Origin of the sequence: Kitasatospora acidiphila (assembly GCF_006636205.1) — a bacterium.
In the GTDB taxonomy this organism is placed as follows: domain Bacteria; phylum Actinomycetota; class Actinomycetes; order Streptomycetales; family Streptomycetaceae; genus Kitasatospora; species Kitasatospora acidiphila.
In genome coordinates, this window is record NZ_VIGB01000003.1 from 3,383,187 (window position 1) to 3,840,862 (window position 457,676).

At 72.0% G+C, this 457,676-nt stretch carries 379 protein-coding genes, 7 tRNA genes, 3 rRNA genes, 28 pseudogenes and 2 riboswitches (2 of these 419 cut by a window edge); of the genes and pseudogenes, 177 read left to right on the top strand and 240 right to left on the bottom strand.

Annotation, left to right across the window (positions count from 1 at the left end):
• The 7 genes and pseudogenes from rho to E6W39_RS15910 all read right to left on the bottom strand — a co-directional run.
• Positions 1–952, bottom strand: the start of a protein-coding gene (gene rho, locus E6W39_RS15880; protein ID WP_141634081.1) for a transcription termination factor Rho. Its footprint begins 1,073 nt before the window's first position; only the first 952 of its 2,025 coding nucleotides appear in the window; the start codon lies at positions 950–952; its stop codon lies beyond the left edge, outside the window.
• 607 nt (positions 953–1,559) lie between these two features.
• On the bottom strand, positions 1,560–2,477 hold the full coding sequence (thrB, locus tag E6W39_RS15885) for a homoserine kinase (protein ID WP_141634082.1): 918 nt from the start codon (positions 2,475–2,477) through the stop codon (positions 1,560–1,562).
• Between the two features lie 373 nt (positions 2,478–2,850).
• Positions 2,851–4,015, bottom strand: a pseudogene (thrC, locus tag E6W39_RS15890) (threonine synthase).
• Positions 4,016–4,017: 2 nt separating this feature from the next.
• Positions 4,018–5,310: a homoserine dehydrogenase gene (locus E6W39_RS15895; protein WP_141634083.1), complete on the bottom strand. Its 1,293-nt coding sequence runs from the start codon at positions 5,308–5,310 to the stop codon at positions 4,018–4,020.
• Positions 5,311–5,439: 129 nt separating this feature from the next.
• A pseudogene (lysA, locus tag E6W39_RS15900) lies at positions 5,440–6,832 on the bottom strand (diaminopimelate decarboxylase).
• 99 nt (positions 6,833–6,931) lie between these two features.
• Positions 6,932–8,593 (bottom strand): arginine--tRNA ligase, encoded by a 1,662-nt coding sequence (argS, locus tag E6W39_RS15905; protein WP_141634084.1) that lies wholly within the window; start codon positions 8,591–8,593, stop codon positions 6,932–6,934.
• 10 nt (positions 8,594–8,603) lie between these two features.
• The gene (locus E6W39_RS15910; RefSeq protein ID WP_141637765.1) at positions 8,604–9,086 is read right to left on the bottom strand and encodes a response regulator; all 483 of its coding nucleotides are present in this window, start codon (positions 9,084–9,086) and stop codon (positions 8,604–8,606) included.
• Between the two features lie 189 nt (positions 9,087–9,275).
• Between E6W39_RS15910 and E6W39_RS15915 the strand changes: the two genes are divergently transcribed.
• Positions 9,276–9,347 (top strand) — tRNA-Arg (locus tag E6W39_RS15915).
• 104 nt (positions 9,348–9,451) lie between these two features.
• Here E6W39_RS15915 and E6W39_RS15920 read toward each other — a convergent pair.
• Together E6W39_RS15920 and E6W39_RS15925 are read right to left on the bottom strand one after the other, a co-directional pair.
• Complete coding sequence (locus E6W39_RS15920; RefSeq protein WP_141634085.1) at positions 9,452–9,652, bottom strand: hypothetical protein; 201 nt, start codon at positions 9,650–9,652, stop codon at positions 9,452–9,454.
• 257 nt (positions 9,653–9,909) lie between these two features.
• Positions 9,910–10,596: a trypsin-like serine peptidase gene (locus E6W39_RS15925; RefSeq protein ID WP_181799287.1), complete on the bottom strand. Its 687-nt coding sequence runs from the start codon at positions 10,594–10,596 to the stop codon at positions 9,910–9,912.
• A 216-nt stretch (positions 10,597–10,812) separates the two neighbouring features.
• On the opposite strand from E6W39_RS15925, the gene E6W39_RS15930 reads away from it, so the two are divergent.
• On the top strand, positions 10,813–11,166 hold the full coding sequence (locus tag E6W39_RS15930; protein WP_141634087.1) for a hypothetical protein: 354 nt from the start codon (positions 10,813–10,815) through the stop codon (positions 11,164–11,166).
• Between the two features lie 307 nt (positions 11,167–11,473).
• On the opposite strand, the gene E6W39_RS15935 is transcribed toward E6W39_RS15930, so the two are convergent.
• Together E6W39_RS15935 and E6W39_RS15940 are read right to left on the bottom strand one after the other, a co-directional pair.
• Positions 11,474–12,994 carry an MFS transporter gene (locus E6W39_RS15935; RefSeq protein WP_141637766.1) on the bottom strand — a complete coding sequence of 507 codons (1,521 nt, stop codon included), beginning with the start codon at positions 12,992–12,994 and terminating at the stop codon, positions 11,474–11,476.
• Between the two features lie 245 nt (positions 12,995–13,239).
• Positions 13,240–14,976, bottom strand: coding sequence for a DUF885 domain-containing protein (locus E6W39_RS15940; protein WP_141634088.1), 1,737 nt, complete (start codon positions 14,974–14,976; stop codon positions 13,240–13,242).
• Positions 14,977–15,115: 139 nt separating this feature from the next.
• Between E6W39_RS15940 and E6W39_RS15945 the strand changes: the two genes are divergently transcribed.
• The gene (locus E6W39_RS15945) at positions 15,116–15,859 is read left to right on the top strand and encodes a TetR/AcrR family transcriptional regulator (protein ID WP_141634089.1); all 744 of its coding nucleotides are present in this window, start codon (positions 15,116–15,118) and stop codon (positions 15,857–15,859) included.
• 7 nt (positions 15,860–15,866) lie between these two features.
• On the opposite strand, the pseudogene E6W39_RS15950 reads toward E6W39_RS15945, so the two are convergent.
• Positions 15,867–16,717 (bottom strand): annotated as a pseudogene (locus tag E6W39_RS15950) (fumarylacetoacetate hydrolase family protein).
• Positions 16,718–16,833: 116 nt separating this feature from the next.
• Positions 16,834–18,027, bottom strand: a complete 1,194-nt coding sequence (locus tag E6W39_RS15955) for a serine/threonine-protein kinase (RefSeq protein WP_141634090.1) — start codon at positions 18,025–18,027, stop codon at positions 16,834–16,836.
• Between the two features lie 240 nt (positions 18,028–18,267).
• On the opposite strand from E6W39_RS15955, the gene E6W39_RS15960 reads away from it, so the two are divergent.
• Positions 18,268–20,562: an FdhF/YdeP family oxidoreductase gene (locus E6W39_RS15960; protein ID WP_141634091.1), complete on the top strand. Its 2,295-nt coding sequence runs from the start codon at positions 18,268–18,270 to the stop codon at positions 20,560–20,562.
• A gap of 64 nt (positions 20,563–20,626) precedes the next feature.
• Here E6W39_RS15960 and E6W39_RS15965 read toward each other — a convergent pair whose 3' ends face one another.
• Positions 20,627–22,153 (bottom strand): NlpC/P60 family protein, encoded by a 1,527-nt coding sequence (locus E6W39_RS15965; protein WP_181799288.1) that lies wholly within the window; start codon positions 22,151–22,153, stop codon positions 20,627–20,629.
• Between the two features lie 345 nt (positions 22,154–22,498).
• On the opposite strand from E6W39_RS15965, the gene E6W39_RS15975 reads away from it, so the two are divergent.
• Positions 22,499–23,674, top strand: coding sequence for an inorganic phosphate transporter (locus tag E6W39_RS15975; protein WP_141634094.1), 1,176 nt, complete (start codon positions 22,499–22,501; stop codon positions 23,672–23,674).
• A gap of 11 nt (positions 23,675–23,685) precedes the next feature.
• Entirely contained in the window at positions 23,686–23,931 is a 246-nt protein-coding gene (locus E6W39_RS15980; RefSeq protein ID WP_141634095.1) for a hypothetical protein, read from the top strand.
• Between the two features lie 79 nt (positions 23,932–24,010).
• Here E6W39_RS15980 and E6W39_RS15985 read toward each other — a convergent pair whose 3' ends face one another.
• A complete protein-coding gene (locus tag E6W39_RS15985) occupies positions 24,011–25,621 on the bottom strand; it encodes an MDR family MFS transporter (RefSeq protein ID WP_141634096.1) in 1,611 nt (536 codons plus the stop codon).
• Between the two features lie 108 nt (positions 25,622–25,729).
• Positions 25,730–26,080: a MarR family winged helix-turn-helix transcriptional regulator gene (locus E6W39_RS15990; protein ID WP_323809037.1), complete on the bottom strand. Its 351-nt coding sequence runs from the start codon at positions 26,078–26,080 to the stop codon at positions 25,730–25,732.
• Positions 26,081–26,381: 301 nt separating this feature from the next.
• Here E6W39_RS15990 and E6W39_RS15995 point away from each other — a divergent pair, with 301 nt between their 5' ends.
• The gene (locus tag E6W39_RS15995) at positions 26,382–27,407 is read left to right on the top strand and encodes a DUF3533 domain-containing protein (protein WP_141634097.1); all 1,026 of its coding nucleotides are present in this window, start codon (positions 26,382–26,384) and stop codon (positions 27,405–27,407) included.
• 36 nt (positions 27,408–27,443) lie between these two features.
• Here the strand turns inward: E6W39_RS15995 and E6W39_RS16000 are convergent, their stop codons facing one another.
• From E6W39_RS16000 to E6W39_RS16010, 3 genes and pseudogenes are all read right to left on the bottom strand, one after another.
• Positions 27,444–27,971, bottom strand: coding sequence for a GtrA family protein (locus tag E6W39_RS16000; RefSeq protein WP_141634098.1), 528 nt, complete (start codon positions 27,969–27,971; stop codon positions 27,444–27,446).
• 126 nt (positions 27,972–28,097) lie between these two features.
• A pseudogene (gene lon / locus E6W39_RS16005) lies at positions 28,098–30,502 on the bottom strand (endopeptidase La).
• A 105-nt stretch (positions 30,503–30,607) separates the two neighbouring features.
• Entirely contained in the window at positions 30,608–31,390 is a 783-nt protein-coding gene (locus tag E6W39_RS16010; protein ID WP_141634099.1) for a rhomboid-like protein, read from the bottom strand.
• A gap of 530 nt (positions 31,391–31,920) precedes the next feature.
• Between E6W39_RS16010 and E6W39_RS16015 the strand changes: the two genes are divergently transcribed.
• The 7 genes from E6W39_RS16015 to E6W39_RS16045 all read left to right on the top strand — a co-directional run bounded on the left by E6W39_RS16015 (position 31,921) and on the right by E6W39_RS16045 (position 42,259).
• Positions 31,921–32,652 carry a response regulator transcription factor gene (locus E6W39_RS16015; protein WP_180356578.1) on the top strand — a complete coding sequence of 244 codons (732 nt, stop codon included), beginning with the start codon at positions 31,921–31,923 and terminating at the stop codon, positions 32,650–32,652.
• A 94-nt stretch (positions 32,653–32,746) separates the two neighbouring features.
• Positions 32,747–33,895 carry a HAMP domain-containing sensor histidine kinase gene (locus E6W39_RS16020; RefSeq protein ID WP_141634100.1) on the top strand — a complete coding sequence of 383 codons (1,149 nt, stop codon included), beginning with the start codon at positions 32,747–32,749 and terminating at the stop codon, positions 33,893–33,895.
• 361 nt (positions 33,896–34,256) lie between these two features.
• Complete coding sequence (locus E6W39_RS16025) at positions 34,257–38,021, top strand: multifunctional oxoglutarate decarboxylase/oxoglutarate dehydrogenase thiamine pyrophosphate-binding subunit/dihydrolipoyllysine-residue succinyltransferase subunit (RefSeq protein ID WP_141634101.1); 3,765 nt, start codon at positions 34,257–34,259, stop codon at positions 38,019–38,021.
• A 159-nt stretch (positions 38,022–38,180) separates the two neighbouring features.
• Positions 38,181–39,959, top strand: coding sequence for a serine/threonine-protein kinase (locus E6W39_RS41605; RefSeq protein WP_228718177.1), 1,779 nt, complete (start codon positions 38,181–38,183; stop codon positions 39,957–39,959).
• Between the two features lie 52 nt (positions 39,960–40,011).
• Entirely contained in the window at positions 40,012–40,191 is a 180-nt protein-coding gene (locus tag E6W39_RS16035; RefSeq protein ID WP_101382185.1) for a DUF6104 family protein, read from the top strand.
• Between the two features lie 191 nt (positions 40,192–40,382).
• Entirely contained in the window at positions 40,383–41,300 is a 918-nt protein-coding gene (locus tag E6W39_RS16040) for a DUF4097 family beta strand repeat-containing protein (RefSeq protein WP_141634103.1), read from the top strand.
• Positions 41,297–42,259, top strand: coding sequence for a PadR family transcriptional regulator (locus E6W39_RS16045; protein WP_141634104.1), 963 nt, complete (start codon positions 41,297–41,299; stop codon positions 42,257–42,259). Before E6W39_RS16040 ends, E6W39_RS16045 begins: the two co-directional genes overlap by 4 nt.
• Before the next feature lie 45 nt (positions 42,260–42,304).
• Here E6W39_RS16045 and E6W39_RS16050 read toward each other — a convergent pair whose 3' ends face one another.
• Together E6W39_RS16050 and E6W39_RS16055 are read right to left on the bottom strand one after the other, a co-directional pair.
• Positions 42,305–43,267: a zinc-binding dehydrogenase gene (locus E6W39_RS16050; protein ID WP_141634105.1), complete on the bottom strand. Its 963-nt coding sequence runs from the start codon at positions 43,265–43,267 to the stop codon at positions 42,305–42,307.
• A gap of 107 nt (positions 43,268–43,374) precedes the next feature.
• Positions 43,375–44,571, bottom strand: a complete 1,197-nt coding sequence (locus E6W39_RS16055) for an NAD(P)-dependent malic enzyme (RefSeq protein ID WP_280709591.1) — start codon at positions 44,569–44,571, stop codon at positions 43,375–43,377.
• Positions 44,572–45,142: 571 nt separating this feature from the next.
• On the opposite strand from E6W39_RS16055, the gene E6W39_RS16060 reads away from it, so the two are divergent.
• The 4 genes from E6W39_RS16060 to E6W39_RS16075 all read left to right on the top strand — a co-directional run bounded on the left by E6W39_RS16060 (position 45,143) and on the right by E6W39_RS16075 (position 48,584).
• Entirely contained in the window at positions 45,143–46,081 is a 939-nt protein-coding gene (locus E6W39_RS16060; RefSeq protein ID WP_141634106.1) for an ABC transporter substrate-binding protein, read from the top strand.
• A 35-nt stretch (positions 46,082–46,116) separates the two neighbouring features.
• Positions 46,117–47,082, top strand: coding sequence for an amino acid ABC transporter permease (locus E6W39_RS16065; protein WP_220140219.1), 966 nt, complete (start codon positions 46,117–46,119; stop codon positions 47,080–47,082).
• 48 nt (positions 47,083–47,130) lie between these two features.
• A complete protein-coding gene (locus E6W39_RS16070; protein WP_141634107.1) occupies positions 47,131–47,865 on the top strand; it encodes an amino acid ABC transporter ATP-binding protein in 735 nt (244 codons plus the stop codon).
• A 71-nt stretch (positions 47,866–47,936) separates the two neighbouring features.
• The gene (locus E6W39_RS16075) at positions 47,937–48,584 is read left to right on the top strand and encodes a CGNR zinc finger domain-containing protein (RefSeq protein WP_141634108.1); all 648 of its coding nucleotides are present in this window, start codon (positions 47,937–47,939) and stop codon (positions 48,582–48,584) included.
• Here the strand turns inward: E6W39_RS16075 and sodX are convergent.
• Complete coding sequence (gene sodX, locus E6W39_RS16080; RefSeq protein ID WP_267286696.1) at positions 48,568–48,942, bottom strand: nickel-type superoxide dismutase maturation protease; 375 nt, start codon at positions 48,940–48,942, stop codon at positions 48,568–48,570. The genes E6W39_RS16075 and sodX overlap by 17 nt on opposite strands.
• Positions 48,943–49,267: 325 nt before the next feature.
• On the opposite strand from sodX, the gene sodN reads away from it, so the two are divergent.
• The 4 genes from sodN to E6W39_RS16100 all read left to right on the top strand — a co-directional run bounded on the left by sodN (position 49,268) and on the right by E6W39_RS16100 (position 52,217).
• Positions 49,268–49,663, top strand: coding sequence for a superoxide dismutase, Ni (sodN, locus tag E6W39_RS16085; protein ID WP_141634109.1), 396 nt, complete (start codon positions 49,268–49,270; stop codon positions 49,661–49,663).
• Positions 49,664–49,763: 100 nt separating this feature from the next.
• On the top strand, positions 49,764–50,240 hold the full coding sequence (locus E6W39_RS16090; protein WP_141634110.1) for a GNAT family N-acetyltransferase: 477 nt from the start codon (positions 49,764–49,766) through the stop codon (positions 50,238–50,240).
• A 231-nt stretch (positions 50,241–50,471) separates the two neighbouring features.
• Positions 50,472–50,888 carry an ATP-binding protein gene (locus E6W39_RS16095; protein WP_101382177.1) on the top strand — a complete coding sequence of 139 codons (417 nt, stop codon included), beginning with the start codon at positions 50,472–50,474 and terminating at the stop codon, positions 50,886–50,888.
• Positions 50,889–51,311: 423 nt separating this feature from the next.
• On the top strand, positions 51,312–52,217 hold the full coding sequence (locus E6W39_RS16100) for an RNA polymerase sigma factor SigF (RefSeq protein WP_228718178.1): 906 nt from the start codon (positions 51,312–51,314) through the stop codon (positions 52,215–52,217).
• Positions 52,218–52,289: 72 nt separating this feature from the next.
• Here E6W39_RS16100 and E6W39_RS16105 read toward each other — a convergent pair whose 3' ends face one another.
• Positions 52,290–52,718 (bottom strand): hypothetical protein, encoded by a 429-nt coding sequence (locus E6W39_RS16105; RefSeq protein ID WP_141634111.1) that lies wholly within the window; start codon positions 52,716–52,718, stop codon positions 52,290–52,292.
• 51 nt (positions 52,719–52,769) lie between these two features.
• On the opposite strand from E6W39_RS16105, the gene E6W39_RS16110 reads away from it, so the two are divergent.
• Positions 52,770–53,741: a diacylglycerol/lipid kinase family protein gene (locus E6W39_RS16110; RefSeq protein ID WP_141634112.1), complete on the top strand. Its 972-nt coding sequence runs from the start codon at positions 52,770–52,772 to the stop codon at positions 53,739–53,741.
• A gap of 379 nt (positions 53,742–54,120) precedes the next feature.
• Complete coding sequence (locus tag E6W39_RS16115; protein WP_014138019.1) at positions 54,121–54,372, top strand: WhiB family transcriptional regulator; 252 nt, start codon at positions 54,121–54,123, stop codon at positions 54,370–54,372.
• A gap of 358 nt (positions 54,373–54,730) precedes the next feature.
• Here E6W39_RS16115 and E6W39_RS44150 read toward each other — a convergent pair whose 3' ends face one another.
• The 8 genes and pseudogenes from E6W39_RS44150 to E6W39_RS16145 all read right to left on the bottom strand — a co-directional run bounded on the left by E6W39_RS44150 (position 54,731) and on the right by E6W39_RS16145 (position 62,996).
• Complete coding sequence (locus tag E6W39_RS44150; protein WP_407658617.1) at positions 54,731–55,162, bottom strand: ATP-binding protein; 432 nt, start codon at positions 55,160–55,162, stop codon at positions 54,731–54,733.
• A gap of 48 nt (positions 55,163–55,210) precedes the next feature.
• A pseudogene (locus E6W39_RS44155) lies at positions 55,211–55,717 on the bottom strand (histidine kinase dimerization/phosphoacceptor domain -containing protein); the annotation flags it as partial.
• Positions 55,714–56,245, bottom strand: a pseudogene (locus E6W39_RS44160) (histidine kinase N-terminal domain-containing protein). The pseudogenes E6W39_RS44160 and E6W39_RS44155, both read right to left, overlap by 4 nt.
• Before the next feature lie 322 nt (positions 56,246–56,567).
• The gene (locus tag E6W39_RS16125) at positions 56,568–57,875 is read right to left on the bottom strand and encodes an extracellular solute-binding protein (RefSeq protein WP_141634113.1); all 1,308 of its coding nucleotides are present in this window, start codon (positions 57,873–57,875) and stop codon (positions 56,568–56,570) included.
• Positions 57,876–58,230: 355 nt separating this feature from the next.
• Entirely contained in the window at positions 58,231–59,799 is a 1,569-nt protein-coding gene (locus tag E6W39_RS16130; RefSeq protein WP_141634114.1) for a glycoside hydrolase family 3 protein, read from the bottom strand.
• Positions 59,800–59,802: 3 nt separating this feature from the next.
• Positions 59,803–60,642, bottom strand: a complete 840-nt coding sequence (locus E6W39_RS16135; protein ID WP_141634115.1) for a carbohydrate ABC transporter permease — start codon at positions 60,640–60,642, stop codon at positions 59,803–59,805.
• On the bottom strand, positions 60,639–61,622 hold the full coding sequence (locus E6W39_RS16140) for a carbohydrate ABC transporter permease (protein ID WP_141634116.1): 984 nt from the start codon (positions 61,620–61,622) through the stop codon (positions 60,639–60,641). The genes E6W39_RS16135 and E6W39_RS16140 overlap by 4 nt, the downstream gene beginning before the upstream one ends.
• A 108-nt stretch (positions 61,623–61,730) precedes the next feature.
• The gene (locus E6W39_RS16145; protein ID WP_141634117.1) at positions 61,731–62,996 is read right to left on the bottom strand and encodes an extracellular solute-binding protein; all 1,266 of its coding nucleotides are present in this window, start codon (positions 62,994–62,996) and stop codon (positions 61,731–61,733) included.
• Between the two features lie 330 nt (positions 62,997–63,326).
• Between E6W39_RS16145 and E6W39_RS16150 the strand changes: the two genes are divergently transcribed.
• The 6 genes and pseudogenes from E6W39_RS16150 (at position 63,327) to E6W39_RS16170 (ending at position 69,846) form a co-directional block, all read left to right on the top strand.
• Positions 63,327–64,121, top strand: a complete 795-nt coding sequence (locus E6W39_RS16150) for a GntR family transcriptional regulator (RefSeq protein WP_181799289.1) — start codon at positions 63,327–63,329, stop codon at positions 64,119–64,121.
• A 295-nt stretch (positions 64,122–64,416) separates the two neighbouring features.
• A complete protein-coding gene (locus E6W39_RS16155; protein WP_141634118.1) occupies positions 64,417–65,466 on the top strand; it encodes a phytanoyl-CoA dioxygenase family protein in 1,050 nt (349 codons plus the stop codon).
• Positions 65,467–65,552: 86 nt separating this feature from the next.
• Positions 65,553–66,911, top strand: coding sequence for a DUF6271 family protein (locus E6W39_RS16160; RefSeq protein ID WP_141637770.1), 1,359 nt, complete (start codon positions 65,553–65,555; stop codon positions 66,909–66,911).
• Positions 66,901–68,135: pseudogene (locus tag E6W39_RS16165) on the top strand (alanine racemase). The gene E6W39_RS16160 and the pseudogene E6W39_RS16165 overlap by 11 nt, the downstream one beginning before the upstream one ends.
• Positions 68,129–68,629, top strand: a complete 501-nt coding sequence (locus E6W39_RS39375; protein ID WP_228718179.1) for a GNAT family N-acetyltransferase — start codon at positions 68,129–68,131, stop codon at positions 68,627–68,629. The pseudogene E6W39_RS16165 and the gene E6W39_RS39375 overlap by 7 nt, the downstream one beginning before the upstream one ends.
• Positions 68,629–69,846 (top strand): MFS transporter, encoded by a 1,218-nt coding sequence (locus tag E6W39_RS16170; RefSeq protein ID WP_141634119.1) that lies wholly within the window; start codon positions 68,629–68,631, stop codon positions 69,844–69,846. The genes E6W39_RS39375 and E6W39_RS16170 overlap by 1 nt, the downstream gene beginning before the upstream one ends.
• A gap of 80 nt (positions 69,847–69,926) precedes the next feature.
• On the opposite strand, the gene E6W39_RS16175 is transcribed toward E6W39_RS16170, so the two are convergent.
• Positions 69,927–70,391, bottom strand: coding sequence for a MarR family winged helix-turn-helix transcriptional regulator (locus E6W39_RS16175; RefSeq protein WP_141634120.1), 465 nt, complete (start codon positions 70,389–70,391; stop codon positions 69,927–69,929).
• Between the two features lie 96 nt (positions 70,392–70,487).
• Here E6W39_RS16175 and E6W39_RS16180 point away from each other — a divergent pair, with 96 nt between their 5' ends.
• A complete protein-coding gene (locus E6W39_RS16180; protein ID WP_141634121.1) occupies positions 70,488–70,880 on the top strand; it encodes a nuclear transport factor 2 family protein in 393 nt (130 codons plus the stop codon).
• A gap of 9 nt (positions 70,881–70,889) precedes the next feature.
• On the opposite strand, the gene E6W39_RS16185 is transcribed toward E6W39_RS16180, so the two are convergent.
• Positions 70,890–71,411: a DUF2231 domain-containing protein gene (locus E6W39_RS16185; protein ID WP_141634122.1), complete on the bottom strand. Its 522-nt coding sequence runs from the start codon at positions 71,409–71,411 to the stop codon at positions 70,890–70,892.
• Between the two features lie 133 nt (positions 71,412–71,544).
• Positions 71,545–72,240: a nucleotide exchange factor GrpE gene (locus tag E6W39_RS16190; protein ID WP_141634123.1), complete on the bottom strand. Its 696-nt coding sequence runs from the start codon at positions 72,238–72,240 to the stop codon at positions 71,545–71,547.
• Positions 72,241–72,579: 339 nt separating this feature from the next.
• Between E6W39_RS16190 and E6W39_RS16195 the strand changes: the two genes are divergently transcribed.
• From E6W39_RS16195 to E6W39_RS16205, 4 genes are all read left to right on the top strand, one after another.
• Positions 72,580–73,290 carry a Uma2 family endonuclease gene (locus E6W39_RS16195; protein WP_181799291.1) on the top strand — a complete coding sequence of 237 codons (711 nt, stop codon included), beginning with the start codon at positions 72,580–72,582 and terminating at the stop codon, positions 73,288–73,290.
• Positions 73,291–73,326: 36 nt separating this feature from the next.
• Positions 73,327–73,632 (top strand): Scr1 family TA system antitoxin-like transcriptional regulator, encoded by a 306-nt coding sequence (locus E6W39_RS44165; RefSeq protein WP_220140220.1) that lies wholly within the window; start codon positions 73,327–73,329, stop codon positions 73,630–73,632.
• Between the two features lie 261 nt (positions 73,633–73,893).
• A complete protein-coding gene (locus E6W39_RS16200; protein ID WP_228718180.1) occupies positions 73,894–74,994 on the top strand; it encodes an SGNH/GDSL hydrolase family protein in 1,101 nt (366 codons plus the stop codon).
• 188 nt (positions 74,995–75,182) lie between these two features.
• Complete coding sequence (locus tag E6W39_RS16205) at positions 75,183–75,632, top strand: hypothetical protein (protein WP_141634125.1); 450 nt, start codon at positions 75,183–75,185, stop codon at positions 75,630–75,632.
• 24 nt (positions 75,633–75,656) lie between these two features.
• Here the strand turns inward: E6W39_RS16205 and E6W39_RS16210 are convergent, their stop codons facing one another.
• Positions 75,657–76,955, bottom strand: coding sequence for an MFS transporter (locus E6W39_RS16210; protein ID WP_181799292.1), 1,299 nt, complete (start codon positions 76,953–76,955; stop codon positions 75,657–75,659).
• Entirely contained in the window at positions 76,952–77,491 is a 540-nt protein-coding gene (locus E6W39_RS16215; RefSeq protein WP_141634126.1) for an ArsR/SmtB family transcription factor, read from the bottom strand. The genes E6W39_RS16210 and E6W39_RS16215 overlap by 4 nt, the downstream gene beginning before the upstream one ends.
• A gap of 260 nt (positions 77,492–77,751) precedes the next feature.
• Between E6W39_RS16215 and E6W39_RS16220 the strand changes: the two genes are divergently transcribed.
• From E6W39_RS16220 to E6W39_RS16230, 3 genes are all read left to right on the top strand, one after another.
• Positions 77,752–78,045 (top strand): DUF3311 domain-containing protein, encoded by a 294-nt coding sequence (locus E6W39_RS16220; RefSeq protein ID WP_141634127.1) that lies wholly within the window; start codon positions 77,752–77,754, stop codon positions 78,043–78,045.
• The gene (mctP, locus tag E6W39_RS16225) at positions 78,042–79,658 is read left to right on the top strand and encodes a monocarboxylate uptake permease MctP (protein ID WP_141634128.1); all 1,617 of its coding nucleotides are present in this window, start codon (positions 78,042–78,044) and stop codon (positions 79,656–79,658) included. The genes E6W39_RS16220 and mctP overlap by 4 nt, the downstream gene beginning before the upstream one ends.
• Positions 79,659–79,865: 207 nt before the next feature.
• Positions 79,866–80,636, top strand: coding sequence for a histidine phosphatase family protein (locus E6W39_RS16230; protein WP_141634129.1), 771 nt, complete (start codon positions 79,866–79,868; stop codon positions 80,634–80,636).
• A gap of 177 nt (positions 80,637–80,813) precedes the next feature.
• Here E6W39_RS16230 and E6W39_RS16235 read toward each other — a convergent pair whose 3' ends face one another.
• The 3 genes and pseudogenes from E6W39_RS16235 to katG form a co-directional block, all read right to left on the bottom strand.
• Positions 80,814–81,125, bottom strand: coding sequence for a helix-turn-helix domain-containing protein (locus tag E6W39_RS16235; protein WP_141634130.1), 312 nt, complete (start codon positions 81,123–81,125; stop codon positions 80,814–80,816).
• Positions 81,126–81,161: 36 nt separating this feature from the next.
• A pseudogene (locus E6W39_RS16240) lies at positions 81,162–81,540 on the bottom strand (type II toxin-antitoxin system RelE/ParE family toxin).
• Positions 81,541–81,683: 143 nt separating this feature from the next.
• Positions 81,684–83,905, bottom strand: a pseudogene (katG, locus tag E6W39_RS16245) (catalase/peroxidase HPI).
• Positions 83,906–84,107: 202 nt separating this feature from the next.
• On the opposite strand from katG, the gene E6W39_RS16250 reads away from it, so the two are divergent.
• From E6W39_RS16250 to E6W39_RS40450, 5 genes are all read left to right on the top strand, one after another.
• A complete protein-coding gene (locus tag E6W39_RS16250; RefSeq protein ID WP_141634131.1) occupies positions 84,108–84,518 on the top strand; it encodes a Fur family transcriptional regulator in 411 nt (136 codons plus the stop codon).
• A 154-nt stretch (positions 84,519–84,672) separates the two neighbouring features.
• On the top strand, positions 84,673–85,197 hold the full coding sequence (locus E6W39_RS16255; RefSeq protein WP_141634132.1) for a PadR family transcriptional regulator: 525 nt from the start codon (positions 84,673–84,675) through the stop codon (positions 85,195–85,197).
• Positions 85,194–85,883: an ABC transporter ATP-binding protein gene (locus E6W39_RS16260; protein WP_141634133.1), complete on the top strand. Its 690-nt coding sequence runs from the start codon at positions 85,194–85,196 to the stop codon at positions 85,881–85,883. Before E6W39_RS16255 ends, E6W39_RS16260 begins: the two co-directional genes overlap by 4 nt.
• Positions 85,880–87,274, top strand: coding sequence for an FtsX-like permease family protein (locus tag E6W39_RS40445; RefSeq protein WP_220140221.1), 1,395 nt, complete (start codon positions 85,880–85,882; stop codon positions 87,272–87,274). The genes E6W39_RS16260 and E6W39_RS40445 overlap by 4 nt, the downstream gene beginning before the upstream one ends.
• 145 nt (positions 87,275–87,419) lie before the next feature.
• Positions 87,420–88,157 carry an ABC transporter permease gene (locus E6W39_RS40450; protein WP_220140222.1) on the top strand — a complete coding sequence of 246 codons (738 nt, stop codon included), beginning with the start codon at positions 87,420–87,422 and terminating at the stop codon, positions 88,155–88,157.
• A 56-nt stretch (positions 88,158–88,213) separates the two neighbouring features.
• Here E6W39_RS40450 and E6W39_RS16270 read toward each other — a convergent pair whose 3' ends face one another.
• Together E6W39_RS16270 and E6W39_RS16275 are read right to left on the bottom strand one after the other, a co-directional pair.
• Complete coding sequence (locus tag E6W39_RS16270; RefSeq protein ID WP_141634134.1) at positions 88,214–88,534, bottom strand: transcriptional regulator; 321 nt, start codon at positions 88,532–88,534, stop codon at positions 88,214–88,216.
• Positions 88,531–88,986, bottom strand: a complete 456-nt coding sequence (locus E6W39_RS16275; protein ID WP_141634135.1) for a hypothetical protein — start codon at positions 88,984–88,986, stop codon at positions 88,531–88,533. The genes E6W39_RS16270 and E6W39_RS16275 overlap by 4 nt, the downstream gene beginning before the upstream one ends.
• Positions 88,987–89,184: 198 nt before the next feature.
• Here E6W39_RS16275 and E6W39_RS16280 point away from each other — a divergent pair, with 198 nt between their 5' ends.
• Positions 89,185–90,894, top strand: coding sequence for a ricin-type beta-trefoil lectin domain protein (locus E6W39_RS16280; protein ID WP_141634136.1), 1,710 nt, complete (start codon positions 89,185–89,187; stop codon positions 90,892–90,894).
• 64 nt (positions 90,895–90,958) lie between these two features.
• Here E6W39_RS16280 and E6W39_RS16285 read toward each other — a convergent pair whose 3' ends face one another.
• Positions 90,959–91,927, bottom strand: a complete 969-nt coding sequence (locus E6W39_RS16285; protein ID WP_141634137.1) for a helix-turn-helix domain-containing protein — start codon at positions 91,925–91,927, stop codon at positions 90,959–90,961.
• Positions 91,928–92,020: 93 nt separating this feature from the next.
• On the opposite strand from E6W39_RS16285, the gene E6W39_RS16290 reads away from it, so the two are divergent.
• The 3 genes and pseudogenes from E6W39_RS16290 to E6W39_RS16300 all read left to right on the top strand — a co-directional run bounded on the left by E6W39_RS16290 (position 92,021) and on the right by E6W39_RS16300 (position 94,970).
• Positions 92,021–92,368, top strand: a complete 348-nt coding sequence (locus tag E6W39_RS16290) for a hypothetical protein (RefSeq protein ID WP_141634138.1) — start codon at positions 92,021–92,023, stop codon at positions 92,366–92,368.
• A pseudogene (locus E6W39_RS16295) lies at positions 92,311–92,801 on the top strand (GNAT family N-acetyltransferase). Before E6W39_RS16290 ends, E6W39_RS16295 begins: the two are co-directional and overlap by 58 nt.
• Before the next feature lie 114 nt (positions 92,802–92,915).
• Positions 92,916–94,970, top strand: coding sequence for an acyltransferase family protein (locus E6W39_RS16300; RefSeq protein ID WP_141634139.1), 2,055 nt, complete (start codon positions 92,916–92,918; stop codon positions 94,968–94,970).
• A gap of 10 nt (positions 94,971–94,980) precedes the next feature.
• Here the strand turns inward: E6W39_RS16300 and E6W39_RS16305 are convergent, their stop codons facing one another.
• The 6 genes from E6W39_RS16305 to E6W39_RS16325 all read right to left on the bottom strand — a co-directional run bounded on the left by E6W39_RS16305 (position 94,981) and on the right by E6W39_RS16325 (position 102,869).
• Positions 94,981–96,195, bottom strand: coding sequence for a glycoside hydrolase family 113 (locus tag E6W39_RS16305; RefSeq protein ID WP_141634140.1), 1,215 nt, complete (start codon positions 96,193–96,195; stop codon positions 94,981–94,983).
• 24 nt (positions 96,196–96,219) lie between these two features.
• On the bottom strand, positions 96,220–97,668 hold the full coding sequence (locus tag E6W39_RS16310) for a glycosyltransferase family 2 protein (protein ID WP_228718181.1): 1,449 nt from the start codon (positions 97,666–97,668) through the stop codon (positions 96,220–96,222).
• Positions 97,669–97,760: 92 nt separating this feature from the next.
• On the bottom strand, positions 97,761–98,552 hold the full coding sequence (locus E6W39_RS39380; RefSeq protein WP_181799293.1) for a hypothetical protein: 792 nt from the start codon (positions 98,550–98,552) through the stop codon (positions 97,761–97,763).
• Positions 98,553–98,653: 101 nt separating this feature from the next.
• Complete coding sequence (locus tag E6W39_RS16315; protein ID WP_141634141.1) at positions 98,654–100,099, bottom strand: glycoside hydrolase family 26 protein; 1,446 nt, start codon at positions 100,097–100,099, stop codon at positions 98,654–98,656.
• Positions 100,100–100,196: 97 nt separating this feature from the next.
• Positions 100,197–101,192 carry a hypothetical protein gene (locus E6W39_RS16320; protein ID WP_141634142.1) on the bottom strand — a complete coding sequence of 332 codons (996 nt, stop codon included), beginning with the start codon at positions 101,190–101,192 and terminating at the stop codon, positions 100,197–100,199.
• A gap of 69 nt (positions 101,193–101,261) precedes the next feature.
• Positions 101,262–102,869: a ricin-type beta-trefoil lectin domain protein gene (locus E6W39_RS16325; protein ID WP_141634143.1), complete on the bottom strand. Its 1,608-nt coding sequence runs from the start codon at positions 102,867–102,869 to the stop codon at positions 101,262–101,264.
• 168 nt (positions 102,870–103,037) lie between these two features.
• Positions 103,038–103,158: riboswitch (cobalamin riboswitch) on the top strand.
• 178 nt (positions 103,159–103,336) lie between these two features.
• Here E6W39_RS16325 and E6W39_RS16330 point away from each other — a divergent pair.
• Positions 103,337–105,748 carry a ribonucleoside-diphosphate reductase subunit alpha gene (locus tag E6W39_RS16330; protein ID WP_228718676.1) on the top strand — a complete coding sequence of 804 codons (2,412 nt, stop codon included), beginning with the start codon at positions 103,337–103,339 and terminating at the stop codon, positions 105,746–105,748.
• 71 nt (positions 105,749–105,819) lie between these two features.
• Entirely contained in the window at positions 105,820–106,815 is a 996-nt protein-coding gene (locus tag E6W39_RS16335) for a ribonucleotide-diphosphate reductase subunit beta (RefSeq protein WP_141634145.1), read from the top strand.
• A 152-nt stretch (positions 106,816–106,967) separates the two neighbouring features.
• Here E6W39_RS16335 and E6W39_RS16340 read toward each other — a convergent pair whose 3' ends face one another.
• The 9 genes from E6W39_RS16340 to E6W39_RS16380 form a co-directional block, all read right to left on the bottom strand.
• Positions 106,968–108,221, bottom strand: coding sequence for a DUF1906 domain-containing protein (locus E6W39_RS16340; RefSeq protein ID WP_141634146.1), 1,254 nt, complete (start codon positions 108,219–108,221; stop codon positions 106,968–106,970).
• 260 nt (positions 108,222–108,481) lie between these two features.
• Positions 108,482–109,114, bottom strand: a complete 633-nt coding sequence (gene def, locus E6W39_RS16345) for a peptide deformylase (RefSeq protein ID WP_141634147.1) — start codon at positions 109,112–109,114, stop codon at positions 108,482–108,484.
• A gap of 53 nt (positions 109,115–109,167) precedes the next feature.
• Positions 109,168–110,151, bottom strand: a complete 984-nt coding sequence (locus tag E6W39_RS16350) for a tetratricopeptide repeat protein (protein ID WP_141634148.1) — start codon at positions 110,149–110,151, stop codon at positions 109,168–109,170.
• A gap of 202 nt (positions 110,152–110,353) precedes the next feature.
• A complete protein-coding gene (locus E6W39_RS16355; protein WP_228718182.1) occupies positions 110,354–111,787 on the bottom strand; it encodes an HD-GYP domain-containing protein in 1,434 nt (477 codons plus the stop codon).
• A 101-nt stretch (positions 111,788–111,888) separates the two neighbouring features.
• A complete protein-coding gene (locus E6W39_RS16360; RefSeq protein WP_228718183.1) occupies positions 111,889–113,265 on the bottom strand; it encodes an HD-GYP domain-containing protein in 1,377 nt (458 codons plus the stop codon).
• Between the two features lie 334 nt (positions 113,266–113,599).
• A complete protein-coding gene (gene rsrA / locus E6W39_RS16365; RefSeq protein ID WP_141634149.1) occupies positions 113,600–113,956 on the bottom strand; it encodes a mycothiol system anti-sigma-R factor in 357 nt (118 codons plus the stop codon).
• Positions 113,953–114,603 carry a sigma-70 family RNA polymerase sigma factor gene (locus tag E6W39_RS16370; protein ID WP_180356893.1) on the bottom strand — a complete coding sequence of 217 codons (651 nt, stop codon included), beginning with the start codon at positions 114,601–114,603 and terminating at the stop codon, positions 113,953–113,955. Before E6W39_RS16370 ends, rsrA begins: the two co-directional genes overlap by 4 nt.
• Positions 114,604–115,043: 440 nt before the next feature.
• Entirely contained in the window at positions 115,044–115,688 is a 645-nt protein-coding gene (locus E6W39_RS16375; protein WP_141634151.1) for an alpha/beta hydrolase family protein, read from the bottom strand.
• Complete coding sequence (locus E6W39_RS16380; protein ID WP_141634152.1) at positions 115,688–116,443, bottom strand: SOS response-associated peptidase; 756 nt, start codon at positions 116,441–116,443, stop codon at positions 115,688–115,690. The genes E6W39_RS16375 and E6W39_RS16380 overlap by 1 nt, the downstream gene beginning before the upstream one ends.
• A gap of 99 nt (positions 116,444–116,542) precedes the next feature.
• Here E6W39_RS16380 and E6W39_RS16385 point away from each other — a divergent pair, with 99 nt between their 5' ends.
• The 5 genes and pseudogenes from E6W39_RS16385 to hisN all read left to right on the top strand — a co-directional run bounded on the left by E6W39_RS16385 (position 116,543) and on the right by hisN (position 121,089).
• Entirely contained in the window at positions 116,543–117,253 is a 711-nt protein-coding gene (locus tag E6W39_RS16385) for a M50 family metallopeptidase (RefSeq protein WP_407658391.1), read from the top strand.
• A 196-nt stretch (positions 117,254–117,449) separates the two neighbouring features.
• Positions 117,450–118,774 (top strand): annotated as a pseudogene (gene aroA / locus E6W39_RS16390) (3-phosphoshikimate 1-carboxyvinyltransferase).
• Positions 118,775–118,790: 16 nt separating this feature from the next.
• Positions 118,791–119,846 (top strand): ribosome small subunit-dependent GTPase A, encoded by a 1,056-nt coding sequence (gene rsgA, locus E6W39_RS16395; protein ID WP_141634154.1) that lies wholly within the window; start codon positions 118,791–118,793, stop codon positions 119,844–119,846.
• 77 nt (positions 119,847–119,923) lie between these two features.
• Positions 119,924–120,247 (top strand): DMT family transporter, encoded by a 324-nt coding sequence (locus E6W39_RS16400; protein ID WP_141634155.1) that lies wholly within the window; start codon positions 119,924–119,926, stop codon positions 120,245–120,247.
• 44 nt (positions 120,248–120,291) lie between these two features.
• Complete coding sequence (gene hisN / locus E6W39_RS16405) at positions 120,292–121,089, top strand: histidinol-phosphatase (RefSeq protein ID WP_141634156.1); 798 nt, start codon at positions 120,292–120,294, stop codon at positions 121,087–121,089.
• Positions 121,090–121,104: 15 nt separating this feature from the next.
• On the opposite strand, the gene E6W39_RS16410 is transcribed toward hisN, so the two are convergent.
• The 7 genes and pseudogenes from E6W39_RS16410 to E6W39_RS16440 all read right to left on the bottom strand — a co-directional run bounded on the left by E6W39_RS16410 (position 121,105) and on the right by E6W39_RS16440 (position 132,486).
• Positions 121,105–122,853, bottom strand: coding sequence for a tetratricopeptide repeat protein (locus tag E6W39_RS16410; protein WP_141637775.1), 1,749 nt, complete (start codon positions 122,851–122,853; stop codon positions 121,105–121,107).
• Between the two features lie 538 nt (positions 122,854–123,391).
• A pseudogene (locus tag E6W39_RS44170) lies at positions 123,392–123,769 on the bottom strand (carbohydrate binding domain-containing protein); the annotation flags it as partial.
• The gene (locus tag E6W39_RS16420) at positions 123,697–125,409 is read right to left on the bottom strand and encodes a glycoside hydrolase family 18 protein (protein ID WP_141634158.1); all 1,713 of its coding nucleotides are present in this window, start codon (positions 125,407–125,409) and stop codon (positions 123,697–123,699) included. The pseudogene E6W39_RS44170 and the gene E6W39_RS16420, both read right to left, overlap by 73 nt.
• Positions 125,410–125,472: 63 nt before the next feature.
• Positions 125,473–127,044 (bottom strand): chitinase, encoded by a 1,572-nt coding sequence (locus E6W39_RS16425; protein WP_407658392.1) that lies wholly within the window; start codon positions 127,042–127,044, stop codon positions 125,473–125,475.
• Positions 127,045–127,174: 130 nt separating this feature from the next.
• A complete protein-coding gene (locus E6W39_RS16430) occupies positions 127,175–129,004 on the bottom strand; it encodes an AfsR/SARP family transcriptional regulator (RefSeq protein WP_141634159.1) in 1,830 nt (609 codons plus the stop codon).
• Positions 129,005–129,288: 284 nt separating this feature from the next.
• Positions 129,289–129,362, bottom strand: a tRNA-Met gene (locus E6W39_RS16435).
• 86 nt (positions 129,363–129,448) lie between these two features.
• A pseudogene (locus E6W39_RS16440) lies at positions 129,449–132,486 on the bottom strand (UPF0182 family membrane protein).
• A 173-nt stretch (positions 132,487–132,659) separates the two neighbouring features.
• Between E6W39_RS16440 and E6W39_RS16445 the strand changes: the two are divergent.
• Complete coding sequence (locus E6W39_RS16445) at positions 132,660–133,223, top strand: PPA1309 family protein (protein ID WP_141634160.1); 564 nt, start codon at positions 132,660–132,662, stop codon at positions 133,221–133,223.
• 36 nt (positions 133,224–133,259) lie between these two features.
• Here E6W39_RS16445 and E6W39_RS16450 read toward each other — a convergent pair.
• From E6W39_RS16450 to E6W39_RS16465, 4 genes and pseudogenes are all read right to left on the bottom strand, one after another.
• A pseudogene (locus E6W39_RS16450) lies at positions 133,260–134,341 on the bottom strand (YlbL family protein).
• A 58-nt stretch (positions 134,342–134,399) separates the two neighbouring features.
• Complete coding sequence (locus tag E6W39_RS16455; protein WP_141634161.1) at positions 134,400–134,588, bottom strand: hypothetical protein; 189 nt, start codon at positions 134,586–134,588, stop codon at positions 134,400–134,402.
• A gap of 205 nt (positions 134,589–134,793) precedes the next feature.
• Positions 134,794–135,234, bottom strand: a complete 441-nt coding sequence (locus tag E6W39_RS16460; RefSeq protein WP_101382123.1) for a molybdenum cofactor biosynthesis protein MoaE — start codon at positions 135,232–135,234, stop codon at positions 134,794–134,796.
• An 81-nt stretch (positions 135,235–135,315) separates the two neighbouring features.
• Entirely contained in the window at positions 135,316–136,464 is a 1,149-nt protein-coding gene (locus tag E6W39_RS16465) for an NAD-dependent epimerase/dehydratase family protein (protein ID WP_141634162.1), read from the bottom strand.
• Positions 136,465–136,636: 172 nt separating this feature from the next.
• Here E6W39_RS16465 and E6W39_RS16470 point away from each other — a divergent pair, with 172 nt between their 5' ends.
• Together E6W39_RS16470 and E6W39_RS16475 are read left to right on the top strand one after the other, a co-directional pair.
• Entirely contained in the window at positions 136,637–138,190 is a 1,554-nt protein-coding gene (locus E6W39_RS16470; RefSeq protein ID WP_141637777.1) for a zinc-dependent metalloprotease, read from the top strand.
• Positions 138,187–138,759: an NUDIX hydrolase gene (locus tag E6W39_RS16475; RefSeq protein ID WP_101382121.1), complete on the top strand. Its 573-nt coding sequence runs from the start codon at positions 138,187–138,189 to the stop codon at positions 138,757–138,759. Before E6W39_RS16470 ends, E6W39_RS16475 begins: the two co-directional genes overlap by 4 nt.
• Before the next feature lie 83 nt (positions 138,760–138,842).
• Here the strand turns inward: E6W39_RS16475 and E6W39_RS16480 are convergent, their stop codons facing one another.
• Positions 138,843–139,556, bottom strand: coding sequence for a M48 metallopeptidase family protein (locus E6W39_RS16480; protein WP_141634163.1), 714 nt, complete (start codon positions 139,554–139,556; stop codon positions 138,843–138,845).
• Between the two features lie 201 nt (positions 139,557–139,757).
• Here E6W39_RS16480 and E6W39_RS16485 point away from each other — a divergent pair, with 201 nt between their 5' ends.
• Positions 139,758–140,840, top strand: coding sequence for a ThiF family adenylyltransferase (locus E6W39_RS16485; RefSeq protein ID WP_141634164.1), 1,083 nt, complete (start codon positions 139,758–139,760; stop codon positions 140,838–140,840).
• A 280-nt stretch (positions 140,841–141,120) separates the two neighbouring features.
• A complete protein-coding gene (locus tag E6W39_RS16490) occupies positions 141,121–142,455 on the top strand; it encodes an ABC1 kinase family protein (protein ID WP_141634165.1) in 1,335 nt (444 codons plus the stop codon).
• 181 nt (positions 142,456–142,636) lie between these two features.
• Here the strand turns inward: E6W39_RS16490 and E6W39_RS16495 are convergent, their stop codons facing one another.
• The 4 genes from E6W39_RS16495 to E6W39_RS16510 all read right to left on the bottom strand — a co-directional run bounded on the left by E6W39_RS16495 (position 142,637) and on the right by E6W39_RS16510 (position 146,439).
• Positions 142,637–142,879, bottom strand: coding sequence for a hypothetical protein (locus E6W39_RS16495; protein ID WP_101385244.1), 243 nt, complete (start codon positions 142,877–142,879; stop codon positions 142,637–142,639).
• 146 nt (positions 142,880–143,025) lie between these two features.
• Entirely contained in the window at positions 143,026–143,316 is a 291-nt protein-coding gene (locus tag E6W39_RS16500) for a WhiB family transcriptional regulator (RefSeq protein ID WP_323809155.1), read from the bottom strand.
• A gap of 247 nt (positions 143,317–143,563) precedes the next feature.
• Complete coding sequence (locus E6W39_RS16505; RefSeq protein WP_141634167.1) at positions 143,564–143,929, bottom strand: hypothetical protein; 366 nt, start codon at positions 143,927–143,929, stop codon at positions 143,564–143,566.
• Positions 143,930–144,171: 242 nt separating this feature from the next.
• Positions 144,172–146,439 (bottom strand): ATP-dependent DNA helicase UvrD2, encoded by a 2,268-nt coding sequence (locus tag E6W39_RS16510; protein ID WP_228718678.1) that lies wholly within the window; start codon positions 146,437–146,439, stop codon positions 144,172–144,174.
• A gap of 249 nt (positions 146,440–146,688) precedes the next feature.
• Between E6W39_RS16510 and E6W39_RS16515 the strand changes: the two genes are divergently transcribed.
• A complete protein-coding gene (locus E6W39_RS16515; RefSeq protein WP_101382114.1) occupies positions 146,689–146,943 on the top strand; it encodes a mycoredoxin in 255 nt (84 codons plus the stop codon).
• A 38-nt stretch (positions 146,944–146,981) separates the two neighbouring features.
• Here E6W39_RS16515 and E6W39_RS16520 read toward each other — a convergent pair whose 3' ends face one another.
• The 7 genes and pseudogenes from E6W39_RS16520 to E6W39_RS16550 all read right to left on the bottom strand — a co-directional run bounded on the left by E6W39_RS16520 (position 146,982) and on the right by E6W39_RS16550 (position 155,258).
• The gene (locus E6W39_RS16520; protein ID WP_141634169.1) at positions 146,982–147,563 is read right to left on the bottom strand and encodes a GNAT family N-acetyltransferase; all 582 of its coding nucleotides are present in this window, start codon (positions 147,561–147,563) and stop codon (positions 146,982–146,984) included.
• Between the two features lie 62 nt (positions 147,564–147,625).
• Positions 147,626–148,417, bottom strand: coding sequence for a GntR family transcriptional regulator (locus tag E6W39_RS16525; protein WP_141634170.1), 792 nt, complete (start codon positions 148,415–148,417; stop codon positions 147,626–147,628).
• 230 nt (positions 148,418–148,647) lie between these two features.
• A complete protein-coding gene (gene nudC / locus E6W39_RS16530; protein WP_228718185.1) occupies positions 148,648–149,580 on the bottom strand; it encodes an NAD(+) diphosphatase in 933 nt (310 codons plus the stop codon).
• A 64-nt stretch (positions 149,581–149,644) separates the two neighbouring features.
• Positions 149,645–151,050 (bottom strand): annotated as a pseudogene (locus E6W39_RS16535) (dipeptidase).
• 94 nt (positions 151,051–151,144) lie between these two features.
• Complete coding sequence (locus E6W39_RS16540) at positions 151,145–153,919, bottom strand: FtsX-like permease family protein (RefSeq protein WP_141634172.1); 2,775 nt, start codon at positions 153,917–153,919, stop codon at positions 151,145–151,147.
• A complete protein-coding gene (locus E6W39_RS16545; RefSeq protein ID WP_141634173.1) occupies positions 153,916–154,659 on the bottom strand; it encodes an ABC transporter ATP-binding protein in 744 nt (247 codons plus the stop codon). Before E6W39_RS16545 ends, E6W39_RS16540 begins: the two co-directional genes overlap by 4 nt.
• Positions 154,656–155,258, bottom strand: a complete 603-nt coding sequence (locus tag E6W39_RS16550) for a PadR family transcriptional regulator (protein WP_141634174.1) — start codon at positions 155,256–155,258, stop codon at positions 154,656–154,658. Before E6W39_RS16550 ends, E6W39_RS16545 begins: the two co-directional genes overlap by 4 nt.
• Before the next feature lie 107 nt (positions 155,259–155,365).
• Between E6W39_RS16550 and E6W39_RS16555 the strand changes: the two genes are divergently transcribed.
• The 3 genes from E6W39_RS16555 (at position 155,366) to E6W39_RS16565 (ending at position 157,415) form a co-directional block, all read left to right on the top strand.
• Positions 155,366–156,337 carry an endonuclease/exonuclease/phosphatase family protein gene (locus E6W39_RS16555; RefSeq protein ID WP_141634175.1) on the top strand — a complete coding sequence of 324 codons (972 nt, stop codon included), beginning with the start codon at positions 155,366–155,368 and terminating at the stop codon, positions 156,335–156,337.
• 164 nt (positions 156,338–156,501) lie between these two features.
• The gene (locus tag E6W39_RS16560; RefSeq protein ID WP_141634176.1) at positions 156,502–156,807 is read left to right on the top strand and encodes a hypothetical protein; all 306 of its coding nucleotides are present in this window, start codon (positions 156,502–156,504) and stop codon (positions 156,805–156,807) included.
• Positions 156,808–156,821: 14 nt separating this feature from the next.
• Complete coding sequence (locus E6W39_RS16565) at positions 156,822–157,415, top strand: hypothetical protein (protein WP_141634177.1); 594 nt, start codon at positions 156,822–156,824, stop codon at positions 157,413–157,415.
• Here the strand turns inward: E6W39_RS16565 and E6W39_RS16570 are convergent, their stop codons facing one another.
• From E6W39_RS16570 to E6W39_RS16585, 4 genes are all read right to left on the bottom strand, one after another.
• Positions 157,416–158,606: a PP2C family protein-serine/threonine phosphatase gene (locus E6W39_RS16570; protein ID WP_141634178.1), complete on the bottom strand. Its 1,191-nt coding sequence runs from the start codon at positions 158,604–158,606 to the stop codon at positions 157,416–157,418. It lies immediately after the preceding gene.
• 189 nt (positions 158,607–158,795) lie between these two features.
• Positions 158,796–161,996 (bottom strand): ATP-dependent DNA helicase, encoded by a 3,201-nt coding sequence (locus tag E6W39_RS16575; RefSeq protein ID WP_141634179.1) that lies wholly within the window; start codon positions 161,994–161,996, stop codon positions 158,796–158,798.
• A gap of 83 nt (positions 161,997–162,079) precedes the next feature.
• Positions 162,080–165,505: an ATP-dependent helicase gene (locus E6W39_RS16580; protein WP_141634180.1), complete on the bottom strand. Its 3,426-nt coding sequence runs from the start codon at positions 165,503–165,505 to the stop codon at positions 162,080–162,082.
• A gap of 41 nt (positions 165,506–165,546) precedes the next feature.
• Entirely contained in the window at positions 165,547–165,885 is a 339-nt protein-coding gene (locus E6W39_RS16585) for an MGMT family protein (RefSeq protein WP_323809039.1), read from the bottom strand.
• A 144-nt stretch (positions 165,886–166,029) separates the two neighbouring features.
• On the opposite strand from E6W39_RS16585, the pseudogene E6W39_RS44175 reads away from it, so the two are divergent.
• Positions 166,030–168,722, top strand: a pseudogene (locus E6W39_RS44175) (lysylphosphatidylglycerol synthase domain-containing protein).
• A 58-nt stretch (positions 168,723–168,780) separates the two neighbouring features.
• On the opposite strand, the gene moeZ reads toward E6W39_RS44175, so the two are convergent.
• The 5 genes and pseudogenes from moeZ to E6W39_RS16615 all read right to left on the bottom strand — a co-directional run bounded on the left by moeZ (position 168,781) and on the right by E6W39_RS16615 (position 174,974).
• Positions 168,781–169,959: an adenylyltransferase/sulfurtransferase MoeZ gene (moeZ, locus tag E6W39_RS16595; protein WP_101382098.1), complete on the bottom strand. Its 1,179-nt coding sequence runs from the start codon at positions 169,957–169,959 to the stop codon at positions 168,781–168,783.
• Between the two features lie 157 nt (positions 169,960–170,116).
• Positions 170,117–171,086, bottom strand: a pseudogene (locus tag E6W39_RS16600) (NAD-dependent epimerase/dehydratase family protein).
• Positions 171,087–171,143: 57 nt separating this feature from the next.
• Positions 171,144–171,983 (bottom strand): hypothetical protein, encoded by an 840-nt coding sequence (locus E6W39_RS16605; RefSeq protein ID WP_141634182.1) that lies wholly within the window; start codon positions 171,981–171,983, stop codon positions 171,144–171,146.
• 86 nt (positions 171,984–172,069) lie between these two features.
• Positions 172,070–173,608, bottom strand: coding sequence for a DUF3492 domain-containing protein (locus E6W39_RS16610; protein WP_181799295.1), 1,539 nt, complete (start codon positions 173,606–173,608; stop codon positions 172,070–172,072).
• Between the two features lie 394 nt (positions 173,609–174,002).
• Positions 174,003–174,974 (bottom strand): alpha/beta fold hydrolase, encoded by a 972-nt coding sequence (locus E6W39_RS16615; RefSeq protein ID WP_141634184.1) that lies wholly within the window; start codon positions 174,972–174,974, stop codon positions 174,003–174,005.
• 193 nt (positions 174,975–175,167) lie between these two features.
• Here E6W39_RS16615 and E6W39_RS16620 point away from each other — a divergent pair, with 193 nt between their 5' ends.
• The 3 genes from E6W39_RS16620 to E6W39_RS16630 all read left to right on the top strand — a co-directional run bounded on the left by E6W39_RS16620 (position 175,168) and on the right by E6W39_RS16630 (position 176,638).
• On the top strand, positions 175,168–175,827 hold the full coding sequence (locus E6W39_RS16620; protein WP_141634185.1) for a TetR/AcrR family transcriptional regulator: 660 nt from the start codon (positions 175,168–175,170) through the stop codon (positions 175,825–175,827).
• 117 nt (positions 175,828–175,944) lie between these two features.
• Positions 175,945–176,172 (top strand): DUF3107 domain-containing protein, encoded by a 228-nt coding sequence (locus E6W39_RS16625; protein WP_101382092.1) that lies wholly within the window; start codon positions 175,945–175,947, stop codon positions 176,170–176,172.
• A 166-nt stretch (positions 176,173–176,338) separates the two neighbouring features.
• Positions 176,339–176,638 carry a hypothetical protein gene (locus E6W39_RS16630; protein ID WP_141634186.1) on the top strand — a complete coding sequence of 100 codons (300 nt, stop codon included), beginning with the start codon at positions 176,339–176,341 and terminating at the stop codon, positions 176,636–176,638.
• 36 nt (positions 176,639–176,674) lie between these two features.
• Here E6W39_RS16630 and E6W39_RS16635 read toward each other — a convergent pair whose 3' ends face one another.
• Positions 176,675–177,397: a ferritin-like fold-containing protein gene (locus E6W39_RS16635; RefSeq protein WP_101382090.1), complete on the bottom strand. Its 723-nt coding sequence runs from the start codon at positions 177,395–177,397 to the stop codon at positions 176,675–176,677.
• Between the two features lie 624 nt (positions 177,398–178,021).
• Here E6W39_RS16635 and E6W39_RS16640 point away from each other — a divergent pair.
• From E6W39_RS16640 to E6W39_RS16655, 5 genes are all read left to right on the top strand, one after another.
• Positions 178,022–180,469, top strand: coding sequence for a DEAD/DEAH box helicase (locus tag E6W39_RS16640; protein WP_141637778.1), 2,448 nt, complete (start codon positions 178,022–178,024; stop codon positions 180,467–180,469).
• Positions 180,470–180,618: 149 nt separating this feature from the next.
• Positions 180,619–181,482 (top strand): alpha/beta fold hydrolase, encoded by an 864-nt coding sequence (locus tag E6W39_RS16645; protein WP_141634187.1) that lies wholly within the window; start codon positions 180,619–180,621, stop codon positions 181,480–181,482.
• 345 nt (positions 181,483–181,827) lie between these two features.
• Positions 181,828–181,974, top strand: a complete 147-nt coding sequence (locus tag E6W39_RS39385) for a hypothetical protein (protein WP_180356573.1) — start codon at positions 181,828–181,830, stop codon at positions 181,972–181,974.
• 280 nt (positions 181,975–182,254) lie between these two features.
• Entirely contained in the window at positions 182,255–182,893 is a 639-nt protein-coding gene (locus tag E6W39_RS16650; protein ID WP_141634188.1) for a DUF6758 family protein, read from the top strand.
• A 130-nt stretch (positions 182,894–183,023) separates the two neighbouring features.
• Positions 183,024–183,884 (top strand): PHP domain-containing protein, encoded by an 861-nt coding sequence (locus tag E6W39_RS16655; protein WP_141634189.1) that lies wholly within the window; start codon positions 183,024–183,026, stop codon positions 183,882–183,884.
• A gap of 24 nt (positions 183,885–183,908) precedes the next feature.
• On the opposite strand, the gene E6W39_RS16660 is transcribed toward E6W39_RS16655, so the two are convergent.
• From E6W39_RS16660 to E6W39_RS16670, 3 genes are read right to left on the bottom strand one after another with little or no spacing between them, the layout of a single operon-like run.
• Positions 183,909–184,559 carry a suppressor of fused domain protein gene (locus tag E6W39_RS16660; protein WP_141634190.1) on the bottom strand — a complete coding sequence of 217 codons (651 nt, stop codon included), beginning with the start codon at positions 184,557–184,559 and terminating at the stop codon, positions 183,909–183,911.
• Between the two features lie 48 nt (positions 184,560–184,607).
• Positions 184,608–185,543 (bottom strand): DMT family transporter, encoded by a 936-nt coding sequence (locus E6W39_RS16665; protein ID WP_181799296.1) that lies wholly within the window; start codon positions 185,541–185,543, stop codon positions 184,608–184,610.
• On the bottom strand, positions 185,536–186,081 hold the full coding sequence (locus E6W39_RS16670) for a hypothetical protein (RefSeq protein ID WP_141634191.1): 546 nt from the start codon (positions 186,079–186,081) through the stop codon (positions 185,536–185,538). Before E6W39_RS16670 ends, E6W39_RS16665 begins: the two co-directional genes overlap by 8 nt.
• 94 nt (positions 186,082–186,175) lie before the next feature.
• Here E6W39_RS16670 and E6W39_RS16675 point away from each other — a divergent pair, with 94 nt between their 5' ends.
• The 3 genes from E6W39_RS16675 (at position 186,176) to E6W39_RS16685 (ending at position 189,341) form a co-directional block, all read left to right on the top strand.
• A complete protein-coding gene (locus E6W39_RS16675; protein ID WP_141634192.1) occupies positions 186,176–187,489 on the top strand; it encodes a magnesium transporter MgtE N-terminal domain-containing protein in 1,314 nt (437 codons plus the stop codon).
• A 70-nt stretch (positions 187,490–187,559) separates the two neighbouring features.
• The gene (locus E6W39_RS16680; protein WP_181799698.1) at positions 187,560–188,123 is read left to right on the top strand and encodes a DUF1003 domain-containing protein; all 564 of its coding nucleotides are present in this window, start codon (positions 187,560–187,562) and stop codon (positions 188,121–188,123) included.
• A gap of 57 nt (positions 188,124–188,180) precedes the next feature.
• Positions 188,181–189,341 (top strand): Mrp/NBP35 family ATP-binding protein, encoded by a 1,161-nt coding sequence (locus tag E6W39_RS16685; RefSeq protein ID WP_141634193.1) that lies wholly within the window; start codon positions 188,181–188,183, stop codon positions 189,339–189,341.
• A gap of 30 nt (positions 189,342–189,371) precedes the next feature.
• Here the strand turns inward: E6W39_RS16685 and E6W39_RS16690 are convergent, their stop codons facing one another.
• From E6W39_RS16690 to sigE, 4 genes are all read right to left on the bottom strand, one after another.
• Entirely contained in the window at positions 189,372–190,064 is a 693-nt protein-coding gene (locus E6W39_RS16690; RefSeq protein WP_141634194.1) for a hypothetical protein, read from the bottom strand.
• Positions 190,065–190,170: 106 nt separating this feature from the next.
• Entirely contained in the window at positions 190,171–190,626 is a 456-nt protein-coding gene (locus E6W39_RS16695; protein ID WP_141634195.1) for a sec-independent translocase, read from the bottom strand.
• 172 nt (positions 190,627–190,798) lie between these two features.
• Positions 190,799–191,746 (bottom strand): zf-HC2 domain-containing protein, encoded by a 948-nt coding sequence (locus E6W39_RS16700; protein WP_228718187.1) that lies wholly within the window; start codon positions 191,744–191,746, stop codon positions 190,799–190,801.
• Complete coding sequence (sigE, locus tag E6W39_RS16705; RefSeq protein WP_141637782.1) at positions 191,743–192,486, bottom strand: RNA polymerase sigma factor SigE; 744 nt, start codon at positions 192,484–192,486, stop codon at positions 191,743–191,745. Before sigE ends, E6W39_RS16700 begins: the two co-directional genes overlap by 4 nt.
• A 272-nt stretch (positions 192,487–192,758) precedes the next feature.
• On the opposite strand from sigE, the gene E6W39_RS16710 reads away from it, so the two are divergent.
• Complete coding sequence (locus E6W39_RS16710; protein WP_141637783.1) at positions 192,759–193,391, top strand: O-methyltransferase; 633 nt, start codon at positions 192,759–192,761, stop codon at positions 193,389–193,391.
• Between the two features lie 84 nt (positions 193,392–193,475).
• On the opposite strand, the gene E6W39_RS16715 is transcribed toward E6W39_RS16710, so the two are convergent.
• The gene (locus tag E6W39_RS16715) at positions 193,476–193,643 is read right to left on the bottom strand and encodes a DUF3117 domain-containing protein (RefSeq protein ID WP_083976644.1); all 168 of its coding nucleotides are present in this window, start codon (positions 193,641–193,643) and stop codon (positions 193,476–193,478) included.
• Between the two features lie 375 nt (positions 193,644–194,018).
• Here E6W39_RS16715 and E6W39_RS16720 point away from each other — a divergent pair, with 375 nt between their 5' ends.
• On the top strand, positions 194,019–194,819 hold the full coding sequence (locus E6W39_RS16720; protein ID WP_141634196.1) for an enoyl-CoA hydratase/isomerase family protein: 801 nt from the start codon (positions 194,019–194,021) through the stop codon (positions 194,817–194,819).
• A 7-nt stretch (positions 194,820–194,826) separates the two neighbouring features.
• Here E6W39_RS16720 and E6W39_RS16725 read toward each other — a convergent pair whose 3' ends face one another.
• Entirely contained in the window at positions 194,827–195,405 is a 579-nt protein-coding gene (locus E6W39_RS16725; protein ID WP_141634197.1) for a DNA-3-methyladenine glycosylase I, read from the bottom strand.
• The gene (locus tag E6W39_RS16730; protein ID WP_141634198.1) at positions 195,402–195,740 is read right to left on the bottom strand and encodes a DivIVA domain-containing protein; all 339 of its coding nucleotides are present in this window, start codon (positions 195,738–195,740) and stop codon (positions 195,402–195,404) included. The genes E6W39_RS16725 and E6W39_RS16730 overlap by 4 nt, the downstream gene beginning before the upstream one ends.
• A gap of 213 nt (positions 195,741–195,953) precedes the next feature.
• Between E6W39_RS16730 and folP the strand changes: the two genes are divergently transcribed.
• The gene (gene folP, locus E6W39_RS16735; protein WP_141637784.1) at positions 195,954–196,766 is read left to right on the top strand and encodes a dihydropteroate synthase; all 813 of its coding nucleotides are present in this window, start codon (positions 195,954–195,956) and stop codon (positions 196,764–196,766) included.
• Between the two features lie 18 nt (positions 196,767–196,784).
• On the opposite strand, the gene E6W39_RS16740 is transcribed toward folP, so the two are convergent.
• Together E6W39_RS16740 and dapE are read right to left on the bottom strand one after the other, a co-directional pair.
• Entirely contained in the window at positions 196,785–197,627 is an 843-nt protein-coding gene (locus E6W39_RS16740) for an LOG family protein (RefSeq protein ID WP_101385238.1), read from the bottom strand.
• 69 nt (positions 197,628–197,696) lie between these two features.
• Positions 197,697–198,803 (bottom strand): succinyl-diaminopimelate desuccinylase, encoded by a 1,107-nt coding sequence (gene dapE / locus E6W39_RS16745; protein WP_141634199.1) that lies wholly within the window; start codon positions 198,801–198,803, stop codon positions 197,697–197,699.
• 110 nt (positions 198,804–198,913) lie between these two features.
• Between dapE and E6W39_RS16750 the strand changes: the two genes are divergently transcribed.
• Entirely contained in the window at positions 198,914–199,948 is a 1,035-nt protein-coding gene (locus tag E6W39_RS16750) for a hypothetical protein (protein WP_228718188.1), read from the top strand.
• A gap of 174 nt (positions 199,949–200,122) precedes the next feature.
• Positions 200,123–201,121 carry a hypothetical protein gene (locus tag E6W39_RS44180; RefSeq protein WP_141634200.1) on the top strand — a complete coding sequence of 333 codons (999 nt, stop codon included), beginning with the start codon at positions 200,123–200,125 and terminating at the stop codon, positions 201,119–201,121.
• A gap of 101 nt (positions 201,122–201,222) precedes the next feature.
• Here the strand turns inward: E6W39_RS44180 and dapC are convergent, their stop codons facing one another.
• Together dapC and fdxA are read right to left on the bottom strand one after the other, a co-directional pair.
• Positions 201,223–202,368, bottom strand: a complete 1,146-nt coding sequence (dapC, locus tag E6W39_RS16760; protein WP_141634201.1) for a succinyldiaminopimelate transaminase — start codon at positions 202,366–202,368, stop codon at positions 201,223–201,225.
• Positions 202,369–202,388: 20 nt separating this feature from the next.
• Complete coding sequence (fdxA, locus tag E6W39_RS16765) at positions 202,389–202,715, bottom strand: ferredoxin (RefSeq protein ID WP_101382073.1); 327 nt, start codon at positions 202,713–202,715, stop codon at positions 202,389–202,391.
• A gap of 126 nt (positions 202,716–202,841) precedes the next feature.
• Here fdxA and E6W39_RS16770 point away from each other — a divergent pair, with 126 nt between their 5' ends.
• The gene (locus E6W39_RS16770) at positions 202,842–203,906 is read left to right on the top strand and encodes a GNAT family N-acetyltransferase (RefSeq protein ID WP_181799297.1); all 1,065 of its coding nucleotides are present in this window, start codon (positions 202,842–202,844) and stop codon (positions 203,904–203,906) included.
• 87 nt (positions 203,907–203,993) lie between these two features.
• Positions 203,994–204,869: a transglutaminase family protein gene (locus E6W39_RS16775; RefSeq protein ID WP_141634202.1), complete on the top strand. Its 876-nt coding sequence runs from the start codon at positions 203,994–203,996 to the stop codon at positions 204,867–204,869.
• 18 nt (positions 204,870–204,887) lie between these two features.
• Here E6W39_RS16775 and E6W39_RS16780 read toward each other — a convergent pair whose 3' ends face one another.
• The 5 genes from E6W39_RS16780 to E6W39_RS16800 form a co-directional block, all read right to left on the bottom strand.
• Complete coding sequence (locus E6W39_RS16780) at positions 204,888–205,505, bottom strand: response regulator transcription factor (protein WP_141634203.1); 618 nt, start codon at positions 205,503–205,505, stop codon at positions 204,888–204,890.
• Positions 205,506–205,516: 11 nt separating this feature from the next.
• Entirely contained in the window at positions 205,517–206,788 is a 1,272-nt protein-coding gene (locus E6W39_RS16785) for a sensor histidine kinase (protein ID WP_141634204.1), read from the bottom strand.
• 8 nt (positions 206,789–206,796) lie between these two features.
• Positions 206,797–207,513, bottom strand: coding sequence for an ABC transporter permease (locus tag E6W39_RS16790; RefSeq protein ID WP_141634205.1), 717 nt, complete (start codon positions 207,511–207,513; stop codon positions 206,797–206,799).
• Positions 207,510–208,457: an ABC transporter ATP-binding protein gene (locus E6W39_RS16795; RefSeq protein WP_141634206.1), complete on the bottom strand. Its 948-nt coding sequence runs from the start codon at positions 208,455–208,457 to the stop codon at positions 207,510–207,512. Before E6W39_RS16795 ends, E6W39_RS16790 begins: the two co-directional genes overlap by 4 nt.
• 141 nt (positions 208,458–208,598) lie before the next feature.
• Positions 208,599–210,728, bottom strand: a complete 2,130-nt coding sequence (locus E6W39_RS16800; RefSeq protein WP_141634207.1) for a S9 family peptidase — start codon at positions 210,726–210,728, stop codon at positions 208,599–208,601.
• Between the two features lie 241 nt (positions 210,729–210,969).
• On the opposite strand from E6W39_RS16800, the gene E6W39_RS16805 reads away from it, so the two are divergent.
• The 10 genes from E6W39_RS16805 to E6W39_RS16850 all read left to right on the top strand — a co-directional run bounded on the left by E6W39_RS16805 (position 210,970) and on the right by E6W39_RS16850 (position 222,061).
• Complete coding sequence (locus E6W39_RS16805; protein ID WP_101382066.1) at positions 210,970–211,164, top strand: DUF2304 family protein; 195 nt, start codon at positions 210,970–210,972, stop codon at positions 211,162–211,164.
• A gap of 30 nt (positions 211,165–211,194) precedes the next feature.
• Positions 211,195–212,067 (top strand): N-acetyl-1-D-myo-inositol-2-amino-2-deoxy-alpha-D-glucopyranoside deacetylase, encoded by an 873-nt coding sequence (mshB, locus tag E6W39_RS16810; protein WP_141634208.1) that lies wholly within the window; start codon positions 211,195–211,197, stop codon positions 212,065–212,067.
• Complete coding sequence (locus E6W39_RS16815) at positions 212,064–212,492, top strand: DUF6113 family protein (RefSeq protein ID WP_141634209.1); 429 nt, start codon at positions 212,064–212,066, stop codon at positions 212,490–212,492. Before mshB ends, E6W39_RS16815 begins: the two co-directional genes overlap by 4 nt.
• A 240-nt stretch (positions 212,493–212,732) precedes the next feature.
• Entirely contained in the window at positions 212,733–214,157 is a 1,425-nt protein-coding gene (locus tag E6W39_RS16820; RefSeq protein WP_141634210.1) for a hypothetical protein, read from the top strand.
• Complete coding sequence (locus E6W39_RS16825) at positions 214,118–215,023, top strand: peptidoglycan binding domain-containing protein (RefSeq protein WP_141634211.1); 906 nt, start codon at positions 214,118–214,120, stop codon at positions 215,021–215,023. The genes E6W39_RS16820 and E6W39_RS16825 overlap by 40 nt, the downstream gene beginning before the upstream one ends.
• A 551-nt stretch (positions 215,024–215,574) precedes the next feature.
• Positions 215,575–216,600, top strand: coding sequence for an ABC transporter permease (locus E6W39_RS16830; protein WP_141634212.1), 1,026 nt, complete (start codon positions 215,575–215,577; stop codon positions 216,598–216,600).
• Between the two features lie 117 nt (positions 216,601–216,717).
• Entirely contained in the window at positions 216,718–218,493 is a 1,776-nt protein-coding gene (locus E6W39_RS16835) for an ABC transporter substrate-binding protein (protein ID WP_141634213.1), read from the top strand.
• Between the two features lie 158 nt (positions 218,494–218,651).
• Positions 218,652–219,635 carry an ABC transporter permease gene (locus E6W39_RS16840; RefSeq protein WP_141634214.1) on the top strand — a complete coding sequence of 328 codons (984 nt, stop codon included), beginning with the start codon at positions 218,652–218,654 and terminating at the stop codon, positions 219,633–219,635.
• Between the two features lie 55 nt (positions 219,636–219,690).
• Positions 219,691–220,761, top strand: coding sequence for an ABC transporter ATP-binding protein (locus E6W39_RS16845; protein ID WP_141634215.1), 1,071 nt, complete (start codon positions 219,691–219,693; stop codon positions 220,759–220,761).
• Between the two features lie 28 nt (positions 220,762–220,789).
• Positions 220,790–222,061 (top strand): ABC transporter ATP-binding protein, encoded by a 1,272-nt coding sequence (locus E6W39_RS16850; RefSeq protein ID WP_141634216.1) that lies wholly within the window; start codon positions 220,790–220,792, stop codon positions 222,059–222,061.
• A gap of 55 nt (positions 222,062–222,116) precedes the next feature.
• On the opposite strand, the gene E6W39_RS16855 is transcribed toward E6W39_RS16850, so the two are convergent.
• The 8 genes and pseudogenes from E6W39_RS16855 to E6W39_RS42980 form a co-directional block, all read right to left on the bottom strand.
• Complete coding sequence (locus E6W39_RS16855) at positions 222,117–223,262, bottom strand: ABC transporter ATP-binding protein (RefSeq protein ID WP_141634217.1); 1,146 nt, start codon at positions 223,260–223,262, stop codon at positions 222,117–222,119.
• Positions 223,252–224,309: pseudogene (locus E6W39_RS16860) on the bottom strand (ABC transporter ATP-binding protein). Before E6W39_RS16860 ends, E6W39_RS16855 begins: the two are co-directional and overlap by 11 nt.
• Positions 224,310–224,324: 15 nt before the next feature.
• Positions 224,325–225,353: an ABC transporter permease gene (locus E6W39_RS16865; protein WP_141634218.1), complete on the bottom strand. Its 1,029-nt coding sequence runs from the start codon at positions 225,351–225,353 to the stop codon at positions 224,325–224,327.
• On the bottom strand, positions 225,346–226,269 hold the full coding sequence (locus E6W39_RS16870) for an ABC transporter permease (RefSeq protein ID WP_141634219.1): 924 nt from the start codon (positions 226,267–226,269) through the stop codon (positions 225,346–225,348). The genes E6W39_RS16865 and E6W39_RS16870 overlap by 8 nt, the downstream gene beginning before the upstream one ends.
• Positions 226,270–226,339: 70 nt before the next feature.
• Positions 226,340–227,970: pseudogene (locus E6W39_RS16875) on the bottom strand (peptide ABC transporter substrate-binding protein).
• Between the two features lie 175 nt (positions 227,971–228,145).
• Positions 228,146–230,047, bottom strand: coding sequence for a translational GTPase TypA (typA, locus tag E6W39_RS16880; RefSeq protein ID WP_141634220.1), 1,902 nt, complete (start codon positions 230,045–230,047; stop codon positions 228,146–228,148).
• Between the two features lie 143 nt (positions 230,048–230,190).
• The gene (locus E6W39_RS42975) at positions 230,191–230,898 is read right to left on the bottom strand and encodes an ABC transporter substrate-binding protein (protein ID WP_267286757.1); all 708 of its coding nucleotides are present in this window, start codon (positions 230,896–230,898) and stop codon (positions 230,191–230,193) included.
• Positions 230,895–231,746 (bottom strand): ABC transporter substrate-binding protein, encoded by an 852-nt coding sequence (locus tag E6W39_RS42980; protein ID WP_267286697.1) that lies wholly within the window; start codon positions 231,744–231,746, stop codon positions 230,895–230,897. Before E6W39_RS42980 ends, E6W39_RS42975 begins: the two co-directional genes overlap by 4 nt.
• Positions 231,747–231,878: 132 nt before the next feature.
• Here E6W39_RS42980 and E6W39_RS16890 point away from each other — a divergent pair, with 132 nt between their 5' ends.
• The 3 genes from E6W39_RS16890 to E6W39_RS16900 are packed head-to-tail and all read left to right on the top strand — an operon-like array spanning position 231,879 to position 235,274.
• The gene (locus tag E6W39_RS16890; RefSeq protein WP_228718189.1) at positions 231,879–232,655 is read left to right on the top strand and encodes a hypothetical protein; all 777 of its coding nucleotides are present in this window, start codon (positions 231,879–231,881) and stop codon (positions 232,653–232,655) included.
• A gap of 11 nt (positions 232,656–232,666) precedes the next feature.
• Positions 232,667–234,532 carry a fumarate reductase/succinate dehydrogenase flavoprotein subunit gene (locus E6W39_RS16895; protein ID WP_141634222.1) on the top strand — a complete coding sequence of 622 codons (1,866 nt, stop codon included), beginning with the start codon at positions 232,667–232,669 and terminating at the stop codon, positions 234,530–234,532.
• A complete protein-coding gene (locus E6W39_RS16900; RefSeq protein WP_141634223.1) occupies positions 234,519–235,274 on the top strand; it encodes a succinate dehydrogenase/fumarate reductase iron-sulfur subunit in 756 nt (251 codons plus the stop codon). The genes E6W39_RS16895 and E6W39_RS16900 overlap by 14 nt, the downstream gene beginning before the upstream one ends.
• Before the next feature lie 7 nt (positions 235,275–235,281).
• Here the strand turns inward: E6W39_RS16900 and E6W39_RS16905 are convergent, their stop codons facing one another.
• The 4 genes from E6W39_RS16905 to E6W39_RS16920 all read right to left on the bottom strand — a co-directional run bounded on the left by E6W39_RS16905 (position 235,282) and on the right by E6W39_RS16920 (position 242,735).
• Positions 235,282–237,873 carry a SpoIIE family protein phosphatase gene (locus E6W39_RS16905; protein ID WP_141637787.1) on the bottom strand — a complete coding sequence of 864 codons (2,592 nt, stop codon included), beginning with the start codon at positions 237,871–237,873 and terminating at the stop codon, positions 235,282–235,284.
• Positions 237,874–238,121: 248 nt separating this feature from the next.
• A complete protein-coding gene (locus tag E6W39_RS16910; RefSeq protein ID WP_228718190.1) occupies positions 238,122–240,812 on the bottom strand; it encodes a SpoIIE family protein phosphatase in 2,691 nt (896 codons plus the stop codon).
• A gap of 109 nt (positions 240,813–240,921) precedes the next feature.
• Complete coding sequence (locus E6W39_RS16915; protein ID WP_101382045.1) at positions 240,922–241,320, bottom strand: (deoxy)nucleoside triphosphate pyrophosphohydrolase; 399 nt, start codon at positions 241,318–241,320, stop codon at positions 240,922–240,924.
• Between the two features lie 593 nt (positions 241,321–241,913).
• Positions 241,914–242,735: a methyltransferase domain-containing protein gene (locus E6W39_RS16920; protein WP_141634224.1), complete on the bottom strand. Its 822-nt coding sequence runs from the start codon at positions 242,733–242,735 to the stop codon at positions 241,914–241,916.
• A gap of 76 nt (positions 242,736–242,811) precedes the next feature.
• On the opposite strand from E6W39_RS16920, the gene E6W39_RS16925 reads away from it, so the two are divergent.
• The 4 genes and pseudogenes from E6W39_RS16925 to E6W39_RS16945 all read left to right on the top strand — a co-directional run bounded on the left by E6W39_RS16925 (position 242,812) and on the right by E6W39_RS16945 (position 245,666).
• The gene (locus E6W39_RS16925; protein ID WP_141634225.1) at positions 242,812–243,393 is read left to right on the top strand and encodes a pyridoxamine 5'-phosphate oxidase family protein; all 582 of its coding nucleotides are present in this window, start codon (positions 242,812–242,814) and stop codon (positions 243,391–243,393) included.
• A 46-nt stretch (positions 243,394–243,439) separates the two neighbouring features.
• Positions 243,440–244,574 (top strand): annotated as a pseudogene (locus tag E6W39_RS41615) (dihydrofolate reductase family protein).
• Positions 244,575–244,630: 56 nt separating this feature from the next.
• On the top strand, positions 244,631–245,284 hold the full coding sequence (locus E6W39_RS16940; RefSeq protein ID WP_141634227.1) for an HAD-IA family hydrolase: 654 nt from the start codon (positions 244,631–244,633) through the stop codon (positions 245,282–245,284).
• Positions 245,285–245,309: 25 nt separating this feature from the next.
• On the top strand, positions 245,310–245,666 hold the full coding sequence (locus E6W39_RS16945) for a DUF488 domain-containing protein (RefSeq protein WP_141634228.1): 357 nt from the start codon (positions 245,310–245,312) through the stop codon (positions 245,664–245,666).
• 10 nt (positions 245,667–245,676) lie between these two features.
• Here E6W39_RS16945 and E6W39_RS16950 read toward each other — a convergent pair.
• Positions 245,677–246,164 (bottom strand): annotated as a pseudogene (locus E6W39_RS16950) (cupin domain-containing protein).
• Between the two features lie 75 nt (positions 246,165–246,239).
• Between E6W39_RS16950 and E6W39_RS16955 the strand changes: the two are divergent.
• Positions 246,240–246,434: pseudogene (locus E6W39_RS16955) on the top strand (type II toxin-antitoxin system RelE family toxin); the annotation flags it as partial.
• Positions 246,435–246,555: 121 nt separating this feature from the next.
• On the opposite strand, the gene ychF reads toward E6W39_RS16955, so the two are convergent.
• Complete coding sequence (ychF, locus tag E6W39_RS16960; RefSeq protein WP_141634229.1) at positions 246,556–247,629, bottom strand: redox-regulated ATPase YchF; 1,074 nt, start codon at positions 247,627–247,629, stop codon at positions 246,556–246,558.
• A gap of 270 nt (positions 247,630–247,899) precedes the next feature.
• Here ychF and E6W39_RS16965 point away from each other — a divergent pair, with 270 nt between their 5' ends.
• On the top strand, positions 247,900–248,490 hold the full coding sequence (locus E6W39_RS16965) for a DUF6542 domain-containing protein (protein WP_141634230.1): 591 nt from the start codon (positions 247,900–247,902) through the stop codon (positions 248,488–248,490).
• 75 nt (positions 248,491–248,565) lie between these two features.
• On the opposite strand, the gene ppgK is transcribed toward E6W39_RS16965, so the two are convergent.
• A complete protein-coding gene (gene ppgK, locus E6W39_RS16970) occupies positions 248,566–249,318 on the bottom strand; it encodes a polyphosphate--glucose phosphotransferase (protein WP_141634231.1) in 753 nt (250 codons plus the stop codon).
• Between the two features lie 124 nt (positions 249,319–249,442).
• Positions 249,443–250,423: a 4-hydroxy-3-methylbut-2-enyl diphosphate reductase gene (locus tag E6W39_RS16975; RefSeq protein WP_407658393.1), complete on the bottom strand. Its 981-nt coding sequence runs from the start codon at positions 250,421–250,423 to the stop codon at positions 249,443–249,445.
• A gap of 7 nt (positions 250,424–250,430) precedes the next feature.
• Here E6W39_RS16975 and E6W39_RS16980 point away from each other — a divergent pair, with 7 nt between their 5' ends.
• Both E6W39_RS16980 and xseA read left to right on the top strand, forming a co-directional pair.
• Positions 250,431–251,867, top strand: coding sequence for an APC family permease (locus E6W39_RS16980; RefSeq protein ID WP_141637790.1), 1,437 nt, complete (start codon positions 250,431–250,433; stop codon positions 251,865–251,867).
• A gap of 71 nt (positions 251,868–251,938) precedes the next feature.
• Entirely contained in the window at positions 251,939–253,138 is a 1,200-nt protein-coding gene (gene xseA / locus E6W39_RS16985; protein WP_141634233.1) for an exodeoxyribonuclease VII large subunit, read from the top strand.
• 3 nt (positions 253,139–253,141) lie between these two features.
• Here the strand turns inward: xseA and E6W39_RS16990 are convergent, their stop codons facing one another.
• Positions 253,142–253,639 (bottom strand): GNAT family N-acetyltransferase, encoded by a 498-nt coding sequence (locus E6W39_RS16990; RefSeq protein WP_141634234.1) that lies wholly within the window; start codon positions 253,637–253,639, stop codon positions 253,142–253,144.
• 54 nt (positions 253,640–253,693) lie between these two features.
• Here E6W39_RS16990 and E6W39_RS16995 point away from each other — a divergent pair, with 54 nt between their 5' ends.
• Together E6W39_RS16995 and E6W39_RS17000 are read left to right on the top strand one after the other, a co-directional pair.
• On the top strand, positions 253,694–253,978 hold the full coding sequence (locus tag E6W39_RS16995; RefSeq protein ID WP_141634235.1) for an exodeoxyribonuclease VII small subunit: 285 nt from the start codon (positions 253,694–253,696) through the stop codon (positions 253,976–253,978).
• A gap of 163 nt (positions 253,979–254,141) precedes the next feature.
• On the top strand, positions 254,142–254,747 hold the full coding sequence (locus E6W39_RS17000; protein ID WP_141634236.1) for a malonic semialdehyde reductase: 606 nt from the start codon (positions 254,142–254,144) through the stop codon (positions 254,745–254,747).
• A gap of 102 nt (positions 254,748–254,849) precedes the next feature.
• Here E6W39_RS17000 and E6W39_RS17005 read toward each other — a convergent pair whose 3' ends face one another.
• A complete protein-coding gene (locus E6W39_RS17005) occupies positions 254,850–255,395 on the bottom strand; it encodes a DUF4245 domain-containing protein (protein WP_141634237.1) in 546 nt (181 codons plus the stop codon).
• Positions 255,396–255,593: 198 nt separating this feature from the next.
• Between E6W39_RS17005 and glpX the strand changes: the two genes are divergently transcribed.
• A complete protein-coding gene (glpX, locus tag E6W39_RS17010; RefSeq protein ID WP_141634238.1) occupies positions 255,594–256,634 on the top strand; it encodes a class II fructose-bisphosphatase in 1,041 nt (346 codons plus the stop codon).
• A 40-nt stretch (positions 256,635–256,674) separates the two neighbouring features.
• On the opposite strand, the gene E6W39_RS17015 is transcribed toward glpX, so the two are convergent.
• A complete protein-coding gene (locus tag E6W39_RS17015; RefSeq protein ID WP_101385232.1) occupies positions 256,675–257,004 on the bottom strand; it encodes a WhiB family transcriptional regulator in 330 nt (109 codons plus the stop codon).
• 404 nt (positions 257,005–257,408) lie between these two features.
• Entirely contained in the window at positions 257,409–258,104 is a 696-nt protein-coding gene (locus tag E6W39_RS17020; RefSeq protein ID WP_141637791.1) for a DUF1707 SHOCT-like domain-containing protein, read from the bottom strand.
• A gap of 148 nt (positions 258,105–258,252) precedes the next feature.
• On the opposite strand from E6W39_RS17020, the gene E6W39_RS17025 reads away from it, so the two are divergent.
• Complete coding sequence (locus E6W39_RS17025; RefSeq protein ID WP_141634239.1) at positions 258,253–259,920, top strand: fumarate hydratase; 1,668 nt, start codon at positions 258,253–258,255, stop codon at positions 259,918–259,920.
• A gap of 82 nt (positions 259,921–260,002) precedes the next feature.
• Here the strand turns inward: E6W39_RS17025 and E6W39_RS17030 are convergent, their stop codons facing one another.
• The 5 genes from E6W39_RS17030 to E6W39_RS17050 all read right to left on the bottom strand — a co-directional run bounded on the left by E6W39_RS17030 (position 260,003) and on the right by E6W39_RS17050 (position 263,887).
• Entirely contained in the window at positions 260,003–260,326 is a 324-nt protein-coding gene (locus E6W39_RS17030; protein WP_141634240.1) for a nuclear transport factor 2 family protein, read from the bottom strand.
• An 80-nt stretch (positions 260,327–260,406) separates the two neighbouring features.
• Positions 260,407–261,834, bottom strand: coding sequence for an ATP-binding protein (locus E6W39_RS17035; RefSeq protein WP_141634241.1), 1,428 nt, complete (start codon positions 261,832–261,834; stop codon positions 260,407–260,409).
• 103 nt (positions 261,835–261,937) lie between these two features.
• Positions 261,938–262,420 (bottom strand): carboxymuconolactone decarboxylase family protein, encoded by a 483-nt coding sequence (locus tag E6W39_RS17040; protein WP_141634242.1) that lies wholly within the window; start codon positions 262,418–262,420, stop codon positions 261,938–261,940.
• Between the two features lie 104 nt (positions 262,421–262,524).
• Positions 262,525–263,025 carry a peptidylprolyl isomerase gene (locus E6W39_RS17045; RefSeq protein ID WP_141634243.1) on the bottom strand — a complete coding sequence of 167 codons (501 nt, stop codon included), beginning with the start codon at positions 263,023–263,025 and terminating at the stop codon, positions 262,525–262,527.
• Positions 263,026–263,161: 136 nt separating this feature from the next.
• A complete protein-coding gene (locus E6W39_RS17050; protein WP_141634244.1) occupies positions 263,162–263,887 on the bottom strand; it encodes a DUF2625 family protein in 726 nt (241 codons plus the stop codon).
• A gap of 43 nt (positions 263,888–263,930) precedes the next feature.
• On the opposite strand from E6W39_RS17050, the gene E6W39_RS17055 reads away from it, so the two are divergent.
• Complete coding sequence (locus E6W39_RS17055) at positions 263,931–264,386, top strand: Scr1 family TA system antitoxin-like transcriptional regulator (protein WP_220140370.1); 456 nt, start codon at positions 263,931–263,933, stop codon at positions 264,384–264,386.
• 54 nt (positions 264,387–264,440) lie between these two features.
• On the opposite strand, the gene E6W39_RS17060 is transcribed toward E6W39_RS17055, so the two are convergent.
• Together E6W39_RS17060 and E6W39_RS17065 are read right to left on the bottom strand one after the other, a co-directional pair.
• Positions 264,441–265,919 carry a glycosyltransferase family 39 protein gene (locus E6W39_RS17060; protein ID WP_220140223.1) on the bottom strand — a complete coding sequence of 493 codons (1,479 nt, stop codon included), beginning with the start codon at positions 265,917–265,919 and terminating at the stop codon, positions 264,441–264,443.
• Positions 265,920–265,938: 19 nt separating this feature from the next.
• Positions 265,939–266,655: a TetR/AcrR family transcriptional regulator gene (locus E6W39_RS17065; RefSeq protein ID WP_141634246.1), complete on the bottom strand. Its 717-nt coding sequence runs from the start codon at positions 266,653–266,655 to the stop codon at positions 265,939–265,941.
• A gap of 961 nt (positions 266,656–267,616) precedes the next feature.
• Here E6W39_RS17065 and E6W39_RS17070 point away from each other — a divergent pair.
• The 3 genes from E6W39_RS17070 (at position 267,617) to E6W39_RS17080 (ending at position 273,984) form a co-directional block, all read left to right on the top strand.
• Positions 267,617–270,592: an AfsR/SARP family transcriptional regulator gene (locus E6W39_RS17070; protein WP_181799299.1), complete on the top strand. Its 2,976-nt coding sequence runs from the start codon at positions 267,617–267,619 to the stop codon at positions 270,590–270,592.
• A gap of 561 nt (positions 270,593–271,153) precedes the next feature.
• A complete protein-coding gene (locus tag E6W39_RS17075; protein WP_141634248.1) occupies positions 271,154–271,909 on the top strand; it encodes a class I SAM-dependent methyltransferase in 756 nt (251 codons plus the stop codon).
• A 92-nt stretch (positions 271,910–272,001) separates the two neighbouring features.
• Positions 272,002–273,984, top strand: a complete 1,983-nt coding sequence (locus E6W39_RS17080) for an ATP-binding SpoIIE family protein phosphatase (RefSeq protein ID WP_228718193.1) — start codon at positions 272,002–272,004, stop codon at positions 273,982–273,984.
• A gap of 50 nt (positions 273,985–274,034) precedes the next feature.
• Here the strand turns inward: E6W39_RS17080 and E6W39_RS17085 are convergent, their stop codons facing one another.
• The 6 genes from E6W39_RS17085 to E6W39_RS17105 form a co-directional block, all read right to left on the bottom strand.
• Positions 274,035–274,784: an SDR family NAD(P)-dependent oxidoreductase gene (locus E6W39_RS17085; protein ID WP_141634249.1), complete on the bottom strand. Its 750-nt coding sequence runs from the start codon at positions 274,782–274,784 to the stop codon at positions 274,035–274,037.
• 80 nt (positions 274,785–274,864) lie between these two features.
• Positions 274,865–275,299: an FAD-binding oxidoreductase gene (locus tag E6W39_RS39390; protein ID WP_181799300.1), complete on the bottom strand. Its 435-nt coding sequence runs from the start codon at positions 275,297–275,299 to the stop codon at positions 274,865–274,867.
• Positions 275,218–276,222, bottom strand: coding sequence for an FAD-binding protein (locus E6W39_RS17090; RefSeq protein ID WP_141634250.1), 1,005 nt, complete (start codon positions 276,220–276,222; stop codon positions 275,218–275,220). The genes E6W39_RS39390 and E6W39_RS17090 overlap by 82 nt, the downstream gene beginning before the upstream one ends.
• A gap of 22 nt (positions 276,223–276,244) precedes the next feature.
• Positions 276,245–277,183 carry a decaprenyl-phosphate phosphoribosyltransferase gene (locus E6W39_RS17095; protein WP_141634251.1) on the bottom strand — a complete coding sequence of 313 codons (939 nt, stop codon included), beginning with the start codon at positions 277,181–277,183 and terminating at the stop codon, positions 276,245–276,247.
• The gene (locus tag E6W39_RS17100; RefSeq protein WP_141634252.1) at positions 277,180–278,400 is read right to left on the bottom strand and encodes a phosphodiester glycosidase family protein; all 1,221 of its coding nucleotides are present in this window, start codon (positions 278,398–278,400) and stop codon (positions 277,180–277,182) included. Before E6W39_RS17100 ends, E6W39_RS17095 begins: the two co-directional genes overlap by 4 nt.
• A 164-nt stretch (positions 278,401–278,564) precedes the next feature.
• Entirely contained in the window at positions 278,565–279,452 is an 888-nt protein-coding gene (locus E6W39_RS17105) for a hydrogen peroxide-inducible genes activator (protein WP_407658394.1), read from the bottom strand.
• Positions 279,453–279,674: 222 nt separating this feature from the next.
• On the opposite strand from E6W39_RS17105, the gene E6W39_RS17110 reads away from it, so the two are divergent.
• The gene (locus E6W39_RS17110; protein ID WP_101382007.1) at positions 279,675–280,226 is read left to right on the top strand and encodes a peroxiredoxin; all 552 of its coding nucleotides are present in this window, start codon (positions 279,675–279,677) and stop codon (positions 280,224–280,226) included.
• A gap of 5 nt (positions 280,227–280,231) precedes the next feature.
• Positions 280,232–280,762 (top strand): carboxymuconolactone decarboxylase family protein, encoded by a 531-nt coding sequence (locus tag E6W39_RS17115; protein WP_101382006.1) that lies wholly within the window; start codon positions 280,232–280,234, stop codon positions 280,760–280,762.
• A gap of 7 nt (positions 280,763–280,769) precedes the next feature.
• Here E6W39_RS17115 and E6W39_RS17120 read toward each other — a convergent pair whose 3' ends face one another.
• The 6 genes from E6W39_RS17120 to E6W39_RS17145 form a co-directional block, all read right to left on the bottom strand.
• Positions 280,770–281,501, bottom strand: coding sequence for an HNH endonuclease family protein (locus tag E6W39_RS17120; protein ID WP_141634254.1), 732 nt, complete (start codon positions 281,499–281,501; stop codon positions 280,770–280,772).
• Entirely contained in the window at positions 281,502–282,791 is a 1,290-nt protein-coding gene (locus E6W39_RS17125) for an AAA family ATPase (RefSeq protein WP_141634255.1), read from the bottom strand.
• Between the two features lie 9 nt (positions 282,792–282,800).
• The gene (locus tag E6W39_RS17130) at positions 282,801–284,219 is read right to left on the bottom strand and encodes an AI-2E family transporter (protein ID WP_141634256.1); all 1,419 of its coding nucleotides are present in this window, start codon (positions 284,217–284,219) and stop codon (positions 282,801–282,803) included.
• 165 nt (positions 284,220–284,384) lie between these two features.
• Entirely contained in the window at positions 284,385–285,125 is a 741-nt protein-coding gene (locus tag E6W39_RS17135; protein ID WP_141634257.1) for an aggregation-promoting factor C-terminal-like domain-containing protein, read from the bottom strand.
• A 400-nt stretch (positions 285,126–285,525) separates the two neighbouring features.
• Positions 285,526–286,860, bottom strand: coding sequence for a PhoH family protein (locus E6W39_RS17140; RefSeq protein ID WP_141634258.1), 1,335 nt, complete (start codon positions 286,858–286,860; stop codon positions 285,526–285,528).
• 204 nt (positions 286,861–287,064) lie between these two features.
• Complete coding sequence (locus E6W39_RS17145) at positions 287,065–287,859, bottom strand: isoprenyl transferase (protein WP_180356567.1); 795 nt, start codon at positions 287,857–287,859, stop codon at positions 287,065–287,067.
• A gap of 361 nt (positions 287,860–288,220) precedes the next feature.
• Between E6W39_RS17145 and E6W39_RS17150 the strand changes: the two genes are divergently transcribed.
• Positions 288,221–289,783 carry a chitinase gene (locus E6W39_RS17150; protein WP_141634259.1) on the top strand — a complete coding sequence of 521 codons (1,563 nt, stop codon included), beginning with the start codon at positions 288,221–288,223 and terminating at the stop codon, positions 289,781–289,783.
• Positions 289,784–289,928: 145 nt separating this feature from the next.
• Complete coding sequence (locus E6W39_RS17155) at positions 289,929–290,810, top strand: hypothetical protein (protein ID WP_141634260.1); 882 nt, start codon at positions 289,929–289,931, stop codon at positions 290,808–290,810.
• Positions 290,811–290,818: 8 nt separating this feature from the next.
• On the opposite strand, the gene E6W39_RS17160 is transcribed toward E6W39_RS17155, so the two are convergent.
• The gene (locus E6W39_RS17160) at positions 290,819–291,520 is read right to left on the bottom strand and encodes a prepilin peptidase (RefSeq protein WP_180356564.1); all 702 of its coding nucleotides are present in this window, start codon (positions 291,518–291,520) and stop codon (positions 290,819–290,821) included.
• Between the two features lie 117 nt (positions 291,521–291,637).
• Between E6W39_RS17160 and E6W39_RS17165 the strand changes: the two genes are divergently transcribed.
• A complete protein-coding gene (locus E6W39_RS17165; protein WP_141634262.1) occupies positions 291,638–292,852 on the top strand; it encodes a pyridoxal phosphate-dependent aminotransferase in 1,215 nt (404 codons plus the stop codon).
• An 83-nt stretch (positions 292,853–292,935) separates the two neighbouring features.
• On the opposite strand, the gene E6W39_RS17170 is transcribed toward E6W39_RS17165, so the two are convergent.
• Positions 292,936–294,762 carry a phosphoenolpyruvate carboxykinase (GTP) gene (locus E6W39_RS17170; RefSeq protein ID WP_141634263.1) on the bottom strand — a complete coding sequence of 609 codons (1,827 nt, stop codon included), beginning with the start codon at positions 294,760–294,762 and terminating at the stop codon, positions 292,936–292,938.
• Positions 294,763–295,038: 276 nt separating this feature from the next.
• On the opposite strand from E6W39_RS17170, the gene trhA reads away from it, so the two are divergent.
• Positions 295,039–295,770, top strand: coding sequence for a PAQR family membrane homeostasis protein TrhA (gene trhA, locus E6W39_RS17175; RefSeq protein WP_141634264.1), 732 nt, complete (start codon positions 295,039–295,041; stop codon positions 295,768–295,770).
• Here the strand turns inward: trhA and E6W39_RS17180 are convergent.
• The 3 genes from E6W39_RS17180 to E6W39_RS17190 form a co-directional block, all read right to left on the bottom strand.
• Entirely contained in the window at positions 295,666–296,058 is a 393-nt protein-coding gene (locus tag E6W39_RS17180) for a hypothetical protein (protein WP_141634265.1), read from the bottom strand. The genes trhA and E6W39_RS17180 overlap by 105 nt on opposite strands.
• Positions 296,059–296,202: 144 nt before the next feature.
• Positions 296,203–297,051 (bottom strand): GNAT family N-acetyltransferase, encoded by an 849-nt coding sequence (locus E6W39_RS17185; protein WP_141634266.1) that lies wholly within the window; start codon positions 297,049–297,051, stop codon positions 296,203–296,205.
• A gap of 46 nt (positions 297,052–297,097) precedes the next feature.
• Positions 297,098–299,143 carry a thioredoxin domain-containing protein gene (locus tag E6W39_RS17190; RefSeq protein WP_141634267.1) on the bottom strand — a complete coding sequence of 682 codons (2,046 nt, stop codon included), beginning with the start codon at positions 299,141–299,143 and terminating at the stop codon, positions 297,098–297,100.
• Between the two features lie 378 nt (positions 299,144–299,521).
• Between E6W39_RS17190 and E6W39_RS17195 the strand changes: the two genes are divergently transcribed.
• Positions 299,522–300,319 (top strand): alpha/beta fold hydrolase, encoded by a 798-nt coding sequence (locus E6W39_RS17195; RefSeq protein ID WP_141634268.1) that lies wholly within the window; start codon positions 299,522–299,524, stop codon positions 300,317–300,319.
• 170 nt (positions 300,320–300,489) lie between these two features.
• On the opposite strand, the gene E6W39_RS17200 is transcribed toward E6W39_RS17195, so the two are convergent.
• Positions 300,490–301,170, bottom strand: a complete 681-nt coding sequence (locus tag E6W39_RS17200) for a response regulator (protein ID WP_141634269.1) — start codon at positions 301,168–301,170, stop codon at positions 300,490–300,492.
• Complete coding sequence (locus tag E6W39_RS17205) at positions 301,167–302,303, bottom strand: sensor histidine kinase (RefSeq protein ID WP_141637794.1); 1,137 nt, start codon at positions 302,301–302,303, stop codon at positions 301,167–301,169. The genes E6W39_RS17200 and E6W39_RS17205 overlap by 4 nt, the downstream gene beginning before the upstream one ends.
• A gap of 184 nt (positions 302,304–302,487) precedes the next feature.
• Between E6W39_RS17205 and E6W39_RS17210 the strand changes: the two genes are divergently transcribed.
• The 5 genes and pseudogenes from E6W39_RS17210 (at position 302,488) to E6W39_RS17225 (ending at position 305,990) form a co-directional block, all read left to right on the top strand.
• Positions 302,488–303,192: a hypothetical protein gene (locus tag E6W39_RS17210; RefSeq protein ID WP_141634270.1), complete on the top strand. Its 705-nt coding sequence runs from the start codon at positions 302,488–302,490 to the stop codon at positions 303,190–303,192.
• Entirely contained in the window at positions 303,189–304,001 is an 813-nt protein-coding gene (locus E6W39_RS17215; protein WP_141634271.1) for a hypothetical protein, read from the top strand. The genes E6W39_RS17210 and E6W39_RS17215 overlap by 4 nt, the downstream gene beginning before the upstream one ends.
• Positions 303,998–304,909: an ABC transporter ATP-binding protein gene (locus E6W39_RS17220; RefSeq protein ID WP_141634272.1), complete on the top strand. Its 912-nt coding sequence runs from the start codon at positions 303,998–304,000 to the stop codon at positions 304,907–304,909. The genes E6W39_RS17215 and E6W39_RS17220 overlap by 4 nt, the downstream gene beginning before the upstream one ends.
• A 33-nt stretch (positions 304,910–304,942) precedes the next feature.
• Entirely contained in the window at positions 304,943–305,104 is a 162-nt protein-coding gene (locus E6W39_RS39395; protein ID WP_181799301.1) for a hypothetical protein, read from the top strand.
• 113 nt (positions 305,105–305,217) lie between these two features.
• Positions 305,218–305,990, top strand: a pseudogene (locus E6W39_RS17225) (SDR family NAD(P)-dependent oxidoreductase).
• 7 nt (positions 305,991–305,997) lie between these two features.
• Here E6W39_RS17225 and E6W39_RS17230 read toward each other — a convergent pair.
• Positions 305,998–306,522, bottom strand: coding sequence for a MarR family winged helix-turn-helix transcriptional regulator (locus E6W39_RS17230; RefSeq protein WP_141634273.1), 525 nt, complete (start codon positions 306,520–306,522; stop codon positions 305,998–306,000).
• A 78-nt stretch (positions 306,523–306,600) separates the two neighbouring features.
• On the opposite strand from E6W39_RS17230, the gene E6W39_RS17235 reads away from it, so the two are divergent.
• Positions 306,601–307,896, top strand: a complete 1,296-nt coding sequence (locus E6W39_RS17235) for an MFS transporter (protein WP_141634274.1) — start codon at positions 306,601–306,603, stop codon at positions 307,894–307,896.
• Here E6W39_RS17235 and E6W39_RS17240 read toward each other — a convergent pair.
• From E6W39_RS17240 to mca, 3 genes are all read right to left on the bottom strand, one after another.
• Positions 307,893–308,552 (bottom strand): class I SAM-dependent methyltransferase, encoded by a 660-nt coding sequence (locus E6W39_RS17240; RefSeq protein ID WP_101381988.1) that lies wholly within the window; start codon positions 308,550–308,552, stop codon positions 307,893–307,895. The genes E6W39_RS17235 and E6W39_RS17240 overlap by 4 nt on opposite strands.
• Positions 308,553–308,664: 112 nt before the next feature.
• On the bottom strand, positions 308,665–308,856 hold the full coding sequence (locus E6W39_RS17245) for a hypothetical protein (RefSeq protein WP_101381987.1): 192 nt from the start codon (positions 308,854–308,856) through the stop codon (positions 308,665–308,667).
• Between the two features lie 110 nt (positions 308,857–308,966).
• Complete coding sequence (gene mca / locus E6W39_RS17250) at positions 308,967–309,860, bottom strand: mycothiol conjugate amidase Mca (RefSeq protein ID WP_141634275.1); 894 nt, start codon at positions 309,858–309,860, stop codon at positions 308,967–308,969.
• Positions 309,861–309,988: 128 nt separating this feature from the next.
• On the opposite strand from mca, the gene E6W39_RS17255 reads away from it, so the two are divergent.
• Both E6W39_RS17255 and greA read left to right on the top strand, forming a co-directional pair.
• A complete protein-coding gene (locus E6W39_RS17255) occupies positions 309,989–310,408 on the top strand; it encodes a DUF4307 domain-containing protein (protein WP_141634276.1) in 420 nt (139 codons plus the stop codon).
• A 224-nt stretch (positions 310,409–310,632) separates the two neighbouring features.
• Positions 310,633–311,130 (top strand): transcription elongation factor GreA, encoded by a 498-nt coding sequence (greA, locus tag E6W39_RS17260; protein ID WP_101381984.1) that lies wholly within the window; start codon positions 310,633–310,635, stop codon positions 311,128–311,130.
• 67 nt (positions 311,131–311,197) lie between these two features.
• On the opposite strand, the gene E6W39_RS17265 is transcribed toward greA, so the two are convergent.
• The 6 genes from E6W39_RS17265 to E6W39_RS17290 all read right to left on the bottom strand — a co-directional run bounded on the left by E6W39_RS17265 (position 311,198) and on the right by E6W39_RS17290 (position 317,236).
• The gene (locus tag E6W39_RS17265) at positions 311,198–312,058 is read right to left on the bottom strand and encodes an ABC transporter permease (RefSeq protein ID WP_141634277.1); all 861 of its coding nucleotides are present in this window, start codon (positions 312,056–312,058) and stop codon (positions 311,198–311,200) included.
• Positions 312,055–313,035, bottom strand: a complete 981-nt coding sequence (locus E6W39_RS17270; RefSeq protein ID WP_141634278.1) for an ATP-binding cassette domain-containing protein — start codon at positions 313,033–313,035, stop codon at positions 312,055–312,057. The genes E6W39_RS17265 and E6W39_RS17270 overlap by 4 nt, the downstream gene beginning before the upstream one ends.
• A gap of 127 nt (positions 313,036–313,162) precedes the next feature.
• On the bottom strand, positions 313,163–314,317 hold the full coding sequence (locus tag E6W39_RS17275; RefSeq protein ID WP_141634279.1) for a cystathionine gamma-synthase: 1,155 nt from the start codon (positions 314,315–314,317) through the stop codon (positions 313,163–313,165).
• A gap of 88 nt (positions 314,318–314,405) precedes the next feature.
• Complete coding sequence (locus tag E6W39_RS17280) at positions 314,406–314,918, bottom strand: DUF1203 domain-containing protein (protein WP_141634280.1); 513 nt, start codon at positions 314,916–314,918, stop codon at positions 314,406–314,408.
• A 196-nt stretch (positions 314,919–315,114) separates the two neighbouring features.
• Positions 315,115–315,444 carry a hypothetical protein gene (locus tag E6W39_RS17285; protein WP_141634281.1) on the bottom strand — a complete coding sequence of 110 codons (330 nt, stop codon included), beginning with the start codon at positions 315,442–315,444 and terminating at the stop codon, positions 315,115–315,117.
• 391 nt (positions 315,445–315,835) lie between these two features.
• Positions 315,836–317,236: a cystathionine beta-synthase gene (locus E6W39_RS17290; RefSeq protein WP_101381978.1), complete on the bottom strand. Its 1,401-nt coding sequence runs from the start codon at positions 317,234–317,236 to the stop codon at positions 315,836–315,838.
• A 165-nt stretch (positions 317,237–317,401) separates the two neighbouring features.
• Between E6W39_RS17290 and E6W39_RS17295 the strand changes: the two genes are divergently transcribed.
• The 3 genes from E6W39_RS17295 to E6W39_RS17305 all read left to right on the top strand — a co-directional run bounded on the left by E6W39_RS17295 (position 317,402) and on the right by E6W39_RS17305 (position 320,980).
• Positions 317,402–318,463, top strand: a complete 1,062-nt coding sequence (locus E6W39_RS17295; RefSeq protein ID WP_141634282.1) for an SGNH/GDSL hydrolase family protein — start codon at positions 317,402–317,404, stop codon at positions 318,461–318,463.
• A gap of 62 nt (positions 318,464–318,525) precedes the next feature.
• Positions 318,526–319,746: an acetyl-CoA C-acetyltransferase gene (locus E6W39_RS17300; protein ID WP_141634283.1), complete on the top strand. Its 1,221-nt coding sequence runs from the start codon at positions 318,526–318,528 to the stop codon at positions 319,744–319,746.
• A gap of 289 nt (positions 319,747–320,035) precedes the next feature.
• A complete protein-coding gene (locus tag E6W39_RS17305; RefSeq protein WP_228718194.1) occupies positions 320,036–320,980 on the top strand; it encodes a hypothetical protein in 945 nt (314 codons plus the stop codon).
• Positions 320,981–321,001: 21 nt separating this feature from the next.
• Here E6W39_RS17305 and E6W39_RS17310 read toward each other — a convergent pair whose 3' ends face one another.
• Together E6W39_RS17310 and E6W39_RS17315 are read right to left on the bottom strand one after the other, a co-directional pair.
• Entirely contained in the window at positions 321,002–321,358 is a 357-nt protein-coding gene (locus E6W39_RS17310; protein WP_141634284.1) for a hypothetical protein, read from the bottom strand.
• An 86-nt stretch (positions 321,359–321,444) separates the two neighbouring features.
• Positions 321,445–321,526: transfer RNA gene (locus E6W39_RS17315), tRNA-Leu, on the bottom strand.
• Between the two features lie 323 nt (positions 321,527–321,849).
• Between E6W39_RS17315 and E6W39_RS17320 the strand changes: the two genes are divergently transcribed.
• Both E6W39_RS17320 and E6W39_RS17325 read left to right on the top strand, forming a co-directional pair.
• On the top strand, positions 321,850–322,620 hold the full coding sequence (locus tag E6W39_RS17320) for an ABC transporter ATP-binding protein (protein ID WP_101381973.1): 771 nt from the start codon (positions 321,850–321,852) through the stop codon (positions 322,618–322,620).
• On the top strand, positions 322,620–325,166 hold the full coding sequence (locus E6W39_RS17325) for an ABC transporter permease (protein WP_141634285.1): 2,547 nt from the start codon (positions 322,620–322,622) through the stop codon (positions 325,164–325,166). The genes E6W39_RS17320 and E6W39_RS17325 overlap by 1 nt, the downstream gene beginning before the upstream one ends.
• A 199-nt stretch (positions 325,167–325,365) precedes the next feature.
• On the opposite strand, the gene E6W39_RS17330 is transcribed toward E6W39_RS17325, so the two are convergent.
• The 7 genes from E6W39_RS17330 to E6W39_RS17360 form a co-directional block, all read right to left on the bottom strand.
• On the bottom strand, positions 325,366–326,736 hold the full coding sequence (locus tag E6W39_RS17330) for an NAD(P)/FAD-dependent oxidoreductase (protein WP_141634286.1): 1,371 nt from the start codon (positions 326,734–326,736) through the stop codon (positions 325,366–325,368).
• A 420-nt stretch (positions 326,737–327,156) separates the two neighbouring features.
• Positions 327,157–328,098 carry a Ppx/GppA phosphatase family protein gene (locus tag E6W39_RS17335; RefSeq protein ID WP_181799302.1) on the bottom strand — a complete coding sequence of 314 codons (942 nt, stop codon included), beginning with the start codon at positions 328,096–328,098 and terminating at the stop codon, positions 327,157–327,159.
• Entirely contained in the window at positions 328,095–328,772 is a 678-nt protein-coding gene (locus E6W39_RS17340; protein WP_141634287.1) for a DUF501 domain-containing protein, read from the bottom strand. Before E6W39_RS17340 ends, E6W39_RS17335 begins: the two co-directional genes overlap by 4 nt.
• A gap of 14 nt (positions 328,773–328,786) precedes the next feature.
• Positions 328,787–329,209 carry an FtsB family cell division protein gene (locus tag E6W39_RS17345; RefSeq protein WP_141634288.1) on the bottom strand — a complete coding sequence of 141 codons (423 nt, stop codon included), beginning with the start codon at positions 329,207–329,209 and terminating at the stop codon, positions 328,787–328,789.
• A 134-nt stretch (positions 329,210–329,343) separates the two neighbouring features.
• Positions 329,344–330,630, bottom strand: coding sequence for a phosphopyruvate hydratase (gene eno / locus E6W39_RS17350; RefSeq protein ID WP_141634289.1), 1,287 nt, complete (start codon positions 330,628–330,630; stop codon positions 329,344–329,346).
• 213 nt (positions 330,631–330,843) lie between these two features.
• On the bottom strand, positions 330,844–331,479 hold the full coding sequence (locus tag E6W39_RS43530) for a transglycosylase family protein (protein ID WP_323809043.1): 636 nt from the start codon (positions 331,477–331,479) through the stop codon (positions 330,844–330,846).
• 90 nt (positions 331,480–331,569) lie between these two features.
• A riboswitch (cyclic di-AMP (ydaO/yuaA leader) is annotated at positions 331,570–331,771 on the bottom strand.
• A gap of 204 nt (positions 331,772–331,975) precedes the next feature.
• Positions 331,976–333,247, bottom strand: coding sequence for a cytochrome P450 family protein (locus tag E6W39_RS17360; protein ID WP_141634291.1), 1,272 nt, complete (start codon positions 333,245–333,247; stop codon positions 331,976–331,978).
• A gap of 143 nt (positions 333,248–333,390) precedes the next feature.
• On the opposite strand from E6W39_RS17360, the gene E6W39_RS17365 reads away from it, so the two are divergent.
• Positions 333,391–333,804: an SDR family NAD(P)-dependent oxidoreductase gene (locus tag E6W39_RS17365; protein ID WP_141634292.1), complete on the top strand. Its 414-nt coding sequence runs from the start codon at positions 333,391–333,393 to the stop codon at positions 333,802–333,804.
• Between the two features lie 10 nt (positions 333,805–333,814).
• Here the strand turns inward: E6W39_RS17365 and E6W39_RS17370 are convergent, their stop codons facing one another.
• The 7 genes from E6W39_RS17370 to E6W39_RS43540 form a co-directional block, all read right to left on the bottom strand.
• Complete coding sequence (locus E6W39_RS17370) at positions 333,815–334,810, bottom strand: MazG family protein (RefSeq protein ID WP_141634293.1); 996 nt, start codon at positions 334,808–334,810, stop codon at positions 333,815–333,817.
• 28 nt (positions 334,811–334,838) lie between these two features.
• Positions 334,839–335,471 carry a SurA N-terminal domain-containing protein gene (locus tag E6W39_RS17375; protein ID WP_141634294.1) on the bottom strand — a complete coding sequence of 211 codons (633 nt, stop codon included), beginning with the start codon at positions 335,469–335,471 and terminating at the stop codon, positions 334,839–334,841.
• Positions 335,472–335,718: 247 nt separating this feature from the next.
• A complete protein-coding gene (locus E6W39_RS17380) occupies positions 335,719–337,356 on the bottom strand; it encodes a serine/threonine-protein kinase (RefSeq protein ID WP_141637797.1) in 1,638 nt (545 codons plus the stop codon).
• A 59-nt stretch (positions 337,357–337,415) separates the two neighbouring features.
• Positions 337,416–338,006 carry a hypothetical protein gene (locus tag E6W39_RS17385; RefSeq protein WP_141634295.1) on the bottom strand — a complete coding sequence of 197 codons (591 nt, stop codon included), beginning with the start codon at positions 338,004–338,006 and terminating at the stop codon, positions 337,416–337,418.
• A gap of 67 nt (positions 338,007–338,073) precedes the next feature.
• Complete coding sequence (locus tag E6W39_RS17390; protein ID WP_141634296.1) at positions 338,074–338,766, bottom strand: spermidine synthase family protein; 693 nt, start codon at positions 338,764–338,766, stop codon at positions 338,074–338,076.
• 32 nt (positions 338,767–338,798) lie between these two features.
• Complete coding sequence (locus E6W39_RS43535) at positions 338,799–339,797, bottom strand: type II restriction endonuclease subunit M (RefSeq protein WP_323809044.1); 999 nt, start codon at positions 339,795–339,797, stop codon at positions 338,799–338,801.
• Between the two features lie 23 nt (positions 339,798–339,820).
• A complete protein-coding gene (locus E6W39_RS43540) occupies positions 339,821–341,089 on the bottom strand; it encodes an HsdM family class I SAM-dependent methyltransferase (protein ID WP_323809045.1) in 1,269 nt (422 codons plus the stop codon).
• Positions 341,090–341,302: 213 nt separating this feature from the next.
• On the opposite strand from E6W39_RS43540, the gene E6W39_RS17400 reads away from it, so the two are divergent.
• Positions 341,303–341,887 carry a DUF4352 domain-containing protein gene (locus E6W39_RS17400; RefSeq protein WP_141634297.1) on the top strand — a complete coding sequence of 195 codons (585 nt, stop codon included), beginning with the start codon at positions 341,303–341,305 and terminating at the stop codon, positions 341,885–341,887.
• 43 nt (positions 341,888–341,930) lie between these two features.
• On the opposite strand, the gene mfd is transcribed toward E6W39_RS17400, so the two are convergent.
• Positions 341,931–345,539, bottom strand: a complete 3,609-nt coding sequence (gene mfd, locus E6W39_RS17405; RefSeq protein ID WP_141634298.1) for a transcription-repair coupling factor — start codon at positions 345,537–345,539, stop codon at positions 341,931–341,933.
• Between the two features lie 550 nt (positions 345,540–346,089).
• Between mfd and E6W39_RS17410 the strand changes: the two genes are divergently transcribed.
• Entirely contained in the window at positions 346,090–347,364 is a 1,275-nt protein-coding gene (locus E6W39_RS17410) for a nucleotide sugar dehydrogenase (RefSeq protein ID WP_141634299.1), read from the top strand.
• A gap of 159 nt (positions 347,365–347,523) precedes the next feature.
• A pseudogene (locus E6W39_RS17415) lies at positions 347,524–348,210 on the top strand (RNA-guided endonuclease InsQ/TnpB family protein); the annotation flags it as partial.
• Between the two features lie 1,579 nt (positions 348,211–349,789).
• On the opposite strand, the gene E6W39_RS17425 reads toward E6W39_RS17415, so the two are convergent.
• Together E6W39_RS17425 and E6W39_RS17430 are read right to left on the bottom strand one after the other, a co-directional pair.
• Positions 349,790–352,222 carry an SUKH-4 family immunity protein gene (locus tag E6W39_RS17425; protein ID WP_141634301.1) on the bottom strand — a complete coding sequence of 811 codons (2,433 nt, stop codon included), beginning with the start codon at positions 352,220–352,222 and terminating at the stop codon, positions 349,790–349,792.
• A 41-nt stretch (positions 352,223–352,263) separates the two neighbouring features.
• Positions 352,264–353,273, bottom strand: a pseudogene (locus E6W39_RS17430) (HNH endonuclease).
• A gap of 244 nt (positions 353,274–353,517) precedes the next feature.
• Between E6W39_RS17430 and E6W39_RS17435 the strand changes: the two are divergent.
• Together E6W39_RS17435 and E6W39_RS17440 are read left to right on the top strand one after the other, a co-directional pair.
• A complete protein-coding gene (locus E6W39_RS17435) occupies positions 353,518–353,976 on the top strand; it encodes a YwqJ-related putative deaminase (RefSeq protein ID WP_141634302.1) in 459 nt (152 codons plus the stop codon).
• 136 nt (positions 353,977–354,112) lie between these two features.
• Complete coding sequence (locus E6W39_RS17440; protein WP_141634303.1) at positions 354,113–354,580, top strand: SUKH-3 domain-containing protein; 468 nt, start codon at positions 354,113–354,115, stop codon at positions 354,578–354,580.
• A gap of 18 nt (positions 354,581–354,598) precedes the next feature.
• Here the strand turns inward: E6W39_RS17440 and E6W39_RS17445 are convergent, their stop codons facing one another.
• Positions 354,599–355,873: a sensor histidine kinase gene (locus tag E6W39_RS17445; protein WP_228718195.1), complete on the bottom strand. Its 1,275-nt coding sequence runs from the start codon at positions 355,871–355,873 to the stop codon at positions 354,599–354,601.
• A gap of 302 nt (positions 355,874–356,175) precedes the next feature.
• On the opposite strand from E6W39_RS17445, the gene ppc reads away from it, so the two are divergent.
• Positions 356,176–358,911: a phosphoenolpyruvate carboxylase gene (ppc, locus tag E6W39_RS17450; protein WP_141637799.1), complete on the top strand. Its 2,736-nt coding sequence runs from the start codon at positions 356,176–356,178 to the stop codon at positions 358,909–358,911.
• Positions 358,912–359,008: 97 nt separating this feature from the next.
• Here the strand turns inward: ppc and E6W39_RS40455 are convergent, their stop codons facing one another.
• Positions 359,009–359,236 (bottom strand): hypothetical protein, encoded by a 228-nt coding sequence (locus E6W39_RS40455; protein WP_220140225.1) that lies wholly within the window; start codon positions 359,234–359,236, stop codon positions 359,009–359,011.
• Here E6W39_RS40455 and E6W39_RS40460 point away from each other — a divergent pair.
• Positions 359,208–359,537, top strand: coding sequence for a hypothetical protein (locus E6W39_RS40460; protein WP_220140226.1), 330 nt, complete (start codon positions 359,208–359,210; stop codon positions 359,535–359,537). The genes E6W39_RS40455 and E6W39_RS40460 overlap by 29 nt on opposite strands.
• A 375-nt stretch (positions 359,538–359,912) precedes the next feature.
• Here the strand turns inward: E6W39_RS40460 and pth are convergent, their stop codons facing one another.
• The 5 genes and pseudogenes from pth to E6W39_RS17480 form a co-directional block, all read right to left on the bottom strand.
• A complete protein-coding gene (gene pth / locus E6W39_RS17460) occupies positions 359,913–360,494 on the bottom strand; it encodes an aminoacyl-tRNA hydrolase (protein WP_141634305.1) in 582 nt (193 codons plus the stop codon).
• A gap of 90 nt (positions 360,495–360,584) precedes the next feature.
• Entirely contained in the window at positions 360,585–361,178 is a 594-nt protein-coding gene (locus E6W39_RS17465; RefSeq protein WP_141634306.1) for a 50S ribosomal protein L25/general stress protein Ctc, read from the bottom strand.
• 252 nt (positions 361,179–361,430) lie between these two features.
• Positions 361,431–362,411, bottom strand: a complete 981-nt coding sequence (locus E6W39_RS17470; protein WP_141634307.1) for a ribose-phosphate diphosphokinase — start codon at positions 362,409–362,411, stop codon at positions 361,431–361,433.
• Between the two features lie 207 nt (positions 362,412–362,618).
• Positions 362,619–364,102: pseudogene (gene glmU, locus E6W39_RS17475) on the bottom strand (bifunctional UDP-N-acetylglucosamine diphosphorylase/glucosamine-1-phosphate N-acetyltransferase GlmU).
• Between the two features lie 114 nt (positions 364,103–364,216).
• A tRNA-Gln gene (locus E6W39_RS17480) sits at positions 364,217–364,287 on the bottom strand.
• Between the two features lie 295 nt (positions 364,288–364,582).
• On the opposite strand from E6W39_RS17480, the gene E6W39_RS17485 reads away from it, so the two are divergent.
• The 3 genes from E6W39_RS17485 (at position 364,583) to E6W39_RS17495 (ending at position 366,862) form a co-directional block, all read left to right on the top strand.
• Positions 364,583–365,551 (top strand): acyl-CoA desaturase, encoded by a 969-nt coding sequence (locus E6W39_RS17485; RefSeq protein WP_141634308.1) that lies wholly within the window; start codon positions 364,583–364,585, stop codon positions 365,549–365,551.
• Positions 365,552–365,577: 26 nt separating this feature from the next.
• Entirely contained in the window at positions 365,578–366,276 is a 699-nt protein-coding gene (locus tag E6W39_RS17490; protein ID WP_141634309.1) for a TetR/AcrR family transcriptional regulator, read from the top strand.
• An 88-nt stretch (positions 366,277–366,364) separates the two neighbouring features.
• A complete protein-coding gene (locus E6W39_RS17495; protein ID WP_101381936.1) occupies positions 366,365–366,862 on the top strand; it encodes a MarR family winged helix-turn-helix transcriptional regulator in 498 nt (165 codons plus the stop codon).
• A gap of 62 nt (positions 366,863–366,924) precedes the next feature.
• On the opposite strand, the gene E6W39_RS17500 is transcribed toward E6W39_RS17495, so the two are convergent.
• The 7 genes and pseudogenes from E6W39_RS17500 to E6W39_RS17530 all read right to left on the bottom strand — a co-directional run bounded on the left by E6W39_RS17500 (position 366,925) and on the right by E6W39_RS17530 (position 374,200).
• On the bottom strand, positions 366,925–367,851 hold the full coding sequence (locus tag E6W39_RS17500; RefSeq protein ID WP_141634310.1) for a response regulator transcription factor: 927 nt from the start codon (positions 367,849–367,851) through the stop codon (positions 366,925–366,927).
• Positions 367,852–367,969: 118 nt separating this feature from the next.
• The gene (galK, locus tag E6W39_RS17505) at positions 367,970–369,103 is read right to left on the bottom strand and encodes a galactokinase (RefSeq protein ID WP_141634311.1); all 1,134 of its coding nucleotides are present in this window, start codon (positions 369,101–369,103) and stop codon (positions 367,970–367,972) included.
• 22 nt (positions 369,104–369,125) lie between these two features.
• Positions 369,126–370,142: a UDP-glucose 4-epimerase GalE gene (galE, locus tag E6W39_RS17510; protein WP_141634312.1), complete on the bottom strand. Its 1,017-nt coding sequence runs from the start codon at positions 370,140–370,142 to the stop codon at positions 369,126–369,128.
• Positions 370,139–371,283, bottom strand: a pseudogene (gene galT, locus E6W39_RS17515) (galactose-1-phosphate uridylyltransferase). The gene galE and the pseudogene galT overlap by 4 nt, the downstream one beginning before the upstream one ends.
• Before the next feature lie 252 nt (positions 371,284–371,535).
• Positions 371,536–372,204 carry a response regulator transcription factor gene (locus tag E6W39_RS17520; RefSeq protein WP_101381931.1) on the bottom strand — a complete coding sequence of 223 codons (669 nt, stop codon included), beginning with the start codon at positions 372,202–372,204 and terminating at the stop codon, positions 371,536–371,538.
• Between the two features lie 183 nt (positions 372,205–372,387).
• Positions 372,388–372,463 (bottom strand) — tRNA-Thr (locus tag E6W39_RS17525).
• Between the two features lie 303 nt (positions 372,464–372,766).
• Positions 372,767–374,200 carry an MFS transporter gene (locus E6W39_RS17530; protein WP_141634314.1) on the bottom strand — a complete coding sequence of 478 codons (1,434 nt, stop codon included), beginning with the start codon at positions 374,198–374,200 and terminating at the stop codon, positions 372,767–372,769.
• Positions 374,201–374,386: 186 nt separating this feature from the next.
• Between E6W39_RS17530 and E6W39_RS17535 the strand changes: the two genes are divergently transcribed.
• The 4 genes from E6W39_RS17535 to E6W39_RS17550 all read left to right on the top strand — a co-directional run bounded on the left by E6W39_RS17535 (position 374,387) and on the right by E6W39_RS17550 (position 377,728).
• A complete protein-coding gene (locus tag E6W39_RS17535; RefSeq protein ID WP_141634315.1) occupies positions 374,387–374,773 on the top strand; it encodes a type VII secretion target in 387 nt (128 codons plus the stop codon).
• On the top strand, positions 374,773–376,422 hold the full coding sequence (locus tag E6W39_RS17540) for an alpha/beta hydrolase (RefSeq protein WP_141634316.1): 1,650 nt from the start codon (positions 374,773–374,775) through the stop codon (positions 376,420–376,422). The genes E6W39_RS17535 and E6W39_RS17540 overlap by 1 nt, the downstream gene beginning before the upstream one ends.
• Entirely contained in the window at positions 376,419–377,009 is a 591-nt protein-coding gene (locus E6W39_RS17545) for a hypothetical protein (RefSeq protein WP_141634317.1), read from the top strand. Before E6W39_RS17540 ends, E6W39_RS17545 begins: the two co-directional genes overlap by 4 nt.
• Before the next feature lie 98 nt (positions 377,010–377,107).
• The gene (locus E6W39_RS17550; protein ID WP_141634318.1) at positions 377,108–377,728 is read left to right on the top strand and encodes a hypothetical protein; all 621 of its coding nucleotides are present in this window, start codon (positions 377,108–377,110) and stop codon (positions 377,726–377,728) included.
• Here E6W39_RS17550 and E6W39_RS17555 read toward each other — a convergent pair.
• Entirely contained in the window at positions 377,653–378,129 is a 477-nt protein-coding gene (locus E6W39_RS17555; RefSeq protein WP_141634319.1) for a DUF6083 domain-containing protein, read from the bottom strand. The two genes, E6W39_RS17550 and E6W39_RS17555, sit on opposite strands and share 76 nt — an antisense overlap.
• 404 nt (positions 378,130–378,533) lie before the next feature.
• Between E6W39_RS17555 and E6W39_RS17560 the strand changes: the two genes are divergently transcribed.
• The 3 genes from E6W39_RS17560 to E6W39_RS39400 are packed head-to-tail and all read left to right on the top strand — an operon-like array spanning position 378,534 to position 381,935.
• On the top strand, positions 378,534–378,980 hold the full coding sequence (locus E6W39_RS17560) for a WXG100 family type VII secretion target (RefSeq protein ID WP_141634320.1): 447 nt from the start codon (positions 378,534–378,536) through the stop codon (positions 378,978–378,980).
• Positions 378,981–378,994: 14 nt separating this feature from the next.
• Complete coding sequence (locus tag E6W39_RS17565) at positions 378,995–381,241, top strand: WXG100 family type VII secretion target (RefSeq protein ID WP_141634321.1); 2,247 nt, start codon at positions 378,995–378,997, stop codon at positions 381,239–381,241.
• A 4-nt stretch (positions 381,242–381,245) separates the two neighbouring features.
• Positions 381,246–381,935, top strand: coding sequence for a hypothetical protein (locus tag E6W39_RS39400; protein WP_181799303.1), 690 nt, complete (start codon positions 381,246–381,248; stop codon positions 381,933–381,935).
• A 240-nt stretch (positions 381,936–382,175) separates the two neighbouring features.
• Here the strand turns inward: E6W39_RS39400 and E6W39_RS17570 are convergent, their stop codons facing one another.
• Both E6W39_RS17570 and E6W39_RS39405 read right to left on the bottom strand, forming a co-directional pair.
• A complete protein-coding gene (locus E6W39_RS17570) occupies positions 382,176–382,517 on the bottom strand; it encodes a hypothetical protein (protein ID WP_141634322.1) in 342 nt (113 codons plus the stop codon).
• Positions 382,517–382,678, bottom strand: a complete 162-nt coding sequence (locus E6W39_RS39405) for a hypothetical protein (protein ID WP_181799754.1) — start codon at positions 382,676–382,678, stop codon at positions 382,517–382,519. Before E6W39_RS39405 ends, E6W39_RS17570 begins: the two co-directional genes overlap by 1 nt.
• A 193-nt stretch (positions 382,679–382,871) precedes the next feature.
• Between E6W39_RS39405 and E6W39_RS17575 the strand changes: the two genes are divergently transcribed.
• Positions 382,872–383,126 (top strand): GntR family transcriptional regulator, encoded by a 255-nt coding sequence (locus E6W39_RS17575; protein WP_141634323.1) that lies wholly within the window; start codon positions 382,872–382,874, stop codon positions 383,124–383,126.
• 693 nt (positions 383,127–383,819) lie between these two features.
• Here E6W39_RS17575 and E6W39_RS17585 read toward each other — a convergent pair.
• The 3 genes from E6W39_RS17585 to E6W39_RS17590 form a co-directional block, all read right to left on the bottom strand.
• On the bottom strand, positions 383,820–385,010 hold the full coding sequence (locus E6W39_RS17585; RefSeq protein WP_181799304.1) for a S8 family serine peptidase: 1,191 nt from the start codon (positions 385,008–385,010) through the stop codon (positions 383,820–383,822).
• A gap of 150 nt (positions 385,011–385,160) precedes the next feature.
• Positions 385,161–386,801 (bottom strand): WXG100 family type VII secretion target, encoded by a 1,641-nt coding sequence (locus E6W39_RS39410; protein WP_181799305.1) that lies wholly within the window; start codon positions 386,799–386,801, stop codon positions 385,161–385,163.
• A gap of 58 nt (positions 386,802–386,859) precedes the next feature.
• Positions 386,860–387,423 (bottom strand): hypothetical protein, encoded by a 564-nt coding sequence (locus E6W39_RS17590; RefSeq protein ID WP_141634326.1) that lies wholly within the window; start codon positions 387,421–387,423, stop codon positions 386,860–386,862.
• A 336-nt stretch (positions 387,424–387,759) separates the two neighbouring features.
• Here E6W39_RS17590 and E6W39_RS17595 point away from each other — a divergent pair, with 336 nt between their 5' ends.
• Positions 387,760–389,700: an FUSC family protein gene (locus E6W39_RS17595; protein WP_141634327.1), complete on the top strand. Its 1,941-nt coding sequence runs from the start codon at positions 387,760–387,762 to the stop codon at positions 389,698–389,700.
• Between the two features lie 49 nt (positions 389,701–389,749).
• Here the strand turns inward: E6W39_RS17595 and E6W39_RS17600 are convergent, their stop codons facing one another.
• The 6 genes from E6W39_RS17600 to rsmI form a co-directional block, all read right to left on the bottom strand.
• On the bottom strand, positions 389,750–391,555 hold the full coding sequence (locus E6W39_RS17600; protein WP_101381915.1) for an ABC-F family ATP-binding cassette domain-containing protein: 1,806 nt from the start codon (positions 391,553–391,555) through the stop codon (positions 389,750–389,752).
• 59 nt (positions 391,556–391,614) lie between these two features.
• Positions 391,615–392,532, bottom strand: a complete 918-nt coding sequence (locus tag E6W39_RS17605; protein ID WP_141634328.1) for a 4-(cytidine 5'-diphospho)-2-C-methyl-D-erythritol kinase — start codon at positions 392,530–392,532, stop codon at positions 391,615–391,617.
• Complete coding sequence (gene rsmA / locus E6W39_RS17610; RefSeq protein WP_141634329.1) at positions 392,529–393,413, bottom strand: 16S rRNA (adenine(1518)-N(6)/adenine(1519)-N(6))-dimethyltransferase RsmA; 885 nt, start codon at positions 393,411–393,413, stop codon at positions 392,529–392,531. Before rsmA ends, E6W39_RS17605 begins: the two co-directional genes overlap by 4 nt.
• 34 nt (positions 393,414–393,447) lie before the next feature.
• Positions 393,448–394,323 (bottom strand): TatD family hydrolase, encoded by an 876-nt coding sequence (locus E6W39_RS17615; RefSeq protein ID WP_141634330.1) that lies wholly within the window; start codon positions 394,321–394,323, stop codon positions 393,448–393,450.
• A gap of 90 nt (positions 394,324–394,413) precedes the next feature.
• Positions 394,414–394,908, bottom strand: a complete 495-nt coding sequence (locus E6W39_RS17620) for a hypothetical protein (RefSeq protein WP_141634331.1) — start codon at positions 394,906–394,908, stop codon at positions 394,414–394,416.
• A gap of 279 nt (positions 394,909–395,187) precedes the next feature.
• Complete coding sequence (gene rsmI, locus E6W39_RS17625) at positions 395,188–396,033, bottom strand: 16S rRNA (cytidine(1402)-2'-O)-methyltransferase (RefSeq protein WP_141634332.1); 846 nt, start codon at positions 396,031–396,033, stop codon at positions 395,188–395,190.
• A gap of 102 nt (positions 396,034–396,135) precedes the next feature.
• Between rsmI and E6W39_RS17630 the strand changes: the two genes are divergently transcribed.
• The gene (locus E6W39_RS17630; protein WP_141634333.1) at positions 396,136–397,992 is read left to right on the top strand and encodes a dolichyl-phosphate-mannose--protein mannosyltransferase; all 1,857 of its coding nucleotides are present in this window, start codon (positions 396,136–396,138) and stop codon (positions 397,990–397,992) included.
• 138 nt (positions 397,993–398,130) lie between these two features.
• Complete coding sequence (locus tag E6W39_RS17635) at positions 398,131–399,897, top strand: penicillin-binding transpeptidase domain-containing protein (RefSeq protein ID WP_141634334.1); 1,767 nt, start codon at positions 398,131–398,133, stop codon at positions 399,895–399,897.
• A gap of 57 nt (positions 399,898–399,954) precedes the next feature.
• Here the strand turns inward: E6W39_RS17635 and E6W39_RS17640 are convergent, their stop codons facing one another.
• The 7 genes from E6W39_RS17640 to E6W39_RS39420 all read right to left on the bottom strand — a co-directional run bounded on the left by E6W39_RS17640 (position 399,955) and on the right by E6W39_RS39420 (position 409,116).
• Positions 399,955–401,598, bottom strand: coding sequence for a N,N-dimethylformamidase beta subunit family domain-containing protein (locus tag E6W39_RS17640; protein ID WP_228718196.1), 1,644 nt, complete (start codon positions 401,596–401,598; stop codon positions 399,955–399,957).
• Positions 401,599–401,705: 107 nt separating this feature from the next.
• Positions 401,706–403,019: a glycosyltransferase 87 family protein gene (locus E6W39_RS17645; protein WP_181799306.1), complete on the bottom strand. Its 1,314-nt coding sequence runs from the start codon at positions 403,017–403,019 to the stop codon at positions 401,706–401,708.
• Between the two features lie 89 nt (positions 403,020–403,108).
• Positions 403,109–404,578, bottom strand: coding sequence for an APC family permease (locus tag E6W39_RS17650; RefSeq protein WP_228718197.1), 1,470 nt, complete (start codon positions 404,576–404,578; stop codon positions 403,109–403,111).
• A gap of 95 nt (positions 404,579–404,673) precedes the next feature.
• Complete coding sequence (locus tag E6W39_RS17655; RefSeq protein WP_141634336.1) at positions 404,674–406,167, bottom strand: penicillin-binding transpeptidase domain-containing protein; 1,494 nt, start codon at positions 406,165–406,167, stop codon at positions 404,674–404,676.
• On the bottom strand, positions 406,164–407,516 hold the full coding sequence (locus E6W39_RS17660; RefSeq protein WP_141634337.1) for an FtsW/RodA/SpoVE family cell cycle protein: 1,353 nt from the start codon (positions 407,514–407,516) through the stop codon (positions 406,164–406,166). The genes E6W39_RS17655 and E6W39_RS17660 overlap by 4 nt, the downstream gene beginning before the upstream one ends.
• Positions 407,517–407,572: 56 nt before the next feature.
• Positions 407,573–408,244 carry an ABC transporter gene (locus E6W39_RS39415; RefSeq protein WP_181799307.1) on the bottom strand — a complete coding sequence of 224 codons (672 nt, stop codon included), beginning with the start codon at positions 408,242–408,244 and terminating at the stop codon, positions 407,573–407,575.
• Positions 408,241–409,116 (bottom strand): ABC transporter ATP-binding protein, encoded by an 876-nt coding sequence (locus E6W39_RS39420; protein ID WP_181799699.1) that lies wholly within the window; start codon positions 409,114–409,116, stop codon positions 408,241–408,243. The genes E6W39_RS39415 and E6W39_RS39420 overlap by 4 nt, the downstream gene beginning before the upstream one ends.
• Before the next feature lie 95 nt (positions 409,117–409,211).
• Between E6W39_RS39420 and E6W39_RS17670 the strand changes: the two genes are divergently transcribed.
• The 3 genes from E6W39_RS17670 to E6W39_RS17680 all read left to right on the top strand — a co-directional run bounded on the left by E6W39_RS17670 (position 409,212) and on the right by E6W39_RS17680 (position 412,267).
• Positions 409,212–410,426, top strand: coding sequence for an aminoglycoside phosphotransferase family protein (locus E6W39_RS17670; protein WP_141634338.1), 1,215 nt, complete (start codon positions 409,212–409,214; stop codon positions 410,424–410,426).
• Positions 410,427–410,524: 98 nt separating this feature from the next.
• Positions 410,525–411,067, top strand: a complete 543-nt coding sequence (locus E6W39_RS17675) for a DUF6197 family protein (protein WP_141634339.1) — start codon at positions 410,525–410,527, stop codon at positions 411,065–411,067.
• 120 nt (positions 411,068–411,187) lie between these two features.
• Entirely contained in the window at positions 411,188–412,267 is a 1,080-nt protein-coding gene (locus tag E6W39_RS17680; protein ID WP_141634340.1) for a TolB family protein, read from the top strand.
• On the opposite strand, the gene E6W39_RS17685 is transcribed toward E6W39_RS17680, so the two are convergent.
• The gene (locus E6W39_RS17685) at positions 412,255–412,833 is read right to left on the bottom strand and encodes a hypothetical protein (protein WP_141634341.1); all 579 of its coding nucleotides are present in this window, start codon (positions 412,831–412,833) and stop codon (positions 412,255–412,257) included. The two genes, E6W39_RS17680 and E6W39_RS17685, sit on opposite strands and share 13 nt — an antisense overlap.
• Positions 412,834–412,893: 60 nt before the next feature.
• Here E6W39_RS17685 and E6W39_RS17690 point away from each other — a divergent pair, with 60 nt between their 5' ends.
• Positions 412,894–414,069 carry an oxygenase MpaB family protein gene (locus E6W39_RS17690; protein ID WP_141634342.1) on the top strand — a complete coding sequence of 392 codons (1,176 nt, stop codon included), beginning with the start codon at positions 412,894–412,896 and terminating at the stop codon, positions 414,067–414,069.
• A gap of 122 nt (positions 414,070–414,191) precedes the next feature.
• Here the strand turns inward: E6W39_RS17690 and E6W39_RS17695 are convergent.
• The 8 genes from E6W39_RS17695 to E6W39_RS17730 form a co-directional block, all read right to left on the bottom strand.
• Positions 414,192–414,265: transfer RNA gene (locus E6W39_RS17695), tRNA-Ala, on the bottom strand.
• 103 nt (positions 414,266–414,368) lie between these two features.
• The gene (gene sepX, locus E6W39_RS17700) at positions 414,369–415,331 is read right to left on the bottom strand and encodes a divisome protein SepX/GlpR (protein ID WP_141634343.1); all 963 of its coding nucleotides are present in this window, start codon (positions 415,329–415,331) and stop codon (positions 414,369–414,371) included.
• Between the two features lie 154 nt (positions 415,332–415,485).
• Entirely contained in the window at positions 415,486–416,088 is a 603-nt protein-coding gene (locus tag E6W39_RS17705; RefSeq protein WP_141637803.1) for a GNAT family N-acetyltransferase, read from the bottom strand.
• The gene (locus E6W39_RS17710) at positions 416,085–416,588 is read right to left on the bottom strand and encodes a MogA/MoaB family molybdenum cofactor biosynthesis protein (RefSeq protein WP_141634344.1); all 504 of its coding nucleotides are present in this window, start codon (positions 416,586–416,588) and stop codon (positions 416,085–416,087) included. Before E6W39_RS17710 ends, E6W39_RS17705 begins: the two co-directional genes overlap by 4 nt.
• Positions 416,585–417,022 carry a cyclic pyranopterin monophosphate synthase MoaC gene (gene moaC, locus E6W39_RS17715; RefSeq protein ID WP_267286758.1) on the bottom strand — a complete coding sequence of 146 codons (438 nt, stop codon included), beginning with the start codon at positions 417,020–417,022 and terminating at the stop codon, positions 416,585–416,587. The genes E6W39_RS17710 and moaC overlap by 4 nt, the downstream gene beginning before the upstream one ends.
• A 212-nt stretch (positions 417,023–417,234) precedes the next feature.
• On the bottom strand, positions 417,235–418,566 hold the full coding sequence (glp, locus tag E6W39_RS17720; protein ID WP_141634346.1) for a molybdotransferase-like divisome protein Glp: 1,332 nt from the start codon (positions 418,564–418,566) through the stop codon (positions 417,235–417,237).
• Between the two features lie 55 nt (positions 418,567–418,621).
• Positions 418,622–419,539 carry a UTP--glucose-1-phosphate uridylyltransferase GalU gene (gene galU / locus E6W39_RS17725; protein WP_101381897.1) on the bottom strand — a complete coding sequence of 306 codons (918 nt, stop codon included), beginning with the start codon at positions 419,537–419,539 and terminating at the stop codon, positions 418,622–418,624.
• Positions 419,536–420,420 (bottom strand): GGDEF domain-containing protein, encoded by an 885-nt coding sequence (locus E6W39_RS17730; protein WP_181799308.1) that lies wholly within the window; start codon positions 420,418–420,420, stop codon positions 419,536–419,538. The genes galU and E6W39_RS17730 overlap by 4 nt, the downstream gene beginning before the upstream one ends.
• A gap of 47 nt (positions 420,421–420,467) precedes the next feature.
• On the opposite strand from E6W39_RS17730, the gene E6W39_RS17735 reads away from it, so the two are divergent.
• Positions 420,468–421,055: a 5-formyltetrahydrofolate cyclo-ligase gene (locus E6W39_RS17735; protein ID WP_141634348.1), complete on the top strand. Its 588-nt coding sequence runs from the start codon at positions 420,468–420,470 to the stop codon at positions 421,053–421,055.
• Between the two features lie 67 nt (positions 421,056–421,122).
• Here E6W39_RS17735 and E6W39_RS17740 read toward each other — a convergent pair whose 3' ends face one another.
• Positions 421,123–423,855, bottom strand: a complete 2,733-nt coding sequence (locus E6W39_RS17740; protein ID WP_141634349.1) for a penicillin acylase family protein — start codon at positions 423,853–423,855, stop codon at positions 421,123–421,125.
• 309 nt (positions 423,856–424,164) lie between these two features.
• On the opposite strand from E6W39_RS17740, the gene E6W39_RS17745 reads away from it, so the two are divergent.
• The 4 genes from E6W39_RS17745 to E6W39_RS17760 all read left to right on the top strand — a co-directional run bounded on the left by E6W39_RS17745 (position 424,165) and on the right by E6W39_RS17760 (position 428,217).
• Complete coding sequence (locus tag E6W39_RS17745; RefSeq protein ID WP_141634350.1) at positions 424,165–425,649, top strand: potassium/proton antiporter; 1,485 nt, start codon at positions 424,165–424,167, stop codon at positions 425,647–425,649.
• Positions 425,650–425,988: 339 nt separating this feature from the next.
• On the top strand, positions 425,989–427,287 hold the full coding sequence (locus tag E6W39_RS17750; protein WP_141634351.1) for an MFS transporter: 1,299 nt from the start codon (positions 425,989–425,991) through the stop codon (positions 427,285–427,287).
• Positions 427,288–427,408: 121 nt separating this feature from the next.
• Positions 427,409–427,744, top strand: a complete 336-nt coding sequence (locus tag E6W39_RS17755) for an FmdB family zinc ribbon protein (protein WP_141634352.1) — start codon at positions 427,409–427,411, stop codon at positions 427,742–427,744.
• Between the two features lie 179 nt (positions 427,745–427,923).
• On the top strand, positions 427,924–428,217 hold the full coding sequence (locus E6W39_RS17760) for a hypothetical protein (protein WP_141634353.1): 294 nt from the start codon (positions 427,924–427,926) through the stop codon (positions 428,215–428,217).
• Between the two features lie 20 nt (positions 428,218–428,237).
• Here the strand turns inward: E6W39_RS17760 and E6W39_RS17765 are convergent, their stop codons facing one another.
• Positions 428,238–428,450 (bottom strand): hypothetical protein, encoded by a 213-nt coding sequence (locus tag E6W39_RS17765; protein WP_141634354.1) that lies wholly within the window; start codon positions 428,448–428,450, stop codon positions 428,238–428,240.
• A gap of 289 nt (positions 428,451–428,739) precedes the next feature.
• Here E6W39_RS17765 and dacB point away from each other — a divergent pair, with 289 nt between their 5' ends.
• Positions 428,740–430,302, top strand: coding sequence for a D-alanyl-D-alanine carboxypeptidase/D-alanyl-D-alanine endopeptidase (gene dacB / locus E6W39_RS17770; protein WP_267286759.1), 1,563 nt, complete (start codon positions 428,740–428,742; stop codon positions 430,300–430,302).
• 187 nt (positions 430,303–430,489) lie between these two features.
• Positions 430,490–431,311: a MerR family transcriptional regulator gene (locus E6W39_RS17775; protein ID WP_141634356.1), complete on the top strand. Its 822-nt coding sequence runs from the start codon at positions 430,490–430,492 to the stop codon at positions 431,309–431,311.
• Positions 431,312–431,389: 78 nt separating this feature from the next.
• On the opposite strand, the pseudogene E6W39_RS17780 reads toward E6W39_RS17775, so the two are convergent.
• A pseudogene (locus E6W39_RS17780) lies at positions 431,390–431,659 on the bottom strand (dienelactone hydrolase family protein); the annotation flags it as partial.
• Positions 431,660–431,687: 28 nt separating this feature from the next.
• Between E6W39_RS17780 and E6W39_RS17785 the strand changes: the two are divergent.
• Positions 431,688–432,155: a hypothetical protein gene (locus E6W39_RS17785; protein WP_141634357.1), complete on the top strand. Its 468-nt coding sequence runs from the start codon at positions 431,688–431,690 to the stop codon at positions 432,153–432,155.
• Between the two features lie 88 nt (positions 432,156–432,243).
• On the opposite strand, the gene rrf is transcribed toward E6W39_RS17785, so the two are convergent.
• From rrf to E6W39_RS17800, 3 genes are all read right to left on the bottom strand, one after another.
• Positions 432,244–432,359: ribosomal RNA gene (gene rrf / locus E6W39_RS17790) — 5S ribosomal RNA — on the bottom strand.
• An 83-nt stretch (positions 432,360–432,442) separates the two neighbouring features.
• Positions 432,443–435,561 (bottom strand): 23S ribosomal RNA (locus tag E6W39_RS17795).
• A gap of 280 nt (positions 435,562–435,841) precedes the next feature.
• Positions 435,842–437,363: ribosomal RNA gene (locus tag E6W39_RS17800) — 16S ribosomal RNA — on the bottom strand.
• The 16S, 23S and 5S rRNA genes sit together here, the layout of an rRNA operon.
• Before the next feature lie 899 nt (positions 437,364–438,262).
• Between E6W39_RS17800 and E6W39_RS17810 the strand changes: the two genes are divergently transcribed.
• Positions 438,263–438,448, top strand: coding sequence for a hypothetical protein (locus tag E6W39_RS17810; protein ID WP_141634359.1), 186 nt, complete (start codon positions 438,263–438,265; stop codon positions 438,446–438,448).
• Between the two features lie 21 nt (positions 438,449–438,469).
• Here E6W39_RS17810 and E6W39_RS17815 read toward each other — a convergent pair whose 3' ends face one another.
• Positions 438,470–438,874 carry a hypothetical protein gene (locus tag E6W39_RS17815; RefSeq protein WP_141634360.1) on the bottom strand — a complete coding sequence of 135 codons (405 nt, stop codon included), beginning with the start codon at positions 438,872–438,874 and terminating at the stop codon, positions 438,470–438,472.
• A gap of 77 nt (positions 438,875–438,951) precedes the next feature.
• Here E6W39_RS17815 and E6W39_RS17820 point away from each other — a divergent pair, with 77 nt between their 5' ends.
• From E6W39_RS17820 to E6W39_RS17840, 5 genes are all read left to right on the top strand, one after another.
• A complete protein-coding gene (locus tag E6W39_RS17820) occupies positions 438,952–439,611 on the top strand; it encodes a Type 1 glutamine amidotransferase-like domain-containing protein (RefSeq protein ID WP_141634361.1) in 660 nt (219 codons plus the stop codon).
• A 17-nt stretch (positions 439,612–439,628) separates the two neighbouring features.
• Positions 439,629–440,132: a hypothetical protein gene (locus E6W39_RS17825; protein WP_141634362.1), complete on the top strand. Its 504-nt coding sequence runs from the start codon at positions 439,629–439,631 to the stop codon at positions 440,130–440,132.
• A gap of 34 nt (positions 440,133–440,166) precedes the next feature.
• Positions 440,167–441,282, top strand: coding sequence for an SMI1/KNR4 family protein (locus E6W39_RS17830; RefSeq protein ID WP_141634363.1), 1,116 nt, complete (start codon positions 440,167–440,169; stop codon positions 441,280–441,282).
• Positions 441,283–441,405: 123 nt separating this feature from the next.
• Entirely contained in the window at positions 441,406–441,540 is a 135-nt protein-coding gene (locus E6W39_RS41630; RefSeq protein ID WP_228718200.1) for a DUF397 domain-containing protein, read from the top strand.
• 168 nt (positions 441,541–441,708) lie between these two features.
• Positions 441,709–442,152 (top strand): hypothetical protein, encoded by a 444-nt coding sequence (locus tag E6W39_RS17840; RefSeq protein WP_141634364.1) that lies wholly within the window; start codon positions 441,709–441,711, stop codon positions 442,150–442,152.
• Positions 442,153–442,252: 100 nt separating this feature from the next.
• Here E6W39_RS17840 and E6W39_RS17845 read toward each other — a convergent pair whose 3' ends face one another.
• A complete protein-coding gene (locus E6W39_RS17845) occupies positions 442,253–443,239 on the bottom strand; it encodes a sigma-70 family RNA polymerase sigma factor (protein WP_141634365.1) in 987 nt (328 codons plus the stop codon).
• A gap of 365 nt (positions 443,240–443,604) precedes the next feature.
• Here E6W39_RS17845 and E6W39_RS17850 point away from each other — a divergent pair, with 365 nt between their 5' ends.
• The 5 genes from E6W39_RS17850 to E6W39_RS17865 all read left to right on the top strand — a co-directional run bounded on the left by E6W39_RS17850 (position 443,605) and on the right by E6W39_RS17865 (position 449,563).
• Positions 443,605–444,414 carry a phosphatase PAP2 family protein gene (locus tag E6W39_RS17850; RefSeq protein ID WP_181799311.1) on the top strand — a complete coding sequence of 270 codons (810 nt, stop codon included), beginning with the start codon at positions 443,605–443,607 and terminating at the stop codon, positions 444,412–444,414.
• Between the two features lie 435 nt (positions 444,415–444,849).
• Complete coding sequence (murJ, locus tag E6W39_RS17855) at positions 444,850–447,243, top strand: murein biosynthesis integral membrane protein MurJ (RefSeq protein WP_141634367.1); 2,394 nt, start codon at positions 444,850–444,852, stop codon at positions 447,241–447,243.
• 76 nt (positions 447,244–447,319) lie between these two features.
• On the top strand, positions 447,320–448,192 hold the full coding sequence (locus E6W39_RS17860) for a carbon-nitrogen hydrolase family protein (RefSeq protein WP_228718201.1): 873 nt from the start codon (positions 447,320–447,322) through the stop codon (positions 448,190–448,192).
• 34 nt (positions 448,193–448,226) lie between these two features.
• Positions 448,227–448,349, top strand: a complete 123-nt coding sequence (locus E6W39_RS42985; protein ID WP_267286698.1) for a hypothetical protein — start codon at positions 448,227–448,229, stop codon at positions 448,347–448,349.
• Positions 448,350–448,615: 266 nt separating this feature from the next.
• Positions 448,616–449,563: a transporter substrate-binding domain-containing protein gene (locus E6W39_RS17865; RefSeq protein WP_181799312.1), complete on the top strand. Its 948-nt coding sequence runs from the start codon at positions 448,616–448,618 to the stop codon at positions 449,561–449,563.
• Positions 449,564–449,595: 32 nt separating this feature from the next.
• On the opposite strand, the gene dnaK is transcribed toward E6W39_RS17865, so the two are convergent.
• From dnaK to E6W39_RS17890, 5 genes are all read right to left on the bottom strand, one after another.
• Complete coding sequence (gene dnaK / locus E6W39_RS17870) at positions 449,596–451,440, bottom strand: molecular chaperone DnaK (protein WP_141634369.1); 1,845 nt, start codon at positions 451,438–451,440, stop codon at positions 449,596–449,598.
• 179 nt (positions 451,441–451,619) lie between these two features.
• Entirely contained in the window at positions 451,620–453,113 is a 1,494-nt protein-coding gene (locus tag E6W39_RS17875) for an IMP dehydrogenase (protein WP_141634370.1), read from the bottom strand.
• A 371-nt stretch (positions 453,114–453,484) separates the two neighbouring features.
• Entirely contained in the window at positions 453,485–454,069 is a 585-nt protein-coding gene (locus E6W39_RS17880; RefSeq protein WP_141634371.1) for a hypothetical protein, read from the bottom strand.
• A complete protein-coding gene (locus E6W39_RS17885; protein ID WP_181799313.1) occupies positions 454,062–455,801 on the bottom strand; it encodes an alpha/beta hydrolase in 1,740 nt (579 codons plus the stop codon). Before E6W39_RS17885 ends, E6W39_RS17880 begins: the two co-directional genes overlap by 8 nt.
• A 201-nt stretch (positions 455,802–456,002) precedes the next feature.
• A tRNA-Arg gene (locus tag E6W39_RS17890) sits at positions 456,003–456,075 on the bottom strand.
• 119 nt (positions 456,076–456,194) lie between these two features.
• Here E6W39_RS17890 and E6W39_RS42990 point away from each other — a divergent pair.
• Complete coding sequence (locus tag E6W39_RS42990) at positions 456,195–456,323, top strand: hypothetical protein (RefSeq protein ID WP_267286699.1); 129 nt, start codon at positions 456,195–456,197, stop codon at positions 456,321–456,323.
• Positions 456,324–456,330: 7 nt separating this feature from the next.
• Here E6W39_RS42990 and E6W39_RS17895 read toward each other — a convergent pair whose 3' ends face one another.
• A protein-coding gene (locus E6W39_RS17895; RefSeq protein WP_141634373.1) for a flavin monoamine oxidase family protein crosses the window boundary here: on the bottom strand, positions 456,331–457,676 show its 3' portion. The gene runs 322 nt beyond the window's last position; 1,346 of the gene's 1,668 nt are visible here — the last part of the coding sequence; its start codon lies off the right edge, out of view; it ends in the stop codon at positions 456,331–456,333.

Below are 457,676 nucleotides of genomic sequence, written 5' to 3' on the forward strand. Positions count from 1 at the left end.
TCCGCACGAAGGCGTAGTTGTCCAGGATGTCCAGGATGCCCGCGACCGGGATCAGCACGTCGTCGTCGCCGACCTGCGGCTCGGCCACGCCCTCGAAGCCCTCGCGGCGGCCGCCCCGGCGGTTGCGGTCGCGGTAGCGGCCACGGCGGCCGCGGCGGCCGTCGCCGAACTCGTCGTCCTCGAAGCCGCCCTGCTGGGCGGCGGCGGGCTGGCCGGCCGGCTGCTGGGCCGGCGGGGCGCCCTGCTCGCCGCGGCGGTCGGCCCGCTCCCGGCGGTTGCGGCGCTCGCGGCGGGACTCGCGGCCCTCGCCGTCGCCCTCGCCGCCCTCGGTGCGGTCGCCGCGGTCGGCCCGGTCGCGCCGGTCCCGGCGCTCCCGACGGCCGTCGCGCTGCTCGTCGCGGCCCTCGCGGGTCTCGGTCTTCGCCTCGGCCTTGGCCTCGGCGGCCGGCTCGGCGGTCTCCACGGCGGTGGCGGTGGCGGCCTCGACGGCGGTCGGCGCGCCGGCGGCGGCGGTGGCACGGCGACGGCCGCGCTCGCGGGCCGGGGCGGCGGTCTCCGGGGCGGCCTGGCCCGGGATGTCAATCTGGGTGGGGGCCTCGGCCGGCTCGGCGGCGGCAGCGGCGGCGGCCCGGGTCCGACGGGCCGGCTTCTCGGCTGCCGGGGCGGTCTCCTTGGCGGCGGCGCGGGCGGGCGCCGGCGCGGCCGGAGCGGAGGCGAGCAGCGGGTCGCCGCCGCTCTTCTCCTTGATCGCCTCGATCAGCTGGCTCTTGCGCATCCGCCCGGTGCCGCTGATGCCGAGCGTCGAGGCGAGCTTCTGCAGCTCGGCCAGGACCAGACCGTCAAGGCCTGCGGCAGCGGTACGGCGGCGCTTGGCCGGCGCCGCGGGGGCGGCGGGCGCGTCCGTCGCGTCGGCGTCCGGGCGCGCGCCCATCAGATCGGTGGTGTCGCTCACTAAGGGTCCTTCCCTGGAGCGGACGTCGGCCTGTCTGGCTCGGCGACCGGTTGTGCTGTCTGACCTGCGCTCTGCGGTGCGCAGGTCCGATGCGGTGGGTCCCGCCACCGCTAGGTGCAAGGTGGCGGAAGAGGTGCGAGGTGCGGTGCACGGGGCACCGTGGTGCAAAAGGGCACGGTGGGCGATCTCATGCCGACCGCGCTGCCTGCGAAACCCGGGCCCCCGTCGCGTGACGTTCTCCCGCGCTCCCGCCCGGCTGGTCCGTGACCAGTTGCGGCGGGTGGGGTTCAGGATTCGACACGGCTTCGGGATGCGGCCGCAATCGCGCAGGCAGGCTGCGTACGCGCTGTGGCGGGCTCCCGGAGAATCGTGGTCCCCGACAACGCCTCGGGCCCGTGGAGTCGGGTCCTGGGGAGGGGGACGCGGTGCACCGGGCCCCGCGGGGCGCCTGATGCAGACATGAGGTTAACACTACCGACCCCCTCACACATTCCCCAGCCTTGAGCTTGCCAATCGTGTCCGTCCCTCCCGCCCGGTCGCGCAATGGGCGCACGGCCGTGCGGAAGCCGACCGTGCTCAACACACGGTCGAATCCGGCCGGGAACGGTCACCCGTCCAACGGTCGGATGCCCGCTCCGTCACGGTCCAGCCGCAGTCGGTGCGCGGCGAACCGCTCACCGGCGAACTGCAGCAGCTTTTCGGCGCCGGCCTCGTCGGTCAGCGCGAGCACGGTCGGACCGGCTCCGGAGATCACCGCCGGCACGCCCTCCGCGCGCAACGCGCCCACCAGGGCGGCGCTGTCGGGCATCGCGGCGGCCCGGTAGTCCTGGTGCAGCCGGTCCTCGGTGGCGGCCAGCAGCAGCTCGGGGCGCCGGGTGAGCGCCTCCACGAGCAGCGCCGAACGGCCCGCGTTGACCGCGGCGTCGGCCAGCGGGACGGTCTTCGGGAGCAGGCCGCGGGCCGTCTTGGTGAGCACCTCGGTGGCCGGGATGAAGACCACCGGGACCACACCCTCGTGCGGGTCCAGCCGGACCGCCTTGGCCGAGTCCTCATCGGTCCAGGCGATGGTGAAACCGCCGGTCAGGCAGGCCGCGACATTGTCCGGGTGGCCCTCCAGCTCGGAGGCCAGAGCCAGCACCGCGGTGTCGTCGAGGGCCGCCGGGCCGCCGATGGTGACCGCACGGGCGGCGATGACGCCGGCGCAGATCGCGGCCGACGAGGAGCCCAGACCACGGCCATGGGGTATCCGGTTGGCGCAGACCACTTCGAGGCCGCGGGGCTGCCCGCCGAGCCGGTCGAAGGCGGCCCGCATCGAGCGGACCAGCAGGTGGTCCTCGTTCCTGGGCAGCGTATCGGCGCCCTCACCGGCGATGTCCACCGACAGGCCCGAGTCGGCGACCCGGACCACGACGTCGTCGTAGAGGCCCAGCGCGAGTCCGAAGGCGTCGAACCCGGGGCCCAGGTTGGCGCTGGTAGCGGGGACCCGCACCCGGACGGCGGCGGCACGGAACGCGGGACCGGCCATGCGGTGGACTCTCCTGGAGAACTGGGGCAGGCCCGTCATCGGGGGCCGGCGGTGCTGTGATTCGAAACTGGGGGCGATGGGGGGTGTCAGGGCACTGCGAGCGGGTCAGTCACTGAACAGCTCTCGGCATGTGCCACACCGCCAGGGCTCAGCGTATCGAAGAGAGGTTCCACAGCGGTACACCCCGTTCCCCTTCGATCTGCCGTGTTGCAGGTTATGGCCGGAATTCATGCCGATTCAGCACCGGTTGGAACAGCACAGCGAACATGCCAGGAACAACGAAAGCGACACCGAGGCGTTACCCCGGATCAGCGGGGTAACACCTCGGTGTGACGATCCCTCAGGCTCCGTTCGCTTCCACCGGGCGCTGGGTTCAGTCCAGCAGGCCCAGGTGCTGCGCGGCGGCAGCGGCGGAGACCGGGACGACCTGCGGCTGCGGGGCGCCGGCCACGGCCCAGTCCGGGTCCTTCAGACCGTTGCCGGTGACGGTGCAGACGATCCGCTGGCCCGGGTCGACCAGGCCGGCCTCCGCCTTGGCCAGCAGTCCGGCCACGCCGGCGGCCGAGGCGGGCTCCACGAAGACGCCCTCCCGGGCGGCCAACATCCGGTAGGCGGCCAGGATCTGACGGTCCGTCACCTTGTCGATCAGGCCGCCGGACTCGTCCCGGGCGGCCTCCGCGAAGGCCCAGGAGGCCGGGTTGCCGATCCGGATCGCGGTGGCGATGGTCTGCGGCTTGAGCACCGGGGCGCCGTCCACGATCGGGGCCGAGCCGGCGGCCTGGAAGCCCCACATCCGCGGGGTGCGGGTGGCGAGCCCAGGGAGGGTGCGACGCGGTGGGGTCCCCCGGACGGAGTCTGGGGGAGTCTCCGTCAAGGGTGGCGGCGGGCGACGGGTGGGCGTACTCGCGGTAGCCCTTCCAGTAGGCGGTGATGTTGCCCGCGTTGCCGACCGGCAGCACATGGATGTCGGGGGCGTCGCCGAGCATGTCCACGATCTCGAAGGCGGCGGTCTTCTGACCCTCGATCCGCACCGGGTTGACCGAGTTCACCAGCGCCACCGGGTAGTTCTCGGACAGCTCGCGCGCCAGGGTGAGGCAGTCGTCGAAGTTCCCGTCCACCTGGAGGATCCGCGAGCCGTGCACCAGCGCCTGGCCCATCTTGCCGAGCGCGATCTTGCCCTGCGGCACCAGCACCGCGCAGACCAGGCCGGCCCGCACCGCGTAGGCGGCGGCCGAGGCCGAGGTGTTGCCGGTGGAGGCGCAGATCACCGCCCGGGCGCCGGCCTCCTTGGCCTTGGAGATCGCCATCGTCATGCCCCGGTCCTTGAAGGAGCCGGTCGGGTTGGCGCCCTCGACCTTGAGATAGACGTCACAGCCGGTGCGCTCGGAGAGCACCTGGGCGGGGACCAGCGGCGTGCCGCCCTCCAGCAGGGTGACCACCGGAGTGGCCTCGGAGACCGGCAGGCGGTCGCGGTACTCCTCGATCAGGCCCCGCCACTGGTGGGTGTGCCCGCCGACGCGGTCGATCACGGCGTTCATGCTCATTCCCCTTCAACCCGCATGATGCTGGCCACATCCCGCACGCTGTCCAGCGCGCGGATCTTGTCCACGGTCGCCGACAGCGCCGCGTCGGTGGCCCGGTGGGTGACCACGACGAGCGAGGCGTCGCCGTCGCGGCCCTGCTGGCGCACGGTGTCGATGGAGACCCCGTGCTCGGCGAAGACCGAGGCCACCTGCGCAAGCACGCCGGCCCGGTCGTCCACGTCCAGGCTGACGTGGTAGCGGGTGACGACCTCGTCCATCGGCTTGGCCGGCAGCTGGGTGTAGACCGAGTCGCCCGGCCCGGTGCTGCCGTTCAGCTTGTTGCGGCAGACCGCCACCAGGTCGCCGAGCACCGCCGAGGCGGTCGGCGCGCCGCCCGCGCCCGGCCCGTAGAACATCAGCCGGCCGGCCGCCTCGGCCTCCACGAAGACCGCGTTGTAGGCCTCCCGGACGCTGGCCAGCGGGTGGCTGAGCGGGATCATCGCCGGGTGCACCCGGGCGGTGACCGACTCGCCGTCCGCGGCCCGCTCGCAGATCGCCAGCAGCTTGACCACGCAGCCCATCTGCTTGGCGCTGGCGATGTCCGCGGCGGTCACCTCGGTCAGGCCCTCGCGGTAGACGTCGGCGGCGGTGACCTTGGTGTGGAAGGCGATGCCGGCCAGGATCGCGGCCTTGGCGGCGGCGTCGAAGCCCTCCACGTCGGCGGTCGGGTCGGCCTCGGCGTAGCCCAGTGCGGTGGCCTCCTCCAGCGCCTCCGAGTAGCCGGCGCCGGTGGAGTCCATCTTGTCCAGGATGAAGTTGGTGGTGCCGTTGACGATGCCCAGCACCCGGTTCACCCGGTCGCCGGCCAGCGACTCGCGCAGCGGGCGGATCAGCGGGATGGCGCCGGCCACCGCGGCCTCGTAGTACAGGTCCACGCCGGCCTCGGCGGCCGCCTGGTGCAGCTCGGCGCCGTCCTTGGCGAGCAGCGCCTTGTTGGCGCTGACCACCGAGGCGCCCTGTTTGAAGGCGGCGAGGATCAGGCCCTTGGACGGCTCGATGCCGCCGACCACCTCGATCACCACGTCGATGTCGCCGCGGTTGACCAGCGCCTCGGCGTCGGTGGTGACCAGGTGCTCGGGCACTCCCGGGCGGGGCCGGCCGGCCCGGCGGACCGCGATGCCGGCGAGCTCGACCGGCGCGCCGATGCGCGCGGCGAGGTCGGCGGCGTCTGTCGTCATGATGCGCGCCACCTCGGAGCCCACCACACCACAGCCCAGCAACGCCACCTTCAGCGGCCGCGTACGCATCATCCGACTCCGCTCATTCCGTTCGGGTATTCCGGGCCTGGGATCCGGCCTTCGGATCCGGCCATGGGGTCAAGTCTCCGGGACGATCGGTAAAGATCTATCGCCGTTTCAGAATCTGAGACAGGATTTTCGTTATCCGATATCCAGTCGCAACAGATCCTCTTCCGTCTCGCGCCGCACGATCACCCGGGCCGTGCCGTCGGAAACGGCCACCACGGGGGGCGGAGCGCGTGGTTGTAGTTGCTCGCCATCGAGCGGCAGTAGGCGCCGGTGGCCGGCACCGCGATCAGGTCGCCCAGGGCCAGGTCGGCCGGCAGATAGGCGTCCTTCACCACGATGTCGCCGGACTCGCAGTGCTTGCCGACCACCCGCACCAGCATCGGCCCGGCCGTGCTGGTCCGGGAGACCAGGGCCACCGAATAGGCGGCGTCGTAGAGCGCGGTGCGGATGTTGTCGGACATCCCGCCGTCCACGCTGACGTAACTGCGCAGCCCCGCCAGCGGCTTGACCGTGCCCACCCGGTAGAGCGTGCAGGTGGTCGGGCCGGCGATGGCCCGGCCCGGCTCCACGCTGAGCCGGGGAACCGCCAGATCGGCCGCGGCGCACTCGCGGCGGACGATCTCGGTGAGCGAGGCGGCGATCTCGGCGGGCTCCCTCGGGTCGTCCTCGTCGGTGTAGGCGATGCCCAGGCCGCCGCCCAGGTCGATCTCCGGCAGCTCCACGCCGTGCTCGTCGCGGATCCCGGCGAGCAGGCCGACCACCCGGCGGGCCGCCACCTCGAAGCCGGCGGTGTCGAAGATCTGCGAGCCGATGTGCGAGTGCAGGCCGCGCAGTTCCAGGGCGTCGTGCTCGGCCAGGGTGCGCCGGACCGCCTCGGCGGCCGCGCCGTCGGCCAGCGAAACACCGAACTTCTGGTCCTCGTGGGCCGTCGCGATGAACTCGTGGGTGTGCGCCTCGACGCCGACCGTGATCCGGATCAGCACCGGCTGGCGCACCCCGTGGCCCGGGCGACGGCGGCCAGCCGGTCGATCTCCTGGAACGAGTCCAGCACGATGTGGCCCACCCCGGCCTTCACCGCCAGCTCCAGTTCCTCGGGCGACTTGTTGTTGCCGTGCAGCGCCAGGCGTCCCGCGGGCATCCCGGCGGCCAGCGCCACCGCCAGCTCCCCGGCGCTGCACACGTCGAGGTTGAGCCCCTCCTCGTGCAGCCAGCGGACCACCGCCTTGCAGAGGAAGGCCTTGCCCGCGTAGTAGACGTCCGCACCGGGGCCGAAGGCGTCCCGCCAGGCCCGGGCCCTGGCCCGGAAGTCGGCCTCGTCCAGCAGGTACGCCGGGGTGCCGAACTCCTCGGCCAGCTCGGTCACCGGGATCCCGCCCACGGTGGCGGCGCCCGCGGCGTCGCGGCTGACGGTGCGGGACCAGATCTTCGGGTCCAGCGTGTTCAAGTCGCCGGGCGGGGCCGGGTGGTGGCCCTCCGACAGCACGTCTGCGTAGCGCGGACCGGCGGGGTGCGCGGAGCGGCTCATGGTGCTTCTCCTTGTGCTCTGCTAGCTCTACTAGCGGACAGGGGCGGCAACGGTTCCCGATGAACCGTCACCGCCCCTGCCAGGCAAGGCGGTTGGCGGCTACATCCGCTCGGGGGCCGAAACCCCCAGGAGCGTCAGGCCGTTGGCCAGCACCGTGCGCGTCGCCTCGACCAGCCAGAGGCGGGCCCGGTGCGTGTCGTTCAGCTCCTCGTCGCCCTTCGGCAGGAACTGGCAGTTCTCGTAGAGCCGGTGGTACTTGCCGGCCAGGTCCTCCAGGTAGCGCGCGACGTGGTGCGGCTCGCGCAGCTCGCCGGCCCGGGCCACGATCCGCGGGAACTCGCCGAGCGCACCGAGCATGTCGCTCTCCCACTCGGTGGCCAGCAGCTCCGGCTTGAACTCGGCGGCCGTGCCCTTGTCCACGCCCAGCTCGGCGGCCTTGCGGGCCACCCCGCACATCCGGGTGTGCGCGTACTGCACGTAGTAGACCGGGTTCTCGTTGGTCTGGCTGGTCAGGATGTTGATGTCGAGGGTGATCGTGGAGTCGGTGGAGGAGCGGCTCAGGGTGTAGCGCGCGGCGTCCACGCCGATCCAGTCGACCACGTCGTCGATGGTGATGATGTTGCCGGCCCGCTTGGACATGCGGACCTCCTCGCCATCACGCAGCATCTTGACGAACTGGCCGATCTTGACCTCGATGTTGCGGTTCATGTCGTCGCCCGCGCAGGCCGCGATGGCCTTGAGGCGGCCGACGTAGCCGTGGTGGTCGGCGCCCAGCATGTAGACGCTGACCTCGGCGCCGCGGTCCCGCTTGGAGAGGTAGTAGGCGGCGTCGGCGGCGAAGTAGGTGGTCTCGCCGTCGGCCTTGATCAGCACCCGGTCCTTGTCGTCACCGAAGTCGGTGGTGCGCAGCCAGATCGCGCCGTCCTGATCGAAGACGTGGCCCTGCTCGCGCAGCCGCTCCATGGCCTTGGTGACGGCGCCGGAGTCGTGCAGCGACTTCTCCGAGAACCAGGTGTCGAAGTGGGTGCCGAACTCGTCCATGGAGCGCTGGATCTCGGCCACCATGAGCTGCAGCCCGTGGGTGCGGAAAGCCTGCAGCTGCTCGTCCTCGGGCAGGTCGAGGATGCCCGGCACGCCGTCGGTGATCGCCTTGGCGATGTCGTTGATGTACTCGCCGACGTAGCCGTCCGCCGGGACCGGCTGTCCGTTGGCTGCGGCCTTGAGCGAGGCGGCGAACTTGGAGATCTGCACGCCCGCGTCGTTGAGGTAGTACTCGGTGGACACCTCGGCGCCGGTCGCGCGCAGGATGCGGGCCAGCGAGTCGCCGACGGCCGCCCAGCGGACGCCGCCGATGTGGATCGGGCCGGTCGGGTTGGCCGAGACGAACTCCAGGTTGATCTTCAGACCCTTGAGCGCCTCGTTGCGGCCGTACGCCGTGCCCGTCTCGACGATGACGCGGGCCAGCTCGCCCTGGGTGGCGGCGTCCAGCGTGATGTTGAGGAAGCCCGGGCCTGCGATGTCGACCTTGGCCACGCCGGGCAGCTCGCGCAGTCGGGCGGCGACCAGCTCGGCCACCGCGCGCGGCGGCATGCCGGCGGGCTTGGCCAGCTGGAGCGCCACATTGGTGGCGTAGTCGCCGTGGTCGCGGTTCTTCGGTCGCTCGACCGTCACCTGCTCGGGAACGTCGACGGACAGCTCGCCCGCCTCGACGGCGGCGCGCACGGCGACCTGGACTGCCTGGGAGAGCTCTGCGGGTGTCACGCGCCCAAGCCTAGGCGAGAGGCGGGTAGTGACCGCGCGGTGGCCGCCCTTCGAGATCCTGTTCACTCTGGGCGAACAGGGTGCTCGCCTCCCCCGCACCGAAGGTGAACCCCGCCCGCGGCTGCCCGCGCAGCGCCAGCAGGCGGTGCACCAGGGCCACCAGATCCGCCGGGTCGAACGGCTTGGCCAGGTAGCCGTCCACCCCGACCGACTCGCCCTTCTCCAGATCCGCCGGTGTGCAGGCGCTCACGATCGCGATCGGCAACCCGGCCGTGCCGGGCTCGGAACGCAGCCGGGCCGCCGTCCGCAGCCCGTCGAGGCGCGGCATCATCACGTCCAGCGTCACCACGTCCGGACGCACCCGGCGGACCACCTCCAGGCACTCGGCACCGTCGGCCGCGGTCACCACCTCGAAGCCCTCCAGCTCCAGGTTGACCCTGATCAGCTGACGGATCACCTCGCTGTCGTCCACCACGAGGACCCGCCCGGACACACCCGACACCCCACCGAGCCTAGGCCCGCCCACCCGCTCCCGTCCGGGCTTTCCCGCACCCGGTCCGAACCGGTCCTGCCGCCCGCCGCGGTCCTGCCGTGGTCCTGCGAAAACCCGTGCACGGAGTGCTCCGCGGAGCTGGTAATGTTCTCCACGTCGCCGGAACGCGAGGGAAAGCGACAAAGGCAAGCCCCCGTAGCTCAGGGGATAGAGCACCGCCCTCCGGAGGCGGGTGCGTAGGTTCGAATCCTACCGGGGGCACTTCGCGAGAAGTGCTGAGTGAGGCCCAGGTCCAGTGGATCTGGGCCTTTCGTCATGCCCGCGGGGAGCCGGAGAGCCACGCCGCCCACCGGGCCCGCGGCGCCTCATCTGTACACGGGCACGAACAGCGCGGACAGCAGCGCGAGCACCGGCACCAGCCCGGCCGGCACGCCCAGCGCCAGACACACCCACCCGGCCAACCTGGCACCCGGCGTCGAGCGCTGCCGCAGGACGCCGTAGGCGCCCAACGAGATCGCGCAAACCAGCACCGCGCCGAACAGGACGATCGCACCGGCAGTGTTCATGTCTCCCCCTCTACGCACCGAGCGGGAGCGATGCTAGCGGTACAAGATCCACAACCGCGCTCCCGCGCAGCACCCGCACCAGCTGCTCGGGTTCTGGTGGTGCTGGACGCGGGCGCCTATGTGCTGGGGTACGAGTTCGAGGTCTGAGAGGCCTGATCAGCTGCGGAGTTGGGCGTCCGGGTCGGCGCGGGCGATGCGCTCGTCCCGGGGGACGGGGCGCAGCGACTCGACGGCGGCGGCCAGGGACATGCCCGGGGTCAGGCGATCGACAGCACCGCCACCCCCGACGGCAGGCCCTGGAGGTGGACGCGCTTGAAGCGGGGCGGGATGGCACCGGTCGGTGTGGGCATGCGGACGGTTCCTCGACGTCGGAGCGGGGACCGTCCGCACCCTACCGGCCGGTCACGACCCTGTCGCCGTGCTGTACAGGTTCCCGATCGTCGAGTCGAAGTAGGCGCTGTACGAGGTGTCGTCGGTGTAGCCGCCCTGCTGGTAGCCGCCGATGACGCCGATGACGTTGCCGGTGGCGGTGGAGATCCAGGGCCGCCGCTGGTGCCGTTGGGGTAGGCGGGGCAGTCGATGCGGCGCTGGTAGGCGGACTGCTGGGTGGTGGCGTTGCTGCAGACGATCGGCTCGTCGCTGGCGTTCGGGTAGCCGTAGAGGCGGACGGTGGCGGTGAAGGGCTCGTTGAGGCCCAGGTTCTCGCTGCCGACCACGTCCTCGACCTGCTGGCCGCTGCTGTTGGGCGCGAGCTGGAGGAACGCGAAGTCCTGGTCGGGGTCGCCGGTCTGGGACCAGCCGTTGGTGGTGAAGACCTTGGTGACCTGCCAGGTGCCGAACGGGGCCTTGCCGTCGCGGTAGCCGGGGGCGAAGGTGACGCCGCTGGCGCCGCTGGAGACGCAGTGCGCGGCGGTGAGGATCAGGTCGTGGGCGGCGCTGTGCACCACACTGGCCGTGCAGAAGTGGTTGCCGGGGCCGACCGGTGCGCTGAACAGGGCGCCGACCCGGTTGGACTCCGCGCCGGGCGGGGCGGGCGAGGTGGTGGGCGCCGTGCGGGTGTCGGAGGCGACGGGGGCCGGCGAGGAGGGGTCGGCCGAGCTCGGCGGGTCGGACGGCGAGGGGGCCGGCGGCGTGTCGCTCGGGGTCGGGGCGGGGTCGGGGTGGCCGACGGCGACGGGGAGTTCAGCGGCGGCAGCTGGGCGACCGGGGAGCTGGTGGACGGCTCGGCGACGGCGGCTCCGCCGGCCGGGTCGGCGGCGGGGGTGCTGGGGGCGGCCGAGGTGGCGGAAGTGGCGGACGGCTGGCCGCTCTTCACGGTCTTGGCCGGCGCGCCCGACCGGTGCGCACCCGAGCCACCGGTCAGCCCGGTGAACGCGGCGGCGCTGGGGGTGAGCATGCTGACCCCCGTTATGGCCCCGAGCAGCACCAGGGCGAGCACGGCCACCAGGACCACCGGACGGAACCTGCGGACGCGGGCGGTACCGCGCTGGTGCTCACTGGTCATCAGGACGTGACTCCTGCCCACGATCGCTCGTGCTCGTGCTCGATGGCCCGGTCGGTCGACTGCTCGGCGCCTGGGTGCGGCGCCGCGGACCCTACCGACTATTACCCGGCTCGCTGGTCGCCAGGTGATCCTCGGCTGAGATCCGCCTGAGAATCCACCGGCCGGGGTAAGGCAGGAGACGAGAACATGTCCGGCTGGTGGACTGCGGAAACATCATGTCTGACGCTTCGCGCCGGAAGGAAGAGGGGCTGCGGGAGCGACGGGACGGCCCGTCAGGTGGCCTCGGGCCCCGCCGCCCCCGCAGTCGCCGCGTCAGGTCAGGTGGCCTCGGGCTCCGCGGCCTCCGCGGTCGCCGGTCGTCCGGTGGCCGGCAGCCGGGCCTCGCTCTCCTGCTCGGCGCCCTGCTCCTCGGGGCTCGGCCGGTGGTCGACCATGATGGCCGCGACCAGCGCCGCGAGTAGGAAGACTCCGAGCGCGACCCAGGCGGCGATGCTGTAGCCGTGCACCGCCCCCGCGTCCCGGACCGCCTTGCTGGACAGGTCCTTGCCGACCAGGTAGGCGGTGGTGGCGCTGGCCGCGATGGTGTTGAGCAGCGCGGTGCCGAACGAGCCGCCGACCTGCTGGGCGGTGTTGATGGTGGCCGCCGCCGCACCGGTCTCGCGTGGTGCGACACCGAGGGTGGCCAGGTTCATCGACGGCATGAACACCATGCCCATGCCGAGGCCGAGCAGCAGCTCGCTGGGCAGCACCATGGCCGCGTACGGGCTGTCCACCTTCATCTGGGAAAGCCACGCCATCCCGGAGGCGCCGAGCAGCAACCCGGGCACGATCAGGTTGCGGGACGGCACCCTGGTCATCAGCCGGGCCGCGATGCCGGTGGAGGCGAGGATGATCGCCGCCGTCATCGGCAGGAACGCGACCCCGGTCTTCAGCGGCGAGAACCCCTTGACCGTCTGCAGGTAGTAGGTCAGGAACAGGAACATCCCGAACAGCCCGATCACGGCCAGGCCCACCGACAGGGCGGCACCGCCGCGGTTGCGGTCGCGCACGATGTGCAGCGGCAGCAGCGGGTGCGTGGAGCGCTTCTCGGCCAGCACGAAGCAGACCTCCAGCGCGGCGCCCAGGCAGAGGCAGGTGAGCACCAGCCAGTCGCCCCAGCCGCGCGACTCGGCCTCCGAGGTGCCGTAGACGATGGCCAGCAGGCCGCCGCAGCCGAGTGCCACGCCGGGTAGGTCGAGCGGGATCCGCCGGCCCTTCTCGATGTGGTCGCGCTTGAGCAGCGTGTAGGCGGCGAGCGCCGTGACCAGCGCGATCGGCGCGTTGACGAACAGGCACCAGCGCCAGTTGAGGAATTCGGTGAGCAGTCCGCCTGCGATGAAGCCGACGGCGCTGCCGCCGGCCGCGATGGCGCCGAAGATGCCGAAGGCGGTGGCGCGTTCACGCGGGATGGTGAAGGTGGTGGAGAGCAGGCCCAGCGCCGAGGGGGCCAGGAGCGCGCCGAAGGCGCCCTGCATGGCACGGGCGATGAAGAGCATCCCCGGAGAGACCGCGGCACCGCCGAGCGCGGAGGCGGCGGCGAAGCCGAGCAGGCCGATCATGAAGGTGCGCTTGCGGCCGAACAGGTCGCCGAGGCGGCCGCCGAGCAGCAGCAGCCCGCCGAAGGCGAGGGTGTACGCGGTGACCACCCACTGCCGGTCGCCGGTGGAGATCCCAAGGTCCTTCTGGGCGGAGGGTAGGGCGATGTTCACGATCGTGATGTCGAGCACGATCATCAGCTGGGCGATGGCGATCACGGCCAGTGCCCGCCAGCGGCGGGGGTCCGGCACCGGGTCGCTCATCGCGTGTTGGGCGGACACGGGAGAGCCTTCCGGACGAGGGTGCCGCCGGCGTGCGCGGACGGCACTTTCTCCAGCGAAGCTCGCAGAATCGGACAAGGCAAGCGAAAAACGGCGAAAACGGGGAATAAGTCCCCGATTTCACCAGGTGCTGACCAGGAGTGGCCGGGTGGCGACGCCCCGGGACCACGCCGCCGCGACGTGGTCCCGGGTCCCGGCCGGAGCCGCCCGTTGGCGGTGGCCGCCCGTCAGAGCGCCGAGAGCTCCGCCACCAGGTCGTCCAGGCCCAGCGAGCCCTGGGAGAGCGCCGCCATGTGCCAGGCCTTCAGGTCGAACTCCTCGCCGCGCGCCTCGTGCGCCGCCCGCGCCGCCGCCCGGCCGCGCAGCCAGGCGCGCTCGCCCAGCTTGTAGCCGATCGCCTGCCCGGGCATGCCCAGGTAGCGGACCAGCTCGCTGTCCAGGAACGCCGCCGACAGCCCGCAGTACTCGCCGAAGAACTCCCTGGCCAGCTCGGGGGTCATCGGCTCGCCCGGGTGGAACGGCGAGTGGGCCGGGAAGTCCAGACCGACGTGCATGCCGATGTCCACGATCACCCGCAGCGCCCGCATCATCTGGGCGTTGAGGTAGCCGAGGCGGTGCCCCGGGTCGGTGAGGTAGCCCAGCTCGTCCATCAGGCGCTCGGCGTAGAGCGCCCAGCCCTCCAGGTTGGCGCTGACGCCGCCCATGCTGACCTGGTAGGTGGACAGGCTGCCGGCCACGTGGTTCCACTGCGCCAGCTGCAGGTGGTGACCCGGGACGCCCTCGTGGTACCAGGTGCTGACCAGGTCCCAGACCGGGAACCGCTCGCGCCCGAGCACCGGCAGCCAGGTGCGGCCGGGACGGGTGAAGTCCAACGAAGGGGCGGTGTAGTAGGGGGCCGCCGCGCTGCCCGCGGGGGCGATCCGCGACTCCACCCGGGTGACCGGCTCGGCCAGGTCGAAGTGCACGCCCTGCAGGTCGTCGATCGCCTGGTCCATCAGGCCCTGCAGGTACTCGCGGGCCGTCCCGGCGCCCTCGATCGCCTCGCCGTCGGTCTCCAGCCAGTGCATCGCCTGCATCGGGGTGCTGCCCGGTCGGACCTTCTCGGCCTCGACGCGCATCTGCCGGTCCAGGTCGTGGAACTCGGTCCAGGCCCACTGGTAGGCCTCGTCCAGGTCCAGGTCGGCGCCCGTCCAGTAGCGCACCCAGCGGCCGTAGCGCTCGCGGCCGACCGCGTCGGGGGTGTCGGCGGCGGCCGGACCGTAGACCTCGGACAGCCAGCCGCGCAGCGCGGCGAGCTCCTCGGCGGCGGCCCGGGCGTGGCCGACCAGCTCGGCCCGCACCGCCTCGGGGGCCGGGCTGACCAGCACGCCGAACCAGCCGGCCGAGCGGGCCTCCTCGACGGCCGAGTCGTCGGGCGCCAGCCACTCGTCGAGCTGCCCGATCACGGTGACCACCTGGCGCGGGCCGGACAGCCGCCCCGCGGCGATGCCCGCCTCCAGCAGCTCGCGGTACCCGCGCAGGGTCAGCGGGATCCGGGCCAGCCGGCGGCCGAGCTGCCGCCAGTCGTCCTCGGTGTCGGTCGGCAGCAGGGTGAACAGCTCGCGGGTGTTGTGCAGCGGCGAGCCGAGGTTGCGGACCGCGCGCAGGTGCTCGCTCGCGTCGTGAACGGCGAGCTCGGCGGTGAGCCGCTCGCGCAGCAGCCGGGCGCAGCGCCGCTCGGCCTGCGGGTCCGCGGCGGCGTCGATGGCACCGGCGGCCTCCGCGGCGTCCAGCTCGGCCAGCGTGCGGCGGGCCAGCTCGGCAACGGCGTCCTGGCCTGCCGGGGAGAGGTCGGGGAGGCGGTCGTCCTCCGGGTTGAGTCCGAGGTAGACCGCGGTCAGCGGGTCGAGGTCGGCAAGGGCCTGCACATAGCCGTCCGCGATGGTGCGCGGGGTGCCGGCGGAGGAAATGGTTTCGGAAGCCATTCGGACATCTTTTCGCAGCCCGGACGCTTTGCAAGCCCCTTTCCGGAACGTGTGGTTGCGATTTACCGGCGCGTGCGCCCGCTGGTCGGCGCGCCCGCGAGGCTGTGGTGCGCCGGGACCGGCCACTACGCTGACCGCCATGAGCGACACGGAGCCGGTACCAGCCGCTGCCCCCGCCGGCCGCAAGCGGGCCGGCTACCGACGGCTCCCGGTGCAGCAGCGCCGCGAGCAGCTGATCGCCGTGGCGCTGGCGCTGTTCTCCGCCCGGCCGCCGGACGAGGTCAGCCTGGACGACGTGGCCGAGGCCTCCGGCGCCTCCCGCCCGCTGGTCTACCGCTACTTCGCCGGCGGCAAGCAGCAGCTCTACGAGGCGGCGCTGCGCAGCGCCGCCGAGGAGCTGATCAGCCGCTTCGTCGTACCGGCCCGGGGCACCCCGACCGAGCAGCTGGGCACCGTGCTGTCCGGCTACCTCTCGTTCGTCGCCGAGCACGACGCCGGCTACGCGGCCCTGCTGCGCGGCGGCTCGGTGGTGGAGACCGCGCGAACCAGCGCGATAGTCGACGAGGTGCGGCGCACCGCGCTGCGCCGCACCGTGCGCTACATGGGCGTGCGCGAGCCCGGGCCCCGGCTGACCCTGCTGGTCCGGTCCTGGATCTCGGTGGTCGAGGCCTGCTCGCTCAGCTGGCTGGACGAGGGCCGCCAGCTGCCGCCCGCCGAGCTGTGCGACTGGCTGGTGGACGAGTTCGTGGTGATGACCGCGGCCACCGCCTTCCATGACGAGCAGACCGCCGAGGTGCTGGCCGGCCTGCTCGCGCTGGACGGGCCGGATGGGCGGGCGGCCCGCCTGCTGGGCCGGCTCGCCGCCCCGCACGCCCTCGGCTGAGCGGCCGTCAGGCCTTGCCCAGCAGCTGGCGCTGCCGGCCGAGCCCGTCGATCTCGAGCTCCATCACGTCGCCGGGCCGCAGGTACGGGCGGTCGGGCCGCCCCATGGCGACCCGGCCGGGGTGCCGGTGGAGATCACGTCGCCGGGGTGCAGCACCATGAACTGGCTGATGTAGTGGACCACCGAGAGCACCGGGAAGATCATCTGCCCGGTGCTGCCGTCCTGCCGCAGCTCGCCGTTGACCCAGAGCCGCAGCCGGAGCGCCTGCGGGTCGCCCAGCTCGTCGGGCGTCACCAGGTACGGGCCGAGCGGGTTGAAGGTCTCGCAGCTCTTGCCCTTGTCCCACTGCCCGCCGCGCTCCAGCTGGAAGGCGCGCTCGCTGACGTCGTTGGAGACGGTGTAGCCGGCGATGCACCGCGCCGCCGCCGCCTCGCTCTCCAGGTAGCGGGCGGTGCGGCCGATCACCACGGCCAGCTCGATCTCGTAGTCGGTCTTGGTGCTGCCGCGCGGCACCAGCACCTCGTCGTCGGGGCCGACCACGGTGTCGGGGGCCTTGAGGAACAGCACCGGCTCGCTGGGGATCGCGGCCCCGGCCTCGGCGGCGTGGTCGCGGTAGTTGAGGCCGACGCAGACCACCTTGCCGGGCCGGGCCACCGGCGCGCCCAGGCGCTGCCCGGCGAGCTCCAGCACCGGGAACTCACCGGCGGCCAGCGCGGCGGACAGCTCGGCCGCGTCCAGCCGGGACAGGAACGCGCCGTCCAGCTCCCGGGTGCGCCCGGAGAGGTCGTGGGCGGTGCCGTCCGGGCCGAGCACGGCCGGTCGCTCGGCACCCGGGGGGCCAACGCGGAGCAGCTTCATCAGCCGGTCACCTCTTCGCAGCTGGGGACTTGGGTGCTTCGAGGTATACCAACCCGCGAGGCCCAGCGGCCAGCGAACGGTTCCTCCCAACCGGCGCCGCCCCGACCGGGCCCGGCTCAGCTGCCCGTACGGTTGACGGCGCCGAGCAGCGCGGCCAGCAGCCCGGGCGGACACGGCCGTTCGGGCACCGGGGTGCGGGCCAGCCGGCGCTGGATCGCCTCCACCTCGGGGTGGCCGTCGCCGAGCGCGGCGGTGGCCAGCGGGGCCAGCTCGGCGAGCAGGCAGTAGGCCTCGTCGGGGCGGCCGAGCCGGGCCAGTGCCACCGCGAGGTCGTGGCAGGTGCGCAGCGTGCGGGCGTCGTCCGAGCCGAAGGCGAGCGCGAACTGCTCGATCAGCGGCCGCAGTTGGTCGATCGCCTCGGCGGCCCGGCCGTCCCCGGCGGCCTGGAAGGCGGCGTCCGCGCGGCGCCGCAGGTCGCGGATCGCCTCGAGTGCGCGGTCCAGCCGCTCGGCCACCGCGGCGGCGCTGCCGGGGCGCCCGGCCGGGTCCTTGGCGAGCAGCTCGGTGATCAGTTCGACCAGCCCGGTGGGCAGCGCGGGCGGGCGCGGCGGCTCCTCCTCCAGGTGCTGCACCATCAGCGCATAGGTGTTGCCGGCATTGAACGGCCGCTGCCCGGTGAGCAGTTCGTAGAGCACGCAGCCGACCGCGTAGAGGTCGGAGCGGACCGAGCCGGGCTCGCCGCGCCACCGCTCGGGCGCCAGGTACGGGGTGGAGCCGATCACCGAGCCCTCGGTGGTGAGCGCGTCCCGGTTGTCGCCGATCTGCGCGATGCCGAAGTCCAGCACCTTGAGCACGCTCCGGTCCGGCGCGGTGAACATGATGTTCTCCGGCTTGACGTCGCGGTGGATCACCTGGGCGGCGTGGGCGGCGGCCAGCGCCGCACACAGCTGCCGGGCCCACTCCAGGGCGCGCGGCAGCTCCGGGCGCCCGTCGGCCAGCGCCTGCTTCAGGGTGAGGCCGTTGAGCAGCTCCATCACCAGGTAGCTGAAGCGCTCCCCGTCCGAGGAGTCCTCGCCCATGTCCAGCACCAGCACGATGTTCGGGTGCACCAGCTTGGCCAGCACCTCGGTCTCGCGGCGCAGCCTGGCCAGGTCGGTGGCCGCCGCCTTGGTCCCGTGGTGGCGCAGCGTCTTGACCGCCACCTGGCGGCCGAGCCGCTGGTCGTAGGCCTCCCAGACCACCCCGAAGCCGCCCCGGCCCAGCTCCCCGATCAGACGGTAGCGCTCCCCCAGTACGTCGCCGGCTCTCATGACTCCCCCAGAACGTGCCCGGCCGGCGCCTTGAGACGGCCAACCGGCCTGCCGCGCCAGCGATATCGTCAGCCATCTCAGGCCCCTTGGCAAGGTGCGACGGGCCGGTTGGACAGCAGGGTTTCGGCCGGTCTCGGGCCCTGTGGCCGGTCCCGCCGGGTGAAAGGATGCAGCAGGGGCTGTCGACGGCGGCCCGGACAGACCGACCGGTCCCAGAGCGACCGACGAAGGAGCGCAGTCATGGCCAAGCAGGCGCCGCAGAGCGATCCCGCGCAGGACGCCCCGGCGATCGGCGCCCCGAAGCGCTCGGCCGTGGGCCTGCCCGCCGTCGTCAACAGCCTGATGATGGCCAACGAGCAGATGGGCGCCCGGCGCTCGCTGGCCACCCTGCGCAAGGTCAACCAGCACGGCGGCTTCGACTGCCCGGGCTGCGCCTGGCCCGAGCCGGACAAGCCGCACACCGCCGAGTTCTGCGAGAACGGCGCCAAGGCGGTGGCCGAGGAGGCCACCGAGCGCCGGATCACCGCCGACTTCTTCGCCGCCCACCCGGTCGCCGAGCTGGCCGAGCGGTCCGGCTACTGGCTGGGCCAGCAGGGCCGGCTCACCGAGCCGATGCTGCTGGAGGAGGGCGCCGACCACTACGCGCCGGTCTCCTGGGAGCGCGCCTTCGAGATCGTCGCCGAGGAGCTGCGGGCCCTGGACGGCCCGGACGCCGCCGCCTTCTACACCTCGGGCCGGACCAGCAACGAGGCCGCCTTCGCGTACCAGCTGTTCGCCCGCAGGCTCGGCACCAACAACCTGCCGGACTGCTCCAACATGTGCCACGAGTCGTCCGGTTCGGCGCTGGTGGAGACCCTCGGGGTGGGCAAGGGCAGCGTCAGCCTCAAGGACCTCTACCAGGCCGACCTGATCATCGTGGCCGGTCAGAACCCGGGCACCAACCACCCCCGGATGCTCGCCGCGCTGGAGCGGGCCAAGCGGGCCGGCGCCACCATCGTCAGCGTCAACCCGCTGCCGGAGGCCGGCCTGGAGCGGTTCAAGAACCCGCAGCACGCCCGCGGCCTGGCCGGGCCCGGCACCAAGCTGACCGACCTGTTCCTGCAGATCCGGCTCGGCGGCGACCTGGCGCTGTTCCGGGCCGTCAACCAGCTGCTGCTGAACGCCGCGGACGGCATCGACCGGGCGTTCATCGACGAACACTGCCACGGCTTCGAGGAGTTCGCCGCCGAGGCGAAGTCCACCGACCGCGAGGCGGTGCTGGCGGCCACCGGCCTGCCCTGGGCGCAGATCGAGCAGTTGGCCGAGCTGGTGCTGAAGTCCCGCAAGGTGATCGTCTGCTGGGCGATGGGCCTGACCCAGCACAAGCACGCCGTGCCGACCATCCGCGAGGTCGTCAACTTCCTGCTGCTGCGCGGCAATGTGGGCCGTCCGGGCGCCGGGGTCTGCCCGGTGCGCGGCCACAGCAATGTGCAGGGCGACCGCACCATGGGCATCTTCGAGCGGCCGTTGGCCGGCTTCCTGGACGCGCTGGGGCGGGAGTTCGGCTTCGAACCGCCGCGGCACCACGGGTTCGACTCGGTGGAGACGATCCGGGCGATGCGGGACGGGCGGGTCAAGGTCTTCTTCGCGATGGGCGGCAACTTCGTCGCGGCCACCCCCGACACCCTGGTGACCGAGGCCGCGATGCGCCGCTGCCGGCTCACCGTGCACGTCTCCACCAAGCTCAACCGCTCGCACCTGGTCACCGGCGCCCGGGCGCTGATCCTGCCGACCCTGGGCCGCACCGACCGGGACCGCACCGCCAAGGGCGACCAGTTCGTCACCGTCGAGGACTCGATGGGCATCGTGCACTCCTCGCAGGGCCGGCTGCGGCCGCCCGCCGACGGGCTGCTCTCCGAGACCGCGATCGTCTGCCGGCTGGCCCGCGCCGTGCTGGGGGCCGCCGACCCGCTGCCCTGGGAGGAGTTCGCCGCCGACTACGACCTGGTCCGGGACCGGATCGCCCGGGTGGTGCCGGGCTTCGAGGACTTCAACACCAAGGTGCGCCGCCCCGGCGGCTTCGCGCTGCCGCACGGTCCCCGGGACAGCCGGACCTTCCCGACCGCCACCGGCAAGGCCAACTTCACGGTCAACCCGCTGACCGCGCCCGAGGTACCGGCCGGGCGGCTGCTGCTGCAGACGCTGCGCTCGCACGACCAGTACAACACCACGATCTACGGCCTGGACGACCGCTACCGCGGCATCACCGGCGGCCGCCGGGTGGTGCTGGTCAACCCGGCCGACGCGGCCGAGCTGGGCCTGGCCGAGGGCGGCTACGTCGACCTGGTGAGCGAGTGGCGGGACGGCGTGGAGCGCCGCGCCCCGCACTTCAAGGTGGTGCACTACCCGGTGGCACGCGGCGGGGCGGCGGCCTACTACCCGGAGACCAATGTGCTGGTCCCGCTGGACTCGACCGCCGAGATCAGCAACACCCCGACCTCCAAGGCCGTGGTGATCCGGTTCGAGGCCGACTCCGGGCTGCTCGAAGCCCGTTGAGACGACTGCGGCGGCCGACCCCGGGTTCGGGGTCGGCCGCCGCAGTCATGTCCGGCCCGGGGCGTCAGGGCGTCGGCGTGGTCCCCGGGACGCTGGGCGCGGGCGCGCTGCCCGAGGTCGACGGTGCGGGGCTGCCGCTCGGCGAGGTGCTGCCGGAGGGCGAGCCGGAGGGACGCGGTGAGCCGGAGGGCGTCGGGCTGCCGAAGCCGCCCGGCGTCGACGAGGTGCCGGGCGTCGGCACGGTGGACGGGTGCGGCGACGGCCCGTTGCCGGACGGCGTACCGGACGGGGCCGACGGGGCGGTGCTCGGCGCCGGGGGCGTCACCGGGACCACCGGGCCGCTCGGCAGCGGCGGCACGGCCGGCAGGCCTGGGGCGGTCGTGCCCGGTGCGAGCGGGGTGACCGTGCCGGCGTTCTTGACCGCGTCCGGCACCTGCCAGCCGCCGCCGTCCGAGGGGCTCTGCGGGTCGGGCCGGACCGCGCCGAGGATCGGGGCCATGCCGATCGGCGAGATCCGCACCACCGCACCGGTGTGCGGCGCCTGCACCACGAAACCGCCGCCGATGTACATCGCGATGTGCTCGGCGCTGGCGTAGTAGACCACCAGGTCGCCCGGGCGCAGCTGGTTCAGCGGGACGTGCTGCAGGCCGGCCCACTGGTCCTCGCTGGTGCGCGGGATCTGCACGCCCGAGTGCAGCCAGGCCTGCGAGGTGAGCCCGGAGCAGTCGTAGGCGTCGGGGCCGATGCCGCCCCACAGGTAGGGCTTGTTCAGCTGGGCCAGCGCGAAGGCCACCGCCTGCCGGCCGGCCGCGGACGGGGCGCGCTCGCCCTGGCCGAGCGCGCCGGAGGCCAGGAACGCCAGCTGGGCCTGGTCCTCCTGCTGCTGCTCCAGCGCCTGCAGCTGGGCCTGCTGGACGCCGGTGAGGCTGGAGACGATCTGCTCGACGGTGGCCAGTTGGCGGGCGATCTGGGTCTTGTTCTGGTCCTGCTGGCCGAGCAGCTTCTGGGTGTCGGCCAGCGCGGCGCCGGCCTGGGTCTTGAGCTGCTGCAGGTTGCCCTGCTCGGACTTGAGATCTGCGATGAAGGCGGCCTGGGACCGGCCGGCGGCGGCGAGCAGCTCGCCCATGTGGACGGCCTGGTACGGGTCGCTGGTGAGCAGCAGCTGGCCGTAGGCGGACAGGTTGCCGTTCTGGTACTGGTCGGCGGCCAGCTCGGCGGCCACGTCCAGGCCCGCGTCCACCAGTTGCTGCTGCTGGGCCAGCTTGGCGTTGACGGCGTTGACGTCGTTCTGCTTGGCGGCGAGCTGCTGCGTGGTGGCGTTGTACTGCTCGGTGGCGGCCTCGGCGTTCTGGTAGAGCTGGTGGATCTGGTCCAGCAGCGGGCCCAGGGTGGCCTTGGCGGCGGCCAGCGGGTCGGTGCCCGGCGGGGCGGTGGCAGTGGTGACGGGGTCGGGGGCGGGCGCGGCGAACGCCGCCGAGGCCGCGGCCGGCAGGGCCAGGGCCGCCATCGCCAGCACCGCCGAGCAGCGCAGCGCGGCCCGCACCCAAGGCTTGCCCGTGGTCGACTGGTGGTCACCCGTCACGGCCCGCATCGGCCCCCCTCGCCCCTGGTCGACCCGCAAGCTGCGAGCCGTGGACGATCCTGCCATGCCGACCCCGAAAGCGGCAGGGCGCATCAGATGAACTGATGAATTCTCAGCTGACGCCGATTAGTGACACAGATCTCACCAAACCAGCAGCAATGCGGACTTTCTCCACATCGGGCCAGGTCACACCGGTCGATGTCATCTTCCAGACGTGTGGACTCAAGATATCGGCCACGAACAGCCCTCTGAATCCGCGACCCGTTAACCTTCTGTTCACTCGGTCTCCCTACCGTCGCCGCTGACGACAGCTGAAGAACACGTCAGTCCGACACCTACGACGATTGTTTGGTTATGGAACACATCACGTTCCTGGTGGCGGTGGTGATCGTCACGGCGCTCGCCTTCGACTTCACCAACGGCTTCCACGACACCGCCAACGCGATGGCCACCTCCATCGCGACCGGCGCCCTGCGGCCCAAGGTCGCCGTCACCATCTCCGCGATCCTCAACTTCGCCGGTGCGTTCCTGTCGGTGAAGGTCGCCGGCACCATTTCCGGCGGCATCGTCAACGAAAAGGCCGGCCTGCACCCCTCGGTGATCTTCGCCGCGCTGGCCGGCGCCATCCTGTGGAACCTGCTGACCTGGCTGCGCGGCCTGCCGTCCAGCTCCTCGCACGCGCTCTACGGCGGCCTGATCGGCGCGACCCTGGTCGGTGCCGGACTGCACGCGGTGAACTTCAGCGTCGTGGTCACCAAGATCCTCATCCCGGCGGTCGCCTCCCCCATCGTGGCCGGCCTGGCCGCCTGGGGCGCCACCAAGGCCGCCTACCTGATCACCCGCAAGGCGGGCGAGGCAGCGGCCGAGAAGACCTTCCGCAAGGGCCAGATCGCCTCCTCCTCGCTGGTCTCCATCGCCCACGGCACCAGCGACGGGCAGAAGACCATGGGCATCATCACCCTGGCGCTGATCTCGGCCGGCGCACTGCCCAAGCACTCGCTGCCCCCCACCTGGGTGATCGTGGCCGCCGGCGCGGCCATGGCGCTGGGCACCTACATGGGCGGCTGGCGGATCATCCGCAGCCTGGGCAAGGGCCTGACCGAGGTCCGTCCGCCGCAGGGCCTGGCGTCGGAGACGGCCACCGCCGCCGTCATCCTGACCTCCTCGCACATGGGCTACGGCCTCTCCACCACCCAGGTGGTCGGCGGCGGCGTGATGGGCGCCGGCCTCGGCCGCTCGGGCGGCAAGGTGCGGTGGGGCATGGCCCGCCGGATGGTCTACTCCTGGGGCCTGACGCTGCCGGCCGCCGCCGTGGTCTCCGGTGCGGCCGCCTTCGTGGCCGACCAGGGCACCTGGGGCGTGCTGGTGGTGGGCACCGCGCTGGTGCTCGGCGCCGGCGCCATGTGGCTGCTGTCCCGCCGGACTCCGGTGACCGCGGCCAACGTCAACGAGGTCACCCCGGTGGACGTCACCCCGGCCCAGACCGCCGCCGCCACCCCCTCCCCCGCCACCACCACCGTCGCCGCCTGAGGAGGCCAGCCATGAAGATCAACTGGACTGCCCTGGGGCAGACCGCGGGCATCAGCTTCCTGGTCACCGTGGCCGTGGTCGCCGCCTTCGCACTGGGCACCGTGGCGCTGGCCAAGCGGGAGGCCGCCATCGCCGGCAACGGCTCCGCCTCGGGCTCCGGCTCAAGCCGCGGCACGCTGGCGCTGGCCGGCGCGGGTGTCTGCTTCGCCGCCTGTGCGGCGGCCGTCGGGTACGGGCTCAGCCTGATCGCGGGCTGAGCCCGCCGCGGAACACGTCGAAGGGCCCGCAGGTCTCCACCTGCGGGCCCTTCGACGTGTTCCGCCCCCTGGTGTCCTGTCAGGCCCGCTCGGCGACCGGCGCGGCGGCCGGCTGCTCGGCGGCGGCCCGGGCCCGCAGCGGCACCTCGCGGATGAACAGCACCGCCAGGAAGGCCAGCAGCGCGGCCGGCGCGGCGAACAGGAAGACGGTGCCGACGCCGTGCCCGAAGGCGTCCTCGACCAGCGGCACCACCGGCACCGGCAGGGTGTGCAGGTCGGGCAGCTCGCCACCGCCCGCCGACCCGGCCGGCACCGGCAGGTGCGCGGCGGCCAGGTTCTGCGCCAGGTAGTGGGTCACCCGGTTGCCGAGCAGCGCGCCCAGCGCGGAGACGCCCATCGCACCGCCCATGGTGCGGAAGAAGGTGACCGTCGAGCTGGCGGTGCCCAGTTCCTTGGCCGGCACCGTGTTCTGGACGGCCAGCACCAGGTTCTGCGAGGTCAGGCCGAGCCCGATGCCGGTGCACGCCATGTAGACCGAGAGCAGGCCGTAGCCGGTGCCGGCCCGGGCGGTACCGAGCAGCGCCAGGCCGACCGCGAGCAGGAAGGTCCCGGCCACCAGGTAGCGCTTCCACCTGCCGGAGCGGGTGATCAGCCGCCCCGCCACCGCCGAGGAGACGGCCAGGCCCAGGATCATCGGCAGGGTCATCAGGCCGGCCACGGTCGGCGTCTTGTCGCGGGCCAGCTGGAAGTACTGGCTGAGGAACGTCGTGGTGCCGTACATCGCGATGCCGACGAACGCGCTGGCCACCGCGGCCAGGCTGACGGTGCGGAACCGGAACAGGCCGAGCGGCATCACCGGCTCGGCGGCCCGGCGCTCGGTCAGCACGAAGAGCAGAACCAGCAGCAGCCCGCCGCCGACCATGGCCGCGGTCTGCCAGGAGCCCCAGGCGTAGTCCTTGCCGGCCAGGGTGATCCACACCATCAGCAGGCTCACCGCGCCGGCGACCAGCAGCGCGCCCCCAACGTCGATCTTGGCTTTGTCGATCTTCGCGGCCCGCTTGACCACCGGCAGGTGCAGGGTGCGCTGCAGCACCACGATGGCGATCACCGAGAACGGGATGCCGACGTAGAAGCACCAGCGCCAGCCGAGCCAGGAGGTGTCCACGATGACGCCGCCGATCAGCGGGCCGCCGATGGTGGCCAGGGCGAAGACGGCGCCGAAGTAGCCGCTGTAGCGGCCGCGCTCGCGCGGCGGGACCATCGCCGCCAGGCAGATCTGCCCGAGCGCCACCACGCCGCCGGCGCCGATGCCCTGGAGCGCCCGGCAGCCGATCAGCTCCCCGGTGTTCTGCGAGAGCCCGGCCAGCGCCGACGAGACGATGTACATCACCAGCGCGATCTGCACCAGCAGCTTCTTGCTCACCAGGTCGGAGAGCTTTCCCCAGATCGGGGTGGAGGCGGTGAGCGACAGCAGCGCTGCCGTGATCACCCAGGTGTAGGCGGACTCGCCGCCGTGCAGCTCGTTGAGGATGGTCGGCAGCGCGTTGGAGACGATGGTCGAGGAGAGGACCGCCACGAAGAGGCCGATGAGCAGGCCGGAGAGCGCCTCCAGCACCTCCCGGTGGGTCATTTGGCGGTCGTCCTGGGCGCTGGCGTGCGGATGGCGGCGCGCCGCTGCTGAGGAGGTCATGGGGGGCGGTCCTTGGGCAGGAGTCATATGGTTGCCTTAGGCAACTACAATATTCTTGTTAGTTGACCTAGGCAACCTTTTCTCTGGGGGCCCGCCCTCACAGCCGCATCAGTCGAACGGGTCCGCCAGTCGCGGCGCGGCGGCCACCGACTCGTTGAAGCGGGCCAGCAGCTCGGCGAACCTGCCCAGCTCCGCCGGCTCCCAGCCCGCCAGCATCTCCCGGAACGAGGCCAGCCGGGCCCCGTGGGCCCGGCCGTAGCGGGCGGCGCCCTCCTCGGTGAGCGAGACCAGCGAGGCCCGGCCGTCCTGCGGATCCGGCACCCGGGTCACCAGCCCGAGCTCCTCCAGCGTCTTGATCTGGCGGCTGATGGTCGCCTTGCCGACCCCGAAGTGGCAGCCGACCTCGGTGACCCGGACCTGGCCGGCGTCGTACAGGTGCGCCAGCAGCGAGTAGGCCATGCCCCCTCCAGCTGCGGATGGACCAGTCGGGACATCTCGGCCGAGCGGGCCCGGCCGCGCCGGAACATCACCGCCACCTCGCGCTCCACCGCCCGGAAGACGCGTTCCTGGCCCGCCACCTGATCCTCGTTCACACCCACCACCCGTCGACCGCCATGACGCCGGCCCCCGGCGCGCGATCAGTATCCACCAGCCGCCCCGGGCCGCCGCCGCGGCGCGGGAGAGCCACTCGGCGCGGCAACCCCGCTATGAAGTGTCCGCTTGGCATACTTTTCATCCCATCTGAACCAGGGGGCGCCCAATGCCGGGATTCATCAGCGAGCTCAAGGACGCGGTCACCGGCCGCACCGCCGCCCTGGTGATCGGCACCCTGCTGCTCCAGCTCGGCTTCATCGCCTCGTACGTCGGGGCGCTGCACCATCCGACGCCCCACCGGCTCTCGATCGGCGTGGTGGCGCCACCGCAGCTGCAGCCCCGGGTGATCGGCGCCCTGGGCCAGGTGCCGAACGACGCGGTGAAGCCCGTGGCCGTCGCCGACCAGGCCACCGCCGTCGGCCGGATCAAGGACCAGAAGATCTACGCCGCGCTGGTGGTCGACCCCACCGGCACCCAGGACACCCTGCTGGTGGCCAACGCGCGCGGCCCGGCCGCGGCCACCGCCGCCCAGCAGATCGTCACCGCGCTCGACCAGGGCCAGGGCCGCACCGTGCGGGTCGAGGACGTGGTGCCGCTCGCCCCCGGGGACGGCAAGGGGCTCTCCTCGTTCTACCTGGTGGTCGGCTGGTGCGTCGGCGGCTACCTGGTGGCCTCGATCCTGGGGATCAGCGCCGGCGCCCGCCCCGCCAACCGCCGGCGCGCCCTGATCCGCACCTGCGTGCTGGCGCTCTACTCGATCGCGGCCGGGCTCGGCGGCGCGGTGATCACCGGCCCGGTCCTGGACGCGCTGCCCGGCAGCGTCGCGGGCCTGTGGGGCGTGGGCAGCCTGGTGGTGTTCGCGGTCGGCGCGTTCACCATGGCCCTGCAGTGCCTGTTCGGCATCGTCGGCATCGGGCTGGCCGTGCTGATCTTCGTGGTGCTCGGCAACCCGAGCGCCGGCGGCGTCTACCCGCCGCCGCTGCTGCCGCCGTTCTGGCGGGCCATCGGCGCCTGGCTGCCGAACGGGGCGGGCACCGACGCCACCCGCTCGGTCGCCTACTTCGGCGCCACCAACCTCACCGTGCCGCTGCTGGTCCTGGCGGCCTGGGCGGTGGCGGGCCTGGCGGTGACGCTGGCCGCGGTCGCCCTGCGCCCGGCGGGCGGCGCCGTCCCATCCGACGACACCGCCTGACGACGACAGCGGAGGGCCCGGGGCGACCCGAGCGGGTCAGCCGACCCGGGCCGGCGGCTCGGCCGCGTTGTCCTGGGCCTCGTGGTACTTGGTGTTGGTGAAGACCCACTTCTTCATCGCCCAGTAGCGGAACGCCATCGCCACCAGGGTGCCCACGATCATGCCGCTGACGAAGTCGGCGACCTCCTGCGTGAAGTGGCTGACGCTGGGCTCGCGCAGGTGGAAGACATAGCGGCTGACCAGCAGCGGCAGGTCGTTCACGCCGACCGCCAGCGCGCTGACCACGATGAACGGGATCGCTTCCTTGTGGCTGCCCTCCGAGCGGAACGACCACTGCCGGTTGAGCAGGTAGGAGACCACCGTCGCGAGCGCCGTCCCGACGGTCAGCGCCACCACCGGCTTGTTCTGGCAGACCGTGTACTTCAACCCGTAGTTGATCGCCAGGGTCAGCAGGAAGCAGGTGCCACCGACCAGCAGGAACTTGACCAGGCTGCGGTGCTGCACCAGGAAGGGACGCAGCGGCCCCGGCACCTTGGCCAGGGCTCTCTGTGTAGGCGACGGCATTGGCGCAGTGTCGCACAGGATCCTGAGTCGGCGTCACCCGACTCCCCGGACCGCCCCACGCGCGTGCCTCCCGCGGATCGCGGGAGGCACGTGGTAGTAGGGGTCAGCCGGCGGTACCGCGCGGCCTCACGCCGCCGCCCCCAGCAGCACCGCCGCCGGCTCCAGGGCCAGCGCCAGCACCTCGCGGACGTCGGAGACCGGGTGCACGGTCAGGCGCTCCAGCACCTCGGCCGGGACGTCGTCCAGGTCGGGCTCGTTGCGCTTGGGGATGATCACCGTGGTGATGCCGGCCCGGTCGGCGGCGAGCAGCTTCTGCTTGACCCCGCCGATCGGCAGGACCCGACCGGTGAGCGAGACCTCGCCGGTCATCGCCACATCGGTGCGCACCTTGCGGCCGGAGAGCAGCGAGGCGAGCGCGGTGGTCATGGTGATCCCGGCGCTCGGCCCGTCCTTCGGCACCGCGCCGGCGGGCACGTGCAGGTGGATGCCGCGCTCCCGCAGGCCGGTCACCGGCAGCTCCAGCTCCGCGCCGCGCGAGCGCAGGTAGGAGAGCGCGATGTGCGCGGACTCCTTCATCACGTCGCCCAGCTGGCCGGTCAGGGTGAGGCCGGTGGAGCCGGTCTCACCGTCGGCCAGCGAGGCCTCGATGTAGAGGACGTCGCCGCCCGCGCCGGTGACCGCCAGTCCGGTGGCCACGCCGGGCACCGCGGTGCGGCGCTCGGCCGGCTCCTGGGCCGCCTCCGGGGTGTGGTGCGGCCGGCCGATCAGGGCGCGCAGGTCGTCCACGTCGATCGCGGTGGGCAGCTCGCGCTGGCCCAGCTCGCTCTGCGCGGCCACCTTGCGCAGGATCCGGGCGACCGAGCGCTCCAGGGTGCGCACGCCGGCCTCGCGGGTGTACTCGCCGGCCAGCTTGCGCAGCGCCGCCTCGCTCACCGTGACGGTCTCGGCGGACAGCCCGGCCCGCTCCAGCTGCCGGGGCAGCAGGTGGTCGCGGGCGATCACGACCTTCTCGTCCTCGGTGTAGCCGTCCAGCCGGACCAGCTCCATCCGGTCCAGCAGCGGCTCCGGGATGGCCTCCAGCACATTGGCGGTGGCCAGGAAGACCACGTCGGACAGGTCGAGCTCGACCTCCAGGTAGTGGTCCCGGAAGGTGTGGTTCTGCGCCGGGTCCAGCACCTCGAGCAGGGCCGCCGCCGGGTCGCCGCGGTAGTCCGAGCCGACCTTGTCGATCTCGTCCAGCAGCACCACCGGGTTCATCGAGCCGGCCTCCTTGATGGCCCGCACGATCCGGCCGGGCAGCGCGCCGACGTAGGTGCGCCGGTGGCCGCGGATCTCGGCCTCGTCGCGGACGCCGCCGAGCGCCACCCGGACGAACTGGCGGCCCATGGCACGCGCCACCGACTCGCCGAGCGAGGTCTTGCCGACCCCCGGGGGCCGACCAGGGCCAGCACCGCGCCGCCGCGCCGCCCGCCGACCAGGGTGAGCCCCTGGTCGGCCCGGCGCTTGCGGACCGCCAGGTACTCGACGATCCGGTCCTTCACATCGGCCAGACCGGAGTGGTCGGCGTCCAGCACGGCGCGGGCTCCGGCGATGTCGTAGTTGTCCTCGCTGCGCTCGTTCCAGGGCAGCTCCAGCACGGTGTCCAGCCAAGTGCGGATCCAGGAGCCCTCGGGCGACTGGTCACTGGACCGCTCCAGCTTGTCGACCTCCTTGAGGGCCGCCTCGCGGACCTTCGCGGGCAGGTCGGCGGCCTCGACCCGGGCGCGGTAGTCGCCCTCCTCGTCGACCGAGTCGCCGTTCAGCTCGGCGAGCTCCTTGCGCACCGCCTCCAGCTGGCGGCGGAGCAGGAACTCCTTCTGCTGCTTGGCGACGCCCTCCTCGACGTCCTTGCGGATGGTGTCGTTGACCTCCTCCTCGGCGAGGTGGTCCTTCATCAGCTGCAACGCGTACTCCAGGCGGGCCACCTGGTCGGCCTCCAGCAGCACCGTGAGCTTCTGCTCGGCGCTGGCGAACGGCGCGTAGCCGATGTTGTCGGCCAGCTCGCCGACGCCCTCGATGGCGGCCACCCGATCGACGATCTGCCAGGCGCCGCGCTTGCGCAGCCACTCGGTGGAGACCGCCTTGTACTCCTTCATCAGCTCGGCGGCCCGGCCGGCCACCGGCAGGCCCACCGCGGACTCCTTGAACTCCGTGGTCTCCACCCAGAGCGCGGCGCCCGGACCGGTGGTGCCGGCGCCGATCCGCACCCGGCGGACCGCCCGGACCAGCGCGGCGGGCTCGCCGTCGGCCAGCCGGCCGACCTGCTCGACGGTGGCCAGCGTGCCGACCGCCGCGTACGAGCCGTCCAGCCGCGGCACCAGCAGCACCTGCGGCTTGCCGCCGTTCACCGAGCGGGCGGCCGCACGGGCTGCCTCGACGGCGGCCCGCACCTCGGTGTCCTTGAGGTCCAGCGGCACCACCATGCCCGGCAGAACCACCTCGTCGTCGAGCGGCAGCACGGGCAGAGTGAGCGAAGCGGACATCGATGCCATGATCTCTCCCCAGTCAGTGAACTTGAGTCGAGATGACTAAGGCTTGGCGAGCTCCGATTGTTCCCCGGCATTTGTTCGCTCTGAGCGATCAGGGAAGGGGGAGGGTCAGGCCCGGTCGAGCACCGGCTTGGCGGCCGGCTTCGGCTGCCCGGCCGCGCCGCCCTCGACCCCGGCCGCACCCCGGCGCCACGGCCACCGCCGGCGGCGCACCGGACGGCGCAGCGGCCGCCAGAGCGCGATGCCGACCAGCAGCGCGGTGGGGTGCCCGATGGCGGTGACCAGGTCGGGGTCGCTCTGCATCTGGTGGGCGACCAGCAGCACCCCGCCGGCCAGCGTGAGCAGCCGCCCGGGCCGGCGGAACTGCCCGGCGAGCGCCCCGAGGCTCGCCAGCAGGCCGTAGCTGACCCCGATGTCCAGCTCGTCCAGCAGCCCCCGGTCCGCGTGCCCGGTCGCCACCAGGACGGCCACCACCCCCTGGGAGAGCAGCGTCGCGACCACGTGCCCGGTGGCGAACACCCCGATCGCCCGCCGCCAGCCGACCAGCCGCTCCAGCGGCGCCAGGATGAAGGCGAAGCCCCACAGGTAGGGCAGCCAGTCGGGCCCGGCCACCCACAGGCCGCTGAGCAGCAGCGAGCGGACGGGGGCCCGCAGCAGGTGGTGGCCGTCGGTGCTGGACAGTTCCTGCAGCCGGTGCACCAGCGCCGGGTCGGTGTCCCGGGCGAGGAGGGTGGTGCCGGCCAGCACGGCCAGGTAGAGCAGCGTGAAGGGGTTGCGCCGGGGCGTGGGCAGCCGGTCCAGCGCCCACCGCAGCGGGCCGGACCGCAGGCCGAGCCGCAGGCCGGCGTGGGGTGCCACCGGCGTACGCCCGGACCACCGCTCCCCAGCCATGTCGCCTCCGTTCCGGGCCGTTCGCTCCGGTCCCCGCAGCAGGGCCGGGGCGGCCGCGCTCGCTGCGCGTGCACACCGTGCCATCAACGGCCGGATCCGTCCACGGTACGGTGCTGCCCTGAGAGTCCGGTGAGAACGCAGTCGCCCTGCCTGTAACGGCAGTTCAGAAGTTGGTCCGGACCAATGCACCCGCGATTGCGAGCTTACGGGCGACTGCCGGGTTCGTGCATACACACCGTTACCGTCAGACGACATGGACGGGTAAGGTAGCGCCCCGTACCCAATCCGGGGCGTGCGCGCCGACCGGTGCCCGCGGAAATCCGCGGTCAGCCTGTCGGGGTTCGGCCCCGGTCCGTACGCTGCGAGGTGTCCTCTTGTCGGACCGGCGGCCCTGCCGCCACCCGGCCGGGACGGCGGAACCCGGGACGCCTCGGCACGGACGAACACACTAACGACGGAACCAAGACTACGAGCGGGCGCGCTACTCCCACAGGTGGCGGCCCGCAGGCCCTGGGGGCGGTGGCGTGACCGTGACAGAAATTCAACAGGACACCGGTACGAGCGGTGTGATCGCACAACGACGCGTCCTGGTGGTGGAGGACGAACCCACCATCGCCGAGTCGATCGCGGCCCGGCTGGGCGCGGAGGGCTTCAAGGTGGCCGTCGCGCACGACGGCCCCGGCGCGGTGGACGGATTCCACACCTGGCAGCCCGACCTCGTGGTGCTCGACATCATGCTGCCCGGCTTCGACGGGCTGGAGGTCTGCCGCCGGATCCAGGCGCAGCGCCCGGTCCCGGTGCTGATGCTGACCGCCCGCGACGACGAGACGGACCTGCTGGTCGGCCTCGGCGTGGGCGCCGACGACTACATGACGAAGCCGTTCTCGATGCGTGAGCTCGCGGCCCGGGTGAACGTGCTGCTGCGCCGGGTCGAGCGGGCCCAGCAGGCGGCCCGGACCCCGGCGCTGGGCAGCCTGCGGTTCGGCGAGCTGGAGATCGACCACGTGCAGCGCCGGGTCCGGCTGGGCTCGGGCGATGTGCACCTGACGCCCACCGAGTTCGACCTGCTGGCCTGCCTGGCCGCCCAGCCGCGCGCGGTGCTCACCCGCGAGCAGCTGCTCGCCGAGGTCTGGGACTGGACCGACGCGTCCGGCACCCGGACGGTCGACAGCCATGTGAAGGCGCTGCGCCGGAAGATCGGCGCGACCTGGATCCGCACCGTGCACGGCGTGGGCTACGCGCTCGAAGCGCCCGTGGGCTGACGGCCCCGCACCCGGGCCGCTGGACGTCACCCGGAGTGCGATGCCGGACCTGGGGGGGCCACGGGGGCGCACAGGACACGGAAACCAAGTACCGATGACGAGCAGTAGCACCGAGCCCGACGACCCGGCCACGCGGCGGGGCCGACCGGCCCGGTTCGCCGCGCGCGTGTGGCGTGCGGTCCGACCACTCGACCCGGCCCGCTCCATCAAGGGCAAGCTGGGCCTGCTGGTCATCATCGCGGTGGCCATCGCCACCGGTCTGATGGTGATCGCGATCCACTCCGAGACCCAGGTGCGGGTGATCCTGGTCTTCTCGGTGATCGCCTCCCTGCTCTTCATGCAGGTCATGGCGCACACCCTGACCGCTCCGCTGCGTGAGATGACCGCGGCGGCCCGGGCGATGGCCGGCGGCGACTACAGCCGCCGGGTCAAGGCCGCCTCCCGGGACGAGATCGGGGAGCTGGCGGCCACCTTCAACCGGATGGCCGCCGATCTCGAGGCCGCCGACCGGCACCGCCGGGAGCTGGTGGCCAATGTGTCGCACGAGCTGCGCACGCCGATCGCGGCACTGCAGGCGGTGCTGGAGAACATGGTGGACGGCGTGGTGCCGCCGGACGCCGCCACCCTGGGCGCGGCCCTGGAGCAGACCGAGCGGCTCGGCCGGCTGGTCACCCATCTGCTCGACCTCTCCAAGCTGGACGACGGCGTGGTGCCGCTGGACGCCCGGGAGTTCGAGGTGGCCCCGTTCCTGGCCGGGGTGCTGCGCGGGTTGACCGTGGACGGCGCGACCTCCGGCGGCGCCTGGAGCCGCCGGGACGACGTGCGGCTGCGCCTGGACGTGCAGCCCGAGGGCCTGACCGCGGTGGCCGACCCGGAGCGGCTGCACCAGGTGGTGGCCAATCTGGTGGACAACGCCTGCAAGCACTCCCCGGCGGACGGCCTGGTCACGGTGCGGGCCCGGGCCGGCGACGGGGCGCATGCGCTGCTGCTGGAGGTGGAGGACCAGGGGCCCGGCATCCCGGTGCAGGACCGCACCCGGGTGTTCGACCGTTTCAGCAGGTCAGGCACCGCGACCGCGCAGGGCCCGGGCAGCGACGGCGGCACCGGGCTCGGCCTGGCGATCGCCCGCTGGGCGGTGGATCTGCACGGCGGCCGGATCGCGGTGGGCGACGGCGGCAGCGGCTGCCTGATCCAGGTGGTGCTGCCGGGCGACGCGACCGCGGTGCCGCGCCCGCGATTGTGACCGCCGCCACGACCGTCACGAATCCGGCCGCGGTGGACACGCCGACGACACGATCTGTCCACCCCGGCCAGCTTTGTCACACAATTGGGACATCTCGGCGGTCGACAGCAGTTGATCGGCCACAAACGGTCGATCAGCGGGACTTTTGTCCGGTTTCATACCGTTTTACCCAGCCAGAAGGCGTCATCCTCTTCCCTGCGGAAGCGCTCTTCTAACGCGTTCTTCCGGCCAAATCCGCTCAAAGGACTGTGATCTGGGCGACGCCGACCCCCGGGGACTGCGCGATCACTCGTCAGGGGCGTAGCCTTAATCCCCGCTGTCCAAACATCCCAAAAGGAAGCGGAAGAGGGCGGTTGCCGCCGTGTCGCCACAGTCCCCTGAAACCCCCAACAGCTCGGCAAGCTCCACTGGCTTCGGCCCCAATGAGTGGCTCGTCGACGAGATCTACCAGCAGTACCTCCAGGACCCGAACTCGGTCGACCGAGCCTGGTGGGACTTTTTCGCCGACTACAAGCCCGGTACCGAGGTGACCTCAGTGACCCAGGCCGTGACCCCGGTCGGCTCCGTGCCGACCCCCGTCGCCGCCCCTGCCCCTGCTCCCGCTGCCGCCCCGGCGCCGGCTGCCCCCGCCGCCGCCCCGGCAGCTGCGCCCGCTCCGGCGGCCGCCGCACCTGCCGCGGCCGCTCCGCTGGCAGCCCCGCCGGCCGCGCCGCCCGCGCCCAAGGCCGCCGCCGCGCCGGCCGCCCCCGCGGCGCAGAGCACGGGCCCCGAGCTGGTCCCGCTGCGTGGCCCGGCCAAGGCCGTCGCCACCAACATGGACGCCTCCCTCGAGGTTCCGACCGCGACCTCGGTGCGCGCCGTGCCGGCCAAGTTGCTGATCGACAACCGCATCGTCATCAACAACCACCTGCAGCGCGCCCGCGGCGGCAAGGTCTCGTTCACGCACCTGATCGGCTACGCCATGGTGCAGGCGATCAAGGCCAACCCCGGGATGAACCACAGCTACCAGGTCAAGGACGGCAAGTCCTTCCTGGTGAAGCCGGACCACGTCAACCTCGGTCTGGCCATCGACCTGGTGAAGCCCAACGGTGACCGCCAGCTGGTGGTCGCGGCCATCAAGAAGGCCGAGACCCTCGACTTCTTCGGCTTCTGGCAGGCCTACGAGGACATCGTCCGCCGGGCCCGCGCCAACAAGCTGACCATGGAGGACTTCACCGGGGTCACGGTCTCGCTGACCAACCCGGGCGGCATCGGCACCGTGCACTCGGTCCCGCGCCTGATGCAGGGCCAGGGCACCATCCTGGGCGTCGGCGCCATGGAGTACCCGGCGGAGTTCCAGGGCAGCTCCCAGGAGACCCTGTCCCGCCTCGGCGTCTCCAAGATCATGACGCTGACCTCGACCTACGACCACCGGGTCATCCAGGGTGCCGCCTCCGGCGAGTTCCTGCGCGCGATCCACCAGCTGCTGCTGGGCGAGCACGGCTTCTACGACGAGGTCTTCGAGTCGCTGCGGATCCCGTACGAGCCGGTCCGCTGGGCCACCGACGTCGCCGCCACCCACGAGGACGAGGTCAACAAGACCGCCCGGGTGATGGAACTGATCCACTCCTACCGGGTCCGCGGCCACCTGATGGCCGACACCGACCCGCTGGAGTACAAGCAGCGCAAGCACCCCGACCTGGACGTGACCACGCACGGCCTCACCCTGTGGGACCTGGAGCGCGAGTTCGCGGTCGGCGGCTTCGGCGGCCAGAAGATGATGAAGCTGCGCGACATCCTCGGCCTGCTGCGCAACACCTACTGCCGCACCGTCGGCATCGAGTACATGCACATCCAGGACCCGAAGCAGCGCAAGTGGCTGCAGGAGCGCCTGGAGAAGCCGTACACCAAGCCGGAGCGCGAGGAGCAGCTGCGCATCCTGCGCCGGCTGAACTCCGCGGAGGCCTTCGAGACCTTCCTGCAGACCAAGTACGTCGGCCAGAAGCGGTTCTCGCTGGAGGGCGGCGAGTCCCTGATCCCGCTGCTCGACGCCACCATCGACTCCGCCGCCGAGCACCGCCTCGACGAGGCCGTGATCGGCATGGCGCACCGCGGCCGCCTCAACGTACTGGCCAACATCGTCGGCAAGCCGTACGGCAAGATCTTCGGCGAGTTCGAGGGCAACCTGGACCCGAAGTCGATGCACGGCTCCGGTGACGTCAAGTACCACCTGGGCTCCGAGGGCACCTTCACCGGCCTGGACGGCGAGACCATCAAGGTGTCGCTGGCCGCCAACCCGTCCCACCTGGAGACGGTGGACCCGGTGGTCGAGGGCATCGCCCGGGCCAAGCAGGACATCCTGGACCAGGGCGGCACCACCTTCCCGGTGCTGCCGATCCAGATCCACGGCGACGCGGCCTTCGCCGGCCAGGGCGTGGTCGCGGAGACCCTGAACATGTCGCAGCTGCGCGGCTACCGCACCGGCGGCACCGTGCACATCGTGGTGAACAACCAGGTCGGCTTCACCGCCGCCCCGGCCTCCAGCCGTTCCTCCACGTACTGCACCGACGTGGCGCGGATGATCGAGGCCCCGATCTTCCACGTCAACGGCGACGACCCGGAGGCCGTGGTCCGCGTCGCGCGGCTCGCCTTCGAGTTCCGCCAGGCGTTCCACAAGGACGTCGTGATCGACCTCATCTGCTACCGCCGCCGCGGTCACAACGAGGCCGACAACCCGTCGTTCACCCAGCCGCTGATGTACGACCTGATCGACAAGAAGCGCTCGGTGCGCAAGCTCTACACCGAGGGCCTGATCGGTCGCGGCGACATCACCATGGAAGAGGCGGAGCAGGCGCTCCAGGACTTCCAGGGCCAGCTGGAGAAGGTCTTCGCCGAGGTCCGCGACGCGGCCGGCGCCCAGGCCGCGGCCCCGGCCGGCCGTCCGGTGGCGGACTTCCCGGTCAGCATCCAGACCGGCATCTCGCAGGAGATGGTCAAGCGGATCGCCGCCTCGCAGACCAACCTGCCCGAGTGGCTGACCGTGCACCCGCGCCTGCTGCCGCAGCTGCAGCGCCGCGCCGCCTCGATCGAGGACAACACCATCGACTGGGCCACCGGCGAGATGCTCGCCATCGGCTCGCTGCTGATGGAGGGCCACCCGGTCCGCCTGGCCGGCCAGGACAGCCGCCGCGGCACCTTCGGCCAGCGCCACGCGGTGCTGATCGACCGGGTCACCGGCGAGGACTACACCCCGCTGCTGTACCTGACCGAGGACCAGGCCCGGTTCACCGTCTACGACAGCCTGCTGTCCGAGTACGCGGCGATGGGCTTCGAGTACGGCTACTCGCTGACCCGCCCGAACGCGCTGGTCATGTGGGAGGCCCAGTTCGGTGACTTCGTCAACGGCGCGCAGACCGTCGTCGACGAGTACATCGCCTCGGCCGAGCAGAAGTGGGGCCAGCACTCCGGTGTCACCCTGCTGCTGCCGCACGGCATGGAGGGCCAGGGCCCGGACCACTCGTCCGCCCGCCCGGAGCGCTTCCTGCAGCTGTGCGCCGACAACAACATGACGGTCGCGATGCCGACGCTGCCGTCGAACTACTTCCACCTGCTGCGCTGGCAGGTGCACAACCCGCACCACAAGCCGCTGGTCGTCTTCACCCCGAAGTCGATGCTGCGTCTGAAGGCGGCGGCCAGCTCGGCCGAGGAGTTCACCTCCGGCTCGTTCCGCCCGGTGGTCGGCGACACCACGGTGGACCCGAAGAACGTGCGCAAGGTGGTCATCACCGCCGGCAAGTTCTACTACGACCTGGAGGCGGCCCGCGCCGAGCGCGGCGTCACCGACACGGCGATCGTCCGGGTCGAGCGGCTCTACCCGCTGCCGATCGCGGAGCTCCAGGAGGAGCTGGCCCGCTACGGCGAGGACGTCCAGTTCGTCTGGGCCCAGGAGGAGCCGGCCAACCAGGGTGCCTGGCCGTTCATCGCGATGAACCTGGTCGACCACCTGGACGTGGTGATCGGCCGCAAGGCCGGCGCCGCCCGCCTGCGCCGGGTGGCCCGTCCGGCGGCCTCGGCCCCGGCGGTCGGCTCGGCCAAGCGCCACGCGGTCGAGCAGCAGGCCGTGCTCGACGAGGTCTTCGCGATCTGAGGTGACAGCCGCTGACACCACGTCAGCAACGGTGAAGGGCCCGCTCCGATCATGGAGCGGGCCCTTCGCTAATGTCTGCGCCATGCCTGCCGATCAGTCGCGTTCCGCCGTGCCCCCGCCCCGGTCTTCCAGCCGCTGCTGCCGGACGATCCGGACGAGGTGGCCGGGTACCGGCTGTTCGCCCGACTGGGCGCCGGCGGCATGGGCCGGGTCTACCTCTCGTACACGCCGGGCGGCCGGCCGGTGGCGCTCAAGGTGGTCCGGCCCGAGTTCGCCGAGGATTCGGAGTTCCGCCGCCGGTTCAGCCAGGAGGTGGCCAACGCCCAGCGGATCCACGGCCTCTACACCGCCCAGGTGATCGACTCCGGCACGGCCGCCGACGCGCCCTGGCTGGTCACCGCGTACGTGCCGGGCCCCTCGCTGCAGCAGGTGGTGCGCGAGCACGGCCCGCTGCCGGTGCGCACGGTGCTGTTGCTGCTGGGCGGCATAGCCGAGGCGCTGCAGGCGATCCACAGCGTCAGCGTGGTGCACCGCGACCTCAAGCCGGCCAATGTGCTGGTGGCCGCGGACGGACCGCGGGTGATCGACTTCGGCATCGCGCGGGCCGCCGACGCCACCGCGCTGACCGGCACCGGCTACCGGATCGGCTCGCCCGCCTTCATGGCGCCCGAGCAGGCCCAGGGCGGCGCGATCACCCCGGCCACCGACGTCTTCGCGCTCGGCGCGCTGGCCGCCTACGTGGCGAGCGGGGTGCCGCCGTTCGGCGAGGGGCCGGAGACCGCGGTGCTCTACCGGGTGGTGCACGAGCAGCCGGACCTGGCTGGCGTGCCGGCCGAGCTGCGCGAGCTGCTGCTGCGCTGCCTGGCCAAGTCGCCCGAGGAGCGGCCGAAGCCGGCCGAGATCATCGAGGTGGCCCGGGAGCACCCGGCGGTGGGCGGGCAGCTGCGGTTCGCCGACAACTGGCTGCCGCTGCCGGTGAGCACCGAGATCACCCGGCGCTCGGACCTGCCGCGCACGCCGCCGCGGCCGGCACCGGCGGTGCCGAGCGCCCCGCCGGTGCCGAGCGCCCCGCCCGTACCCGCCATGGCGCCACCGACCGTGCCCGTAACGGTGGTTGAGCCTCCGTCAGGTGCTGTGCTGCCACCCCAGGGCGCCGAGGCGTTCACCGCCCCGCTCCCGCCGCCGCAGCCGACCGTGCAGCTGCCCGCACCGGCAGTGGCACTGGCGCCGGCGCCGGCGCCGGCCGGGAAGCGCCGCGGGGTGTCCTGGCGGACCCTGCTGACGGTCGCCCTGGTGATGGCGCTCGGCGGTGCGCTGGTGGGCGTGCTGCTCTCCCGGGGCGACGCCGGCCCGAAGACGGGCAGCTCGTCCGGCAACTCCGGCAGCGGGCAGCAGCAGGCGGTGGACGCCCCGACGACGCCGGGCGCCGACGACTCCCCGGTGACCGCCCCGACCGGGCCCGACAGCACCGACACGCCCGGCGGCGGGGTGTCGGCCACCGGCGGCCCGACCGGCTGGACGCCGCTGGTGAGCAAGGTGGAGCTGGACATCCCGGCCGCCGAGTACTCCAGCGAGGCCTACCGGGTGGACCTGACCGCGGGCAAGCTGATCGCCCCCGGCACCAACGGCAAGTGGGTGCTGGGGCTGCACAACACCGGCGGCGCCGGCGGCAGTCGGGCCAACACCTTCGTGAGCGACGGTGACGACGACTCGGACTTCGCGGTGATCACCGACTCCTCGGTGACGCCCGGTCAGTGCAACACCGCGCTCGACACCCACCCCGACTCCGACCTGACCTTCGGCCACGCCGGTGCCGGCCGGCTGCTCTGCGTCCGGGACCGCTCGACGCACGACATCGCGATCGCCGCGATCGAGGTGGCCGACGAGCAGACCGGCGAGGTCAAGCTCTCGGTGAGCACCTGGCAGGGCGGCAGCTGAGCGCGTCTATCCTGACCAGGTAGTCCGACCCCCAGATTTCCGGAGCAGAACCGTGTACTTCACCGACCGCGGCATCGAGGAGCTGGAGAGCCGGCGCGGCGAGGAGGAGGTCACCCTCGGGTGGCTGGCCGAGCAGCTGCGCACGTTCGTCGACCTCAACCCCGACTTCGAGGTTCCCGTCGAGCGGCTGGCCACCTGGCTGGCCCGGCTGGACGACGAGGACGACGACTGACCCGCGCGGCACGACGCACGAGGGCCCGGGAGGCAACTGCCTCCCGGGCCCTTCGCAATTCGGCGCGGCGAAGCACTTGACTCCACCGCCACGCGATATATCGTGTTTCTCGGAAGACGCGATACATCGCGACTTGCCGGATCGTCGCCACTCCAGCGTACGACGGCGCCCAGCCAACGGGAGGACTTTCAATGAACCAGTGGACGGTCAGCGAGCCCGACAGCATCGTCCTGGACGAGCCGGTGCAGTCGGCGCAGGTGCGGATGATCGCCGGCGCGCTCAACGTGGTGGCCGCCGAGGGCCCGGCCCGGATCGAGGTCACCGAGCTCAAGGGTGAGCCGCTGCAGGTCAGCCTGGTCGACGGGGTGCTGACGGTGACCTACCAGCACCTCTCCTGGAACGACTTCGGCTTCGGCGGCCAGCTGAAGACGATGGACGCGATCAAGGACGGGTTCAAGGACCTGGTCTCCTCCCTCAAGCGCAAGCGCAAGTCCCGCGCCGTGGTCACGCTGACCCTGCCGGCCGATGCCGTGGTGAAGCTGGGCTCGGTCTCCGCCGACACCACCGTCTCCGGCCTGCAGACCGACACCGCGGTGTACGCGATCACCGGCGCCACCACCCTGGTCGGGCTGGGCGGCAAGACCGAGGCCAACTCGGTCTCCGGCGATGTGGACGCCCAGTCGGTCGGCGGCGAGCTGAAGCTCAAGACGGTCAACGGCGACCTGACGGTGGTGGCCGGCACTGCCACCACGGTCCGCGCCAACACGGTCAGCGGCGTGGTCACCCTGGACCTCACCGGGGCCGCTCCGGCGGACGTGCGGGCCAACACGGTCAGCGGCGACGTCGCGATCCGGCTCCCCCGGCCCGCCGACACCAAGGTCGAGGCGGGCAGCACCACCGGCAAGTTCTCCACCGCCTTCGAGGAGTTGAAGCTCGGCGGCACCTGGGGCGGCCAGCGGCTCACCGGCGTCCTCGGCGCCGGCAGCGGCTCGCTGGAGGTGACCACCGTCTCCGGCTCCGTCTCGGTGCTGGCCCGCCCGGAGGACGACACCCCCAGCCTGGTCAAGGAGCTGACGGACGGTTCGGACGGGACGGAGGACACCGCATGAGCAACGTCTTCGGGCACGGCCGGCTGCGGCTCTACCTGTTGAAGCTGCTGGCCGACTCGCCCCGGCACGGCTACGAGGTGATCCGCCTGCTGGAGGAGCGCTTCCAGGGCCGCTACGCGCCCTCCGCCGGCACGGTCTACCCCCGGCTGGCCAAGCTGGAGGGGGAAGGCCTGGTGGAGCACTCCACCGAGGGCGGCCGCAAGGTCTACCGGATCACCGACGCCGGCCGGGCCGAACTGCTCAGCCGCCAGGCCGACTTGGCCGAGCTGGAGTCGGAGATCGACGCCTCGGTGACCCAACTCGCCGACGCGATCCGGGCGGACGTCCGGGACTCGGCCAAGGACCTGCGCGAGGAACTGCGCAACGCGGCCCGCATCGCCCGCCGTCCCGAGAGCCCCGGCTGGGCCGACGCGGCCGGCTGGCAGCGCACCAAGGAGGAGTTCGCCGAGTTCAAGGCCCAGGCCAAGCGGGCCAAGGAGCAGGAGAAGGCCGCCAAGGAGCAGGCCAAGCTGGCCAAGGAGGAGGCCCGCAAGGCCCGCGAGCAGTCGCAGGCGGTCCGCCAGGCGGCCCAGCAGGAGGCGCTGCGGATCAAGAAGCGGGTGGAGCAGCAGTTCCGCGAGCACGTCGGCAACGGCGACTGGCCGACCGGTCTGTCCGAGGGCCTGTCCGAACTCACCCGCGGGCTGGCCGGGTTGGCCGACCCGTCGCGCTGGGGCGCCGGCTCCGCCGAGGCCCCCAAGGTGGACCTCGGCAAGGAAGCCCCGCAGGACCTCCCCGACTGGGCCCGCACCGAGCCGGGCGGCGACCCGGCCCGCGAACTCGACCGGCTCCTCGACCGGTTCCGCGACCAGGTGCGGGACACCGCTCGGGACGGGGACGGGGTCACCGAGGAGCAACTCTGGGAGGCCCGCGCCGTGTTGACCGGCGCGGCCGAGCAGTTGCGCCGCCTGCTGCGCTGACCCGCGCCGCAGTCAGGGCCCGCCGGCAGGCGGGCCCTTCGGCTTTCAGGGCTGCAGCACCAGCTTGCCGAAGACGTCGCCCTCGGCGAGGCGGGCGAAGGCGTCGCGGGCCTCGGTGAGCGGGTGGACTGCGTCGATCACCGGGCGGATGCCAGTGGTGGCGCAGAGCGAGAGCAGGTCGGCCAGCTCCTCCTTGGTGCCCATGGTGGAGCCCACCACCTTGAGCTCCAGGAAGAAGATCCGGTTCAGCTCGGCGGCCTTGGGGTTCGGCCCGGAGGTGGCACCGGAGATCACGATGGTGCCGCCGGGGCGGAGCGCCTTGACGGAGTGCGACCAGGTGGCCGCGCCGACCGTCTCCATCACCGCGTGCACCCGCTCGGGCAGCCGGGCGCCGCTCTCGAAGACCGCGTCGGCGCCCAGCGCGAGCGCCCGGTCCCGCTTGGCCGCGTCCCGCCCGGTGACCCAGACCCGCAGCCCGGCGGCCTTGCCGAGCACGATCAGCGCGGTGGCCACCCCGCCGCCGGCGCCCTGCACCAGCACGGTCTGGCCCGGGGTCACCCCGGCGTTGGTGAAGAGCATCCGGTAGGCCGTGAGCCAGGCGGTGGGCAGGCAGGCGGCCTCCTCGAAGGAGAGTTCGGCCGGCTTGGGCAGCAGGTTCCAGGTGGGCACCGCGACCCGCTGCGCGAAGGTGCCCTGGTAGCGCTCGGTCAGGATGGAGCGCGGCTCGTCGGGGCCGACCCCGTGGCCGCTCTGGCCGATCACCGAGTGGATGACCACCTCGTTGCCGTGCTCGTCGATCCCGGCCGCGTCGCAGCCCAGGATCATCGGCAGCCGTTCGGCGGGCAGGCCCACGCCGCGCAGCGACCAGAGGTCGTGGTGGTTGAGCGAGGCGGCCTTGACGGTCACCACGCTCCAGCCCGGGCGCGCCTCGGGCTCGGGGAGCTCCCCGAGTTCGAGTCCGGCCAGGGGATCGTCGGGGTCGATGCGGGCGGCGTAGGCGGCGAACATGGTCCGGACACTAGCCGCCGACGGGCGGGGCCCGGAACCACGCCGGAGTGTGACCTCCACCGCGTGTCCCGGGCCCGCTGCCGACGGGGCGTCAGCCGGTCGGATCGTCAGATCCGGGCGACGCCCTCCTGGCGGGCCGCCTCGGCGACCGCCTTGCTGACCGCGGGGGCCACTCGCGCGTCGAACGGCGAGGGAATCACCTTCTGCGGCGTCAGCTCCTCGGCCACCACGCCGGCCAGTGCCTCGGCGGCGGCCAGCTTCATGCCCTCGGTGATGCGCGAGGCCCGCACCGAGAGCGCGCCGGCGAAGATGCCGGGGAAGGCCAGCACGTTGTTGATCTGGTTGGGGAAGTCGGAGCGGCCGGTGGCGACCACCGAGGCGTACTTGTGCGCGACCTCGGGGTGGATCTCCGGGTTGGGGTTGGCCATCGCGAAGATGAAGCAGCCCGGCGCCATGGTGGCGACGACCTCTTCCGGCACGGTGCCACCGGAGACGCCGATGAAGACGTCCGCGCCGGCCAGCGCGTCGGCCAGCGAGCCGGTCCGCCCGCTCTTGTTGGTGAGCGCGGCGATCTCCGCCTTGACGTCGGTGAGGTCCTCGCGGCCCTGGTGGACCACGCCGCGGCGGTCGCACAGCGCCACGTCGCCGATCCCGGCGGCCACCAGCATCTTGGCGATCGCGATGCCGGCCGCGCCGGCGCCGGAGATGACCGCGCGCAGGTCGCCGATCTTCCGGTCGGTCACCCGGGCCGCGTTCCACAGCGCGGCTGTGGTGACGATCGCGGTGCCGTGCTGGTCGTCGTGGAAGATCGGGATGTCCAGCGCCTCCTGGAGCCGGCGCTCGATCTCGAAGCAGCGCGGCGCCGAGATGTCCTCCAGGTTGACGCCACCGAACGACGGGGCCAACCGGATCACGGTCTCGACGATCTCGTCGACGCCGGTGCAGTTCAGCGCGATCGGCACCGCGTCCACGCCGCCGAACTGCTTGAACAGGATCGCCTTGCCCTCCATCACCGGGAGCGAGGCGGCCGGGCCGATGTCGCCCAGGCCCAGCACGGCGGTGCCGTCGGTGACCACCGCGACCGTGTTGGCCACCCAGGTGTAGTCGTGGACGAGCTCCGGCTGCTCGGCGATGGCGGTGCAGACCCGGGCCACGCCGGGGGTGTAGGCGAGGGACAGGTCGTCCGCGTCGCGCAACGGCACGGTCGCGGCGACCGCCATCTTGCCGCCCCGATGGAGCGCGAACACGGCGTCGACCGGATCCTCGGGATCCGAGGAACGAGGGTGAATGATCTCCGCTGCCACGATGACCTCTTCGTCATTAGATCAGCGAGGACGACAGCCGATGGCCGATGACCGTTCCGGGGGACGCTGAAACACCGGGGACCCGCGCGAGCGGGCCCGGAGCCGGGTGGTCAGGCGGCCGCCAGCGGGTCGCCCTCTATGAGGGATTTTTTGGGGATGTAGCTGCGCGCTACGGTCCGCACGACGCTTCGGTGCCGCGGATACGGAGTCGGCGTCATCGACTTCCGGTCCTCGACACCCCGGCTCTGTGGCGAGCCGTTGGTTACTGGCTGGTATCGGGGGTCACCCGATAGGTGATTCTGACACAGTGCCCCGAAGCCCGGCAGACCGGCCTGGAGAGACGAAGGCCACGTCGCCCCGCAGGCGGCGGCGGACCGCCGATCAGAGCCTGCTCAGGCGAAACGCACCGGGATCGGCAGGTCCCGTTACGCATTTTTGATCTCACTGGTGCTCCGCTCAACAGTTCGGTGGTGGCAGGATCTCCTGCACCACCTCGGCGGAGGGTGGCCCGCCCGCTCACACCCCGTCACCGCGGCAGATCCGCCTGACCCTCTCACAGGAGGCCCCCGCAATGAGCGTCGTCCGCACTCACCGCACCCGCCTTGCCGCCTTAGGCTCCGTGCTGATAGCCGGCAGCCTGGCGGTCACCGGTTGCAGCAGCAGCAGCAGTACGAGCAGCAGCACCTCATCGTCGTCCGGCTCGTCGTCGGGCTCGATCACGTCCCCGACCGCCGTTCCCTCGCTGGCCGCCCAGCTCCCGGCCGCGGTCAAGTCCAGCGGCAAGCTGGTGGTGGGCGTCGACGCCTCCTACGCGCCCAATGAGTTCAAGGACGACAGCGGCCACATCCAGGGCATGGACGTCGACCTGGCCGGCGCCATCGCGGCCAAGCTGGGCCTGAAGGCCGACGTCCGGGACTCCCAGTTCACCGCGATCATCCCGGGCATCCAGTCGAACAAGTTCCAGCTCGGCATGAGCTCCTTCACCGACAGCAAGGACCGCGAGGCGACCGTCGACATGGTCACCTACTTCACCGCGGGCACCTCGATGGCGGTGAAGAAGGGCAACCCGAACAAGATCTCGGCCACCGACCTGTGCGGCAAGAAGGTCGCCGTGCAGACCGGTACCACCCAGGCCGACGAGATCAAGAACACCCTCAACCCGGCCTGCCAGAAGGCCGGCAAGCCGACCATCCCGAACGACGGCGACAAGTTCGACCTGCAGACCGACGTCACCAACGCGCTGGTCGCCGGCCGCGACGACGCGATGCTCGCCGACTCCCCGGTGGTCGACTACGCGATCAAGATCAGCGGCCAGCTGGCGAAGATCGGCGACACCACCGACACCGCCCCGTACGGCGCGGTGGTCGCCAAGGGCTCCCCGCTGACCCCGGCGATCCACGGCGCCATCCAGTCGCTGATCGACGACGGCACCTACGCGAAGATCCTCCAGAAGTGGGGCGTCCAGGCCGGGGCGATCACCAAGTCCGTGGTCAACGGCGCAGTCAGCTGAATCCGCCCGCCCCTCTCACCCCCTAGGTCACTCCCGTGAACCAGACGAAACAGGGGGCGGCTCGCCCGGCACTGCCTGACACCATCAAGGCAGTGCCGGTGCGCCACCCCGGACGCTGGGCCGGCGCCGTCGTCATCCTCGTGCTGCTGGCGATGCTGCTGAACGCCCTGATATCCAACCCGGTATTCGACTGGCCGACCGTCGGCCACTACCTCTTCCACCCGAGCATCGTCCACGGCGTCGGCGTGACCCTGCAGCTGACCGTCTACTCGATGCTGATCGGCGTGATCGGCGGCATCCTGCTGGCGATCATGCGGCTCTCCCGCAATCCGCTGCTCTCCGGCAGCTCGTACCTCTACATCTGGGTCTTCCGCGGCACCCCGGTCCTGGTGCAGCTGGTGTTCTGGGGCTTCCTCGGGCTGCTCTGGCAGCGGATCTCGATCGGCGTGCCGTTCGGTCCGGCGTTCTGGTCCCAGGACACCAACACCCTGGTGCCCACCTTCACGGCCGCCCTGCTGGGCCTCGGCCTGAACGAGGCCGCCTACATGGCCGAGATCGTCCGGGCCGGCATCCAGTCGGTGGACGAGGGCCAGAGCGAGGCGGCCCACGCCCTCGGCATGAGCCGCGGCCAGACGATGCGCCGGATCGTGCTGCCGCAGGCGATGCGGGTGATCATCCCGCCGACCGGCAACGAGACCATCTCGATGCTGAAGACCACCTCGCTGGTCACCGTGATCTCGCTGGAGGAGCTGTTCCGGGCCGGCCAGAACATCTACTCGCACAACTTCAAGAACATCCCGCTGCTGGTCGTGGTCTCGATCTGGTACCTGTTCCTGACCTCGATCCTCACCATCGGCCAGTACTACGTGGAGCGGTACTACGCCCGCGGCGCCAACCGGGCGCTGCCACCGACCCCGCTGCAGAAGCTGCGGGCGCTCCGGGTGAAGCTCCCGACCGGGCCGGCGGCAATTTCCAGGGAAGGCGGTGGTCCCGGTGTCTGACCCGGTGCACGACCAGGTGCCCGGCTCGGTGATGGTCAAGGCCGAGGGGTGCGCAAGTCCTTCGGCCTGGTGGAGGTGCTCAAGGGCATCGACCTGGAGGTCAAGCAGGGCGAGGTGTTCTGCCTGATCGGACCGTCAGGATCGGGCAAGTCCACCTTCCTGCGCTGCATCAACCACCTGGAGAAGGTCAGCAGCGGCCGGCTCTCGGTGGCCGGGGAGCTGGTCGGCTACCAGCAGCGGGGCGACCGGCTGTACGAGCTGAAGGAGCGCGAGGTGGCGCGCAAGCGGCGCGACATCGGCATGGTCTTCCAGCGCTTCAACCTGTTCCCGCACATGACCGCCCTGGAGAACATCGTCGAGGCCCCGGTGCAGGTCAAGGGCGTGTCCAAGGCCGCCGCCCGGGAGCGGGCCCGGGAGCTGCTGGCGCGGGTGGGCCTGGCCGACAAGGCCGCCAACTACCCGTCCCAGCTCTCCGGCGGCCAGCAGCAGCGGGTGGCGATCGCCCGGGCGCTCGCCATGGACCCCAAGCTGATGCTCTTCGACGAGCCCACCTCGGCGCTCGACCCGGAGCTGGTCGGCGATGTGCTGGACGTGATGCGCGGGCTCGCCGAGGAGGGCATGACCATGGTCGTGGTCACCCATGAGATGGGTTTCGCCCGCGAGGTCGGCGACGCGCTGGTCTTCATGGACGACGGTGTGGTGGTGGAATCCGGCCACCCGCGCGACGTGCTCACCGATCCGCAGCACGACCGGACCAAGGCATTCCTCTCCAAGGTCCTCTGACAGTGTCCGGAAGCCGGACGGCGTAATAGGCTTGAGGCGACTCACCCGTTACCGCTCCCTCGGAGGACCCCGTGGAGCTCGCCCTGTACGCCGATTACGCCGTCCGGCTGGTCAACAGCGAGGAGCCGGAGCGCGGCACCGACGCGCTGGTCAGCGTGGACGCCGCGCGCAACCTCTTCAGCTACCCGGAGTCCGGCGCCGCCCTGCTCACCGGCCCGGACGACGTGCCGCTGATGCGCGCGCTGCGGAGCCGGCTGCGGGCCGTCTTCGAGGAGGCCGCAGCCGGCCGCGAAGGGAGCGCGGTCGACCTGCTGAACGGGCTGCTGGCCGAGTACCCGGTCAGCCCGCAGGTGTCCGGGCACGACTACCTCGACGAGAGCGGCCGCCCCCGCTGGCACCTGCACCTGGCCGACAACGCGCCCACCGCCACCGCCAACTTCGCCGCGGTGGCCTGCATGGGCCTGGCCATCCACCTGACCGAGCTGGGCGCGGACCGGCTGGGCATCTGCCAGGCCGCACCGTGCCGCAACGCCTACCTGGACACCTCGACCAACCGCTCCCGGCGGTACTGCTCGGACCGCTGCGCGACCCGGGCCAATGTCGCGGCCTACCGGGCGCGCAAGCGGGCCGAGGCGGCGCACGCGCAGTCGGCGCACGCACAGTCGGACCAGGCGCCGCCGGAGCAGGCCCGGCCGGCCACCGCTAGCGCGACGGACTGAGCCGGCCGCGGGCCACCCCGAACCGGGCCGCCAGCCCCGGCACCCGGCCCAGCGGCCAGCGGCACAGCAGCCGCTCCAGCCAGTGGGCCGGGGCCAGCCACCCCACGCTGGGGCTGACCCGCAGCAGCACCCGGCCGAGCACCAGCTCCTGGGGCACCGGGCCGAAGTCCCGGCTGTCGTTGCCCAGGAACTGATTGTCCGACAGCAGCCACCAGCCCTTGCTGCGCCGCTCGGCGGCCCGCTTGACCACCAGCAGGTCCTGGCGCATCGGGTGGCGGACCAGGACGACCGCTCCGGCTCGGATCCGGGCTCCGTACTTGACCACCACCTTGTCGCCGTCGTACAGGGTCGGGACCATCGAGGGCCCGTCCACATCGACCACTCCGAACGGCAAGAGTCCGCCACCCGTGCGGACCACGGGTTCTGGGCCTGCGTCAGTGTCGCGCCGCCGCAGTGCCGCCATGCTGCCCACCTCCTCGTCGTGCCAAGTCCCGTCGGGCAATGTCAGGAACGTGCCGAGCACCGTCACCCGTTCCAGGGACCAGCATCCCGCATCGACAACGTGTGCCCGTTATCGACCGGTTCCGACTCGGCCTTTTGCCTTAGGTCCCCGTCCCGGCCATGAGATCCCGCATCCGGCGGGGTAATCTCGGCGCGGGAAGACGATCTAAGGAAGGACTCCCATGTTCTCTCGTCTGTTTGCGCCGCGGGTCACCGCTCACGCCCACTGCGACCTGCCCTGCGGTGTGTACGACCCGGCCCAGGCCCGCATCGAGGCCGAGTCCGTGAAGGCCACTCAGGAGAAGTACCAGGCCAACGAGGACGCCGGCTTCCGCACGCGCGCCATCATCATCAAGGAGCAGCGCGCCGAGGCCGTCAAGCACCACCTGTCGGTGCTGTGGAGCGACTACTTCAAGGCCCCGCACTTCGAGAAGTACCCGGAGCTGCACGACCTGTTCAACCGCGCCCTGAAGGCCGCCTCGGCCACCAAGGCGTCGAACGACCCGGCCACCGGCCAGGCTCTGCTCGACCTGATCGCCGAGATCGACAAGATCTTCTGGGAGACCAAGAAGGCCTGAGCTCGTCGCTCGCGTCCTCGACGGCGCCGCACACCCACCGGGTGCGCGGCGCCGTCGTGCGTTCCGCCGCTCACCCGATCGGCCCAGTACGCTCGGCGGCATGATCAGGAGCGCAGTCGTCGACGACGTCCCCACCATCATCGAGCTGATCCGCGAACTGGCGGACTACGAGCGGGCACTGCCCGAGGCGAAGGCCACCGAGGAGCAGTTGCGCCAGGCGCTGTTCGGTGCGCAGCCCGCGGTGTACGCACTGATCGCCGAGGACGACGCGACCGGTGAGACCGCCGGCTTCGCGCTCTGGTTCCGCAACTTCTCGACCTGGACGGGCACCCACGGGATCTACCTGGAGGACCTCTACGTGCGCCCGCAGCACCGCGGCGGCGGCCACGGCAAGGCGCTGCTCACCGAGCTGGCCAGGATCGCCGTGGCGCGCGGCTACAGCCGGTTCGAGTGGAGCGTGCTGGACTGGAACGAGCCGTCGATCGGCTTCTACAAGTCGCTGGGCGCCCAGCCGATGGACGACTGGACGGTCTACCGGCTGACCGGGGACGCGCTGCGCGAGCTGGGCGGCAGCTGACCCGCGCCCTCGATGGACCCCGGGCGGGGGAATTGGGTCGCGAGTCGCGACATCTCTCGTCCGATCGCGGTAACGTCTCGGCGGACGGCCCGCGTCCAGCGCCACCAGGCTGGGTAGGACACGGGACGTACCGCACCACCCCTCAAGACAGTTGGGGCGAAGCAGTTGAGCCATGCAACAGAACGTGCCCAGGCCCCGGCCCAAGCACAGCGCGTCACCCAGGAGGTGAGGGTGTCCCAGATCGACGGCGCTCCCGAGGAGCCGGCGGCGAACGACTTCGTGGAGGTCCGGCTGCCGGCCCAGGGGGCGTACCTCTCGGTGCTGCGGACGGCCACGGCCGGTCTCGCGGCGCGGCTGGACTTCACTCTCGACGAGATCGAGGATCTGCGGATCGCGGTGGACGAGGCCTGCGCCATCCTGCTCCAGCAAGCGGTGCCCGGATCGGTGCTGTCCTGCGAGTTCCGGCTGGTCGGGGACGCCCTGCGGGTCACCGTCTCGGCCCCGACCACCGACGGCCGGGCCCCGGAGCGGGACACCTTCGCCTGGACGGTGCTCTCGGCGCTGGCCGGCGAGGTGGAGTCCTCGGTGGCCGACGACCGGACGGTCAGCATCAGTCTGCACAAGAAGCGCGGCGGGAACCCGCTATAGCCGTGAACCAGGATTCGGCCGGCGGCCGGACCAAGCGAAGGTGCCCGGCCGAAGGCCGGACCGATCGAGAACGCCCGGCCGGAGGCTGGACCGACCGGCGCGTCCGGCCCGCGGCCGGACGTTCCACGACCCGGGGCACTCCCGCCAATGGGCCCGGTCGCGGAACAATCGATGTGATGGCCCGGCCGCGTCGGCGGTCCGGGCGCTCCCGGAACGGAACGGGGGATCACCGTGAGTGATCTGGATCGCAACTCCGCCGTCGGGCCCCGGCCCGTGGACGGCCTGCCGACGGACGCCCCGTCCGGCGGCGGCCCGGCCGCGCGCCCAGCGGCCGCCCGGCGCCCTACCGTGCCGGCGCAGTCCGGCGGGTCCGAGCCAGGGCCCGCCGCCTCCCAAGACGCTGACCCGAAGGACGCCCAGCGGATGAGCCAGCCCACCGACCCGACGCCGGACCCGGCGTCCGACGAGGCCCACCCGCAGGCGCCAGGGGCGGTGCGGGACGGGGACGAGGAGCTGGCCGAGGCGGTGCGGGCCGCACTGCCGGCCCAGGGCGCGGACCGGCACAAGACCGCCGCCCCGGACCGGGAGGCGGCCCGGGCCCTGTTCGTCCAGCTGGCCGGGCTGCCCGAGGGCTCCCCGGAGCGGGTGGAACTGCGCAACCAGCTGGTCCGGATGCACATCCCGCTGGTCGAGCACCTGGCCCGGCGGTTCCGCAACCGCGGTGAGCCGCTGGACGACCTGACCCAGGTGGCCACCATCGGCCTGATCAAGTCGGTGGACCGGTTCGACCACGAGCGCGGGGTGGAGTTCTCCACCTATGCCACCCCGACCATCGTGGGCGAGATCAAGCGGCACTTCCGCGACAAGGGCTGGGCGGTGCGAGTGCCGCGCCGGCTGCAGGAGCTGCGGCTGTCGCTGACCACCGCGACCAGCGAGCTCTCCCAGCGGCACGGCCGCTCCCCCACGGTGCACGAGCTGGCCGAGCACCTGGGCATCTCCGAGGAGGACGTGCTGGAGGGCCTGGAGTCGGCCAACGCCTACTCCACGCTGTCCCTGGACGTGCCGGACAGCGACGACGAGTCGCCGGCCGTGGCGGACACCCTGGGCGCCACCGACGAGGCCCTGGAGGGCGTCGAGTACCGCGAGTCGCTCAAGCCGCTGCTGGCCCAGCTGCCGCAGCGCGAGCAGAAGATCCTGGTGCTCCGGTTCTTCCGGAACATGACGCAGTCTCAGATCGCCGCCGAGGTGGGCATTTCCCAGATGCACGTGTCGCGTCTGCTGGCCCGCACCCTCGCCCAGCTGCGGGACAAGCTGCTGGTCGAGGAGTGACCTGCCGGACATGCGCCGGGGCGCGCGCCGCAAGGCGCGCGCCCCGGTTGTGCTTCAACCGCTGACGGGTACTCAGCTCTCGGTGTCGGCGCCCTGGTACAGCACCGCGGTGACCTTCGGGTTGAGCAGCAGCACCAGACCGGCCAGCCCGGCCAGGCCGACCAGCACCCCGATCGCCGCCATCACACCGCCGGCCCCCCACATGAACCAGGCCACCGGCAGGCAGAGGGTGTGGATCAGCACCGCCGGAGAGCGGCCCCAGCGGCGCAGTCGCAGCAGCGCCCGGCCCGCCAGCAGCGGCAGCAGGCCGAGCAGCAGGATCACCACCCCGCCGTACTCGGCGAGCCCCTGGTTCCGAGTGCTCTCGACCAGCGCCGCGACGATGATGTAGACGCCCCAGACCACCAGCGCGGCGCCCTCGGCGAGGGTCAGGGCCACCCCGGCCAGCAGCGGGGTGGGGCGCGCGGCGGGCGTGGCGGGGACGGTGGTTTCTGCGGTCACTGAAGCAGGGTAACCGCCGGGCCGCTCCGACCGAGCCTTAGGCTGATCCTCATGCGTGCGCTCCTGGTCGTGAACCCGAAGGCCACCACCACCAGTGGCCGAACCAGGGATGTCCTCACCCATGCGCTGCGCAGCGAGCTCAAGCTGGAGGTCGCGGTCACCGGGTACCGCGGCCACGCCGGGGACCTGGCCCGGGCCGCTGCCGCGGACGGCTCGATGGACCTGGTGGTGGCGCTCGGCGGCGACGGCACGGTCAACGAGGTGGTCAACGGCCTGCTGGCGCACGGCCCGAGCGAGAAGCTGCCGCGCCTGGCGGTGGTGCCGGGCGGCAGCACCAATGTCTTCGCCCGGGCGCTCGGGCTGCCCAACGATCCGGTGGACGCCACCGGCGTGCTGCTGGACGCGCTGGACAGCGGCCGGCAGCGGGAGATCTCCCTGGGCAAGGCGATGACCGACGGGCTGCCGGACCGCTGGTTCACCTTCACCGCCGGCCTGGGGTTCGACGCGGGCGTGGTCGGCCGGGTGGAGGAGCAGCGCCGGTCGGGGCGCCGGTCCACGCACGCGCTCTACGTGCGCGAAGCGCTCCGGCACTACGTCACCGAGCGCGAGCACCGGAAGAACGGCCCGGTCACGCTGGAAATCCCGGGCCGGGCACCGCAGTCGGGACTGGTGATGTCAATAGTCTCGAACACCTCGCCGTGGACATTCCTCGGCAATCGCCCGGTGCTTCCCTCGCCGTCCGCATCCTTCGAAACCGACCTTGACGTCTTCGGCATCACTCGAATGACAGCGTTCGGAACCGCGCGGACGATCCGTCAGATTCTGCGCCCGCACACACCTTCGGAGCAGCCCGGCAAGCAGCCCGGGCCGACCGGGAAGCACGTCGTCTCCTATCACGACGTCAGGCACTTCACCTTGGTTTCACAGGAACCGGTCCCATTTCAGGTCGACGGGGACCACCTTGGAGACAGGAGCCGCGTCAGTTTCACAGGCGTACGACGGGCACTGCGTGTGATTGTGTGACCAGAAGGGGCCCCGCCCTTGTTCTCGAACGTGCGAGCCCCCTTCACCCCATAGAAGTACGGCCTGTGAGGTAGGCGACACCGAAGAATCAAAAATTCCTCCTCGAAGGGGGTTGTATCCGAGCCTGAGGTTTGCGAACCTCTACATGGCGATCGGGACGCGACGCAGCGGGACTGCGAAGCGACCCCCCGTTGCATCCCACTGGGCCTCCGGCTCGGGATCGCGGGATTCGCCCGAACCCCCCTCAGCACAGACGCCCGGCCCGTAGAGGCCGTTGGCCCCTATTGCCGTTGCGGGATTCGTGAAAGCGTTCACATTCACAAGACGTTTCGATAGTGCTGGTGGGCCCCCGTCCACCGGCAGGAGGAGTTGGACGACCATGGACTGGCGCCACCGCGCTGTCTGCCGCGAAGAGGACCCGGAGCTGTTCTTCCCGATCGGGAACACCGGTCCTGCTCTGCTGCAGATCGAGGAAGCCAAGGCCGTCTGCCGCCGCTGCCCCGTGATGGAGCAGTGCCTGCAGTGGGCGCTGGAGACCGGCCAGGACGCCGGCGTCTGGGGCGGGATGAGCGAGGACGAGCGTCGTGCGATGAAGCGCCGCGCCGCCCGCAACCGCGCCCGCACCGCCTGAGCGATCGCAGTACCACCGATCGCTCGGTGAGGATCAGCAGTTCAGCAGTACCGATCAACACATGATCACAGGCTTCGGCCGCGACTTCGTCGAAGCCTTCCGCAGGAGCAGACGCGCCCTGGCAGCACCGCCGGCGCAGACCGCTCCGACTGCGACTCACCCCGGTCCGGCTACTTGCCACTGCTCACGCAGAGCAATAGTGTGGACCTGCGACGCTCACCGTATGCAATAGCGCCGAGCGTCACACCCAAGAGCCCCCGTACCGGCTGACTCCCCCGACAGCCGGAACGGGTTGAGAGGCCTCGCCGACCCTCCCCCCCGGTCGGCGGGGCCTCGTTTCTTGCCCCGGCACGCCCGGTCAGCGGACCGGGATCTCCAGGACCACCCGGGTGCCGCCGCCCGGCGCGGCCAGCATGTCGAAGGTGCCGCCGAGCTCCCCGGTGGCCAGGGTCCGCACGATCTGCAGGCCGAGGTTGCCGGCCTGCTGCGGGTCGAAGCCCTCCGGCATGCCGCGGCCGTCGTCCTGCACGGTGATCATCAGGTACTCGTCCGGTTTGGCCCCCTGGGTCCAGCTGTCCGACCGGCCCGAGCCGGCGACCGGCGCCCGCCCGCGCAGCGCGCTCACCGAGACCGTGCCGCCGGGGCGGCCGCCGAACGCGTGCTCCAGGGCGTTCTGCAGCAGCTCGGTCAGCACCATCGCCAGCGGCGTGGCCACCTCGGCGGAGAGGATGCCGAAGCTGCCGCTGCGCTTGGCGGCGACCTGGCCGTCCTGGGACAGCTCCATCACCATGGCCAGCACCCGGTCGGCGATCTCGTCGAAGGCGACCTGCTCGTCCAGGTTCTGCGAGAGCGTCTCGTGCACGATGGCGATCGAGCCGACCCGGCGCACCGCCTCGTCCAGCGCGGCCCGGGCCGAGTCGTCGCCGAGCCGCCGGGACTGCAGGCGCAGCAGCGCGGCGACCGTCTGCAGGTTGTTCTTCACCCGGTGGTGGATCTCCCGGATGGTGGCGTCCTTGGTCATCAGCTCCCGGTCGCGGCGCCGCAGTTCGGTGACGTCGCGGCAGAGCACCAGCGAGCCGGTGGGCACGCCCTTGGGCTTCAGCGGGATCGCCCGCAGCGTCACCACGCCGTCCTGGGCCTCCACCTCGGCCTGCCGGGGCGCCCAGCCGCTGGCCAGCTTGACCAGCGCCTCGTGCACCGCACCCCGCGAGGGCGGCACCAACTCGGCGGTGGTGCGGCCCAGATGACCGCCCACCAGATCGGTGGTCAGGCCCAGGCGGTGGTAGGCGGAGAGCGCGTTGGGGCTGGCGTAGGTGACGATGCCGTCCGCGTCCAGCCGGATCAGGCCGTCGCCGACCCGGGGGCGGCGTCCATGTCCACCTGCTCGCCGGGGTAGGGGAAGCTGCCGGCGGCGATCATCTGCGCCAGGTCGGAGGCGCTCTGCAGATAGGTGAGCTCCAGCCGGCTGGGGGTGCGCACGGTGAGCAGGTTGGTGTTGCGGGCGATCACCCCGAGCACCTTGCCCTCCCGGCGGACCGGGATCGACTCCACCCGCACCGGCACCTCCTCGCGCCACTCCGGGTCGCCCTCCCGGACGATCCGCCCTCGTCGAACGCGGCGTCCAGCAGCGGGCGCCGACCGCGCGGGACCAGGTGGCCGACCATGTCGTCCTGGTAGGAGGTGGGCCCGTGTTGGGCCGCATCTGGGCCACCGAGACGTAGCGGATGCCGTCCCAGGTGGGGATCCAGAGCACCAGGTCGGCGAAGGAGAGGTCGGAGAGCAGCTGCCACTCCGAGACCAGCAGGTGGAGCCATTCCACATCGGCACCGGTGAGGGTGGTGTGGCGGCGGACGAGTTCGTTCAGCGAGGGCACACCGCCGAGGGTAGCCAAACCGGGGCCCGGCCCGAGATCGCGCCGGGGCCCGACCCGAGGTCACCGCAGTTGTCCAGACCAATTCCGGCGGATTCCTGGACAACCCAGATTGGTCTAGTCCACAATGGAAGGGCACCAAGGAGAGGCCCCCGCGCAACTGCCCTGACCACGCGCGGAGCCCTCCTCGGTCGACCGCCGCGACACCGGGATCCCGCACAATCCCGGCGCCGGCTCCGGCGGTCGGCGAAGCTCCGGGCTGCGGTGCCGCGAGGGTTGAGGGTCCCTCGTCGGCGCCGTGGCCCGTAGTGCTGTCCGGGCCCGCTCAGCCCTGGTTGTTGATCATCTGATTGATCTGGGCGTCCGCGGCCTTGGTGGCCTGGCTCACCGCAGTGCCGGCCAGGATCGAGGTGAGCATGGTCTCCAGCACGTTCTGCTTCTCCACCTGGGCCCAGCCCGGGGCCAGTGGGACGAACCAGGCATCGGGCACCGAATTGGCCGCGGCCGCCGTCTCCGGCTTGGACTTCAGCGGATCCAGCTGGGTGAGGTTGTTCGGCAGGATGTTCTTTCCCGCCAGCAGCGCCTCCGACTTGGCACTGGTGAAGAGCTTGACCCAGGCCTTGGCCGGCTCACCGGCCTGCGACTTGGCGGTGATCGCCAGGTCCGAGCCACCGATGAAGCTGGGCAGCGGCCGGTTGTTCGGGCCGGGGAAGGCCGCCGGCTTCAGGGCGCCCGCGAGCGACGGGTCGCCGCCGGGCGCGGTGGCGGCGCTGGTGGCCTCCCAGGCGGTGCCGTAGATCACGCCGGCCTGCTGCTTGCCGAGCACGTCCGACTGGTGCTGCTCGTTGACCGTGGGGTCGCCGTGGTTGTAGCGCTTCACCAGGTCGACGAAGTGCTGGATGCCCTGCTGGGCTTTCGGGTCCTCCAGGGTGCCGTGCCAGTTGCCGGCGCTGTCGAACTTGGCGATGGTGCCGCCGTACGCCGCCACGTAGGACATCGCCGCGTACCAGTAGGGGCCGGGCAGGTAGAGCGCGGAGAAGGACTTGTCGTCCCGGTGGGCAGCCTGCAGCTTGTCCATCGCGGCCCTGAGGTCGTCCTCGGTGGCGGGGAAGTCCGCGCTGCCGGTGGCCTGCTGGAGCATCGCCGCGTTGTAGATGCCCACCCGGGCGCCGGCGTAGTACGGCACGCAGAACAGTCTGCCGTTGTAGGTGCAGGTGCTTTCCAGGCCGCGGATCCAGCTGTCGGAGTTCTCGTAGTCGCTCTTGTCCAACTGGGCCAGCGAGCCGTTCAGGATGTATTTCATGGTCTCGGTGTTGCCCAGCTCCACCACGTCCGGCGCCTTGCCCTGACCGAGCGCGGCGTCCAGGTTCCGCACCTTGTCGGCCCAGGTCTGGTAGCTCAGCTTGAGGGTGACGTTCGGGTATTCCGCGCTGAACTGCTGGTTCACCTGCTGCACCAGGTCCGGCCAGTTGTTCTCGGCGTCGTCCATCAGCCAGACGGTGAGCGTGCCGCCGACCGCCCCGGGAGCAGCCGACCGGTTGGCCGCGGAGCCCAAGGCGGATCCTCCGCACCCGGTCAGGGCCACCGCGAGCGCGGTGACGACGGATGCGGCCAGGAGCTGACGACGCTTCACGCTTTCCTCCGGGAGGAGCGGTTCAAGGGGATTGTGACGCTGATTCCGGTGCTTCAGGACCGAACGGGGCCGAGCGTGGTCCAGACCAGTTTTCTGGAGCCTGTCCCAGAGCCATCCCGATGTCAACGCGAATGGTTCACCCAATCCCCCGCCGTTGCCTACCTGTTGTGCAATATCAGCGCACCGCGATTGGTCAATCACCTGAAGTCGCGTCAATTCCCGATTGAGTCATGACAATTCCTTGGCGAACGGAATTCCGTGGCCATCCGAAAAATGAAACACCGGGGCCCCGGCAGGGAATCCCTCCCCCACCGGGGCCCCGGTGCTGAGCGGCGGTCGGAAAGCCTGATGTTTTTCAGCGACCGACCGACGGCTGGCCGGTGAGCACCTCCACCGCGGCCAGGCCGCAGGCGCGGGCCGCGCCGTGGGTGGCGATGTGCAGCGCGCCGACCGGCTCGGCCTGCGGCACCCCCATCTCCACCACCAGCGCGTCGGGCCGGGCGTTCAGCAGCAGGCGCAGTGCCGCTGACATCCAGTCGTGGCGGTGCACGTCGCGCACCACGAGCACCAGCCGCCGGCCCGCCGCCTCGGCCAGCAGTTCGGCCACCAGGGCGTCCAGTTGCTCGGCACCCGCCTGGTCCGGCCCGATGCCGCGGGTCCGGGTGCCGGGGAACCGCTCGGCCAGCATCCCGGCCACGCCCCACGGGGTGTCGTCGCCGACCGCGATGTTGGACTCCGGCGAGAAGGAGGCCACGAACGGACGGTCGGTCACCGGCTCGAAGTGCTGAGCGGGATCGGCGGTCACCCTGAGGGCCCAGCGGGCGGCCCGCAGGCCGATCGACAGGTCCGGCTCGATCGGGGCGGCCTCGGCGGCCGCCTTCGATCGGCTCTGCCGCGCCCAGCTGCCCAGCGCCCGCACCCGGTCGGCGGCGTCGGCCAGCCGCTCCTGGGACAGCCGGCCCTCCCGCACCGCCGCCACGATGGCGTCCCGCAGCCGCAGCACGGTCTCCTCGTCGCACAGCCCGCCACCGACGCAGATCGCGTCGGCGCCCGCCGCCAGCGCCAGCACCGTCCCCTCCGCGATGCCGTAGCGGTCGGCGATGGCGCCCATCTCGATCGCGTCGGTGACGATCAGGCCCTGGTAGCCGAGGCCGCCCTCGCTCTCCGGGGCCCGCAGCAGCCCGCCCAGCACCGCCTTGCTCAGGGTGGCCGGGTAGTCCGGGTCGAGCGCCGGGATCATGATGTGCGCGGTCATCAGCGCCTTGGCGCCGGCCTCCACCGCGGCCTTGAACGGCGGCAGGTCGCGGGCCCGGACCAGTTCCTCGGCCACGTCGATCAGCGGCAGCCCGTGGTGCGAGTCCACATTGGTGTCGCCGTGCCCGGGGAAGTGCTTGGCGCAGGCGGCGACCCCCGCCGACTGCAGGCCCGCCACCCAGGCGGCGGTGTGCCGGGCGCACAGCTGCGGGTCGGCGCCGAACGAGCGCACCCCGATGACCGGGTTGCCCGGGTTGGAGTTGACGTCGGCGGCCGGCGCCCAGTTGAAGTTGATGCCGCACTCGGCCAGCGCCCGGCCCAGCTCGCGCGCCACGTCCCGGGTCAGCGCCGGGTCGTCGACCGCGCCGAGGGCCAGGTTGCCCGGCCAGGAGGAGCCGGAGCCGACCTCGAGGCGGGTGACGTCGCCGCCCTCCTCGTCGATCGCGATCAGCAGGTCCGGATTCTCCCGCCGCAACTCGGCGGTGAGCGCCGCCAGCTGGGCCTGGTCGGTGACGTTGCGCCCGAACAGTGCGACCGAGCCGAGGCCGGCGGCGATGTGCCGGTGCACCCACGCGGGCGGGGTGCTGCCCTCGAAGCCGGGCTGCAGGACGGTGAGCGCGTCGCGGTGCAGCTGGTCGCTGTCCGGGATGCTCGGGGTGAGGATGCTCAACGGTCAGCCCTTCACTGCGCCGTCGGTCAGACCGCCGACGGCCTTGCGCTGGAAAAGGAAGAAGACGACAAGCACCGGGAGGGCGAACAGGGTGGAGGCCGCCATGGTGGCACCCCAGTCGTCCCCGAAGGTGGTCTGGAACGAGGTCAGCCAGAGGGGCAGGGTCTGCGCGGTGCCGGGGCCGGTCGCCTTGTTCAGGACCAGGACCAGCGGCAGTTCGTTCCAGGCGGTGATGAAGCCGAACAGCGAGGTGGACATCAGGCCGGGCACCAGCAGCGGGAAGATCACCCGCATGAAGGCCTGGAACCGGCTGCAGCCGTCCACCATGGCGGACTCCTCCAGCTCCTTGGGCACGGCGGCCATGAAGCCGCGCAGCGTCCAGATCGTGAAGGGCAGCACCATCATCATGTAGAAGAGGGTCAGCGGCACCAGGCTGTTCAGCATGTCGTTGTCCCGGACGATCATGTAGATCGAGATCGACATGACCTCCCAGGGCGCCATCTGGGCGACCATCACCACCAGCACGAAGGCCTTGCGGCCCCGGAACCGCATCCGGGTGACGGCGAAGGCGGCGGCGGTGGCGATCACCAGCGAGGCGGCCACCGCGACCACCGTGACGATGAAGCTGTTGGCGACGAACGACCAGAACTGGTCCGCGCCGGTGGCCGTGGTGAAGTGCTCCAGGGTGCCGTTGAGCGGGATGAAGACGGGGGTCTTGCTGATGATGTCGGTGGTCTTCTTGAAGGCCGTGCTGACCATCCAGTAGACCGGGAACGCGAAGAAGATGACGAGGACGACGGCGATGGCGTTCGGCCAGCTGCGTCCCAGCGCGGAGCGCCTCACAGCTCGTCCTCCTGCTTGATGATGATCCGGAAGTAGTAGGACATCAGCACCGAGAGCATCAGGATGGTGAGCACGGCGATGGCGGCGCCGACCCCGTAGTGCTGGTTGCCCATGCCCTCGATGAAGGCGTAGACGGGGAGGGTCTCGGTGAGCCGCTGGGGTCCGCCGGCATTGATGGCGTAGACCTGGGTGAAGCACTTGAAGATCCAGATGACCTCGAGGAACGTGGTCCCGAGGAAGAACGGCTTCAGGGTCGGGAAGATCACCGAGGTGAAGACCTTGTACGAGCCGGCGCCGTCCAGCCGGGCGGCCTCGTAGAGCTCCTTGGGGATCGTGGTGAGCGCCGCGTACATGTTGAAGGCCACGAACGGGATCGAGCCCCAGACCAGCAGCAGCATGATCACGAAGAACGTGGAGAGCTGGGAGCTGTACCAGTTGTAGGCGGCCATGCTGTGCCAGCCCAGCTTGTCCAGGAACCAGTTCACCACGCCGTAGCGGGAGTCGAAGAGCCAGGTGAAGACGGTGGTCTGGGCCACGAACGGCATCGCCCAGGCGAGCATCAGGGCGATCTGCAGCGCCAGCCGCATCCTCTTGCCGAGCCGGTCCAGCAGCAGGCCGACCAGGGTGCCGAACACCATGATCAGTGCCACGTTGAGCGCGGTGAAGGCGACCGAGCGGCCGGTGGTGTGCCAGAACTCGCTGCTGGTCAGCTGGTCGGTGTAGTTCTTGAACCCGTTCCACTCGGTCTGATGGAGGATCAGCTGGCGCTTGTTCAGGTTCTGGAAGGAAAGGATGACCGTCTCGACCAGCGGCCAGCAGAGCAGCGCCAGGGTGGCCACGACGGCCGGGAGCAGCAGCAGGTAGGGAGTGCTGCGGCTCAGCAGACCGGGACCGGCGGACGGCCTCACTCCCTTCGGAGCGTCAGCTCCGACGCCCGCGCCGGGCGACTTGGCCCGTACCGGTTCCGACTGAACAGCCATCGGTTGGTCTCTCTTCCTCGCACCTGGCCGACTGGGGTGGCCGCGAACAGGGCGGCGGCGCCGCCCACCGGCCCGTGCGGGGTGCCGGTGGGCGACGTCGCCCGGGTCTTACTGGCTCTGGCCGAGACGCTTGGTGATCTCGTCGTCGTACTTCTTGGCGGTGCTGTCGTAGTCCGCGCCCTGGAGCACGGCGGCCAGGAAGTCCTTGATCGGGTTCGGGTCGTTCTCGACGTTCGACCAGTTCGCCAGGTTCGGCGTGGTGGCGCCGTTGGCGGAGGCCGGCAGGGCGGCCTTGTCGAAGTCGGTGGTGGCCAGCGAGTCCAGCGAGGTCTTGTTCGGGATCAGGCCGGCGGAGGCCATCTGGCCCTCGAACTTGTCGGAGAGCGCGAGCTTCAGGAAGTCCTTGGCCAGGCCCTGGTTCTTGCTCGCCTGGGCGATCGCCAGGTTGGAACCGCCGAGGAAGACGCCGGACGGCTTGTCCGCGGTCTTGCCCGGGACCGGGAAGTAGCCCACGTTGTCGGCCGGCATGTCCTTGGGGGCCGGGGCCTCCCAGCCGAGGCCGATCATCGAGGCGATGGTGCCCTTGGGGAAGAGCGTGTCCTGCTGCGGGGTCGCCTCGTCCTTGTCCTTGGGGGCGGTGGAGTAGCCCTGCAGCTTCTGGAAGGTGGCGAAGGCGGCCTTGGCCTCCGGCGACTCCAGGTTGCCGACCCACTTGCCGCCGACCTGCTTGGCGATCTGGCCGCCCTCACCGGAGAGCAGGCCGAAGTAGGTGTACCACTCCTCGCCGGGCAGGTAGATCGGATCCTGCACGCCGGCGGCCTTCAGCTTGTCCAGGTCGGCGTAGTACTCGTCCAGGGTCTTCGGCGTGCCGGTGATGCCGGCCTTGCTCCAGAGCCCCTTGTTGTAGATGACCACGCGGTTGGTGAAGTACCACGGGGCGGCGTACTGCTTGCCGTCCAGCACCGAGGAGGCGTTCAGGTTGGCGGCCCAGTCGTTGCCGCCGAGGTCGGCCTTGGCGGAGGTCAGGTCCATCAGGCCGCCGGAGGCCGCGTAGCCCGCGGTCTGGGTGTTGCCGACCTCCATGACGTCCACCGAGCCCTCGGAGAGCGCGGTGGTCAGCTTCTGGCCGATGCCGTCCCACTTCTGGATCTGGATGTTCAGCTTGGCACCCGGGTACTGCGACTCGAAGTCGGCCTTGATGCCGTCCTGCCAGGTCTGCGGCGCCGAACCGTCCATCAGCCAGACCGTCAGGGTCTTGCCGTTGTAGTTGCCCGAGCCACCCGCGCTGTCGTCCTTCTTGGCCGAAGAACCGCAAGCCGCCACACCGACGACCATTGCCGCGACGCCGACCGCCGCGATGAGCTGACGCTTCACGCCATCCTCCTGAGGGATGCCCGGTTGCCCCCATCGGCGGCCGGCGACATAACCCCCGAACTGGTCGAAAGCGGCGTCGCGAACCCGTGTGATGGGTTGGATTCATGAGCTGGCCTGCAGTGGTGTAGACCAGATGCCTGGAGCTTGGCCTAGACCAATAGACGTGTCAACGGCTGCATGAGCATTCCGGACGAGCCGTTACCAAGCCGACACCGCTCTTCGTTCATCACGTGATGAGGTCCCCGTCAACCAGGCATACGTGCAACGATGTGTGCCGTTAACGAGGTAGTGGGGTCGGAACGGACCTCGCGAGAAGCGGAGAAGCGGCTCATGAGCAGCGACGGGGGCACCACGGCCCAGCTCCCCGAGGCGGGGGCCTTGCCCGCGCAGGCCGGCAACGGGGGCGAGCCCGCGGCGGCGCGCGTGCCCAAGTACTACGGGCTGAAGCGGCACCTGCTGCAGCTCACCGAGACCCAGCCGGCCGGCACCCCGGTGCCGCCGGAGCGGGCGCTCGCCGCGCAGTTCGACACCTCCCGCACCACCGTGCGGCAGGCGTTGCAGGAACTGGTGGTCGAGGGCCGGCTGGAGCGGATCCAGGGCAAGGGCACCTTCGTGGCCAAGCCCAAGGTCGCCCAGGCGCTCCAGCTGACCTCCTACACCGAGGACATGCGGGCCCAGGGCCTGGAGCCGACCTCCCGGCTGATCGAGGTCGGCTACATCACGGCGGACGACCGGCTGGCGCCACTGCTGGACATCCGGCCCGGCGGCCGGGTGCTGCGGATCGAGCGTCTGCGACTGGCCAACGGCGACCCGATGGCGATCGAGGTCGCGCACCTGTCGGCCAAGCGGTTCCCGGCGCTGCGGCGCAACCTGGTCAAGCACAACTCGCTCTACGCCGCGCTGCGCGAGGTCTACGGCGTGGTGGTGGCCGAGGCCGAGGAGACCATCGAGACCACGCTGGCCAACCCGCGCGAGGCCGGGCTGCTCGGCTCGGACGTCGGGCTGCCGATGCTGCAGCTCTCCCGGCACTCCTTCGACGCCGAGGGCTCGCCGGTGGAGTGGGTGCGCTCGATCTACCGCGGTGATCGGTACAAGTTCATCACCCGGCTGCAGCGGCCCAGCTGAGCCGCCGTCACCGACCTGCTCGCCGTCACCCCTCGGGGTGGCGGCGAGCGGCGTTTGGGGGGCATTGCTCCCAGGTCCCGTGACTCGGGGTTCCCGTGGTTCGGGTTTCCCGTGGTTCGGACGGGGGTTGACACTCGGAAGTGGTCTAGTCCAATCTGATCGAACGTCAGTGCGACGCCGAGCGGGGCGCTGCCATCTCCCCCGCCACGCGCGCTTGAGCCGGCCCTGCCCGGCTCAACGTCCCGCGCACGGCGATTGGTTCAGACCAGCACGCCTTCCGACCCTGGAGCATCGCATGCCGACGCCAGACCGGTATCTCCATCGAGCGGCCACCGACCGTCCGTACTTCAGCGCGGACGGCGAGGCATACCTGGCCCAGACCCCGCTGCGGGACATCCGAAAGGACCTGCCACTGCGGGTGCTCTCCGCGCAGGACTTCGCCTTCTGGCAGGACTACGGCTACGTGGTGGTCCGGGAGGCGATCCCCACCGACGCGGCCCGGCAACTGCTGGACTTCGCCTGGGAGTTCCAGGGTCTGGACCCGGCGCGCCCGGACACCTGGTACCAGGACCGGCCGTTCCGCGACGAGCTCGACCGCCACTTGCACGTCTACGGCTTCGTCGAGGCCTACCACCACCAGCTGATCTGGGACAGCCGCCAGACCCAGCGGGTCTACGACGCCTTCGTGGACGTCTGGGACTGCGAGGAGCTCTGGGTCACCCTGGACCGGCTCAACCTCAACCCGCCGAACGTCGGGAACCGCGACCGCACGCTGATCGAGCCCACCGACACCGGGTTCGACATCGAACTCCACTGGGACGTGGACACCACCCTCGGTGTGCCGCCACAGCGGGTGCAGGGCATCATCGCCCTGGCCGACAGCGCCCCGGAGCTCGGCGGCTTCCAGTGCGACCCCGAGCTGTTCCACCGCTTCGACCGCTGGAAGCTCGACCAGCCCGCCGACCGGGATCCGATCCGGCCGGCCGTCGACCGTGCCGAGTTCCCGGTGGTGCGGCCCGAGTTGAAGGCCGGCGACCTGCTGATCTTCAACGGCCTGCTGGCGCACGGGGTGGCCCCCAACACCTCTGCGGACGGGGTCCGGGCGGTGCAGTACCTGTCGATGATGCCCGCGCTGGAGGAGCACCGGCGGCTGCGCGAGTCGCGGATCGACTCCTGGCGCAACCTCACCACGCCGGACTGGAACGGGACCCTGGTCGGTGACCTCACCAAGCACGAATCGCTGCGCTACGGCCCCGCCGAGCTCACCGGCCTCGGCGAGAAGCTGCTCGGCCTCAAGTCCTGGCACGACGAGGCCCGGGCGTCCTGGCACGGGGAGCCGGCATGACGGCTACTACCGGCGCTGCCGCGACCACCGGCGCTGCCATGACCACCAGCATTGCCGCGACCTCTGGCAACACCAGGCCCACCGGCGTGAGTCGGATCTGTCTGGCGCTGCCCACCAACCGCGCCTGCGTGCCCACCCTCGCCCAGATCGCCGCCGAAGCCCGGTACGCCGCCCAGCAGTTCGGAGTCAAGGTGCACCTGCTGGTGCTGGACTCCGCCGCCCCGGCCGCCCGGGCCGCGCACGCCGCCGCGCTGCGCGAACTGCCCGCGGTGCCCGGAGTGGTGGTGCACCACCTGGACGAGGACGCCCAACGCGCTTTCCTCCAGGCGGTGATCGAGCGCTCCGGGGTGGCCAAGCCGGAGCTGGTGCTGGACCTGATGCTGCCGGACGCCGTCTCCTACGGCGCCTGCACCAACCGCGCGTTCCTGATCGCCGCCGCGCTCGGCTGCGAGTCGGTGCACCGGCGCGACTCCGACCTGCACTACCAACTGCTGGACGGCGCCCCGGTCCTCCCGATCGGCCAGGAGCTGGCCGTCCTCGGCCGGCGGGCCGCCGAGGCGGCCCACGCGGTGACCGTGAACGCACTCGACGAGGCCCGGGCCGACCGCCCGGTGGTGCTGGCCGGCGCCTCCTTCATCGGCGAACTCTCGGTGGACATCGGAGAGATCAAGCAACTGGACCCGCAGGTCTACCAGGACGTGGTGCGACTCTGGGCCGCAGACCACTGGACCGAGGAGGAGAAGCAGCAGCTGGTCGAGGAGTCCTTCCGGGGCGCCGGCACCGAGCCGTTCCGCGCGGACCACAGCGTGCTGGACGTGATCGACATGTGGCGCTTGGACATGTGCAACATCAGCCTGCACCGCCAGGTGTACGAGCGGGTGCCGCTGCTGCCCGCCCGGGACACCATCGGCAGCGACTACTTCCTGATCCACCTGGTGTACGACGCGAAGCTGCCCGGAGTGGTGCACAACAGACACATCGTCAACTTCTACACCTCCGAGCGGCGCACCGATGCCGGCTTCCAGGCATACCAGCTGCGATTCGCCAAGTTCCAGCTGTCGATGCTCTACCTCCACCACATCTACCGCCGGATGGGCGAGCTCGGTAGCGGAGTTGGCGGCGAGCTCGGCGGCGGACTCGGCGGGCAGCTGCTGGACGAACGCCTGCTGGTGCGGCCCGCCCTGGTGGCCGGGCTCGCCCGGGAGAGCGCCGGGCTGGACCGCGCCGAGAACCGCCACCGGCTGGCGGTGCTCGGGGCCTCGTACCGCCGACTGGGCGGCCGGTACGCCGAGTTCGCCGAGCTGCTGGCGAGCAGCGGGGAGCGGCTGCTGGACGAAGCACAGGCCGACATCGAGGAGTTCGCCCTGCTGACCGAGCTCTGGGGGCAACTGGTGGCCGCCGCACGTGCCGTCGGCCTCGATCGGGTTGCCCGCCATGAGGCTTGAGCCGCGACTGCGGGCGGCACTGGCAGCCGCCACCGATGACGTGATCGTCTACGACCTGCCCGGCATCGCCGCCCGCCATGCCGCCCTGGTGCGTGAACTGCCCGGCGTCGCGGTGCGGTTCGCGATGAAGGCCTGTCCGGTGGACGAGGTGCTCGCCACCCTGGCGGCGGCGGGCGCCGGCTTCGACGCGGCCAGTCCGGACGAGATCGCCCAGGCCGCTCGAACCGGCGTGCCACTGGACCGGATCCACTACGGCAACACCATCAAGTCCGACCGGCAGATCGCCGCGGCCCATGCGCTGGGCGTGCGGGACTTCGCCACCGACAGCCTGGCGGATGTCGCGGCCATCGCCGAACAGGCGCCCGGCGCCCGGGTGTTCTGCCGGTTGGCCACCGGCGGCGAGGGCGCCCTGTGGGGCCTGAGCCGCAAGTTCGGCTGCTCGGTCGCCGAGGCCCGGCGGATCCTGGCCGCCGCCCGGGCCGCCGGCCTCACCCCGGCCGGGCTGTCGGTGCACGTCGGCTCGCAGCAACTGACCGCCGAAGCCTGGCGGGAGGCGTTCGACACCCTGGCCGAGGCGATGGCGGCGCTGGCCGGCGACGGCATCACGCTGGACCACGTCAACCTGGGCGGCGGGCTGCCGGCGCTCGGCTGCCTGGACAGGTACGGCCGGCCGCTGGAGCCGCCGCTGGACAAGATCTTCGCGGTGATCCGGGAGGGCGCCCAGCGACTGCGCGAACTGGCGGGCGGGGAGCTCGCCTTCGTGATCGAACCGGGCCGCCACCTGGTCGCCGACCACGGCGCCATCCGCGCCCGGGTGATCCGACTGACCGAGCGCCAGCAGCCCGGCGGTGAGCGGGATCACTGGCTCTACCTCAGCTGCAGCAAGTTCAACGGGCTCTACGAGATGGACGAGTTGCGCTACCCGCTGGTCTTCCCGGACTCCTCGGGCTCCTCGGGCTCCCTGGGCTCCTTGGGCTCCTCGGGCTCCTCGGACCAGGGCGACCTGGTCCGGCGGTGATCGCCGGCCCGACCTGCGACAGCGACGACGCCTACGACCACCGGGGTGCCCGGGTGGCGGTGCCCGCCGCAGCGGCCTCCGGCGACCCGGTCTGGCTGCTGGCCTGCGGTGCCTACGCCACCAGCTACCAGACCCAGGGCTTCAACGGCTTCCGCCCGCTGCCGTACCGGTGCATACCGCTGCCCGAGGAGGAGCCGGCGTGCTGATCCGACCGATCCAGGACGAGGACTGGCCGTCCATCGTGAAGTTGGAGACCGAGGCGTACGGCCCACTCGGCCTCTCCGAGGACCCGGACGCGCTGCGCTCCCGGGCGGCCGGAGCCCCGGAGGCCAACCTGGTGATGGTGGCCGACGACGCGGTGATCGGCTACCTGCTGGCACTGCCCTACCCACCGGGCCGCTACCCGGACCTGACCCGGCCCGAGCCGCCCGTGCGGCAGGCCACCAACCTGCACGTCCACGACCTGGTGGTGGCAAGCGGGTTCCGCTCCCGAAGCCTGGCCGAACGCCTGCTCGACCGGGTCACCGCCGTCGCCCGGGCGCAGGGCTTCACCCGACTCTCCGGCGTCGCCGTCAACGGCGCGCACACCCGCTGGACCCGCAGCGGCTTCCAGACCTGCCCCGACGTCCCGATCCCCGACCACTACGGCCCGGGCGCGGTCTACATCACGCGGCCACTGGCAACGGAAGGAGCCCGCTGATGCGCGTCACCTCCTATCAGCGCTCCCTGGTGTCGATCGCCGCGCTGTTCTGCTTCCTCGGCTTCCAGTACGCCAGTTGGGCCGCCCGGCTGCCCGCGATCAAGACCCGGCTGGGCCTGGGGTCAGCGGAGCTGGGGCTGCTGCTGATGGTCTGCGGCGCGGGCGCGGCGGTCTCGTTCCCGCTGGTGGCGCACCTGATGCGGCGGCTGGGCTCGCGCCGGCTGGCGCTGCTCTCCGGTCTGGTGCTGACCGCCGTGCTGCTCGCCCTGGCCGTGGTGCCGAGCTACCCTCTGGCGCTGCTGACGGCCGTCGTGGACGGGGTGGCCGTCGGCTGCCTCAACGTGGCGATGAACGCGCAGGGCGCGGCGCTGGAGGTGGCCCACCAGCGCGCCGCGATGGCCAGGCTGCACGCCGTCTTCAGCGGCGGCTCGCTCGCCGGAGCGCTGCTCGCCTCCATGGTGAACCTGGCCACCGGGTCGGTGCCGGTGCACTTCGCGGTGGCGGCGGTGCTGCTGCTGGCACTGCTGGCCGCCTCCCGGCCGGCGCTGCTACCCGACGGCCCGCAGCCCGCCGAACCGGCGGCACAGCCCGTCGAACCGGCGGCGCCCGAACCTCGGCGGCGGCGCATCCCGCAGCCGACCGGGATCACCCTGTGGATGGGCCTGGCGATGGCCTTCGGCACGGTCACCGAAGGTGCGATGAACGACTGGTCGGCGCTCTACCTGCGCGATGTGACCCACGCGGGCGCGGAGTCGGCGCCGCTGGGGATCGCCGTGGTCGCGGGGATGATGCTGCTGGCCCGGCTGCTCGCGGACGGCTGGCGGGGCCGCTGGGGCGATGCGGCACTGGTCCGCCTCGGCAGCGCGCTCGGCGGCGTCGGCCTGGCCCTGGCCCTGCTGGCCGGTGGCACCCTGCCGGCGCTGCTCGGGTTCGCCTGCATGGGCCTGGGCATGGCCGCCGTCACGCCCTGCGTCTACGCGGCGGCCGCCCGCCACGGCGCCGACGCGCTCGCCCTGGTCGCCGCCATGGGCACCACCGGCCTGCTGGGCGGCCCGGCGGCGATCGGCTTCATCGCGAGCGGCGCCGGCCTGACCTGGGCGCTGGCCGCGGTGGCCGGCTCGGCGGGCATCGTCTCGCTCTGCGCCCTCCGGATCCGTTTCCCGGCGCTGCGGGAGGCCGCCGATGGCGGTGCACCGGCTCCGGAGCCAGCCGTCTAGCCCTCGGCGAGCCCGCCGCGCGACGGTGTGACGCTGACTCAGGCCTCGTGTGCTGCCCGATCGCGAGGCCTGGGCCACCGTCACACCGCTGCGTCCCCCGTGCCCGTGAAGGGCCCCTCCTCGACGAACCGCCGCAGCCAGTGGGCGAAGGCCCGGGCGTCCGCCGGCGGCCAGTCGGCAAGGGAGTCCTCGATGCGGGCTGCCAGGCGCTGCCGAGCGGCCTGCACGATGCCGTCTCCGGCGCCGGTGAGCGCGAGCAGGGTCGCACGCCGGTCGCCGGGGTCGGATTCGCGCCGCAGCAGGCCGGCCTGCTCCAGCCGGTCGGCGCGGCGGGTGACGGTGGTGCGGTCGAGTCCTACCTCCCGGCCGAGGTCGGCGGCACTGCACGGGCCGGTCCGCGCCAGACCGCTGAGCACCGGGTAGGTGAGGTCGTCGACCGCCTCGCCGAGGCCGTCGGTCAGGTAGGCGTAAAGGCCGGCACGGGTGCTGCGCCGCAGCAGCAGGCCCAGGGCTTCAGCGATCTCGTGTCCTGTCGGGTTCGTCACCCCTCCAGATTAGCGTGCGCAAGGCACGCTTTTTTAGTACTGTGAGATACGTGCTTGAAGCACGCATCTCCATTCCCTGCCGTGAAAGGACCCCTTGTGAGCCGCACCGACATCCGCACCGCCCTCACCGACCTGCTCCTCACCCCGGGACTCGACCTGGACGAGGCCGTCGACCGCCACTTCGCCCCCGACTACCGCCAGCGCACCGACGGCCGCTGGGACGACCGCGGGGAGTTCCTCACCCACATCGCCCACCTGCGCGAGATCGTGGCCGACGGCTCGATCGAGGTGCACGACGAACTCGTGAACGGCGACCGCTACGCCGACCGGCACACCGTCACCGTCACCAAGACCGACGGCTCGACCGTCCGCATGGAGGTCTACCTCTTCGCCGAGCTCGCCCCCGACGGCCGGTTCCGCCGGATCGAGGAGACCACCCTCCTACTCGAAGGCGCCGACAGCGACCGGAACATGGGCAGCGCCCGCTGAGGCACCGCCTCAGGCGGCCTTGTCATGGTGGATGCGCAGCGGCCGCAGGTGTTGGACCGTGGCCTCGTCGCGCGCCTGGTCACGGGTGAGCTGAACGCCGATGTGGAAGTCCTGCACCAGGGTCCAGCCCAGGTAGCCGGCGCCGATCGTGCAGAACACCCCGGCGGAGGCGAGCGCGAGGCCCGGCGTGGCGCTCCGCGGCGGGCCGTTCCAGTGGTTGGCGTAGAGGCCCAGGCTAATGCCGAACAGCGCCAGCGCGAGGACGTTGAGGCCCCCGTGGACGCGCCCGATGGCCATGGCGCTCGACTTGCGCGGCACGCCCAGCCACAGGTCGGCGAAGCCCGGCAGCGCGGCCAGCAGCGCGCCGCCCACTCCGGCGATGTTCATGGCGATCGCGAAATTGAGCCAGAACTGCTGTCCGTTGGAGGCGTAAACGGCGAAGCCCACCAGGGTGCCGGTGTAAGCGGCCACCGGGTAGGCGACGAGCATGGGGTGGATGGGATGGCCTGCCAGAGTGACCTTGCTGTACATGGCGGCCTCCTCCTGGGGGAGATCGCGGCCTAGTTCCAGGCTCCGCCGGTGGGCCAGAGGTGGCAACCCTTCCCCGAGCGGGGCGGCAGCACTCTCTGTGGCAGCCGCCCTGACCCCGCCGGGCAGGTACTGTTCAGCTGCCGAACCGCTCGGGGAACTGGTCGATGATCCCGCAGGACAAGAAGTCCGCCATGCCGAGGATCTGGTCGTGCACCCGGTCGTAGTCGGCGATGTCCGCCGCGAAGTCACCCTTCAGGCGGTCCGACGCCTCCTTCAGGGTGAGGTCCAGGTGCTCGTGCATCATGGCGTGCGTCTCGCTAGAGGGCCAGAAACGCGGGTTGGCCGCAGTCAGGAAGTCGGCGATCTGGTCGGCGTTGGCGTACCAGGCCTTGATCGCCGCCTGCTCCTTGGCCGTGTCGCCGGCCTTCGCCGCGACCAGGATGTCGACCGAACCAAGGATGTGCTGCCGGAGCAGCGAAGTGAGCTGGTCGCCCGCCTGGTCGCCGTAGTAGGGCTTGATGGCGTTGCCGAGGTCCACCTGGTTCTGCAGCAGGCGCTGTTCGGTCGGATCGAGGTCGGGGAGGCTCGCGGCGAAGCTCACGATGGTCAGCCGGGTCCAGGTGATGTGGTCCTCCCACAACTTGCGCATCTGGTCATGGAACTGCAGCGCGCTGGCGGTCAGCCCCGACCGGGTGGCGGCGACGCTCTGCTGCAGCCCGCCGGCGCCCGTGGTCAGCGCTAACGACAGGGCCAGCACGGCAGCGCCCCTGGCGGCCGCCCTGACGGGTAGCGGCGCGAGGCGCGGCCCGCGGGGCAGTCGGTGGTTCATGGGTCCTCCTGATTGACGTGGTGTCGGATCTCCAACGTCACAGGAGCGGATGATCTGCGCACGCTCGGTAGCGCATCAGGCCTACGCGTTGGTGAAATGCAAGGGATGCACATAGCCATCAACCTCGCGCTGCGCTGCCACGCCGAGCTACAGGGACGAACGACGCGTATCCATCGACACCTTGAACGGGCGCGACGCTGGCAGGCCACTGGACACACCGAGAACTTGCACCAGGTGCAGAAGGGCTCCCGATGATCTACCTGGGAGGTCCTCTCGGCTGAGGCTGGCCGGTAGCCTGAATCCGGAGTCGAGGGCGCGATGCCCGCCAGGAGGTCGGAAGTGGACTACGCCCGCATGCGAGCCATCGCAGAAGAGCTCATGGCTCATGCTCCGGAGGATGTCTGGGCCACCGAGATCAGCGGCGACGAGATCATCATGATGATGAGCCCCGCCAACCTGCACGAGCTCATCGTCTACCGCCTCGCCAAGCACGTGGACCGCCAGTTGGAACGCTCGGGCACCGGCCTCATCGCCCACGGCGGAGCGGACATCGAGGACCCGGAATCCGGGATCAAGCGCCGCCCCGACGTAATGATCTTTCCCGAGAGCGCGCTGGAGTCGGGCGAGGCAGTGCACCCGCGTGAGGTGACGGCAGTGGTCGAGGTCGTCTCCAAGTCGAATCCTGAAAACGACTACGAGGGCAAGATGCGCGACTACCCGATAATGGGCGTCCCCTTCTATCTGATCATCGACCCCCGCACGGGCACCGGCCTCGTCCTCTCCGCTCCGCACCAGACGCCGGAAGGCCGCCGCTACAGCACCCGGCGGGAGTTCACCTTCGGGAGACCATCCGGGTCGGTGAGTACGAAGTCGCCACCGCCGATTTCCCAACCTACTGACCGTCAGCGCTCATTGCCGGGCATCCTCGGTGCGCACGGAACGCTACGCCGGTGCGCAGCAGAACCAGACCCGCTTGCCGATGCCGTCGCGCGCCTGGCACTCGTACGGCGCTGCGATTCCCGAGGGGTTCGACCTCTTCATCGGGCTTGAGGAGCTGCCTCCCGGATCGACTGGTACGAAAGCGAAGTGATTCCCGGTCTACTCCAGACCGAGGAGTGTGCGCGGAGCCTCATTCAGGCCGATCGTCCCGACGAGGACACAGACGAGATCGAACGCCGCGTGCAGCTGCGAACTGCTCGGCAAGTGATTCTCACAAGGGCCAGCGACCCGACGACGTTCGATGTCGTCCTCAACGAGGCCGTGCTGCGCCGTCCGATCGGAGGGGACGCTGGCATGGTCAGCCAGCTCGAACGACTCCTGGAGGCCAGCAAGCTGCCCAACGTACGATCAAGGTGGTCCCGTTCAGTGCGGGCCTTCACCTCGGTGTGTTGACGGGAGCTTTCGGCATTCTGCGTTTTCCACTGAACGGAGACGGGAGCGAAAGCGAGCCGCCGACCGTCTACGCAGACGGCTTCACCGGGGCCTTGTACCTCCCGGGCCTCAGGCCGGAGCGCGAGCCGACAGGGCCTCCTACTCACCTCCTCCTTTCGGGCCCATCCCGGCGATCCCTCCTGCCCTCACCCACACGCAGCCGACACGATTGATCGCGCAAGGTGTCCAACTGGTCACACATAGCGGCGAGAGGTGCGGTTCGTGCGTCGATCAACAGGGTGGAAGCGTCGGCTGTCGGCGGTGGCGCTGGCGGGGTGCACTGCGGCTTCCGTGCCGGTGGGTGGTGGCATCGCCCAGGCGGCGGCGCCGGTGCCGACGGTGTTCTTCGGTGACTCCTACACCTCCAACTACGGCATCGCGCCGCTGGCCGAGACCGACCCGGCCCATCCCCGGTACTTCTGCTTCCGGGCGAAGGACAACTACCCGGCGGTGGCAACGCGCCGGCTCGCCGACCGGGGCATCGCGCTGCGAGTGCAGGACGACCGCTCCTGCGGTGCCGCCACGATCAGCAACTTCTGGGAGGAGCAGGCGCTGTTGCCGCCGCTGCCCCTATCGGTGCCGCCGCAGCAGGAGGCCGTGACGGAGGACACCCGGCTGGTGGTGGGCAGCATGGGCGGGAACACGCTCGGCTTCGCCCGCATCCTCAAGCAGTGCTCGCAGCGGCTGCGGGGCGCGGAAGGGGTGCTGCTCCCCGGCGAACCGGTGGACGGGAACTCCCCGGCCGGCGAGTGTCGCCGGTACTTCGAGACGGGAGACGGAGCGAAGTGGCTGAACTCCCAGCTTGAGACGGTCGGCTCGGATCTGGAGGGGATGTTCGACCGCATCCGGTTCTTCTCCGGTGAGCGGGCCAAGGCGGTCCTGGTGGGCTACCCGAGGCTGGTACCCGAGAACGAGCGCCTGTGCAGCACTCCCGTTCCCGGGTCGCGGGAGCTGCCGTTCGCCGACATCGAGCCGAACACGCTGGACTTCCTCGATCAGGTCGAAACCCGGTTGAACAAGGTCATGGCCGACAGCGCCAGGGAGCACGGCGCCCGCTTCGTCGACCTGTACGCCGTGACCGGTGGCAGCACCGCCTGCAACGGCCAGGACCGGGGCATCGGCGGCCTGTTGGAGCCCTCCGAGGTCAAGCTCGGCGATGCCGTGCTGCCCTGGTACGCCCACCCCAACCCCGCGGCCGGGACATCGAGGCGCAGCGGGTCACGGACCGGATCGCGAGCATCCTCCAGGACCTCCAGGACTGACCCACGGGAGCCGGGCTGCTCAGCGCCGCAGCCCCGCCGCGCGCACGGCCGGCCCTTGTGACACCGGCTCCCCCACCCCAAATCGTCAGCCGCGCGCAACGGGGACGCCTCCAACCGGGTGAAATGCCACGCATACGAACCCGAAAGCAGCCCTGCTGCTGCTTTCATGCTCCACGAGGGCAGCAGGTAGCAAGTGATCCAGCCCTCCCAGCTCGGGAGTTGAGGGGAATCATGCGTATTCACTCGCGCGTGGCAGCAGCGGTGTTCGCGGCCGGTACGGCGGTTGCAGGTTTGGCGGTGCCGGCCAGTGCCGCGCCGGTGCCCAATGCGGCGCGCAGCACCAATGTCTACTTCGAGAATGCGACCGGCTGCGACCTGGTGAAGACCGGCGCTTCGCTGGACCACGGGATCTGGAGCACCGAGGTGCCGCAGGACGTGAAGGACGGTCAGACCGGTTCGTGGGCCTCGGAGAGCAACGGACTCGCGACCGGCACCGAGGGGCGCGCCACCTTCACCGCCTACGGCTGCGGCAATCCCTCACTCAACTACAAGCAGGTGCAGGTCCATTGGGACAACCCGTTCGTGGGCAGCAACGGCTACGACGAGGACGGCACCGACGGCGCCTTCAGCATCTCCCGGACGGGCGACGGCAAGGGCAACAACGCCACCATCAACTGGCGGGTCGCGGTCAAGCAGTGACCCGCCGGGCCCCGGCCCGGACCGCTACTCCCCCGCGGCCCCCGCCGCCGCAGCCAGCGCCGCCTCGATGCGCTTGTTGCTGGCCAGCGTCACCGACAGCACCGCCGTGGAGGCCAGCAGCAGCGCCCCCACCAGGAACGGCGCCCGCAGGCCGGCGCTCTGGGCCAGCCAGCCGCCGAGCAGAGCGCCGACGGGGGCCGCGCCGAGGGCCATCAGGCGGCGGGCGGCACCCACCCGGCCGGCCAGCTCACCCGGGATCAGGGCCTGCGAGACGGAGGGGGCCAGCACCATGGTGGCCGCCATCGCGGCGCCCAGCAGGGCCAGGGCGAGGCCGGCCGGGATGAACGGCAGGGGGCCGGCGGAGAGGCCGAGCCCGATGAGGGCGGCGGCCTCGAGCAGGGCGGTGGTGGTCAGCGCGCGGCCGGTGCCGAGCAGCTTGCCGAGCCGCCCGGCCAGCGCGGCGCCCAGCAGGCCGCCGACGGCCTGGGCGGTCAGCAGCACACCGTAGCCCACGTTGCCGAGGTGCAGCTGGTGGTGGGCGAAGAGCACCAGGACGGCCTCCATGCCGGCGAAGGCCATGTTGCCGATGGCCGGCCGCAGCGCCAGGCCGAGCAGCACCTTGTCCTTGAACAGGAAGGCCGCACCCGTCTTGGCCTCCGCCCAGAGCGACGGGCCCTGCGGTTGCCGCCGCACCGGCGGCTGGGCGGGCAGGGTGCGGATCAGCAGCGAACTGGCCAGGAAGGAGAGCGCATCCAGCCCGAACGGCAGCGAGCGGGTCAGGGCGAAGAGTGCGCTGCCGGCGGGCGGTCCGGCGAAGTCGGCGGCCACCGTGCGGGCGCCCATCTGCCGGCTGTTCGCCTGCTGCAGCAACTCCAGGTCGCGGCCGAGCAGTTGCGGCAGGTAGGCGGAGCCGGCCGAGTCGAAGAAGATCTGCCCGGTCCCGAGCAGGAAGGCGACCGCCACCAGCAGCGGGATGCTCAGCAGGTGCAGCACGGCGGCCAGCGCGGGTATCGCGAGCAGGACGGCCCGCAGCAGATCGGTGATCCACATGGTGCGGCGCCGGTCCCAGCGGTCCACCAGCGCACCGCCGAGCAGGCCGAAGAAGAGCCAGGGCAGCAGCGCGGCCGAGGCGACCATGCCCAGCGCCACCGGGTTCTGGGTCAGGGTGGCGGCGAGCAGCGGCAGGGCGGCGAAGTAGACGCCGTCACCGAGGGAGGAGACCGCGCTGGCCGCCCAGAGGCGGCGGAAGGCGGCGGGCAACGCGGGCCGGACGGAGGGAGCCCCGGGGGTGGCGACGTCGGGGGCGAGTTGAGTGTTCGTCATCTGATGTCCTGGGGGCGGAAGAAGGCGATGACCAGCGAAGCTTCTGCCTCGTCGGGGTCGGCGGCGGCCCGCAGCTCCTCGCTGAGCGCGTTGAGGCGGCGGGTGAACTCCTCGTAGACCGCCTGGCTGATCCGCACGTGCTGCATCCGCACGGTGCGCGGCCCGGCCGGGGCGGCCTCCAGGTCGGCGATGGCGTGCCGCATCAGGATGTCCGGCTCGCCCGGTGCGGGGTCGGGCAGCACGATGCCGCGCGAGGTCCGGCCGTAGTACCGCTCGGTGACGCCGCGCACCTTGCGGGTGCTGACCACCTCGATCAGCCCGGCCCGCTCCAGCAGCCGGATGTGGTAGCTGGAGCTGCCCTTGGCCAGGCCCAGCTTGTCGGCCACCTGGGTGATGGTGGCGGGCGCGTCCCGCAGCACTCCCAGGATCCGGTGGCGCACCACGTTGTTGATGGCGCGCAGCTGCTCGTCGGTGGAGAGGTGGACGGTGTCCTCGGTGGGGACGGCGAAGAGGTCGTCGGCAGGCTCGTCTGTCACGGGACACAATGGTCAACACTTCTTGACCATTCGTCAACGGTTTCTGCCCGTCGAACTGATCATCAGATCCGACGCAGCAGCCGGGAGACCGCCGGGTAGCGGCTCGTTCCGCGAGATTCCTTGTTTTCTCCCGTGACACCGGGGCATGGAGTGCCATACATTCCCGTGCAGTCCACAGTCGATCACCAAGAGCGCTGCTCGGCGGGCGCGTTGAGCGCTGCGGCGCTGCTGGGATCCCCTGCCACCCGCCGGAGTCGCGAATGTCCACCGATCCTGACGTTCCATCAGCACCCCCGGGCGCACTGCCCGTGGTCACGCCGGCCCGCGTGCTCGCCGGGATCGCCCTGGCCGTGCCGGTCGTCGCCCTGCTCTGGGTCTCCTCGTACAGCCGCATGACGCCCGCGCTCGGCGGAGTGCCGTTCTTCTACTGGTACCAGATCCTCTGGATCCCGGTCTCCGCGCTCTTCACCGGCTCCGCCTACCTGCTGCTCAACCACGACGCCAAGCAGCGCAAGGCCGCCACCGCCATCCGCATGGGCGGTGAGCCGCGATGACGCACGGCGTGAACACGGTCGCCCTGGTGGTGTTCGTGCTCTTCTTCCTGCTGGTCACCGTGGTGGGCTTCCTGTCCGCCCGCTGGCGGCGCGCCGACAACGCCCTCCAACTGCACGAATGGGGCCTGGGCGGGCGCAGTTTCGGCACCTGGATCACCTGGTTCCTGCTCGGCGGCGACCTCTACACCGCGTACACCTTCATCGCGGTGCCCGCCTCGGTCTACGGCAGCGGCGCGAGCGGCTTCTTCGCCGTGCCGTACACGATCATCGCCTACCCGCTGGTGTTCCTCTTCCTGCCCCGGCTCTGGTCGGTGGCGCGGGCGCGCGGCTATGTCACCCCCGCCGACTTCGTGCGCGGGCGGTACGGTTCGCGCGGGCTGGCGCTCGCCGTGGCGTTCACCGGCATCCTCGCCACCATGCCGTACATCGCCCTCCAACTGGTCGGCATCCAGGCGGTGCTAGACACCCTGGGCGTGGGCGGCGGCGCGCACTCCAACTGGTTCGTCAAGGACCTGCCGCTCTTCATCGCCTTCGCCGTGCTGGCCGCCTACACCTACTCCTCGGGCCTGCGGGCGCCGGCGCTGATCGCGTTCGTCAAGGACACCCTGGTCTACATCGTGATCATCGTCGCGGTGATCTACCTGCCGATGCGGCTGGGCGGTTACGGGCACATCTTCGACGCGGCCGCGCAGAAGTTCCACACCAAGGGGAAGAACGGGCAGCCGATCGGCGCCATGGTGATCGGGCCCAAGGCGCAGTGGTCGTACGCCACCCTGGCGCTCGGCTCCTCACTGGCGCTCTTCATGTACCCGCACACCGTCACCGGCGTGCTGGCCGCCAAGTCGCGCAACACGGTGCGCCGCAACATGGCGATCCTGCCCGCCTATTCGCTGATGCTGGGCCTGCTGGCACTGCTCGGCTTCCTGGCCATCGCGGCCGGCGTGGGCAAGTCCAACCCGCAGCTGGCCGTGCCGGAGCTGTTCGCCAAGCTGTTCCCGAGCTGGTTCACCGGCGTCGCGTTCGCCGCGATCGGGATCGGCGCGCTGGTGCCGGCCGCGATCATGTCGATCGCCGCGGCCAACCTGTTCACCCGCAACATCTACAAGGAGTTCATCCGCCCGGCCGCCACCCCCGAGCAGGAGACCCGGGTCGCCAAGTTCGTCTCGCTGCTGGTCAAGGTGGGCGCGCTGGTCTTCGTGCTGGGCATGGACAAGCAGCTGGCGATCAACATGCAGCTGCTCGGCGGCATCTGGATCCTGCAGACCTGCGTCTCGATCGTCGCCGGCCTGTTCACCCGCTGGTTCCACCGCTGGGGGCTGCTGGCCGGCTGGGCGGTCGGCATGGTCTACGGCACCTGGAAGGCCTACGGCATCTCCTCCGCCGCCACCCACCACTTCGGCGGCAGCACGGCGAAGATCCCGGTGATCGGCGAGATCGGCTACATCGGCCTGACCGCGTTCGTGCTCAACCTGGTGGTCGCCGTGGTGCTCACGCTGGTCTTCAAGGCGCTCGGCACCCCGGACGGCAAGGACGAGACGTCCCCGGCGGACTACAGCGCGGAGGCGGGCGACCCCGAGCTCGTGGACGCGCCCCAACCGGCCGTGGCGCACTAAGCGCCCCGACGCGCGCCCTGTGACCGCGCCGCCACCGCCCTCAACACTGAGGGGGTGGCGGCGCGATCATATGTACGCCGTCCGGCTTTGTGACCAGTCCGAGCCCGACAGCCGTCTGTACGTCGTCCGGTTTTCTGCGCATTCTGAACATGACGTCGTCGGCGTCCGTCGAGGCGACGTCGCCGAACCCGACGGGGAGCACCGCCCATGCCCGAGCTGAGCACCATCCTCAACGGCCACCCGCGCCAGGACCGGGCGGCCACCCCGCTGCCGTCCGTCCTGATCGCCACCCGGCACGGACAGTCCACGGCCAACGTGGAGTTCCAGCTCGCCGACACCACCGGCGCCCTCAGCGTGCCGATCAGCTGCCGGGACGCCGACATCCCGCTCTCCATGCTCGGCCAGTCCCAGGCCCAGGCGCTCGGCCGCTGGTGGGCCGAACTGCCGCCCGCCGACCGCCCGCGCGACGTCTGGTGCTCGCCCTACGTGCGGGCCGCCGAAACCGCCCGGATCGCCATCGCGCAGGCCGCCGGCCTCGGCTCGGTGCCGGTCGGCCTCCCCGTCCGGTACGACGAGCGGCTGCGCGACCGCGAGCTCGGCGTCCTGGAGATGCTCACCCAGGCCGCCATCTCCAAGCACCACCCCGAGGAGGCCGCCCGCCGCCGCAAGATGGGCGAGCTCTACTACCGCCCGCCCGGCGGCGAGAGCTGGTCGGACGTCGCGCTGCGGGTCCGCGACTGCCTGCGGGACGTCTGCGCGGCGGAGTGCGGCCGCCCGGTGCTGCTGGTCGCGCACGACAACGTGGTGCTGATGCTGCGCTACGTGCTGGAGCAGCTGACCGAAGCGCAGCTGCTGGCGCTGGAGCCGGTGCGGAACTGCTCCGCCAGCCTGTGGCGGGCCGAGCAGGGGCGGATGCGCGGGGAGCTGTGGAACGAGGTGGGGCACCTGGCGGGAAGCAACTCAAACGGGTCGTCCTGACTGACCATCCGTCATAGCCTCTCCGCATGCGCTTGATCAAATACGCCCGCCTGGCGAGCGGGGAGTCGGCGACGATCTGAGGGGGCACCCGGGCCATGTCGTGGTGACCGGGTCGGCCGGGGGGATGGATGGGGTGGCCATGGCCAAGCGACAGGCAGAACCGCCCTCAGCGTGCCATCAACCGAGGATGATGCGCTCATCCCCGAAATCGGCCACGATTTCGAGCTTTCCACCCAGGGCCGAGACATAGGCCTCAAGCGTGCTCAGCTCGGCCCGTCTCAAGGCTCCGCGCTCAATCGCGCTGACTCGTGCCTGGGTGATGCCCATGGCGTCGGCCACCGACTTCTGAGTCATCTCCCGCTTCTTCCGCGCCTCAGCCAAGCGATGCGCGCGGACCTCGGCGAGCATCCGGCCACGGTGGGTGTCTACGGCGTCCTCGTCCTCCGGGCCGATCAGCTCAGCCCTGAGATCCTTCCAGTTGACACTCATCGAGCCTCCCTTATGCACTCTTTGGAGCCTGCCACTTCAACTCTCTTCCAGATGTTCCTTGTAGCGTGCCTCCGCCACGGGGATCGCTTCCCGGTACCAGCCTTTCCAGTTGCCGGACTTGTCACCCGCGACCAGCAGGACTGCCCTTCTCGGCGGATCAAAGGCGAACAGCAGACGTACCTCGCTGGACCCGGCAGAGCCCGGCCGCGGACCCGGCAGAGCCCGGCCGCAGCTCCTTGAGGTGCGACAGCCTCGATCCACTGACCGTATCCACGAGCGGACGCCCAAGCCCGGGTCCACGCTCCGCAAGCAGGTCGATGGCGGCCGAGACCAGCCTGAGCGTCTGCCGATCTTCCTTGCGCAGGGTGTGCAACCAGTCCCGCAGCTCGTCCACAACGATGATGTCCCAGCCCACCAGCGCCCCGCCCTAGTCCACCAGTACAACACAGGCGTAGTACAACTCATGTGTTGTAAAACCTAGAGGAATGCCCACAGAATGCGCCGGGGGCGCCCCCGTCGGCTGTTGCCGGCCGGCAGGGGCGCCCCGGGCGAGCGGGCTCAGACCAGGTCGTAGCGGTCCAGGTCCATCACCTTGGCCCAGGCGGCGACGAAGTCGTTGACGAACTTGGCCTTGGCGTCGTCGCTCGCGTAGACCTCGGCGAGGGCGCGGAGCTCGGAGTTGGAGCCGAAGACCAGGTCGGCGCGGGTGCCAGTCCACTTGACCTTGCCGGTTGCCGCGTCCCGGGCCTCGAAGGTGGCGGCGTCCTCGGAGGTCGCCGTCCACTCCGTGCCCAGGTCGAGCAGGTTGACGAAGAAGTCGTTGCTCAGGGTCCCCGGGTTCGCGGTGAGGACGCCGTGGGCGGACTGCTGGTGGTTGGCGCCGAGCACGCGCAGGCCGCCGACCAGGACGGTCATCTCGGGGCGGTCAGGGTCAGCAGGTTGGCCTTGTCGAGCAGCAGGAACTCGGCGGGGAGGCGGTTGCCCTTGCCGACCCAGTTGCGGAAGCCGTCGGAGGTGGGCTCCATGGCCGCGAACGACTCGACCTCGGTCATCTCCTGGCTGGCGTCGGTGCGGCCCGGGTGGAACGGCACCTGGACGTCGAAGCCGCCGTCCTTGGCCGCCTTCTCGACACCGGCCGCGCCGGCGAGCACGATCAGGTCGGCCAGCGAGATCTTCTTCTCCCCGCTCTGCTCCGCGTTGAACGCGGCCTGGACGCCCTCCAGGGTGCGCAGCACACCGGCGAGTTGGTCGGGCTCGTTGACCTCCCAGCCGCGCTGCGGCTCCAGGCGGATCCGGGCGCCGTTGACACCGCCGCGCTTGTCGCTGCCGCGGAACGAGGAGGCGGCGGCCCAGGCGGTGGTGACCAGCTGGGAGACGGTCAGGCCGGAGGCGAGGATCCGCTCCTTGAGGGCGGCGACGTCCGCGGCGCCGACGAGCTCGTGGTCGACGGCCGGGACCGGGTCCTGCCAGAGCAGCGCCTCGCTGGGGACCTCGGGGCCGAGGTAGCGGGCGATCGGGCCCATGTCGCGGTGGGTGAGCTTGAACCAGGCGCGGGCGAAGGCGTCCGCGAGCTGGTCGGGGTTCTCCAGGAAGCGCCGCGAGATCGGCTCGTAGACCGGGTCCATGCGCAGCGACAGGTCGGTGGTGAGCATGGTCGGCGCGTGGCTCTTCGCCGGGTCGTGGGCGTCGGGGACGGTGCCCGCGCCGGCGCCGTTCTTCGGCTTCCACTGGAAGGCGCCGGCGGGGCTCTTGGTGAGCTCCCACTCGTAGCCGAACAGGGTCTCGAAGAAGCTGTTGTTCCAGGTCGTCGGGGTCGCGGTCCAGGCGCCCTCGAGGCCGCTGGTGATGGCGTCGCCGCCCTTGCCGGTGCCGAAGCTGCTCTTCCAGCCGAGGCCCTGCTGCTCCAGCGGGGCGCCCTCGGGAGCCGGGCCGACCAGGTCGGCGGGGCCGGCGCCGTGGGTCTTGCCGAAGGTGTGGCCGCCGGCGATCAGCGCGACGGTCTCCTCGTCGTTCATGGCCATCCGGCGGAAGGTCTCGCGGATGTCGCGGGCCGCGGCGATCGGGTCCGGGTTGCCGTTGGGGCCCTCCGGGTTGACGTAGATCAGGCCCATCTGGACGGCGCCGAGCGGGTTCTCCAGCTCGCGCTCGCCGGTGTAGCGCTCATCGCCGAGCCAGGTGGTCTCGGGGCCCCAGTAGACGTCCTCCTCCGGCTCCCAGACGTCCTCGCGGCCGCCGCCGTAGCCGAAGGTCGTGAAGCCCATCTCCTCCAGGGCGACGTTGCCGGCGAGGATCATCAGGTCGGCCCAGGAGAGGCTGCGGCCGTACTTCTTCTTGATCGGCCAGAGCACCCGGCGGGCCTTGTCGAGGCTGGCGTTGTCCGGCCAGCTGTTGAGCGGGGCGAACCGCTGCTGGCCGGCGCCGGCGCCGCCGCGGCCGTCGCTGATCCGGTAGGTGCCCGCACTGTGCCAGGCCATCCGGATGATCAGCGGGCCGTAGTTGCCGTAGTCGGCCGGCCAGAAGTCCTGGGAGGTGGTGAGGACCTCGGTGATGTCCCGCTTCACCGCGGGCAGGTCGAGGGCCTTGAACGCCTCGGCGTAGTCGAACTCCGCACCGAGCGGGTTCGCCTCGGCGGGGTTCTTGGCGAGGATCTTCAGGTTGAGCTGGTTGGGCCACCACTGGCGGTTGCCGCCGCCCTGCGTGGGGTGCGGGGCGCGCCCGTGCATGACCGGGCAGCCACCCGCGCCCTCGGTCTCCGCTACGGCGTCGTGGTTCTCAGACATGGGAATCCTTCCGGACCAGGTGGATGCGGGAATGTCTCGAAAGTGGTGGGTCTCTTACTGATGCATCTCTTGGCTATCTTCAGAACCGATCCTACGATGGACAGAGTCTAAGTCAAGACGCAACACACCCTCGGACCCGATCGGACCCCGGACGCCCATTGGTAAACTCGGGCATCCCCCGAACCTGAATAGGTGAACCCATATGAGCGACCTGCTGGAGCGACTGCGTGGGCGTGGCTGGCGGCTGACCTCCCAGCGGCGGGTCGTTGCGGAGGTCCTCGACGGCGACCACGTGCACCTCACCGCCGACGAGGTGCACGCCCGCGCGGCCCAGCGGCTGCCGGAGATCTCCCGCGCGACCGTCTACAACACGCTCGGCGAGCTGGTCTCGCTCGGCGAGGTCATCGAGGTCTCCACCGACGGCCGCGCCAAGCGCTACGACCCCAACGCGCACCAGCCGCACCAGCACCTGGTCTGCTACGGCTGCGGTGCCATCCGCGACGTGCACCCGCTCGGCAACCCGCTGGCGGACCTCCCGGCGGACCAGCGGTTCGGGTTCACCGTCTCCGAGGCCGAGGTCACCTACCGCGGGCTCTGCCCCTCCTGCTCCTGACGCCACACCAGTCAACGTAGCGGCCCGGGCCGGGGCACCCCCGGGAAAACCCGAAGTTCGCCGGATAAACCCCTCGGCCTGCTGAGGCATCGTCACCTCCGCCTGCACCCAGGAGCATTGACGTCGAGTAGATACTGAGTGTAGATACTCAGTCATGACAGTTCCCCTCGCGTTACTCGGGCTGCTGGAACGGGCTCCGAGCCACGGCTACGACCTCAAGCGCGACTACGACAGCCTCTTCGGCCGCGACAAGCCGCTGCCGCCCGGCCAGGTCTACTCGACCCTCGGGCGGCTGGCCCGGGACGGCAAGGTGGTGATGGACGAGGTCGGTCCCGGCACCGGCCCCGACCGCAAGAAGTACGTGATCACCGACACCGGCGCGGTCGAGCTGCACGCCTGGCTCGCCGAGCCCGCCGACCCCGAACCGCACCTGCAGACCGTGCTGTTCACCAAGGTGGTGCTGGCGCTGCTGCTCGACCGCGACGCCGCCGGCTACCTCGACGCCCAGCGCCTGTCGCACCTGCGGCGGATGCGCGAGCTCACCGAGGTGCGGCGCAGCGGGCCGCTGGTGGACCGGCTGCTGGCCGACCACGGCCTCTTCCACCTGGAAGCCGACCTGCGCTGGATCGACCAGACCGCGGCCCGGCTCGGCCAGCTCGCCGAGGAGGTGCGCGGATGACCGCCGTCGTCCTGGAAGCCCGCGGGCTGGAGCTGTCCTTCGGGCAGACGCCCGCCCTGCGCGGCGCCGACCTCACCGTCATGACCGGCGAGATCCTGGCGATCATGGGCCCCAGCGGCTCCGGCAAGTCGACCCTGCTGCACTGCCTGGCCGGCATCCTCACCCCCGGCGCCGGGGAGATCCACTTCGCCGGGCGCCGCCTCGACACCATGCGCGAGGCGGAGCGCAGCGAGCTGCGCCGGGACCGGTTCGGATTCGTCTTCCAGTTCGGCCAGTTGGTGCCCGAGCTGACCGCCGAGGAGAACGTGGCGCTGCCGCTGCTGCTGGGCGGCCGCAAGCGGGCGGCCGCGCTCGCCGAGGCCCGCAGCTGGTTCGGGCGGCTCGGACTGGACGGCCTGGAGGCCCGCCGCTCCGGGGAGTTGTCCGGCGGTCAGGCCCAACGCGTGGCGCTGGCCAGGGCCATGGTCACCCGGCCGGACGTCATCTTCGCCGACGAGCCGACCGGCGCGCTGGACTCGCTCACCGGCGAGCAGGTGATGGACCTGCTGGTCACCACCGCCCGCGAGCACGGCACCACGGTCGTTGTGGTCACCCACGAAGCCCGGGTGGCCGCCTGCGCGGACCGCGAAGTCATCGTCCGGGACGGCAAAGTGACCGGCCTCGCCGCAGAACGGATGGCGTCGTGATCAGCCTCGGCGTCCGGCTCGCCATGGCCGGCGGTCGGGAGGCGCTGGCCAGGCTGATCGTGATCGCGTGCGCCGTGGCGGCCGGGGTCGGCCTGCTGCTCGGCATGCTGGCCGCGATCAACGGCGTGCAGAGCCAGCCCGCGCGCTACGCCTGGCTCAACAGCGCGCATTCCACCGACGCTCCGCGCGCCGGCGTCGACCCGCTCTGGTGGCGGCTCGCCGGCGACAGCTACCAGGACAAGCTGGTCGGGCGGGTCGACGTCGCCGCCACCGGCGCCAACTCGCCCGTGCCACCCGGCATCGCGAAGCTGCCCGGACCCGGCGAGTACTACGCCTCGCCCGCGCTCACCACGCTGCTGCAGAGTCTGCCCGCCGACCAGCTGGCCGCCCGCTACCCTGGCCACCAGGTCGGCACCGTCGGCCCGGCGGCCCTGCCGGGCCCCGACTCGCTGGTCATCGTGGTCGGCCACGCCCCGGCCGAACTCGCCGGCACCGATGGCGCCCGCGAGATCACCTCGATCATGACCACCGCGCCGACCAACTGCGACGACTGCCCGATCGGCCCCAAGGGCAGCGACCTGATCCTGATGCTCTCGGTGACGGCCGGGGCGCTGGTCTTCCCGGTCGTGATCCTGGTCGGCTTGGCCACCAGGCTGTCCGCCGCCCGCCGGGAGCAGCGGTTCGCGGCGATGCGGCTGGTCGGCGCCACTCCGCGGCAGATCTCGGTGCTCGCCACCATGGAGGCCGCGCTCGCCGCCACGGTCGGCATGGCGGGCGGCTTCGCGCTCTACGTGCCGATCCGGCTGGTGTTGACGCAGGTCAATGTCACCGGAACGCCGTTCTTCGACGGTGATCTGTCGCTCAATCCGTGGGACGTGCTGCTGGTCGCCTTCGGGGTGCCGATCGCGGCCTCCGTCGCGGCCCTGATCTCGCTGGCCCGGGTGCGGATCTCCCCGCTCGGGGTGGCCCGGCGGGTCACTCCCCCACCGCCCCGGGCCCGGCGGGTGCTGCCGCTGCTGCTGGGCGTCGTGGAGCTGGCGTTCTTCGTCGGCCGGAAGCCCGCCACTTCGGCCGGGCAGTCGATGGCCTACCTGCCCGGCCTGTTCCTGATCCTGACCGGGCTGATCACCGCCGGGCCGTGGCTGACCATGGTGGGCGCGCGCGTGATGGCCCGGCGCAGCAACACCCCGGCCGTGCTGATCGCCGCACGCCGGCTGGCCGATGACCCAAGGCCGGGTTCCGCTCGGTCGCCGGGCTGGTGCTGGCGCTCTGCGTCACCACCGGAGCGATCGCCATCATCACCGTGGTGGCCGACAAGCAGGGGGTGCCCAGGATCGGCGACGCCAGCAGCAGGGCGGCGATCGAGCACACCGTGCTCGACGACTTCCTGACCTCCTGGGACAAGAACGGCTCGCCCACCAGCGCCGAGAAGCCGCTGCCCGCTGCCGTGACAGCGCAGCTGCGGGCGGTTCCCGGAGTGACGGGGCTGACCGTGATCCACACCAATCCGCTCGGCACCCCGACCCCACCCAGCGAGTGCCCCCGGGCCACCCGCCGTACCAGGGCGGCCTGGTCACCTGCGAGCAGCTGGCCAGCACCCCGGCGTTCCACGGTTGCGAGCCCGGTGCCCAGACCGCCACGGTGGCGGCGAGCTTCGGCGACGCGGTGGACGGCGAGGTCAACTGGCCTCAGCAGTGGCCGACTTCCACCGTCCCGGCGGCGCAGGTGGACAAGCTGCCGGTACTGGGGGTGCTGGTGGGCACCAACGGCTCCCGCGCCGCCGTCGAGCAGGTCCGGACGCTGCTGGAGAACACCTATCCCGGACGTCTCTACGCGCCATGGACGTTGGCCGAGTTCCGGGACCAGCAGCAGAGCCGGGTGAGTGCCTACCAGCGGCTCGCCAACGCGGTCATGCTGGTGAGCCTGATGGTCGCCGGGTGCAGCCTGGCGGTCGGCGTGGCCGGTGGACTCAGCGAGCGCAAGCGGCCGTTCAGCCTGCTGCGGCTGACCGGCGTGCAGCTGAGGATGCTGCGGCGGACCGTGCTGCTGGAGAGCGCGCTGCCGCTGCTGGTGGTGTCGGCGGTGGCGATCGGGATGGGGTTCCTGGCGGCTGATCTATTCCTGGAGGCGCAGGTCGGGTACTCGGTGGAGGCGCCCAGCGCGTCGTACTACGTACTGGTGGTCGCCGGGCTGGTGGCCTCGCTCGGGGTGATCGGGTCCACCCTGCCGCTGCTGAAGCGGATCACCGGCCCCGAGGCCGCGCGGAACGACTGAACACCCTTGGTGGGCGACGGCAGTTGGAGGGGTACTGCCGTCGCCCACAGCTGCATTCAGGCCTGCGGCGGCTGCCCCGCCGCGCGGGCCGCGCTGTCCACGATGGCCTGGAGCGCCGCCAGGTGGTCCGCCAGCGCGGTGCGGCCCGCCGCAGTGAGCGCGAGCCAGGTGCGCGGGCGCTTGCCGACGTACCCCTTGCGCACCTTGACGTAGCCGGCCTCCTCCAGCGCCGAGACGATCCGGCTGACGCTGGCGTCGGAGATCCCGCAGTAGTCGCGGACCGCGCCGAACTCGGCCTCGTGGCAGCCGGAGAGGAAGCCGACCAGGGCGAGCCGGGTGGGGTGGTGGATGACCTCGTCGACTCTGGGGCCGCTCATGCGCGGATCGCCCGCGCGCGCTCACGGGCGCTGTCGAACCACAGGTAGCCGCCGAGCACCAACCCCGAGACGACGGCGCCGGTCTGCCAGCCGAACGGGACGGCGGTCAGCCAACTCGCGCCCCAGAGCAGCATGCTGACCAGGTGGCCGCGCAGCCGCTCCTTCCGGTACGGATGGTCCTTGGGCATCACCAGCACCCCGCCGGGCCGGACCGCCGCCGTGTGCACGGCGATGAACGCCACCCCGGCGACGATGACCAGGGCCCGCAGCCAGATCGCCGGATGGTCGGTGGCGAACACGAAGGGCGCCGCGATGTAGGCGATGCCGCCCAGGATGCCGCGGGCCGGCGGGTACCAGGCCGGGGTCGGGCGGGGCGCGACGGCGGCGGCGCGGGCCTGGCGGTAGACGCCGAGCGCGGCGGCCGCGGCTGACGGGTCGTCGGAGACGGACATGGTTCCCCCTGGAATCGACACTGCCGCGCTGACTCCTTGTCAGCACGGCATCTACTTTCGCGGTGCAAAAGTACTTTTGGCAAGCCCAGGTGATCTTTGCTCATTCCTGCTCGTTTTCACCGCCCTATTGACGCTAACGCGCAACGACGGTGCACTAGTCGCGCACAGAACCCCGTCCCCCAACGGAAGGAGCTCGTCGTGCCCTCAGTACGCCGCACCCTCCACGTTCTGCTGACGTCCGCCTGCCTGGTCGCCGCACCGCTGCTGGTGAGCAGCCCGTCCTCGGCGGCGGCCGCCACTCAGACCACTCGCACCACTCACACCACTCACACCCCCGCACTGGCCGCCACCCCGCCGATGGGCTGGAACGACTGGGCGCACTACCAGTGCGGCATCACCGAGCAGACCATCACCGGCAACGCCGACGCCCTGGTCAGCAACGGCCTGGCCGCCAAGGGCTACACCACCGTCACCGTGGACGACTGCTGGATGGCGAGCAGCCGCGACGCAGGCGGCCACCTGGTCGCCGACCCGGTCGAGTTCCCGCACGGCATGGCCTGGCTGGGCAGCTACCTGCACAGCAGGGGCCTGAAGTTCGGCATCTACGAGGACGCCGGCTCCAGCACCTGCGGCGGCTACCCCGGCAGCGGCCAGCCCTCCGGCGGCGGCGCCGACCACTTCGCCGAGGACGCGGCCGACTTCGCCGCCTGGGGCGTGGACTACCTCAAGCTGGACGGCTGCAACGTCTACACCGCCACCGGCCAGACCCAGGAGCAGGCCTACCGCCAGGCCTACGACGCCGAGGCCGCCGCCCTGGCCGGCAGCGGACGGGCGATCACCTTCTCGGAGTCGGCGCCCGCCTACTTCCAGAGCGGCGAGTGGGGCAACCCGAGCTGGTTCTCGGTACTGGGCTGGGTCGGCGGCGACGGCCAACTCTGGCGCGAGGGCTGGGACATCGCCACCTATGACGCCAGCAGGCCGAACACCTCGCGGTGGAGCTCGGTACTGAGCAACTACGGCTACAACCACTGGATCGGCCGCTACGCCAAGCCCGGCAACTGGAACGACCCCGACTTCCTGATCGCCGGGGACCCGGGGTTGAGCAACGACGAGGCCCGCAGCCAGGTCGCGCTCTGGTCGATGATGGCCGCGCCGATGATCCTCTCCTCCGACGTCGCCAACCTCTCCCCCGCCGGGCTCGCCGCCCTCGGCAACACCAGCCTGATCGCGCTCGACCAGGACTCGCTGGGCAAGCAGGCCGCAGTGGTCGCCACCAACGGCTCAACCGACGTACTGACCAAGCCACTTGCCAACGGGGACCGGGCGGTCTCGGTGCTCAACCGGACGTCGGGTGCGCTGCCGGTGTCGGTCGCGCTGGCCTCGGTGGGCCTGCCGGGCTGCACGGTGAGCGCCAAGGACCTCTGGACCGGGGCGAGTTCGACGGTCTCCGGCTCGCTGACCGGCACCGTGCCGGCCCACGGCACCGCCGTCTGGCGGCTCACCCCGCACGGCTGCACCACCCCCGTGCCCACCGGCCAGTTGACCGGAAACGGCGCCAAGTGCGTTGACGACTCCGGCAGTTCCACGACCGACGGCAACCCGGTGATCCTCTACAGCTGCACCGGCAACCCCAACCAGCAGTGGACCCTCCCGTCCGACGGCACCATCCGCACCCTCGGCAAGTGCCTCACCGCAACCGGCACTTCGGCCGGCTCCTGGGCCACCCTGAACAGCTGCGGCAGCACCGGCGGCCAGTCCTGGACCGCCCAGCCCGACGGCACCCTGGTCAACGCCGCCTCCGGCCTCTGCCTCGACGTCTACGGCGGCGGCACCGCCGACGCCACCCGCCTGGACACCTGGACCTGCGGCAGCCACCAGGCCAACCAGGCCTGGTCGCTACCGGCCTGACGCAGCACGCCCCGAACGCCGGCCGCGGGTGCCCCACCACCCGCGGCCGGCCCGCGCTCGGGGATCAGCGGGCGCCCCGCGCCAGGTCGCAGCCGAACGCCCGGCGGTAGGCCAGCGGCGTCGTCCCCACCCAGCGGCCGAAGTGGTGGCGCAGGGTGGCCGCGTTGCCGAAGCCGACGCGGGTGGCGACGGTCTCCACGGGGTGGTCGGTCTCCTCCAGGAGGCGCTGGGCGTAGAGGACCCGCTGGCCTATCAGCCAGCGCAGCGGGGTGGTGCCGGTCTCCTGCTGGAAGCGGCGGGCGAAGGTGCGGGGAGCCATGTGGGCGCGGGCGGCTAGCTGGTCCACGGTCCAGTCGCGGTCGAGCTCCTCGCGCATCCAGTCGAGGACCGTGCCGAAGGAGGTGGTGGACGGCCGGTCCGGGAGCGGGCGGTCGACGTACTGGGCCTGGCCGCCGTCCCGGTGCGCGGCCACCACCATGCGGCGGGCGATGCCCCGGGCCACCTCGGCGCCCTGGAGCTTGCGGACCAGGTGCAGGCAGGCGTCGATGCCGGCCGCCGTACCCGCCGAGGTGATCACCGGGTCCTCGTCGACGTAGAGCACGTCCGGCTCGATGGTGGTCAGCGGGAAGCGCTCGGCCAGGTGGTCGGTGTAGCGCCAGTGGGTGGTGCTGCGCCGCCCGTCCAGCAGCCCGGCGGCGCCGAGCAGGAAGGCGCCGCTGCAGATGGAGAGCACCCGGGCGCCGCGCTCCACCACGTCCCGCAGGGCCATGCACAGCTCGGGCGGGTAGTCGGACTTGATCCCGACGGCCGTCACCACCACCAGGTCGGCGGTGGCCAGCCGCTCCACGCCGTGCGGCACGTCGACGCTGAAGCCGGCGTGGGTGCGCAGCGCGCCGGGCCGGTCGGCGGCGATCGCGAAGTCGTAGACCGGTAGGCCCTGTTCACTCCGGTCCAGCCCGAACACCTCGCAGGCCACCCCGAGTTCGAAGGGGTGGACCTCCTCCAGCACGACCGCGACCACGTCTCGCAACATGCCCGGCAGCCTAGCGCGCGGCTGGCAGCAATTCGACGGAGTATGTCGTTCCTGCCACTCGTGGGGCTCCGGGGCGGCCGGAAGAGTGGGGGCATGACCTCTTCCACCCTGGCGAGCGCACTCGCCGTACTCGGCCTGGTCACCGGGATCGGGCTGCTCGGCTACCTGGTCGGCCGCGATGTGGACCGCAGCGCCCGGCTCGGCCGCGACAACTGGCAGCGCCCGGGCGGCTATCCGGTCGACCCGGCCCGACCCGACCGCCTGCACGCCGCCCCGACGCCCGCCACTGCCACTGCCGCTCCCACCGCCGCGCTGCCCAACCAGGACCGGCTGCGCGGAACCCTCCCCGCCGCCTCTGACCTGCGCTTTGGCACACTTGTCCGATGGACTTCCGCATCCGCCCCGCAACCGAAGCCGATCTGCGTCCCGCGGGCGAGGTGACCGTCGAGGCGTTCGTCCAAGACGGGCACGTCGACCCCGCCGGCCCCTATGCGAACCTGCTGCGTGACGCCGCCCGCCGCGCCGCCGAGGCCGAACTGCTGGTCGCCGTCGACGCCGTCGACCAGGTGCTCGGCTGCGTGACCTTCGCGGTCGGCGGCACGGAGTGGGCCGACATCGCCACCCCGGGGAGGGCGAGATCCGGATGCTCGCCACCGCGGCCGCCGCCCGGGGCCGCGGGGTCGGCGAGGCCCTGGTGCGCGCCGCCATGGCCCGCAGCAGGGAGCTCGGCCTGGCCGGCATGGCCTTCTCCACCCAGCCCCGGATGACCGCCGCCCACCGCGTCTACGAGCGGGTCGGCTTCCGCCGCGCCCCCGAGCGCGACTGGCGGCCGGTGCCGGAGGTCGAGCTGTGGGTGTACACCATGCGGTTCTGAGCCCGCCCCCGGGTCCCGCTCGCCCACCCCGGGCGGCGAAGATCCTTTGATATGCCCCTATGATCGAGCGTTCAGAAACCGCCGTCTGGCCGTCCGTCACAGGAGTATCTCCTCATGCATCAAGCGCCCACCGCGCGCCGGGAGCCCTCCGGGTCCGGACCGACCCTGCAGCAGATGCGGGCCGCTCGGGAGGCCGCCGTCGCGGCCGGCCTGCGACCGGCGAGTCCGCCGGTCGACTTCAAGGCCGAGGCAGCGGTCGTGCCGCCGCCGCGGCGCGCCGAGGCGGCGGCATCGGCACCGTCGCTGCGCTACACGGCCGTTGACGGCCTGCGGGGCGTGGCCATCATCTCCGTGCTGCTCTACCACACCAACTGGTTCCAGGACGGCCTGTTCGGTGTGGACGCGTTCTTCGTGCTCTCCGGCTTCCTGGTCACCCTGATCCTGATCCGCGAGCTGGAGCGGCGCGGCCGCATCGCGCTGGGCCGCTTCTACCGCCGGCGTGCCAAGCGGCTGCTGCCCGGCCTGCTGTTCACCCTGGCCGCGGTGCTGGTCCTGGCCGCGCTGTTCAGCCCGCTGCGGGACGCCCAGACCCTCAAGCCCCAGGCCCTGTCCGCGCTGCTGCAGTACGCCAACTGGTCCCAGATCGCCAACGGCAGTGCGTACTGGGAGCACTTCGCCGGCATCACCCCGTTCGCCGCGATGTGGTCACTGAGCATCACCGAGCAGTTCTACGTGGTCTGGCCGCTGCTGCTCGGCCTGCTCTTCGTGCTCTTCCGCCGCTCGATCGGGGCCACGGCCGTCGCCGTCTTCGTGCTGTTCGGCGCCTCGGCCGCGGTGGCCCCGCTGATGTGGAACGGCAGCAACAGCGACCGCCTCTACCTCGGCACCGAGACCCGCGCGGTCGCCTTCGCCGCCGGTGCCGCCGCGGCCTTCGCGGTGCACCTGCTGAACCGCCGCTCGGCCGGCAGCGCCCGGGGCCGGGGCCGCTCCCGCAAGGCGGGCAAGGCCGGCTCCGGCAGCCTGGCCACCACCATCCTGCTGAACCTGCTGGGCGCGGCCGCGCTCGGCGCGGTGGTCTGGCTGAGCCTCAAGGTGCCGAACTACCACAACCCGTTCCTCTACAAGGGCGGCCTGGCCGTCGTCGCCGCCCTGGTGGCGGTGCTGGCCGCCTCCCTCTGCCACCCGCGCGGGCCGCTGGTCAAGCTGCTCTCGCTGCCGCCGCTGGTGCTGACCGGGCGGATGTCCTACAGCCTCTACCTGCTGCACCTGCCGGTCTACTGGATGATGCAGCAGCACCTCGACGACGTCTCACCGGCGATGCTGTTCGGCGTGGGCGGGTCGATCACCTGGGGCCTGGCGCTCTTCCTGCACTTCGGCACCGAGGCGCTGCGCCGCCGCGACTGGCGGCCCAGCCGGGCCGTGCCGCTGATGACCGCGGCCGCGCTGGCGATCGGCGCCGCCTCCTGGTACCTGCCGTCGTTCGTCGCCCAGCAGATGCGACCCGCCGGCCGGCCGCTGGTGGTGTCGCTCGGCGACTCCTTCTCGGGCGACCTGGCCACCGGGCTCTACCTGAACGGCGGCCGGTACGCAGTGGTGGACGGCAGCGTCAGCGGCTGCGGGATCTTCGACCCGGACAAGGTGCGCGGCACCTCCCAGGTCGAGTTCGACACCACCCCCGACTGCCGGCAGCGGTCGGCCCTGTGGAACAAGGACCTCAGGACCGGCAACCCGAAGGCGGTCCTGCTCCACCTGGGCTGGGACGCCGCCCAGCAGTCCCTGAACGGCGCCTGGCTCTCCCCGTGCGATGCCGCCTACCAGTCCCGCTACCGCACCCAGCTCACCGACGCGGTCAACCGGATCAGGCAGCAGGCGCCCGGCGCCAAGGTGCTGCTGATGAACGAGCGGCTGGAGAACGGCGCCATCAACCGCAAGTGGGGCACCTGCTTCGACCAGCAGATCGGCGACTTCATCAAGGCCTCGAACGGCTCGGTCCGGCTCGTCGACCTGAACGGGTTCCTGTGCCCGCAGGGCGCCTGCCGCTGGGAGGACGACAAGGGCGCGGCGATCTACCCGCCGGGCGACGGCGTGCACCTGACCCCGGCCGGGCGCCGACTGGTCACCCCGTGGCTGGAGAACCAGATCAGCGCCGCGCTGGCCGCCTCGTCCTGACTCAGGCGGCTCAGCCGGCGGGCTGTTCGGGGACCTCGTAGCTGCCGGAGAAGCACTGCCGGATCGCCGCCTCCGACTGCGCCCGCCCGGCGAAGTCCATCCGGGGCGTGTCGTCGTTCACCGGCAGCGTCGGGTCGGTCCCGAAGTAGAGCGACCAGAGGTACATCCCGGCGAGCTGGCGCTGCGCGGCCACCTGGCAGACGGCGGTGAACCACTTCGCCTGGACCGCCTCGTTGACCGTCCGCTTGGTGGTGAAGTCGCCCGGCTTGGCGTAGGCGCCCTGCTGGGCCGGGATGCCCACCTCGGAGAGCGTGACGCCCGGCAGCGGCCCCTTGCCCTTCTTGTCCAGCCAGGTGTTCCAGCTGTTCACCAGCGTGGACACCGGCGACTGGTCGGTCGCCGACTTGGCCGGGAAGTAGGCGTCCACGCCCTGCGATTCGGCCGGGACGGGGATGTCGCCCCTGGTGAAGTTGTCCCAGTTGGCGTCATAGCCGACGTCACCGTGGAAGACCTGCTTGGCGTCCGATATCAGGGTCTGCCAATGCGAGTCGCTCTCCAGCGAGTTGAACTCGGTGCCGATCGTGAAGGAGGCCGCGCCGTGCTTCTGTGCGCTCTTCAGGTACGGCTGCAGCAACGACTCGTAGCTGCCGAACCAGGCGTCCCGGTCGGTCGGCGCGATGGTGCCGCGCCAGTCGCCGGCCGGGTCGTCCAGCACCGCCTCGTCCATGATCGGACGGACCGTCACCTTCAGCCCGGCCCGCCGGGCCGTGTCGATCAGGATGCCTAGCCGGTCCGGGCTCGGCGTGGTCGGGTGCGCCGACACCTCGTTCGCGCGCAGGCCGGTGGTGTAGAAGGGGAACGAGACCGCGATGGCGTTGGCGTTCAGCCCCACGACGTACTTCACGATGCGGTCGGCCTTGCCCTGGACGTAGGCGTCGGCGTCCGCCGGATCGTCCAACCAGTAGACCTGGATGCCCCATTCGGGCATGCCGGTCTGCCACTGCTTGGCCACCTTCGGCCCGGTGTCGGCCGACGGCTGCGCCGAGGCGGTGGCGCCCGGCTGGGCCGTCGGGGCGGCACTCGCGGTGCCCGCACCGGGCTTCAGCACGGTCGACGCGCTCTTGGCGCGGTCGAAGTTGATCGGATGGTCGCCGTAGAGCACCGGCACGGCGGCGGTCACGGCCACCACGGCGACCGGCAGGATGTAGACGATGTAGCGCTTCACGAGAGTTGGTCCCGATCGAATGGGTCAGGCCGGCTTTGCGATGACGACGAACTTGTTCTCCTCGCGCCGCAGGAACTTGATCAGGCCGCGCAGCCCGCCCAGTCCCTCGATGAAGGAGAACAGCGGAATGGCCGCCACCACGACCATCGGCTCCCACCACTTGCGGCGGTGCTGGGCCGAGCCGACGACGTTCAACCGCAGCCCCTCCCAGTAGGTCCAGATCACGTAGGCGAAGTTGAGCGCCCAGACGAGGGTCACCGACTGGGTCACCGGGGAGGTGTTCATGTTGCCGGTGAACCAGGCGACCAGCAGCACCAGCCCGACGTGCTGGAGCGGGCCGAGCACCCAGCTGACCATCCCCATGCCGATGAAGAGCCGGAACCGCAGCGCGATCGTCGGGTTGAAGCAGAGCGCGACCAGGCCCCAGGCCCAGCGCTCCCGCTGCTTCACGAAGTCCCTGATCCCGGCCGGCGAGGCGCCGTAGCAGCGGCCGTTGAACCAGTCGCTGCGGCCCGGGTAGCGCAGGCAGAAGTTGAGCGCCAGCTGGGCGTCCTCGACGATCGTGTCCGGGCCGAAGTCCCAGCCGATGGTGGCCTCGATCGAGGACCGCATCAGCAGCAGCTCGCCGTGCACGCCGGCCACCGGGGTGCCGGTGCCGGTCATGGCGCGGAACCGGGCGATGTCGTCGGCGGGGCGGATCGCGTCGGCGAGCCAGGTGAAGGTGCTGACCGCGTTCTCCCGGGGGTAGGTCAGGATCCCCTGGGCCATGTGCTTGCCGTCCTGGCCGGCCCGGCGCTGGCGGTTGACGAACTGGGCGGTGGCCGCCGCGGTGTCCGGGCCGACGCCGGTGTCGTCGTCCATGTGCAGCACCCAGACGTCGTCCTCGGCCTCGCCCTCGGCGATCCGCAGCTCGTGCGAGTAGTGGTTGGCACGGGCCTTGAACTTGGTGCCGTTCGGGGTCTGGTAGGCCTTCGGCACGGTGACGACCCGGATCAGCGGGCTGCGCTCGGCCAGCTCGTCGATCTGCTCGGCGGCCGCGCAGCCCTCCTCGGTGAGGATGTCGACCCGCATCCACGGGAAGTACGGCGGCAGGTGCTCCACGTAGGAGAGCACCGAGCGCTCCAGCGCCGGGTAGGTGTCATGGCGGCCGATGGTCGGCACCAGAACGATCAGGAAGTCGTCCTCGGCCGGCACCGCCGGGGTCATCCGGTCCACCTGGCGCAGCCGTCGACGCACCATCAGCACGCCCTGGAAGCCGATCAGCACTCCGATCACCGGCATCGACCAGATGATCGTCAGGGCCCAGCCGAGCGGTGTCGGGTTGGGCTCGAACGACCAGATCGAGAAGCCGAAGATCACCAGGAACGACAGGTAGAACGGCATCACCCGTGGCTTCCACGCGCGCTGCCGTTCGGCAAGACGCGCCGCCTCGCGGGAGGTGGTCAGCGTGGGGCGTGCGGGAGCGATGGTCATGGCAGTCGGTGGTCCTCGTGAAGGCGGTCGGGCAACCGGCTCCGCGGTCCGGAGGATCCGGCGGGGTCGCAGCGCATCGAGAGTGCGCCAGCCTACCCTTGCTGGCGCGGCGGCTCGGCCTCGGGGGGCCTGATCAGGAACGACGTCGGCTCACCCGTCGGCCGGGCCGGTGGCGCGGGCGGCGCCGGGTACGGCGGGGAGGGCGGCACCGGGCCACCCCACTGCGGCTGCGCCTGCTGGGGCGGCTGAGGCGGCATCGGCTGCGACGCCTGCTGAGGCGGCTGCTGCTGCCAGGGTGCCGGCGGCTGGGGCTGGAGCTGCTGCGGCTGGCTCGGCCAGGGAGCGGGCGCGGGAGCAGGAGCGGGCGGCTGCGCGGCGAACGGCGGCTGCGCGGGCGCCGCCCACTGCGAGGGCGCGGGCGCCCAGCCGGCCACCGCCCGATCACCCATCAGCGAGCGGAGCAGCACCACGATCAGGAAGCCGGCCACCAGCACGCCCAGCCCGAAGGTCACCAGCTTGAGCATCCCCTCGGTGGTGCCGGTGAACCACACCCGCTGCGGCTTGTCGAAGAGCGCCCCGGTCAGGCTCCGCACCCGGTTGTAGCCCTCGACCAGGGCCACACCGACCAGGATCCCGCGCGCCCAGTCCCGGCCGCGCAGGATCATGGCAGCGCCGACCAGGTAGGCCACCGCGTAGTTGAGGTCGCCGGTCTCCGCCTTCATGGCGTCGCCGCCGTAGTAGAAGACGCCCTCGACGAAGGTGGGGAACCCGACCTGGACGAAGCAGTTGTAGGCCGACCAGCCGAGCAGCACCACGGCCCAGCCGGCCGCCACCCAGCCCGCCGATCGCACCGCTCCCGACGGTGCCAGTTCCCCCGAACGCACGCCTGCCTCCCCGGACCCGAACAGATATCAGGCACAGAGTGCCACAGCGGCCCGGTTGTGAAGGCCCCGAGTCCGTGATCACAGGCCAATTGTTATGGGGCTCACCTCACGTGCAGTGAACTCCAGTCGGTGGACGAGGAGTAGGCCGCCGCTCCACCGGTGATCGCCGTCGGAGCGTCATAGCTCGCCTTCACATCGGCGTTGGAGTTGCTGATGGCGTCGGGGTGCAGGTTTCCCGACGTCAGGGACTGCCCCCAGACCGTCCACAGGGTCCAGGGCGTGCGCTGCAGGGTGTCGGGCTGGCGGGAGTTGACCGGCACGGCGAAGGACTCGGCCATGATCCGCGGCTTCTTGTAGGCCGCCAGGCCGTCGTAGTAGCGCTTGGTCCACACCTCGCCGGTGCCGATCGGGTGTGCGGGGCTGCCGCTGTAGTCGTCCACCCCGACCAGGTCGACGTACTGGTCGCCCGGGTAGTAGTTCCACGGGTCGACGCCGGGCGCGCCGTCCCAGGAGACCGGCGTCCAGGCGAAGACGAGGTTGTGCAGTCCCCTGGTCTTCACCAGGTAGTCGTAGGTGATCCGCCACAGCGCCTGGTAGTCCGCGGGCTTCTGCCCGGACCACCAGAAGCCGTCGCCGCAGCCGGTGGAGTTCATCTCGTGGTACGGGCGGAAGATCACCGGGATGTCGTGCTCGGCCAGGTACTGCAGGTGGTCGGCCACGTACGACAGGTCCTGGACCAGGGCCTGGTACTCCGGGGTCCTGTGCGTGGCGTCCACCACCCTGGAGAACCAGTTGGGGTCGGTGGCGGCCGGTGAGTTGCGGCAGAGCACCCGGTCGAACGACTTGACCGGCGAGCCCGGGTACGGCTCGTGGAAGGACATGCCGACGATCCCGGCCGGCGCGCCGCCGTTGTCGGGGATGGTGGTGGTGCTGCCGTCGCAGTTCTGCTGGGTGCCGCTGGTGCCGTAGGTGCCGTCCTGGGCCCTGGGATGGCCCAGCCAGACGGCGGCCAGCAGGTCCACCTCGTCGTCGGTGTACTGCCACTTGGAGGAGCAGGTGGGCCACTTGCCGGCGGAATAGGTGCGCGGGTCGCCCACGCCCCAACTGCTCTGGCCGTAGCCAGGACCGAGGTCGGTCTCCACGAAGCCCGGCAGCTTGCCGGTGATGTCGGCGGCCTTCTTGTAGTAGTAGCCGACGCCCTTGATGCCCTCGTAGTCCCCGTAGTCGACGTTGTAGAGCTCGTTCTGCGCCTCTATGTGCTGCCCGATCACCGTGCCCGGGGTCTTTCCGGCCCGGGCACCCTGCTCGAGGTCGGCGAGGAACTGGTAGACCGCGCGGGCCTGCGGGCTGGCCTTGGGGTCGCGCTTGAGGAGGTCGGCGCCGGCCCCGGGCGGCAGCGCCCGGACCGTGCCGAGCTGCCCCCCGCTGGCCGCCGGCCGGTCACCGGGGCTGGCGCCCTCCAGCGCGCAGGCCGCGGCCACCGTCAGCACCAGCACGGTGCAGCTCAACGCACCGGTCCACGTTCGCGACAGCCGCGGCAGTCCCACCTTCACTCCTCCGGATCGACAAGCTCCGGGGAAGCTTCTCAGGCGAGTGCCGGGCGCCCGGCACTCCCCCCCTGGCCCGGCATCGCCCGATGGTGCGTCAGGACGACTTGACCCGCGTCATCAGCCGCTTCTTCATGTAGTCGTCGAAGCCGGAGGCCGCCGCCGTCGCGTTGCCGTCCGGAGCGGTCCCGCCCGGCTTCGCCGAGCCCTCCACGGTCATGTATCCGTACCGCCCCAGCGTGCCATGGGTGTTGGTGCAGCCGACCGTGATGCAGAACTGGGGCGAGCCCTGGGCCGACAGGCCCATGATGTTGCCCTTGTAGTTCTTCAGGGAGTTGTCCGCCTGTATTTTGTGGTCGAAAACGGCGATGCCCAGGGTCACGGCGCTGTTGCCCGACACATAGGTGACCCGGACGACCTGACGGCACGCCTGGTCGCCGAGCACCGCGCCCAGTCCACCGGTCGTGGCGTCCCAGCAGGGCTGGGTCACGGTGCCGGCGGTCTTGGTCCAGGTCGCGCCGTTCACCGTGACGGTCTGCTCCGGGAAGAGGCTGTCGGGGGTGATCGGGGCGCTGTCGGTGGCGGCGTCCCAGAGCGGCTTGCTCGGATCGTCCCCGCCGCCACCGGTCGAGGCGGTCGGCTTCGGGCCGGCCGAGGTCACCGGCGATGCCGGGGAGGTCGGCTGGGTGACCGGGTGGCTCGGCTTCTTCTCCTTGGTCAGCACCACCGCGGTGGCGACCACGCCACCGACCAGCACCAGGCCGACCAGCGACCAGACCGCCACCCTCACCCGGGTCCGCTTGCGCGCCTGGACCTCCTGCGCGTCGGCCATCGCCTCCCAGTCCGGGCGCTCCAACTCGGCGCCCGGCGCGGCGAAGGACGGCGGCGCCGGCTGCTGGGCGGCGGCGTTCCAGGGCGGGCCGGCCTGCTGCTGCCCGGGGACCGGCGGCCGGCCCGATGACGGCTGCGGCGGACCGTAGGACGCGGGCGGCGGACCGAATCCACCGCCCGGTGCCGACGGCCCCGGCCCCGCTGGCCCTGGCTGGGCGGGCTGCTGCGGCCAGCCGGCCGGCGTCTGGTTCCCCTCGCTCATGAGCCGAAATCGTAGGCCATCGGCCGCCGCCGCTGCGAGCCTGAGTGCGGTCGGCGGCCCAGCGCTCGGTCAGGCCGCCGAGTACCAGACCTGGGCGCCGGTGCCGTTGCAGGTCCACAGGTCCAGCGGGGTGCCCGGGACGGCGGTGGAGCGCGGGTCGTCCAGGCACTTGCCGGAGCCGGGGTTTTGCAGGTAGCCGTCCGGCGACAGCAGCCACTGCTGGGTGGCCGCGCCGGAGCACGGGGCCAGCTGGACGGTGCTTCCGTCGGTCCCGGCGCTGCCGGCGTCCAGGCAGGAACCGGTGGAGACCCGCAGGGTGCCGTCGTTGACGAGCTGCCAGTTCTGCGCCGGGCTGGGCGAGGAGGTGCAGCCGTGCAGGGAGACCGAGGCGGGGTTGTCGGTCCCGCCGCTCAGGCACAGGTTGGTGGTCTTGTTGGTGAACGAGCTCCAGATCGGCTGCCCGTCGTACGGGTAGCGCCAGTCCTGCCCGGCGCCGCCGCAGGTCGACAGGACCAGCCGGGTGCCGTCCGCGGCCGAGGCCGAGGGGTCGGTGAGGCAGAGGCCGGACTCCGGGTTCACCAGCGTCCTGCCGTTCTGCTCCCACACCTGCGAGCCGCGGCCGTTGCAGGGCCAGAGCTCCACCGGCGTGCCGGGCGTGGTGGCGCCGCCGGTGACGTCCAGGCACTTGCCGAGCGCCTGGACGGTGCCGTCGTTGCCGACCGTCCAGCTCTGGCCGGCCGTGCCGGCGCAGCTCCACAGGTCGGCGGGCAGGGCGGTGGCGGTGGGGTCGGGCGCGTTGTTCCCGCCGTCGAGGCACTTGCCCGGGACCCCGGACGTCACATTGCCGGTCGGCAGGCCGACGGCCGGCTGGTAGGAGAAGGAGTTGGTGGCCAGTCCCGCGCCACCGTTCCAGATCTCGAAGCCCGCCTGCACCGAGCAGAGTTCACCGTTGGCCGGCACATAGCCGCGCACCACGGCGTCGGCGGTGACGGTGCGCAGGTTGAGGTCGTAGACCGAGTTGGTCGGGTTGGTCATCAGGTAGCTGATCACCTGCTTGCCGGTGCTCGCCGACTGGTACTCGTAGACCTGGTAGGCCCGCCCGCCGAGGGTGACCTGCGGCCCGGCGCTGCCCAGCGGGACCGGTCCCTGCTGCCGGTTGAGCCAGATCATCAGCTCGTGCGACGTGGTCGGACCGCAGCCGGTGGCGCTGTCCGCGTACCAGATGTCATAGGACACGTCGTACTGCCCGGGGGCGCCGGTAGTGGTCTGCCAGCTGGTCAGGGTGTCGCCCATGGTGGCCACGGGGGTGGGGAGTCGGTTGGCGCGCGGCAGGTAGGAGATCCGCGCATAGGCCCCCGGTGCCCCGGTCTGGGCATTGGTGGCGCTGCTGAGAGCGCTGCTGGTGACGGTGAAGTCGGCACCGCCGTCACTGCTCATGCAGACCTCGGCCGACGAGTTCCACTCGTCGGGCATGATCTGGTAGAGCCCGCCGCCCACGGTGGCCGTGGCGAACGGGCCGTTGGCCGAGGTGCACAGCGATGCCGCCGTCGCCGCCTGCGCGGTGCCGGCCAGCCCGCTCTGCACACCGCCGAGCAGCGCCAGCGCGGCCACCGCCGATCGGGCCAGTCGCCAGACCGACCGGCCCTGCCAGGCCGATGGAAAACGGCCACGCCTCATGTCCAACCCCCCGCGAAAGCCAGTTCGACTCCTTGGCGAGGGAAGACTCTAGTACGTGCCGACACCGTCCGTACCGAGGGCGCGCCAAGCACAGTCCGCTCGCAGTCGGCAAGCGGGCCGACACGGGCCACGGCACTACATCTGGGCCTGCAAACCTCACCCGCCACTAGATGTATGCTCACTTCCGCTGTCGACGCAGGGGAACCCGGTGCGAATCCGGGACTGCCCCGCAGCGGTGTGCGGGCGCCTGCCCGCGAGTCCGAGGGCCTGCCGACGGTGTGCCACCCGGCCTTCCCGCCAAGGCCTTGCAAGCACTGTTCCACCGTCCGGGCCTCGCGGGTGGGCCAGGGGGGCGATGCGCGCCTGACGATCCGGCGCGTCGGCCTGCCCTGCCTCCGTGAGCTCGGACACCCCCAGTCCGCCGTCACAGGAGAGAGTGCGCCTTGACCGTCGCCGCCTCAGTTGCCCTGCCCTCACAGGGCCTCGCCGACGCCGCCCAGTCCGACCCCGGTGCGGAGCTCCTGCGGCTCCTCACCGACCGGAGCGCCGACCTCCCCCAGGTGGACCCCGGCCACGTCGCCGCCGCCGCGCTGCGCGGCCGCCACGCCGGCTCGGACTTCGCCGAGCTGCGCGGGCTGGCCGTGGACGCCGCCGCTTCGATGATCGCCGAGGACCCCCAGTACTCGAAGCTGGCCGCCCGACTGCTGGCCCAGGAGATCACCGACGAGGCCGTCTCCCAGGGCGCCGTCTCGTTCGCCGCCTCGATCGCCGTCGGCCACGCCGAGGGGCTGATCGGCGACACCACCGCCGACCTGGTGGCCAAGCACGCGGCCGCCTTCGACGCGCTGGTCGACCCGAAGGGCGACGACCGCTTCGAGTACTTCGGGCTGCGCACCGTGCAGTCCCGCTACCTGCTGCGCCACCCGATCACCCGCAAGGTGGTCGAGACCCCGCAGTACTTCCTGCTCCGGGTGGCCGCCGGCCTCGCGGTGGGCGACAGCGAGCAGTCGGTGGCCGAGGTCGCCGAGCTCTACCGCCTGATGAGCCGTCTGGAATACCTGACCAGCTCCCCCACGCTGTTCAACTCCGGCACCCGGCACCCGCAGATGTCCAGCTGCTACCTGCTGGACTCGCCGCTGGACAACCTGGACTCGATCTACGAGCGCTACGCCCAGATCGCCCGGCTCTCCAAGCACGCCGGCGGCATCGGCCTGTCCTACAGCCGGATCCGCTCGCGCGGCAGCCTGATCCGCGGCACCAACGGCAAGTCCAACGGCATCGTGCCGTTCCTGCGCACCCTGGACTCCTCGGTGGCGGCGGTCAACCAGGGCGGCCGGCGCAAGGGCGCGGCCTGCGTCTACCTGGAGACCTGGCACGCGGACATCGAGGAGTTCCTCGAACTGCGCGACAACACCGGCGAGGAGGCCCGCCGGACCCACAACCTCAACCTGGCGCACTGGATCCCGGACGAGTTCATGCGCCGGGTGAACGCCGACCAGGACTGGTCGCTGTTCTCCCCGGCCGACGTGCCGGAGCTGGTCGACCTGTGGGGCGAGGAGTTCGACGCGGCCTACCTGAAGGCCGAGCAGTCCGGCAAGGCCGTCCGCACCATCCCCGCGCAGACCCTGTACGCCCGGATGATGCGCACCCTGGCGCAGACCGGCAACGGCTGGATGACCTTCAAGGACGCCTCCAACCGGGCCGCCAACCAGACCGCGCTGCCGGGCCGCACGGTGCACTCCTCCAACCTGTGCACCGAGATCCTGGAGGTCACCGACGACTCCGAGACCGCGGTCTGCAACCTGGGCTCGATCAACCTGGGCGCCCACCTCGCTGACGGTGCGTCGGCCGACGACCTGCTGAACGCGATGGACTGGGAGCGGCTGGACGCCACCGTGCGCACCGCCGTGACCTTCCTGGACCGGGTCATCGACATCAACTTCTACCCGACCAAGGAGGCCGGCGCCTCCAACTCCCGCTGGCGGCCGGTGGGTCTGGGCGTGATGGGCCTTCAGGACGTCTTCTTCAAGCTGCGCCTGGACTTCGACTCCGCCGAGGCCAAGCAGATGTCCACGCTGATCGCCGAGCGGATCATGCTCACCGCCTACCAGCGTTCCAGCGAGCTGGCCGAGGAGTTCGGCCGCCACGAGGCGTACGGCGAGACCCGCGCGGCCCGCGGCCAGCTGCACATCGACCACTTCGGCAGCGCCACCCAGCAGTGGGCCGACCGCTGGGCCGAGCTGCGGGCCCGGATCGCCGAGACCGGCCTGCGCAACTCGCTGCTGCTGGCCATCGCCCCGACCGCGACCATCGCCTCGATCGCCGGCGTCTACGAGTGCATCGAGCCGCAGGTCTCCAACCTGTTCAAGCGCGAGACCCTGTCCGGCGAATTCCTGCAGGTCAACCCGTACCTGGTGAAGGACCTCAAGGAGCTGGGCGTCTGGGACCAGCAGACCCGGGACGCCCTGCGCGACGCCAACGGCTCGGTGCAGGAGCTGAGTTGGCTGCCCGAGGAGGTTCGTTCGCTGTACCGCACCGCCTGGGAGCTGCCGCAGCGCGCCCTGATCGACCTGGCCGCCGCCCGGCAGCCGTACATCGACCAGAGCCAGTCGCTGAACCTGTTCATGGCGGCGCCGACCATCGGCAAGCTGAGCTCGATGTACGCGTACGCCTGGAAGGTCGGTCTGAAGACCACCTACTACCTGCGGTCGCGCCCGGCCACCCGGATCGCCCAGGCCGCCTCCGGTGCCACCCGCACCGCCGCGCCGACCCCGTCGCTCGGCGGCTCCGCCGCGGGCACCCCCACCATGACCCAGGCCGAGCAGGACGCCATCGCCTGCTCCCTGGAGAACCCCGAGTCCTGCGAGGCCTGCCAGTAATGCCCTCCCGTCACCCGACCACCACCCCTGACGGACAGCGCTCCGCGCTGGCTGTGAGCCACGATCGCAAGATGCTGCTCGACCCCGGCTTCGAGCTGACGCTGCGTCCGATGCGCTACCCGTCGTTCTACGACCGGTACCGGGACGCGATCAAGAACACCTGGACCGTGGAGGAGGTGGACCTGCACTCCGACGTCGCCGACCTCGCCAAGCTGAGCGAGGGCGAGCGGCACCTGATCGGCCGGCTGGTCGCCTTCTTCGCCACCGGTGACTCGATCGTCGCCAACAACGTGGTGCTGAGCCTCTACAAGCACATCAACTCCCCCGAGGCCCGGCTCTACCTCTCCCGGCAGCTGTTCGAGGAGGCGGTGCACGTCCAGTTCTACCTGACCCTGCTGGACACCTACCTGCCCGACCCGGACGACCGCGCGGCGGCCTTCGCGGCGGTGGAGAACATCCCCTCCATCCACCAGAAGGCGCAGTTCTGCTTCACGTACATGAACGCGGTCGACCACCTGGAGTCGCTGCAGAGCAAGGAGGACCGCCGGGCCTTCCTGCTCAACCTGATCTGCTTCGCGGCCTGCGTGGAGGGCCTGTTCTTCTACGGCGCCTTCGCCTACGTCTACTGGTTCCGGTCGCGCGGTCTGCTGCACGGCCTGGCGACCGGCACCAACTGGGTGTTCCGCGACGAGTCCATGCACATGGACTTCGCCATGTCGGTGGTGGACACGGTCCGCGAGGAGGAGCCCGACCTCTTCGACGACAAGATGGCCCAGCAGGTCACCGAGATGCTGGAGCAGGCGGTCGAGGCCGAGCTGCAGTTCGCCCAGGACCTCTGCGGTGACGGCCTGCCGGGGATGAACACCGAGTCGATGCGGCAGTACCTGGAGGCGGTCGCCGACCAGCGCCTGGCCCGCCTGGGCATGCCGATCCGCTACGGCTCGACCAACCCGTTCGGCTTCATGGAGCTGCAGAACGTCCAGGAGCTGACCAACTTCTTCGAGCGCCGGGTCTCCGCCTACCAGGTCGCCGTCGAGGGCTCGGTCGCCTTCGACGACGACTTCTAGGCCGAGGCGCCGCTGCCCAGCCCGAAGCACCGCTGCCCCCTGCCGGCCCGAGGCCGGCAGGGGGCAGCGTCATCACCGGGTCAGCCGGTCACAGCTTCAGTCGGCAACGCCGTAGGTGTGCGCCGGCCGGCCCGCACGGTGCTGCTGGAGGCCTAGGAGTTCACGGTGGCGGCGTCGCCGTCGATCTGCACCGAGACGCCGCCGTAGGTCTCCGTGACGTTGCCGGAGTACTGGTGGACGCGGCGACCGCCCGGCCAGTAGTTCGAGCCGTACGCGCTCAGCATCATGCCGGCGTCGGAGGTGTCCGCCTGGGTGCTCCAGGCCGCCGACCAGAGCACGTCGGGCTCCGAGTACGCGGTGTTGTCGTAGTTGGCGGCGAGGTCTTGGACGCCGCTGTCACCACCGACGTAGGCGCCCGCCCGGAAGGACTGGCCGCGCACCTCGTCGCTCCAGCCGCTCAGGTAGTTCAGCACCTGGGTCCGGTAGAGGCTGGAGTCGTAGCCCTCCAGGTCGTTGTAGACCACGGAGCCCGCTCCGAAGCCCAGCGCCTGTGCCTTGCCGATGGCGTCCGCCGCGTCCGCCGCGCCCTGGCTGCGGGCGGCGGACGGGTCGCCCGGGAGGGCGGAGGCGGAGGGAGCGACGTAGAGCGGCAGGAAGGACCAGCCCGAGGCCGCCAGGGAGGAGACCCAGCTCGGGCTGACGTTGCCGCCCGCGCAGGCGGTGCTGCCGCCGAGGTAGAACCCGACGCCCCGGTAGGGGTTGTCGGGGTCCGACATCCAGGAGTTCAGCTGCGAGACGGACGGCGCGGAGCAGGTGTCGAAGGCGCTGCCGGTGATGTCGGTGTCGGGCGCCACGGTCGCGGTGCCGCTCTTGGCCGTCGGGCTCGGAGCCGCGGCCGGGGCGGGGGCTGCGCCGGCGACCACGGTGGCGCCTGCCAGGATGCCATTCACCTGCGCCGGGGCCTTGCCATACGTCGCGGTCAACTGCAGGCCGGTGCCGCGCAGTTGGACCCGGATCTCATGCGTGTGCGCGCCCGCGGCCACGATCCCGGCCGGCACCGCCGTGCCCGGGTCGACCACCGGCGCGGCCGGGCTGAACGCGTTCGGGTGCGGCACCGGCTGGATCAGCACGGCGTCGGTGCGTCCGACCAGGTGGGCCGGGCAGTCCTCGTCGGCACCGGGGGTGCCGAGGTAGACCGTGTTCTTGTCGAAGCGGACGCAGGCGCGCGGGTCCTGCGCCAGGTCGACCACCTGCCACCCGGCCGGCACCTGCAGCCGGTAGCCGTAGTAGTCGACGGTCCGGCTCCCGCCGGTCCCGGCCTGAGCCGCGGGCGCGGACACCGCCGTCAGGCTCGCAGCGGCCAACAGGACTGCGGCAGCGGTGCCGCCCACCAGACGACTGGGCATGAGGGAAATCCCACCCCTTTGGTTTCGGGTAAGGCATGGTTGCCTATTCGACTGCCCCGAACCATAGTCAGCACGGTTGGCAATCGGCCGCCCTGACACGGCACGTCCGGCTGCACGGATGGGCTGTGACGGTCCCTCATCACCTCGACGGCGTAATGCGGAACGGGCCGGCCGCCCTGGTGGGTGGCCGGCCCGTCCGCTGGTCGCGACTTGCGGCGACCTGGTCAACCGCAGCGTCCCGCAGCCTTCCTGGCGGTTCGTCAGGCCTCGTTGGGCACGGTCGCGTACCGCGGGGTGCCCTCGGCCATCTGCCGCAGCGCGTCCTTGCGGGCCCGCTTGGAGAGCCGGTCGATGTAGAGGTAGCCGTTCAGGTGGTCGGTCTCGTGCTGCAGGCAGCGGGCGAAGAAGCCGGTGCCCTCCACCCGGATGGAGTTGCCGTCCTTGTCCTGGCCGGTCACCACGGCGAAGTCGGGCCGGGGCAGCTCGGCGTAGGCGGTGGGCACCGACAGGCAGCCCTCGTTGCCGTCGTCCAGGGTGCGGCGGCGGCCGGCCGGGAGCTCCTCCAGCACCGGGTTGATGATGTGCCCGATGTGCCGCACGTTCTGGTCGTCCGGGCAGTCGTAGACGAACACCTTGGCGTCCACGCCGATCTGATTGGCCGCCAGGCCGACACCCTCGGCCGCGTACATCGAGACGAACATGTCGTCGATCAGCGCGGCCAGGTCGGCGTCGAACTCGGTGACGACCTTGCACTCGCGGTGCAGCACCGGATTGCCGACCACGGTGATCGGGCGGGCAGTGCCCTTGGTCAGGTCGGGCTCCTCGCCGATCACCTTGGCCGGGACGGCCGGCTCGTGGTGCTCATGGGTGTGCTCGTCGTGCTGCTCGGCCATCGGTCCGCTCCTGTAACGCGTGCTCGCTAACCCCTAAAGACTACGGGGCCCGGTCAGCAGACCTCTTCCACGTCCCGGTAGGCCCGGGTGGTCGGGGAGGCCGCCACCCAGCGGTCCAGCAGCAGCCGGACCAGCCCGGCGGGCGCGGCGATGCCGCACTCCCGCTCGGTCAGCCAGCCGTCGGCCCCGCTGCCCTGGCTCAGGTGGCTGAGGTGGCCGGGGTGCGCGGCGTCGCCGTCGTCATGCGGGTCGTGGTGCACCGTGTAGCCGTCGTCGGTGGCCATCCGGCTCTCCGAGCAGGCCCGGCAGAGCAGCCGCACCGAGGAGGTCCAGTCCTCGGCCGCGTAGCCCGCCTCGGCGACCAGCCGCTCCAGGGCGTCCCGGTCCGTCTCGGTGGCGGCCTGCAGCAGCACCACATAGGTCGGCACCGGGGACGGCGCCCACAGCTCGATCTCGTCGAAGACCGGGAACGCGGCCCCGCCCGCCACCCGCTCGCCGTGCGGGGCGCCGTCGTGCAGCACCACCTCGCCCCAGCGGCGTCCGGAGGACGGCAGCGGGATGGACAGCACCTCGACCCTGGCCGGATCCAGTCTGCGGCCCCAGACCACCTCGGACTCGCCCTCCGGGGAGAGCCGCACCGGGGTGGTGCCCAGGTCCAGGCGGACCGGCCCCTCGGCGGCCGGGCCGCCCGGCAGCTTCAGCCCGTAGGCCTGCCAGGCCCGGCGGGCCAGCGGCCAGTCCTGCAGGGCGGTGGCGGTGATGCCCAGGTTCCACCAGTCGGGGGCGCCCTGGTCACGGTCGAGCAGCGCGACCGCCCGCAGCCCCGCGACCCGGGCCTGCTCCCAGTCCCGGCGGAACTTGTGCAGCAGGGCCAGGTTGAACCAGGAGTCGGAGAGCCAGGGCTCCAGGTCGGCCGCCATCACCAGGAGGGCACCGGCATCCTCGTACCGCCCGTCGCCGATCAGCGTGAAGGCCCGGTCGGTCGTCTGCCGCCAGGTGGCGGACGGCCGATGCCGTGCCCGGTGGAAGATCTTCACGTTGCCCTGCCGCCCGTCCGCTCGGTCCCGCTGAGTCCTACTGATTCCTGGTATGTCCGGTGAGCTGCGCTGTCGGCCGGAGCCGAGAGCCGGCGGGCCCCCGGTCCGGTAGTTCCACGCTATGACCGCATCCAACCACGGCAGCCGTGGGGTGCGCTCACTGCACGAGGTTCCCGCTCGGCGCGGGCGAGCGTACCGGGGTTCACCCGCTTTCGGTGCGCGCCACCGTGCACCGGCCCACGCCCGCCGCGCGCAGCCTTTCCAGGGCGGCCACCACCACCGGGTCGTAGGTCAGGCCCGCGCCGTCGCGCAGGGCGGACAGCGCCGCCGCGTCGTCCGCCGCCGGGCCGACCAGGTCCTCGTGGGCGTTGGCCACCCGGATGATCCGGGCGGCCAGCGGCAGCGTGCGGTCGGCCCGGCCGTCCGGGCCGGTCAGCGGATCGGCCGAGCGCGCCACCTGCTCGGCCACCGGGATCGGCACCCCGGTGCAGCGGATCACCTCGCTGCCCAGCCGGGCGATCCGCTGCTGGTCGGGCTCCGGCAGGCCCGCGGTGGCCCCGCCGCGCACCGGCTCGACCAGCGAGAGCTGGCCGATGTCGTGCATCAGCGCGGCGTACTCCAGCAGGGCGAGCTGCTGGGTGCCCAGGCCCAGCTCACGGCCGAGCGCGCAGGCGGTGTCGGCCACCCGGCGGGCGTGGCCCGGGGCGGTGTAGCCGGCCACCTCGGTGGCCCGGGCCAGGGTGGCGATGGTCTGGCCGTAGGTGGCGCGCACCGCCGCGGCCCGCCGGAACGAGGCCTGGGCGAGCAGCAGCGGCAGGCAGAACACCGGCAGCGCCCACAGGCCCACCTCGCCGGCCGCCAGGCTGACCAGCATGCCGGTCGCGGCGATCGCCGAGCCGATCCCGCCCAGCGCGCGCACCTGGTCCTCCAGCACGGCGCCGAACCGGCCGCCCGGCTGCTGCAGGGTCGCCAGCACCGCGTCGGCCAAGCCGACCAGCGCGGCCACCAGCACCAGGAACGCGCCGTAGGCCGGGCCGGCCAGCGGCATCCGGTCCAGCGCGCCGCTGAGGTAGAGCGGCTGGAACAGGGTGGCGGCGAACCCGACGGTGAGCAGTCGGCGGGCCGCGCCGTCGGCCCAGGCGACCGCCGCCGGGACCCGGCAGCGCAGCGCACCGCAGACGGCCGCGCGCCGGTCCCGGGAGCGGGCCTGCGGGCGGCTCGTGGTGTGCGGGCGGGCGGGGGTGCGGGGCCTGGGCACGGTGGCCCGCCGCTCGCCGCGCCCGCGGTGCCGAGCCGCCCGGCCGGCCGACCGCAGCAGCGCGCCGGCCAGCGCGCCGACCCCGGTCACCGCCACCACCTGCAGCACGCCGTGGCCGGTGGGCAGCCCGTGCAGCGGGCCGAGCAGCGCGTAGGCCAGACCGGCCGCCGCGCCCAGCGGCGCCTGCCCGTGCTCGCCGGGCGCGCCGGCCCGCACCGCCTCGCCGACGGTCACCAGCGCGGCGAAGCTGCACGCCACCTCGGGCTCGGCCAGCCCTCGGGCGACCAGCTTGGCGACGGCCGCCGCGAGCAGCAGCAGCGCGGCCGCGCGGACCAGCGACGCCCCCGTCACCACCGGTCGGGGCGAGCCGGTCAGCAACCGGCTCCCGGGCGAGCGGGATGCCCCGCTTCCCGCTGAGCGAGACGCCCCGGTCAGCGACCGACCCCCCAGCGAGCGGGACGGCCCGGTCGGCGGCCGGCTCACCGCCCGCCGCCGGCGCTCACCCGGGGCGCCGGTTCCGGCACCCCGAGCGGGATGTCCGGCACATCGGCGTCCGCCGGATCGGCGGCCGGCAGCACCGGCTGCCAGCCGTGCCGGTCCACCGCGGCGACCAGGGCGTCCACCATCACCGGGTCGAACTGGCTGCCGGCGCACCGGCGCAGCTCGGCCACCGCCTCGGCGACCGGGCGGCCGCGCCGGTAGGAGCGGGTGGAGGTCATCGAGTCGAAGGCGTCGGCGACCGCGATGATCCGGGCGAACTCGGGGATCCGGTCGCCGGCCAGGCCGTGCGGATAGCCGCGGCCGTCCATCCGCTCGTGGTGGTGCAGGATCGCGGCGTGCGCCTCGCCGAGGAAGTCGATGCCGCGCACCAGCTCGTGCCCGTACTCCGGGTGCACCTCGACGGCCCGGCGCTCCGCCTCGGTCAACGGGCCGTTCCTGCGCAGCAGTTCGGTGGCCACCCCGAGCTTGCCGACGTCGTGCAGGGTGCCGGCGAAGTGCAGGGTGCGCAGCCGCTCGCCGGCCATGCCGAGCTGACCGGCGATCAGCACCGAGGCCCGGCCGACCCGTTCGCTGTGGCCGCGGGTGTAGGCGTCCTTGATCTCCACGGCCTGCACCAGCGCCTCCACGGTGGCCCGGTGCGCCGACCACTCCCGCTGCCCCTGGGCCAGCACCCAGGCCGAGACCGAGAGCGGCAGCAGCGCCAGCACCGCGGCGAAGCCGCCGTACGGGCCCTGCCAGAGCACCGCCATCAGCAGGCCGCCGAGGGCGTGCAGCAGCGCCGCCGGGCCGGGCAGCGCGATCGCGGCGCGTCCGCGCCGGTCGGCCCGGCGCTCGGCGAGCAGCCGGACCCCGGTCACCAGGGCGCCGTTGACCAGGCAGAACGCCAGCACGGCGACCAGCGCCGGGAGCAGCGCGGCCGGGTAGCGGGCGCCGAGCAGCAGCCGGGGGCCTTCGAGCCGGCGGAACAGCACGGCGGCGGTCCAGGCGGCGACGGCCAGTTGGGCGGCGTTGAACGCCCGGCGCAGCCGCTCCGGTTCGGCCCCGGTGGCCATGGCGGGCAGTGCGACCAGCGCCGCGGCGCCCGGCGGCAGCATCAGCACCCCGGCGAAGAGCACCGGCAGGAAGCTGCCCGGGCCCGGGGCGGGCTCCGGTCCGCTGAGCGGCGTGCTGCGGCGCAGCAGGGCTCGGAGCCGCTGGAGGCCGCGCCGGAACGGGGAGGGCACGCCCTGGGCGAACGACTCCCAGCAGGCGTGCAGGCCGGCCAGCAGGGCGACCCTGGGCCAGTCGACCGGCCCGGTCCAGCTGACCGGGAGCGGCAGCAGCACGGCCCCCGCCCCCGCCAGTACCAACAGCACGTATCCGCGGGCGGGCGCGGTCAGCGGCGCCGCTTTTCGCTCTGGGAGCGCGCGGCCCCCGCGATCGTCAGCGATCTCAGCCTCCCCACCTCACCGGACTCGTCCTCGGAGGGTCCGGACTCATCCTCGGAGGATAGGGCGCGGCCGGGGTGCCGATGCCCGGCATGGCGCGATACCCGGCATGCCGCCACCCACACTCACCCGATCAGGTGACACAAGCGAACTGACGGACCATCGGACCATCGGCACGAGCGCGCAGACGTACGAACGGAGGCCCGGGAGCATGTGCTCCCGGGCCCCCGTTCGAGGCGCCTCTCACTCGGTGGGCGTCAGCTCACTCGGTCGGCGTCGCCGCCTGGCCGGCCGTCAGCAGACCCGACTCGCCATGGGCCGGCGCCTTCGGATCGACCTCGGCCACCGGCTCGCCGCCGCGCTGGCTGGCCCGGATGGTGTCGATCCGCGCCAGCACCTTGGCCCGCAGATCCGCCGGGGTGGCGTCACACCCGCAGGACCGCTTGATCAGGGCCTTGATGGCCTGCTCCAGCCCGTACTTCTCCAGGCAGGGCGAGCACTCGTCGAAGTGCTCGCGCAGCTTGGCGCAGTCGCCCTCGGCCATCTCGTTGTCGAGGAACTCGTAGAGGTGGTCGAGCACCTCGCCGCAGTCCGTCTCATGCGGGTTCCCGCAGCTCATGAGCCCGCGCCTTTCGCCTCGCGCCCAGCCCCGCTGCCGGCCGGGACCAGCCCGCGCTCGCGGGCGTAGTCCTCCAACATGCCGCGCAGCTGGCGGCGGCCACGATGCAGTCGGGACATCACCGTACCGATGGGGGTGCCCATGATGTCGGCGATCTCCTTGTATGCGAAGCCCTCGACGTCCGCGAGGTAGACCGCGATGCGGAACTCCTCCGGGATCGCCTGCAGGGCGTCCTTCACATCACTGTCCGGCAGGTGGTCGAGGGCCTGGGTCTCGGCCGAGCGCAGACCGGTCGACATGTGCGACTCGGCGCGGGCCAGCTGCCAGTCCTCGATCTCCTCGGCCGCGGTGCGCTGGGGCTCCCGCTGCTTCTTGCGGTACGAGTTGATGAAGGTGTTGGTCAGGATGCGATACAGCCAGGCCTTGAGGTTGGTGCCCTCACGGAACTGGTGGAAGGAGGCATAGGCCTTGGCGAAGGCCTCCTGGAGCAGGTCCTCGGCGTCGGCCGGGTTGCGGGTCATCCGCAGCGCGGCCGAGTACATCTGGTCCAGGTAGCCGAGCGCGTCACGCTCGAAGCGGGCGCGCCGGGCCTCCTCGGTCTCGTCGGAGGACACCCGGAAGGTGTCCTCGCCGATCGCCTCGGCCAGCTCGTCTCCAGTCAGGGGCTCCCCGCCCGACGGCTCCGACCCGGCCGGGAAGTCGGCCCCACCGGGCCCCACGTGCGGCTCGTCCTCGGTCGCGACGACCGGACCCACCTCCTCGGTACTGCGGGCACGACCCACCGCGGGCCCGCCCGGAAGCGAGGATATCGGGCTCACGGACTTCTCGCCCGCGACAACCCACTCGGACCAAGGCAGGAACGCACTGTCCGCGTTCCGCTCCTCGGGCCGCTCGGGGCACGCGATCGAACCCATGTGCGCTGCCTTTCCGCCTGACCACCTGCTGACGATGGGATTAACCCCGCGCACCGCCCGTGCATTCCCGGCGGCCCACGGATCCGTCCGGCGCACCACCCGAACGGCCCACCGGCTCCCCGCCGACTCCAGCGCGGCGTCACAATGGCAGGTCGGCCGCCCTCGGCGCACCCTCAGAGCGCCAGGTCGTCCAGCCAGTCGGCCACCGAGCGCACCACCAGGGCCAGCGCCTCCGGCTGGCTCAGCGACGCCCTCTTGGGCACCGCGAAGCCGTGCCCGGCGAACGGCACCCCGGCCAGCCGGTGCCCGGCCGGCAGCCCGGGGAACTCCGCCGGGGTGCCGAAGGTGTCCTTCTCCCCCTGGACCACCAGCGTGGGCAGACCGGTTCCGAGCAGCTCCTCGGCCCGGGACTTCTCCGGCTTGCCCGGTGGATGCAGCGGAAAGGCCAGCGCCAGCACCGCCGCCGCCCCGCCGGCCGCGCCGGTGCGGCAGGCCACCCGGGCGCCGGCGCTGCGCCCGCCGACCACCAGCGGCAGCCCCTCGGCGGCCAGCCGCCGCGCCACCGGGAGCCAGCCGGTGTCCAGCGTCTTCGGGGCCGGGGCGACCTTGCGGCCGGCCACCCGCCAGGGCTGCTCGACCAGCGCCACCGTCACCCCCCGGGCTGGCAGCGCGGCGGCCAGCGCCACCAGGTCGGGTGCCTCGATGCCGCCGCCGGCGCCGTGCCCCAGGCCCAGCACCAGCCGGGCCCGGCCCGCCGCGCGGTGCCAGGTGACCGCGGCGTCGCCCGTGTCGGTCGCCACCGTCTCACGGTCGGCCATCAGAACAGCGCCCCTTCGGCCTCGGCGGTGACCGGCTCGACCAGCCCCGGATGGTTGTTGCGGATGCTGCCCACCGCCGAGCCGATCTCCCGGGCCAGCAGCAGCCCGGGCTCCGGCGCGACCAGCAGTGAGCGGGCCTCGTCCGAGTCGTCCAGTGCCGGGTCCAGCCAGGCGTCGAAGCTCTCCGGCTGCAGGAAGAGCGGCATCCGCTCGTGGATCGGGGCCAGCAGCGGCTCGGCCTCGGTGGTCACGATGGTGCAGGTGACCAGCCAGCCGCCCGCGTCGTCGGACGGCCGGGAGCGGTCCCGCCAGAACTCGTAGAGCCCGGCCAGCGCCAGCGGCGCGCCGTCCGCCCGGTGCACGAAGTACGGCACCTTGCGCGGCTTGCCCTTGCCCGACTCGGCCCGGATGGTCTGCCATTCGTAGTAGCCGTCCACCGGGAGCAGGCAGCGGCGGGAGGCGAAGGCCTGGCGGTAGGCGGGCTTCTCGTGCACGGTGTCGGCCCGGGCGTTGATCATCTTCACTGCCGTCTCCGGCGTCCTCGACCAGGCCGGGACCAGCCCCCAGCGCAGCCGCCGCAGCTGGCGCAGCGGCTCCGGCCCGCCCTTGGGCACCCGCTCCAGGACGGCCAGCACCGGGTCGGTCGGGGCCACGTTCCAGCTGGGCTCGATGGTCTCGGCCGGGTCCCACTGGCGCACGTCGAACAGCTCGACGATGTCCTCGGGCCGGGTACTGGCAGCGAATCGACCGCACATACCGTCAGCCTATCCATGCAACCAGTGGGTACCGCGGTGCCGTCTTGGCGTGCGAGGCTGCGTTCTCTCCTCCGGCAGCCGCGACCCCAGGGATCGATCATGAACCACGGCATCAGCGACGTCTGGCAGCGGGTGCTGGGCACCCAGCAGGCCCCGCCGCACTGGCTGGTGCTGGTCTGCGCCGGCGGCGCGCTGCTGGCGATGCTGCCGCACCCGGTGTGGCGGGTCAGCCGCAACGTGGTGACCATCGCGCACGAGGGCGGGCACGGGCTGGCCGCGCTGCTCACCGGGCGCCGGCTGCACGGCATCCGGCTGCACTCGGACACCTCGGGGCTGACCGTCTCCTCCGGGCGGCCGACCGGCCCCGGCATGGTGCTGACCGCCGCGGCCGGCTACACCGCGCCCCCGCTGCTCGGCCTGGGCGGGGCCACCCTGCTCGCGTTCGGGCACATCACGGCGCTGCTCTGGCTCTGCACCGCGCTGCTGGCGGTGATGCTGCCCCGGCTGCGCAACGCCTTCGGGCTGCTCACCGTGCTGGTCACCGGCGGCGCCTTCTTCGCGGTCTCCTGGTGGGGCACCGAGCAGTTGCAGGCGGGCTTCGCCTACCTCGGGGTGTGGTTCCTGCTGGTGGCCGGGGTGCGCCCGGTGCTGGAGCTGCAGGCCAAGCGCCGGCGCGGCGGAGCCCGCGACTCGGACGCCGACCAGCTGGCCCGGCTCACCGGCGTGGGCGGGCTGCTCTGGGTGGCGCTGTTCCTGGTGATAGCGCTCAGCTGCCTGCTGGCCGGCGGCAGCCAGCTGCTCGGCCGCTGAACCGGTCCGCGAGGCAGCCCGACACCGGCCCGGGTGGCAGCCCGACACCGGTCCGCGAGGCAGCCCGACACCGGTCCGCGAGGCAGCCCGACACCGGTCCGGGTGGCGGCCCGAGCCGCTGCCGAAACGGTTCGCCGGAGTCCACGCTGCGGTCGGGTGAGCCGTTCGCCGAGCTCACCCACCTAGACTGAACCGCATGACCGACACCCTGTGGCCCGCCCCATCGCGACCACCGCCGTCGACGCGACCGTCACCATCCCCGGTTCGAAGTCCGTCACCAACCGGGCGCTGGTGCTGGCGGCGCTGGCCGCCGAGCCCGGCTGGGTGCGGCGGCCGCTGCGCAGCCGCGACTCGCAGCTGATGGCGGACGGCCTGCGGGCCCTCGGGGTCGGCATCGAGGAGCAGGTGAACAACGACTGCGGCGGTGTCGGCGGCGGCGAGGCCTGGCGGATCATCCCGACCGGCACGTTCGCCGGCCCGGCCCGGATCGACGTGGGCAACGCCGGCACCGTGATGCGCTTCCTCCCGCCGCTGGCCGTGCTGGCCGACGGCCCGGTGCACTTCGACGGCGACCCGCGCTCCTACGAGCGCCCGCAGCACGGCGTGATCGACTCGCTGCGCGCGCTGGGCGCCCGGATCGAGGACGGCGGCCGCGGCGGCTTCCCGCTGACCGTGCACGGCACCGGCGCGCTGGACGGCGGCGTGGTCGAGCTGGACGCCTCGGCCTCCTCCCAGTTCGTCAGCGCCCTGCTGCTCTCCGGCGCGCGCTACAACCAGGGCGTCGAGGTCCGCAACACCGGCGGCCCGGTCCCCTCGCTGCCGCACATCCGGATGACCGTGGACATGCTGCGCCTGGCCGGCGTCCAGGTGGACGCTCCGGAGGACGGCGGCGAGCCGGACGTCTGGCGGGTCACCCCGGGGGCGCTGCTCGGCCGCGACCTGGTGGTCGAGCCCGACCTGTCCAACGCCGCGCCGTTCTTCGCCGCCGCGCTGGTCACCGGCGGCCGGGTCACCGTGCGGGACTGGCCCCGGCACACCACCCAGCCCGGCGACCAGCTGCGCGACCTCTTCACCCGGATGGGCGGCAGCTGCCAGTTCGTCGACGAGGGCCTGGAGTTCACCGGCTCGGGCAAGATCCACGGCATCGAGGCCGACCTGCACGACGTGGGCGAGCTGACCCCGGTGATCGCCGCCGTGGCCGCGCTCGCCGACTCCGAGTCGGTGCTCTCCGGCATCGCCCACCTGCGGCTGCACGAGACCGACCGGCTGGCCGCGCTGGCCAAGGAGATCAACGAGCTGAGCGGCGACGTCACCGAGACCGCGGACGGCCTGCGGATCCGCCCGCGCCGACTGCACGGCGGGGTGTTCCACACCTACGAGGACCACCGGCTGGCCACCGCCGCCGCCGTGCTCGGCCTGGCCGTGCCCGGGGTGCTGGTGGAGAACGTGGCCACCACCGCCAAGACCCTGCCGGACTTCCCGGCGATGTGGGCCGAGTTGCTCGGCCAGGCGGCCGGCTGAGCGGGGGATTGGCACCATGCGCCGCTACGGCAAAGACGCCGACGAAGACGACATCCGCAACCGCCCGGCCCGCCGGGGCTCCCGGCCGCGGACCCGGATCCGGCCCAAGCACGAGGACGCCGCCGAGGCGATGGTGCTCACCGTCGACCGCGGCCGCCTGACCTGCCTGATCGAGCCCGGCACCAAGCGGGAGCGGGTGATCACCGCCATGAAGGCCCGTGAGCTGGGCCGCAAGGGCGTCGTGGTGGGCGACAACGTCAGCCTGGTCGGCGACCTGTCGGGCGAGCCCGACACGCTGGCCCGGATCGTCCGGGTCGAGGAGCGCAGCTCCGTGCTGCGCCGCACCGCGGACGACGACGACCCCTACGAGCGGATCGTGGTGGCCAACGCCGGCCAGCTGGCCATCGTCACCGCGCTGGCCAACCCGGAGCCGCGGCCGCGGCTGATCGACCGCTGCCTGGTGGCGGCCTACGACGCCGGGATGGAGCCGCTGCTGGTGCTCACCAAGTCCGACCTGGCGCCCGCCGAGCCGCTGCTCGAGGCCTACGCCCCGCTGGGCATCGCCCATGTGGTGACCCGCCGGGACGAGTTGGAGTCCGCCGGCGCCGAGGCGGTCCGCGAGCATCTGCGCGGGCTCGCCACCGTCTTCATCGGGCACTCCGGGGTGGGCAAGACCACCCTGGTGAACGCCCTGGTGCCGGACCGCCAGCGGATCACCGGTGACGTCAACGCGGTCACCGGCCGGGGCCGGCACACCACCGTGTCGGCGCTGGCGCTGCGGCTGCCCCCGCCGCCGGGGGTGCGCGAGGGCTCCAAGCAGGCGCTGAACTCGGGCTGGGTGATCGACACGCCCGGGTTCCGGTCCTTCGGCCTCTCGCACATCGACCCGTCCCGGGTGATCCTGGCCTTCCCCGACCTGGAGCCGGGCACCGTCGACTGCCCGCGCGCCTGCAGCCATGACGAACCGGACTGCGCCCTGGACGCCTGGGTGGCCGACGGCCACGCCGATCCCGCCCGGCTCTACTCGCTGCGTCGGCTGCTCGCCTCCCGGGAGGCCCGGGAGGAGGACTGACGGCGTGGCGGGCAGCGCCACCGAGCCCTTCGGGTGACAGTAGGACCAACTGCTGATCATCCGAGGAGGCGCCCCCTATGGCCTGGCTCATGGTGGTCCTCGCCGGCTTGCTGGAGACCGGGTTCGCGGTCAACCTCAAGCTCAGCCACGGCTTCACCCGGCTCGCCCCGACCATCGCCTTCGCGCTGTTCGCGCTCGCCAGCTTCGGCCTGCTCACCTTCTCGCTGAAGCAGCTCCCGGTGGGCAGCGCCTACGCCGTCTGGACCGGGATCGGCGCGGCCGGCACCGCGGTCTACGGCATGATCTGGCTGGACGAGTCCACCTCCACCCTCAAGCTGGTCTCCATCACCCTGGTCATCGCCGGCGTCGTCGGCCTCCAGTTGAGCGGGACCGGACGCTGAACGGGTCCCGCTGACGCCGGACGCGAGACGGTACTGTTCGACCCATGGCCGACTACCACGATGATCTCCGCCTCGCCCACGTGCTCGCCGACTCGGCCGACTCGGTCACCCTGGAGCGCTTCCGGGCGCTGGACCTGAAGGTCGAGACCAAGCCCGACCTGACGCCGGTGAGCGACGCCGACAAGGCCGCCGAGGAGCTGGTCCGCTCGGTGCTGCAGCGGGCCCGGCCGCGGGACGCGGTGCTCGGCGAGGAGTTCGGACTGGTCGGCTCCGGGCCGCGGCGCTGGGTGATCGACCCGATCGACGGGACCAAGAACTACATCCGCGGCGTGCCGGTCTGGGCCACCCTGATCGCGCTGCTCGAGGACGGACCGGACGGCGAGCAGCACCCCGTGGTCGGGATCGTCTCGGCGCCCGCGCTGCAGCGGCGCTGGTGGGCCGCCAAGGGGCTGGGCGCGTACGCCGGGCGCAGCCTGGCCAAGGCCGGGCGGATCCACGTCTCCGGGGTGTCCCGGATCGAGGACGCCTCGCTCTCCTACTCCTCGCTCAGCGGCTGGGAGGAGCGCGGCCGGCTGGACCCGTTCCTGGACCTCACCCGGGCCTGCTGGCGGACCCGGGCGTACGGCGACTTCTGGTCGTACATGATGCTGGCCGAGGGCGCGGTGGACATCGCCGCCGAGCCGGAGCTGAGCCTGTGGGACATGGCCGCCCCGTGCATCGTGGTGCAGGAGGCGGGCGGCCGCTTCACCGGGCTGGACGGCATCGACGGACCGAACGGCGCCGACGCGGTGGCCTCCAACGGCCTGCTGCACCAGGAGGCCCTGCGCCGCCTGAGCGTGTAAGGCCCGTAACAGCTGTCAGGCCGTCATTTCCGGGTGCAGCGCGTCCAGTAGGCGGGCGGCCCGCTCGGCCACCTCGGCGGGGCCGTAGTCGGCCGCCCGCCGGCACCAGCTCTCCGCCTGCACCGGCTCGCCCCGCCGCAGCGCCAGCAGGGCGAGCCGCAGCGCGGCCCGGCCGTGCCCGGCGTCGGCGGCCCGGGTGTACCAGAGCATCGCCTCCGGCTCCCGCTCCTGACGGGCCAGCAGCAGCCCCAGGTTGAACGCGGCACTGCGGCTGCCGGATTCGGCGGCGCGCCGGTACCAGCTCTCGGCGATCTCCAGCGCGCCGCGCTCGGCCGCCCGCACACCCATCCGCACCTGGGCCCGGCTGTGCCCGGCGTCGGCCGCCACCGCGTACCAGTGCTCGGCCTGCTCGCCGGCGTCGCCGCGCCGGTCCAGCAGCGAGGCCAGCCGGAACGCGCCCTCGGCGGAGCCGCCCTCGGCCGCCTGCCGGTAGCGCTCCATCGCGGCGGGCAGGTCGCCGCGCTGCTCCTTGGCCACCGCCAGCTGCAGGGCCGCCTCGCCGTGCCCGCCGGCCGCCGCCCGGGCGTACCACTCGTGGGCCTGCTGCTGCTCGCCGCGCCCGGCGTGCAGCACACCGAGGTTGAAGGCGCCGTCCACGCTGCCGGCCTCGGCCGCCTTGGAGAACCAGGGCACGGCTCCCGCCTCGTCGCCGCGTTGCAGCAGCACCACGGCCAGCGCGTTGCAGGCCTCCCGGTGCCCGGCGTAGGCGGCCCGGCGGTACCACTGCTCGGCCTGCGCGTCCCGCCCGGCACCGGCGCAGAGCAGGCCCAGGTTGAAGGCGCCGTTGTGGTCGCCGGCCTCCAGCGCGGCCCGGTACCAGCGCTCCGCGGCGCCGTCCTCGCCGCGCCCGGCGTGCAGCGCGCCCAGGGCGTTGGCCGCGTTGCCGTCCCCGGCCTCGGCCGCCTCCTGCCACCACTCGGCGGCCGACGGCAGGTCGCCGGCGTCCCGCAGCAGGAAGCCCAGCGCGCAGGCGGCGCGCGGCTCGCCGTTCTGCGCCGACTGCCGGTACCAGCGGGCCGCCTCCTCGCGCAGCGCCTGGTCGCCGTCGGCGCGCTGCTCGACCAGCACGCCGAGCCGCAGCGCCGCCCGGGCGTGGCTGCGCACCGCGGCCGTGCGGTACCAGGTCTCGGCGCTCTCCTTGTCGCCGGCTGCCTCGCGCATCCGGGCCAGCCGGTAGGCGGCCTCCCGGTGGCCGGCGTCGGCGGCCAGCTTGAACCAGCGCTCGGCCCGCACGTCGCGCCGGTGCTCCATCAGGTCGCCCAGTGCGTAGGCGCCGAGCGAGTGCCCCTGGTCGGCGGCGACGTGCAGCCAGTACTCGGCGGCCTCCTCGTCGCCCTGGTCGCGCAGGAAGAGGCCGAGGGCGTGGGCCGCCGGGGCGCTGCCGGCCACCGCGGCCTGGCGCCACCACTGGCCGGCCTCGGCCCGGTGGCCGCGCTGGTGCAGCAGTACCCCGAGGTTGTTGGCGGCGGCCCGCAGGCCGGCGGCGGCGGCGCTGCGCAGGTGCGGTTCGGCGTCGTCCAGGTCGCCGCGGCGCAGCAGCAGCACGCCCAGCTGGCTGGCCGCGTTGGGGTCGCCGGCCTCGGCGGCGGCCCGGTGGCGCTGCTCCAGGGCGGCCGACTCGCGGGCGGCGAGCTCGTTCTCGAAGCTCTGCGGGTCAGTGGGGTCCAGCACGGCCGGGGCGCCCGGTTCGGCCGGGTCCGGCATGGTGAGGTCGGCCGGGGCCGGGTAGCGCCCGCCGACCCGGGGCAGCGGGACCGGCTCCAGGCTCTCCGGGCCGAAGCCGGTGCGGGCCAGGCCGCGCTGGGCCGGCACCGGGGCGGTCTCGGTGTCCGTGGTGAACGGCTCGGTGGCGCCGTCGAGGGCGGACGAGCGGGTGGCGTCGGAGCCCGGCTGGTTCCTGCCGATCAGCTTCATGCCGACTCCCACTCCCCCCGAATGCCTGGGCATCGGCCGGGGGCGCACGTCGACTCACGGCCAGTCAACAGCCGTGCCCCGTCCCCCATGTGGTCCATCGTCGCATCACCTGAACACCCGCGTACACCTGCCCGCGCGTTTTTGCCGGGCCGGACCGAAGCCGGCGGGAATTGCTTCAGCGCTTTGTCGACTTCCCGACACTTGCGCCCCACAAACCCCCGTTGTGCAAGCGTGATAGTGCGAGCGTGTACCCATAGTACCGGAAGCTGTGCCACCGCTTATCGATGGCACAGCTCCTGGTGGACAATCAGCTCACGGATCATCAGCCCACAGTGACATCATCCGCGTAGTAAGTGCCCTGTCCGTACCAGCCGTGCAACCAGATCGTCACCGAGGTGACCGAGGCGCCGGTGGTGAACTTGGTCGACAGCCGGCTCCAGTTGGGGCTACTCGTCCAAGTCGAGGTGTCCGCGCCGGAGCCGGTCACCCCGAGGTAGGTGTAGTTGCCCCGCACCCAACCGGAGAGCGTGTAGGTGGTGTTGGGCTTGACCGTGATGGTCTGCGAGCACTGGGCGTCATCCGTCGCACTGGCGGCGCCCGCCAGGGCGTACGAGCCGGAGTGCACCTCAGTGCTCACCACCGCCCCCAGGTTGCCGGTGCAGGTCCAGGGAACCAGCGTGCCGGTCTCGAAGTCGCCGTTGACCACCGGTCCGCCGGGCGGCGGGGGCGGGGTGGTGGTGGGCGGCTGGGTGGTCGGGGGCGCCGTGGTCGGAGGTGCCGTGGTGGGCGGGGCGGTGGTCGGGGCGCGGTGGTGGGCGGTGCCGTGGTCGGCGGGGCGCTGGTGGGCGGGGCCGGACAGTTGGCCGCCGAGCCGCTGGTGTCGTTCACCGCGTCGTTGAAGAGCGTGGCCTTCGGGTCCAGGTCGTAGAGCGAGAACATGAACGAGCCGCCCATGCCGTTGCAGTGCAGGTAGTCGGCCTTGGCCTGGAGCGACTGCGGGTCCTCGCCGGACCAGAAGTTCGTGCCGTCGTAGAAGTACGCGGCCTGCGCGGCCGGATCCCAGAAGGTGTCGGCGGCGTTGTCCACCACGCCGGACAGCTCCTTGTACATCCGGACCCCGGCCACGTTGCCGGAGTCCGCCGCGCCGGGCGCGGGTCCGGTGGCCGTCTGGAACAGCCCGTGGTTGCCGCCGGCCGGCACCCCGGTCCAGCCGCGGTAGTAGAACGGCACGCCCATGTTGAGCTTGCCGGCGGGGAACCCGCCCGGGATGCCGTACTGCGGGTCGCCGACCGTGTACGCCTTGACCGCCTCGTCGATCGAGTACTTGGAGCTGCCGGGGGCGATCGGGTTGGACGGGTCGGAGGGGTTGTCGTAGAGCGGGGTCTGGTGGTTGGTCGGCCCGGTGGGCTCCCAGCCGCCGTGCATGTCATAGGTCATCGGGTCGCCGAACGTCAGGTACTGGCCGATCTTGCCGGTCTCGACGTTGGAGATCTTGTCCTGGCCGGCGGGCAGCGCCGCGGAGAGCGCATAGGTCCTGCCGCCCGTGGCGCCCTGGGCGTTCAGCTCGCTGCGGAACTCGGCGAGCAGCGCGGTGAGGTTCTGCTTGTCGCTCGGCGAGGAGTGGTTGCCGAGGTGGCCGCCGCCGCCCGGGTACTCCCAGTCCAGGTCGAAGCCGTCGAAGATGCCGGCCGCGGTGCCGGTGCCGCCGTAGCCGTTGCGCACCGGCAGGTTGCCCTTGATGAACATGTCGATGCAGGAGGAGACCAGCTTCTTGCGCGAGGCGTCGGTGGCCGCCGCGTCCGAGAAGTACTTGGAGTAGGTCCAACCGCCGATGCTCAGCAGCACCTTGAGGTTGGGGTTCTTGGCCTTCAGCTCCTGCAGCTGGTGGAAGTTGCCGGCCAGCGGCTGGTTCCAGGTGTCGGTGGAGTTGTCCACCGAGTTGCCGTTGGCGAAGGTCTTGCCGTAGTCGGCGTACGAATCCCCGGCGCCGTCACCCGCGTTGGGGTTGTTCTCGTCCTGCGAGGCGGCCGAGTCGGCCTCGAAGCAGGTCAGGTTGACGGGGTCGATGTTCTCGAAGTCGTAGATCAGGTAGGTGAGTTTGCCGGCCTCACCGGTGGTGTCCACGTTCTTCGGGTAGAACGCGTTCTGGTAGACCGACCACTGGTCGTAGTAGGCGACCTTCATGCCGCCCGAGGTGGCCGGCGCGCCCGTGGTGTTGCCGGGCACGGCCGCCGGGGCGCTCGAGGTGGCCTGGGCATGCGCCATGCCCAGCACCGAGAGGGCGCCGCCCAGCAGGAGTCCGGCCGCGGAGGTCACCGCCCAGGCCGTGCGACTGCTTCTGCGCATTCGGTTCTCTTCCTTCTCTCTTCGTGGGGGTGAGAGATACGGGTGAGGGGCCCCGTGCGTCGGTCAGGGCATGCCGTGCAGGTGGCCGCCGACCGAGGTCGCGATGGAATTGCCGTTGCCGGCATCCCAGTTGGTCGACCAGGTCATCGCGCCGCCGATGCCCGGCCAGGTGGTGGGCGGCTTGAAGGAGCCGCAGTTGGAGCCGCTCGCCAGGCAGTCCAGCGCGTTGTCCACCACGCTCGGCGAGACGTAGCCGCTGCCCGCCGCACTGGTGGAGGCCGGCACGCCGATCCCCACCTGACTGGGCGCCAGGCCGCCCTGGAGCTGGATGCAGGCCAGTGCGGTGAGGAAGTTCTCGTTGCCCTCGGCGTAGACGTTGCCGTCGCAGCCGTTCATCGAACCCGAGTTGTAGTACTGGGTGTTGACGATGGTCAGGATGTCCTTGGTGGCCAGCGCCAGCTTGAAGTACTCCATCCCGGTGGACTGCATGTCGATGGTCTGCGGCGCCATGGTGAGCACGAAGCCGCTGCCCACCCGGCTCGCCAGCGAGTGCAGCGCCTGGCTCAGGTAGCTGGAGTTGACGCCGTTCTCCAGGTCGATGTCGACGCCGTCGAAGCCGTACTGCTGGATCAGCGCGTAGGCGCTGCTCGCGAAGGCGGCTGCGGAGGCCGAGTCGCTCACCGAGACGGTGCCGTTCTGGCCGCCGACCGAGAGCACCACTTTCTTGCCGGCCGCGTGCTTGGCGGCGATGTCCGCCTTGAACTGGGCGTCGGTGTAGCCGCCCAGCTTGCTCGACAGCGTCGGGTCCAGGCTGAAGGCGATCTGGCCCGGTGTGGTGGTGGCGTTGGCGAAGGCCACCGCGATGATGTCGTAGGCCGGGTTGACGTCGCTGATCCGCTGGTCGGTGGCGCCGTTGTCGAAGTCCTGCCAGTAGCCGGTCAGCAGGTGCTTGTTGCCGCCCGGGGCGGGGGTGGTGGGCGGCGGCGAGGTGGGCGGCGGCGAGGTGGGCGGCTGGGTGGTCGGCGGGGGCGTGGTCGGCGGCTGGGTGGTGGGCGGTGCCGTGGTGGGGGTCGGCGAGCCGGTGCCGCCCGGGCCGGAGAGCACCAGGTCGTCCGCGCCGTAGGCGCCGGTGCCGTACCAGCCGTGCAGGTAGACCGTGACGCTGGTGGTGCCGGCGCCGGTGGTGAAGCTGGTCTTCAGCTGGTTCCAGGCGGAGTTGCTGCTCCAGGTGGAGGTGTCGGTGGCGCCGGTCCCGCTGTCGCCCAGGTAGACGTAGTCGCCCTGGACCCAACCGCTCAGCGTGTACGTCGAGTCGGGCAGCACCGACACCTGCTGGGTGCACTGCGCGTCGTCACTGCCGACCGGGGTCGCCCGCAGGGCGTAACTCCCGCTGTGCACCGGGCTGGCGACCGCGGTGCCGGAGCCGGCGGTACAGCTCCAGCCGGCCAGGGTGCCGGATTCGAAGCCGGCGTTCTGCAGCAGGTTGGCGGCGTCGGCACCGGCGGCGCTGCCGGTGGTGAGCAGCACCGCGCCGCTCACCGCGACGGCGAAGGCCGCCAGGCCTGCCAACGCGGCTCTGAGCACGGGTCTGCCGGGCGGCTCGTGGCCGTGGATCTGTCTGGTCGCTCGGTGCACGGGTCAGCTCCTTGATCGGCGGATGCGGATGTGGGGGCAGGGAGCATGGGGCACGCACCTCCGGCCTGCTGGTGTGTGGGGGCCTGCAGGGCGGGGGCCGGACTCAGAGTGGACTAGACCAAATGGGCGGTCAAGGGGACTGCCGGGCCCGATGGCATCCGGATTCCATTCGCCGTCCATCCGGCGTCCGCCCGTGCAGAGCGGTCAGCGGGTGCAGTAGCGGCCGCCCGTCCGAGCCGGCCAGCAGCAGTCCGTACTCGACCAGCAGATCCGCGTCCTCCTCGGGCAGCGCGGCCAGCGCCACCGCCAACTCCCCCGGCGCCGACCGGCACAGCCGCCTGAAGGACGCCAAGGCGGCCACCCCGCCCGGCACTCGGCCCAGGCGCTGCTCGGCCGAGCCGAGCGCCTGCACCACTCCCTGCCCGCCCAGCCCGAGTTCGGCCAGGCGGCGGCTCTCGTCCGCCAGCCGGGCGGCCAACGGTCCCAGCCCGCGCCCGGGGCGGGCGGCGGCCCGCGCGGCGGCAGCCCGCACTGCCAGCGGCAGCCCGGCGCAGGCGGCCAACACCCGCTCCTCGCCCGGGCGTTCCGCCGCACCCAGCAGCCGGCGCCAGAGCCGGACGGCCTCCGCGGCGGACAGCACGTCCAGCGGCACGCCGCGAGCTCCCGGCAGTCCGGCCAGCCGCCCGCGACTGGTGGCCAGCACCGCACAGCTCGGCGACCCCGGCAGCAGCGCGGCCAGCTGCCCGGCGTCCGCCACGTCGTCCAGCACCAGCAGCAGCCGGCGCCCGGAACAGAGCGAACGCAGCAGCGCGGCCCGCCGCTCCGGCTCGGCGGGCTGGGCCCGCCGGTCGACCCCGAGGTCCGCCAGCAGCCGACCGAGCAGCGCCCCGGTCTCGCCCGGCGTCCCGTCCGGCTCATGCAGCGCGGCGTACAACTGCCCGTCCGGGAACCGCTCACGCAGCCGGTGCGCGGCATGCACGGCAAGCGCGGTCTTGCCCACCCCGGGCGGCCCGCTGACCACCACCAGCGGCACCGCCCCCGAGCGCCGAGTGCCCCCCAGGCTCCGGGTGACGGCCCGCAGCTCACCGGCCCGTCCAGTGAAGTCCGCTATGTCGGAGGGAAGTTGCGCGGGCAGGCAGAGCTGCGGCGGCCCGGGCGGCGGCCCGGCGGGCTGCTCGAGCGACGGGTCGGAGCGCAGGATCCGCTGCTGCAGCCGGGTCAACTCCCGCCCTGGCTCCAGTCCTTGGCTCTCGATCAGGAGCTGCCGGGTCTGCCCGTAGACCGCCAGCGCCTCGCCCTGCCGGCCGGCCCGGTGCAGCGCCAGCATCAGCAGCGCCCGCAGCCGCTGGCGGGCCGGATGGGCGGCGGCCAGCAGGCCCAGCTCGGCCACCACCTCATGGTGGCGACCGAGCAGCAGGGCCAGCTCGAACCGCTCCTCCACGGCGGCCAGCCGCAGTTCGGCCAGCCGCCCCCGGTGCAGCGCGGCGAACGGCCCGGGCAGCCCGTCCAGTCCGCCGCCGCGCCAGAGCGCCAGCGCCTGGTCGAGCACCGCCAGCGCCTGGTCGGGCGCGCCGGCCGCCCGGCACTCCCGGGCCCGCTGCCGGGCCGCCTCGAAGTCGTGCAGATCGAGCTCGCCCGGGCCGACCGCGAGCCGGTAGCTGGTCCCCCGGGTGGCCAGCAGCCCGTCCAGGGTGCGGCGGGGCCGGTCCGGCTCCAGCACCTGGCGCAGCCGGGAGACGTAAGTGGCCACCAGGCCCGGCGCGGTGGTCCCGGCCCGCGCACCCCAGACCGCCTGCACGATCCGCTCCCGGGCCACCGGCTCGCCCGCCCCGAGCAGCAGCACCGCCAGCACCGCGCGCTGCATCGGCGGCCCCGGATCCACCGCGCGCCCGGCCCGCCGGACCGTCAGCGGCCCCAGCAGCTCGTAGCGGAGCGGCCCGGCCGCTCGCGCCGACTCCATGCCACCCTCCCCTCCGACCCGGGGCGGCCAGTGCCGGGTCGGAGCACACGTTGGACTAGACCAAAGGCGGCGTCAACACACCCAGGGCATCCTTGTCCGGATCGCGACAAAACCAGCGCTCGAACAGATCCAATGCCGGGACGGACCCAGCACCGGGACAGGCCCGGCACTAGGAGAGACCCACTGTCAGGACGGACCCAACGCCAAGACAGGCCCAGCGCCTTGGCGACGGCAACGGAAAACACCGAAGGCCCGGAGGCGAACCTCCGGGCCTTCGGCCTGAGTAGCGGGGACAGGATTTGAACCTGCGACCTCTGGGTTATGAGCCCAGCGAGCTACCGAGCTGCTCCACCCCGCGTCGTTGTGGGTTAACCATAGCACGATCACGGCGGCCCCCGCGCACACCACCCGTCGGGGCGGGAGCGCGAGGGCCCAGCTCAGCGGCTACGGCGAGGGGCTGGCCGACGGGCCGGGGCTGCCCGACGGCGGCAGTGCGGCCGCCGGCCCCGAGCCGGCCGACCCCGGGCTGGCCGTCCCCGAGCCGGCCGGCGCCGCGGAGACGGCGGGCGATGGCGAGGGCGAGGGCGAGGCCGTGGGCGGCGTCTTGCGCTCGGCGGCGCTCGCCTCGTCCAGCGCCTGCTGCATCGCCTTCTGGGCCGCGCCGTACGCCGCCCAGTCGCCCGCCTTGAAGGCGTTCTGCCCGTCCGTGAAGGCCTTGTGGATGTCGTCCAGCGCCTTCTGCAGCGCCGGGTCGACGCCACCTGCTGCCGTCGGCGGCGCGGTCGACCCGCCGCCGGAGCCCGCCGAGGCCCCGGCCCCGCCGGGCGGCGCCACCCCGGTGACCCCGCCGCTGCTCCCGTTGAACAGCCCGGCCAGCGCATCGCGCAGGCTGCCCTCGAACGCCACCGTGTCCGTCCCGTAGACGGCCAACACCTTCTGCAGCACCGGGTACTTGGCCCCGCGCGCCTTGACGTACACCGGCTCCACGTTGAGGAATCCGCCGCCCGCCGGCAGGGTCAGCAGATTGCCGTACTCCACCTCGGAGTCGCCGCCGTTCTTCACCTGGCTGAGCCAAACGGCGGCGCTGCCATTGGAGTTGAACTTCGCCTGCACCTGGTTGGGCCCGGGGTGCCGGAGTCGCTCGGTACCTTGAGGATCCGGATCGTCCCGTAGTCCGGCCCCGGATCGGAGTCCACCGCCATGAAGGCCGCCAGGTTCTCCCGCTTGCTGGGCACGAAGGTGCTGGTCAGCGAGAAGGCGGCGCTCTGGGTGCCGGGCATCCGCACGGTCAGGTAGTACGGCGGCTGCGCCTGGCCGCGGTCGTTGGTCGGGTCCGCCGGCACCTGCCAGATGTCCGTCCCGTTGAAGAAGGAGTTCGGGTCGGTCATGTGGTACGTGCCCAGCAGGTCGCGCTGCACCTTGAACAGGTCCTGCGGGTACCGCAGATGCGGCAGCAGCCCGGCCGGGATCGCGGGGCGCGGCTCGACCGTGCCGGGGAAGGCCTTCATCCAGGTCTTCAGCACCGGGTCCTGGTCGTCCCACTGGTAGAGCGTCACCTCGCCGGTGTAGGCGTCCACCGTGGCCTTCACCGAGTTGCGGATGTAGTTGACCTGGTCGGCGCCGATCGCGCTGCCCCGGCTGCCGCTCAGCGAGTCCCTGGTGGCCGAGCCCAGCGTGGTCTTGGAGGAGAACGGGTAGCCGTCCGAGGTGGTGTAGCCGTCAAGCACCCAGAGCAGCCGGCCGTTCTGCACCACGGGGTACGGGTCGCCGTCGACGGTCAGCCAGGGCGCGACCTTGGCCACCCGCTGCTCCGGGGTGCGGTCGTAGAGCACCCGGGCGCCGCCGCTGATCGCCCCCGAGTAGAGGAGCTGCGGCTCGCCGAACTCCACCGCGTAGGCGGCCCGGGTGATCGGGTCGTCCAGCGAGACCCCGCTGTCGCCCTGGTAGCGGTAGGTCTGCTGGCCGTTGTCCGAGGTGTAGTCGATCTCGTTGTTGGTGCCGCCGACGATGGCGTAGTCGGTGGTCTTCTCGCCGTAGTAGATCCGCTGCTGGTAGGCGCCCAGCGCACCGGTGGCCGGCAGGCCGGACTCGGTGAAGACCGGCTGGCCGCCGGCGTCCACCTGGTTGCCCTTGGCGGCCACCACGCCGTAGCCGTGGGTGTACTTGAAGTGGTCGTTGATCCAGTTGCGCTGCTGCACCCCGCTCAGGTCCAGCTCGCGCACCCCGATCACGGTGTCCTGCACGCCGCCCTGGGCCGTCGGGTAGCGGTCGACGTCCAGGGTGCCCGGGAAGCCGTAGTAGGAGCGCTGCTGCTCCACCTGCTGGAAGGTCGGCGAGACGATGTTGGGATCGAGCAGCCGGATGTCCGCGATGGTCCCCGCGTCCGGGGCCAGCGCGGTGGCGTCCGCGGACTTGGCCGGGGCGGACTGGCTGGTCTGCACGCCGGAGATGCCGTACGCCTGCCGGGTGGCGTCGATGTTCTGCCGCAGGTACGGCGTCTCCTTGGCCTGCTCGTTGGGCTTGACCTGGAACTGCTGCACGATCGCCGGGTAGAGCCCGCCGATCAGCACGGCGGAGAGCACCATCAGGCCGAAGCCCAGCAGCGCCGGCGCCCAGGTGCGCCGCACCGGCGTGAGGAAGAACAGCACGGCGCAGATCAGCGCCACGCAGCACAGGATGGTCTTGGCCGGCAGATAGGCGTTGGCGTCCACGTACCGCAGCCCGGTGTAGCCGGCGACGCCCTTGTAGGCGCCGGTCTTCACCGCCAGCGCGTACCGGTCCAGCCAGTAGCCGACCGCCTTCAGCAGCACGAAGATCCCCAGCAGCACCGCCAGCTGCCCCTGCGCCCCGGCGCTGGCCCGCCGCCCGGGCCCCTGCAGCCGCAGGCCCCCGTACAGGTAGTGCACCAGCAGCGCGCCCAGCACCGAGACCACCACCACGCTGAACGCGAAGGCGAGCAGGAACTGGTACCACGGCAGGTCGAAGGCGTAGAACGCCACGTCCAGGCGGAACTGGCTGTCCCGCACCCCGAACGGCGTGCCGTTGGTCCACAGCAGCCACAGCCGCCACCGCCCGGCGGCCGCCCCGCCCGCGACCAGGCCGATCAGCAGCGAGACGCCCAGCAGCAGCCGGCGGCGGTGGGGCACGATGCCCATCCGGTAGCGGTCCAGGTTCTGCTGCTCCGGCGACATCGCCGACAGCGGCGGCCGCAGCCGGTACGCCAGCCACATGCTGAGCGCGCAGGTCGCGGCCATCACCAGCCCGAACGCGCCGAACAGCCCCAGCTCGACGGCCAGCCGGGTGCGGTAGACCGAGGAGTAGTGCACGGACCGGAACCAGAGCCAGTCCGTCCAGACGCCGGCGAACACCACGAACGCCAGGAAGACCGCGAGCAGCGCGGCCACCGTCAGCAGCAGGGCCTTGGCGCGCCGGGACGGCGGGCCGACCCGCGGCCGGAACGCCGGTCCGCCGCGGTCGGGCATCTGGAAGACCAAGGTGGCACCTCTGCTGTTGTGAGCGGTTCGTCCGGCGGGCCCACCGAACCCGGCGCCCCACCGTTACGCAACTTAATCAGGGTTTTCCCGAGTTCCCGGGCCGCGCCCCGATGGGCCCCCGGTGCGTCCCGGCAGCGCGGACGGCATGTGAGGATTGAGCCATGTCCGATGCCAGTTTCATCCCCGACGGTTCCGGCCTGCTGCCGGCCGCCACCCCGCTCACCCGTGCCGCCCTGGAGATCGACGAGTACGTCGGCTCGCTCGGGTGGGACCGGCCCGCCCGCCTGTTCGCCCTGGTCGACAGCGCCGAGCTGCGCCGCAGCAACCCGGCGGTGGCCCGGCAGCTGGGGCTGGACGCGTCGCACGACGGCTCGCTCACCCCGGTCGAGCAGGACGAGCTGCCCGCCGGGATGGCGCTGGACGAGTTCCTCGGCACCATCGCCTGGCCGCCCGGCGTGGCCGGTTGCGCACTGGTGGTGGAGCGGCTGATGCTGCCGCCGAACGCCGAGCGGACCAAGCCGGCCGGCACCAGCGGGGCCAAGCTCAACGACTGGGTGGCGCACCACCCGGACCGCCAGGAGGTGCGGATCACCGCCGCGGTGCTGCGCGACGGCAGCAAGGAGACCGCGCTGCGGCTGCGCGAGAAGGACCTGCCCCGCGAGGTGCTGACCGGCCCCGACCTGGTGCCGGGGCTGACCCAGGCGCTACTGGCGACCTTCGCCTGACCCGGGGCCGCTCCCCCAGGCCCTAGCGCCCCGCGGTCAGTGGGCCGGGCAGGACGGCAGCGCCGCGTCCTGGCCGGCCCGCAGCTGGTCCAGTGCCTTCAGCGCGTCGCCCAGGGTGTTCACCTTGATCAGCCGCAGCCCGGCGGGGGTGTTCCGGCTCGCCTCGGCGCAGTTGTCGCCGGGGGTGAAGAAGTAGCGGGCCCCGGCGTTGCGGGCGGCGATCACCTTCATCGAGATGCCGCCGATCGGGCCCACCTTGCCGCTGTCGTCGATCGTCCCGGTGCCGGCCACGAACCGGCCGCCGGTCAGGTCGGTGGGGTGAGCTTGTCCACGATGCCGAGCGCGAACATCAGCCCGGCGCTCGGCCCGCCGACGTCCTGCAGCCCGATGTCGACCTTGAACGGGTAGCTGTGCCCGTTGGCCGGCACGATCCCGACCATCGCCCGGTCGGCGTCGGGGGCCTTGGTGGTGGTGATCGCGACCTGGGTCTGGTCGGCCGGGCTCGGGTTCACGCTGTCCTTGTCGTGCGGGACGACGGTGAAGACCACGGTGTCGCCCGGCTTGTGCGGCGAGACCAGCTTGCCCACCTGGGCGGCGTCGGTGACCTGGGTGCCGTCCACCGCGACGATCCGGTCGCCGGCGTGCAGCTTGCCGTCGCTGGGGCCGCCGGCCACCACCGAGGAGACCATCACCTCCTTGCCGACCGGGATGCCGAGCTGGGTCAACGCGGCGGTCTTGGCGCTGTCCTGCGAGTTGACGAAGTCCTCGGCGTTCTGCTGCTGCGACTGCTGCTCGGTCTGCCCCGCCGGGTAGACGGTGCTGTGCGGCACCACCAGCTGGTCGCTGCTCAGCCAGCCGACCACCACCGAGACCAGGCTGGGCTGGTAGTCGGCCCCGGTGACCTGCACCGTCGTCATGTTCAGATGACCGGAGGTCGGGTAGGTCTGGTGGCCCGAGATGGAGATCACCGGGGTGCCGGACTTGTCCTGCGCACCGAGCGTGTTGTAGGTCGGCCCCGGGCTCAGCTGGGTGTACGGGACGTGGAACACGACCGAGACGCAGAGCAGCACTATGAGCATCAGGGTGGCGGCGAGCATCGTCGCAGAGCGGCGTGGCATGCCACGACAGTACGGGACCGGGCCCGCCGTGCGCCCGCCGGGTCAGCGGGCTCCCGGGTCAGCTGCCCTGGCGGTCCGCAACCTGGTGGCTGCCGGTGCTGCGCTCCATCGCGGCCAGGAACCGCTGGTGCTCGGCGAGCGAGGCGCCGTCACCGGTGGCCCGCGGCGGCCGCGCGGCCCAGGCCGCCCAGAGCAGCGCCAGTACCCCCGCACCGACGGGGATCCCCAACCAGGCCAGCGCTCCCATGTCCGTCCTCCCAGCTCCGTCGTGCCTATCAGCACATTAACCGGCCGGACGGAGAACGGCGCTGACGCCATCCGGGTTACGGCGGTCCTGTCGCTGCCACCCGGTGGACTGATTCATCTACCCGGCTGCCGCCGAACAGGGTAGCCCGGCCGGGCCAGGCGCCCGCCCGGCGCGGGACGGGCGCCCCGGTGGCCGCCCTAGCCCCTCAGCAGGAGCCCGCGCCGACCCACTCCTCCTGGCCGTCCGCGAAGATCTGGTGCTTCCAGATCGGCACCTCGTGCTTGAGGTCGTCGATCAGCCTGCGGGCCGCGGCGAAGGCCTCGCCCCGGTGCGGACAGGAGACCGCGACGATCACCGCGGCGTCGTTGATCTCCAGCCGCCCGACCCGGTGCACCGCCGCCAGCGCCCGCACCGGGAAGTCGGCTACCACCTTCTCGGCGATCCGGCGCATCTCGCGCTCGGCGGTCGGGTGGCAGCTGTACTCCAGCGCGGTCACCGACTTGCCGCCGTCGTGGTCGCGGACCGTCCCGACGAAGACCGTGGTGCCGCCGGCCGCGTCGTCGCCGACCGCCGCGTAGACCTCGTCGAGGGAGAGCGGCGTCTCACGGATCGCCAGCAGGCGGATGGGGTCGTGGTTCTCGGACATACTCCTCCTGATTTTCTCCTAGGCATCATGGTCCACCGGCGGCCCGACCCGGCAACTGTCGGACCGCACAACCGACCGGGCTCAGTAGCGGCGCCGCTTGCGGGCCCGGCGCACCAGCGCGGCCGTGCCGACCAGGGCCACCGTGGCACCGGCCGCACCCAGGCTGGTGGCCGCCTCCTTGCCGCCGAGCCGCCGCCCGGCCACCGCGTGCCGGCCCGCGACCTGGGCCAGCAGCTCGGCCAGTACCTCCTCGTTGCCGTACTGCGGCCGCCAGCCGGCCTCGTGCAGCCGGCTGCCGGAGACCACCCACGGGTACATGGTGTACGCCAGGTCGCCGGCCGGCGCCGGGGTCAGGCCCAGGCGGTGCAGCCGGGCCGCGGTGCCCAGGGCCAGCGAGGCGGGCAGCTCCATCCGGCGGATCCCGGACAGCGCCTCCACCTCCTCCTGCTCCAGCCAGCCGTCGCAGCCGACCGTCACCTCGCCCTCGACCAGGCCGAGCGCCGCGTACTCCAGCGCGGCCGCCAGATCGTCCACGTGGCAGAACTGCCAGCACGGCCGGGAGCCGGCCACCACCAGCAGCCGGGGCGCCTCGAAGTGCCGGGTCAGCACGGTGTCGATGCCCGGCCCGACCACCACGGCCGGCCGCAGCACCGTCACCTGCAGGCCCGGGTGGGCCCGCGGTGCCCGCCGGGCCAGCCGCTCGATCTCCAGCAGGTCGCCGACCAGGCTGGCCTCCTCGGTGGCCCGCAGCTCGGAGTCCTCGGCGAGCGGCACCTCGTTGTCCGGCAGCGCGCCGTAGACCATCGCGGAGGTGCAGAGCACCACCCGCTGCACGCCGGCGGCCGCCGCGGCCGTCACCACGGTCTGGGCGCCGCGCACGTTGTAGGCGCTGCGGACCCGCGGGTCCGATTCCATGCCGAGGTCCATCGCCAGGTGGACCACCACGTCCACCCCGCGCAGCCGCTCGGCCACCGCCGGATCGCGGACGTCCAGCACCCGCCACTGCACGCCGGCGGTCTCGCCCCGGCGGTCGTCGATCGCCAGGACCTTGCGTACCCCGGGCGAGGCCACCAGCCGGGCAGCCACCCGGCCGCCCAGCACTCCCGCGGCGCCGGTGACGGCGACGGTGAGCGGTCTGCCGCCGTAGGCTGGGGGCGCGGACCCGGGCACTACCTGGGCTTCCTCGTCTCCGGTCAGCCCAGAGCGAACGTCCGAAGACGGGGAACTCACCGGCCATCCTCCACGGTTAGCTTATGTGCGTACGTACGAGTGTCACGTACCGTCCATCCTGCCCGAGGAGCGGGCCCGGCGACGCACCCGGCGCGGGCGTGCCCGCTCCGACCTGCTAGCTGCTTTCCCGCCACAGCACCCGCGCGTGACGGCCGACCAGATCGAGGACCCAGTGAGCGACCTCCCCTTCGGATTCGGTGTCCCGCCCGAGGAGCCCGAGGAGGGCAAGGACAAGGGCGGCGACAAGAACGACAAGTCCGGCGGCCAGTCCGGCGCGAACCAGCCGCAGCAGCCGCAGCCGCCGTTCGGCTTCGGCGGCGCCAACCCGTTCGGCGGGTTGTTCGGTGCCGGCGGCGCCGGCGGCCAGGGCGGTTCCGGTGACAACCCGTTCGCGGCCATGATGGGCGGCCTCAACCCGGGCGACCTGGGCGCCGCCTTCCAGCAGCTCGGCCAGATGCTGTCGTTCGACGGCGGCCCGGTGAACTGGCAGCTGGCCAAGGACATCGCCCGGCAGTCCGTGGTGGCCGAGCAGCCCGAGGGCCGCAGCAAGGACCGCTCGGTCGGCGCCGCCGAGCGCGCCGCGGTCGAGGAGGCGGTCCGGCTGGCCGAGCTCTGGCTGGACTCCGCCACCGAGTTCCCGACCTCCTCGGCCGGCGCGGTGGCATGGAGCCGGGCCGAGTGGATCGAGGCCACCCTGCCGGTCTGGCAGGAGCTGGTCGACCCGGTCGCCGAGCGGGTCGGCAACGCCATGGGCGGCGTGCTGCCCGAGGAGATGCAGGCCATGGCCGGCCCGCTGATGGGCGTGATGCGCTCGATGGGCGGCGCCATGTTCGGCACCCAGATCGGCCAGGCGCTCGGCGCGCTGGCCGCCGAGGTGCTCGGCTCCACCGACATCGGCCTGCCGCTGGCCCCGGCCGGCAAGGCGGCGCTGCTGCCGCAGAACATCGCCGAGTTCGGCGAGGGGCTGAGCGTCCCCGCCGACGAGGTGCGGCTGTACCTGGCCCTGCGCGAGGCCGCCCACCAGCGGCTGTTCACCCATGTGCCGTGGCTGCGGGCCCACCTGTTCGGCGCCGTCCACGCCTACGCCCGGGGCATCAAGGTGGACACCTCCCGGATGGAGGAGATGATGGGCCGCCTCGACCTGGAGAACCCCGAGGCCCTCCAGGAGGCGCTCTCCGGCGGCATGCTCCAGCCCGAGGACACCCCCGAGCAGAAGGCGGCGCTGGCCCGCCTGGAGACGGCGCTGGCACTGGTCGAGGGCTGGGTGGACGCGGTGGTGCACGCCGCCGCCGAGCCCCACCTGCCGCAGTCCTCGGCACTGCGCGAGACGCTGCGCCGCCGCCGGGCCACCGGCGGCCCGGCCGAGCAGACCTTCGCCACCCTGGTCGGCCTGGAGCTGCGCCCGCGCCGACTGCGCGACGCCTCCCGGCTGTGGGCCTCGCTGGCCGACGCCCGCGGCATCGAGGGCCGGGACGCCCTCTGGCAGCACCCCGACATGCTGCCCACCGCCGCCGACCTGGACGACCCGGACGGCTTCGTGCACCGGGGCGACGCCGAGCCCGGCGCGGACGGCCTGGACTTCGACGCGATCGAGCGGCTGCTCGGCGAGGCGGCCGGCGGCGGCGCGGAGCCGGGCAAGACGGGCCTGACGGATCAGCCGCAGACGGATCAGACGGATCAGGGCGAGCAGGACCAGGACGAGAAGAAGGACGGCCCCGAGGCATGACGCACGCCGACGCCGTCCGGGTGCTCGACGCCTGGGCGCCCGCCGATGCCGCGCAGGAGGGGCTCCGCCGGGACTACCTGGCGCACCTGGCGGCCCATCAGGACGGGCTGTACAAGTCCTGCCTGCCCGCACACATCACCGCCAGCGCGCTGGTGGTGGACCCGGCGGCCGGCCGGGTGCTGCTGACCCTCCATCCGAAGGTCGGACTCTGGCTGCAGATGGGCGGCCACTGCGAGCCGGCGGACGCCACCCTGGGGGCCGCCGCACTGCGCGAGGCCACCGAGGAGTCCGGGATCGCGGGGCTGGCGCTGCTCTCCGCCGACGGCACGCCCGGCGGGCGGCCGGTGCCGGTCCAGCTGGACCGGCACGAGGTGCACTGCACCGGCAAGGACCGCCCGGCCAACACCCATCTGGACGTGCAGTACCTGGCGCTGGCCCCGGCCGGGGCTCGGGAGCTGATCAGCGAGGAGTCGCTGGACCTGCGCTGGTTCGGCTGGGACGAGCTGCCCGAGCTGACCGACGACTCGGTGCGGCGGCTGGTCGGGCTGGCCCGTGAGCTGATCGGCTGACGGCGCCTGGGACGGTGGTGTGCGGCTGCTCGGGCTTGCGCGGCAGGTCACGCCTGTAGGACTGGTGGCGCCTGTGCGGTTGCTCAGCCGCACACCTCGGGCTCGCCCGTGCCACGGGCCCCCGGGATGTGCGGCAGCCGCGCGGCGGAGGCCACCCCCTCCAGATAGCCTCGGGCCCGCTCGGTGCGCGGATAGGCCTCCAGCAGGGCCCAGAAGTTCGGGCCGTGGTCCGGCACCAGCAGATGGGCCAGCTCGTGCAGCAGCACGTAGTCGAGCACGTATCCCGGCATGCCCTGGAGCCGGTGGGAGAGCCTGATGGAGCGTTCGCTGGGGGTGCAGGAGCCCCAGCGGGAGTTCTGGTTGGTGACCCAGCGGACCTGGTCGGGGCGGGCCCGGCCGTCGAGGTAGTCGACCGACAGCCGCTCGGCGCGCTCGGCCAGGGCGTCGTCACCGAGGGCTCGGCGGCTCTCCTGGGCGGCCAGCCGGTCGAGCATCTGGGCCACCCAGCGCTGCTCCTCGGCCACCGACATCCTTGCCGGGATCAGCACGATCGTGCGGTCGCCCTCGCGGTAGGCGGAGACGGTGCGGCTGCGGCGGGCGCTGCGGCGGACCTCGACCTGGCCGTGCTGGCCGGGGGGCTGCGGCGGCGGGGCCTGTGCGGGGGCGGCTCCTCTCCCGTCGCCGGGGGCGCCGGCCGCCCGCGCGAACCGGGCGTCGCGACCCGTGACCCGGCAGCTGCCCGGGCACGCCGAGGCGACGCCGAGGGCTTGGAGTCCCGTTCGGCTGCCATGGCACACGACGTTACCGGCTGTCTGTGACAGAAGTCCGGTGCCTCGGCCGAATTCTTCGACCCAATCGACCGGAAAGTACCGCCTTGGCCCGCGCCTCCGGTCGGATCATCATCCCCAGCCTGTGGATAACGCGCTTGGTGGACGGACGGAATCGGAGCAGGATGATCTCACCGAGTGAAGTCGACCGATTCCGGAGCGGAGTGTCCGATGCGTCCCGTGCTCAAGTCCGCGCTCTCCCGCACCTGGCGTGACCAGGAGACCTTGCAGTTCGGCACGCTTCCCGACCGGGCCCAGCTGGTCTCCCGGGCCGATGAGCGATTCTGCGCCTTCCTGGCGCTGCTCGACGGGGAGCGTGATGCCGCCGCCGTCACCGCCGCCGCGCGCGATCTCGGGCTGGAGCCCTCCGCAGTCGAACAGACCCTGCACTCGCTGGCCGAGACCGGCCTGCTCGACGACGCGGGCGCGGTCGATCGGGCGCTGGCCGGGCTGCCGCCGAGCCGACGGGACCAGCTCGGGCCCGATCTGGCCTCGCTCTCGCTGCTCCACCCCGGGCCGGGGCAGGGCGCGGGGGTGCTGGGGCGGCGGTCCGGGCGGCGGGTCGAGGTGCGCGGCGCCGGGCGGGTCGGGGCCGCGCTGGCGACCACCCTGGCGGCGGCCGGGGTCGGCTCGGTCGAGGTGCTGGACGAGGGCCGGGTGGCCGCCGGGGACTGCGCGCCCGGCGGGTTGACGGTCCGTGAGATCGGTCGACCGCGGGCCACCGCGGCGCGCGAGGCGGTTCAGCGCGCCGCCGGTCGGCTGCCGGCGCCCGAGGGCCCGGCCGGGCTCGCGGGTGCCGGTCGGCCGGTCCCCGATCTGGTGGTGTTCGCGCCGCGGGACGGCAGCGGGGCGTTCGCCGGCAGCGCGGCCGCCGCCCGGGAGCTGATGCGGGCCGGCATCCCGCACCTGTACGTCGGGGTGGTGGAGCATCTGGGGGTGGTCGGCCCCCTGGTGCTGCCCGGTGCCTCCGCCTGCGGCGGCTGCCTGGTGCTCAGTCGCACCGATCAGGATTCCGGCTGGCCCCGGCTGCTGTCCCAGCTCGCCGCCGAGGGGCCGGGGCGGGCCAGGGAGCCCGCCTGTGACGGCGCGTTGGCCACTGCGGTGGCCGGGCTCGCCGCCCTGCACGCGCTGCTGCTGTTCGACGGGGAGCGGCCGCCCAGTATCGACGGCTGGTGCGAGATCTCGGCGGCGGACGGCATGGCCCGCCGGCTGCGGCTCTCCCCGCATCTGGAGTGCGGCTGCTTCTGGCCCTGACGGGCCGGGCCCTGCCGACGGGGGCGGGCGCGGTCGATCAGGTGCCGGCCGGGCTGCCGCCGAGCCGGCGGGACCAGCTCGCGCCCGATCGTCCGACCCTGACCGGCCGAGCCCTGCGGAGGCGGCGCCGGCGGGTGCGGTCGGCGCGGGCCGGGCCCTGGCCGAGCCGCCGGAGGGAACGGGCACAATGGCCTAGTGACCGCCGTCCCCGGTCATCGGCGGCCCCGCGAGGAGCCGCCAACGGCAGGCCCGCACAGGGTGGCAGGATTGGGAGGCCCGGGTGAGCGATCTTCCGCGCAAGGCTATGACCCGCACCGCACGGCTCGCCGCCCTGCCCTTGGGGATCGCGGGGCGGGCCACCCTGGGCCTGGGCAAGCGGATCGGCGGACGCTCCGCGGAGGCCGTCACCGCCGAGCTCCAGCAGGCCACCGCCGACCAGCTCTTCAAGGTCCTCGGGGAGCTCAAGGGCGGGGCGATGAAGTTCGGGCAGGTGCTGTCGGTCTTCGAGGCCGCCCTGCCGGAGGAGGTCGCGGGCCCCTACCGGGCCGCCCTGACGAAGCTTCAGGACGCCGCGCCGCCGATGCCCGCCGCCCGGGTGCACGCCGCGCTGGCCGAGCGCATGGGCAAGGACTGGCGGGCCAACTTCCGCAGCTTCGACGACCGGCCGGCCGCTGCGGCCTCGATCGGCCAGGTGCACAAGGCGGTCTGGCAGGACGGCCGCACGGTTGCGGTCAAGGTGCAGTATCCGGGGGCGGGCGAGGCGTTGCTCTCCGATCTGGGCCAACTCAGCCGAGTGGCCTGGCTGGTCGGGCCGCTGATCCCGGGGCTGGACATCAAGCCGCTGATCAGCGAGCTGCGGGAGCGGGTCACCGAGGAACTGGACTACGCCCTGGAGGCCGAGGCCCAGCAGGTGCACGCCGACGAGTTCGCCACCGACCCGGACATCGTGGTGCCCGCCGTGGTGGCCCAGGCCGACCAGGTGCTGGTCACCGAGTGGCTGGACGGCACCCCGCTGGCCGAGGTGATTTCGGGAGGCAGCCAGATCGAGCGCGACCGGGCCGGGCAGCTGCTGGCCCGCTTCCTGTTCGCCGGTCCGGCCCGCACCGGGCTGCTGCACGCCGATCCGCACCCCGGCAACTTCCGGCTGCTGAAGAACGACGGGCCCGCCGAGAACTGGCGCCTCGGGGTGCTGGACTTCGGCACGGTGGACCGGCTGCCCGGCGGACTGCCCCGGCCGATCGGCGACTCGCTGCGGATGGCGCTGGCCGGCGACGCGGTGGGGGTGCTGGAGATGCTGCGCGCCGAGGGCTTCGTCAAGCCCACCATCGAGCTGGACCCGGACGCGGTGCTCGACTACCTGCGCCCGATCATCGAGCCGGCCGCGGTGGAGCACTTCCACTTCACCCGGGCCTGGATGCGCGCCCAGGCCGCCCGGATCGCCGACCCCCGCTCGCCCGCCTCCAACCTCGGCAAGCAGCTCAACCTGCCGCCGGACTACCTGCTGATCCACCGGGTCACGCTGAGCACCATCGGGGTGCTCTGCCAGCTCGGCGCCCAGGCACCGTTCCGGGCCGAGATGCTGGACTGGCTGCCCGGCTTCGCCGAGCTGGACTGAGCACGGCAACCACCAGGCGGTCGGGCGCTCCAGGACCGCGCCCGCCCGGTGGTTCCTGACCGGCCGCGCCCAGCCGCATGCGGCCCGATTGCGGTCCGGACGCGCCGATGCCCCGGCCACCCCCTCCGGCGGGGTGGTCGGGGCATCGGCGCGTCCGAGGCTACGAACGGCTGACGGGTGCTCAGAGCACCGCGCTGGCCAGCGCCTTGCGGGCCCGCAGCGAGGCGCGCTCCGCCTTGCGGCGCAGCCGTGCCACCCGCTGCGCCGTCAGCGCCAGGCGTTGGTCCTCGGCCTCGTGGAGGCGTTCTTGCATATGGGCACGGGCCAGGTTTTCCTGCAGTAGATGCATCTCAAGGGTCCTGTTCTGGAACGAGAGTTCGTTGGTCTGCTCGGCGCGGGCACTCGGCCCTGCGGTGATCGCCATGTCGTGGTCCTGCTCGTGGTGCGTCGTCGGGTAGGTGGTCTGGGTCGCGGCATCGGCCTGGGCAAGGGCCGTGCGCACGGAGTGGCGCAGTGCGCCGTCCGCCGGGGGGCATTCCCGGTGGACTACCGCTGCTCCGAGCCCGGGGTTCATGCCATGACCTCGTTCTTGCGCGGACGGCCGCGGGGCCGCTTGCGGGCTACCACGACGCCCTGGACGAAGAGCTCGCCACCCCAGACGCCCCACGGCTCACGCCGGTCGAGGGCGCCGGCCAGACAGGCCTCCTTGACCGGGCAGGTGCCACAGAGGGACTTGGCGTACTCCACGTCGGCCGGGGTCTCGGCGAAGAAGACCTCGGGGTCGAACGCGCGGCAGGGGATGGTGGCGCCGAGGGCGTCGGCTTCGTCGATCGAGGTGAGCTGCATGAGAGAGCCTTCCAGAGGAGGGGGAGGTACGAGCGGAGCCGTGGTCGGCGTTGTCGGCGGTACGGACGGGAGGGCGGTGTGATGACCGTGGACACTGGTGGCGTCTTCCTCGTCTTGATTCGGTTCCGGTCCAGCTGACTGGTCGGGCTGGGCCGGAGGCCCCGAGGGGCCTGGGTTGGTCGGTCGTACCGGACAAACAGAAGGGCCGCGGATCCCGGTTGACGGGTTCCGCGGCCCTGGAAAAGTGCCGACCTGAGGGTGCTCAGGTTCGCTCTCTCCAGGGTTCAGGCCCGCGGAAGGCCCGGATCCGGGCGGCTTCGGCGCCGATAAAGGCGGCCTTGGCCTGGTTGATCAGCTGCTCATCCTGCTGCTCGGCTACGGCACCGATGACCTGCAGATAGGCGCCATGCTTGGCCGCCGCATCCACCGCCTTCGGTGCCTCGGTCGGTCGTCCGCCACGCATGCCGCGCGAGCAGTCGACGGAACCCGCGGCCCAGCCGAGGGACAGACCGGTACCGACACTCAGACCGAGGGAACCGGCAACCAGCGAGACTCCACCCGCGACAGCGGTGGTGGAGGGACGCAGGGAAGCGGCAACAACGGTCTGGCCAGTCAGTTTGGTGATCATCTGGTTCGTTCCCACTGTGCTCGCCTCCTCTCGGCGTCTCGCGGTGCCCAGTCCCCCGGGCTCCGGTGTTCGGATGTCTGTCGGTCCAGCTGCCCCGCCGTGGCGGGGATGGTGCAGGGTGGTGCAGTTCGTGGCATGGTGCAGCAGGGGAAAGCCTGGTCAGGACAGGTCCCGAGTGGCTTCGCGGTCGCGTCCCCTTGACCGCTCCGGCAGGCTATTGCGCTTCACGCACAGCGCGCAAACTATTTTTCCGGCGAGTTTCCGGACTCATCCTCAGTGAGGTCTGCATCGACCTCCGCCGAGGGGTCGTCCGACTCAGCGGCCCGCTCCACCTCGGGGTCCTCCCCCGCACACAACGACAGCACGTCCGCCCCGTACTTGTCCAGCTTGAGGGCGCCGACCCCGGAGATCCGGGACAGTTCCGCGACATTCGAGGGCGTGTCCTCGGCGATCGCCATCAGGGTGGCGTCAGTGAAGATCACATAGGCCGGCACCGCCTGCTCCTTGGCCCGGCGGGACCGCCACTCGCGCAGCCGTTCGTAGAGGCCCTCGTCCATGGCCGACGGGCAGTCCTCACAGCGGCGCAGCTTGCGCTCCACCGCCTCGGTCAGCGTGCGCCCGCAGACCCGGCACTTGACCGGCCCGCGAGGCGCGCGCCGGCCCGCGGAGCGCTCCGCCCCGCCCTCCGCGCCGCCACGCCCGCCGGCGCGCCCGGCACCGGCGGCGGATCCCGGGCGCAGCCCGTCCAGGAACCGGCTGGGCTTGCGGCTCGCCCGGCCGCCCGGCGAGCGGGCCAGCGCCCAGGAGAGCCCGAGGTGCGCCCGCGCCCGGGTGACCCCGACGTAGAGCAGTCGGCGCTCCTCCTCCAACTGCTCGTCGGTCTTGGCGTAGATGATCGGCAGGGTGCCCTCGGTCAGGCCGACCAGGAAGACCGCGTCCCACTCCAGGCCCTTGGCCGCGTGCAGTGAGGCCAATGTCACCCCCTCGACCGCGGGCGCGTGCTGGGCGGCGGCCCGGGCGTCCAGCTCCGCGACGTAGGCGGCGAGGTCGGCCGGCTCGCCGGCGGCGCTGCGCCCGGCCTCGAAGTCCTCGGCCAGCCGGACCAGCGCGGCCAGCGACTCCCAGCGCTCGCGCACCGCTCCGGAGCCGGCCGGCGGCACCGGGGTGAAGCCCCGGGTGGCCAGCACCGCGCGGACCTGGGCGGCCAGGTCCGGCGCGTCGGCGGTCAGCGGATCGCCGACGGCCCGCGCGGCGCCGCGCAGCAGCAGCCCGGCCTCGCGGACCTCCGGCCGCTCGAAGAACCGCTCGGCGCCCTTGAGCTGGTAGGAGATGCCGAGGTCGGCCAGCGCCTGCTCATAGACCTCGGACTGGCCGTTGGTACGGAACAGCACCGCGATCTCACTGGCCCGCACCCCTTCGGCCAGCAGCTCGCCGATCCGGCGGGCGGTGCCCTCGGCCTCGGCGGGCTCGTCCGGGTACTCGGTGTAGACCGGCTCGGGGCCGGCCGGGCGCTGCGAGACCAGCTCCAGCCGGTGCCGGGCCGCCGCCCCCCGGGCCTGGGCCAGCAGTCCGTTGGCCAGGTGCACCACCTGCGGGGTGGAGCGGTAGTCGCGGACCAGCTTGACCACCGTCGCGTCCGGATGCCTGGTGCGGAAGTTCAACAGGTAGTCGGGGGTGGCGCCGGTGAAGGAGTAGATGGTCTGGCTGGCGTCGCCGACCACGCACAGCCCGGCCCCGGCGCCGACGGCGGCCCCGGTCCACTGGTCCAGCAGCCGCTGCTGCAGCGGCGAGACGTCCTGGTACTCGTCCACCGTGAAGTGCCGGTACTGGGCCCTGACCTGCTCGGCGATCTCCGGGCGGTCCTCCAGGATGGCGGCGGTGAGCAGCAGCACGTCCTCGAAGTCGATGACGTTGCGGTCGCGCTTGGTCTGCTCGTAGGTCGCGTAGACCCGGGCGATCTCGGCCGGGTCGCGCGGGGCATCGCGGCCGGCCTTGAGCACCGCGACCGGATAGTCGTCCGGCACGATCTGGGTGACCTTGGCCCACTCGATCTCGCTGGTCAGGTCGCGCAGCTCGGTGCGCTGCACGCGCAGCCCGCTGCGGCCGGCCGCCTCCGCGACCAGCTGCACCTTGCGCTCCAGCAGCCGGGGCACCTCGCCGCCGACCGCGCGGGGCCAGAAGTACTGCAGCTGGCGCAGCGCGGCGGCGTGGAAGGTGCGGGCCTGCACGCCGTCGGCGCCGAGCTGGCGCAACCGGCCGCGCATCTCGCCGGCGGCCCGCGCGGTGAAGGTGACGGCCAGCACCTGCTGGGGTTGGAAGGCACCGGTGCGCACCCCGTAGGCGATCCGGTGGGTGATCGCCCGGGTCTTGCCGGTGCCCGCGCCGGCCAGCACGCAGACCGGCCCGTGCAGCGCGGTGGCGACCGCCCGCTGCTCGGGGTCGAGCCCGGCCAGCACGGCGTCCGGATCACCCGGGCGAGCGCCGTACCCGCCGAAGCCGCCGTCGATCATCAGCTCTTCCTGCATGGGCTCCATCCTCTCAGCCCGCCGGCTCGACCGGGCCGGACGCCGTGTCCCGGCTCTGCCCATCCTGGCAAATCGGACCGACACCGTGCGCCAGGTTGTCCACAGGTCCGAGCCGATCATCAGCCGATCCCACAACCACACCGGCTACCGGCACGGGCCCCGGGGAATCGACCGGCAGTCACGCGCGTTGACCAGACGGCAACGCCCCGTCCCGCTCACGAAGGAGCCCTCTCGATGTCCGGCAGCGTCACGATGTACAGCACCACCTGGTGCGGCTACTGCACCCGTCTCAAGGGCCAGCTGACCCGCGAGGGCATCGGCTACGACGAGATCAACATCGAGCAGGACCCGGCCTCCGCCCAGTACGTCGAGTCGGTCAACGACGGCAACCAGGTCGTCCCGACCGTCGTGGTCGTCGGCGCGACCGGTGAGAAGTCGGTCATGACCAACCCGTCGCTCGCCCAGGTGAAGAAGGCCCTCGCGGCCTGACGCCCCGTCGCGCCGCGCCCGGCCCCGCAGCACCGGGGTCAGGCGCCGCGCGCCGCCCAGGCATCACGCGACAGGCCGTAGACCGCCAGGTCGCGCGGCCCGTCGGCGAGCACCGCGCCCTGCGGGAGCACCGACTCCTGGGTGAAGCCGAGCCGCTCGGCCAGCGCCCGGCTGCGCACGTTGTCGACCACCGTGCGCAGCCCGATCCGGCGCAGCCCGAGCGGTCCGAAGCCGTGCTCGATCAGCAGCTCGGCGGCCCGGCGGACCAGCCCGCGCCCCTCGTAATCGGCGTCCACCCAGTAGCCCAGCTCGGCGGTGGCCTCCGCGCGGTCGATCCGCAGGCCGAGCGAGCCGGCCACTTGCGGCACCCCTCCCCCGTGCCCGGTGACCACGATCGCCACCGGCAGCTGGGTGCCGGCCAGCCAGTCCTGCCCGGCCTGCTCCAGGAACGCCCGGGTGCCCTCCGGCTCCGGCGCGGTCGCCGCCCACGACTCGAAGCGGGCGAACCGCGCGTTGTTGGCGGCCAGGGCCGCGTGGTAGGCGTCGGCGATCGCCGCGGTGCGCGGGACCAGCACGGCGTCCCCGCCGAGCCGGTGGTTGAAGAACATGGCGCTGTGCATGCGGGGCTCCCCTCCTGGAACGGAGGGCAACCCTAGTTCGCCGCCCTGACCAGCCGTCAAGATCAGCGCCCGGGCCGGGCGCCCAGCTGGCCGAGGCCGTAGGTCAAGCGGCAGCGGTCCGCGGAGTACCTGGTCTCGATCACCCGGACCGGGCCCCGGCGGTCATAGGTGACCCGGGTCTGCACCAGCAGCGGCACGCCCGGCCCGCCCTGGAACCACTGCGCCTCCTCCGGCCCCGGCATCCGGGCGACCAGCTGGTCCACCGCCCCGACCTCCACCCGGCCCAGCGCGGCCAGCACCGCCTCGTCGCCACCGGGCACCGGGTCGGGCTCCATCAGCGCGGTGCCGGCCGCCACCCCGGCCCGGTAGTGGCTCTCCTCGATGCTGTAGGGCTCCCGGTCCAGCAGTCGCAGCTGCCGCCGGACCACCACCGCCTCGCCGGGCTGCACCCCCAGCCGTTCGGCGACGTCCACCCGGGCCCGCACGATCAGCATCTCGAACTCGGCGCTCAGCTGCCGCCCGGCCTGCTCCGCCTCGGCCGTGTACACCTCGCTGGGCCCGGCGAGCCCGTCCCGCTGGCTGGGCAGCAGCGGCCCGAAGGCCCGGTGGTCGAGCACCGGGTGCTCGCGCAGGAAGGTGCCCTTGCCCTGCAGGCGGACCAGCAGGCCCTCGTTGACCAGCACGTCGACCGCGAGGCGCACGGTGTTGCGGGCCACGCTGTACTGCTGCTCCAGCTCGGCCTCCACCGGCAGCGCGGTGCCGCCGGGCCACTCGCCCGCCGAGATCCGGCGACGCAGATCGGCCGCCAGCCGCTGGTACTTGGGGGACGGCATGCTGCCACTGGAGATGGTCACGCTGGAAATGTAGCGAGCGATCTGACCCGCTTTCAGCTAAACCGACCATAATTGGCCATGGTTCCGGGCCGACCGGCCCGGCGGCCACTCAGCGCTACCGGGCCGGCCCGCGCGGATACCGGCGCGTCAGACGCCGTCCCGGCGTTCCGCCCGCCCCGAAGGCGGCGAAGGCGGAAAAGGCAAATAGGGGGCGTGCCCGAATGGCACACGCCCCCTACGGCTTATTTCCTCTACCAGCGCACGCTGCTCGGCAGGGGTGCGCCGTACCACTGCTCGATCAGATGACGGGCGATCGAGATCCCGCTGGGCGGCACGATCTCGCCGGACTCCCAGCCGGCCCGCAGGTCCTCGCGGGAGAACCAGCGCGCCTCGGCCAGCTCCTCCCCGTCCACGGTGATCTCGGCGCCGCCCGGCGCGACCCGCCCCACGAAGCCCAGCATCAGGCTGGCCGGGAACGGCCAGGGCTGGCTGGCCCGGTAGCTGACCTCGCCGACCCGCACCCCGGCCTCCTCGAAGACCTCGCGGGCCACCGCCTGCTCGATCGACTCGCCGGGCTCGACGAAGCCGGCCAGCGTGGACCAGCGGCCCTCCGGCCAGAGCGCGTTCCGGGCCAGCAGGCAGCGGTCCTGCTCATCGGTGATCAGCATGATCACCGCCGGGTCGGTGCGCGGGTAGTGCTCGGCCGCGCAGGAGGTGCAGCGCCGCAGGTGCCCGGCCCCGGCCTTCTCGGTCGGGTGCCCGCAGCGCGAGCAGAAGCTGTGCAGCCGGTGCCAGTGCTCCAGCGCCACCGCGTGCACCAGCAGCCCGGCGTCCCGGTCCGACAGGGTGCCGCCGACCTCGCGCAGCCCGGCCGGGCGGGCGTCGCCGTCCAGCCGGCCCGGCAGCGTCTCGCCGGCCAGCGCGAAGTAGGAGACGCCGTCGTCGTCGGTGCCAAGGAAGTAGCGGTCGCCACCCTCCGGCACCTCGAACGACGGCAGCAGGACCAGCTCGGTGCCGGTCGGGGTGTCCACCACGAAGGCCTCACCACCGGAGATCGGCAGCACCCTGGTGGTCGGGTGGCTCCAGGCGGCGGCCAGCCAGGGCTCGTCGAGCCGGTGGTGAGCGGCCCGGTCCACCCCGGCACGGGCCAGCGGCAGATCGCCGAACCGTTGGATCTCAGGCATGGTGCTCATGATGTTCCGTCCCCGTCCACAGTGTCATCAGCGTCATCATCAGCGGCAGTCGGCGTCAGTGCGCGTTCGGCCGGTACGTCTCGGCGAGGTCGGTCCACAGGTGGGCGGAGGTCTCCACGCCCTTGCGCAGCAGGTCCAGCTCGACCTTCTCGTTGATCGAGTGCCAGCCGTCGGACGGCACCGAGATGCCCAGGAACAGCACCGGGGCGCCCAGCACGTCCTGGAGGTCGGCGGCCGGCCCGAGCCGCCCTCGCGGGTGAAGAGGATCTCCTGCTCGAAGGCCCGGCCCATGGCCCGGACCACGGACTGCAGCGCCGGGTGGTCCAGCGGGGTCAGGCACGGGCGGGTGACGCTGCCGAACCTGACGGTGTGCCGGATGCCGGCCGGCAGCAGGTCCGCCACCCAGGCCTCGATGGCCCGCTCGATCCGCTCCGGGTCCTGCCCGGCGACCAGTCGGAAGGAGAGCTTGAGGTGGGCCTCGGCCGGCACGATGGTCTTGCTGCCCGGACCGGTGTAGCCGCCCCAGACGCCGTTGACCTCGGCGGTCGGACGGGCCCAGATCCGCTCCAGGGTGGTATAGCCGGCCTCGCCCTGGGCGCCGTGCGACTTGGCGGTGGCCAGCCAGCGCTGCTCGTCGAACGGCAGCTTGGCGAAGAGCTCGCGCTCCCGCTCGGTCAGCTCGATCACGCCGTCGTAGAAGCCGGGCACCGCGATCTTGCGGTCCGCGTCGTGCAGCGCGGCGGCCAGTTCGGCCGCGCTGGTCGCCGGGTTGGGCACCGCGCCGCCGAAGGAGCCGGAGTGGATGTCGCTGTCCGGCCCGAACAGGTCGATCTGGCAGTCCAGCTTGCCGCGCATGCCGGTGCAGACGGTCGGGGTGGCCGGGTCCCACATGCCGGTGTCGGAGACCAGCACCAGGTCGGCGGCCAGCCGCTCGCGCTCCCGGCGGATCAGCGCGCCGAAGTTGGGCGAGCCGGACTCCTCCTCGCCCTCGATCAGCAGCTTGAGGTTGACCGCCGGCGCGGTCCGGCCGGTGGCCGCCAGGTGCGCGCGCAGGCCCAGGGTGTGGAAGAACACCTGCCCCTTGTCGTCGGCCGCGCCGCGCGCGTACAGCCGGTTGCCGACCCGGGTCGGCTCGAACGGCTCGGTCTCCCAGCCGTCCGCCTTGGCCGCCGGCTGCACGTCGTGGTGCCCGTAGACCAGCGCGGTCGGGGCGTCGGCCGACTCGGACGGCCACTCGGCGAAGACCGCCGGCAGCCCGTCCGTCTCCCAGACCTCGACGACCGGGAACCCGGTCTCGCGCAGCTTCGCCGCCAGCCACTCGGCGGAGCGGCGGACGTCGCCGGCCCGCTCCGGATCGGCCGACACGGACGGGATGCGCAGCCAGGCGCCGAGGTCCGCCAGGAAGGCGGCCTCGTGCTGGTCGATGAAGGAGCGGACGACGCTGTCCGGGGTTTTCGTCATACGGACGACTTTAGTTGGCGCGGCCGCGCAAGTGCCGCCGCGGTCCGGCAGGCGGGCCGCGGCGGCACTGTGCGATCCGTCACCCCTGGGCGGCTCAGGCGGCTCGGCGCACCAGGGTGATCCGGGACCGGGTGAGCAGCGCGGCCGCTCCCGTGGCGAGCAGCGGCAGCACCACCAGCGTGAGCCCCAACGTCGGCCAGGGCACCGCGATCACCGTGTGCACACCGGGGACCAGGCTGCCTGACGCCGTGTCCTGGACCCGGCGCAGCGCCATCGCCGGAACGATCCCGCAGACGGTGCCGAGGATCGTGCCCATCGCCGCGATCACCCCGCACTGGAAGCCGGAGAGCCGCCGCCGGATCCCCGGTGCGGCGCCCACCGCGGCCAGGGTGGCCAGGTCCCGCTGGGAGTCGGCGGCCGCCAGCCCGGTGGCGATGCCCGCCGCGCCGAGCGCCACCAGACCGGCGAACGCGGTCAGGCCGAGCGCCATCGTGGTGTTGTGCGGCTGGAAGCCCCGCTCCACCGTGAAGTTGTTGCTGCTCACGGCCGTGGCACTGAGCGCTCCGACGGCCCGCTGGGCGGCCGCGTCCGAGGGCATCGCAGCGGGCAGCCAGACCAGGCCGCTGTTCACGGTGGTCAGGCCCAGCCGGGCGACGGCGTCCGGGGCCAGGTACATCCGGGCCGCCGAGCGCGCCAGCGGTGCCAGCACCGCGTCCACCTGCACGTCGCGGTAGGACGGCGGCGGGCTGCCGGCCGGGCCGAACGGCTCCTGGAGCCGGACGACCGCCTTGCCGTCCTGGATCATCGAGGCGTTGAAGACCACCGCCTTGCCGGCCGCCGCGGCCTGCTCGGCGGCGGGGTCACGCAGCCCGAAAAGGTTGTGCAGCACGCCCGGGTCGCCGCTGACGAGGGTGCCGAACCGCCCCTGGTCGTTCCGCTGGCAGCGCGGGTCCGCCTGGACCTGGTACGGCACCGGCTGGTTCCGGGCGATCAGGTCGTCGGCGGGGCAGCGGGTGGCCGGCGACGGTTCGGCCGTCACCGAGCCGCAGCCGGCCGGGGTGGTGCAGTCGCCGTACCGCACCGAGAGCACCGTGGCGCTCGGGCCGAGGTCCGGCATCGCCTGCTCGACGGCCGCGCGCTGGGCGGCGGCCGTCGCCGGGTCGTGGTCGGTCGCGTCGAGGTAGAGCGTCACGGCCTTGTCCGGCACCGACGACTCATAAGCCGCGCGCTGTTCGGCGTTGCCGCTCGCCACGTAGACGCCGACCGCGACCGAGCCGGCCACCGCGGCCATCACGGCGGCCACCGCCGGGGCGGTGCGTCCGCGGTGCCGGACCGAGTCGCGCAGCGCCATCCGTGGTGCCAGCGGCAGGAACCGGCCGAGCCGGCCGAACAGGCCCACCACGGTGGGGATGCAGGCGACCATGCCGAGCTCGGCGATCATCGAGCCGCCGAGCACCGCGGCGCTCCGGCCGCGGGTCAGCGCGACCGAGCCGAGCAGCGCCAGCACCGCTCCGCCGCCCACCATCAGCACCCCGAGCAGCAGCAGGCGCCTGGCCGGCGGCTTGACGGTGCCGCGCCCGGTGAGTGCCGCCACCACGTCCTGCCGGGCCGCCTGGACGGCCGGCACCACGGCCGCCAGCAGCCCGGTGACCAGGCCGACCGCCATCACCCCGAGCAGGTCCGCCGGCACCAGCGCCAGCGAGCCGAACCGCTTGCCGGCCATCAGCTCCAGCCGGTCCTGGCCCAGTGTCACCAGCAGCGCCGCGAGCGCGACCCCGACCGTGGCGCCCGCCAGGCCGAGCACCACCCCGCCGCCGAGCACCACCGCGCGCACCTGCGCCCGGTCGCCGCCGGCCGCGGCCAGCAGGCCCAGCTGCCGCCGGGAGCGCCGGGCGCCGACCGCGAAGGCCGGCCCGGCGAGCAGCACGATCTCCAGCAGCGCCATCCCGACCACGGTGGCCAGGGTCACCCGGTCGGCCTGGTCGAGGGCGCTGGTCGAGCTGCCGTAGCGGTCCTGCTCGACGTAGAACGGCACCTGGGAGCGGGCCGGCGGGTGCAGCACCACACTGCGCGACGTGGCGATGAACCCGTTCCGGTTGAGTTCCAGCACCTTCGGCCAGTCGACCGCCGTGCCGGACGGCAGCTTCACCAGCCAGCTGTGCACGGTGTCCGCCGCCTGCTGGGAGGTGCCGCCGGCCTTGGCGACCGCGCTGGGCCGGCCGACCAGCGCCGTGGCGTTGAGGTCGTCCGGGTACTCCGCGACGCCGGTGATGGTGAACGACCGGTCGCCCAGGCTGGTGGTGCTGCCGACCTTGAGGCCGGAGCGGTCCAGGAAGGTGCGGGTGGCGGCGATCTCCTGGTCTCCGGCCGGCGCCCGGCCCGAGGCCAGGTCGATCCGGCCGTGCCAGACCGGGTCGGCCAGATCGGCAGCGACCACCGCGGTCCGCAGCCGGCCGGTCACGCTGGTGGCCAGTTCCGGGTGACCGGCCGGGACCGGCACCAGCACCGCCCCGGGCGGCAGCAGCTGGGCGGCCAGTACGGCCGGATCGGTCTGCTGGGCGCGCTGCTGCTGCGCGGTGCCGGCCCGGGCGGCCGGCGGTGTCAGCACATCGTGCCCGTCGGAGGCCAGCGGGGCCTGCCGCACCTGGGCGCCGGGCTGGTCGAACTCCAGCAGCACGTCGGCGGTGCCCAGTTCGCGGGCGATCCGCTGAGCGGGCGTCAGTTCGGAACTGCGGTAGACCACGTCGGCGCCGGCGACGCCGAGCACCGGCAGCGCGATCATGGCGAGCACCAGGGCGCTGCGGCCCTTGGCCCGCAGCGCGTCCCGCCGGGCGATCCGCAGCGCCACCCTCCAGGAGCCGAGCCTCACCAGGCACCCGCCTCGCCGGACCCGGCCGCCAGCAGGCCCTCCGCCTGATGCCGCCCGGTCTCGTCCACCAGCAGGCCGTCCCGTAGGAAGACCACCCGGTCGGCCCAGGCCGCGTGCCGGGCCTCATGAGTGACCATCATGGCCGCCGCCCCGGCGTCGCAGCGGGCCCGCAGCACCGCGAGCACCGCCTCGCCGGTGGTGGAGTCCAGCGCCCCGGTGGGCTCGTCGGCCAGCACCAGGCGGCGTTCGCCGATCAGCGAGCGGGCGATCGCCACCCGCTGCTGCTGGCCGCCCGACATGTCGTCGGGGAACCGGTCGGCCAGCTCGGCGATGCCCAGCTCCTCGAGGGCGGCCAGCGCCTCACGGCGGGCGGCGCGGGCCGACACCCCGTCGAGTTCCCTGGGCAGGGCGATGTTCTCGGCGGCGGTGAGCGCCGGTATCAGGTTGTAGTCCTGGAAGACGTAACCGATGGAGCGGCGGCGCACCTCGGCCAGCTTCTTGCGGGAGAGCCCGGCGAGCGGCCGGCCCTCGACCAGCACCCGGCCCTCGGTCGGCGAGTCCAGCCCGCCGGCCAGCGTGAGCAGGGTGGACTTGCCGGAGCCGGACGGGCCCATCACGGCCACGAACTCCCCCGGTTCCACGGCCAGGTCGACGGTGCGCAGCGCGTGCACCTCGGCGGCGCCGTGGCCGTGGACCCGGCTCACCCGCTCCAGCTGGAGCACCGGCTGACGGTCGGTCATCGTTCCTCCCCCTGGGTCTTCGCGACCCGCCGGGCCGGTGCGGCGGCCGGCCGGGCCGACGGCTTGCGGTTGGCCAGCCGGGTCTCGCAGTGGTCCAGCCAGCGGACCTCGGCCTCGGTCTGGAAGATCAGCTGGTCCAGCACCAGCAGCCAGGCGAGGTCGGTGTCGGCGGCGCTCTCGTCGCTGGCCGCGGTGAGCGCGCGGGCCTTGAGCCGGGTGTAGTCCTGCAGCGCCTTGACGCTGTGCAGGCGCTGGGCCTGGACCACGGCCCGCACGTCCACCCCGGGGACGGTCACGGCCATCGCCAGCTTGATCGCCAGTTCGTCGCGCGGCGGATTGGTGCGGGCGACCGGGCTGTCGAACCAGGAGCGCAGTTCCGCCCGCCCCTCGTCGGTGACGGCGTAGAACTGGTGACCCTCCTCGTCCTCGCCGTCCGGGGTCACCAGGCCGTCGCGCTCCAGGCGGTTCAGGGTGGTGTACACCTGCCCGACGTTGAGCGGCCAGGTGGCACCGGTCCTGGCCTCGAACTCAGTGCGCAGTTGGTAGCCGTAGCTGGGGCCCTGGTCGAGCAGGGCGAGCAGACCGTGTCTGATGGACATACTCAGTATGTATACCCGGGATTCCGGCTCTTGTATACCCGGTATGCACCCCAGGAGTGCGCCCCGGCACACCGACCGCCACCCCCTGGAGGGCGTACCGTCACCGAGTGAGCCCTCTGCGAATCGCGACCTTCAACCTGCTGCACGGCCAGCCGCTGGCCGCCGACGGCAGCCCGCTCCCCTACCCCTCCGAGGCCGCCGCACCGCTGCACGAGGCGATCGCCGCACTGGACGCCGACGTGCTGGCGGTCCAGGAGGTGGACCGCTACCAGCAGCGCTCCGGACTGGCCGACCAGACCGCGGTGGCCGCCAAGGCGATGGGCGCCGCCGACTGGCGGTTCGCCGCCGCCCTGCACGGCACCCCGGCGCCGGTGGCCGGCTGGCTGCGCGAGCCCGAACCGCGCGGCCTCACCGTCTACGGCCCCGACGACCAGGAGCACGCCACCGACCGCCCGTCCTACGGCACCGCGCTGCTCACCCGGCTGCCGGTGCGCCACTGGCGGGCCCGGCGGTTCGCGCCCGCCCCGTTCGGGCTGCCGCTGCGGGTGGCCGGGCGGCGCGGGCTGACCCCGGTGCCGGACGAGCCGCGGGCCGCGCTGGCCGCAGTACTGGAGGGCGAGCGCGGGCCGTTCACCGTGGTGGCGACCCACCTGTCCTTCGTGCCCGGCTGGAACATGGCGCAGCTGACCGGGATCCGGCGCTGGATCGCCGACCTGCCGCGGCCCTACCTGGTGCTCGGCGACTTCAACCTGGTCGGCCCGGTGCCGCGCACCGTGCTCGGCGGGGCCACCGCGCTGGACCGGGCGCCGGCCTCCCGGCAGCGCCTGCGCGAACTGCGCGCCGCCCGCCGCACGGCCGGCACCCCGCTGCCCCGGCGCCGGCGCGGCCGCGAGCCGGGCACCCGGCTGCCGGGCTGGCACGACCTGGCCCGCACCCCCACCTACCCCTCGCACCGGCCGACCGTGCAGTTCGACCACGTGCTGGCGGTCGGCCTGCCGCACACGGCCGTCGGCACCGTCACGGCTCCCCGGGTCGCGGTCTCCGACCACCGGCCGCTGCTGGTGGAGGTGGAGCTGTGACCGTGCTGCGTAAAGGGCTGTGACCGAGCTGGTCGCCGACTGCAGCCGGGCACCGGCGGCCGAACTGGGGCGCAGGCGAACTGGCTGCTACGTTGTCACAGCTGATCGACTCTCAGCCGAACGCATGTGACGGAACAACAGATTCACACGGGGGAAGGGAACCAGTGGCAGACACCACCATGGACCCGGCGGCGGTGCAGGCCGCGGGCGCGGCGGCGGAACAACTCTCCACCCAGGTCTCGGGATTCAAACCGCAGCTGGCTCAGGCCGCCGGCGAGGCGGCCGGCGGCGTGCCCAGGACCGCCACCGCGGGCTCGATCCAGACCAGCGGTGGGGCCTGGGACCAGGCGATCACCAAACTCTCCACCGACATGGACCAGCAGGGCATCAACCTGAAGTCCTGCGCCGCCCGGCAGTCCGGCACCGAGAGCGACGTCGCCGGCAGCCTGAACGCGATCCAGGCCGGCTGAGGGAGGACTGACCGATGGACTACGCCACCCTGCGCGACATGCACCCGGGCACCCTGATCAGGGCCTCGGAGGAGTACATGGCGACGGCGATGAACTTCGCCCAGACCGCCGACAACTGGGACAAGCAGGTCTACACGGCCTCCCAGCAGGCCTGGACCGGACAGGCCGCCGACGCGGCCGAGGCCCCGCTGAAGACCACGAGCAACCGGCTGACCGACGCGTCGTCCCTGCTCAAGCAGAACGCCGAGCAACTGTCCGCCGCGGGCGACCAGTTCCTCCAGCTCCAGCAGCAGTTGCAGCAGCTGATCGCCTGGTCCCAGCAGAACGGCCTGGTGATCCACGACGACGGCAGCGTCACCCCGAACCCGCAGGCAGCGCAGGGGCCGGGCGGCGCGGTGGCCCAGGCGTCGGCCCAGGCGATGCTGGCCGCCGAACTCGCCGATGTGCTGGCCCGGGCGACGGCCGTCGACCAGAGCACCTCGAAGGCCCTCGACATGAACGCCCAGTCGGTCGGGGCCAGTGTCACCGGCGATCCGGCCGACCCGGGCCAGCACGGGCAGCCCGCCGACCCGGGCGGGCCCAGCCAGGGCGGCCACGCGCCGGCCTAGCTACTGTCGGGCCAGCCGACCGTTCTGGTGCGGCAGTTGCTGTCTGCCGTGCGCGACGGGCTCGTACTGCAGCAGCAGCATCGCCGCGTCATCGCAGAGCGGCCGGCCGACGTGCCGGACCACATCGGCGTGCAGCCGGTCCAGCACGTCGACCGGGCCGCCCTGCGCACAGTGCGGGAACCGGTCGGCCAGCGGGTAGAAGCGGCCGGCCCGGTCGCGGGCCTCGATCACCCCGTCGGTGAAGAGCAGCACCCGGTCGCCGGGGGCGAACGGCACCCGCTGCACCGGGGGCGACACGTCTGCCGGGTCGAGCACGCCCAGCGGCGGCACGGTCTCGGGCAGCTCCAGGGCTCGCACCGTGCCGTCGCCGGTCAGCAGCAGCGGCGCCGGGTGTCCGCAGTTGACGATCTCCGCGGTGCCGTCCGGGCCGACCCCGATCAGCACCAGGGTGACGAACTCCTCCTCCACCCCGGGGTGGTCGTGCTCGTGCAGCGCCCGGTCCAGGCTGACGGCCAGCCAGCCGGCCACCTTCTCCAGGGCCGGCTCCTGGTGCGCCGCCTCCCGGAAGGCGCCGAGCACCGCGGCGGCGGTCTCCACCGCGCCGAGGCCCTTGCCGCGCACGTCGCCGACGACCGCGCGCACCCCGTGCCGGGTGTCGACCACCTCGTAGAGGTCGCCGCCGATCCGGGCGTGCGCGGCGGCCGCCGCGTAGTGCACGGCCGCCCGCACGCTGCCCACCCGGTCGGGCACCGCGCGCAGCAGCACCCGGCGGGCGATCTCGGCCACCAGCTGGGCGTCGGCCAGCGCCTGCTCCTGACGCACTCTCAGGGTGGCACTGACCCAGCTGATCGCGGTGACCAGGGCGATGGCGAAGACCGTGGCGCTGTGCACCGACTCGCCGAGCACGTTGTCGTAGCCCGCCATGGCGAAGGCGACGCCCTCGGACAGCAGGCCCATCAGGATCGGGTACCAGACCCGCCGGCTGACGATCGCGGCGAGCGCCGGCACCGCGGTCAGGGCCGGCTCGACGGTGACTTGAAGGGTGCTGAGGTAGTCGAGGCCCACCACCAGGGCCATCCCGATGAACGGCAGGGCGAGGGCCGTCCGAGGCCAGGTGCCCGTCGCACGGACGGTGGCCGGGCCCCGGGTCGGACCGGCCAGCAAATCTCTGAACCATCCGGTCGCGCTCAACTTCGGTGTCTCCAGCAAGAGGCGCCCGGTGCGTCGGCACCTGCGGCGATGACTGAGGGTGAGGAATGGGGGCCTGGCCGGCGGCCGAGCAAGCGCGGGTGACCGGTTACCGACCCCACAATAGGCGCGAAACGTGCATCGCGCAGCGGTTTCGCGCGACTGTGTGACGAGTTGAATGCTCTCTGTGACCTAATAGTCACTGTTCCCGATCAGAAGCGTTTCCAACGCCTTCCGCCCAGGAAGTCCTGACGGTCTTTCGACCCGGCCGCTGCGGATGTAGCAGAACGCCGCGGTGACCTGCTCCGGCTCCAGCCCGTGCTGCTCCGCCCAGGCCAGCCGGTAGATCGCCAGCTGCAGCGGGTCGGCGTTCTCGTCATGGCCGGTCTTCCAGTCGACGATCTCGAACCGTGACGCACCGTCAGCGTCACGCTCCTGGTACACCGCGTCGATCCGGCCGCGCACCACCCGGCCGCCCAGCACCAGCTGCACCGGCGCCTCCACCCGGTGCGGGCGCCGGTCGGCGTACGGCCCGCGCAGGAACGCCTCCTTGAGCTGCTCCAGATCGTGCTCGTCGGCGATGCCGTCATCGTCCAGGCCGGGCAGCGCGTCCGGGTCGAGCAGCGGCAGCGGGGCGAACCTGGCCTGGAGCCAGGCGTGGAACCGGGTGCCCCGGCGCGCCCCGGTCTGCGGCGGGCGGGGCAGCGGGCGGGCCAGCTCATGGGCGAAGCCGTCCGGGTCGGCCGCCAGCCGCATCAGCTGGGAGGCGGACAGCGCGGGTGGCAGCGGCACCTGACGCACCGCCTGCCGGGACCGCCGCAACTCGCCGAGCAGCGCCGTCAGATCGCGGTCCCAGGAGTCCACCAGGCGCTGCTCCTCCGGGGCCAGCGGCTCCGGCTCCGGGGCCGGGTGGCCGGCCGCCCGGCGGGCCACCACCTCGGCCACCCGGCGGCGGGCCAGCTGGGCACCCGGATCCAGCGGCAGCGGCCACGGGGTGTCGCCGAGCTGACGCAGCGCCGGGTTCTCCGCGCCGTCCACCGGAGGCTCGGCCCAGTGCTCCACCTCGCCCGCGCCCGGCCGCTCGGCGTGCTCGCGCAGCCGCTCCAGGTACTCGGAGGGGCCGCGCACGGTCCGCTGGGTCGGCCCCCACCAGTGCCCGGAGGCCAGCAGCAGCGAGCGCGGCCGGGTGACCGCGACATAGCCGAGCCGCAGCTCCTCCAGACCGGTCTGCTCCTTCAGGCCGTTCTTGAACGCCGTCATGCCCTTGGCGTGCCAGTCCGGCACCGCGGGCAGGGTGGCCGCATCGCCGCGCAGCGGATACGGCAGCACCTGGCGGCGGCTGGTCCACTTCTCCCGGCTGCGGTTGCTCGGGAAGGCGCCCTTCACCAGCCCGGGCAGCGCCACCACGTCCCACTCCAGGCCCTTGGACTTGTGCACGGTGAGCACCTTCACGGTGTCCTCGCCGCCCGGCAGGCCGGCGTCCAGCCCCCGGTCGTACTCCTCGGCGGCCCGCAGGAAGGCGAGGAAGGCGGGCAGCCCCGGGTCGCCGTCCAGATCGGCGAAGCCGGCCGCGACGTCCAGGAAGGCGTGCAGGGTCTCCCGGCGGCGGGCCGCCAGCGCCTGCGGGGAGGCGGCCAGCTCGACCTCCAGGCCGGTGACCGCCAGCACCCGGTGCAGCACGTCCATCAGCGGCTCGGCGAGCACCCGGCGCAGCTCCCGGACCTCCCGGGCCAGGTAGGCGAACCGGGCCCGGGCCTCGGGCGAGAACGGCAGCTCTCCCCCAGCCTTCGGCTGGGAGGTGCCCCCATGCTGGTCCGGCTCCAGGAAGGTCTCCAGCGCGTCGGCCAGCGAGACCACCTCGGTCGGGTCGGTCTCGGCCACCGCCTTGGCCAGGGCATCACCACCGGCCGGGTCGGCGGTGCGGACCAGATCGGCGGCCCGGCGGCCGAGCAGCGCCAGGTCGCGCGGGCCGATCCGCCAGCGCGGGCCGATCAAGAGCCGGACCAGCGCGGCGTTGGCCGTCGGGTCCTGCAGCACCTCGCAGACCGCGACCAGGTCGGCCACCTCGGGCAGCTGCAGCAGCCCGCCCAGGCCCACCACCTCGACCGGCACCCGGCGGGCCACCAGGGCCGCGTGGATGTCGGGGAAGGTCGCGGCGGACCGGCAGAGCACCGCCACCGAGCCGGGCGGCGTGCCGGTGCGCACCAGGTGCGCGATCGAGTCGGCCAGCCAGTCGATCTCCTCGGCGTGGGTGGGCAGCAGCGCGACCCGGGCGAGGCCGTCCTGCTCCGCGCCGGGCGCCGGGCGCAGCGCCGCCACGCCCTGGTGCAGCTCCCGCAGGTCGGCCGCCAGCTCGTTGGCGAAGGCCAGCAGCCGGCCGCCGCTGCGCCGGTTCTCGCTCAGCGCGTAGCGGGCCGCCGGGGTGCCGTCGGCGGCCGGGAAGTGGGCCGGGAAGTCGTCCAGGTTGGCCACCGAGGCGCCGCGCCAGCCGTAGATCGCCTGGCAGGGGTCGCCGACCGCGGTCACCGGGTGGCCGCCGCTCGCCGCGCCGCCGAACAGGCCGGCCAGCAGCAGCCGCTGGGCCACCGAGGTGTCCTGGTACTCGTCCAGCAGCACCACCCGGTACTGCTCGCGCAGCAGCTTGCCGACCTCGGGACGCTCGATGGCCAGCCGGGCGGAGGCGGCGATCTGGTCGCCGAAGTCCATCAGGCCCGCGGCCTGCTTGCGGCGCCGGTACTCCTCGACCAGGGTGAGCAGCTCCAGCCGGCCGCGGGCCGCCTGCGGCACGTCCCGCAGGTCCTGGTTGGTCAGCTTGACGGCGGCCAGCACGTCCAGCAGCGCGGTGTCGAAATCGCGCAGCGCGGCCGGCGCCACCAGGTGCTCGGCCAGCTCGGCGTCGAGGGCGGTCAGCTCGGCGACCAGGGTCGCGAAGCGGTCCTTGAGGTGCGGGAACGGGCCGGGCGCGGACCGCAGCACCCGGGCGGCGAGCTGGAACCGGGTGGCGTCGGCCAGCAGGCGGACGTCCGGCTCGATGCCGATCCGCAGGCCGTGCTCCTTGAGCAGGCGGCCGGCGAACGCGTGGTAGGTGGAGATCTCCGGGTCGCCCTCGGCCTCGGCGCCGTCCCTCAGCCCGGCCCGGGCCAGCGCGGTGCGCACCCGCTCGGCGAGCTCGGCGGCCGCCTTGTTGGTGAAGGTCAGGCCCAGCACCTGGTCGGCCCGGACCGCGCCGGATCCGACCAGCCAGACCACCCGGGCCGCCATCACCGTGGTCTTGCCCGACCCGGCCCCCGCCACGATCACCGACGGCGCCAGCGGTGCCCCGATCGCCGCCAGCTGCTCCCGGTTGAACGGGATGCCGAGCAGCTCCTTGAGCTGGTCGGGGTGGGTGAGCATGGGGTCAACGGTAACCGGAGGCCCCGACAGCGGGTCCGGGGCTGTGGTGGATCATGCCGGGCGCCTGATCCACCGCAGCCGCCCTAGTCGATCAGCTGCCGGCCGTCCCGCTGGGCCGAGCAGCTGCGCTTGAACGTGCAGTGGCCGCAGGCGTCGCCGGCGGTCGGCACGAACCGCTCGGCCAGCACCCGGCCGGCCGCGTCGGCGAGCAGGTTCTCGATCCACGGCTCGCCGTCCGGCGGCGGCTGGTGCTGCACCTTGGGCGCCTCGGGGGCCTTCTTGTCCTCCAGCCGCAGCTGCACCAGCTCGGCGCCGCCGAGTGGCGGCCGCTCGTTCAGCAGCGGGTCCAGCGCGCCCTCGCGGACGGCCAGCTGGTACACCGCCAGCTGCTTGTGCTCGGGCAGCGACTTGTCACTGGGGGCCTGCTTGCCGGTCTTGAAGTCCACCACGTAGGCCCGGCCGACGGTGTCCCGCTCGACCCGGTCCAGCACGCCGCGGATCCGCACCGCGACCTCGCCGACCGGCAGGGTCAGGTCGAAGCCGTGCTCGGTGGCCAGCACGGCCCGCCCGCGCTCCAGCACGTGCCAGTGCAGGAACCGCTCCAGCGCGGCCCGGGCGTTGGCCTTCTCCTGCACCGACTTCCACGGCGCGTCGAAGGCCAGCGCGTCCCAGACCGTGTCCAGCCGCTCCAGCAGCACCGCCAGGTCGGCCGGGGTGCGCCCCGAGCCCACCTCGTCGGCCAGTGCGTGCAGCACGTTGCCGAAGCCCTGGGCGCCGGAGCTGCCGGTCTGGGCCCGGACCTCCTTGCTCAGGAACCACTGCAGCGAGCAGCTGTCCAGCTGCTCCAGGCCGCTGCCGGAGAGCTGCACCGGGCGGTCCGGCTCGCGCAGCGGGACCGGGTTGCTGGTCGGGTCGGCCAGGCCCCACCAGCGGTCCGGGTGGGCGGCCGGGACCAGCGGGGCGCCGGTGTCGTCGGTGGCGGTGGCCAGCTGGGCCAGGCGCTCGGCGGCGGCCCGGCGCAGCTCGGGCGAGCGGTCCGGGTCGACGGTGACCGCGCGCAGCTCGGCCACCAGGGCGGCGACCGAGAGCGGGCGGCGCGGGCGGTGGGTGACGTCCTCGACGGTCACCGCGGGGGTGCGGCGCAGCACGTTGCCGGTCCGCAGGTCGAGCTCCTCGCGGTAGAGCTCACGGAGCAGCCGGGAGGGCTCGTCACCGTCCTCGGCGGGCGCCTTGACGGCGGTGACGATCAGGCGCTCCTTGGCCCGGGTGGCGGCCACGTAGAAGAGGCGGCGCTCCTCGGCCAGCAGGGCGCCCGGGGAGAGCGGCTCGGCCAGGCCGTCCCGGCCGATCCGGTCGGCCTCCAGCAGCGAGCCGCGACGGCGCAGGTCCGGCCAGAGGCCCTCCTGCACGCCGGCCACCACGACCAGCCGCCACTCCAGGCCCTTGGCGCGGTGGGCGGTCATCAGGCGGACCGCCTCGGGGCGGGCGGTGCGGACGGTGAGGGTGTCGGCGGCGATGTCCTGGGCGGCCAGCTCCTCCAGCAGGTCGAGGGCGCCGCGGTGGCCGGTGACCCGCTCCTCGGCGCGGGCGGCGGTCTCGAACAGGGCGCAGAGCGCGTCCAGGTCGCGGTCGGCGTTGCGGCCGGCGGCGCCACCGCGCAGCGCGCCCCGCTCCAGCCGTTCGCGCCAGCGCGGGCTGCCGTCCCAGAGCTGCCAGAGCGCCTCCTCGGCGGTGCCGCCGCCGCGCAGCAGGTCGCGGACCTTGCGCAGCAGGGTGCCGAGCTCGCGGGCCCGGCGGGCCGGGGCCGAGTCGAAGATCACCAGACGCTCGGGCTCGGCCAGCGCCTCTCGAATCAGCTCTTCGGCGGAGCGCACGATCGGCTGCGGGCGCCCCTCGTCCGTCTCGCCCGCCTCCCGCAGCGCCGCGCGCTCCTCCTCGCGCAGCTCGCGGCCCAGCCGGCGCAGGTCGGCGCCGTCCAGCGCGCCCAGCGGGCCGGTGAGCAGGGTGTGCGCGATCTCGGCGGTCAGCGGCTCGGCGATGGTCGGCTCGGCGGCGGTCGGGGCCGCTGAGGCTTCGGTCAGGGCCTCCGGGGCTTCACTCGCGGCCCCTTGGGCGTCAGAAGTCGACTCGGCCGACTTCCGCTGTGCCGGGATCCGCTCGGCCCGGCGCTCGGCGGCCGCGCCCTGAGCGCAGACCCGCAGCGCCAGCAGGATCGGCACCACCGCCGGCTCCTCGCGCAGCGGCAGGTCGTCACCGTCGATCTCCAGCGGCACCCCGGCCGCGCTCAGCGCCCGCCGCACCCCCGGTATCGCCCGGGCTCCGGCCCGCACCAGCACCGCCATCTCGCCCCACGGCACCCCGTCCTCCAGGTGCGCGCGGCGCAGCAGGTCGGCGACGCTCTCCAGCTCCGCCCCCGGGCTCGGGTAGGTGTAGACCTCGACGCTGCCGGCCGTGCGGTGCGGCCCGGGCAGCAGCGCCCGGTGCTCGGCCAGCTTGTCGGCCGGCAGCCGGCCCATCGGCATCCGGGCGGCCAGCTGCCGGGAGGCGGCCAGCAGCACCGGCGCCGCCCGCCGCGACACCCGCAGCACCTTCACCTCGGCCGGGCGGCCGTCGCGCCGGCGGAACTGCTGCGGGAAGTCCAGGATGCCGTTGATGTCGGCGCCCCGGAACGCATAGATCGACTGGTCCGGGTCACCCACCGCGACCAGGTCCCGGCCGCCGCCGGCCAGTCGCTGCAGCAGCCGCACCTGGGCCGGGTCGGTGTCCTGGTACTCGTCCACGAAGACCGCGTCGTAGCGCGCGGCCAGGTCCACCTCGGGCCGCTCGGCCAGCAGCACCGCGCGGTGCACCAGCTCGGCGTAGTCCAGCACCCCGCGCAGGTCCAGCACGTCCAGGTAGTCGGCCAGGAAGTGCGCGGCCGCTGCCCAGTCCGGGCGCTCCACCCCGGCCGCGAACCGGGCCAACTCCGCCTCGCCGAGCCCCAGCTCGCGGCTGCGGGCCAGCACCGCACGCACCTCGTCGGCGAAGCCCCGGGTGGTCAGACAGGCCCGCAGGTCCAGCGGCCAGCGGATGGTCCCGGTGCCCGCCGCCGCGTCCTGGGCGCCGCCGGCCAGCAGCTCGCGGACCATCACGTCCTGCTCGGGGCCGGAGAGCAGCCGCAGCGGCTCGGCGAACCGCTCGGGCTCCTGGTGGGAGCGCAGCAGGGCGTAGCAGAACGAGTGGAAGGTGGTGGCCTGCGGCGCGGCGGCGAGTCGCACCGCCATCCGGTCGCGCAGCTCCGTGGCGGCCTTGCGGCTGAAGGTCAGCACCAGGATCCGCTCCGGATCGGTGCCCCGCTCGACCCGGCGGGCCACCGCCTCCACCAGCGTGGTGGTCTTGCCGGTCCCCGGGCCCGCGAGCACCAGCAGCGGGCCGCCCGCGTGCTCGGCCACCGCCTGCTGGAACGGGTCCAGCTCCGGCGGGGCGGGCGTCGCGAGCGGGCTGCGCACCAGTCGGTAGGGGGAGGGCACGGTCGTCCAGGGATAGGGAACGGAAGAGTAGAGCCTACGCTCTAGCGGCCGTCCCACCGCGCCCGGCGGATGTCCACCCGGTACTGCTCGGCGCCCTCGCGCAGCGGGGTGCCCTCGCTGCGGTAGGCGGCCAGCGCCCGGTGCTCGTGGCCCGGCAGCAGCGTCCCGTCCGCCCGCACCACCCGCCACCAGGGCACCGCGCCCCCGTAGAGCGCCAGCACCCGGCCCACCTGGCGCGGACCGCCCTCGCCGAGATATTCGGCCACGTCGCCATACGTCATCACGCGCCCCGGGGGGATACGGTCGATCACATCGAGCACCGACTCGGCGAACGGGGGCAGGTCGGCGCCGGGGCGGTGGTCCCCGCTGTTGTCCGTCATTCGGGCATTGTTGCCCATGCGGCGCAGCGAGCGGCCTCCCGCGGGGTATTCACTCCGCCCGGGCCGCCCCTGTCCGGCGGCGGGGAGCTCGGCATGCCACCATCTTCCTCCAGGCGGTGAGTGGTGATACGAGGACAAGACCAGATGACCGGGACGGCTGACGTGGATGTGGATCAGGGCTCTGCCGAGCCCACCTCCGCTGGTGCGCCGACCGGGCAGCCGAAGGTCTCGCTGGTCAAGCGAACCTCACCGGGGGCGGGCCGGCCGCCGCGCCGCGAGGGCGCGGGCGAGGAGTCCAAGCCGCCTCCGGGCGGTCCCGGGGGCACCGGCGGCGCTCCGGTGCCGGCCGCCGGGTCCGGCGACCAGGACGGCGACCACCTGGCAGTGGACGAGCCGCTGCTGGCGGCCCGCGCCCACCGCCCCTCCGACCTGATCCGTTTCGTGGTCGGCGTGCTCGGCATCATCGCGCTGTTCGTGATCGCCAACATCGCGATCCAGACCACCAGCGGCATCTCCACCGACATCCACACCAACATCAAGCACGTCGCGCCCTGGCTGACCACCTTCGGCAACCTGCTCTCCGGCGTGGCGGTGCTCGCCGTGCCGGTGGCCTTCGCCGTCGAACGGCTGATCAAACGCGACGGCCTGAGAGTCGCCGACGGCGTGCTCTCCGCGGTGCTCGCCTACGGCATCTCACTGGCGGTCGACTGGTGGGTGGCCGCGGGTGCCTCGTCGGCGATCCGCAAGGCGTTCACCCTGATGCCCGAGGGCGGTGGGCCGCTCACCGAGCCGGTGCACGGCTATCTGGCACCGGTGATCGCCTTCATGACCGCGGTCGGGCTGGCCAGCCGGCCGCGCTGGCGAGTGGCGCTGTGGACGGTGGTGCTGATCAGCGGCATCACCGAGCTGATCAGCGGCTCCACCACCCCGCTCTCGCTGTTGCTTACCGTGCTGCTCGGCTGGTCGGTCGCCTACGGCACGCTCTACACGATCGGCTCCCCCAACATCCGGCCGACCGGGCAGCACCTGATGCTCGGTCTGCGGCGGGTCGGCTTCACCCCCGCTACGCCCACCGCGCCCCGGACGCGCCCGGCGGCACCCGCCGCTACGTGGTCAACCAGCAGGACGGCCCGGCCCTGGACGTCCACATCATCGACCGCGAACAGCAGGCCTCCGGGTTCTTCTACCGGGCCTGGCGGCGGCTGCGGCTGCGCACCGTCGCGGTGCGGCGCAGCCCGCAGTCGCTGCGGCAGGCGCTGGAGCAGGAGGCGCTGATCGCCTACGCCGCGGCCGCGGCCGGCGCGGACGCCCCGCAGCTGGTGGCCACCTCCGAGCTGGGACCGGACGCGGCGGTCCTGGTCTACGAGCAGGTGTCGGGCCGCACCCTCGACGAGCTCGACGACGGCGAGATCAGCGACGATCTGATGGCCTCGTTCTGGAAGTCGGTCGGCGCCCTGCACGGCCGCCGGATCGCGCACCGCCGGCTGACCGGCGAGTCGCTGCTGGCGGTGGACGACCAGCGCGGGGTGCTGGTCAACCTGTCGGGCGGCGACATCGCGGCCGGCGACCTGACGCTGCGGATCGACGTCGCCCAGCTGCTCACCACCTTCGCGCTGCGGATCGGCCCGGAGCGGGCGGTCGCGGTCGCCAGGGCGGAGCTCGGCCGGGACCGGATGGCCGCCTCGCTGCCGCTGCTGCAGCCGGTCGGGCTGAGCCGGCAGACCCGGGCCGACCTGGCGAAGCAGGCCAAGGAGCGCCGGGCCGCCGCCCAGGCGCTGGCGCTGGAGCAGGTGGCGGCCGGCGAGCGGACCCGGGAGCAGGCCGAGGAGGACATCGCGGTCGCCTCCGAGGACCTGCTCAGCCGGATCCGGGAGCAGATCCTGGAGATCGCTCCGGAGGCCCCGGAGGCGCCCGCCAAGCTGGAGCGGCTGCGGCCGAAGACCCTGATCACCGTGGTGGGCATGGCGTTCGCCGCCTATCTGGCGGTCACCACCATCCAGCCGGGTCAGCTGAAACTCTCCCAGCTGGACGTGCCGTGGGCGCTGGTGGCGCTGGCGTGCGCCGGGGCCACGTACATCGCGGCGGCGATGAGCCTGACCGGGTTCGTCCCGGAGAAGCTGCCGTTCGGCCGGACCGTGGCCGCCCAGCTGGCCAGTTCGTTCGTGAAGCTGGTGGCGCCGGCCGCGATCGGCGGGATCGCGCTGAACACCCGCTACCTGCAGAAGGCCGGCGTGCGGCCCGGGCAGGCGGTGGCCAGTGTGGGCGCCTCCCAGCTGGCCGGGCTGGGAGGCCATCTGCTGCTGCTCTTCTGCTTCGGTCTGATCACCGGCAGCGCCAGCAACGGCGACGCGGGCAGCGAGCGCGCGGTGATCATCGGGGTGCTGACCGCGGCGGTGCTGGCGCTGGTGGTGGCCGCGGTCGCTCCGCTGCGGCGGTTCGTGCTGACCCGGCTGCGCTCGCTGTTCTTCGGCGTGGTGCCGCGGATGCTCGACCTGATGCAGACGCCCAGCAAGCTGGTCACCGGCTTCGGCGGCATCCTGCTGCTGACCCTGACCTTCACCGCCTGCCTGGACGCCTCGGTGAAGGCGTTCGGCGGCTCGATGGACTACGCCACGGTTGCGGTGGTCTTCCTCACCGCCAACGCCGCCGGGTCGGCGGTGCCGACGCCGGGCGGGATCGGCGCCATCGAGGGTGCGCTGATCGTCGCGCTGAGCCTGGGCATGCCGGCCGCCACGGCGACCTCCGCGGTCTTCCTCTACCGGGCGCTCACCTTCTGGCTGCCGGTGCTGCCCGGCTGGATCGCCTACACCTATCTGCAGCGCAAGGGCGCGCTCTGAGGACGGGTCGGCCCCCGCACCGGCTCGGTGCGGGGGCCGACCAGATGGCGCGGTCGGATCAGTAGACCGGCTTCTCCGGCTCGATCTGGTTGACCCAGCTGATCACGCCGCCGCCCAGGTGGACCGAGTTGGCGAACCCGGCGGCCTTCAGCACGGCCAGCACCTCGGCCGAGCGGACACCGGTCTTGCAGTGCACGATGATCTTCCGGTCCTGCGGCATCTTCTCCAGCGCGCTCCCCATCAGGAACTCGTTCTTGGGGATGAGCACCGCGCCCGGGATGTTGACGATCTCGTACTCGTTCTGCTCGCGGACGTCGATCAGCAGGATGTCCTCGCCGTTGTCCTGCATCTCCTTGAGCTGCTTGGGGGTGATGGTCGACCCCAGCGCCGCCTCCTGGGCCTCCTCCGAGATCACGCCGCAGAACGACTCGTAGTCGATCAGCTCGGTGACGGTCGGGTTCTCGCCGCAGACCGCGCAGTCCGGGTCCTTGCGGACCTTGACCTGGCGGTAGTTCATCTCCAGGGCGTCGTAGATCATCAGGCGGCCGACCAGCGGCTCACCGATGCCGGCCAGCAGCTTGATCGCCTCGGTCACCTGGATCGAGCCGATCGAGGCGCAGAGCACCCCGAGCACGCCGCCCTCGGCGCAGGACGGCACCATGCCCGGCGGCGGGGCCTCCGGGTAGAGGCAGCGGTAGCACGGGCCGTGCTCGGCCCAGAAGACGCTGGCCTGGCCGTCGAACCGGTAGATCGAGCCCCAGACGTAGGGCTTGCCGAGCAGCACTGCCGCGTCGTTCACCAGGTAGCGGGTGGCGAAGTTGTCGGTGCCGTCCACGATCAGGTCGTAGCCGGAGAAGATCTCCATGACGTTGTCGTTGTCGAGCCGCTCGTCATGGAGGATCACGTTGACGTACGGGTTGATCTCCTTGACCGAGTCCCGCGCGGACTCGCCCTTCGAGCGCCCGATGTCGGACTGCCCGTGGATGATCTGGCGCTGCAGGTTGGACTCGTCCACCGTGTCGAACTCGACGATGCCGAGGGTGCCGACGCCGGCGGCGGCCAGGTACATCAGGGCCGGGGAACCGAGGCCTCCGGCGCCCACGCAGAGCACCTTGGCGTTCTTCAACCGCTTCTGTCCGTCCATCCCGACGTCCGGGATGATCAGGTGGCGGGAGTACCGGCGGACCTCGTCTACGGTGAGCTCGGCGGCCGGCTCGACCAGGGGTGGCAGCGACACGGGGACTCCGATGGTCGTCAGATCAGTGGTTCCTGTGAAACAGTCTCACGCCGGACCGGTATTCCGAGACAGCTCGTCCAGCTGGCGAGACAGCTTCGCCGGATGATGGGACCAGGGCGTCCCTGGCCTCACTCGCGGCCGCGGCGCCGCCACCGCCTCACACCCGGCAGGCGGTCTCCAGCCAGACATCGCCCAGCGACTCCTCCAGTGGGGTCTGCGCCCGCCAGCCGAGCCGCTCCCGGGCGGTCCGCACATCGGCCTGCCGCCAGAGCACCGGCTCCCACCCGGGCCGGGGCTCGGCCGGAGCCGGATGCGGCGCCGACGCCTCGCCCCCGCCGGCACGAACCCGGCCGGCTGGGCGGGCAGCGGCGCCGACCTGGCCTCCTCGCTCAGCAGCCCGTCGAACCCCGAGGCCCGCACCAGCAGGTCGGCCGCCTCCCGGACCCGCACGGCGCGCCCCCCGCCGATGTTGACCACCCCGGTCGCCGCCGAGTCCATCGCGGCCCGGACCGCCTCCGCGACATCCCGGACGTCCACGAAATCTCGGAATGCGGACAGGTCCGGCACCCGCACCCGGGGCTCGCCCAGCTCCAGCGCCCGGCGCAGCCCTCGGCCAGCCGGCCGAACAGCGAGGCGGCGGGCGCGCCCGGGCCCACCACGTCGAAGGCCCGCAGCACCAGGGCGTCCAGCCCGGAGGCGAGCACCAGCTCGGTGCCGGCCAGCTTGGACACCCCGTACGGGCCGACCGGCCGCGGCTCCGCGGACTCCGAGGTGATCGAGCCCACCGGCACCGGCCCGTACTCGGCGGCCGACCCCAGGTGCACCAGCCTGGCCGGCTCCCGGCTGCGCCGGATCGCCTCGCAGACGGTCGCCACCGCAAGCGAGTTGGCCCGTACCAGGGTGCGCGGTGCGCCCTGGCTCGCCCCGGCGCAGTTGATCACCACCTGGGGTGCCACCGCGTCCAGGAACCGGGCCAGCGCCCCCGGGCTCCCGGATGCCAGATCGAACCTGATGTCGGCGGCATCCCGCCGACCCAGCACGGTGACCTGCAGATCGGCGTCCAAGAACAACCGGTCGGCGACCCGGCGGCCGATGAAGCCGCCGGCCCCCAACAACAGCACCCGCATGGGGTGTCCTCCCACGTGATGTCGACAACAGTATGGACGGGCAGGACTGACGCACCGTCAGCCGAATGCCCCGGGTCGCCCGGTGGCGGCCCAGGCCGCTGGCAGCAGGACCGCCGCGGTGGCGCCGGCCGCCAGCGCGGTCAGCGCGCCGGGGGCATCGGCCCAGCCGCCCAGCAGGCCACCGGTGCGAAGCGCCGTCAGCAGCAGCCCCGCACCGTCGGCGGCCAGCAGCCCGGCCAGCGCCAGGCCCCCGTGGCCCAGCCGGCGCAGCACGGCGGCCGTGCCGACCAGCAGACCGAGCACCGCCTGGCCGTACCACTGGACCGCCCCGGCCCGCCGGACCACGGCCGGCAGCAGCCCGGCGCGGCCCAGCGAGCCGGGGTGCGGCACCAGCGCGGTGAGCACGGCCAGCGCGGCGAAGCTGGTCAGCGCGAGCACGGCCAGTTGGAGGCCCAGCGCGACCGGCAGCACCGGGCGCATCCGGGCCCGGAACTCCACCGCCGTTGCCGCACTGCGCACTTGGCCCCGCCCGGTGCGCCGCACCCAGCGGGCGGCCCGGTCGGCGGCCGCGAACGCCGGCCAGCCGGCCACCGCCAGGGCCAGCGCCGTGCCCAGCGCCCCGGGCGGCGCGGTGGCCAGCGGCAGCAGCAGCGCGCCCAACAGCCCGACCAGCACGCCGAATCGGTGCCGCCAGCCGGGCGGCCGGGGCTCGGGCGCGACGGGCGCCGGCTCGACCGGGCGGCGCGGCACCCGGGCGAACAGCTCCTCGGCGAGCGCGAAGACGTCCGCATGTCGGTAGCGGCCGACCAGCGCCGCCCCGATCCCGGCCTCCTCCAGCCCGGCCGCGATCTCCAATGAGTCCACCGCGCGCTCGCACAGCCCCTGGTGCACTGCCATCAACTCCCGCACCGGGTCTGCGGAAACCTGCCCTCCGGAATCACCCCGACATGCGGCCATCTGAACGCCATTCACCCGACTCACCGTCAACTCGCCTTCGCCCAGGCGCCGTCCGCACCCGTCACCCAGTACTCGGCGGGACGGGCGAACGGCCTGGCCGGCGCGCCCGGCACCCGCTCGGTGGCCGCGAACGCGGGCCAACGGGAGACCAGTTCGAGATAGACCTCGCGGAACGCAGCCGCCGCGGGCTCCACCGCGAACCGCTCCGCCGCCCGCTGCCGCCCGGCCCGGCCGAGCCGCTCCCGGCGCGCCCGGTCCGCGAGCAGCGCCTGGCAGGCGGCCGCCAGCGCGGCCGGCTCCCCCGGCGGCACCAGCAGGCCGGCCGGACCGAGCACCTCACGGGCCACGCCCACATCGGTCGCGACCACCGCGCGCCCGCTGAGCATCGCCGCCGCCAACGGGCGCGGCACGGGCAGCGTGCGGTGCGAGAAGACCGCGACCGTACCGCGCTCCCACGGCACGGCCGACGGACCCGCCTCGTCGAAGCAGACGTCCCGCTCGGGGCCCACCGCCAGCCCCAACCGGTCGGCCAGTGCCGCGCAGTGCGCCCGGTAGCCGGGCAGCCCCTCCGGCCCGTGCAGCAGCAGCCGCGCGCCGGAGATCTCACGCCGGAGCCGGGCGAAGGCGTGCAGCATCAGCTCCGGATCCGCGGCGGGGGCCAGCCGACCCGCCCAGACCAGGGTCGGTCTCTCGGGCTCGGCGCCGGCGGCCGGGCGCGCGGCCTCCGGCACGTCCCGGTGGACCACCCGGATCCGCGCCGGATCGGCACCGCAGCGCAGCTGCCACTCGCGGTCGTAGCCGCTGCCCGGGGTGAGCAGCGCGGCCTGCCGGTAGCTCTCGGCGGTGAGCTGGCGGAAGAAGCCGAGCAGCAGGGCCCGGACCGGCCAGCGGTAGGGCGCCTGCCGGTAACCCAGGTACTGCTCGCGCAGATGCAGGCCGTGCTCGGTGAGCACGAAGGGCACCCCGTAGAGCTCCTTGGCCACCAGCGCGGGCAGCACCGCCGGTCCGCCGCCGACCACATGGCACAGGTCGGCGACACCCAGCCCGCCGGCGTCGTCGCCGCACCAGTCGGCGGCGAGCGGGCGCAGGCACTGCTCCAGCAAGTCGCCCGCGACCAGCACGTCATGGACCAGCGGCTGCCCGGCGGCGGTGTCGGCGCCGGGCGAGCGCCAGATCTGCTCCAGCAGCTGGTGGGCCCGCCCGGAGGCCAGGAAGGCGGGCAACGCGCCGTCCTGCCGGGCCAGTTCGGCGAGCCGGTGCAGCCCGGCGGCGAACCCCGCGCGCTCCCCGGGCAGCACCAGGGCTCGGATCAACTGCTCATAGGCCGCGGCGTACTGCCGGCGGCGCACCGGCCCCGGCGCCCGCCCGGGCGGCCTGGGCCCGCGCAGCGCGAGCGCCCGCACCCCGGGGTCGGGCGGCACGGCGGACTCGGCGCCCGACGGGCCGGCCACCAGGACGTACCGCTCGAACTCGTGCTCCGCGAGCCCGGCGACCAGCCGATCGCACCAGCCTCCCGCACGGTGGGGCACCGCATGGGCACGTTCGGTCAGCAGGGCAATGCGCACGACGACCTCCAGGACAGGAAGCAGGACGGGAACAGAACGCCGAGCCGGCGCACCGGAACGGCACAGCGGGCACCACACGCACGGGAGGATTCACACCGACGACCCTGAACCGATCGCCCCACGGACTCGGTGGCGCCGGGGACTCGACAGCCCCGGTCACCGTCACGGACCGCTCACACCCCACCGGGCGCCCCACGCCGCAGTGGTTCGCCCTCGCGCTCACACCCCTGTCGGGCGCCGCCGACGGCCACGCCCCCACATCTGTTCGGTCCGACATCCACGACGGTAGAACGGATCACGGCCGAACGGCCCAGGAGTAGCAGGCTGCCACCTGAACGAGTGAACTCACGTAACGCCAGACGGCCCATGGCGTTGACACTGAACTGACACCCTGTCAGTTCCGGTCGGCGCGCCCCGCCACCTCGTCGAGGAACTCCCGCACCGCGCGCCCCACCTGCACCGGGTGCTCCATCATCGCCACGTGCCCGGAGGTCGGCAGCACCAGCAGCCGGGCGTCCCGGAACACCGCGCAGGCCCGGGCCGCCGAACGGTACGAGACCAGCTTGTCGCGCAGCCCGTAGACCAGCAGCACCGGCACCGCGACGCGCTCGGCCTGCCGCCACAGCGCCTGCTCGCCGCGCTCGGTGTAGGCCGAGACGATGCCGCGCGCCGAGTCGACCAGCACCTGCATCGCGTAGGGCAGCCCCAGCCGGCGGCGGTACTCGGCCATCGCCGAGGCGCGCTTCTCCGGCGGGATCGCCCTGGCGTTGCCGTAGACCAGGTCGAGCAACCCGTCGGTGGCCTGCTCCACGCCGCGGCTGTCACCCGGCAGGCGCCGCAGCAGCCGCAGCATCCCGGGCAGCGCGAGCATCCCGGTGGGCAGCGCGGTGCGCTGCGGCGGCAGCTCGGGCAGCGCCGGCGAGATCAGCACCAGGCTGCGCACCAGGTCGGGCCGCAGCGCCGCGAGCCGGACCGCCACCGAGCCGCCCAGCGAGTTGCCGACCAGGTGGACCGGACCCCGCCCGGTCTCCTCCAGGTAGCCGATCACCGCCCGGACATGGCCGTTCACCGACAGGTCGCCGTCCGCCGGCGGGGCCGACCAGCCGAAGCCGGGCAGATCCAGTGCCTCGCCCCGGACCGTCCCGTCGAGCTCCGCCATCAGCTCGGTCCAGTTGTCCGCGCAACCGCCCAGGCCGTGCACGAAGAGCACCTCCGGCAGGCTCGCCGAGGCCTCGGCCGTCGGTCCGATCACCGAGAGCGCCGCACCGGGCACCCGGACCTCCCGGGTGCCCCAGAGCCCGGGCGGCCTCAGGCCGGCCCCCTGGTCAGGCCCGTCCTGGGCCCGATCCCACGGCTCGGTGCTCATCGGAGAAGCTGCTGGGTGTTCATGGGAGAAGATGGTAGTGAGACTCTGGCGCCCCAGGGGGGCCCGCGCCGTATTGTGGGCACCCGACAACCTCAGAGCTGCGCTTTTCCAGGTTCGCCGAAGCGCGTGAGGGGTTACCGAAAAGTAGAATTCAGCCGCCCAGCAAACGAACGACCGTGAAGTGAGGAGCGCCGTGACGGCCATCCAGGAGGCTCAGGACCGCCCGCGCGGCGCCCGGCTGCCGCGTAGCGCCCGACGGGAGCAGTTGCTCGGAGCCGCGCAGGAGGTGTTCGTCGCCCAGGGCTACCACGCCGCGGCGATGGACGACATCGCCGAGCGCGCCGGCGTCAGCAAGCCCGTGCTGTACCAGCACTTCCCCGGCAAGTTGGAGCTCTACCTCGCGTTGCTGGACAAGCACTGCGACGCCCTGGTCGAGGCCACCCGGCAGGCGCTGGACGCCACCACGGACAACAAGCAGCGAGTGGCCGCGACCATGCAGGCCTACTTCGACTACGTGGCCTCCGAGTCCGGCTCGTTCCGGCTGGTCTTCGAGTCCGACCTGACCAACGAGCCCGCGGTCCGCGAGCGGGTGGAACGGGTCGCCGACCTGAGCGCCACCCTGGTCAGCAAGGTGATCGCGGAGGACACCGACCTGCCCGAGGCGGAGGCCAAGCTGCTGGCCGCCGGGGTCTGCGGACTTGCCCAGATCACCGCGCGCTACTGGCTCTCCCAGGGCGCCGAGATCCCGCGCGAGGAGGCCGTTCGACTGGTCGCCTCGCTGGCCTGGCGCGGCCTCAAGGGCTTCCCGATGCACCCCGGCGAGTTGCAGCAGGCGGCCCCCGGCTCGGAGTGATCCACCCCGTCGCCACCCGGTTGCTCTAAGGTGAAGCCGTACGGCACGGCCGACCGCCACCCCGATCGGGTGCGGACGGCCGCGCATAGTGGCTGTAACCCCGGAGGGACGAAAGCCGTGGAGGTCAAGATCGGCGTGCAGAACGCGCCCCGAGAGATCGTCATCGAGAGCACGCAGACCGCTGACGAGGTCGAGAACGCCGTGGCCAAGGCACTGGACGGCACCTCGAAGCTCTTCTCGCTGACCGACGAGCACGGCCGCCGCATTCTGGTTCCGGCCGACCGCCTGGCCTATGTCGAGATCGGCGAGCAGGCCATCCGCAAGGTCGGCTTCGGCACCATCTGAGACGCTCGCACAGTGCGGCCCGCCACCTCACCAGGTGGCGGGCCGCACTGTGTTCGGCAGGCGTAGAACCCGGGTGGGCCGGGTAGGGGTCGCGCACCGCGTCCCCCCGCCGCGGTCGACCCTCCCCCGGCCCCGGCCGGGGTACCCCAGCACCCGGGAGGCCGCCGTGCCGCTGCCGCTCGAAGCCGTACTGTTCGCCGTGATCGGCCTGCTGGCCGGGATCGCCGCGCTGCTGCTGCGGCCGGAGTACTTCCCCCGGACCCGCGGCCTGGTGCTCGTCACCGGACTGGTCTCGGCGCTGCTCAGCGGCCTGGTGATCCGCTACGCGCTGGCCGGCGGCAACCCGCCCGTGACGCTGCTGCTGACCGTCATCGCCACCGGGCTGCTCACCTCGGTGCCGGCCCGTCCCGACCTGGCCGCCCGGCGCGGCAGCCACCGCCACCGCCGCCGGCGGCACGCGGCCTGACGGCGGCTCATCCCAGGCCGGTCGGGTCGGATCAGGTCAGGAGGATAGCCCCAGCGCGCTCATCCGCTTGGTGTGCGCCTCGGTGATGCGGTTGAACATCTTGCCGACCTCGACCAGGTCGAAGCCGCGCACCTCGGCACCGCCGACCAGCAGGTTGGAGAGCGCGTCCCGCTCCGCCACCACGTGCTGGGCCTGGCTGAGCGCCTCGCCCATCAGCCGCCGGCCCCAGAGCGCCAGCCGGCCGCCGACCCGAGGATCCTGCTCGATCGCCTGGCGCACCTTGTCGACGGCGAACTGGGCGTGCCCGGTGTCGTCCATCACCCGCAGCACCAGCTCCCGGGTGTCGTCGTCCAGCCGGACCGCCACCTCGCGGTAGAAGTCGGTCGCGATGGAGTCACCCACATAGGCCTTGACCAGGCCCTCCAGCCAGTCCGACGGACGGGTCACCCGATGGAAGGACTCCAGCGGCTCGACGAACGGGGTCATCGCCTCGGTCGGGTCGGCGCCGATCTCGGCCAGCCGGTCGTGCAGCAGCTGGTAGTGCTGGAACTCGGCGGACGCCATCCGGGCCAGCGCCGCCTTGTCGGCCAGGCCCGGGGCCAGCTTGGCGTCGTCGGCCAGCCGCTCGAATGCGCTCAGTTCGCCGTAGGCCAGCGCGCCCAACAGGTCGAGCACCGCCGCCCGGTAGCCGGGGTCGGCCGCGCAGGTGGCCCAGTCTCCGATCGAGCCGTCCTGGCCGGCCCCGCCTTGAGTCTCCATGGACCGTCACTCTAGACCGCCCGGCACGGGGTTCCGGGCGTGCTCAGCAGGCATGTCAGGGACATCACGTGTTCGAGTCGGCCACGTTCGGTACAGTGGTACAGGGACTCGCATACCCGCACGGTCAAGGATCGCGCGGGTTCGCTGCATCCGGACCCCTTCCGGCGCGGCGCCCTGTCCCCACACGTACGCGGATGCCCGGTCGGAGACCCGATCGGCTCCGACCTTGGCTTGGACCTCAAGCCAGGCACCGCATCAGTGGCCGAGCGAGGGCCGCCGCGGACCGCGCTGCAGAGCGCCGATCCCGCGCCGGATTCCTCAAGGGACATCTCCCCCATGCCACGGGACGCCGCGGCCCAGCCAGGGCCGGCGCCCGCGCGCAGCAGGGACCGGCGCGGTTGTGCACGATCTCGCGGCTTGCGAGCGGGGCCCTGACCGGGCCCTGACAGCAGCGGCGTGACTGCACCGCCCCCACTCGCTCTCGGCCCGCCACACGGAAGAGGCAGCACCCTGTCCACCACGACTGAACCGACGAAGACCACTTTCCGCGACCTCGGCATCCTCCCGGAGACCGCCGAGGCCCTGGAAGCGGTCGGCATCATCCACCCGTTCCCGATCCAGGAGATGACCCTGCCGGTCGCACTGACCGGCCACGACGTCATCGGCCAGGCCAAGACCGGCACCGGCAAGACCCTCGGCTTCGGCCTGCCGCTGATCGAGCGGGTGGTGGTCCGCGCCGACGTGGACGCCGGCCGAGCCACCGAGGAGCAGCTCTCCGACAGCCCGCAGGCGCTGATCGTGGTCCCCACCCGCGAGCTCTGCACCCAGGTCACCAACGACCTGCAGACCGCCGGCAAGGTCCGCAATGTGCGGGTCCTCGCGGTCTACGGCGGCCGGGCCTACGAGCCGCAGGTGGAGGCGCTGCAGAAGGGCGTCGACATCGTGGTCGGCACCCCGGGCCGCCTGCTCGACCTGGCCGGTCAGCGCAAGCTCAACCTCTCCCAGGTCCGCGCGCTGGTCCTGGACGAGGCCGACGAGATGCTCGACCTGGGCTTCCTGCCCGACGTCGAGAAGATCCTCACCATGCTGCCGGCGAAGCGGCAGACCCTGCTCTTCTCGGCCACCATGCCGGGACAGGTGATCAGCCTGGCCCGTCGCTACATGAGCCAGCCGACCCACATCCGGGCCGCCGCGCCCGACGACAGCGGCCACACCGTCGCCAACATCGACCAGCACATCTTCCGGGCGCACTCGCTGGACAAGGTCGAGATGGTGGCGCGGATCCTGCAGGCCGAAGGCCGCGGGCTGGCGATGATCTTCTGCCGCACCAAGCGGACCGCCGCCGACGTGGCCGACCAGCTGACCCAGCGCGGCTTCGCGGCCGGCGCGGTCCACGGCGACCTCGGCCAGGGCGCCCGCGAGCAGGCGCTGCGCGCGTTCCGCAACGGCAAGGTCGACGTGCTGGTCTGCACCGACGTCGCGGCCCGCGGTATCGACGTCGAGGGCGTCACCCACGTCATCAACTACCAGTGCACCGACGACGAGAAGACCTACCTGCACCGGATCGGCCGCACCGGCCGGGCCGGCGCCTCCGGCACCGCGGTCACGCTGGTCGACTGGGACGACATCCCGCGCTGGCAGCTGATCAACAAGGCGCTCGAGCTGCCGTTCAACGACCCGGAGGAGACCTACTCCACCTCCCCGCACCTGTACGAGCTGCTGAAGATCGCGCCGGGCACCAAGGGCGTGCTGCCGCGCTCCGAGCGCACCCGTGCCGGGCTGGCCGCCGAGGAGATCGAGGATCTCGGCGAGACCGGCGGCCGCGGCAGCCGCCCGGGTCGCGGCGAGCGCGGCGAGCGCGGTCGCGGCCGTGGCGAGCGCGGCGACCGGCCGGCGACCGGCACCGAGCAGGCCACCGAGGAGCGGGCGCCCCGCGCCCCGCGCAAGCGGCGGCGCACCCGTCGCGGCTCCGAGGTCGCGGAGGGCGTGGTGGCTGCGCCGCAGGGCGAGGCCCAGGCTCCGGCGGCCGCAGTGCCCGCGCCGGCGAACCGGGACGGCGAGAGCGGCGGTGCGTCGCGCCGCCGGCGTCGCCGCTCGCGCGGCGGCGCGGCGGCGGAGGCCGCCGGTGCCGTGCGCACCGCGCAGGTGGCCGCGACGGAGCCGGTGGCGGCTGCGGCCGAGCCGGTGGCCGCGAAGGCCGAGCCGGTGGCCGTGAAGGCCGAGCCGGTGGCCGTGGTCGAGCCCGCGCCGGTGGTGACGCTGCCCGAGCAGGCGAGCGCGCCGGCTCAGGAGAGCACCGCGCCGAAGAGGGCCACCCGGACGCGCAAGGCCGCGGCGGTGGAGCCGGCCGCCGAGGAGGCGCCCGCCAAGAAGACCGCTGCCAAGCGCACCGTCAAGAAGGCGGTTGCCGCCGAGGCACCCGTCATCGAGGAGGCGCCGGTCAAGAAGACCGCTGCCAAGCGCACCACCAAGAAGGCCGTCGCCGCCGAGGCACCGACCGTCGAGGAGGCCCCGGTCAAGAAGACCGCTGCCAAGCGCACCGTCAAGAAGGCGGTTGCCGCCGAGGCACCCGTCATCGAGGAGGCGCCGGTCAAGAAGACCGCCGCCAAACGCACCACCAAGAAGGCCGTCGCCGCCGAGGCACCGGTCACCGAGGAGGCGCCGGTCAAGAAGACGGCCACCCGGACGCGCAAGACCGCAGCGGTGGAGCCGGCCGCCGAGGAGGCGCCCGCCAAGAAGACCGCCGCCAAGCGCACCGTCAAGAAGGCGGTTGCCGCCGAGGCACCGGTCACCGAGGAGGCGCCGGTCAAGAAGACCGCCGCCAAGCGCACCACCAAGAAGGCCGTCGCCGCCGAGGCACCGGCCGCCGAGGAAGCCCCGGCCAAGAAGACCGCCGCCAAGCGCACCGTCAAGAAGGCGGTTGCCGCCGAGGAGGCTCCCACCAAGAAGGCGGCCGCCAAGCGCACTACCAAGAAGGCCGTCGCCGCCGAGGAGGCTCCCACCAAGAAGGCGGCCACCCGGACGCGCAAGACCGCTGCCAAGAAGGCGGCGGAGGCCGAGACGACCGCCTGACACGGCGTCGGCTGAGTTGTTGCGGGGCGGGCGGACCAACCGGTCCACCCGCCCCGCGGCGTTGCCGCCCACCTGCCTGGCAGCCGTGGGACCGCACCGCCTAGGCTCAGCACCGAGTCGACCCGCGCACGTGAGTAGGAGCCGTACCGATGAGCACCCCGCCCTTCCTCACCCTGCCGGCCTGCGCGAGTGCCGGTCGGCTGGCGACGGCGCGCGGGGAGTTCGCGGTGCTGCGCGGTGAGCCGAGCGGGGCGGTGCGCGGCACGGCGCTGCTGGTGCCGGGGTTCACCGGGAGCAAGGAGGACTTCATCGCCCTTCTGGAGCCGCTGGCCGCCGCCGGGTTCCGCACCGTGGCGCTGGACCAGCGCGGGCAGTACGAGACCGGTGGCCCGGCTGATCGCGATGCCTACGCCCTGCCGGAGCTGGGTCGCGACCTGGCCGCCGTCACCGAGGCGCTGGCGCCCGCCGGCCCGCTGCACCTGCTGGCCCACTCGTTCGGCGGTTTCGTGGCCCGCGAGGCCATGCTGTCGGCCCCCACCGGCCCGCTGCCTTGGGCCTCGCTCACCCTGCTCTCGACCGGCCCCGGCCCGATCGACCCGGCCGAGGCGGCCCGCACCAAGATGCTGCTGGACGCGCTGGACGGCCTGGACCTGGAGACCATCTGGCAGCTGATGCGGCAGCTGGACGGCCCGGCCGCACCGCAGCACGAGCCGGAGGTCGCCGACTTCCTGCACCGCCGCTGGCTGGCCAATGTGCCGCAGGCGCTGCAGGCGATGGGCGAGCGGTTGCTCGGCGAGCCGGACCGGACGGCGGAGCTGGCCGCGACGGCGCTGCCCAAGCTGGCGATCTCCGGGGCCACCGACTACGCGTGGCCGGTGGCCGAGCAGGCCGCCACCGCCGAGCGGCTGGGCGCGGTGTACCGGATGGTCGAGGGCGCCGACCACTCCCCCAACGCCGAGCAGCCGACCGAGACGGCGGCGCTGCTGGCGGAGTTCTGGAGCTCACTGAGCTGATGCGAGCCGGCTCGGCCCCGCGCAAGCCGGCTCAGTCTCACGTGAGCCGGTTCGGTCTGACGTGAGCCGGTTCGACCTGACGTGAGCCGGTTCGACCTGACGTGAGCCGGTTCGACCTGCCGCAAAGCCGACCTGACCTGCCGTCAGCCACGGCGCCGCCTCATGAACACTGGCCAACAGTTGAGCCGCTTCCGATGAAAAATTCATTAGTTCCGGTAATATTTGATTCAGACCGGGAATGAATGGCCGCACCGCCGCGGTTGGACCCACTGTCACCCACTGATGAACGAGGGAGCACCATCCCCAGCGCCTCGGGCTGCCCGAGGCCTAGAAGAGGAGAGGCCCATGCGTTTCGAGATCCTCCACCTGGACGACCAGCAGGGCTCGGCCATCGATCGGCAGATCGCCGACGCCGAGACCGTGCGCCGACTGGTGGAAGACGCCGCCCGGACCGGCGAGCGCCTCTACATCCGTCCGTGCCCGACCGTCTGACGCTGCGTCCGGTCCGTTCAGGCATCGACGTTTCGCTGACGCCCCGTCAACCCCCTGTGGTCGGCGGGGTGTCGGCATCGGCCGCGCGCCCCCTGGACGCGCGGCCGACGTTTGCCGTCGAGCTGAGCGGGACATGCCCTAGCGGGGCCCGCCGTCTCACCCTCCGCCGGCTGCGGCCGGGAGGGACCCCAAGCGCCGGACAGCCGGCGGCCCGGACAACGCACTCCGTACGGGTGATCGTCCTTGACGCGGCGGTCCGGAGGGAGGAGCGTTGGCAGTTATGAGGGGCGAGCCAAGTTGCCCGAGGTGCGCCGGTCGGGTGCGCGCCCCCGGTCTCTTCTCCGACACCTGGCAGTGCGACACGCATGGCGCCGTCCACCCGATGCAGCCGGTACTGCCCCCGAGTGTGGAGGCCCTGGGGGTGGCGGTGGCCCGGTCCGAGGTCCCGGTCTGGCTGCCCTGGCCGCTCCCGGTGAGCTGGCTCTACACCGGCATCGCGCACGCTGGTGACGATCTCTCCGGTGCCCGGGCCACGGCGGTGGCCTGCTCGGGTCCGGCCCCGCTGGGCGGCTTCGGCGAACTGGTGCTGGTGGCCGAGGAGCTGGGCGTCGGCCTCGGCGCACGCTATGCGGGGCTCAAGGGCCCGGATCCGGGCGAGGCCATCGCACTGGACCGGCCGGCCGACACCAAGCTGCTGGCCGCCGGGCGCCCGACCCCGATGTGGCACGTGCAGGGCGCCCCGGACGACCGCGCGGTCTATGTCGGCGAGGCCCGCGGCCTCTGGATCTGGGCGATCGCCTGGCCCGAGCAGTCGGCGCTGCTGATGTACGACGAGCTGGTCCTCACCGATCTGCGGGACGCCGGGGCCGAGCTGGAGCTGCTGCCCTGCGGGGCGCTCTCCCCCCGCCTGCTCGGCTGACGCCCCTCCCCGACCGTCGAACCGGCCGGCAGGCCGGCCGTCGAGCCGGCCGCCGGCCTGCCGGTCGGGGCCCACCCGCCACTATCCTGGGCCGCTCCAGCCCAAGGCCTCGTCCGTCAGGAGCCAGCCCGTGCGCATCGACCTGCACGCCCACAGCAACGCCTCCGACGGAACGGACACCCCGGCCGAGCTGGTCGCCGCCGCGGTCGCGGCCGGCCTGGACGTGGTGGCGCTGACCGACCACGACACCGTGGCCGGGTACGAGGAGGCGGCCGCGGCGGTGCGGGCGCTGCCGGCCGGCACCCGGCTGACCCTGGTGCCTGGCGCGGAGCTGTCCTGCCGGGTCGAGGGGGTCAGCATGCACCTGCTGGCCTACCTCTTCGACCCGACCGAGCCGGCCTTCGCCGCCGAGCGCGAACTGGTGCGCACCGACCGGTTCCGGCGCGGGCGCGCGGTGGTCGACAAGTGCCGGGCGCTCGGCGCGCCGATCACCTGGGAGCAGGTGCAGCGGATCGCCGGGTCGGGCTCGGTGGGCCGTCCGCACATCGCCAGCGCGCTGGTGGAGGCGGGCGTGGTGGCCACCGTCTCGGATGCCTTCACCGCCGAGTGGCTGGCCAACGGCGGCCGGGCCGACGTGCCCAAGCACGAGACCGACCCGTTCGAGGCGGTCCGGCTGGTCCGGGCCGCCGGCGGGGTGCCGGTCTTCGCCCACCCGGGCGCGGTCAAGCGCGGCCGGACCGTCTCCGAGCAGGTGATCGCCGAGCTCGCGGCCGCCGGGCTGGGCGGGCTCGAGGTGGACCACGTGGACCACGACGAGGCGACCCGCGCCCGGCTGCGCGAACTGGCCGCCGGCCTCGGCCTGTTCCGCACCGGCTCCAGCGACTACCACGGCTCCCGCAAGACGGTGGGCCTGGGCGCCTTCACCACCGAGCCGGAGGCCTTCCAGGCGCTGCTCGACCAGGCCACCGGCGCCAAGCCGATCACCGGCTGACGCTCCCTGGGCCCTGGGCCCGGCTCAGTCCAGCGAGACCCCGCGGCGCTGCGGATCGCGCAGGTCGGTGCCGTGGGCCAGCCAGCGCTCCTGCAGCTCGGCGGCCCCGCGCACCCGCTTGTGCGCGGCCTCGTTGGGCGTCATCGGCAGCAGCGGCAGGAAGCGCACCGCCTCGGCGGGCTCGGGCAGTTCCAGGTCCGCCACCAGGCCGCTGCCCTCGCCCGCCAGCACCGAGGTGAACGGCGCGCCCGGCCAGAGCGGCTCCCCCAGGTCCAGCGAACTGCCGGGCGCCACCACCAGGCCCTCCACCTGCGGGGTGGCCGCGAAGACCGCGAGCGCCCGGAGCACCTCGTCGCGCCCGTCGCGCAGGGTGAGCAGCAGCTCGACGCGGGGGCCGCGCACCGGGTCGGCCAGCACTGCGGTCGGGTCGGCCATCGGCGCGGCGGCCATGCCGAGGGTCGCGTAGCGGACCAGGCCGTCGCCGTCCGGACCGAACCGCAGCACCTCGATCTTCTCGGCGCCCAGGAAGGTGATCGCGGCCCGGCCGCTCGGTTCGCCGAAGGTGGTCAGCAGCCGGGCCTCGACGGCGGTCAGCACCTCGGCCCGGGTCGGTCCGTGCGAGTCGTGCGGCGCCGAGGAAGGGTCGCCGAACAGCGGGAAGTCGGAGGCAGCCATACCCGCGAGCCTACCCGCCGGTAGCCGCTGGGCCCCGGCTAAGGCCGGTCAGCGCCGCTCCCCCCGTACCACCAGTCCCAGCCCGGCCAGGATCAGCATCAGCGCCGGCCAGGAGGCGGCCGGTGGCAGCTGGCGCAGCCAGAGCGCGGCGATCAGGGTCGCCCCCGGGGTCTCCAGCAGGATCGCGGTGGAGGTCACCGAGGCCCCCAGGGTGCGCACCACCCGGTTGCTCAGCGAGTGCCCGAGCAGTTGGGCGACCACCATGAGCAGCCCGATCTGCCACCAGCCGGTGGCCGACCAGCCGTTGAGCCGGGTGCCGGTGGCCAGGCAGAGCGCCAGCAGCACCAGGGCGGTGGTGGTGTAGCAGACCAGGGTGTAGGCGGTGGTGCTGACGGTCCGTCGGACTTCCGCGCCCAGCAGCATGTAGCCGGCCGCGGCCAGCCCGGCGGCCAGCGCCAGTCCGTCGCCGAGCAGCGCCCGGGTGGACAGGCCCAGGTCGACACCGGTGAGCACCAGCACCCCGGCGAAGGCGGTGGCCGTGCCCAGCCACACCAGCCGTGGCGCCCGGTGCCCGGTGAACCGCATGATCAGGATGGCCCAGAGCGGGGTGGTGGTGACCAGCGCGGTGGCCGAGGCCACCGAGGTCATCCGCAGGCTGGGCATCCAGAGCGCGAAGTGCGCCGCCAGCAGCACCCCGGCGGCCACCGCCAGCAGCAGCTCCCGCCGGCCGATGCGGCGCAGTTCGGCGCGGTGCCGCAGCAGCGCGTAGGGACCCAGCACCCCGACCGACATGACGTTGCGCCAGCAGGCGATGGCCAGGGCCGGTGCGGCGGTGGCGCTGATCAGCGGTGCGGAGAAGGAGATGCCGACGATCGAGACGGCGAGCAGCAGCAGGTCGACGGCGGGCAGGGCGGCGCGGGCCGGCGCGGCGGCCTCCCGGACGGCGGGCTCGGGCCGGGTGAGGGAGGACGAACCGTCAGCCACGTCGGCGCCGTCGGCCCAGCACCAGCTTCGGCAGCCCGGCCGGGATCGGCCGCCGGGTGGTGGCCGGGCTGGGCATCGGCTCGGCGCTGTGCGAACCGTCCGGCATCGCGCCGGGGCGCTCGCTGAGCCCGCCCACCGGCTCCAGCCGCAGCACCTGGCACTCGGCCGCCCAGCGGTCCGTGATGGTGTCGGTGTCCGGCGCGTTCAACCGCTTGCCCTTGAGCTCCTCCACCGCGCCCTGCCAGGCCTCGCCGCGCGGCTCGAGGACGGTCACCCGGGCCTGGAACCCGACCAGCCGCCCCCACTTGTCCTTGCTGCGCGCGGTGACCGCGGCCCCGGCGCCGCCCCGCAGCCCGTGCAGCGGCTGCTCGGCGCCTCCGCCGACCAGCACCACCGCGCCGTCGTACCAGGCGTGCCAGACCGGACGGCTCTCGGTGACACCCTCCGGCCGCACCCAGAGCAGCCCCGACTTCTTCACCGCCTCCTCCAGCAGTGCCCGGTCGAGGAAGTGGTCAGCAGTCGCGGTGGTCCCGTCCATGCGGCACAGCGTACGGGGCACCCGGAGGGCGGCGGCAAGCCCGGCCGTCATCCGTTCGATAGCCTGGCCCGGAATCACGAGCGGAAGGAAGTCCATGGCAGGTCCAGGCAGCCGGGTCTTCATCTCCCATCTGGCGGGCGTCTCCGTCTTCGACCCCAACGGCGACCAGGTCGGCCGGGTGCGCGATGTGGTGGTGGCGCTGCGGATCGGTGCCCGCCCGCCGCGGGTGCTCGGCCTGGTGGTCGAGGTGGTGGGCCGGCGGCGGATCTTCCTGCCGATGACCCGGGTCACCAGCCTGGAGTCCGGCCAGGTGCTGACCACCGGCGTGATCAACATGCGCCGCTTCGAGCAGCGGCCGACCGAGACCCTGGTGCTGGCCGAGCTGCTAGACCGCCGGGTCACCGAGACCGCCACCGGCGCCGAGGTCACCGTGCTGGACGTGGGCATGGTGTCGACCCGGCTGCGCGAGTGGGAGGTCAGCAAGGTCTTCGTGCAGCGCGGCAAGCCCAGCCGGCTGCGCAAGTCCCGCGGCGAGACCGTCACCCTGGACTGGTCCGCGGTCACCGGCTTCACGCTGGCGGAGGAGGGGCAGGGCGCGGCCAACCTGCTGGCCACCTTCGAGCAGCTGCGCCCGGCCGACCTGGCGAGCATGATGCACCACCTGTCGGCCAAGCGGCGGGCCGAGGTGGCGGCCGCGCTGGACGACGAGCGGCTGGCCGACGTGCTGGAGGAGCTGCCCGAGGACGACCAGGTGGAGATCCTCGGCAAGCTGCAGGACGAGCGGGCCGCCGACGTGCTGGAGGCGATGGACCCGGACGACGCCGCCGACCTGCTCTCCGAACTGCCCGGCGACGAGGCCGAGCGGCTGCTCCAGCTGATGGAGCCGGACGAGGCGGAGCCGGTGCGCCGGCTGCTCTCCTACGAGGAGAACACCGCCGGCGGCCTGATGACCACCGAGCCGATCATCCTGGAGCCGGACGCCACGGTCGCCGAGGCGCTGGCCCGGGTCCGGGTCCGCGACCACAAGCCGGCGCTGGCCGCCCAGGTCTACGTCTGCCGACCGCCGAACGAGACGCCCACCGGCAAGTACCTGGGCACCGTGCACTTCCAGCGGCTGCTGCGCGAGCCGCCGTTCACGCTGCTCGGCTCGCTGCTGGACGACGACCTCGATCCGCTGCCGCCGGACACCCCGCTGCCGCTGATCACCAGCTACCTGGCGACCTACAACCTGGTCGCAGCACCGGTGGTGGACGAGGCCGACCATCTGCTGGGCGCGGTCACCGTGGACGACGTCCTGGACCACCTGCTGCCCGAGGACTGGCGCGAGGCCGCCCTGCACGGCGGCGAGAACGGCCCCACGGAGGACAGCACTGTCGAGCACGAGAGCGAGGCGCACCGTGGACGCTGACCGCAACAGACGCGGCCGGTCCGGCCGGGACGGCAACGACGACGGGCTGCGCCAGCGCCTCCAGGGCGAGCTGCGGCAGCTGCGCGAGCCGCGCGGCCGGGAGGGCAGCGGCAAGCAGCGCGCCGAGACCGCGCACGGCACCGCGGTGCGGGCCCGGCTGGACCAGCCGCGCACCGGCAAGGCCCCGCTGCTGGCACTGCCCAACTACGACCCGGAGGCCTTCGGCCGGCTCTCCGAACGGATCGCCCGCTTCCTCGGCACCGGGCGGTTCATCGTCTGGATGACGGTGGTGATCATCGTCTGGGTCATCTGGAACACGATGCTGCCGTCGAGCGTGCACTTCGACGACTATCCGTTCATCTTCCTCACCCTGGTGCTCTCGCTGCAGGCCTCCTACGCGGCCCCGCTGATCCTGCTGGCGCAGAACCGCCAGGACGACCGGGACCGGGTCAACATGGAGCAGGACCGGGCCCGCGCCGAGCGCAGCATCGCCGACACCGAGTACCTCACCCGGGAGGTGGCCGCGCTGCGCCAGGGCCTGGGCGAGGTGGCCACCCGGGACTTCGTCCGCTCGGAGCTGCAGGGCCTGCTCAAGGAGCTGGACGAGCGCCGGGAGGCGGCCGACCTGCTGTGATCCGCGGCACGCTACCGGCCAGTCGGTCGGCCCGGCGACGCGCCGTACCATCAAGGCATGGCCAATGAGACTGAGGTCGCGACCGGCGTGACGGAGGAGTCCGTCCGCAAGGCGCTGTCGACCGTGCAGGACCCGGAGATCAACCGCCCGATCACCGATCTCGGCATGGTGAAATCCGTGGAGCTCGGCGATCAGGGTGCGGTCAAGGTCGCCGTCTACCTGACCGTCTCCGGCTGCCCGATGCGCGAGACCATCGTCGACCGGGTGAAGACCGCGGTCGGCCGGATCCCGGGCGTGACCACCGTCGAGGTCGAGCTCGACGTGATGAGCGAGCAGCAGCGCAAGGAGCTCTCCCAGCTGCTGCGCGGCGGTGCGCCCGAGCGGGAGATCCCGTTCGCCAAGCCGAACACGCTGACCCGGGTCTACGCGGTGGCGTCCGGCAAGGGCGGGGTGGGCAAGTCCTCGGTGACCGTCAACCTGGCCGCCGCGATGGCCGCCGACGGCCTGAAGGTCGCCGTGGTGGACGCCGACATCTACGGCCACAGCGTGCCGCGGATGCTGGGCGTCGAGGGCCGTCCGACCCAGGTCGAGGACATGATCATGCCGCCGTCGGCGAACGGCGTGAAGGTGATCTCGATCGGCATGTTCACCCCGGGCAACGCCCCGGTGGTGTGGCGCGGCCCGATGCTGCACCGCGCGCTGCAGCAGTTCCTGGCCGACGTCTACTGGGGCGACCTGGACGTGCTGCTGCTCGACCTGCCGCCCGGCACCGGCGACATCGCGATCTCGGTGGCCCAGCTGGTGCCGAACGCCGAGATCCTGATCGTCACCACCCCGCAGCAGGCCGCCGCCGAGGTGGCCGAGCGGGCCGGCACCATCGCGCTGCAGACCCACCAGAAGATCGTCGGCGTGATCGAGAACATGTCCGGCATGCCCTGCCCGCACTGCGGCGAGATGGTGGACGTCTTCGGCACCGGCGGCGGTCAGACCGTGGCCGACGCGCTCACCCGGGCCACCGGCGCCACCGTCCCGGTGCTCGGCAACATCCCGATCGACGTCCGGCTGCGCGAGGGCGGCGACGACGGCAAGCCCGTCGTGCTGGCCGCCCCCGACTCCCCGGCCGGCGCCGCCCTGCGCGCCGTGGCCGGCAAGCTGGGCGGCCGCCAGCGCGGCCTGGCCGGCCTGTCCCTCGGACTGACGCCGAAGAACAAGTTCTGAACCTGACGCCCCCTCAGGACCTGGCGCCCCTCAAGCCTTGAGGTAGGCCGCCAGGTCCTGAACCACGCTGAAGCCCATGCCGTAGGCGCTGACGCCGCGGCCGTAGGCGCCGAGCAGCACGCCGGGGGCCTCGCCGGCCAGCACCCAGCCGTACGCCGACTCGCGGTAGCGGAACGGCTGGGGCAGGCCGTTGACCGGCAGGGTCAGCGGGGACCAGCCGGCGCCGCCGAGGTCGTCGGCCAGGTCCCAGGCCAGGGCGGTCTGCTGGTCCAGCCACTCCTGGCGGCGGGCCCGGTCCAGCTGCCCGGGCCAGGTCGAGCCGAGCAGGCCGGAGCCGGCCAGCCAGGCGGCCGAGGAGGCGGAGGTCGCCTCCAGCAGCCCGGTGCCGTCCGCGCTGCGCCGGCCGGGGCGGTGGGCGACCGTCACCACCACCGCGAACCGGCGGTTGCCGTGCGTCTCCTGCTGGCGCGGCGGCTCCTCGCCGTGGCCCAGCGAGCCGTAGTCGATGGTGCGCGGCTGCCCGGGGCGGATCCCGCCGGCGCCCGCCTGGAGCAGCCAGCGGCGGCCGGTCCAGCCCTCGTCCAGGCCGTACCAGGGGAAGTCGGCGGCCTGGTACGGCGCCAGCGGGTCGGCGGGCTCGGCGGTGCGCCGACCGGGCACCTCGGCCGCCTGGGCGGTAGCCGTGGCGGCCGGACCGGCCGTCTGAGCACTGGACGTGTCCATCCGGGACCTCCTCAGCGAATTGTCGAACCATCAGCACAATAGCGGCGTGACACGGCGACACCCCGCCGGGCCGGTGGCCGGGCGGGGTGTCGTGGGTCCGAGAGGGTCAGGTGGCGTCGGGGTCGAACGGCGCGCGCTCGCCGGCGGCCAGCGGCGTCCCGGTGTCCGCAGCGGGCCGGTGGCCGCCCGCGGCGGCCACCGGCTTGGCCCCGAGCGAGGTGCCCGGCTTGTCGTCGAGCAGCGACCGCACGTCCAGCTCCTGGCGGAGGGTGTCGATCCCCAGGCTGTCGTTGATCTCCTTGAAGCCCAGCGGGTCGGCGCCGTCGCCGATCAGGTTTTTGCGCACGAAGGTCTTCGGGTTGAGGTCCTCGAACTCGAAGTCCTTGAACTCGGGGCCGAGCTCCTTGCGGATGTCCGCCTTGGCGCCGTCCGCGAACGAGCGGATCTTGCGGATGAACCCCACGCTGTCCTGGATCAGCTTGGGCAGCTTGTCCGGCCCGAAGATGATGACCGCCATCACGACCAGCGTGATCATCTCAAGTGGGCCTATGTCGAAGAACACGTGAGCTCCCAGGTGCCGGCAGTCTGACCCGGCTCGGCCCGCGACGCCGGTCTCTACAGGGTAATGGCCGCCGGCCGTTGTCAGGCCACGGGGCGATGAATCCTCGGGGCGGCGATCGGGGTGTCCGGCGGGAACCGTCCGCCGGACACCCCGAAATCCCGGGCCCCGCCGCCTACGGCAGCTGGTGGCCGTTCACCACCGGATTGGCCGCCCCGCCGGTGGGGATGGAGCTCACCAGGTCATACGGATGGCCGATGTGCGAGTGGGACGGGAAGTCGACCGACATCGGCTCGTTCACCGGCAGCACCGGGGTGTTGCCCCCCGGCACCTGCGGATTGACGGCCGTCCCGTGCTGGTCGTCCACCGGGCTGTCCCCCGCCACCGCGGCCAGGCCGAGGCTGCCGAAGCCGCCCAGGGTCACCGCCGCGACCGAGAAGGCGCCGGCGGCCGCGACCACCAGCCGCCGCCCGCGCGGCACCGCCGGGCGGGTGAACGGCAGCGCCGCGGCCGGACGCCGGCGCTCGGCGACCGCCGGGCCCTCGCCGGTGCCGCGCCGCCCGCTCCACAGCCGCACGTCGCCGAACCTCCCGCCCTGGTGGGCCCGGGGGTCGGCCGGCGGCAGCGGCGCGCCGGCGCCGAGTGCGTTGCCGCCGAAGGAGGCACCGCGACCGAACGAGCCGCCGGTCAGCCGACTGCCGCCGAGCGTCGGCCCGGTCGGCTCGGTGAACGGCTCCTCGGCGGCGGGCGCGCCGCCCTCGGGGCCCTGGGAGGCCGGGGGAACGTCGTCGTCCGGCAGGGCGGCGACCGCCAGCAGCCGGGCCATCAGCGCCCCGGACGGGCCGGGTGCCGCGGTGCGGGTGAGCAGCTGCTTGACCCCGCGCGCCGCGTCGGCCTCGGCCAGGCACTGCGGGCAGGTGGCCAGGTGGGCCTGCACCCGCTCGCGGGCGTCATGGCCCAGCTCACCGTCCAGATAGGCGGTGAGCCGGTCGCCGAGGTGGTGCTCCCCGGCCGACTCCGGCTGTCGGACCGCTATCGGACGGAGCTCCGGCAGCTGTGCGATCCCGTCGTCCGCCCGGCTGGACGCCGCGCGCCTGGCCTCGGACCGGCCTGCCCCGCTCACGATCGCCTCCGTCCGCTCCCGCCCGGCAGTCCGACGGCCGCTTCGGCGGCCACCGCCCCCACCGGCACGGGCTCCAGCTCCGCACTGGAGCCACCACGCCGGATCCGGCCGGGCGCGGCGCCCGGGGCCCGGTGCTTGAGGGCGGCCCGCAGGTGCGAGCGGCCCCGGTGGATCCGGCTGCGCACGGTGCCGAGCTTGACGCCCAGGGTGGCGGCGATCTCCTCGTAGGACAGCCCCTCGATGTCGCACAGCACCACGGCGGCGCGGAACTCGGGGGCCAGGGTGTCCAGCGCCTGCTGGATGTCGGCGTCGAAGTGGGTGTCGCTGAACGCCTGGGCCGGGCTGGGCTCACGGCTGGCCAGCCGCTCGGCGGCGTCCTCGGCGAGCGCGTCGAACCGGATCCGCTGCCGGCGGCGGACCATGTCCAGGAAGAGGTTGGTGGTGATCCGGTGCAGCCAGCCCTCGAAGGTGCCGGGGGTGTAGGTGGAGAGCGACCGGAAGACCCGGACGAAGACCTCCTGGGTGAGGTCCTCGGCGTCGTGCTGATTGCCCGTCAACCGGTAGGCCAGGCGGTAGACCCGGGCGCTGTGCGCCTCGACGATCTCCTCCCAGCTGGGCGGCGTCCAGCCCTGCGCGCCCGGTCCCTCATTGAAGGTCGCGAGCACGGCGGGGGCCGAGGGCTCGGCGGACTCGGCGGCGTCGAACGAGGGGTCCAGGGGAGCGTGCGCAGACTGGTTCATCACGGGCTTCGGCGTACGGGCCGACGCGAAGGTGCGGTGTTGCCGCCGCACAGGGACGTCGCCCTCGGCCACACCTCCTCGGTTGGCTCTTCTGCCCAGCAAGGCCACCACCATATCCACCTCACCCGTCAGTTCCGGATAAAAGTGTGTTCTTCCACCGAGAACCGTTCACGCAGTCCAACGGCCCGCCGTCGGGCGCGGTTCCCACCCGGCCAGTAATCTGTGCCAGGAAATATCGACATCCGGTAGCGCCCCTACCCACCAGGACACAGATCATCGACTTCGGGCCCACGGCTGCGACCCTCGCCGACACCTACGTCGGCGAGGACGCCGTGCTGACCTACGCCCGGTCGCAGGCGGCCCGCACCGGCATCACCTCGGTCAGCCCCAGCGGCGGCGCCTGCCTGCGGCTGCTGGCCGCCACGCTGGGCGCCAAGGCGGTGGCCGAGATCGGCACCGGCACCGGGGTGTCCGGGCTGTACCTGCTGCGCGGCATGCGCGCGGACGGCATCCTGACCACCGTCGACCCGGAGCCGATCCGCCAGGAGCTGGCCCGGGAGGCGTACTTGGCGGCGGGCTTCGCCGCCAACCGGGCGCGGTTCATACCCGGCCGGGCCCTGGAGGTGCTGCCGCGCCTCGCCGACGGCCAGTACGACCTGGTGTTCTGCGACGGGGACGCCGCGGAGTCGTACTCGTATCTCGCAGAATCGTTGCGGCTGCTGCGCCCCGGTGGGGTGGTCTGCTTCGAGGGGGTGTTCCAGCAGGGCCGGCTGACCGATCCGGCGCTGGACGATCCGGAGACCGGCGCGATGCGCGAACTGGTCCAGGCGGTCCGCGAGAGCGACCTGCTGCTGCCGGCCCTGCTGCCGATCAGCGACGGCCTGCTCTGCGCGGTCAAGCGCTGAGCCGCACCGCGCGAGGCGGAACGCACGAGGCCCGGACCGACCGCAGGGGTCGGTGCCGGGCCTCGGGGCAGATCGCGCCGGGAGTCAGCCGCAGGCCTGCTTCAGAGCTTCGCCAAGGGCGCTCGCCTCGTCCGGAGTGAGCTCCACCACCAGGCGACCGCCGCCTTCGAGCGGAACTCGCATGATGATGCCCCGCCCCTCCTTGGTGACCTCCAGCGGGCCGTCACCCGTCCGCGGCTTCATGGCCGCCATGCTCGTTCCCCTTCCTGCAGCCGCTCAGCTAGGTACCAGCGGTCCGTCCACCACTGGTATCGAACGCTTTGATCGGAAGCCATTATCCCGCATACGGCGCCCCGATGACCAACGTCACGCAATCCGCACCCGCAGTCGCACCGGCACGGGCCGTCCGAACCAGTCCCAGACGCCCCATCACCCGACCGGGCGAAGAGCCCTCAGTTGCCCTTCCCCGCCTACCCGAGCCCGCCCTCCCGAGGCCGGCGCGAAGGTGCCGGGCCCGGTCCGCGCAAGTCCCGGCAAAGGTGCGCTACCTCACACTCCCGCAGCTCGCCGCGCTCCGGCATGCTGACTCGGGTCCGTGGTGTACCGACCGGTTGGGAGCTCTCACCCATGTCTGATTCCGTCCTCTACGAGCGCGACGGCGCGCTCGCCGTGATCACCATCAACCGGCCGGACGCGATGAACGCGCTCGACGTGCCGACCAAGGTGGCGCTGCGGGACATCGTGACCGAGGCCGCGAACGACCCCGAGGTCCGCGCGGTGCTGCTCGCCGGCGCGGGCGACAAGGCGTTCTGCGTCGGCCAGGACCTCAAGGAACACCTGGGGCTACTGAAGCGGGCCGAGGAGACCGGCGAGGCGCCGCTGAAGACGGTGGCCGAGCACTACAACCCGCTGGTGCGGGCGCTCGCCGGGATGCGCAAGCCCACGGTGGCCGCGGTCAACGCGGTGGCCGCCGGCGCCGGCGCCTCGCTCGCCTTCGCCTGCGACTTCCGGATCGTGGCCGACACCGCGGGCTTCAACACCTCGTTCGCCGGGGTCGCGCTGACCGCCGACTCGGGCGCCTCCTGGACGCTGCCGCGGCTGGTCGGGCACGCCCGGGCGACCGAGCTGCTGATGTTCCCGCGCACCGTCAAGGCGGCCGAGGCGCTCACCCTCGGGCTCGCCACCCGGGTCGTGCCCACCGCCGAACTGGCGGCCACCGCGCGGGAGTTCGCCCAGCAGCTGGCGAACGGTCCGACCGTCGCCTACGGCGCCATCAAGACCGCGCTGGACTTCGGCGCCAGCCACACGCTGAGCGAGACCCTGGACAAGGAGGACGAGCTGCAGACCCTGGCCGGGGCCAGCGAGGACCACCGGATCGCGGTGCGCGCCTTCATCGCCAAGGAGCAGCCGAAGTACGTCGGCCGCTGACGGTCCGTCAACCGATCATCTGGCGCACGTGGCAGCCCGCCAGATGGTCGTTGACCAGGCCGCAGGCCTGCATCAGCGCGTAGACGGTGGTCGGGCCGACGAACCGGAAGCCGTTGCGCTTCAGCTCCTTGGCCAGCGCGGTGGACTCCGGCGTCACGGCCGGCACCTCGGCCGGGGTGCGCGGGGCCGGGCGGTCCGGGTCGCCGGCGAACTGCCAGACCAGCGCGTCCAGGCCGCCGGCCAGGGCTTCGGCGGCCCGGGCGTTGGCGATCGAGGCCTCGATCTTGGCCCGGTTGCGGATGATGCCCGGGTCGGCCAGCAGCCGGGCCGCGTCCTGCTCGGTGAACCGGGCCACCTCGGCGATCCGGAAGCCGGCGAAGGCGGCACGGAACCCCTCGCGGCGGCGCAGGATGGTTATCCAGGAGAGCCCGGACTGGAAGGCCTCCAGGCAGATCCGCTCGAACAGCGGATCCTCGCCGTGCACCGGACGGCCCCACTCGGTGTCGTGGTACTCCCGGTAGTCGTCGGCCCCACCGCCCCACGGGCAGCGCAGCAGACCGTCGGGGCCGGTCACCAGGGCGCTCACTTCTGGTCCACGGGGCCGGGCGCGTCGTCGACCGTCCCGGTGCCCGGCGCGGCGGCCGCGACCGCCGCCTCCAGCTCGGCGATCCGGGTGTCCCGGTAGGCGAGTTCGGCGCCGAGGCGGTCCAGCACGTCGTCCACCTCGTCCATCCGGTAGCCGCGCACCGCCATCGGCAGCCGGATCTCGTCCACATCGGTCCGGGTGAGCGGGCGCTCCTGCGGCAGCCGGGCCGCGATCCGGTCGTGCACGGCCTCCGGCAGCGAGCCACCGCCGCCCAGCGCCACCAGCGCGGCGCCGCCGACCACCACGGCCATCGCCACCACGATCACCCAGAACACGAGCTGTCCTCCCGAGACGTGAGTATGCGGCCATGTGAGGGATCATGGATCCCGGGGACGGCCGGGGCCCCATCATCGCACCAGGGCACCCCCGGATCGATACCTGCGAGACCTGACTGAGACACCGGCTGCACCGGTCGGCGAGAGCGTGAGGAGCAAGGGGTGGCACTGCGCCTGGGACCGTGTGAGTTCGGTGCGGATGAACTGGTCATCATGGCCATCGTCAACCGTACCCCGGACTCCTTCTTCGACCGCGGCGCGACGTTCGCCGACGAGGCCGCGTTCGCCGCCGCCGACCGGGCGGTGGCCGAGGGCGCCAGGATCCTGGACATCGGCGGGGTGAAGGCCGGGCCGGGCGAGGAGGTGACGGTCGAGGAGGAGCTGCGCCGCACCGTCCCGTTCGTCGCGGCGCTGCGCGAGCGTCACCCGGACGTGGTGATCAGCGTGGACACCTGGCGCCACGAGGTGGGTGACGCGGTCTGCGAGGTGGGCGCCGACCTGCTCAACGACGCCTGGGGCGGGGCCGATCCGCACCTCGCCGAGGTCGCCGCCAAGCGCGGTGTGGGCCTGGTCTGCACGCACGCCGGCGGTGCCGAGCCGCGCACCCGGCCGCACCGGACCGGCTACGCGGACGTGATGGCGGACATCCTCGACGTCACGGTGGGGCTGGCCGAGCGGGCCGCCGCGCTCGGGGTGCGGCGGGACGCCCTGATCATCGACCCGGGGCACGACTTCGGCAAGAACACCCGGCACTCGCTGGAGGCCACCCGGCGGCTGCCGGAGATGACCGCCACCGGGTTCCCGGTGCTGGTCTCGCTCTCCAACAAGGACTTCGTCGGCGAGACCCTGGACAAGCCGGTGAACGAGCGCCTGCTCGGCACCCTGGCCACCACGGCGGTCTCGGCGTGGCTGGGCGCCCGGATCTACCGGGTGCACCAGGTCGCCGAGACCCGCCAGGTGCTGGACATGGTCGCCTCGATCCAGGGCACCCGGCAGCCCGCCGTCGCCCGCCGCGGACTGGCCTGACCGGAGCTTCGACCCCGGTCAGATCTCGGTGCCGTTGGGCCTGCGGCTGTCCGCCAGGATCCGCAGCACCTCGTCGACCTCGTCGGTCACCTGGAACAGCTCCAGGTCGGCCGGCGAGGCCTTGCCCTGGGCCACCAGGGTGTCGCGGAGCCAGTCCACCAGGCCGCTCCAGTAGGCGCTGCCGAAGAGGATCACCGGGAACCGGGTGACCTTCTTGGTCTGCACCAGGGTCAGCGCCTCGAACAGCTCGTCCAGCGTGCCGAGCCCGCCGGGCAGCACCACGAAGCCCTGCGCGTACTTGACGAACATGGTCTTTCGGACGAAGAAGTAACGGAAGTTCAGCCCGAGGTCGACGAACTCGTTGAGCCCCTGTTCGAACGGCAGCTCGATGCCCAGACCGACGCTCAGCCCGCCCGCCTCCGAGGCGCCGCGGTTGGCCGCCTCCATCGCGCCGGGCCCGCCACCGGTGATCACCGCGTAGCCGGCCTCGGCCAGGGCCCGGCCGATCGCCACCCCGGCCTTGTAGTCCGCGGAGTCGACCCCGGTCCGGGCCGAGCCGAACACGCTGACCGCGGGCGGGAGTTCGGCGAGCGCGCCGAAGCCCTCGACGAACTCCGAGGTGATCCGCCAGACCCGCCAGGGGTCGGTGTGCAGCCAGTCGGTGGGCCCGGTGGTGTCCAGCAGCCGCTGGTCGGTGGTGCTCGGCTCGACCTGGTCCCGGCGCAGCAGCACCGGGCCCTTCCGCTTCTCCGGCCAGGCCTTCTTGCCCGGCTCGGCCGCCGCCGCGGGCTCGTCCACCAGCTCCGGCCCGTGGCCGAAGCGCCGTCCGTCTGCGCCGTTCTGCGCTGATGTCCCTGTCATGACGAAACTGTACGCCCGCCACCCGTGGCGCACGGGGAACATTCGGATGACCGACCGGCGAAACGATCCTTACTCGTTGGACTCGACGGGGCCCGTCAACCAGTCCCGCAGCCGCTGCTCGCACTCGGCGATCGCGCTCAGCGAGCAGTGCTCGTCCCGCTTGTGCGCCAGGTTCGGATCGCCGGGGCCGTAGTTGACGGCGGGCACGCCCAGCGCACTGAACCGGGCCACGTCGGTCCAGCCGAACTTGGCCCGCGCCTGGCCACCGGTGGCGGCCAGGAAGGCCCGGGCGGCCGGGCGGTCCAGGCCGGGCAGCGCGCCCGGGGCGGAGTCGGTCACCTCGACCGGGAAGCCGGCGAACACCTCGCGCACATGGGCCTCGGCCTGCTCGGGGCTGCGGTCCGGCGCGTAGCGGAAGTTGACGGTCACCACGCACTCGTCGGGGATCACGTTGCCGGCCACCCCGCCGCGGATGTCCACTGCGTTGAGTCCCTCCCGGTACTCCAGCCCGTCGATCAGCACGGTGCGCGGCTGGTAGGCGGCGAGCCGGCCGAGCACCTCGGCGGCGCGGTGGATGGCGTTGTCGCCGAGCCAGCTGCGGGCCGCGTGGGCGCGCACCCCGGTCAGCCGGACCTTCACCCGCAGGGTGCCCTGGCAGCCGCCCTCCACCATCGCGCCGCTGGGCTCCATCAGCACCGCGAAGTCGGCCTTGAGCCACTCCGGGTGGGCGGCCGCCAGCCGGCCCAGGCCGTTGCGGGAGGCCTCGACCTCCTCGCAGTCGTAGAAGACGAAGGTCAGGTCGCGGTTGGGCGCCGGCAGCGTGGCGGCGAGGCGCAACTGCACCGCCACCCCGGACTTCATGTCGCTGGTGCCGCAGCCCCACAGCAGATCGCCCTCGGCCCGGGACGGCAGGTTGTCGGCGATCGGCACGGTGTCCAGGTGGCCGGCCAGCACCACCCGCTCGGCCCGGCCCAGCTCGGTGCGGGCCACCACGTTGTTGCCGAAGCGCTCGACGGTCAGGTGCGGCAGCTCCCGCAGCGCCTGCTCCACCAGGTCGGTCAGCTCCTGCTCGTCGCCGCTGACCGAGGGCTGGTCGACCAGCCGGGCGGTCAGGGCCCCGCCGTCCAGGGTCAGATCGAGGCGGGCGAGGGCGCTGGTACCGGGCTGGCTCGTCATGGCCGCAAGCCTATGTGACCACCGGCTCAGGACGCGGACGCAACCAGCGGGGACCGCACTGTCGTCCGACCGGGCGTCGGATGGATACGGTGACCTTCAGACATCCCGAGGTGAGAGGGGCCGCAGTGGCCATGGAGGAGGAGGCGGCCGGTGGCCGCCGGCGACGGCCGCTGCGCTGGGTGCTGGTCTCGCTGCTGGTGATCGGAGCAGTGGTCGCGGGCCTGGTGCTGTGGAGCCGCAGCCACAACGCGGCCAGTGCCGAGGGCTGCGAGGTCACCCCGGCCGGCGGCAAGCCGATCACCATGGACCTCGACCAGGGGGAGAACGCGGCCACCATCGCGGCCGTCAGCATCTCCCGCGGCCTGCCGGAGCGCGCCCTGACCATCGCGCTGGCCACCGCGCTGCAGGAGTCCAAGCTGCGCAACCTGGACGGCGGCGACCGCGACTCGGTCGGCCTCTTCCAGCAGCGGCCCTCGCAGGGCTGGGGCACCGCCCAGCAGATCCAGGACCCGGTCTACGCGACCAACAAGTTCCTGGACGCCCTGGTCAAGGTGCAGGGCTACGCCCGGATGTCGCTCACCGACGCGGCCCAGGCGGTGCAGCACAGCGCCTACCCCGGTGCCTACGCCAAGCACGAGTCGCACGCCACCGCGCTGGCCGAGGCGCTGACCGGCCGCGCGCCGGGCGCGTTCAGCTGCACGGTGCACCAGTTCCTGCAGATCGACCCGGCCCTGCTGACCAGCCCGAGCAGCGCCGCCACCGACGCGGCGACCCCGGTCTCCCAGAGCTCGCTGACCGGCCAGCAGCAGCTGACCGACCGGCTGCGGGCCGAGTTCGGACGCACCGTCACCCTCGGCCCGGCGCCGGCCGGCGCGGCCGACCCCAAGGTGGCCGGCACCGCGCTGGCGCTCACCCCGGACCCGGCGGCCAACACCGACACCGGCGCCGATGCCCAGCGGCAGAGCGGCTGGGCGGTGGCCCAGTGGGCGGTGGCGAACGCCGAGGAGGTGGGCATCGGCACGGTCCGCTACGACGGCAAGATCTGGCGGGTGGACTCCTCCGCCTCCGGCTGGCAGACCCAGGCGAACGGGTCCGGCACCGACAAGGTGCTGATCACCATGGGCATGCCCAACGCCAAGAAGTGACCCGTCTGCGGCCCGTCCATTGACGGGCCGTCAACCGGAAACGACAAGGGTTCACCCGGATGCCCCTCCGGCGGGTGAACCCTGGCATGCCCCGCGAAACCTTCTCGCTCCTGACGCGGTATCCACGGCGTCCGCCCCGGCGGACTGTCGTCCCGTCACTCGTTTAGGAGCACCATGTCCCTCCCCCTCTCCCGCCGGATCGCGCGGGCCGCGCTGCTGGTCGCCGCCGGGGCGACCCCGCTGGCCGCCGCCGGGGCGGCGTCCGCAGCCGACCTGATGCCCAAGGGCACCGACCTCGGCGCCGGCATCAGCAAGCTGGACGGCGTCACCTCGTCCTCGACCGTCAAGGGGGAGGCCCACCAGGTCGGCCAGGCGCTCGGCAAGACCGGCTCGGTGCTGGCCGCCACCGCCCTCCCGGCGACGGCCGACCTCGCCGGCATGGCGGCCGCCCAGACCCTGCCCAGCACCGAGGACGCCGCCCGGACCGTGGCCGACCCCGGCGCGGCCCTCACCAGCGCCACCACCAACGGCAGCGGCCCGCTGGCCAACACCCTGGGCAAGGTGTCCCGGCTGACCCCGCTGGGCCACCTGCTGCCCGGCGCCGCGCCGCGCTCGATGCCGTTCGGCGTCGGCCAGCCGGCGGCGCCGCACGCCCCCGCGATGCCCAGCGTCACGGGCGTCGACAAGCTGGTGAGCGGCGACGCCCTGACCAACCCGCTCGGCGCCGCCCACCACCTGACCCAGCAGGTCCCGGCCGCCAGCGGCCTGACCACCCAGCTGCCCACCCAGGACCGCCTGGTCAGCGCGCTGCCGAACCCCGACCACCTGACCGGCGCGCTGCCCACCAGCGACCTGTCCTCGACGCCCAGCACCCAGCAGCTCACCCAGGCGGTGCCCAGCGCCGCCAAGCTGGCCGACGTGGCGCCCGCCACCCACGGGCTGGCCGGCCACCTGACCGCCGCCGACCAGCTGGCCCACGCGGTGCCCGCCACCGACCTGACGCACCCCGCCGAGGCCGTGGACGCCGCCCATCTGACCGCCCTGGCGGCCCAGGCCACCGGCGCCACCCACCGGCTGAGCAGCCTGCCCGACCTGAGCGGCGTGAGCGGCCTGGCCACCTCGCTGGGCGGCGGGGTGACCAACGCCCTGCACCACCTGCCGTCGGTGGGCTGAGCCCGCGCGGCCATGACAGCGGCCCCGGGTCGGAGGGAGCTCCCTCCGGCCCGGGGCCGTCTGCTTGTCGGAACGTCTTGCCGGAACGTCTTGCCGGGACGTCAGCCCTTGAGCCGTGCCACCGCCGCCGCCACCCGCTCGTCGGTCGCGGTGAACGCCACCCGGACGAAGCTGTCGCCCGCCGGGCCGTAGAAGTCCCCGGGCGCCACCAGGATGCCGCGCTCCGCCAGGTGCGCCACGGTGTCCCAGCAGGGCTCGTCCCTGGTCGCCCAGAGGTAGAGGCTGGCCTCGGAGTGCTCGATCCGGAAGCCGGCCGCCAGCAGCGCCTCGCGCAGCGCCGCCCGCCGGGCCGCGTACCGGGCGCGCTGCTCGGTGACGTGGCTGTCGTCGCCGAGCGCAGCGATGGTCGCGGCCTGCACCGGGGCCGGCACGATCATGCCGCCGTGCTTGCGGATCTCCAGCAGCTCGCGCACCACGACCGGGTCGCCCGCCACGAAGGAGGCCCGGTAGCCGGCCAGGTTGGACCGCTTGGAGAGCGAGTGCACCGCCAGCAGGCCCTCGTGCGAGCCGCCGCAGACGTCGGCGCGCAGCACCGAGACCGGCTCGGCCTCCCAGCCCAGCTCCAGGTAGCACTCGTCGCTGACCAGCAGCGCGCCGTGGCGGCGCGCCCAGGCGACCGCCTCGCGCAGCTGGTCGGCCGTCAGCACCCGGCCGGTCGGGTTGCCGGGCGAGTTGAGCCAGAGCAGCCGGACCCGGGCCGGGTCCAGCTCGTCCACGTTCTCGTACGCCACCGGCTCGGCGCCGCAGAGCCGGGCGCCCACCTCGTAGGTGGGGTAGGCCAGCCGCGGGTAGGCGACCTGGTCGCCGGGGCCGAGGCCGAGCTGGCCGGGCAGCCAGGCCACCAGTTCCTTGGAGCCGATGGTCGGCAGCACCGCGGCCGGGCCGATCTCGGCCCCGCAGCGCCGGTTCAGCCACCCGGCGATCGCCTCGCGCAGCTCCAGCGGACCCCAGACGGTGGGGTAGCCGGGCGCGTCGCTGGCGCCGGCCAGGGCCTTCTGGATCAGCTCCGGCACCGGGTCGACCGGGGTGCCGACGGAGAAGTCGCAGAGCCCGCCCGGGTGGGCCAGCGCGGTGGCCTTGTACGGCTCCAGCTTGTCCCAGGGGAAGGCCGGGAGCCGGTCGGATACGCGGCGCGCCGCCCCCGGGTGGCCCGGGAACGGCGCGCGCGGTGCGTCAGTGGTGCTCACTGGTCAGCTGCCACCGATCGTCAGTGCTCGGCGTTCTGCGGCGGCAGGGCCGCGATGAACGGGTGGTCCCGCTCGATCAGGCCCAGCTTCGAGGCGCCACCGGGCGAACCGAGCTCGTCGAAGAACTCGACGTTCGCCTTGTAGTAGTCCTTCCACTCCTCCGGAGTGTCGTCCTCGTAGAAGATCGCCTCGACCGGGCAGACCGGCTCACAGGCGCCGCAGTCGACGCACTCATCCGGGTGGATGTACAGAGAGCGGCTGCCCTCGTAGATGCAGTCAACCGGGCACTCTTCGATGCACGCCTTGTCCTTGACGTCGACACAAGGCTGCGCGATGACGTAGGTCACGCTGTCGTTCCTCCTCGGATGGGCCGGTGCCCAAACTATCTGCTTGCGTGCGCGGGTACGCGCGGCGTCGTCGATGCCCGCCCCTAGTATCGCGGGTCAGAGCCTACAAATGCACCGGAGGTCCCTTTGAGCACCAGCCAGTTTCCGGACGGCGGACTGGCCGAGATCCGCATAGACCGCTCTGACGTGGGACGACGGGTCTCGGTGCGGCGACTGGAAACCCCGGCTGACCCCGCCACCGGCCGCCCGGTGTTCCGCGATGTGATCGGCGTGCTCACATCATGGAACGATCATGAGCTGACGGTGATCGGCCGGGACTGCTCCGAGACCCGGATCCCGCTGGACCGGCTGGTGGCCGGCAAAGTGGTGCCGTTGTTCCCGGCCCGGCGCGGCGAGCAGCCGCAGGCCGGGCCGGTCGAGCTGCAGCGGCTGGCCGCCGACAGCTGGCCGGCCGCCGAGCGGGAACAGCTGGGCGACTGGACGCTGCGCGCCGCCGGGGGCTTCACCAAGCGGGCCAACTCGGCCCAGCTGCTGGGCGATCCGGGCCTGCCGCGGCCGGCCGCGCTGGACCGGGTGCGCGCCTGGTACGCGGCCCGCGCGCTGCCCGCCTGGGTCGAGGTCACGGTGCCCGGCACCGACCCGGCGCTGATCGCGGAACTGGACGAGCTGGGCGAGCGGAGCGAATGGGGGCACCTCCCGGCCGAAGGCTGGGGGAACGTCACCCCCACGCTGGTGCGGACCGCGCCGCTGGCCCCGCTGGCCCGCCCGGTGCCGGGGCAGGAACTGGTGCGGCTGTCCCGCACCGCGGACGCCGACTGGCTGGCGGTGTACCACCGGTTCGAGGACGGCGAGACGGCCGCGGACGCCGCCCAGCAGGTGCTGCACGGCGGTCCCTCGGTCTGGTTCGCCACCGTGCCCGACCCGGACGGCGCGCAGCCGCTGGCCATCGGACGGTGCGTCATCGACGGTGCGTGGGCGCACTTCGGGGCGGTCGAGGTGCAGCCGCGGGCCCGCCGCCGGGGGCTGGCCCGCGCGGTCATGGCGGTGCTCGCCGCACGGGCCGCCGAGGAGCGCGCCCGGGGCGCCTACCTGCAGGTGGAGGCCGACAACGACGCCGCGAACGCGCTCTACGACGGCCTGGGCTTCAGCACCAGTCACACTTACCACTACCTGCGTCTTCCCCAGGCGTAGCAGTCGTCGTAGGTTCCCGCCGTAGCATCACCGAAGCAGCACCGCCTGACGCACCCCGTGCCGCACACGAAAGCCAGCGCAGCCACCGTGACCGAGCAGAGCAGAGCCCGCTTCCGCACCGAGGCCAGGTCCGAGCAGCCCGACCCGGTGCTGCTCTGCGTGCTGGCCGCCGCCGAGCACACCCTGGCCGGCCCCGGCCTGCCGGAGGACGAACCGGCGCCGACCCTGGCGGAGCTGGAGGCCGCCTGCCGGGCGGCCCTGGACCGGCACGCGGCCGCGGTGCGGCGTGCCGTGGCCGAGCGCCGGCCGACCTCCCCGGAGGAGACCGCGGCGCTGCTGGCCGCGGTGCTGGGCGGGCGCGAGCGGTTCCACGGCCGACAGTCCGACTACAAGCGGCTGGAGTCCTCGCTGCTGCCCGAGGTGCTGCGGCGCCGCCGCGGGCTGCCGATCATGCTCTCGCTGGTCTGGTCGGCGGTGGCGGCCCGGGCCGGGCTGACGGTGCACGGGATCGCGCTGCCGGGGCACTTCATCGTCGCGGTCGGGGCGCCCGAGCCCGGCGACGAGTACGTGCTGGCCGACCCGTTCCACGGCGGCCGGCTGCTCTCCTCGCAGGACGCGGCGGCGATCGTGGTGGCGGCCGGGCACAAGTTCACGCCGGAGCTGCTCACCCCGGCCCTGCCGCTGGACATCACGCTGCGGGTGCTCGGCAACATCCGCGCCTGGGCCGCCGAGCGCCCGGAGCACGCCAGGACCCAGCTGTGGGCCACCGAGCTCTCCCTGCTGCTCCCCCGCCATCCGGCCCAACTACGCCTGGAACGAGCCGAGTTGCTGGTGCGAACCGGCGACTTCCTGGGCGGGGCGGCCGAGATGGACGCTTACGCCCAGATCCTGGACGCCTTCGACCCGGACTCGGCCGCCCGGGTGCGGCAGGACGCCCGGGCCGCCCGGCACCGCCTCAACTGACCCGCGCACATGGGCCGTTCAGAGCCAGCCCTTGTCCTTGGCGACGCGCACCGCCTCGGCCCGGTTGCGGGCCCCGGTCTTCTGGATCGCCATCGAGAGGTAGTTGCGCACGGTGCCCTCGGACAGGTGCAGCCGGCGGGCGATCTCGGCGTTCACCGCACCGTCGGAAGCAGCCGCCAGCACGTCCTGCTCGCGCCCGGTCAGCGGATTGGCGCCCTCGGCCAGCGCGGCGGCGGCCAGCGTCGGATCGATCACCCGCTCACCGCGCAGTACCCGGCGCACCGCCTCCGCCAGCTGGGCCGCCGGCGCGTCCTTGACCAGGAAGGCGTCGGCCCCGGACTCCATCGCCCGGCGCAGATAGCCCGGCCGGCCGAAGGTGGTGGCGATCACCACCTTGGTCGCCGGGCTCTGCCGCTTCACCAGGGCGGCTGCCTCGATCCCGGTCATCCCGGGCATCTCGATGTCCAGCACCGCGACCTGCACCCGGTGCTCCAGCACCGCCGGCAGCACCTCGTCGCCCCGGGAGACCTGTGCGACCACTTCGATGTCGCCCTCCAGCGAGAGCAGCGCGGCCAGTGCCTCACGCACCATCGACTGGTCCTCGGCGAGCAGCACCCGCACCTGATCATCACTCATGTCGCCGCAGCTTAGGGCCTGTGCGTGGCCGCCAACCCCAGCGGGACCATGGCCCGGACCGCGAAGCCCTTGCCGTGCCGGCCCGGCGCCGTCTCCAGCCGGCCGCCGACCAGGGCCAGGCGCTCGTCCAAGCCGGTCAGCCCGTTGCCCGGGCCGGACTTGCCGGGACCGCGCCCGTTGTCGGCGACCTCCAGCACGGCGAACCGGGCGCCGTCGCCGTCCCAGGTCTCGTCCAGCGCCACGGTGCACAGGGTGGCGCCCTCGGCGTGCCGGACCACGTTGGTGACCGCCTCGCGCAGCGCCCAGGCGAGGGTCTCGGCCTCCGCACCGCCCAGCCCCGGGTGCTCCTCGGTGAGCGTGGAGGGGGCCTCCAGGGTGACGCCGGTGGTGGCCAGCGCGGTGCGGGCGGCGGCCAGCTCCACCGAGAGGCTGGGCTTGCGGTAGCCGGTGATCGCGGAGCGCACGTCGGTCAGCGACTGGCGGGCCACCTGCTCGATGTCGGCCACCTGGGACCGGGCCTGCTCGTCCTTGCCGGCGTCCATGAACCGGCCGGCCAGCTCGCTCTTCAGGGTGATCAGCGACAGCGAGTGCCCGAGCAGGTCGTGCATGTCCCGGGCCAGCCGCAGGCGCTCCTCGGCCGCCGCCAGATGGGCCGCCACCTCGCGGGCCTCGCGCAGCTCCCGCATGGTGTGGACCAGCCGCTGCAGGCCGGTCATCGCGGCGCCGCTCAGGAAGGTCGGCAGCACCAGCGCGCCGAGCTCGTCGGACGTGGTGTGCAGGAGCAGCGCGACCACCAGCAGCAGACCGGTGGCCGCGAGCACGCCGGCCATCGCATACCGCGGCGGCAGCACCGCGCCGACCGCGACCGACAGGTAGGTGAACAGCCCCAGCCACTCGCCGCCCAGGCCGAACGAGGTGGCCAGGGCCAGCCCCAGCATCACGGCCACCATCGGATAGGTGCCGCGCCACCAGTCCCCGTTCATCGAACGGAAGATCACCAGGCTGAGGTAGCCGCCGAGGAACCCCGCCAGCGCCAGCGCGCCGAGCACCGTGCCGACCGTGCCGTGCCTGCCACTGGCCAGATCCTTGATCGGATAGACCAGGTAGAACATCCACAGCAGCATCCAGCAGACCTTCACCAGCAGCTGCCGGCGGGTCTCCGCCGGGGCGCCGGGCACGTGCTGCCGATCGCTGACGGCCGGCCGCGCGAGCAGCGCGGTCGGCCGGTCGGTCGGACGGCTCTCCCGGGCCGGTGCCGACTGGTCCAGGGAGGTGCGCGTCATGGTGCTCATCATGCCTGCCGGGTGTCCCGGCGGTACAGGTAGGAGGCGGCGACCACGAAGACCACCAGGAAGCCGGCCAGGCCCAGCGCGGAGCCGGTGTCGAAGCCGTTGCCCGGCCGGATGAAGGCGGCGAGCTGGTTGTACAGGTAGACCGGGTCGAACTTGGCGACGTTCTTCAGGCTGCCGCTGATCGGGTACCAGGTACCGCCGAGCACCGACAGCACCATGTAGGTGATCATCACGATCGGCTGCACCGCGTTGGGCTCGGCCGCGTAGCCGAGCGCCACCCCGAGCGCCGCGAACACGAAGCTGCCCGCCCAGAGCACCCCGACCAGGCCCAGCCACTGGCCGGCGCCGAGCTTGACGCCCTCGGCCGCGCCGAGCGCGAACAGCACCAGGATGGACGGCAGCGTGGTGACCGCGCTGGCGCAGATCTTGGCGGTGGCATAGGCCCGCCCGGGCAGCGCGGTCAGCCGCAGCTGCCGGGTCCAGCCGGACTTCCGCTCCAGCGAGATCCGCTGCGCGCTGCCGGTGAGCACCGCGCCGACCGCGCCGAAGGTGGCCATCGAGACCATGAAGTAGCTCTTGGCGCTGACCCCGCCCGGCATCGAGTGGTTGGCGTTGATGAAGAAGAAGTACATCAGCGACGGGTAGAGCACGGTGAAGAACACATAGCGCTTGTTGCGCAGGGTGCGCAGGATCTCCAGCTTGATCAGGGTCTTCATCGCACGTTCTCCAGCGCGGACTCGGTCGCCTCGGCGGCCTCGGTGATGGTCAGGAAGGCCTGCTCCAGGCCCAGGCTGGTGACCTCGATGCCGCGCGGGTACCAGCCCGAGCGGTAGAGGCCGGCGACCAGCGCGTCCGCGTCCATGGCACGGATCCGCACGGTGCGCACCCCGTCGGCCGAGCCGCTGACGTCGAGTGAGGTCAGGCCCGGCAGGGCGCGCAGCTCGGTCTCGTCCACGAAGCCGTCCGCGGCGTGCAGTTCGAAGCTGACCCGGCGGGCGCCGGCCCGGGCCTTGATGTCGGCCGAGGAGCCGTCGGCGAGCAGCCGGCCGCGGTGCAGCACCAGCACCCGGTCGGCGATCGAGTCGGCCTCCTCCAGGTAGTGGGTGGCGAACAGCACGGTGCGGCCCTGGTCGGCCTGGGCGCGCATGGCGGCCCAGAACTGCTGGCGGACCGAGACGTCCATGCCGGTGGTCGGCTCGTCCAGCACGATCAGGTCGTTGGCCCCGGCGATCGCCAGCGCGAACCGGACCCGCTGCTCCTGGCCGCCGGAGAGCTTGTCCACCCGGCGGTCGGCGATCTCCTCGATGCCGGCCTCGCGCAGCACCTCGGCCGGCTTGTGGCCGCGCGGGTGCACGTCGCAGGCGAGCTGGACCAGCTCGCGGACCTTGACGTCGGACATCAGGCCGCCGCTCTGCAGCATCGCGCCGACCCGGCCGGCCTCGATCGCGGCCCGCGGGCTGCCGCCGAACAGGGTGACGGTGCCCTGGTCGGGCTCGCGCAGTCCGAGCAGCAGGTCAAGGCTGCTGGACTTGCCGGCGCCGTTCGGGCCGAGCAGGGCCACCGTCTGGCCCGGGTACAGCGTCAGGTCCAGGCCGTTCACCGCCTTGACCTTGCCGTAGCTCTTGCTGACCTGCCGGAAGGCGGCCACTTCCCCGCTCATCTCGTCCCCGTCCTCTCGCTCGTCCCTGGCGACGGGAACAAGAGTCCCGCACGGGCGGGGGTGCCCGGCAGTGTGGGCGGTCGTGTCCCCGGCATGACGGATGTCATGCCGAGGACGTGACGATCACGCAGGTCAGGGACGTCAGGCAGGCATGCCGAGGGCGTCCTTGAGGAATGCCACCTGGAGCAGCAGCAGGTTCTCCGCGACCTGCTCCTGCGGGGTCATGTGGGTGACCCCGGAGAGCGGCAGCACGGTGTGCGGGCGGCCGGCGGCCAGCAGCGCCGAGGAGAGCCGCAGGGTGTGCGCGACCACCACGTTGTCGTCGGCCAGGCCGTGCACGAGCATCAGCGGGCGCTCCAGCTTGGCCGCGTACTCGATCAGCGAGTGCTCCCGGTAGCGCTCGGGGTGCTCCTGGGGCAGGCCGAGGTAGCGCTCCTGGTAGTGGGTGTCGTACAGCGCCACATCGGTCACCGGGGCGCCGGCCACGGCCGCGTGGAACACGTCCGGGCGGTGCAGCACGGCCATGCCGGCCAGGTAGCCGCCGAACGACCAGCCGCGGATCGCCACCCGGTCGAGGTCCAGCGGGAACTCCTCGGCGAGCGCGTGCAGCGCCGCCACCTGGTCCTCGACGGGTGGCTTGGCCAGGTCGCCGGCGACCGACTTCTCCCAGGCCGGGCTGCGGCCCGGGGTGCCGCGCCCGTCCGCCACGACCACCGCGAAGCCCTGGTCGGCGAACCACTGCGAGCTGAGGAAGCGCTCGTGCGACTGCACCACCATCTGGCCGTGCGGCCCGCCGTACGGGTCCATCAGCACCGGCAGCAGGCCGTCCCGCTCGCGGTCGTAGCCGGTGGGCAGCAGCACCGCCGCCGGGATCCGCCGCTCGCCGGCCCAGCGCAGCTCCGGACGGGCCGTCAGCACCGGCCGCTCGGCGTACGAGGTGACGATGTGACCGGCCGGGGCGCCGTCGACCAGCACCTCGGTGCGACGGCCGGCCCGCTCCAGCGAGGACCAGGAGAGCACCGTCACGGCACCGCCGCGCACCGCGTCCACCGCGCCGCCCTCGCGCAGCAGCCGCGGCTTGCCCTCCCCGAGCGGCACCGCGTAGACGCCGGTCAGGCCGGGGACCGTCTCGGCGCTCTCGCCCTCGCTCGCCTGGACCAGCACCTCGGTGGCGCCGACCGAGAGCACCGTGCGCAGGTGCAGGGTGTCGTCGGTGAGCACGGTGTCGCCGGCCAGCAGCGCCCGGTGGCCCGGGGCGTCGCTGATCCGCAGCAGCCGGCCGTCCGCCGTCCAGGCCGGCACGCCGTGGAAGAGCTCCAGCCAGGCCTCGTCCCGCTCGACGGCCAGGGTCTCGGTGGCGCCGGTGGCCGGGTCGACCGTCAGCACCAGCTGCTCGCGCTGGCTGCGGGCCTGCACCAGGAGCAGCGGCGGGCCGCCGGCCGACCAGTGCACCCGGGCGAGGTAGGGGTAGGCGGTCCGGTCCCAGACCACTTCGGTGCGGGTGCCGTCCAGGTCGACCAGCCAGAGGGTGACGTCGGCGTTGGGGGTGCCGGCGGCCGGGTAGGCGACCTCGGTGGGAACGCTGCCCGGGTTGGCCGGGTCGGCGATCCACCAGCGCCGCACCGGCGCCTCGTCCACCCGGGTGACCAGCAGCCGGTCTCCGGCCGGGGACCACCAGTACCCGCGGTCCCGGTGCATCTCCTCCTGGGCGATGAACTCGGCCTGGCCCCAGGTGATCCCGGGCTGCTCGGGCTCGACCAGCGAGCGGTCGCCGCTGCCGTCGGCGGCGGTCAGCCGCAGCACGCCGGCGGTGGTCGGGTAGGCCACCCAGCGGCCGTCCGGCGAGGGGCGCGGGTCGAGCACCGGACCGGCGGCCGGCAGCTCGCGCACCCCGCCGGCGACCAGGTCGGCCGCGAAGAGCCGGCCGGAGAGCGGGAAGGCGGCCAGCTCTCCGGCCTGGTCCAGCGCATAGCCGACGATGCCCGCCGCGCCCTCCCGGCTGCGCTCCCGGCGGGCCCGCTCGGCCGGCGAGAGGTCCTCCTCGCCGCCGCCCAGCAGCGCCACCGGGTCGGCGGCGACCTTCTCGGAGCCGTCGGCCGGGTCGAGGGTCCAGAGCAGGTTGGCCCGGTCGCCGCCGCCCCGCGAGCGCAGGAAGACGACCCGGGAGCCGTCCGGCGCCACGGCGAAGGAGCGGGGCATCCCCACGGTGTAGCGCAGGGTCCGCGCGTACTGCCGGGGGAAGGTGTCGGCTGCGGTCTCATTGGTGGTCATGGACCGCACCCTATGGGGTCCCGGTGTTGCTGATCACTCGTTCGGCGCAGCGCGCGCAACTGTTTCGCGCGGGCCCCGACACCCCGTCCCACCGGCCCAGGTACGGCCTCCAGCACCCTGTGACACGAACCGTCACGCCTCACGGAAAGTAACGCGCACCTCACTCATCGGGTATTCCTGGGTGCAGCGACCGTTTCGCCGTCCTCCGGGCGGCGGCACCCGGAAAGGGGTGTGAGCCGCCATGGCTCTGAACATCTCCGCAGCCGTGCTGATGCTGGTCATCGTCGTAGTGATGATCCGCCGCTCCGGCCTCAAGATGTCCCACGCGATCATCTGCTCACTGCTCGGCTTCTACCTGGCCTCCAGCTCGATCGCCCCGTCGATCCAGCAGGTCACCAGCAACCTCGCGGGCATGCTCAATGGCCTGAAGCTCTAGCGTCCGCGGTCGCGGTCTAGGCTCTCCTCCATGACCGCTGCCGACCGCCGCCTGCTGCTCGTGCACGCCCACCCCGACGACGAGTCGATCGGCAACGGCGCCACCATGGCCCGCTATGCCGCCGAGGGCGCCCAGGTCACCCTGGTGACCTGCACCCTCGGCGAGGGCGGCGAGGTGATCCCGCCCGAGCTGGCCGAGCTGGCGGCGGACCGGACCGACTCCCTGGGCGAGTACCGGATCGGCGAGCTGACCGCCGCGATGCGCGAGCTCGGGGTGGCCGACCTCCGGTTCCTCGGCGGACCCGGGCGGTACCGGGACTCCGGGATGATGGGCGTGCCCGACAACGACCGCCCGGACTGCTTCTGGCAGGCCGACGTGGCGGAGGCGGCCGGGCACCTGGTCGAGGTGATCCGCGAGGTCCGCCCGCAGGTGCTGGTCACCTATGACGAGCACGGCGGCTACGGCCACCCCGACCACATCCAGGCGCACCGGGTGGCGATGCGCGCGCACCAGCTGGCCGCCGACCCCGACTGGCGCCCGGAGCTGGGCCCGGCCTGGCGGATCACCAAGGTGTACTGGACCAGGGTGCCGCGCTCGGTGCTGCTGGCCGGCCTGGAGCAGGCCGCCGCCCGGTTCCCGCTGGTCGCCGCCGAGCAGGACGTGCCGGGCGTGGTGCCGGACGAGCTGGTGGACGCCGCACTGGACGGCGCGCGGTACGCCGGGCACAAGGCCGCCGCGATGCGCGCGCACGCCACCCAGATCACCGTGGACGGCGGCTTCTTCGCGCTCAGCAACGACCGCTGGCAGCCGCTGCTGGCCGACGAGTACTACCAACTGGTGCACGGCCCGGCCGGGTCGGCGCGCCCCGAGCGCGACCTGTTCGCAGGAGTCGAGGTCCGGTGAACCCGCTGCACACCCTGCTCGGCACCCAGGCGCAGCGGCTGGCCGAGCCGCTGCCGCCGCGCCGGCTGCGCATCACCTGGTACGTGCTGGTCTTCGTGCTGGGCGTGCTGGACGCGCTCTGCGGTTGTTTCGTGCAGGCTCTGTGGAGCCCGTGGGGCCTGCTGCTGGCGCTGGCGGGCAACGTGGCCGTCTTCTACGGGGGCATGCGGCTGACCGGCACCAAGCTCGGCCTGGCACTGGGTCTGGTCGGCTGGCTGCTGGTGATGTTCGTGCTGCTGGCGCCGCGTCCGGAGGGCGATTTCGTGCTGTCCGCCGCAGTCACCTCGTACGCCTACCTGCTGGGCGGACTGGCCATCGGACTCGGCGTCGGACTGCTGCCCACCCGGGCGCCGTACGCCTTCGGCATCCCGCGCCAACGGGACTGACTACCCGTAGGCTCGGGGTACGGAACCGGACGTATCGGGTTCTAAGGGAAGCAGTTCGCCACTCTGGCGTTCCCAGTATGGTGGTGCCGCAGCATCGTCGGACGAGCCGTCCGGCCGCGAACCCGGAGCAGAGCAGCATTGAGCAGCCGCGAATCTGACAGCGCCCACCCGTCGTCCCGTCGCGGGGCGGGCGGAGGCGACGCCTATCCGTCGGGCACACCGCCTTATGGCATCCCGGGGTTGGGCGGCGGCTTCGACCCGTTCGGCCGGAACCCGGGCTTCGACGTCCCCCCGGGCGGCCCGCAGGAGCCGGAGCCGGAGACCCCGAAGACCGAAACCACGCTGACCACCAAGATCTCCATCAACATCCCCGGCTCCCGGCCGATCCCGCCGGTGGTGGTGCGCAGCGCCGTCAAGCCGGAGGACGGCGGCGCGGGCGAGCCCCCGGCCGCCGAGCCCCCGGCCGCGCGTAATGGGGGCACCTCCCGGCCGGAGGCTGGGGGAGGCCCCCGGCACCGCTCGGCGCCGCCGGCCGCGCCGGTGCTCGGCGTGATGGACTCCAGTGGCCGCACCAGCACTCCGCCGGACCTGCCGCCGCAGTGGCGCGCCCCGCAGGGCAAGAAGTCCGAGGCCTCGGAGTCGGAGTCGACCGGCGAGTGGTTCCGGCCGCGGCAGAAGTCGCGCCCGGAGCCGGTGGCGGCGCCGACCACGGCCACACCGGCCGCCGGCACCCCGCGGTTCGCCGCGCAGCCCCCGGCGGCGCCGAACCAGCAGCAGCGCCCGGCGGGCGACCCTGCCCCGGCCTTCGGCCTGGGGGCACCTCCCGGCCGCCAGGCTGGGGGCGAGGTGCCCCCGTCGGCCGGCGCCCACGACCCGTTCGCCGCCGGCCCCCGCGACCCGTTCGACACCGGTGCGCGCGACCCGTTCGCCACCGGCCCCCGCGACCCGTTCGGCACCGGCCCGGCGGCCCCGGCGCAAGGGGCGCCCGCACCGGGCGCGCCCGCCCAGGGCATGCCGCCGTTCGGTGCGGGCGCGCCGGGCAGCGCGGGCGGCTTCCCCGGCCCGGCCCAGGGCAACGCCGCGCCGTTCTCCGGCGAGCCGGCCCCGCAGGGCGGCCCGCTGGGTGACGGCGGCCCCGCCCATCCCGCCGCCGACCCTTTCAACACCGCCGCGGCGCCCACCGCGACGCCGCGTCCCACCGGCACCCCGGGCGCCCCCGGCCGGTTCGCCCGGCCGCAGCAGCCGCTCACCCCGTTCCCGGGCGAGCCGGGCCGACCGTCCGACGAGCCGGAGGACACCCAGATCGGCGGTTTCGACCCGATCACGGGCGAGGACCGGCCGACCCCCGGGCGGATACCCGGCGGGCCGCCGCCGACCGGCCTGTACGGTGCGCAGCCGACCGCCCCCGGTCGCCCCGGCCCCACCCCGACCCCCACGGCACCGCCGCCGGCTTCCCGAACTCCCCTGCCCCGCAGGGCAGTTCGCTGCCGGGCGAGCCGGGCGGCCCGACCGGCGCCGACGCCGAGCCGCCGACCGCGCCGAAGCCGGCTGCTCCGAAGCCGGCCGCGGCCAAGCCCAAGGGCCGCTCCAAGGTCCAGAAGCTGCTGGTCACCGGTGCCGGCGGGGTGCTCTTCCTGGGTGCGGCCGCCTACGGCACCGGCCTGATGCTCAACCAGACCGACGTGCCGCGCGGCACCAAGGTGCTCGGCACCGACATCGGCGGCAACAGCCGCGACCAGGCGATCCACACCCTGAACGCCACCGTCGGCAAGATCGGGCAGCAGCCGATCCAGCTGAAGCTGGGCAACCAGACGCTCACCCTGGATCCGACCGCCGCCGGCCTCAGCTTCGACACCACCGCCACCGTGGACGGCCTGACCAAGCACAGCTACAACCCGTCGGACGTGCTGCAGTCACTGACCGGCGGCAGCAAGAACGTGCCGCCGGTGGTCCACATCGACCAGGCCAAGCTGAAGGCGGCGCTGGACGGCCTGTCGGCCGGTTCGGCGCAGGGCCTGAAGGAGGGCTACATCCAGTTCTCCGACACCGGCGACCCGGTGGTGGTGCCCGGCCAGCCCGGGCAGGCCGTGGACGACAGCACCGCCGTCACCCAGGTGGCGCAGAGCTACCAGGACCGGGCCGACGGGAAGACCGATGCCCCGGTGAACCTGTCGGTGACGGCGGCTCAGCCCAAGGTCGCCACCCAGACGCTGCAGCAGACCGCGGACGGCCTGGGCAAGACGATCACCAGCAGCAACGTGACCATCTTCGCCGGCGCCAAGCAGTTCCGGTTCGGCAAGACGGTGGCGGCCAAGGCCCTCACCCTGGTCCCGGACGCCTCGGGCAACATCGTGCCGAAGTGGGACCTCGACCAGCTGGGCACCCTGATCGGCAACACCTTCGACAAGACGCAGTACCGCAAGAGCGACGGCACCCTGGCGCCGATCACCACCCAGGACGTGGCCGACGCGATCGTCTCGGTCTATGACAAGAACACTGCGGCAGAGCGCACTTATCGCTTCCACATGTGAACATGTCAAAATTCCGCAGTGGGGCCTCGGAACGCACTCCGTTCCAAGGCCCCACTGTTTTCTCGGCGACATCCCGCCAGTGGCGTGTAACTGTCACCGGCGTTGGGCAGCAACTCTCCCGACGGATTACCGAGCACCTGCTTAAAGGCTGACGAAAAGTCGCCAGCGGCGGCATCCCGCCATATCCGTCCGGTATGCGGACACTATTAACCGCCGGGCAGATCCCCCATAACTCACCAAAACGGACACCTGTATCTATGCGCGTCAACTCCCCACGGAGCGGATGGAGACGTTCAGATACCGGTGTTACTAAGCCCTCGTTACGAACTTATGAACGCGCTATATGGCTTTATGTCCGTTTTATGCCGTCTTGCTGAGAGGGTGTCAAGTGGTTGAAAGCTACAACCTGATGGACATTCCAGAACGAAGCCAAAACTGGCTGTCCAGCCACAGAGAAACTCTTGACGTTCGATAAACGAGTTGCGAGAGTCCGTTCGACCAACTTCTTCCTCGTTGCTGCTGCACAGACCACCGGCGGGAGCTTTCGCACCATGACGACGCCAACTGAGGACACGACTGAGACCGAACCGGTCCTCGTCGCGTCCGCGACAGGAGACGCCGGCAACAAGCCGAACGCACTCCAAGGGCGCACCCCGGGCCAGATTGCCTGGAGCCGCTTCAAGCGCAACCGCATCGGTGTGATCTGCGCCGGCATCGTGATCCTGTACATCCTGGTCGCGATCCTCGCGCCGGTGATCACCGGGCTCTACGGACAGTCGCCGTACATCCCCTACGGCACGCGTGACATGTCACTGCTCGACGACAGCGGCCTGCCGGTCGGTGCCAACGGCGGCATGAGCGGCGCCCACTGGCTGGGCATCACCCCGGACGCTGGGTACGACATCTTTGCCAAGCTCGTCTACGGCATCCGCACCTCGCTCGGCATCGGCCTGCTGATCACGATCGCCTCGGCCGTCGTGGGCATCGTGGTCGGTGTCGCGCAGGGTTACATGGGCGGGCGGTTCGACTACTTCGTCGGGCGCTTCACCGACCTGCTGCTGGGCCTGCCGACCCAGCTCTTCTTCATCGCCTTCACCCCGATCGTGGAGAACTGGTTCGTGCCCACGGACCGCGCGATGCCGGTCTACATGCGCGTCCTCTCGGTCGTACTGGTCCAGTCGTTCCTCGGCTGGATGGCCACCGCCCGTCTGCTCCGCGGCATGTCGCTGAGCCTGCGGGAGCGCGAGTACGTCGAGGCGGCCAAGATCTCCGGGGCCTCCTCCTGGCGCATCATCTTCAAGGAGCTGATGCCCAACCTGGCCACCACCATCCTGGTCCAGGTGACCCTGCTGCTCCCGACCATGGTGACCGCCGAGGCCGGTCTCTCCTTCCTCGGTGTCGGCATGGTCGACCCGACGCCGGACTGGGGCCTGATGTTCCAGGACGCGACCCGGCACTACCAGGACGACCTGACGTACCTGATGGTCCCCGGTATCTCGCTGATGATCTTCGCCGTGGCGTTCAACCTGTTCGGTGACTCCGTCCGCGACGCGCTCGACCCGAAGACCATCCGCTAGCCGCTCCACCCGCTCCACCGCTGTACCCCCGCTCCCCCAGCACCGGCCACCCCGGGGCAGCCGCCCCGCCGGTCCGCGCTGGCCAGACAACACATGACCAGTGACAGGTAGGAACCAATGAGACTTCGCAAGGCAGCACTTGTGCCGGCGCTCGTGGCGGTCAGCGCCCTCACGCTGACGGCTTGTGGTGGGGGCGGTGGCAAGGCCTCCTCGGACTCCAGCAAGGGTGCGTCCGCGGGTGGCGCGCAGACCTTCTCGATCGGCACCAAGGCCGACTCGACCGGTCCGGCCAAGGACATCCCGGGCGCGAAGAAGGGTGGCACTGCCACCGACATCGAGGCGGCCGGCTTCGACTACCTGGACCCGAGCCAGCAGTACGTCAACGTCCTGCAGGCCATCGGCATGCTGTACAGCCGTCAGCTGACCAACTACAAGACCGACCCGACCACCGGCAAGGTCACCCTGGTCGGCGACATGGCCACCGACACCGGCACCTTCGCCGACGGCGGCAAGACCTGGACCTGGACCCTCAAGGACGGCCTGAAGTTCGAGGACGGCACGCCGATCACCTCGAAGGACGTCAAGTACGCGGTCGAGCGCCTGTACCAGGACTACCAGACCAACGGTGCGACCTACTTCCCGCTGTGGCTGTCCGGTACCAACTACCGCGACGTCTACAAGGGCCCGCAGACCGGCCAGGAGCTGCCGGACAGCGTGATCGGCACGCCGGACGCGAAGACCATCGTCTTCCACTTCCAGCAGGCCCACACCGACGCCAACTTCGCCGCCGCCGAGCCCGACATCACGGCGATCGAGCGCTCGAAGGACACCGGCGCGCAGTACAACACCCACCCGGTCTCGATCGGCCCCTACAAGGTCGCCGACTACCAGCCGGACAAGTCGCTGACCCTGGTCAAGAACGACCAGTGGGACCCGAACACCGACCCGCTGCGCCACCAGTACGTGGACAAGTGGCAGTTCCAGCTGAACGTCTCGGTGCAGCAGCTGACCCAGCGCCTGATGACCGGCAACGGCGACGACAAGAACGCGCTGACCCTGGCGCAGAACGCCGACCCCAGCCTGATCAGCCAGATCCAGAACGACTCGTCCATGGCTTCGCGGACGATCAGCCAGTACACCCCGTTCGTCGACACCTTCGACATCAACGACACCCGGATCACCGACGTCAACGTCCGCAAGGCCCTGGTCGCCGCGTTCCCGGCCGCCCAGATCCAGCGTCAGCTCGGTGGCTCGGCCACCGGTGACATCGCCGGCAACCTGATCAGCCCGACCATCGCCGGCTGGAAGGACAGCGACCCGCTGGGCATCAAGGCCCACAAGCAGGGCGACCCGGCCGCGGCCAAGAAGATCCTGACGGACGCCAACAAGCTCAACACCCACATCGAGATCGGCTACGCCAACACCCCGAAGTGGGCGCAGGTCGCCAGCACCCTCGTCGACGCCCTGAACCAGGCCGGCTTCCAGGCCGAGAAGAAGGAAATCGACGCCACCAGCTACTACTCGGTGATCGGTAAGAAGGACAACCAGTTCGACATGTACCGCACCGGCTGGGGCGCGGACTGGCCGCAGGGTGACACCGTCATCCCGCCGACCCTGGACGGTCGTACGATCGCCGACGGTGCGACCAACTACGCGCACTACAACAACCCGACGATGAACTCCCAGATGGACACCATCGCCAAGAACACCAACGTCACCGAGGCCGCGGGCCAGTGGATGGACCTCGCTGACAAGATCCTCACCACCGACGTGCCGAAGATCCCGCTGGAGTACGACAAGTTCTTCCAGGTCTACGGTGCGGGCCTGGGCGGCGTGGCCTACAACCCGGTTCTGGGCTGCATCGACCCCTCCAGCGTCTACCTGAAGGGCTGACGAACTCCGGAGTCGGCCTCCGGGCCGACTCCCCCCGGGCGGGGCCACCCCACCAGGTGGCCCTGCCCGGGCCGCGTGTCGACTCCACGTGACCCGGGAGTCGCACACTCCACGACGTGGCCGCCGCAGGCGCCCTCACTTCGGAAGAGCTACATTCCATGCTCCGATTTCTCATCCGCCGGGCGCTCGGCGCGATCGTCATCATTCTGCTGCTGATCTGCCTGACGTACTTCGCGTTCTTCTCCCTCGCAGTGGACCCGGCCCAGCTGGCCTGCCCGCCGAAGTCCTGCACCCCTGAGCTGTTGGCGCAGATCCGCTCCAACATGCATCTCAACCTGCCGGTCTACCAGCAGTTCTGGAACTACCTGAGCGGCCTGTTCGTCGGCCAGGACCTCGGCACGGTCGGCCACTGCGCCGCCCCGTGCTTCGGTTACTCCTACAACGCGCAGCGCTTCGTCTGGGACGAGATCTCGGCCAACTACCCGGCCACCTTCGTGCTGGCCATCGGCGGTGCGATCGTCTTCCTGGCCATCGGTGTCGGCCTGGGCATGCTCTCCGCCTGGAAGCAGGGCTCGATCCTGGACCGGGTCGCCAGCTCCATCTCGCTGATCGGCCAGTCCACCCAGATCTACTTCGTCGGCCCGCTGGCCATGGCGCTCTTCGTCTACAACCTGCAGTGGCTGGACGTCCCGAAGTACGTGCCGTTCACCCAGGACCCGGTCGGCTGCTTCATGGGCATGCTGCTGCCGTGGCTGGTCATGTCGATCATCTTCTGGGCCAACTACACCCGCCAGGTCCGCTCGCTGATGCTCGAGCAGCTCTCCGAGGACCACATCCGGGCCGCCCGCGCCAAGGGCATGTCCAGCCGCTACGTCTGGTTCCGGTACGCGCTGCGCGGTGCGATGGCCCCGATCATCACCATCTTCGGTATCGACCTCGGCGCGGTCTTCTCCGGCGCGATCATCACCGAGTACACCTTCAGCATCCAGGGCCTGGGCTTCCTCGCCGTCAAGTCGGTCAACAACGCCGACCTGTACCTGGAGCTGGGCGTGCTGATCTTCAGCTCGGTCGCGATCCTGCTCTTCAACATCATCGTCGACGCTGCTTACGCTCTCCTCGACCCCCGGGTGCGGCTGGCATGACCCCGTCCGTATCCACGCCCGCCCCGCACTACCCCGCCCCCGAGGAGATCCGACCGTGAGCACCCTCACCAAGTCCGAGTCCGGCACCGCACCCCAGGCCGGCTCCGCCTTCCTCTCGGTGCATGACCTGCAGGTTCGCTTCCGCACCGAAGACGGCATCGTCAAGGCCGTCAACAACCTCACCTTCGACCTGGAGAAGGGCAAGACCCTCGGGATCGTCGGTGAGTCGGGCTCCGGCAAGTCGGTGTCCAACCTCGCCGTGATGGGCCTGCACAACCCGCGCAACACCACCATCGAGGGCTCGATCACCCTCGACGGCCAGGACCTGCTCAAGGCCTCCCAGAAGGACCTCGAGAAGCTCCGCGGCAACAAGATGGCGATGATCTTCCAGGACGCGCTCGCCGCGCTGTCGCCGTACTACACGATCGGCCGGCAGATCGCCGAGCCGTTCATGAAGCACACCGGCGCCAGCAAGAAGGAGGGCCGGGACCGCGCCATCGAGATGCTCCGCCGCGTGGGCATCCCGCAGCCGCAGACCCGGGTCGACGACTTCCCGCACCAGTTCTCCGGCGGTATGCGCCAGCGCGCGATGATCGCCATGGCGCTGGTCTGCGACCCCGAGCTGCTGATCGCCGACGAGCCCACCACCGCGCTGGACGTGACCGTCCAGGCCCAGATCGTCGACCTGCTGAAGGACCTCCAGCAGGAGAGCGGCACCTCGATCATCTTCATCACCCACGACCTCGGCGTGATCCGCGAGATCGCCGACGACGTGCTGGTGATGTACGCCGGTCGGGCCGTCGAGCGCGGCACCATGCGCGAGGTCCTGAAGGCCTCCCAGCACCCGTACGGCTGGGGCCTGCTCAGCTCCATCCCGCGGATCAACGCCTCGGTCGACATCCCGCTGATGCCGATCCCGGGCACCCCGCCGTCCCTGTTGAACCCGCCCTCCGGCTGCGCCTTCAACCCGCGCTGCGCGTACCGTGAGCTGGTGCCGGGTGACAAGTGCGAGACCGAGCGCCCGCCGCTCGCACTGGCCAACGGCCACCTGTCGGCCTGCCACCTCACGGATGAGCAGAAGCAGTCCATCCTCACCGAGCAGATCCTGCCCCGGCTGAGCAGCTGATCCTCGGTAACGGAGTCAAGGAAATCCCATGAGCGCAGAGCAGACCTCGCTGACCAAGGCCAAGGAGACACCGGCAGCCTCCGGCTCTCCCCTGCTGGAGGTCACCGGCCTCACCAAGCACTTCCCCGTGATGGGCGGCTTCCCGTTCAAGCGCCAGGTCGGCGCGGTGCAGGCGGTCGACAACGTGAGCTTCACCGTGGGCGAGGGCGAGAGCCTGGGCCTGGTCGGTGAGTCCGGCTGTGGCAAGTCGACCACCGGTCGCCTGGTCACCCGGCTCTACGAGCCCACCGCCGGAAGCATCAAGTACCTCGGCCAGGACATCACGCACGCCACCCGCAAGGAGCTGGCGCCGATCCGGTCCGAGATCCAGATGATCTTCCAGGACCCGTACTCCTCGCTGAACCCGCGGCACACCGTCGGCAAGATCATCACCAACCCGATGGAGATCAACGGGATCAACCCGCCCGGCGGCCGGGACGCCCGGGCCAAGGAGCTCCTGGAGATCGTCGGTCTCAACCCGGAGCACTTCAACCGGTTCCCGCACGAGTTCTCCGGCGGTCAGCGCCAGCGCATCGGTGTCGCCCGGGCGCTCGCGCTCAACCCGAAGCTGATCGTCGCCGACGAGCCGGTCTCCGCGCTCGACGTGTCGATCCAGGCGCAGGTCGTCAACCTGCTCCAGAAGCTGCAGCGCGAGCTGGGCATCGCGTTCGTCTTCATCGCCCACGACCTGTCGATCGTGCGGCACTTCTCGCAGCGCGTCGCGGTGATGTACCTGGGCAAGGTGGTCGAGATCGCCGACCGCGACTCGCTCTACACCAGCCCGCGCCACCCGTACACCGTCGCGCTGCTCTCGGCGGCCCCCGACGCCGACCCGGACAGCGCCGCCTCCGAGCGGATCCGGCTCACCGGTGACGTCCCGTCGCCGCTCAACCCGCCGTCCGGCTGCCGGTTCCGCACCCGCTGCTGGAAGGCGCAGGAGAAGTGCGCCACGGAGGAGCCGCCGCTGGTCCAGCTGGCCGGCAACGCCGACGGCCACCTGACGGCCTGCCACTTCCCGGAGGACGGCACCGGCACGCCGGCCGGCACCACCACGGTGCCCAAGGCCCGTGACGCGGCCGAGCTCAAGCCGAAGGCCGCGAAGACCGAGGACAAGCCGAAGGTCGACGTCAAGGTCGAGAAGGCCGCCAAGGTCGAGGACAAGGCCGAGGCGAAGACCGAGAAGGCTGAGAAGGCCGAGAAGGCCGAGAAGGCCGAGGCGAAGACCGAGGACAAGGCCAAGGACGCGAAGTCCGAGGACTGATCAGGTCAGCAGAACGCCGGGGCCCCTTCCGCTTGGGAGGGGCCCCGGCGTTTTCTCAGCTCTGCCCGTTCTCCTGCTCGTCCGCGGGAGAAGCCCCGTCCTCGCGCTCCGCCGCGCCCTGCTCGATCACGCGCTCCGCGGCGAAGTGACACGCCGAGTCGTGCGCGGCCAGCCCGGTCAGCCAGGGCGGGCGGGCCAGCAGCGGCTCCTCGATGGCGCACTTCTCCTGGGCCTTCCAGCAGCGGGTGCGGAACCGGCAGCCGGACGGCGGGTTGGCGGGTGACGGGACGTCACCGCTGAGCACGATCCGGTCCCGGGACTCCCGCGCTCTCGGGTCGGGGACCGGAACGGCGGAGAGCAGCGCCTGGGTGTACGGGTGGGTGGCGTGGTCGTAGATCTCCAGGTCGGAGCCGATCTCCACCAGCTTGCCCAGGTACATCACGCCGACCCGGTCGGAGATGTGCCGCACGATGGACAGGTCGTGGGCGATGAACATGTACGAGAGGTTGAACTCGCCCTGCAACTGCTCCAGCAGGTTGATCACCTGGGCCTGCACCGAGACGTCCAGCGCGGAGACCGGCTCGTCGCAGATGATCACCTCGGGCTTGAGCGCCAGGCCGCGGGCGATGCCGATCCGCTGGCGCTGGCCGCCGGAGAACTGGTGCGGATACCGGTTGATGTACTCCGGGTTGAGGCCGACCACGTCCAGCAGGTCCTGCACGGCTTTGCGACGGTCGCCCTTGGGGGCAACCTCGGGATGGATCTCGAACGGCTCGCCGATGATGTCGCCGACCGTCATCCGCGGATTGAGCGAGGTGTACGGGTCCTGGAAGACCATCTGGATGTTGCGCCGGACCGCCTTCAGTGCCGAGCCGGTCAGCCGGGAGATCTCCTCGCCCTTGTAGCGGACCGATCCAGCGGTGGCCGGCTCCAGGTTCATCAGCACCTTGGCCAGCGTCGACTTGCCGCAGCCGGACTCGCCTACGATGCCCAGCGTCTCGCCCTTGATCAGGTCGAAGGAGACGCCGTCCACCGCCTTCACCGCACCGACGTGCTTCTTGAAGATCACGCCCTGGGTCAGCGGGAAGTGCTTGACCAGGTTGCGCACCTCCAGGATCGGCTCGCCCTCGGTGACCGACTGGGCGAACGCCGCCTCCTCCGGTTGGGCCGCGCCGAGCGCGGTGGCCCCGTCATTCACCATGGAGCGTCTCCTTCCAGAAGTGGCAGGCGCTGGCCCGGCCGGGCACGGGGGTGTCCGCCTCGTCCGTCACCTCGAGGAGGGCGGGTGCACCTCCCGGCAGATGGCCTGGGCCCGGGGGCAGCGCGGGTTGAACGGGCAACCCGGCGGGATCCGCAGCAGGTTGGGCGGCAGGCCCTTGATCGCGTAGAGCTCCTGGCCCTTCTGGTCCAGCCGCGGGATCGACTCCAGCAGGCCCTGGGTGTACGGGTGCGCGGGGCTGGCGTACAGCTCGCGGACCGGGGAGGTCTCCACGATCCGTCCGGCGTACATCACCGCGATCTTGTCCGCCACGTCGGCGACCACCCCGAGGTCGTGGGTGATCAGGATCAGGCCCATGTGGTACTCGTCCTGGAGATCCGCCAGCAGGTCCATCACCTGGGCCTGGACCGTGACGTCCAGTGCGGTGGTCGGCTCGTCGGCGATGATCAGGTCCGGCTCCAGGGCCAGCGCCATGGCGATCATGATGCGCTGGCGCATGCCGCCGGAGAACTGGTGCGGATAGTCGCCGACCCGCTCCTTGGCGGCCGGGATGCGCACCCGCTCCATCAGCTCGACCGCCTTCTCCTTGGCCTCCTTGCGGGAGGCCCCGCGGTGCACCCGGAACAGCTCGCCCAACTGGGCGCCGACGGTGTGCACCGGGTTGAGCGCGGAGAGCGCGTCCTGGAAGATCATCGCGATCTGGGAGCCGCGGATCTTGCGCCGCTCCTCCTTGCCCATGGTCAGCAGGTCGCGCCCCTTGAAGAGGAGCTGACCGCCCGTCACGAAGCCCGGCGGGCTGTCCAGGATGCCCATCACGGCCTGCGCGGAGACCGACTTGCCGGAGCCCGACTCGCCCAGGACGGCCAGCGTCTCACCGGCCCGGACCGAGTAGTTCACCCCGTTGACCGCCTTGGCCACCCCGTCCCTGGTGCGGAACTCCACCTTCAGGTCGCGGACTTCGAGCAGCGGACCGGCTTCGGTGTCCGTCGTGGCCGCCCGTGGCTGCGCACTGGTGGTGCTGCTACTCATCGCTGGTGGCCTCTCTCAGCGCAGCTTGGGGTCGAGGGCGTCGCGCACCGCGTCGCCGAGCATGATGAAGGCGAGCACCGTGATGCAGAGCGCGCCGGCTGGGAAGAGCAGCATGTGCGGTGCCACGCTGAAGGTGTCCGAGGCCGCCGAGATGTCGATGCCCCAGGAGACGGTCGGCGGTTTGAGGCCGACGCCCAGGTAGCTCAGGGTGGCTTCCAGGGCGATGTAGGTGCCGAGCGCGATGGTGGCGACCACGATGATGGGCGCGACCGCGTTGGGCAGGATGTGGCGGAGCATCAGCCGGCTGTTGCTCGCGCCGAGGGCCCTGGCCGCCGTCACGTAGTCCTGCTCCTTGGCCGTGATCACCGCGCCGCGCCCGATGCGGGCGAGCTGCGGCCAGCCCAGCACCACGATGAAGGCCACCACGATCCAGATCGACTTGACCTTGATCACGGAGAGGAAGACCAGGCCGCCGAGCAGGATCGGGATGCCGAAGAAGATGTCGGCGACCCGGGAGATCAGCGAGTCGGCCCAGCGGCCGAAGAAGCCGGCCAGGCCACCCAGCACGGTGCCGACGAGCGCCGCGCCGACGGTGGCGCAGACGCCGACCGTGATGGAGGCCCGGGCGCCGTAGACGGTGCGGGCGTAGACGTCGCAGCCCTGGGTGTCGTAGCCGAACGGGTGCCCGCCGGTGGGCCCCAGCTGGGACTTGGTCAGGTCGCAGCTGAGCGGGCTGGTCGAGGTCATCATGCCCGGGAAGATCGCCACCAGCACCAGGAAGATGATCAGCAGACCGGAGATGATGAAGATCGGGTTGGTCCGCAGGTCCCGCCAGGCGTCCTGCCAGAGGCTGCGCGGCGCCACCCGGTCGTCGGCGGCGGCGACCTCCGGCTCGTCCGGCAGCCGCTCGTTCTTGATTAAAGTCTCCGCCTCCATGGTGCCGAGGTCGAACTGGCGGCTCTCGACCGCACTCTGCATGTCCTCCTCTTCGGCGCCGGCCCCGGCCAGCGGATCCGCTTCGTTGTACTTCTCCTGATCAGGCATACCGGATCCTCGGGTCCAGGACCGCGTAGAGCAGGTCGACGAGCAGGTTGGCCGCCAGGAAGATGATCACCAGGACGGTCACGAAGCCGACCACGGTGTTGGTGCTCTGCCGCACGATCCCCTGGTAGAGGGTGTAACCGACACCGTGGATGTTGAAGATCCGCTCGGTGACAAGCGCGCCGCCCATCAGGGCGCCGAGGTCGGTGCCGAGGAAGGTGACCACGGGGATCAGCGAGTTGCGCAGCAGGTGGTTGACCACCACCCGGCGCCTCGGCAGGCCCTTGGCCACCGCGGTGCGCACGAAGTCGGCCCGGGAGTTCTCGGCGACCGTGGTCCGGGTCAGCCGGGCGACGTAGGCCAGCGAGACCGAGGCCAGCACGATGCCGGGCAGGATCAGCGACTTGAAGGTGACGTCGAAGCCGACCGTGGCCGGCAGGATCCCCCACTTCACGCCGACCAGGTACTGCAGCACATAGCCGGTGACGAAGGTCGGGATCGAGATCACCACCAGGGTGAGGATCAGCACCGAGCTGTCCGCGACGTGCCCCCGGCGCAGGCCGCTGAGCAGCCCGAGGCCGATGCCGAAGACCACCTCGATGGTGAAGGCGACGGCCGTGAGCTTGAGCGTGGTCGGATAGGCGGCGGCCAGCTGCGAGGTGACCGTCTGGCCGGTGAAGGTGGTGCCGAAGTCCCATCGGAAGAGCCGGCCCATGTACAGCAGGTACTGCTGCCAGAGCGGGTCGTTCAGGTTGTACTGGGCCCGGATCCGGGCGGCGACCGCCGGGTCCGGCGCCCGGTCCCCGAAGAGCGCGTTCACCGGGTCGCCCAGCGCGTGCACCATGACGAAGATCAGGAAGGTGGACCCGATGAACACCGGGATCATCTGGAGCAGGCGTCTCAGGACGTAGCGTCCCATGCGTTCCTCCCACTGAGTCGGCGAGCGGCGGCGGTCGGGCTCCGCTCGGGAGCCGACCGCCGCCACCCGACTAACTGACGGTGATCTGCCAGTAGACCGGGATGCTGAACGGGTCGAGCGTCACGTTGTTCACGTGGTTGGACCAGGCGACCGTACCGTTCTGGTACCAGAGCGGGATCGCCGGCACGTCGGTGATCAGCATCTTCTCGGCGGTCTGGAAGTCGGAGACCGCGGTGGCCTGGTTGGGCTCGGCGTTGGCCGTGTTCACCTGGGAGTCGAAGGCCTGGTTGTTGTAGTGCGAGTCGTTGGAGGACCCGGTGGTGGTGTACACCGGCTGCAGGAAGTCCTGGATCAGCGGGTAGTCCATCTGCCAGCCGGTCCGGAACGGTCCGGTCATCTTCTTGCTGGTGATCTGGTTGCGGAAGTCCGCGAAGGTGCCGATCGGGTTGCCGACGCAGGCCGTGTTGTTGCCCAGCGCCTGGTTGATGCTGTTGCAGGTGGCGTCGACCCAGTCCTTGTGGCCGCCGTCGGCGTTGTAGCTGATGGTCAGCTGGCCGCCGGGGATGCCGCCGCCCTGCTGGATCAGCTGCTTCGCCATGGTCGGGTTGTAGGTGCACAGCTGGCCGCAGAGGCCGTCCTTGAAGCCGCCGGCCGTGCCCAGCACCGGGGAGGTCCAGTCGCTGGCCGGGGTCCGGGTGTTGGTGAAGATGTTCTTCACGATGGTGGGCCGGTCGATCGCCATCGAGATGCCCTGGCGTACCAGCTGGGCGCCGGGGGTGCTCCACTGGGGCTGGTAGAGCGGGAACGAGAGGGTCTGGATGATCCCGGCGGGGTGTTCAGGAACCGGCCGCCGCTGGGTCCGTTCGCCAGGGTCTTCAGCGCCGTGGTGGAGAGCGTGTTGTCCACGTCCAGCGCGCCGGACTGCAGGTCCGAGTAGGCCGCGTTGGGGTCGGTGTAGACGGTGAGCGTGATGCCGCCGTTCTTCGGCTTGTTGGTGCCGCTGTAGTTCGGGTTCGGCACCAGCTGCATCTGCTGGCTGCGGGTGTACGACTGGATCATGTACGACCCGTTGCCGACCGGCTTGTTCAGATAGGCGGCGTGGTTGCTGAAGAAGCTCGCGGGCAGCGGGTAGTAGGCGCTGTAGCCCAGCGTTGCCGGCCAGGTGGAGAACTTCTGGGTGAGCGCCACCGTGAAGGTGTTGTCGTTGACCACCTTCAGGCCGGACATGGTCTGCGCGGTCGGCGCGCCGCTGGCCGGCGACACCTGGTCGTAGCCCTGGATGTAGGAGAAGAAGCTGCTGTTGATCTGCTTGTTGGTGGCGAGCGCCCCGTAGTTCCAGGCGTTCACGTAGGACGAGGCGGTGACCGTGGTGCCGTCGCTGAACTTCCACCCCGGCTTCAGCGTCACCGTCCAGTTCTGCTGGTCGGACGAGGTGATCGAGTCCGCGTTGGCGTTGCTGGGGGCGCTGGTCTTCGGGTCGTACTGGATCAGGCCGGCGAAGATCATGTTCAGCACCGCGCCGCCGTTCACCTCGTTGGTGTTGGCCGGCTCCAACGGGTTCTGCGGGTCGCCCCACCAGGCTCGGACGATACCTCCGGACGACGAGCCGCCGCTGCTGTTGCTGCTGCTGCAGCCGGTGGCCGCCAGGGCCACCGAGGTCACAGCGATCACCGCCCAGCGGATCCGCTTGGCTGCGCGCATGGATGTCCCTCCTACCGGGGTGTGTGGTGCATCACACCCCATTCGAAGGTCGCCGCTGCGGCGGCGCACCCGCAGCAGGGCCTAAAGAGCGCGTGGTACCGCCGAACGGGTGCTGAAAAGCCGTCAGCCGGCTCCCCGACGGGGAACCGGCTGACGGTCGATCAGCTGCTGGGCGTCAGCCCTTCTTGGCCCGCGAGGCGGTCCGGCCGCGGTCCTTCTGGTCCAGCACCACCTTGCGGATGCGCACCGTCTCCGGGGTGACCTCGATGCACTCGTCCTCGCGGCAGAACTCCAGCGACTGCTCCAGCGAGAGCTTGCGCGGCGGGACGATCGACTCAGCCACATCGGCGTTCGAGGAACGCATGTTGGTGAGCTTCTTCTCCTTGGTGATGTTGACGTCCATGTCGTCGGCGCGGGAGTTCTCGCCGACGATCATGCCCTCGTACACCTCGGTGCCCGGGTCGCAGAAGAGCACGCCGCGCTCCTGCAGGTTGGTCATCGCGAAGGCGGTGACCACACCGGCCCGGTCGGCGACCAGCGAGCCGTTGTTGCGGGTGGTCAGGGTGCCGAACCACGGCTCGTGGCCCTCGTGGATCGAGTGCGCGATGCCGGTGCCGCGGGTGCTGGTCAGGAACTCGGTCCGGAAGCCGATCAGACCGCGGGACGGGACGACGAACTCCATCCGGACCCAGCCCGAGCCGTGGTTGGACATGTTGTCCATCCGGCCCTTGCGGACGCCCATCAGCTGGGTGACGGCGCCCATGTGCTCCTCGGGCACGTCAACGGTGAGGCGCTCGACCGGCTCGTGGGTCTTGCCGTTGACCTCCTTGGTGACCACCTGCGGCTTGCCGACGGTCAGCTCGAAGCCCTCGCGGCGCATGGTCTCGATCAGGATGGCCAGCGCCAGCTCACCGCGGCCCTGCACCTCCCAGGCGTCCGGGCGCTCGGTGTCCAGCACCCGCAGCGAGACGTTACCGATCAGCTCGCGGTCCAGGCGGTCCTTCACCTGGCGGGCGGTGACCTTGCGGTCCTTGACCGCGGACTTGGCGTCCGCGCCCTTGCCGGAGCCGCCGCGGCCGACCAGCGGCGAGGTGTTGGTGCCGATGGTCATCGAGATCGCCGGCTCGTCAACCGTGATCAGCGGGAGCGCGATCGGGTTCTCGGGGTCGGCCAGGGTCTCACCGATCATGATCTCCGAGATGCCGGCGACGGCACAGATGTCGCCCGGGCCGGCCTGCTCGGCGGGCTTGCGGGTGAGCGCCTCGGTCATCAGCAGCTCGGAGATGCGCACGTTCTGGATCGAGCCGTCGCGCTTGATCCACGCGACCGTCTGGCCCTTCTTGAGGTAGCCCTGCTCGACCCGGAGCAGCGCGATCCGGCCGAGGAAGTTGTCCGCGTCCAGGTTGGTGACGTGGGCCTGCAGCGGGGCGTCCTCGTCGTAGACCGGGGCCGGGACGGAGTCCAGGATGGTGGAGAAGAACGGCTCCAGGCTGTCGCTGTCGGCCGGGACGGTGCCGTTCTCCGGCTTGGTCAGCGAGGCGATGCCGTCACGGGCGCAGGCGTAGACGATCGGGAACTCGATCTGGTCCTCGTCCGCGTCCAGGTCCAGGAACAGGTCGTAGGTCTCGTTGACGACCTCGTCGATCCGGGAGTCCGGACGGTCGGTCTTGTTGATGCAGAGGATCACCGGCAGCTTGGCCTGCAGGGCCTTGCGCAGCACGAAGCGGGTCTGCGGCAGCGGGCCCTCGGAGGCGTCCACCAGCAGCACCACCGCGTCCACCATGGACAGGCCGCGCTCGACCTCACCACCGAAGTCGGCGTGGCCGGGGGTGTCGATGATGTTGATGGTGATCGGCTCGCCACCACCCTTGGGGTGGTACTTGACCGCGGTGTTCTTGGCGAGAATGGTGATGCCCTTCTCGCGCTCGAGGTCGTTGGAGTCCATCATGCGGTCGTCGAGGTGCTGGTGAGCCGCGAAGGCGCCGGCCTGCTTGAGCATCGCGTCGACCAGGGTCGTCTTCCCGTGGTCGACGTGGGCGACGATGGCGACGTTGCGGATGTCATTGCGCGTGGGCATGCGGAGCGAACTCTCCCGGAGTCGTGGGTTGTGGCGCCCCGGTGCATTCCCTGACCGGTCCACCTGCCGGGCGGCACATGCCACGGCTTGTCCTATGGTACGTGGCCGGGGTGCGTAACCGCTCAGCAGGCGATGATCATCACTCAGCGCAGGAACCCGAGATCCTGGTAGCGCGGCCAGCCGAAGCCGTAGGCGCCGGCGCCGGCCACCCCGGTGCGCACGGCGACCAGCTCGGGGCGCTGGTACAGCGGGACCGAGTGGCCGATCTCCCAGATCCGCTGGTCAGCCCGCTGGAGCAGGGCGGTCTGCCGGGCCTGGTCGGGCTCGGCGGCGGCCTGGTCGAAGAGCCCGTCGATCTCGTCGGTCCCGACGCCCGCGTAGTTGAGGCCGGCCACCGGACGACCGTCCGGGCCCGGGCGCGGCTTGGCGTAGAGCGCGCGCTCGTCCACGGCCGGGAAAGCGGTGGCCGGCCAGGAGAACAGCGCCAGGTCCCAGTCGCCGGCCGCCAGGTGGTCGTGGACGAACCCGGCCACCGGCAGCGCCCTGGCGTGCAGCGTGACGCCGTGCGGGGCGAGCTGGGCGGTCAGCGCGTCGGCGGTGCGGCGGGCGGTGGCCGAGTCGTCCGGGTAGATCAGGTCCAGGGTCAGGTGCAGCGGCTTGGCGCTGCTGCCGAGCACCGTGCCGTCGTCGCGGTAGCCGGCCTGGTCGGCCATCAGCAGGTGGTTGCCGAGCGGCGCCGCGGCCACCCCGAGCGGGCCCAGCGCCGCCTGGGCCAGCTTGCCGCGGTCCACCAGGGCGGCCAGCGCGCGGCGCGCCGCGGTGTCGGCCAGCGGGCCGCGGGCGCCGTTCAGGGTGAGCTGGGTGAAGGAGGGGCGGCCGCCCGGTGCAGGGTGATGCCGGGCAGCGCCTCGGCCCGGCGCAGGGTCTGCGCCGCCGAGTCGAGGGCGTCGGCGGACTTGGCGGCCGGCGGGTGGTCGACGGTGCCCTCCAGGGCGGCCACGTCGACCTGCTGGCTCTGCAGGGCGGCCAGCCGGTCGGGGGTGGCCAGGAAGTCGATCTCGTCGACTTTGGGCGGATCGCCCCACCAGCGCGGGTTGCGCACCAGGGTCGCCCTGCCGTTCTTGGCGTCCAGGGTGCCGACGGTGAACGGGCCGGCGGTCAGCCGGCCGGCCGCCGGGTCGAGTGGGCTGAACAGCGCCTGCCACTGGGCGTACGGCTGCCGGAAGACCACCCTGACCTGGTGCGGGCCGGCGCCCGGCGCGACCGACTCGATGGCGCCGTAGCCCGGGTGGCTGTCGCGCAGTGCGGTCCACTGGGCGTTGAAGTCCGCCGCGCTCAGCGGGGTGCCGTCGCTCCACACCGCCTTGGGGTTGAGCCGGTAGGTGACGGTTCGGCCGGCCACCTCGGCGCCGGCCAGGTAGTCCGGGTCGGGTACCGGGCGGGCGTGCTCGTCCAGCCGGTAGAGGCTCGGCAGCACCGCGTGGGCGATCAGGGCGGTGTCCGGCGGGGCGTCGGCGGTGTAGACGTCCAGGTCGGCAGGCACCTGGTCGACCGCCCAGCGCAGCGTGCCGCCCTGGCGGACGGCGCCGCGGTCGGCCCGGGTCAGGTCGGCGGCCGGCGCCGACGCGGCGGGGGCCGGCGATCCGGAGCAGCCCGTCAGGGCACCGAGCGCCAGCAGGGCGGCGAGCAGACGTCTCATGCGGCCACTCAACTCCAGCGACCCGTCGAAAAGCTGACGGCACGACAAGCCGACACCCCATCGGCGCAATGAACTCCGGTCAGAACCCTTCCGAGAGATTGTGATCAAGGTCACACTTCCAGAATGGCCACAATGACCAAACGTGCGGTCATCGCGGACCGCACCCTGCGCACCGATGCCTGGTGGCTGCCCCAGCTGGCCACCGCGCTGGGGCTGCTGCTCTTCGTCGGCTACTCGACCTGGCGGGCGTTCGCCGGGACCGACTACTACGCGCCGCCGTACGTCTCGCCGTTCTACTCCCCGTGCCTGGCGGCGCACTGCGTGCCGATGCGCGGCGGGGCCGACTGGGCGGTGTTCGGCGACTGGTGGCGGCTCTCCCCCGCGCTGCTGGTGCTGATCTTCCCGCTCGGCTTCCGGCTGACCTGCTACTACTACCGCAAGGCCTACTACCGGGCGTTCTGGTCCTCGCCGCCGGCCTGCGCGGTGGCCGAGCCGCACGCCCGCTACACCGGCGAGTCCCGGTTCCCGCTGGTGCTGCAGAACCTGCACCGCTACTTCTTCTACCTGGCCGTGCCGGTCGCCGGGATCCTCAGCTACGACGCGGTGCTGGGGTTCCGGGACGGCGCCGGGCGCTGGGGCCACGCCGGCCTCGGCACCCTGGTGCTGCTGGTGAACGTGCTGCTGATCTGGGCCTACACCCTCTCCTGCCACTCCTGCCGGCACATCGTGGGCGGGCGGCTCAAGCACTTCTCCCGGCACCCGGTGCGCCACCGGGCCTGGCAGCTGGTCGGCCGGCTGAACGCCCGCCACATGCAGCTCGCCTGGTGCTCGTTGTTCTCGGTCGGGCTCGCCGACCTCTACGTCTACCTGGTCGCGTCGGGAGCCTTCGCCGACCCGCGGTTCTTCTGAGGGAGCGTTGGATGGAGCAGTACGACGTCGTGGTGGTCGGCGCCGGCGGGGCCGGGCTGCGGGCCGCGATCGAGGCCCGGGAGCAGGGCGCCCGGGTCGCGGTGATCTGCAAGTCGCTGTTCGGCAAGGCGCACACCGTGATGGCCGAGGGCGGCATCGCCGCCTCGATGGGCAACGTCAACAGCGGTGACAGCTGGCAGGTGCACTTCCGCGACACCATGCGCGGCGGCAAGTTCCTCAACCACCCGCGGATGGCCGAGCTGCACGCCAAGGAGGCACCGGAGCGGGTCTGGGAGCTGGAGACCTGGGGCGCGCTCTTCGACCGCACCGCCGACGGCCGGATCTCGCAGCGCAACTTCGGCGGGCACGAGTACCCGCGGCTCGCCCACGTCGGCGACCGCACCGGCCTGGAGCTGATCCGCACCCTGCAGCAGAAGGTGGTGGCGCTGCAGCAGGCCGACCACCGGGAGAGCGGCGACTACGAGTCCGGCCTGAAGATCTTCCAGGAGTACACGGTCACCCGAATCGTGAAGGACGGCGGGAAGGTCGCCGGGGTGTTCGGCTACGCCCGGGAGAGCGGGGAGTTCTTCGCGCTCGCCGCGCCCGCCGTGGTGCTGGCCACCGGCGGCATCGGCAAGTCGTTCAAGGTGACCTCCAACTCCTGGGAGTACACCGGCGACGGGCACGCGCTGGCGCTGCTGGCCGGCGCCCGGCTGCTCAACATGGAGTTCATCCAGTTCCACCCGACCGGCATGGTCTGGCCGCCCTCGGTGAAGGGGATCCTGGTCACCGAGTCGGTCCGGGGCGACGGCGGGGTGCTGCGCAACAGCGAGGGCCGGCGGTTCATGTTCGACCATGTGCCGGACGTCTTCCGGGCGCAGTACGCCGAGAGCGAGGCGGAGGCCGACCGCTGGTACGCCGACCCCGACCACAACCGCCGCCCGCCCGAGCTGCTCCCCCGCGACGAGGTGGCCCGGGCCATCAACGCCGAGGTCAAGGCCGGCCGGGGCACCGAGCACGGCGGCGTCCACCTGGACGTCTCGTCCCGGCTGCCGGCCGAGGAGATCATCCGCCGGCTGCCCTCGATGCACCATCAGTTCCGGGAACTGGCCGATGTGGACATCACCCGGGAGCCGATGGAGGTCGGACCCACCTGCCACTACGTGATGGGCGGCGTCGAGGTGGATCCGGACACCGCCGCCAGCCCGGCCGTGCCCGGGCTCTACGCGGCCGGCGAGGTGGCCGGCGGGATGCACGGCGCCAACCGGCTGGGCGGCAACTCGCTCTCCGACCTGCTGGTCTTCGGCCGCCGGGCCGGGCTGCACGCGGCCCGCTACGCCGCCGCGCAGACCGAGCCCCCGCAGCCCGCCGCCGAGCAGCTGGACGCGGCCCGCGCCGAGGCGGTGGCCCCGTTCGGCGACGGCACCGAGCACCCCTACGCGCTCCACCAGGAGCTGCAGCAGACCATGAACGACCTGGTGGGGATCATCCGCCGGGCCGGCGAGATGAAGCAGGCGCAGGACCGGCTGGCGGTGCTGCGGCGGCGGGCCGAGCAGGTCGGCATCGAGGGGCACCGGCAGTTCAACCCCGGCTGGCACCTGGCCCTGGACCTGCGCAACATGCTGCTGGTCTCGGAGTGCGTGGCCAAGGCGGCGCTGCTGCGCCGGGAGAGCCGCGGCGGGCACACCCGGGAGGACTGGCCGGCCATGGACCGCGACTGGCGGCGCAGCAACCTGGTCTGCGCCCTGGTCGACGGGAGCATCGAGGTGGTGCGGCAGCCGCTGCCGCGCCTGCGGGCCGACCTGCTGGCCCTGTTCGACCGCACCGAGCTGGCGAAGTACTTCACCCCGGAGGAGCTGGCCGATGAGCAGTCTTGAGTTCCGGATCTGGCGCGGCGAGGCGGGCGAGGGCGACTTCGTCTCCTACCAGGTGGAGGTCAACGAGGGCGAGGTGGTGCTTGACCTGGTGCACCGGCTGCAGGCCACCCAGGCGCCGGACCTGGCGGTGCGGTGGAACTGCAAGGCGGGCAAGTGCGGTTCGTGCAGCGCCGAGGTGAACGGGCGGCCGCGGCTGCTCTGCATGACCCGGATGTCCGCGCTGCCGGCCGACCGGCCGGTGGTGCTGACCCCGCTGCGGGCCTTCCCGTCGATCCGCGACCTGGTGACCGACGTCGGCTTCAACTACGCCAAGGCGCGCGAGGTGCCGTCCTTCGTGCCGCCACCGGGGCTGGCGCCCGGCGAGTACCGGATGGCGCAGCAGGACGTGGCGCGCTCGCAGGAGTTCCGCAAGTGCATCGAGTGCTTCCTCTGCCAGGACACCTGCCACGCGGTGCGCGACCACGAGGAGAACAAGGGCGCGTTCGCCGGGCCGCGGTTCCTGATGCGGGTGGCGGAGCTGGACATGCACCCGCTGGACGCCGCGCCGGACCGCAAGCGGGCCGCGCAGGAGGTGCACGGCCTGGGCTACTGCAACATCACCAAGTGCTGCACCGAGGTCTGCCCGGAGCACATCCGGATCACCGACAACGCGCTGATCCCGCTCAAGGAGCGGGTGGCCGACCGCAAGTACGACCCGCTGGTCTGGCTCGGGTCGAAGATCGGCCGGCGACCGAGGGACTGACGGCCGGTCAGAGCGAGAGCTCGAACCAGACGATCTTCCCGTGCGGGGTGCGGCGGCTGCCCCAGCGCTCGGCCAGCAGGCTGACCAGCTGGAGGCCGCGGCCGCCCTCGTCGGTCTCCTGGGCGCGGCGCTGCCGGGGCTGGGCGTAGCCGTCGTCCCACACCTCGCAGACCACCGAGGTGTCCTTGAGCAGCCGCAGCCGGATCTCGCCCCGGCCGTGCCGCAGCGCGTTGGTGACCAGCTCGCTGACCAGCAGCTCGGTGGTGTCCACCAGCTCGTCCAGGCCGCGCACCCGCAGCCAGCCGCAGGCCAGTTCGCGGGCCTTGGCCACCGAGGTGGGCTCCGGCGGCAGCCGCCAGTCGCCGACCGCGTCCTCGTCGAAGGCCCGGACCCGGGCCATCAGCAGTGCGATGTCGTCCTCGCCGTGGTGCGGGTCGAGCTCGTTGAGCACCTGGTCGCAGAGGGTCTCCAGGACCGGGCCGCCGTTCTGCAGGGCGGTCCGGAAGGCCAGCAGGCCCTCGTCCAGCTGGTGCTTGCGGGACTCCACCAGGCCGTCGGTGTAGAGGCCGAGCAGCGCGCCGTCCGGCAGCACCAGGGTGACCTCCTCGAACGGCTCGCCGCCCACGCCGAGCGGCAGGCCGGGTGGCACGTCCAGCATCCGGGCCGGCTCGCCGGGGCTGAGCAGCACCGGCGGCAGGTGCCCGGCGTTGGCGAAGGTGCAGCGCCGGGTGACGGCGTCGTAGACCGCGTAGACGCAGGTCGCCAGGTAGACCTCGGCCGCCTCGTCGTCCACCGGCCGGGCCGTCGCGCCGTAGCCGGGCAGCGGGCCGGGGCCGGGGTCGCCGAGGCCTCTGGCGATGTCGTCCAGGGCTCCGAGCACCTCGGCCGGCTCCAGGTCGAGCATCGCCAAGGTCCGTACCGCGGTGCGGAGTTGACCCATCGCCACGGCGGCACGCAGGCCGCGGCCCATGACGTCGCCGATCACCAGCGCCGTCCGGTTGCCGGGCAGCGGGATGACGTCGAACCAGTCGCCGCCGACCTCGGTGTTGTTGCTGCTGGGCCGGTAGCGGCAGGCGATCTCCAGCCCGCTGGCCTCCGGGTTGCCGGGGGGCAGCAGGCTGCGCTGCAGGATCAGGGCGCGCTCGTGCTCGCGCCGGTAGAGCCGGGCGTTGTCGACGCAGACCGCCGCCCGGGCCGCGATCTCCTCGGCGATCGCCACGTCGCGGGCGTCGAACGGCTCGCTGCCGATCGCCCGGGAGAGCTGCACCAGGCCGAGCACCACGTTCCGGGCCACCAGCGGCACCACCAGGGTGGAGCGCAGCAGCGGGTTCGGGCCGGGGTCGGGGATCGCGCTGCGGCCGGTCCGCAGTGCTCGGGCGTGCGGGGAGCGCGGCGGGTAGCAGAGGGTGCCGCCGGCCTCGGCGGCGGCCAGCTGGGAGCTGAAGCCGAGGTCGTCGTAGACCGTCGGGTCGCCGCCGAGCACCGCGGCCGCGTCGCCCACCACGCTGGAGACCGCGACCCGGCGCAGCTCGCCGCTGCCGTCGTAGCCGCCGCCGCTGCGGGCCAGCGCCGGACCGCTTTCGCCGGAGAGCAGCGCCGAGTAGAGGTCGACGGTGGCCATGTCGCAGAACTGCGGCACCACCACGTCGAGCAGTTCCTTGGCGGTGGTCTCCAGGTCGAGGGTGGAGCCGATGTGCGCGCTGGCCTCGTTGACCAGGGCCAGGTTGCGCCGCACCCCGGCGGCCTCGCGCTCGGCCACCATCCGGCTGGTGACGTCGTTGACCTGCCCGGCGACACCGATCGGCCGGTCGCCCGGCCCGGTCAGCCGGTACAGCGAGACCGCCCAGCGGCGCTCGCCGCCGTGCGGCAGCACGCCGCTGAACCGCAGGTCGACCATCGGCTCGCCGGTCTCCAGGACCTTGCGCAGCGCCGCCTGCATCCGGTCGGCCTCGCCCGGCGCGAACAGTTCGTGCGCGGTGCGGCCGGCCAGCAGTTCGGCATCGCGGCCGACGGCGTCGGCGAAGGCCGGGTTGACCCGCTGCAGCCGCAGCTCGGGGTCGAACAGGAAGAAGCCGCTCGGAGTTTGGCCGAAAACAGCCGCAGATGCGGCCAGGTCGGTCTCGATCCGGCGCAGCTTGCCGAGGTCGACGGCGAGGCAGAGGGCCCCGGCGGGGCCGGCCGTCTGCTCCGAGCCGGCGGCGGGCATCAGATAGATCTCGGCCAGGCTCTCGCCGCCGTCGCGATCACGGTAGGGGGCGGTGCCGATCCACTCCTCGCCCGCCAGGGTGCGCTCCAGCCGCTCCCGGCCGCGCCGCCAGTACTCGCGCGGCACCAGGGTGGTGACCGGGTCGGCACCGAGCGCCTCGGCGGCCGGCAGCGCGAAGAAGTCGGCGGCCCGGTCGCTCCACTGCCCGATCCGCCCGTCGGCGCCGATCGCGAAGGTCGCGACCCGGATGTACTCGTAGATCGATCCCGGGTCCAGGTCGCCCCAACGGGCTTGCGGCACCGGGCCTGGAGCAGGCGGCACCACCGGGTTGCCCGGCTGCCCGGGCACCGCGGCATGGCCGCTGCTGCCAGTCAGCGCTTCCCGCGCCGGCATGCTGTTCAAGGACCGACCCCTCCAACCCGCGACCATCCGGATGTCGAGAAGACCGAGTATTCATCATCCAGGGGCGGGCGCACACGCCTCTGAGATCACAACATCAAATCGAGCGAGGGTTTTTGTCACCCGTCCCGCGCGACCTCCGCGCACCCCTCGCGCTCCCGACCCACTCCCATGCGCCCAGCATGGAATTGTCATGGACAAGTAGAGAATATTCGAATATCTGATCGATGAATCTGCTCGGTTCATTCCCGGTCCGCTTCCTTCCCCGGCAATTCCTGCTCGAACCAGACCACCTTGCCCATTCCCTCGGCCCTGCTGCCCCAGCGCAGCGCCAGCCGGTGCACCAGCTCCAGACCCCGGCCGCCCTCGTCGCCATCGGCCGCGTGCCGCTCCCGGGGCGGATCCGGCAGTGGATCGGAGACCTCCACCAGCAGCACCCCGCCCAGCGTCAGCCGCACCCCGATCGGGGCGCTGGCATAGCGCACCGCATTGGTCACCAGCTCGCTCACCAGCAGCTCGGCGGTGTCGCCCAGCTCCGCCACCCCCCACTCCCGCAGCGCCCCGCGGACCAGCCGGCGGGCCCGGGAGACCGCGGCGGGCTCGGCCGGCAGCGTCCAGCCGACCACCTGGGCACCCTCCGCGCCGCGACCCAGCCGGGCCAGCAGCAGCGCCACGTCGTCCGGCTCGCGCCCCTGCTCCATGGTGTCGAGCACCGCCTCGCAGGCGTGCTGCAGCGACGGGTGCGGCTTCTCCAGCACCGCCTGCAGCCGGCCGAGGCCGACGTCCAGGTCCTTGTCGCGGGACTCCACCAGGCCGTCCGTGCACAGCGCCAGCACGCTGCCCTCCGGGACCTGGAGCTCCACCGCCTCGAACGGCACCCCGCCCACGCCTAGCGGCGCCCCGGACGGCAGCTCCAGCACCTGCCCCTGGCCGCCCGGCAGCGGACCGCCGGTGCGCGCCGGGCCCGGGCGCGACGGGCTCACCAGCACCGGCGGGATGTGCCCCGCCTTGGCCACCGTCAGCAGCCCGGCGGCCGGGTCGTAGACGGCGTAGACGCAGGTCGCCAGCAGTGCCTCGTCCGGCCCCTGGGCCAGGTCGTCGGCCAGCTCGTGGACGTGCCGCAGCAGCACGGCCGGCGGCAGGTCGAGGCCGGCCAGCACCCGCACCGCGGTGCGCAGCCGGCCCATGGTGGCCGCCGCCCGCAGGCCGTGGCCCATCACGTCGCCGACCACCAGGGCGGTGCGGTCGCCGGGCAGCGGGATCACGTCGAACCAGTCGCCGCCCACCTCGGTGCCGCTGCTGCCCGGCACGTAGCGGTAGGCCACCTCCACCCCGGTGGGCTGCGGCACCTGCTGCGGCAGCAGGGTGCGCTGCAGGGTGAGCGCGGCGGTGCGCTCGCGCACGTAGAGCCGGGCGTTGTCCAGCGAGCTGCCGGCCCGGTCCGCGAGTTCCACCGAGAACGCCAGGTCGTCCCGGTCGAACGCCTCGCGGCGCCCGGCCCGGCTGAGCACCAGCAGCCCGATCACGATTCCCCGGGCCCGCAGCGGCACCACCAGCACCGAGTGCACGCCGAGCGCCAGCGCGGCCCTGGTGCGCGGGTCGCCCGGGTCCGCCGCCTGAGCCAACTCCTCGGCGCCGGACAGCAGTTCGGGCACGCCGGTGCGCAGCACCCGGCCGTAGCAGGACTCCTCGGCGAAGCTCACCCGAGCGCCCCGGCGGAGCATCACCTCGACGTCCGCGCCGTCCCGGGCGGCCGCCACGCCGAGTTGCAGCAGTGCGGTGTGCCGGTCGTGGCCGTGCCCCAGCAGGTCGTCGCCGTGCGCCACCGCCTGCAGCAGGATCACGGCGGCGAAGTCGGCCAGCCGCGGCACCGCGGCCCCGGCCAGCTCCTGGGCGATCCGGCCGGCGTCCAGCAGGTCGCCGATCCGGGAGCCGAACTCGTTCAGCAGCGCCAGCCGGCGGCGGGCGTGCTCGACCTTGGCCACCGCCCGGTACCGCTCCGTCACGTCCATCACGGTGCCGGAGATGCCGAGCACCCGGCCGGCCCGGTCGGTCAGCCGGCCGTAGGAGATCGAGCGGTAGCCGCCGGGGCGCGCGGTCACCGGCGCGGTCAGTGTCACGTCGATCACCGGCTCGCCGGTGGCCAGCACCTGACGCTGGATCACGGAGATCTCGTCGGCGGCCCGGTCCGGCAGGGTCTCGCCGGTGGTGCGGCCGACGTGGGCCGCGGCCGGCACGCCGTTCATCTCGGCCAGGGTCTGGTTGACGGCGGTGTAGCGCAGCTCGGTGTCCAGCACCGCGATGCCGAGCGCGGACTGCTCGAAGAGCGCGTCCCGCACCGCCAGGTCACGCTCCACCGCGCGCACCGTGCCCGCCTCGGCGAGCGCCACCAGCAGGAACGGGGTGCCGTGGCCGTCCACCAGCACCGAGATCCGGACCTGAACCCGCACCCGCGGGCCACGGCGGTGCCGCAGGCCGGTCAGGCCCAGCCAGCTGCCGGTGCGCAGCGCGGCCGCGATGGCCTCCCGGGCGCGGGCGACCAGCCGCTGGTCGTCCGCCAGCAGTTCGTCGATCCCGCGGCCCACCAGCAGCTCACTGGGCCAGCCGAGCAGGTCCTCGGCCGCCGGGCTCCACAGCACCACCCGACCGGCCGCGTCCAGCATCGCGATGGCCACCTTGACCATGTCGAACAGGCTGCCCCGGGTGTGCTCGCCGACCGGCTCCGCCTCGGCCGCCGCACCGCGCGGGAACGGCGCGGCGGGCCCGCCGCGCATCGAGACGGGGGCGGACGGCCCGGCCGGGGGTCGGGCCGGTGGCGCCGGCCGCTCGGCCGCCGGTCCCGGGCCGCGCATCCGCAGCCGCGCCCGGGCGGCGGCGGCACCCGCGCGGGTGCGCCGGGTCCGCGCCCGGCCCCCGCTCCCCGTACTGGTCACCGACCGGGCCTCCAAGCTGCGCTGCCTCGCCTCACCGTACGTCAAGGTTCATATCGAACTGTGACATATCCAGACGAAAACCGTACAACCCGGATGACCGGGCGATGCGTCAGCAGGCCGCGGTGAGCAGGCGCGCCACCTCGGGCAGCACCTCCCGGTCGTGCTCCAGCCAGTCCACCGCCGACAGTTCGTCAGGGCCCAGCCAGCGCAGCTCCGAGTGGTCCTCCAGCGGCTGCGGCTCACCCTCCAGCAGCTCGGCCGCCCAGATCCGCAGCACCAGCCCGGCCCGGATCGGCCACTCCCCCGGCAGCCGGTTCAGCGCCCGGGCCCGCACCCCCAGCTCCTCGAAGAGCTCGCGCTCCAGCGCCTGCTGCTGCGTCTCCCCGGGCTCGGCCTTGCCGCCCGGGAACTCCCAGCGCCCCGCCACCTCGGCGGGGGCGCTGCGCCTGGCGGCCAGCACCCGCCCCTGGTGGATGAGGGCGCCGCCGACCACGATCCGATTCTCCATGCCACGGCAGCCTAGGGCCCCGGACGGGGTCGGCGGCCGATCCACGCGCGGCGGCGGGAGCCCTCCCACGACTGCGCCGTGCGGGCCCGGCTCGGTGGGGGTCGAGTCGGGCCCGCACGGTGCCGGCCGTCCTCCCAGCGTAGGGACGGCCCGCTAACGGGACGTTGGAACGAGGTTTCGGCGACATCACAGGTCTTCGAAACCGACCCGCCCGACGCCGCGTCAGGGGAGTCGGCGGTCCGTGCCGCCGACCCGGTTGATGGTCCGTCCGTCCGGCGGGCCGTGCCGACACGTGTCCCGTGCCGGGCACCGTCCGCCGCTTGGCGCCCGTGCCCCCGTCCCCCGTTCCGTCGTGCGTGGGGGGCCGCCGGGCTGGGCGGGTCCGGTGGGACCAGGGCACCCCGGCTCGCCCGGTGTGACCGGGGCGAGAGCCTCACGTACGACTACCGCCAGGGTGACCCCATGGCCGCCGCCGCGCAAGGTCCCGGCCGGGCCGACTGCGAACGGGGGGCGGCGGCGCCGCTTCGTGGGCACTACTGTGCGAAGTTTCGATTCGGAGACTGACGGTTCGTCAACTACTCGTAACGCTACGGTTATCCGCGAGCCAGCAGCTCGCCGTGCAGGACCGCGAACCAGCCGTCCGGCTCCACCGTCCAGCGCCGCCAGGCGTCCGCGATGGCGGCCAACTCGGCCCGGTCGGCGAAGCCTTGGGCCAGCGCGGTGGCGGCCAGGCCGGAGCCGGTGGTGCGGTCGGCCCAGGACTCACCCCACCAGAGCCGCTCACCGGGCGACGCGTAGGTCCAGGTGGCGCTGCTCGCGGTCAGCTCGGTGAAGCCGGCCTCCCGGGCCCAGGCGAGCAGCCGGCGGCCCGCGTCCGGCTCGCCGCCGTTGACCCGGGCGCACTGCCGGTAGAGCGACAACCAGGCCTCCAGCTCGGGGACTTCGGGATACCAGGTCATCGCCTCGTAGTCCGCGTCCCGGACCGCCGCCACCCCGCCCGGGGCCAGCACCCGGCGCATCTGGCGCAGCGCGTCCACCGGGTCGGCCAGGTGCTGGAGCACCTGGTGGGCATGGACCACGTCGAACTCCGCCGCCGGGTACGGCAGATCGTGCACGTCGGCGACCGCGAACTCGACGTTGGCCAGCCCCCGGCCCGCGACGTACTCGGCGGCCTGCGCCAGCACCTCGGCGGAGGTGTCGATCGCCACCACCCGCCCCTCGGGGCCGACCAGTTCGGCGAGGTCGGCGGTGATGGTGCCGGGCCCGCAGCCGACGTCCAGCACCCGCCGCCCGGCCGCCAGCTCGGGCAGCAGGTAGCCGGCCGAGTTGGCGGCGGTGCGGCTGCGGTGCGAGCGCAGCACCGCCGCGCTGTGACCGTGGGTGTAGACGACGGCGGGGTTCTGATGGTCGGTCATGCCGCGAACCTAGCAGTCGGTCTCATACTGCAAGAAGGTATGTCTTGTGGACTGAGACGTGATTACGATGGCGGCCATGGGGAAGACCTATGAGCGAATCGACGGCCGGCTGCGCTCGTTCATCGAGGCCCAGCCGGTCTTCTTCACCGCCACCGCACCGCTGGCCGCCGACGGCCACGTCAACCTGTCGCCCAAGGGGCGCGCCGGCACCCTCGCCGTGCTGGACGAACTCACCCTGGCCTACCTGGACTTCGGCGGCAGCCACGCGGAGACCATCGCCCACCTGCGGGAGAACGGGCGGATCACGCTGATGTGGTGCGCCTTCACCGGCCCGCCCACCGTGGTGCGGGTGCACGGGCGCGGCGAACCGGTCTTCCGCGACGATCCGCGGTTCGCCGAGCTGGTCGCCCGCTTCCCGGCGGACGCGGACGGCAGCGGCCTGCGGGCCGTGGTGCTGGTCCACGCCGACCGGGTCAGCGACTCCTGCGGGTTCGCCGTGCCGTTCATGGACTACCGCGAGGACCGGGCGCTGCACGCCGACTACTTCGGCCGCAAGAGCGAACCGGAGTTCGCCGACTACTGCGCCGGCAAGGAGTACGTCGGGGTCAGCGTCGACGGCCTGCCCGGGCTGCCGCTGCCGCTCCCGCCGCGGCCGTAGCCTTTGCGCTGTGACCCAGCGCCCGTATGTGACCCTCAGCGCCGCGATGTCGCTCGACGGCTTCCTGGACGACGCCTCGCCCGAGCGCCTGCTGCTCTCCAACCCGGCCGACTTCGACCGGGTGGACCAGCTGCGCGCCGAGTCCGACGCGATCATGGTCGGCTCCACCACGCTGCGCCGCGACAACCCCCGGCTGCTGGTCAACGAGCCGGACCGGCGGGCCGCCCGGGAAGCCGCCGGCCGACCCGCCCACCCCCTGAAGGTCACCCTGAGCGCGGGCGGCGACCTCGCCCCCGAGCTGCGGTTCTGGCACACCGGCGGGGCCAAGCTGGTCTACAGCACCGACCAGGGGCCACCCGGCTGCGTGCGGCGCTGGACGGACTGGCCGAGGTGGTCGCACTGGGCCGGCGGGTGCACCTGGGCGCCGTGCTGGACGACCTCGGGCGGCGCGGGGTGCGGCGGCTGATGGTGGAGGGCGGCGGCTCGGTGCACACCCAGTTCCTCAGCGAGGGGCTGGCCGACGAACTGCAGCTGGCGGTGGCCCCGCTGCTGGTCGGGCACGCCGCGGCGCCGCGGTTCGTCAACCCGGCCGACTTCCCCGGCGGCAGCACCCGGCGGCTGCGGCTGCTGGAGGCCCGTACCGTCGGGGATGTCGTCCTGCTCCGGTACGCCCCCAAGGAGTCCGCGTGACCGCCGCCGACCGTCCGTCCAGCGACCGCTCGTCCGCCGACCACTCGTCCAGCGACCGCTCGTTCCTGCTGCGCGCCATCGAGCTCTCCCGGCGCTGCCCGCCCGCCGAACACGCCTTCTCGGTCGGCGCGGTGGTGGTCGGCGCGGACGGCACGGTGCTGAGCGAGGGGTACAGCCGGGAGGGCGACCCGCTGGTGCACGCCGAGGAGGCCGCGCTGGCCAAGCTGCCGGCCGGCGACCCGCGGCTGCGCGGCGCCACCGTCTACAGCTCGCTGGAACCGTGCAGCCGCCGGGCCTCCCGGCCGCACCCGTGCGCCGAGCTGATCCTGGCGGCCGGTGTCCCCCGGGTGGTGATCGCCTGGCGCGAGCCCGACCTGTTCGTCACCGGCTGCGAGGGCGTCGACCGGCTGCGGGCCGCCGGGGTCGAGGTGGTCGAACTGCCGGAGCTGGCCGAGCAGGCGCGGGCGGTGAACCGACACCTGCTGGACTGAGGGCGTTCACCCGCCTTTTGTATCCTTGGGGAACATTATCCCGAAGGAGTCGCCGCATGACCGCCACCGAGCTCACCGCCCGTGCCCTGCTGCTGGACATGGACGGCACCCTGGTCAACTCCGACGCGGTGGTGGAGCGCTGCTGGCGCCGCTGGGCAGCGGCTCAAGGACTCGACGGCGACCGGGTGATGAGCGTGGTGCACGGGCGCCAGGGCCACCTGTCGATGGCGATCCTGCTGCCCGACCGCCCGATGGAGCAGAACCTCGCGGAGAACCGGGAGATGCTCGCCACGGAGACCGCCGACACCGAGGGCATCGTGCCGGTGCCCGGCGCCCCGGCCTTCCTGGCCTCGCTGGCCGGCCTGCCGCACGCCCTGGTCACCTCGGCCGACAGCCGGCTGTCCCAGGTCCGGATGGCCGCCGCCGGCCTGCCCTACCCCGAACTGGCCATAACCGCCGAGCACGTCGGCGCCAGCAAGCCCGACCCCGAGGGCTTCCTCAAGGCCGCCGCCGAACTGGGCGTCGACCCCGCCGACTGCCTGGTCTTCGAGGACTCCGGGGCCGGCATCGCGGCCGGCCTGGCCGCCGGGATGCGGGTGGTCGGCGTCGGCCCGCGCGCCGCCGCCCACCACCCCACCGTCCAGGTGCCCGACCTGACCGCCGTCCGGGTCACCGCGCGCCCCGACGGTGCGCTGCTGATCACCGTCTGAGCCGCCGTCAGGCCAGACTGGGTCCATGGCCCGCTCCGAGATCCGCGCCCGCCGCATCTACGACCCGCCCGCGCCCGACGACGGCTACCGGGTCCTGGTCGACCGCCTCTGGCCGCGCGGCATGGCCAAGGAGCGGGCCGCACTGGACGAGTGGGCCAAGGACCTCGCCCCCTCCAACGAGCTGCGCCAATGGCTGCACGAGGCGCCCGAGGCCCGCGCGACCGAGTTCGCCGACCGCTACCGCACCGAGCTCGACACCCCCGAGGCCCGCACCCACCTCGCCGCCCTCCGCGGCCACCCCGCCCTCACCCTGCTGACCGCCAACAAGGACCCGCAGGCCCGCCACACGGCAGTGCTGGCGGAGGTGCTGGCGCAGGGGTGACCCGCGCTGCTCACCCCCGGTCGACGAAGAAGCTGTCGTGCCGCACCAGGAACTCCTGGAACTCCGGGCCGCCGCGCTGAGCCATTTCGGCGACGCGCTCGAAGTACTCCTCACGGGGCGCGCCGGGGGTGAAAAGCAGCAGCATCTGCGCCGGGTCGTCGGACTCGTTGCGGAACGCGTGCAGACCGCCGACCGGGACGTGCAGGAAGTCGCCGGAGCGCCCGGTGGTCCACCGGTCGCCGTCGAAGAGGCGGACCTGGCCGGAGAGGATGAAGAAGGACTCGGAGATCGCCCGGTGGAAGTGGGTGGCGGCACCCCTGGAGTGAGGTGCGAGATCCACCTTGTAGAGGCCGAACTCCCCACCGGTGGAAGCCCGGGTGGCCAGGTAGTGCGTCCGGTCGCCGCTCGGGGAGACCACGTCGGGCCCCGGTCGGCGGGCCGGAACACCGCGTTGACCTCACCGTTCTCGCCGAGGTACCTGGGGTCGGGGTAGGACATCTGGCACTCCGTCTCTGCTCGGGACAGCTGTCACCCACCCTGACACGCGACGGGCACCCGCTGTGACATGCGCGAGCCGCGCGCACCCTGGCCAAGCCGACCGAGCTGGAGACCGACCCTCTCGGCTTCAACACCACCGCACTCGCGTCCCAGCCCGAACGTCGCCGCCTGCGCGTCGGCGACTACCGCGTCGTCTACGCGATCGACGACGGAGAGCTTGTGGTCCGGGTCGCTCATGTGGGGTACCGGTCCACCGGCTACGAGACCTGATCACCACTGACCCCGCGTCAGAACATCCGGCACGGTGACGACGAAGGGGCCGGACTCGACGGAGTCCGGCCCCTTCCGCCCTGCACATGTGACTCACAGGCAACGTGCAGTGTGCGAATGGCTACACGTTGAAGCGGAACTCCACCACGTCGCCGTCCTGCATGACGTAGTCCTTGCCCTCGATGCGGGCCTTGCCCTTGGAGCGGGCCTCGGCGATGGAGCCGGTCTCGACGAGGTCGTCGAAGGAGATGACCTCGGCCTTGATGAAGCCCTTCTGGAAGTCGGTGTGGATCACACCGGCGGCCTCGGGGGCGGTGGCGCCCTTCTTGATGGTCCAGGCGCGGGTTTCCTTGGGGCCGGCGGTGAGGTAGGTCTGCAGGCCGAGGGTGTTGAAGCCGACCCGGGCCAGGGTGGCCAGGCCGGGCTCGTCCTGGCCCATGGACTGCAGGAGCTCCAGGGCCTCGTCGTCGTCCAGCTCGATCAGCTCGGACTCGATCTTGGCGTTGAGGAAGATCGCCTCGGCCGGGGCGACCAGCTCGCGCTGGGCGTTCTTGAAGTCCTCGTCGGCCAGCTCGGCCTCGTCCACGTTGAAGACGTAGAGGAAGGGCTTGGCCGTCAGCAGGTGCAGGTCGCGGATCGGGGTGGTGTCGAAGCCGGCCTCGAACAGGGTCTTGCCGGTCTCCAGGACCGCCTGGGCGGCCTCGGCGGCGGCCAGCACGGCCGCCGTCTCCTTCTTGAGCCGGGCCTCCTTCTGCAGACGCGGCAGGACCTTCTCGATGGTCTGCAGGTCGGCCAGGATCAGCTCGGTGTGGATGGTCTCGATGTCGTCCTTGGGCGAGACCTTGCCGTCCACGTGGACCACGTCGGGGTCGGTGAAGGCCCGGACCACCTGGCAGATCGCGTTGGCCTCGCGGATGTTCGCGAGGAACTTGTTGCCCAGGCCCTCGCCCTCGGAGGCGCCGCGCACGATGCCGGCGATGTCCACGAAGTCGACGGTGGCGGGCAGGATCCGCTGCGAGCCGAAGATCTCGGCGAGCTTGGCCAGTCGCGCGTCCGGCACGCCGACCACGCCGACGTTCGGCTCGATGGTGGCGAACGGGTAGTTGGCCGCCAGGACGTCGTTCTTGGTCAGGGCATTGAACAGGGTCGACTTCCCGACGTTGGGCAGACCGACGATTCCGATCGTGAGCGACATGAAGCGAGATCCCGTGGGCTTGGAGGGCGTGGAGCGGCACCGTACGGGCCGACCGCCAAGTCTACGGGCTGCGGCAAGACGACCGGCCTCGGCCGTGATCCGCGCTGTCCCCCACGGGCGGCCCCGAGGCGTCCGGTGCGAACCCTTCACTGCTGGCGGCCGCCCGAACCGCCCCCGATGTCCGATCTTGCGGTCTCGAAACGTGGGACACGGAAGACTACTGACGGGTCATTACCCATGGTGATGTTAATCGGACCGTACGTTGGACGAGTGGAGCAGAGCATCCGTACCCAGCCCCCCGGCCCCCGGCCCCGGCCCGCCGCGAGCGGTAGGCGCCCCGGGGCCGCCGTACCCGGGCCGGCCGCGCCCCGCGACACCGTCGGCGTGCGGCCCGCCCGACCGCGTCCCGCGAGCAGCGGCGGGCCGACCGTGCTGGCCCTGCTGCGGCGCCGGCTCCAGTCGGGGAGCCGCCGGCCGGGCCCGCCGACCCGGCTGACCGGGATCGGCACCGGGCTGCTGACCGTGGTCGGCACCCTGGCCATCGGCGGCGTCGACCGGCTGCTCTTCGGTGACCTCGGTCTCCTGTTCGAGCTGGGCTTCCTCTTCGTCTGCTTCCAGGCCGCGGTGCGGGTCCGGCTGGCGGACCTGCCGGCCGCGCCGGTCAGCGGGCCGATCGCCTTCGCGGCGGCGCTGGCCCTGCTGACGCCCACCCCGGTGCCCGGCGTGGTCGGCCAGGTGCTGGCGCTGTGCAGCGGGTTGGCGCTGCGGGCCGGGTGGCTGTTCGGCGGCACCGGGCTGGCCGTGCTGATCGTGTTCGCCCGGTTCGTCGCCCAGCGCCGCATCCGCCGCGGCCGCGGCTGAGCGGGCTGCGGCTGCGGCTGAGCGGGCTGCGGCTGCGGCTGCGGCTGCGGCCAAGAGGGCCGCGGCCTGGCGGGTTCAGCGCCCGTACGTGGCCGCCGCCATCGCCGCGCCCACAATCCCGGCGTCGTTGCGCAGCTCGGCCGGCACCACCCGGGCCGCCCGCTCGCTGAGCAGCGGCAGGAACTTCTCGTGCTTGCGGCTCACCCCGCCGCCGATGACGATCAGCCGCGGTGAGAAGAGCCGCTCCACCAGGTCCAGGTACTCGTCCACCCGGACCGCCCACTCGGCCCAGCTGAGCTCATGGCGGTCCTTGGCCGCGGACGAGGCCCGCCGCTCCGCGTCCTTGCCGCGCAGCTCCAGGTGGCCCAGCTCGGTGTTGGGCACCAGGGCGCCGTCCACGAAGAGGGCGCTGCCGATGCCGGTGCCGAAGGTGAGCACCAGCACCGTGCCGCCCTCGCCCCGGCCGGCCCCGTGCGCCATCTCGGCCAGGCCGGCCGCGTCCGCGTCGTTGAGCACCACCGCGGGGCCGTCCAGCACCTCCCGGAACAGCTTCTCGGCGTCCAGCCCGAGCCAGCTCTGGTCGACGTTGGCGGCGGTGCGGGTGTGCCCGTCGACCACCACGCCCGGGAAGGTCAGGCCGACCGGGCCCTCGTGCGCGAAGTGCTCCACCACCTCGCGCACCGCCACGGCCACTGCCTCGGGCCTGGCCGGATGCGGGGTGAGCACCTTGTGGCGGGGCTGCGTGAGGGCGCCGAGCTCCACATCGACCGGGGCGCCCTTGATGCCCGAGCCGCCGATGTCCACGCCGAAGACAGGGGGTGTGGTCACGTCACTGCTCCTGTTCCGAGTCCCGGATCCTCACGGTAGGTGAGGCGGGAGGGGAAAGCAGCCCGAACCTGCCACAACGCCCGGTCGGCCTGGCGGGGCCGACCGGGCGTGCAGGATTCCGAGGTTATTCGGCGACCTTGCCGGCGGCCTCGGCCCGCAGGTCGCGGCGGAGCTCCTTGGGCAGCGAGAAGGTGAGCGTCTCCTCGGCGGTGCGCACCACCTGGACGTCGCCGAAGCCGCGCTCGGCCAGCCAGGCCAGCACGCCCTGGACCAGGATCTCCGGCACCGAGGCGCCGCTGGTCACGCTGACCGTGGTGACGCCGTCCAGCCAGGCCTCGTCCAGCTCCTCGGCGAAGTCCACCAGGTGCGCGGCCTTGGCGCCGTACTCCAGGCCGACCTCGACCAGCCGGACCGAGTTGGAGGAGTTCTTGGAGCCGACCACGATCAGCAGGTCGGTCTCGGGGGCGATCTGCTTGACCACCACCTGGCGGTTCTGGGTGGCGTAGCAGATGTCGTCGCTCGGCGGCGAGACCAGCGCGGGGAAGCGCTTCTTCAGCTCGCCGACGGTGGCCATGGTCTCGTCCACCGAAAGGGTGGTCTGGGAGAGCCAGACGACCCTGGACTCGTCGCGCACCTGGACGTTGGCCACGTCCTCGGCGCCGTCGACCAGGTGGATCCGGTCCGGGGCCTCGCCCATGGTGCCGACCACCTCCTCGTGGCCCTCGTGGCCAACCAGCAGGATGTCGAAGCCCTCGTCGGCGAACCGGACGGCCTCCTTGTGCACCTTGGTGACCAGCGGGCAGGTGGCGTCGATGGTGGCGAGCTTGCCGGCCTTGGCCTCGTCGTGCACCGAGGGGGCCACGCCGTGCGCCGAGAAGACCACGATCGAGCCCTCCGGCACCTCCTCCGTCTCATCGACGAAGATCGCGCCCTGCTTCTCCAGGGTCTGCACGACGTACTTGTTGTGGACGATCTGCTTGCGGACGTAGATCGGTGCCCCGTACTGCTCCAGGGCCTTCTCCACGGCGATGACGGCGCGGTCGACGCCCGCGCAGTAGCCCCGGGGGGCGGCGAGCAGGACGCGGCGCTGAGCGGTGGTCGACATGGCTCCTATGGTAAGCGCGGCGCCCAGGGCCCGGGTGCCGCGCCGGAACTCCGCGGCCTGCGCGGCCGACGGGACGTCAGGTGGTGCAATCGGACCCGTGGTCGAACGCCCCGCCGGATCCGGCGGCCTGCACCGCAGCCTGGGCCTGCGTGACCTGGTGGTCTACGGGCTGCTCTTCATCGCCCCCATGGCACCGGTCGGGGTGTACGGGGTGCTGGACGCCAAGAGCCGGGGCGCGGTCGCGGCGGTCTACCTGGTCGCCACGGTCGCGATGGGGTTCACCGCCCTCTCGTACGCCCAGATGGTGCGTGCCGTGCCGCAGGCCGGCTCGGTGTTCGCCTACGCCCGGGCCGGGCTGGGCGAAGCCGCCGGCTTCACGGCCGGCTGGATGGCGATGCTCGACTACCTGCTGATCCCGGCGGTCGCCTACCTGTTCTCCGGGATCGCGCTGCACGCCCTGGTCCCCGGCGTGTCGCGGTGGCTCTGGACGGTGCTCGCGGTGCTGGTGACCACCGCGCTCAACCTGACCGGGGTGCGGACCGCCGCCGCGGTGGGCTTCGCGGTGCTGGCGCTGGAGGTGGCGGTGCTGGCGGTCTTCGTGGCGGCGGCGCTCGTGGCGCTGGCCCGGCACGGGGCGACCCGCCCCGCGCTGTCGCCGCTGACCGCGGTGGGCGGCTTCTCGTTCGGGGCGGTGCTGAGCGCGGTGAGCGTGGCGGTGCTGTCGTACCTGGGCTTCGACGCGATCGCCTCCTTCGTGGAGGAGGCGGTCGGCGCGTCGGCGGCGGTGGCCCGGGCGGTGCTGCTCTGCCTGTTCCTGGCCGGGGCGCTGTTCACCGTCCAGACCTATCTGGCCGCACTGCTCGAACCGGTCAGCCCGCAGCAGCTGGCCGTGCACCCGGCCGATCAGGGCACGGCCTTCTACGACACCGTGGAGAGCGCGATCGGGCACTGGCTGCACACCCTGGTCGCGGTGAGCAAGGCGATCGGGGCGGCCTTCGCGGCGCTGGCCGGGCAGGCGGCGGCCGGGCGGCTGCTGTTCGCGATGGGCCGCCAGGGGCGACTGCCGCGCGGGCTCGCCGCGGTGGACCCGGCGTCGGGCGTGCCGCGCCGGGCGCTGCTGCTGGCCGCGCTGGTGACCCTGACGGCGGCCGGCTGGGCGGCCGGGCGCAGCGACGGGCTCGACCAGCTGACCTCGGTGGTGAACATCGGCGCGCTCACCGCGTTCGCGCTGCTGCACGCCTCGGTGATCGGGTGGTACACCGTCAAGCAGCACTCCCGGGACCGGGTGCGGCACCTGCTGCTGCCGGTGCTGGGGATCGCGGTGATCGCGGCGGTGGTCTGGCGGGCCGGCCACACGGCGCAGCTGGTGGGGGCGCTGTGGCTGCTGGCCGGGCTGGTGGTGGTCGCGGTGCAGGGGGCGGGGCCGGTGGGGCCGCGGCGGTAGCGCGGGTGCAGGGCGCCTGGGCCCGCTCGGGGCGGTAGGCCTTGTCGGCTCGCGCGGCTAGCCTCATACGCATGGCCAATCCCAGCTCCCCCGAAGCCCCGCTGCCGGTCGGCAAGGTCTCCCAGCTGATCGGCGGCTGGGTCGACCGGCTCGGCGCGGTCTGGGTAGAGGGGCAGGTCACCCAGCTGAGCCGGCGGCCCGGCATGCAGTTCCTGACGCTGCGCGACCCGGAGCACGACGTCTCGTTGAGCGTCACCTGCTTCCGCGCGGTGCTCGAACCGCTCGCCGACACGCTGCACGAGGGCTCCCGGGTGATCGTGCACGCCAAGCCCGAGTGGTACACGGGCCGCGGCACCCTGTCGCTGCGCGCCACCGAGATCCGGCTCGTCGGGCTGGGCGAACTGCTGGCCCGGCTGGAGCAGTTGAAGCGGCGGCTGGCCGGCGAGGGGCTGTTCGCCGCCGAGCGCAAGCGCCCGCTGCCGTTCCTGCCGCAGTGCGTCGGGCTGGTCACCGGGCGGGCCTCGGCGGCCGAGCGGGACGTGCTGGAGGTGGCCCGGCGGCGCTGGCCGGCGGTCCGGTTCGAGGTGCGCAACGTGCTGGTGCAGGGCTCGCAGGCGGCCGGGCAGGTGGCCCGGGCGGTGCGCGAACTGGACGGGCACCCCGGGGTGGACGTGATCATCGTGGCCCGCGGCGGCGGCAGCGTGGAGGATCTGCTCCCGTTCTCCGACGAGGAGCTGTGCCGCACCGTGGCCGCCGCCGGCACCCCGGTGGTGAGCGCGATCGGGCACGAGCCGGACCAGCCGCTGCTGGACTTCGTGGCCGACCTGCGGGCCGCCACGCCCACCGACGCCGCCAAGCGGGTGGTACCGGACGTGGGCGAGGAGCAGGCCCGGGTGCGCCAGCTGCGCGACCGGGCCCGCCGGATGGTCAGCGACCTGGTGCGGCGGGAGCAGGCGGGCCTGGCCGGGGTGCGCAGCCGCCCCGCGCTGGCGGCGCCGCACCGGCTGCTGGACGAGCGGGGTGCCGAGCTGACGGCGCTGGTGGACCGGGCCCGGCGCACCCTCGGGCACCGGCTGGACGGCGCCGAGTCGGACCTCGGGCACCTCGCCGAGCGGGTGCTCGCGCTCTCCCCCGCCGCGACGCTGGAGCGCGGCTACGCGGTGCTGCAGCGGGCGGACGGGCAGGTGCTGACCGATCCGGCGGTGCTCTCCCCGGGCGAGCGGCTGCACGCCCGGGTGGCCGGCGGCGGCTTCGAGGTGACGGCCGAGTAGGCGTCAGTCCTGGGGCCGCCGGGTGCGGGAGAGCGGCACCGAGTGCTCGGTGAAGCCGAGGCTGCGGTAGAGGCCCTCGCCGCCCTCGGTGGCGTGCAGGTCGATCCGGGTCACCCGGTGCGCGTCGAACCAGGCCAGCAGCGCCTCGGTGCAGGCCCGGGCGTAGCCGCGGCGGCGCATCGCCGGGTCGGTGCAGATGTTGAAGACGAAGCCGAACCGGCCGTCCGGGTGGCCCGGCGCGGGCAGCCGCTCCTCCAGGGTGCCGACCGCGCAGGCGGCCAGTCGGCCGGGCTGCGCCGGGTCGTCGACCACGAAGACGCCCATGGTGGTGGTCGCCGGGTCGCGCAGCCGGTCCCGCAGCATCGCCTCGGCGGTGGCCTGCCACGGGCCGGGGCGGGCCTCGCCCTGCATCGCCTCGAACATCAGCAGCCGCAGCCGGACCAGCTCGGCGGCGTCCTCGGCCGCGCCCTGCCGCACCTCGATGGCACTCGCGTTGATCATGGGACCCGACCCTAGTGGCGCGGGATTGTCGCGCCCAGCCCCTACCCTGAGCCCATGGCAGACGAGGACGCGCAGGACACCGGGGCCGCGACCACCGAGCGTGGCTACGACGAGCTGGGCTACGAGGAGGCGCGGGACGCCCTGCTGGAGGTGGTCCGGCGGCTGGAGGCCGGCGGCACCGGGCTGGAGGAGTCGCTGGCGCTGTGGGAGCGCGGTGAGCAGCTGGCGAAGGTCTGCCAGCGCTGGCTGGACGGTGCCCGGGCCCGACTTGACGCAGCCCTGGCCGCCGAGGAGGCAGCCGAGCGGTCGGACGGCTCAGCGGTGAACGATAGGGGCTGACGGCCCTCCGGCCGTCGGCGTAACCGCCGGACCAGCAACGACACCACGAGTGATGCAGGTCACATCACCCTTCGGAATGGTTGAAAATTCATTCACGTTGCACTGGCCGACGGCAAGCAGCCGGGCAGGACCCCTAACACCGATCAGCATGAGGTGCAGCCACATGACCACCAACGAGACCCTGGTTCTCGACACCGCCGCGCAGGACCTGCTGTTCCGCGAGGCCCGCACCGCCAACACCTTCACCGACGAGCCGGTCACCGACGAGCAGATCCAGGCGATCTACGACCTGGTCAAGTACGCGCCGACCGCGTTCAACCAGCAGCCGCTGCGGGTGGTCCTGGTGCGCAGCGCCGAGAGCCGGGCCCGCCTGGTCGAGCAGATGGCCGACGGCAACAAGGCCAAGACCGGCACCGCCCCGCTGGTCGCCATCCTGGCCGCCGACAACGAGTTCCACGAGGAGCTGCCGACCCAGCTCCCGCACTTCCCGCAGGCCAAGGACATGTTCTTCAGCGAGCGCGAGGTGCGTGAGGGCTCGGCACTGTTCAACGGCGCCCTGCAGGTCGGCTACTTCATCCTCGGCGTCCGCGCCGCCGGCCTGGCCGCCGGCCCGATGACCGGCTTCGACGCCGCCGGCATCAACAAGGAGTTCTTCGGCGACGGCGAGCACTCGGTGCTGGCCGTGGTCAACATCGGCAAGCCGGGCGATGACGCCTGGTTCCCGCGCAGCCCGCGCCTGGCCTACGACGAGGTCGTCACCACCGTCTGACGCACCCCGCCGGCCGGATACGCCGAGGGCCTGCCACTCCATTGCCCGGAGTGGCAGGCCCTCGGCGTATCCGCGCATCCGCGCTTCCGCGCATCGGCACCGCTAGGGCTTGAGCGCCCCGGCCAGCTGGTCCAGCTCGTCGTACGAGGCGCTGCCGGCCACCACCGTGGTGGCGCCGTTGGCGGTCTCGGTGACCGAGCGGTAGTGGTCGCCCTGGAAGCGGGCCCACGACTGGCCGTCGATGGTCGAGGCGCCGTCGGGGACGTAGCCGGACACCACGGTCTTGAGCAGGTCGTTCTTCGGCTCGTCGCTCTGCTCGACGGAGGCGTACTTGCCGTCCGGGGTGACGAAGCCCAGGTGCCAGCCGGCGTGCCCGCCGGCGTCCGCCTGGTAGCTGACCGAGGTGGCCCGCCACTTGTCGGACAGCCCCTGCGGCGCCAGCACCGGATAGGGAGCGGCGCGCTTCGCCGAGGCGAAGGCGGCGCTGTAGTCCACCACGTGCACCGGGTCGCCATTGCTGCTGTGCGGGATCGTCACGTACGCGACCAGGGCCACGCCCATCACGGCGAGCATCGACAGGACCATGTCCCGTACGGTCTGCCGCCCTCTCGAACCACTGTTGCCTGCCACCCCCACATGGTGGCCCATTGCACGCAACCCACCGACCACCGGGGTGGCCCCCAGGGCCGAAAACCGTCCATACCGGCGCAGACCCGCAGGTGAGCAGGACATGCGCCACAGACAGTCATCCGAGGCACAGATACGATCGAGGGACCCTCATGAGCAGCACTCCACCAGCATGTAGTCGACTGCTCACTGGCCGTCGCGTACAGAGAGGTCACGACGATGACCGCGCAGCACCCCTCCCACCTCCCGCTTTCCCTGGAGGTCGCCCCGGAGGCGCCGGACCGCAACCTGGCTCTGGAGCTCGTCCGGGTGACCGAGGCGGCGGCCATGGCCGCCGGCCGCTGGGTCGGCCGGGGCGACAAGAACGGCGCCGACGGCGCGGCCGTCAAGGCGATGCGCACCCTGGTCTCCACCGTGTCGATGAACGGCGTCGTCGTCATCGGCGAGGGGGAGAAGGACGAGGCCCCGATGCTGTTCAACGGCGAGCGGGTCGGTGACGGCACCGGCGCCGAGTGCGACGTGGCCGTGGACCCGGTGGACGGCACCACGCTGACCGCCAAGGGCATGAACAACGCCGTCGCCGTGCTGGCCGTCGCCGACCGCGGCACCATGTTCGACCCGAGCGCGGTCTTCTACATGGACAAGCTGGTCGCCGGCCCCGAGGCCGCCGACTTCGTGGACATCACCGCTCCGCCGGCCGTGAACATCCGCCGGGTGGCCAAGGCCAAGGGCAGCGCGGTCGAGGACGTCACGGTCGTGGTGCTGGACCGCCCCCGCCACGACGGCCTGGTCAAGCAGATCCGCGAGGCCGGCGCCCGGATCAAGTTCATCTCCGACGGCGACGTGGCCGGTGCGATCATGGCGGCCCGCGAGGGCACCGGCATCGACCTGCTGATGGGCGTCGGCGGCACCCCGGAGGGGATCATCGCGGCCTGCGCCATGAAGTGCATGGGCGGCGTGATCCAGGGCCGGCTGTGGCCCAAGGACGAGGCCGAGCGCCAGAAGGCGCTGGACGCCGGGCACGACCTGGACCGGGTGCTCACCACCAACGACCTGGTCAGCGGCGAGAACGTGTTCTTCGTGGCCACCGGCATCACCGACGGCGAGCTGCTGCGCGGGGTGCACTACCGCCAGGAGACCGCCACCACCAGCTCGCTGGTGATGCGCTCCAAGAGCGGCACGATCCGCCAGATCGACTCCGTCCACAGGCTCGCCAAGCTGCGGGCGTACAGCGCGATCGACTTCGACCGGGCCAACTGAGCTCCGCGGGGGCGGGGGCGCACGGCGCTCCCGCCCCCGCTCACCCGGCTATCCGCCGCCCGCGCTGCGCCGGCACCAGCTGCGCCTCCGCGCGCAGCTCCGCGGTGCGGCGGCGCCGACGGGCCAGCACCACCCGTCGCTCGGCCGCCGTCAGCCCGCCCCAGACCCCGTAGGGCTCCGGCTGGGCCAGCGCGTGCTCCCGGCAGGAGAGCAGCACCGGGCAGCCGGCGCACACCTGCTTGGCGTGCTCCTCGCGGGCCAGCCGCGCGGCCGTCGGCTCCTTGGACGGCGCGAAGAACAGCGCCGCCTCGTCCCGCCGGCAGGCGGCCGCGGTGTGCCAGGGGTTGTCGTCCAGCGGGTCGAGCCGCACCGCAGCGGGCGCGCCCTGTGGCGCGGCCCGAAGACCGCGCGACCCGTCGGCGCGGACGGCAGCTGTGGTGCTGGGCTCGATCGGGTACAGCACGGCGACTCCTGGGCACTCGGGGGAAGGGCTCGCGTCACCGCCCGGCCGCCGCCCCCGAGGCGTCAGTACGCCGCCTGACCGCAGCCGTTCAAGTAACGATGTGCCACAGGAATTACCCCGCGCGCTTGGGGTTCATGCACACCGTGGTCACCCGGCGACAGCCTGCACTCGCATCAACACCGAGTGCCTGACCGGCAGTTGACGGAACTCGGGAATCCGCGAGTGCGCAGGTCACAGCCACTCCGGGGCCACGCGCCCGCGCACGCCCCACCGCTGTCGAGCCCCGCCCCGAGCCCCCTCGGGCGACCCCCTCAGCTTCCCAGCTGCCGCCGCACCCACTCCTTGAGCTTCGCCCCGCGCTTGGGCTTGGCCTCCACCCCGCCCAGCACCGCCGAGCCCTTGACCCGCACCACCGGGGCATGCGGATCGGCCGCGGTCTGCTCCCGCACGTCGAAGCCGCCGAAGATGCCGAAGCCCTCGCCGATCAGCGTCACGTTCTCCGGCACCTTGATGTCGATCCCGCCGCAGAACGTGTTCGCCACGATCAGCACCTCGGGCGACTCGAACACCGCGTCGCTGAGGTCCAGGTCGATCCCGCCGAAGACCGCGGTCGCCCGGATCTCCGAGCCCACCTGCCAGCGCCCCTTGCGGGAGACCCCGCCGAACGCCGTCCACAGGCTGATCGGCTCCTGCCGCGCCGGCGGCCGCGGCGCCGGCGCTCCGGCCGCCGCCGGACCCACGGCCGAGCGCTCGGCGGTGAGCGGCTGGTGGTTGGGCAGGTCCCGGGTGAGCGGCACCAACTCGCCCAGCGTGCGGGCGTGGTAGGCGGCGTCGAGCCGCTCGGCGTGCTCGTCGGCGGTCAGCCGGCCCTCGGCGTAGGCGTCACGCAGCAGCTCGGCGATCCGCTCCCGGTCCGCGTCCGAGGCGCGCAGCTCGGCCTCGGCCACCCGGTTCGCGGGCGGCTGCGAGCCCTTGGCCAGCGGCACCGGCTGGTCGCTCGGTGGCATCGGCTGGTCCGGACGAGGTTCGGGCTGATCCGACGGCGAGGTGTCCACGATCACAGCCTAGGGGGTGTGCCCACGCGACCGGGAGCCAAGTTCTACGCTGGAGGACGCTTCGCCGACGCAGCACCACCACCTCGTTGAAGGACCTCGCATGGCACCCACGCCGGACTTCTCCTACTCCGACCTCCTCCCGCTCGGGGACGACCCCACCCCGTACCGCAAGCTGACCTCCGAGGGCGTCAGCACCTTCGAGGCGGGCGGCCGGACCTTCCTGCAGGTCGAGCCGGAGGCGCTGCGGCTGCTCACCGCCGAGGCGATGCACGACATCTCGCACTACCTGCGCCCGGCCCACCTGGCCCAGCTGCGCCGCATCCTGGACGACCCGGAGGCCAGCCCGAACGACCGCTTCGTGGCGCTGGACCTGCTGAAGAACGTCAACATCTCGGCCGGCGGCATCCTGCCGATGTGCCAGGACACCGGCACCGCGATCGTGATGGGCAAGCGCGGTCAGAACGTCCTGACTTCGGGCAACGACGACGCCGCGATCGCCCGCGGCGTCTACGACGCCTACACCAAGCTCAACCTGCGCTACTCCCAGATGGCCCCGGTGACCATGTGGGACGAGAAGAACACCGGTTCCAACCTGCCCGCGCAGATCGAGCTCTACGCGACCGACGGGGACGCCTACAAGTTCCTGTTCATGGCCAAGGGCGGCGGCAGCGCCAACAAGTCGTACCTGTACCAGGAGACCAAGGCGATTCTCAACGAGAAGAGCATGCTGGCCTTCCTGGAGCAGAAGATCCGCTCGCTGGGCACCGCGGCCTGCCCGCCGTACCACCTGGCGATCGTGGTCGGCGGCACCAGCGCCGAGTTCGCGCTGAAGACCGCCAAGTACGCCTCGGCGCACTACCTCGACGCCATGCCCACCTCCGGCGACGCGGCCACCGGCCACGGCTTCCGCGACCTGGAGCTGGAGCAGAAGGTTCTCGAGCTGACCCAGAAGATCGGCATCGGCGCCCAGTTCGGCGGCAAGTACTTCTGCCACGACGTCCGGGTGATCCGCCTGCCGCGGCACGGCGCCTCGCTGCCGGTCGCGATGGCCGTCTCCTGCTCGGCCGACCGCCAGGCGCTGGGCAAGATCACCGCCGAGGGCGTCTTCCTGGAGCAGCTGGAGACCGACCCGGCGAAGTACCTGCCGGAGACGACGGATGAGCACCTCGACGACGCGGTCGTGCGCATCGACCTGAACCGGCCGATGTCCGAGATCCGCGACGAGCTGTCCAAGCACCCGGTGAAGACCCGCCTCTCCCTCACCGGCACCCTGGTGGTGGCCCGCGACATCGCGCACGCCAAGATCAAGGAACGACTGGACGCGGGCGAGGGCATGCCGCAGTACCTCAAGGACCACCCGGTCTACTACGCCGGCCCCGCCAAGACCCCCGAGGGCTTCGCCTCCGGCTCCTTCGGCCCCACCACCGCGGGCCGGATGGACTCCTACGTCGACCAGTTCCAGGCGGCCGGCGGCTCCATGGTGATGCTCGCCAAGGGCAACCGCTCCAAGCAGGTCACCCAGGCCTGCGCCACGCACGGCGGCTTCTACCTCGGCTCGATCGGCGGCCCCGCCGCCCGGCTGGCCCAGGACTGCATCAAGAAGGTCGAGGTGCTGGAGTACGCCGAGCTGGGCATGGAGGCGGTCTGGCGGATCGAGGTCGAGGATTTCCCGGCGTTCATCGTGGTGGACGACAAGGGCAACGACTTCTTCGCCGAGGTCACCGACGGCCCGCTGATCACCAGCATCCGGGTCCGCTCGGCGCAGTGACGCACAGCCGCTGACTTGCCATCAGTTTCGCGGGGCCGCCCGGTGGTTCGCCACCGGGCGGCCCCGCGCCTTTCCGTTCCGATCACGCCTGACCGGTCTCGAAGCGGGTCACCCTGCCGCCGTCGACCGCGAACCGCCAGGCGGTCCGCATCTCACCCCAGGTCTCGTTGCGGAAGTTCGCCACCAGCGCCCGACCGCCGTCCGACTCCGACTGCACCTCCATGTGCCCGTGCGAGTCGAAGATCTCCCGGTCGATCCAGTCCTCCAGATTCCGCTCCGAGCCGTCGTCCGACATCGTCGCCCCCGGCGTCAGCAGCGCCAGGAACGCCTTCTTGTCATTGGCGTTGATCGCGGTCACCACAGCTCGGACCGTCGGATCGGACAGCTTGGTTGGTGAGATGGTCATCTGACGCCTCCTCATGAAATGGCCCCCTTTCCGCCACCATGACACAGCGTCACGCCATTCCCACTGCGGATCACCGATCGCTATCGCTCACCCCAGGCCGTCAACAACTCCTCCGGCCCAACGTGCCGCACCCCGGACGCGGTGCACCCGCTCCGCGCCACCGCGAGCAGCGGAACGTCCGCATCGGCCCCGGGCAGCCGGGAGCGGTGAACCGTCAGCTCGGCCAGGTCATGCGCGTCGAAGGGACGGCGCTCCTGCCACTTGATCGACCCGACCGCGGTGATCCGACCGGCGATCGGGGCGCGATCGGCCCCGACCAGGTCGATCTCGACGTCATTGCTACGCGTCCAGTAGCCGCCCACGGCACCGGTGCCCTCCGGCAGCACGTCCGGCCCCATCCGGTGCAGCGCCTCCCGGATCACCGGCTCGACCGCGCGCCCCCGCCACGCCGTCCAGTCCTTCTTGATCCGTGCGAGCACCAAGTCACCGCGTCCGCGCTCGATCTCGGGAAGGTACGGACCCAGGAAACGCAGCCAGAACCGCAGGTGGGGATCGGCGACCAGGTAGCGGGTCTCCTTGGAGGGCTGAGTGGAGAGCGGGGAGGTGGCTGCCACGATCCGCTTGGCGGTGAGCAGTTGGAGGGCACGTGACAGCGAACCCTGTGGCAGGCCGCCGGCGGCCCGCCCGATCAACGTGAAGGTCCGCTCGCCCGAGCCGATGGCGGACAGCACCTGCCGCGCCTGCGCCTCCACCGGGAACTCGGCGGCCAGTGAGCGCTCGGCGCTGACCAGCAGGGCGGAGACCGGGTCCCGCAAGGCGTGCTCGAGGTAGTCGAAGACGGTGGCCCCCGTCGGCCACTCCTCAAGCACCAGCGGCAGACCACCGCTGACCAGGTAGGCGTCGAAGGCGTCCTGGGCGGGCAGTCGCAGTATCCGCCCGACGGCAGCCGGGTCCAGCGGCGCGACCACCATCTCGCCGGCCCGCTGGTGGAACGGGCGCCCGTACTCGTTGAGCGCCTCCATCATGGCAAGGTCCGAGCCGATGCCGATCAGCAGCACCTGGCGCTTGGAGAACTCGCGATCGAACAACTTCTGCAACGTGCCCTCGAAACCAGGGTCGTTGGCGATCAGGTACGGCAGTTCGTCGAGAACCACGATGCTCGGGCCGTCCGGCGGAAGCGCACTGGCCAGCAGGGTGAGTGCGGCATCCCAGTCCCGCGGTGCCTGCCCCTGGAAGATCCCCGCTCCGGGGAGCGACGAGGCCGCCGCCGCTTCGGTGAACAGCCGCAGGTCATCGGCCATGGTGGGACGTGCCGAGGCGGTGAAGTACAGGGAGGGCACCTTGGTGCGCTCGATGAACTCCTCCGCCAGTCGCGATTTGCCGACCCGGCGCCGCCCCCGCATCAACACGGCCCGTCCCGGTCGCCCGGCCCGGCCTCCCTCCCGAACGCGTTGGAGCAGACGGGAAAGCTGCCGAAGCTCCCGATCACGGCCGATGAAGTCGTCCACTGTGCGGTCCAGATAGTTCCAGGAAAGATACTCTCACCAATGAGAGTATCACTGGTGAGAGTGTTCCAGGTCACATCCGAACCTTGGGTGCCGCACCGCCGGTCTAGCCGAGCTGGCCGACCCGGTAGTCGCCGGCGGGCTGCTGGATGATGACGTTCAGCCGGTTGAAGGCGTTGATGACGGCGATCAGGGCCACCAGGGCGGCGAGTTGCTCCTCGTCGTAGTGCTTGGCCGCGTTCGCCCAGACCTCGTCCGGGACCCCGCCGGCCGCGTCGGCGAGCCGGGTGCCCTGCTCCGCCAGCTCCAGCGCCGCGCGCTCGGCGTCGGTGAACACCGTCGCCTCCCGCCAGGCCGCGACCAGGTTGAGGCGCACCGCGGTCTCGCCGGCGGCCGCGGCCTCCTTGGTGTGCATGTCGAGGCAGCCGGCGCAGCCGTTGATCTGGCTGGCCCGGATCTTCACCAGCTCCTGGGTGGCGGCCGGCAGCGTCGAACCCGCCAGCTCCTTGCCCGCCGCGATGAGGTGCTTCAGGGCCTTGCCGGCGACCGGGCCGCCGAGGATGTCCATGACGTTCAAACGGGCGCTCATCGTGTGCTCCTGTGTCGTTGCCGATTGGCTCTGCGCGCATAGGACACCGCGCTTCGGCCGGCTGTGACAGGGGCGAGTGTGACGTGCGTCCCTCCCGGCTGCGGCTAGCGGACCGCCGCCTTGGTGATCACGATGTCCTCGACCGGGACGTCCGCGTGGCCAGCCTTGTTGCCGGTCCGGACGGACCCCAACTGGTCGACCACGTCCTGTCCCTCGACCACCTTGCCGAACACGCAGTAGCCGAAGCCCTGCGGGTTCGGCGCGGTGTAGTCGAGGAAGTCGTTGTCGCTGAAGTTGATGAAGAACTGGGCGGTCGCGGAGTGCGGGTCGGGCGTCCGGGCCATCGCCACGGTGTAGGCGAGGTTCTTCAGGCCGTTGCCGGCCTCGTTCTTGACCGGGGGCTTGGTCGGCTTCTGCTTCATGCCGGGGGTGAAGCCGCCGCCCTGGGCCATGAAGCCGGGGATGACCCGGTGGAAGATGGTGCCGTCGTAGTGCCCGTCGCGGACGTAGGCGAGGAAGTTCTTGACGGTCTCGGGGGCCTTCGCTTCGTCCAGCTCAAGGACGATGGCGCCGTGGGTGGTGTCGAGTTGGACTTGGGTGGACATGGGCGTTCCTTTCGCGAGCCGTGCGGCGTGTGGGGTGTGGCGTGCGGGGTGTGGCGTGGTTCGGCTCGAAGCCTGACCCCGCCGGGTGGGGCAGTCGACGACACTGCTCCGATCGTGGCGTGTCGCGCAGTCGGCCTCACAGCTCGCCGAGGAACCCCGGATCGGCCGGACCCAGCTGCCGGGCGAAATCGGCGGCGACCCCGAGTACCTCGCGCATCGGCACCGGCCGCCGGGTCGTGCCCGCGAGGTCGGCGTGCGCCTCCTTTGACCACGGGAACGGATACACCGCGATGCCCTGGGAGTTGGCGAGAGCCGCGGCCTCCGCACGCCAGCCCGGCCAGCGCGGTCCCTCGTAGAACTGCTCCAGCCCGCCGGACAGCAACCAGGAGACCCACGCGGAGTGGCCGATGGTCAGCCCCTCCCAGGCCAGCGTGTCCGGGGCGAAGTAGGTCAGCTGTCCGGGCGCGCCGGGGCGACCGGCCGCGGCGGGGTCGTGGCCGTTCAGCGCGAACACCCCGCCCAGCACGTCCTGACCGACGACCAGGCCGGTCGCGGGATGCCAGGCCGGGTCGAACGCATCCGGGAACCGGTTCACCTGCGCCAGGCTCGGCACGCCGCCGTTCGCCGACGAGCCGCCACCGAACACCCGCACCCACCCGTCGTCCAGCACCAGCCCGCCGGTGTTCACCGTCAGACTGCCGAGCACCGAGCGTGCGGTGACCTGCAGCTGCAGCAGGGTTCGGCGACTCTCGGCCGGGTCTGCGGGCAGCACCCGCACGGGCACGGCGCTCGCGGCCAGCGCCTGCTGGAGCTCGGGCCACACCGGGTCGTCCACGTTCGCCAGTTCGTCGATCTCGCGCATCACAGCATGATCGCAGCGTGCGGGTGACGCCTGGGCGGGCAGCCTGCTCGCCGGGGTCGGCCCCGCGTCGCCGCGCCACGAGCCGGCCGCCCGGGCGGCCTTCCGGCTCAAGCGCCGACGCCGGGTCCTCGACGGCGAGGAGTACACCGCGTTCATCCACGAGGCGGCGCTCCGCGTGCAGTTCGGCGGCCCCGCCGTGCTCCGCCGGCAACCGGCCGGCCTGCTCGACCAGTCTGAGCGGCCGAACGGCCGCATCCGGGCCGTGCCGTTCGACGTCGCCACCGTCCCCGGCGCCGGCGAGAACCACACCCCGGCCGCCGGCCCGATCCCCGAACTCGACACCGTCCAGGTCGACTTGACGCACGGCCCGGAGTTCCTCCACCACGGTTGCGAACTGCGGGCGTACCGCGGGGTGATGGCGGCGATGGAGCAGCGCGTGATGTCGGCCGAGGTGTCACGCGACTTCATCCACAGGGTGTTGAGGAAGCTGAAGGGTTAGCACTCGTCTGGCGACTCGGCGGGCGACTCAGCTGGCGATCCGGCTGGCGCAAGCTCAGTCGAAGTGGACGAGGGCGGGCCAGACTTGGGCCCAGGTGCCGCGCGGCTCGCGGCAGACGTAGATCGCGGCGTGGTGGTTCGTCTCCTCGTTGTGCACCCCGTTCATCCGGATCGGGGCGACTTCGGTGACCTCGGCCCACGCCAGGTGCAGCTGGTCCGGGCCGAACTCGCCCACGCACAGCGCGACATCCGGGCGCCCGGGTGGCGGACCCCAGAGCGCGTAGGTGTTCTGCGCGGTGAGCACCGGCTGCCGCAGGCCCTGCGCCGAGCCGAGGATCGTCAGCGCGCCCGCCTCGCCGTAGTTGCTGGTGAAGACCGGGGTTCCGGGCGGCAGCGCGGCGGCGGCCTGCCGCACCTGCTCGACGAACCCCGGCCATCCGTAGGTCTCGACCACCGTCGGGTTCAGCACCCGCACGGAGTTGGCCGCGCCCACCGGCAGCACCGGTAGCCCGGTCAGCAGCGCGGCCAACGCGGACACCCCGATCGGCCTCGCCACGCTGCCCCAGCCCCCGTCCCGGCCCCACGTCGACTCCACCCGCACCGCCCCCGCCGCGAACAGCCCGGCCACGACGGGTGCCGGGTAGTACGCCTTCCCCCCACTGGCGGTGAACACCACCACCGCCACCACCGCGACCACCAGCACCCACCGGTGCGCGCGGCCGGCCGGGGACGCCAGCCAGCGGACACCGAACACCCACAGCATGATCATCGGTGGACCGGCCAGCAGCACGAGCAGCGGCAGCTGCGCCAGGGAGCCGAGTTGGCCCCCTTGCTCGGCAGCGAGCACCCGGGCCATCCGCAGGTTCGGCCAGCCGTGCGCGGCGTCCCAGATCACGTTCGGCGCGGCCAGCGCGAGCGTCACGACCCCGGCGAGCCACGGTCCGGCGGTGCGCAGCGCCTCGCGCCGCAGCAGCACCAGGCCGACCAGGATGCCGAGCAGCAGTACGGCCAGCGTGTCCTTGTTCTCCAGGCCGATCCCCGCGATCGCTCCGGCGGCCAGCCAGGACCCCGTGGTGCGCAGCCGCAGGGCACGGGCGACCAGGACCAGCACGGCCACCCACACCACCTGGTCCAGCACCGTCGTGCCGAACAGCAGCGACGAGGCCACGAACAGCGGGCAGGCCGCGATCGCGGCCGCGGTGATGGTCTGCGCGCGGCGCCCGCCGCCGAACTCGGCCGCCAGCATGGGCGCGAGCAGCACGCATCCGACCTGCGCGGCCACCGCCAGCACCCGTAGCGGCAGCACGCCGCCGGGCAGCGCCGCGGCGAGCCGGGCGAGCAGCGGGGCCAGCGGCGGCTGGTCGGCGTAGCCCCAAGCCGGGTGGCGGCCGCAGATCACGTAGTAGAACTCGTCGCGGTGCCAGCCATAGCGGGTGGCGACCGCCAGGTGCACGGCCGCCACCACCGCGGCGACCAGCCACACCGGGCGCCACGCCATCCGCTCGCGGCCCGGGGCTGAGGGGGCGGTGGTCAAGACGACAGGTTCAGCGGTGTCAGTCATGGCTGTCCTCTGTGCTCGGGAAAGCGGCGACCAGCAGGTGGTGCACGGTGCGGCGGCAGTCGTCGTCGGCCAGCATCCGCGAGTCCGGGTCGCCGTGGCGGTGCATGGCGAACCAGGCGACGGTCTCGACGATGAACCGGGCGGCAACCGGCACATCGGGCACCGGGCGCAGCAGGCCGGCCGCGATCCGGGCGGCCAGGTACGTGCCGACCTGTTCGACCATCGCCCGGCGCCGTTGCACGAAGTACCACTGGGCCAGCTCGGGCAACTGCTCGGCACAGCGCTCGACCAGTTGCAGCGCCGTCCGGTTCTGCTCGACGAACGCGTACAGCTCGTCGACCACACCGCCCAACTCCGCCTCGGGCGACAGCCCGGACGCCCCGGCCGGCCCGGCCGAAGCCCTGGCCAGCAGCGGCAACGCCGTCTGGTCGCCCGCCCAGGACTCGACCACCGCGATGACCTCTTCGGCAGTCGGCGTCTGCACCGGCACGGCCAACCCGGCCACCGCATCCGGCCGCAGCACCCGCATCAGCGCCAGGTGCAGCAGCGCCTGCTTGCTCTTCGCATACGTGTACACCGCACCATGGCTGAGCCCCAGCGCCGCCGCGACATCCGAGATCCCCGCCGGCCTAAACCCCCGCGCCAGGAACACCCCCACCGCCGCATCGGCGATCTCCTCCAACGGCCGCATGGGCATCCGTCCGCGCATGGGGTTGAAGATAGACTGACTGAGTCAGTCAATCAAGCGCCCGAGGGTGCACAAGGACCTCGGCACCAAGTCATAAGCCGCGGCAGTGAGATTCGAGGGAGTGGGCCACCGGGCGCTTCGCACCTGAAGCGGCGGCGGTTGTCTCGTCACCGACCAGTCGGGAAGTCCCTCATGTTGTCGAGGCGCCATCAGAAGCTGCAGGGTTGACGTTGGGGCGCCATTCGCCCGAGCCCCCAGAGGAGCAGGCGGGCTGGCGCGGCGCCTGTGTGATGACCACCCAGCGCAGGGCACCCCGGGGGCCTGATTGCAGCCCCGAGTGCTTCAGGCACTCGATCTTGAATGTGGCTAGCATGCAATCAGATCGTCACATATGCCCCGATATTTGTACTTCAAGCCAACGACTGCAAGCCCTAGAAGCGCGGAAAGCCCCCAGGGACTCCTGGGGGCTCTGTTCGCGTAACGCCGTCGGACAGCTAGGCAATCAGTTCAGGCCAAAGTCCTGGGCGCCACAGCGAGGCATCAGTGGGTGCTGATGACGTCTCCAAGAGGACCAGGGGTGCCAGGGCGACCAACCGGAGCGGCAGATTCAGCCGGAGTCGCACCTGCATCGGCCGCCGAGGCAGCAGTCTCACCGGGCTCAACATGCTGGTCGGCAGCCTGCCCGGCTGCGTTCACGGCACCAGCCAGGGCGGCCTCCGCCTCATCGGTCTGCTCCGGAAGAGCGATCGAAGCCTTGTTGTCGGCCATCGCCGAACCACCTCTCGGGGGGGTGACTGTACTGAACCGCCCCGGTCGGTCTGTCCGCGGCGTGGGGACAGTATCGTAGGCATCGTTAAATGTCTTATAAACGGCCCTCCTGGTGCACAATCTGCCCCTTTTGCCCTTCCTGACCTGGCATTACAGCCCGAGCATGGAGGACAGCACTTCGAGGTTCGAAGTATCCGGCCTTCGGGGGACCCCTATGGAGCTTCAGGTAACGCCGCACAATGCCGTGCTGCGCTTCCAGGTGCTCGGACCCGTCCAGGCATGGCGTGACGAGCAGTCACTCGCACTCGGTTCGCCCCAGCAGCAGGCCGTGCTCAGCGCCCTGCTACTGCACCGCGGCCGACCCGTCACCACCCAGGAACTGGTCGATGGGCTCTGGGGCGACCGCCCGCCGCCGCAGGCAGTGGCTGCTCTGCGTACGTACATCTCGCGACTACGAACCGTCATCGAGCCCGGGCGTGAGGCACGGACGCCGGCCCGACTGCTGGTTTCGGTACGAGACGGATATGCATTGCGCATTCCGGACGAATCGCTCGACCTTGCCGTTTTCGATTCGCTACTGAGCGAGGCCTCCCTGGGCCGCCAGGAGGGAAGCCTGGAAAAGGCTCACCAACTGCTCGGCTCTGCGCTTGCGCTGTGGAGCGGCCAACCGCTGGCCGGGCTCCCCGGCCCGTACGCGGACGCCCAGCGCCAGAGCCTGGTGGAGCTTCAGATCGCAGCGCGGGAAGAGCGCTGTGCTGTGGCCCTGGAGATCGGGCTCCACGCCGAAATCGTCTCGGAATTGAACCACCTCACCTCGGAGCATCCGCTGCGTGAGCGCCTGCGGGAACTGCTGATGCTGGCGCTGTACCGCAGCGGCCGACAGGCCGAGGCGCTCAACATCTATTCGGCGACTCGGAAGCTGCTGATCGACGAGCTCGGTGTGGAGCCCGGCGCCGGCCTCGCTGCGATGCACTCGCGGATCCTTTCCGCCGACCCGACGCTGATGGATTCCCTAGGGGAATCACGAATTCCGGTCAGTGATTCCGGCAGCCAAATCGCCCCCACCCCGCCAGCTCAACTTCCTGCCGATGTCTCCGACTTCAGCGGTCGAACGGCCCTTGTCTCAGATCTACGCGCGCTGCTGCGAGGGGCTTCCGGCCAGGCGGTCGTGGTGACCTCGCTCGCGGGGATCGGCGGCGTCGGCAAGACGACCCTGGCCGTACACGTCGCGCACGGCGTGCGCTCCGAGTTTCCTGATGGGCAGCTCTACGTGGACCTGCGTGGTGTCAGTGCGACACCTGCGGATCCCGCCGTCGTGCTTGGTGACTTCCTGTTCGCGTTGGGGGTCACGGACTCTCCCGAATCCTTCGAGCAGCGAGTGGCGCTCTACCGCTCAATGCTGGCCGACCGGCGCATGTTGATCATGCTCGACAATGCCCACGACGTACAGCAGGTCACCCCGCTGATCCCCGGCGTAGCCGGGTGCGCGGTGCTGGTCACCAGCCGCTCCCGACTGGCCGGCATCCCGGGTGCGCACCTCTTCGACGTCGAGGAGCTGACCCCCGAGGAGGCACTTCAGCTCTTCGGTGCGATCGCCGGGCAGCACCGGCTGGAGGCCGAGCCCGACGCGGCCATGGCCGTGGTCACCTCCTGCGGCTTCCTGCCGCTCGCGGTCCGCATCGCGGCCGCCCGGTTGGCCAGCCGTCCCCGCTGGACCGTCGCCGACCTCGCTCGGCGGTTAGCTGACCAGCGGCGCCGCCTGGATGAGTTGCAGTTGGGCAACCTCGCGGTCGAGACCACCTTGGGTCTCGGCTACGGGCAGCTCAGCCCTGCCGAGGCGCGGGCCTTCCGCCTGCTCGCCCTGGTGGACTGCCCCGATCTGCCACTCTCCGCCGTCGCCGCGCTGCTCGGCACCTCCGAGGACGAGGCCGAGGACATCGCCGAGGCGCTGGTTGAAGCGAACATGCTGGAGTGCTTCACCCCTGGGCGCTACCGGTACCACGACCTGCTGCGGTTGTTCGCGCAGAAGCAGCGGGAGAAGATCGCGGACCTGGCGGACACTCAGGCGGCGCTGCTGCGGCTACTCGCGCTGCTGGTGTCGACGGTGCGCAGTGCTGCCCAGATCCTGGAGCCCGATGACCAGTTGATTGAGCCTCTGCAGGTACTCACCCACCCTGGCAATCACCTGAGCGGTGAAGATGCTGCGCGCACCTGGCTCCGGAGTGAGCTCGCCCTCATCCTCAGCACCATCGAGCAGTCGATCAACAGCACGCCGGAACTGCTCAGGCTGGCCATCGACCTCTTGGTGTCGTTGAACTCGTTGGTCGAGGAGCCGACGCACGCCACCCGCATTCGTAGCACCCTGATGGTCGCAGATGCCGCCGCGACCGAGGGCGAGGACGTCGAGGCCCTCGCCCGGGTGCGCTTCGCGCTGGCCTTCTTCGCCTACCTGACAGGTGAGTACCCGACGGCCGAACGGTTCTTCCGGGAGTGCCTCAACCTCATCGGCGCCCAGGCCCCAGGGCTGCGCGTCGCGGCTAGCAGTGCGCTAGGAAGCGTCCTGACGGCACGGCAACCTGCCGACGCCCTCCCATTTCTATGTGAAGCCCGGGACCTAGCGACCAGCCTTGCCCGTATGGGAAACGCGGCTCGAATCCAGGGAAACATCGCACGCGTCTACCTGAAGCTCGAACAGTGGGATGACGCGGTCGAGTCCGCCCAGTCTGCCCTGACCACTGCACGCTCCTCCCGCAACGTTCGCAGCCTCGCCGACGCTCACTATCAACTCGGCATCGTCCTCCGCGCCACCGGCTTCCCAGCCGAAGCGGCGAGCCAGCTCCGCGAGGCCCACCACCTCTTCCAGGACCAGCAGCAGCGCCTTTGGGAAGGTCTCTCACTCGCTCGCCTCGCCGATTGCATGCTGGCCGACGGCCAGCCGGATGATGCGTCGACGGCTGCCGCCGAAGCGCTGGCCATCAGCCTGGAGATGGACTTCGCCTACTGCCAGGGCCTAGCCAACGCCGCCCTGGGCGAAGCCCTCCTGCGCCTCGGCCACCCCTCCCGTGGCCTGGCGTGCCTCAGCGAGGCGTACGAGGTGTTCACGCGGCTCGGTGTGCCCGAGGGCCAAGCAGTCCGGGTCCTCATTGACGAGCAGCACACCGAGCCTCCTTCTTCCTCCGCAGCGCCGTAGCCACCAGGGTGTCCCCCGACGGAGCCCCCGCGCTCCGTCCTCCCCCGATCCCCTGGTGCTCCCCCGATCCCCCCTCGGGAAGCGGTGTCCCCCGGTTCCCCCGATGAGTGGAGCCCCCGCAGCCCCCCGGCTGCGGGAGCACCTCTCCGCGCTTCCCCGGCGCTGAGAAAACTCTGGCACTCGGACATTGACGTTCAATAAACGCGGGCGGCAACCCGTTCGGTCAGGCGTGCGGGGCGCGTGGACGGGGGCTCACCACCCCTGGTGCCCCGCTGTGCTACCGCCAACGGGCCATATGGGCCGTCCGAGTGGCGGTAATGCAACCCGAAAGGGGGGATCGGCCACGAGTTGGCCGGAAACGGCCTCCATCACCGGGTGATCACGCATATTCTCAAAGGCCAGGTGGCACGCGCGGGCGTCAATACACAGGTGGCACGCGTGGGTGACCCGTGCCCCCGAGCAGGTGAGGTCCTTCAGGCAGGGTCAGCTGAGCAGGGACGGAGCGGGCGAGGGTCGGAGAAGCGGGTGCGGCGGCGGAAAGGTTCCTCTCAAATCGTGACGATGGGGCAGATATCGGATCCGGCCCGGGGTGAGGCGCGGCCTGGCCCCACGCGCCGCAGTGCTGCGCGGGCACTGCAGGCGGTGGCCTTCGACGCGATCGGTGCCCGGTACGGCGAGGCGTTCCCGGCCAAGAACGGCCAGCTCGCGGCGGGTCGACGGCTGCTCGACGAGCTGGCGCCCGGTGACCGGGTGCTGGACATCGGCTGCGGCACCGGCGACCCGACCGTTCGTCAGCTCGCCGAGGCCGGCATGGCGGTGACCGCGATCGACCTGAGCGACGGCATGCTCTCGTTGGCCCGGCGGACGCTGCCCGATGCCGCCGCCTACCACCGGATGGACCTGTACGACCTGTCCACCGACCGGGCCGAGAGTGCCTGGGGCGTGCCCGAGCTCGGGCCTGCCGGGGCTCGCAGCTTCGCGGCGGCCACCGCGTTCTTCTCGCTGATCATGCTGCCGCAGCAGGAGATAAGGGTGGCGCTCAACCGGATCCGCAAGCTGCTGCGGCCGGGTGGCCTGCTGGTGCTGGGGCTGGTGGAGGCGGATCTGGACGACTGTCCGATGGTCTTCCTGGACCAGCAGCTGCGGATCAGCGGGTTCCTGCGCGAGGAGCTGGCCACGGCGCTGCACCGGGTGGGCTTCACGGTGGAGGAGCTGAACGGTCGGCCGTACGCGCCGGCCTGTACCGCGCTGCCACCGGAGGAACAGCTGTTCCTGCACTGCCGGAAGACGACCCGGAACCAGGCCGAGAACCCGTAGCCAGGCCGAGAACCTGTCAGCAGGCCGACCACCTGAGACGGCACCCGCAACCCGACTCCCGACCGACCCACGACCAGTAAGAACAGGCAGCCGTGCTCGACCTTCCCTCTCCCCAGGCCGGCCGCTCCCCCGCCGTCCCGACCCAGCGCCACCCGCCGCCCGGTGCAGCGCTGCCCGCCACCCCGGCCGCTCCCGCCGTGCCCGACAGCACCGTGCCCGCTCCCGCCGTGCCCGACAGCGCCGTGCCCGACAGCGCCGTGCCCGACAGCGCTGTACCTGACAGCGCCGTGCCCGAAAGCACCGCGCCCGACGCCGCCCAGCACCTGCGGGTCCGCCAGGCGCTCACCGAGCGGCTGGCCTTCCTGAACAACGCCACCCGGCAGATCACCACCAGCCTGGATCCGGCTGCCACGGTGCGCAGCCTGACCGGGGCGCTGGTCCCGTTGCTGGCCGATGCCGCGCTGGTGCACCTGTGCAGCTGGAACCCGGACCCGGTGCGGGACCGGGACCGGCAGCAGCCGCCGGAGCTGTCGCTGCACCGGGCCGAGGGCACCCGGTTGGGTGTCGGCAAGCCCCCGGTGACGGTGCGTCCTGGCGGTGCGCTGGAGCGGCTGATGCGCGGCGAGACGGTGCCGGGTCCTGTGGTGCTGGGCAGCGCCGAGGGCGAGGAGCTGCGCCCGGTGCTGACCGAGCTGTACGGCGCCCGGTCGCTGGCCGCCCTGCCGCGCGGCACCGCTCTGCTCGCGCTGCCGCTGCAGGGCCGGGCGGCCGGCAAGGCGACCCCGCAGCGCACCAGGAAGGCGAGTGCCCCCGATCCGGAGTCGCTGCTCGGCGTACTGGTGCTGGTCCGCCGGCCGCTGGCGTCCGGCAAGGAGCCGGCCCGGTTCGATCCGACGGACACCCAGACGGCCGCCCACCTGGCCACCGTGGCGGGGCTGGCGGTGGACACCGCGCACCGCTACACCCGCGAGTCAGAGATCGCCGACGGCCTGCAGCGCAGCATGCTGCCGACCCATCTGCCGCAGCCGCACGGGGTCCGGCTGGCGCACCGCTACCTGCCGGGCGAGAGCGAGGCGCAGGTGGGCGGCGACTGGTACGACGCGATCCCGCTGCCCGGCAACCGGGTGGCGCTGATCGTCGGCGATGTGATGGGCCATTCGCTGACCTCGGCGGCGATCATGGGCCAGTTGCGGACCAGTGCGCAGACCCTGGCGGCGCTGGACCTGCCGCCGCACGAGGTGCTCTACCACCTGGACGAGCAGGCGCAGCGGCTGGGCCGCGAGGAGCATCTGGCCACCTGCGTCTTCGCGGTCTACGACCCGATCGCCAACCGGATCGTGGTGGCCAACGCCGGGCACATGCCGCCGGCGCTGATCCATCCGGACGGCCGGGCCGAGCTGCTGGAGAACCTGCCGGCGGGCGCGCCGATCGGGGTGGGCGGGGTGGACTTCACCTCCGAGGAGCTGGACGCGCCGCCCGGTTCGGCGCTGCTGCTGTTCACCGACGGGCTGGTGGAGAACCCGCGGCGGCCGATCAGCACGGGTCTGGAGCGGCTGCGCCGCAGGCTCTCCGCCACCCATCACCACTCCCCCGAACAGATCTGCCAGGAGGCGCTGCGGATCCTGCCGCAGGCCGAACGGGCCGATGACATCGCGTTGTTGGCGGCGGCCTTCGACGGGATCCCGGCGGAGGACGTGGCCTACTGGTACCTCCAGCCGCGCAACGAGACGCCGGGGCGGGCTCGCCGGCTGGCCGGGCACGCGCTGCGCCGCTGGGGTCTGGAGGAGCTGGCGGAGAGCACCGAGCTGATGGTCAGCGAGCTGGTGACCAACGCGGTGCAGCATGCCAAGAAGCCGGTGACGCTGCGGCTGGTCCGCACCTCGGTGCTGCGCTGCGAGGTCGGGGACGACAGCCCGGCGCTGCCGCGCCGGCGGCGGGCCGGTCTGCACGACGAGCGCGGCCGGGGCCTGGAGCTGGTGGCCAAGTGCGCGGACGGCTGGGGAGCGACCCGGCTGGGCGGCGGCAAGGTGGTCTGGTTCGAGCAGCGGTTGCCGTTCCGACTCAAGCGCGGCTGACGGGCCGCCGACAAGACGGCCCGTCAGGGAGCACCAGACCGGCGAAAAAATCAGCGGCGCAGCTTCCGCCACAGCGGGCGCGGCACCAACCGCAGGCCCAGCCACAGCAGCCCGAGCTTGCGCGGCACCCACACCACCGGGGCGCCGCTGCGCACCGCGTCCGCGACGGCCGCGCCGACCGCGGCCGGGGTGGTGGCGGCGGGCGCGGGCGGCATGCCGGCGGTCATCCGGCCGATCACGAAGCCGGGGCGGACCAGCAGCACCCGCACCCCGCTGCCGTGCAGCGCGTCGGCCAGGCCGCGGGCGAACGCGTCGAGCCCGGCCTTGGCGGCGCCGTAGACGAAGTTGGCCCGGCGCGGCCGCACGGCGGCGACCGAGGAGAGCACCACGATCAGGCCGCGCCGCTGGGCCCGCAGGTGCGGGACGGCGGCCAGCAGGGCGGTGACGTGGCCGGTGAGGTTGGTGTCGATCAGGGTGCCGGCGGCGCGCGGGTCGGTGTCCAGCTCGGCCTGCGGGGTGAGCACGCCGGCGGCGGAGATCACCAGGTCGATCGGCCCGGCGGCGAACAGCTCGTCGATCAGCCGCTGGTGGGTGTCCAGGGCGGTCGCGTCATAGGGCACGGTTCGTACGGTGTACGGCAGTTCGCTACCGAGTTCGGCCATCCGCTGCTCGTCCCGGCCGGCCAGGATCACCTCGGAGCCGGCCGGGGCGTCCAGGGCGCGCAGGATCTCCTGGCCGATCTCGCTGCCGCCGCCGAGCAGCAGGATCCGCCCGGGGGTGCGGGGTCGGACCGGCGTCACCGCGGCAGCGGTCTTCTGGTTCGACGACTTCGACGTAAACGACTTCAACGAGTTCAGCGATTTCAAGGAGTTCAACGAGTTCAACGGCACAGTCCCAGTCTCCGTCCGAGGTCCGATCGCATGGTGCCAGCCGGGTCGAGCCTGGCGCGGGTGGCACGCCAGTCGGTGAGCGGCCCGTACATCGCGTCGAAGGCGAGTCGGCCGAGCCGGGCGTCCTTGGCCAGGTAGACCCGGCCGCCGGCGTCGGCCACCCGCCGGTCGAGCCGGTCCAGCACGGCGTGCAGCCGGCGCCCGCAGCTCGGCAGGTCGACGGCCAGCGACCAGCCGGGCAGCGGGAAGGAGAGCGGGCAGCCGCTGGCGGGGCCGAACCGCTTGACGGTGCCGAGGAACGGCGCGGCGCCCGCCGCCCCGAGCGCGGTCAGCACCTCGGCGATCAGGCCGTGGCCGCCGTCCGGCACGGCGAACTGGTACTGCAGGAAGCCGCGCGGGCCGAGGGCCCGGTTCCAGTCCCGCACCGCGTCCAACCGGTGGAAGAACGCGGGCAGTTGCTGCACCGCGGTCCGCTCGCGCGGGCCCGGTGGTACCAGAGGGAGTTGAAGGCCCGGGCGGTCGGCGGGATGAACGGGCAGAACGGCAACCGCGGCGCCCGGCGGGCCCGCGCGGGGGCGTACTCCAAGCCGCCCAGGCCGCCCCGGTAGTCCAGGCCGGCCAGGTCGTCCAGGTCGTCCGCCTCGTCCGGCTCGTCCAGGTGGTCGCCGAGGTCGACGACGCCCCGGCCGAGCGCGGCACCGGTGGCGGTGGTGTCGATCCAGGCCACGGCGTAGCGGCTGCGGGCGGCGTCGAGTTCGGCGAGCAGCGCGTCCAGGTCGGCCGCGCGGCGGGTGGTGACGCGCAGCCGGGTGCCGGTGATCGGGATCAGCCGCACGGTGGCCGCCAGCACCAGGCCGGTCAGCCCCATGCCGCCGACGGTGGCCCGGAACTCCTCCCGGTCGGGCGTCAGCAGGTGCAACCGGCCGTTGCCGTCCAGCAGTTCGACGCTGTCCAGCCAGGCGGCCAGCGAGCCGTCGGTGCGCTGGTTCTTGCCGTGCACATCGGCGGCGACGGCGCCGCCCAGGGTGAGCCGGGCGGTGCCGGGCAGCACGGGAAGCAGCAGTCCGCGCGGCACGGTGCGGGCCAGGATCTGGGCGAAGGTCGCCGAGCCGGCCGCCCGCACGGTGCCGCCGCCGGCGTCCACGGTGATCGCGGGTTCGGTGGCCGGTGCCAGCACCAGGCCGCCGGTGTTCTGCGCGGCGTCGCCGTAGCTGCAGCCTGCTCCCCTGGCCAGCAGGCCGTGCGGCGGGCGGGTGGCGAGCAGCGCGCGCAGCGCCTGCCGGTCCAGTGGCCCGCGCACCTCGGCCCAGCCCCTGGTGCACCGGCCCCAGCCGTCGAGCAGCGTCATCGGGCCTCCTCCTCACGGCAGTTCACGATGCGGTCCCCGCGATGAAGAGCAGCAGCCAGGCGAACTCGCAGAGCAGCATGGTGCGGTCGCGGGTGATCAGGTCCTCGACCCGGTTCAGGGTGGCCCGGCCTATCATGTGGTCGAAGCGGAGCAGCCCGGCGGCCAGCGGTACCGCCGTCAGCAGGTGGCAGCCGACGCCCCAGGCCGAGCCGTTGAGCACCCCCCAGCTCAGGAAGGCGCCGACCATCGCCACGCTGATCGCCCGCTGGGCCAGCCGCAGCCCGGCCGGGCTGTAGTGGCGCAGGCTGGGCCGGTGGCCGGTGGCGGCGGTGCCGAGGCCGGCGAGCTCGGTGTAGCGCTTGGCGATCGCCACCAGCAGCGCGCCCAGGCTGCAGACCAGCACGAACCAGCCGGACGGCGCGACCCTGGCGGCGGCCGCGCCGCCGATCGCGCGGAGCACGAACCCGGAGGCCACCATGGTCAGTTCGAGCACCGGGAGGTGCTTGAGGGTGGCGGAGTAGAGGAACGACAGGCCCAGGTAACCGGCCACGCACCAGGCCAGCCCTGTGCTGCCGATCACCGCCGAGCCGGCCGCGGCCAGCACCACGCAGCCGCCGGCGAACAGCAGGGCGTGCCGCTCGGCCAGGTCGCCGCTGGCCACCGGGCGGGTGCACTTGGCGGGGTGGCGGCGGTCCCGTTCGGCGTCCACCACATCGTTGACGAAGTAGACCGCGCAGGAGGCCAGGGTGAAGACGCCGAAGGCGACCAGGGCGAGGTCCAGGCCGGTCAGCCGGCTGCGGTCGGCCGCGGCCACCGGGGCCGCGAAGACCAGCAGGTTCTTGGGCCACTGCCGCGGGCGCGAGGTGCGCAGCACGGCTCGTGGCCAGCCTGTGCTCCCGGTCGGCCCGGCGGGCGCCGGGTCGAGCTCGGGTGCCGGTAGCACCGGCGGCTCCGCGGTCATCGGGCGTAGACCGCGGTGAAGTCGCGGCTGGTCGGTTCGAAGTACCGGTCGGCGGGCCGCTCCTGGTCGGGCAGCAGCTTGGTGGGCGTGGGCGCGGCCGGGTCGCCGGTCGGCTGGTAGTAGTTGAAGGACATCCAGGCCGGGTTGATGTCCAGCTGCATGGCCTGCACGCAGCCGGCCTGGTGCAGCAGCTCGGCCAGGGTGCGCACGGAGAGCGCGGGGCCGTAGGCGAAGATCAGCCGGCCGTCCTGGGTGATGCCGGCGCCGGATCGCCAGACGAAGAACTTGCCGCCCATGGTCAGGCCCCAGCCGGTCTCGATCGCCTGGTCGACGTCGTCGGCCACCTGGCCGTTGCTGATGATCGGACGCAGGTTCTGCCGGACGCCGACCACGTCGGGGGTCATCGAGACGTCGCCGCCCCAGCCGCCGACGGTGGCGTGGCCGTCCTTGTAGAAGACCAGCGAGGCGGCGCCCTGGGTCAGGGTGCCGCGGGTGACGCCGTTGAGGTAGAAGCCGCCGCGGGCCTCGCCGACCTTGAAGCCGCCGTTGAAACTGGCCAGCAGGCCGGCCCTGGCATCGGACGGGATGTTCGGCGGCACGCCCCAGTTGTCCGGACCGGGGTCGTCGGTGCCGGGGTGCAGCTGGAAGCGGACCAGGCGCTGGTCCATGGAGACCACGGCGGCGACGTAGGAGGTGTGCTCGCTGTCGGCTCTGAGCATCGCGCTCTGCACGGCCGGCACCCCCTGGGCGGTGCCGATCACCTTCCAGCTGCCCTCACCGGGGAGCGGGTCGCCGGCCGGGGAGACCAGTGGGGCCGGGGTGATGGGAGTGATGAGGGTGGCCAGCCCGTGCTTGTTCTCCTGGGTGTGGACGGCGCCCTGGCTGGGGCCGGTCGGGCCGAGGGCGAAGGTGGGGCGGCCGCCGACCTTGGGCGGGTGCATCTTGTACTGCGCGGTCTCCAGCCCGGTGACCACCGGGCCGAGGTGGTGGTCCCGGGCCCACTCGGCGATCCGGGCGGTGGTGCTGTCGTTGCCCGGGGCGAGCAGGGCCGAGCCGAGGGACCAGCCGAGCCAGCCGAGGAAGACCGCGATGAGCGCCAGGACGGCCCGCACCGAGCGGCGGCGCAGCAGTCGGCGCAGCCGCCCGGGGCGGCGTGGCGGCGCCCCGGGCGGCTGCTGTTCTTCGGGTTCGAGTTCGGTCTCGGTCTGCGGACCCACGCCGTTCTCCTCACCGCTGCCGGATCTCTGAGCTGATCCAGCTCACCCCGGGGGTGGGCGGTCGGCGAGCCGGGCGAGAAGTCGGGCAGCACGTCAATCCCCTTGTCCGACAAGGGGATTTATGAGGACGACAGAGGTCGGGATGTCACCCGAACAGCGGCCTGCTACTGGCTGACGATCCGCACCGGAAGGTCGCGCAGCACCTCGCGCAGCGAATCGGCGAACCGGTCGTACTCCGCGGCCCGGGCCGAGCCCGGGCGGGTGGCCAGGCCGATCCGCCGGCCGGGCGCGGGGTCGGCGAACCGCACGGCGGCCAGCCGGTCGGCCCGCCCGGCCTCCACGTCCAGGGCGGTCGCGGGCAGCAGGGTCACCCCGAGGCCGCCGGCCACCAGCTGCACCAGGGTGGAGAGCCCGGCGGCCCGGGTGGAGCCTCCGGAGACGTCCGCCCCGACCTCTCGGCACAGGTCCAGCGCCTGGTCGCGCAGGCAGTGCCCCTCCTCCAGCAGCAGCACGTCCAGGTCGAGCAGCGCGTCCCGGGGCACGTCGGTGCGCCCGGCCAGCTCATGGTCGGGCGGGGTGACCAGCACGAAGTCCTCGTCGAACAGCGGGATGTCCCGGGTCGGCGAGCTGCCGCCGGCCGGCAGGGCGAGCAACAGCACGTCGAGCCGGCCGGCCGCCAGGCCGTCCAGCAGCGAGGGGGTGCGCTCCTCGTGCACGTGCAGGTCCAGGTCCGGGTAGCTCTCCCGGACCAGCCGCAGCACGGTGGGCAGCAGGTAGGGCGCGACGGTGGGGATCACCCCGAGGTGCAGCGGGCCGGTGAACGGCCGCCGGGCGGCCTCGACCTCCTCGGTGAGGTTGTTCAGCGCGGCCAGGGCGCGGCGCGCGTGGGCGGCCACCCGCTCCCCCAGGGGGGTGATGATGACCTTCCGTGTCGTACGCTCCACCAACTGGGCGCCGAGCGCCTCCTCCAGCGCGGCCAGCGCCCCGGAGAGGGCCGGCTGGCTGGTGCCGATGGCGTTGGCGGCCGCCCTGAAGTGCAGGTGTTCGGCCACGGCGACGAAGGCGCGCAGCTGGGCGACGCTCGGGGTGCGGCCCCTCTTCTTCTGCAGGGGTGCGTGCGACTGGGTATTGATAGCTCTCTCCGATCAGATGTATCGAGTCTAGCTATTTCCCTGATCAGTCCGGGCTATGGCATGTTTGATCACGTCTGGATTCGTCGAACCAAAGGCAATCCAGTCTTTAGCCCTCCGAATCCCGACCCAGGAGTCACGAACATGCTCACGATCGGTGACAAGTTCCCCGAGTTCAGCCTCACCGCCTGCGTCGACCTGGACGCTGCCAAGGCCTTCGCCGAGATCGACCACAAGACCTACGAGGGCAAGTGGAAGATCGTCTTCTTCTGGCCCAAGGACTTCACCTTCGTCTGTCCGACCGAGATCGCCGCGTTCGGCAAGCTGAACGACGAGTTCGCCGACCGTGACGCGCAGGTCCTGGGCGTGTCCGGTGACTCCGAGTTCGTGCACCACGCCTGGCGCAAGAACCACGACGACCTGCGCGACCTGCCGTTCCCGATGCTGGCCGACATCAAGCACGAGCTGATGCAGGCCTGCGGCGTGCAGGCCGAGGACGGCACCGCCCAGCGCGCCGTCTTCATCGTCGACCCGAACAACGAGATCCAGTTCGTCATGGTGACCGCCGGCTCGGTCGGCCGTAACCCCAAGGAGGTCCTGCGGGTGCTGGACGCCCTGCAGACCGACGAGCTGTGCCCGTGCAACTGGAACAAGGGCGACGACACCCTCGACGCCGCCTCGCTGCTGGCGGGCTGATCACCATGGCGCTCGACGAACTGAAGGCCGCGCTGCCGGACTACGCCAAGGACCTGAAGCTCAACCTGGGCTCGGTGATCGGCAACTCCGACCTGCCGCAGCAGCAGCTCTGGGGCACCGTGCTGTCCTGCGCGATGGCCACCGGCAGCAAGTCGGTGCTGAGCGAGCTGGAGCCGCAGGCCAAGGAGCTGCTGTCGGCCGAGGCGTACACCGCCGCCAAGGCCGCCGCCGCGGTGATGGCGATGAACAACGTCTACTACCGCACGCTGCACCTGCTCTCCGACAAGGAGTACGGCACGCTGCGCACCGGTCTGCGGATGAACATCATCGGCAACCCGGGCGTCGAGAAGGTCGACTTCGAGCTGTGGAGCTTCGCGGTCTCCGCGATCAACGGCTGCGGCCAGTGCCTCGACTCGCACGAGCAGGTGCTGCGCAAGGCCGGCGTCGAGCGCGAGGTCATCCAGGCCGCGGCGAAGATCGCCGCGGTGGTGCAGGCGGTGGCGTCGGTGCTGGACGCCGAGGCCGCGCTCGCCTGAGGCACCGCTACCTCCCGACGGGGCTCCACTTCGACAAGTGGGGCCCCGTCAGTGCGTTCAGGCCCGCCACCGCCTCGACCCCGAAGACCAGCGCGGCCCGCGGCGCGGTGCGCAGCCGCAGCATCTCGTAGAGCACGTCGGCGAACGGCTGCACCGCCAGCGCCTGGGCCACCTCGCGGGCCTCGACCGCCTCGCCGTGCTCGGTCAGCCGGGCCAGATCGCGCAGCATCGAGCGGCAGCGCACATAGGCGTGGGCCCGGCCGCGCTCCAGCACCGGGCGGTCCAGGCCGAAGATCCGGATGGTCTCCCGGCCCTTGGCGCTGCGGGCCCGATAGGCGCCGGTGGCCAGCACCAGGTCCAGGTGGTCGGCCGGCTCGTCACTGGTCGGGTCGATCAGCAGCGCCCGGCCCTGGCGGTCGGTCGGGTAGAGGTCGCGCTTCTGGTTGCTATTGCAGAAGGCGCAGGCCCAGAGGTGGTTGAGCCAGTCGAAGGCGCGCTGCGGGGCCATCGCGATCGGCTGGAAGTGGTCGATGCTGGTGCCCTCGCTGTCCCCGCAGTACATGCAACGGGACAGGCCGGCCGACATCGCGATCAGATGAACGCTCAAATCCCGCCGGATGGTTCGGGCGTCCCGCCAGGACTCCCGGGCGCCGCCGCGGTGTTCACCGATCCGCTCGGTGCGGGCCGCCATCCGGGCGGCCAACTCCGCTGGTAACGGCCCGCGTTGCAGCGGGATCATCTACGGTCTCCGGCCGAGTCGGGCCGACACCTCGTCCACCCGGGCGCTCAGCGAGCTCATCAGCCGCTCGGTCAGCTCCTGGTACTCGGCCAGCTCGGCGTCGTCGGCGGCGCCGGACAGCACCCGGCCCTCAAGGTCGCCGATCCGGCGCCGGGCCGACTCGGCCCGCTCCGAGTAGGGGGACTCCAGGCCGAAGAGGGCGGAGAGCACGGCGTCGTCGCCGCTGCCGTAGACCACCCGGTGGTACAGGTCCTGGCTCACCGGCTCCGGCCCCGCCGTCTCGTCCGGCCCCGGTATCCGGATCAGCCCGCCCGGGTCGGCCGCCTGGCAGATGTACGGGCTGTGGGTGGAGACGATGAACTGCACCAGCGGGAAGTGCGCCTTGAGCCAGGGGCCGATCCGCTGCTGCCAGCTGACGTGCAGATGGGCGTCGACCTCGTCGATCAGCACTACCCCGGGCAGCTGGATCGCGCCCGAGGGGCCTGCCGGCAGCCGGCCGTAGCAGGTCTGGAACTGCCGCACCAGGTCGAGCACCAGGGCGGCGACCGTGCGGTAGCCGTCGCTCAGCTCCCGCAGCGGGAAGTCGGGGCCGTCGCCGCGGCGCACCCAGAGGCCGTCGGCGTCGACCCGGCCGACCCGGTAGCCGTCCGGCAGCAACCCGTCGGAGAGCAGCGCGGTGACCACGTCCAGGGTCTCCTGCGCGCCCGGGCGGCCTTCGAGGCGGCGCACGTGCTGGTCGATCAGCCAGCTGACGCCCTCGGCCAGCGAGGCCTCCTCGTGGAACAGGGTCGCGAGCCGGCCGACCGGGCCGGCCGCCAGCATCAGCCGCCGGCTCTCCCCCGCGCCGCCGAGCAGCCGGCGGAACGGGCCGTAGCCGGCGAAGAACCAGCCCTGCGGATTCTCCGCCCAGGGGCCGAGCTCGGGGCCGGGCGAGCCGAAGGCCTCCAGCTCGGGACGCGGGCCGTCACTCGGCCTGGTCCACCGCAGGCCCAGCTCCAGCTCGGGCTCGGGCTCGGCCGACTGGTCGACGGAGGAGTCGGGGCGCACCCAGGCCCGCACCCAGCCGGTGCCCTCCCCCGCCGTCAGCCAGCCGGAGAAGTCGCTGACCAGGCCGCGCGCCACCGAGGGCCCGCCGAGCGCCAGCGCCAGCGCACGCAGCAGGGTGGTCTTGCCGGAGCCGTTGCGCCCGGCCAGCACCGTCCAGCCCGCCTGCGGCAGCTCGAGGCGCCGCGCCTCCCGGGCCGGGCCGAACCCCCGGATCCCCGAAATGCCAAGCCCGGTCACATACATGACGGCAGTTTAGGAGGTGACGGCCCGCTCCGGGGAGAAGTCGGCGCAGTCCAGTGCCGTCTCCTTCGCTTCCTTGGCCTCCTTGGCCGCTGCCGTCTCGGCTGCCTCGGCCGCCTCCTGGGCGGCCTCCACGGCCGCGAACACTTCGTCGGCCGCGGCGTGCCGCTGCCGCAGGTGGCCGACCACGGTGTTGGTGACCGCGATCAGCGGCACCGCGACGACCGCGCCGCCGATCCCGCCGACGATCGATCCGGTGGCCACCCCGAGCACCACGGCCAGCGGGTGCACCCGTACCGCCCGCCCCAGGATCAGCGGCTGCAGCAGGTGCCCCTCGATCTGCATCACGGCCACCAGGACCACCAGCACCATGCCGGCTGTGTAGATGTCCTTGGTGACCAGCGCGATCAGCACCGCCAGGGTCCCGGTGACCAATGCGCCGACCAGCGGGATGAAGGCACCCAGGAAGATGAGCACCGCCAGCGGCACGGCCAGCGGCACCCCGAGCAGGTAGATCCCGATGCCGATGCAGAGCGCGTCGATGAAGGCGACCGCGACCGTGCCGCGGACATAGGCGGTCAGGGTGGTCCAAGCCTTGGGGCCGGCCCCCGCTATCGCGTAGCGGGACTGCTGGGGCAGCCCGCGCAGCACCCAGTTCCAGATCCGGGCGCCGTCGTAGAGCAGGAAGTAGGTGGTGAACGCGGCCAGCAGCACCCCGGTCACCACCTCGATCACGAAGCTCACGGTGGTGAACCCGAGCGAGGTGATCTGGCTGGTGTTGTTGCCGATGGCGGTCTGCAGCTGCTTGGTGAAGTCGCTCAACTGCTGGTGTGTCAGGTGCATCGGCCCCTTGAGCAGCCAGTTGTGGATGTTCCCGACGCCCGTCTGGGCCTTGCTGGAGACGTCCGAGATGTTGGCGCTCACCTGCCAGACCACGAACCAGCCGACCAGCGCGATACCGCCGAGGCCGGCCAGGAAGGTGACCAGTGCGGCCAGCGCCCGCGGCACGCCGTGCCGGCGCAGCCAGGAGACGGTGGGTTCGAGCAGCGCCGAGATCAGCACCCCGGCCAGCAGTGCGTAGGCCACCAGCCGCAGCTGGTCCACCACATCGAAGATCACGTAGAGCGCGGCGCCGACCAGGAGCAGCCGCCAGATCGACTCGGCCGCCACCCGCAGCCCCCAGGGCACCGCCTCGGCGGGGGTGGCCGGCCGCGGACCCCGGTACCGCTCGCGCGGCGGCGGGGGCGGATCCACATGGGTGGGCGGCGGCGGGTCGGCCACGGCGGTGCGCTGGGTGACCCTCGGCTGCGGCTCCGGCTCGACGATCACCGGCCCGCCCTCATCGCGGGCCGCGGCGGCCCGCCGCGCCAGCGCCGTACTCCACTTCGCAACCGCGGAGAGTACCCGGTCGCGCCGCTCGCCCCGTGCCATCTGCGCTCCGTCCTCTGGTCGGCCGCGCGTTCGGCACGACCCTGTGAGGCTCACGGTACCCATAACGGTCACTCGTTCGGCGCACCGGCCCGCAAAACGGCCGAAGCCCCCGGCTCAGAAGGCCGAGGGCTTTCGGGGATCCGGTCCCCAGATGACAGGAAGGCTTTAGTACCAGCTGTGCGCCTGCCAGAACGACCAGGCGCCACACGGGCTGCCGTAGCGGTCGTTCATGTAGCCGAGGCCCCACTTGATCTGGGTGGCCGGGTTGGTGCGCCAGTCGGCACCGGCCGAGGCCATCTTGGAGCCGGGCAGCGCCTGCACCAGGCCGTAGGAGCCGGACGACGGGTTGACGGCCGTGTAGTTCCAGCCGCTCTCGCGCGTCACGATGTTGCTGAAGCACTGGAACTGGGTCGAGTCGCCCACGATGCTCGCGGCGAGCGCCTGCACCGACCCCGGGCTGTACGAGGTGGCGGGCGCCGAGTCCGTCGAGGACGAGTCCGACGTGTTGGTGGCTGCCAGCTCGGAGCGTGCCTTGGCGCGGTTGGCGGCCTCCTGCTGCGCCTGGGCGGCAGCCTGGGCCTTGGCGGCGGCATCGGCGGCGGCCTTGTCGGCGTCGGCCTTGGCCTGCGCGTCAGCGGCGGCCTTCACCCGGGCGGCCTCAGCGGCGGCCTGCTTGGCCGCGGCGTCGGCCTGCTGCTGCTGAGCCGTCGCCTGCTGGCCGATGTTGTCGCTGATGGCCTGCGCGTCGGTGCCCGACGGGACGTCGGCGAGCAGGGTGGCGCCCGCGATGTCCGCAGCCTGAACCGGCTTGGCCTCGCTGCCCGAGGCCATACCGACCACGGCACCGACAGCGGTGACCGCGGTGGCGGAGGCCACGGCAACTCCCCGGACCGAGATCCGAGTCACATGGTTTCCTTCCAGCGTCGCCCTCGCGTGACCGTGAGGACGAAACATGCCCCTGGTCACTGGCCTCCACTGCTGCTGGTCACGGGAGACTCTGGCCCGGTGTCCGCCCCGGCAGAGCCGGAGCTGACATGAAGATCGGGCGGCGTACGGTCCGTCCATATTCAGTTGACGCCCAATACAGGGGCCGTACGCGGGGCCTGACAGAACCCACACGATGCCCCAAGGGGACGCGGCTGCGCAATTCCCGGTTGCGTGGCGAAGCTCACATGCCATCCCGACAGGTGAATTGACAGTTCGCCGGACAGTACGCGCCCCGATGTGCTGACAATCCGCCCGGCGCGGGCCAAAACCCTTGCACCGGACGGATTGTTCGACTACCCGACGATCAACTGCGGCGCCGTCAGGGCTGGATGTCCTCCAGCATCTCGGTCACCAGTGCGGCGATCGGGGAGCGCTCGGAGCGCGTGAGGGTGATGTGTGCAAAGAGTGGATGCCCCTTCAGCTTCTCCACCACCGCCACCACTCCGTCATAGCGCCCCACTCTGAGGTTGTCCCGCTGCGCCACGTCGTGAGTGAGCACCACCCGCGAACCCTGGCCGATCCGGGAGAGCACCGTGAGCAGTACGTTCCGTTCCAGCGACTGGGCCTCGTCAACGATCACGAAGGCATCGTGCAGCGACCGGCCGCGGATGTGGGTGAGCGGCAGCACCTCCAGCATCCCGCGGCCGATCACCTCTTCTATGACCGCGGGCGTGGTGACCGCCCCGAGGGTGTCGAAGACCGCCTGGGACCAGGGGTTCATCTTCTCCGACTCGCTGCCCGGCAGATAGCCCAACTCCTGGCCGCCGACCGCGTACAGCGGCCGGAACACCATCACCTTGCGGTGCTGGCGGCGCTCCAGCACGGCCTCCAGCCCGGCGCAGAGCGCCAGGGCGGACTTGCCGGTGCCGGCCCGGCCGCCGAGCGAGACGATCCCCACCTCGGGGTCGAGCAGCACATCGAGCGCCACCCGCTGCTCGGCGCTGCGCCCGCGCAGCCCGAACGCCTCCCGGTCGCCGCGCACCAGCTTGACCCGGCCGTCCACGGTGACCCGGCCCAGCGCCCGGCCGCGCTCCGAACTGAGCACCAGGCCGGTGTGGACCGGCAGCTCCTGGGCGCCGTCGACCGGGACGGGGGTGTCGTGCGGCGCTCCGAACAGTTCGTCAACCTGGTCGGCCGAAACGGACAGTTCAGACATCCCGGTCCAACCGGAGGTGATCGCCAGCTCCGCCCGGTACTCCTCGGCGAGCAGCCCGACCGCGCTCGCCTTGATCCGCATCGGCAGATCCTTGGAGACGACCGTGACGTCGTACCCCTCGGCCTGCAGGTTGCGGGCGACCGCGAGGATCCGGGTGTCCGCCTCGCCGCCACCGATCCGGTAGCCGGCCGGAAGCACCGAGGGGTCCGAGTGGTTGAGCTCGACTCGGATCGAGCCGCCGAAGTCGCCGACCGGGATCGGCTCGTCGAGCCGTCCGTGGCGGATCCGGTAGTCGTCTAGCAGGCGCAGGGCCTGGCGGGCGAAGTAGCCCAGTTCTGGATGGTGCCGCTTGGCCTCCAGCTCGGTGACCACGACCACCGGGAGCACCACCTCGTGCTCCGCGAACCGGGTCATGGCCAGCGGGTCGGCCAGAAGCACACTGGTGTCGAGGACGTACGTGCGCCGGTCTGGTGTCCGGCGGCTCTTGGTACTGACCACTAGGCCTCCAGGGCGGGTGACCCTGCGTCACCCGCGGCTCACCGGCCCCCGTGCCCCTGTTGGTCAGAGTGCCGGTCTGCCATGTGTATGCCCTGACGGCCTGTCGGACATGCCCGTGAGAAGCCAGGACGTTGATCAGTGCACGTGAATTCTTGGTGACACGGTGTGCCGGATGCCCCGAGGTCAGCGGCCCTGGAGCCGAGGTCAGCCGCCGTAGCGGCGGTGCCGCTGCTCGTAGGCGCGCAGCGCGCGCAGGAAGTCGACCTTGCGGAAGGCCGGCCAGTATGCCTCGCAGAAGTAGAACTCGCTGTGCGCGCTCTGCCAGAGCAGGAAGCCGCTGAGCCGCTGCTCGCCGGAGGTGCGGATGACCAGGTCGGGGTCGGGCTGGCCCTTGGTGTAGAGCCGCTCGGCGATGTGCTCCACGTCCAGGATCTCCACTAGCTCCTCGATCGAGGTGCCGCGGTCGGCGTGCTCCTGGAGCAGCGAGCGGACGGCGTCGGCGATCTCGTGCCGACCGCCGTAACCCACCGCCACATTGACCGTGATGCCCTCCAGGTGCTCGGTCGCGGCCGCGGCCTCCTTGAGGATCTTCGCGGTCTTCGCGGGCAGCAGGTCCAGGGTGCCGATCGGGTTGACCTTGTAGCACTTCAGTTCGGCCAGCCCGGTCACCGCGTCCTCGATGATGCCGAGCAGCGGCACCAGTTCGTCCGCCGGACGGGAGAGGTTGTCGGTGGAGAGCATCCAGAGGGTGACGACCTCGATGTTGGTCTCGTCGCACCACCCCAGGAACTCGACGATCTTGTCGGCGCCGCGCTGGTGGCCGAAGACGGTGGTGCCGCCGGCCTCCTTGGCCCAACGGCGATTTCCGTCCATGATCACGCCGACGTGGTGCGGCGTCTTGCCGAGGTTGACCTCGACCCGCTGGCCGTACAGCCGGTAAAGGCCGCCGAGCATGGTGCGCAGCCCTGGAGTGCGCTCGACGACATCGCGCAGACCCATGTGTTTCCAGCTCCTCCGAGCACTACCCCCTGGACCTCGGCCCTGGCTGCCATAGGTCCCGGGGCAGCGTACTCCGGACCGCCCACCTGCGGGAAAGTCGCCAGTCGAACGTGCGGCCGAGGAACCCTCAGGTCCGCGCCCGCGCCCACCTGCGCGCCCGCCGGAGTCTCGCGGATCGGCATCGACGGGGACACGGCGAGGTCACCGGATTCTTAAGCGACCCGTAAGGCGGCGAACGGATGGTTGACGCCTGCCATTGGTCTAGTCCAGCTTGTTCGGAGTTCAACAGCTCCTTCCCCCACGCGGGGCCGCCGCGACCCCCACCGCGGCGGCTCCTCCTCCTCCCCCAGGAGATCTCCAGATGGCCCGTTCGGTCCCGCACACCCATCGCCGCCCCCGCCGGGTGCTGCCCGCGCTGGCCGCCGGCACCACCGCCCTCGCGCTGGCCGGCACCGGCCTGGCGCTCTTCGCCGGCGGCGCCAGTGCCGCGGTCGGAAACCTCGTCAGCAACGGCGGCTTCGAGAGCGGCCTGACCGGCTGGAGCTGCACCGGCAGCGCCGCGGCGGTCTCCTCGCCGGTGCACAGCGGCACCGGCGCGCTCCAGGGCACGCCGGGCGCCTCGGACACCGCGCAGTGCGGCCAGACCATCCCGGTGCAGCCCGACTCCAGCTACACGCTGGCCGGTTGGGTGCAGGGTCCGTATGTCTACCTGGGGGTGAGCGGCACCGGCGGGACGGATCCGAGCACTTGGTCCAACCAGAGCTCGTGGAACCAGCTGAGCACCACCTTCACCACCGGCGCCAACACCACCAGCGTCACCGTCTATCTGCACGGCTGGTACGGGCAGGGGGCGTACTCGGCGGACGACATCACGCTGACCGGGCCGGGCGGGTCGCCTTCGCCCACGCCTACTCCGACCCCGACACCTACTCCGACGCCGACTCCGACGCCCACGCCGACCCCCACGCCGACTCCGACGCCCACGCCGACCCCGACACCGACCCCCACTCCCCCGTCGGGCGGCAGCCTGCCGAAGCACGTCATCACCGGCTACTGGCAGGACTTCGACAACGGCGCCACCGACCAGAAGCTCTCGGCCGTCCAGAGCAACTACGACGCCATCGCGGTCTCCTTCGCCAACGCCGACCCGGCCAAGCCCGGCGGGATCACCTTCTCCCTCGACCCGACCCTGGCCACCAACCTCGGCGGCTACACCGACGCCCAGTTCAAGGCGGACATCGCGGCCAAGCACGCGGCCGGCAAGAAGGTGGTGCTCTCGGTCGGCGGTCAGAACGGCACCATCACGGTGGCCGATGCCACCTCGGCCGCCGACTTCGTGAGCAGCGCTGCCGCGCTGATCCGGAGCTACGGCTTCGACGGCATCGACATCGACCTCGAGAACACCATCAACCCGACCTACATGTCGCAGGCGCTGCACACCCTGGCCGCCCAGGTCGGCCCCGACTTCGTGCTGACCATGGCCCCGCAGACCATGGACATGTACACCACCAGCAGCCCGTACTTCCAACTGGCGCTGGCCACCAAGGACATCCTGACCGTGGTCAACACCCAGTTCTACAACTCGGGCAGCATGCCCGGCTGTGACGGCAGGAACTACAACCAGGGCACCGAGGACTTCATCACCAGCCAGGTCTGCACCTACGTCCAGGGCGGTCTGGCACCGGCCCAGGTCGGCATCGGCGTCCCGGCATCCGGCCAGGCGGCGGGCGGCGGTTACGTCAACTCCACCGTGGTGGACAACGCCCTGGACTGCCTGGCCACCGGCAGCAACTGCGGCAGTTTCGTCCCGCCGGCGAAGTGGCCCACCATCCGCGGTGCGATGGCCTGGTCGACCAACTGGGATGCCAAGAACGGCAACGACTTCTCCACCAACGTGGGCAACCACGTGCACGGGATGCAGTAACCCCGCAGCCACCTCCACCGGGCCTGCCGCACCATCCAGGTGCGGCAGGCCACTTGCTGCTTGTGGTACCCCCTCTTGCGGCGCCGCCACCCGCTAGGTGTATGACTGTCACACTAATTCTTCATCATGTGGGGGGCACGCAACCATGCGTCACACCATGCTCAAGCGGCTCGGCATCGGGCTGCTGGGCGCTGCCGCCGCACTCGGAACGGTCGCCGCGCCGGGCGCGTCGGCCGGTACCGGGCCGTCGACCTGCCCGACCAAGCAGCCGGCGCCGGTCCGGATCGCGACCGGCGCGGCGTTCGGCTCCGGCCAGCGGCTCACCTCCGGCGACACCGCACTGGCCATGCAGCCCGACGGCAACCTGGTGCAGTACCTGGTGCGCCCGGACTGCCAGAACGGCCCGGTGCTGTGGTCGAGCAACACCTACGGCAACGCCGGCGCCTACGCGGTCATGCAGTCGGACGGCAACTTCGTGATCTACCGCGCGAACGGCGGCCCGTCCACCGGCGGCGCCCTGTGGAGCTCCGGCACCTGGGGCCAGGCCGGCGCGACCGCCTCGTTCGACGGCGGCGCCCTGCGGGTGCACAACGGCACCAGCGTGCCGTGGCAGAACGTCAGCGGCTACTCGCCCGCCCGCGACACCAGCAACAACCCGCTGCAGCAGGTCGGTGACCGGCTGCTGCCCGGCTACCCGATGGGCAACGGCAGCTGGGCGGAGTCCAGCTCGGTGTGGCTGGTGCAGCAGAACGACGGCAACCTGGTGCTCTACCGCAAGAGCGACGGCACCGCGCTGTGGACCGCCAACACCTGGGGTCACCCGGGTGCGCGCACCGACATCAGCAGCAGCGGCACCGTGGAGGTCGTCCAGAACGGCTCGCGCGTGTGGTCGAACCCGATGACCCAGCCGTCCACCCCGGGCTCGTACCTCAAGGTGCAGGACGACGCCAACGTGGTGCTCTACCGTCCGGGCACCTCGGACGCCGCCAACGCCCTCTGGTCCACCGGGACTTGGGGCAAGGGCTGACCAAGCCCTCAACCGGCTGAAGCCAGGACCCCCAGCAACGCGCCCAGCAGCATGCACGGGCCGAACGGCAGGGGGTCCTTGGCTTTGGCGCGACCGGTCGCCAGCAGCACCACGCCCCAGACGGCCGCCAGCAGGAAGCCGGCCAGCCAGCCCTGGAACAGGGTGCGCCAGCCGTACCAGCCGAGCAGCGCGCCGAGGGTGGGGGCCAGCTTGGCATCGCCCAGGCCCATCGGGCCGGCCAGCGCCATCGCGCCGTAGACCGCGAGGAAGAGCAGTGCGCCGAGCAGGCAGCGGGTGAGGGCGCCGGTCCGCTGCGTCAGCAGACCGGCGGTCACCAGCAGGACCGCCGTGCCGCCGGCCAGCGGCAGGGTCAGCGCATCGGGCAGCCGGTGCACCGCGAGGTCCACGAAGGCCAGCACCACCCCGAACAGCGCGACCCAGCAGAGCACCGGCACGACCGGCCAGCCCGCCACCGAGCCGATCGCCGCACCCGCCGCCACCGCGGCCAGCTCCACCGTCCCCGCCCGGGCCCCGACCGCCGTCCGGCAGCCGCGGCAGCGCCCGGTGGGCGGCAGCGCCAGCAGTCCCCGCCCGCACCCGGGGCAGCGGGCCGCCGGCTCCCCGTACCCGACGGCGTACCGCGCCGCCGCTCCCCGCAGCCAGGGCGCGGCGACCGCGCCCGCGAGCATTCCGCCGACCAGTCCGATCACGCAGACCCCTCTACCCCTCCGGGCGGCGGCCACGCCCGCCGCGGCACACCGTGATCCGCGTCGCTCCTGCGCCGCATTCGACGCGACGGCGGGCGGTGGGCCCGTATCGTTTTGCGCATGCAGGTCACCCAGTCCAGCAAGCTCGCCAATGTCTGCTACGACATCCGCGGTCCGGTGCTCGACGAGGCGATGCGGCTGGAAGGCCAGGGGCATCGCATCCTCAAGCTCAACACCGGCAACCCGGCCGCCTTCGGCTTCGAGGCCCCGCCCGAGATCCTGCACGACATCCTGCAGAACCTCTCCTCGGCGCACGGCTACGGCGACTCCAAGGGCCTGCTGTCGGCCCGCCGCGCGGTGGTGATGCACTACGAGGAGCGCGGCCTGCACGGGCTGACCGTCGAGGACGTCTTCCTGGGCAACGGCGTCTCCGAACTGATCCAGCTCGCCATGACGGCACTGCTGGACCACGGCGACGAGGTGCTGGTGCCCGCGCCCGACTACCCGCTGTGGACCGCCTCGGTCTCCCTGGCCGGCGGCACCGCGGTGCACTACCGCTGCGACGAGCAGGCCGAGTGGTACCCGGACCTGGACGACATGGCGGCCAAGATCACCTCCCGCACCAAGGCGATCGTGGTGATCAACCCCAACAACCCGACCGGCGCGGTCTATCCGCGCGAGGTGCTGGAGGGGATCGTCGAACTGGCCCGCCGGCACCGGCTGGTGATCTACGCGGACGAGATCTACGACAAGATCCTCTACGACGGCGTGGAGCACGTGCCGCTGGCCACCCTGGCGCCCGACCTGTTCTGCGTCACCTTCAACGGCATGTCCAAGTCCTACCGGGTGGCGGGCTTCCGCTCCGGCTGGATGGTGCTCTCCGGTGACCGGCAGCGGGCCGCCAACTACATCGAGGGCCTGAACGTGCTGGCCAGCATGCGGCTGTGCGCCAACATGCCGGCCCAGCACGCGGTGGCGGCGGCGCTCGGCGGCCGGCAGTCGATCAAGGACCTGGTGCTGCCGGGCGGGCGGCTGCTGGAATCCCGGGACGCCGCCTACCGGCTGCTCAACGAGATCCCCGGGGTGAGCTGCGTCAAGCCGCGCGGCGCGCTCTACGCCTTCCCGCGCCTCGACCCGTCGGTCTACAAGATCAAGGACGACGCACAGATGGTGCTGGACCTGCTGCGCTCCCAGCGGATCCTGATCGTGCAGGGCACCGGCTTCAACTGGCCCGAGCCGGACCACTTCCGGCTGGTCACGCTGCCGCGCCCGGAGGACATCGAGGACGCGGTCACCCGGATCGGCGAGTTCCTCGCGGGATACGTCCAGCCCTGATCCGTCAGCGCGCAAACGCCGTGCGGCCCTGATGACCGAGTCATCAGGGCCGCACGGCCTTCAGGGATCAAGCACTGTGGGCATCAGCCCAGGCGCTTCACCAGCGCGTTGTACTCGTCCCAGAGCGCCTCGGGGGTGTGCTCACCGAACATCTCCAGGTGGGCCGGGATCAGCGCGGCCTCCTGGCGCCAGATGTCGGCGTCCACCGAGAAGAGCAGCTCGCGGTCGGCGTCGGCGAGCTCCAGGCCGTCCAGGTCGAAGCTCTCGACCGTGGGCAGCACGCCGATCGGGGTCTCGACGCCCTCGGCGGTGCCCTCCAGGCGGTCGACGACCCACTTGAGCACCCGGCTGTTCTCGCCGTAGCCCGGCCAGACGAACTTGCCGTCGTTGTTCTTGCGGAACCAGTTGACGTAGTAGATCTTCGGCAGCTTGCCGGCGTCGGCCTCGGCGCCGATCTTCAGCCAGTGCGCGAAGTAGTCGCCCATGTTGTAGCCGCAGAACGGCAGCATCGCGAACGGGTCGCGGCGCAGCTCGCCGACCGTGCCCTCGGCGGCGGCGGTCTTCTCGGAGGCGATGTTGGCGCCCAGGAAGACGCCGTGCTGCCAGTCGAAGGACTCGGTCACCAGCGGGACGGCGGTGGCCCGGCGGCCGCCGAACAGGATCGCCGAGATCGGCACGCCCGCCTGGTCCTCCCACTCGGGGGCGATGGTCGGGCACTGCGCGGCCGGGACGGCGAACCGCGCGTTGGGGTGGGCGGCCGGGGTGTCCGAGGCCGGGGTCCAGTCGTTGCCGCGCCAGTCGGTCAGGTGCGCCGGGGGCTCCTCGGTGAGGCCCTCCCACCACACGTCGCCGTCGTCGGTCAGCGCGACGTTGGTGAAGACGGTGTTGCCCCAGAGGGTCTTGATCGCGTTGGCGTTGGTGTCCTCGCCGGTGCCGGGGGCCACACCGAAGAAGCCGGCCTCCGGGTTGATGGCGTAGAGGCGGCCGTCGGCGCCGAACCGCATCCAGGCGATGTCGTCACCGATGGTCTCCACCTTCCAGCCCGGGATGGTGGGCTGGAGCATGGCGAGGTTGGTCTTGCCGCAGGCCGACGGGAAGGCGGCGGCCACGTACTTCGCCTCGCCGCTCGGCGGGGTGAGCTTGAGGATCAGCATGTGCTCGGCCAGCCAGCCCTCGTCGCGGGCCATGGTCGAGGCGATCCGCAGCGCGTAGCACTTCTTGCCGAGCAGGGCGTTGCCGCCGTAGCCGGAGCCGAAGGACCAGATCTCCTTGGTCTCCGGGAAGTGCGAGATGTACTTGGTGGTGTTGCACGGCCACGGGACGTCCTGCTCGCCCTCGGACAGCGGGGCACCGACGGTGTGCACGGCCTTGACGAAGTCGCCGTCCTCGCCGAGCTGGTCCAGCACGGCCTGGCCCATCCGGGTCATCACGCGCATGGAGACGGCGACGTAGGCGGAGTCGGTGATCTCGACGCCGTAGGCGGCCAGCGGGGAGCCGACCGGACCCATCGAGAACGGCACGACGTACATCGTGCGGCCCTTCATGGCGCCCCGGAAGAGGCCCTCCTCGCCGCTGAAGATCTCCCGCATCTCGGCGGGGGCCTTCCAGTGGTTGGTCGGGCCGGCGTCCTCTTCCTTCTCTGAGCAGATGAAGGTGCGGTCCTCGACGCGGGCGACGTCACGCGGGTCGGACGCCGCGTAGTACGAGTTGGGGCGCTTGTCCTCGTTCAGCTTGGTGAAGGTGCCCTGCTCGACCAGCAGGTCGGCGAGCCGCTGGTACTCCTCCTCCGAGCCGTCGCACCACACGACGCGGTCCGGCTGGGTGAGCTCCGCGATCTCGTTGACCCAGGCCAGCAGCTGGGCGTGGCGGGTGGGGGCAGCCGTGCTGACGGCAGAGATCTCGTTCGACACGATCGCTCCGTTTCACGCCTGATCGACCGCGATCAGGGCGTCCGGGGGTTGAGGGTGCTTACACCGTAGCTCCGGCCTTCAAGGGGTAATTGAGCTTCACGGCACTCTTGCCGCAAACTTTGCTACATCATGGACAAAAACTGGCAGTTCCTGCTTGAGGATCGGCAGACCTCAACGTTGCCTCGATCACATCCGACCACTCCAGATTGTCCAAAAGTGTCAGAGGCCACTTCCTACCTGTAGGTAACCTACGGAACCGTAGGTAGCATGTCGCGCATGACTGCGGATCAGAACGCGCGCGCGGGAGCCACGCTCGGACTTGCCGGCGGCTCGCTGGGGGTTGTGGGGGCAGCCGAAACGGAACCGGCCCTACCGGCGAAACCGGCTTGGCGGGGGTGGCTGCACGCGGGGATGTTCCCGGCCGCGCTGGCCGCCGGCATCGTGCTGATCTGCCTGGCGGACTCCACCCAGGGCCGGATCGCCTGCGCGCTCTACTCGGTGACCGCCTGGCTGCTGTTCGGCGTCAGCGCCGTCTACCACCGGTTCACCTGGGGGCCGCGCGGTGAGGCGATCCTGCGGCGGCTGGACCACGCGAACATCTTCCTGATCATCGCGGGCACCTACACGCCGTTCACCATCCTGCTGCTGCACGGCGGACGGCAGGAGCTGCTGCTCTGGCTGGTCTGGGGCGGCGCGCTGGCCGGCATAGCGTTCCGGGTGTTCTGGGTCGGCGCACCGCGCTGGCTCTACACACCCTGCTACCTCGCGCTGGGCTGGGCCGCGATCTTCTTCATGCCGGACTTCCTGCACACCGGCGGCGTCGCGGTGATCACCCTGATGATCGTCGGCGGGGTGCTCTACAGCGTGGGCGGCGTGATCTACGGGCTCAAGCGGCCCGATCCGTCACCGCGTTGGTTCGGGTTCCACGAAGTCTTCCACGCCTTCACCCTCGGGGCCTTCATCGTGCAGTACGTGGGCGTCTCCCTGGTGGCCTACACCGCCGCCTGACATCCCGTGCCGGACCGCCCGGGAGTTGTGCGCCGCGGTGCGCAGCTCCCGGGCCCGGGCGCACCGGTCGCAGTGCGCGGCGTCCGGGCGGTGGTCCGCCCGGTGGTGCGGGTCATGGGCCAGATGCCGGAACCGGCGGCCGACATGGATCATCACCAGCAGCGCCTCGACCCCGGCGACCGCCCAGACCAGGGGCGCGCCCCCGCCCAGATAGGCGGCCACCACCGCGAGCGCCGCGCCGACCACCACGACCGTGCCCCAGAACTGCAGATCCTGAGCATCCTTCACGGCCATCGCCACCTCTCCCCATCCTGACCCAGTGGCACATCGTATCCACTGACAGTGACAGGGAGTAGCCGTTGCCGGGCGAACACTGCATCAATGTTTCATCAACTCCCGGTGCCCGCACGGTTCGCGTGGCCACCAACCGTTCTACTTACGGAAGTTGATGATCACACTGTCCGCAACCGGCCGGAACCCGATCTTCTGGTAGATGGAGTTGCTGGTCGGATTGGCCAGATCGGTGTAGAGCAGCACCTCGGTGGCACCGCGCTCCCGGGCCACCTCGCAGATGCCGGCCGTCACCGCGCTGGCGTAGCCGTGGCCGCGCGCCTCGGGCGGGGTGTAGACCGGGCCGATCCGGGTCATCCCGACGATCACCTGGGACAGCCCCGCGAGCGAGACCGGGCGGCCGGCCTCGTCCTCCCAGATGAAGAACTCACCGGCCAGGGTGCGCTGGGTGGCTATGCCCACGGCGTCGAAGCCGGGGAAACCGACGAACTCGAAGAAGGCCGCCAGCCAGGGCACCAGCAGCTCGTGGTCGTCCGGGGTGGCTGGGCGAAGCCGTCCCGGCACCGCCGGCACTGCCAACTCGCCGAGCCGGTAGAGCCGCTGCTCCTCGTGGACGGTCGCGGTGGCACCGGTGTGCGCGGCCCAGGCGTCGGCGAAGGCCCGGGCCTCGGCCGTGCCGCCGCCAACCCCGGTCACATCCGGCGCGTCGGCCAGCAGGTCGGCCAGCTCGACGGCGGCCCGCACCGGCATGGTGCTCAGCCGGATCCCCTGCGGCGGCGTCTGCAGCCAGGCGCCGGCCACCGGCGCGTCCGCGCTCGGCCGCCACCAGCCGTGGCGCGGCGCCTGCCCGGGGTCACCGCCGGTCAGCCGGCCCTGCTCCAGGCGGTGCAGCAGGGTCAGCAGCACGGTGTTCTCGGCCGGGTAGGCGGTCAGGAAGTCGCCGGCCTGGGTGCGGTACTCGGGCAGCGAGTCGGTGAAGGTCCACGTCATCCACCGATCCTGGGCCATCGGCGACCGGTCGCGCACCCGGTTTTGGCTACCGGCGGGCGGCCACCTTGACGGCCAGCTCCGCCGCGCTGGAGGTCGGCGCCTCGCAGGCGAAGTGCCGGCAGACGTAGGCGGCCGGCGCACCGTCCAGCAGCGGACGGTCGGCCAGCAGCGCCACCTCCGCCTCGCCGCCGGGCACCCCGCGGGCCACCACGGCGCCCGGTGCGGTGCCGAGCAGCGCGGTGCGGTGCAGCTCGGCGGTGCGCGGGTCGTCCGCCGGGCCGACCACGGCCACCTCGCGCGGGCCGTCCAGCAGCGCCTCGGCGGTGGCCAGGCCCCAGCCGACGAACCGCGGCGCCCGGGCGCCCAGCGCGCCGACCACGCCCAACGCCCGCTCGGCGGCGGTGCGGTGGCGCTCCGAGCCGGTGTACGCGGCGTAGGACAGCAGGGCTTGGGCGGCGGCCGTCCAGCCGGAGGGGGTGGCGTTGTCGGTCGGGTCCTGCGGGCGCCGGATCAGCTCCTCGGCGTCGTTCGCGGTGTCGTACAGGCTGCCCGAGGCCTCGTCGGTGAAGTGCAGCAGGACGGTGTCCAGCAGCCCGCCGGCCAGCTGCAGCCAGGAGGCCTCGCCGGTCACCGCGTACAGCGCGAGGAAGCCCTCGGCGGTGTCCGCGTAGTCCTCCAGCACCCCGGCGTTGCCGCCCGGCTTGCCGTCCCGGGAGGTGCGCAGCAGGCGCCCGGCGGCGTCCAGATGGACCGAGAGCAGCAGGTCGGCGGCCCTCGTTGCGGCCTCCACCAGGTCGGGGCGGTCCAGCAGCGCGCCGCACTCGGCCAGCGCGGCGATCGCCAGCCCGTTCCAGGCGGCCACCACCTTGTCGTCCCGGGCCGGCGCGGGGCGCTCGGCACGGGCCCGCAGCAGCCGCGTCCTGATCTCCTGGTACTCCGCCAAGTCCTCGGGGTCATCCGGCAGTTGGAGCACGGAGGCGCCCTGCTCGAAGGTTCCCTCGGCGGTCACGGAGAACAGCCGGGCCGCGCTCGCGGCGTCCGCCGGGCCGAGCGCGTCCACCAACTGCCCCGGCTCCCAGACGTAGTAGGCCCCCTCGGCGGTCTGCCCGGTCTGCGGGTCGATGCTGTCCGCGTCCAGCGCGGAGGCGAACCCACCCTCAGGGGTGCCGAGTTCGCGCACCATGAAGTCCGCGCTCTCCAGGGCGACCCGGCGGGCCAGCGGGTCGCCGGTGGCCCGCCACAGGTGCAGGTAGACCCGGCAGAGCAGGGCGTTGTCGTAGAGCATCTTCTCGAAGTGCGGCACCACCCAGTCGGCGTCCACCGAGTACCGGGCGAAGCCGCCGGCCAGTTGGTCGTAGATGCCGCCGCGGGCCATCGCCTCGGCCGTCCGCGCCACCAGCTCCAGCGCCTCGGGCGACCCGGTCCTGGCGTGGTGGCGCAGCAGGAACTCCAGCACCATGGACGGCGGGAACTTCGGCGCCCCGCCGAAACCGCCGCGCGCCGGGTCGAAGCCGCGCCGCAGCCCCGCCACCGCCTGCTCCAGCTCCTCGGCCCCGGGGGCCGGCAGCCCGCTCCCGGCCCCGAACACCCCGGCCCGCTCCGCCAGTTCGGCCCGGATCCGCCCGGCCACCTCGGCCACCTCGTCCCGCCGCTCCCGCCAGGCGGCGTCCACCCCCTCCAGCACCTGCCGGAAGCTCGGCATCCCGTGCCGGGGCTGCGGCGGGAAGTACGTCCCGAAGTAGAACGGCTCCTTGTCGGGCGTCAGGAACACCGTCATCGGCCACCCGCCCTGCCCGGTCGCCGCCTGCACCGCCTCCATGTACACGGCATCCACATCCGGCCGCTCCTCCCGATCCACCTTGACGGCGACGAAGCGCTCGTTCAGGTAGTCGGCGAGCCGGGCGTCCTCGAAACTCTCATGCGCCATCACATGGCACCAGTGGCACGCCGCATAACCGACGGAGAGCAGCACCGGCACCCCCCGCCGCGCCGCCTCCTCGAACGCCTCGGGCCCCCACTCCCGCCAGTCCACGGGGTTGTCGGCGTGCTGCTGGAGGTAGGGGGACGTGGCGTCGGCCAGGCGGTTCACCATGGCCGCAGTATCTCAGCTGGCCGGCCCGCTGTGCGGACGGCCTCACCAACACGCCGAGGAACCGGCCTCGCCATTTGAACGGCAGTCCGCCAATCAGTGCTCTGCTCCACCGCGTGGCGCGTTCGGGCGGAACGACCTGCAGTTCTGTGCAGCAGCATGCCCCCGCCTCCCCGACCGTGGCCGATGATGACCCCATGCCGGCGAGTAGGAGAAGTGGCGTGAGTGAGCCCACCGGAAACCAGGTGCGTACTACCGGTCATCGTGACCAGCGCGCGGCTGCGGCGGCCCCTGCGAGCTACCGGCCCCGCATGGCTGGGCTGGCTATAGCCTTCCCCGATTGACCGTCCGACACCCACCACCCCGTACGGAGCCGCACACATGACCTGGGCCGAACACACCGTGATCCGCGACGGCGTCCGCCTCTCCTGTCGCGACACGGACGGCACGGGCCGGCCCGTCGTTCTGCTGCACGGTCTGGCCGGGCACGCCGGCGAGTGGGACGCCCTCACGGCACGGCTGAGCCCCCGTCACCGCGTGGTCGCGGTTGACCAGCGCGGCCACGGCGCCAGCGAACGCCGGCCCGGCGACGTCTCGCGCGCCGCGTACGTCGCCGACACGGCGACTGTCCTGGAGACCCTCGACCTGCGCGGGGCCGTACTGGTCGGCCAGTCACTCGGCGGCCACACCGCCATGCTCACCGCCGCCACCCACCCCGAGCGAGTCGACGCGCTCGTCCTGATCGAGGCCGGCGCAGCCGCGGCGAGCCCCAACGTCCAGGCAGAGGTGAGCGGTTGGCTCGACTCCTGGCCCTGCCCGTTCCCCTCCCGCGAGGCGGCCGCCGTTTTCCTCGGCGGCGGTCCGGTGGGAGCGGGCTGGGCGGCGGGGTTGGAGCAGCGCACCGACGGCTGGTGGCCGCGGTTCGACCGGGACCTCATGGTCGACTCGCTCGCCGAGAACGCCCGGCGTGCCTTCTGGGCGGAGTGGGCCCGCGTCGCCTGCCCGACCCTCGTCGTGCTCGGGCAGCACGGCACCGTCCCGCCGGCCGAGCTGGGCGAGATGCTCCGCCTCCGCCCGGACACGATGGCCTCCAGCATGCGCGGCACGGGCCACGACGTGCACCTGGAGCAGCCGGAGGAGCTGGCGCGCCTGCTGCTCGACTTCCTCGCTGCCCGCTGAGTACGGCCCGTCAGGAGTGGCCTGCGGCAGCGCGATGGTCGGCGCCGCAGGTGGCGTCCTGGGCAGCACGGACGAACTCCCGCACGCGCTCAGTGGGGTTGGCGTTCAGCCACATGGGGCCCCGACCGGGCCTGCCGGCGCGCCCTTGAACCGGGCCCTGGGTGCTGGTGCTATCGGCTGCTGCTCCATTGATCCGCGCTGCCCGGCATGAGGTGGGACTCCCAGGCCCAGGCGGTGATCTCGCTGCGGTTGCGGGCTCCGAGTTTGTTCTGGATCGCGGTGAGGTGGCCCTTCACGGTGCTGACGGAGATGAAGAGGGCGGCGGCGATCTCCTGGTTGGTGCGCCCCCGGGCGACGGCGCGGATGACGTCGGTCTCCCGGTCGGTGAGCGGGGGGTCGGGCCGGCGGGCCGGGGAGGGTTTGACGGGGGCGAGGTTGCGGATCAGCCGCAGCGTGATCGACGGGGAGATCAGGGCGTCCCCGACGCTGGCGGCCCGCACGGCGGCGGTGAACAGGGTGGGGTCGCCGTCCTTGAGGACGAATCCGAGGGCTCCGGCCTGGAGGGCGCCGTAGACGTACTCGTCGAGTCCGAAGGTGGTGACGATGACGACCCGGAGCGGGTCGGCGATGCCCGGGCCGGCGAGTGCGCGGGTGACGTCGATGCCGTCGAGGCGGGGCATGCGGATGTCGATGAGGCAGACGTCGGGCCGCAGTTGGCGGGCGAGGGCGACGGCCTCGGCACCGTCGCGGGCTTCCGCGACGACGGTGATGTCGGGCTCGTCCTCCAGGATGAGGCGCAGGCTGGTGCGGATCATGGCCTGGTCGTCGGCGACCAGCACGCTGATGCTCATCGGCGGTCTCCGGCATGCAGGGGCAGGGTGGCCCGTACCGACCAGCCGGTGCCGGGCTGCGGACCGGCGTCGAGGGTACCGCCCAGTGCCTCGATGCGCTCGCGCATGCCGACCAGGCCGTAGCCGCCGCGCGAGGAGGCGCGGATCGGAGGGTGCGGCGGAGCGTCGTTGCCGATCTCGACGGTGATGTCCGTGCTGTCCTGGGAGACGGTGACGGTGGCCGCGCGGGCGCCGCGGGCATGGCGGGCGATGTTGGTCAGGGATTCCTGGACGACCCGGTACACGGTGGTGGTGACCACGGGCGGCCAGGTCGGCGCCCCGGTGGGCAGCCGGAGGTCCACGGCCGGTCCGTGCTCCTCGAAGCGGCGGACCAGGTCGATGAGTTGCTCCGGTCCTGCGGTGACGGCAGCGCCGTCCTCCGCGTCGCGGAGCAGGGAGACCACCCGTCGCATGGCGTCCATGGCGTCGGTGCCCGAGCGTTCGATGTCCGCCAGGGCGGCGCCGAGTTGGGCGGGCTGCTTGCGGAGCATGATCTGGGCGGCATGGGTGTGCATCACGATGCCGGAGACTTGGTGGGCGACGACATCGTGCAACTCCCGCGCCAGGGCCAGGCGTTCGTCTCGCCGCACCGCCTCGGCGGCGGCCTGGCGGCGATGCTCCAGGAAGCGCAGCACGAGCCCCGTTCCGAGGCCGAGCAGCCAGCACTGGACGCCCTCGTGGAACGAGCCGACGGCAGCTGAGGTGGTGACGAGCCGGCCGAGTGCCGTGACTGCGAGCCCGACCGCCGCGACCACGGCGGCTCGCCAGGGCGGCAGCACCCGGACCGCGGAGCCGGCGAGGACGGCCAGCGCCAAGGAGGTGGCCACGCCGGGTTGGCCGGTCAGATACCCCATGCCGGCGGCGAGGACGGTGGCAGCCGCGACGGACAGGCCGACGGCCACGGCGACCAGCCGGTCGCGCTCCCGGAGCAGCGCCGCGACGCACACCACCGCACCGACACCGCAGTCGAGCAACCAGCCCCGGCCGCCCGCGTGGGCGGCATGCCAGTAGGCCGTCGCTGCCAGCACCGCCGCGAAGGCGAGCCCGAGCAGGACGTTGGTTCGTCTGACGGCCAGTGCGGCCAGCCGTTCCATCACGCTCACAGTGCTCAGGCTACGGAACCGGTCGCAGCCGCTGTACCGGCCAAAGGGACCGCTCCGATCCGCCCGATCAGTACTTTTGGCCGGTACCAGCCACGGTCGGCGTGAGCAGGCTTGACGGCATGCAACGAGACCTCGACACACCCTGCGGCGACGCGGGTCCCGCACGAGCCGGCAGGTGGACGTGAACCGGTCCACCTGGGCCCGCCTCCGTCTGGAGCTGCGGGTCATCGGCATCGCCCCGCCGGTGACGGCACTGGCGGCAACGCTGGGCGGCGCGATCCTGGTGATCGTCATGCATGCCACCGGGGCCGACGCGGAGCACCTCGACCTCGCCGCCGGCGCGGTCCTGGCGGGCTTCGCCCCGTTCGGCACCGCCGTCGCGGCCTCCTCGATCGTGGGGCGTGATTCCGGCGCCGAGCTGGTCATGACCAGCACGGTCTACCGCCGGGTGCTGTCCCTGCGTGTCGGCCTGGTGGTGGTCCCGGCGGCCCTGGTCACGCTGCTGGACGCCGTCGTGTTCCGCGCCTTGAACGCTTGGCCCGCGGGGCAGGGCACGGACGGTTACGTCCTGGTGTGGGCCCCGCCGATGCTCTGGCTGGTCGCACTGGCGATGCTCATCGCGATCGGCCTGCGCAGCCCGGGCGCCGCAAGCGGCCTGATCGGGGGCATCTGGCTGGCCGAGTACCTGATGCGGAGGGACATCCTGGACAACACGGTGCTGCGGGCGCAGTACATGTTCATGGGCGTCGACACCAAGGTCCCGGCGCACGAATGGACCGTCAACCGAATCGCCCTGCCCGCCGTCGGCATCGTCGCCGTGATCGCGGCCGGCCTGCTGCTGGGGCGTCCCGAACGATTCGTGGGGAGCGACACCGCATGACCACCGTCCTTCAGCGAACCGCCCCGCCGACGGCAGCCCGCGGCTGGTGGGCGAAGACCGTCGCGGCCGCCCGCTACGAGTACCTGATGCAGGTGCGCCGCCCGGCGGTCTGGGTGGTCGTGCTCGCGCTGATCGGGCTGCGCTGCACATCGCCCTTCCCAAATTTCGACGACAGCACCACGGAGCTCTCCAAGCTGGTCGCGGACTGGGCGGGCAACTTCATCATGCTCTGCCCGATCGGCGTCGGCGCCGTCCTCGCCGACCGCGTGGGGCGGGAGTCCCGGCTGCACCTGGACGACCTCCTGGCCTCGACGCCCACCGGCATCGGCCCGCGCCTGTGGGGCAAGGCCATCGGCGCGGGAGCTGCGACCATCACACCGGTCGCCGTCGCCTGGGCGGGCCTGCTCGGCTACCTGACCAACCAGCGCGGGGCCGGGGTGATCCCGGTCGGCATCGAGGTGTTCGCCGCCGTCCTCCTGCCCGGGCTGGTCTTCATCGCGGCCTGCTCGGTCACCGTCCCGTGCCTGACCGGGCCCGTGCTGTACCGGATCGGTCTGTTCGGCTACTGGTTCTGGGGAAACATGCTCGGTCCGCGCTTCGGGATCCCCACCCCCGCCGGCACGCCCTTCGAAGCCAACGGCGAGTACCCGACCGGTGCCTGGTTCCACGGTGCCCTGTTCGACGCCAGGCAGCGGGGAATCGTCCCGACCGATGGCGAGGCCGTCCTCAGCATCGCCTTCCTGCTGCTCGTGGCGATCGCCGCCCTCGTGACTACCCAGTTCGTGCTCACCAGGAGGAGCCCGTCATGACCGCGCCCAACGTGACCATCACCGATCTGACCGTCACCTTCCGGCGCGGACAGGTTCGCGCCCTCGACGGCATCAGCCTGCGCCTGCCCACGGGCATGGTCGGTCTGCTCGGCCCCAACGGAGCCGGCAAGACCACCTTCATGCGGGTCCTGACCGGGGTGCTGCTGCCGACCTCGGGCACCGTCGCGGTGGACGGCACCGACCTGGTGTCGCGCAGCCAGCGCCGGGAGGTCAAGGCCACCACCGGCTACCTCCCCCAGGAGCTCGGCCTGTACCCGGACCTGACGGCCAGCCAGTTCCTCGACTACATGGCGCTGCTCAAGGGCATCACCGACCGGCGCGCCCGCCGCGCCCGCGTCAAGGAGGTCCTCGAACTGGTCTCGCTCAGCGATGTCGCCAACCGGAAGGTGAAGGGCTACTCGGGCGGCATGAAGCGCCGCGTGGGCATCGCCCAGGCCATCCTGAACGACCCCCGGCTGCTGATCGTCGACGAACCCACCGTGGGACTGGACCCCGAGGAGCGGCTGCGGTTCCGCAGCCTGCTCGCCAGGCTGGCCGGCGACCGGACGGTGCTGCTCTCCACCCACATCGTCGACGACATCGTGCAGACCTGCCCGAACGTCGTGGTGATCGAGCGCGGGCACGTCGCCTTCCAGGGCGCCATCGGCGACCTCGCGTCCCGCGCCGAGGGGATGGTGTGGCATGTGACCCAGCCGGTCACCGCCCCGCCGCCCGACCTGCCCACCGTCAACGTCACCCCCAGCATGACCGGCACCACCTACCGCGTCATCAGCTCCGGCACCCCCGCCCCGGACGCGGAGCCCGTCAGCGCCACCGTCGAGGACGGATACATCGCCCTGATGCACGACACCGCCCCGGACCCGGCGCAGCACCTGCGCGCCGTCTGACCCCCAGCCCGCCAACACCCCAAGGACCAGCAGATGACCGACCAGACGCTCAACTCCGTCCTGGCCGCCTCCACCACCACCGGCTTCCACCCCGGTTTCACCTTCTTCGCGCTGTGGGCCGTCGTCATCGGCGCCATCATCGGCGCCCCCTTCTACATCGCCCGCCTGGTGCGCGAGCGCCGCAAACGGCGTTGAACACCACCTGAGCCCCGGGACCCCCAATCCGTTGGCCAGGCGGCTCACCTTGAGGGCAGTATCCGAGCACCAAGTGCCTGCCCAGAGGCATCCATGGAACAAAGGAGCCCCAGATGGACCAGTCCCTCGTCGACCTGTTCTCCCTGAAGGGCCGCACCGCCCTGGTCACCGGCGGCAGCTCGGGGATCGGCCGGGGATGGCCGAGGCGCTGTGCCGGGCCGGGGCGCATGTGGTGGTGGCCGCCCGGCGCGCCGAGCCGCTGGAGCAGACCGTGCGGGAGCTGCGCGCGCTGGGCGGTACGGCCGACTGGATCAGTGCCGACCTCGGCAGCCGGGCCGGCGCGCATGCGCTGGCGGACGAGCTGGTTGGGAAAGTCGACCGGGTCGACGTCCTGGTCAATGCGGCGGGCATCAATCTGCGGCCGCCGCTGCCGGAGCTGACCGAGCGGGAGTGGGACACCACCATGGCGGTCAACCTCGACGCGCCGTATGTGCTCGGCCAGCGCCTCGGCCCGGCGATGGCCGAGGCCGGCTGGGGACGGATCATCAATCTCGCCTCCCAGCAGACCATCCGGGCCTTCGGCAACAGCGGGGCCTACGGGGTGTCCAAGGCGGCACTGGCCGGACTCACCCGGTCGCAGGCCGAGGCCTGGTCGGCGCACGGGGTCTGCGTCAACGCGCTGGCGCCGGGCTTCGTCGCCACCCCGCTGACCGAGGCGGTCTTCCGCGACCCGGTGCGCGTCGCGGCGCTGGCCGGCCGCACCATGGCCGGCCGCAACGGCGAGCCCGCCGACTTCGCGGGGGTCGCGGTCTTCCTCGCCAGCGACGCGTCCGCCTATGTGACCGGCCAGACCATCTTCGTGGACGGGGGCTTCTCGACGACCTGATCCGACCTCACTTCAGCGGGCGGTCGGGCTCCTCCGCCACCAGCATGACCCGGCGCAGCAGGTCGGAGAGCTGCCGGCGCTCCTGCGGGGTCAGCGCCCCCAGCAGCCGGTGCTCCTCCCGCCCGACCCCGCCGATCGCCTCCCGCCAGGCCTGCCAGCCGGCCTCGGTGAGCTCGACGTCGACCCGGCGGCGGTCCGCGGTGGACTGGGTGCGGACGATCAGCCCCCGCCGTTCCAGGGTCTCCAGCCGCCCGGTGACGGAGGCGGGGGCGATCGCCAGGTCGTCCGCGAGCTCGCTGGGGCGGGCCGCGCCGCGGCGGCCGGCCAGCGCGTGCAGCGTGTCGTACTCGTGCTTCTGCAGGTCGAAGCCGACCAGCCAGTGCTCCCGGAACCGGCGCAGGTGCTTGGCGAGGTACTGCATCCGGGTGACGGCGCCTTCGATGTCCCGGTCCAGGTCGGGCAGCACCGGGAGCCAGCGGTCCACATGGGCGTCGACCCGGTCACGGGCCGGTTCGGGACGGTCTTGCTGCATGGCCAGTCAGTCTAAGTGCTGCCCACTCTCCTGATTTTTCGTTGACGAAAGTTTCGGCACCGAAATACTCTCCTCCGCGTGACCCCGCTACGCATCCGCTCGTTCCGGCTGATCTTCATCGGCCGCACCCTGTCCACCGTCGGCGACGCGGTGGTACCCGCCGCCCTGGCCATCGCGGTGACCCGGGCCACCGGCTCGGCCGGCGCCCTCGCCACCGTGCTGGCCTGCGCGATGATCCCCAAGGTGGCGCTGCTGCCGATCGGCGGAGTGATCGCCGACCGCTTCGACGCCCGCCGGGTCGCCCGGCTGACCGATCTGGTGCAGTGCCTCTGCCAGATTCTGATCGGCTTCGAACTGCTGCACGGCAGGCCGCAGTTGGCCGCCATCGCGGCCGCCTCGGCGATCGATGGCGCGGCCGCCGCGTTCGCCATGCCGACCCGCTCGCCGCTGGTGGCCGGCACCGTCGACGGACCGGCGCGGCAGCGGGCCAATGCCCTGCTGGCTTCGGCCGTCAGCCTGGCCCGGCTGGTCGGACCGGCGCTGGCCGGCGCCCTGATCTACACCCTGGGCGCCGGCTCGGCCTTCCTGCTGGACGCCGCCTCGTTCCTGGTCAGCGCCGCGATGCTGACCATGGTCAAGGTCCGCCGCACCCCGATCCCGCCCCGCTCACTGCTGGCCGACCTGGCGGAGGGCTGGTCCGAGGTGCGGTCACGCAGCTGGTACTGGAGCAGCCTGGTGGCGCACTCGATCTGGAACGGCGCGGCCGCCGTGCTCGCCACCATCGGGCCGCTGATCGCCACCCGCCGCCTGGGCGGTGACGGATCCTGGGTCGCCATCCTGGAGGCCGGCGCGCTCGGGCTGACCGCCGGTTCACTGCTGGCCGGCCGGGCCCGGCCGCGCCGCCCGGTGCTGGTCGGCAACCTGGCCCTGGCAGCCTACGCCGCCCCGCTGCTGCTGCTCGCGGCGGCCGCGCCGGTGCCGGTGGTGGTGGCCGGGTACGCGCTGGCCATGGCGGGCCTGGGATTCCTCAACCCGGTCTGGGAGACCGTGGTGCAGCAGCGGATCCCGGAGCAGGTGCTGGCCCGGGTGGTCTCCTACGACTGGCTGCTCTCACTGGCCGCGATGCCGGTCGGCTACGCGCTCACCCCGGTGGCCGCCGGTGCCTGGGGGCCGGCCGCACCGCTGGTGATCGCGGCCGTGCTGGTGGCGGGCGCCTGCCTGGCCACGGCAGTGGTGCCCGGGGTGCGGCGGGTGGGCTTCGAGCCGGCCGCGCCCGCGCGCGGCACGCCGGGCGAGCAGGTGGAACCGGTCGCGCCCGCGCGCGTCGGGCAGGGCGAGCAGGTGGAGGGCGAACAGGTGGAACCGGTCGGCTAGTCGCGGCGGGCCAGCAGGTAGGCCCGCCGGGTCTCGGCCTCCGCCGGATAGGGATCGCGCTCCACCCGCGCCTCCACCGTGAAGCCGGCCCGGTGCAGTTCGTCGGTGACGGGGGCCGCCTCGAAGAAGGTGAAGTCCACGTCCACCCGGTGCCCCCACCAGTCGGTCAGCCGCCGGGTCTCGTTGCCCAGGTGGAAGGCCAGCAGCGCGCGGCCGCCGGGGCGCAGCACCCGGTGCAACTCGGCGAAGGCGGTGGGCAGTTCGGCGGCGGTCAGGTGGATCACCGAGTAGAACATCACCGCCGCGCCGAACTCGCCGTCGGCGGCGGGCAGTCGACACAGGTCGCCGACCCGGAACTCGGCCTGCGGGTGGGTGCCGCGGGCCAGGGCGACCATCCCCGGGGAGAGGTCCACCCCGACGGCCTCGGCGCCGCGATCGGCCAGCCAGCCGGTGACGTGACCGGGCCCGCAGCCCAGGTCGGCGAGCGGCGCGCCGGGCTCGGCCTGCTCCAGCAGGGCCGCCAGCAGCGCCCGGTCCAGCGGCTTGTCGGCCAGTTCGCCGCCGATCCGCCGCTGGTACTCCTCGGCGACGGTGTCGTAGCTGCGCCGCACTCGCCCGCGCAGGCCCGCGTCCGCCGGATGGCCGTGATCTGACATGGCGTCAGCATGGCACGGGCCACCGTCGAACGACAGTGTCCTTCCGAAGCGGGCCGGGGCAGCGCGAAGTCCGGCCGCGGGCGCCGGTGCGCCGCGGCCGGATGGGCCCGGGCTACTCCTTGGCGGAGTCGCCCTCCTCCACGAAGTCGATCTTCTTGAACCGCGAGTTCATCGACTTCAGCAGAAACCAGGTGGCCACACCCAGCACGGCGAAGACGACGAAGCCCAGCAGCCCCGGGGTCACCTTGTTGTCGTCCACGGCCAGGGTCACGACGGCGTGGCTGAGGTTCACTGCGTTGCTCATTCCCCCATGGTGACCCGACCGTCCTGCGGCCGGGTCACCGGGGTGGGGCGTGTCGGCCCTCCCTGGGCGTACGACTCACTGACCGGCTGCTCGAGCCGGCCCTTGACCTGCTACTTGACCTCGCCGGCCAGGCTGGCCACGCGCAGGCCGGCGAACAGGTCGTTCTCCGGCAGGTCGGTGTCGACCAGCGAGCGGGCCAGCTCGTAGTCCTCGGTCGGCCAGACCTCGCGCTGCACGTCCAGCGGGACCCGGAACCACGGACCGTCCGGGTCGATCTGGGTGGCGTGCGCGATCAGCGCGGCGTCCCGGGTCTCGAACCAGTCGGAGCACTGCACCCGGGTGGTGATCTCGCGCTCCTTGCGGCCGCTCTTCTCCCAGCCCTCGATCCACTCGCCGTAGGGCGAGTCGAGGTCGTGCTCGGTGAGGTAGGCGTGCAGCGCCCGGATCCGGCCCATCGGGAAGCCGTGGTTGTAGTAGAGCTTCAGCGGCTGCCAGGGCTCGCCGGACTCCGGGTAGGCGTCCGGGTCACCCGCCGCGTCGAAGGCCCGCATGGTGATCTTGTGGGTCATGATGTGGTCCGGGTGCGGGTAGCCGCCGTTCTCGTCATAGGTGGTGATCACCTGCGGCTTGAACTCGCGGATCAGGCGCACCAGCGGCTCGGCCGCCGCATCCACGTCCTGCAGGCCGAAGCAGCCCTCCGGCAGCGGCGGCAGCGGGTCGCCCTCGGGCAGCCCGGAGTCCACGAAGCCCAGCCAGGCCTGCTTCACACCGAGGATCTCGCGAGCCCGGTCCATCTCCTTGCGCCGGACCTCGTGGATGTTGTCCTCGATCTCCGGCTTGCCCTGGAGCTTCGGGTTGAGCACAGAGCCGCGCTCCCCACCGGTGCAGGTGGCCACCAGCACCTCAACGCCTTGGGCGACGTACATGGCCATGGTGGCCGCACCCTTACTGGACTCGTCGTCCGGGTGCGCGTGCACCGCCATGAGCCGCAACTGCTCAGTCAACGCCTGGTTCCTTCCGGGAATGTCCGGCATCGGCAACTTTGGGGGGACGCGGCTACCTGGTCCACAACCCCGTCCCCCTATAGTGACGGACTGGAAGACTCCCGCATTCCCCCGAGGATCGATCAACCATGACCGCGACCAGCGCATCCCAGCCGGGCGGGCTGCCCGAGGGCCGCTACGGCGGTCGGAGCGACCAGGAGGCGGACCGCCGCCTGAAGGTGATCGGCGCGGTCCTCGGCGTCCTGGTGCTGGCCCTGATCGCCTGGCTGGGCGGTTCCTACCTGATGCGCGAGAGCAAGCTGAGCGGCGCCGTGGCGGAGTTCCAGGTGGTCTCCGACAGCGAGGTGCAGGCCCAGCTCTCGGTCACCAAGAGCTCGGGCACCGGCGGCACCTGCACCATCCGCTCGGAGGCCGCAGACCACTCGGTGGTCGGCCAGCTCGACGTCCCGGTCCCGACGTCCGGCAGCAGCTTCATCCAGGTGGTCACCATCCGCACCACCGCCCGCGGCACCACCGCCGAGCTGCTGGGATGCACTCCGTCGAAGTAGCGCGCTGGTGGCATGACCACCCGGTTCAGCGGGCAGATGATGCTGAACGGAGCGCTAACGCGCCGACAACACCACTCCCGTCCAGAGCCGGAGATTGTTAGGCTCGTGGTTTCGCCCCTTCCGGGCCCGAGGCCTCGGAAGCGGGCGTTCCTTTGTAGGAATCGTCGCAGTAACCCAGAAGCAGTACCCCAAGCAGCATCGCCCAGTACCGACGAGGAGCACCCGTGACCCAGACCAGCGATAACGTGACCTGGCTCACTCAAGCCGGCTACGACAAGCTCAAGGACGAGCTGGATCACCTCACCGGTCCCGCCCGCTCCGAGATCTCCCAGAAGATCGAGCAGGCCCGCGAAGAGGGTGACCTCAAGGAGAACGCCGGCTACCACGCCGCCCGCGAGGAGCAGGGCAAGATGGAGCTGCGGATCCGCCAGCTCACCCAGCTCCTGGAGCGCGCCAAGGTCGGCGAGGCGCCCGCCGACTCCGGCGTGGTGGCCCCCGGCATGCTGGTGACCGTCGCCTTCGACGGCGACATGGACGACACCATGTCCTTCCTGCTCGGCTCCCGCGAGGAGGCCGCCGACACCGTGGACGTCTACTCCCCGCAGTCGCCGCTCGGCCAGGCCATCAACGGCAAGAAGATCGACGAGAACGCCACCTACGAGCTGCCCAACGGCAAGAAGGCGACCGTGAAGATCGTCTCCGCCAAGCCGTACACCGGCTGAGGCCGGACCAGCTGACGAGGGGCCCCGCGGCAACCGTGCCGCGGGGCCCCTCGCGTTCCCGCCCGCGCTACGCCCGACCGGCCGCCGAGCGGTACTTGCGCACCGAGAGCCACGAGAAGAGCGCCATCACCGCCAGCGACGACACGATCGACACCCCGATCGCGTGCTGCATCGGCCAGGACTTGTCCACCGGCCCGACCTGGTTGCCGAACAGGTTGCGGCAGGCTTGCACGGTGGCGCTGAACGGGTTCCAGTAGGCGATCGGCTGCAGCCAGCTCGGCATGCTGCTGACCGGCACGAACGCGTTGGAGATGAAGGTCAGCGGGAAGAGCCAGATCAGCCCCGCCGAGGTGGCCGCCTCCGGACTGCGCACCGAGAGCCCGATCAGCGCCCCGATCCAGGAGAACGCGTAGCCCAGCAGCAGGAGCAGCGCGAAGCCGCCCAGCGCCTGCGGGACGCCGTGGTGGATCCGCCAGCCGACCGCCAGCGCCACCAGGGCCAGCACCAGCAGGGTGAACGCGGTCTGGCACAGGTCGGCCAGGGTGCGCCCGACCAGCACCGCCGACCTGGTCATCGGCAGTGAGCGGAACCGGTCCACCAGGCCCTTGGTCATGTCCTCCGCGATGCCGGCCGAGGCACCGGCCACCGCGAAGGTGACGGTCTGCGCGAAGATCCCGGCCATCAGGTACTGGGTGTAGGTCTTGGAGCTGGCCCCGGCGTTCGGGATCTGGATGGCGCCGCCCATCACGTACGAGAAGAGCAGCACGAACATCACCGGCTGGAGCAGCCCGAACACCACGATCTCGGGGATCCGCACCATCCGGCGCAGATTGCGCTTGGCCACCACCCGGGAGTCGTGGGCCATCGCGGCCAGCCCCCGCCGCTGGCGCGGGACGGCGGCGCCGATGGCGTGCCCGGTCGCGGTCATCTCACGGCCTCCTGCGGCTGCTCGCCGGTGCCGGCGGTCTCGGTGGCGTGCCCGGTCAGGGACAGGAAGACGTCGTCCAGGGTGGGGCGGCGCAGGCCGATGTCGTCGATCTCCACGTCCCGGGCGTCCAGGTCGCGGATCACATCGGCGAGCACCTTGGCGCCGCCGGTGATCGGGATGGTGATCCTGCGGGTGTTCCGCTCCACGCTGGCCTCGCCCACCGCGTAGCGCGCCAGCGCCTCGACGGCGGCGCCGATCCGCTCCCGCTCGTGCACCACCACCTCGACCCGCTCGCCGCCGATCTGCGCCTTCAGCTGGTCGGCGGTGCCGCGCGCGATCACCCGGCCGCGGTCCACCACCGCGATGTCGTGGGCCAGCCGGTCGGCCTCCTCCAGGTACTGGGTGGTGAGCAGCAGGGTGGTGCCCTCGGCGACCAGGGTCTCGATGACCTCCCAGAGCGCCATCCGGTTGCGCGGGTCCAGGCCGGTGGTGGGCTCGTCCAGGAACATCACCGGCGGGCGGACCACCAGCGCGGCGGCCAGGTCGAGGCGGCGCCGCATGCCTCCGGAGTAGGTCTTGGCGGTGCGGTCGCCGGCGTCCGCGAGGCTGAACCACTCCAGCAGTTCGTCGGCCCTGGCCCGGGCGTCCCCGGCGGTCATCTGGTAGAGCTCACCGACCATCCGCAGGTTCTCGCGGCCCGTCAGGTACTCGTCCACGGCGGCGTACTGGCCGGACAGCCCGATCCGGCTGCGGACCAGGCCGGGGTGCTTGAGCACGTCCACCCCGGCCACCGTGGCCCGGCCCGAGTCGGGCCGCAGCAGTGTGGTGAGCACGCGGACGGCGGTGGTCTTGCCGGCCCCGTTCGGGCCCAGCAGGCCCAGCACCGTCCCCTCCGGGACGTCCAGGCTCACCCCGTCCAGCGCGCGCACGTCACCGAAGGTCTTCACCAGATCCTCGGCGTGGATGGCCGACACCATGGGCCCCGCCTCATCTCTCGCCAGTGGTCGCCTTCCGACCGAACCTAGCGCGGCGCGGCGGCCCCCGCAGTGCGCAACTCGCCGACCACCGGGCGCCCCGGGCGGACCGGGGCGCCCTGGCGGACCGTCAGTCCAGCGCCTGCGCCAGGTCGGCGACCAGGTCGTCGGCGGACTCGATGCCCACCGAGACGCGCACCAGGTCGGCCGGCACCTCCAGGAGCGAGCCGGCCACCGAGGCGTGGGTCATCCGGCCCGGGTGCTCGATCAGCGACTCCACGCCGCCCAGCGACTCGCCCAGGGTGAACAGCTTGGCCCGGTTGCAGACCTCGACCGCGGCCTGCTCGCCGCCCTCGACGCAGAACGAGACCATGCCGCCGAAGGCCTTCATCTGCTTGGCGGCCACCTCGTGGTTGGCGTGCTCGACCAGGCCCGGGTAGTAGATCTTCGTGACCTTGGGGTGGCGGCGCAGCAGCGCCACGATCTGCTCGGCGTTGGCGCTGTGGCGGTCCATCCGGACCCCCAGCGTCTTGATGCCGCGCAGCACCAGCCAGGAGTCGAACGGGCCGGCGACCGCGCCCATCGCGTTCTGGTGGTAGGCGAGTTCCTCGCCCAGCCCGGCGTCCGCCGCGACCAGGGCACCGCCGACCACGTCCGAGTGGCCGCCCATGTACTTGGTGGTCGAGTGCACCACCACGTCGGCGCCAAGCGCCAGCGGCTGCTGCAGGTAGGGGCTCGCGAAGGTGTTGTCCACCACCAGCAGCGCGCCGGCGGCGTGCGCCACCTGCGCCACCGCGGCGATGTCGGTGATGCCCAGCAGCGGGTTGGACGGGGTCTCCACCCAGACCGCCTTGGTGTTCGGCTTGATCGCCGCGCGCACCTGCTCCGGGTGCTGGGTGTCGGCCACGTCGAAGCTGATGCCCCAGCGGGTGAGCACCTTGTTGAACAGCCGGAAGGTGCCGCCGTAGGCGTCGTTGGGGATCACGATGTGGTCGCCCGGCTTGAGGATGGTGCGCAGCAGGGTGTCCTCCGCGGCCAGACCGGAGGCGAAGGCCAGCCCGCGCTGCCCGCCCTCCAGCGCGGCCAGGCACTCCTCCAGCGCGGTGCGGGTCGGGTTCGCCGACCGGCTGTACTCGTAGCCGCCGCGCAGGCCGCCGACACCGTCCTGCTTGTAGGTGGACACCTGGTAGATCGGAGGGACGACCGCGCCGGTAACGGGGTCGGCTTCCTGACCCGCGTGGATGGCGATGGTCTCGAAGCCCTGAGGATGCTGGTGATCGGTCATAGGCCGAGCGTAGTGGAATCCCCCGCTCCCGCCCGATCGAACGGGCCGAGACGGGCCTGCGGCCGAGGTGGGAGCGGACAGTGAGGGTTCAGGCCCGGCGGACCTCGTGCTGGAAGCAGCCGTGGCCGAGGGCGCGGACGTGGACCACGGCGACCTCGGGGTCGCTGAACATCGCGGCGAGGACTTCGTCGGCCAGTTCGGGGCCGGGCTCGACGTGGACGCCGCGCAGGATGTGGCCGTTGCGGTCGTAGGCGCGCAGGACCCGGTCGCCGCGGTGCATGGCGGCCGGGTAGCCGCTGCTCGTGGGACCGGGGCAGTCCGCGGGGCAGGCGTGCACGAAGACCGGGCCGACCTCGTCGTAGGGGCCGGGGTGGGCGCCGGTCTCGTCGGCCCAGCGGCGCAGCGGGGCGTAGGAGAGCAGCAGCAGGTGGGCCCCCGGTTCGGCGCGGCGCAGGCAGCAGCGCAGCGGGCTGCCGCCCTCGGTGTCGTGCACCCGCACCGGCACGTTGCCGGCGTCGTCGAGGCGCCGCAGTTCGGCCAGCACGACCGGGGCGATGGGGAGCACGGTGTAGGCGGTGATGGTGGTCGTCACTGTGGTCATGCTGCCAGCCTGCCGGGCGGCCGGCCGTGAGGCTGGCGGGTTTCGGCCGTCACGCTGAGCTGGGACTGGCGGTCCGTCAGATCGCGCTGCCGGCCTTCCAGTCGGCCCGGGAGAGGTGCCGGTCACCCGGGATGGAGAACAGCCGCCCGCACGGCGAACCGTGCGGGCGGCAGGGGGAAGCCTTCGTGCCCGGCTGCTACTCGGTCTCGAACTCGTAGGCGTCGTCCTCGGGGTCGAACGCGGTCTGCGCGGACTCCCAGGTGGCCTGGGTGAGTTCGACGCCCGGCACCTCGCCGAGCAGCGCCACCGGGTCGATGAAGTGCGCGAGCGAGCCGGTCGGGTCGAGCTCGATCGCCTCCACGGACTGGGCGCGCTCGTCGTCGTCCAGGTACTCGTCGGCCTGGACCTGGGCCAGGGCGGCGGCCTTCAGGGCGTCCTCGTCGGTGATCTCGGCGATCAGCTCGATGCTGAGCCGGACGTAGCGGGGGGCGCCGGGTTCCTGGGCGCTGGTGTCGGTGCTGGTCATGGGGCCGAGCCTAGGCGAGAGGGGCGCCGTACGACGAAACGGCGAGGGCCGGCCCCGTCGCAACGGGGCCGGCCCTGCCGGTGCTCCGATCCACTCCCCCACCCGGGAGCCGCGGAGCCGCGCCTGAGCGGCGCGAGGTGCCGCGGAGGCCGCCGCACCCTGGTGGTCGACCGAGGACCGGACCAGGGACGGGACGACGGCGAACCTCCACGCGAGGCCCCTCCGATCCCAACCGGAGGGCGACACAGAGCCGGGCCAGGACCGGTCAGTGCGTCCTGGCGGTCGCCCCGCCCGGAGAGCCGCTCCCGGCGGCCACCGCCAGCCACACCCCTACTGTGCCCGACCGTTGTTAACCCTGTGCTGCGGTCGCGTGACAGGCGGGTACCGCGTGTCAGTGACCGGCGCGACCGGCCATGAAGGCCAGCAGGTCCTGCCGGGTCACGATGCCCTGCGGCTTGCCGTCGATCAGCACCACCGCGGCGTCGTTCTGCTCCAGCACGCTCATCAGACCGGTCACCGACTCGCCCGAGCCGACCACCGGCAGCGGCCGCGACATGTGCTTCTCCAGCGGGTCGCCCAGCTGCGCGCCGCCGCTGAACAGCGCCTCCAGCAGGTCGCGCTCGGCCACCGAGCCGATCACCTCGCCGGCCATGATGTCCGGGTGCCCGGCGCCCGGCGAGACCACCGGCATCTGGGAGACGCCGAAGTCGCGCAGCACCTGGACCGCCTCGCCGACCGTCTCGCTCGGGTGCATGTGGACGAACTGCGGGATGCCCTCGTGCTCGATGGCGTCCTTGCGGGCCAGCACCTCGCCGATGGTGGCCTCGTCCTCGGCGGTGGGCAGGAAGCCGTAGTCGGCCATCCAGTCGTCGTTGAAGATCTTCGACAGGTAGCCGCGGCCGCCGTCCGGCAGCAGCACCACGACCACGTCGTCCGGGCCGAGCCGCTTGGCGACCTCCAGCGCGGCCACCACGGCCATCCCGCAGGAGCCGCCGACCAGCAGGCCCTCCTCCTTGGCGAGGCGGCGGGTCATCTGGAACGAGTCCTTGTCCGACACGGCCACGATCTCGTCGGCCACCGTGCGGTCGTAGGCGGTCGGCCAGAAGTCCTCACCGACGCCCTCGACCAGGTACGGGCGGCCGGTGCCGCCGGAGTAGACCGAGCCCTCCGGGTCGGCGCCGACGACCTGCACCTTGCCGCCGGAGGCGTCCTTCAGGTAGCGGCCGGTGCCGGAGATGGTGCCGCCGGTGCCGACGCCGGCGACGAAGTGCGTGATCTTGCCCTCGGTCTGCTCCCACAGCTCCGGGCCGGTGGAGTGGTAGTGCGAGGCCGGGTTGTCCGGGTTGGAGTACTGGTCCGGCTTCCAGGCGTTGGGGGTCTCCCGGACCAGGCGGTCGGAGACGTTGTAGTAGGAGTCCGGGTGCTCGGGGGCCACCGCGGTCGGGCAGACCACGACCTCGGCGCCGTACGCCCGCAGCGTGTTGATCTTGTCAGTGGAGACCTTGTCCGGGCAGACGAAGATGCACTTGTAGCCCTTCTGCTGGGCCACGATCGCCAGGCCGACACCGGTGTTGCCACTGGTCGGCTCCACGATGGTGCCGCCGGGCCTCAGGGCACCGGACGCCTCGGCCGCCTCGATCATCCGCAGCGCGATGCGGTCCTTGACCGAGCCACCCGGGTTGAAGTACTCGACCTTCGCGAGCACGGTGGCGGAGATGCCCTCGGCCACCTTGTTGAGCTTCACCAACGGGGTGTCGCCGACCAGCTCGATGATCGAATTGTGGTACTGCACGGGGGTCCTCCCGGTCTCATGCCCTGACGTTTTCCTTCGGTATCACAAGCCTATGGCTCCGGATGGCTCAGCCGATCCGATAGCGCCAAGCCGTCCGGGGGTATGCACGCTGCAAGGAAACCGTCCGGCGCCCCGCCGGACCGGTCGATGCGAAGGGGGTCGCGGATGCCAGGGTCGCACCACTCACGGGCCAGGGTGGCGCGCCGGATCGCCACCGCGGCGGCGTACGGCGGTGGCGGCCTGGGGCTGCTCGGGATGGGCCTGGCCGGGGTGCTGATCACCGAGGGCCGGCTGGCGATAAGGGCCGTCGGGGTGCTGGAGGGCGATCCGCCGAAGGCCGACGGGCTCTACGGGGACGGCTTCGTCGACCCGGCCGACGCCGGGCGCAAGCCGCTGGTGCTGGCGTTCCTGGGCGACTCCACCGCGGTCGGCCTGGGGGTGCGGCGCAGCCGGGAGACCCCGGGCTCGCTGCTCGCGGCCGGGCTCGCCTCGGTCGCCGAGCACCGGGTCGAGCTGGTCAACGTGGCGGTCTCCGGCGCCCGTTCCGACGACCTGGCGCGCCAGGTGCGGCACGCGCTCACGGCCCGCCCGGACGTCGCCGTGATCATGATCGGTGCCAATGACGTGCGACGGCGCACCCCGCCGACCCAGGCGGTGCGGCTGCTCGGCGAGGCGGTGCGCGACCTGCGCACCTTCGGCTGCGAGGTGGTGGTGGGCACCTGCCCGGATCTGGGCACCATCAAGCCGGTGCGGCCGCCGCTGCGCTGGCTGGCCCGGCGGGTCAGCCGGCAGCTGGCCGCCGCGCAGACCATAGCGGTGGTGGAGGCCGGCGGGCGGACGGTGTCGCTGGGCTCGCTGCTCGGGCCGGAGTTCGCGGCCCGCCCCGAGCTGTTCGCCTCGGACCGGTTCCACCCCTCCGCCCAGGGCTATGCCACGGCCGCGATGGCGGTGCTGCCGTCGGTCTGCGCGGCGCTCGACCTGTGGCCGCAGGAGATGGCGCCGCCCGAGCCGGGCAACCGGGAGGCGGTGCTGCCGATGGCGGTGGCGGCGGCGACCGCGGCCGGGCGGTCCGGCACCGAGGTGGCCTCGGCCATCGAGGGTGCGGGCGGGCGGCGCTGGGCATTGGTCAAGCAGCGGCTGCGGTTCGCACTGCCTGCCGGTATCGGCCCGGATACGTCGGCCAGCTCACACCCGGAGCCGGATGACGCACGGACTACTTGGGAGTAACTTTCCTCTCCGTAGCATCCGGACACGTCCGTCAGCCGCCGGACACGCCATGAGGAGCCGTCATGCCCGAAGCCGTCATCGTCAGCGCAGCCCGGTCGCCGATCGGCCGTGCCTTCAAGGGCTCGCTCAAGGACATGCGCCCGGACGACCTGACCGCCGCCATGATCCAGGCCGCCCTCGCCAAGGTGCCGCAGCTGGACCCGCGCGAGATCGACGACCTGATGCTGGGCTGCGGCCTGCCGGGCGGCGAGCAGGGCCACAACCTGGCCCGGATCGTCGCGGTGCAGATGGGCATGGACTACCTGCCCGGCACCACCATCACCCGCTACTGCTCCTCCTCGCTGCAGACCACCCGGATGGCGCTGCACGCGATCAAGGCGGGCGAGGGCGACGTCTTCATCTCGGCCGGCGTGGAGACCGTCTCGCGCAGCATCAAGGGCACCTCGGACGGGATGCCGGACACCCAGAACCCGCTCTTCGCCGAGGCGGTGGCCCGCACCGCCAAGCGCGCCGAGGAGGGCGGCGGCAAGTGGCACGACCCGCGCGAGGACGGGCTGCTGCCGGACGCCTACATCGCGATGGGCCAGACCGCCGAGAACCTGGCCGCGCTCAAGGGCATCACCCGGGCCGACCAGGACGAGTTCGGCGTCCGCTCGCAGAACCTCGCCGAGGCCGCGGTCAAGGCCGGCTTCTGGGAGCGCGAGATCGTCCCGGTGACGCTGCCGGACGGCACCGTGGTCAGCAAGGACGACGGCCCGCGCGCCGGCGTCAGCCTGGAGGGCGTGCAGGGCCTCAAGCCGGTCTTCCGCCCGGACGGCACGGTCACCGCCGGCAACTGCTGCCCGCTGAACGACGGGGCGGCCGCGCTGGTCATCATGTCCGACACCAAGGCCCGCGAGCTGGGCATCACGCCGCTGGCCCGGGTGGTCTCCACCGGCGTCTCGGCGCTCTCCCCGGAGATCATGGGCTACGGCCCGGTGGAGGCCTCCCGGCAGGCGCTGAAGCGGGCCGGGCTGACCATCGGCGACATCGACCTGGTGGAGATCAACGAAGCGTTCGCCGCGCAGGTCATCCCGTCCTACCGGGACCTGGGCATCGACATCGACAAGCTGAACGTCAACGGCGGCGCGATCGCGGTCGGCCACCCGTTCGGCATGACCGGCGCCCGGATCACCACCACCCTGATCAACTCCCTGCAGTGGCACGACAAGCAGTTCGGCCTGGAGACCATGTGCGTGGGCGGCGGCCAGGGCATGGCGATGGTGATCGAGCGTCTCAGCTAGTTCACACAGGGTGAGTTGGGACCAGCCCGACACCCCAATGGCATAACGCATCGTGATTGAGGGCCGGATCACATCGGGACACCCGATCCGGCCCTCAACTCGTCTCCGGGGGCCACGAATTCAACAGTACGAAGTCGGCCGACCGCACAGCGTACACCGTGATACGTGAGACTTTCGGGACAATGACCAACGTCACGGACATTTCGGACATCTTCCCCTGCAGCACCAGCCGTCCATGGGGCAGGGTGGAGACGTTCCCAAGTTCCACTCCGCCCAAGGAGTACGTTCCGTGAGCGCCGTGTACATCTCGCTGCTGCTGATCCTGATCGCCGTGTCGTCAGCCGTCCTCGTTCGGGTACGCCGCCTCTCCCGCCAACTGGCCGCGCAGGCCGGGGCGGAGCGGGACGGCGCACTGGACGTGGCGTCGATACGCCGGGCCGTCGCCGAGGCGCTGGCCGCCGACCGGGAGCGGGAGATCAGCGAGGCCCGGGCGTTCTGGGCCGAGCAGGAGGCCCGCGCGGCCGAGGACGACCCGCTGCTGGACGCCCCGTTCCCGACCGGCGAGTTGGACGGCCCGCTGAACGGACTGGCGGGCCTCGGCGCGGAGAACTGGCCGGTCTTCTTCCCCCGCCCGACCGGCCCGCAGGAGGCGGCGGACAGCGCCGACACCATCGACCCGGCGTTCGGCGAGGCGCTGCGCTCCGCGCTGGAGGGCATGATCAGCGACAGCGGGGCGCTGCCCGGCCCGGTCAACCACCCGAGCATGCCCGGCGCCCCCACCCAGAACGACCACGACCAGCGCGCCCGCCGGGAGGCCGACCTGCTGGCCACCGGCCTGGAAGCCGGGCTGCTCGACCCCGAGCCGGCCCAGGCCGAGCCGGCCCCCGACCCGCGCCGCCACCCCTCGCACCCGGACTTCGTGCCCAGCCCCACCCCGTCCCGCGAGTGGACCGACACCCGGCTGACCGCGCTGGCCGAGGAGCGGGTGGCCCTGACCGACGTGCGCCCCGGCCCGCTGGGCACCCTGGACGTCTACGCCTTCGCCGACGGCACCACGCTCTGCGTGGCGCCCGGCGACCGCGAGGCGGCCTACCGGCTGATCGACGCGGTGCGGGGCGGCGAGGACGTCCGGCTGCTCGGCGGCTCCCGGTTCTCCGGCTCCTACTCGCTGACCTTCTCCACCGACGAGGAGGCCGTCTACGTGCTGGCCGACCGGGTGGTGGCCAGCATCTGAGGGACCGTCACCGGCAGCGGCTCAGCCGCAGAGCCTCGCCACCGCGTCGACCGCCGCGACCGCCTCCGCCAGGAGCGCGGCCGCGGCTTCGTCGTTCCCGGGGGTGTCGTCCGCGAGGGCGGCCACCAGGTCGTGCCCGGTCACCGCGATCTGGTCGCCGACGGCGAAGGCGCCGGCGTCCGGCAGCTCGCGCACCGCCGCCTGCGGGCCCTCGGCCAGCCGCTGGGTGCGGGCCGCCAACTCCCCGGCCAGTGCCAGCCCCGCCGCGGCCCGCGACGGGTGGCCGGGCACCGCGCCGAGCAGCCGGCTCTGCGGCATGGCTCGAAACCGGTCGGCGAGGTGGTCGACGGCGTCGAGCAGTTCGGTGGCATCGGGCATGGTCCTGAGCCTAGCCGCTGGTGGCGCCGGCTCAGGGATTCCCGAGCCGGCCCTACCCCCCACCGGTAAGCGGCGCTGTGCACAGGTGCCCGGAGCCGGACTCGAACCGGCACGGCCTCGCGGCCAAGCAGTTTTAAGCTGCCCGTGTCTGCGTTCCACCATCCGGGCCGGACCCGCATCGCCCGTTTCTCCGGGCACCCCCGAGCCTAGCCGTCCTGATCGCCCTTGCGCATGTTCCTTACCGAGGAAGTTGTCATGTTTCCTTGCCATCTGACGAACTGTCCGCCATTCGGCCAGGAAGCATCGGGATCCGGCCATCAGGGTCGGCGTCATACCGCAGGAGGAGACCGGGCGGCTCGGATCAGACCGTCGGTTGGGGGCTCAACCGTCCCCCGGGCGACGTTGTGCACCCTGGTCACGGGTGAGCATGGAGTAGTCCCCGCAGTGCGCCGCAAGGCCGGTGCCTGCCCACCCGATCCAGGAGCAGTCTCATGACCACGACGACCGCGGCCGTTCGAACCGGCCGCGCGGCCGCCAAGGCAGTCGGACTCAACAAGGTCTACGGCGCCGGCGAGACCAGGGTGGTGGCCCTGGACGACGTCAGCGTCGAGTTCCGGCAGGGCGAGTTCACCGCGATCATGGGACCGTCGGGTTCCGGCAAGTCGACCCTGATGCACTGCATGGCCGGGCTGGACGCGGTCTCCTCGGGCTCCGCCACAATCGGCGACACCGAACTGGTCGGGCTGAAGGACAAGCAGCTGACCCAGCTGCGCCGGGACAAGATCGGCTTCATCTTCCAGGCCTTCAACCTGCTGCCGACCCTGACCGCGCTGGAGAACATCACGCTGCCGATGGACATCGCCGGCCGCAAGGTCGACAAGGCCTGGCTGGACGCGGTGGTGGACACCGTGGGCCTGTCCGGCCGCCTCAGCCACCGCCCGAGCCAGCTCTCCGGCGGCCAGCAGCAGCGGGTGGCCTGCGCCCGGGCCCTGGCCGGCCGCCCCGAGATCATCTTCGCCGACGAGCCGACCGGCAACCTGGACTCCCGCTCCGGCGGCGAGATCCTCGCCTTCCTGCGCAACTCGGTGCGCGACCTCGGCCAGACCGTGGTCATGGTGACCCACGACCCGGTGGCCGCGAGCTACGCGGACCGGGTGGTCTTCCTGGCCGACGGCCGGATCGTCGACGAGCTGACCGCCCCCACCGCCGACGCGGTGCTGGACCGGATGCGCAGCTTCGACGCGAAGGGGCGGACCAGCTGATGTACCGCACCGCACTGCGCAATGTGCTGGCCCACAAGGGCCGACTGCTGATGACCATGCTGGCCGTGCTGCTCGGCACCGCCTTCGTGGCCGGCACCCTGGTCTTCTCCGACACCTTCGGCTCCGCCCTGAAGAACAGCTACAGCAAGAGCTACGACCACCTCTCGGTGCGGATCGACGACAACAACGCCGCCCCGGCCGGCATAGCCGACGAGAACACCGGCGCCGACGACCCGCACCTGACCGCGGCCACCGTCAGCAAGCTCGCCGCCCTGCCCGGGGTGGCCCAGGCCCGCGGCGTGGTGAACGGCTTCACCGCGGTGGCCGACAGGAGCGGCAAGAGCATCGGCCAGGACTCGATGGGCGGCAACTTCGCCCCCGGCGCCGACGGCCAGGACGCCCGCTACCAGATGGTCCAGGGCCAGGGTCCGCAGCACAGCGGCGAGATAGCGCTCGACAAGGCCAGCGCCGACAAGGCCGGCTACCACGTCGGCGACACCGTCCGGGTGGCGGTCACCGGCCCGGCCATGGACGCCAAGCTGACCGGCATCTTCACCACCGACGACCCGGGGGTGAGCTCCGGCAACCCGCTGACGCTGTTCGACACCGCCAGCGCGCAGCGACTGCTGCTGCAGCCCGGCCAGTTCGACGCCATCGAGCTGGTCGCCGCGGGCGGCACCAGCCAGGCCACCCTGGTCGGCGAGGCCCAGCAGGTACTGCCGAACGCCCACAACATCACGCTCAAGAGTGCCGATCAACTGGTGGCCGACCAGCAGCAGATGATCCAGGAAGGCACCAAGAGCATGCGCACCATGCTGCTGGCCTTCGCCGGGATCTCGCTCTTCGTCGGCATCTTCATCATCGCCAACACCTTCACCATGCTGGTCGCCCAGCGCACCCGTGAGCTCGCCCTGCTGCGCGCCATCGGGGCCAGCCGCAAGCAGGTCACCCGCTCGGTGCTGGTCGAGGCGCTGCTGATCGGCACGGTCGCCGCGGTGGCCGGTCTGCTGGCCGGCATCGGGATCGGCGCCGGCCTGCAGTCGCTGATCGGCTCGCTGGGCAACGGCAGCACCCCCACCGGGCCGCTGATCATCAGCCCGACCACCGTGGTGGCCGCGCTGGCCACCGGCATCGTGGTGACCGTGCTGTCCGCCCTGCTGCCGGCCCGCCGCGCCGCCCGGATCGCCCCGGTGGCCGCGATGAGCAGCGCCGACCAGCCCGCCAGCCAGAAGAGCCTGGTGGTCCGCAACACCATCGGCGCGGTGATCACCGCCGGTGGTCTGGCGCTGATCATCGGGGCCTCCCAGGGCACCGGCGGCAACTCGGCGCTGGCCGGCGGTGCCGCCGGCTCGCTGATCGGGATCTTCATCCTGACCCCGCTGCTCTCCCGGCCGCTGATCGCGCTGGTCGGCCCGCTGCTGGCCGCTCTGTTCGGGGTCTCCGGCAAGCTGGCCCGGCAGAACGCGGTGCGCAACCCGCGCCGCACCGCCGCCACCGCCTCGGCGCTGACCATCGGTCTGACCCTGGTCTCCGCGCTGACCGTGCTGGGCGCCTCGTTCAACGGCATGCTGGACCGCGAGGTCACCAACGGCATGAAGGCCGACTACGCGGTGGGCCTCTCCAACGGGCTGAGCGTCTCCCCCGACATCGCCACCCGGGTCGCCCAGGCGCCCGGCGTGACCGCGGCCTCCCCGCTGACCGAGAGCCACCTCAAGATCGGCGACAGCCACCGCGGCGTCTCCGGCCTCGACGCGGCGCACGCCGCCCAGGTGATGAACCTCGGTGTCACCAGCGGCTCGGTCGACGCGCTCGGCCAGGGCAAGCTGCTGATCACGGCCGACGTCGCCAAGTCGATGAACGTCGGCGTCGGCAGCACCGTGCCGGCCGTCTTCCCGGACGGCCCCGCCTCACTGACCGTCGGCGGGATCTTCACCGACAACGCGCTGCTCAAGTCGGTGGTGGTGGACAACGCGGTGCTGACCGCGCACCACGTGCAGAGCAACACCAACGTGGTGCTGGTGAAGGGCACCGGCGGTGAGAGCCAGTCGCTGCGCCAGGCCCTGGTGGCCGCCGGCGGCGACAACCCGCTGATCGACGTGCAGACCAAGCAGGACCTGAAGAACAAGGTCAGCTCGGTGATCGCGTTCGCGCTGAACATGCTCTACGGCCTGCTGGCGATGTCGATCGTGGTGGCCGTGCTCGGCGTGATCAACACCATGGCGATGTCGGTCTTCGAGCGGAAGCGGGAGATCGGCATGCTGCGGGCGATCGGCCTGGACCGACGGGCCGTCAAGCGGATGGTCCGGCTGGAGTCGGTGGTGATCTCGCTGTTCGGCGCGGTGCTCGGCCTGGTCCTCGGCTGCTTCCTGGCCTGGGCGGTCAACGGCTCGCTGAAGGACTCGGTCGCCAACCTGACCACGGTGCTGCCCTGGGGCCAGCTGCTGGTCTTCCTGGGACTGTCCGCGGTGGTCGGCCTGGTGGCCGCGTTCTGGCCGTCCCGGCGGGCCGCCAAGCTGGACATCCTGGACAGCATCAAGGCCGCCTGACGGAACCGGGCATGCGAAAGGGCCTCGGCCCGGTGGTCCTCTCCACCGGGCCGAGGCCCTTTGCCGATCCTGCTGATTCGTACTCCGCCCGGTCGCACAACCGGCTGAGCACCACGGAGGTCGTGGTCCGGCGGCGCTGCCGGGCGGAGGGCCTCCGACTCATACCCCGGACTCGCCGCCCGGGATCAGTCGCTGCTGATTACTTCCCGGCGAGCGCCTTGTCCGACTCGGCAGGCGCGGTGGCCGGCTTCGGCCGGGCCGGTCCGGCGGCCTCCTGGAAGGCGTCGAACGGCTTCTCCATCTGGGCGAGGCCGACGGTCTCCCGCTTGAGGAACATCGCCAGCGTCCAGTCGGTGAAGACCCGGATCTTCCGGTTCATGGTCGGCACCATCGCGCCGTGGTACAGGCGGTGGAACCACCAGGCCGGGCGGCCCTTCAGCTTGACCTTGCCGAAGAGGATCGCGACGCCCTTGTGCAGGCCCAGACCGGCGACCGCACCGAGGTTCTTGTGCTTGTACTCCTTCTGCGGGAAGCCCCGCATGCCGGAGACGACGTTGTCACCGAGGACGGCCGCCTGGCGCACCGCGTGCTGCGCGTTCGGCGGGCACCAGGCGCCCTCGCCGGAGGCGAGGTCCGGCACCTGGGCGTTGTCGCCGGCCGCCCAGACGTAGTCGAAGCCCTGCACCTGCAGGGTCGGAGCGGTGTCGACGTGACCGCGCGGGCCCAGCGGCAGGCCGAAGTTGGCGACCACCGGGTTCGGCTTGACGCCCGCGGTCCACACGATGGTGGCCGCGTCCATCTCCTCGCCGTTCTTCAGCACCACGTGCTGGTCGACGCAGGAGTCCATCGAGGTCTCGATGAAGACCTCGATGTTGCGCTCCTCGAGCTTGCCCTTGGTCCACAGGCCCAGGTCGGGGCCCACCTCGGGCAGGATCCGGTTGGCGGCCTCGACCATGACGAAGCGCATGTCGTCACGGCTGACGGTCTTGTAGAGCTTGGCCGCGTCGCGGGCCATGTCCTCGACCTCGGCGATGGTCTCGACGCCGGCGAAGCCGCCGCCGATGACCACGAAGGTGAGGGCCTTGCGGCGGATCGCCTCGTCCGTGGTGGACTCGGCCTTGTCCAGCTGGGCCAGGACGTGGTTGCGGAGGCTGATCGCCTCCTCGACCGTCTTCATGCCGATGCCGTGCTCGGCCAGGCCGGGGATCGGGAAGGTGCGGGAGACCGAGCCGGTGGCCACGACCAGGTAGTCGAAGGGCAGCTCGTAGGTGTCGCCGGCGAGCGGCGCGATGGTGGCGACCTTGCGGGCGTGGTCCACCTCGGTCACCTGACCGGTGAGGACCTCCGCCTTCTTGAGGGCGCTGCGCAGCGGCGCGACGAGGTTGCGAGGCGCGACGTTGCCGCCGGCCGCCTCGGGAAGGAAGGGCAGGTACGTCATGTACGACCGCGGGTCGACGACCGTGACGGTCGCCTCCCCGAAGCGCATCTTCTTGAGGATGCGCATCGCGGCATACAGGCCGACGTAACCACCGCCGACAATGAGGATGCGAGGACGCTCCGTGGTGCTCATATCGGAAAGTATCCAGCACCGCTCGGAGCACCCTTCGTGAGGCCCGTCACAAGGTGATGGACAGGGCCTGCTACACTGCCCGCCCACAACTCGGGCCCCACTCCTCCGCACGACTGCCGGGGGCGGCCTCGGGCGGACGTTTGAATTCCGCTCACCCGGTTGAGCAGCAGTGATCCGCCGTCACTGGCACCTTATCTGACACCTGTTTGGATTCCATCAGCCGATCCGGAACCCCACCTGGGATCCATCGGCCGCGGCCACCCCGGCACCTTCAATCCCGCATACCGGACGAACCGGTCGTCGGACTGCGGAGAACGGGGGAACTCCATGTGAAGAAATTCACGAAGCTTCTCGCGGCGCCGGGCGCGCCACCCCGGCCCGAGGGTCCCGGGCGGGGGGTGGCGGTCCGTCAGAAGGGGGTCAGGAGACCAGGCTCCAGGCGATGCCGTCCAGGATGTCGTGCTCGCTCACCACCAGCTCGGCGGCGCCGGTGCGCTCCATGATCGAACGCAGTACCAGCGCGCCGGCCCCGATCACGTCCACCCGCCCGGGGTGCAGCGACGGAATGGCCGCCCGCTCGGCGTGGGTGGCGCCGAGCAGCTGCTCGGTCACCTCGCGGACCCGGGTCAGCGAGAGCCTGGAGTGGTGGATCCGGGCCGACTGGTACTCCGGCAGGCCGAGCGCGATCGCGGCCACCGAGGTGACCGTGCCGGCCAGGCCGACCAGGGTGGCCGCCTCGGTCAGCGGCACCGCCTCGGCGGCGAGGTTCAGCCCCTGGGCGATGTCCGCCTCGGCCGCCGCGATCTGGACCGAGGTCGGCACGTCGGATCCGGCGAAGTGGCGCTCCGTCAGCCGCACCGAGCCGATGTCCACCGAGCGCGCGGCCCGTACCGTCTCGCCGCCCAGCACGAACTCGGTGGAGCCGCCGCCCAGGTCGAAGACCAGGTACGGGGCCGCGACCGAGGTGCCGGCCAGGCCCTTGGTGGCACCGGCGAAGGAGAGCTGTGCCTCCTCGTCACCCGAGACCACCTCCGGGTCGACCCCGAGGATCTCCCGCACGCCCTTGGCGAACTCGGCGCTGTTCTCGGCATCCCGGGAGGCGCTGGTGGCCACGAACCTGGTCCGCTCCGGGGCCACGCCGTACTCGGCGATCACCGCGGCGTACTCGCGGCAGGCCGCGAAGGTGCGCTCCAGCGCCTCGGGCGCCAACCGCCCGGTGCGGTCCACGTCCTGGCCGAGCCGCACGATGAGCATCCGGCGGTCCAGGTCGACGGCCCGCCCGGCCTGCGGGTCGATGTCGGCGATCAGCAGGCGGATCGAGTTGGTGCCGCAGTCGACCGCGGCCACCCGGATGCTGCTCACCGGCCCTCCTCGGGCTGCTCCGAACCGTCCTGCTCCGGCCCGTCCTGCTCCGACTCGGCGGCGGCCCGCTTGGCGGCCCGCTCGGCCGTCTTGCGCTCCTTGGCGGCGATCACCTCGGCGTGGTCCTCGGCCTCCTCGCGCTGGTGCCGCAGCGCCTCGACGCCGGTCTGGATCTGCTCCTCGGTGACGCAGGAGCCCTTGCGCCACCACTCGGGCAGCATCGCCAGCGCCTCGTCACCCAGCGGGTTGACGCCCTCGCCGGCCGCCAGCGAGTGGCCGACCAGCACGTGCAGGCACTTCACCCGGTCCGGCATGCCACCGGCCGACGGGAAGCCCTCCAGCACCTCGATGGCGTCCCGGCGGGCGATGTAGTCCTCGTGCGCCTTCTGGTAGGCGGCCGCCAGCTCCGGGTCCTCGGCCAGCCGGGCGGTCTGCTCCTTCATCACGCCGTCCGCCTCCAGGGTGCCGATCAGCGAGGCGGCCTTGGGGCAGGTCAGGTAGTAGAGGGTGGGGAACGGCGTGCCGTCCGGCAGCCGGGGCGCGGTCTCCACCACATCGGGGTTGCCGCACGGGCAGCGGTGCGCGACGGCACGGGTGCCGCGCGGCACCCGGCCGAGCTGGGCCGCCACGGCGGCGAGGTCGCGGTCCGCGACGGGCTGGTTCTCAGTACTCATGGCTCATCAGGTCTTCACGGAGCGGGGGCAGGGGAGGGTGAGGCGGCGGCGTCCACCGAGTTCCAGACGGTGGTGTACCAGGGGAGGGCCTTGGCGGCCGGCCCGGAGCCGGTGCCGGACGGCTGGGTGGCGCCGGGCCCCGGGGTGGGGTCGACGGCGGTGAACGGGGTCTCGCCGGGCATCGCGTAGTGCAGCCGCTGCCGGGCCTGGGCCTTGACGAACTCCGGGTCCTGCCAGCGGGCCTTCTCGGCGGTCAGCTGCTGCACCGCGTTCTTGGCCTGCTCGGCCTTGACCCGCTGGGCGGCGATCTCGTCCCGCTGGTTGATGAACTGACGTGCCGGATAGGCCAGGATCGCCACCAGCGAGCAGAGCACCAGCACCAGCACGGTGGCCCGGCTGGTGAACCGCGGCCGCCCCGGGAACTTCCACGCTGCCATGAACTCCTCGCCCCTCCGTCGCGCCGGTGCCCCGGCCCCACCCTAAGCGGTGGCGGCCGGGGCACCGGTCATTTGCCGAGTTCGTCAGCCCTCGAACTTGCTCGGCCTACTGCTCGGCGGAGCGACTGTGCCTTTTACTCCGCAGAGCGGAAGCGCGGGAACGCGGCGCGGCCCGCGTACTCGGCGGCGTCGTCGAGGATCTCCTCGATGCGCAGCAGCTGGTTGTACTTGGCGACGCGGTCCGAGCGGGCCGGGGCACCGGTCTTGATCTGGCCGCAGTTGGTGGCGACGGCCAGGTCGGCGATGGTGACGTCCTCGGTCTCGCCCGAGCGGTGCGACATCATGCAGCGGTAGCCGTTGCGCTGGGCCAGCTCGACGGCGTCCAGGGTCTCGGTCAGCGAACCGATCTGGTTCACCTTCACCAGCAGCGCGTTGGCGGTGCCGGTCTCGATGCCCCGGGCCAGGCGCTCCGGGTTGGTGACGAACAGGTCGTCACCGACCAGCTGGACCTTGCTGCCGAGCTTGTCGGTGATGGCCTTCCAGCCCTCCCAGTCCTCCTCGTTCAGCGGGTCCTCGATGGAGACCAGCGGGTAGGAGTCGACCAGGTCGGCGTAGTAGTCGATCAGCTCGGCGGCCGACAGCGACTTGCCCTCGAACTGGTAGGCGCCGTCCTTGTAGAACTCGGTGGCGGCGACGTCCAGGGCCAGCGCGATGTCCTTGCCCGGCACGTAGCCGGCCTGCTTGATGGCCTCGGTGATGAGGTCCAGCGCGGCGCGGTTGGTCTCCAGGTTCGGGGCGAAGCCGCCCTCGTCGCCCAGGCCGGTGGACAGGCCGCGCTCCTTCAGCACCGCCTTGAGGGTGTGGTAGACCTCGGCACCCCAGCGCAGCGCCTCGGAGAACGACTCGGCGCCGATCGGCGCGATCATGAACTCCTGGATGTCCACGTTGGAGTCGGCGTGCGCGCCGCCGTTGAGGATGTTCATCATCGGGACCGGCAGGACGTGCGCGTTCGGGCCGCCCAGGTAGCGGAAGAGCGGCAGGTCCGAGGCCTCGGAGGCGGCGTGCGCCACGGCCAGCGAGACGCCGAGGATGGCGTTGGCGCCGAGCGAGGACTTGTCCGGGGTGGCGTCCAGGTCGAGCATCGCCTGGTCGATCAGCCGCTGCTCGGTGGCGTCGTAGCCGACCAGCTCCGGGCCGATCTGCTCGATGACGGCGAGGACGGCCTTCTCCACGCCCTTGCCGCCGTAGCGGTTCTTGTCACCGTCACGCAGCTCCAGCGCCTCGAAGGCTCCGGTGGAGGCGCCGGACGGGACGGCGGCACGGCCGGTGCTGCCGTCGTCGAGGCCGACCTCGACCTCGACCGTGGGGTTGCCGCGGGAGTCGAGGATCTCGCGTGCGACGACGACATCGATGGACGGCACTATGCATCTCCTTGCGGAAGCGGTCCTGGGGACAGCGGGAGGACGGGGGCCTTACGACCAGAGCCTAACCGCACCGGCCCGACCGGAGACCGGGACCTGGCTCCCGTCTCACGGTGTGGTTCTGCTACCTGTCGGTAGTTCACCTGAATGCCCGTCCGCCCCGGTCCGGGGCCGCCGCCGGTGCGGCGGCCCCGGGGGCCGGGCGTCGGCGGGTCAGCCGAGGTGGAGCGTCTGGCCGGGGAAGATCAGGTTTGGGTCCTGGCCGACCGTCGCGTGATTGGCCTGGTAGAGCGCCTGCCAGCCGCCGATCACCTGCTGGCCCTGGGCGATGGTGGAGAGCGTGTCGCCGGGCCGGACGGTGTACTCGTGGGCACCGGCCGTGGACGGCTCGGCGGGCTGCGGGGCCGGCTTCGGCTGGGCCGGCTTCGGGGTCGACCGGTGCTGCGGGGCGGCCGACCTGGGCTGGGCCTGCTGCGGCTTGGCCTGCTGGGGCTGGGCCGACCGCTCGGCGGACCGGGAGGCGGCCGCGCCGCCGCCGGGGTTCGCGGAGGCCGGGGCGCCGCCCTGGGTCAGCCCGGCCTTGACCGAGCAGACCGGCCAGGCGCCCGGCCCCTGCGAGGCCAGCACCCGCTCGGCGACCGCGATCTGCTGGTCCTTGCTGGCCAGGTCGGCCCGCGGGGCGTACTGGGTGCCGCCGTACGCGGCCCAGGTCGAGTTGGTGAACTGCAGCCCGCCGTAGAAGCCGTTGCCGGTGTTGATCGACCAGTTGCTGGTGCTCTCGCAGTTCGCCACGCCGTCCCACACGGAGACCGGGGCGGCGTGCGCGCCGGTCGCGGTGAGCAGCGGCATCGCAACTCCCGCGCCTGCCAAGCCGGCTACGGCGATGGCCTTCTCTGCGGTGGTACGGCGACGATGGCGGCCGGTGCCAAACAGCATTGAGACGTCCCTCTCCGCACGCCTGCGAGGTGAGCTGTCGGGTTCGGACCGGTGAGGTTGGCCCGGCCGCCCGCTCGGATCGCTCCGGCGGTCGGCTTCACCCCTAGCCGTGGGAGACGGCAGAAAAACCTGGGTCCCCCGCCCCTGCCCCCTGGTGGTCAGGTGTCCCGGCGACGCGATGGGCAGGATTCGGCGTACTCGCGTGCGGGGTTCGCCTACGCGAACTCCTGGGAGAGTAAGCAGATCTACTGACCAATCACAAGCTCATATCGCCCACATCACGCGGAAATTACGGTGCGTCATGCATCGCCTACCAACCGGTCAGGTTTGACCGATTTGATCCGCATTCAGACCATGACTGCACCGATGCTTCCGACGCGCCGTCACAACGGCGGGAGTTGGCGCACACTCAGTTTTCGACTGCGTCCGCGGGCTTTTCGGGCGTGAACGAAACCGGCAGTTCGCGCAGTCCGCGCATGATCAGACCGCCGCGCCAGCGCAACTCCCCCGGCTCGGCGGCGAGTCGCAGGTCCGGAAGCCGGGTCAGCAGCGTGGCCAGCGCCCGCTGGCCCTCCAGCCGGGCCAGCGGCGCGCCGATGCAGTAGTGGATGCCGTGCCCGAACCCCAGGTGCGGATTGTCCCGGCGGGCCAGGTCCATGGTGTCCGGCTGGTCGAACCTGGCCGGGTCGCGATCGGCCGCGGCCAGCACCACCAGCACCGGATCGCCGACCGGGATGTCCACCCCGCCGATGCTCAGCGGCGAGGTGGCGAACCGCCAGGTGGCCAGCTCCACCGGGCCGTCGTAGCGCAGCAGTTCCTCGACCGCGGTGGTCAGCAGCCCGGTCTCCCCGGCCGCCACCGAGGCCTGCAGGCGGGCCCGCTGCTCCGGGTGGTTCAGCAGCGCGAAGACGCCGTTGCCGATCAGGTTGACGGTCGTCTCGAAGCCGGCGAACAGCAGGATGAAGGCCATGGCGGCGGCCTCGTTCTCGGTCAGGTGCTCGCCGTGGTCGCTCGCCCGGATCAGACCGGAGATCAGGTCCTCGCCCAACTCCCCCCCGCGCTTGCGGTGGATCAGCTCCAGCAGATAGGCGCGCATCTTCTTGACCGCCCGGGCCACGCCGCCGCGCGGACCACCGCCGTGGCGGATCATCATCCCGGCCCAGTCACGGAAGTCGTCCTGGTCCTCGGCCGGCACCCCCAGCAGGTCGCAGATCGCGTAGATCGGCAGCGGGAACGCGAACTCGTGGATCAGATCGGCCGAGCCGCGCGCCGCGAAGGTGTCGATCAGCCGGTCGGTCAGGCGCTGCACCCGGGGCTCGAACTCGGCCACCCGGCGCGGGGTGAACGCCTTGGAGACCAGCCGCCGCAGCCGGGTGTGGTCCGGCGGGTCGATGTTCAGCAGGTGGGTCATCAGATCGGCCTGCCGCTCCCCCGGGATGCCGACCCGACCGGTGCGGTGCGCCTGCTCACTGTGGTGCGCCGGGTTCTTGGAGAGCCGGCTGTCGGCCAGCGCCTGCCGGGCGTCCGCATACCGCGTCACCAGCCAGGCGTCCACCCCGCTGGGCAGCGTGGTGCGGTGCACCGGGGCGTGCTCCCGCAGCCAGGCGTACGCCGGGTAGGGATCGGCGGCGAACTCCCAGGTGAACAGGGGCGGCATCGGGGCGGGCGGCTGGTTGGGCATGTCTTGACCGTATCCGTTCCCAAGTGGGAGTGAGTCTGGTCACCTGCCGGGTAATCCCTGTTGCGGAGGGTCAGGCGAAGCCTACGATCCCCGATTAATGGGTGGGCCACAGTGCGGTGGTGCCCACGGAGAGGAGTCAGGCCATGCGAGTAGCCGGGCAAGTGGTGGTCATCGCGGTGCTCGACGGCGGCGACGGCGACGCGCCGGCCCGCCGGTTCGCCGCAGCGGGAGCCACCGGTCTGCTGCTGGCGCACCCCCGGGTCGGCGTCGCCGAGGACCTGGCCGCCGCCCTGGACCGCACCGGCTGCCCGGTGGTCGGTGTCTCCTCGGACATCCACCAGCCCAGCGACATCGCCGCCCTGGTCGACACCTGCGAGAAGCACCTGGGCCGGATCGACCTGTTCTGCGTGGCCGGCCCGGACGGCGAGCGGATCGTCACCCTGGCCGACCTCCCCGGCGACCTGGACCGGCTGGCCGAGCTGCTCTACCCGCTGAGCGAGGCGATCGGCGAACTGCTGCCGCCGCAGCGGGAGCCGGTCAGGCGCACCGCGGCCTGACCCGTCCCGCTCAGTCGGCCAGGCCCTCCGCGGCCCGCACGGCCGCCCGGTAGCCGCGCGCGGCGCGCCGCAGCGCCGCGTCCGGATCCACCCTGGCGTCGTGCGCCCGCTGCACCACGGCCAGCAGCAGGGCGCCCGCGCTCTCCTCGGTCAGCTCGGCCGGCAGCTCGTAGGGCGCGTCCGGCACCCCGGTGAAGTCCGCGCGCCGCACCCGGGAGACCAGCTTGGCCGCGTACGCCAGCGCCGGCAGCCCGCTGGGCACGCCGTCCAGCACCGACTCCCGGTCCTGCTTCTCGGCCGCCTTGAGCGCCTCCCAGTTGGCCTCCACCTGGTCCGTGGTCTCGGCGTCCGAGTCGGCGAAGACGTGCGGGTGACGGTAGACCAGCTTGTCCACGATGTCCCCGGCCACGTCGTCGATGGAGAACGGGTCCTCGGCGTGCTCCTCGCCGATCCGGGAGTGGAAGAAGACCTGCAGCAGCACATCGCCGAGCTCCTCGCGCAGCGTCGCCCGGTCGCCCTCCTCGATCGCCTCGACCAGCTCGTAGGCCTCCTCGACCAGGTACTTCACCAGCGAGTCATGGGTCTGCTCGGCGTCCCACGGGCAGCCGCCGGGCGACCGCAGCCGGTCCATCACCGCGACCAGGTCGAGCAGCCGGGCGCCGGGCAGGTCGTAGGAGCCGGGCAGCAGCTCGATCTCGGGCGCCTCGCCGGCGTGCTCCACCGCGATCCTGGCCAGCGCGTCGGTCAGCCCCGGGTCGCCGTCCTGGCCGCCCAGGAACACCAGCGGGGCCCGCTCGGTGAGCTCCCGGGCCAGCGCGGGCGCACTGGTCCGCTCGATCTGCTCGACCTTGATGCCGGCCTGCGCCAGCGCGGGCAGCTGGGGGTGCTCCCGGTCGGCGGCCAGCACCAGCGGCGCGCCGTGCAGCGCCTGCCAGGCGGGCCAGCTGAGCAGCCCGGGGGCGATCCGGTGGGTGGTGGTCAGCAGGGTCAGCTTCGAGGTCTCCACACCTCGAACCTACCGCCCCGCTGTGAACTCAGGCGGCGGCGCCGGACTGCGGCAGCCACGGCTCGCTCGGGTTGTCCAGCACCGCCTGCGCCGGATCCCAGCTGCCGTAGCGCGGGTTGACCGTCACCCGCAGCTCCTCCGAGGCGATGGTCAGCAGCTGGTGCACCGCCTGGTTGCCGTCGGTGGTGCCCAGCTGCTGCCCGCTCACCTTGGCCAGCTTCTGCAGGCCGATCTGCTCGCGCAGATAGCCGTCGATCTCCTGGGCCGGGACACCGTTGCGCAGCAGCAGGTTCTGCTCCAGGGCCGCCTCCCCGGCCAGCGCCGCGACCTCCTGCTGGCGCAGCTGGGCCACCTCGGTGTCGGAGACCGACAGCTGGCGGTCGGCCAGCGCGCGGGCCACCACCTGGTCGAAGACCATCCCGTAGACGGTCGCACCGACCAGGCCCGCCTGCTCCTGGTACTGCCCGCTGGGCAGCTTGGCCGCCTGGTCCCGGAACTCCGCCACCCGGGCCTCCACCTGCGCCACCGTGATCCGGTCCGAGCCGATCAGGGCGGCGGCCCCGGGGCGGGGCGGCTGGCCGCCGCAGGCGCTCAACGCCAGCGCGCCCAGCAGGACGCCGAGCGCGGGCAGGGTGCGGCGGACGGAGCTGCTGCGGATCACGCGGGGCCTCCCGGGCAGGGCTGCGGTGGCGAAGTGGCCGAGACGTACTCCTGACGAGTCATGAGGATAGGGAGCGCGCCTGCCGTTGCCCAGACGTTGAACCGAACAGGTCACCGGGACGGACGATTTGGCGGACCGTCAGCTGATGGACTCAACTGACGGTAAGCCCGGCCCGGTTGGGGCTCGACCGGGGAAGACGCCCGCCCGACTGGGGGCCGACCGAGCAGAGCGCCCGGCGCGTTGGGGCTCAGCCGGCGGGGCGCCACCAGCTGGCGGTGCGCGGGTCGAGCGGCGGCAGCCGGCCGGTGCGGTGCTGCTGCAGCTGGTCCAGGTGGCGGCGCAGCCGCAGCACGTCCGGGTGGTGCGGGCCGAGCCGCGGCTCGCGGTCGAAGAGCAGCGCCAGCAGCCACTCCCAGGCGCCGTCCGGGTCGCCGGAGCCGGCCAGCAGCAGGCCGATCCGCTCGCGCAGCTCGAAGCAGCGGGCCGGGTCGGTGTCCGCCCCCTCGGCCAGCCGGGCCGTGCAGTCGGCCAGCAGTGCCCGGTACTCGGCCAGCGCCTCGGTCACCCGGCCGAGCTGCTCCAGGCAGGTGGCGGTCCGGCGCCGGTGCTCCAGCGCGGGCAGGGCGCGCGGGCCGTGCTCGGCCACCGCGGCGGCCGCCAGCAGCTGGTACTCCGGCAGCGCGGCCCGGTACTGGCCCTCCTGCAGCAGGGTGCGGGCGTAGATGGTGCGCAGCGTGATGACCAGCGGGGCGTGCTCGCCGTGCCGGGCCCGGGCCTGCGGCAGCAGCCGGCCGGCCAGGTCGATCACCTCGGCGTAGCGCTGGGCGGCCAGCAGGTCGGAGACCTGTCCGCAGGCGGCGGCCAGGTCGGTGACGGGTGCGGCGGCGGACGGTTCGGCGAGCGATGGGGGCACCTCCCGGCCGAAGGCCGGCGGAGGAACGTGCTGGCTCCTGGTCGGCTCGGGCACCGGATGCTGCGGGTGGCGGAACGGGACGGTCGGGTCCGGCACCGTCCCGTACGGCTGCGGCAGCGCCGGTTCGGTCGCGGGCAGCAGCGGCCGCAGCCGTCCGAACACCTGCTGTGCGTCCGCGGGCCGGTCCGCCGGGGCCTTGGCCAGCAGGTCGAGCACCAACGCCTCCAGCTCGGCCGGCACCTCGGCGCGCAACTGCCGCAGCGGCACCGGCGGATCGTCCACCTGGCGGCGCAGCACCCCGAGCGCGGTGGGGGCCCGGAACGGCTCCTCGCCGGTGAGCATCTCGTGCAGCAGGCAGCCGAGCGCGTAGAGGTCGCTGCGGGCGTCCACGCTGCCGGAGAGGGCCTGCTCGGGGGCCATGTAGGAGGGGCTGCCGATCGGCACGCCGGTGAGGGTGAGCCGGGTGTGGTCGCCGTCCAGCGCGGTGGCGATGCCGAGGTCGAGCAGCACCACCCGGCCGTCCGGGCGGACCATCACGTTGCTCGGCTTCAGGTCCCGGTGGACCACCGGGACGGCGTGCACCACCGAGAGCGCGGCGCAGATCTGGGCCGCCACCGCGGCCGCCCAGGACACCGGCAGCGGGCCCTCCTCGGCGATCAGGTCGGCCAGGCCGATGCCGGGCAGGCGCTGCATCACCAGGTAGAGCTCGCCCGCGTCCTCGCCGGCGTCGAAGACGGTGACCAGGCCCGGGTGGTCGAGGCCGGCGGTGATCCGGCACTCGCGCAGGAAGCGCCTGCGCAGGTCGTCGCGGAGCTCCGCGGTGTCGGCCGGGCCGGGCAGCTGGGGGCCCCTCCCAGCCTCCCCCAGCCTCCGGCCGGGGGGACCCCCATGGCTGGGGGCGTCGGCGCGGAGCAGCTTGACCGCCACCCGCCGGTCCAGGCGCTCGTCGTAGCCGGCCCAGACCTGGCCCATGCCGCCGTGTCCGATCTTCTCGGCGAGCCGGTAGCGCCCGCCGATCAGCCGCTCCCGGGTCACCGCCGGTCGCCCCCGGCCTGACGGCGCAGCAGCTCGCCGAGCTCCCGGAGGTCGTCGGTGGGGGCCGACGGGGCGACGGGAGACTGCTCCTGGACGGGAGGCCGGTCCTGAACGGGCAGCCGGTCCTGGACGGGAGGCCGGTCCTGGACGACCGGCCGGTGCTGAACGGGCGGGGCCGGGGCGTATCCGGCGACGGGCTGCGGGTACGCCCCGTACGGCTGCGGATACGGGTACCCCGGCGCGGGCTCCGGCCGGCCGCGCTCCCAGACCGCACGGCGGTCCATCAGCAGGAAGTGGATCGGCGTGCCGAAGATCAGCAGCAGCACCAGGCAGACGCCGGCCGTGTTGGCCGGGCCGCTCGTGGCCTTTCCGGACACCACGGCGCAGACCATCATGACCATCTCCGTCACCGCGACCACCACCGCGCCGACCACGTCCACCGTCCGTTTGCGCCGGGCCGCCAGCACGACGGCCGGCACGAAGCTGAAGAACGTCAGCGTCACCAGCGGCACCAGGCAGATCGCCACCTTCGCCCACACCACGAGCGGCCCCTTCGCCGTGGGCTGCAACGGTGGTTGATACGTCATCAGCGAGCTCCCCCAGGTGACACGGCCGTCAGCGAGGAAAACCGTACCGCCCGGCAGGCCCGGGTGGTCAGGGGCGCCTGCCCAGGTGCACCACATCGGGCACACCGCGGCTCACCGGGATCTCCACGGTCTGCACGTCCGCGAACTCCGCCGCGCGCAGGGCGTCCTCGAAGGCGGTGGAGGGTCGGGCGCTCCACACCGCCAGGATGCCGCCCGGGTGCAGCCGGGCCCGGGCGGCGGCCAGGCCGGCCGGGCCGTAGAGGCCGTCGTTGGAGTCGGTGACCGTCCAGTCCGGGCCGTTGTCGATGTCCAGGCAGAGCGCGTCGTAGCGGTCCTCGGTGCCGGCCAGGTAGTCGACCAGGTCGACCTGGCGGATCGTCACCCGGGGGTCGGCCAGCGCCGCGCCGGAGATCTCCCCGAGCGGGCCGGTGCGGTGCCAGTCGATGATCGCCGGCTCCCGCTCGGCGACCGTGATCGCGCCCCAGCGCGGCTCGGCGGCGGCACGGGCCAGCGAGAACCCGACCCCCAGGCCGCCGATCAGCACCGACGGCCGCTCGGCGGTGAGCCGCTGCAGCGCGGCGTCGACCAGCAGCCGTTCCGAGCGGCCGTCGGCGGTGTCCATCAGGAAGCAGCCGTTGGCGATGATCTCGTGGTCGGCCCCGCGCCGGCGCAGCACCACCTCGCCGAACGGGCCGTCGCGCCGGTCGAGCACCACGGGTTCACCGGACTGGTCCCTGGTCGGCAGCTGATCGGTGGTCATGCGGGATCACCTTTCGCGAAGGGCTGGTCCGTTCAACGTACCGTCAGCTCGCCGTCCGCCAGGCCGTCGGTGAGCCCCTGGGCCAGCAGGCTGCCGAGCCGGGCGGCGCGGCGCAGCCTGGTCTCGAAGGCTGCGGCGCGGCGGAACGCCTCGCCGAGCTCGCGCTGGCGCTCGATCGGCAGCCGGGGCAGCTGGACCCGGCGGACGTCGAGCCGGGTGGTGGTGGAGGCGTGGCTGCTGGCCCAGCGGCTGCCGGCGGTGGAGCGCAGCCGGCCGGCCAGGTACTCGGGGTCGAGCAGTTCGGGGTCGGGGCGCAGCAGGTGCAGCCTGGCGCCGAGCGCCGCGCCGTCGGCCGGCTCACCGGGCCGGACCACCAGGGCGGTGCCGCCGCCGAGCACCGGCACCAGGACGTCGCCGGGCCGGGCGCGCAGCACCGCGCCGCCGTCGCCGTCGAGCACGGCGGCGGGCGGCTGGTCGTCGGTCAGGTCCTGGTCGGTCAGCACCGGGATGCCGGCGGCGCCGTCTACCGCCACGGGGGTCCGCCCCCAGCCTGGCGGCCGGGAGGTACCCCCACCGGCCGAAGGCGGGGGGAGGGTGGCCGGTCCCTGGCCCGAGGAGTACACCTCCAGCACGCCGGTCCTGGCCAGCTCGCCCAGTGTGGTGAGCGGGGTGCCGGCCGGCTCGGCGGGCTCGGTGACGGCGGGCAGCTGCCGGTCCAGGGCGGCCAGGGCGGTCAGTTCCTCGGCGAGCCGGTCGCGCAGCCGGTCGAGCTCCCGGGCGCCGCCGGGGGCGGTGGGCGGCGGCAGGTGGCGGGCCGGGGCCAGGTCGGTCTCGTCGTCGAGCAGGTCGATGGCGTCCAACACCCGGTGCACGCCCGGCCGTTCGGCGGGCAGCGGCTCGCCCTGGCGGACCGCCCGGTCGAAGCCGGTCCAGGTGTCCAGCACGGTGCGGTGCAGTTCGGGCCAGTCGATCCGGTCGCGGCCGCCGGCGGCACCGGCCGGCTGGGTGGCGGCCGCGTCGAGCAGCAGCAAGCGACGGTTGGCGGCGGGCGACCTTAGGGGCATCTCGCCCCCAGCCATGGGGGTCCCCCGGCCGGAGGCTGGAGGAGGCCGGGAGGTACCCCCAGGCCGAAGGCTGGGGAAAGTTCGGGGCGGCGCAGCAGCCACAGGTGCAGCGGCACGCCGAACGGCGGGGCGGCGCCGGCGGGCAGCGCGACCACCGCGCGCAGGGCGCCGCCGCGCAGCAGTTCGGCCCGCAGCCGGCGCCCGGAGCGGCGGGAGGCGACGGTGGGCGGCAGCAGCACGGCGGTCAGGCCGCCGGGGCGGGTGTGGGCCAGGCAGTGCAGCAGCCAGGCGAGTTCGGGCTCGGTTCGGGGCGGGGCCTGGTCGAACAGCCAGCGCGGGTCGTACCGCAACTCGTCGTGGCCCCAGTCGCGTTCGTTGTAGGGCGGGCGGCAGAGCACCGCGTCGGCGAGCAGGCCGGGGTGGGCGTCGGCCCGCAGTGCGTCACCGGCCCCGAGGTACAGGGGCAGCGGCCCGGGGGCGGTCGGTGGGGCGTGCAGGGCGAGCCGCAGCATGGCGGCACCGGCGGCGCCGCGGTCGCGCTCCTGGCCGTACCGGACGGCCTCGGGGCCGACGGCGAGCAGGGTGGCGCCGAGCCCGCAGGCCGGGTCGAGCACGGCGGCGGGCCGGTCGGCGGCGGCCAGCGCGGCGAGCAGGGCGGCCGGCTGCGGCGGCAGCAGCGGCTGGCGGGCACCGCCCTCGCTGGCGCGGCTCAGCAGTTGCTCGTAGCCGGCGGCCGGGCCGCCGTCCCGGGCCAGCGCCACCAGCAGTCGGACCAGGCCGAGTTGGGTGCTGCCGAGCAGCCGGGGCAGGTCGAGCAGGGCGCTGCTGTGCGGGCCGAGGAGTTCGTCGGCCAGTTCGGCCAGCTCGCGCGGCAGGGCCAGGGCCAGGGCGGTGTCGGACTGTTCGGCCAGCGCCGCCCAGCGCTCCGGGCGGCGGTGCAGCAGGAGCAGCACGGCGCCGGCCAGCACCAGCGGCCTTCCCCCGGCCTTCCCCCACCCGGCGGCGGGCTCGGCGCCGGCCGGCTCGCGCAGCGCCTCCAGCTGCTGGTGGCAGCGCTCCAGCAGCGGCAGTTCGGCGATCTTGCCCTGGCGGCGCAGCCACTCCTCGACCTGGTCGAGCGCGAAGGTCGGGCTGCTGTCGGTGCCGCCGGCCGGCTGCGGGAAGTCGGGGTGCCGGCGGCGCCAGTTGCTCACGGCGGCCCGGCCGACCCCGGCCAGCCGGGCGATCTCGACGGGGGTCACCTCGGGGCGCTCCGACACGGCGCGGCTCCTCTGTGTGCGGGGGCTGTGACCGCCCAGCATAGCCAGCGATCCGCGAACTTCCCTGTTCACACGTGAACGAGGAAGTTCGCTGTTTTCCTGTTGACCTCGTTCACAGCCTCTGATGTAGTGATGGCAACGCACCGGACGGCGAACCCGCCGACCGGCTGCATCCAACAAACCCAGCCACATCGTGTGAACAGAGGACCCGCCATGCGCCGCACCGCCGCCCTGCTGACCGGCACCGCCCTGCTCGCCCTGGCCGTCACCGCCTGCGGGCCGACCGGCAGCAACACGGTCTCCACCCAGCCCAAGCAGACCGCCGCCGCATCCGCCGGCGGCAGCCAGGGCAGCAAGACCCCGGCGAGCAAGGGCCCGTCGGTCGCCAAGGTCGGCGACACCATCGGGCTCAAGGGCATGAACGCGGGCGCGTCCGCCGACATCACCGTCGTCAAGGTGGTCGACAACGCGCAGAGCGCCACGGACGGCATCAACCCGGCCGACGGCAAGCGCTGGGTCGCCGTCCAGTTCCGGATCAAGAACACCGGCACCGCCGCCTACAGCGACGCGCCGTCCAACGGCGCCACCGTGCTGGACGACCAGGGCCAGTCCTACAACTCGGTGGTCGCCGACACCACCGCCGGGCAGAGCTTCCCGACGCCGCTCAACATCGCCGCCGGTGACAGCGCGCTCGGCTTCATCACCTTCGAGGTCCCCACCGCCACCAAGCTGGCCAAGGCGCAGTTCACCCTGGACAGCGGCTTCGCCGACCAGACCGGCCAGTGGCAGCTGGGCTGAGCGGTCGAGGCCCAGGGCCTGGGCCTCGACCGCCCGAGCGGGCCTACTTGGCGCCCGCCAGCTCCTCGAACATGGTGCTCAGGAAGGTGCCGCACCAGGCGAGCAGCTCCCGCCCCACCACCGGCTTCCCGCCGATCCGCGCGGTGGCCGGCCGCGGCACCAGCAGCTGCGAGGTGGCCGCCTTGACCTGGCTGCGCGGGTAGATCCGGTTCAGCCGCAGCGTCTGCGACTCGCGCAGCTCGACCGGCCCGAACCGGACGAAGTTGCCCTGCAGCGTGATGTCGGCGACCCCGCAGCGCCGCGCGTACAGCCGCAGCGCGGCCACCATCAGCAGGTTCTCCACCGGGTCCGGCAACTTGCCGTAGCGGTCCGTCAGTTCGGCCCGGACCTGCTCGATGTCCGCCTCCGAGTTGACCGCCGCGATCGAGCGGTAGGCCTGCAACCGCAGCCGCTCGCCCGGTGCGTAGTCGTGCGGCACGTGGGCGTCCACCGGCAGCTCGATCTTCACCTCCAGCGGCTCCTCCTCCGGCTCACCGCCCGCCTCCAGCGACTCCCGGAACTCGGCCACGGCCTCGCCGACCATCCGCATGTAGAGGTCGAAGCCGACGCCCGCGATGTGGCCGGACTGCTCGCCGCCGAGCAGGTTGCCGGCGCCGCGGATCTCCAGGTCCTTCATCGCCACGTACATGCCCGCGCCCATCTCGGTGTGCTGGGCGATGGTGGCGAGGCGCTCGTGGGCGGTCTCGGTGAGCGGCTTCTCCGGCGGGTAGAGCATGTAGGCGTAGCCGCGCTCGCGACCGCGGCCGACCCGGCCGCGCAGCTGGTGCAGCTGGGAGAGGCCGAAGGTGTCGCCGCGCTCCACGATCAGGGTGTTGGCGTTGGAGATGTCGATGCCCGACTCCACGATCGTGGTGGAGACCAGCACGTCGAACTCCTTCTCCCAGAAGTCGACCACCACCTTCTCCAGTTGGGTCTCGCCCATCTGACCGTGCGCGGTGGCGACCCGGGCCTCCGGCACCAGGTCCTTCAGCCGGGCGGCCGCCTTGTCGATCGACTCCACCCGGTTGTGGATGTAGAAGACCTGTCCCTCGCGCAGCAGTTCACGCCGGATCGCCGCCGAGATCTGCTTCTCGTCGTACGGGCCGACGAAGGTCAGCACCGGGTGGCGCTCCTCCGGCGGGGTGGTGATGGTGGACATCTCGCGGATCCCGGTGACCGCCATCTCCAGAGTGCGCGGGATCGGGGTGGCGGACATGGTCAGCACGTCGACGTTGGCCCGCAGCTTCTTCAGCTGCTCCTTGTGCTCGACGCCGAACCGCTGCTCCTCGTCGACGATGACCAGGCCCAGGTCCTTGAACTTGGTCTCCGAGGAGAACAGCCGGTGGGTGCCGATCACCACGTCCACCGAGCCGTCCCGCAGGCCCTCCAGCACCGCCTTGGCCTCGGTGTCGGTCTGGAACCGGGAGAGCGCCTTCACCGCGACCGGGAAGTTGGCGTACCGCTCGGCGAAGGTGGAGAAGTGCTGCTGCACCAGCAGCGTGGTGGGCACCAGGACCGCCACCTGCTTGCCGTCCTGCACCGCCTTGAAGGCGGCGCGCACCGCGATCTCGGTCTTGCCGTAGCCCACGTCACCGCAGATCAGCCGGTCCATCGGGACCGACTTCTCCATGTCCGACTTCACCTCGGCGATGGTGGTCAGCTGGTCGGGCGTCTCCGCGTACGGGAAGGCGTCCTCCAGTTCGCGCTGCCAGGGGGTGTCCGGGCCGAAGGTGTGGCCGGGCGCGGCCATCCGGGCGCTGTAGAGCTTGATCAGGTCGGCGGCGATCTCCTTGACCGCCTTCTTGGCGCGCTGCTTGGTCTTCGCCCAGTCCGCGCCGCCGAGCCGGTGCAGCGTCGGGGCCTCGCCGCCGACGTACTTGGTCACCTGGTCGAGCTGGTCGGTCGGCACGAAGAGCCGGTCGCCGGGGTGCCCGCGCTTGGCCGGCGCGTACTCCAGCACCAGGTACTCGCGGGTCGCGCCCTGCACGGTGCGCTGCACCATCTCGACGTAGCGGCCGACCCCGTGCGCCTCGTGCACCACGTAGTCGCCGGCCGCCAGGGCCAGCGGGTCGATCGCGTTGCGCCGCCGGGACGGCATCCGGCGCATGTCCTTGGTGGAGGAGCGCTGGCCCGACAGGTCGGTCTCGGTGACCACGGTCAGCTTGAGCGACTCGTCCACGAAGCCGTGCTCGATCGAGCCGCAGCAGACGTAGACCACGTCCCTGGTGGGCGCCTCGGCCAGGTCGGGCACCAGCCGGGCCGGGATGCCCTCGTTGCCCAGCACCTCGGCCAACCGGGCGGCCGGACCCTGGCCCTCCGTCACCATGACGACCCGCCAGTCGGCGGCCAGCCGCTCCTTGGCGTCCGCGATCGCCCGGGCGGTGTCGCCGCGGTAGGCCTCCACCGCGTGCATGCCCAGGGTGAGGGTGTTGGTGTCGACCTCCAGGAACGCGCTCACCTCGGAGTCCGAGGTCGCGAACGGGCTGACGGACCACCAGGACAGCCCGATCTCCTGGGCGTGCTCGCGCACCTCGGCCAGCGAGCGCAGCGAGGCCGCCGAGACGTCGATCTGCTCCACGTCGATCGGCCGGTCGCCGCCCGCCGCGGCCGCCACCCAGGAGGCGTGCAGGAACTCCTGACTGGTCGCCACCAGATCGGCGGCCCGGGTGCGCACCCGCTCCGGATCGCAGACCACCGCCACCGAGCCGGCCGGCAGCACGTCGAGCAGCAGCTCCATGTCGTCCACCAGCACCGGGGCCAGCGACTCCATGCCCTCGACCGCGATCCCCTCGGCGATCTTGTCCAGGATCTCGGCCAGCTCCGGGTGCCGCTGGGCCAGCGCGGCGGCCCGGGCCCGCACCTCGTCGGTCAGCAGCAGCTCGCGGCACGGCGGCGCCCACAGGCCGTGCTGGGCGATCTCCAGGGAGCGCTGGTCGGCGACCTTGAAGTAGCGGATCTCCTCGACGTCGTCGCCCCAGAACTCCACCCGCAGCGGGTGCTCCTCGGTCGGCGGGAAGACGTCCATGATGCCGCCGCGGACCGCGAACTCGCCGCGCTTCTCGACCAGTTCGACCCGGGCGTAGGCGGCGGCCGAAAGCTTGCGGGCCACCTCCTGCAGATCGTGCGTCTCACCGCGCTGCAGCGCCACCGGCTCCAGCTCGGCCAGGCCCTTGACCTGCGGCTGCAGCACCGAGCGGACCGGAGCCACGACCACCTGCACCGGGCCGGCCGTCGTGTCGTCGGCCGCCGGATGGACGATCCGCCGCAGCACCGCGAGCCGCCGGCCCACGGTGTCCGAGCGGGGCGACAGCCGCTCGTGCGGCAGCGTCTCCCAGGCGGGGAACTCGGCCACCGCGTCCGGCGGCAGCAGCGAGCGCAGGCTGGCGGCCAGGTCCTCGGCCTCCCGGCCGGTGGCGGTCACCGCCAGCACCGGGCGGCCGCGCTCCCCGGCGCCGGCCGCCAGCGAGCGGGCCAGCGCGGCGACCACGAACGGCCGGGCGGCGGGCGGGCCGACCAGATCCAGGTGCGGTCGGTGGCCGACAGCCGCCGCCTCGATCGCCTCGGCGAGGGCGGGGTCACGGACCACGACATCGAGCAAACCGGTCAGGCTCATGCGTTCATTCGTCCCGTGGGGTCGCGGCGGAACGCCCGGCAGCTGGAGCAGCTGCAGCCGGGCAGCTTGAGGCGCCCGGCGCAAGGATTGCTGGGGCCGGGTCGCGCCTCCAGGGTACGCCGCACGGCCCGCCCTGACGCGGCCAGCACGGCCCCGCCCCGGGCCGGCCGGACACCTCACGGGCCGCCGGGCGACCACCCGGTGCGAAGATCGGGCCCAGTGGCCGATTGTCAGGAGAAGGACACACTCCGGTCACTGCGCGTCCATGGACACCGCGCAGGATGGGGCACGTGCTCGCCGCTCCAACCGTGGGGATGGCGCCGCGGGCGCAACGCGCTCCGATGGGGGTCGGGGTGCGAGGCCGGGCGACCCTGGGTGGGGGCGCCCGCCCGACCGTCGGGAGTCGGGGCGCCCTGTCCTGGAGGGCGCCCCGGGTCCTGGACGTACGTGCTGGACGTACGTGCTGGCGCACCCCTCGTTCCAGTGATATTCGCGCCGGGGGTCGCATTTTCCCGGTTTCCCACCGAATGCGCTCCCTAGGCTGACCGTCATGCGTGTGGTCATCGCCGGCCAGGGCTACGTCGGGCTCCCGCTCGCGGTCCGCGCGGCCGAAGTCGGTCATCAGGTCATCGGGTACGAGATCGACCAGCTCCGGGTCGAGCGGCTGGCCCGTGGCGACTCCTACGTGGAGGACATCCCGGCCGACCGGCTCCGCCAGCTGCTGGCGGCCGGCCGCTACCAGCCCACCGCCGACCCCGCCGAACTGGCCGGCTTCGACCTCGCCGTGATCACCGTGCCCACCCCGCTGCGCGACGGGGTTCCCGACCTCTCCTACATCGAGGCGGCCGGCGAGGTGCTGGCGGCCCGGCTCTCCCCCGGCGCCACCGTGGTGCTGGAGTCCACCACCTACCCGGGCACCACCGAGGAGCTGCTGGCGCCGCTGCTGGAGAAGGGTTCGGGCCTGGCGGCCGGACTCGACTTCCACCTCGGCTACAGCCCCGAGCGGATCGATCCGGGCAACCCGCGCTGGCGGCTGGAGAACACCCCCAAGGTCGTCTCCGGCATCACCGCGGAATCACTGCGCGTGATCGACGACTTCTACGGCCGGCTGGTGGAGCGCACCGTGCCGGTCTCCTCCTGCAAGGAGGCCGAGCTCACCAAGCTGCTGGAGAACACCTTCCGGCACGTCAACATCGCACTGGTCAACGAACTCGCGATGTTCGCGCACGACTTGGGCATCGACATCTGGGAGGCGATCGACGCGGCGGCCACCAAGCCGTTCGGCTTCCTGCGGTTCGACCCCGGGCCCGGCGTGGGCGGGCACTGCCTGCCGATCGACCCGTCGTTCCTCTCCTGGCGGGTGGAACGGGCGCTGGGGCGGTCGTTCCGGTTCGTCGAACTCGCCAACGACGTCAATAGCCACATGCCCGACTACGTGGTGCGGCGCCTCACCGAAGGCCTCAACCAGCGCCACCGGCCGGTCAACGGCTCCCGGATCCTGCTGCTCGGCCTCGCCTACAAGAAGAACACCGGGGACGCCCGGGAGACCCCCGCCGCCCGGGTCGCCGAACTCCTGACCAGGATGGGCGCCGAGGTGCGGGCCGCCGACCCGCATGTGCTCTCCGGCATCCACCTCCCCGGCCAGCGCGGCCCGTTCACCGGCGTCCAGCGCGTCGCCCCGACCCCCGAGGAACTGGCCGCCGCCGACGCCGTGGTGCTGCTCGCCGACCACGACGACTTCGACTACCCGCAGATCACCGAGCACGCCCGCTACCTCCTGGACTGCCGCCGCCGACTCACGGGGGCCGCGGTGGAGGTGCTCTGATCACGCGGGACCGCCTGTTCAGATCTTCCGCGAGGGGGTCCCCCCGACCGAAGGCTGAGGGAGGGGCGGGGATGGGCAGACCGCCGTCAAGGCGCTGTGCTGTCCTGGTAGGTGATTACCCGCCATGTGGTCACAAACTGTGCTGCTGGTGTGTGATCTATGGTGGCCACCCACGTGAAGCGGGCGTTCAAGTACCGCTTCTATCCGACCGATGCACAGGCGGCTGAGCTGTCGCGCACGTTCGGGTGCGTGCGGAAGGTCTACAACATGGCGTTGCAGGCCCGCACCGAAACATGGACGCTGCGCCAGGAGCGGGTCAACTACAACGCCACGAGCGCGATGCTGACGGCGTGGAAGCAGACCGAGGAACTGGCCTACCTCAACGAGGTGTCGTCGGTTCCGTTGCAGCAGACGCTTCGGCACTTGCAGGGGGCGTTCGCCAACTTCTGGACGAAGCGGGCGAAGTACCCGACATTCAAGTCCCGGAAGAAGTCCCGCAGGAGTGCGGAGTACACGTCGTCCGCGTTCCGGTTCCGGGGCGGGCGGCTGATCTTGGCGAAGATGGCGGAGCCGTTGGCCATCGTCTGGTCCCGGCCGCTACCCGAGGGTGCTCAGCCGTCCACGGTGACCGTGTCACAGGACGCGGCCGGACGGTGGTTCGTCTCCCTCCTGTGCGACGACCGCCCGACCATGCCCGTGCCGATCAACAAGGCCGTCGGGATCGACGCCGGTATCACCGCGCTGGTGACGCTCTGTCAACGCCTGGTACCTGCTCGGCATCCCGCTCGGCGTCGGCTGACCCCGGCCGCCGCCGCGCGGGCGAAGCGGTCCGCCGCGGTCCGCCGCCCGCTCAGAGCCGGCGGCGGCCGACCGTGCCCGGCAGGGTGTCCAGGGTGACGCCGTCGTCGATGATGACGATCTTGGGGATGATCGCCGTCTCGTCCTCCGCGGCGGCGGCCGCCGGCGGTGCGGGCGGTGCGGGCGGTGCGGCCGGTGCCGGCGGCGGGCCAGCGGGCGCGGGGGCACCGGCACCGCCGGGGCGGCGGCAGGGGCCGGAGCCGGGGCAGCGGCCGGGGCCGGAGCCGGGGCAGCGGCCGGGGCCGGAGCCGGGGCAGCGACGGGGGCCGGCCGGGCGTCCTGGGGAGCGGTGCTGCGCGGGTCGGCGGCGGCCTGGCGCAGCTCGGCGGGCAGGCGCAGCACGGTGGTCGGGGCGTCGGCCTGCACGACCGGCTGCGGCACCTCGCTGGTGTCCGCCTCGGAGGCGGGCACGGCGGCCGGCGCGGCAGCCGGTGCGGCGACCGGCGCGGAGGCGGGCACCGGGACCGGTGCGGAGGCCGGTGCCGGGGCGGGCACGGCGACCGGCGCGGCCGCGCGCGGTTCGCCCGGCTCGATCATGCCGACCGCGCGGCCGGTGAGCGAGGCCAGCGTCCCCTTGATGGTGTCCAGGTGGGTCTGCACGGTGGCCAGCCTCTCCTCGAAGGCGGCCTGCTCCTCGGCCGAGGCCGTGTTGATCCGCTCGGCCTCCCGGCGGGCCTGCTCGACCAGCTGGTCGGCGCGGGCCTGCGCCTCGGTGTCGATCTGCTTGACCATGCCGATGGTGGCCTCGCGGTGCTGCTCGGACTCCTTCAGGCGCTGCTCGGCCAGCGCCGAGCTCTTGCCGTCCGCGGCCTGGGCGGCGGCCTCCTCGGCGGCGAACCGCTCGTCGGCCTCGCGGCGCAGCTCGGCCAGCTTGGTCTCGGCCCGCTCGCCGGCCTCGGCGGCGGCGACCCGCAGCTTGGCGGCCTCGGCGGTGGCGGTGTCGCGGATGGCGCGGGCGTCCCGGTCGGCCTCGCCGCGCAGCCGCTCGGCCTCGGCGCGGCTGCGCTCGTCGGTCCGGCGGGCGGCCTGGTCGGCCTCGGCGCGGGTGGTGGTGGCGAACTCCTCGGCGGACTTCTGCGCCGCCTGGCCGGCCTGGTAGGTGTCGTCGCGGGTGTCCTCGGCGAACCGCTCGGACTTGTCGCGGATGTTGCGGGCCTCGTTCTCGGCGATCGCCATCAGGTCGGCGGCCTGTTCGCTGAGCGCGGTGTAGTCGGGCGCGGGGGCCTCGGCGGCCTCCTGCCGTGCGGCCTCCAGCGCGGTCTCCAGGTCGCGGATCCGGGCGCCGAGTTGGCTGAGCCGCTGCCACGCCGCGTCCCGCTGGGCGGTCAGCGCGGCCAGCGCGCGATCGACCTGCTCGGGCGCATAGCCGCGCCGGGCCGCGGTGAAGCCGTACGACGGGATGGCGTCGCTCATGTCCTGGTCCCCTCAGTGGCGGGCTGGTCGGGCTGGTCTCGATGCCTGTCCTCTTGACCTATTTTGCGCAGATCATCCGGAAAGCCCAAGGAAGCGGCACCGCTGGCCGGAGCGTACCCACGGTGACGCTCCGGCCCCACCACCGCGGGGGCGGCTACAGCAGACCGTCCCAGAACTGCTCCAGGAGGACCGCCCACCAGGTGTCCGGCGCCTGGAGGGCCGCCGGGTCGACCGCGGCCAGCTCCGCCTGGAAGTCGGCGGTCCAGCGCCCGGCCTGATCCGGAGTCAGGCCGTAGCGCAGCGGCCACATCCGACCGAGCAGGGCGAGCGACCGGATGAACTCCGGCACACCTGTGTTGACGAAGCGCGGCGGCTCGTTGGTTCCCTCCAGATCCACCGCGACCACGGCGGCTGTGCCGTACTGCACACAGAGCTGGCGCCCGTAGTCATTGCCGAGCACCAGGTAGCCGCCGGCGTCCGGGGCGGCCGCGCGGCCGCGCTCGGCCGCCAGCTCGGCCAGCGTCGGGATCGGCCGGTTCTCGGGGGCGTGCGCCCAGAAGAAGGGGCCGAAGTTGGTCGGCATGCCGGCCCAGACCAGGGTCTGCGCCACGATCTCGGGCACCCCGGCGCGGGACACCGCGCGCTGCTCGTAGCGGAACACCGCCGGGCCGAAGTACTGCCCCAGCTCGGCCGCCAGCTGCTGCGGCGGCACCGGCGGGAGCTGCTGCACGGTGCCCGGCGCGGGCAGCGGCGCCCGGACCGGGCGCGGCCGCTGCGGGCCGCCGGCCAGCTGGTGCAGCTCGTCCAGGTGGTTGAGCAGGTGCGCCATGCCGGCCTGCCGGGAGGGCAGGTCGCGGCCGTAGGCGGCGGTGTGGCTGATCCGCACGTTCGGCCAGGAGGCCGCGATCAGCCGGCGGCAGTAGCCGCCGGGCAGGTCGCAGGCCTCCAGTTCGGTGTGCAGCTCCAGCACCTGCTCGGCGGGCACGCCCAGGCGCCGCACCTCCTGCAGCAGCCGCCACTCCGGGTGCGGGGTGCCGGGCTCGCTGCGGAACATCACCTTCTGCTCGGAGCCGTCGGGCGCCCGGTAGCTGAGCACCGCGAGGTATCCGGGGCCGACCGTGGGCACGCCCGGCGGGACCGGGGCGCCCTGCGGCGGCAGGCCCGGCACCGGCGCGGCCGCACCGGGGACGCCGGCCCGCGGCGGCATCGCGGCCTTGCTGGTCGAGGCGTCTGCCAGGTCGCCGGCACCGGCCGCTGCCGCGACGGGCGCGGCCGGCTTGCCGCCGCGCAGGTCGGACGGCGGGGGCGGCGGCGGGGCGCTGTTGTCACCGCGGCCGCGACCGGCCGACGAGGACGGGCCGCTGCCGGCGCCACCGCGCAGGGCGGCCGGCGGCGGGGGCGGCGGGGCGCTGTTGTCACCGCGGCCGCGACCGGCGGCCGGCGCGGCGGGGCCGGGCGCACCGGGCAGGCCCATCAGCCCGGGCGGACCGTCAGTGGCCATCATGGTCGGCGCGTACTCGATCGCCGGACCACCCGCCGACGGCTGCGCGGCCGGCGCAGGGGCGGCGGGACCGGGCGCACCGGGCAGACCCATCAGCCCGGGCGGGCCGTCAGTGGCCATCATGGTCGGCGCGTACTCGATCGCCGGACCACCCGCCGACGGCTGGGCCGCCGGTGCGGGGGCGGCGGGACCGGGCGCACCCGGCAGACCCATCAGCCCGGGCGGACCGTCAGTGGCCAGCACGGTCGGGGCGTAGCCGCCGACGGGTGCGGGCGGTGCCGGCGGAGTGGGCTGGGCGGTCGGCTGCTCCTGCTGCGCGGCCGGAGCGGCCTGCGCGGGCACGGCGACCGGCGGGGGCATCCGCACGGTGCGGGCGTCCGGCGGGGTGGTCGGCAGCTTCATCTCTTCGCCGTGCTCGTCCCCGTCCCAGCTGGGCGGCGGGGCGAGCAGGGTCGGCGCGTCCCCGGCCGGGCGGTCGGAGATCGGCGGCGTGGTCAGCCGGGCCGCCGGCACGTCGGCCGACGGGGTGCCCGGCAGCTGCGCGGCAACGGGCGGCGCGGCGGGCGCAGGCGCGGGCGCGGGCGCAGCATTCGCAGCAGCAGGCGCGGGTGCCGGCGCGGGTGCAGGCGCGGGTGGCCGCGGGTCGGCACCCGGCACGGCGCCGGCGGCCGGCGCGGCAGCGGGCGCCGTACCGAGCTTCTCGTTCTCCCGGGCGATCGCCGCAGCCGCCGCCTCCTCCATCCACTGCGGCGGGCTGAGCAGGAAGGAGGTGGCCTCCACCGGCCCGGGCAGCGGCTTGGCCACCCCGGCGGGCGCCGAACCGACCGGCCGGCCGTACGCCTCCTCGTAGCGCCGCACCACCTCGCTGACCGGCAGCGGCGGCCAGAGCGTGCTGGCCCCGCTCTCCCGGGCGATCACCAGCTTGGCCGCTCCGCCGTCCGAGGAGGGGCCGTTGGCCCGGTCCTCGGCCCAGCAGACGAAGCCGAGGTCGAACTCCCGGACCCGGACCTCGCGCTGCTGGAACGGCGGCACCCCGCCGTTGATCCACTCCGCTGCCAGGTCCTGCGCCTGCGCGTACGTCACCATCCCAGGACCTCCTGCACCGTCGACACGTCAGTTCCCCCGCTTCAGCCCGCGGCCGCGATCGGCACCGCGCGGGCGAATCCGCCCTCAACCATCAGACCCGCCACCGTCTCCAGCTCCGCCGGGCTGCCGGCCAGCCGGAGCAGGAAGTCGTCGAACGTCTCCCCGCACGGCAGCAGCAGGCGCGCCACCCGGGCGGCCGGGTCCTCGGGGCCCCGGTGTCGCGGGCGTCGTCATAGAGGCAGAACCAGACCGAGCCGGCCCGCTCGCCGCGCACCTTGATCGCCAGGATCCCGCCCTGCGCATAGGCGATGCCCAGGTAGTCCTTGGTCAGGTGGTCGCGCATGCACTTGTTGGCATAGACGAGGTCGGCGGTGCCGTACTCCTCGGTGAGGGTGAGGAACGGCTGGTCGAGCAGCATGCCGAGCTCGCTGTCCAGTGCCACGCCGACCGGGCCGCGCCCGCCGGCCAGCTTGAGGAACTCCCGGTAGGGGCCGGGCAGCCGGTAGCCGAGCCGCTCCTCCGCCGTCTGCACCAGGTCCTCGCGGACCGACAGCGGGTCGGCGCCCTCCTTGGAGAGCGAGAAGTGCGCCGGGCGGTGCTCCTGCAGCGGCCGGGTTCCGCGCTTGCCGTGGTCGGCGGACGACCGGGCCAGCCCGCCGTGGTGCCGCAGCAGCGCCTTGACCTCGACCGGGACCAGCTCCATCCGGCGCCAGCCGGTCGCGGCCGGGCCGACCGCGTGGTGCCAGGTCCAGCCGGTCGGGGTGGCCACCGGCGACTCGTGGTCGGCCCAGAGCTCATGGCCGTGGCTGAACTGCGCGGCGTTGGCCGACACGTAGTCGGTGAGCCGCAGTTCGTCCACGCCGAAGCCCGCGGGCGGGTCGGCGACCTCGGCGACCGCGGCGGCGTAGCGGCTGAAGTCGGGGTAGCCCTGGGCGTCCACCGGCACCCCCTCGGGGTACTTGGCCGCCCGCACCGGGTCGGGAAAGTGGACCACCTGACCCGCGTAGGCCGCGTTGGGCGCGGCGACGGTGCCGGGCCGACCTGTCGTCATCTGGGTTCCCCCACTGGCTGAAGCCGTTGTTGCCGGGCACCAGGGTATGTGCTCAGGCCTTTCTGCGGTCCCCCTGGTCCGGCACTGGGCCCGGGCACCGCCGGGGCCGTACCGGTTTCCCAGCGCCGGAAAAGGTTGCTGACGAATCGTCAGCACACCCGTCGACCCCCGGGTGGTCGACTGTCCGAGTCGTTTGGCAGGCTGACCCCCGGACAACGAAACGACGACCAGCAAGGGAGCAGCCGTGGACCTACCGCCTCCGCCCAGCGCGCCACTGCTGCGCCACCACCGGGACAGCCTGCTGCCGGCGGTCGCGGCCGCACTCTCGCTGCGCGGCGGCCAGGTGCACACCCTCGCCGGGCGCAAGGCCGACACCGAGCCCGAGCTGCACCCGCTGGTCGCCGACTTCCTCGGCACGCTGCCGATCGAGCACCGGGAGCGGTTCACCGGCCGCTGCCCCGAGGCGCTGCTGCTCTCCCAGTACCTGACCACGGTCGACACCGGCCGCTCCAAGCGCGCCGCCCGCAAGCCGCTGAGCCTGCACGAGGCCCGCAAGGCGCTCAAGGGGGCCAAACTGACGACGGTACGGATCCGCGAGCAGGACGACCCGGCGCACGGCACCCACGCCCCGCCGTGCCGCTCCTGCGCGCCGATGCTGGAGCATTTCACCGTGCTCAGCGTCGCGGTCGGCCCCCGGACCTGACGGCCCGACCGCGCCGGCCCAGCCAGCCGCCACTGCCTGCGCCGTTCCCTGTCCACCGACCCCGGAGTGCCCCCTGAACCCGCCCGCCGCCCCCGGCTCCACCGCCGTCCGCTCCCAGCCCCGGTTCTCCGCCGACGTGGCCGCCGCGCTCAAGCAGGCCGGCTGGCACCCGGGGCGCTGGGAGATCCGCCGTGCCGAGGAGTGGGCCGACCAGCTGCTCGGCCATCCCACCCCGCCGAACGCGCCGCACGCGGTCTTCCCGGCCGCCATCGAGGCCTGGGCCGAGTTCGGCGGCCTCTCCTTCGACCTGTCCGGGGCCGGCCGGGAGGTGGCCCGCACCCCGTTCCTGCTGGACCCGCAGTGCGGCCTGCACCAGCCGCGCACCCTGGCCGACCTGGGCCGGGCCCTGGACAGCCGGGTGGCCCCGCTGGGCGAGGAGCGGTTCGGACAGGCGCTGCTGGCGATCGACGAGGCCGGCCGCGTCTACAGCCTGGACCACACCGGAGAGTGGTTCCTCGGACAGGACCTTGACCAGGCGGTCTCCACGCTGGTCCTGGGCACCCGCCCGCACCGGCTGCGCACCGTCGCCGACGCGGCCGACTGACCGGGGCCGGACGCGGCCTCAGCGCAGCGGATCGGCCCGGATCGCCAGCCGGGACGGCAAGGTGGCCTCCACTCGGAAGCCGCCGCCGTACTCCGGGCCCGCCGTGAAGCTGCCGCCCAGCGCCCGGACCCGCTCCTCCATGCCGACCAGGCCGTTGCCGCCGCTGGGCAGCCGCACCTGCTCGCCGCCGTCCGGGCTGTCGTTGACCACGGCGACCCGGACGCCGTTGGGCACGTAGGCGAGCAGCACCGAGACCCGGGCGCCGCCGGCGTGCTTGTGCGCGTTGGTCAGCCCCTCCTGGACCACCCGGTAGGCGGTCCGCTCGGCGTCGCCCGAGTACGCCTGGCGGTCGCCGCTGACGGTGAGCGTGACCAGCATCCCGGCCGCCTTCGACTGGTCCACCAGCCGGGGCAGTTCGGCCAGCCCCTTGCTCTGCTCGGCCGACTCCTCGTTCATCCGCAACACGCCGAGGATCTCGCGCAGCTCGTTCAGCGCCTGCCGGCCGGTGTCGGCCATCAGCTTGGCGCTCTGGGCGGCCTTCTCCGGGTCGCGGGCCGCGATCCGCTCCAGCGCCCCGGCGTGCACCACCATGAGGCTGACCCGGTGCGCCACCACGTCGTGCATCTCCCGGGCGATCCGGGTGCGCTCCTCCAGCCGGGCCCGGCGGGCCCGCTCGGTGGCCCGCTCGGCCAGCAGGTCGAGCTCGGCCTCCAGGCCCTGGGCGCGGTCCTGCAGCGACTCGACCAGCCGCCGCCGGGCCCCGATGTAGAGGCCGGTGGCCACCGGGGCGACGGTGAGCCCGACCGAGACCAGCAGCGCCAGCAGCACTGGGACCCAGCTGGGCACGGGCGGCTCGTTCGGCGGCGTGCCGTTGGCGGAGAAGATGCGCAGCAGGAGCATCATCGCGGTGGTCTCCAGGAAGACCACCGACGACAGGGTCACGACGGTGCGCCGCCGGGACGGCCAGCTCCAGGTGACGGCGAGGGTGTAGAGGGCGACCTCCAGCAGCACGATCCCGAACAGCCCGGGCACCAGCACGATCGAGACCACCACCGGCAGCGCCGGCCAGCGCCGCCGCACCAGCAGGGTGGCCCCGGCGGCCCCGCCGATCAGCGCCGACAGCAGCGCCAGCCCCGTGTGCAGGTGGAACCGGCCGACCGCCAGCGTCCAACCGCCGACCGCGCCCTCCACCGCGGCCAGCGCGGCCAAACCCACGTCCAGCGCCGCGCTGCGCCGGTGTGGCCACCACCACAACCCGCGGTCGCGCGCGCCCTCCCCAGTGGACATGCTCATGGATGTCAGCCTATGTGAGGCCCACCGCGCCGCCCTACCCAGTTCCGGCCGTGCGCACGCCTCGGAGTTCCGGCCGTGGACGCGCGTTGAACACGACTTGGGAACCTGTGTCCGCGATGCGGCCACACCCGCTGCCCGGCACCCCGTGCCACCTATGCTGGTGCCCGTCGGACAGCGCGGTCCGCCCTTGCCGAACCCACCACCCGAGGGAGCCAGCCGTGACCGCTTCGGTCCCCAACTCGGCCGCCCAGCCCGGCAGCGCGCCGGCCGCCGGCCAGGCAGATCAGGCAGACAACGCAGCCCTGCGGGCCGATATCCGCCGCCTCGGCGATCTGCTCGGTGAGACGCTGGTGCGGCAGGAAGGCGCGGAGGTGCTGGGCCTGGTCGAGCAGGTCCGCCTGCTGAGCCGCACCGACGGCGAGGCCACCGCCGAGCTGCTGGCCAACATCGACCTGGAGACCGCCGCCAAGCTGGTGCGCGCCTTCTCCACCTACTTCCACCTCGCCAACGTCACCGAACAGGTGCACCGCGGCCGGGAGTTCGCCGCCCGACGGGCCCGCGAGGGCTCGCTGCTGGCGCAGACCGCCGACCAGCTCGCCGAGGCCGACCCCAAGCACCTGGCCGACACCCTGGCGCATCTGGCGGTCCGCCCGGTCTTCACCGCCCACCCGACCGAGGCGGCCCGCCGCAGCGTGCTGAACAAGCTGCGGCGGATCGGCGAGCTGCTCGAGCGCATCCACCGGGAGCACGCGGCGGCCGGCCTGGACGTCACCGACGCGGCCCGGCAGACCTCGGCGAAGCGCAGCGCCGACCGCCGCCTCGCCGAGGTGATCGACCTGCTCTGGCAGACCGACGAGCTGCGGATCGCCCGCCCCGAACCCACCGACGAGGCCCGCAACGCCGTCTACTACCTGGACGAGCTCTACCGCGAGGCCGTCCCCGTGGTCCTGGAGGAGCTGCACGAGGAGCTCGCCCGGGTCGGCCTGGCCCTGCCCGACGGGGTGCGCCCGCTCACCTTCGGCACCTGGATCGGCGGCGACCGGGACGGCAACCCCAACGTCACCCCCGAGGTGACCTGGGAGGTGCTCAACCTCCAGCACGAGTACGGCATCACGGACGCCCTGGCCACCATCGACGACCTGCGCGCCACGCTCTCCACCTCGGAGCGGCTGGCCGGCGCCTCCGCCGAGCTGCTGGCCTCGCTGGACGCCGACCTCAAGCTGCTGCCCGAGCTGAGCCCCCGCTACAAGCGGATGAACGCCGAGGAGCCGTACCGCCTCAAGGCCACCTGCGTGCGGCTCAAGCTGGAGAACACCCGCGACCGGCTGGCCGCCGGCACCCCGCACCTGCCCGGCCGCGACTACCTGGGCACCCGCGAGCTGGTCGCCGACCTGCGGCTGATCCAGGAGTCGCTGCGGAGCCACCGCGGCGAGCTGATCGCCGACGGGCGGCTGGCCCGGGCGATCAACACCATCGAGGCGTTCGGCCTGCAGCTGGCCACCATGGACGTGCGCGAGCACGCCGAGGCCCACCACCACGCACTCGGCCAGCTCTTCGACCGGCTCGGCGAGGAGGCCTGGCGCTACGCCGACATGCCGCGCGAGTACCGGCAGCGGCTGCTCGCCAAGGAGCTGCGCTCGCGCCGCCCGCTGGCCCCCACCCCGGCCCCGCTGGACGCCGCCGGCACCAAGACGCTGGGCGTCTTCACCACCATCCGGGAGGGCTTCGAGCGGTTCGGCGACGAGATCGTCGAGAGCTACATCATCTCGATGTGCCAGGGCGCCGACGACGTCTTCGCCGCCGCCGTGCTGGCCCGCGAGGCCGGCCTGATCGACCTGCACGGCGGGATCGCCCGGATCGGCATCGTGCCGCTGCTGGAGACCACCGAGGAGCTGCAGCAGGCCGACCGGATCCTGGAGGAGATGCTCTCCGACCCCTCCTACCGCCTGCTGGTCTCGCTGCGCGGGGACGTCCAGGAGGTCATGCTCGGCTACTCGGACTCCTCCAAGTTCGGCGGCATCACCACCTCGCAGTGGGAGATCCACCGGGCCCAGCGCCGGCTGCGCGACGTCGCCCACCGCTACGGCATCCGGCTGCGCCTGTTCCACGGCCGCGGCGGCACCGTCGGCCGCGGCGGCGGCCCCTCGCACGAGGCGATCCTGGCCCAGCCGTGGGGCACCCTGGAGGGCGAGATCAAGGTGACCGAGCAGGGCGAGGTGATCTCCGACAAGTACCTGCTGCCCTCGCTGGCCCGGGAGAACCTGGAGCTCACCCTCTCCGCCACGCTGGCCGCCTCCGCGCTGCACACCAGCCCCCGCCAGGCCCCCGAGGAACTGGCCCGCTGGGACGCCGCGATGGACGTGGTCTCGGAGGCCGCGCACCGCTCCTACCGGGCCCTGGTGGAGCAGGACGACCTGCCCAAGTACTTCTTCGCCTCGACCCCGGTGGACCAGCTGGCCTCGCTGCACCTGGGCTCCCGGCCGTCCCGCCGACCGGATTCGGGAGCCGGCCTGGACGGGCTGCGGGCCATCCCGTGGGTGTTCGGCTGGACCCAGTCCCGGCAGATCGTGCCCGGCTGGTACGGCGTCGGCTCCGGCCTCGCTGCGGCCCGCGCGGCCGGCCTGGGCGATGTGCTGCCCGAGATGTACGAGAAGTGGCACTTCTTCCGCAACTTCCTCTCCAACGTGGCGATGACGCTGGCCAAGACCGATCTGCGGATCGCCAAGCACTACGTGGAGCAGCTGGTCCCGGGCGAGTTGCGGCACGTCTTCGACGAGATCCGCGCCGAGCACGACCTGACCATGCGCGAGGTGCTGCGCCTCACCGGGGAGGACGAGCTGCTGGAGCACAACCCGGTGCTCAAGCAGACCTTCGCGGTCCGCGACGCCTACCTGGACCCGATCTCCTACCTCCAGGTGGCGCTGCTGCGCCGGCAGCGCGAGCAGGCCGAGTCCGGCCGCGAGGAGGACCCGCTGCGCGCCCGGGCGCTGCTGCTGACCGTCAACGGGATCGCCGCCGGCCTGCGCAACACCGGCTGAGCCGACCGGACATGACGAAGGCCGGGGTCCGCTCGCTGGAGCGGGCCCCGGCCTTCGGGCTGTCCGACTGTCCGGCTGTCCGGCTGTCGACGTACGGTCAGTTCGCGGACGGAGTCTCGGGGTCCCGCTTGGTGGCGATCCGGCGCTTGAGCCAGAGCGCGCCGCCGCCGGCCGCCACCAGCAGGCCGAAGCCGACCGCGGTGAGCCCGGCGTTGCCGCCGATCGAGGTCACGAAGGTGCTGGCGAGCTGGCCGTTCACCGGCGTGGGCGCGGCGCTCGCCTCGGGGGTCTGCGGCGTGACGCCGTCGACCAGTTGGACGTCCACCGCGGTCGGCTCGTCACCGCCCGGCGCCGACTGCCGCAGCCGCCCGTGGCCGCGCGCGCTGCCGGCCGGGACCGCCGCACCCCGGCTCGCCACCGGCGCGGCGGGCGGAGTCGGCGCCGCGGTGCGGCAGTTGGCCGAGCGGGCGGTGGCCGAGGGGGCCGCCGGGGTCGGCGAGGGGCTGGTGCTCGGCGCGGCCGAGGTGCTCGGGCCGGCGGTCGGCGTGGCACTCGGCGTGCCGGTGTCCCCGGCCGGGCAGCTGGGCTGGGCCGTGGGGCTCGCGGTGGCGGTGGCGGTCGCCTGACCGCTGCCGGGCGCACCGCTCGCGCCGGGATCCGCGGTGCCCGAGGCCGTCGCCGAGGGAGCCGGTGCCCCCGGCGCGCCGGCGGTCGGCGACGCGGCCCCGACCGTCGAGGGCGACGGCGAGCCGCCCGGTTCGGCCGCCGCCGCGGTGGCCGAACCCACCAGTGCCGTCATCGCCAGTACCCATGTGCCGACCAGTCGTGCCGGCCCCAACCCCGCGCCCACCAGCGCCCCACCTTCCCGAGTCCGGGTCGACCGTATCGGATGTTCCGGGGTGCTCGATCACCAGATCGGGTGCTGCGGACAAGAGTTGTACGACTGTTGCCCTGGCGGTCACGGGGGCGGGTGGTGGCCGGGCGGTCCGCCCGACGGTCCATCAGATGTGGTAGGTGTTCTGGGCCCGCTCCAGGCCCTCCGACAGCAGGGCCTCCACCGCGTCGGCGGCCCGGTCGACGAACCAGTCCAGCTCCTTGCGCTCGGTGGACGAGAAGTCCTTGAGCACGAAGTCGGCGACCTCCATCCGGCCCGGCGGCCGGCCGATCCCGCAGCGCACCCGGTAGTACTCGGGGCCGAGCGACTTGGTGATCGACTTCAGGCCGTTGTGGCCGTTGTCGCCGCCGCCGAGCTTGAGCCGCAGCGCCGCGTAGTCGACGTCCAGTTCGTCGTGGACCGCGATGATCGCGGAGGTGGGCGCCTTGTAGAAGTCGCGCAGCGCGGTGGTCGGGCCGCCGGACAGGTTCATGAAGGTCATCGGCTTGGCCAGCACCACCCGCTGCCCGGACAGGCGGCCCTCGGCCACCTGGGCGCGGCTCTTGTGCGCCTTGAACTTCGCCCCGATCCGCTGGGCCAGCAGGTCGACCACCATGAAACCGATGTTGTGCCGGTTGCGGGCGTAGCCCTCACCCGGGTTGCCCAGCCCCACCACCAGACGGGGGCCGGTGTACTCCGCGTCGCTCATCTCGCCTCTTCCTCCTCAGTAGCCATCATCCCGGACATGCCACTGCCCCGGCTCCCACCAGGGGCCGGGGCAGTGGCGAGCGCGTCAGGCTCAGGCCTCGGTGGTCTCCTCGGCGGCCTCCTCGGCCTCCTCCTCGACCGGGGCGGCCTGGGCGGCGATGATCTGCAGCACCACGGCGTCGGCCTCGACGGCCAGCGACACGTTGGCGGGCAGCTTGATGTCACCGGCGGTGATGGCGGCACCGGCCTCCAGGCCCTCGACCGAGACGGTGACCGACTCGGGCAGGTGGAGGGCCTCGGCCTCGATCGGCAGCGCGTTCAGCACGTGCTCGACCAGGTTGCCACCGGGGGCCAGCTCGCCCTCGACGTGGACCGGGATCTCGACGGCGACCTTCTCGCCGCGCTTCACCAGCAGCAGGTCGACGTGCTCGATGCTGCGCTTGATGGCCTCGCGCTGCACGGCCTTCGGCAGCACGAACTCGTCCTTGCCGTCGATCGGCACGACCAGCAGGGCGTTCGGGGTCTTGAGGGCCATCATCAGGTCGTGGCTCGGCAGGTTCAGGTGAACCGGGGTGTGGCCGTGGCCGTAGACGACACCGGGGACGAAGCCGGCGCGGCGGGCGCGACGGGCGGCACCCTTGCCGAACTCGGTGCGGGGCTCGGCGGCAAGGCGGATCTCGGACATGCTGCACTCCTGGGACGAAACGGGGTGCAGACAGCGAAAAGCCGCCGGGACCACACCCTCACAGATACGGGTCGGCTCGGCGGACTCAATCCAGCGCGTCGATCACGGAGCGCAATAGGCATCCCTCGCCGAGCAGTCTCACGAGTCTAACCGCACCGGTGGTCAAGCATGAAATCGGCCCCCGCTTCGCAGCGGGGGCCGATCAGCCGGTCAAGCCGGATTCGTGCTGAGGAGGTTCATGCTGAGGAGGTGTCAGTGCACGCCCTGGAAGAGCGAGGTGACCGAGCCCTCCTCGAAGACCTCGCGGATCGCGGCGGCGATCGACGGGGCGATGGAGAGGGTGGTGACCTTGTCCATCTGCAGCGCGGCCGGGGTCGGCAGGGTGTTGGTGAAGACGAACTCGCTGACCCGGGAGTTCTTCAGCCGGTCGGCGGCCGGGCCGGACAGCACACCGTGGGTGGCGGCCACGATCACGTCGGCGGCGCCGTTCTCGAACAGCGCGTCGGCGGCGGCGCAGATGGTGCCGGCGGTGTCGATCATGTCGTCGACCAGCACGCAGACCCGGCCCTTGACGTCACCGACCACCTCGGCGGAGAGGATGGTGTTGGCCTGGCTCATGTCGCGGCGCTTGTGGATGATCGCCAGCGGGGCGTCCAGCCGGTCGCACCACTGGTCGGCGACCTTGACCCGGCCGGCGTCCGGCGAGACCACGGTCAGCTTGGAGCGGTCGACCTTCTCGCCGATGTAGTCGCAGAGCATCGGCAGCGCGAAGAGGTGGTCCACCGGGCCGTTGAAGAAGCCCTGGATCTGGGCGGTGTGCAGGTCCACCGCCATCAGCCGGTCGGCGCCGGCCTGGGCCAGCAGGTCGGCGATCAGCCGGGCCGAGATCGGCTCGCGGCCGAGGTGCTTCTTGTCCTGCCGGGCGTAGCCGTAGAACGGCAGGATCGCGGTGATGCTGCGCGCCGAGGCCCGCTTCAACGCGTCGATCATGATCAGCTGTTCCATGATCCACTGGTTGATGGGAGCGGTGTGGCTCTGCATCACGAAGCAGTCCGCGCCGCGCGCGGACTCCAGGAAGCGCACGTAGATCTCGCCGTTGGCGAAGTCCAGGGCCTTGGTCGGAACCAGCTCGGTGCCCAGGGCTGCGGCGACCTCCTTCGCCAGCTCGGGGTGGGCACGCCCGGAGAAGAGCTTCAGCTTCTTCTCGCCCGACGTCGTGATCCCGCTGCTCACTGCACCGTCTCCTCGCGTTACTGCCGCATGGTCCCGCCCGCACCGGACCCGGGCGGCAGCAACCGTCCGGGCCTATGAGCGACAGGGAATTGGGGGTACGTCTCGCTCCGGGCCAACAGCCCCACGGCGCACGTATGTACACCAGGTTACGCGCCCGGTCGCGAAGCGCCCGCCCCGGGAGGCATGACGGTCGCCACACGAAGTGGCCTACGCCTCCTCGGCCTCGGCCTGCGCGGCCGCCGCGGCCTCGGCGGCCGTGGTGCCGGAGCGCTTGCGCGCCACCCAGCCCTCCACATTGCGCTGCCGCGCGCGGGCCACGCCCAGCGCACCGGGCGGCACGTCCTTGTCGATGACCGAACCGGCCGCGGTGTAAGCGCCGTCACCGACCGTCACCGGGGCGATGAACATGTTGTCCGAGCCGGTCCGGCAGTGCGCCCCGATCACCGTGCGGTGCTTGTTCACGCCGTCGTAGTTCACCGTCACCGAGGCCGCGCCGACGTTGGTGCCCTCGCCGATGGTGGCGTCGCCGATGTAGGAGAGGTGCGGCACCTTGGCGCCCTCGCCGAGCTCGGAGTTCTTGATCTCCACATAGGTGCCGACCTTGGCCTTGCGGGCCAGCCTGGTCCCCGGCGCAGGTAGGCGTACGGGCCGACCTGGCAGCCCTCCCCGATCTCGGCCCGCTCGGCGGTGGTGGCGGTGACCACGGCACCCGCGCCGACCGCGGTGTCGGTCAGTGTGCAGTCCGGGCCCACCTCGCAGCCCTCGGCCAGGTGGGTGGTGCCGCGCAGCCGGGTGCCGGGGTGCACCACGGCGTCCGGCTCGTAGCCCACCTGGACGTCCAGCCAGGTGGTGGCCGGGTCGACCACGGTGACGCCGGCCCGCATGGCGCGCTCCAGCAGCCGGTCGTTGAGCAGCCGGCGGGCCTCGGCCAGCTGCACCCGGTCGTTGATGCCCAGGATGTCGCGGTGGTCGGCGGCGACCACGGCGCCGACCCGGTGGTCGGCGGTGCGCAGGATCTCCAGGGTGTCGGTCAGGTACTCCTCGCCCTGGGCGTTGTCGGTGGTGATCCGGGCCAGCGCGTCGGCCAGCAGCTTGCCCTCGAAGGCGTAGACGCCGGAGTTGATCTCCTGGATGGCGCGCTGCTCCTCGGTGGCGTCGCGGTGCTCCACGATCCCGGTGACCGAGCCGTCCACGGCCCGCAGGATCCGGCCGTAGCCGGTCGGGTCGGGCACGTTGGCGGTCAGCACGGTGACGCCGTTGCCCTGCTCGGCGTGCTGCTCGGCGAGCAGCCGCAGGGTCTCGGCGGTGAGCAGCGGGGTGTCGCCGTAGGTGACGATCACGGTGCCGTCCAGCGCGATGCCGTCGGCGGCCAGCGCCTCGACCGCCACCCTGGCCGCGTTGCCGGTGCCGAGCTGGGCCTCCTGGACCACCACCCGGGCGCTCGGGTGGGCCTCGCCCAGGTGCTGGGCCACCAGCTCCCGGCGGTGGCCGACCACCACGGCCAGCTCACGGGGGGCCAACTCCTCCACCGCGGCGACCACATGGCCCAGCAGGCTGCGACCGCAGATCGGGTGCAGCACCTTGGGCAGGGCCTTGGACCGCATCCGGGTGCCTTCCCCCGCGGCGAGTACCAGGACGGCGGCAAGGGGGCTGTCAGTCGCAGCGCTCACGCGGGAGGCTCCTCGATCCATCGGTTCATAAGGGGAAGCACAGGGGGGAGGGGGCCGGCGAACTCCCGGGCCGAGGGCCCATCCGCACGGAGTGCCGAGCTGGACCGAGGATACCTACCAACCGTGACCGACGAGCTCCGCCGCTAGGACTCGAACCTAGACAAAGGCCTTCAAAGGGCCCCGTGCTGCCATTACACCACGGCGGATCGATCGTCAAACGCGCTCCGGCAGTCGGCAGCGGTGCCACCGCACCCCCTGGAGCCAAGCACAGCCTAAGGGTTACCGCGCCCGACCTCCACCACCTATCCGGAACCTCCGGTGTGCCCTGCTTCCCTTCACTCGCCGCACAACTTACGATGCCGTAAGTTACGCAAGCGTAGGGTCTGGTCCCCCGATCGGGCCCGCACGCGTTGGGTCCGGTCCCCCGACCGCGCCCGCTGACGCAGGGTCCGGTCGACCGACCGGGCACTCCCTCCGCCTTCCCTTGAGGGGACGACCGAGATGACGCTCCAGGCCGACGAGGTACTGCCGGGCTCCCGCCCGGACGGCAAGCCCAACTCCCAGATCTCCGCGACCCTCGGTGGCGAGAAGCAGGGCCTGCCCGAGCGGATCGCGCTCGCGGCGTTCATCGCGATCCCGTTCCTCGCCCTGCTCGCCGCCGCGCCGGTCGCCTGGGGCTGGGGGCTCGGCTGGCGCGACCTGGCGATCGGCACGGCGATGTACTTCCTCACCTGCCACGGCATCACGGTCGGCTACCACCGGCACTTCACCCACCGTGCCTTCAAGACCGGACGGGTGCTCAAGATCGTCATGGCGGTGGTCGGCAGCCTGGCCGTCGAGGGCCCGGTGGTCCGCTGGGTGGCCGACCACCGCAAGCACCACAAGTTCTCCGACCGGGACGGCGACCCGCACTCCCCCTGGCGTTACGGCGAGAGCGTGCCGGCGCTGCTCAAGGGCCTCTGGTGGGCGCACATGGGCTGGATGTTCGACTCGGAGCAGACGCCCCAGCACATCTACGCCCCCGACCTGGTGAAGGACAGCGACATCCGGGCCATCTCCCGGCTGTTCTGGCTCTGGACCACGCTGTCGCTGCTGCTGCCCGCGCTGGCCGGCGGGCTGCTCAGCTGGTCCTGGCAGGGTGCGGTGACCGCCTTCTTCTGGGGCTCGCTGGTCCGGGTGGCGCTGCTGCACCACGTCACCTGGTCGATCAACTCGATCTGCCACGCGGTCGGCTCGCGGCCGTTCCGCAGCCGCGACAAGTCCGGCAACGTCTGGTGGCTGGCGGTGCTCTCCTGCGGCGAGTCCTGGCACAACCTGCACCACGCCGACCCGACCGCGGCCCGGCACGGCGTGCTTCGCGGCCAGGTGGACTCCTCCGCCCGCATCATCCGCTGGTTCGAGCTGGCCGGCTGGGCGCGCGAGGTGCGCTGGCCCGATGCGGCGCGCATCGCCGCCCGGCGCACCGCATGACCTCTCGGCTACAGCATGATGGAGGGGTGAACGGGAGCAACCCAGAGACCAGTCCAGCAGGCAGCGCCGACGGCCATCGGCCGGCCGCCCCCGGCCACCGGGCCCGCGGCGGCCGGGTCCGGATGACCGGCAAGCAGCGCCGGGAACAGCTGCTGGAGATCGGGCGCTCCGTCTTCGCCGAGCGCGGCTACGACGGCACCTCGGTGGAGGAGATCGCCGAACGGGCCGGCGTCTCCAAGCCGGTGGTCTACGAGCACTTCGGCGGCAAGGAGGGCCTCTACGCGGTGGTGGTGGACCGCGAGATGCAGCTGCTGCTCGACATGGTGACCGGGGCGCTCACCGGCGGGCACTCCCGGGAGCTGCTGGAGCAGGCCGCGTTCGCCCTGATGGACTACATCGACACCTCCACCGACGGCTTCAAGATCCTGGTCCGGGACTCCCCGGTCGCCCAGTCCACCGGCAGCTTCGCCTCGCTGATCAGCGACATCGCCACCCAGGTCGAGGACATCCTCGGGCTGGAGTTCAAGGCCCGCGGCTTCGACCCCAAGCTGGCCCCGATGTACTCGCAGATGCTGGTCGGCATGGTGGCGCTGACCGGGCAGTGGTGGCTGGAAGTGCGCAAGCCGCAGAAGTCCGAGGTGGCGGCGCACCTGGTCAACCTCGCCTGGCACGGCCTGGAGGGCATGGAGCGGCACCCCAAGCTGGTGGGCGAGCGGCAGGGCTGAGCCGTCCCGGGTCGTCGGAAGTTCACGATTTGGCTCTCTTGATGTCAAGAGGCTTCATATCGACAGAACCCCCGATACACTGATCCACATGGAGGACGAGGTCGATCGCCTGGTCGCAGCATGGCGCCGCGAGCGCCCCGACCTCGACGTGCAACCACTGCAGGTGCTCAGCCGGGTCAGCCGGCTCGCCAGACACCTGGACCGGGCCCGCCGGGCCGCCTTCGCCGAGCACGGCCTCGAGCCCTGGGAGTTCGACGTGCTGACGGCGCTGCGCCGGGCCGGCCACCCGTACCAGCTCTCCCCCGGCCAGCTGCTCACCCAGACGCTGGTCACCTCGGGCACCATGACCAACCGGATCGACCGGCTGGCCGGCAAGGGCCTGGTGCAGCGCCTGCCCGACCCGGACGACCGGCGCGGAGTGCTGGTCCGACTGACCGCGTCCGGGCAGCTGAAGGCCGACGAGGCACTGGCCGGGCTGCTGGCGCACGAGCGCGAGCTGCTGGCCGAGCTCACCGGCGGTCAGCAGTCCGAGCTGGCGGGGCTGCTGCGGCAGCTGGTCGCGCCGTTCGACAACATCCCGGGCTGACCGGGCCTCAGCGCGCTCCCACCGGCCGTCAGGGCGTTCCGACAGGGCGTCAGGGGGTCGGCCTAGCCCGCCGCCTCCGCCGGGCCCACCCCGGCCCGCCGGGCCAGCGCCACCGCCGCCAGCGTCGAGTGCACGCCCAGCTTGCCCAGCACGTTCTGCATGTGGGTGCGCACGGTGTGCGGGGAGAGATAGAGCCGCTCGGCCACCGCCTGCCGCCCCAGGCCCGCCACCATGCAGCGCAGCACCTGCTTCTCCCGGGGAGTCAGCGACTCGACCAGCCGCTCGCTCTCGGTGCGGTCCCGGCGGGCCGTGGTCAGCTCCCGGACCACGCCGGTCAGCAGCGCCGGCGGCAGGTGGGTCTCACCGCGCAGCACCCCGCGCAGCACGGTCAGCAGCCGGGTCAGCGAGCTCTCCTTGGCCACCCAGCCGGCCGCGCCCGCGTAGAGCGCCCGGACGGCCCGGTGCGGATCCTCCTCGGCGGCCAGCACCACGGCGTGCAGCCCCGGGTAGCCGTGGCAGCAGCGTGCCAGCAGGGTGATGCCGTCGGCCGGGCGGCGGGCGGACGGGACCGGCGGGGCCGACTGCGGCACCGGCCGCCGCACGGGCGGGTTGCCGGGCGCCGCCGGGGGTGCGGCGAGCCGCTGCGGGGCGAGGGTGCTGCCGGCCCGGCGCGGTGCGGGCACCACACCGCTCACCGGGCGCCGCTGCGGCGCGCCGGGGCTCCCCGCTGCCCCGGGACGGCCGGACGCGGCCCCCAGGCCGGTGCCTGGGGGCGGGCCGAGCGCCGCCGGGCTGCTGCCCAGATCGGCGTCGACCAGCAGGATGTCGAACGGGCGCCCCTCAGCGGCCGCCCGCTCCAGGGCGTGCTCGGCCGCCGCGGCACTGCCGACCGCGCCGACCTCGATCTCAGGCTCGGCGGACAGCGCGGTGGCCAGCGCCTCGGCGAAGATCCGGTGGTCGTCGACCACCAGGACGCGGATCCGCCCCATCTCGGTGTCCCCCCTGCTCCAGCCACGGCGCGCACCGATGTCCCCACTCAGCGTACGGGTTGAGCGGCCGTCAGGTGGCGCAATGGTGAAGTTCCGTCGGATTGGGGCACTTCGCGGTTCAGGCCAGCCGGCGGGCGCCCTCGGCGGCGGTGACGGTGAACAGCACCGGATCGGCGTACCCGGCCGTGCGGAACGCGGCGGTGACGGCCTTGCCCACCTGCTCGGTGGACTCCCGCGGGACCAGTGCGATCACCGAGCCGCCGAAGCCGCCACCGGTCATCCGGGCCCCGAGCGCCCCGGCCTCCACCGCCGACGCCACCGCCAGATCGGTCTCGGCGCAGGAGACCCGGAAGTCGTCGCGCAGCGAGGCGTGGCCGGCCGTCAGGATCGGCCCGAGCGCGGCGAAGTCGCCCTTGTCGAGCAGCTCCACGGCCGTCAGGACCCGGTCGTTCTCGGTCACCACATGCCGCACCAGCGGCACCAGCTCGGCCGGCAGCCGAGGCTGCGCCGCCGCCAGCTCCGCCGCCGGCAGGTCGCGCAGCGCGGGCAGACCGAGCAGTTCGGCGGCCCGCTCGCAGCCGGCCCGGACCGCGGCGTAGGAGCCGTCGCCGATGTCGTGCTTCACCCGGGTGTCGATCACCAGCAGCTCCAGGCCCTGCTCGGCGGGCCGGAACGGCACCTGGCGCAGGCTCAGGTCCCTGGTGTCCAGGAAGAGCGCGGCGCCCTCGGTGCAGCAGGCGCTGGCCATCTGGTCCATCACGCCGCAGGGCACGCCGACGAACGCGTTCTCGGCCCGCTGGGCCAGCCGGGCCAGCTCGGCACCGGTCAGCGGCAGGTCGTGGAGGTCGCGGTAGGCCACGGCCACCGCGCACTCCAGGGCGGCCGAGGAGGACAGGCCGGCGCCGGTCGGCACGTCGCTGTCGAGGTACAGGTCGGCGCCGCCCACCTGGTGCCCGGCCTCGCGCAGCGCCCACACCACGCCCGCCGGGTACGACGCCCAGCTGGTCACCGCACCGGGCGCCAGCTCGGCGACGGCCAGGTCGGTGACCCGGCCGTCGCCCTGCGCGCTGTACAGCCGCAGCCGGCCGTCGGTGCGGGGCGCGGCGCTCAGCCGGACCGCGTGCGGGAGGGCGATCGGCAACACGAACCCGTCGTTGTAGTCGGTGTGCTCGCCGATCAGATTGACCCGGCCCGGTGCCGCCCACACCCCGGCGGGTGCGGCACCGAAGATCCGCTCGAACTCGTCCCTCACGTCACGCTCTCCCGCCGTCGCGTCAGTTACTGGTGCTCTTGGTGCTGCTGTCGGTGCTCGTGGTGCTCTTGCCGGTGCTCTTGTCGAACTTGTCGAGGGTGAAGGCCCAGGCGTCGGCCACGATGGCGTCCAGCTCGGGGCGCTTGGGAACCCAGCCCAGCGCCTGCCGGGCCCGCTCGGCGGAGGCCACCAGCACCGCCGGGTCGCCCGGGCGGCGCTCGGCGGTGACCACCGGGATCTCCCGGCCGGTGACCCGCTTGACCGACTCGATCACCTCGCGGACCGAGAAGCCGCTGCCGTTGCCCAGGTTGCAGATCAGGTGCTCGCCCGGCTCGGCCGCGTCCAGCGCCAGCAGGTGGGCCTCGGCCAGGTCGGCGACGTGGATGTAGTCGCGGATGCAGGTGCCGTCCGGGGTCGGGTAGTCGTCGCCGAACACCGAGATGTGCGGGCGCTGGCCCAGTGCGGCCTGGAACACCAGCGGGATCAGGTGCGACTCGGGGTCGTGCCGCTCGCCGTGGGCGCCGTAGGCACCGGCCACGTTGAAGTAGCGCAGGCTGACCGCGGCCAGGCCGTGCGCGATCGCCTCGCTGGTGATCAGGTGGTCCACCGCCAGCTTGGTGGCGCCGTAGGCGTTGGTCGGCGAGGTGCGGGCGGTCTCGGCGATCGGGCTGGACTCCGGCTCGCCGTAGGTGGCGGCGGTGGACGAGAAGACCAGCTTGCGCACACCGGCCTTGCGCATCGCGCTGATCAGCTCCAGCGAGCCGGCCACGTTGTTGCGCCAGTACTTCTCCGGGTCCGCGACCGACTCGCCGACCTGCGAGGAGGCGGCGAAGTGCAGCACGGCGTCGAAGGAGCCGTCCAGCACCTGGTCGGCCTCCTGGATCCGGCCGCGGACGAACTCGGCGCCGGCCGGCACGCCCTCCAGGAACCCGGTGGAGAGGTCGTCCAGCACAACCACCTGGTGCCCCGCCTCCAGCAGGTGGGCCGCGACCACGCTGCCGACGTAGCCGGCACCGCCGGTGACCAGGTACTTGCTCATTGTGCGACCTCCCGCAGGCGCTGTGCCGCCGCCTCCGGCGACACATCGTTGACAAACGCGTCCATGCCGGATTCGACTCCGGCCAGGTACTTCAGCTTGCCTACCGTACGACGGATCGTGAACAGCTCCAGATGCAGTGCCAGCTCGGCGCCGTCCCGGCGGGGTGCCTGGTGCCAGGCCGCGATGTACGGGGTGGGCGGCAGCCCCTCGCCGAACAGCCGGTCGAAGCGGCGCAGCAGCTGGAGGTAGAGCCCGGGGAACTCGGCCCGCTCCGGCTCGGACAGCTCGGTCAGGTCGGCCACCCGGCGGTGCGGGTAGAGGTGCACCTCGTACGGCCAGCGGGCGGCGAACGGCACGAAGGCCGTCCAGTACTCGCCGCTCAGGACCACCCGCACGGGATCGGCGCGCTCGGCGGCCAGCAGGTCCTCGAAGAGGTTGCGACCGGTGCCGGCGCGGTGGTCGGCGGCGGCGGCGATCATCTTGGCGGTGCGCGGGGTGGTGAAGGGGAAGGCGTAGATCTGGCCGTGCGGGTGGGCCAGGGTCACGCCGATCTCGGCGCCGCGGTTCTCGAAGCAGAAGACCTGGTCGACGCCGGGCAGCCGGCTCAGTGCGGCGGTGCGGTCGGTCCAGACGTCCAGCACCAGGCGGGCCTTGGACTCGTCGAGGTCGGCGAAGGAGGCGTCGTGGTCGGCGGTGAAGCAGACCACCTCGCAGCGGCCGACGCCCGGGCGGGCCTGGCGCAGGGGGGCGGCGGGGGCGTTGCGGCGGGGTCCGCTGCGGCGGGGACGGCGTCGAGGGCCGCATCGGGGGCGATGTCGATGGCGGGGGCCACGTCGGCGGCCAGGGACGGGAAGCGGTTCTCGAAGACCACCACGTCGTAGTCGGCGGCCGGGATCTCGCTGAGGTGGTCGGCGGTGCTGGGGCAGAGCGGACACTGGTCGGTCGGCGGGTGGTAGATCCGGCCCTGGCGGTGCGCGGCCACCGTGACCCAGTCGCCGGTCACCGGGTCGCGGCGCACCTCGGAGAGGTTGGCGACCGGCTCCAGCGGGCGCCGGTCCGGCTCGTCCCGGAACGCGGTTTCGTCCCGGTCGAAGTAGATCAGCTCACGGCCGTCCGCAAGCTTGGTCGTGGTCTTCCGCACAGTCTGCCGCCCTCGGTCTTGCCAGTCGTCGACCTACATCGCCACACATAATCAAACAATAGTTATCAGTAGTCAACAGAAGACTGCGGCGTGGGGCGGGCCCTGGCGCGGGACGGCTGCGTGGCGCGGGGGGAGCACGGGCTCGGCGGGGCATGGCGGGGCCGGCGGGGCTCAGCAGAGCCGGTGGGGCATGGCGAAGCCGCACCCGAGCCGGGGCTCGGGTGGCGGGGCTGCCTTGGTCGTGGTGCGTGGCTACTCGCGAGCGAGCCGGGCGAGCAGGCCGGTCCGATCGGCCACCGCGGCCGCCTCAAGGCGGGTGCGCGCGCCCAGCTTCATCAGCACCCGCTGCACGTGGGTGCGCGCGGTGCTGGGCGCGATGCCCATCCCGAGCGCGATCTCCTGGGTGTCCTGCCCCTCGGCGATCCTGGCCAGCACCTGGATCTCACGGCGGGTCAGCGAACCGAGCAGCCGCAGCGCCTCGTCGTCCGGCTCCCGCACCGGATGCAGCAGCCGCTCGAACGCCGCCTGCAGCACCTCTACGGCCACGGCCGCCTCACCGGCCCGCGCGCGGGTGATCGAACGGTCCACCACCTCGATCCGCTCATCGCTGCGGACGTAACCGGCGGCGCCGGCCGCGAACGCGTTGGCCACTCCCCGCAGGTCGTCCACCGGGCCGAGCACCACCACGGCCACCTCCGGCCGCTCCTGCCGCATTCGCCGCACCGAGCCGAACGCCCCGGGGTCGCCGGGTCGCGCGACCCCGAGCAGGCAGACCTCCGGGCGGCGCTGTGCCACCAGCTCCGGTCCGGCCGACGCCGGACTGCCGACCGCCAGCACCCGGTGCCCGCGCACCTGCAGCGCTGCCGCCAGTGCCTCGGCCAGCAGTCGGTGATCGTCGACCACGACGAGCCGTACGCCCAAGGGGCCCTCCCCCGTACCCTCCGCGGAGAGTTCCCCGCATCACGCGTACCGGCCGTACGCCACAGCACTGCTGACGCACCATCACAGCGCAAACGGACTCGTGCCGCTAGAGATCGGCGAGTTCGAACCGTGCCAGGAGAATAACGAAAAGGTCCCCGCCAGATTGGCGGGGACCTTTCCCGATGGAGCCCCCATGCGGAATCGAACCGCAGACCTTCTCCTTACCATGGAGACGCTCTACCGACTGAGCTATAGGGGCGAACCGGTCGAACGAGGAAGACATTACATGGTCATCGGGGGGATTGGGAAATCGGCGCCCTCCGCCGGGCACACGCCCTTGCCCCAGCCGGGCGCCCGGCGCACTGGGGCGCGCCGGCGGAGGACGCAGGGCGCGGAGCAGCGGCGATGCGCGGGGGCGGGCGACGGTGGTGCGCTGGGGGCAGCCGTCTCGCATGTCGAGCCCCACGCTGCCGTCACCGCACTGGGGATGGCACGCGCCTCGTCCCGGTCCGGGCCGTCGTCACATCGCCGCGCCCGCCTCGGACTCCGGCCCGCAGTGCCGTCACACCGCCGCACCCCCGCTCGCCACAGCGGCCCGACCGGCCGGACCGCCATCACCCAACCCGTGCTCCACCGTCAGGTCGCACCCGCTCCGGTCCGGCAAGGCGAGCAGGCAGAGCACCGCCACCACGCCGAGCCCTGCCAGATACCAGCCCACCGGCGCCGCCGTCCCATAGGCCGCCGTCATCCTGGTGGCCAGCAGCGGCGCCGTCCCACCGCCGACCACGCCACCGAGGTTGTAGGTGAGCGCCGCCCCCGTGTAGCGGACCCTGGTCGGAAAGAGCTCGGGCAGATACGCCGCCACCGGCCCCAGCAGCACCCCCTGCAACAGGCCCGCGCCGGCCAGCGCCAGCAGCATCAGCTCGGGCCGCAGCGTCTCCAGTGCCGGAAAGAGCAGCAGCGACCAGCAGGAGGCCAGCACCGTCCCGAGGAGCACGGTTCGTCGGCGCCCCCAGCGATCCGAGGCCCCTGCGCTGTACCAGACCGCCAACGCGCCCGCCGGTGCGGCCAGCAGCTGCAGGGCCAGCATCACCGTCTGCGGCACGCCCAGTTGGCCGGTGACATAGGCCAAGGCATAGGTGCTGCCCAGGTAGTAGAGCGCATAGCCGAAGCAGAGCGCGCCGCTGCCCAGCAGCACGGTGCGCCAGTGCTCACGGAGCACCGCCCGGATCGGCAGCGCCCGCCCGCGACCACCCGACGCCCCGGACTCTCCGCCGGCCCCGAACTCTCCGACGGCCGTGGCGGCCCGCTCGGCCGCGGCGAAGACCGGAGTCTCGGCGATCCGCAGCCGGACGAACAGCCCCACCCCCACCAGCAGCAGCGACCCGAGGAACGGCAGCCGCCACCCCCAACTCGCGAACTCCCTGGCCGGCAGGCTGAGCGACACGACCAGGAAGACCGCGGTGGCCAAAGTCGAGCCGGCGCAGGGGCCGAGCTGCAGATAGCCCGAATACCGCCCGCGCCGGCCCGGCGGGGCGTACTCCGCGACCAGCAGGGCCGCCCCGCCCCACTCGCCGCCGAGCCCCAGCCCCTGACAGAACCTCAGCACCACCAGCACCAGCGGCGCCCAGACTCCCCACCGCCCGTACCCCGGCAGCAGGCCGACCGCCGTCGTCGACAACCCCATCAGCAGCAGCGACACCACCAGAACGGCCTTGCGCCCCAGCCGATCCCCGAAGTGCCCGAACACCACGGCGCCGACCGGCCGGGCCACGAACGCCACCGCGTAGACCGAGAAGGCGGCGAGCAGCGCATTGACCGGTCCGAGCGCCGGGAAGTACTCCCGCCCGAAGACCAGGGCCGCGGCCATCCCGTACAGGAAGAAGTCGTAGTACTCGATCGCCGTCCCCACGAAGGCGGCAGCGGCCACCCGCCCCAACCCCTCGGTCCCACCGAGGCCCGGGCCGCGCACTCCTGACGCCGTGTCAATCGCCATGCTTCGACGATGCCGGGACGGACCGGCCACCCGCAGCCGCCAAGCGGGTGACGGGGGCGCGAACGGTTCGTGCACGCCCCGGGGTGGTGCGCGGTGCCAGGAGCGCTTCATTTGCATACGCGCGGTCCGCTGTGCCTATCCTTGACTACCGTGCGTGCCTGATCAGTTACCAGGAAGGAGGGTCCAATGGTCCTGCCGGCCAGTGGCTTTCAAGTGCACCCCGACGAGCTCTCGGCCGCAGCCACCGCGGCCGACGGCATCGCCGCCCGGCTGCCGGACCAGGGCCGCCTGCTCGCCGCCGCCACCGACCGCAGCGCCGACGGCCTCAGTGGCTGGCGCACCGCCGCCGCCCTGCGTTCCTGCGGCGACGCCTGGCACGCCCTGCTCGGCCGACTGAACGCCGAACTGGCCGACCAGGGCCGCAAACTCGACAGCACCGCGCAGCGCTACCGGGCCGGCGAGCTCTCCGCCGCCGATGCCTTCCTCGCCCCCGCGGCCCACCCGCACGCCCTCGCCCCTCCCCCGGCCCTCGGCCGGGAGGCGCCCCCGTACACAACCCCGGTCGGCCCCTGATGGACCTCGCCGCCCTCCGTGACGCCACCCCCCGCGCCCTCCCCGACGGCACCGAGGCCTACACCCAACTCGGCGCCGCCCTGCGCACCAGCGCCGAGGAGTGGCGCTCCACCGTCCTCGACCGCACCCGGAACTCCGGCTGGCAGGGCGGCGCCGCCGACGGCTGCCGCGCCAGCCTCCAGCAGACCGAGGACCACCTCGCCGCCGCCCACGCCGAGTTGGAGCGCATCGGCGCCGTCCTGCACTCCGGCGCCGACGCGCTCCAGCTCGCCCAGGCCCGCCTGCTGGAAGCCCTCGACGAGGCCCGCGCCGCCGGCCTCACCATCACCCCCGACGGCCGCGTCAGCACCCCCGCCGCGAACCCCGCCGACCGCCACGACCCCGACTCCCTCATCCCCCAGAAGCGGAGCTCCGACCTCACCCAGCGGATCAGCTCCGCCCTGCACGACGCGGACGCCGCCGACCGCGCGCTCGCCGACCAATTGCAGGGCTTCACCCGCTCCGCCCAGGACGGCTCCGCCCTCACCAGCCGCGGCTACGACCCCGATCCGCTCTCCCCCGTCATCACCGCGCCCGACCTGCTCGCCGCCGCCTTCCCGCCCGCCACCGCCACCCCCGCCGAGGTCGCCGCCTGGTGGCGCACCCTCCCCGCCGCCACCCAACAGCACCTGATCGCCACCCGCCCCGACCTCATCGGCAACCGCGACGGCCTCCCCGCCGCCGCCCGCGACCAGGCCAACCGCCTCCTCCTGCGCAACTACCTCGCCGACTACGGCAACCGCACCCACCTCGGCGCCGAAGACCAGACCAAGCTCGCCGGCTTCCGCGCCATCCAGGACCGCCTGGACCGCGACCGCAACACCCAGCCGCCGCTGTTCCTGCTCGGCGTCTCGGACCAGGGCCAGGGCCGCGGCATCCTGTCCTTCGGCGATCCCGACACCGCGGCCAACGTCTCCGCGTACGTGCCGGGGCTGGGGACGGAACTGAGGCACGTGGGCGGGAAGGACGGGGACCGGGCGTACAACGTCTGGAGCGCCGCTCACACTGCCGATCCGGCTCGAAGCACCGCCTCCATCGTGTGGCTGGGCTACGACCCGCCGCCCGGCGTCGACAAGCTCGACCCGGAGACCCTGAGCGTCATGGAGAAGGATCGCGCCCAGGCGGGTGCCGACAGCTACGACCGGTTCCTCTCCGGCCTGCGTGCCAGCCACCAAGGACAGCCCGCCCATCTGACCGCCCTCGGCCACAGCTACGGCTCACTCACCGTCGGGCTGGCCGGGCAGAATCCCCAGGGCACGGGGGCTGACGAAATGATCCTGGTCGGCAGTCCGGGAACCGGCGCAAAGCACGCGTCGCAGCTGGGAGTTGCCTCGGGTCACGTCTGGGTGGGAGCCGCGGACAACGATCCCGTGTCCTACGCACCCAGTCCGGTTGAAGATCTGCAGGGCCATTTCAATGAGCGCTGGTTCGGTACCGACCCCGCCAGCGCGGATTTCGGCGCACAGCGATTCGATGTGGCGGACGGCCCTGCCGACAGCTTTGCTTCCCATTCGAATTACCTGGATCCGAGCGGCGGAAATTCGCTCTACAACATCGGACAGATCGTCGCCGGGCACCCCGAGAACACCAAGGCTCAGGCGCTGCGGTGACCCACTGGCAGCGCGTCTCCACCGCCCTGACCGCCCTGGCCGCGCTGGCCGCGCTGGGCTTCCTGGCCGCCTGCCAATCGACTGCTCCACCAACTCCCCATACTTCCAAGGCATCTGCGATGATGAGCCCCGACCAGGCCAGAGACAGACTGCACGCCCTCCTCGACGGCACCTTCGAGGTGATCAAGCCGGCGGTGACCTACCGGGAGGGCTGGCCCAGGGTCACCGAGAACGACCAACCCGCCGACACGGCCAACGTCGCTCTCGAGCGCTATGTCATGACCAAGGTGTCCGCAACGAAATACGGAGCCTTGCTGGGCCTTGTCGAGCGCCGATGGAAATCCCTCGGCTACGTCATCGAAAGCGTCAATGCCGACCCCGTCATGCCCGCCGTCTTCGCCAGGGCAAGCGATGGTTCCGCACTCAACCTGCGAGTCGGCTATCCAGGGAACATCACCATCGGAGCAGTGGTGAATCCCGTCCGAGCGACCACGAGCCCATTCGGTCCCGAACCACCGCAGCCCACCCTCCCGAACGGCAACCCAGACATCCTCCCCACCGTCGACGACCCCTTCTGGTCGCACTGATCCCCGCCGACTCCGCCCGCCTCCCCCTCGGCAACTCCACTGCCCCTGCGCGATGATGGCCACCCGAGCACGACCAGCCAGAGGGGCCATCCGCACCAGTGATCCACGCGCTCAACGAGTTCAGCGTCAACTTCACCTACCGCCACCGGGAAACCACCTGGCTCATCCACCGGAACGGCAGTGACGCTCCGGTGGCCCGGCTCCGCAAGCCGGAAGCACCCGACTCACTGAAGCCGTACCAGGTGTACGGAGGGCCGCAACTCGACGAGCTCCTCGGCCATGTGGCCAACAGCATCGCCCTCGCCCCGGACGGCCGCCGGCTCGGCCGGGTCCGTCTGCGCAGCAAGCAGTGGGGCCTGCGCGACGGACTGTCCACGGACGAGGAGTGGACCTTCGCCCAGGACGGGCTGGGGGAACTGCACGGCCAACCCATGGGATTGGGGAGCCGGGCGCGGCATGCCTTCGTGGTGGGAAACCTCATGGACAACGTCCTGACGGATGTGGTCCTGGCGCACAGTCTCCGCTACCGAAGCATCATCTCGGAGGGGTTCGAGCTGACCCGCCGCCCCGGCGTCAACTCACGCTACGACGTGCGAGTACACGATCCGCGGATCAACCGGCTGCTGGTGCTCTCTGCGGTCTCCTACTTCGAGTCCGAACACGGCGACGCGGACGTCCGGAAGATTCTTCCGTCCATCGGCGGCCTGTTCCGGCTCTGACCGGTGATCAGCCGGTGCCGCACCGACTCCAGGTACACGTCCCTCGGCGCGGGCAGGCCCGGGCAGACGTCCCAGTGGGCGATCCGGCACATCCGGATGACGGCGGACGGGGTCACGGTCGCGACGGTGCCACGCGGATCCACCTGCCAGCGACGGCCGTTGGGGACGCAGTGCGCGGGATGATCATCCAGGTCGAGCAGGATCCAACGCCCGCGAACCGTCGGATGCCAGGCCGCCTCACGCTGGCAGTAGCGGCAGCGGCCCGTAGGCTTGTGGTCCGCGGCTGCGGCCTCGGCCATGGCCTGCCCGCGCTCGGTCAGATAGCTGCCCACGGCCCGGATCACCTCGCCGATCAGCACCGGCTCCCGGCCACCGCACTCCGCCGCCGGCGCGAGCAGCACGCAGTACCCACACAGCACCGCCCGAGCCCCCCGATGCCAACTGCCCCCGCCCCGCCCGCACCACCGGCACCCCGTCAGCTCGGCGCAGCCCGCACACCAGCGGCCCGCCGCCTCGCCCCCACACCTCTCGCACTGCGCCTGCCTGGCCATCAACACCGCCCTCAGCCCTTAGCAGCGGGCGCCGGACTCCACCAGCGACAGCCCGCCCTGATGGCTTAACGACGGATCGAACACCAACGACACGCTGTTGGATCGATCCAGTCGATCCAACGCCCATCTCCTCAGTCGATCAAGGCGGATGCCCTCTGAGTACGGATACTCACTGACAGCATCACCTGGTGACGGTATGTTGGGCCCTCGTTACTCAAACGCCAGTGCTAGATCACCAGCCTGTGGGGGGCCTCGTGAGCGACCCGTTGGATTTTGAACGACGCATGAACCCGTGGCTCTTCGACAGCTCGGGCAACCTCACCGACCAGGCGAAGAAGCAGTTTCCCGACCTGGCCGCAGCTGCGACACAGACAGCCGCGCCCAGTTGGGCGCCGACTACGGGTGGCACCTCCGTCTCGGTCACCCCGGCCGCTCTGCAGCAGGCAGGTCAGAACGCCGCCGCACTCGCCACGAGCGTCGGCACCGAGTGCACCAAACCGGGCCAGCATGTCCCGACTGCCGTGTCCGCCCTCAACGGCTGGTCCTCGAGCGGCGCCATCAACACGGCTTGGAACACATGGGATCAGCAGACCCAAGCCCTCTGTGACCTGATCGACCAGCTGACCACGAACCTGCAGACCAACGGCACCAACTACACAAACGACGAGGACCACACCCGGCGCCGATTCGGGGCTTACTGAGGAGGCAGCGCATCATGGTGACTTTCCACGATCTCCATAACGCCGACCTGAGTTCCCTGGACTCCCTCGCCACGGACTTCGAGCAAATGGTTCGGTCCTGGGATCTGTCCACCTCGCTGGACAACAGCGTCCTCGGCCCGCTCCAGGGGTCCGGATGGACCGGCGACGCGGCCAACGCCGCCGCCGACCACATCAAGAACATACGCACCCAACTCGACGCCGCCTTCGACGAGGCCAGCGCCATGGCGCGCGCCCTCCGCGACGCCCACACCGAGTTCGCTGCGGCTCAGCAGGATCTGACGAACGCCCTTCATAGCGCCACGGACCACTCGATGACGGTGGATGACGACGGCAACGTCCACTGGCAGTCGAAGACCAACCCGGACGATCCTCAGGCGACCTCACAGCTCAAGTCGTTGCAGCAGGCGGCTGACGGAATCAAGCAGTCCATCGACGCTGCCGTCGCCCGCGCGACCGAAGCGGACAATGCCGCAGCCGCAGCCCTCGCCGGCGACACCGGTACGAACACGACCAGCTTCAACAGCACCCCCATCGGAGGCATCCCCGAGGAGGAAGCCCAGCAGGCGGCCGACCTGCTGCGTCAAGGAGGCAACATCACAGATGCCCAACTCACCCAGTTGGACCGCCTGTTGAAGGCCCACTCCGGCGACCAGCGCTTCGCCACAGCGTTTTACACGTCACTCGGGCCAGAAGGGTTCCTGAAGTCGCTCGGCGCAGTTGACCAGGGTCCGGTCAACGCGAAACGCACTGACATGTTGACAAGCCTCCAATCCGACCTCGGACTGACCCTGGCAACTGCGACCAGCACGAAGAGCCAGCCGCATCTCTCGGACGACTGGGAGGCCGGCCTCCGCGCCGCCGGGGCCAAGCAATACGACGTCACCACGGCTCCACCCTCCGGAGGGCGCCCGTACGGCTACCAGATCCTCTCGAACGTCCTGCGAACTGGAAACTACGATGCGCACTTCCTCGATCCGATAGCAGAGCACGTCACCCAGCTCACTCAGGCGGATCCGGGGCGTTGGGACCATGCCCTTTACCTGAGCGGGCTCACGCACCAGGACGGAATCGGCTTCGGCGACGGCGGCTACAACCCGATGTCCGGCGTACTGGAGGCACTCGGCCACAGCCCAGACGCTGCAACAGCCTTCTTCAGTAACAAGGCCACGCTTTACAACCCCGACGGCACGGTCAAGAGCACCGGGGCAGACAACAACTACCTCGCGCTCCTCACGAATGCCAAGGGCAACCCGATCCTCCAGGACACCTTGCTGAGTAAGAACGACGCACACAACGGCGTCGCCCCAGATGAGGCCACCGCGCTCGGGCACGCACTTGAAGCCGCCACCACCGGCGTGCCCTGGGATTCGAGTGCCACGGATCTGCCGCAGCACACTCCGCAGACGAGCGCAGTGATGAGCGCAGTGGTGAACACTTTCGGGGCCGGAGACGGGCCTAAATTGCTGCACGGAGCGGGCGCCCCATTCGCGAACATCAATGGCAGTCTGGGAAACATGATGGCCGCCTACATAGGAGATATTCAGACAGCCGTGAATGGTGGCGGAATGGCGCCCATGGCGACCTTCGGCGTGCCCGCAAATCTCAACGATGGGAACACCTATAAGCTGCTGGCAACTCTGGGACGAGACCCTGATGCCTATGCGAGCATCGTCCAGGCTCAGCAAGCGTACACGACGGCACAGATCCAGGATGTCCTCCAACACCGATCTGACCATCACGAGCTTGCAGCCGCGATAAGCAACGCAGCCCGCCCTGGAGGAGCCGTGGAAGGCATCATCAACAGCGCTCGGGCAAATGAGATCATGACCAACCAACAGGTGCACGATGCTGCCTTCAATGCCAAGGTTGATCAACATGCCCAATGGGCAACCAAGATCTGGGGATTAACCGGCGGCAAGGCGGTCGACAAGATTCCTGTCGCCGGCGGCTACGCCAACGATCAGGTAGGAAAAATCATCCAGAACGTTGCCAACAGTTACAAAATCGACACCTCAGGCCAGTCGACTGACCAGGCGATCGCATCGATGCTGGGCGGGTCAACCGGTTCCTCCGCCTCCCAGGCCGTGTATGCGGCGGCCACCGGCATGAATTTGAGCCCAACGGACCTCGCCGACTTGTCCAACTCTGCTGTGGCCGGCGCGCAAGACGGATTCAGTCGCGGATCTCTGATCTTCGACGGAGGCGTCAATGCCGGCGCGAGCACAGGAGTCAAAGGCTGACGTGATGCCACGTATCCAACCAAGTGGACCAAATCGTGGTGTCAATCATATTCGGCACCACTGGGCGATCTGGACGAGCCTCGCTGGTGTCATCGCTGCAACGGTCGTCGTCGGCGCGTGGTGGAGGCCCTGGCGGGCGGTCGAGTTGCCACAGAGCGCCTGTTGGAGCGTACTGTCCAAGCCCGACTACCAAACGCTGGCCGGGGATGATGGTAAAGCTACGGAGGACTCTATCGGCTCGATCGACGGCCCGCTTCAGCCGGGCAGTTCGCAATGCTATCTGGGTTGGAGCGCCAAACGGCGTGATCCCATCCTCACTGTGCTGATCACAAGTACAGCAATCAATAGCGGAAGATCGACTATATCAATTCTCAGCGGCGGCGAGGCCCGATCAATCAGCTTCGGCCCGGATACCGCTGGCCTGTTCGGCGATGGCCGGCAGTCAGCGGTCGATCTGGTTCTGCGGTGCGATCACCAACAGGCGGGCGCGAGTGGGAGCTCAAGCTCGCCCTACGTGGAAATCAGCGTGACCGGCGCGTCAGACGTCCCAGTGGCGCCACGCTCACAAGTACGGCAAACCTACGCAAATATCGCGCTCAAGCTCGCCAAGGCCATAGTGCGCCGGTTGCCGTGCACCAATAACGTCCAACTTGCGGACCAGGCCCCGGTGCTTCCGCCTCCAATTGGTTCTTGACTCATCGGGCTGATCCGCTTCGGTGACGCGGCACCTGTCGGCTGCCCCTGCTGGACGCAGAGGCGAGCGCCAGCTGCGACGACCTGCGCCGATGGCACAGTGCCCTGTCAGCCGGGTTGCTCGACAGGGCACTGGCGCCGAGCTCAGCTCTACGGGTCGCGGTACGGGTTGGCGCACGGCGGGGGTGGGGCCAGGTAGGGCTCGGTGCCCTCTCGGCGCGGTTTCAGGGGCGGGTGCCCGTCAGTCGGTGGCCGCCGATGGGGGCTCGATGTCGTCGGCCACCGGTGCGGGCATGCGCATACCGCGGGACTCCGCGATCCGCAGCACGTTACTCAGGCATTCAGCGAGCCGGACGGCAGCGAACCGCACCTCGCTGGGCGGCGAGGCGACGTCCTCCAGCACGCTGTGAGCATGGCCGAGCACCTCGGTGGCCGTTTCCAACTGCTCGGCCTCCACGTCGTCGGCCAGGCGCGAGATCATGCCACCCCCGGCGCCCGACACGAGGTAGCAGGGATTGCCCTCCGGGGTCGGCCACGGCAGCAGGCGAGGCTCGACGGAAACGAGGTCGGCTGCACGGCACATCAGACAGCCACCTTCCCCGCATCGATCAGCTGTCGGTCGCGATCGATCCCGAAGTCCGCCGCGAGCACCAAGGCGAGCTGCCGCCGCACCTGCCGCAGGCGCTCGTAGGTCAGGCGACGCCATCCGGCAGTGCTGTGGAGGGGACGGATAAGGTCGTCCATGTCGACGCTCCTTGTCAGCGTTGGCCATGCCCCGGGAGGTCTGAGCCACCTCGCCGGGGTACTTGTGATTCACATTACATCCGAGACCAGCCCTCTGTATACAAGTACAGAGGGAGCCACTCGTCCGTGTAGATCGAGGCCCCTCTACGTTGGACGTATGAGCGATACAGACCCGAAGGCGACACTGGATCCCATGAGCGCCACACCGCTCTACGTCCAGTTGGCCGACATGGTCGCCAGGAAGATCAAGTCCGGCGAGCTGGCGCCAGACAGGCCGATCCCCTCGGAGAACCACCTCGCCGACGAGTACGGCGTGGCTCGACTCACCGCTCGGCGCGCCGCGCAGGAACTTCGTGAACGCGGGCTGATCGTCACCGTGCGCGGCAAGGGATCCTTCGTTGTCAAGCAGCCGCCCGCCGAGTCACTTGGCATCCAGCCCACTACTTGATGGTGCTGGGTTTAGAGCCGCCCGGCACCATCCCCGTGAAACTGGGGTTGAAGGAGTAACCGGGCAGGGGATTCGGGCACTACCCAATCACGTCAAGATGCTCGCCGGAGTTGAACGGTGAGCATCCATGACGAAGGACGCACAGAGTCCAAATCCAGAGAGTGCGGAGTGGGCACGGGGAGCCCCGGGAACAACTTCACGGCGCAGTAGCTGTGCAGTTGCCATCGCGGGGGCGAAGCCAGCCGATACAGGCGGCTGCCTATCGAACTACCAAACCCGTTGGGCATGCGGGAAATCAGTTCAACCTACTCAAGTCATCACCCGTAACTCAGCCTTCCAGCCAGGCACCGTGGACGGTCAACTGGCACGTTGTGATGCAAGAACGCCCTGCCAGGCTTTGCTGCCTGGCAGGGCGTTCTTGCTGGGCTCAGCTCTGCGGATCGCGATACGGATTGGCGGCCGGCGGGGGCGGGGTCTGGTACGGCGACGGGCTCTGCGCCGGGGGCGGCGGGGTGCCGGGGTTGTAACCGGGCGGCGGAGGCGGGGCGCCCTGGCCATACGGCGACGGCTGCGTGGGCATCGGGTACGCCGGGGGTGCAGAGGAGTCCGGCGGGGCGGCGGAGCGCTTGCGGCGGGCCACGAAGAAGATGACTCCGCCGACAACCAGGACGGCGACTACTGCGCCACCAATGATCAGCGGGAGGTTGGAGGAACCCGAGGAGGACGAGGTGGCAGCGGACTTGGTCGAGGAGCCGGCTGGGGTCGGGGAGTTGCCGGCCGGCGCGACGCCGCTGGCCGGAGCACTGGGCTGAGCGGACGCGGAGGCCGAGGGCGACCCGGTGGGGCGGTGCCGGGCAGCCAAGCGGTGGGCGGCGGGGTGACGCTGACGCCAGCCTGGACTAGAGGGTTAATGCCGGCCGGGCCCGGGTCGCCCGTGTACTTGATGGCCTTGCTGATACTGGCGCTACCGAAGCCGACGTTGTCGCTGTGCGTCGATCCGTCGCTGGGCTTGTTGGCTGTGTTGATCAGGACTCGGAGGACCTGGTTGCCGGTCCAGTCGGGGTGCTGTGAGAAGAGGATGGCAGCGTCTGCGGAAACCATGGCAGCGGAGTCGGACGTACCGTGGCTCTGGCAGTAACCAGACGACTCGAGGCACGCGTTGACCGTATCAACGCCCGGAGCAGACAGCGCAACGTACTTGCCGTGCTCAGACTCACTGGTGCTCGCCCCGTTGTGGTCCACTGCGGCAACGGCCGCGACGCCTGCCGAGTTACCGGGGTACATGACGGGATTTCCCTCTTGCCCGCTGTTGCCCGCACTCGCGATAACTAGCCGACCATGGCTTATCGCATAGTCGACTGCAGTCTGCAGATCAGCAGCATCCGCAGGAGAGATGTCATCGCTGCGAACACCGACAGACAGATTGATCACCTTGGCGCCTTGGTCCACGGCATAGGTGATGGCCTGATCCACCTGCTTCAGGAACTGCGGAGAAGAGATGTTTGTGCTGGGGTCCTCCGTGTCGTTGACCTTGATCGGAAGAATCTTGACCCCCGGCGCGAGCCCCATCACGCCCTTGCCATTGAATCCCTTACCGGAGCCAGCGATGACGCTGGCAATCCCCGTTCCGTGGCCAAGTGGGTCGACGTTCGGACCACCAGGCAGCCCGCTGAAGTCCTTCCCCGGAAGTACCTGACCAACTAGGTCTGGATGATCCGACTTCACGCCGCTGTCGATCACCGCCACCGTAACCCCGCTGCCATTGGCGGTCTGCCAGACGTCAGACAGGTGCAATACATCCAGGTACCACTCGCCCTGGCGAGGGTTGTCCAGGGCCTGGGCTGCCGGGGCGAACGCACCGGTCACGGACAGGCTCAGTGCCAACAGGGCTGCTGTGCTCAGCCCTCGCATCCTCGCGCCGGTTCGCCGCATCACGCTCTCCTCATCACCATCTCTGCCGGGTCACCGGCCGGACCGAACAAAGAGCTGCCCGGTCACTGGGGCTGACCCAGTGACCGGGCAGGAGATCCGGTCCTACTCAATCACGTCCGGATTGCTCTCCGGGGTTCCGCCGGTCCAGCTCTCCTCGTCCTCGACGAGGTAGTCCGCGCGGTGGCCGCGGTCCTTCTTGCTCTTCCTCGCACCGGCGGCGCCACCACCAGGCATGAAGCCACCCTCGCCCTCGGCAGCCCCACCACGGGCTTCGCTGCTGGCCTTGCCGATCCCGGAGCCGCCGGGCGTGAACTCACCCTCGGCAGTGGGACCACGGCGGCCGCCGACCTCGCCGCCGGGCGTCGACACGAGACCCCGGCCACGGCTGGCGCCACCACCGATGCCACGGCCACCGGCGCCGATACCGCCACCGCCGCCGCCCGGCATGTAGCCGCCACCGCCGGCCCGGCCACCAGCTGCTCCGGCTTCCCCTTCCTGGGCACCGATCGCATTGGTACCGATCTGGCGACGGCCTGACGCCGCGCCAGGACGGCTGGTGCCGCCGCTGATGCCCTCCTCGAAGGGAGGCGGGCTGCCGCCGAGGCGACCGCCGCCAGGCAACTTGCCGTAGGGATTCCCATAAGAACTCCCACCAGACGGGTTCCCGAGGCTGCTGCCACCCATCGGCCCGGGGAACCCTCCGGGGTAGCCACCTGGAAGACCGCCCGGGAGGCCGCCGGGCAGACCGCCCGGACCGCTACCCGGGCCGCCACCCGGCAGCGTGGTGGTCGGCCCAGTGGTGACAGGCAGCGGTGGCGCGGGCGGCGGGGCACTGTCAAGGCCTGTGCCGGGCGGCGGAGTAGGGGTCGGGGGCGTAGGCGGAGTCGGGGTACTCGGCGGCGGGACCGGGGTGGGCGTTGGCCACGGTCCCGGTCCCGGTCCCGGGTGCGGGGGCGGCGGGCCTGGGGGACCCGGCTGCAGCCTGGGCGGAGGCGGCGTCGGGGGCACCGGAGTCGTGCGGGTGGGCGGTGGAGTGGTGGTGGTGGTGCGGCGACCGCCGCCGCCACCTCCAGTGCCAGTGGAGCTACCGGAGCCACCGAAGTTGAGGCCGTTAGATGTGTATTCCGCCTTCGGCGGTGGCCCCATCACCGACTTCGGGCTCGGCGGAAACAGCGGCGGCTTCTGCTGCTGGATGGCCGACGTCGACGCCTGGTACGCCTGAGACAGGCTCACCATGTGGCTCACGGCATCGTCGTGCGCCTTCGTAAGGGTGGCCTGGGCCTGGTTGGCCTGGACCCGAGTGACCCAGTTGGGGTCAGTCGCGGCTTTCGCCTGGTCCGCCTGGTCGCTGATGTACTGGGAGTTCTGCGCCTTGTACCGGTTCATGATGTTGGTCTCGTTCACCGGCACGGGCGGCATGGCCTTTGCGGTGCCGAGCGCAGTACCAGACGCCGATAGCTGGTCAGAGGTGGTGCTCGCATAGGTGCTCAGCTGCTCGGTAGCGGTCGAGACCTGCGTGACCCAGGCCCGGAAACTGTCGGCTGCAGCGCCGCTCCACTCCAAGTGCTGGGAGTTGTACGAGAGTTGCCCAGCAATGTCGCTGAGCGTTCCGGCCGCACTCGAGAGCTTGCCACTGCGCGTCGAAAGGAGGCTCGGGTCGGCGCTGTGCACCATGGCCACCAGTTGGTCGTGCGACATGCTGTCGAAGTAGCTGTAGAGATCATCCGTTTGCGGGTTTGGCATCACATACTCCCCGTGTCACTCTGCCGCCCGGTACCAGGCTCACGACCAGCCATCAGCATCATGAGAGCGCCGTCGTAGGCTGCGTCGAGTTGCTGGACGACGCTGGCGTCGCAGGGCTCGAATCCGTGCTGGTCGCAGTCGACGGCGCGTCCGGGTTCAGCGGCTTCACGATCCCCGTCGGGCTGACACCGGAGTTGTACTGCTCGTCCGTCTGGTTGTAGATCTTCCAGAGTGCTTGCCTCTGCGAGTCTTCGACGTTCTGGTAGCCGTTCATGTTGATGTTGAGCGCAATGCTCATCGCCTGAATCTGATCAGACAGCGTCGTCGAGAGCGTCTGCAGGTTCTGATGAACCACGTCGTACGCACCCAACAGGTTGGTCGCATCCGGAAATGCGCCCACGTGGTCTTGATCGAGGCTCTGCTGACTGATCTTCGGCGTTGAAGCGTCCGAGTCGTCGAGCGACTGGAGCATCGCGTCGACCTTCTTCTTGAACTCGCTGAGCGTCTCCACCTCGACCTTGAGGTCCGCAGCCGAGACACCGCTCGCCTCCAGCTGGCGCGCTGTGTCCAGGTAAGCGTTCTTCGCCCCCAGAGCCGCCCAGTCACCGGGCACTGCGTTCACTGAACTGCACCTCCCCCGTGCACGGACCGGCCCACGGCCGCCGTGCCGCACCACGTCGTCAAGCTTCGAAGTCCCGTATCGCCGATCCCACCCGTTTACGAACAGGCTGTAGCGGCTGCTTCACATCTTAGCGAGCGCGTCTGTCAGTCCGGCAGGCCCCTTGTGGCGCACGGGCCTTATCGGTACGGAGTTGTCACGTACCGCCGAAGGCCTGGAGACCCGGCCCCGGCAGGACTGCCCTGGAATCGCAGCCAGGAGGGCACCCTCGCGGCACGTCACCGCACGTCAAGGTACCCGAAGCACAATCGACACGACCGTGTGGCAGCGTTGATCAACGTGACCAGCAGCAACCCCACCCCCACCCCCACCACCCCCGCCCGCCCCCGCTCCTGGTGGGCCCGGGCCGTGCGGCCGGCGCGGCCGGTGGTGGCGTGGGTGCTGGCGCCCCGAGCGGCGGCTGGGATGGCGGTGCCGTTGTGCGCGGGGTTGGCGGCGGGGCGGCTGGATCTCGGGGTGTTCGCGGGGCTCGGGGCGATGCACGCGACGCTGAACGACCGGGTGGAGCCGGCCGGGCTTCGCCTGCTGCGGATCGGCGGCGCCCTGGCGGCGTCGGCGACCGGGATGCTGATCGGCGGGGCGGTGCTGCACTGGCGACTGCCCACCGCGGTCGCAGTGCTGGTGCTGACCGCGGTGGCCTTCGTCTCGGGTGCGCTGAGTGCGACGGGACCGCGCGGCTCGGCGGCGGGGTTGCTGCTGCTGGTGTCGACGGCGCTGGGCGACGGGATGGCGCCGCCGCATCCGTGGTGGGTGGCGGGGCCGATGATGCTGGCGGGGGCGGGCCTGGTGGTGCTGCTGGGGCTGCCCTACCGGCCGCACGCACGCAGCGATCCGCCCCGGTTGCAGCTGGCCGAGGTCTACCGGGCGCTCGGCACGCTGCTGGAGGAGCTGGGTACGAGTCAGGGGCCAGCGGCCCGCCGGGTGCTGACGGGCCGTCTGAACCAGTTGCAGGACCAGTTGCCGCCGCCGCGCCCCGGTGCTCGCGAGAGCGCCCGGCTGTCCGCCCTGCGCCGGGCCTACGAGGGGGCGCTGGCCGCGACCGAGGCGGCCAGCGGGCTGCTCTGGGCCCGCCGGCCGGTGCCCCCGGAGGTGGCCGCACTGCCGGAGCAGCTGGCCCGGACCCTGGCGGCGGACGCACCTGCGCCCCCGCTCCCCGCCTGGCACCCCGACACCCCCGCCCGCCGGGCCCTCGCGGACGCCCTGCGCACGGCGGCCGACGCCGTGGCCGGCCGCCCGGCGGACCCGGCGACCGTGGTCCGGACGGCCCCGGTGCCGCCGCCCGACCCGTGGCGGCTGCGGGGGCGGCTGCTGTCGCGGGGTGCCGCGCGGTACGGCGCCCGGGTGGCACTGTGCATCGGGGTGGCCGAGGTGCTGACCGCCGCGCTGCCGCTGAACCGCAGCTACTGGGTGCCGATGACGGTGGCCTTCGTGCTCAAGCCGGATCTGGGCTCGGTCTTCCTGCGGGCGGTCAGTCGCGCGGTGGGCACGGTGCTGGGGGTGGTGCTGACGGCGGCGCTGCTCTCGCTGACCACCGAACGCTGGGTGCTGGTCGGCGTGGTGGCGCTCTGCGTCGCGCTGCTGCCGTGGTCGGCGGCTGCCCACTACGGGCTGAACACGATGGTGATGACGCCGCTGGCCCTGGTGCTGGTGCAGTTGGGCGGGGGCAGCGGGTCGGCGGAGGTCGGGCCGCGGGTGCTGGACACCGTGCTGGCCAGCGTGATCGTGCTGGTCTTCGGCTATCTGCTGTGGCCGGAGCGGGCTCCGCACCGGATCGAGCCGCGCCTGGTGACGGCGACCGAGACGCTGCGCGCCTATCTCACCTCGGTCACCGAGCCGCCCGCCGAGGACGCCCGCGCCCAGGTCTGGCTGCGCCGCACCGCCTACCGGGCGCTGGCGGACGCTCGGCAGGAGGTGCAGCACGGGCTGACCGAGCCGCCGCCGGCCGGGCAGCGGGCCGAGGCCTGGCTGCCGGCCACGGCGGCCCTGGAGCGGCTGAGCGGCGCGGTGGCCGCCTACGCGGCGCAGCTGCGCTACGGCGGTCGGCTCAGCGAACCGGCGGAGGTGGCGCGGGTGCTCGCCGCGCTGGACCAGCTGGCGGCGGCGGCCCGCCGGCACCGCCCGCCGGCGGGGGTGGCCACCCGCCCGCCGGGCCCGCACAATCCGCAGCGCAGCGCCCTCACCCAAGCAGCCGCCGAACTGGAGCAACTCCTGCACGGCTGACCGGGCCCGCACAATCCGCAGCGCAGCGCAGCTCCTGCACGACTAGGCGTCAGGAGTCCGCCAGCTCCAGCCAGTTGAGCTCCAGCTCCTCCTTCTCCTCCCGCACCTTGCGCAGTTGCGCGTCCAGCTCCGCGACCTTGGAGAAGTCGGCGGCGTGCTGGGCCAGTTGGTCGTGCAGCTTGCTCTCCTGCTGCTCCAGCTTGGCCAACTGGCGCTCGATGCGCTGCAGTTCCTTCTTGGCGGCCCGGCTCTCCGCGCCCGACTTGGCGGGCGCGGCGTCGGTCGGCGCCGGGGCGGCAACCGCGGCGGGCGCCGCGGCGGCGACGGCGGCCCGCCGCTCCAGGTACTCGTCGACGCCGCCGGGCAGCATCCGCATCCGCCGGTCGCCCAGCAGCGCGTAGGTCACGTCCGTGGTGCGCTCGATGAAGAACCGGTCGTGGCTGATCACGATCATCGAGCCGGGCCAGCCGTCGAGCAGGTCCTCCAGCTGGTTGAGGGTCTCGATGTCGAGGTCGTTGGTGGGCTCGTCGAGGAAGAGCACATTGGGCTCGTCCATCAGCAGTCGGAGCAGCTGGAGGCGGCGGCGCTCACCGCCGGACAGGTCGCCGACCGGGGTCCACTGCTTGTCCTTGCTGAAGCCGAACTGCTCGCAGAGCTGACCGGCCGTCATCTCGCGGCCCTTGCCGAGGTCGACCCGGCCGCGGATCTGCTCGACGGCCTGCAGCACCCGGGTGGCCGGGTCGAGTTCGGCGATCTCCTGGGAGAGGTAGGCGAGTCGGACGGTCTTGCCGACCTTGATGACGCCGGACGCGGGCTGCGTGTCGCCCTGCGAGGCGTAGGCGGTCTGCAGGGCGCGCAGCAGCGAGGTCTTGCCGGCGCCGTTGACGCCGAGCAGGCCGATCCGGTCGCCGGGGCCGAGGTTCCAGGTGAGCCGCTCCAGCAGCAGCTTGTCCCCTGCCCGCACCGTGACGTCCTCCAGCTCGAAGACGGTGCGGCCGAGTCGGGCGTTGGCGAACTTCATCAGCTCGCTCTTGTCGCGCGGCTCGGGGACGTCGGCGATCAGCGCGTTGGCGGCCTCGATCCGGTAGCGCGGCTTGGAGGTGCGGGCGGGGGCGCCACGGCGCAGCCAGGCGAGCTCCTTGCGGGCCAGGTTCTGGCGCTTCTGCTCCTCGGTGGCCTCGATCCGGGTGCGCTCGGCGCGGGCGAAGACGTAGTCGGAGTAGCCGCCCTCGTACTCGCGGACCTCGCCGCGCTGCACGTCCCACATCCGGGTGCAGACCTGGTCCAGGAACCAGCGGTCGTGGGTGACGCAGACCAGCGCGGAGCGGCGGTTCTGCAGGTGCCGGGCGAGCCAGGCGATGCCTTCGACGTCCAGGTGGTTGGTGGGCTCGTCGAGCACGATCAGGTCGGGCTCGCCGAGCAGCAGCTTGGCCAGCGCGATCCGGCGGCGCTCGCCACCGGAGAGCGGGCCGATCACGGTGTCCAGGCCGTTGCTGAAGCCGGGCAGGTCGAGGCCGCCGAAGAGGCCCTCGATGATGTCGCGGATCCGGGCGTCGCCGAGCCACTCGTGGTCGGCGCGGTCGGCGATCACCTCGTGCCGGATGGTGGCCTCTGGGTCGAGTGAGTCGTGCTGGGTGAGGACGGCAAGCCGCAGGCCGCCGTTCCAGGTGATCCGGCCGCTGTCCGGCTCCTCCAGCTTGGCGAGCATCCGGATCAGGGTGGTCTTGCCGTCGCCGTTGCGGCCGACCACGCCGATCCGGTCGCCCTCGCTGACGCCGAGGGTGACCCCGTCCAGAAGGGCTCGGGTGCCGTAGACCTTCGTGACGGACTCGATGGTGGCGAGGTTGACGGCCACGTGTGTGCGCTCCTGGGGTTAAACCAATGGAGCTACCCAGCCTAGTCGGCCCGGCCTGACTACCCGGCGATCACCCGGGCGCCCGGCACCGGACCGTGGGTGGCGTGGGCGGCGCGGCAGGTGCCGGAGGCGGTCAGGGCGTCGGCGACGGCCTGCGCGTCGGCTGCGTCCTTGGCCAGGAAGGCGCAGGTGGGGCCGGAGCCGGAGACCAGGGCGGCGAGCGCGCCGGCGTCCAGGCCGGCCCTCAGGCAGTCGGCGAGGTCGGGGCGCAGCGACAGGGCGGCGGCCTGCAGGTCGTTGCCGAGCGCGGCGGCCAGGGCGGCCGGGTCGCCGGCGGCCAGGGCGGCGAGCAGTTCGGCGGACGGGTCGGGGGTGGGCACCTCGGCGGCGCTGGAGCCGGTGCCGGCCGCTTCGCGCAGCCGGTCGCACTCGCGGAACACCGCGGGGGTGGACAGGCCGCCGTCGGCGACCGCGAAGACCCAGTGGAAGGTGCCGGCGACCGGCAGCTCCTCCAGCAGTTCGCCCCGGCCGCGGCCCAGGGCCACGCCGCCGAGCAGCGCGAACGGCACGTCGGAGCCGAGTTCGGCGGCGAGCTCCAGCAGCACCGGCAGCGGGGTGTCCAGCTGCCAGAGCGCGTCGCAGGCGACCAGGGCGGCGGCTCCGTCGGCGCTGCCGCCGGCCATCCCGCCGGCCACCGGGATGGCCTTGGCGATGTGCAGGTGCACGTCGGGCTCGATGCCGTGGCGGGCGGCGAGCAGGCGGGCGGCGCGGGCGGCCAGGTTGGTGTCGTCGAGCGGCACCTGGTCGGCGTCCGGTCCGCTGCAGCTGATCGTCACGCCCTGTCCGAAAACAGCGGTGACCTCGTCACCGAGTGCGACCGCGAAGAAGACGTTGGCCAGGTCGTGGAAGCCGTCGGCGCGCAGGCCGCCGACTCCCAGCTGGACGTTGACCTTGGCGGGCACCCGGACAGCGATCACTTGGACGATCCCTCAGGCTTGTGCTCGGCGATGGCGGCGAACTGCTCGACGGTCAGCATCTCACCGCGCAGGGTGTGGTCGATCCCGGCGGCGGCGATGGCCTGCTCGGCGGCGGCGGGCGAGCCGGCCCAGCCGGCCAGGGCGGCGCGCAGCGTCTTGCGGCGCTGCGCGAAGGCGGCGTCGACCACCGCGAAGACCTCGGTCCGGCTGGCGGTGGTGGCGGGCGGCTGCCGGCGGACCAGCGAGACCAGGCCGGAGTCCACGTTGGGGGCCGGCCAGAAGACGTTGCGGCCGATCGCGCCGGCCCGCTTGACCTCGGCGTACCAGTTGGCCTTGACCGACGGCACCCCGTAGACCTTGTTGCCGGGCTTGGCGGCGAGCCGGTCGGCCACCTCGGACTGCACCATCACCAGGGTGCGCTCGATGCTGGGGAAGGTGGCCAGCATGTGCAGCAGCACCGGGACGGCGACGTTGTACGGCAGGTTGGCGACCAGCGCGGTGGGGGGCGGCCCGGGCAGCTCGGTGACCTCCATGGCGTCACTGAGCACCAGGTCGAAGTGGTCGGCCTTGGCCGGCATCCGGGTGCCGACGGTGGTCGGCAGGTGCTGGGCCAGCAGCGGGTCGATCTCGACCGCGGTGACGTGGGCGGCGACCTCGAGCAGCGCCAGGGTGAGCGAGCCGAGGCCGGGGCCGACCTCGACCACGGCGTCCTCGGGGGTCACCTCGGCAGCGCGGACGATCCGGCGCACGGTGTTGGCGTCGATCACGAAGTTCTGGCCGCGCTGCTTGGTGGGGCGGACCCCGAACGCGGCGGCCAGTTCGCGGATGTCGGCGGCGCCCAGCAGGTGACTGTCGGAGGAGGAGGGATCAGTGGTGCTCACCGGGTAAGGCTACCGGCCGTGCAGCGGCAAGGGCTCAGCAGCCGAAGGCGCGGGCGGTGTTGGCGGCGATGGCGGTGCACAGCTCGTCCTCGCCGAGCCCCAGCGTCTCGGCCATCGAGCGGACCGTGACCGGGATCAGGTACGGCGCGTTGGGCCGGCCGCGGTAGGGGTGCGGGGTGAGGAACGGGGCGTCGGTCTCGACCAGGATCCGGTCCAGCGGCGTGGCGGCCAGGGCGTCGCGCAGCGGCTGATTGGCCTTGAAGGTGACCGGGCCGGCGAACGACAGGTACCAGCCGTGCTCGGCGCAGAGCTCGGCCATCGCAGCGTCGCCGGAGTAGCAGTGGAAGACGGTCCGCTCGGGGGCGCCCTCGGCGAGCAGCACCTCGATGACGTCCTCGTGGGCGTCCCGGTCGTGGATCACCAGGGCCTTGTCGTGCCGCTTGGCGATTTCGATGTGGCGGCGGAAGGACTCCTTCTGGATCTCCACGCCCTCGGGGCCGGTGCGGAAGTAGTCGAGGCCGGTCTCGCCGACGGCCCGCACCTGCGGCAGGGCGGCGAGCCGGTCGATCTCGGCCAGCGCCTCGTCCAGTGCCGCCGAGCCTCCCGGCTCTCGCTTCTGCCCGGACCAGGTGTCCGGGTCCCCGAGCACGATCCGCGGTGCCTCGTTGGGGTGCAGTGCGACGGCCGCGTGCACCTGCTCGAACTCGCCGGCCAGCTCGGCGGCCCAGCGCGAGCCGGGCAGGTCGCAGCCGACCTGCACCACCGTGGTGACGCCCACCGAGGCCGCCTTCGCCAGCCCCTCGGCCGGGGTCCCGGACTGCATGTCCAGGTGGGTGTGGGAGTCGGCCACCGGCACCGCGAGCGGGGCGGGCAGCGGGGGCGGGGTGGAGCGGTCGTCCTTGGCAGCCATGGTCCAAGAGCCTAGTCGGGCCCCGCGCGGCGGCGGGGCCCTTGGGGGCGCCTCCCAGCCCCCTGGGCTGGGGGACGGCGACGGGCGGCGCTACGAGCGCGGCAGCCAGAACTGGTACCAGTGCTGCCGCAGCCGGCGGGGCTCGGGCACGGCGGGCTCGGCGGGCTCGGCGGGTCCGGCCAGCCCGGCGTACTGCCCGTACGGGTTGGACACGAGCGCGTCCGGCGGCTCGGCGTAGAACGCGTACCCCGGCGCCGCGTACCTCGAGGAGCGGCGGGTGGTGGCCACCCGCCCCTCCCGCATGATCCGCACGGTGTGGCCGCCGCAGCCCGGGCAGACCGGCTGGAGCAGCGGCGAGGGAACCCGGACCCCGTTGGCGCGGTACAGGACCTTCTGGTGGCCGTCGCGGTCCTGGTGGTGCTCGATCTGGTACGCCTGCTCCCAGCCGTATCCGCAGCTCAGGCAGACGAAGGCGTACGCCTCATGGACGGTGGGGACGGGCCCCCGGGCCGCGTCGGCCTGCAGTGTGGTGGGGCCGGTTGCCGGGGTGCCCCCGCCCGACGGGCTACCGATTCTGTCGCTCATCGCGGTCTCCCTGCGCCCGCCGGACGGTCGCCCGGACGGGTCTTTCCAACCGATGGAATGCCCCACCGGCCCGACCCGATGCCCGACTTGCCGAGAATTGGCGGGGAGTTGGGGATCCCTGTACGAATGGCCGTCGAAACCGCAGCTCAGCTGGGGTTTCTCAGGCCTCCGCTTTACCTGGCGCCGGGTGTTGTGCCGGTGCCTTGGACATCCATCACTCCACCGTACGCGCCTGTTCCGGGTGGGGCGAGGGCGATCGCCGAGCGGTTCCGGCGGTGTTCAGCCGCTGTGCTTGGCCGCCACCACGGCGTCGAAGACCTCCCGCTTGGGCAGCCCCAGCTCGGCGGCGACCGCCGCGATGGCCTCCTTGCGGCGCTCCCCCGCCGCCTCCCGGCGGGCCACCCGGTCGGCCAGCTCGGCGGCGGTGAGCTGCGCCGGGGCGGCCGGCGGGGCGCCCCCGACCACCACGGTGATCTCGCCGCGCACCCCGTCGGCGGCCCAGGCGGCCAGCTCGCCGATCGGGCCGCGCTTGACCTCCTCATAGGTCTTGGTCAGCTCCCGGCAGACGGCGGCCGGGCGGTCGGCGCCGAACGCCTCGGCCATCGCGTCCAGGGTCTCGGCGATCCGGTGCGGGGCCTCGAAGAAGACCATGGTGCGCGGTTCGGCCGCGACCTCGGCCAGCGCCCGGGCCCGGTCGCCGGTCTTGCGCGGCAGGAAGCCCTCGAAGGTGAAGCGGTCCACCGGCAGCGCGGACAGCGCCAGGGCGGTGAGCACCGCGGACGGCCCGGGCACCGCGGTCACCCGGATGCCCGCCTCGACCGCCGCGGCGACCAGTCGGTAGCCGGGGTCGGAGACCGAGGGCATGCCGGCGTCGGTGACCAGCAGCACCCGGGCCCCGCCGGTGAGCGCCTCGACCAGCTCGGGGGTGCGGCCGACCTCGTTGCCCTCGAAGTAGGAGAGCACCCGCCCGGCCGGGGCGACCCCGAGCGCCTGGGTGAGCCGGCGCAGGCGGCGGGTGTCCTCGGCGGCGATCACGTCGGCCTCGGCCAGCTCGGTGAGCAGCCGGGGCGGGGCGTCCGAGACGTCGCCGATGGGTGTGCCTGCGAGAACGAGTACTCCTGTCACAGGGCCATCCTGTCAGGCCCGGCGCGGCCGGCCCAACGCGTATCGGGACGTTCCGGGCAGCCGCACGGCAAGGGGCCTCGGCTTTCAGCTCCCGCCCCTACGATGTGGCGGGTGACTGGCGAGACGGGGGCCGAGGCGACGGTGGTCGAGACCACCGCGGGGACCGGCCCGGTGGACGAGCAGGACTGCGGCGACGCGGCAATACCCGGGCCACGCGCCCCCTGGGTGCGCCGACTGGCCGCCTTCGGCTACCGGGCGCCCGCGCCGGCCCCGCAGGCCGAGCGCCTGGTGCCGCCGATGCCTGACGGGCCCGGGGTGACCCCGGCGGTGGTGGCGCCCTCGCCGCTGCTGCTGCGGGCCGGGATCCGACTGCCGGACGGCCTGTGGTCCTGGCTCTGCCGCTGGTCGGGCTGGCTGGGCCCGCTGCTGGTGGCGCTGTTCGGCGGCCTGCTGCGGTTCTGGCACCTGGGCAGCCCCGGCGGGGTCGTCTTCGACGAGACCTACTACGCCAAGGACGCCTACGCGCTCTGGCACGGCGGCTTCGAGACCAACTGGCCCGACAACGCCAACGCCCAGATCGTCAGCCACCCGCAGGTGATCCCGTTCAAGTCCGACCCGGCGTTCATCGTCCATCCGCCGGTCGGCAAGTGGATCATCGGCCTGGGCGAGCACTTCTTCGGGATGCATCCGTTCGGCTGGCGGTTCATGGTGGCGCTGCTGGGCACCGCGTCGATCCTGATGATCGCCCGGATCGCCCGCCGGCTGTTCCGCTCCACCCTGCTGGGCTGCGTGGCCGGACTGCTGCTCGCGGTGGACGGCCTGCACTTCGTGATGAGCCGCACCGCGCTGCTCGACCTGGTCGTCATGTTCTGGATCCTGGCGGGCTTCGGGTTCCTGCTGCTGGACCGGGACCGCACCCGGGCCCGGATCGCCCGCCGCCTGGGCGACGGCCCGGATGCCGCGCCGGCCCACCGGATGCGCCTGGGGCTGCGCCCGTACCGGCTGGCGGCCGGGGTGTGCGTCGGGCTGGCCTGCTCGACCAAGTGGAGCGGGATGTACGTGGCGGCCTTCTTCGGGCTGCTGACCGTCTTCTGGGACCTGGGCGCGCGCAGGCTGGCCGGTGCCCGGCGGCCGTACTGGACCACTCTGATCCGGGACGGCCTGCCCGCCTTCGTCTCGATCGTGGTGGTCTCGGCCGGCGTCTACCTGGCCTCCTGGTCGGGCTGGCTGGCCAGCAGCCCGGTTCCGGGCAGGGGCGGCTACGGGCGGGACTGGGCGGTGGGCCGGCACGGCCTGTCCACCGAGTACATCACGCTGCCGCTGGCCGGCAAGGTGAAGATGCCGTTCCGGGTGGACATGACATGGGTGCCGGAGAGCCTGCGGTCGCTGTGGCACTACCACTCGCAGATGTACGACTTCAACGTCAACCTGCACAGCCCGCACCTGTACCAGTCCAACCCGTGGAGCTGGCTGGTGCTCGGCCGCCCGGTCTCCTTCTACTACGAGTCGCCCGCGTCCGGGCAGAGCGGCTGCTCGGCGAGCAAGTGCGCCTCCGAGGTGCTGGCGATCGGCACCCCGCTGCTCTGGTGGGCGGGGGTGGCGGCGCTGGCCTACTGCCTGTACCGGTGGGCGCTGCGCCGGGACTGGCGGGCCGGGGCGGTGCTCTGCGGGCTCGGCGCCGGCTACCTGCCGTGGTTCGAGTACCAGAGCCGGACCATCTTCCTGTTCTACGCGGTGGCCTTCGTGCCGTTCCTCGTGCTGGCCGTGACCATGCTGGTCGGCGCGCTGATCGGACCGGCCGGCGCAACACCCGAACGGCGGCTGGTGGGCGGCGCGGCGGCGGGTGTGCTGGTGCTGCTGATCGTCTGGAACTTCCTCTACTTCTATCCGCTGTACACCGGACAGGTGATCCCGCTGGACGACTGGCGGGCCCGGATGTGGTTCACCAGCTGGATCTAGCAACGGTCCGCGTTCTCAAACCGACGGAGTGTCAGAGGTGTGTACCAGCTGTGTCACGAGCCACCACCTCCGGCGGAAGCACCGAAATCCTGTGCTTAGGCTGTGCTGTCCCATCACTCGTCCTCCGGGAGCAGCACCATGCGTCAGGGCGCCAAGGCCGCCGTCATCAGTGCCGTCGCGGTCGTCATCGTGGCCGCCGGCGGCTATGGAGCGTACTCGCTGGTCGGGTCCGGCAGCAGTAAGGGCAGCGGGGCAGCGCCGCCCCGCCACGTGGTCGCCGAGCCGCCGTCGGCCGAGCTGGCCGCGAGCGGCGAGAAGGACTTCCTGACCGCCTGGGCCTCCGGCAACCTGGACGCGGCCAGCAAGCTGACCGACGATCCGGCCACCGCGCTGACCGCGATGACGGCGTTCCAGAACAACCTGAAGCCGAGTGCGCTGACCCTGACGCCGGGCGCCCAGACCACGCCGTCGGCCTTCGCCTCCGCGACCGCGCCGCCGCCCGGTTCGGTCAACGCCACGCCGTCCGCGAAGCCGTCCGCCGCCGGCTCGCCGGGCGCCTCGGCCTCTCCGTCGGGCGCGCCCGCCAGCCAGGTGCTGATGAACTTCAAGTCCAAGGTGGAGTTCGCCAACACCACCAACGTCTGGGACTACACCGGCTACGTCGGCATGGTGAAGATGAGCGACGGCAAGGCCGCCGTGCACTGGGCGCCCACCGTCATCCACCCGCACCTGGGCACGGGTGAAACGATCACCACCCAGCAGGTCTTCAACCCGCCGACCAAGGTGACCGACCGCAACGGCCAGTCGCTGGCCCAGTTCCCGTCGCTGAACCAGGTCGTGCTGAAGTTCCAGTCCGGCACCACCGCGGGCGACCCGGCCGACGCCGGCACCGGTGTGGTGATCACCGACGACGCCGGCAAGAACAAGCCGGAGCCGCTCTTCACCATCATCGACCCCAAGCCCGGCAAGCCGATCAAGCTGACCATCGACGCCGGCCTGGAGACGGCCGCCCAGAAGGCGGTGGACGAGCAGTTCGCCAAGGGCGGGGGCAAGATCCCGAACGCCGGCATAGTGGCCATCGAGCCGAGCACCGGCCATGTGCTGGCGATCGCCAACGCCCCGGCCGCCGGCCTGAACCTGGCCTTCGTGGGCGTCACGGCGCCGGGCTCCACCATGAAGATCGTCACGGCCACCGCGCTGCTGCAGGCCGGAATCGACCCGAACGCCAACATGCCCTGCCCGTCGAGCATCACCACCGGCCAGACGTACAAGAACGACTTCTCCGACGCGCACAACGAGTACACCTTCACCCAGGACTTCACGGTCTCCTGCAACACCGCCTTCATCAAGCAGGGCCTGGCCACCCTGAAGTCCGGTGACCTGGCCCAGACGGCGCTGGACTACTACGGCATCGGCCAGGACTGGAAGACCGGCATCACCGACGCCGACGGCAAGATCCCGGGCCCGGGCCAGAGCAAGGACGAGACGGCCGGCGAGTTCATGGGCCAGGGCAAGATCACCATGAACCCGCTGGCGATGGCCTCGATCGCCGCCACCGTGGAGAGCGGAACGTTCAAGCAGCCGATCCTGGTGGACGGCATGCAGCAGCAGCCGGCCGCCAAGCAGCTCCCGCCGGACGTGCTGAACAAGCTGCGGGCGCTGATGAAGAGCGTGGTCACCGACCCGTCGGGCACCGGCTACCAGGCGTTCCAGGGCATCACCGGCAACCTGATCGGCGGCAAGACCGGCACCGCCGAGACCCAGCCGAACGTCACCCCGAACAGCTGGTTCACCGGCTACCGGGACAACCTGGCGGTCAGCGCCGAGGTGCTGCAGGGCAACTTCGGCGCCGACGCGGCGGCCCCGGCGGTGGCCGAGGTGCTGAAGGTCGGCAACAACGGCTGACCGAAGGCGAACCGAGAAGCACTGACGGCCGGTCGACTGACCGGCCGTCAGTGCTTCTCAGTGCTTGGGGCCGTAGACCGCCGCCACGTTGTCCTGCGGAGGATGGGCCTGGCCCGCCGGGCCGGCCGCGAACGCCTTCAGCAGGTTGGTGGTCACCTGCTGGGTGAAGGCCCCCGCCCTGGCGTCCATCGAGTGGTCGGCCCCCGAACTGCCGTCACCGGTGGCGTCCAGCGCCTCCACCCAGCGCATGGTCCCGCTGGCGAAGACCCCGGCGCCGCCCGGCGCGGCGTAGAACGCGGTGTCGCTGTAGCTGTGGCGGCCCTCGCAGACGACCGGTGAGTGCGCCAGGATCTCGATCGGCCGGGGCGTGGTGAAGGTCGGGTTGACCCGGTCGTACTCCACGCCGACCAGGTGGGCGAAGCTGTCCCCGTCCTTGGTGCCGGTGCCCTCCAGCAGCCAGTGCCCGGGGTTGGTCACCACGTAGGGCGCGTCCACCGGGTAGCCGTCGTAGATCACCCCGAGCAGCGAGCTCTCCGGGTCGGCCCCGGGCTCCGCCCGGTAGTCGTTGGTCGGCGGCTTCCCTGCCGTGAAGCCGGGGTCCTCCTGGTACCCGGTCTTGTAGCAGACCACCTGCCGGTCCGGGCCGGTCGGCGAGGGCTCGTAACGGACCCGTCGGAAGCAGCAGTTGGCACCCAGGACGGCCACGTTGGTCCCGGCGTCGCGGGCCGCGGTGACATGGGCCCGCTGCTCCGGCGACCAGTACTCGTCGTGTCCGAGCGAGAGCACCGCCAGGGCGCCCTTGAGCAGGTCGGGGGTGGCGGCCAGGTCGGTGGAGGTGGTGTAGGCGAGCGGCAGTCCGAGCTTCTCGGCCAGCGCGATCAGCGGCGCCTCGTACACCAGGAAGAGCCCGGCCCCGTTGTCGTACTGGTACGGGCGGTCGAAGGAGACCACCAGGGAGCGGGTCGCGTAGGCGCCGTTCGAACCGTTGTAGAGGTTGTAGCCGCCCCACTCGTTGTAGGCCTGCCAGGTGGCCACCGCGTTCACCACCACCAGCTTGCCCGCGGTGCTCGCCGAGCGGACGGTGATCGGCACATAGCGCTGGCCGGCGCCGCCGTCCGCGTCCAGCCGCAGCAGGTAGCTGCCCTCCGGCCAGCCGGTGGTGTCGACCTGGGTGCTGCGCGCCCAGTCGGTGGCGACCATCCGGGTCGCCTGGTCCGCCGAGGCGGCGGACTGGCGGCTGCCGGGCAGCCGGTCGGACTGCCAGACCTGGCGGCCGCGGGCACCGCCGTAGTAGCCCATCCGATAGGCCGTCACCCGGTAGCCGGGCGCGGTGGTCGAGACGTGCAGGCCAAACGTTTCTCCAGGCAGCACGCTCACCCGGTCCGCCCAGCCCTCGATCGCCCGGTCGGGACCGGCGTTGCCGATCCGCCAATCGGGGTTGCCGGGCCGGTCGTTCTCCCGCTGGGGCGGGGTGGCGGCGCCGCGCGGCACGGCGGCGGTGGCGGACGGTGCACCGGCGGCCGGCCGGGCCGCATTGCCGGCCTTGGAGCCGGCCGCCCCGCCCGACCCGCAGGCCGCCAGCCCGGCCCCCGCCGCCGCGGCCCCGGCCAGCCCCAGGAACCGCCGCCGCCCGGGCCGCGGGCGCTCCCGCGCCGGCCGCTCCCCGGCGGGCTGCTGCTCGTCCGGACGCTGCTCGGGCATGCGGGTCCTCCTCGGGCTGGGGCGGGCTGACGCCGGGTCGACACCACCGGGAACGCCTGGCCGCCGAACGCCGTTCCCCGTGCGCGCTCACGGACCGTCAGCCCGGTTCAGCCGCCGACGGTGCCGCTCTCCCGGTCCACCGTAAGGGCCCGCCGCGCACCCCGCCCGTTCCGGCCGAGGCCGGCCAGCCGGGGCCAGCCGACCAGCACCGCCGGCAGCGCCAGATAGCCGAACCGGGCGGCCGGCGCCATCAGGAAGGCCACCGTCAGCCCCGCCGCCAGCCGGTCGGCCGCGGCCACCGCGCCGGTCGGCGGCCGCAGCAGCACCCAGCCCGCCACCGCCAGGCCGCCCGCCAGCAGCAGCGCCAGTGCGGCGATCCGCCCGGCCGGCCCCAGCTCGGCGAGCAGCTTGCCGGGCAGCGGACTGCCGGCCGGGGTGTGCACGGCCGTCAGCCCCAGCGGGTAGCGGACCACCTGCAGCCACAGGTCCTGCGGCCTGGTCAGCGCGAACGGCAGCAGCACCGCCAGCACGGCCGCCACCGCGATCACCGCCGCCCGCACGGCCGGCCGCCACCCACCGCGCTGCCGCAGCAGCAGCACGGCGACGGGTAGCGCAGGCCAGACCGTCCACTTGAGGACGCAGGCCAGCGCCAGCACCACACCGGCCGCGGTGGCCCGGCCCCGGGCGGCCAGCGCCAGGCCGAGGCAGCAGACGCCGATCAGCGGCAGGTCCACCCCGCCCACCGCCAGGCTGAGCGCGATCACCGGAGAGCCGGTGAGCAGCAGCAGCGGCAGCAGGGCGGAGCGCCACGGGCCGCGCCCGAGCAGCCGCCAACTGCCGGCCAGGCCGCCGAGGAAGGCGAGCGCGAACCAGACCCGGGCGTCGCCGATCAGCAGGGCCGCCGGGCCGCCGCGCCCGAGCAGCGCCCGGGGCAGCCCGAACAGCGCCATCCCGGGTAGGTAGGGGTCGAACTCGGTGACGGCCGCCGGATGCGGCAGATAGGGGGTGCCGGTGTGCAGCAGCAGTCGGGCGGAGCGCTCGACCACCCCGACCTCCGACTGCGCCCGGCTGCCCACCGCCAGCACCGCCAGCGGCAGCAGCACCGCGCCGAGCAGCGCCGCGGCGGCGGCCGCCCGGGCGGCGATCCGGCGCGGCAGCAGCAGCACGGCTGCCCCGGCCAGCAGGTAGGCGGGCGCGGCGAGGGTGCCCCAGAGCCGCTGGTTGGCCAGCCGGGAGACCAGCGGGAAGGCCGCCGCCCAGCCGGCCGCGGCCAGGCAGAGCAGCAGTCGCACCCAGCGGCGGCGGCCCAGTCGGATGGCTGTGGCGGCCGCCCGGCCCCGCCAGGGGGCCGGGCGGGGGTTCCACCGGTCCTGGTTCTGGTGCGGCAGGACGGGTGCTCCGGCGGAACGGGCGCTCACCATGGTTGGCAGGGTAGGGCGGCGCACTGCCGGGCGTCGTCGGCCACTCGGGTGACGCGGCGTCATCCGGACGCTGCGTCACCCCGGGATCGCTAGTCGGCCGCGCCGACCGCCACCGGCTCCGGCTCGGACTCGGCGGCGGCCGCGCCCAGCCGGGAGTGCCGGATGCCGTAGCCGAAGTAGCCGGCGGCGGCGACCAGCAGCGCACCCCCGAAGAACACGAAGGTGATCGGGTGCAGCCCCTTGACCAGGTAGGCGCAGAAGCCGACGCTGAGCACCGGGACCACCGGGTAGCCCGGCACCTTGAAGCCGCGCTCGAGGCCGGGGTTGGTGCGCCGCAGGATGATGACGCCGATGCTGACCACCGCGAAGGCGACCAGGGTGCCCATCGAGGTCAGGTCGGTGAGGATGTCCAGCGGCACGAAGGCGGCCAGCAGGGCCACGCCGGTGCCGACCACGAGGGTGTTCCAGACCGGGGTGCCGGTGCGCGGCGAGACCTTGGCGAACTTGGCCGGCAGCAGCCCGTCGCGGCCCATGGAGTAGAGGATCCGGGTCTGGCCGTAGATCACCACCAGGGTGACGCTGAAGATCGAGACGATCGCGCCGAGCGCGAACATCAGGGCCGGCCAGCTCTGCCCGGTGATGTCCTGCAGGATCTGCGCCAGGCCGACCTCCTGCCCGTCGAACTTCCTCCAGGGCTGGGCGCCGATCGCGGTGAGCGCCACCGCGACGTACAGCAGGGTGACCACGACCAGCGAGATCACGATGGCCAGCGGCAGGTTGCGGCGCGGGTTGCGCACCTCCTCGCCGGCGGTGGAGACCGCGTCCAGGCCGATGAAGGAGAAGAAGATGCTGGAGGCGGCGACTCCGACCCCGGACCAGCCGAACGGCATGAAGTCGTGCATGTTGCCGGAGTGGTAGCCGGTCAGGCCGATGGCGACGAAGGCCAGCAGCACCACGATCTTGATGCCGACCATGATCGCGTTGACCCGGGCGGACTCGCTCACCCCGCGCACCAGCAGGAAGGTGACCATCGCGACCAGCACCACGGCGGGCAGGTTGAAGTAGCCGCCGTCGCCGGGCGGGGCGGCCAGCCAGTCCGGGATCCGGAAGCCGAAGGCCAGCTCGGAGAACTTGTTCAGGTACTGCCCCCAGCTGACCGCGATCGCCGAGGCGGACACCCCGTACTCCAGCAGCAAGCAGATCCCGACTCCGTAGGCGGTGGCCTCGCCGAGGGTGGCGTAGGCGTACGAGTAGGAGGAGCCGGAGACCGGGATCGCCGAGGCCAGCTCGGCGTAGCAGAGCGCGGTCAGGCCGGCGGTGATCGCCGCGAGGACGAAGGAGAGCACCACGGCCGGGCCGGCCTCGGGGACGGCGGAGCTCAGCACGAAGAAGATGCCGGTGCCGACGGTGGCGCCGATGCCGATCGCGGAGAGCTGCCAGAGGCCGATCGACCGGCGCAGCTGTCCGTCACCGCCCTTGCCCGCGCTCTCGGCGATCAGGGTGGCGACGGGCTTACGGCGCAGCAGGCTGTGGCCGAGGCTGGGGGAGGTACTGGGCACGGTTGCTGCGCTTTCTGGATCTTAACTATGACGACTTCCGTATAAATATACCCCATGCCTGCATAAGTCCCCCGAAGTCCTCCGAGGTCGGGGCCCTACGGGGCCAGCACCGCCTGCATCACCGACTTGGCGATCGGAGCGGCGAGCGAGCCGCCCGTGACATCGGTGGCGCTGCTGTCCGCGATCACCACGGCCACGGCCACCGGCGGGACGTCCGAGGAACCGGCCGGCTTGGCCCAGGAGATGAACCAGGCGTACGGCACGGCACTGTTCTGCACGCCGTGCTGCGCGGTGCCGGTCTTGCCGCCGACCGTGGCGCCGGGGATCGCGGCCCGGCCGCCGGTGCCGTTGGCCACCACGTCGGTCATCAGCTGCTGGACCTGCCCGGCCACCGCCGGGCTCATCGCCTGCCGGTAGGAGCGCGGCCGCATCAGCTGCACGGTGCTGCCGTCGGACTTGGTGAGCTTGTCCACAAGCTGGGGATACATCACGGTGCCGTTGTCGGCGACCCCGGCCGCGACCATCGCCATCACCAGCGGGGTGGCCGCGGTGTCGAACTGGCCGATCGAGGAGAGCGCGAGCTGCGACTGGTCCATCGTGGTGTCGAAGTTGCTGCGGGCCGCCCGCACCGGGATGTCCAGCTTCGAGTTGTTGAAGCCGAAGTTCTCCGCCATCGCGACCATCTTGTCCAGGCCGGTCTGCACCCCGAGGTAGCCGAGCACGCTGTTGCAGGACAGCGTCATCGCGGTGTCCAGGTCGAGGCCGGCCGTGTTGCAGGAGGTGGTGTCGTTGACCAGCGGCGTGGTGGTGCCCGGCAGGATGTACGGGTAGGGCGCGGCGGTGGGGGCGTTGATGTCGGTGACCACGCCGGCCGTCAGGGCGGCGGCCGCGGTGACCACCTTGAAGGTCGAGCCGGGCGGGTAGGTCTCGCGCAGCGCCCGGTTGAGCATCGGCTGGTCGCCGTCGCTCTGCAGCCTGGTCCAGACCTGCTGGTCGGCGCTGGACGAGCCGGCGAAGCTGCCCGGGTCGTAGGAGGGCGTGCTGGCCAGCGCCAGGATCCGGCCGGTGGCCGGCTCGATCGCGGCCACCGCGCCCTTCTGGCCGTCCAGCCCGCTCATCGCGGCCTGCTGGGCGGCCGCGTCGATGGTGGTGTAGACGGAGCCGCCGGGGTTCTGCCGGCGGGAGATGGCGTCCCAGACCGCCCAGCCGTCCAGCCGGTCGTCGGTGCCGCTGAGCAGCGCGTCCTCGGTGCCCTCCAGCTGGGTGTTGCCGTAGATCTGCGAGGAGAAACCGGTGACGGCGGCATAGGTGGGGCCGTCGGTGTAGGTGCGCTTGTAGGTGTAGCGGCCGCCGGTGGCCGCCGAGCCGGTGATCGGCTGCCCGCCCACCAGGATGGCGCCGCGCGGCTGGCCGTAGCGCAGGATCGCCTTGCGCTGGTTGGCCGCGTTGTCGTTGTAGCCCTTGGCCTGGAAGAACTGCACCCGGGTGGCCTGGGCCGCGAGCAGCAGCACCAGCAGCAGGCAGAAGGTGCCGGCCCGGCGGGCGGTGATCCGGATGCCGGGGCGCTGTCCGGTGGGGCCGATGGTCATGCGTCCTCGATCAGGGTGCGGCGGGCCTGGTCGCTGAGGCGCACCAGCAGGGCCACGATGATCCAGTTGGTCACCACCGACGACCCGCCCTGCGCGATGAACGGCAGGGTTGCCCCGGTCAGCGGGATGAGCGCCAGCACCCCGCCGGCCACCACGAAGAGCTGCAGTCCGATGATGGTGGCCAGCCCGATCGCCAGCAGCCGGCCGAACGGATCGGTCAGCGCGATCCCGGTCCTGAAGCCCCGGGAGACCAGCAGCGCATAGAGCAGGAAGAGCGCCAGCAGGCCGGTCAGCCCGAGTTCCTCGCCGATGGTGGCCAGGATGAAGTCGGACTTGGCCGCGAAGCCGATCAGGATCGAGTGCCCCTGGCCGAGGCCGGTGCCGAGCAGCCCGCCCCAGGCGAAGGCGAACAGCGACTGGGCGATCTGGTTGGCGCCCTGCCCGGCCTGGATCGAGGCCAGCGGGTGCAGCCACTGCTCGACCCGGGCGTGCACGTGCGGGGAGAGCCAGCCGACCACCGTCACTCCGGCGGCGGCCAGCAGCAGGCCGATGACGATCCAGCCGATCCGGGCGGTGGCGACGTAGAGCATCACCACGAAGATGCCGAAGTAGAGCAGCGACATTCCGAGGTCGGTCTCCAGCACCAGCACCCCGATGAACACCGCCCAGACCAGCAGCACCGGTCCGAGCACCCGCCCGGGCGGCAGCCGCAGCCGCCAGACCTGGCGGCCGGTCAGCGCCAGGGTGTCCTGGTGCACCGCCAGGTAGGCGGCGAAGAAGATCACCAGCAGGATCTTGGCGAACTCCCCCGGCTGGATGGAGAACCAGCCGATGGTGATCCAGATCCGCGAGCCGTAGACCGCGGGAAAGAAGATCGGCAGGATCAGCAGCACCAGGGCGACCAGCGCACCGCTGTAGGCGTAGCGGCGCAGCCACCGGTGGTCCCGCAGCAGCACCACCACCAGCCCGAAGAGCCCCACCCCGAGGGTGGACCAGAGCAGTTGGGTGGGCGCCGCCGAGCTGTGCGGGGTGGCGCGGTCCAGCCGGTAGATGACGACCAGTCCGATCCCGTTGAGCAGCACCCCGATCGGCAGCAGCAGCGGGTCGGCGTACCGCGCCCGCCAGCGCACCAGCAGGTGGGCCAGCAGCGCCAGGCCGCCCAGGGCCGCGCCGTAGCGGAGCGCGTCGGCGGGCGGGCGGCCGTCCAGGTTGGAACCGACCTCGACGTATCCGAACACCGCGATCGCCACCGCGCCCAGCACCAGGACCAGTTCGACGTTCCGGCCGCTGTGCGGGCGCGGTGGGGCCGGTTCGGGCCGGTCGGCCGCGACGGCGGCGGGGAGGGCCATGCGGGCCTCCGGCGGTGGGTCGACTGGGGCGGGTCAGGATGACGTCACGATAAACATCACTCGCTCCGCCGCCCGGCCAGCCACGCCGAGCCGGCCCCCACCAGGGCGGCCAGCACCGCGGCGGCGACCAGCCCGAGCAGCGGCAGCTCCACCCGGGCCAGCCGGGAGCCGGTGACCAGCGCCCGCATCGCCCGGTTGGCCGGCGAGCCCGGCAGCACCAGCAGCAGCACCGAGAGCCCGAGCGCGCCCAGCATCCCGTAGCCGGTGCGCAGCAGCACCGGCCGGTGGCACAGCGCCCCGACCACCAGCCCGGTGAGCACGCAGGTGACCGCGGCGAGCAGGCCCGCCAGCAGCGCCGCCGGCACGGGCACTTCGTGGCCCGGCACGTTGGTGGTGGGCCCGCTGAGTGCCCAGACCGCCGCCGTCCCGAGCACCGCGAGCAGCAGGCCGGTCAGCAGCGCGGCGAGCAGCGCGGCCAGTTGGACGCGGGCCGCGCCCCGCGCGGCCACCAGCACCGCCCGGGCCTGCGGGGGATCGGCGGTGAGCGCGCTGCGGGCGTACCAGGCGGTCACGGGCACCAGCAGGGCGGCGTTCACGCCCAGGCTGTCCAGCAGCGGGCTGCCCGTCTGCACTCCGATGGCCAGCAGCAGCGCATAGCCGAGGAACGGCGGCAGCCAGCGCTGCGAGCGCAGCAGCAGCTCCAGTTGATAGCGGGTCAGCGCCGTCATGCCCGCCCCTTCAGCTGCTGGATCGTCGAACTCGCCTGCGCCGCCACCTGCTTGACCTCCAGGATGTGCGCCGGTGCGGAGCCGCCGAGCAGCCGGCGCAGCAGCGCGTCCGAGTGCTCGGCGGCCACCAGTAGCCGTACCGTGCCGTCTGCCTGCGGCTTGCACTCCGGGGCGCCGGGCAGCAGTTCGGGCAGTTCGGCGGCGGCGACCAGCAGTTGCATCCTCTCGCTGCCTTCGGGCGGAGGAACTCCCATGCCGGGGGCCTGACGCGCCGTCACCCGCCCGTCGTGGACCAGGTAGGCGGCGGTGGTCAGCCCGGCGAGGCGATTCGGATCGTGGTCCACGAAGAGCACCGTGCCGCCCTGCCCCGCGCGTTCGGCCGCCGCCTCGTCCAGCACCGTCCGGGCGCCCTGGTCGAGCCCGGTCCAGGCCTCGTCCAGCAGCAGCACGTCGGCCTCGGCGAGCAGTGCCTGGGCGACGGCCACCTTCTGGCAGCTGCCCTTGGAGAGCCGGTTGAGCGGGGTGCCGGCCCGGTCGGCGATCCCGAACCGCTCCAGCCAGTAGGCGGCCCGCTCGGCCGCCGCCCGGGCGCTCAGCCCGTGGATCCGCCCCAGCCGGCAGAGGTAGCCGGCGGCATCGAACGGCAGCGCGGGCGGGAACCGTTCGGGCACGTAGGCCCGCCGCCCGGACAGCTCGATCCGGCCCCGGCTCGGCGGCTCGATCCCGCCGACCAGCTTGAGCAGGGTGGACTTGCCGCTGCCGTTGGTGCCGTCGATCCGCACCAGCGCACCGGCCGGCAGCACCAGCTCCAGTTCGCGCAGCACCCATGGCCCGCCGCGCCGGTAGCGCTTGCCCACACCCGTGATCCGCACCTCGGACACTCGCCGCACCCCCCGTTCGAAAATCGGTCGCCAGCCGGCGGATCAGCCAGCAGACTGCCCCGGTGAACAGTGCTACCGATCGTACGGTGAACGTCCTGCTGACTTATCGCGAACGACAGTTGGGGGTGGTCGGACCCTTCCCGGTGGACCGGGCGCGGTGGCATGACGTGGCGCCGGTGACCGAGCACCTCCGCGAACTGCTGGGCGTGCCCGCCGTGGTGCTGCGGCTGCTGGACGTGCAGGGCGGTGGCGGCGGGCTCGGCGGCCTGGTGAGCTACCACGCGGAGCTGCTGGCCGAGCCGCCCGCCGGCCTGGCGCTGCGGCCCGCCACGCCGGCCGAGTCGGACGCGCTGCGCCCGCAGCCGCACCGCGCCGAGTACGCCACCGCCGACGGGGTGCGGGCCGCGCTGGACTGGGCCGAGCAGGCGCTGCTGGCGGCCGGCCGCCCGGTCACCGGTCCGGTCGAGCAGGTGAAGACCTGGAACCTGGCCGGCCTGTTCCGGCTGCCCACCGCCGCCGGGCCGGTCTGGTTGAAGACCGGGCGGCACTTCGCGGTGGACGAGGCCGCGGTGATCGCCCTGTTCCGCGCGGTCGCCCCGGAGTCGGCCCCGACCGTGCTGGCCGCCGATCCCGACCACCGGCTGCTGCTGCTCGACCACGTGCCCGGCGAGGACTGCTGGGGCCCGTCCGCCGAGGTGGTCGCCGACGCGGTGCCGCGCCTGGTCCGGGCCCAGGCCGCGCTGGCCGCCAGCTACCCGGGCGGCGCCCCGGCCGGGCTGCGGGACCGCGCCCCGGCCGCCCTGGTCCCGGCCGTCAAGGCGCTCCTCGACGGCCCGGCCGCCGCCGAGCTGACCGCCGACGAGCTGGCCGGCGCCCGCGCCATGGTCGACCGGCTTCCGGAGCTGGTGGAGCAGTTGGCCTCCTGCGGACTGCCCGATGTGGTGCTGCACGGCGACTTCCACCCCGGCAACTGGCGCTCGAACGGAGGACCCGCGGTCCTGGTGGACTTCGCCGACGCCTGCTTCGGCCACCCGGCGCTCGACGGGCTGCGGCCGAAGGACTTCTGCTCCGGGGAGCGCTGGGCCCAGGCGGCGGCCACCTGGTGCGAGGCCTGGCGGACCGTGGTGCCGGGCAGCGACCCGGAACGGGCGCTGCGGCTGGCCGCGCCGTTCAGCCACCTCGGCTACGCGGTGCGCTACCAGGAGTTCCTGGACGCCATCGAGCCGAGCGAGTACCGCTACCACGCGGGCGACCCGGCTGCGGAGCTGCGCGCCGCGCTGGCGGCCTTCGCCGCCGTCTGAGGTCATTCGGGGGCGACACGGGCTCGGGGCTTGCGTGCGTGCACGGCCCCGGGCCCGCAGGATGAAACGGCACAAATCCGGACAAGAGGAGACCTGCCGTGCGTCCGACCCTGCTGCCGCCCGCCCCGCCCGTCGTCGAACTCGCCGTCGACGCCTCCGGCCTGATCGCCGAGATCGAGGCCTATCTCGCCTCGCTGCCGACCCCGACCCGGCACCCGCTGCCGTACGTCTGCCCGCTGGGCCGCACCGTGCAGCCCTGGTACGCCGGCCACCCGCTCCCCCACCGCACCCCGCTGGACCGGCTGGCCCGCCGCCCGGCCCGGCCGGTGCCGGTCAGCGCGGCCCAGCACCTGGAGCTGACCTCCCGCTACCTCACCGCCGCCGGCTGGCTGCAGGGCGCCCTGTGGGACGCCACCGGGCGGGTCTGCCTGCTCGGCGCCCAGGCGGCCGTGCTGGCCCACGGCTACGGCCGCCCCGCCACCGTGCAGACCGCCCGGGTGCAGGTGATGGAGGTGCTGCACGCCACCGGACGCCCCGTCACCTCCCCGGACGAGTACAACGATCGGCCCACCACCCGGCAGGCCGACATCCACCGGCTGCTGGAGCAGGCGGCGCTGCGGGCCCGTTCGCTGGGTCTGTAGCTGCCGGGTTCGCAGCTGCTGTAGCAGGGCCGTGACACGCGTCCGACCGGATCCGTACCTACGGCCGCCACGCTGGTGTCCTCACCAGCTGGACAACGCACCTTCCGGGGGGAAGCACCCATGGCCGTCCGCCGTCGCCGCGGTTCCACCGCCGCCCTGGCCCTCACCGCCGCCCTGAGCGTCGGCTCCGCCCTGCTGCTGACGGCCTGCGGGCCGGACGACACCGCGTCGTCGGCCGCCTCCTCGCCCGCCGCGACGCTCACCGCCTCCTCGGCGCCCACCGGCAAGGGCACCGCACCCAGCCCGTCCGCCGCCCGCTCGGGCACCCCGGCCGCCGGCGGCAGCGCCACCCCGAGCGGACCCGCCGCCCCGACCCGCGGCACCGGCGTCCCGCACCTGACCATCAGCAACGGCACCGACCTGGTGCAGATGCCCGACGCCGTCGTCGACTTCCACACCCAGGTGCGCGACCTCGCCTGGGCCCCGGACGGCAGCGCGGCGGTGTTCATCAGCGGCAACGGCGACCTGGTGACCGCCAAGCCGGACGGCACCGGCCGGATCGTGGTCGCCAAGAACCCGGGCGGCCAGACCTGGTCGCACCCCACCTGGGTGATGACCATGCCCGATCCCCAGGTCGGCCTCCCGCACCGGAACACCATCATCTTCACCGCCGACCAGGGCGGCACCACCAGGCTGATGCAGGTGCGGGGCGACACCACCAACGGCACCCCCGCCGCGCTGCCGCTCAGCGCCGGCGCCCCCGGCGACAACGGACCCGTCACCCTGCCGCAGACCGCCAACACCTGGGCGGACGCGGGCGGCACCCACGGCAGCATCGCCTACGAGAACACCGCCGACGGCTCGGTCTACATCCGCGACGACTACACGCGCCAGCAGGGCTACAAGCTCACCGCGGGCTCCGAGCCGGCGCTCTCGCCGGACGGCAACGAGGTGGTCTTCGTCCGCTCGGTCGGCGGCCACGACCACCTCTTCGAGGTGCAGCTGGGCCAGAACACGATCACCCCCCAGGACCTCACCCCCAAGGCGACCACCGACTACACCGAGCCCGCCTTCTCGCCGGACGGCAAGGAGATCACCGCCCGCACCCCGAACGGCACGGCCACCCTGCCCGCCGACGGTTCGCTGACCCCGCACCCGGGCGCCTACACCGTGCCCGGCCTGCCCGCCTACCGCCCCTGAAGTTCGGCCTGAAGCTCCGCCAGCTGGCCGGCCGCCTCCCGGTGCGGCAGGAACTCCACCACGTCCAGGAACCGGAACAGCACCTGGGTCGCGGTGATCGCGAACTCGTAGTCCGCGAAGCCCACCACCGCCCCCGTGGCGCCCCGGGCCGTCCCGCGCTCCAGCTGCCCGACCACCTCGTCCGCCCCCTCGACGTCCCGTGAGCGCCGGGCGTTGGGGCGGGCCAGGTACGGGCAGACCATCGCCGCGTACAGCATGCAGGCGCGGTGCCCCGGCGCCTCCAGGGTCGGGGCCAGGTTCCGGTAGGGCGCACCGGCGGCCAGCGCCTGCCCGATCGCCCCGGCCTCGGCGGTGCCGACCACCCGCCACACCGGCCCGCGCTCCATCAGCACCCCGCAGACCGAGCACTCCCGCTGCCGCGCGCACCGGGCGGTGCGCTCGTAGTCGCTGAGCGCGAACTGCGGCTCCCCGTCAGCCCAGGGCGTGATGGCGGGCACCGGATAGCCACGCCCGTCCCGCGGCCGGGCGGCGACGGCGGGTGGCATCGGAACGGCATCGAAGCGCATGCCCGTAGCCTCTCAGACAGGCCAACCTGACACACACTCACCGAACCGGACAACAAAACGATGACGACGACCCCCAGTTCAGCCCCGTTCCCCGGCCGGCTGGTCAACTACGAGGCGGCGAAGGCCGAGCACGGTGAGCGGGCCGAGCACATGGCCCGCAAGCTCGCCATCGGCGACCCGCTCGCCGACGCCGTGATAGCCGAGCTGGACAGCCTGGGCAAGGACGGCCGCCGGCTCCTCAACCAGGGGCTCGCCGACGGCCTGGACAGCCTGGGCGATCCGCCCCCGGCGATCGCGGCACTGCTGCGCCAGCTCGAAACGCTGCCCGACTGGGCCGACCGGGACGCCCTGGCGGCCGGTGACCGGGTCGCGCACCTGGTGCCGCCGCTGTGGAACACGCTCGCCTTCTCGGCCGGTTCGCTGTCCCACACCTACAGCTCGCCGAGCATCGCCCGACTCCTCGTCCAGACCGGGAAGTTGGACACGATGGCGGCCCGGCGGCTGGCCGAGACCAGCCTGTGGAGGATCACGGCCATCCTCCCCGGCGGACTCCACCGCGGTGCGGCCGGCTACCTCCAGACCGCCCAAGTGCGGCTGCTGCACGCCCGAGTCCGGGCGACGGCGCTCAAGCACGGCTGGGAGACCGAGAGTTGGGGCCTGCCGATCAACCAGGTGGACGTCGCCCGCACTTGGCTCGACTTCACCGTGGTGCCGTACTCCTTCCTGGCGGCCGTGGGCTTCGTGCTGACCGACGAGGAGCAGCGCAGCCTCTACGAGTACTGGTGGCACGTCGCCCATCTCCTGGGCCTGGACGAGGGTTTCTTCCTCGGCATGCGCAGCCACGCCGAGGCGTCCGCACTGGCAGACCTGCTGGACTCCACGATCGACGCGCCCGACGACAACAGCCGGGTGCTCAACAGGGCCCTCTACGACGCCACGGCCGACTTCCTCGCCGACGCCCCCCGGTCGACCTTCACCAAGGAGTCGGCGCGGGACCTGCTGCACGCCGTGGCCCGCCACTTCCACGGCGACGCGATCGCCGACGCCCTCGGCGTCCCGCACTCCGGGGCCGCCGCCGCACTGCCCGCCCTGGCGGCCGGCCACGCCCAGGCCCGCCGCTACCAGTCGCTGGTCCCGGGGGCCGCGGAACTGGAGCGGGCGGCGAACATCCAGGCCTACACGGCCATCGCCGCCAGCGTGCAGGGCGCCACCGCCTACCAGTCCCACATCATGTGATCCACACCACGGTGCCCTGATCCCCTTCAGGGCACCACCGGCAAGGACTCCAGCAAATGCAGGAGCCCCGCCTGATCCAGGATCAGGCGGGGCTCCTCAACTGCCTTTCAGCAGTCGTTGGGTGGAGCTGAGGGGATTCGAACCCCTGACCCCCTCGATGCGAACGAGGTGCGCTACCGGACTGCGCCACAGCCCCAACGAGAAGAAACTCTAGCACCTTTTCGAGGGGGCTCGTGACCACCCTCCCTGGTGGGTGGGGGTCCCCCGGCCGAAGGCTGGGGGCGGGTGCCGCCGCCGCGCTACTCGTTGGCGGCGCGGGGGCGGGTGTGCGCGGCCGGGTCCTGGTACTGGTCGAACAGCGGGGTACGGGGGCCCTCCGCGGTGCGCGGGCCGCCCGCCTGTGCCGCCCAGGCGCCGGGGGCCGCGAGGTCCAGGGCGCGGTTGACCCGAGGGGCCACGGGGGCGGTCACATAGGTGGGCAGCGGCACCGGGACCGGCTCCCAGGAGTCAGGGTCGGCGGCGGCCCGCTCGCGCAGCCCGTCGACCCACTCCTCGTGGTCGGTCGCCTCCACCAAGTCCTGCCGGCCGGCCGGCTCGGGCCGCTCCGGCTCGGCGACGGCCGCGGCGGTGGCGATCGCCTGCGCCGGCTCGATCGGCTCGGTGGCCTCCTCGGGCACCGCGAGCGGGGCCGTCTCGGCGAGCCGGGCGGCCCTGGCGCGCTCGCGCTCGCGCACTCCCACGGCGGCGGCCGCGGCGCGGGCCCGGTCGAGCTTGACCTCGCAGCGCTGGCGCTCAAGTCGGCGCAGGTGGCCGATGTAGAGGGTGAGCAGCACCGCGGGCAGTGCCGGCACCCAGAGGAAGGCGACCCCGGCCACCGCCGCGATCACCGCGCCGAGCGCGAAGGCGCCGAAGAGCAGGGTGACCATCCGGCGCCGCCGGGCCAGCAGCCGGGCCCGGCGGTCGGGCTGTCCGGTCCGGACCGGCTCGGCCCCGGGCACCGTCGACGAGGGCTCGGCGGGCACGCCGGTGGCGCCGCCGTCGGACGCGCCGTCGGCGGCGGAGTCGATGGGGTCGTCGTCGCCCAGGATCCGGGACGCCCGCCGCTCCAGTGCCGATCGCCCGGCCAGCAGGCGGATGGCGGTGCTGAAACGTTCTGTCGGGCGCGATTCGTTGAGCTCGTCCTGCCTGCGGAGCCACATGGGCACCAGATAGGCAGCCCAGGCCCCTACGATGACCGCGTAGATGAGGCCGCTACTGCTCACGTTTCACACCGTACGGGCGTTGGGTAAGGGCGGTCAGCAATTTGGCGCGGCGTGTCGCCCTGCCAAACTGATTCTCTGACTATTTTGCCGGTATTTGTGACCGCTTGACCGCGTGCCGATGCCATATCGATATCAATTTCGAACACTTATTCAATTACCTCAAACGCCAACGCCGGAGCAGCCCTTCGGGGATCTCCTCCGCCGTCAGCGCGTACACCAGATGGTCGCGCCAGTCCCCGTCGATGTGCAGATAGCGCGGCCGCATTCCCTCGGAGCGGAAGTCGAGTTTCTCCACCACCCGGCGGCTGGGCCGGTTCTCCGGCCGGATGCACACCTCGATCCGGTGCAGTCCCAGCGCCTGGAAGCAGTGGTCGACGGCCATCGCCACGGCGGTCGGCATGATCCCCCGCCCGGCCACCGCCTCGTCGATCCAGTAGCCGATGTTGGCCGAGCACATCGAGCCCCAGGTGATCCCGCCCACCGTCAACTGGCCCACCAGGCGCCCCTGGTAGGTCAGCACGAAGGGCAGCATCCGCCCCGCCGCCGCCTCGCTGCGCAGGTAGCGCACCATCTGACGGTAGGTCGGCCGCGGCCCGGCGGTGCGCCCGGTCGGCGCGGGCGGCACGGTGGCCTCCCAGCGCCGCAGCCAGTCCCGGTTCCGCCGGCTCGCCTCCTGCCAGGCCCGCTGGTCCCGCAGCCGGATCGGCCGCAGCACCACATCGCCCTCGCGCAGCTCCACCGGCCAGCCGCCGCTCAGCTGGTGCTCCCCTCGGCACCGGCCGCCGGGCGCGGATGGTCCCCGCCGGCCAGTTGGTCCACGGCGTGCGGCAGCAGCGGCGCCAGCACCGCCAGGCCGTCCTTGACCCCGCCGGTGGAGCCGGGCAGGTTGACGATCACGGTCCGGCCCGCCAGGCCGGCCAGGCCCCGGGAGAGCGCCGAGGTGGGCACCTTCTCCCGGCCGTACGCCCGGATCGCCTCCGCGATGCCCGGGATCTGACGGTCGATCACCTGGGCGGTCATCTCCGGGGTCAGGTCCATCGGGGAGATCCCGGTGCCGCCGGTGGTCAGCACCACCTCGTAGCCGGCCGCGACGGCCGCCAGCAGCGCCGCCAGCACCGGCTCGCCGTCCGGCACCAGCTGCGGACCGTCCGCCTCGAAGCCCATCGCGCGCAGGCCCTCGACCAGCAGCGGCCCGCCCTTGTCCTGGTACACCCCGGCCGCGGCGCGGTTGGAGACGGTGATCGCCAGCGCTCTCATGCGGCACCGCCGCGGACCCACTCGCCGCTCTTGCCACCGGACTTGCTGAGCACCCGGACGTCCTGGACGGCGGCGGCCTTGTCCACCGCCTTGACCATGTCGATCAGGGTCAGCCCGGCCACCGCCACCGCGGTCAGCGCCTCCATCTCCACGCCGGTCCGGTCGGCGGTGCGCACCGTCGCGGTGATCTCCACCGCCTCGTCGGTCACCGCCAGGTCGACCTTGACGCCGGAGATGGCGATCGGGTGGCAGAGCGGGATCAGCTCGGGGGTCTTCTTGGCGCCCATGATCCCCGCGATCCGGGCGGTGGCCAGTGCGTCGCCCTTGGGCAGGCCCTCGCCGCGCAGCAGCTCGACCACCCGGGGCGAGACGGTCACCCGGCCGGCCGCCACCGCGGTGCGCACGGTGGTCTCCTTCTCGGAGACGTCGACCATCCGGGCGGCGCCGGTCTCGTCCACGTGCGTCAGGTGATCGCCGGGGGGTGTGGTCACGTCAGTTCTCCAGCAGGACGGGGCGAATTCCGGGCGCTACCGTATCGCTCCCCGCCCACCGCGCCGCGCTCGGCGCCACCCGATGGGCTGAGGCGCCGTCAGCCGCGGCGGGCGCCGCCGGTCGCTCGGGGCGCCGCCGGTCGCTGGGGGCGCCGTCAGTCGCGCAGCAGCACCACGTCGACCACCGTGCCGGCCGCCACCGCCTCGGTCCGCTCCGGCACCACGATCAGGCAGTCGGCCCGGGCCAGCGCCCCGACCAGGTGCGAGGAGGCACCGCCGACCGGCTCCACCGCGCCCTGGTCGGCCAGGTAGCGGCCGCGCAGGAACTGCCGCCGCCCGGCCGGGGAGCGCAGCGCGGCCGTACAGACCGCCAGCACCCGGGGCCGGTGCACGTCCGCGGCGCCAAGCATGGTGCGGATCACCGGCCGGACGAACAGCTCGAACGAGATGTAGGCGCTCACCGGGTTGCCGGGCAGGGCCAGCAGCGGCACGCCGTCCGGGCCGCCGAGCCGGCCGAAGCCCTGCGGCTTGCCGGGCTGCATCCGCAGGGTGCGGAAGTCCATCCCGGCGTAGTCCTCGAAGACGTCCTTGACCACGTCGTAGGCGCCGACGCTGACCCCGCCCGAGGTGACGATCAGATCGGCCCGGCCCAGTTGGTCGTCCAGCACCGCGCGCAGCCGCTCGGCGTCGTCCGGCACCCCGCCGACCCGGTAGGCGATCGCGCCGGCCTGCTGGGCGGCGGCGGTCAGGGTGAAGCTGTTGGAGTCCCAGATCTGCCCGGGGCCGACCGGCTCGCCGGGCGGCACCAGCTCGCTGCCGGTGGAGAGCACCACCACCCGGGGTCGCGGCCGCACCGTCACGCTGGCGCGGCCGATCGCCGCCAGCAGGCCCAGCTGGGTGGGGCCGAGCAGGGTGTCGGCCAGGAGCACCGTGCTGCCGGCGGCGATGTCGCTGCCCCGGCGGCGGATGTGCGCGCCCTCGCGGGCCTCCTGGCGCACCCGGACCTCCTCGCCGGGCCGGGCCGGGGCCATGGCCCGGGCGGCCTCGCCGGTGCCGGCGCCGCCGTCGGTCCACTCCACCGGGACCACTGCCTCGGCGCCGGGCGGCACCGGGGCGCCGGTCATGATCCGCACGGCCTGGCCGGGGCCGACCGCGGGCAGCACGCCGGCGCCGGCGGCCACCTCGCCGACCACGGCCAGCACCGAGGGGTACCGCTCGGTGGCGTTGACGGTGTCGGCGGTGCGCACCGCGTAGCCGTCCATCGAGCTGTTGTCGAACGGCGGCAGGTCGCTGCCGGCCGGCACGTCCTCGGCCAGCCGGCAGCCCTGGGCGTCCAGCAGCTGCAGCTCGATCGGGGGCAGCGGGGTGACGGCGGCCAGCACGTCCGCCAGGTGCTCGTCGACCGTCCAGTACCGCCGGCCAGGGGCCTCGGTGGCGCAGGCGTCCGCCTGGTGGTCGTGGTGGTGGCCGTGCCGATCGGTCGTCATCCCGCTACCGCCTTCCGGCGGGCGCTCAGGCCCGCACGTTGCTGGAGGCAGGCGCTCAGGCCTGCATCTCGCTCCCCACGAACTGCTTCAACCAGCCGCGGAACTCCGGCCCGAGGTCCTCGCGCTCGCAGGCCAGCCGGACGATCGCGCGCAGGTAGTCGGCCCGGTCACCGGTGTCGTAGCGGCGGCCGGAGAAGAGCACGCCGTGCACCTGGCCGCCCTCCTCGGCGCTCAGCGTAGCCAGCGTGCGCAGCGCGTCGGTGAGCTGGATCTCGCCGCCGCGGCCCGGCTCGGTCTTCTTCAGCACCTCGAAGACGGCGGGGTCGAGCACGTAGCGGCCGATCACGGCGTAGTTCGACGGTGCGTCGGCCGGCTCCGGCTTCTCGATCAGGTCGGTGACGTGGAAGACGTCGTCGCCGAGGCCGTTGGTCTCGACCGCCGCGCAGCCGTAGAGGTGGATCTGCTTCGGGTCGACCTCCATCAGCGCCACCACCGAGCCGCCCAGCTGCTGCTGGACCTCGATCATGCGGGCGAGCAGCGGGTCGCGCGGGTCGATCAGGTCGTCACCGAGCAGCACCGCGAACGGCTGGCCGGCCACGTGCTGCTCGGCCACCAGCACCGCGTGGCCCAGGCCCTTGGGGTCGCCCTGCCGGACGTAGTGCATGTTGGCCAGCGAGACCGACTCCTGGACCCGGCGCAGCTTGTCCTCGTCGCCCTTGCGGGCGAGCAGCTCCTCCAGCTCGTAGGCCCGGTCGAAGTGGTCCTCCAGGGCGCGCTTGTTGCGGCCGGTGACCATGAGTATGTCCGAGAGGCCGGCCGCGGCGGCCTCCTCGACCACGTACTGGATCGCGGGCTTGTCGACGACCGGCAGCATCTCCTTCGGCGTGGCCTTGGTCGCCGGCAGGAACCGGGTTCCGAGGCCGGCTGCGGGCACAACCGCCTTGGTGACGGGCATACGGGAGTTCGTCGTCATGCGTTGACCTTACTGAGGCGGAGGACCGTACTGACCGCCGGCGAGATCGGTCCGCTACGAACGACGAACCTCGCCGGGGACGACCACGGCCGCGACACTGCGGGCAGGGCCGGACTGGGCGCTGGGGCCCGGAGCGGCACAGGGCGACACACTACCGTGCCGTCCTGAACCCGTTCCGCGCCTCTGCACGGCCCCTGCTGCTTGGCCGCCGCCAGCGCCCGGTCGGCGGCTCGCAGCAGCGGCACCGGATGGCCGCCGTCGTCCGGCAGCACCGCGATGCCGGCCGTGGCCAGCAGCCCGTTGGCGGTGGGCCGGGGCCGCTCCTGGGGATCCACCGGGTCGACCGCGAAGTCCAGCAGCCGGTGCCGGCGCACCGCCCAGCAGAGCCGCTCGGCCACCTTGGCCGCCCCCGCCGCACCGGTGTCCGGCAGCACCACCAGGAACTCGGTGCCGCCGACCAGCCCGAGCACATCGGTGCGCCGCACCTCGACGGTGAGCCGCTGGGCCAGGTCGCGCAGCACCGCCCGGGCCCGGTCCCGGCCGTGCTCGGCGGTGACCGCCTCGAACCCGTCGACCTCCAGCAGCACCACGGCCAGCTCCGGCCCCCGCTCCCCCGGCTTCTGGCGGCGGGCCCGGCGCTCCACCTCGCGCTCCAGGGTCTGCTGCAGATGGCGGTGGTTCCACACCCCGGTGACCGGGTCGCGGGCCGCCAGCCGGGCCAGCTCGTCGCACCGCTCCTGGAGTTCGGCCAACCGCCGGCGCAGCCCCGAGGCCTCGCCCGCGGCGGCCTGCCGCAGCCGCCGCAGCCGGGCCCACAGCACCCCGCCGATCCCGGCGGACACCACGCTGAGCAGGACGAGCGCAGGCATCAGGAGGGACATGGGGGACATGGGACTCCATGGGGGCGGGCTGGGGGAGGATCGGAGCCGTGTCCGACGATCTCTTGTACAACGAGAAGGCCGCGCTGCGGTCACGGCTGCTCGCCGCCCGGCGCGCGCTGTCCCCCGAACGGCGGTCGACGGCGGCCGCGGCACTCGCCGAGCGGGCGCTGACCCTGCTGCCGGCGGGCGCCGTGGTGGCGGCCTACGTCTCGGTGGGCGCGGAGCCCGGCACCCGCCCGCTGCTCGACCTGCTGCACGAGCACGGCACCCGGGTGCTGCTGCCGGTGCTGCTGCCGGACAACGACCTGGACTGGGCCGCCTACCAGGGCCCGGACCGGCTCGCCCCGGCGGCGCGCGGCCTGCTGGAGCCGACCGGCGAGCGGCTGGGCCCGGACGCGGTCACCGGGGCCGGCGTGGTGCTGCTGCCCGGCCTGGCGGTGGACCGGCGCGGGCTGCGACTGGGCCGTGGCGGCGGCTCCTACGACCGGGTGCTGGCCCGGCTGGCCGCCGCCGGCGCCACCCCGCTGCTGGCCACCCTGCTCTATCCGGACGAGCTGCTGGACCGGGTGCCCGCCGAGCCGCACGACCGGCCGGTGCACGCCGTGGTGACCCCGGAGGGCGTGCACCGGTTCTGAAAGCGAGGGCACCAAAGCCGAAGGGCCCGCCCTGACGGTGCGTCAGGGCGGGCCCGGGGTCCGGCGGTCAGGGTTGCAGGGTCAGGGTGTTCTTGGTCGCCTGGTCCACCGCTTGGCCGGAGTACGCCCAGGTCAGCATCTTGCCCTGGGCCCACAGGCCGGTCTGGTCGTCGTAGTTGTCGTTGAAGGCGTGCCCCGACTCGCCGCCCACGTTGATCCAGCGGGAGGCGTTGAAGTCGTTCAGGTCGACCACCATCCGCATCGACGGGATCCAGTCCACGTCGTAGCCGGCCGCGGCGGTCCAGCCGGTGGCGTCGACCGCCGCCGAGCCGCCGGACATCTGGTACGGCCCGCGGTTGAGCAGCCGGTGCACCAGCCCCGAGGCGATCGAGGAGTTGTCGGTGCCCAGGGTCTGCTCGTTGAGGGTCAGCTGGTGCAGCCGGCCCCAGCTCCAGGTGGAGATGTCCTTGCCGAGGTGGGCGGTGAGGTCCTGGCGGGCGTCCTTCATCGCCTCCTTCAGCAGGTTGTCCAGGCCGTGCTGCTGCACGTGGTTGGAGTCGACGTAGTCCCACCACGGGCTGTTCGGGTTGGCCAGCTGCTGCCGGACGACCTCCATCCAGCGGTCGCCGCCGTCGGGCTGGGCCTGGCTGGGCTTGCGGGTGCCGCACTGGGTGACGATCTTCGTCTCACCGCCGAGCGAGCCGGCCGGCTGGTTGGCGTCCACCTTCTGTGCGACCAGCAGGCAGTCACCCTGGGCGCGCACCGAGGCCGGGAACTTCTGCCCGAACGACAGGGTGAGCAGCTGGCGCCAGACGCCGTTGTAGTAGGCGGCGGCGGCCGAGTCGGCGTCCTGGTTGTAGTTCCAGTCCTTCAGCAGGTCCTGGGCCTGGCGCACGTACGGGTCGGTGATCTGCTCCTTGAGCAGCATCGGGACCAGGGTCTTGGCCATCACGCTGGCGTTGTCCAGCTGCATCGACTGCATGTCGTCCGGCGAGATCTTGCCGCCGTTGGCCAGCCGGGCCTGGATCTGGTCGGTGATCTCCTTGGCCCGGGTGCCGTACTCCCAGTCGTTGGTGATCAGCGGCTTGTAGCTCTGGTCGGCCACCGGCTGGTTGGCGGTGACGATGTAGCCGGACGGCGGGTCCTCCACCCAGGGCAGGCTCTTGAAGTCCAGGTAGGCCTTCCAGTCGTAGCTGGAGTCCCAGCCCGGGGCCGGGTAGCGGCCGTCGCCCTTGCCGCGGACCGGGATCACGCCCGGCGCCTGGTAGCCGATGTGGTTCTGGGTGTCGGCGTAGATCAGGTTCTGCGCGGGGACGGCGAAGTCCTTGGCCGCGGCGCGGAACGAGGTGAAGTCGGTGGCCTTGTCGAACTCGAAGACCGCGTCCATGGTCTTGCCCGGCGTCAGCGCCGTCCAGCACAGCGACACGCCGTAGCCCGTGGTGCCGCGGTCCGGCGCCGAGTTGCCGACCGGCGCGTAGGTGCCGACGTTCTGCTCCTCCGTGCTCTGGTCGGAGATCAGCGGGCACTGGCCGAGTCCGTTGCTGGTGGAGCGCACGGTGATGGTGCGGTCCGCCCCGCCGGCGACCTTGATGGTCTCCTGGCGGGTGGCGAACTTCTGGTCCTGGTTGTCCTTCAGGTAGGTGTCGGGACCGGTGATCTTCTCCAGGTAGAGGTCGGCCACATCGGCGCCCATGTTGGTGAAGCCCCAGCTGATCGACTGGTTGTGTCCGATGATCACGCCCGGCATGCCGGCGAAGGTGAAGCCCGTCGTGTCGTACTGGCAGCTCGGGCTGACGGTCCGGCAGTGCAGGCCCATCTGGTACCAGACGTTCGGCAGGCCGGGGCCCAGGTGCGGGTCGTTGGCCAGCAGCGGCTTGCCGCTGACGGTGTGGCTGCCGGAGACCACCCAGGAGTTGGAGCCGATGCCCTGCCCCTGCGGGCCGAGCAGCTGCGGCAGCTTGCCCATCTTGCCGGAGACGTCCTGCAGGCCCTTGGTGACCGCCGAGCTCTGCTGGACCGCGCCGGTGGTGCCGGCGGCCGTCGCCGGCTTGTAGGTGCCGTCCGCGCTGACCGTGCCGCCCTGCGTGATGGTGGGGTTCCGGTCGTACGGGTAGTCCGGGTAGAGCTGGTTGATCTGGTCCGGGGTGAAGGTCTGGCTCAGCAGCGAGCGGTCGATCTCGTCCTGCACGTTGCCCGAGAGGTTCCAGGCCATCGCCTTCAGCCAGGAGACCGAGTCCACCGGGGTCCACTGCTCCGGCTTGTAGCCGCTGTTGACGGTGCCGAGCAGCGCGTACTCCAGCGAGGCGCTGGCCCCGCCGGGGTGCTTGGACAGCCAGTCGTTCACGCCGTCCGAGTAGGCCTGCAGGTACTTCTTGGTCTCCGGGGTGAGGACGGTGTCGTACTCCTTCTGCGCCACCTCGCGCCAGCCCATGGTGCGGACGAACGCATCGGTGTCGACCTGGCTGGAGCCGAACATCTCGGAGAGCCGGCCGGCCGTGATGTGCCGGCGCACGTCCATCTCCCAGAACCGGTCCTGGGCCTGGACGTAGCCCTGGGCCTTGAACAGGTCCTCGGACGTGTCGGCGTAGATCTGCGGGATCCCCTGGGCGTCCCGCTTGACCTGGACCGAGCTGCTCAGACCGGGCACCTGGACCGTGCCGCTGACCTGCGGGAACGAGGCCCGCACGGTATCCACCGCGTACCATCCGCCGGCCGACACACCGGCCACCAGCAGCACGACGAGCAATAGCACTAGCAGTCGGGCGCGCCGAAACTTCTTGGAGCGTCGCGAGCGGGGCATCTCGGTCCTAGGTGCAGGGAGCGGGGCAACGTAACCACAGGGACCCTACCCGGCGCGGGTGAGCCGCTCCGCCCGGGCTGGCCCGTGCGCCGCCGCGCGCCGACCCCCGTCAGAGACAGTGCAAAGATCGGGTAAAATGTTAGCCAGAGTAACGATCCCACGGCTGACCGTGTGTCACCCTGCCCCTCCACAGCCCCACCGGGCTCGTTCACCCCGTCGCCCACCACAGTGACCCTCCCCGCCCCCGCCCGTCACGGCTGCCGCCCGCAGCTCCCCTGACGGACGCCCGAGACGTCGAGGTGCCCCTGCGTGACCGTTGACCATCTGAACAAGCTGCTGCTCGAAGGCTCCGCGATCCTGCTGATCGCCGTCGTCGCCGTGCGCCTGGCCAGCAGATCCGGACTACCCAGCCTGCTGCTCTACCTGGGCATCGGCATGGCGATCGGCCAGAACGGACTGGGCGTCACCTTCGACAACGCCGAACTCACCCAGGTGCTGGGCTACGCCGCCCTGGTGGTCATCCTGGCCGAAGGCGGCCTGAAGACCAGCTGGCGCGAGATCAGACCGGTACTGCCGGCGGCCACCGCACTGGCCACCGTCGGCGTCGGGATCAGCGTCTTCGTCACCGCCGCCGGCGCCCACCTGCTGGTCGGCCTCGACTGGCGGCTGTCGCTGCTGCTCGGCGCGGTGGTCTCCTCCACCGACGCCGCCGCCGTCTTCTCGGTGCTGCGCACCGTGCCGCTGCCGGCCCGGCTCAGCGGCCTGCTGGAGGCCGAGTCCGGCTTCAACGACGCCCCCGTGGTCATCCTGGTCGTCGCCTTCGCCACCACCGGCCCGCTCGACTCCTGGTACGTGCTGCTCGGCACCATCCTCATGGAGCTGGCGATCGGCGCCGTCGTCGGCCTGGCCGTCGGCAAGCTCGGCGCCCACGCGCTGCGGCAGATCGCCCTGCCCGCCTCCGGCCTCTACCCCATCGCCGTGCTCGCCCTCACCTCGCTCGCCTACGCGGCCGGCGCGCTGCTGCACGGCTCCGGCTTCCTCGCCGTCTACGTCAGCGCGGTGCTGCTCGGCAATGCCAAGCTGCCGCACGGCCCGGCGGTGCGCGGCTTCGCCGACGGCCTGGCCTGGATCGGGCAGATCGGCATGTTCGTGCTGCTCGGCCTGCTCTGCACGCCCGCCACCATGGGCTCGGCGGTGCTGCCCGCACTGGTCATCGGCGCGGTGCTGGTGCTGCTCGCCCGGCCGCTCTCGGTGCTGCTCACCCTCACCCCGTTCCGGCTGCCCTGGCGCGAGCAGGCGCTGCTCAGCTGGGCCGGGCTGCGCGGGGCGGTGCCGATCGTGCTGGCCACCATCCCGCTGGTGGGCGGGGTGCCGCACGCCCGGGAGGCCTTCAACATCGTCTTCGTCCTGGTGGTGGTCTTCACCCTGGTGCAGGGCCCCACGCTGCCCTGGCTGGCCCGCCGGCTGCGGATCTCCGCCGGCGCGCTCGGCCACGACCTGGAGATCGAGTCGGCACCGCTGGAGCGGCTGCGCGGACAGCTGCTCTCGGTCGCGCTGGCGCCGGACTCCCGAATATCCGGCGTCGAAGTCGGCGAACTGCGGCTGCCGCCAGGCGCCGCGGTCACCCTGGTGGTCCGCGACGACAAGAGCTTCGTGCCCGACCGGACCACGGTGCTGCGCTCGGGTGACGAGCTGCTGGTGGTCACCACCGACGCGGTGGGCGAGGCCACCGAGCGGCGGCTGCGGGCCGTGGACCGGGGCGGCAAGCTGGCGGGGTGGCTGTACGGGAGGTGACTGGCGGGGTGGCTGCACGGGAAGTGACTGGCGGGGTGGCTGCACGGGAAGTGAACTGTTGGATCTCCTGACGCCTGGAGTTCTTCGCGTTCCCGTACCATTGCCCAGACGTAGTACCAGATCCAACCCGCAACTTTCTGCCTGATGCAGAGTTGGCGCGACCGCTCGGCGGCCGCGGTCCGGCGGCCCCCTTTCTCAGGGGCAGCGCCCCCCTGTTGACAGGGGCGGCCACTCGGACCCGGTATCAACCCCGGTCGACGCACGAGAGGACGACTCTCGGCGCCGTCGGGGTTTTCCGTTGCCCCGGCGGTCGCTACCAGGCAGCAGGAAGGACCGACCGTGGCGGCCCGCCCAACGGTCGACAACCCCACCGAAGCCCCCACCCGCGTGGGCTACACCGCACTGCTGCGCACCCCTGGTGCCTTGACGTTCCTGCTCCCCGCGTTCGTCGCGCGGCTCCCCTACGCGATGCTCAGCCTGGGCATCGTGCTGCTGGTGCTCGACACCAACGGCTCCTACGGCATCGCCGGCGCCGTCGCGGCCACCGCCGCCACCGCGCAGGCACTGGTCGGCCCGCAGACCGGCCGGCTCGCCGACCGCCTCGGCCAGGCCGCCGTGCTGGTGCCGGTGGTGCTGGTGCACGCCGTCTCGGTCGGTGCGCTGATCGCCCTGGCGCTGGGGCACGCGCCGGTCTGGACGCTCTTCCTGGCCGCCGCGCCGGCCGGCGCCTCGGTGCCGCAGATCGGCGCGATGGTCCGGGCCCGCTGGGTGACCAAACTGGCCGACCGTCCGGCCCACCTGACCACCGCCTTCGCCTTCGAGTCGGTGACCGACGAGTTCACCTTCGTGGTCGGCCCGGTGCTGGCCGGCGCCATCGCCACCACCGTCGCCCCGGCCGCCGCGCTGGTCACGGAGGCCGCGCTGACCGTGCTCGGCGGGCTGCTGTTCGCCGGCCAGCGGGCCACCGCGCCGGCCCGGCACCTGCCCGAGCCCGGGGCGAAGCGGGCCTCCGCGCTGGCCTCGCCGGGCGTACGGCTGCTGGTCGGCGCCTTCCTGGGCGTCGGCTCGGTCTTCGGCGCGATGCAGGTCTCGGTCACCGCGTTCGCCGAGCACGCCGGGCAGGGCGACCTCAGCGGCGTCGTCTACGGCGTCTTCGCCGGCGGCTCGATGCTGGCCGGGGTGCTCTACGGCCTGATCGCCTGGCGGCGCTCCCCGCAGCAGCGGATGCTGGCCAGCTACGGCCTGCTGGTGCTGGGCTGCTCAACGCTCTGGGCGATGCCCGACCTGACCGCGCTGGCGATCGCCGGGCTGGTCTGCGGCCTGGCGATCGCGCCGACCCTGATCACCGGCTACACCCTGGTGGAGGCGCTGGTCGCCGACGGCGCCAAGACGGAGGCGTTCACCTGGCTGACCGGGGCGATCGGCCTGGGCCTGGCGGTCGGCTCCACGGTGGCCGGCCAGCTGATCGACATGAGCGGGCCGTCGCTGGGCTTCCTGGTCCCGGTGGCCGGGGCCGGCGCCGGGCTGGTGGCGCTGGTCACGTTGCGGCGACTCCTGGCGGGTCCGGGCGCGGCGAGCCGTACCGTTGCCAGGGGTGGGGACGCGGCTCCCGCGGTGGCGGAGCCGGCGGCCGGGTGACCGCGCTCGAACGCACGTGGCAGGCCGCGCCGGGCCGGCCACACTGGACTGATCCTGCGGAATGCCGCATCATGGACCGTCGTTAGCACTCATCAGGCGAGAGTGCCAGGAGGAAGACACAGTGCCCACGTACCAGTACCAGTGCACCGAGTGCGGCAACGGCCTTGAGGTGGTGCAGAAGTTCACCGACGAGGCTCTGACCGTCTGCCCGAACTGCCAGGGCCGCCTGCGCAAGGTCTTCTCGGCGGTGGGCGTGGTCTTCAAGGGCTCGGGCTTCTACCGGACGGACAGCCGGTCCTCGTCGAGCAGCTCGGTGTCGTCGGGCTCGTCCGCGAACGGCTCGTCGGCGTCGAACGGCTCCTCGGGCTCGTCGAGCTCGTCCTCGTCCGCGTCCTCGTCGAGCTCCAGCAGCTCGTCGTCGACGTCGACCTCTTCGACCTCCTCCGCCGCGAGCTGACGCCGCTGCTTCCGAAGGCCTCCCGGGACTGCCCGGGAGGCCTTCGTCATGCTCTGGGTGGGCCTGGGTTGTGCTCTGGGTGAGCCCTGGTGGTGTCGTGGTCGTCCACAGAGCCGGGGTTATCCACAGGTTTCCGGGTGGCGCTACCGGCTGACTCCGGGCACGGCGACTCTGGTCCCATGACTGGATCGACCACCCCCCGCCACCGCCGCACCCACCGGCCGCCCGCGCCCGAGCCCGCCCCGCTGCCGCCTCGCCGCCCGGTGCCCGACTTCCGCCCGATCCGCCGAGGCGGCGGCGGGCGCCACCGCCTCCGCCAGGCGGCCTGCTACCGCCCCGGCGCGATGCTCACCGGCCTGGTCGTCTGCACGACGGCCGCCCTGGCCACCGGCTCCCTGCCCCTGAGCGCGCTGGCACCCCGCCAGCTGCAGTACTTCTCGGTCCGCACCGACTGCCCCGCGCGGCCCCCGTGACCCTGCGCCGTGCGGCGCCCTCAGCCGCCGTGGTGCGGCGGGCGCTGGCTCTGGTACCAGTCCAGGCCCCGCGCGCCGGAGGACTCGCCCCAGGCCGCGTCGGTGTCATCACTGGTCTGCCGGTCGAACGGGTCCGCAAAGACGATCTTCGCCGCAGCGGGCTTGGGCTTCTCGGCCGCGGCCTGCTGGTTGTCGTCGGCCGACTGGTCGGGGCTGGTGGGCTGCTCGGTCACCCCTCCAGGGTAGGGCGGCGGCCATGATGCCCCGAACCCCAGATAGGCGCCCACCTTCGACCGATCGAATGATTTCCACACCACACGCCGTCAGCGCACCGCGCCGCAGCCCCGCCTCCGGAATCCGCGCACCTACCGTGATGCGCCGTGAGCACCCTGCCAAACAGGGCTTCCGACTCCAGAAACGGCTGGGCGAATGAGATCAAAGATCCGTGGTCGGCTTAAGGCCTGGGCCACCGTCGGCGTCACGCTCGCGGTCGTGGCCGGTACAGCTGCCGCCGCACCTGAGATGGACTCTCAGCGCGACCTCGGGCCCGACATCACGGCGATCATGAACAAGCCCGCGTACGAGCACGCGCAGTGGGGTCTGCTGGAGATCGACCCCGAGAGCGGGCGGGTCATCCACTCCAGGTACCCCGACCAGTTCTTCATGCCGGGTTCGACCATCAAGCTGATCACCATCTCCAGTGCCTGGCACGCCCTCGGCCCGGACCACCGCTTCACCACGCCGGTCAACGAGCTCGGACACCGCAATGGATCGACCCTCACCGGGAACCTGGCGCTCGTCGCCCAGGGCGACCTCACCATGGGCGGCCGGACCAAGCCGGACGGCTCCGTCGACTTCACCCCCATCGACCACACCTACGCCAACGACATCCCGGGCGCCACCCTCACGCCGGAGGACCCGCTCGCCGGCCTGGACGAGATCGCCCACCAGGTCCGCGACTCGGGCATCACCACGGTCGACGGCGATGTCGTCATCGACCCGCGGCTGTTCACGCCCCCGGCGCTCAACCCCCAGCCGACACCCCTCATCATCAACGACAACGTCATCGACCTGCTCACCACGCCGGCCTCCCCCGGGCAGCCCGCCCAGCTGAGCTGGCGCCCGCAGGTCGCGCCGTACCAGGTCACCTCCAACGTCCGGACGGTGGAGGCCGGTGGCACCACCGACATCCAGGTCACCGCGTCCCCCGACGGCACGCGGATCACGCTCTCCGGCACGATCGCCGCCGACGCCAAGCCCACCCTGAAGATCTCCCAGATCCAGGACCCCAACGCATTCGGGCGCACAGCCCTGATCGAGGCCCTGGGCCGCGCCGGCGTCACCGTCACCGCCCCGCCGACCGGGCCCAACCCGGACGGCACGCTGCCCGCCTCGTACACCGGCACTCCCCAGGCGGCCGCCTTCGTCTCGCCGCCGTACCACGAGTACGCCAAGTTGATCCTGAACGTCAGCCACAACCTCGGCGCCAACCTGGCCCTGTGCAACATGGCCGTGAGCCGCGGCAGCAAGAACTGCTTCGACGGATTCCCGGTCATCCACGACTTCCTCACCCAGACGGCAAACGTCGACCCGACCCAGTTCCAGATGGCGGACGGACGCGGCGATGTTCCGGTCGACCGTGTCACACCCACCGGGCTCAACCAGCTGCTCGCGTACTGGCTGCGCACTCCCGACGCGGACGCGTTCCGCACCTCACTGCCGATCCTCGGTGTGTCCGGCACGGGAGCCCTCTTCTGCACCACCAACTGCCCGGCCAAGGGCAAGGTCTTCGCCAAGCCCGGCACCATCATCGGCTTCGACCAGCTCAACCAGCAGTTCGCCATCAACGCGCAGACGTACGCGGGCTACCTCGAGGCGGACGACGGCCACCTCTACACCTTCTTCGTCGGCGTCAACGGCGCGGCGGCACCGAACATCCAGGGGTTCTTCGACGTCAACGACGACGTTGACGAGATCGCCGTCATCCTCCAGCAGGAGGCATGCGCAGAACGCGGCGCCGGCCGCCCGCGCCACAAGGCCATCACGTCCGCCCGAAGATCCCTCCCCCGGATCGTTCGTCCCTAGCGCGATCACTACGTGCGAGGCTCCCGGGCGGTCGAACGAGATGTCTCATGTCTCAACCAACCAGCCCGGGAGCCTCGTTGGTCCCTCTCCTACCGCGCTGGAGCTGCCGAACGCGCTCGTGGAGCAGGTCACCTTCGAGTAGCTTCTTGACCCTCACACTGTGTCAGGCGCTGAACTCGGAGCCACCATGTTCACCATCGGAGACTTCGCCCGGCACGGCCGCGTCTCGGTCCGGATGCTGCGTCACTATGACGCGATCGGCCTGCTGCGCCCTGCCCATGTCGACCCTGCCACCGGCTATCGCCACTACACCGCCGCCCAACTCGCCCGGCTCAACCGCGTCATCGCGCTCAAGGACCTCGGCTTCACGCTCCAGCAGGTGCAGGACATCGTCGAGGACAAGGTCGCCACGGACGAGATGCGTGGCATGCTGCGGCTGCGGCGGGCCGAGTTGGAGACCGCCATGGCCGCGGCGGCCATGCGGCTGGTGCAGGTCGAGGCGAGGCTCCGAGCGATCGAGAGCGAGGGGCGCATGCCCACGAATGACGTCATCATCAAGAGCCTCCCGGCCGTGCGGCTGGCGGAGCTCACCGCGACGGCCGCGAGCTTCGAGCCCGGCGACATCAGCCCCGTCATCGGGCCTCTCTACGAGGAGCTGTTCCAGCTACTGGCGGCAGCCGGGATCACTCCCACGGGCCCCGGCATCGCCTACTACGAGGACGCCCCGGAGGGTGACGGGCGGATCAGCGTCCACGCCGCCGTCCAGGTCTCCGCCGCCCTCCAGGACGGCGCCTTCCAGGTGCTCGACCTGCCGTCCGTCGACCAAGCGGCGACCATCGTGCATCGCGGCCCGATGGACACCGTGCTGCCCACGGCCCAGACCCTGGCCCACTGGATCGACGGCAACGGCTACCAGTCGGCCGGATACCCCCGGGAGATCTACCTGGAGTGCCCGGAGAACCGCGACGACTGGGTGACGGAACTCCAGGCACCGGTGGCCCGGGCCTGACCGTGATCGCGGCCGGGTGGCCGGGGACCGCTGAGGCCCCGGCCATCCGGCGGTGCGCTGTTCAAGGTGGCTCAGGTAGCGGTGCCCGACGCCCGCGTAGGCGACCAACTCGTGTGGCACGCCCGCCTCGTGCAGGGCGTCGCGGATCTCCTGTCGCACCTCCGGCGGGATGAGGTGGTCGTCCTCGCCGACCAGGAACAGCACTCGTGCGGTGATGCCGGAGGTGCGGGACAGGGTGGGTTCCGGCCTGCTGAGCGGGACTTCGGTCGTCGTCAGCCAGCCTCCGTAGAACACCACGACGGCGTCGAGGAATACCGGAAGGACCATGACCCCGCTCGAACAACTCATCGCCCGGTGCCCGCCTCCGCCTGCCGGGGTGCCTGCCACCGGGCGCCCCGCGCACCCCGCGCGAGCGATGCCGCCCAACCACCAGGCGCTGACCGCCCGTTACGGCGCCGGCGTCTTCGACGAGTTCATCGTCCTCTACGCCCCGAACTGGTCCCCCGAGTACCTGGACCTCGGCCACCGCGCCGCAGAGTCGGCGGCTGGCCTGGCCGGTAGCGAACTCCCCGGGCTGCGAGAACTGTTGACCGCCTACGGCAGCCGACCCGAGGAGCTGATCCACTGGGCGCACACCCACAACGCGGACCGCTTCTTCTGGATCCCCACGGGCACCCCGGACCAGTGGCCGACCGTGCTGGTCGCGGCCGGCCAGCTCGACCAGGAGCTGCTGCCGGGCGACTCGACCAGCATCCTGCTCGGCCTGCTCACCGGCTCGATCCGCTCCCGCATCCTGCCCGACGACCTTCCCAGCGACGAGCCGCAGTTCGAGCCGCTGCCCTGACACCATTCAAGCGATACCGGAAGCGTGCGAGGCCAAAACGCGAAGAAGCCCCCACCGGTCACCCGGTGGGGGCTTCTTCTGAAGAATTGTTCGGCGGCGTCCTACTCTCCCACAGGGTCCCCCTGCAGTACCATCGGCGCTGTAAGGCTTAGCTTCCGGGTTCGGAATGTAACCGGGCGTTTCCCTCACGCTATGACCACCGAAACACTATGAAACTATCGGCCGCACCACCGCCTCAAATGCGGTGGGGTCGTTGTTTCAGAACAACACAGTGGACGCGAGCAACTGAGGACAAGCCCTCGGCCTATTAGTACCGGTCAGCTCCACCCCTCACGGGGCTTCCACATCCGGCCTATCAACCCAGTCGTCTACTGGGAGCCTTACCCTCTCAAGGAGGTGGGAGTGCTCATCTCGAAGCAGGCTTCCCGCTTAGATGCTTTCAGCGGTTATCCCTCCCGAACGTAGCCAACCAGCCATGCCCTTGGCAGAACAACTGGCACACCAGAGGTTCGTCCGTCCCGGTCCTCTCGTACTAGGGACAGCCCTTCTCAACACTCCTACGCGCACAGCGGATAGGGACCGAACTGTCTCACGACGTTCTAAACCCAGCTCGCGTACCGCTTTAATGGGCGAACAGCCCAACCCTTGGGACCTACTCCAGCCCCAGGATGCGACGAGCCGACATCGAGGTGCCAAACCATCCCGTCGATATGGACTCTTGGGGAAGATCAGCCTGTTATCCCGGGGTACCTTTTATCCGTTGAGCGACGGCGCTTCCACAAGCCACCGCCGGATCACTAGTCCCTGCTTTCGCACCTGCTCGACCCGTCGGTCTCACAGTCAAGCTCCCTTGTGCACTTACACTCAACACCTGATTGCCAACCAGGCTGAGGGAACCTTTGGGCGCCTCCGTTACCCTTTAGGAGGCAACCGCCCCAGTTAAACTACCCACCAGACACTGTCCCTGATCCGGATCACGGACCCAGGTTAGACATCCAGCACGACCAGAGTGGTATTTCAACGGCGACTCCACAACAACTGGCGTTGCTGCTTCACAGTCTCCCACCTATCCTACACAAGCCGAACCGAACACCAATATCAAGCTATAGTAAAGGTCCCGGGGTCTTTCCGTCCTGCTGCGCGAAACGAGCATCTTTACTCGTAATGCAATTTCACCGGGCCTATGGTTGAGACAGTCGAGAAGTCGTTACGCCATTCGTGCAGGTCGGAACTTACCCGACAAGGAATTTCGCTACCTTAGGATGGTTATAGTTACCACCGCCGTTTACTGGCGCTTAAGTTCTCAGCTTCGCCCCGACGAATCAGAGCTAACCGGTCCCCTTAACGTTCCAGCACCGGGCAGGCGTCAGTCCGTATACATCGCCTTACGGCTTCGCACGGACCTGTGTTTTTAGTAAACAGTCGCTTCTCGCTGGTCTCTGCGGCCACCCCCAGCTCAGGCAGCAAGTGCCATCACCAGGAGGGGCCCCCCTTCTCCCGAAGTTACGGGGGCATTTTGCCGAGTTCCTTAACCATAGTTCACCCGAACGCCTCGGTATTCTCTACCTGACCACCTGAGTCGGTTTGGGGTACGGGCCGCCATGAAACTCGCTAGAGGCTTTTCTCGACAGCATAGGATCATCCACTTCACCACAATCGGCTCGGCATCAGGTCTCAGACTATATGTGAGGCGGATTTGCCTACCCCACGTCCTACACCCTTACCCCGGGACAACCACCGCCCGGGCTGGACTACCTTCCTGCGTCACCCCATCGCTCAGCTACTACCCTGTTGGACCGGCGGCTCCACCACTCCCCTTTGTCCGAAGACTCCGGGGCGGCTTCACGGCCTTAGCATTCAGAGGTTCGCCGTTGGCGCTTCAAAGCGGGTACGGGAATATCAACCCGTTGTCCATCGACTACGCCTGTCGGCCTCGCCTTAGGTCCCGACTTACCCTGGGCAGATCAGCTTGACCCAGGAACCCTTGGTCAATCGGCGCAAGAGTTTCCCACTCTTGTATCGCTACTCATGCCTGCATTCTCACTCGTATACCGTCCACGACTCGATTCCTCGGCCGCTTCACCCGGCACACGACGCTCCCCTACCCATCCACAGCGCCGTTGGGCGTATTCTGTGAATGACACGACTTCGGTGGTGTACTTGAGCCCCGCTACATTGTCGGCGCGGAATCACTTGACCAGTGAGCTATTACGCACTCTTTCAAGGGTGGCTGCTTCTAAGCCAACCTCCTGGTTGTCTCTGCGACTCCACATCCTTTCCCACTTAGCACACGCTTAGGGACCTTAGTCGGTGTTCTGGGCTGTTTCCCTCTCGACCATGGAGCTTATCCCCCACAGTCTCACTGCCGCGCTCTCACTTACCGGCATTCGGAGTTTGGCTAAGGTCAGTAACCCGGTGAGGCCCATCGCCTATCCAGTGCTCTACCTCCGGCAAGAAACACGCGACGCTGCACCTAAATGCATTTCGGGGAGAACCAGCTATCACGGAGTTTGATTGGCCTTTCACCCCTAACCACAGGTCATCCCCCAGGTTTTCAACCCTGGTGGGTTCGGTCCTCCACACGGTCTTACCCGCGCTTCAACCTGCCCATGGCTAGATCACTCCGCTTCGGGTCTTGGGCATGCAACTCAAACGCCCTATTCGGACTCGCTTTCGCTACGGCTACCCCACACGGGTTAACCTCGCTACACACCGCAAACTCGCAGGCTCATTCTTCAAAAGGCACGCAGTCACGGCTGGCCGGCAAGCCGACCAACGACGCTCCCACGGCTTGTAGGCACACGGTTTCAGGTACTATTTCACTCCGCTCCCGCGGTACTTTTCACCATTCCCTCACGGTACTATCCGCTATCGGTCACCAGGGAATATTTAGGCTTAGCGGGTGGTCCCGCCAGATTCACACGGGATTTCTCGGGCCCCGTGCTACTTGGGTGTTCTTCAAGCGAGCCGTACAGATTTCGTCTACGGGGGTCTTACCCTCTACGCCGGACCTTTCGCATGTCCTTCGACTACCCATACGGTTTCTGACTCGCCGACCGGCCGGCAGACCGATCAAGAAAAATCCCACGACCCCTCAAGCGCAACCCCTGCCGGGTCTCACACGCTCAAGGTTTAGCCTCATCCGGTTTCGCTCGCCACTACTCCCGGAATCACGGTTGTTTTCTCTTCCTGCGGGTACTGAGATGTTTCACTTCCCCGCGTTCCCTCCACATACCCTATGTGTTCAGGTATGGGTGACAGCCCATGACGGCTGCCGGGTTTCCCCATTCGGACACCCCCGGATCAAAGCTCGGTTGACAGCTCCCCGGGGCCTATCGCGGCCTCCCACGTCCTTCATCGGTTCCTGGTGCCAAGGCATCCACCGTGCGCCCTTAAAAACTTGGCCACAGATGCTCGCGTCCACTGTGCAGTTCTCAAACAACGACCAGACACCCACACTCAACACCCGCAACGGGGCATCTCGCATGAGACCGGCTCACCGAGGTTCCAGCCTTACGGCCGTTCCCTCAGGACCCAACAACGTGCCCGACACACCCGATCACTTGAACCCGTTCCACGCCGAAGCAGTACTAGGAGACAACCAACCCTGTGTGCCGAATAGTCAACGTTCCACCCATGAGCAACCGTGCGAGACATTCGCTCGCATCCGGCTATGTGCTCCTTAGAAAGGAGGTGATCCAGCCGCACCTTCCGGTACGGCTACCTTGTTACGACTTCGTCCCAATCGCTGGTCCCACCTTCGACGGCTCCCTCCCAAGGGTTAGGCCACCGGCTTCGGGTGTTACCGACTTTCGTGACGTGACGGGCGGTGTGTACAAGGCCCGGGAACGTATTCACCGCAGCATGCTGATCTGCGATTACTAGCAACTCCAACTTCATGGGGTCGAGTTGCAGACCCCAATCCGAACTGAGACCGGCTTTTTGGGATTCGCTCCACCTCACGGTATCGCAGCCCTTTGTACCGGCCATTGTAGCACGTGTGCAGCCCAAGACATAAGGGGCATGATGATTTGACGTCATCCCCACCTTCCTCCGAGTTGACCCCGGCAGTCTCCTGTGAGTCCCCATCACCCCGAAAGGCATGCTGGCAACACAGAACAAGGGTTGCGCTCGTTGCGGGACTTAACCCAACATCTCACGACACGAGCTGACGACAACCATGCACCACCTGTATACCGACCACAAGGGGGCGACTATCTCTAGCCGTTTCCGGTATATGTCAAGCCTTGGTAAGGTTCTTCGCGTTGCGTCGAATTAAGCCACATGCTCCGCTGCTTGTGCGGGCCCCCGTCAATTCCTTTGAGTTTTAGCCTTGCGGCCGTACTCCCCAGGCGGGGAACTTAATGCGTTAGCTGCGGCACCGACGACGTGGAATGTCGCCAACACCTAGTTCCCAACGTTTACGGCGTGGACTACCAGGGTATCTAATCCTGTTCGCTCCCCACGCTTTCGCTCCTCAGCGTCAGTAATGGCCCAGAGATCCGCCTTCGCCACCGGTGTTCCTCCTGATATCTGCGCATTTCACCGCTACACCAGGAATTCCGATCTCCCCTACCACACTCTAGCCTGCCCGTATCGAATGCAGACCCGGGGTTAAGCCCCGGGCTTTCACATCCGACGCGACAGGCCGCCTACGAGCTCTTTACGCCCAATAATTCCGGACAACGCTCGCACCCTACGTATTACCGCGGCTGCTGGCACGTAGTTAGCCGGTGCTTCTTCTGCAGGTACCGTCACTTGCGCTTCTTCCCTGCTGAAAGAGGTTTACAACCCGAAGGCCGTCATCCCTCACGCGGCGTCGCTGCATCAGGCTTTCGCCCATTGTGCAATATTCCCCACTGCTGCCTCCCGTAGGAGTCTGGGCCGTGTCTCAGTCCCAGTGTGGCCGGTCGCCCTCTCAGGCCGGCTACCCGTCGTCGCCTTGGTAGGCCATTACCCCACCAACAAGCTGATAGGCCGCGGGCTCATCCTGCACCGCCGGAGCTTTCCACCCGGAGCCATGCGGCTCCAGGTCATATCCGGTATTAGACCCCGTTTCCAGGGCTTGTCCCAGAGTGCAGGGCAGATTGCCCACGTGTTACTCACCCGTTCGCCACTGATCCACCCCGAAGGGCTTCACCGTTCGACTTGCATGTGTTAAGCACGCCGCCAGCGTTCGTCCTGAGCCAGGATCAAACTCTCCGTGAATGTCTGCTCGTAATCGAGCGAACACTCGCGCAGAGCGGCACAGCAACCACCGGAATAGGGCGGCCCCGTGCACTGCGTCCTCGCTAGTGTTTATTTCAAAAGGAATCTCCAACCCCGATCCGGAAGGATCAAGGCCGGGGATGTCAACATATCTGGCGTTGACTTTTGGCACGCTGTTGAGTTCTCAAGGAACGGACGCTTCCTTCGAATTCGCTTCCGCGTTTTCTCCGGGCGCTTCGTTCTTTCGTGTTTCGAGCTTATCAGATCCGCCTTCCGGCTTTTTCCGACTCGCTCTCGGTGTTTCCAACCTTACCAGGTCTTCCGCACCGCTTCGGCCTCAGGAGGCCTTCGCCGTATCGGACCTGACGGCCCGTCCGACGTGTTGAACATTAGCTCAGCTCCGCCCCGAAAAGCGAATCCAGCCGCAATCCAGAAAACATGCACGACGATTCGCGCGGACACGCGACAGAACGCGATCCGCTGCAGATCAGAAGTGGTGTTCCAAGGGATTGGCCGCCCCGGGACCGTCCGCGCAGATGCGTGTCCGGTGCTCCCAGTCGAGCGACCAGAGGACACTACGCCTCTTCCCCGGGTAAAAGCAAACCCCGCTGAACCGGAGGTGCGGCAGTCGCTGAGCAGCACCGTGGAGACGTCCGGCGTCACCGCGGCACGGTGGCGGGCCTGAGCGCCTGGCGGTGCCCTGGAACTCGGTCCCCCTCACCCACGCCCTGAGCTACCGTGCGGGGCGCGCGGTGCCCGGATGAGGAGGATGAGTAGTAGGGGGACGAGGTGACGAGCGCGGTGGACGCGGCAGACGACAGGCCCGGTCTCCAGCCGATTCGAACGTCGGTCTCCTCGATCTGGCGAGGATCGCCCGCCTGTTTCTCGACGAGGTGCCCATGGCGGCCGGCGAAGCACGGGAGCTCGCCCCTCAAGGGCGCAGCCTCGACGTCTCCCTCATCCGCCGCCTGCGGTACGCGAAGAGCCTGGCGTTCCCAGCGCTCCTGGCCATGCGGAGCGCCTGCGGCTACGAGTTCGACGAACACCTGAAGGAGTGGGCGGACCTGCTCCCCCTGCTCCCGTAACCCCTTGATCGTCGGGCAAGGTCAGGCACCGGTGGCGCCGGCGGAGCGGAGCGAGCGGCCGAGGTCTCCGGTGAGGGTGCGCGGGTGTCGTCGCCACCACCACAGGTCGGGGTGTGGGATTCCGTGGAACCGGTCGAGGGCCAGGCCGTCGTCATGGACCGTGGCAGCAAGGAACCGGCTGTCCAGTTGCTTGATTCTCGAGGTCCAGATCAGGACGGTGTGGTCGTCCAGCAGCAGCCATGCCTCGTGCAGCCAGTTTCGGCAGTAGAGGTCGTTTGTGTACTCCTCGATCGAGTCGTCGTAGCCGCGCTCGACCTCGCCGACCAGCCAGGCCCACTTGTCCACCATCTCCGCGACGGTGAACGCCTTGCGCCAGCCGCGTTGGTGCAGCCGTTCGCCGACCACTGCCTCGTTACCGGGACTCATCGTCGTCAACGTAAGACCCCGTGGTGATGCCCGACAATCCGAGGCCAGGACTCCAGGGGCCGCGCTAGGGTCCGTCAATGCGCCTCTACCTCTCGTCTTTCCGCATCGGCGACCACCCGGACAGGCTGCTCGGGCTGCTCGGGGCGGGGCCCGGGGAGATCGCCGTGATCGCGAATGCCATGGACTCCGCGCCGGCCGAGGTTCGCCGAGCCGGTGTCGAGCTTGAGATGAGCGCCTTGGCCGGGCTCGGCTTCCGGCCCCGGGAGCTTGATCTCCGGGAGTTCTTCGACCGACCCGGGGGCGAGGTCGACTCCGTGCTCGCCGCGTTCCCGGCTGTCTGGGTCCGTGGCGGCAATGCGTTCGTGCTGCGGTACGCGATGGCCCGCAGCGGGGCTGACGCCGCACTGATCGCGCGGCTTCGCGAGGACTCGATCGTCTACGCGGGATACAGTGCCGGTGCCTGTGTGCTGGCGCCGAGCCTGGGCGGCCTGGAGCTCTGCGACGTCCCGCGGCACGTCACCGAGACCTGGGGCGGTGAGCCGGTCTGGGACGGGCTGGGCATCCTCGACCACGCTTTCGTCCCGCACGTCGATTCCCCCGGGCACCACGAGACGGAGCTCTGTGGGCGAGTCGCCGAGCACTACCGGGCGAACGGCACCCCGCACCGCACCCTGCGTGACGGGCAAGTCCTCCTGATCGACGGGGACGAAGCGGGAATCAAGGCGGGAATCATCTGACGCCGAGGGGGAGTTCGATGGAGATCACCGGGTTCGACACCAACTGCTTCCTGTTTGATTCCTCGTTCGGGGAGCAAATCGTTCGGTTCATTGAGGCCCAGTGCGAGAGGTGGCCGTCGCTCTACTTCAACTGTGCGCCAGTCGCCGAGTCGTTCGGCCCCGAGTGGTGCTTGGAGGTCAACCCCGGGGCGGAGTATGCGGACCACCTGACGTTTTCGAGCGGGCCCGAGATGGAGAACTTCTGGGAGGAGAACGGATACGCCCTGGACTCCAACGGGGAGGGGCCGTTCGCGGTCTTCTACAGCTTTCACCCGTCGGGGATCACTGCTCGGCTGCGAGACGTCGAGGTCGAGGGCGGGGCCGAGGGCGGGGAGTTCGCGGCGCGGCTCGAAGGAAGTGAGTTGATGCTGCCCGAGTTCTTCGTCGCGTCGCTCGTGCTGCCGGGCGACCCGGCGCAGGACGCGTTCTCACTGGGCGTCCTGGCGGACTTCCGGCGCGTCTTCGGACGGCAAGGGGGCTGAGCGGAGGCCTCGGCCGGTTGCGCGCTCGCAGGCGATGCGGGTCAGCCATTCGCTTGGTCGGCTACTGTCCGTGCGGTCCGATGAACAGGCAGGCCAGGAAGGTCATTTGAGTATGACGGCGGTGGGCAGGAATGCACTGCGAGCTGCGCTCGAGGAGGCGATCGACCGGGCGCGGGGCGGTGATCAGGCCGCGGTGGAGCGGGCCGGGGAGTTGTTCGAGGAGGCGGACTACTGGATCAGGTTCGAGCTGAACAGGGAGTACGCGGGGCTGGGGGAACCGCAGCGGGAGCGGGTCGCGGCTTGTCTGGTGCAGCAGGCCAACGACAACCTCGGGTTGCCGCGGAGCGTCACCGCACGCATCAACGCCCTGGCGGACCTTGGCCCCACCCAGTTCCCACGGGCGCGCCAGCTGCTGCGGTCGGCTTCGGAGCGGCACATCCTGGGCGCGTTCCGCCGGCCGGTGAAGGCGATCGATCCTGCTTTCCGAGCCGCTGTGGTCGCGGAGGCGCTGCGCTCCTTGCGGGCCGATCCCGGACGGTTCCTCCCCCATCGCTCGGGCGATTGGCTGCTGCTGCGGACCGACCGCGTGGTCGACGAACTCGCCGCCTGCGGAGCGGACGTGGTGGAACAGCTGGGTACCGCCCTCGAAGAACTTGCGGCGTCCCCGGAGATCGCAGCGCTGCTGCGGTGGCGCGCGGCCGCCGCGCTTGAGCGGATCGACCCGGGCGCCGGCCGGTCCGCCGCAGCACAGTTGACCGAGGCCGGGGTCCAGGATCCTGGCGAGCCCGGCCTCGACGCCGGCGTGGTGGCACGAGTGAACGATGCCTGGCAGCGCATCGAGGCCCACCTGCAGGTCCACAGCCCTGAGCTCCTGGACCGGCTGGGCCCGCCGCTGTCACCGCAGGATGCCGCGATCTGCCGCCAAGTCCTCGGCATACCCGATGCGTTCACCGCCTCTCTCGCCCGCCACCGGAGCGTCTGGCTGCGTGAGGAGTTCGACTACGAGGACATCCGCCGCCACCTCGACGACTTCTTCGACGACAGCTGGTACAACCACGGCGACTGGGGAGACCTCAACGACCTGGTCTTCGATGACGAGTGGCTGGAAAGCCTGTGCGCTTACGCCGAGCGGCTGGAAGCCTCGGTCTAGCAGCAGGGGCATTGCCTGGCACCGCCAACTCATGGGTGAGTTGGCGGGGTTGGCTCCGCGGGGCTCAGGAGCTGGGCGCGAGGGCAAGTCCACCCACAGCCCGAGCGGCGGCGAGTGCATCGAGTGGGCCCGGGCGTACGTCGCACTCGCGTCGTCCGCGTCCGCGACTCCAAGAGCCCCGACGGCCCCGCCCTCGCCTTCACCCCCGAGGAGTTCGCCGCCTTCGTCCAGGCCGTCAAGCACCGCACCCTGCGCTGACCAGAGCCAACCGAGCGTATGCGTAGCATTTCCCCGGCGTGTCCGCCCACCCGCCCGGAACGGCCGACCTAACGTGGCTTCCGCCCTGGCGATCCAGGGCGGATCCGCAGGCGGGCGCCCCTGTCGATGCATCAACACCAGTGAAGTCCCAAAGGAAAGTGCAACGACATGGCATTCAGGAAGACGCTGGGCGCGATCGGCACCACGACGATCCTCGCCTTCGCGGCCGTCGGCGCGTTCAGCCCGGTCGCGAACGCGGCGGACGAGCCGCTGGCGACCATCCAGGCGCAGCCCGTCGGCGCGAGCTCGTACGCTTCGACGGCCACGCCCTCGACCGCGACGGCCACGCCGAGCGACCCGTCGGCCACCGCGGCGGAGGCGGAGCCGGCGGTCTCCGGTGAGGCCCACGCGCCGCAGACCCTCAGCTGTTGGAACGGCCGCACCAGCGGGGCCTGGTTCTACGAGACGTGCAACGGCAACAGCTACCGCCCCTACGTCGACTGCTCGAACGGCGTTCGCTACATCTCCAGCGTGTACTACGGCGGCGAGTGGAACTTCGGGCTCAAGTGCCCGGTCGGCAACGCCGTCTGGGGCGGCGCGATCGGCAACTGACCCCGGCTGACAGCTGGCTCCATCTGACAGCTGAACCCACATGACGTGTCCCGGCTCCCACTTGGAGGGGGGTCGGGGCACCGGCACGTTCTGACACCCGTCAGGCGGCCTCGAAGCCCGCGTGCCCGGCGATCTTCTTCAGTTCGGCGAGCGCGTGCTTCTCGATCTGGCGGATCCGCTCACGCGTCAGACCGTGCTGCTTGCCGACCTCGGTGAGGGTGCGCTCGCGGCCGTCCTCCATGCCGTAGCGGGAGCGGATGATGGAGGCGGTGCGATCGTCGAGCCGGCCGATCAGGTCGTCCAGCTCCTCGCGGCGCAGCATCACCATCACCGCGTCCTCCGGGGAGACGGCTCCGGTGTCCTCGACGAGGTCGCCGAACTGGGTCTCGCCCTCGTCGTCGACGGCCATGTTGAGGCTGACCGGGTCACGCGCCCAGTCGAGCACGTCCTTGATGCGCTCCTCGGTGGTGTCGAGCTCGGCCGCGATCTCGGCGGGCTCGGCCTCGCGGCCCAGCTCCTTGGACTTCTCGCGCTGCACCCGGCGGATCCGGCCGAGCTCCTCCACCAGGTGGACGGGCAGCCGGATGGTGCGCGACTGGTCGGCGATCGAGCGGGTGATCGCCTGGCGGATCCACCAGGTCGCGTAGGTGGAGAACTTGAAGCCCTTGGCGTAGTCGAACTTCTCCACCGCGCGGACCAGGCCGGCGTTGCCCTCCTGGATCAGATCGAGCAACGGCAGGCCACTGCGCGGGTAGCGCCGGGCGACCGCGACCACCAGGCGCAGATTGGAACGGATGAAGACGTCCTTGGCCCGCTCGGCATCGGCGGCTATCGCCTCCAACTCCTCGCGGGTGACGCCCTCAGGCAGCGGGGCCTCGCCGTCGTCGGCCCGCTCCAGCAGGTGCTGGGCGTACACGCCGGCTTCGATGCGCAGCGACAGCTCAACCTCCTCGGCGGCATCGAGGAGGGGCGTCCTGGCGATCTCGTCGAGGTACATGCCGACCAGGTCGCGGTCGGCCTCGAGGTTGGTCGGGCGGGCCGTACGAGTCCGGTCGGCCCTGTCGCGAACGACGGCACGGGTGGCCATGCTTGCTCCCTTGCTGTTGATGCCCGGGTCTGGTCTCGCGGCGGTGTGTGAGACGACGACACGCCTGACTGCGATGCGGGACCCCGGGGGCCTCGCACGTAACGATCCAACGAACAGAATCCGGACAGAATTCCCAAGTCGCCCCGGGTTCTTCCGGCGATGCAGTATCCTGCGCGCTTTCACGACGGAGTTGGACGCTCTGCGACGGGTTGGACACAAAGCGTGGGCGCGGGCGCTGCATTGAGCCCGTTTTCATGGGACGTTCCGGTCCCCGCCATGGCTCCAACGCCGTAGCCGCGCAAAAGATGCCGAATCGCGATGCATCGCCCATCGGATCGTCTCGCCCGCCTGGGAAGGTGACAGGCATGCACCTGACCACTGGCGGGGACCGCCGCTCCCAGGAGGCGCAGCCGACGCTGCGCGCCCGTCTGCCGCGTTACGCGGTGGTCGCGTTCGGCGCGCTGGCGCTGTTCGGCCTGCTGCTCGTCCTGGTCGAGGCCGGCTGGGCCCCGCTGGCACACCTGGACCACGCGTGGACGGACGGACTGCACCGGTACGCCCGCAGCCACACGGCGTTCACCGCCTCCATGCAGACGGTCACCACGCTCGGCGGTCCGGTGATCATGCGCGGCCTGCTCGGCCTGGCCGCCGCCTGGCTGTGGGCGATCGGCGCCCGCACCCTGGCCGGCTGGACCGCCGCCCAGGCCCTGGTGGGTTGGGGCGTGCAATGGGCGATGAAGCTGGCCGTGGACCGGCCGCGGCCCAGTTGGCCGGATCCGGTGGCGTTCGCTCCGGACCCGGCGTTCCCGTCCGGCCACGCGATGGCCGCCGCGATCACCGGCGCCACCCTGGTCGCGCTGGTCTGGCCCCGGGTCGACCGGCCGGCCCGGATCGCCTGCTCGACGGTGGCGGTGCTGGCCAGCATGCTGGTCGGGTTCACCAGGATCGCGCTCGGCGTGCACTGGCCGAGCGATGTGCTGGGCGGCTGGCTGCTGGCCGCCGCGGTGCTGGGCGGCACCACGGTGGTGGTGGAGCTGTGGCGACCGGGGGCGCTCTCGCGGGACGTGCGGCGGGTGAACTGGCGCACCAGGCCGCGGGTGCAGAGCGTGCTGGCGTCCGCCGTGCCGTTCCCCGAGCTCCCGGAGCCGGAGTACCTGGACTCATCGGACGGCTGAGATCGGACGGTTGAGATCGGACGGTCGTCGATCAGCCGTCCTCGCCGGACGGCTGATGATCACCAGGCCCGGCCGGGCTGCTGACGATCAGTGAGATAGCTCACACGGATGCTCTGCGCACACCGACAGTCGGGGTACAGTCACTCGAATTGGCGCTCATGATCAATTCTCGGGTGGTGGAAATCGGGACAAAGCATCCCAAAGCCCAAGTAAATCCGCCCAATTCGTCGGAAGTGCCCAGCCGCTTCCCAGCTGCGGAAACGTCCGGATCGCGCCCCCGAGACCCGTGCCACACGGCACTCGGTTCCCCATGAAGTGCCCGGGTAGGGCAGACTGCTTCGGCTGGGTGTACGTACGCCCGGCTCGGGGAACCGAGCACCTGCACTGCGGCGCCCCGCAGCAGCACCTGCCCAGGCAACCGAGCTACGGAGTCCGATGACCACGCACACGGCAGGCGAGCCGTACGGTTCGTACGGTCAGCCCGAGTCGTTCGGGGCGGCTCCGCAGCCGCATCCGGCGATGCCGGCGCAGGGCCAGCCGGAGCAGCACGACCAGTTCGTCCAGTACGGCTACGAGCAGCAGCCCCAGGGCTACGCCCAGCAGGGCTATGAGCAGCAGCCGGGTTACGAGCAGCAGGCGAGCTATGACCAGCCGCCGCAGCAGCTCCCCGGCTATGAGCAGCCCGGCTACGGGTACCCGCCGCCGCAGGAGGCCTACCCGCAGTACCAGGCGGCCCCGGAGCAGTACGGCGACCCGTACCAGGACCCGAACGCCGGCTACCAGCAGCAGTGGCCGCAGCAGCCGCAGGCACAGCAGGAGCCCCAGCAGCCGCAGCAGTTCCCGCAGTACCAGCCGTACCCGGGGCCGCAGCACGCGCAGGAGTTCCACGTCTCCGAGCCCTACCAGCTGCCCCCTGACTACGGACTGCCGCACACCTTCAACGACCCGCCGACCATGACGCTGCGCACCATCACGGCCCAGGACCCGTACCCGGCACCGCCGGCCGCCCCCGGGCTGCCCCACCAGCGGGAGGGTGCCGCCGAGCCCGACGCCGAGCCGGCGCGGTCCGAGGAGGCGACCAACAACCGCAACAGCCTGGTCATGGCGGTCGGCACGCTGGCGTCGCGCGGCCTCGGCTTCGTGCGCAGCGCCGTGCTGGTCGCCGCACTCGGCGGCGCGAACCTCGGCAGTGCCTTCAATGTGGCCAACACGCTGCCCAACATCGTGTTCACCATGCTGATCGGTGGCGCGCTCCAGTCGATCTTCGTCCCTGAGCTGGTCCGGGCCGCCAAGCAGGACAAGGACGGCGGTGTCGCCTACACCGACCGCCTGCTCACCCTGTGCACGCTCGCGCTGGGCTTGCTCACCGTGGTCGCAGTGCTCATCGCGCCTTGGCTGGTCAGCATCTACGCCCCCGACTGGACCGGCAGCGATCGGTCCCTGACCATCACCCTGGCCCGCTACTGCCTGACCGAGATCTTCTTCTACGGGCTCTTCACCCTGCTGGGCCAGGTACTCACCGCTCGCAACAAGTTCGCGGCCATGATGTGGACGCCGATCCTCAACAACGTGGTGGCGATCGCGGTCTTCGGCCTCTACATGGCGGTCGGCGGTCAGAACGACGGCACCGGCAAGGTCACCAGCGGACAGGCCATGCTGCTGGGCATCGGTACCGCGCTGGGCGTGGTGGTCCAGGCGCTGGGTCTGCTGCCCTCGCTGAAGGCCGCCAAGTTCAAGTGGACACCGCGCTTCGACTGGCGGGGATCCGGGCTGGGCGCACCGATCAAGTCGGCGACCTGGGCCCTGCTGCTGGTGGTGGTCACCCAGGTGGCGTTCACCGAGATCACCGCGCTGACCACCAGCGTCGACCACATGGGCACCAAGCTCGGACTCAAGAGCATCGGCAACGCCGCCTACACGTACGCCTACCAGCTTTTCGTGGTGCCGCAGGGCGTGATCACCATCTCGATGGTGACGGCGATCCTGCCGCAGATGTCCCGGGCCGCCACCGAGGGCAACCTGCAGAAGATCGGCACCGACCTGGCGCGCGTGCTGCGCAACTCAGCCGCCATGATCATCGCGGCCACGGTGCTCTTCATCGCCTTCTCCGGCCAGATCACCCACCTCGCCTACGGCTACGGGCACAAGGACGCCATGCTGATGGCGGTGATCTCGGAGGCGCTGCTCGCCTTCGCCATCGGCATCCCGTTCTTCTGCGCGCAGTACGCGCTGGCCCGTGGCTTCTACTCGATGGGTGACGCGCGGACCCCGTTCTGGCTGACTGCGGTCGGCTCGGGCACCAATGTGCTCTTCTCGTTCCTGGCGTACGAGATGTTCAGCCCGCGCTGGATCATCGTGGGCATGGCCGCCGCCCAGAGCATCGCCTGCATCGTCAACATGACGGTCACCGGCTTCGCCCTGGCCAAGAAGCTGCGCAGGCTGCCCACCGCCCCCGAGGACCCGCAGCACCGCGCCGAGGTGCTGCGGGCGGCGGTGCGCGGGCAGATGCACAGCGGCCTGGACGGGCGGCGGGTCTTCGGGCTGCACCTGGGCCTGGTGCTGGCGTGCGTGCCGGGTGCGCTGGTGGGCCACTTCCTGGCCGATGCGGTCACCGGGGCGCTGGGCAGCGGCAGCGTGGTGATCTCGACGCTGGGCAACGGGATCGGGCTGGGCGTCGGCTCGGTGGCGGTGCTGGCCTCGCTCTTCCTGCTGGCCCGCCCGTTCGGGGTCGCCGGCACGGTGGCGCCGCTGGCCCGCAAGCTGCGGCTGCCGTTCCCGGCGGAGCCCGAGCCGGCCGTTGCGGGCGCGGGGCGGCGGCGCCGGCGCTGAGGCCCGGGGAGCTGTCGGTGGGGGCGGCCCCGGGGAGCTGTCGCTGCGGCAGTGCCTGGCGATAGGCTGACCACACATGACAGCTGCTCAGGTTATGTCCGCCGCCCTCCCCACCTCCCCGCTGCGGATCGCCGCCGCCCAGTCCCCGGTCGTCGCCGGCGACGTCGAGGCCAATGTGGCCCAGGCCGCCGCGCTGATCGAGCAGGCCGCCGCAGACGGCGCCCGCCTGGTGGTGTTCGCCGAGAAGTTCCTCACCGGCTACGAGCCGGAGCTGATCGCCGCCGACCCGGTGCGCCACGCGGTGACCGAGGACGATCCCCGGCTGGCTCCGATCGCCGAGGCCTGCCGCAGCACCGGCACCGCCGCCGTGCTGGGCGCCGCCACCCGGGACGCGGCCGGCGTGCTGCGGATCTCGGCGCTGGTCTTCGGCCCGGACGGCTCGCTGCTCACCCGCTACGACAAGCAGCACCAGTTCGGTGTGGAGCCCAAGATCTTCGCCGCGGGCGAGGCCGGCTGCACCCTGGAGCTGGACGGCTGGCGGCTCGGGCTGGGCATCTGCTACGACTCCGGATTCCCGGAGCACGCCCGCGCCGCCGCGCTGGACGGCTGCCACGCCTACCTGGTCGGCGCCCTGTTCGGCACCGGCGGCGGGCGCACCCAGCGGGCCGTCTGGTTCCCGGCCCGGGCGCTGGACAACACCTGCTACGTGCTGCTGGCCAACCACATCGGCGCCACCGGCGACTTCGACACCTGCGGCGGCAGCTCCATCTGGGGGCCGGACGGGCACCTGCTGGCCGACGCGGGCGAGACCACGGCCGGGCTGGCAGTGGCGGACCTCGACCCGGCGGTGCTGCGCGAGGTCCGGGCCGACCTGAGGATGCTGGCCGACATCGCCGACCGCGACGCCGCCATCGCCGCCCGGCCGCGCAACCGGGTCACCATGGGCTGACCGGCCGACGAGGGGCTGGGGTGTTCCGGCACTGGTGGTGCCGCAGCACCTCTCCCCCTGGGCGGCGACCGCCTGCGGCGCGTACGGCGACACCGCGCCGGCCCTGGTGCCGCGCGGCGACCACCGCAAGGGCCGCACCGCGCCGCCGCCATCCTGAGCGCCGTGTTCCGGCCGGCGATCCCCGCCTGATGCCTCGTGCACTGACCGACCGGAACCGTTCGGCCCGCACGCCGCGTCCTGTGACTGCCGGCGCTCACCGAGCACCCACGAGTGCTTTGCGAGTTGTTCCGACGCTGCGTCATTTCTACACTCCTGCACCATACTTGGCGGCAGGGGTCGGGACGGCATGCGGGAGGGGAACCGATGCGGCTGCACACAGCCACCGGATTACTGGCACTCACTGGAACGGTCCTGGTGGCACTCATGACCGCCGGACCGGCGAGCCCGCGGACCGTCGCCACCGCCGGCTCGGCGGCGGCACCCGGGCAGGCGCTCGCGGCAGGCGCGCAGGCGGCGGCGAACCCCAGCGACCCCCACTGCAAGGCGAGCCCGTTCCAGCCGCACGAGGACCTCAACGGGCAGACCATCAAGGCGATCCAGGCCAAGGGGTCGGTCACCGTCGGGGTGGACCTGAACGACTACCACTGGGGCTTCCTGGGCCCGGACGGGCAGCCTGCGGGGTTCGACGTCGACATCGCCCGCGCGATCGCCCAGTCGCTGCCCGGCAACCCGAGGATCAACTGGGTCGGGCTCGACGACGACCAGCGGATACCGCACCTCAATGCCACCGGAGACCAGCACGTGGACTTCGTGGTGCACACCATGACGATCAACTGCGACCGCCGCACCAAAGTGGCCATGTCCACCGTCTACTTCGAGGCCGGGCAGCGGGTGCTGATACCGAGCTCCCAGGCGCACACCGGCGAAAGCGGGCCGGACGCGATGAAGGGCAAGCGGGTGTGCACGGCCACCAATTCCACCGCCTCCGACCTCCTGACCGCAGACTCGAAGCTTCCGCAGGGCAGCCAGAAGTACCGGGCGGCCCTGCCGCTGGTGACGGCCGATTCCGAACTGGACTGCCTGGTGAAGCTCCAACTCGGCCAGGCGGACGCGATCCTGACCGACGACGCCATCGCCTACGGCCTCGCCGCCCAGGACCCGCAGACCGCCGTGGTCGGCGACCAGCTCACCGACGAGCCGTACGGCATCGCCACCGCCCTCGGCGAAGGCGACCTCGCCTCCTGGATCAACCAGGCCCTGGAGACCTACCGCACCAACGGTTCCTGGCAGACGAGTTACAACAAGTGGATCAAGCCCTACGTACCCGGCCAGGCCGAAATCCCGCCGCCGCCCGCGCAGTACACCAACTAGGCGCCCAACACGAGGAGTTCACCCGCCTCGGGTCACTCCTTGCGCTTGTCGTCGTCGATGATCTCGGCATCGACGACTTCGTCCTCCGCCGGTTCGCCGGCGGCGTCTGCGGGCCCGCCGCCCGGCTGCGCCTGCCCGTACATGGCCTGGCCGAGCTTCTGGGAGACCTCGGCGAGCTTCTCGCTCGCGGCCCGGATCGCGGGGCCGTCCTCGCCCTTGAGCCGCTCCTTCAGCTCGGCGACCGCCGCTTCGACCTCGGTGCGCACCTCGGCGGGGAGCTTGTCCTGGTTGTCCCGGATGAAGTGCTCAGTGGTGTAGACGAGTTGCTCGGCCTGGTTGCGGGTCTCGGCGGCCTCGCGGCGGGCGCGGTCCTCGGCGGCGTACTCCTCGGCATCGCGGACCATCCGGTCGATGTCCTGCTTCGGGAGCGCCGAGCCGCCGGTGACGGTCATCTTCTGCTCCTTGCCGGTGCCGAGGTCCTTGGCACCGACGTGCATGATGCCGTTGGCGTCGATGTCGAAGGTGACCTCGATCTGCGGCAGGCCGCGCGGCGCCGGCGGCAGACCGGTCAGCTCGAACATGCCGAGCTTCTTGTTGTACGCCGCGATCTCGCGCTCGCCCTGGAACACCTGCACCTGCACCGAGGGCTGGTTGTCCTCGGCGGTGGTGAAGATCTCCGAACGCTTGGTCGGGATCGTGGTGTTGCGCTCGATCAGCTTGGTCATGATGCCGCCCTTGGTCTCGATGCCCAGGGACAGCGGGGTGACGTCCAGCAGCAGGACGTCCTTGACCTCGCCCTTCAGCACACCGGCCTGCAGCGCGGCACCGATCGCCACGACCTCGTCCGGATTGACGCCCTTGTTGGGCTCCTTGCCGCCGGTCAGCTCCTTGACCAGCTCGGTCACCGCGGGCATCCGGGTCGAGCCGCCGACCAGGACCACGTGGTCGATGTCCGACACGTCGATCCTGGCGTCCTTCACGGCCTGGTGGAACGGGTTCTTGCAGCGCTCCAGCAGGTCGGCGGTCAGCTGCTGGAACTGGGTCCGGGTGAGCTTCTCGTCCAGGTGCAGCGGGCCCTCGGCGGAGGCCGTGATGTAGGGCAGGTTGAGCTGCGTCTCGGTCGCCGCGGACAGCTCGATCTTGGCCCGCTCCGCGGCCTCCCGCAGCCGCTGCACCGCCATCTTGTCCTTGGAGAGGTCCACCCCGTAGGCGTTCTTGAACCGGGTGACCAGATGGTCGACGATCCGCTGGTCCCAGTCGTCGCCGCCGAGGTGGGTGTCGCCGTTGGTGGCCTTGACCTCCACCAGGCCCTCGCCGATCTCCAGCAGCGACACGTCGAAGGTGCCGCCACCGAGGTCGAAGACCAGCACCGTCTGCTCCTTCTCCTTGTCCAGGCCGTAGGCGAGTGCGGCGGCGGTCGGCTCGTTGATGATCCGCAGCACCTTCAGCCCGGCGATCTCGCCGGCCTCCTTGGTGGCGGTGCGCTGGGAGTCGTTGAAGTACGCCGGCACGGTGATCACCGCGTCGGTGACCTGCTCGCCGAGGTACGCCTCCGCGTCCCGCTTGAGCTTCTGCAGCACCCGTGCGGAGATCTCCTGCGCGGTGTACCGCTTGCCGTCCACGTCCCCGTGCTCCGGGAACCGCCAGTCGGCCTCGCCCATGTGCCGCTTGACCGAGCGGGCGGTGCGGTCCACGTTCGTCACCGCCTGCCGCTTGGCGATCTCACCGACCAGCACCTCACCGCCCTTGGCGAACGCCACCACCGACGGTGTGGTGCGGGTGCCCTCCGCGTTCGCGACGACGGCGGGCTCGCCGCCCTCCAGGACGGACACCACCGAGTTCGTGGTTCCGAGATCGATACCGACCGCGCGAGCCATCGCAGGCCTCCTCTCCACGGCACCACACGGCGCCCGGGAACAACCGGCCAGTACCTCCCACCCTACGCGCGCCGTCGGCCGCCCTCAGGTGGTGCTCAGGCGAACGGCCCCGCGCCGACCGGCAGTCACGCCGGTGGCGCGGAGCCGCTCCGGGCCGGGCGGCAGCCCGGCCGGTCAGCTCACTGCCCGGCGTCGATGGCGGGCCGGCGGACCTCGATCTCCGCCCCGGTCTGCTTGAACGACTCCGCCGACACCGGAACCAGCACCGCGTCCCGGTGGAAGTCCCGCAGGTTCGTCGACCCGCAGCTGATCATCGTGGAGATCAGCTTCGCCCGGGTCCGCTCCACGTTGTCGTACAGGCTGCCGGCGTAGGGCACGTAGCCGTCGACGCCCTCCTCGAAGACCATCTGACCGCGCTGACCGTAGCGGGCCGCGTTCTGCGCGCGCTGCGAGCCCTCACCCCAGTACTCCTTGTACCACTGGCCGCCGATCTGGAGCTTGCGCGACGGGCTCTCGTCGAGGCGGGCGAAGTAGCGGCCGAGCATGATGAAGTCCGCCCCCATCGCCAGCGCCATCGCCATGTGCGAGTCGTTGAGCAGGCCACCGTCGCAGCACAGCGGCACGTACACGCCGGTCTCCTGGGCGTAGGCGTCGCGCGCCTCGACCACGGCGAGCAGCGCGGAGGCCTGCCCGCGGCCGATGCCCTTCTGCGCCCGGGTGGTGCAGATGGCGCCGCCGCCGATCCCGACCTTCACGAACGCAGCTCCCGCGTCGGCCAGATAGCGGAAGGCCCGCCCGTCGACGACGTTCCCCGCACCGACGAAAGCATCGTCCCCGTACGTCTCCCGGGCGAATTCGAGGGTCTTCGCCTGGTAGACGGAATAGCCGTCGGAGGAATCCAGGCACAGCACGTCCGCACCGGCCTCCACCAGGGCGGGAATGCGGTCCTTGTAGTCACGGGAATTGATGCCGGCGCCCACCCGCAGGCGCTTTTCGCTGTCCACCGTCGCCCGGTGGTACGTCTTGTGGGCCTGGTAGTCCCGCTTGAGGACCAGGGAGGCGACCCGGCCGTCCTCGAGCACCGGCAGCACGTCCAGGTGGTGCCGCCAGATCAGCTCGTTCGCCTCGGACAGGGTGACCGAAGCCGGCGCGGTGACCAGGCCGTCCCGGCCCCGCATCCGGTTGCCGGCGGTCTCGGTGGCCCCGTGGCGCTCCAGGTGGAAGTCGTCGAGGCTGATGATCCCAAGGAACTCGCCGTCCGCATCCCCGCTGCGGGTGACCACCGCCACCCCCTGCTCGGCCTCGGACAGCTGCCGGGCGAGCTCGCCGAGCGGCGTCTGCGGCGCCACGGTGACCTCGCTGGTGCGGAAGCCGGCCTTGTGCCGCTTCACCGCCAGCACGTCCGCGGCCTGGTCCTCGATCTGCTGGTTCTGGTGGATGAACGACAGCCCGCCGACCTGCGCCAGCGCCACCGCCAGCGCCGGCGACGAGACCGCCTGCATGATGGCGCTCACCATGGGCGTGGCGACCCGGATCCTCGGCTCCTCGCCGACCTGGTGACGCACCAGTGGCGCCCCGAGATCCACATTGTCCGGAGTGCAGTCTTCTGTGGTCAGGCCCGGGATGAGGAGGTACTCACTGAGCGTACGAGAGATCTCGGGGAGGATTTTCACGTCGTCTCCAGAAAGGAGCCGGCAAACCAGTACCGGTGAATTGGCGCGGCTCGGGCGGGCGGTGCGGATCGTCGCCGGCCGGTAGCGCGCGGTGGGAAGAACACGCCCTCTGGATTTCGAGAGCGGGCACACCCGGCGTGGCAGTGCTCGCACGCGCGGCGGAATCGACTGCGAAAGCACTGCGGACCCGACCTGGACGGTGCTGCACAGGCGCTGAACTTCCATCACGCCATGCCGGATGATATCGCACTGACCGTTCGATCCCCTGGCCACGGCGGCTGGTGACGGTTGATCACGGTCTGCAGCGAGACCCCCTCAGGTGACGGGCATTCAGTGTGACCAGAACGGGTCGTCGACCACGGGCCAGTCAGTCACGACGCCGACCTTGGGCCCGGGCGGCTGCGGGCTCTGCCAGTGCCCCCTTTGCTGAACTCCACCCAGTCCACGATGGCCATGACATCAGCACTGGCGCGGTCCGGATGCCCCAGGGTCACCGCGATCCGTACGCCTGCGGGCGACGTGGCGGACAGCAGGTAATGCTGATGGCCGCCCATCGTCGTCTCCGTTTTCTCGTGGATGTCGGTGTATCCGTGGCTTCTCCAGTACTTCTCTTCCTGCTCCCTGAACGTCGCGAACTTGGCCGGCACGATGTCGGTGAGCACGACCTGCTGGCGGCTGAAACTCGCGGTGCCGGTCTTCTTCAATGTGAGGTCGATTGTGAACTGGACATCCGGGGCCACATCGTAAGAACCCAGGCTGGCCGAGGACAGCGGCGGATTGATCGCACCGAGAGAGCCGTCCACTGCCGAGTCGAGCTCTGCCATCGCGGTGGCCCGGGAGACCACCGGGTGGTCGTTGAGCAGCCAGCAACCGCCGCCGACCAGTGCCACAGGCATGAGCACGGCCACCAGAGCCCAGCTCCACTTGCGGCGCTTCTTCTCGGGGCCGTCACTCACGGGGCGGCTCCAGGTTCACGTCACCGTAGTTCCCGGTGACGATATTGGCGATGTTCGGCAGCGAGGGGCCGCCCCGCTGCGTCAGATACGCGGTGTGGTTGTTTCCACCCAGGCCCCCGATGGTGCCGTTGGCAACGGTGAAGTTGTTCCCTCCCCATGAAGGGTCGGCGGGGTCGGCGGGGCCCAATCCGGCAGGCGTGCCCGAGGTGATGAGATGGACCGGATCCAAGGGCGATGTACCCACCCACACATGACCGTTCATGTGAAGATCCGACGCCTTCGCCACCGGCACGCCCGGGCTTCCGGTGAGGACCAGGTCGTCGGGCGGGCTGTAGGTGCCGGGCTGGTCGGCCGCCAGCTTCGCCGACTCGGTGGCGAGGTACGAGCCGTAGCTGTCACCGATCGAGGTCACGTGCGGCGGCGCGCCCTGGTGGGTGTCCCGGATTCCGGTGAGGAACTTGGCGTAGGTGGGTGCGCCGGCGTCAGCCGCTCCGGTGTCCATGCCGCCCGTGAGAGAAGACGGCGGATCGTAGTTGAGCCAGACGATCGACGCGGTCGGCTGGCCGCCCGGCCTCCTGTCCGCCGCCGTCCAGACGCTCAGGGCGTTGTCCGCCTCGTTCTCACCGGGTGTCTGACTCGGATCCATGGGGCGCAGCGAGTCGAGCGTGGTCGTCACTCCGGGAACGTACGCGCTGACGTTCTTCGCCGTGTCCGGGTTGCCGAAGGAGAGGATCGCGCGGCCCTGGCCCTGGGTGCTGATGCCGAGCAGGTAGTCCCTGGGGTGGCTGGACGGGTCCTTCGCATAGGCCTGGTCATCCGCGCTCAGGCGGTCCTGGATGTGGTTGTACTGGTCCAACTGGCCCTGCAGCGCGTCGTGCTTCTGCTTCCACTCCGTGTACGCCCCGGTCTGGATCGGGAAGCCGCCGGAGACCGTCCCGTCGAACATCGGCGGTTCCGGGCCGAGCGCGGCGATCTTGGCTTGCAGATCGCTCTGGATCCGGGTCAGGCCGATGCGGTTGGCCTGGTCGCGGTCTGCGGAGGGGATGCCGTCGAGGTTTCCGATGTCCTGCGGGTGGTTGTTGACCAGGTCCTGCTGCTCGGCGGGCGTCAGGCCGTTCCACCAGGCCTTGACCTTGTTCGGGTCGGTGCCCTGCTGGGGGATGTTCTCCCGGTTGTTCTCGGTCTGCTGGTCGGCCCCGGCGGTGGCACTGTCCAGGCCGGTGCCGCTGGTGGCGTTGTCGTTGAAGTGCTTCAGCCGCGAGGAGATCAGCTGGTCGGCCTGGGCGGCCTCGTCGAGCGCCTGGGTGATCCGGCTGCCGATGTCGGTGGCCCTCGCCTGCGCGTCGTCTCCCGCGTAGGTCGGCGACGACTTGTCGTTGTCCCAGGTCATGCTGCCGTCGGGGTTGACGGTGAGGTGCGCGGCCTGGGCATCGTCCAGCGCCTGGATCAACTGCGCCTGGGCGATCGCGAACGACTGCTCCGCATCGGCCAAGGTCGCGCTGACCAGGTTCAGTTCGTCATGCGCGGCCTGCAACTTGCTGTCGAAGGTGGCGAGATCGCCCCGCACCTGCACGGCCGTGCTGCCGGTCCACGGCTCCTTGTCCAGCCCGCCCGTCACCTGGCTGCGCCAGTCGTCAACGTGGTGGCCGAACGCGGTGACCAGTTGCGCATAGGCGCTCTGAGCCCCCTGCAGGGCCACCAGGTCGGCGTTCTTCAGGGTCGCGATGTCCATCGCTCGGTCTCCCCCGTCTCCCCCTCGCGAACCGTGTCCCCCACGTCGCGCTCCGCAGCCTAGCGCGCCGACTGGCCCGCTACCGGGCGAAGGCCGCCGCCGCAAAGCGTTCACAGTCATCAGCAACTGGCGCAACGGCAACAGGCGGCAGAACGGCTGAGGCCCCCTCAGATGATCACCCGAGGGGGCCTGCGCATGGTGTGCCCCAGGCAGGATTCGAACCTGCGACACCAGCTTTAGGAGAGCTGTGCTCTATCCCCTGAGCTACTGGGGCTTGCGCTGCCGACAGCCTAGCGGATCGCGGCCGGGAGAAAAGGTTGGTTACGAAGGGTAGTCGGGCCGTCCGGCGTTGCGCTTATCCGTTGTTGATTGGTGGCGGCTAGCGTCGTCGGTATGAGTGACACGAGCGTGACCACGGGGACCGAAGTGCTGCAGAACGGGGATCTGGACAACTTCGTCCTCCTGCTGGACGGGCTGAAGGAGTCGCTGGCCCGGGACCGGCAGGAGGACGAGGAGAGCTGAGCCGGCGTCAGGCGAGCGCGGCCAGCAGCTCCTCGGCGACTCGCTCGCCGGTCTCGGCGCCGCCGTTCATGAAGCCCTGGAAGTCCACCGAGGTGTGCTCGCCGGCGAAGTGGACGTTGCCCTGGCGGGCCGCCTCGTAGCCGGCGAAGCGGTGGATGTAGTCGGTCGGGTAGTAGGAGTAGGCGCCCCAGGAGTAGGGGTTGCGGTGCCAGGCGGAGAGCTGGGCCAGGCCGTTCCACTGGGCGCTGGTGCCGGGGTAGGCGCGGTCCACCAGGCCCAGCATGCGGCGGGCGGTGGCGGCCACGTACGGGTCCTGCTGGGCGGTGTCGAACGGGCCGGACGGGCTGAGCGAGTGGGCCAGCGAGCCGCCGCCGTACTGCAGCAGGATGCCGCTGGTGCCGGGCTGCGGCTTGGTGGTGTCCCAGGTCTGCTGGAAGTCCAGGTCGCTGAAGAGGTCGCCGGCCGCGACGCCCGGCCAGGGGCCGGTGCCGAGCCAGGTGCGCTGGTGGAACTGCATGTTGAGCTTGGTGCAGGAGCCCATCCGGGCCGCCTTCAGCAGGCGGGTCATCCGGTCGTCGAAGCGGGCCCGGGAGTAGTCCAGGCGCTGCAGCACGCCGAGCGGGACGGCCAGCACGGTGTGGTCGGCGGTGACCGTCTTCAGGGTGCCGCCGACCGAGAAGGTCAGGGTCTGGGTGCCGTCGTCGTTGGCGCGGATCGCGAGCAGTTCGTGGCCCGGGCGCATGGTGCCGGCCGGGAGCGCGTCGGCGATGGCGTGCGGCACCTGGTCGTTGCCGCCGACCACGTGGTAGCGCTCGTCGCTGGCGCCCCACAGGTTGAAGTGCGCCGGATCGTCCTGGCCGCCCAGCTGCTGGATGATCGACAGCGAGGACTGGATGTCGGTGTCGGCGCCGTACTCGACGTTGTAGCCGACGTCCAACCAGCGGCCCAGCTGGGAGTGGAGCCCGCCGGGCACCCGGGATCCGATCCAGTCGCGGATGGTCATCGCGTCGAAGGCCCGGCCGGCCGCGCTGGAGGAGTCCCAGGAGACGCTCCCGGCGGCCGAGTTGTCGGCCTGCAGCCGGCGCCAGACCGGGGCGAAGTCCAGGTCTGCCTGGGCGCGCGGGTAGTAGCGGCCGTCGAACCAGAGCACCTCACGGGCGCCGGCCGGGCCGGAGTGCAGGAAGTCGACCAGTGGCAGGCCGAAGCGCTTGCAGAGGGCGAGCAGCGTGACGTGGTCGGTGTCGATCAGCTCGCCGCCGATCTCGCTGGTCTGCCCGTTCCTCCAGTAGCGCGTCTGCGAGTACATCCGGCCGCCGATCCGGTCCGGGTTGGCCTCGTAGACGGTGCACTTCA

Excerpts from the sequence above, each read along its gene's own strand:
- E6W39_RS15990 (WP_323809037.1), bottom strand. The coding sequence starts at position 26,080 with ATGGCCTACTCGCTGCTGGCGCACCTGTACGACGCCGGCCAGGTCCGG.
- E6W39_RS17660 (WP_141634337.1), bottom strand. The coding sequence starts at position 407,516 with ATGGCCCTCCCCGCCGCCGTCGCGGCCGACCGGCCCGAACCGGCCCCA.
- E6W39_RS17270 (WP_141634278.1), bottom strand. The coding sequence starts at position 313,035 with ATGGTGTCGGCCATCCACGCCGAGGATCTGGTGAAGACCTTCGGTGAC.
- E6W39_RS16615 (WP_141634184.1), bottom strand. The coding sequence starts at position 174,974 with ATGAGCACCGAGCCGTGGGATCGGGCCCAGGACGGGCCTGACCAGGGG.
- E6W39_RS17345 (WP_141634288.1), bottom strand. The coding sequence starts at position 329,209 with ATGGCAGCGTGGAAGTTCCCGGGGCGGCCGCGGTTCACCAGCCGGGCC.
- E6W39_RS16925 (WP_141634225.1), top strand. The coding sequence starts at position 242,812 with ATGGGGAAGACCTATGAGCGAATCGACGGCCGGCTGCGCTCGTTCATC.
- E6W39_RS16550 (WP_141634174.1), bottom strand. The coding sequence starts at position 155,258 with ATGTCCATCAGACACGGTCTGCTCGCCCTGCTCGACCAGGGCCCCAGC.
- E6W39_RS17190 (WP_141634267.1), bottom strand. The coding sequence starts at position 299,143 with ATGGTGAACCGCCTGGCCGACGCCACGTCCCCCTACCTCCAGCAGCAC.
- E6W39_RS17255 (WP_141634276.1), top strand. The coding sequence starts at position 309,989 with ATGACCGCGACCAGCGCATCCCAGCCGGGCGGGCTGCCCGAGGGCCGC.
- E6W39_RS17495 (WP_101381936.1), top strand. The coding sequence starts at position 366,365 with ATGGAGGACGAGGTCGATCGCCTGGTCGCAGCATGGCGCCGCGAGCGC.
- E6W39_RS17070 (WP_181799299.1), top strand. The coding sequence starts at position 267,617 with ATGGAGCTTCAGGTAACGCCGCACAATGCCGTGCTGCGCTTCCAGGTG.
- E6W39_RS44180 (WP_141634200.1), top strand. The coding sequence starts at position 200,123 with ATGTCCCTCCCCCTCTCCCGCCGGATCGCGCGGGCCGCGCTGCTGGTC.
- E6W39_RS16565 (WP_141634177.1), top strand. The coding sequence starts at position 156,822 with ATGGACTACGCCACCCTGCGCGACATGCACCCGGGCACCCTGATCAGG.
- E6W39_RS16850 (WP_141634216.1), top strand. The coding sequence starts at position 220,790 with ATGAGCGCAGAGCAGACCTCGCTGACCAAGGCCAAGGAGACACCGGCA.
- E6W39_RS16800 (WP_141634207.1), bottom strand. The coding sequence starts at position 210,728 with ATGACCACCAATGAGACCGCAGCCGACACCTTCCCCCGGCAGTACGCG.
- E6W39_RS16375 (WP_141634151.1), bottom strand. The coding sequence starts at position 115,688 with ATGGCCGACCGTGAGACGGTGGCGACCGACACGGGCGACGCCGCGGTC.
- E6W39_RS16250 (WP_141634131.1), top strand. The coding sequence starts at position 84,108 with ATGAGCGACCTGCTGGAGCGACTGCGTGGGCGTGGCTGGCGGCTGACC.
- E6W39_RS16090 (WP_141634110.1), top strand. The coding sequence starts at position 49,764 with ATGATCAGGAGCGCAGTCGTCGACGACGTCCCCACCATCATCGAGCTG.
- E6W39_RS17295 (WP_141634282.1), top strand. The coding sequence starts at position 317,402 with ATGCCAGGGTCGCACCACTCACGGGCCAGGGTGGCGCGCCGGATCGCC.
- galU (WP_101381897.1), bottom strand. The coding sequence starts at position 419,539 with ATGACGACGAACTCCCGTATGCCCGTCACCAAGGCGGTTGTGCCCGCA.
- E6W39_RS17535 (WP_141634315.1), top strand. The coding sequence starts at position 374,387 with ATGGTCCTGCCGGCCAGTGGCTTTCAAGTGCACCCCGACGAGCTCTCG.
- E6W39_RS16510 (WP_228718678.1), bottom strand. The coding sequence starts at position 146,439 with ATGATCGACGGCGGCTTCGGCGGGTACGGCGCTCGCCCGGGTGATCCG.
- E6W39_RS16475 (WP_101382121.1), top strand. The coding sequence starts at position 138,187 with ATGACGCACGCCGACGCCGTCCGGGTGCTCGACGCCTGGGCGCCCGCC.
- E6W39_RS16115 (WP_014138019.1), top strand. The coding sequence starts at position 54,121 with ATGGACTGGCGCCACCGCGCTGTCTGCCGCGAAGAGGACCCGGAGCTG.
- dacB (WP_267286759.1), top strand. The coding sequence starts at position 428,740 with ATGGACTCTCAGCGCGACCTCGGGCCCGACATCACGGCGATCATGAAC.
- E6W39_RS16010 (WP_141634099.1), bottom strand. The coding sequence starts at position 31,390 with ATGGCTGGGGAGCGGTGGTCCGGGCGTACGCCGGTGGCACCCCACGCC.
- E6W39_RS16835 (WP_141634213.1), top strand. The coding sequence starts at position 216,718 with ATGAGACTTCGCAAGGCAGCACTTGTGCCGGCGCTCGTGGCGGTCAGC.
- E6W39_RS17265 (WP_141634277.1), bottom strand. The coding sequence starts at position 312,058 with ATGACCGCGACCGGGCACGCCATCGGCGCCGCCGTCCCGCGCCAGCGG.
- E6W39_RS16720 (WP_141634196.1), top strand. The coding sequence starts at position 194,019 with ATGTCTGATTCCGTCCTCTACGAGCGCGACGGCGCGCTCGCCGTGATC.
- E6W39_RS16690 (WP_141634194.1), bottom strand. The coding sequence starts at position 190,064 with ATGGACACGTCCAGTGCTCAGACGGCCGGTCCGGCCGCCACGGCTACC.
- E6W39_RS44150 (WP_407658617.1), bottom strand. The coding sequence starts at position 55,162 with ATGGTGATGGAGCTGTCCCAGGACGGCCAGGTCGCCGCCAAGCGCAGC.
- E6W39_RS16855 (WP_141634217.1), bottom strand. The coding sequence starts at position 223,262 with ATGGTGAATGACGGGGCCACCGCGCTCGGCGCGGCCCAACCGGAGGAG.
- E6W39_RS17465 (WP_141634306.1), bottom strand. The coding sequence starts at position 361,178 with ATGTCCGAGATCCGCCTTGCCGCCGAGCCCCGCACCGAGTTCGGCAAG.
- E6W39_RS17425 (WP_141634301.1), bottom strand. The coding sequence starts at position 352,222 with ATGGTGACGTACGCGCAGGCGCAGGACCTGGCAGCGGAGTGGATCAAC.
- E6W39_RS16155 (WP_141634118.1), top strand. The coding sequence starts at position 64,417 with ATGCCGACGCCAGACCGGTATCTCCATCGAGCGGCCACCGACCGTCCG.
- E6W39_RS16325 (WP_141634143.1), bottom strand. The coding sequence starts at position 102,869 with ATGAGGCGTGGCCGTTTTCCATCGGCCTGGCAGGGCCGGTCGGTCTGG.
- def (WP_141634147.1), bottom strand. The coding sequence starts at position 109,114 with ATGGCCGAGCAGCACGACGAGCACACCCATGAGCACCACGAGCCGGCC.
- E6W39_RS16920 (WP_141634224.1), bottom strand. The coding sequence starts at position 242,735 with ATGACCGACCATCAGAACCCCGCCGTCGTCTACACCCACGGTCACAGC.
- E6W39_RS16865 (WP_141634218.1), bottom strand. The coding sequence starts at position 225,353 with ATGCCTGATCAGGAGAAGTACAACGAAGCGGATCCGCTGGCCGGGGCC.
- E6W39_RS17410 (WP_141634299.1), top strand. The coding sequence starts at position 346,090 with ATGCGTGTGGTCATCGCCGGCCAGGGCTACGTCGGGCTCCCGCTCGCG.
- trhA (WP_141634264.1), top strand. The coding sequence starts at position 295,039 with ATGACTGCGGATCAGAACGCGCGCGCGGGAGCCACGCTCGGACTTGCC.
- E6W39_RS15975 (WP_141634094.1), top strand. The coding sequence starts at position 22,499 with ATGGAACACATCACGTTCCTGGTGGCGGTGGTGATCGTCACGGCGCTC.
- rsgA (WP_141634154.1), top strand. The coding sequence starts at position 118,791 with ATGCGCCGCTACGGCAAAGACGCCGACGAAGACGACATCCGCAACCGC.
- E6W39_RS17400 (WP_141634297.1), top strand. The coding sequence starts at position 341,303 with ATGCGCCGCACCGCCGCCCTGCTGACCGGCACCGCCCTGCTCGCCCTG.
- E6W39_RS17710 (WP_141634344.1), bottom strand. The coding sequence starts at position 416,588 with ATGAGAGCGCTGGCGATCACCGTCTCCAACCGCGCCGCGGCCGGGGTG.
- E6W39_RS17040 (WP_141634242.1), bottom strand. The coding sequence starts at position 262,420 with ATGAGCGCCCGTTTGAACGTCATGGACATCCTCGGCGGCCCGGTCGCC.
- E6W39_RS39410 (WP_181799305.1), bottom strand. The coding sequence starts at position 386,801 with ATGCCAAACCCGCAAACGGATGATCTCTACAGCTACTTCGACAGCATG.
- E6W39_RS16840 (WP_141634214.1), top strand. The coding sequence starts at position 218,652 with ATGCTCCGATTTCTCATCCGCCGGGCGCTCGGCGCGATCGTCATCATT.
- E6W39_RS17635 (WP_141634334.1), top strand. The coding sequence starts at position 398,131 with ATGCGTCAGGGCGCCAAGGCCGCCGTCATCAGTGCCGTCGCGGTCGTC.
- E6W39_RS16170 (WP_141634119.1), top strand. The coding sequence starts at position 68,629 with ATGCGCGTCACCTCCTATCAGCGCTCCCTGGTGTCGATCGCCGCGCTG.
- E6W39_RS17275 (WP_141634279.1), bottom strand. The coding sequence starts at position 314,317 with ATGACCGATCACCAGCATCCTCAGGGCTTCGAGACCATCGCCATCCAC.
- E6W39_RS16635 (WP_101382090.1), bottom strand. The coding sequence starts at position 177,397 with ATGGAGACTCAAGGCGGGGCCGGCCAGGACGGCTCGATCGGAGACTGG.
- E6W39_RS16605 (WP_141634182.1), bottom strand. The coding sequence starts at position 171,983 with ATGGCAGTGCACCAGGGGCTGTGCGAGCGCGCGGTGGACTCATTGGAG.
- E6W39_RS16940 (WP_141634227.1), top strand. The coding sequence starts at position 244,631 with ATGACCGCCACCGAGCTCACCGCCCGTGCCCTGCTGCTGGACATGGAC.
- moaC (WP_267286758.1), bottom strand. The coding sequence starts at position 417,022 with ATGGTCGACGTCTCCGAGAAGGAGACCACCGTGCGCACCGCGGTGGCG.
- E6W39_RS16040 (WP_141634103.1), top strand. The coding sequence starts at position 40,383 with ATGAACCAGTGGACGGTCAGCGAGCCCGACAGCATCGTCCTGGACGAG.
- E6W39_RS16050 (WP_141634105.1), bottom strand. The coding sequence starts at position 43,267 with ATGTTCGCCGCCTACGCCGCCCGCATCGACCCCGACGATCCCCTGGCC.
- E6W39_RS17825 (WP_141634362.1), top strand. The coding sequence starts at position 439,629 with ATGGAGATCACCGGGTTCGACACCAACTGCTTCCTGTTTGATTCCTCG.
- E6W39_RS16455 (WP_141634161.1), bottom strand. The coding sequence starts at position 134,588 with ATGGGAGCGCTGGCCTGGTTGGGGATCCCCGTCGGTGCGGGGGTACTG.
- E6W39_RS15920 (WP_141634085.1), bottom strand. The coding sequence starts at position 9,652 with ATGAACACTGCCGGTGCGATCGTCCTGTTCGGCGCGGTGCTGGTTTGC.
- E6W39_RS16780 (WP_141634203.1), bottom strand. The coding sequence starts at position 205,505 with ATGAGTGATGATCAGGTGCGGGTGCTGCTCGCCGAGGACCAGTCGATG.
- E6W39_RS16210 (WP_181799292.1), bottom strand. The coding sequence starts at position 76,955 with ATGACGAACACTCAACTCGCCCCCGACGTCGCCACCCCCGGGGCTCCC.
- mctP (WP_141634128.1), top strand. The coding sequence starts at position 78,042 with ATGACGCACGGCGTGAACACGGTCGCCCTGGTGGTGTTCGTGCTCTTC.
- E6W39_RS16400 (WP_141634155.1), top strand. The coding sequence starts at position 119,924 with ATGGCCTGGCTCATGGTGGTCCTCGCCGGCTTGCTGGAGACCGGGTTC.
- E6W39_RS16045 (WP_141634104.1), top strand. The coding sequence starts at position 41,297 with ATGAGCAACGTCTTCGGGCACGGCCGGCTGCGGCTCTACCTGTTGAAG.
- E6W39_RS16420 (WP_141634158.1), bottom strand. The coding sequence starts at position 125,409 with ATGCGCAGAAGCAGTCGCACGGCCTGGGCGGTGACCTCCGCGGCCGGA.
- E6W39_RS16660 (WP_141634190.1), bottom strand. The coding sequence starts at position 184,559 with ATGGCTGCCTCCGACTTCCCGCTGTTCGGCGACCCTTCCTCGGCGCCG.
- E6W39_RS16460 (WP_101382123.1), bottom strand. The coding sequence starts at position 135,234 with ATGTCCGAGAACCACGACCCCATCCGCCTGCTGGCGATCCGTGAGACG.
- E6W39_RS17125 (WP_141634255.1), bottom strand. The coding sequence starts at position 282,791 with ATGTATGTGACCGGGCTTGGCATTTCGGGGATCCGGGGGTTCGGCCCG.
- E6W39_RS17365 (WP_141634292.1), top strand. The coding sequence starts at position 333,391 with ATGCGAGTAGCCGGGCAAGTGGTGGTCATCGCGGTGCTCGACGGCGGC.
- E6W39_RS16640 (WP_141637778.1), top strand. The coding sequence starts at position 178,022 with ATGACCCTGCCGGTCGCACTGACCGGCCACGACGTCATCGGCCAGGCC.
- sigE (WP_141637782.1), bottom strand. The coding sequence starts at position 192,486 with ATGAACCAGTCTGCGCACGCTCCCCTGGACCCCTCGTTCGACGCCGCC.
- E6W39_RS16110 (WP_141634112.1), top strand. The coding sequence starts at position 52,770 with ATGCGTGCGCTCCTGGTCGTGAACCCGAAGGCCACCACCACCAGTGGC.
- E6W39_RS16310 (WP_228718181.1), bottom strand. The coding sequence starts at position 97,668 with ATGACCATCGCTCCCGCACGCCCCACGCTGACCACCTCCCGCGAGGCG.
- E6W39_RS16230 (WP_141634129.1), top strand. The coding sequence starts at position 79,866 with ATGCCCGAGCTGAGCACCATCCTCAACGGCCACCCGCGCCAGGACCGG.
- E6W39_RS17230 (WP_141634273.1), bottom strand. The coding sequence starts at position 306,522 with ATGCAGCAAGACCGTCCCGAACCGGCCCGTGACCGGGTCGACGCCCAT.
- E6W39_RS17025 (WP_141634239.1), top strand. The coding sequence starts at position 258,253 with ATGGCACCCACGCCGGACTTCTCCTACTCCGACCTCCTCCCGCTCGGG.
- E6W39_RS16675 (WP_141634192.1), top strand. The coding sequence starts at position 186,176 with ATGGCAGGTCCAGGCAGCCGGGTCTTCATCTCCCATCTGGCGGGCGTC.
- E6W39_RS16385 (WP_407658391.1), top strand. The coding sequence starts at position 116,543 with ATGAACCACGGCATCAGCGACGTCTGGCAGCGGGTGCTGGGCACCCAG.
- E6W39_RS16995 (WP_141634235.1), top strand. The coding sequence starts at position 253,694 with ATGGCAGACGAGGACGCGCAGGACACCGGGGCCGCGACCACCGAGCGT.
- E6W39_RS17640 (WP_228718196.1), bottom strand. The coding sequence starts at position 401,598 with ATGCCCGAGCAGCGTCCGGACGAGCAGCAGCCCGCCGGGGAGCGGCCG.
- folP (WP_141637784.1), top strand. The coding sequence starts at position 195,954 with ATGGCCATCGTCAACCGTACCCCGGACTCCTTCTTCGACCGCGGCGCG.
- E6W39_RS16020 (WP_141634100.1), top strand. The coding sequence starts at position 32,747 with ATGACGAGCAGTAGCACCGAGCCCGACGACCCGGCCACGCGGCGGGGC.
- E6W39_RS43530 (WP_323809043.1), bottom strand. The coding sequence starts at position 331,479 with ATGCCGCTGCTCACCGCGACCGGCGCGCACGCCGCCCCGGTCTCCGTG.
- E6W39_RS17000 (WP_141634236.1), top strand. The coding sequence starts at position 254,142 with ATGACCACCAACGAGACCCTGGTTCTCGACACCGCCGCGCAGGACCTG.
- E6W39_RS17165 (WP_141634262.1), top strand. The coding sequence starts at position 291,638 with ATGCAGGTCACCCAGTCCAGCAAGCTCGCCAATGTCTGCTACGACATC.
- E6W39_RS17645 (WP_181799306.1), bottom strand. The coding sequence starts at position 403,019 with ATGGTGAGCGCCCGTTCCGCCGGAGCACCCGTCCTGCCGCACCAGAAC.
- thrB (WP_141634082.1), bottom strand. The coding sequence starts at position 2,477 with ATGGCCGGTCCCGCGTTCCGTGCCGCCGCCGTCCGGGTGCGGGTCCCC.
- E6W39_RS17300 (WP_141634283.1), top strand. The coding sequence starts at position 318,526 with ATGCCCGAAGCCGTCATCGTCAGCGCAGCCCGGTCGCCGATCGGCCGT.
- E6W39_RS16740 (WP_101385238.1), bottom strand. The coding sequence starts at position 197,627 with ATGACAGGGACATCAGCGCAGAACGGCGCAGACGGACGGCGCTTCGGC.
- E6W39_RS16890 (WP_228718189.1), top strand. The coding sequence starts at position 231,879 with ATGACCAAACGTGCGGTCATCGCGGACCGCACCCTGCGCACCGATGCC.
- E6W39_RS16275 (WP_141634135.1), bottom strand. The coding sequence starts at position 88,986 with ATGTCCGTCTCCGACGACCCGTCAGCCGCGGCCGCCGCGCTCGGCGTC.
- pth (WP_141634305.1), bottom strand. The coding sequence starts at position 360,494 with ATGAGCGACGCGGAGTACACCGGCCCCCGTCTGGTGGTGGGGCTGGGC.
- E6W39_RS17570 (WP_141634322.1), bottom strand. The coding sequence starts at position 382,517 with ATGTGCCGTGCAGCCGACCTCGTTTCCGTCGAGCCTCGCCTGCTGCCG.
- E6W39_RS16235 (WP_141634130.1), bottom strand. The coding sequence starts at position 81,125 with ATGAGTGTCAACTGGAAGGATCTCAGGGCTGAGCTGATCGGCCCGGAG.
- E6W39_RS17445 (WP_228718195.1), bottom strand. The coding sequence starts at position 355,873 with ATGAGCATGTCCACTGGGGAGGGCGCGCGCGACCGCGGGTTGTGGTGG.
- E6W39_RS17325 (WP_141634285.1), top strand. The coding sequence starts at position 322,620 with ATGTACCGCACCGCACTGCGCAATGTGCTGGCCCACAAGGGCCGACTG.
- E6W39_RS39415 (WP_181799307.1), bottom strand. The coding sequence starts at position 408,244 with ATGACGGCGCTGACCCGCTATCAACTGGAGCTGCTGCTGCGCTCGCAG.
- E6W39_RS15995 (WP_141634097.1), top strand. The coding sequence starts at position 26,382 with ATGCCGGGATTCATCAGCGAGCTCAAGGACGCGGTCACCGGCCGCACC.
- E6W39_RS17245 (WP_101381987.1), bottom strand. The coding sequence starts at position 308,856 with ATGAGCAACGCAGTGAACCTCAGCCACGCCGTCGTGACCCTGGCCGTG.
- E6W39_RS17090 (WP_141634250.1), bottom strand. The coding sequence starts at position 276,222 with ATGACGCTGCTCGACGGCTGGGGCCGGTGCACCAGGGGCTGGGCCGAG.
- E6W39_RS16805 (WP_101382066.1), top strand. The coding sequence starts at position 210,970 with ATGGCTCTGAACATCTCCGCAGCCGTGCTGATGCTGGTCATCGTCGTA.
- E6W39_RS16260 (WP_141634133.1), top strand. The coding sequence starts at position 85,194 with ATGACCGCCGTCGTCCTGGAAGCCCGCGGGCTGGAGCTGTCCTTCGGG.
- E6W39_RS16285 (WP_141634137.1), bottom strand. The coding sequence starts at position 91,927 with ATGTTGCGAGACGTGGTCGCGGTCGTGCTGGAGGAGGTCCACCCCTTC.
- E6W39_RS39400 (WP_181799303.1), top strand. The coding sequence starts at position 381,246 with ATGCCACGTATCCAACCAAGTGGACCAAATCGTGGTGTCAATCATATT.
- E6W39_RS17500 (WP_141634310.1), bottom strand. The coding sequence starts at position 367,851 with ATGGGGCGGATCCGCGTCCTGGTGGTCGACGACCACCGGATCTTCGCC.
- E6W39_RS16830 (WP_141634212.1), top strand. The coding sequence starts at position 215,575 with ATGACGACGCCAACTGAGGACACGACTGAGACCGAACCGGTCCTCGTC.
- E6W39_RS16060 (WP_141634106.1), top strand. The coding sequence starts at position 45,143 with ATGAGCGTCGTCCGCACTCACCGCACCCGCCTTGCCGCCTTAGGCTCC.
- E6W39_RS17820 (WP_141634361.1), top strand. The coding sequence starts at position 438,952 with ATGCGCCTCTACCTCTCGTCTTTCCGCATCGGCGACCACCCGGACAGG.
- E6W39_RS16270 (WP_141634134.1), bottom strand. The coding sequence starts at position 88,534 with ATGAGCGGCCCCAGAGTCGACGAGGTCATCCACCACCCCACCCGGCTC.
- E6W39_RS16190 (WP_141634123.1), bottom strand. The coding sequence starts at position 72,240 with ATGAACCACCGACTGCCCCGCGGGCCGCGCCTCGCGCCGCTACCCGTC.
- E6W39_RS16945 (WP_141634228.1), top strand. The coding sequence starts at position 245,310 with ATGGCCCGCTCCGAGATCCGCGCCCGCCGCATCTACGACCCGCCCGCG.
- E6W39_RS16255 (WP_141634132.1), top strand. The coding sequence starts at position 84,673 with ATGACAGTTCCCCTCGCGTTACTCGGGCTGCTGGAACGGGCTCCGAGC.
- E6W39_RS17845 (WP_141634365.1), bottom strand. The coding sequence starts at position 443,239 with ATGGCCACCCGTGCCGTCGTTCGCGACAGGGCCGACCGGACTCGTACG.
- E6W39_RS16685 (WP_141634193.1), top strand. The coding sequence starts at position 188,181 with ATGGCCAATGAGACTGAGGTCGCGACCGGCGTGACGGAGGAGTCCGTC.
- E6W39_RS17360 (WP_141634291.1), bottom strand. The coding sequence starts at position 333,247 with ATGCCCAACCAGCCGCCCGCCCCGATGCCGCCCCTGTTCACCTGGGAG.
- xseA (WP_141634233.1), top strand. The coding sequence starts at position 251,939 with ATGGCCAATCCCAGCTCCCCCGAAGCCCCGCTGCCGGTCGGCAAGGTC.
- E6W39_RS16335 (WP_141634145.1), top strand. The coding sequence starts at position 105,820 with ATGCTGCTCGACCCCGGCTTCGAGCTGACGCTGCGTCCGATGCGCTAC.
- E6W39_RS17150 (WP_141634259.1), top strand. The coding sequence starts at position 288,221 with ATGGCCCGTTCGGTCCCGCACACCCATCGCCGCCCCCGCCGGGTGCTG.
- E6W39_RS17760 (WP_141634353.1), top strand. The coding sequence starts at position 427,924 with ATGACTGGATCGACCACCCCCCGCCACCGCCGCACCCACCGGCCGCCC.
- E6W39_RS17620 (WP_141634331.1), bottom strand. The coding sequence starts at position 394,908 with ATGAGCGACAGAATCGGTAGCCCGTCGGGCGGGGGCACCCCGGCAACC.
- E6W39_RS17830 (WP_141634363.1), top strand. The coding sequence starts at position 440,167 with ATGCGGGTCAGCCATTCGCTTGGTCGGCTACTGTCCGTGCGGTCCGAT.
- E6W39_RS15895 (WP_141634083.1), bottom strand. The coding sequence starts at position 5,310 with ATGATGCGTACGCGGCCGCTGAAGGTGGCGTTGCTGGGCTGTGGTGTG.
- E6W39_RS15985 (WP_141634096.1), bottom strand. The coding sequence starts at position 25,621 with ATGACCTCCTCAGCAGCGGCGCGCCGCCATCCGCACGCCAGCGCCCAG.
- E6W39_RS17680 (WP_141634340.1), top strand. The coding sequence starts at position 411,188 with ATGGCCGTCCGCCGTCGCCGCGGTTCCACCGCCGCCCTGGCCCTCACC.
- E6W39_RS17130 (WP_141634256.1), bottom strand. The coding sequence starts at position 284,219 with ATGGCACGGGGCGAGCGGCGCGACCGGGTACTCTCCGCGGTTGCGAAG.
- E6W39_RS16650 (WP_141634188.1), top strand. The coding sequence starts at position 182,255 with ATGAGGGGCGAGCCAAGTTGCCCGAGGTGCGCCGGTCGGGTGCGCGCC.
- E6W39_RS17340 (WP_141634287.1), bottom strand. The coding sequence starts at position 328,772 with ATGAGTACTGAGAACCAGCCCGTCGCGGACCGCGACCTCGCCGCCGTG.
- E6W39_RS17110 (WP_101382007.1), top strand. The coding sequence starts at position 279,675 with ATGCTCACGATCGGTGACAAGTTCCCCGAGTTCAGCCTCACCGCCTGC.
- E6W39_RS16515 (WP_101382114.1), top strand. The coding sequence starts at position 146,689 with ATGTCCGGCAGCGTCACGATGTACAGCACCACCTGGTGCGGCTACTGC.
- mshB (WP_141634208.1), top strand. The coding sequence starts at position 211,195 with ATGACCGCTGCCGACCGCCGCCTGCTGCTCGTGCACGCCCACCCCGAC.
- E6W39_RS17065 (WP_141634246.1), bottom strand. The coding sequence starts at position 266,655 with ATGCGCGGACGGATGCCCATGCGGCCGTTGGAGGAGATCGCCGATGCG.
- E6W39_RS17380 (WP_141637797.1), bottom strand. The coding sequence starts at position 337,356 with ATGGGCCAGGTCTGGGCCGGCTACGACGAGCGCCTGGACCGGCGGGTG.
- E6W39_RS16150 (WP_181799289.1), top strand. The coding sequence starts at position 63,327 with ATGAGCAGCGACGGGGGCACCACGGCCCAGCTCCCCGAGGCGGGGGCC.
- E6W39_RS17740 (WP_141634349.1), bottom strand. The coding sequence starts at position 423,855 with ATGCCCCGCTCGCGACGCTCCAAGAAGTTTCGGCGCGCCCGACTGCTA.
- E6W39_RS17575 (WP_141634323.1), top strand. The coding sequence starts at position 382,872 with ATGAGCGCCACACCGCTCTACGTCCAGTTGGCCGACATGGTCGCCAGG.
- E6W39_RS17730 (WP_181799308.1), bottom strand. The coding sequence starts at position 420,420 with ATGTCCCTCCTGATGCCTGCGCTCGTCCTGCTCAGCGTGGTGTCCGCC.
- E6W39_RS15980 (WP_141634095.1), top strand. The coding sequence starts at position 23,686 with ATGAAGATCAACTGGACTGCCCTGGGGCAGACCGCGGGCATCAGCTTC.
- E6W39_RS42990 (WP_267286699.1), top strand. The coding sequence starts at position 456,195 with ATGAGTGACACGAGCGTGACCACGGGGACCGAAGTGCTGCAGAACGGG.
- E6W39_RS16895 (WP_141634222.1), top strand. The coding sequence starts at position 232,667 with ATGGAGCAGTACGACGTCGTGGTGGTCGGCGCCGGCGGGGCCGGGCTG.
- E6W39_RS16140 (WP_141634116.1), bottom strand. The coding sequence starts at position 61,622 with ATGGCTGTTCAGTCGGAACCGGTACGGGCCAAGTCGCCCGGCGCGGGC.
- E6W39_RS16900 (WP_141634223.1), top strand. The coding sequence starts at position 234,519 with ATGAGCAGTCTTGAGTTCCGGATCTGGCGCGGCGAGGCGGGCGAGGGC.
- E6W39_RS16445 (WP_141634160.1), top strand. The coding sequence starts at position 132,660 with ATGTCCGATGCCAGTTTCATCCCCGACGGTTCCGGCCTGCTGCCGGCC.
- E6W39_RS15955 (WP_141634090.1), bottom strand. The coding sequence starts at position 18,027 with ATGAGAGCCGGCGACGTACTGGGGGAGCGCTACCGTCTGATCGGGGAG.
- E6W39_RS16185 (WP_141634122.1), bottom strand. The coding sequence starts at position 71,411 with ATGTACAGCAAGGTCACTCTGGCAGGCCATCCCATCCACCCCATGCTC.
- E6W39_RS16290 (WP_141634138.1), top strand. The coding sequence starts at position 92,021 with ATGACCTCTTCCACCCTGGCGAGCGCACTCGCCGTACTCGGCCTGGTC.
- E6W39_RS16430 (WP_141634159.1), bottom strand. The coding sequence starts at position 129,004 with ATGGAGTCGGCGCGAGCGGCCGGGCCGCTCCGCTACGAGCTGCTGGGG.
- E6W39_RS15940 (WP_141634088.1), bottom strand. The coding sequence starts at position 14,976 with ATGGCTTCCGAAACCATTTCCTCCGCCGGCACCCCGCGCACCATCGCG.
- E6W39_RS16795 (WP_141634206.1), bottom strand. The coding sequence starts at position 208,457 with ATGAGCGGGGAAGTGGCCGCCTTCCGGCAGGTCAGCAAGAGCTACGGC.
- E6W39_RS17865 (WP_181799312.1), top strand. The coding sequence starts at position 448,616 with ATGACCGCCGGACCGGCGAGCCCGCGGACCGTCGCCACCGCCGGCTCG.
- E6W39_RS17095 (WP_141634251.1), bottom strand. The coding sequence starts at position 277,183 with ATGACCGCGGAGCCGCCGGTGCTACCGGCACCCGAGCTCGACCCGGCG.
- E6W39_RS17850 (WP_181799311.1), top strand. The coding sequence starts at position 443,605 with ATGCACCTGACCACTGGCGGGGACCGCCGCTCCCAGGAGGCGCAGCCG.
- E6W39_RS16870 (WP_141634219.1), bottom strand. The coding sequence starts at position 226,269 with ATGGGACGCTACGTCCTGAGACGCCTGCTCCAGATGATCCCGGTGTTC.
- E6W39_RS17005 (WP_141634237.1), bottom strand. The coding sequence starts at position 255,395 with ATGGGCCACCATGTGGGGGTGGCAGGCAACAGTGGTTCGAGAGGGCGG.
- E6W39_RS17185 (WP_141634266.1), bottom strand. The coding sequence starts at position 297,051 with ATGACGTGGACCTTCACCGACTCGCTGCCCGAGTACCGCACCCAGGCC.
- E6W39_RS17810 (WP_141634359.1), top strand. The coding sequence starts at position 438,263 with ATGGCGGCCGGCGAAGCACGGGAGCTCGCCCCTCAAGGGCGCAGCCTC.
- E6W39_RS16980 (WP_141637790.1), top strand. The coding sequence starts at position 250,431 with ATGGTAAGCGCGGCGCCCAGGGCCCGGGTGCCGCGCCGGAACTCCGCG.
- E6W39_RS16645 (WP_141634187.1), top strand. The coding sequence starts at position 180,619 with ATGAGCACCCCGCCCTTCCTCACCCTGCCGGCCTGCGCGAGTGCCGGT.
- E6W39_RS17885 (WP_181799313.1), bottom strand. The coding sequence starts at position 455,801 with ATGGACATCGCGACCCTGAAGAACGCCGACCTGGTGGCCCTGCAGGGG.
- E6W39_RS15960 (WP_141634091.1), top strand. The coding sequence starts at position 18,268 with ATGGCCAAGCAGGCGCCGCAGAGCGATCCCGCGCAGGACGCCCCGGCG.
- E6W39_RS16410 (WP_141637775.1), bottom strand. The coding sequence starts at position 122,853 with ATGCCGGACCCGGCCGAACCGGGCGCCCCGGCCGTGCTGGACCCCACT.
- E6W39_RS17540 (WP_141634316.1), top strand. The coding sequence starts at position 374,773 with ATGGACCTCGCCGCCCTCCGTGACGCCACCCCCCGCGCCCTCCCCGAC.
- E6W39_RS17280 (WP_141634280.1), bottom strand. The coding sequence starts at position 314,918 with ATGACCACAGTGACGACCACCATCACCGCCTACACCGTGCTCCCCATC.
- E6W39_RS17240 (WP_101381988.1), bottom strand. The coding sequence starts at position 308,552 with ATGTCAGATCACGGCCATCCGGCGGACGCGGGCCTGCGCGGGCGAGTG.
- hisN (WP_141634156.1), top strand. The coding sequence starts at position 120,292 with ATGGCCGACTACCACGATGATCTCCGCCTCGCCCACGTGCTCGCCGAC.
- E6W39_RS17075 (WP_141634248.1), top strand. The coding sequence starts at position 271,154 with ATGGGGCAGATATCGGATCCGGCCCGGGGTGAGGCGCGGCCTGGCCCC.
- E6W39_RS17200 (WP_141634269.1), bottom strand. The coding sequence starts at position 301,170 with ATGAGCATCAGCGTGCTGGTCGCCGACGACCAGGCCATGATCCGCACC.
- E6W39_RS17815 (WP_141634360.1), bottom strand. The coding sequence starts at position 438,874 with ATGAGTCCCGGTAACGAGGCAGTGGTCGGCGAACGGCTGCACCAACGC.
- E6W39_RS17690 (WP_141634342.1), top strand. The coding sequence starts at position 412,894 with ATGACGACGACCCCCAGTTCAGCCCCGTTCCCCGGCCGGCTGGTCAAC.
- E6W39_RS16505 (WP_141634167.1), bottom strand. The coding sequence starts at position 143,929 with ATGATCACCAAACTGACTGGCCAGACCGTTGTTGCCGCTTCCCTGCGT.
- E6W39_RS16715 (WP_083976644.1), bottom strand. The coding sequence starts at position 193,643 with ATGGCGGCCATGAAGCCGCGGACGGGTGACGGCCCGCTGGAGGTCACC.
- E6W39_RS17860 (WP_228718201.1), top strand. The coding sequence starts at position 447,320 with ATGACAGCTGCTCAGGTTATGTCCGCCGCCCTCCCCACCTCCCCGCTG.
- E6W39_RS39405 (WP_181799754.1), bottom strand. The coding sequence starts at position 382,678 with ATGGACGACCTTATCCGTCCCCTCCACAGCACTGCCGGATGGCGTCGC.
- E6W39_RS17120 (WP_141634254.1), bottom strand. The coding sequence starts at position 281,501 with ATGATCCCGCTGCAACGCGGGCCGTTACCAGCGGAGTTGGCCGCCCGG.
- E6W39_RS17530 (WP_141634314.1), bottom strand. The coding sequence starts at position 374,200 with ATGGCGATTGACACGGCGTCAGGAGTGCGCGGCCCGGGCCTCGGTGGG.
- E6W39_RS16100 (WP_228718178.1), top strand. The coding sequence starts at position 51,312 with ATGAGCCAGCCCACCGACCCGACGCCGGACCCGGCGTCCGACGAGGCC.
- E6W39_RS16340 (WP_141634146.1), bottom strand. The coding sequence starts at position 108,221 with ATGCCCAGTCGTCTGGTGGGCGGCACCGCTGCCGCAGTCCTGTTGGCC.
- E6W39_RS16300 (WP_141634139.1), top strand. The coding sequence starts at position 92,916 with ATGCATCAAGCGCCCACCGCGCGCCGGGAGCCCTCCGGGTCCGGACCG.
- E6W39_RS17485 (WP_141634308.1), top strand. The coding sequence starts at position 364,583 with ATGACGCTCCAGGCCGACGAGGTACTGCCGGGCTCCCGCCCGGACGGC.
- nudC (WP_228718185.1), bottom strand. The coding sequence starts at position 149,580 with ATGCCTGAGATCCAACGGTTCGGCGATCTGCCGCTGGCCCGTGCCGGG.
- E6W39_RS16915 (WP_101382045.1), bottom strand. The coding sequence starts at position 241,320 with ATGGAGAATCGGATCGTGGTCGGCGGCGCCCTCATCCACCAGGGGCGG.
- E6W39_RS16790 (WP_141634205.1), bottom strand. The coding sequence starts at position 207,513 with ATGAAGACCCTGATCAAGCTGGAGATCCTGCGCACCCTGCGCAACAAG.
- E6W39_RS17045 (WP_141634243.1), bottom strand. The coding sequence starts at position 263,025 with ATGTCCACCCAAGTCCAACTCGACACCACCCACGGCGCCATCGTCCTT.
- E6W39_RS17320 (WP_101381973.1), top strand. The coding sequence starts at position 321,850 with ATGACCACGACGACCGCGGCCGTTCGAACCGGCCGCGCGGCCGCCAAG.
- E6W39_RS15965 (WP_181799288.1), bottom strand. The coding sequence starts at position 22,153 with ATGCGGGCCGTGACGGGTGACCACCAGTCGACCACGGGCAAGCCTTGG.
- E6W39_RS17220 (WP_141634272.1), top strand. The coding sequence starts at position 303,998 with ATGACCGCGCCCAACGTGACCATCACCGATCTGACCGTCACCTTCCGG.
- E6W39_RS17390 (WP_141634296.1), bottom strand. The coding sequence starts at position 338,766 with ATGACCACCGATCAGCTGCCGACCAGGGACCAGTCCGGTGAACCCGTG.
- E6W39_RS16380 (WP_141634152.1), bottom strand. The coding sequence starts at position 116,443 with ATGTGCGGTCGATTCGCTGCCAGTACCCGGCCCGAGGACATCGTCGAG.
- E6W39_RS17615 (WP_141634330.1), bottom strand. The coding sequence starts at position 394,323 with ATGGCTGCCAAGGACGACCGCTCCACCCCGCCCCCGCTGCCCGCCCCG.
- E6W39_RS17565 (WP_141634321.1), top strand. The coding sequence starts at position 378,995 with ATGGTGACTTTCCACGATCTCCATAACGCCGACCTGAGTTCCCTGGAC.
- E6W39_RS16670 (WP_141634191.1), bottom strand. The coding sequence starts at position 186,081 with ATGGACGGGACCACCGCGACTGCTGACCACTTCCTCGACCGGGCACTG.
- E6W39_RS16990 (WP_141634234.1), bottom strand. The coding sequence starts at position 253,639 with ATGATCAACGCGAGTGCCATCGAGGTGCGGCAGGGCGCGGCCGAGGAC.
- E6W39_RS16545 (WP_141634173.1), bottom strand. The coding sequence starts at position 154,659 with ATGACCGACCGTCAGCCGGTGCTCCAGCTGGAGCGGGTGAGCCGGGTC.
- E6W39_RS17020 (WP_141637791.1), bottom strand. The coding sequence starts at position 258,104 with ATGCCACCGAGCGACCAGCCGGTGCCGCTGGCCAAGGGCTCGCAGCCG.
- E6W39_RS16575 (WP_141634179.1), bottom strand. The coding sequence starts at position 161,996 with ATGCTCACCCACCCCGACCAGCTCAAGGAGCTGCTCGGCATCCCGTTC.
- murJ (WP_141634367.1), top strand. The coding sequence starts at position 444,850 with ATGACCACGCACACGGCAGGCGAGCCGTACGGTTCGTACGGTCAGCCC.
- typA (WP_141634220.1), bottom strand. The coding sequence starts at position 230,047 with ATGCCCACGCGCAATGACATCCGCAACGTCGCCATCGTCGCCCACGTC.
- sodX (WP_267286696.1), bottom strand. The coding sequence starts at position 48,942 with ATGGTCCCGACCCTGTACGACGGCGACAAGGTGGTGGTCAAGTACGGA.
- E6W39_RS16975 (WP_407658393.1), bottom strand. The coding sequence starts at position 250,423 with ATGTCGACCACCGCTCAGCGCCGCGTCCTGCTCGCCGCCCCCCGGGGC.
- E6W39_RS17655 (WP_141634336.1), bottom strand. The coding sequence starts at position 406,167 with ATGACCATCGGCCCCACCGGACAGCGCCCCGGCATCCGGATCACCGCC.
- E6W39_RS16520 (WP_141634169.1), bottom strand. The coding sequence starts at position 147,563 with ATGCACAGCGCCATGTTCTTCAACCACCGGCTCGGCGGGGACGCCGTG.
- rsrA (WP_141634149.1), bottom strand. The coding sequence starts at position 113,956 with ATGAGCTGCGGGAACCCGCATGAGACGGACTGCGGCGAGGTGCTCGAC.
- E6W39_RS42980 (WP_267286697.1), bottom strand. The coding sequence starts at position 231,746 with ATGAGACGTCTGCTCGCCGCCCTGCTGGCGCTCGGTGCCCTGACGGGC.
- E6W39_RS17115 (WP_101382006.1), top strand. The coding sequence starts at position 280,232 with ATGGCGCTCGACGAACTGAAGGCCGCGCTGCCGGACTACGCCAAGGAC.
- E6W39_RS17030 (WP_141634240.1), bottom strand. The coding sequence starts at position 260,326 with ATGACCATCTCACCAACCAAGCTGTCCGATCCGACGGTCCGAGCTGTG.
- dapE (WP_141634199.1), bottom strand. The coding sequence starts at position 198,803 with ATGACGAGCCAGCCCGGTACCAGCGCCCTCGCCCGCCTCGATCTGACC.
- ychF (WP_141634229.1), bottom strand. The coding sequence starts at position 247,629 with ATGTCGCTCACGATCGGAATCGTCGGTCTGCCCAACGTCGGGAAGTCG.
- E6W39_RS15935 (WP_141637766.1), bottom strand. The coding sequence starts at position 12,994 with ATGAGCGACCCGGTGCCGGACCCCCGCCGCTGGCGGGCACTGGCCGTG.
- E6W39_RS17195 (WP_141634268.1), top strand. The coding sequence starts at position 299,522 with ATGACCTGGGCCGAACACACCGTGATCCGCGACGGCGTCCGCCTCTCC.
- E6W39_RS17330 (WP_141634286.1), bottom strand. The coding sequence starts at position 326,736 with ATGAGCACCACGGAGCGTCCTCGCATCCTCATTGTCGGCGGTGGTTAC.
- E6W39_RS16485 (WP_141634164.1), top strand. The coding sequence starts at position 139,758 with ATGCGTCCCGTGCTCAAGTCCGCGCTCTCCCGCACCTGGCGTGACCAG.
- E6W39_RS17685 (WP_141634341.1), bottom strand. The coding sequence starts at position 412,833 with ATGCGCTTCGATGCCGTTCCGATGCCACCCGCCGTCGCCGCCCGGCCG.
- E6W39_RS17155 (WP_141634260.1), top strand. The coding sequence starts at position 289,929 with ATGCGTCACACCATGCTCAAGCGGCTCGGCATCGGGCTGCTGGGCGCT.
- E6W39_RS16785 (WP_141634204.1), bottom strand. The coding sequence starts at position 206,788 with ATGACGCGCACCTCCCTGGACCAGTCGGCACCGGCCCGGGAGAGCCGT.
- E6W39_RS17215 (WP_141634271.1), top strand. The coding sequence starts at position 303,189 with ATGACCACCGTCCTTCAGCGAACCGCCCCGCCGACGGCAGCCCGCGGC.
- mfd (WP_141634298.1), bottom strand. The coding sequence starts at position 345,539 with ATGAGCCTGACCGGTTTGCTCGATGTCGTGGTCCGTGACCCCGCCCTC.
- dnaK (WP_141634369.1), bottom strand. The coding sequence starts at position 451,440 with ATGGCTCGCGCGGTCGGTATCGATCTCGGAACCACGAACTCGGTGGTG.
- E6W39_RS17285 (WP_141634281.1), bottom strand. The coding sequence starts at position 315,444 with ATGACCAGCACCGACACCAGCGCCCAGGAACCCGGCGCCCCCCGCTAC.
- E6W39_RS17310 (WP_141634284.1), bottom strand. The coding sequence starts at position 321,358 with ATGCCCGATGCCACCGAACTGCTCGACGCCGTCGACCACCTCGCCGAC.
- E6W39_RS17775 (WP_141634356.1), top strand. The coding sequence starts at position 430,490 with ATGTTCACCATCGGAGACTTCGCCCGGCACGGCCGCGTCTCGGTCCGG.
- E6W39_RS16000 (WP_141634098.1), bottom strand. The coding sequence starts at position 27,971 with ATGCCGTCGCCTACACAGAGAGCCCTGGCCAAGGTGCCGGGGCCGCTG.
- E6W39_RS39395 (WP_181799301.1), top strand. The coding sequence starts at position 304,943 with ATGACCGACCAGACGCTCAACTCCGTCCTGGCCGCCTCCACCACCACC.
- E6W39_RS17840 (WP_141634364.1), top strand. The coding sequence starts at position 441,709 with ATGGCATTCAGGAAGACGCTGGGCGCGATCGGCACCACGACGATCCTC.
- E6W39_RS17050 (WP_141634244.1), bottom strand. The coding sequence starts at position 263,887 with ATGCGCGAGATCGACGAACTGGCGAACGTGGACGACCCGGTGTGGCCC.
- E6W39_RS16905 (WP_141637787.1), bottom strand. The coding sequence starts at position 237,873 with ATGCCGGCGCGGGAAGCGCTGACTGGCAGCAGCGGCCATGCCGCGGTG.
- E6W39_RS15945 (WP_141634089.1), top strand. The coding sequence starts at position 15,116 with ATGAGCGACACGGAGCCGGTACCAGCCGCTGCCCCCGCCGGCCGCAAG.
- E6W39_RS16320 (WP_141634142.1), bottom strand. The coding sequence starts at position 101,192 with ATGAGCGAGGGGAACCAGACGCCGGCCGGCTGGCCGCAGCAGCCCGCC.
- E6W39_RS17385 (WP_141634295.1), bottom strand. The coding sequence starts at position 338,006 with ATGACGTATCAACCACCGTTGCAGCCCACGGCGAAGGGGCCGCTCGTG.
- E6W39_RS17630 (WP_141634333.1), top strand. The coding sequence starts at position 396,136 with ATGTGGCGGGTGACTGGCGAGACGGGGGCCGAGGCGACGGTGGTCGAG.
- E6W39_RS16585 (WP_323809039.1), bottom strand. The coding sequence starts at position 165,885 with ATGACGGACAACAGCGGGGACCACCGCCCCGGCGCCGACCTGCCCCCG.
- galE (WP_141634312.1), bottom strand. The coding sequence starts at position 370,142 with ATGAGCAAGTACCTGGTCACCGGCGGTGCCGGCTACGTCGGCAGCGTG.
- E6W39_RS17145 (WP_180356567.1), bottom strand. The coding sequence starts at position 287,859 with ATGGGTCTGCGCGATGTCGTCGAGCGCACTCCAGGGCTGCGCACCATG.
- sodN (WP_141634109.1), top strand. The coding sequence starts at position 49,268 with ATGTTCTCTCGTCTGTTTGCGCCGCGGGTCACCGCTCACGCCCACTGC.
- E6W39_RS39385 (WP_180356573.1), top strand. The coding sequence starts at position 181,828 with ATGCGTTTCGAGATCCTCCACCTGGACGACCAGCAGGGCTCGGCCATC.
- E6W39_RS16220 (WP_141634127.1), top strand. The coding sequence starts at position 77,752 with ATGTCCACCGATCCTGACGTTCCATCAGCACCCCCGGGCGCACTGCCC.
- E6W39_RS17205 (WP_141637794.1), bottom strand. The coding sequence starts at position 302,303 with ATGGAACGGCTGGCCGCACTGGCCGTCAGACGAACCAACGTCCTGCTC.
- glpX (WP_141634238.1), top strand. The coding sequence starts at position 255,594 with ATGACCGCGCAGCACCCCTCCCACCTCCCGCTTTCCCTGGAGGTCGCC.
- E6W39_RS16495 (WP_101385244.1), bottom strand. The coding sequence starts at position 142,879 with ATGGCGATCACCGCAGGGCCGAGTGCCCGCGCCGAGCAGACCAACGAA.
- glp (WP_141634346.1), bottom strand. The coding sequence starts at position 418,566 with ATGACGACCGATCGGCACGGCCACCACCACGACCACCAGGCGGACGCC.